The sequence below is a fragment of the Methylobacterium oryzae genome, assembly GCF_021398735.1.
Lineage (GTDB): Bacteria > Pseudomonadota > Alphaproteobacteria > Rhizobiales > Beijerinckiaceae > Methylobacterium.
On record NZ_CP090349.1, the window covers coordinates 2,478,521 to 2,919,509 of the forward strand.

Genomic DNA, 440,989 nt, shown 5'->3' on the forward strand with positions numbered 1-440,989 from the left:
CGGTCGAGGCGGTTTCGGACGAAGCCGAGGGTGTCGCGGGGATCGGTCATGCGAGGGTCAGGCCGCGGAGAAGAGGGCGCCGGCGCGCTCGAGGAGCTGGGCGCGGGCGTGGGGCGGGTAGGGCTTGCGGGTCTCGAACCCCCAGACCGGCCCCGGCCAGGCGGGATCCGACCGGAAGCGGCCGACCACGTGGACGTGGAGCTGCGACACCACGTTGCCCAGGGCGCCGACATTCACCTTGTCGGGCTTGGATAGGGCCTGCATCACCCCCGTGGTGAGGCGGATCTCCTTCCAGAGCGCCGCGGCATCGGTCTCGGAGAGGTCGGTGATCTCGGTGAGGTTCGGGCGGCGCGGCACTAGGATCAGCCACGGGAACCGGGCATCGTCCATCAGCAGCACGCGGCACAGGGCGAGGTCGCCCACTTCGGCGGTGTCAGCCGACAGGCGCGGGTCGAGGGTGAAGGCGGGCTCGGTCATCGCCGACCGGTGTAGCGCAGCTTCCGCGTCGGCGCGCGGGTTTGCTGCGCCGTCGGTGACGCAGCGGCCCGATCGGCTCAGAGACCCGGCACGACGCCCTGGCGGCCCACCGCGATCGTCCCCGCCATCAGCCCGCCGTCCTCGTCCGGGCGCGCGAAGATCGTCACGGCGGCGCCCCGCTGGAGCATCGCCTTCTCACCAGGCGAGAACTGCGTCACCGGCGTGTCGTCGGGGATCGCGAAGGACGATTGGCCGCCGTTATAGGCGAGGGTCAGACGCATCGGCGCGCCCCGCTGCACGTCGGCCACCCAGCCGGCGGTGAGGCGCGCGCCCTGCGCGGTGTCCCAGGTCTGGCTGCCGGCCTCGAACCCGCGCTCGGACGGAGAGTACAGGGTCACGGCGGTCGCCTGCCGCGGCTCGGAATCGGACGCACCGAGGACGCTGACGTAGCTCTCCGGCTTGATCGCCCGCAGGCTGGCGCCGTTCACCGCGTAGATGCGGGTCCGGGGGCCCATCCGCACGGCCAGGGTGCTGCCGCTGGTGCGGCGGATCTCCACGCGCTCCGAATCGGCCTGGACCACGGTGCCGCGGAACCGGACGGTCGCCGGCTCAGCGCGTGCGGCGGGGATGGTCGCGATCGCCAGAAGGCCGGCGAGGAAGAGACGTCTGACGGGGCTCTTCACGGGGCTCCTTTCCAAGCGTGTGGACAATGGGCGTGCCGTCCGGCCGCGGGACCCGAACGCTGGTCACCGGGCAGGGTTCCCGGCGCCGAAGGACATGCGGTGCCGCAATCCGTCGGCCGGGCTCGCGGAGCGCTCAATGCGCCATCAGCACCGGCATGTCGGCGTGGGCGAGAACGTGGCTGGTGACGCCGCCGAAGATCATCTGGCGCAGGCGGCTCTGGGTGTAGGCGCCCTTGATGAGAAGATCGCAGCCGAACGCCTTCGCCTCCGCCAGAAAGGTCTCGCCGGGCACGCGCCGGCCGGCCGGCAGGGCCCGGTGCGACGCGTCCACACCCTCGCAGGCCAGGGCCTGGGCGAGATCCTGCGCGGTCGGGCCCGGCACCATGCCGCCCTCGACGCTGAGCACGAGCACCCGCTCGGCCCGCCGCAGGAACGGCATCGCGAAAGCCACCGCCCGGGCGGTCTCGGTCGACCCGTTCCAGGCGATGACCACGGCGTCACCGAGGCTGGCCGGTGCCGTAGGCGGCGCCAGCAGGATCGGGCGGCCGCTCTCGAACAGGGCCGTCTCGAACGTGGTCATGCGCGGGGCGTTGTCGGTGGTGCCGGGACGCCCGACCACCGTTGCCGAGAACAGCCGCGCGTACTGCCCGAGGAACGCGTCGCCGGTGGGGACGTCCTGTCGCCAGCGGTAGCGCGGTCCGGCATCCGGCACCCGGTCCGGTATGCAGAGCCCGTCGCGGGCGTGCCGCGGGATGCCGGCGCCGTCCATGAAGGCCACGAAGCGGCCGCCCGCCTCCTCGGCCTCGGCCCGGTCGGCCTCCTCGTCGCGCAGCCACGTCATGCCGCCGACCATGTCGACCGGCACGTACTCGGCCAGCGCCGGGCGCAGAGACACGCCCTCGATCAGACTGCCGAAGCGCGTGGCCGCCAGCCGGGTCGTCTCGAAGACGGAGGGCAGGGCGTCGTGCATCGCGACGGGAACGAGCAGGGTCTTCATGCTGGCCTTCTCCTCGGGCAGGCGAGGCTAATCCTCCCGGCCGCGCGGTGGAACCGGGGCCGGCACGGCGCGCACACGGTTTTGCGGCGCGCCCGGATCGAGCCGCCTCCGGAGGGCCCGGGTCAGGGGCCGCTCGACGAGGCGGTGGACCACGAGCGCGGCCGCGGCGCTGCCCGCGAGCATCAGCGCCATGCCGGCCCAGGGATGCAGGGCGGGGGCAAGGCCGAGCCGGAGCAGCGCCTCGCGCACGAGGCGCAGCGCGAACGGGTGCACGAGGTAGAGGGCGTAGGACGCGTCGCCGAGCGCGACGAGCCCGCGCACGGGGGACGGCAGCCGCGCGACCGCGGCCGCGTCGCGGGGTGGCCCGAGGGCGGCCGCCACCAGCAGGACGGCCGGCCCGCCGACGAGGAGCGGGCGCAGGAACCCGTCGGCCTCGCCGAGACCCGCGAGCACCCGCGCGGCCAGGATCAGCCCCAGCACGCCCAGCACCGCGAGCCCGACCCGCAGGGGGAGGGCCGGCCGGAACCCCGCGCCCCAGGCGAGGGCGAGACCGGCGCCGGCGGCGAATTCGAGTACGATCGGATCCGACCAGAAGCGCAGCGGCACCGGCAGGCCCGGCACGAGGGCGCCGACCGCCACGAGGACGGCCAAGCTCCCGCACAGCCACGCGACGGCGCCGCGCCGCCCGAAGCCGAGACCCGCGGCGAAGAGTGCGTAGAAGGCCGCCTCGTAGTTCAGGGTCCAGCCGAGGCCGTAGAGCGGCTGGACGGTGCCGTCGGGGCGGGCCGCCGGCCAGAACAGGAAGCTCGCCGCGAGGGCGACCGGGTCGCGCACCAGCGCGGCGGCCTCGCCCAGAAGGTCCGGCCGCGCGAGCGCCAGGACGAGGTAGAGCAGGCTCACCAGCCAGTAGAGGGGCACCACCCGGGCGACCCGGTGGGCGAGGAAGCGGGCGCGGCCGCCCGACCGGCCCGCGAGCCGGCCGCCGGCATGGACGATGACGAAGCCGGAGATCACGAAGAACAGGTCGACTCCGCCCCACCAGGGCAGCAGCGTCGCGGGATCGAGCGCCGGGCCGGCGCCCCGGTCAGCGAGGAGGCCCGCCTCGTGCCGCGCGTGATGCCATGCCACCATGAGGGCGGCGGCGGCGCGGAGGATCTGGACGGCGACGACGATCACGGGCTGCCCGCGCGCGTCGCGCTTCGAGCCCTGCCCGGAGGTGCGGCCGGAAGGACCCACCCGCCGAGGCCACCGTCCCGGACGAGCGCGATCGGCATCCTGCGGGATCCACCGAGAGGGCACGCGCGCCGGATTAGATCCGCTCGGGAACCGTATTGTCCGATGCGAAAACGGCAGGAACCATAAGCCGATAGCCTCGTTGACGGACCAATTCGCGAACCCGCCGGCTCCGAGTTGCCTGCGACGTCGTCTGCCGAGGCGTCCGTGCTGCACATGCGGCGTCCTTCCGCGGTTCGCGTGCCCATCTCGAACAGAGGTCCCGATGCTGAAGAACTACGCTGCCGCGTCCGCGCTCGTCCTGGCGCTGTCGACCCCGGCCATGGCCCAGAGCGCCAACGACTTCCGCATGCAGTCGATGCAGGCGAACGCCTTCGAGATCCAGTCCTCGCAGATCGCCCTGTCCAAGTCGCGCAACCCGCGCATCCGCTCCTACGCCCAGGAGGTGCTCCGTGACCACCGCGCCGCCAACGTCGCCCTGGCCGGCGGCCAGATGAACGGCGTCGCCGGCGATCCGGGCCTCGGTGGCCTGGTCACCGCCCCGATCGCGGTGGCGGGCAGCGCCGTGGGCGCCGGCGTCGGCGCGGCGACCGGCGTGGTCGGCGGCACCCTGGCGGGCGGCCCGGTCGGCGGCCTCGAGGGCGCGGGTGCCGGCGCGGCGCGCGGCGCCGCCGCGGGTGGCCAGATCGGCCGCGGCGACGTGATGGCGACCGGCGCCTCGACGATCGTCCCGCCGAACCCGGAGCAGCAGGCGATGCTGGCCCAGCTCTCGGCCGCCCCGGCCGGCGCCCGCTTCGACCGCCTGTACGCGTCGCAGCAGATCCAGGCCCATCAGATGACCATCGCGATGACCCAGGCCTACGCTCAGGGCGGCCCGAACCCGGCCCTGCGCAACTACGCCCAGCAGGCCCTGCCGGCCCTGCAGATGCACCTGCAGCAGGCCGAGCGTCTCCCGGGCGCCATGTAAGCGGCACGGACTTCGACGGCCCGGCCTCGGCCGGGCCGAACGAGAAGGCGGCGGGCGCGAGCCCGCCGCCTTTCTCATGTCGATGGCTGTTCGAGCCAGGATGATCGCCGGCCGACCGCGGCGAACGACCTTCGCGGACGCGCCGCGCCGGCGCGTCCCAGCATCATCGGATCCGGGACCGGCCGACCGGTCCCGAATCTCAGCGCCCGCGCCGTGCGCTCACTCGCACGCGATGGCGGCGACGGAACGGACCGACTGGCCGGTCGTGTCGATCGGCGGCTTGAACTCGCCGGACTGCGGATCGCGCACCAGCAGGGAGCCGCTGGCCACGCCGAAATGCGCGCCGTGGATCTCGAGGCGGCCGTCGTCGACCCGCTCCTTCACGAACGGGAAGGTCAGCAGGTTCTCCATGCTCTGGACGACCACGGCATGTTCCAGCTTGGTCAGGTAGTTCGGCGCGGCGGGATCGCCGGCCTTGTCCTCGGCCTGACCCACGAGCGAGACCCACTTGCCGATGAAGTCGCCGGGCGAGAGCGGCTTCGCCTTGTTGGCCCAGGCCTTGATGCCGCCGCAGGTGGCATGCCCGAGGACGACGATGTGCTTCACCTCCAGGGCCTGGACGGCGAATTCCAGGGCCGCCGAGGTGCCGTGATACTGGCCGTCCGGCTGGTAGACCGGCACGAGGTTGGCGACGTTGCGGATCGTGAACAGCTCGCCCGGGCCGGCATTGAAGATCGCGCTGGGCGAGACCCGGCTGTCGCAGCAGCTGATGACAAGGATCTCCGGATTCTGCGTCGAGGCGAGCTGCGCGAAGCGCCGACGCTCGGTCGGGAAGCGGTCGAGGAGGAAGGACCGGTAGCCTTCGGTCAGGTAGACGGGGAACATAAAGTCGTCTCCAGTTAGACAAATCCGCGACAGCGGGAGTGAAATCAAAGTCCTCGCCAAGCAAGAACGCGCGGCTGGGCCGGAATAGTCCCGCGCGCGAGGTCCGACGCCAGATCCGCGAGACCGGCCGGCTCGACGTGCTCACCGCTAGCGCGCAACTCGTCGAGCGGCCACCAGCGCGTCCCGATCAGCGGGTTGTCCTCGGTCTCGGCGAGCCGGCTCGTGTCGACCCGGTCGTCGGGCAGGCGGACGAGGAAGTAGCGCTCCCGGGCGTCCCGTGCCTGACGGAACAGGTGGAACGGGCCGTCGCAGGCCGCGACCTGCGGGCCGATCGCGGCGTCGCCCCGGCCGATCTCCTCCTCGAGTTCCCGCCGGCAGGCGGTGACGTGGTCCTCGCCGGGCTCAAGGCCGCCGCCGGGCATGAACCAGAACCGGAGCGGCGCCCCGTCCGGCCCCCTCGCGTGGACCGACGTGTAGGCGATGAGCAGGATCCGGTCCCGCGGATCGAGGACGATCGCGCGGGCGATGTGTCGGACGGGCAGGGGGTTCGCGGCGCTCATGCAGCCAGAGCTAGAGCGCGCGTCGGGGACGGACACCGGCCGCGCGCGCGCCTGCGTGCAAAACAGCACGTTGCGGTCGCCGACGCGCCCGGCGGAGGTGCGGGGCGCCGGTTCAGGACGGCGGGCGGGGCGCCGGTGCCCAGATCACGACGGGGAGCCGGAAGGCGTCGCGCTCGGGCGGATCCGGCAGCGGCACGGCCTGTCCGAGGCTTATGTCGCGGGCCACCACGAGGGCGGCCAGCGCGTCGAGATGGTCGTCCTCCGGAACGCCCTTGACCCGGGACCCGATCAGCGCGTCCGGCAGGCCCGCCGCTGCGAGGAGCGCCCGCCGGAGGTCCAGCCCCTCGCGGGCGCGCCTGCCCTTCTTGGGCAAGCCGAGCGGCCGGCCGCCGTTGAGGGCGTGGAAGGCCACCTCGGGATGGACCTCGTGGACCCGCGCGCGCGCCTCCGGGCGCTCCCGCAGGAGCGTGTCGACCGCGCGGACGTAGCGGAAGATGTTGTAGCCCTGGATCGACGGCGCGAAGGGCGGGTCGCTCGCGGCCCGCGAGGCGGCCTTCGCGGCGGCGTAGTCGGGGGCGTAGACCGCGCTCCGCGGCGGCATCGGGAACACCGAGGCCCGCGCCGGCCCGAGCCGGGCGCGCGCGGCCCGGTCGGCGCCGCGGCCGCCGCCGGTGATCCGGTCGGGCAGCCCGATCGGCACGTCGATCCCGACGATGCCGGGCCGCTCCGGCGCGTCGAGGAGCGCGGCGACGTCGGGGAACAGGGCGCAGCGGTGCCGGTCGGGGTCGTCGAGGTCGAGGAGCGCGCCCGCCCAGGCGCCGCGGCAGCCGTCCAGTCCCGCGATCCAGCGCGCCATGCCATTCCCCCGCCGCGGTGCGTGCGGCCGCCGTTCCGGCCCGCGTTCTTGCCGGGATGCGCGCGGAAAGCTATCCGCGTCGCCGAGGGCGCCGCCGGCCCGGGAGAAGCGTGATGAGCGAGATCCGTCCCCGTCGCAGCGTGCTGGCGATGCCGGGCTCCAACGCCCGGGCGCTGGAGAAGGCGCGGTCGCTCCCCGCCGACGTGATCCTGATCGACCTCGAGGACGGCACCGCCCCCGCCGCGAAGGCGGCGGCCCGCGCCCAGGTCGCCACCGCGGTCGCCGCGCGGGGCTTCGGCCCGCGCGAGGTCGTGGTCCGCATCAACCCGCCGGAGACCGAGGACGGCGAGGCCGACCTCGTGGCGCTCGCGCCGGCCGCCCCGGACGCGATCCTAGTGCCGAAGGTCCGGACCTCCGACGCGCTGATCGCCGTGGGCTCCCGCCTGCGCCGCCTCGGCGCGCCCCTGGCGACGCGGGTCTGGGCGATGATCGAGACGCCGATGGCGGTGGTGAACGCCGCCGAGATCGCGGGCGCGGCCCGGGACGTGGACGGCCGGCTCGGCGCCCTGGTGATCGGCCCGAACGACCTGCTGAAGGCGTCGCGGATCCGGCCGCCGGGGCGGGCCGCCCTGCTGCCCTGGCTGATGAACGTCCTGGCTGCCGCCCGGGCCTACGAGATCGAGGCGATCGACGGCGTGTTCACCGACCTCGAGGACGCGACCGGGTTCGAGGCCGAGTGCGCGCAGGGCCGCGACCTCGGCTTCGACGGCAAGATGCTGATCCACCCGAGCCAGATCGGCCCGGCCAACGCCGCCTTCGGGCCGGATGCCGAGGAGATCGCGCAGGCCCGCCGGCTGATGGACGTGTTCGACGCGCCGGAGAACCGCGAGCGCGGGGTCATCGCGGTGGACGGCAAGATGGTCGAGCGCCTCCACATCGAGGCCGCCCGGCGGACGCTCGCCATGGCCGAGGCGATCGCGCGGATGACCGCGTGAGCGACCTGCCGGAGGTCGGGCTGCGGCTGCTCGACCCGCGCCTGCCGGGCTGGGGCTTCCCGCGCTGGGGTTCGTCGGCCGCGGCCGGCCTCGACCTGCACGCCTGCCTCGACGCGCCCCTGGAGTTGCAGCCTCAGGGGAAGGCGGTCCTGATCCCGGCGGGGGTCAGCGTGCTGATCCGCGATCCCGCCTGGTGCGGGCTGATCTTCCCGCGCTCGGGCCGCGGACACCGGGACGGACTGGTGCTCGGCAACGGCACCGGTGTGATCGACGCGGATTACGAGGGTCCGCTGCTGGTCTCCGCCTGGAATCGCGACGCATCCGAGCCCGTGCGGATCGAGCCGGGCGAGCGGATCGCGCAGCTCGTCTTCACGCGGATCACGCGGCCGGCGCTGACTGTGCTGGAGGGCGCGCCCGGCCCCGGCTCGGAGCGGGGCGCGGGCGGGTTCGGGTCGAGCGGGCGCTAGCGCGCCCTCTGTCATCACGAGCGGAGCGAAGCGACCCAGGGCAGCGCGACATTGCCAGGCGTGGCGCTGCCTGGATTGCTTCGCTCCGCTCGCAAAGACGGCGCGGCCGACGCCATCAACCAGGACGCGGATGACGACAGGAGCTCGGCGGCGCCCCTCAGTCCAGCGTCTTGCCGAGCCGCCCGGCTAGGTCCTGGATGAACTGGAACGCGGTCCGTCCCGAGCGCGAGCCGCGGGTGGTGGCCCATTCCAGGGATTCGGCGCGCAGCTGGTCCGGCGCCACGGCGAGGCCGTAGCGGTCGGCGTAGGCGCGGATCATCGCTAGGTACTCGTCCTGGCTGCACTTGTGGAAACCGAGCCAGAGGCCGAACCGGTCCGAGAGCGAGACCTTCTCCTCCACCGCCTCGCCGGGGTTGATGGCGGTCGAGCGCTCGTTCTCCACCATGTCGCGGGCGAGCAGGTGGCGGCGGTTCGATGTGGCGTAGAATAGCACGTTCCCCGGCCGCCCCTCGATGCCGCCGTCGAGCGCCGTCTTGAGCGACTTGTACGAGGTGTCGTCGGCGTCGAAGGAGAGGTCGTCGCAGTAGACGAGCCAGCGGTGCGGGTCCGGCCGCAGCAGGGCCATCAGGTCGGGCAGCGCCTCGATGTCCTCGCGGTGGATCTCGACGAGCTTCATCGGCAGGCTGCCGGCGGGCCGACGGGCGTTGATCTCGGCGTGGGCCGCCTTGACCAGCGAGGACTTGCCCATGCCGCGGGCGCCCCACAGCAGGGCGTTGTTGGCCGGCAGGCCGCGGGCGAAGCGCTCGGTGTTCTCCACCAGGGTGTCGCGCGCCCGGTCGATGCCGGTGAGCAGGCCCATCTCCACCCGGGCCACCTGCGGCACCGGGGTCAGCCGGCGCTCGGGCCCCCACAGGAACGCGTCGGCAGCGCTCGGGTCGAAGGCTGGCGGGACGGCGGGCGCGGTCCGCTCCAGCGCGGTGGCGATGCGCTCCAGGAGCGGCATCAGGGTGTCGAGGGTGGCGGGGCTCGTCATCGGATCGGGGGGTTCGCGTGCGGGTAGGTCAGGCGGCCGGTTCTACGGGGAAGAACCGGGGAAATCATCCGTTTCCGGACGCATGGCGCGGTCCTCCCGAACGCGAACCGGGATCGAGCGTTGGTATACCCGGCCGGTCGCGCCGAAACGTCCTCCGGGGAGTATCGATGGAAGCGGAACCGACGATCCGGATCACCCAGGTCGCGGATTACGTCTTCACGGTCGATTTCAGCGCGGCCCTCCCGGCGCTGCGCACCGACGAGGCGCCCCCGATCGGCGACGGGACCGGGCCGTTTCCCGAGCAGCTCCTGATCTCCGGCGTCGCGAACTGCCTCTGCGCCAGCCTCGTCTTCGCCCTGGGCAAGTTCCGCCAGGACGCGCGCGGCGTCGCGGCCGAGGCGTCCTGCCGGGTGGAGCGCAACGCCGGAGGGCGGCTGCGCCTGACCGGGATCGGCGTCCACATCCAGCTCGGCGCCGCCGCCGCCGACATGCCGCGGATCGACCGGGTGCTGGAGCAGTTCGAGCGGTTCTGCACCGTCTCGGAGAGCGTGAAGGCCGGGATTCCGGTCGCCGTGTCGGTGGCCGACCGCCACGGCACGCGCCTGAAATGACGCGCGTCGGGGAAAGATCGGCCGCCCGGCGCATTGCCGCAGCACCGAACGGCCGCGATGGCCGCAATGGCCGCAATGCCCGGAGTGAGGAGACGCCATGCAGGACCAGACGCGAGAGCCCGCCCGCGCCCCCGAGGCGCTCGCCGCCCTGTTCAATCAGCGCGCCAATGCCGGCGACGTCGAGGGCCTCGTCGCCCTCTACGAACCCGACGCGGTGCTGGCGGCGGGTCGCATCGTCGCCACGGGGCACGCCGAGATCCGGACCTTCTACGCCGACCTGCTGGCGCGCAAATCCGACTTCCCGGCGCCGGAAACGCCGCCGCCGCTGCGCAACGGCGCGCTGGCCATGACCTTCGCGCGGCTGCCCAACGGCGCATTCTCGGTGGAGGTCGCCCGCGAGCAGGCGGACGGCACGTGGCTCTGGGCGATCGACCAGCTGAAGCTCGCGCCGCCGAAGGGCTGACGGCCGGCTCGGACGCTCCCGCGCGCTTGTCCCACCGGACGCGATGCGGCAAAGCGGGACCCGCGCGCTCGACGCCGCGCAGAAGACCCGAGCCGACTCGATGCACGACATCCGCGCCATCCGGGAGAACCCGGACGCCTTCGACCGCGACCTCCAACGCCGGGGCCTCGCGCCGCTCTCGGCCGAGCTGATCGCCCTCGACGAGGCGCGGAAATCGTCGGTCTCGGCCGCGCAGGCCAACCAAGAGCGGCGCAACGCGCTGGCCAAGGAGATCGGCGGCGCCAAGAAGGCCAAGGACGAGGAGCGCGCCGCCGCCCTGATGGCCGAGGTCGCGGCCCTGAAGGGCGCCGAGCCGCAGCTGAAGGCGGCGCAGGACGCGGCCGACAAGACCCTGGCAGACCGCCTCGCCGCGATCCCGAACCGGCCGAAGTCCGACGTGCCGGAGGGCGCGGACGAGCACGGCAACGTCCTCTATCGCAGCCACGCCGCGACCCGCGAGCGGCTGACCGAGGGCAAGGAGCATTTCGAGCTCGGCGAGGCCGCGGGCCTGATGGATTTCGAGGCGGCGGCCAAGCTGTCCGGCTCGCGCTTCGTGGTGCTGAAGGGCCAGCTCGCGCGGCTGGAGCGGGCGCTCGGCCAGTTCATGCTCGACCTGCACACGCAGGAGCACGGCTACCTGGAGGTGGCGCCGCCGGTGCTGGTGCGCGACGCCGCCATGTTCGGCACCGCGCAGCTGCCGAAGTTCGAGGACGACCAGTTCTCGGTCTTCAAGGGCCTCGATTACGTCAGGTCGCTGCAGGGGCAGGCGGGCGCGGATGCCGCGCCGGTCAGCGACGAGCATTTCTGGCTCGTGCCCACCGCCGAGGTGCCGCTGACGAACCTCGTGCGCGAGGCGATCCTCCGCGAGGAGGAGCTGCCCCTGCGCTTCACCGCCCTGACGCCCTGCTTCCGGGCCGAGGCCGGGGCGGCGGGGCGGGACACCCGCGGCATGCTGCGCCAGCACCAGTTCAGCAAGGTGGAACTGGTCTCGATCACGACGCCGGAGGAATCCGCCAACGAGCACGAGCGGATGCTGACCAGCGCCGAGGCGGTGCTGAAGAAGCTCGATCTGCCCTACCGGGTGATGACGCTCTGCACCGGCGACATGGGTTTCGCCAGCCAGAAGACCTACGACATCGAGGTCTGGGTGCCCGGCCAGCGCACCCACCGCGAGATCTCGTCCTGCTCGGTCTGCGGCGACTTCCAGGCCCGGCGGATGAATGCCCGCTACCGGGGCAAGGACGGCAAGCCGGCCTATATCCACACGCTCAACGGCTCGGGCGTCGCGGTCGGCCGCGCGCTCATCGCCGTGATGGAGAACTACCAGAACCCGGACGGGAGCATCACCATCCCGTCGGTGCTCCACCCCTACATGGGCGGGCTCAACCGGATCGAGGGCACCCGCTGATGCGCATCCTGGTCACCAACGACGACGGCATCCACGCGCCGGGGCTCAGTACCCTGGAGGAGATCGCCCGCGAGCTCTCGGACGACGTCTGGGTCGTGGCGCCGGAGAGCGACCAGTCCGGCGTGTCGCACTCGCTCTCGCTCAACGATCCGCTGCGGCTGCGGCAAGTCTCGGAGCAGCGCTTCGCCGTGAAGGGCACGCCGTCGGACTGCGTGATCCTGGGCGTGCGCCACATCCTGGGCGATCACGGGCCGGACCTCGTCCTGTCGGGGGTCAACCGCGGCCAGAACGTCGCCGAGGACGTGACCTATTCGGGCACGATCGCGGCCGCCATGGAGGGGACGATCCTCGGCATCCGCTCCATCGCCATGAGCCAGGCCTACGGCGCGGGCGGGCGCGGCGCGCTCAAGTGGGACTGCGCCCGGACGCACGGCGCGAAGGTCGTCCGGAAGATCCTGGAGACCGGGATCGAGCCCGGCATCCTGGTCAACGTGAACTTCCCGGACTGCGAGCCGGCCGACGTGCAGGGCGTCGCGGTGGCGGCGCAGGGCTTCCGCAACCAGGCGCTGCTGTCGATCGACGCGCGTGTCGACGGGCGCGGCAACCCGTATTTCTGGCTGGCCTTCGCCAAGGCCCGGTTCGAGCCGGGCCACGGCTCGGATCTCAAGGCCATCGCCGAGAAGCGGATCTCGGTGACGCCCCTGCGCCTCGACCTCACCGACGAGCCGACGCTGACGCGCTTCGCGCAGGCTTTCGCCGAGTGATCGATCTGGGCAGCCTGGAGGAGGCTGCCGGCAACGCGGCCTTCGTGATGGCGCTCCGGGGCCGCGGCCTGCGCGATACCGCGGTGCTGCGGGCCATGGAGCAGGTCCCGCGGGACACCTTCGCGCCGCCGCCGCATCGGGAGCACGCGCGGCGCGACATCGCCCTGCCGCTGTCGTGCGGAGCCTCGATGACGGCGCCGTCGACGGTGGCGCTGATGCTGGCGCAGCTGCGGATCGAGCCCGGCCAGCGCGTCCTGGAGATCGGCACGGGCTCGGGCTACGTGACCGCGCTGCTCGCCCAGCTGGGCGCCGGGGCGGTGCTCAGCCTGGAGCGCTACACCTCGCTGGCCGGGGCGGCGACGCGGCGGCTCGCGGCCCTGTCCGAGGTGCATGTGGTCCGGGCGGACGGCTTGGCTCCGGACCTGCCGGACGGCGGCTTCGACCGGATCCTCGTCCACGGCAGCGTTCCCGCGATCCCATCGCACTGGCGCGCGGCCCTGGAACCGGGCGGACGGCTGGTGACGGGCCTGCGCGGCGACGGCGGCTGCCGGGTGGCGGTGCTGGCGACGCCGGAGGCCGAGCCGGAGCTCGGCGCGCCGGTGCGTCTGGCGGCCCTGGTGCCGGGACTGGCGCAGGTACTCTGACAACCCTCCGTCATCGCGCGCGGCGAAGCGACCCGTGGCCGCGCGCCCTCCGCAGGCGTGGCGCCGCTGGATTGCTTCGCCCCGCTCGCAAAGACGCCGCCGCTATCCGACGCGCCGCGCCCCCCACCACAGGCGCCACAGCCGGCGCCAGCGCGGCAGCTCGACGGGCGTGTTGAGCGGGTCGTAGGAGGCCCGCTCCATGGCGGCGAGGTAGGGCTCCACCAGGGCCGTGGGCAGGAAGGCGGCGCCCGCCGAGGGCGCGATGGTTGGGCGGGCCGCCTCGAAGGCCTTCAGGTGCTGCCGGGCGAGGGCGCGCAGGTCGGCGCAGGCCCGGCGCAGGCCCGGACCGCCGCGGCCCGTCACGATATCCTCGCGGGTGACGCCGTAACGGCCGAGGATGTCGGCCGGCAGGTAGACTTGCCCCGCGCGGGCGTGCCAGGGCAGGGCGCGCAGGAGCCCGGTGATGCCGTACGCCACGCCGGCATGCCCGGCCGCGCCCGCACCGCCCGGTTCGGTGCCGTTGCCGATCACGAGGCTCGCCAGCCGGAACAGCGCCGAGGCGGTCTCGCCGCAATAGCCCTCGAGGTCGTTCACCCGGGGCATCGGGTCCTCGTAGAGGTCGAAGACGCGGGCGTCGATCAGGTCGACGAAGGGCTGGCGCCCGAGGCGGTTCGCCCGGATCGCCTCCTCCAGGGCGGCCGCCACCGGGTTGGCGCGCACGTCGCCGCGCGCCTCGCCCTGCAGGGCGTCGCGCCACCATTGCAGGCGGATCTCGCCGGCCATCGGGTTCGAGACGGCCTCGCGCACCCGCGCGATGGTCAACGAGAAGGCGTAGAGGGCGAAGAGGTGCGGGCGGGCGGCGGCCGGGGCGAACAGGGTCGCGTAGTAGCGGTCCGGGTCGCCGGCCCGCACGAGGCCCTCGCAGTGGGACTGCGCGAAGGCGAGCCCGGTCTCGGCGGTCTGGCCGTCGACCTCCGGCATCAGGCCACCGCGATCAGCGCGGCGGCGACCTTGCGGTTCTCGGCCACCAGGATGTTGTAGGTCCGGGCCGCGGCGCCGGTCTGCATCACGTCGAGGCCGACGCCGAGATCCTTCAGCCAGCCCCGGAGCGCGGGATCGATCGCCGCGATGTCGAGGCCGGTCCCGACGAGCAGCAGCTCGATGCCGTCGGCCTCGGCCTGAACCGGGCGCAGGGCCGTGCGGTCGATGGCCCGCGGCTCCGTCACGTCCCAGGCGCGGACCCCGGAGGGCAGCAGCAGGATCGAGCCGCGATGCGACATCCCGGCGAAGCGGAATCCGCCGTTGCCGTAGGTGTCGATGATGTGCCGCCCCGGCACGAAGCCGGAGTCGAAGCTCTTCGGGCTTGGCTGATCGGCCATCTCGGGAAAGGGACTACTCCGCCGGTTGCGGGACGCCGGACCGCTCCGAGGCCACGCGGGCGCCCGAGAGCATCAGGCCCAGATAGATCAACACCGGCGTCGAGACGAAGATCGCCGAGTAGGTGCAGATCAGGACGCCGCAGAGCATCACCACCGCGAAGCCCTTGATCGCCTCGCCGCCGAACAGCACCAGCGCCAGCAGCGACAGCGCCGACGAGATCGACGTCATCACCGTGCGCGACATGGTCGAGTTGATCGACAGGTTGAGCAGGTCGACGGTCGGAATGGTCTTGTACCGGCGCATGAGCTCGCGGGTCCGGTCGAACACCACCACGGTCTCGTTCAGCGAGTAACCGACGATCGTCAGGATCGCGGCGATCGAGGTCATGTTGAACTCGATCCGGCTGATGATGAACACGCCGACGGTCAGAACGATGTCGTGGAGGGTGCCCACGATGGCGCCGAGCGCCAGCTCCCGCTCGAACCGGAACCAGAGGTAGAGCAGCACCGCCACGACGGAGAGCACGACGCCGAGCGTGCCGGACTGGACGAGCTCGCCGGAGACGCGCGGACCGACGGTCTCGGTGCGGCGGAAATCGTAATCCTTGTCAAAGGCGGCGTGCGCCTTGTTCATCACCGCGGTCTGGCCCTGCTCGCCGGGCTGGAGCGGCAGGCGGACCAGCACGGTGCCCTGGTTGCCGAGTTCCTGAACCTCCGGCTCGCCGAAGCCGAAGCCCGCGGCCGTGTGCCGGATCGACGCCACGTCCGCGGTGCCGGACTTCGCCTGCAGCTCCACCAGGGTGCCGCCCTTGAAGTCGATGCCGAAATTCAGGCCGATCGTCAGGAACAGCGCCACGGTCGCGAGCGACAGCACCGCCGAGAGCGGGAAGGTGAAGCGCCGGAATCGCATGAAGTCAAAATGCGATTCATCGGGCCAGAGGCGGAGCAGGCGCATGGTCGGTACTCTATTCGCGGACATCGCGATGGAGGACGGTCGAGGCGCGGGTCCCCTCTCCCGTGCGGGACAGGGGGGTCACGTCGCGCCGCCCGCGCTCCCTCGATGGCCTCCCAGACTAATCAGAACGGCAGGGTCTTCGGCCGGAACGTATTGTACCACACCGCGATCATCATCCGGGTCAGCGTCACCGCGGTGATGACCGTGGTGAGGATGCCGAGGATGAAGACCACGGCGAAGCCCTTCACCGGGCCCGAGCCGAGGAAGAACAGGATCAGGGCGGCGATCGCCATGGTCGAGTTCGAGTCGATGATGGTGGCGAAGGCCCGGTCGAAGCCCGCCTGCAGCGCCGAGATCAGCGAGCGGCCGGCCCGCTGCTCCTCGCGCATGCGCTCGTAGATCAGCACGTTCGAATCCACCGCGGTGCCGATGGTGAGCACGATGCCGGCGATGCCCGGGAGCGTCATGGTCGCCTCCAGCACCGACATCAGGCCGAGGATCAGCCCGACGTGGACGATGAGGGCGATGTTGGCGATGAAACCGAAGGTCCCGTAGGTCGCGAACATGAAGGTCACGACGAGGGCCGCCGCCACCAGGGTCGCGAGCTTGCCGGCCTCGATGGAGTCGCGGCCGAGGCCCGGGCCGACGACGCGGCGCTCGACCACGGTGAATTTCGCGGGCAGCGCGCCGGCGCGCAGCAGGACCGCCAGATCGTTGGCCTGCTGCACGGTGAAATTGCCGGTGATCTGGCCCGAGCCGCCGGTGATCGCCGAGCGGATCACCGGGGCCGACACGACCTCGTTGTCGAGCACGATCGCCATGCGCCGGCCGATATTCTCCGAGGTCGCCTGTCCGAAGCGCTGCGCGCCGCGCAGGTTGAACTTGAAGCTCACCATCGGCTCGTGGGACTGCTGGTCGAAGGACGGCTGCGCGTCGGTCAGCTCGCCGCCGTCGGCCATGACCCGGCGCTCCACCGGGACCTTGGCGCCCTTCTCGTCCTTGGAGGGCAGCATGTCGACGTCGCCCGAGGGGCTGTCGGCGAGCATGCGGAACTCGAGCTTGGCGGTGGAGCCGAGCAGCTTCTCGAGCCGCTCCGGGTTCTGCTCGCCGGGCACCTGGATCAGGATCCGGTCCGCGCCCTGCTGCTGGATCGAAGGCTCGGTGGTTCCGGTCGAGTCGAGGCGGCGCCGGATGACCTCGATGCCCTGGCTCACGGCCCGGCGGGTGCGGTCGGTGATGCCGGCATCGGTGAGGGTCAAGCGGATCACCCCGCCCGGCTGCTCGGCGATGTCCAGGGTGCGGGCCGCCGTCTGGCCGATCGAGGTGGTGATCGGCTGCGACAGCTCCTGGAGCTTCGGCAGGACCTTGGCCCGGGCGGCGGCGTCGTCGATCTTCACCTGCACGCCGCGCGGCAGCAGGCCGATGCCGCCGTCGGCGCGGACGTTCTCCTGCTGGAGCACGCGGCGCACGTCGTCGCGCAGGGCCTTCGCCTGCGAGGCGATCAGTTCGTTCTGGTCCACCTCGAGCAGCAGCTGCGAGCCGCCCTGCAGGTCGAGGCCGAGCACGATCGCGCGCGTCGGCACCACCCAGCTGGGGAACCAGGGGGGCAGGCTGGCGACGAAGCTCTTGCGCTGCTCGGGCGAGAAGAAGCTCGGCACGGCGAGCATCAGCCCCACCAGGATCAGGCCCAGTGTCGCGATGATCTTCGCACGGGAGAAGCGCAGCATCGGCCGTCTTTTTCTCTTTTGGGCCGGCGCGCGGCGCCGGCCGGTTCAACCGGGAATCAGGCGGCCTTCACCGTGCCCTTGGCGCGGACCTCGGAGATCATCGACCGGACCACCCGCACGCGCACGTTCGGGGCGATCTCGACCTCGATCTCGGCCTGGTCGTCCGAAGCCTTGGTCACGCGGCCGACGAGGCCGCCGTTGGTGACGACCGTGTCGTCCCGGCGCACGGACTTGAGCAGCGCCTGGTGGTCCTTGACCCGCTTCTGCTGCGGTCGCAGGATCAGGAAGTACATGATCACGAAAATCAGGACGAACGGGACCACCTGAAAGGCGATCTCCGCTCCGCCAGCGGCCGCACCGGCCCCTTGCGCGAAGGCGGGGGTGATCAACGAGCGTCTCCTGCGAATGGCGCGCAGGCCTGCCGCCGGATGTGGCGCCCGCAGACCTGTCGAAAAGCGCGCGGACTATAGCCAGGGGCTTCCCGAAAGCAACGCCGAACCGCCGGGCATCGGCGGCGCGCTCATAGCAGGGCGCGTATCGCCGCCGCGAAGGCGTCCGGCGCCTCCTGGGGAAAGTTGTGGCCGACCCCCGCGACGATCTCACGCCGGTACGGCCCGGTGAAATGGCGGGCGTCGGTATCCGTGGCGGGCGGCGGCCCGACGCCGTCATCGGCGCCGAGCAGCACGATCGACGGCACGGCGATCGCCGGCTGGGCCGCCAGCCGCCCCTCGATCGCCACCAGCGCCGGATCGCTCGAAACGAGGCCGAAGCGGTGGCGGTAGGAATGCACCACCACGTCGACGAAGTCGGGATTGTCGAAGGCGCGGGCGGTCCGCGCGAAAGTCTCCGCGTCGAAGGCCCAGGTCGGCGACCACAGCTGCCACAGCAGGCGGCAGAAGGCGTCCCGGTTCTCCGCGAGGCCAACGCGGCCGCGCTCGCCGTGGAGATAGTACTGGTACCAGAGGCGGTACTCGGTTTCCGGCGCGGCCGGCCGCCCGGCGGCCGGGATGTTCTGGATGTTGTAGCCGACGCCGCAGCTGACGAGGCCCCGGGCCCGGCCCGGCCAGAGCGCCGCCACCACGCAGGCGGCCCGGCCGCCCCAATCGTAGCCGGCGAGCACGGCGCTCCCGACGCCGAGGGCGTCGAGGAAGGCGAGCAGGTCGGCCCCGAGCGCCGCCTGCTCGCCGGAGCGCGGCGTGGCGGCATCCAGGAAGCGCGTCGGCCCGTAGCCGCGCAGGTACGGCACGAGACAGCGCACGCCGTCGGCGGCGAGCTGCGCGGCCGCGGCCGCGCAGGCGTGGACGTCGTAGGGGAAGCCGTGGAGCAGCACCGCCGTCGGCCCGCCGGCCGGACCGGACTCGAGATAGGCGACCTCCAGGACGCCGGCCCGCACGCGCTTCATCGATGGCTCCCGGGTTCGTGACGCCGGGATCCTAGCCGGTTCGCCGCGCAATTGCCGCACGCGCTTGCCGTCGCCGGTTCGCGCCCGACTTCACCCTGCGACGAAGAAGCGCGACGGTGGAGAACCATGGGCCTGCTCGACGGTGCGAAGACCCTGATCGGCGATGTGGTTGCGGCGGCCGACCGGGCCCTCGAGGAGACCGGCAGCGGCAAGCTCGCCCTGTCGCTGGCGAAGTTCTATCCCGGCGGCCTCCCGTCCTTCCTCGACCGCCTGCGGGAGACCGGGCACGGGGAGGCGGTGGCATCCTGGCTCGGCTCGGGCGCGCGGCAGACGGTGCCGGAGAGCGCCATCGCGGCCTGCCTGCCGCAGGGCGTGACCGAGCGCCTCGCGTACGATCTCGGCGTTCCGGAGGCGCGGGTCCCTACAGTGCTGGCGGAGTTCCTGCCCGCGGCGGTCGCCGACCAGAGCGAGAACGGCACGCTGAAGCCGCAGCCGAATTTCAGCACCCAGGTCCGCTGATCGCCCACCTCACGGGGCGGCGCACTTCATCTGCGGCGGCGCGGTCGCGCAGCTCAGGTGGCAGCTCTGCCTGGCGAAGCAGAACCACGACAGTTCGCCGCTCTTCAGGCAGGAGCCGCCACAATGGCGGTACGTGCCATAGAGCGGCCGAACGAAGACGGCATCCGCTAGAGGGCGCTCTTGAGCAAAGCGCTCCTGCACCGGACGCGTCGCTTCCGCGTCCGGCAGGGCCGCGGAGACGGACGCGACCGCGAGCACGCATGACAGCGCCAGGGATCTCATGAGAGCCGACCGCGGACCGATGTCCCGGCCGGCATTCCGGACCAAAGGCCGATCGCTGTCGACTAAATTGCGGTTCACACCGGCGCGTCGCGGACCACCGGCCTCTCCCGCTTCGCGGAGATTGCTCTAGACTCGCGCCACTGACCATTCGACGGGGGTCCACATGAGTCTGCTCAACACTCTCGGCGGCTCGCTGGGGCAGATCGCGCTGAAGGCACTGCCGGGCGTGATCCAGCAGGTGCTGCCCGGCGGACTGAACGCGCTGCTCGATCAGCTCCGGCGCTCCGGCTACGAGAGCCAGGTCAATTCCTGGCTCGGCCGCGGCCCGAACGAGCCGATCACAGCCGAGGATCTGCGCAAGGTCCTCGACAACGAGCAGGTGCGCCAGATGGCGGAGAAGCTCGGCGTTCCGATGGACCAGCTGTTCCCGACCCTGGCGCAGGCCCTGCCCGAGACCGTCGACCGTCACAGCCCCGAGGGGACGCTGCAGGCGCCGAAGGCTTAGGACAGCCGGCGCGGGTCGCGAGCCGGGGCGGCCGGACGGCGGACGACGCGAAACGGCGGCCCCGTCCGGGACCGCCGCCGCATCTTGCCTCTCGTTCGGTGCCGCGCGGGCCGGCCTCGGCCCCGCGCGGTCCGTCTCAGTTGCTGGCGAGCTGGGACATCGGATCCACGGGCGCGCCGCCCTTGCGGATCTCGAAGTGCAGCTGCGGCGAGGTCACGTTTCCGGAGGCGCCGGACTTCGCGATGGTCTGGCCGCGCTTGACCTTCTCGCCGGGCTTCACGTCGATCTCGCCGTTATGGGCGTAGGCCGAGACGTAGCCGTTGGCGTGGCGCACGAGGACCAGCTTGCCGTAGCCCTTCACGTCGGAGCCGGCATAGGCGACCGTGCCCTCCTCGGCGGCCTTGACCGGAGTACCCTCCGGCACGGCGATGTTGATGCCCTCGTTGCCGGAGGTGCCGTAGCCGGAGATCACCCGGCCCTTGGCGGGCCAGCGGAAGTTCTCCGTCGCCTCGGCCACGGAGCCGGTGGCGGCGGGCTCGGGCTTGGCCGGCGCGGCAGCGACCGGGGCCGCCTTCGGCGCCTCCTTGGCGGCGACCTTCTCGACCTTCTCGGCGGCGGCAGCCTCCTTGGCAGCCTCCTTGGCGGCCTTCTGGGCGGCTTCCTTGGCGGCCTTCGCCTCGGCCAGCTTCTGGGCGGCCTCCGCCTTCGCGGCGGCCTTCGCCTCGGCCTTGGCCTCCTGAGCCTTCGCCTCGGCCTTCGCCTTGGCCTCGGCCTTCGGATCCGCCTTCTTCTCGTCGGCCTTCTTCTCGTCCGCCTTGGCGACCTGTCCCGGGCGCACGTGCTTCGGCTTCTCGCCCTCCTTCAGGGCGACGTCCTTGCGGGTCTTGGCGTCGGCGACCTTGCGGGCGGCGGCGTCGCGGGCGAGCGCCTCCTTGCGCTCCGCCTCCTTCTCGGCGGCGGCGGCCTTCTGCGCGGCCTCCTTGGCGGCCTTCGCCTCGGCCAGCTTCTGGGCGGCCTCCTTGGCGGCTTCCTTGGCCTCCTCTCGCTTGGTCGCGATCTTGTTCTCGACCTGCTTGGCGTCCTCGCGCTTCTCCTCGGCGGCCCGGGCCGGCCGGGCGGTCATCGGGGACGCGGCGGGGTTCAGCCCGGAGGCGTTGTAGACCGGGATCACGATCTGGCGGCCGGGCGTGATCTGGTTCGCGTTGCTCAGGCCGTTGGCGGCCAGGATCGCCGAAGCGGGCACGCCGAAGCGGGTCGACATCTGGTTCAGGCTGTCGTTGCGCGACACGGTGATCTGCGTGCCACCCTCGGCGCTCCAGCCGACCTTGCCGGTCGAGGCGACGCGGGTCGCGGGGGCGGCGGCGTTGGTCTGAACCGGCGTCGCGGCGGCGGACGGCCGCGCGGCGGCGGGGGCGCCGAGCGCCTCCGACTGGATGCGGCCCGTCCGGACCGGCGGGACGGACTTGAGGCTCCCGTCCGGCAGGCTGCCGGTCGCGGAGGGTTCCGAGTCGAACGGGTTCGAGAACGGGTTCGTCAGACGCGACGCGTCCGACGAACAGGCGGCAGCCGCACCGCCGATGATGCCGATGAGCGCGACGCGCGACAGCGTCCGCAACATCTGACCCGTACCGCGCACCCGCATCGACGCACCCGTTTGCCTGACGCAACCTGATGCGCCAATGAAGACGGATTCAGGTTAAGCAACCGTTCCCGTTCCGGCGGTCTGCGACCCTGGAGCGAAGGTAGGTGCAAGGTTTTCGCGCGGCCCAGAGGATGATTCCCGCTCGCGGGATCGTCCCTTTTCGTAACCGGCCGGCACCCCACATCGCATCCATGTTTACCATCCGCGGCGCGCGCGACACCCTGGCCGACCTGCCGGCGCTCGAGACGGCGCGCCTCGCGATCGCCGCCCTCCGGCCTGCCGACGCGCCGGCCGTCCGCGCGCTCACCGACGATCCGGCCATCACCGCGGCGGTGGATTTCCTGCCGACGCCGTTCACCCTGCAAGATGCCGAGGACCTGATTCGCAGCTGCGCCCGGGGCCGGGACTGCTTCCTCGGCGCCTGGACGCGGGACGGCGCGCCCGATCCGCCCGGGCGCGCGCTCGTCGGCGTCTTCGGCACGCATCTGCGCGGCGCCGGCACGATCGAGATCGGGTACTGGGTCGGCGGCGCCGCCCGCGGGCGCGGCTACGCCTACGAGGCCGTCTCGGCGATCCTCGATCTCCTCGGGGGGCGCTTCCCGGCGCGCGTCGTCGTGGCGGAGTGCCGCCCCGCCAACGTCGCCTCCTGGGGCCTGCTGGAGAAGCTCGGCTTCCGCGACACCGGCGAGGAAGGCCACCGGCCGGGCCGGCGCCTGCTCAGGCGAGCCTAACTCGGGGAAGGCGTGCCGGGCCGGGACCGGTGTCGCGCGGCCACGAAAAAGCCCCCGGCCTGAGGCCGGGGGCTCGCTGACAGGCGTCCTGAGCCGGACCGGGCGGTCCGATCAGAAGGTGATGCCGGTCTCGACCATGTAGCGGTCCTGCGAGGTGCGGTTGCCGGTGCGGCCGAAGCCGGTGCCGAGCGTGCCTTCCGCGAGGTTGCCGCGGGTGATCCCGCCGAGCTCGACGTGGGCGTACTCCACCCGGAAGAAGTAGCGGTCGAAGGTGAAGGTCGGCGTGACGGTCACCGAGAAGGCGTTGCTGCCGGCGCCGAAGCCCAGCAGGTTGGTGCCGCCCGACCCGCGGACGCCCGTCTGCTCGGTGTACTCGACGCGGCCGGCCAGGGCGAAGTTGTCGGTGAAGGAGTAGGCCGCCAGCAGCGCCCCGCCGTAGGTCGAGGCCGAGTTGGCGATGCCGACGCGCAGGTCACGCTCGACGTTGGTGAACTGGAAGTACGGCGAGATGATCCACGGGCCGTTCGCGTAAGTGTAGTTGATGTTGAAGATGCCGCTGTTCTGCTGGAGGTTCGGCGTCGCGAACTGGTAGCGCGGGCTGCGGTCCAGGGCGTTGGTCCGGCCGAGGTTCAGGCCGCCGTTGACGCCGATCGTGTTGTAGTCGTCGAGCTTGTAGGCGACGTTGCCGGTGAACCACGAGATCTCGTTGGAGAAGAACCCGTCCGTGCCGGCGACCGACACCGAGAGCGGCCCGCTGCTGTAGTTGACCTGCACGCCCTGGTTGATGAAGTTCTCCTGCACGAACAGGAGGCCGCGGTTGATGTTCAGGTTCTGGTAGGTGAACAGCAGCTCGGTGCCGATCATGGTGAACATCCGGCCGCCCTGGACCGACCATTCATCGTTGATCTGGATCTTGCCGTAGGCGACCGGGACCGGGCCGAACAGGAGGTCGGTCTGGGTGAAGGTGCTGAGGGTGGGGAAGCCGAGCTGCGGGATCGAGTAGCCGCCGGCCTGGATGTAGAACTGGAACGCGCCCTCGGGCTTCTGGATGATGCCCTGCACGTTCGAGAAGTCGAACCGGGCCGCGCGGTCGCGGTCGTTGGGCGCCGCCGGGGTCGAGAACGACGCGAACGGGTTCGACTGAGTGTAGCCGTAGCCGGTGATGGCGCCGCCCACGTAGAGGTCGCCGAGCGGTCCGGCCGAGAAGCAGCTCGGATTCGGGTTGGCCTTGATCACGCCGCCGTAGGCCGGGCCGAGGAGCGTGGCCTTGCAGGGCTCGGCGGGGGGCGCGACCGGAACCGGCGCCGGAGCCGACAGGTCGGCCGCGAGGATGCTGGTCGAGGACAGCAGCACGGTGGCCAGTCCGGCCAGGGTGGATCGCTTCAGCATGGTGTCGCAGCTCGTTCGGGTTCGTCGACGGCCAAGCTGACATCGCGGTGCGATTGACACAAAATCAAACATAGAGCAGTTGCATAATTTTTGGGCAGTTCCGTATCGCTGATCACGTTCGTTGCGGAAATGTGACTTTGCCGCCACAATTGTATCGGAACCCCGGCCCTTTCCTTCCGCGCAGGCCCGGAGGTCTTCCGCGCGGCGCCCCAATTCTACCGAGTCAGGCGGCCGGGCCGATCGGATCGCAGCGAAATCCTCCGAAGTCCTGCCGGGCCAGACGTTCTGCGAGCGCCGGCAGGAACAGCATCGCCTCATCGGCGAGGCGCCAAGGCGGGTTGACGACGATCAGGCCGCTGCCGGTCAGCCGCGTCGGGTCGTCCGGCCGGTCGATCAGCAGGTCGAGCCGCAGGGCGGGGCGGGGCAGGGCGGCCCCGAGGTCGCGGACCATCCGGTCGAGGGCCGCGGCGTCCTTGATCGGGTACCAGGCCAGGAACAGGCCGGTCGGCCACTTCGCCACCGCGCGGGCGAGATGGGCGCCGAGGCGCTCGATCTCGCCGGGCACCTCGTAGGGCGGGTCGATCAGCACGAGGCCGCGCCGCTCCGGCGGCGGGATCTGCGCGTTGATCGCGGTCCAGCCGTCGAGGTTCATCACCTTGGTGCGGGGATCGCGGGCGTAGCGGTCCTGCAGGGTCGCGGCGTCCGCCGGGTGCAGCTCGACGAACACGCCCTTGTCGCCAGGGCGGAGCGCCTCGCGGATCACGGCCGGCGAGCCCGGATAGGCGGTGGTGCCGTGTCGAGCGCGCACCGCCGCCACCGCGGCCCGGTAGGGCTCCAGCAGCGCTTCCACCTCCGGCGCGAAGGGCGCCCCCATCCGGCCCCAGCCGTCCCGCCACTCTCCGGTCCGGGCCGCCTCGTCGGCCTCGAGATCGTAGACGCCGAGGCCCGCGAAGGCGTCCAGCGCCCGGAACGGCTTGTCCTTGCGGCGCAGGTGGTCGAGCACCCGCGCCAGGACGAGGTGCTTGAGGACGTCGGCGTGGTTGCCGGCGTGGAAGGCGTGCCGATAGTTCATGGCAGCGCGCTGAAGCCGATCCCGGGCGCCGGGTCCAGGGGCCGGCGTGCGAAAGGCGGAAAAAACTCAGCGCGCGGCGTCGAGGCTCACCTCGGGCGCCCGGCAATTGCCGCGGGCGACCTCGGGACAGGGGGTGAAGCCGCGCAGGTCCTTGCCGAAGCAGATCCGGACCTCCTGCAGCTGCCCGCGGGTGCAGGTGACCGCCATCATGTCGGGGCGCAGGCCGCGATTGGCCGCCACGAACTGCCGGGCGATCTCGATCGGCGCGAGGGTCTGCGGCGGGGCGCCGCCCTTGAGCCCGTCGGGGATCGTCACCGCGAGCCGCGCCGTGCGGGCGGCCGCGAAATAGGCGGCGGGATCGAGACCCGAGCAGGTGCCGTGCTTGCGCCACTCGTACCGCGCGAGGCCCTCGCTCGGGTAGACCTGTCCGGCGACCTCCATGGCCTGCCGGGTCGGGGCGCGGTTCACCGCCGAGCAGTTCTGCGGATACCCGCTCGCGTATTGCGGCCACAGGCCGTGGACGACGAAGCCCAGGCCGCGTCCGGGGGCGCACTGGACGTCGTCCCGGCGGGCGCCCGGCCCCGCGCAGTAGGTCGGCGACCACGACAGGGCGAGGACGTAGAAGTCGAAGTCGCCGGGCGCGCCGCGCCGGGCGAAGCCGCCGTAATCCTGGGCGGCGGCCGGGGCGGCGGCCGACCCGGCGAGGAGCAGGCCCGCGAGGCCGGCGGCGCGCCCGCGCATGGTCAGGGACGCGCCATCCGGCAGGCGGTGGCGTAGGCGTAGGAGAGGTCCCGGTCGAGGCCGTGGATGCAGAACTCGACGCCCCAGGTCGCGCCGATGATGCCGAGGCTCTCGCGCACCGAGTAGTCGACCTTGCGGCGGACCCCGTCGGAGGTGGTCACGGTCGCGGTGCAGAACCGGCGCGGATAGGTGTCGAGGCCCCAGGGCCGCCACGCGGTGCGCTCGATCGTGTCGAAGGACAGGATCGTCATCGACGAGTTCCAGAACTTCGCCTCCTTCTCGGCGAAGTTGGTCGAGACCCGCTCCAGCACCGACGGGTCCTGGCAGCCCGGGATCTGCGCGTCGAACGGGAAGATCCGCTCCTCGGCGGGCTCGATGTCCTCCCGGGCCGACCGGGCGAGCGCCGGCTGGGCCAGGGCGAGAAGGGCCAGCCCGAGGGCGAAGCCGTGAAGAACCGGGCGCATGGCGCGTGCCTCGACGGATGTGCGATCCTGCATCCGCGAACGATGGCTTCGCCGCGCCGCCAGTCAAGCTCCGGCAGTCCCGCGCCGGCGCTTTGCCGGCCTGTGCGGCGCGGCCGCTACAGTCACCGGTCGGGGCGCGGCGCGGGATCGGCGCCCGGCCGGATCCGGCGCCCGGCGCGAGCCCCGCGGGTCGCGCCCGCCTCTCAGTAGATCGGCTCCGCGCTCGGCGGCGCGCCGAGCTGCAGCGGCTCGTCGTACTCCTGCGCGGGCTCGTCGTGGGCGGCGGCGACCCGCGGTGCCGGCCGCACGGGCGCCGTCGCGGTGTAGGCCGAGGCCGCGGCCGGACGGTCGAGGGGCCGGGCGGGCGCACGGGCGACCTGGGTCGCGCTCCCGGCCTTCGACATCGGCGACACGCCGTAGGGATCGTCCTCCTCGACGTCCACCGGCGCCTGAGGGCCGGCGGGCTGGCGCTGCGGCGGGATCGGGCGGCTCAGCGGCCGCTCGGCCCCGGTGCCGAGCTGCGGCGTGAACTTGATCAGCGGCTTGCAGATCCGGCGCAGACCGCGCGGGTCGTGCCGTGCGAGATCGACGTGGATGTGATCGTAGTGGAACACGTTCGAGCCGGGCGCCAGCACGGTGGTGAAGCGCTGGCAGGCGCCCAGGAAGATCTCGCGCAGGAAGCCCTGCTCGGCCTCCGTGCCGCGCCAGCCGCCCTTGACGGTGATCACGTGGCCGTCGGCGAGCTTGATCGACATGACGTCGATCGCGTTCCCGAAACCGTGCTCGGAGAGCTTGGCGCCGGGCTGGTTGTTGCGGCCGCGGCAGGAATAGGAGCCGGCGTTGATCTCGGCCACCGGCACGCCGAAGTAGAGGTTGGCGGCCGGCTGGATCGTGTCGGCGAGCCACGCCTCGGCCTCGGCCAGCGCCGGGCAGCCCAGCGTCATCCGCTGCTTCAGCAGGACGGAGCCGCTGCCGAGCCGCGTCACCCGGAAGGGCTGCTGCATGCCGCAGGGCCCCGGGCCATCCATCGCCGCGATGGGCGTGATGTACTCCGAGGGCTCGACGAGCTTCTTGGCCAGGCAGACCTGCTCCGCCTGATCGCGCCACGGTTCACGTCGCTCGAAATGATTGATCGAGCACGCGGTGAGGCCCGCACCGAACAGCGCAAGGGCCGAGAACAGGGATACGCCACGCCACATGACCCGGACGATGCGCACGGTCGCGTAAAGCGTTCGTCAACGGCGTTTCGGGAATGCCGTCGGCTGTGGCGTCTCGGTTGACAGCGCCGCGGACCGCGGACTGAATGCATTATGCTCTCGCTTCTCGACCTCCGCGCCCGCATCGAAGCCGGCACCCTGACGCCCGCGGGCGCGATCGACCTGTGCCGCGCCGCGATCGCCGCGCGGGAGCCGGACCTGCGCGCGCTGGTCACCCTCGACGCGGCGCCGGCGATCCCCGAGACCGGGCCGCTCGCCGGCATCGCGGTCGGCGTGAAGGACATCATCGACAGCGCGGGCCTGCCGACCCAGATGGGCTCGCCGATCTACGCGGGCTGGAAGCCCCGGGGCGACGCCGCGGTCGTGAGCCGGCTGAAGCAGCTCGGTGCCGTCGCCCTCGCCAAGACCACCACCACGGCCTTCGCCAGCAGCGATCCGACCGAGACGGTCAACCCGCACGATCCCGGCCACACGCCGGGGGGCTCCTCGGCGGGCTCGGCCGCCGCCGTCGGCGCCGGGATGCTGCCGCTGGCCCTGGGCACGCAGACGGCAGGCTCGGTGATCCGGCCAGCGAGCTTCTGCGGCTGCGCGGCGGTGAAGCCGTCGTTCCGGCTGATCCCCACGGTCGGCGTGAAGACCTACTCGTGGGCCCTCGACACGGTCGGGCTGTTCGCCGCCGGGGTCGCGGACGTCGCCCACGCCCTCGCGCTCGTCACCGGGCGGCCGGAGATCGAGCGGGCGGAGGGGGGCTCGGCGCCGCGCATCGCCGTGGTGCGGCAGGATTTCGCCGGCACCCCCGAGCCGGAGGCCGAGGCGGCGCTCACCCGCGCCCGGCAGGCGGCCGAGCGGTCCGGGGCGCGGGTGAGCGACCTCGCCCTGCCGACCGAGCTGGCGCAGGCCTGGGAACGCCACCGCCTCATCCAGAACTACGAGGGTCGGCTGGCGCTGGCCTGGGAGTACGACACGCAGGTCGACGCGCTGCCGCCGCGCACCCGCGCCCATCTCGATGACGGGGCGACGATCAGCCCGGCCCAGTACGATGACGGGCGCCGCCACGGCCATCACGCCCGCCGGGTGCTGAAGGGCCTCTTCGCCGATTACGACGCGATCCTGACCTTCTCGGCGCCGGGCCCGGCGCCCGCGACCCTGGCCTCGACGGGCGACCCGCGCTTCAACCAGCTGTGGACGCTGATGGGCGTGCCCTGCGTGAACGTGCCGGTGCCCGGCCACCGCCTGCCGGTGGGCGTCCAGGTGATCGGCCGCTTCGGCGACGACGGCCGGGCCCTGGCGGTCGCCCGGATGATCGAGGCCGCGCTGCGCGGCTGACCGGCCGCCCGCGCCCGTCGACGGCGCGGGCGCCCGGGGCGCTCAGCTGCTCGGCTGCTCGTGGAGCGTGTCCTCCACGTAGAGCTGCTCCAGCAGGACCTTGATCACCGCCATCAGCGGCAGGGCGAGGGCGATGCCCCAGAGCCCGAAGATCACGCCCAGGATCAGCTGGCCGGCGAAGATCGTGGCCGGCGGGATGTCGAGCGCCCGCTTCTGGATGAACGGCGTCAGGCCGTAGCTCTCCAGGCACTGGACCGCGAGATAGACGCCGATCGCGCCGATCACCGCCTTCGTGCCCGAGGCCAGGGCGGCCAGGACGATGACGAGGCCCGCCACCAGCGGCCCGACCGTGGGCACGAAGGCGAGCAGGCCAGCCTGCAGGCCGAGGATCAGCGCGCCGCCGATACCCAGGAAGGCGAGGCCGGCCCAGGTGCACAGGAAGATCACCGCCATGATAATCAGCTGGCCGAACAGCCAGTGGCGGAGGGTCTCGCCGGCCCCGTCGAGGACCTGGCTGGCCCGCCAGCGCTTCGCCGGCGGCACGAACCGGACGACCCCGTCCCGGTAGGCCTTCGGGTCGGCCGCGAAGGCGAGCCCCAGGAAGGCGATCACCAGCACGTTGCCGAGGGCGTCGAACAGGCCCAGGATCACCGCCGCGGCCGGCCCCAGGACGCTGCCGGCATCCGACACCATCGAGCTGCCGCCCTTCAGCAGGCCGTTGGCGAGGCCGCCGAGCCCCCCCTCTCTCTGGCCCGCATCCGTCGAGCCGTCCTTGCCACCGCCCTGCGGCGCGAGGCTCGGCACGTCGATGCCCCGCTCCGACAGCCAGCCCGTGACGGTTCCGGCCTGATCCTTGATCGTCGTCCCGAGGTCGCGGCCCTGCTGGACGATGGTGGCGCCGCCGTAGCTCCCGAAGCCGATCACCGCGGCGGCGACCGCGAGGCTGGCGATGGACAGCCGCAATCCTCGCCGGAGGGGCAGGACGCGGCCGAGCCCGCGGGTCAGGCCGTCGAGGAACACGCCGAGGAGCACCCCGGCGAAGATCAAGAGGAGCGTGCCGGCCGACATCCAGGCCAGGGCCAGCGCCACCACGAAGCACACCACGGCGATCCCCGAGGCCGCCAGCGGTGCGGCCCCGCGCCAGGGCCCGACGGGGCCGTCCAGTTCCTGAAGGCTGCTGTCCGACATCGTCGCTCCTAAACCGCGGGCTCACGAACGCCGTGGGCTCTCAGGGGTCAAGTCCGGCGGCCGGCTTCTGTGCAATCCGGGGTGGGGATGCGCGTCCGCGCGTCGTCCGCGCGTCGTCCGCGCAAGTCGCCGGACCGCAGGCTCCGGCCGCCGGGAGCCGCACCGTCGGCACGGACGGCGACCGACAGGGTCCGCCCCTCGGCCCGGGCCGGCCCATCGACACCGGCCATCGGCCCGGCGGCGTGGTCCGTCCCGGACTCGCGCGTCGGTGCCGCGGGCGCGGCCCCGATCATCGCGCCGATCGTCGAGCGCCCTGGGGCAGCCTGAGCGCGACCCCGGGCACGGCCATCAGGCCCAGCGGCCGGCCGCGGCCTCGTCGTGGGCCGCCGCCTCGACCCAGCCGCCGGTCGTGCCGTCGGCGAGGTGCTCCCGCTTCCAGAACGGGGCGCGGGTCTTGAGGTAGTCCATCAGGAAGTCCGCGGCCTCGAACGCCGCGACCCGGTGGCTGGCGGCGGTGACCACCAGCACGATGCCGTCGCCCGGACGGACCAGGCCGTGCCGGTGGATCACCCGCAGGGCCTGGAGCGGCCAGCGCGCCATCGCCTCGTCGGCGACGCGCCGGATCTCGGCCTCGGCCATGCCGGGGTAGTGCTCCAGCTCGAGGGCGGTCAGCCGCCCGCCCTCGTCGCGGCACAGGCCGGTGAAGGTCACGACGGCGCCGGCCCGGCCGCCCAGCGCGGCGCTCAGGCCGGCGATCTCGGCCGCGGTGTCGAAGGGCTCGGCCTGGATGCCGACGCTCGGGACGGGGGCGCTCATGGCCCGATCCATAGGAGGCCCCGGCTTCGCGGACCAGCCCCGTCCCTGTCACACCCGGTCCCGCCGCTATATGACACGGTCCGTCGCGCCCTGCCGGCCCGGCGCGCGGCCCGCCATCGTCCGGATGTCCCCGCGCGCTCCGGACGGCGCTGGAGAAGGATACCCGCGTGACCCCCGACCTGATCCTGCCCTACGACGGCGAGCAGCCGGACTTCGCCAGTCGCCCCGTCTGGTGCGGCCGCGGCAGCACGGTGATCGGCGCCGCCCGGATCGGCGCGCAGGCCTGGATCGGCGACGAGGCGGTGATTCGCGCGGACGGCCAGACCGTCACCCTCGGCGACCGCTTCTGGCTCGGCCACCGCTCGACGGTGCACATCGCCACCGCGACGCACGGCACCCGGTGCGGCGACCGGGTCACGGTCGGGCGCAACAGCGTGGTCCACGCCTGCACGCTCGGCTCCGACGTCGTCGTCGAGGACGACGTGGTGATCCTCGACGGCGCCGAGGTCGGCGACGGCGCGGTCCTCGAGGCCGGCGCGACGGTCTTCCCCCGGGCGACGCTGCCCGGCGGCTTCGCCTACGCGGGCAGCCCGGCCCGCCCCAGCCGCGCGATCGGATCCGACGAGGTCGCCGAGCGGGCCGAGCGGTTGCGCGAGCGGATGGGCGACGGGCCCGCGCTCCCGGCCGGGGAGGCGCTGGAGGTCGAGGACAGCGTCTTCGTGGCGCGCACCGCCCGCCTGCGCGGACGGGTGAGCCTCGGCGCCGGCGCGAGCGTGCTGTTCTGCTGCGACCTCAACGCGGAAGTCGGACCGATCGTGGTCGGCGCGGACACCAACATCCAGGACAACACGGTCATCCGCACCCGGGCGGACGGGGTGGTGATCGGTCGGGACACGACCATCGCCCACAATGTCCGGATCGCCGATTGCCGGATCGGGGCGCGGGCGCTGATCGGCATCGGCGCGACGATCGCGGCCGGCACCCTCATCGCCGACGACGTCATGCTGGCGGCCGGGGCCACCACCGATCCCGGGCAGATCCTGGAGGCCGGCTACCTCTGGGGCGGCCGCCCCGCCCGCATCCTGGGGCCCCTCGACGCCGAGAAGCGGGCGATGATGATCCGCATCGTCGAGGGCTACTGCCGGCACGGCCGGGAATACCGGGCCGCGCAGGAGGCGCTGGCCTGACGGCCCGCCGTCAGTGCTGCAGGATCTTCGACAGGAAGGTCTGCGCGCGCTCGGAGCGGGGGCTGCCGAAGAACTCGTCCTTCCGGGCGTCCTCGACGATCTCGCCGCGATCCATGAAGATCACCCGGTCGGCGACCTTGCGGGCGAAGCCCATCTCGTGGGTCACGACCATCATGGTCATGCCCTCCTTGGCGAGCTCCACCATCACGTCGAGCACCTCGCCGACCATCTCGGGGTCCAGCGCCGAGGTCGGCTCGTCGAACAGCATCACCACCGGGTTCATGGCGAGGGCCCGGGCGATGGCGACGCGCTGCTGCTGCCCGCCCGAGAGCTGCCCCGGGAACTTGTTCGCGTGGGCGCCCAGGCCGACGCGGGCGAGCAGGTCGAGGCCGCGCTTCTTCGCGTCCTCGGCGCCGCGGCCGAGCACCTTGCGCTGGGCGATGGTGAGGTTCTCGGTGATCGACAGGTGCGGGAACAGCTCGAAGTGCTGGAACACCATGCCGACCCGCGAGCGGAGCTTCGGCAGGTTGGTGGCCTTGTCGGCGACCTTCGTGCCGGCCACCGTGATCTGGCCCTTCTGGAAGGGCTCCAGGGCGTTGACGCACTTGATCAGGGTCGACTTGCCCGAGCCCGAGGGACCGCAGACGACCACGACCTCGCCCTTGGCGACCTGGGTGCTGCAGTTCGTCAGCACCTGGAAGTCGCCGTACCATTTGCTGATGTTGTCGATGGCGATCATCGTCTCGCCGGGGGCCACCGCCTGGGCGCCGGAGATCAGGCTGCCCGGCTGCAGGCCCGCATCCTTCGGCGCGTGGCTGGCATCGGCGACGGGTTCGGCGGCGGTGGGGGCCGGCATCGGGGACGAGGTCATGACACGGTCTCCAGTGTCGGTCAGCGGATGATGGCCACGCGGCGCTGCAGGCGGCGCACGAGGTACGAGGCCGAGAAGCAGATCGCAAAATAGACCACGGCGGCGAAGACATACATCTCGACGAGACGGCCGTCGCGCTGGGCGACCTTCGAGGCGGCGCCCATGAAGTCGGTGAGCGAGAGCACGTAGACCAGCGACGTGTCCTGGAACAGGATGATGGTCTGGGTCAGCAGCAGCGGCAGCATGTTGCGGAAGGCCTGGGGCAGGATCACGTTGCCCATGGTCTGCCAGTAGTTCATCCCGAGGGCCTGGGCGGCGGCCGTCTGACCCTTCGGGATCGACTGGATGCCGGCGCGCATGATCTCCGAGAAGTAGGCCGCCTCGAAGGCCATGAACGTGATCAGGGCCGACGGGAAGGCGCCGACCTGGATCGGCGTCGAGGATCCGGTCAGGTAGGCGCCGATATACGGCACTAGGAAGTAGAACCAGAAGATCACCAGAACCAGCGGCAGCGAGCGGCAGAGCTCGACGTAGGCCTTGGCGAGGTGCCACAGGCCGGGAATGCCCGACAGGCGCGCCATCGCCAGCAGCGTGCCGATGATGACGCCGCCCACGGCGGCCATGGCGGTGAGCGTCACGGTGAAGACCATGCCCTGACCGAACAGGTAGGGCAGGGAGGAGACGATGACGGAGAAGTCGAAATTCGAGAGCATCGGGGCCTGTTACCGGTGGCCGTCGGGCGGGGTGGCGGAGCGGAAGCGGGCGGCCCTCAGCGCTGGCCGGGGATGGCGACCGCCTTCTCCAGGAAGGTCGCCGCCGTGACGACCACGAGGTTGATGATCACGTAGAGGATCGTCGCGGCCGTGAACGCCTCGAACACCTGGAACGAGAATTCCTGCATCGAGCGGGCCCGGGCGGTCAGCTCCAGCAGACCTATGGTCAGCGCCACCGACGTGTTCTTGAGATTGTTGAGGAATTCCGAGGTCATCGGCGGCAGGATGATCCGGTAGGCGTTGGGCAGCAGCACGTAGCGGTAGGTCTGATAGGTGGTGAAGCCCATGGCGGTGCCGGCCATGCGCTGGCCCCGCGGCAGCGACTGGATGCCGGCGCGGACCTGCTCGGCCACGCGGGACGCGGTGAAGAAGCCGAGGCAGACCACCGCCGTGTAGAACGGCGCGTCCGGCAATTGCTTGATCGCGTCGCCGATCCGGGTCGGGACCACTTCGGGCAGCACGAAGTACCAGAGGAACATCTGCACCAGCAGCGGCACGTTGCGGAACAGCTCGACATAGGCCGTGCCGATCGCGTTCGCGGGCTTCGACGGCAGGGTGCGCATCACGCCGACCAGGGAGCCCAGGAAGAAGGCGATCACCCAGGAGCAGAGCGCGGTCGTGACCGTCCACATGAGCCCCGAGAGCAGCATGTCGAGATACGTGCCGTTGCCCTCAGGCGAGGCGTCGAAGAAGATCCGCCAGTTCCAGTTGTAGTTCATCGCGCCGCTTCTACTGTGAACTTACAGAGACGCACCGCGGGCCGGAGCCCGCGGTGCGCATCATGGCATGAAACCGGACCGAACGGGTCTCAGTAGGCCGCCGGATCGGGGCTCGAGATCGGGGTCGTGAACTGCTTCTTCATCTCCGCGCTCATCGGCAGGTTGAGGTTGATGTTGCGCGGCGGGATCGGCTGGGTGAACCACTTGTCGTAGAGGGCCTTGCCCTCGGGGCTCGTGTAGAGCTTGGCGGTGGCGTCGTCCGCGACCTTCTTGAACTCCGTGTCGTCCTTGCGGAGCATGATGCCGTAGGGCTCGGGCTTCGACAGGGCCTCGGTGGAGATCTCGTAGGCGGAGGGGTCCTTCGACGAGGCGGCGAGCGAGGCGAGCAGCACGTCATCCATCACGAAGGCGGCGGCTCGGCCGGTCTCGACCATCAGGAACGCCTCGGCGTGGTCCTTGGCCGGCAGGATCGTCAGGCCGAGCTTGCGCTCCGTGTTGGCCTCGTTGATCTGCTTGATGTTCGTGGTGCCCGAGGTCGACACGACGGTCTTGCCCTTCAGGTCCTCGATCGTGTGCAGGTTGGCCGACTTCTTCGAGACGTAGCGGGTCGCGGTCAGGAAGTGCGAGTTGGTGAACCACACCTGCTTCTCGCGCTCGGCGTTGTTGGTGGTCGAGCCGCACTCGAGATCGATCGTGCCGTTCGCCATCAGCGGGATGCGGGTGGCGGAGGTGACCGGGTTGAGCTTCACCTCGAGGTTCGGGAGGTTGAGCTTGGCCTTCACCGCGTCGGCGATCTTGTAGCAGATGTCCATCGCGTAACCGATCGGCTTCTGATCGGCGCCGAGATACGAGAACGGCACGGAGGCGTCGCGGTAGCCGATGACGATGGCGTTGGCGTCCTTCACCTTCTTGAGGGTGCCGGTCAGCTCCTGCGCCCCGACGCTCATCGGAGCGAGGGCGAGGGTCAGGCCCAGCGCCGCGGCGGCGCCGCGGCGAGCGATTTCAGACTGCATCGGTACGGAACTCCTGGATCGGGCCGAACGACATCGGCCGGCGGCGGGGTACGCGGGCCCGCCCGCTCGGGCGACGCCTTTGCAATGATGGTGCCGGGAGAAAGCGCGATGCGCCGCGCGAGCCTGCGGCTGAGTACGGACAAGTTGCGGCCAAGCCTCTGCGCACGTCCGCAGATGCGGTCCCTGCCGTCCTCATGGCCTCCTCCCAAGCGCTGAGCCGGCCTCACGCTCGCGCCGGCGGCATCATGCACACTTCTTAGGCGTACGCACGCGGTGCGGAGGACGGATCCGCCCGGAAAGCTGACGAATCCACGGTATAGAAAACGACGACGCCGCCCCCCGCGGTATCGGGAGGCGGCGTCGGACTGAAATCCCGGTTCGTGACCGCGGCTTACTTCGTCAGCTCATTGCCGCTGTAGTCGATCTTGCCGTCGGGTCCCTTCTTCCACTCGTACATGACGTAGTCGGGCCGGGTGATGTCGCCCTTCTTGTCGTAGGCGATCGGGCCGACCACCGTGTCCACCGGCTTGCCCTGGTGCAGCCATTCGGCGAGCTTCTTGCCGTCGCTGGAGCCGGTCTCGGCCATCGCCTTGGCCAGGACCTGCACGGCCGCGTAGGAGTAGAGCGTGTAGCCCTCGGGATCGATGTTCTTGGCCTTGAAGGCGGCGAGCGCCGCCTTGGCGTTCGGGTTCTTGCGGGCGTCCGGCGGGAAGGTGGTCAGCGTGCCCTCGGCCGCGGGACCGGCGATCGCCACCAGCTCGCGGTCGACCATGCCGTCGCCGCCCATCATCGGCGCCTTCAGACCCTGATCGCGCATCTGGCGCAGGATCAGCCCGGCCTCGGTGTAGTAGCCGCCGAAATAGACGACGTCGACGTTGGCGGACTTCAGCTTGGAGACGAGCGCCGAGTAGTCCTTCTCGCCCGGATTGATACCCTCGGACATGACCTCCTTGCCGCCCTTGGCCTTGAAGGCCTTCAGCGTCTCGTCGGCCAGCCCCTTGCCGTAGGGGGTCTTGTCGTGGACGAAGGCGACCTTCTTGCCCTTGAAGTGATCGGCCAGGTAGTTGCCGGCGACGGCACCCTGCTGGTCGTCGCGGCCGCAGGTGCGGAACGTGTTCCACATCCCGCGCTCGGTGAACTTCACGTTCGTGGAGGCCGGCGTGACCTGGATGATGCCGGCGTCGAGGTAGACGTCGGAGGCCGGGATCGACACGCCGGAATTGTAGTCGCCGACGACCATCTTCACGCCGTCGCTGGCGAACTTGTTGGCCACCGAGACGCCCTGCTTCGGGTCGGAGGCGTCGTCGCCGACCGTCACGGTCAGCGTCGTGCCCTTCAGCGTCCCGGCCTTGTTGAGGTCCTCGACCGCCTGGCTCGCGCCGTTCTTGAGCTGCGCGCCGATGGCGGCGCTGTTGCCCGTGATCGGCGCGGCGACGCCGAGCTTGACCTCGGCGGCCTGCGCGGCCGCCGCCATGGCGCCGAGGGCGAGCCCGGCCAGCAGAATCGATCTCATCGCGTACTTCCCCTAAGTGTCAGGACCGCACGTGCGGATCCGGCCGCACTCATCGGACCTCGCCGGCCGCGGGCGCCCGTGCGCGCCATGTCAGCGGTGAGGTCTTCTCGTAGAGCCAGCGGTACTGGCTCGTCATCTGGCGCGTCCGCGTGTAGCGGAAGCCCGCAGCGCCGATGATCATGACGATGACCGCGTCGACCGCATAGTAGTGCAGCGACAGCAGGGTGCCCGAAAACAGGGCGTAGTGAATGAAGCGCACGGCGGCTGCCACCAGAAGCAGCGCCAGGGCGCATTGCCAGAACGGCCGCCAGCCCCGGGCGATGCCGCGGGCGGCCATCCATCCGGCCCACCCGCCCATCACGACGGTCACCAGCAGGAACAGCCAAGCCGACGGCTCCTCGTACAGGATCCCCTGCAGCATGCTCATGTGATGTCCGGTCGATTGCTTCGGTTAACGCGCCCCTCGCCGTCATCGCGAGCGCAGCGAGGTGACCTGGGGCAGCGCAACCTCGAAAGGTGGGGCGCCGCCCTGGATTGCTTCGCTCCGCTCGCAAAGACGGGGATGCCAATGGCATCAACCGAAAACGGCATCATGCCCCGACCGGGCCGGAATGGCCCCCCTCCAGGTAGGCGGCCTGGACGTTCGGGTCGTCGAGCAGCGCCCGACCCGTCCCGCTCATCGTGACCCGACCGTTGACCAGCACGTAGCCGCGATGGGCGAGCTTGAGGGCGTGGTAGGCGTTCTGCTCGACGAGGAAGATCGTCATGCCGTCGGTCCGGTTCAGCTCCCGGATCGCGTCGAAGATGCCCTTCACCACGAGCGGCGCGAGGCCGAGCGACGGCTCGTCGAGCAGCAGCAGCCGCGGACGGCTCATCAGCGCCCGGGCGATGGCCAGCATCTGCTGCTCGCCGCCCGACATGGTGCCGGCGCGCTGGTTGAGGCGCTCCTTCACCCGCGGGAACAGGGTGCAGACCTTCTCCAGATCCTCGGCGAAGAAGCGCCCGTCATGGAGCGCGGCGCCCATCTGGAGGTTCTCGTAGACGGTCATGCGCGGGAAGACCCGGCGCCCCTCCGGCGACTGGGCGATGCCGAGCCGGGCGATGGCGTGGGTCGGCAGCCGGGTGATGTCGCGCCCGTCATAGGTGATCGTCCCCGAGCGCGCCTGGGGGCTGCCGAAGATCGTCATCATCAGGGTCGACTTGCCGGCGCCGTTGGCGCCGATCAGCGTGACGATCTCGCCCTCGGCCACGTCGAGATCGACCCCGCGCAGGGCCGCGACGCTGCCGTAATAGGTCGAGACGTCGCGCACCGCGAGGAGCGGCGGCTTCCGTCCCGCCTGGATCGCCCGCGTCTCCTCGACGAGGACGTTGATGCCGGCGACGCTCATGCCGACGCTCCCGTGTGCGCCGCGTCCCCGTGCGGCACGGTGATCCCGACCTCGGCCTCCACGGCCTCGACCTCCTCGTCCTCGACGCCGAGATAGGCGGCGATCACCTTCGGGTCGGCCCGCACATCGGCGGGGGACCCGTCGGCGATCTTCACGCCGTAATCGAGCACGACCACGTGGTCGGAGATCTCCATCACCACCGACATGTCGTGCTCGATCAGCAGCACCGAGGTGTCGTGCGCGTCGCGGATGTGGCGCAGGAGGCCGTTCAGCTCAGCCGATTCCCGCGGGTTGAGGCCGGCCGCCGGCTCGTCGAGGCAGAGCAGGACCGGGTCGGTGCACATCGCCCGGGCGATCTCCAGGCGCCGCTGCGCGCCGTAGGGCAGGGCGCCCGCCGGATCATCCGCCCGCTTCATCAGGTCGATGCGCTCGAGCCAGGCCTTGGCCCGCTCGATCGCCGCGGCCTGCGCGTCCCGGTAGGTCTTGAGGCCGAGCAGCCCGAGGATCGTGTAGCCCGAGGCCCGCATCAGCGGCGCGTGCTGGGCGACGAGCAGGTTCTCCAGGACGGTCATGCCCTGGAACAGGCGGATGTTCTGGAAGGTGCGGGCGACCCGCGCGGTGCGGTTCACCTTGTGGTTCGGAAGCCGCTCCAGCAGGTGCGCCGTGCCGTCGGCGTGCGCCAGCGTCAGCATGCCCTCGGTGGGCTTGTAGAAGCCGGTGATGCAGTTGAACACCGTGGTCTTGCCGGCCCCGTTCGGGCCGATCAGCGCGGTGATGTCGCCGCGGCGCGCCTCGAAGGACAGGTCGGAGACGGCGGTGAGCCCGCCGAACCGCATGGTCAGGTGCTCGACCGTGAGCACCGGCGGGGGGAGGGGGGACGTCGCCATCAGCCGTGCCCCTCGCTGACATGGGCGCCCGAGACCGCGCGCCGCTGGCCGAGCGACACGGACGGCATCCGCTCCGAGATCAGGCCGCGCGGCCGCCAGACCATCATGGCGACCATGGCGAGCCCGAACAGCAGCAGCCGGTACTCGCTGGGGTCGAAGCCCTCGCCGAACACGGCCTTCAGGAACCCGAGATTGCGCAGCATCTCCGGCCCGCCGACCATCGCCACCGCGGCGATCGCGACGCCGACCTGGCTGCCCATGCCGCCGAGGACGACGATCGCCAGGATGATGGCGCTCTCCAAGAAGTTGAAGCTCTCCGGGCTGATGAAGCCCTGGCGCACGGCGAAGAACGAGCCGGCGAAGCCCCCGAAGGCCGCGCCCAGCGCGAAGGCCGTGAGCTTCGTGGCGGTGGTGTCGATGCCGAGCGAGCGGCAGGCGATCTCGTCCTCGCGCAGGGCCTCCCAGGCCCGCCCGATCGGCAGGCGGCGCAGGCGCAGGGTGACGAAGTTGGTGATCAGGGCCAGCCCGAGGATCAGGTAGTACAGGAAGATCAGCCGGTGCATCGAGTCGTACGGGATGCCGAAGGTGGCGGCGAACCCGCCCTCGCCCGCCGTGAACGGGATGCCGAAGAAGGTCGCCCGCGGGATCGACGAGATGCCGGCCCCGCCGCCGGTGACGTCGGTCCAGTTGATCAGGACCAGGCGGATGATCTCGCCGAAGGCCAGGGTGACGATGGCGAGGTAGTCGCCGCGCAGCCGCAGCACCGGGAAGCCGAGGATCATGCCCCACAGGCCGGCGAACAGGCCCGCCAGCGGCAGGCAGACCCAGAACGACAGGCCGAAGGTCGTCGACAGCAGCGCGTAGGAATAGGCCCCGACCGCGTAGAAGGCGACGTAGCCGAGGTCGAGCAGGCCCGCGAGGCCGACCACGATGTTCAGGCCCCAGCCGAGCATGACGTAGGTCAGGATCAGGATGCCGAGGTCGATCCAGTAGCGGGCCGAGGACAGGCCGCCGGTCGCCAGCGCGGAGATCATCGGCAGGGTCAGCGCGACGAAGATGAACAGCCAGAGACCGACCTTCGAGGTCTTCTGCCCGGCGTCGGGCTCGCCGTGCACCGCCTCGGTGGCCTGGGCCGGGGAGGGGGTCAGCGCCCGCCGCGCGTCGCGGCGCAGCAGCACGAGGCGCTGGACGAGGCGTAGCACGAAGATCGCCGCGCAGAGCGCCGCCACCAGCCCCCAGCGCGGCACGAGCACCAGCTCGCTCCCGGGCCCGGGATCGGTCCGGTAGGCGATGATCGGGACGCAGAGGCCGAAGGTGACGAGGGCGTAGAGGGCGGCGTCGCGCAGGATGCCGGCCATCGCGGAGCCGGGGAGAGCGTTCTGCGAGGCGGCCATCAGACTTTCTCGACCTCGGGCCGGCCCAGGATGCCCGACGGCATGAAGATCAGCACGATCGCCAGGATCGAGAAGGCGGCGACGTCCTTGTACTCGATGGAGAAATAGGCCGACCAGAAGGTCTCGATCAGGCCGATGATCAGGCCGCCGAGCACGGCGCCGGGCAGCGAGCCGATGCCGCCGAGCACCGCCGCCGTGAACGCCTTCACGCCGGGCACGAACCCGTCCGAGAAGGACACGACGCCGTAGTACATGAGGTAGAGGACTCCCGCGACGGCCGCGAGCGCGGCGCCGAGCACGAAGGTCAGCGAGATCGTGCGGTCCACGTCGATGCCGAGCAAAGCCGCCATCTTGCGGTCCTGCTCGCAGGCGCGCTGCGCCCGGCCGAAGGGCGTGCGCTGCACGAGGTACCAGAAGCCGGTGAGCAGCACGGCGGTCACCGCCATGATCAGCACCTGCTTCCAGGCCAGGAACACCGCGTAGCCGTCGCGCTCGAACAGCGTGATGCCGCCCGACAGCATCGGCGGGGTCGGCTTGTTGCGCGCGCCCTGCACGACCTGCACGAAGTTCGACAGGAAGATCGAGACGCCGATCGCCGAGATCAGCGGCGCGAGGCGGAACGAGCCGCGCAGCGGCCGGTAGGCCACCCGCTCGATCGCCCAGCCCCACAGGGCGGTCAGCACCATGGCGACCACCAGCACCACCAGGAAGGCCAGCGCGATGGAGCTGACCCCGAGCCAGACCGTCAGCAGCAGGAAGGTGATGAGCGCGATGAAGCAGGAGACCATGAAGACGTCGCCGTGGGCGAAGTTCACCATGCCGATGATGCCGAACACCATCGTGTAGCCGATCGCGATCAGGCCGTAGATCGAGCCGAGCGTCAGCCCGTTGATGAGCTGCTGTACGAAGACGTCCATGAACTCTCGCGCGCAGGTTGCTTGGGCCGCCTACGGAGAGCGCAGGCAGCTTGGCGGGGCAAGTCTCGTACCGCAGCCGTAGCACACCGGCCACCGGTTTCATCGCCGCCCGAGCGTCGCGTGAAAACAGTCGACCACGCCAGTAACGCCCCCTGGCCGGGCTTGCGTGTGGCGCAGTTCCTGCGACACGTTAACGAATTGCAATGCTCGATCATCCCGGGCCCAGGCGAGGAGCAGTACCGATGGCAGGGTCGCGACTCACGACGATGATCTTCATCGGCATGCTCCTCGGCATCGCCGTCGGCTACGCCTGCAGCATCACCTGGCCCGATCCGCAGACCGCCAAGGAGATCGCCGGCTACATCGCGCTGGTCTCCGACGTGTTCCTCCGCTTGATCAAGATGATCATCGCGCCGCTGGTCTTCTCCACGCTGGTCGTCGGCATCGCCCATCTCGGGGATACCGCCTCCGTCGGCCGGGTCGGCGGCAAGGCGCTGCTCTGGTTCGTCGGCGCCTCGTTCTGCTCTCTGATGCTCGGCCTCATCATGGTCAACCTGATGCAGCCCGGCCACAACCTGAACCTGCCGCTGCCCGATGCCGGGGCCGGCACCGGGCTCAAGGCGGCCTCGCTCTCGCTCAAGGAGTTCGTCACGCACCTCGTCCCGAAGAGCGCTGTCGAGGCGATGGCCAACAACGAGATCCTGCAGATCGTGGTCTTCTCGATCTTCTTCGGCGTGGGCCTCGCCGCCCTCGGCGAGAAGGGCCGCCTGCTCGCGCAGGGCATCGAGGGCATCGCCGACGTCATGCTCAAGGTGACGGGCTACGTGATGATGTTCGCCCCCGTTGCGGTGTTCGCCGCCATCGCGGCGACGATCACCACGCAGGGCATCGGCGTGCTCGTGACCTACGGCAAGTTCCTCGTGGAGTTCTACATCAGCCTCGGCGTGCTCTGGACGCTGCTGATGGGCGTCGGCTTCCTGCTGCTCGGGGGCGGCGGCATCATGCGCCTGTTCAACCTGATCAAGGAGCCCTTCGTGCTGGCCTTCTCGACGGCGTCGAGCGAGGCCGCCTACCCCAAGATGCTCTCGAACCTGGAGAAGTTCGGGGTGCCGAACCGGATCACCTCGTTCGTGCTTCCGATGGGCTACTCGTTCAATCTCGACGGCTCGATGATGTACTGCACCTTCGCGGTGATGTTCATCGCGCAGGCCTACAACATCCCGCTGAGCTGGGGCCAGCAGCTCACGATGCTGCTCCTGCTGATGGTGACCTCGAAGGGCATGGCCGGCGTGCCGCGCGCCTCGCTGGTGGTGATCTCGGCGACGCTGTCGCACTTTAACATCCCGGAGGCCGGGCTGCTGCTGATCATCGGGATCGACCAGTTCCTCGACATGGGCCGGTCGGCCACCAACGTGCTCGGCAACAGCGTCGCCACCGTGGCGGTCGCCAAGTGGGAGGGCCAGCTCAGCACCACCGACCAGCGCCTCGACCATGTCGGCACGGTGGCCTCGCCCGCGGAATAGGGGCCGGTCCGGCGAAATCTGCGCGCGCCGCGATGGCGGGCGCAGGACGGCCGCTCTCATGAGCGCTCTCACGGGTGCCCTGAATCGCGGCGTGGCTTGTTCGGTGCCCTTCGGAGGCGGAGTGATGACGATGCGGCTCGTCGCGGTTCTGGCGCTGGCGCTGGCGGCGACGCCCGCCTCCGCCGTCGAGGTGCTCACCGGGACGCTCAGGAGCGTCGCCGAGCGCGGGGAGATCGTCCTCGGCTACCGGGAGAGCTCGGTGCCGTTCTCCTTCGTGGAGGGCAAGCAGTCGGACGGGAGCCCCCGACCGATCGGCTACGCCATCGACCTCTGCGGCGAGATCGCGGACGACATCCAGGCGGCGATCGGCCGGCCGGTGAAGATCCGCTACGCACCGGTCACGGCCGAGAGCCGCATCGAGGCGGTGACCTCCGGCAAGATCGACCTCGAGTGCGGCTCGACCACCGCCAATGCCGAGCGCCGCAAGCAGGTCGCGTTCTCGCCCGTGGACTACATCAGCGCGACGCAGCTGCTGGTGAAGCGCGGATCGGGCATCGCCTCCTACCGGGATCTCGGCGGGAAGACCGTGGTGGTCACGGCCGGCACCACCAACGAGAAGGCCGTGCGCGACCAGTTCGCCCGCCTGAAGATCGACGCGCAGGTGGTGACGGCGCCCGACCACGCCGCCTCCTACGCGATGGTCAAGGCCGGCAAGGCCGACGCCTTCGCCACCGACGACGTGCTGCTCTACGGGCTGATCGCCACGGACGCGAAGGACGGGGCGAACTACACGGTGCTGCCCGACAAGCTCTCCTACGAGCCCTACGGCATCATGTTCCGCAAGGACGATCCGGAACTCGCCGGCCTCGTGCAGCAGACCTTCACGCGGCTCGCCGAGTCGCGGGCGCTGCGCTGGACCTACGAGCGCTGGTTCCTCAAGCGCCTGCCCAACGGCGAACGCCTGGACATCCCGATGTCGAACGACCTGCGGGTCAGCTTCCAGCTGATGGGCCTCGACGGGGGCGAGTGACCGGCGCGGGGACAGGCGCGACGACCGGACGGCGCCTCGCTTTCGCCCAACCGGCACGCGAGGAAGACGCGACCTGATCGCTTCCCTCCCGCCGCGAGCGTGCCACCGTCCATGCTGATCGCCGCGCCCTGTCCGAAACCGCTCGCCCTGGCGCTGGCCGCCGCCCTCGGCTGCGCCGCCTCGGCGGCCACCGCCCACCCGCACGTCTGGGTGACCGCCAAGGCGCAGCTCGTCTACGCGGACGGCAAGCTCGTCGGCGTCCGCGACACGTGGAGCTTCGATCCCGAGTACACGGCCTTCGTCACGCAGGGCCTCGACACCAACAAGGACGGCAAGCTCAGCCCGGAGGAACTCGCCGGGCTCGCCGCCGAGAACACCGCCAACCTCGCCGAGTTCGGCTACTTCACGAAGCTGAAGGTCGGCGGCAAGGAGCAGGCCTTCGGCGATCCGAAGGAGCCGGCGGCGCACATGGACGACCGGGCGCTGGTCATGACCTTCCTGCTGCCCCTGAAGACCCCGGTCCAGCAGGGGCGGGGGGTCGCCGCGCTGGAGGTCTACGACCCGACCTACTTCGTCGCCTTCTCGTTCGCCGAGGGCGCGGACGCCGCCACCCTCGCGGGTGCGCCCCAGGGCTGCGCCGCCACGGTCACCCGGCCGAAGACCGAGCAGCCGAAGACGGCCGATGCCGGGTCGCCGGGCATGACCGAGGCCTTCTTCGAGGCGCTCACCGCCGCCTCGACCTACGGAGTGCAGTTCGCCAGCCGGGTTCTCGTGGCATGTCCGTAGGCATCGGGATCGTCGCCCCCGCCGGGGCGGGACGGCTGGGGCTGAGGCTCGGCCTCATGGCCGCGGCCATCGCGCTGGCCGCGCTTCTCGCGGCCGCGATCGCGTGGCTGGTCGCGCCCGGCCTCGCCGCGCCGCCGCCGCGCTCGCCCTTCGGGATCGGCTTCCGCGAGGCCGCGCCGGCCGCCACGGGTCTCGGCGGCGTCATCCTGGCGCTGCAGGCGAGCTTCTCCCGCAGCCTCAACGCCGCGGTGAGCGCGCTGCGGGGCGGCGGCAGCTGGACCCCTCTGATCGGCCTCGCCTTCGCGTACGGCGTGTTCCACGCCGCCGGCCCGGGCCACGGCAAGGCGGTGATCGCCGGCTACATCCTGGCGGGGGAGCGGGCGCTCCGGCGCGGCGCCGCGCTGAGCGTGTGCGCCGCGCTGCTCCAGGCCTGCGTGGCCGGGGCGATCGTCGGCCTCGGCACGCTGGTCCTCAACGCCACGGCGGCGGGCATCACCCGGGCCGGCACCCTGATCGAGACCGTGAGCTTCGCCCTCGTCGCCCTGATCGGGCTGGTCCTGACGTGGCGCAAAGCCGGTCGCCTCGCCAATCTCGGCGCGGGCTGCGGCCCGGGCTGCAGCCACCTGCCGGAACCGCAGGCCCTCGACACCCTCGACACGTGGCGCGAGCGGGCCGGGGTGGTGCTGGCGGCCGGGACACGACCCTGCGCCGGCGCCGTGCTGGTCCTCGTCTTCGCGGTGTCGCAGGGCGTGCCCGGCGCGGGCGTGCTGGCGGTTCTGGCGATGGCGCTCGGCACCGCGCTGACCACGACGGCCCTGGCCTGCCTCGCGGTCTTCGCCAAGCGGATGGCGCTGCGCCTCGCGGGCGGACGGGGACAGGCCGGCCTCCTGGCGCTCGGTGGCCTCGAACTCGTCGCTGCCGCCTTCGTGCTGGTCCTGGGCGCCGCGATGCTCTCGGGCCTCGCCCCGGGCCTCGGCGGCTGAAGGGCCTCGCCTTCCGGGGCGCGGCGTGCCACGCTGCGCGACCGAGACGGAGCGCGCGCCGATGCATCCCGACTTCGCGACGATCCTGAACTGGCGTCTGCTCGCCGGATCGCATCCCTTCCCCGGGCCAGACGGCGGGACCTGCATCAACGAGGCCGCGATGGTGGCCGCGGGCCTGCCCTACCGGGCGATCCGCTCCAGCGCGGACTGCCCACCCTGCTTCTCGCGGCCGGCCGCCGCCTACGCCCTCGGGCTCAACGACGCCATGCCGGACGAGGCGCGGCCGCAGCTGATGGCCTTCGTCCTGCGCCTGTCGGGCAGCGCCGACACGGCGGAGATCGAGGCCGCCCGCACCCGGCAGCTGGCGCTGGAGAGCGTCCGCCGCATCCTGGCGCCGCTCTGCGCGGTCGCCGGGATGGTCGAGGACGCGGAAGCCTGCTCCGGCGCGCCGGACTGGCCCGCGGCCCTGGCGGCGGCCCGCGCGGCCGCGTGGCGGGGCGGGGCACGCGCGCAGGCGGCGGCCCAGGCGCGGCGCTGGCGGGAAGGCGCGCTGACCGCGGCGGTGTCCCGCACCGCGACGGCGGCGGAACGCGCCGGCGAGGACGCGCGCTGCGCCGCCGAGGTGGCCGAGGGGGCGGCGCCGTTCCTGACCGGAACCTGGGCCGAGGCCTGCACGATCCTCGCGGAGACCCTCGCCATCGGCCGGCAGGCGCCGGAGATCGCCGTCGCCGGCGCCCGACAGCGCATGGACGCGGCGCGCGCCCGGGTGCCGGCCTGATCAGGCCGCCGCGGGCGCGGCGTCGAGATCGAAGTCGATGGTGCCGCAATTCTCCAGGAACGTGCCGGTGAGGTGGTAGAAGAACGTCCCGTGGCCGACCACCGCGATGGTGGTCTCCGGCCGGGCCCGCAGCCAGTCGCGGAACGCCGCGACCCGGGCGTCGAACAGGGGGCGGGGCTCCACAGGGTAGCCGCCGACCTCGCAGCCCGGCTCCGCGTGCCACCAGACCTCGGGCAGGTGCCCGACATCGAGGTGGGGGAAGTCCGCGGCGATCTCCGAGGCGGCCCGGCCGACATCGCAGCTGCTCTCCTGGCACTCGCGGTGCAGCACCTCGACCAGCACCCGCGGCCGGCTCGGATGCTCGCCGAACAGGATCGCCGCGGTCTCGATGGCGCGGGTCAGGGGCGAGACCACCACGAGATCGAAAGGGATCGGCCGGAGCCGCTCCCGCGCCGCCCGGGCCTGGGCTTGGCCCAGCTCGGTCAGGCGGGCGTCGGGCAGGCCAGGATCGCCGCCCCCGTGCCGGTGGGCGGCGTTGAAGGTCGACTGCCCGTGGCGGATGCAGACGATGCGGGTCTTGTCCTGCATGGATCTCGAAGACGTTCCGGAGAGGGAATGGCGGACCGGACCGGTCACGCGAAGCGGCCGCCGCGCTGGATGACCTCGATCTTGTAGCCGTCCGGGTCGGTGGCGAAGAAGAACCGCGCGAGCACGTCGTCCCCGTGCTTGAGGGTCTTGACGTCGGTGGCCGTGAAGCCCTCGCGCCGGTGCCGGGCGTGCTCGGCCTCCACGTCGTCGACCACGAAGGCGATGTGCCCGTAGCCGTCGCCGAGATCGTAGGGCTTGTCGCGGCCCTTGTTCACCGTGAGCTCCAGCTCGAACGGCGAGTCCGGATCCCGCATGTAGACGAGGGTGAAGTCCGGGAAGTCGAACCGGCCGGACACCGCGAGACCGAAGGCACGGGCATAGTAGTCGCGCGCGCGCTCTTCCTCGAGGACGCGGATCATGGCGTGGACGGGCTTGGACATGCGCGCGGATTTCCGTGGGCACGCCGGCGGCGTGCAGCGCCCCCTATGTGGCGCGATCCGCAGCCGCGAAAAGGCCGGTGGCGCGGCGCCGGGGTCGCGCCCCGGGACGTCGGCCACGAGCTGTCGAAGAACCCGGCCCTTATAGACCGATCCCATATTGCATATCCTAGATCAATATCTGTTCTTTAAATCGTTCCAAGCAGTGTATTGGAGTCAATATATGAGGAGCCATGCTGATATAAGATATCGCAAAAGGCTCGGAGACACAAAATCAAACCGCAAAATGATATTTCTCATTGACACAATCGCGCTTCCAACGCTTTATCGCCCTCGACGACCAAAGTGAATCCCATGAGATCATGAGGCCGATCATCGATCAAGTGAAGGGATTTCAAGACAGTGATACGCTTATCAAATATCAATATACTTCCAAAAATTGCTGCCGTCATCGCGCTGATAAGCGTGATTGTCGGCGGATGTATCTGGTGCGCTCAGGCGCGGATGACGGTTATCGACGACCGCTACAGCGAGTTCCTCGCCCGCGAGGCGACGGCGGTGGCGGAGGCACGCAGGCTGAACCGCCTGGTGATCGAGTTGAATTACTGGGTCTACCGGATCATCGCGGAGACCGATCAGGGCCAGATGCAGGCCGCCAACAGGGGCTTCGAGGCCGCGCTGCCCGCGGTGAGGGCGCTCCTTCCGAGCCTCCGATCGCACGCGCCGACCTTCGCCGCGCGCATCGATGAGCAGGCCGCGCGGATCGAGCGCTATCTCAGGGACGTGAGCGAGGTCCGCCGGCTGGGCACTGCCAATCAGAACGAGCAAGCCATCGCGCTGATCCACACGGCGATCGATCCGACGTTCTCCGGCTTGCTGACCGACGGCAACCGGATGGCCGAGGACATCGATGCGTACATGCAGAGGGGCTCGGGCGACCTGACCGATCAGACCAACGAGACCCGCCGGACGCTGATGATCGTCAGCGGTCTCGGCATGCTGGCGGGGCTGCTGGCGGCGGTGTTCATCGCCACGGTCGGGATCACGCGGCCGCTCGACCGGCTGGTCAAGGTCCTGCAGCGGATGGCGCAGGGCGAGGTCGAGGCCGAGATCACCGAGGCCGCCCGAAGGGACGAGGTGGGCGCCGTCGGCAAGGCCGTCGAGGGCATCAAGGTCATGGTCGCCCGAAAGGCCGCCGAGGAAGCCGAGATGAAGCGCCGCGCCGACGAGGCGGCAGCGGCCGCGCGCAGGCGGACCATGGTGGAACTCGCGGACGGGTTCGAGCGGGCCGTGGGGAACATCGTCGGGATGGTCTCGTCCTCGGCCACCGAGTTGCAGGCCACGGCGCAGACCATGACGTCGAGCGCGACCGAGACGGCCAGCCAGTCCACCACGGTGGCGGCCGCCGCCGAGCAGGCCTCCGCCAACGTCCAGACCGTGGCGGCCGCCGCCGAGGAGCTGGGCACCTCCGTGCAGGAGATCGGCCGGCAGGTCCTCGGCTCGGCCAACCTCGCGCAGGCGGCGGTCGGCGAGGCGGACGAGACCCAGCACCTCGTTCAGGCGCTCAGCCAGGCGGCGACGCGCATCGGCGACATGGTCGGGCTCATCGCGAACATCGCCGGCCAGACCAACCTGCTGGCGCTGAACGCCACGATCGAGGCGGCGCGGGCCGGCGAGGCCGGCCGCGGATTCGCGGTCGTCGCCGCCGAGGTCAAGGAGCTCGCCGGCCAGACCGCCCGGGCCACCGAGGAGATCAGCCAGCAGATCGGCCAGATCCAGGGTGTGACCGGCCAGGCGGTATCGGCCATCGACACGATCGCCGCCCGGATCCGCGAGATCGACGCGGTCGCCGCCACCATCGCGGCGGCGGTCGAGGAGCAGGGCGCGGCCACGCAGGAGATCGTCCGCAACGTCTCGCAGGCGGCGGCCGGCACCGACGAGGTGACGAGCAACATCGCCGGCGTGGCGCGGGCCTCGGAAGAGACCGGCGCCGCGGCAGCCCAGGTTCTGGGAGCGGCCGGCGAGCTGTCGCGCCAGTCCGAGCATCTGGGCGTCGAGGTCTCCCGCTTCCTCGGGTCGGTCCGGGCGGCCTGAGGCCGATCAGCCACCGATCCGCAGGACCTGCGTCCGGGTGCCGGCCTGCGCGAAGGCGTCCGGGTCGGCGCCGGTCATCCAGACCTGCCCCGGCAGGGCCTCGAGGGCCTCGAACAGGCCGGCCCGGCGGCGGGGATCGAGGTGGGCCGCCACCTCGTCCAGGAGGATCAGCGGGGCGATGCCGCTCATGGCCCGCACCAGCCGCGCGTGGGCGAGGACGAGGCCGATGAGCAGCGCCTTCTGCTCGCCCGTGGACGCCGTCCCGGCCGGCACGTCCTTCGGGCCGTGGCGGACCACGAGGTCGCTGCTCTGCGGCCCGATCAGCGTGCGGCCGGCGGCCCGGTCCCGGTTGCGGCCGTTGCGGAGCGCCATGCGGTAGCGGTCCTCGGCCTCGAGGGCCGGCCAGACCGCGACCAGATCGTCGAGGTCGCCCTCGAGGCGGATGGCCGCCCAGGGGAAGGGCTGCGCGTCGTCCCGGGTCTCGGCGATCAGCCGGTCGAGGCGCTCGGCGGTCTCGCGCCGGGCGAGCGCCACGGCGACGCCCAGCTCCGCGACCTCCCGCTCCACCGCGTCGAGCCAGCGGTCGTCGTCGGGCCGCTCCTCCAGCAGGCGGTTGCGCGAGCGCAGGGCCCGCTCCAGCGCGGAGACCCGGGCGCCGTGGGCGGCGTCGACCGCCAGCACGAGACGGTCGAGGAACCGTCGCCGGTCTCCGGCCGCCCCGCGGAACAGGCCGTCGAGGTCGGGGGTCAGCCAGACGACCCGCAGGAACTCGCTGAACGCCACCGGCGAGGCCGCGGTGGCGCCGTCGATCCGGCACAGCCGGCTCGCGCGCCCGTCGGGACCCGGCGGCTCGAGCCCGGTGCCGAGCCGGTGCTCGGCGCCGTCGCGGTCGAGGGTGAGCGAGACCGCGAATCCGCCCGGGCCGCCGCTGCGCGCCATGGCGGCGAACTCCGCCCGGCGCAGGCCCCGGCCCGGTACGAACAGCGAGAGCGCCTCGAGCAGGTTGGTCTTGCCCGCGCCGTTCTCCCCGACCAGCGCGACGAAGCGGGCCTCGGGCGTCAGTTCGAGGTCCGCGTGGTTGCGGAAATCGCGGGCGATCAGGCGGGTGACGCGCAGGCTCGACCCGTCGGGCTCGTCCCGCGGATCGCGGATGTCGCTCATCGGTGAACCGAGGGGTGAACCGAGGGGCCGAGACGCGCCGCGTTCAACCGTCCCTTGCTGTCTGACATCCCATCCAACCACCTCGCCCCGAGGCGCCCGCGTCAGCGGGCCGCGCGGGCGGGCTCCAGAAACCACATCGCCGTCCGGGGACCTCCCGCGCGGCCCCCGCTGCGATCCGGCACCTCGGGACGAGGGCGGGACCGGGATCCGCGCGGCCGCCTCACACCCGCATCGGCATCAGCACGTACAGCGCCGGCGCGCCCTCGCGGTCCTGGATCAGGGTCGGCGAGCCGGGATCCGCGAGCTTGAACAGGGCGGTGTCGCCCTCGAGCTGCGCGGTGATGTCGAGGAGGTAGCGGGCGTTGAAGCCGATATCGAGGCCGGCCGCCTCGTAGTCGACGTCGAGTTCCTCGGTGGCACTACCGGAATCCGGGTTGTTCACCGAGAGCGCGAGGCGCCCTTCGGCGAGCCCGAGCTTCACCGCGCGCCCGCGCTCCGACGAGATCGTCGAGACCCGGTCCACGGCCTTCGCGAAGGCGTCGCGCTCGACGGTCAGCCGCTTGTCGTTGTTGGCCGGGATCACCCGCTGGTAATCCGGGAAGGTGCCGTCGATCAGCTTGGAGATCAGCGTCAGGCCGCCGGCGAAGCGCAGGCGGATCTTCGCGGGCGACAGGTCGACCGCGACGGTCTCGCCGCCGTCGTCGAGGAGCTTCTGGATCTCGGCGACCGCCTTGCGGGGCACGATCACGCCCGGCATGCCGACGCTGCCCTGCGGGGCCGGGATCTCGACGCGGGCGAGCCGGTGGCCGTCCGTTGCCACCGCCCGCATCGCCGGGCCGTTCTCGGTCTCCAGCGTGTGCAGGTAGATGCCGTTCAGGTAGTAGCGGGTCTCCTCGGTGGAGATCGCGAACTGGGTCTTCTCGATCAGCCGCTTCAGGTCGGCGGCGGCGATCTCGAAGCCGTGCGGCATCTCGCCGGCGGCGAGGTCCGGGAAGTCGCCCTCCGGCAGGGCGCCCAGGGCGAAGCGCGAGCGTCCGGACCGGATCGTCATCTGGCCGGACTCGCCGCCGGTCTCCAGGGAGACCTGCGCGCCGTCGGGGAGCTTGCGCACGATGTCGTAGATCACGTGCGCCGGCACGGTCGTGGCGCCCGCATCCGCCACGTCCGCCGGCACGCTCTCGGTCACCTCGATGTCGAGATCCGTCGCCCGGAGCTGGAGACCCGACCCTTCCGCGCGCAGGAGCACGTTCGACAGGATCGGGATCGTGTTGCGGCGCTCGACGACCCGGTGCACGTGGCCGAGCGACCTGAGCAGGGCCGCGCGCTCGACAGTGACTCTCATCGCAATACTCAAGTGATAGGGACGGCGCCGCGGCCGGCGACCGTCGCGGAATATGGCCGTTCAGCTTGGCGAAGGGGACAGGGGAACGCAAGGCCGCCGTCGGTGCACCGCACAGCGACCTCCGCGTCCAGGGCGGATGCCCATGTCCGGAGCGGGGTATCGGCCCCCGGCGGCCCGTGCGAAAGCGCCGCGACCGACCCGGATCCCCCCATCCCGATCATGCTGCAGACCATCGACCCCGCAGGCAACACCGCAGACCCCTCGCAGGCCACCCCGAGCGCCCCCCCGAGTGCTCGGCGGATCCTCGCCGCGAGCTTCGTCGGGACGGCGATCGAGTTCTTCGACTTCTACATCTACGCCACCGCCACCGCCCTGGTGATCGGCCCGGTCTTCTTCCCCGCCGGCGCGCCCGGCGTGCAGCAGCTCAGCGCCTTCGCGACCTTCGCCATCGCGTTCATCGCGCGGCCCGTCGGCGCGGCCCTGTTCGGGCATTTCGGCGACCGGGTCGGCCGCAAGGCGACGCTGGTGGCGTCGCTGCTGATCATGGGCATCTCCACGGTGCTGATCGGCTGCCTGCCGACCTACGCGTCGGTCGGCTGGTGGGCGCCGGCGGCGCTGTGCATCCTGCGCTGCGGGCAGGGGATCGGGTTCGGCGGCGAGTGGGGCGGCGCGGCGCTGCTGGCGGTCGAGAACGCGCCGCCGGGCCGGCGCGCGTGGTACGGCATCTTCCCGCAACTCGGGGCGCCGGTCGGCTTCGTCCTGGCCAATCTCGGCTTCCTCGCCCTCAGCTTCGGCCTGACGCCCGAGAGCTTCCAGGCCTGGGGCTGGCGCCTGCCGTTCCTGGCCTCGGCGGCGCTCGTCGGCGTCGGGCTCTACGTGCGCCTGAAGCTCACCGAGACGCCGGCCTTCAAGGCGGCGCTCAGCCAGGCCCGGCCGGAGCGCGTGCCCTTCGCCACCATGCTGACCCAGCACGGACACGCCGTCCTGGTCGGCACCTTCGCGATGGTGGCGGTCTACGCGGTCTTCTATCTCTCCACCGTCTTCGCCCTGGGCTACGGCACCGGCACCCTCGGCTACAGCCGGCCGACCTTCCTGCTGTTCGAGTGCATCGCGGTCTGCTTCATGGCGCTCGGCACCGTCGTGTCGGGGGCCGCAGCCGACCGCTTCGGCCGCCGGCCTGTGCTGCTCTCCGGCATGGCTGTGACGTTCCTGCTGGGCTTCCTCATGGGGCCGATGCTGGGCCACGCCGCCGGCACCGGCACCTGGCCGCCGGTTCTCGGCTTCCTGTGCCTCAGCCTCCTGACAATGGGGTGGGTGTTCGGACCGTTGGGCGCCGTCCTGCCCGAGCTGTTCCCGACGCGGGTGCGCTACACGGGCGCCTCGGTGACCTACAACCTCGCGGGGATCCTGGGGGCCTCGGGGGCGCCCTACATCGCGCAGCAGCTCGCGGCCTACGGCGGCATCGGCTTCGTCGGGTTCTACCTAGCGGGGGCCGCGATCCTCAGCTTCCTCGCCGTGCTGGCCATGCCGGAGACTGCCGGCCGCTGACGGGACGGGCGGGCGCCGCCGGCCTCAGCGGCCGGCGCGATCCTGAGCCGCCGCCACGGTGGGCTCGAAGCGCCCGAGGAAGCGCGTCCGCTCCCACAGCTCGATCGCGTCGCGCCCGACCATCGCCCGGGCGCGGCGGCGCGCCTGCGTGTCGTCCTCGGCCGACAGGATCTCGGCCGCGCGGACGCGGCCCGCCCGGTCGAGCCGGAAGGCCCTGTAAGCGCGGCTCCGGTGAGCCGTTCCAGCATCCAGCGCGAGCATAGCGACATCCTCCGGGCCGGAACGTCCCGGAAGATGGTTAACCGTCGGTAAATCGCGGTTCTCGCGATCGAGGACGCGGTCCCGACGCGCCCGCTCGGCGGGGGCGGAGCTCCTCAGCTCCGCTTGTCGAGCGGGCGACCGAGGAGGCGGGCGAACTCGGCCTCGATCTCCTCCACCGAGAACGGGTTGCCGGATCCCTTCGCGTCGGGCGTGGGCGCGGACGGCGGCGGCGGCGGGGGGGCCGGCACGGGCGGAGGGGGTTCGACCTTGGGCATCGCCGGCGGCGGCACGGGTTTGGCCGGAGGCGGAGGCGGAGGCGGCGGGGCCTCCGGCTCTTCGACCGGGGCGGGGGCGGGCACCGGCTCGACCGGGACGCTCGCCATCGCGGCGGCCAGCGGATCGACGCCCTCGGGCGCCGGCGGGGCGGGCGCGGACTGCGGCGGCGGCGTCACGGCCGAGGACGAGCGCGACAGGGCGGCCTGGAGCTGCCGGGCCATGTCGGACAGGACCACCGGATCGACCGACTTGCGCTCGGAGGGCACCGCGAGGCTCGGGGCCAGACGGGCGGGCTCCGGCTCCGCCGGTGCCGGCTCGGGCTTGCGCTCGGAGGCCGGGTTGGGCCGCGGCTCGATCAGCGGCGGCGCGGTCCGGCTCAGGATCCGCCGCGGGGCGACCGGCTCGCGCGGCGGGGGCGCGGGCGGCTCCACTGCCGGCGGCGCGACCGGCGGCGACACCATCGGCGGCGGCACCACCGGCTCGGGCGCGGGCGGCGCCGGGGGTTGAGGCGCGGGCGGCTGGGGCGGCGCTGCACTCAGAGGTGCGGTGACGTCCTGGCCGGGCTCGTCGCCGCCGAACAGCCCGGGATCGAGGGGCAGAGTCACGGGCGGAGCGGAGGCCGAGCGCGGCACCGGCGACGGCACCACCACCGGCATCGCGAAGCCCGGATCGAACAGCGGTTCCGCGCGCCGGCCGCCAGATTCCGGCAGACCGCGGGGCGGCTCGGGCAGGCGGCCGCCCTGGACGAGGGGGTCCGGGAGCGGCTCGTCCAGCGGCTCCGGCGCCAGCTCCGGCCGGATCGCCGCCTCCGGCAGGGGCCGCTGGCCGCGCTGGATATTGCGCTCGACCACCACATCGTTGGGGCCGCCTACGAGGAGCAGGTGCTCGACATTGTCCCGGCGCAGAAGGATGAGCTGCCGGGCCCGGTCGAGCTCGTACACGTCGACGATCCCGAGCCGCGGCTGGCGCCCGCGGCTCCCGGACCGCCCCGGCAGGGCGAGGCTCCGGCCGGTGAGCCGGCGCACCGTGAACACGATCGCCGCGAGCGCCGTGAAGATGACGGCGAAGATCACGATATACTGGACGATGGGGGAGCCGTCAGAGCCGAACACGGATTGCAGCCATCGCAAGATTACGCACTCGCACGTTCCGACCGCCGCGGGTGCGCGCCGGCACGGACTTGATCCATACCACGCCGGAGGGGCGGCAAGGCAAACGACGTTAAGAGTTCGTTAACAGACCTTTTAATTGAGCGCGCGCAAGACAATAGGTCGGGACTGCGCCGCCGGCCCGGCCGAACCGGGGGTTCACTCCCCCCGTGGCGCGAGCTGATGCGGGCACCGGCCGGCCCGGAGATCGGGCTTAACGCGCCGTTAACCATGCAGGCGGCAGATTTTGCCGAGCCCGCTCGTCCCGGCGCGGCCACGCCATCCCGGAGGCGACCATGGCCCTCACCGATCTGCCCGTGCTGAGCATGCTGCGCACGCGGATGCAATGGGCGCAGGCGCGCCAGGGCGTGATCGCCGAGAACGTCGCCAACGCCGACATGCCGGGGTTCAAGCCCCGCGACCTCGTGGAGCCGCGCTTCGACCGGGCGACCGGCGCCCTCGCCACCAGCGGCTCCGGCCTGACGCTCACGAGCGCGGGCCACATGGCGCCGCCCGGTCAGACGGTCGGAGCCGACTCCAAGCGCGCCAAGGGCTTCGAGGTCCGGCCCAGCGGCAACGGCGTCAACCTCGAGGACGAGATGATGAAGGCCGGCGAGAACCAGGCGGACTACCAGCTCGCCGCCTCGCTGTACCAGCACAGCCTGACCACCCTGAAGATCGCGATCGGCAAGAGCTGACGCGCGACGGCCGAATGTGGAGCGCCGACGGCCGCGGGGTCGCGGCAGCGGGAGGGTCCTGAGCCATGGAATTCACGAAGTCGCTGGCGGTGGCGGCCGCGGGCCTCAAGGCCCAGTCGGGCCGGATGCGCATCATCGCCGAGAACATCGCCAACGCCGATTCCGCGCCGGCCTCCGCCGGGGCGCAGCCCTACCGCCGCAAGATCCCGACCTTCACCAGCCACCTCGACGACGAGACCGGTGCCAAGCTCGTCGAGGCGGGGCGCGTCAGGCGCGACCCGTCGGCCTTCCGGACCAAGTACGAGCCCGGCAACCCCGCGGCCGACGCCCAGGGCGTGGTGCAGATGCCCAACGTCAACGCGCTGATCGAGAACATGGACCTGCGGGAGGCCCAGCGCTCCTACGAGGCGAACCTCAACATGATCAGTGCCACCCGCAAGATGCTGGCGCAGACCCTCGGCATCCTGAAGTGACCCCCGAAGCCCGCGGCAGGACCGCTTAGCAAGGACGCATGGCGATGGCTTCGAGCAACTTCGCGGCGGGTGCCTACGCGGCCGTCCAGGGCCTCGCCGGCGGCCGGCCCGCCCCCCGGGTGCAGCCGACGACCGGCACCGGCACCGATTTCATGCAGATGCTCGGGCAGACCCTGGACAGCGTCGGCGATGCCGGCCGTCGGGCCGATTCCCAGGCCGTCTCCGCGGCCGCCGGCAAGGCCAACGTCGTGGACGTGGTCACCGCGGTCGCCGAGAGCGAGACGGCCCTTCAGACCATGGTGGCGGTGCGCGACCGCATGATCTCCGCCTACGAGGAGATCATGCGGATGCAGATCTGACCGGCCGACCGTTTCCCCGCCCGCTCCCCCCGCACTGAGCGCATCCCCATGACCGGCCTCGCCATCCTCGACATCGCCCGCGACGGCATCTTCGTGTTCCTCAAGGTGGCCGGGCCCCTGATGCTGGTCGCGCTCGCGGTCGGCCTCGCCGTCTCCCTGGTCCAGGCCCTGACGCAGATCCAGGAACAGACGCTGATCTACGTGCCCAAGGTCGTGGCGGTGTTCGCCGCGCTCCTGCTGATGCTGCCCTTCATGGGCGACGCCATGGCCGGCTACATGACCCGCATCGCCGCCCGCATCGCGGCCGGCGGCTGATGCGCCCGCCGGCCGGGACAGGCGCGGCCCCCGCGTGCCATAGGGGCCGCGATGAACCTGCTCCTGCCCGGCATCGCCTCGGCCTACCTGATCACCTTCGCGCGCATCGGCACGCTGATCATGCTGATGCCGGGGATCGGCGAGCAGACGGTGTCGCCGCGCCTGCGCCTCGCCTTCGCGCTGCTCACGTCCCTGGTGTTGTTCCCGACCGTGCGCCCGCTGCTCGGCGGCACGGAGGGCGTGGCCGGCCCGCGGCTGATCGGGCTCCTGTTCGGCGAGACGATCATCGGGCTGGTGCTCGGCCTCACGGTGCGGATGATCCTCGCCGCCCTTCAGACCGCCGGGGTGATCATCTCGGCGCAGGTCGGGCTGTCCTACGCGATGACGGTGGATCCGAGCCAGGGCGGCCAGCAGGTGGCGATCGGCAACTTCCTGTCGTTGCTCGGGATCACGCTGATCTTCGCCGCGGACCTGCACCATCTCGCCATCGAGGGCGTGGCCCGCAGCTACGTGGTGCTGCCCCCCGACGGCGTGCCGTCCTTCTCGGACGCGCTGATGCTGGCCACGAAGGCGCTGGCCCGGGGCTTCACCCTGGCGGTGCAGATCGCCGGCCCGTTCATCGCCTTCGGGATCCTGTTCAACCTGGGTCTCGGCGTGCTGTCGCGGCTGATGCCTCAGATGCAGGTGTTCTTCCTGGCGGTCCCGGCCTCGGTGCTGATCGGCATGCTGCTGCTGATGGGCTGCCTCGGCGTCATGATGGGCGTCTTCCTGGACGACCTGGGCCGGTATCTCGGGGATTACGTCGGCCGCTGAGCGGCCGGACCGCCCGTGCCCCGACGATGCCCACGCTCTGAGCCCGACGCGCGATGGCCGACGATACCGACGACGAGGACAAGACCGAGGAGCCGTCCCAACGACGGCTCGATCAGGCGATCGAGCGCGGCGACGTCGCGACCAGCACCGAGATCAACACCTTCGCGATACTGGCCGCGTTCACCCTGGCGCTGCTGGTCGCGGCCCCGACCATCGCCACGAACCTGCTGCACGGGCTCAAGGCCTACCTCGCCAACGCCCATACCCTGCCGGACGACGCCACGGCCATGAAGGCGGCCATGACGCGCGGCCTGTGGCTGTGGCTCCAGGCGGTGGCGGTGCCGGTCGGGCTGGCGGTCGTGGCCGGGCTGGCCGCGGGGCTCCTGCAGCACCCGCTGGTCTTCTCCGCCGAGACGCTGATGCCGAAATTCTCGCGCCTCTCGCCGATGGCGGGCGTGAAGCGCCTCCTCGGCGTCGAGGCCCTGTTCCAGTTCGGCAAGGGGCTGGCGAAGATCGCCGCCGTGGGCGTGGTCGGCGCGGTGATGCTGTGGAACGACCGCGACCGGCTGGAAGTGTTCGCCCAGCTGGACCCGGCCGCCTCCATGCCGGCGATCCTGTCCCTCAGCCTGAAGCTGCTCGCCGGCATGCTGTGCATGCACCTCGCGATCACCCTCGGCGACGCGCTCTACGCGCGGTTCCGCTGGCGCAAGCGCCACCGGATGTCGAAGGAGGAGCTGAAGCAGGAGATGAAGGAGTCGGAGGGCAATCCCGAGGTGAAGGGTCGCCTGAAGCAGCTCCGGATGGCCCGGGTGAAGAAGCGCATGATGGCCGCGGTCCCCACCGCCACCGTCGTGGTGACGAACCCCACCCACTACGCGGTGGCACTGCGCTACGAGACCGGCATGGCCGCGCCGGTCTGCGTGGCCAAGGGCGTCGACGCGCTCGCCCTGCGCATCCGCGCGGTGGCGGCCGAGCACGGGGTCGCGGTGATCGAGAACCCGCCGCTCGCCCGGGCGCTCCACGCCACCGTGGAGATCGACCGGGAGATCCCGGCCGAGCACTACCGCGCGGTGGCGGAGGTCATCGGGTTCGTGCTGCGCCTGCGGAGACGGGCGGCGTAGCCCCGCGCGATCCGCGCGCCGCGCCGTCTCGCCGAACGCCCGGTGGGGCGAAAGCCACGCTTCCTCCACCTTTTTTCGCGAGGCTGTGTCAAGGCTTGGCGCGACGAGACTGATGCCGCGCCCCGCATGTCCTGATATGGCCGGCGGACTAACCGGGTGACTGTTCTGGAATGAAGCCGATGGCCGACGTCACTGGACCTCCGGCGCCCGCCGCGGGCCCGCAGAATTCGGGTCCCCCGGTCGCGCAGGCCTCGTCCCTGCTGGGAACGGGCTCGATCGACCGCTCGGAACAGCCGGGCCGGGTCGGCCTGCTCCTCGTGCTCGCCGGCCTGCTGGTCGGCGCGGCCATCGGCCTGTCCTTCGTGGCCAACGAGCAGGCCCAGTCGCTGATCGTCTGGCTGCTGGCCCTGCTGGCCATGGCGGGCGTGTTCTTCCTGTTCGCCCTCGCCATCGGGGCGCTCCAGCTCAGCGGCAGCGCCGCCCGGGACGACATCACCAAGGGCATCGTCGACGCCTCGCCGGACGGCCAGCTGGTCGTCGAGGACGGCGGCCGGCTGATCTACGCCAACGAGGCCTATCTCCGGATCGCCAGCGGCGACACCTTCTCCAACCTCGTGCCGGTGGAGCGCATCCTCGTCGGCTCGCCGGAGGTCTCCGAGGCGGTCTACCGCCTGTCGCAGGCCTCACGCGACGCCCGGGCCCACACCGAGGAGGTGCGGATGTCGCCGCCCCTCGGCCCCACGGCCGGCGAGCGCGGCTTCGGCTGGTACCGGGTCTCGGTGCGGCCCCTCGCGCGCCCGCGCCGGTCGGCCTCCCTCTGGACGGTGGCCGACATCACTGCCGAGCGGGAGCGGCAGGAGAACGTCTTCCAGGAGCTCCAGCACGCCATCGACTACCTCGACCACGCCCCGGCGGGCTTCCTGTCGATCGATCCGGCGGGCGCCATCGTCTACATGAACGCGACCCTGGCGGCCTGGCTCGGCTACGACCTCGCCAGCGTCGGCCCCGGCGGCCCGCACCTCACCGAGATCGCCCCGGAGGCGGACGTGCTGGTGCGCACGGCCGGCCTGCCGGGCGAGGTCCGCACCGACCGCTTCGACCTCGACCTGCGCCGCCGCAACGGTCACACCCTGCCGGTCCGGCTCTACCACCGGGTCGCCTTCGGCAAGGACGGCAAGCCCGGCTCGTCGCGGACCTTCGTGATCAACCGCTCCGCCGGGGCCGAGACCGACGAGCCGCAGCGCGCCGCCGAGGTCCGGCTCGCCCGCTTCCTCAACAACTCGCCGATCGCCATCGCGACCCTCGACAGCGGCGGCCGGATCGCCCGCGCCAACGCCTCGTTCACGCGCCTGTTCGGCACGGTCCCGCGGCAGGCCGACGACGGCGCCCCGGACGGGGAGGGTGTCCCGCGGGTCGAGCCCAACGTCGCCGACTCGGTGGCCGACCGGACCGCCCTGGAGGCCGGGCTCGCCCGCGCCGCGAGCGGGCGGACGGATCCGGAGCCCATCGAGGTCCAGCTCAACGGGCCCGGCGGCCGCTCGGCCCGGGTCTGGCTCAGCCCGGCCGACGGCGGCGATGCCGGCCAGCAGACCGACGAGGCCGAGCGGGTGATCCTCTACGCCCTCGACACGACGGCGCAGCGCCAGCTGGAGCAGCAGGTCGCCCAGGCCCAGAAAATGAACGCGGTCGGCCAGCTCGCCGGCGGCATCGCGCACGACTTCAACAACGTCCTGCAGGCGATCATCGGCTACTCGGACCTGCTGCTCGCGAGCCACCGGCCGACCGACCCGGCCTTCCAGGACATCATGCAGATCAAGCAGAACGCCAACCGGGCGGCGGGCCTCGTCCGCCAGCTCCTGGCGTTCTCCCGCCGGCAGACGCTGCGCCCGGAGGTGATGAATGTCGGGGAGGCGCTCTCCGAGCTGACCCTCCTCCTCAAGCGGCTGCTCGGCGAGCGCGTCGCGCTGGAGCTGAAGCACGGCCGCGAGGTCTGGCCCGTGAAGGCCGACGTCAACCAGTTCGAGCAGGTGATCGTCAATCTGGCGGTCAACGCCCGCGACGCCATGCCGGAGGGCGGCAAGCTGATGATCCGCACCGAGAACGTCTCCGATCCGGGGGCGGCCGCCGGGGCGGAGGGGCGCGGTGGGGCGCCGGCGGGCGACCACGTGCTGATCGAGGTGCGCGACACCGGCCAGGGCATCCCGCCCGAGCTGATGGAGAAGATCTTCGAGCCGTTTTTCACCACCAAGGAGATCGGCAAGGGCACCGGCCTCGGGCTCTCGACGGTGTTCGGCATCGTCAAGCAGTCCGGCGGCACCATCGACGTGCAGTCGAAGGTCGGGGAGGGCACGGCCTTCCGCATCTACCTGCCGCGTCACGTGCCCGTGGCGGAGCCCGAGGAGGTGCCGGTCGCGGCCGCCGAGCCGGCACTTCCGCGCGCGGAGCCGCTCGCGCCGGCTTCCACCACCGCCCATCCCGATTCCGGGTCGGACGCCAAGCCGGTCACCGCGCCGGCCGCGGGCGGCGACGCCGCTGTGCCGAACGGGAAGACGCCGCCCGCCAAGGTCGACAAGCCGGCGCCGCGCAAGCCCGCCGCCGATCATACGGGGCAGGGGACCATCCTGCTCGTCGAGGACGAGGACCCGGTGCGGGCGGTCAACAGCCGGGCGCTCTCGGCCCGCGGCTACACGGTGCTGGAGGCGGCCTCGGGCCTCGAGGCCCTGGCGATCGTCCGCGAGGGCGCGCAGACCATCGATCTCGTCGTCTCCGACGTGGTCATGCCCGAGATGGACGGCCCGACGCTCCTGCGGGAGGTGCGCAAGCATCAGCCCGACCTGAAGGTGATCTTCGTGTCCGGCTACGCCGAGGACGCGTTCCGCAAGAACCTGCCCGAGGGCGAGACCTTCAACTTCCTGCCCAAGCCCTTCAGCCTGAAGCAGCTCGTCGAGACCGTGAAGAAGACGATGGCGGACTGACCGGCCCCTCGCTTCCGCTCACCGTCGCTCAACGAAGAGCGGCCCCGGAGAGACTCCGGGGCCGCGCATCTTCGAACGTCGCCAAGTCCGCCGCGCGCCGTCGCCGGCCCGCGGCGGCGCGGCCTAGGCCTCGCCCTCGTCGAGATCGTCCGCCGTCGGCGCGGCGTTCTCAAGGATCTTCTCGGCGACCAGACCGGAATTCTGCCGGATCGAGCCCTCGATCTCGGCGGCGATCTTCGGGTTGTCGCGCAGGAAGCCCTTCGAGTTCTCGCGACCCTGGCCGAGGCGCTGGCTGTTGTACGAGAACCAGGCGCCGGACTTCTCGACGATGCCGGCCTTCACGCCGAGGTCGATCAGCTCGCCGACCTTCGACACGCCCTCGCCGAACATGATGTCGAACTCGACCTGCTTGAAGGGCGGCGCGACCTTGTTCTTCACCACCTTGACGCGGACCTGGTTGCCGATCGCCTCGTCGCGGTCCTTCAGGGTCGAGATGCGGCGGATGTCGAGGCGCACCGAGGCGTAGAACTTGAGGGCGTTGCCGCCCGTGGTCGTCTCGGGGCTGCCGTACATGACGCCGATCTTCATCCGGATCTGGTTGATGAAGATGACCATGCAGTTCGAGCGCGAGATCGAGCCGGTCAGCTTGCGCAGGGCCTGGCTCATCAGGCGGGCCTGGAGGCCCGGCTGGCTCTCGCCCATCTCGCCCTCGATCTCGGCCCGCGGGGTCAGCGCGGCCACCGAATCGACCACCAGCACGTCGATGGCGCCCGAGCGCACCAGCGTGTCGGTGATCTCGAGCGCCTGCTCACCCGTGTCGGGCTGGGAGATCAGCAGGTCGTCGAGGTTCACGCCGAGCTTGCGGGCGTAGACCGGGTCGAGGGCGTGCTCGGCATCCACGAAGGCGCAGACGCCGCCCTTCTTCTGGGCCTCCGCGATCGTGTGGAGCGCCAGCGTCGTCTTGCCGGACGATTCCGGACCGTAGATCTCGATCACCCGGCCGCGCGGCAGGCCGCCGACGCCGAGCGCGATGTCGAGGCCCAGCGAGCCGGTCGAGACGGTCTCGACCTCCTGGACCTTGTCGTTCTTGCCGAGCCGCATGATCGAGCCCTTGCCGAAGGCGCGCTCGATCTGAGCCAGGGCAGCGTCAATGGCCTTGGACTTGTCCTTGTCCACCGGGGGCATGTCGACCACTTTCAATGCGGGCTGGGCCATCTGGCGGGCTCCTTATGAAGGGGTTGGACGCAGTTCACAACGCGCGTCGCCACCGCCTTTATGTACCCGTTTTGTTCTCAGCCAGCAAGGCCGGAACGCCGTTTTGCTGGACGCAAGTCACGAAATCCCGGCTCGAGCCCCGGATGCCCCGCGACAGCAATCCAATCCGGTAATCGCCCGCGAGGACCCGTACGAACGCCGACACAACGCGCCGGGACGGGACGACCGCCAGCCGCAATGGCGACGCCTCCCGCGGTCCCGCAGCAGGCTCGGCCCGCCGGCGACCAGGACCCAACCGCCAGACATGCCGCCGAAAACGACGACGCCCGGCACGAATCCGGCTCTCGCGAGTCGAATTGCGTCCGGGCGTTCGTCGTACCGGTCGCCGGGCATCCCCGGGATGGTCACCCCAAAGGAGGCACCATCCCGCGACGCCGCGGGCCGGGATCTGGCGGACGCGGAGACCGCAGCCGCCGGGATCCCGGGATCAGGCGGCCTCGCCGGCCTCGGCCTGGGCGGCCTCGCCCTCGACCAGCTTCCAGGTCTTGGTCTTGGAGAACGGACGGCACTCCTCGATGAACACCGTCTGCCCGACCTTGGCGACGTTGCCCTCGTCGTGCGCGTGGTAGTTCTTCGACCGCCGCACGGTCTTCTTCATCACCGGGTGCGTGAAGCGGCGCTCCACCTTCACCACGATGGTCTTCTCACCCTTGTCGCTGACGACGGTGCCCTGCAGGATGCGCTTCGGCATGGTTGTCTCCTAAAACCCGCCTCAGCCCTTGGCCTGCTGCAGCGTCTTGGAACGCTGCAGAGTCCGGACACGGGCGATGTCGCGACGGACCTCGCGGACGCGGGCGACGTTCTCGAGCTGGCCGGTGGCCCCCTGGAAGCGCAGGTTGAACTGCTCCTTCTTGAGGTTGATCAGCTCGTCATTCAGCTGATCCGGCGACAGCGCCTTCAGATCAGACAGTCTCTGGGTCGACTTCACGATATCCTCCGTTCAGTCGGCGATGCGCTGGACGACCCGCGTGCGGATCGGGAGCTTCGCGGCGCCGAGGCGGAGCGCCTCCTTGGCGATGTTCTCGGCAACGCCGTCGACCTCGAACATGATCCGGCCGGGATGGACCCGGGCCGCCCAGTAATCCGGGGCGCCCTTACCGGAGCCCATACGGACCTCGGTCGGCTTCGACGAGACCGGGACGTCCGGGAACACCCGGATCCAGACGCGGCCCTGGCGCTTCATCTCGCGGGTGATCGCGCGGCGGGCCGCCTCGATCTGGCGGGCGGTGACGCGCTCGGGCTCCACCGCCTTCAGGCCGAACTGGCCGAAGTTCAGCTCGAAGCCGCCCTTGGCCGCACCGTGGATGCGGCCCTTGAACTGCTTGCGGAAGCGGGTCTTTTTCGGTTGCAGCATGGCTTCCTACCTTACGCGTGCTCGCGCTCGCGGCGTCCGCGCTCGCGGCCGCCCTCGCCATCGCGCTCACGGCGTCCGCCGGAGCGGCCGCCCTCTTCCTGGGCCTTCTTGTCCTGGGCCATCGGGTCGTGCTCGAGGATCTCGCCCTTGAACACCCACACCTTGATGCCGCAGGTGCCGTAGGTCGTGAACGCCGTAGCGGTCCCGTAGTCGACATCGGCGCGCAGCGTGTGCAGCGGGACGCGGCCCTCGCGGTACCATTCCTGGCGGGCGATCTCGGCGCCGCCGAGACGGCCCGAGCAGTTGATCCGGATGCCCTCGGCGCCCAGACGCATGGCCGACTGCACGGCCCGCTTCATGGCACGCCGGAAGGCGACGCGGCGCTCGAGCTGCTGGGCGATCGAGTCGGCCACCAGGGTGGCGTCGATCTCGGGCTTGCGCACCTCGACGATGTTGATGGTCACGTCGGCCTTCGTCATCGTGCCGACGAGCTTGCGCAGCTTCTCGATGTCCGCGCCCTTCTTGCCGATCACCACGCCCGGACGACCCGAGTGGATGGTGACCCGGCACTTCCGGTGCGGGCGCTCGATGACGATCTTGGAGACCGCCGCCTGCTTGAGCTGCTTCATGAGGGCGGCGCGGATCGCGACGTCCTCGTGCATGAGCTTCGCGTAGTCGCCCTTGTTGGCGAACCAGCGGGAATCCCAGGTCCGGTTGATGCCGAGCCGGAGACCGATCGGGTTGACTTTCTGACCCATCAGATCCTCCTCAAGCCGCTTCGGCTTGGCGGACTTCGCGAACCACGATGGTGAGGTTCGAGAAGGGCTTCAGGATGCGCGCGCCGCGGCCGCGGGCGCGAGCGTGGAAACGCTTGAGAACCAGCGCCTTGCCCACGAAGGCCTGGGACACGACGAGGTCGTCGACGTCCAGGTCGTGGTTGTTCTCGGCGTTGGCGATGGCGCTCTCGAGGCACTTCTTGACCTCGGTCGAGATCCGCTTGCGCGAGAACTGCAACTCGGCGAGCGCCGTGTCGACCTTCTTGCCGCGGATCATCTGCGCCACGAGGTTGAGCTTCTGCGGGCTGACGCGCAGCATGCGCGCGACGGCCTTCGCCTCGTTCTCGGGGAGCGCGCGGGGGGTGGCTTGCTTGCCCATCTCAGCGCCTCTTCGCCTTCTTGTCGGCCGCGTGGCCCGGGAAGGTGCGGGTCGGCGAGAACTCGCCGAACTTGTGCCCGACCATCTCCTCGGTGACGTAGACCGGGATGTGCTTCTGCCCGTTGTGCACACCGAAGGTGAGCCCGACGAACTGCGGGAGGATCGTGGAGCGGCGGCTCCAGATCTTGATGACCTCGGAGCGCGAGGAGCCCCGCGCCGCCTCGGCCTTCTTGAAGAGGTAGCCGTCGACGAACGGCCCCTTCCAGAGAGAGCGTGCCATAGCGATTACTTCTTGCGGTTGTGGCGGCTGGACAGGATGAACACGTCGGTCCGCTTGTTGGACCGGGTCTTCTTCCCCTTGGTGGGCACACCCCAGGGCGTGACCGGGTTGCGGCCGCCCGAGGTGCGACCCTCGCCGCCGCCGTGCGGATGGTCGACCGGGTTCATCGCCACACCGCGGTTGTGCGGGCGCTTGCCGAGCCAACGGTTGCGCCCGGCCTTGCCGAGCGAAATGTTCATGTGGTCCGGGTTCGAGACCGCGCCGACGCTGGCGAAGCACTGGCCGTGGACCAGGCGCTGCTCGCCCGAGTTCAGGCGGAGCGTCACGTAGCCCTGGTCGCGGCCGACGATCTGCGCGTAGTTGCCGGCCGAGCGGGCGATCGCGCCGCCCTTGCCGATCTTCAGCTCGACATTGTGGACGATCGTGCCTACCGGCATCGAGCCGACCGGAGCGGCGTTGCCCGGCTTGATGTCGACGCTCTCGCCGGCCACCACCTTGTCGCCCGGCTGCAGGCGCTGCGGGGCCAGGATGTAGCTCTGCTTCCCGTCGGGGAAGTTGATCAGCGCGATGAACGCCGTGCGGTTCGGATCGTACTCGATCCGCTCCACCGTGGCGGCGACGCCGAGCTGCTCGCGACGCTTGAAATCGACGTTGCGCAGCACGCGCTTGTGGCCGCCGCCGCGGAAGCGGACGGTGATGCGGCCGAGATTGTTGCGGCCGCCGGAGGACGACTTGCCCTCCGTCAGCGCCTTCACCGGCTTGCCCTTGTAGAGCTCACGGCGGTCGACGAGCACGAGCTGGCGCAGGCTCGGCGTGACCGGTTTGAATGTCTTCAAGGCCATCGGCTTGGATCCCTAAATCCCGTCCTCAGAGCCCGGTCGTGACGTCGATCGAGTGGCCCTCGGCCAGGGTCACGATCGCCTTCTTCACGTCGGAGCGCTGTCCGCGGAGACCGCGGAAAATCTTCTTCTTACCCTTGGTGACAAGGGTGTTCACGGCCGTGACCTTCACGTCGAACAGCTTCTCGACGGCCTCCTTGATCTGAGGCTTCGTCGCCTTGGGGGCGACGCGGAAGACGACCTTGTTCTGCTCGGTCAGGTTGGTCGCCTTCTCGGTGATGACCGGGGAGACGACGATGTCGTAGTGGCGCGGATCGGCACTCATTTGAAACGCTCCTCCAGCGCGTCGACGGCAGCCTTCGTCAGGACGAGCGTGTCGCGGCGCAGGATGTCGTAGACGTTGATGCCCTGCACGGGCAGCACGTCGATCTGCGGGATGGCGCGGGCGGCCCGGCCGAAATTCACGTCGACCTCGGCACCGCCGATGATCAGCGCGTTCGAGAGGCCCATCTTGCCGAAGCGCTCGATGAGACCCTTGGTCTTGTGATCCTCGATCTTGATGTCGTCGACGACGATCAGGGTCGAGGCCTTGGCCTTGGCCGACAGGGCGTGGCGCAACGCCAGCGCGCGGACCTTCTTGGGCAGGTCGTGGCTGTGGTCGCGCGGCACGGGGCCGAAGGCGCGCCCGCCGCCGCGGAACTGCGGCGCCGAGGCCGCGCCGTGGCGGGCGTTACCGGTGCCCTTCTGCTTGTAGAGCTTCTTGCGGGTCCGGTTCACGTCCGAGCGGTTCTGCACGGCGTGGGTACCGGCGCGCCGCTTGGCGAGCTGCCAGCGGACCATGCGTTGCAGCAGGTCGGCGCGCGGCTCCAGGCCGAAGATCTCTTCGTTCAGCTCGACCGAGCCGGCGCCGGCACCGTCGAGGGTTTTGATATCGAGCTTCATCACGCGGTCTCCTCAGCCGCAGGGGCCTCGGTCGCCGGGGCGGAGGCGCCGTTCTCGCGGAACTTGCCCGGCAGCGGAACGTCGGCGGGGAGCTTGCGCTTCACCGCGTCGCGGATCTGGATCCAGCCGCCGGCGACGCCCGGGACCGCGCCCTCGACCAAGATCAGGCCGCGCTCGGGATCGGTGCGCACGACGCGCAGGTTCTGGGTGGTGACCCGCTCGACGCCGAGGTGACCCGGCATCTTCTTGTTCTTGAAGGTCTTGCCCGGGTCCTGGCGGCCGCCGGTCGAACCGATCGAGCGGTGCGAGATCGACACGCCGTGGGTGGCGCGCAGGCCGCCGAAGTTCCAGCGCTTGATACCGCCGGCGAAGCCCTTACCGGTCGTGGTGCCGGTGACATCCACGAACTGGCCGGGGATGAAGTGGTCCGCGGTGATCTCGGCGCCGACCGGGATCAGCGCGTCCTCGGACACGCGGAACTCGGCGAGCTTCTTCTTCGGCTCGACCTTGGCGACCGCGAAGCGACCCCGCTCGGCGGCCGAGACGTTCTTGACCTTGGCCTTGCCGACGCCGACCTGCAGCGCAACGTAGCCGTTCTTCTCGACGGTGCGGTGGGCAACCACCTGGCACTGATCGATCTTGAGCACGGTGACGGGGACATGCTCCCCCGCGTCCGTGAAGACGCGGGTCATGCCGACCTTCTGTGCGATGACGCCTGAGCGCATAGGTTCTCTCCCTCGCGCGATGAAACGGTAAGCTCTAAGTCCTCAGCGGACTCAGAGCTTGATCTCCACGTCCACGCCAGCGGCGAGGTCGAGCTTCATCAGCGCGTCCACGGTCTGAGGCGTCGGATCGACGATATCGAGCACCCGCTTGTGCGTGCGCATCTCGAACTGCTCGCGCGACTTCTTGTCGATGTGGGGCGAGCGGTTCACGGTGAACTTGGCGATGTGCGTCGGGAGCGGGATCGGGCCGCGGATGGTCGCGCCCGTACGCTTGGCCGTGGAGACAATCTCCTTGGTCGACGCATCGAGGATGCGGTGATCGAACGCCTTGAGGCGAATGCGGATGTTCTGACCGTTCATGATCCTGGAACCTTGAGAGGGACGGCGGGGTACGCGAGGCCTTCACCCCGCCGCGCCCTGCTAAGGATGCTTGCTCGAGCTCAGTCGTTGATGGCGGCGACGACGCCGGCGCCGACGGTGCGGCCGCCCTCGCGGATGGCGAAGCGCAGCTTCTCCTCCATGGCCACCGGCACGATCAGCGCCACGTCCATGGTCACGTTGTCGCCCGGCATCACCATCTCGGTGCCCTCCGGCAGCGTGCAGATCCCGGTCACGTCCGTGGTCCGGAAGTAGAACTGCGGCCGGTAGTTGGTGAAGAACGGCGTGTGGCGGCCGCCCTCCTCCTTGGTCAGGATGTACGCCTCGGCCTTGAACTTCGAGTGCGGCTTCACCGAACCCGGCTTGCACACGACCTGGCCGCGCTCCACGTCCTCGCGCTTCGTGCCGCGCAGCAGCACGCCGACGTTGTCGCCCGCCTGCCCCTGGTCGAGCAGCTTGCGGAACATCTCCACGCCCGTCACCGTCGTCTTGGTGGTCGCCCGGATGCCGACGATCTCGACTTCCTCGCCCACCTTCACGATGCCGCGCTCGACGCGACCCGTCACCACCGTGCCGCGGCCCGAGATCGAGAACACGTCCTCGATCGGCATCAGGAACGGCATGTCGATCGGACGCTCCGGCTGCGGGATGTAGCTGTCCACGGTCGCCATCAGCGCCAGGACCGCCTCCTTGCCGATCTTCGGCTCCTTGTCCTCGAGCGCCATCAGCGCCGAGCCCTTGGTGATCGGGATGTCGTCACCGGGGAAGTCGTACTTGGAGAGCAGCTCGCGCACCTCCAGCTCGACCAGCTCCAGGAGCTCCTCGTCGTCGACCATGTCGACCTTGTTGAGGAACACCACCAGCGCCGGGACGCCGACCTGGCGGGCCAGCAGGATGTGCTCGCGGGTCTGCGGCATCGGGCCGTCGGCCGCCGACACCACCAGGATCGCGCCGTCCATCTGCGCCGCGCCCGTGATCATGTTCTTCACGTAGTCGGCGTGGCCGGGGCAATCCACGTGCGCGTAGTGACGGTTCTGCGTCTCGTACTCCACGTGCGCCGTCGAGATCGTGATCCCGCGCGCCTTCTCCTCAGGCGCCTTGTCGATCTGGTCGTAGGCCGTGAACGTCGCCCCGCCCGTCTCGGCCAGGACCTTCGTGATCGCCGCCGTCAGAGACGTCTTGCCGTGATCGACGTGGCCGATCGTGCCAATGTTGCAGTGCGGCTTGGTGCGGGAGAACTTTTCCTTGCCCATCAGAGCCTCCTAGATTCGAATTCGCGTTGCGGAAGAAGAGATGCTTAGGCGTACTTGGCGATGACCTTGTCGGCCTCGCCGCGCGGCACCTCTTCGTAGTGATCGAACTGCATCGTGAAGTTGGCGCGGCCCTGCGAGAAGGAGCGCAGCTGGTTCACGTAGCCGAACATGTTGGCCAGCGGCACCATCGCGTTGATGACGTTGGCGTTGCCGCGCATGTCCTGACCCTGGATCTGGCCGCGGCGGGCGTTCAGGTCGCCGATGACCGAGCCGGTGTACTCCTCCGGCGAGACGACCTCGACCTTCATCACCGGCTCGAGCAGAACCGAGCCGCCCTTCTGCAGCGCCTCGCGGAAGGCGGCGCGGGAGGCGATCTCGAAGGCGAGCGCCGAGGAGTCGACGTCGTGGTAGGCGCCGTCGACCAGCTCGACCTTGACGTCGACCACCGGGAAGCCGGCGAGGACGCCCGCGCCGAGGACCGAGTTGAGGCCCTTCTCGACGCCCGGGATGTACTCCTTGGGCACCGCGCCGCCGACGATCTTCGACTCGAACGAGAAGCCGGCGCCCGGCTCGTTCGGCTCGACGACGAACTTCACGCGGGCGAACTGGCCGGTACCGCCGGTCTGCTTCTTGTGCGTGTAGTCGATCTCCTGACGGCGCGTCAGCTTCTCGCGGTAGGCGACCTGCGGCTGGCCGATATTCGCGTCGACCTTGTAGGTGCGGCGCAGGATGTCGACCTTGATGTCCAGGTGGAGCTCGCCCATCCCCTTGAGGATGGTCTGGCCGGATTCCTGGTCGGTGGAGACGCGGAAGGACGGGTCCTCGGCGGCGAGCTTCGAGAGCGCGATGCCGAGCTTCTCCTGGTCGGCCTTCGACTTCGGCTCGACGGCGATCTCGATGACGGGCTCGGGGAACTCCATCTTCTCGAGGATCACGGCCTTCTGCGGGTCGCAGAGGGTGTCGCCCGTGCGGGTGTCCTTGAGGCCGGCCAGCGCGACGATGTCGCCCGCGAAGGCCTCCTTGATGTCCTCACGGTTGTTGGCGTGCATCAGGAGCATGCGGCCGACGCGCTCCTTCTTGTCGCGCGACGAGTTCAGCACGTTGGCGCCGGTCTCGACCTTGCCCGAATACACACGGCAGAAGGTGATCGTGCCGACATGCGGATCGTCCATGATCTTGAAGGCGAGCATGGAGAAGGGATCCGCGTCCGACGGGTGACGGACGGTCTCTTCCTCGGTCTTGAAGTCGATGCCCTTGATCTCGCCGCGATCGGCCGGGGAGGGCAGGTAATCCACGACGGCGTCGAGGAGCGGCTGCACGCCCTTGTTCTTGAACGCCGAGCCGCAGAGCACCGGGTGGAAGGCGCGCAGCTGGACGGCCTTGCGCACCAGGACGCGCATGGTGGCCTCGTCGGGCTCGTTGCCGTCGAGGTAGGCGGCCATGGCGTCGTCGTCGAGCTCGACGCAGGCCTCGACCAGCTTGGTGCGGTACTCGACGGCCTGGTCCTTGAGGTCGGCCGGGATCTCGGTCTCGTCGAAGTTGGCGCCCAGCGCCTCACCCGACCAGACGATCGCCTTCATCTTGATGAGGTCGATCACGCCCTGGAAGCTCGACTCGGCGCCGATCGGCAGCTGCAGGCAGACGGGCTTGCCGGCGACGCGGTCGATGATGTCGGCGACGCATTTGAAGAAGTCGGCGCCGATCTTGTCCATCTTGTTGACGAACACGACGCGCGGCACGTCGTACTTGTCGGCCTGACGCCACACGGTCTCGGTCTGCGGCTCGACGCCCTGGTTGCCGTCGAGCACGCACACGGCGCCGTCGAGGACGCGGAGCGAGCGCTCGACCTCGATGGTGAAGTCGACGTGGCCGGGGGTGTCGATGATGTTCAGGCGCTTGTCGCGCCAGAAGCAGGTCGTCGCAGCCGAGGTGATCGTGATGCCACGCTCCTGCTCCTGCGCCATCCAGTCCATGGTGGCGGCGCCCTCATGGACCTCGCCGATCTTGTGGGACTTTCCGGTGTAGTAGAGGATCCGCTCGGTCGTCGTGGTCTTGCCGGCATCGATGTGGGCCATGATGCCGAAGTTGCGGTAGTCCTCGATCGCGTGCGTGCGGGGCATCGAATTGCTCCTGAGAGACGGCGGAACCGCTTACCAGCGGTAGTGCGAGAAGGCGCGGTTGGCTTCCGCCATCCGGTGCGTGTCTTCGCGCTTCTTGACGGCGTTGCCGCGGTTGTTCGCGGCGTCGAGCAGCTCGGCCGAGAGGCGCTCGACCATGGTGCGGTCGTTGCGCGAACGCGCGGCCTGGATCAGCCAGCGGATCGCGAGGGCCTGGCGGCGCTCGGTGCGGACCTCGACGGGGACCTGGTAGGTCGCGCCGCCGACGCGGCGGGAGCGGACCTCGATCATCGGGGCGACGTTGTCGAGCGCGGCGCGGAACACCTCGATCGGGTTGGCCCGGGCGCGGTTCTCGACGATGTCGAAGGCACCGTAGACGATCCGCTCGGCGGTCGACTTCTTGCCCTCGTACATGATGGAGTTCATGAACTTCGTCAGCACCACGTCCCCGTACTTCGGGTCCGGGATGATCTCACGCTTCTCGGCAGAGTGACGACGGGACATCTTCTGAGACTCTCGAACGAAAAGATCTTAAGCGCCCCGCGCAGGCCGCCTTAGCCCTGAGGCCGGCGACATCCTTGCGAGGCCGTGGAAACGCGTACCGGCGCCCGGGAAATATCCGGGCGTCCGACTTACTTCGGGCGCTTGGCGCCGTACTTCGACCGGCGCTGCTTGCGGTTCTTCACGCCCTGCGTGTCGAGCACGCCGCGCAGGATGTGGTAGCGCACACCCGGAAGATCCTTCACGCGGCCGCCGCGGATCATCACCACGGAGTGCTCCTGAAGGTTGTGACCCTCGCCCGGGATGTAGCCGATCACCTCGAAACCGTTGGTGAGGCGCACCTTGGCGACCTTCCGGAGCGCCGAGTTCGGCTTCTTCGGGGTCGTCGTGTAAACGCGGGTGCAGACGCCGCGCTTCTGCGGGCAAGCGTCGAGCGCCGGAACCTTGTTGCGGCTCCGCTGGATCTTCCGCGGCTGGGCGATCAGCTGGTTGATCGTCGGCATCCTGTGCCCTCTTCCTCGGTCACCTAGTCCGAACTGCGCAGGGCAGTCCGCAAAACGAATATGCGCCGGAGGGCCTGTCACGGACCCTCGGCGCGGTGTGGGCAGAGGAGCACGCCCGAAACGAACGCGCTCGTACCTACGGATCTGACTTACAGCGTCAGGCGATTTGAACCCTCGGAGCGCTCGGTGCGATGGCGGCGGCTTCCGGGGTTGCGCCCAAGGGCCGTCGGCAGCCGATGGCCGTCCGAAGTGGCGCGCTTCTAGACGCCGTTGCGCCGCAGGTCAATGCGGTCACGGCAGAAAACTGCACCGCGGCGGAGGTTAAGGATCGGTCAAGGGCGCGCACGGCGCCCGCGATCGGCGAGCCTTCGCGACGGCGGAGCCGAGGGACCGCTATCGCGCACGGCGCCTTGTCCCGTCAACGGAAGCCGGGGCAGGCCGGCCACGTGGCGGCGGGACTTCGGCGCAGCCTCGGGCCGTGCCCGGGCGCGGCAGGAAAATCTGCCCCGCAGCCGCCAGATCTTTCGGCGAGCGGCGCCCACCCGCGAGGAAAAAATAGAATCTTTCTCCGTTGATTTTCGCGTTCTCCAAAGATGAAAATGTGGCGGCGGTCGAGATAAATCCGACTGGCATCCTCTGACTTTGCGCAAAGAGCGAAGACAAGATCGATTTATACCTCAACTCAGGAGTCCGACGCGGTTTAGACTGCAATATTCGCGATATTTGATCATCGCTCTGCCTGTACCGGCCCCGAACCATTCGACGGAGTCACCCGTGCGCCGCCTCTTCGCCCTCGTTCTCGCGACCCTCCTGTCGGTCGGCCCCGCAACGGCCGACCGTCTGGACGACATCAGAAAGGCCGGCGTTCTCCGGGTCGCCGCCTTCGACAGCAACCCGCCGTTCGGCTTCGTCGATCCCGCGAGGAAACGGATCGCCGGCCTCGACGTCGACTACGCGCAGGCCATCGCCGACGCGCTCGGCGTCAAGCTGGAGATCCGGCCCACCAACCCGGCGAATCGTATCCCGCTGCTGACCTCCGGCAAGGTCGATCTGGTTCTGGCGAACTTCACCATCACGGACGAGCGGGCTAGGCAGCTCGATTTCAGCATCCCGTACTTCGCCTCCGGCCAGCAGTTCCTGGCCAAGAAGGGCACCCTGTCGTCGCCGGAGCAGCTCAATGGGCTTCGAATCGGTGCAGACAAGGGCACCACCAACGAGATCGTCCTGCACCGCGACTTCCCGAAGGCGGTCGTGGTCGCCTTCGACGACACGCCCTTCGCATTCACGGCCCTGCGCAACGGCAATGTCCAGGCGATCACGCAGGACGGCCCGAAGCTGGTCGGGCTGCTCGCGAAGGTGCCGGACCGGCAGAACTACGAGATCCCCGCCTTCAGCATCTCCAACGACTATATCGGCGTCGGCATCCCGAAGGATGAGGCGCGGCTCCGGGACCGCGTGAACGAGACCCTGCGCGGCCTGGAGTCGAGCGGCAGGGCGGCGGCGATCTATGATCGCTGGTTCGGGCCCGCGACCGAGCAGCCGCTGCCGCGACTGTTCCGGATCGGGGACCGTCCCTGACCGGGGCGGCACGACGACGATGGCCGCGCTGTTCGGCGATCCACTCGCGCCGCGCTACCTCGTCTGGCTGCTGCAAGGCTTCGGGACGACCCTGACCTTGTCGGCAGCCACCTGCCTTGCCGGCACGGTGCTGGGCCTCGCGGCGTGCGGGCTGCGCGAGGCGGGCGGGCGCGCCGGGCGCGGCGCCGTGGCCGTCTCCGTCGGCATCGTCCGCAACACGCCGCTGCTGGTGCAACTCTTCGTCTGGTACTTCGCGGTGGCCGCCGCCCTGCCGCAGGGCGTGACGGCCTGGCTCAACGCGCCGCACGTCCTGGACCTGGGATTCGGGATCCTGCGCTGGCCCGCTTACGAGAGCCTCGCCGGGTTCTGCGGGCTCACGCTCTACGCGGGCGCCTACATCGCCGAGGAACTCCGCGCCGGCATCAGGGCCGTCCGGCCCGCTCAGCGGGCGGCGGCCCTGGCCCTCGGCCTCACGCCCGTCCAGGCGTTCCGCCACATCGCTCTGCCCCAGGCCCTGCGCGTCGCCTGGCTGCCGATCGTCGGCCAGTACCTCAACACGCTCAAGAACACGTCACTGACCATGACGATCGGCCTCGCGGAGCTGTCCTACGCGTCGCGGCAGGTGGAGACCGAGACCTTCCAGACCTTCCAGGCCTTCGGCATCGCGACGCTGCTCTACGTCGGCGCGGCCGCCGCGGCAGAGACGACCGGGCAGATGCTCGACCGCCGCGCCCGTCGACCGGGCCGGCACCGATGAATCCGTCGGTCATCATCGACAATCTCGGCTACCTAATGGTCGGGGCCTGGCCCGACGGGCCGGTCGGCGGGCTGGCCCTGACGCTGATCCTCTCCGGCCTGTCCGGTCTGGCCTCGGCCGCGCTCGGGCTCGTCCTCGGCATCGCCCTGGCCGTGAGCGCGGGCGCGGCCCGGGCAGCGCTCACAGCCGGGCTCGGCTTCCTCCGCGCCGTGCCGGTCGTGATGCTGATCTTCTGGACCTACTTCCTGCTGCCGATCCTGTTCGGCGTGTCGATCCCCGAGATCGGCACGGTCGCGGTGGCGCTGTCGCTCGTCGGAGGCGCCTACCTGTCCTACGGGGTGGCGGCGGGCATCGCGAGCGTCGGCCGTGGTCAGTGGGAGGCCGGCCTCGCGCTCGGCCTCGACCCCTGGCGCACCCTGCGCTTCGTCGTCCTCCCGCAGGCGCTGCGGGCCATGGCACCGTCCTTCGTCAACCAATGGACCACGCTCATCAAGGACACGTCGCTCGCCTACGTGATCGGCGTGCCCGAACTCGCCTTCGTGGCGGCGCAGGTGAACAACCGCGCGATGGTCTACCCGGCCGAGATCTTCCTCTTCGTCGGTGCCGTGTACGGCATCCTCTGCGCCGGTCTCGACGGGCTGGCCGCCCGGCTGACGAATACCGGCAAGGTCGCGGCACATCGCACCCCGTGACGGAGCGGCCGGCCGACGCGCCCGAGCCGGCTCGCGGGACACGACCGATTTACCGGGGCACACGTGCAAGGCGTACCGGATCGGGGCAGGTGCGCGCCGGCACGGTCTACGGAGAATTAAAGCGATCCATCGAATTGTCGCGCACATCGGGCGGCCAAGTCGCCGCCGCAGGTTCGCGTCGAGGGTGTTGCGTATGGGTTGCGTCGCGGTCAGCAACGTCGTTCCGTTCCGGCGGCCGATTCCCGCCCAGGCCCCCGGCGAGCGGGAGGCGCGCAACCGTCGCCGCAGCGAGCAGCGCTCCCTCCTGGACGCTGTCTACGCGACTGGCAGCATGGTCGTCGCCGCGGAGGATCGCGGCCTCAAGCTCACCGCCTCGCGGCTGCAGGTCTACGGCTTCCTGGCGATCGAGGAGGTCGGCGAGGACGGCCTAATGCGGCGGCTTCGCCCGTCCGAGGCGATTCGCGCCCGGTCGGAGCGGCCCTGGCGCCTGTCGAGGCCCGCGAGCGAAGCCTCGGTCACCATCCCGAGCCTCGACGGATTCCTGTTCGAGACGGCCGGCCAGCCGATCTGATCGACCCCGAACGCTGCACGTCAACCGACCGGCGCGCCGAAAGGCGCGCCGGTCGTCGCACGTTCAGGGCTCGCGTTCCGCGGCCGGACGGGCGGGCACCGCAGCGATCGAGCCGCGCGGCGCCGCGGACCAGCCCCGAAGCCGGATCAGCCCCCCTATGCGGCAGCGACGATTTCCCGCCGCTCCGCTTGCCATCACCCGCGGCCCGTAGTATGCGCCCGGCCTTCGCGACATTTCCGATGGGTGCTCGCACCCCGTGAACGCGGTGACCGCGCCGGTGTCTGACGACACCGCCAGCGCGGTCGAACACATGAGCCGGGGGCGTCAGGTCCCCATCAGGCGTCGTCCGCCGGGCAATACCGTCCGTGTGCGGAAACCCGCCTGAAACAAGGAGTCACGCACGTGATCCAGATGCAGACGAATCTGGACGTCGCCGACAACTCGGGTGCACGCCGTGTGATGTGCATCAAGGTTCTCGGCGGGTCGAAGCGCAAGTATGCCGGCGTCGGCGACGTGATCGTCGTCTCCGTCAAGGAGGCGATCCCGCGCGGTCGCGTCAAGAAGGGCGACGTCATGAAGGCGGTCGTCGTCCGCACGGCGAAGGACGTGAAGCGCGCCGACGGTTCGGTGATCCGCTTCGACAAGAACGCCGCGGTCCTGATCAACAATCAGAAGGAGCCGATCGGCACCCGTATCTTCGGACCGGTGCCGCGCGAGCTCCGCGCCCGCAACCACATGAAGATCATCTCCCTGGCTCCGGAGGTGCTGTAATGGCCGCCAAGATCAAGAAGGGCGACAAGGTCGTCGTGCTCACCGGCCGTGATTCGGGCCGGTCGGGCGAGGTGATCCAGGTTCTGCCGAAGGAAGGCCGGGCCTTCGTGCGCGGCATCAACCTGGTGAAGAAGCACCAGAAGCAGACCCAGAACCAGGAAGGCGGCATCATCTCCAAGGAGGCCGCCATCCAGCTCTCGAACATCGCGGTCGCGGATGCCAACGGCAAGCCGACCCGCGTGGGTTTCCGCATCCTCGAAGACGGGCGCAAGGTCCGGTTCGCCAAGACCACGGGGGATCAGATCGATGGCTGAGGCCGACAAGAACGCCTACACCCCGCGCCTGCGCAAGCACTACGACGAGGTGGTTCGCCAGAAGCTGATCGAAGAGTTCGGCTACAAGAACCCCATGGAAGTGCCGCAGATCACGAAGATCGTGATCAACATGGGCGTCGGCGAGTCCACCGCGGACTCGAAGAAGGCCTCGGTGGCGGCGGGCGACCTCGCCCTGATCGCCGGCCAGAAGCCGGTCATAACCAAGGCCCGCAAGGCCATCGCGACTTTCAAGGTCCGCGAGGGCATGCCGATCGGCTGCAAGGTGACCCTGCGCAAGCAGCGCATGTACGAGTTCATGGACCGGTTGATCACCATCGCGCTGCCGCGCGTGCGTGACTTCCGCGGCCTGAACCCGCGCTCGTTCGACGGCCGCGGCAACTACGCCCTGGGTCTCAAGGAGCACCTCGTGTTCCCGGAGATCTCCTACGACAAGGCCGAGCAGATGTGGGGCATGGACATCGTCGTGGCGACCACCGCCAAGACCGATGCCGAGGCCAAGGCGCTGCTCGCCGCCTTCAAGTTCCCGTTCCGGCAGTGAGGCCCTCGGGTCTCAGACGCGGACACCGGAGATAGACGACATGTCGAAGAAAAGCTCAGTCGAGAAGAATGAGGCCCGCAAGGCGCTGGTGAAGCGCTTCGCGGCCAAGCGGAAGGCGCTCCTCGAGATCGCCAACAACGACGCCCTCGAGATGGAGGAGCGCTTCGAGGCGCGCCTCAAGCTCGCGGAGCTGCCGCGCAACTCGTCGGCCACGCGCATCCGCAACCGTTGCGGCATGACCGGCCGTCCGCGCGCCTACTACCGCAAGATGGGCATCTCGCGCGTGGCGCTGCGCGAGCTTGGCAACCGGGGCCTGATCCCCGGTCTGGTCAAGTCGAGCTGGTAAGGAGGTCCCCATGGTCAACGATCCCGTGGGCGACATGCTCACCCGCATCCGCAACGGCCAGCTGCGCCGTCGCAACGTCGTCCAGACGCCCGGCTCGCGCCTGCGCGCCAGCGTCCTCGACGTCCTGAAGTCCGAGGGCTACATCCGCGACTACGCGGCGACCGACCTCGGCAACGGCCGCACCGAGTTCGCCATCGAGCTCAAGTACTACGACGGGCGCCCCGTGATCCGCGAGATCAAGCGCGTCTCGAAGCCGGGCCGCCGGGTCTACTCGTCGGTCGGCGAGCTGCCGCACGTGGCCGACGGCCTCGGCGTCACCATCGTCTCCACCCCGCAGGGCGTCATGGCCGACCACGAGGCGCGTGAGCGCAACGTCGGCGGTGAAGTGCTCTGCACCGTGTTCTGATCGGGACGGAGGAGGTTATCCCATGTCTCGCGTAGGCAAGAAGCCGGTCCCCGTACCGGCCGGCGTTACCGCCACGGTCACCGGTCAGACGGTGAAGATGAAGGGTTCGAAGGGCGAGCTGTCGTTCGTCGTTCCGTCGCTCGTCAACGTGGCGATGAAGGACGGCGCCATCGAGGTGCAGCCCGTCAACCAGTCCAAGCCGGCGCGCTCCCTGTGGGGCACGTCGCGGGCGCAGATCGCCAACATCGCCGAGGGTGTTTCGAAGGGCTTCGAGAAGAAGCTCGAGATCACCGGCGTCGGCTATCGCGCCGCGATGGCCGGCAAGGCGCTGAAGCTGTCGCTCGGCTACAGCCACGACATTGAGTACGCGATCCCGGCCGGGATCACGATCGTTACCCCGAAGCCCACCGAGATCACGATCTCCGGGATCAACCGCCAGCAGGTCGGTCAGGTCGCCGCCGAGATCCGCGACTACCGCGGACCCGAGCCCTACAAGGGCAAGGGCGTGAAGTACGCGGGCGAGTTCATCTTCCGCAAGGAAGGCAAGAAGAAGTAAGGAGGGCATCATGTCTCGCAAGCTCGAAGCCCTCGATCGCCGCAAGGCGCGCGTCCGCCGCGCGCTGCGAGCGGCCGCCAACGGCCGTCCGCGGCTCTCGGTGTTCCGCTCGTCGAAGCAGATCTACGTGCAGGTCATCGACGACGTCGCCGGCAAGACGCTGGCCTCGGCCTCGTCGATCGACAAGGCGCTCAAGGGCGAACTGAAGACCGGCGCCGATGTCGCCGCCGCCAAGGCGGTGGGCAAGCTCGTCGCCGAGCGCGCCAAGGCGGCGGGCGTCACGAAGGTGATCTTCGACCGCTCCGGCTACATCTACCACGGCCGCGTCGCCGCCGTGGCCGAAGCCGCCCGCGAGGGTGGCCTGGAGTTCTAAGTCACGACGGCGGGCCGGGCGGATCCTCTTCGCCCGGCATATCCGAAACCCGATCGAGCGAGCGGCCCCGCCGGCCGCGTCAGTGAGATGGACAGGTAGACAACATGGCACGTGAACGTGAAGGCGGGGGCCGCGGCCGCCGCGAGGATCGCGAGGAGCGCGACAGCGAGTTCGTGGACAAGCTCGTCCACATCAACCGCGTCGCCAAGGTGGTCAAGGGCGGCCGTCGCTTCGGCTTCGCCGCCCTCGTCGTCGTCGGCGACCAGAAGGGCCGCGTCGGCTTCGGCCACGGCAAGGCCCGCGAGGTGCCGGAGGCCATCCGCAAGGCGACCGAGGCCGCCAAGCGCGGTCTGATCCGCGTTTCCCTCCGCGAGGGCCGGACCCTGCACCACGACGTCAACGGCCGCCACGGGGCAGGCAAGGTGATCCTCCGCGCGGCCCCGCAGGGCACCGGCATCATCGCCGGCGGCCCGATGCGCGCCGTGTTTGAGACGCTCGGCATGCAGGACGTCGTCGCCAAGTCGCTGGGTTCGTCGAACCCCTACAACCTCGTGCGCGCCACCTTCGAGGCGCTCAAGAACGAGGACAGCCCGCGCTCCGTGGCGGCCCGCCGCGGCATCAAGGTGTCGACGCTGCAGTCGCGTCGCCGCGATGCCGATCCGGCCGACCAGTCCGAAGCCGCGGTCGCGTAAGGGAGGGTCCGATGGCACAGAAGACCGTCCGCATCGAGCAGATCGGCTCGCCGATCCGCCGCGAGGCCAGCCAGCGCCAGACGCTGATCGGCCTCAAGCTCAACAAGCTCCACCGCGTGTCCGAGCTGGAGGATACTCCCTCCGTTCGCGGCATGATCCGCAAGGTTGCGCACCTCGTGCGCGTCCACGGCGACGTGGCGTGAGGAGGTCCCGATGAAGCTCAACGAGATCAGCGACAACCCCGGCGCAACCAAGAACCGGATGCGCGTGGGTCGGGGCATCGGCTCCGGCAAGGGCAAGACCGCGGGTCGCGGCGTGAAGGGTCAGAAGGCCCGGACCGGCGTGTCCATCAAGGGCTTCGAGGGCGGTCAGATGCCGCTGCATCGTCGCCTGCCGAAGCGCGGCTTCAACAACCTCTACGCCCAGGACTTGAACGAGGTGAACCTCGGCCGGATCCAGGAGGCCGTCGACGCGGGCAAGCTCGACAAGGCCGCCACCGTGACGGTGGAGAGCCTGGTCGCCGCCGGCATCATCGCCCGTCCCCGTGACGGCGTGAAGCTGCTCGGCGTCGGCGAGCTGACCGCGAAGCTCAGCTTCGAGGTGACCCGCGCCTCCAAGTCCGCCGTCGAGGCGGTCGAGAAGGCCGGTGGCTCGGTCAGCACCGTCTACGCCCAGGGTGCCTCCACCCGCGGCGGCAGCGAGGCGGCCACGGCCTGACGGGAGCGACTCCGGAACCCGTTGCACGGGCTCCGCGCACCCTTTAAGCCGATCCTTCGAGCGGCGGCCCTGCGACCACGCGGGCCGCCGTTTTCATTTCATCCGGGCGCCGGTCGCCCGGCGACACTTCCAGGACGCGACGCTTATGGCCTCAGCCGCCGAGCAGCTTGCCGCCAATCTCAATTTCGGTGCGATCGCGAAGGCCGATGAGCTGAAGAAGCGCATCTGGTTCACGCTCGGCGCCCTCGTGGTGTTCCGGCTGGGCACGTACATCCCGATCCCCGGCATCGATCCGGAGCAGTTCGCCCGGAACTTCCAGCAGCAGGCGGGCGGCGTGCTGGGCCTGTTCAACATGTTCTCGGGCGGCGCCGTGGAGCGCATGGCGATCTTCGCCCTGAACATCATGCCCTACATCTCGGCCTCGATCATCGTGCAGCTCCTGACCTCGGTGATCCCGAGCCTGGAAGCGCTCAAGAAGGAGGGCGAGTCGGGCCGCAAGGTCATCAACCAGTACACCCGCTACCTGACGGTGGTGCTGGCGCTGGTTCAGTCCTGGGGCATCGCCATCGGCCTCCAGGGCTCCTCGGCCGCCATCGATCCGGGGCCGTTCTTCCTGGCCTCGACGGTGATCACCCTGACGGGCGGAACCCTGTTCCTGATGTGGCTCGGCGAGCAGATCACCTCGCGCGGCATCGGCAACGGCTCGTCGCTGATCATCTTCGCCGGCATCGTGGCCCACCTGCCGGTGGCGATCGCGGGCGCGCTCGAGCTCGGCCGCACCGGCGCCCTGTCCCCGGCGATCATCCTGGGCGTCGGCGTCGCCGCCGTCGCGCTCGTCTACTTCATCGTGTTCATGGAGCGCGCCCAGCGCCGGCTCCTGATCAACTACCCGAAGCGCCAGGTCGGCAACCGCATGTACGAGGGTCAGACCTCGTTCCTGCCGCTCAAGCTCAACACCTCGGGCGTGATCCCGCCGATCTTCGCCTCGTCGCTACTGCTGCTGCCGGCGACCGCCGCGAGCTTCTCGGCCAACGGGGGCGCCACGGGCTGGCTCGGCACGGTCACGGCCTATCTCGGCCACGGCACCCCGCTGTTCATGGTGCTCTACGCGGCGCTGATCATCTTCTTCACGTTCTTCTACACCGCAGTCGTCTTCAATCCGCAGGAGACGGCCGACAATCTGAAGAAGCATGGCGGCTTCATCCCGGGCATCCGGCCGGGCGAGCGCACCGCGGCCTTCATCGACAAGGTGCTGACTCGCATCACGGTGATCGGCGCCCTGTACCTGACCCTCGTGTGCCTCTGCCCGGAGATCCTGTCGTCCTACGCCGCGGCCAGCCTCGGCTTCGGCGGCACGTCCCTGCTCATCGTGGTCTCGGTCACGATGGACACGGTGGCGCAGGTCCACGGGCACCTGATGGCCCATCAGTACGAGGGCCTCGTGAAGAAGGCCAAGCTGCGTGGCGCGTCGACCACGCAACGGCGGCGCTGAGCCTGCTACAGAGGCGGCCGGACTCCGAGGACGCTCCCGCCTCTGGCCCAAAGGTCTGGATGCCTCACCGGCCCGGACCGGCTAGAAAACCCCGAACCCGGCGATGCCAGGGAGGCTTCGCCACCACGGCTTGTGCCCACTGAGAGAGTGGGCCGAACGAGGACAACGCCATGCGCATCATTCTGCTCGGGCCGCCCGGTGCGGGGAAGGGGACGCAATCCGAGCGGATCGTACAGCGCTTCGGCATCCCGCAGCTGTCGACGGGGGACATGCTGCGCGCCGCAGTGGCCGCCGGCACGCCGGTCGGCCTCGAGGCCAAGGCGGTGATGGAATCCGGCGGTCTCGTCTCAGACCGGATCGTGGTCGGCATCGTCGCCGACCGGATCGAGGAGCCGGATGCCCGCCGCGGCTTCATCCTCGACGGCTTCCCGCGCACGGTCGCACAGGCGGAAGCGCTCAGCGAGATGCTGGCGAGCAAGGGCTTGAGCCTCTCCGCCGTCATCGAGCTGAAGGTCGACGAGAACGCCCTAGTCGGCCGCATCGAGAAGCGCGCCGCCGAGACCCTGGCCCGCGGCCAGGCCGTGCGGAAGGACGACACCCCCGAGGTGTTCAAGCAGCGGCTTGAGGCATACCGCGCCCAGACGGCGCCCCTCTCCGCCTATTACGCGCAGAAGGGCATGCTGGAGACCATCGACGGCATGCAGCCGATCGACAAGGTCACGGCCGACCTGATGGCGACACTGGAGCCGCACGAGGAGCGCGTCGCCTCCTGAGGGCGATCGCGGCGCGCTGACCGGCCGTTTCAGCGCGCCCGTGAACCCGGCGGTGTCCCTGGGGGTTATGGGGCGGGTCCACGATCGGAAACGCCATGACCGTCCGCCTCCTCGCCACCGCCTCCCTCCTGCTCGCGGTGGCCCTCCCGCCGCTGCCGGCCTTCGCGCAGAGTCCGGCCCAGTCCTTCGTGTACGGCCAGAAACGGTTCCGCAACGCCTGCCGGCCGCCGCTGAAGTATCTGGCGGGGACTTGCGCCCGCCGCTGCCCGGCGGGCTACCAGGACATGGGCCGCACTTGCCGGCTGCGGAATCAGGGCTTTCGCTGAGGCGCGGGCGGGCCGCCCGTCGGGGGCGTTGCTCAGATCCGGCCCTCCCTGCGGAGGCTGCCGAAGAAATTGACGACGTCCATCTGGAGCGACCGGTGGCCGAACAGCCGGAGCGGGTAGCCCTCCGCGGTGCCGTCGCGCAGCTCGATCATCGCCGTCATCGTGTTGTAGCGGAACACCATGCGGCGACCGGCGAAGGTCGCCCAGAGCAGGGGCGGACCGCCATCCGCGTCCTGCAGCGCGACCGAGCCAGGCTCCGCCTCGGCGAGAACGCCGCCGATCACCGCCAGCGTCACCGGCATGACCTCCTCCAGGGTCTCCTCGGCGGCGCGCAGCACCGAATCGGCGAAGGCCCGCAGGGTCGCGCCGTCGCTCGTCAGAACCGCCATCTCCGCTCCTCGATCAGATCCCAGGGCGCCCCGACGCGCGCGTGACGGGGCGAGGCCGTGCCGACCCGTCGTTGACAACGGGCCGCCCGCGCGCTAGCAGGCCCTCCTTCGTCCAACCGAACGATGGTCCGAGGTGCCCTGTCCAGGGCCGCCCGCGGGCCGCGTCGTCGTTTCACGTGCGCAGGGGCCGGCCTCCACCGGACGCGCGCGACAGCGGCCCGGATCCCCGGGTCCCATATGGAGAGTGATCGTGGCCCGTATCGCAGGCGTCAACATCCCGACCAACAAGCGCGTCGTCATCGCGCTCCAGTACATCCACGGCATCGGCGCCAAGAAGGCCGAGGAAATCACCCAGAAGGTGAACATCCCTGCCGAGCGTCGCGTCAACCAGCTGACCGACGCCGAGGTTCTGTCGATCCGCGAGACGATCGATCGCGACTATCTCGTCGAGGGCGACCTGCGCCGCGAAGTCTCGATGAACATCAAGCGCCTGATGGATCTCGGCGCCTATCGCGGTCTGCGTCACCGCAAGCAGCTGCCGGTCCGCGGCCAGCGCACCCACACCAACGCCCGCACCCGCAAGGGCAAGGCGAAGCCGATCGCCGGCAAGAAGAAGTAAGTTTTTGGAACTGGGAGGCCGTGCTCCGCTCGGCCTCCTTCCCGTCGCGCCAGGTATCCCGCAACGGGTCCGGCGCCGGCTCGACCGCCCTGCACGGGTGCTCCGGCCAAGTCCCAAAAAGAATCCCGAGCGCCTGGTGTTACGGGCGTGCCTGAAGGAAGAGTGAGACCAGAATGGCTAAGGAACCGCAACGCGTCCGCCGCCGCGAGCGCAAGAACATCGTGTCGGGCGTCGCCCACGTGAACGCCTCGTTCAACAACACGATGATCACCATCACGGACGCGCAGGGCAACACGATCTCGTGGTCGTCCGCCGGTGCGATGGGCTTCAAGGGTTCGCGCAAGTCGACCCCGTACGCCGCCCAGGTCGCCGCAGAGGATGCTGGCCGCAAGGCCGCCGAGCACGGCATGCGCACCCTCGAGGTCGAGGTGTCGGGTCCGGGTTCGGGCCGCGAGTCGGCGCTCCGCGCCCTGCAGGCCGCGGGCTTCACGGTGACCTCGATCCGCGACGTCACCTCGATCCCGCACAACGGCTGCCGGCCGCGCAAGCGCCGCCGCGTCTGATCGAAGCCTCTTGACGGAGAAGTTCATGACGGGATCGAAGCCGCTTCCGGGCGTGCTGCGTTGGAACCTCGGGGACCTCACGGTCACCGCGCTCAATGACGGCTGGTTTCAGGCCAGCCTCGATCTCGTCACGGGCATCTCCAAGGAGGAGGCCGGGCGGCTCCAAGTGGCGGGTTTCCGCACGGAGCAGCCCAAGATCACGCTGAACGCCTTCCTGATCACGGGTCCGGGCCTCAAGCCGACCCTGATCGACACGGGCTACGGCGACCTCGCCCCGGCACCGACCCTGGGTCGCGCCGGTGCAGCGCTCGCGCTGACCGGCGTCGCGCCGGAGGAGATCGGCACGGTGCTGGTCAGTCACCTGCACCCCGACCATGTCGGCGGTCTCGTGAAGGACGGCGCGGCGCGCTACCCGAACGCCGAGATCGTGCTGCACGCCGACGAGGCGGCGCACTGGCTTCCGGACGAGGCCCTGGCCAAGGCGCCGGAGGCCGCGAAGCCCTACTTCGAGGGCGCCCGCAAGTCCCTGGCTCCCTACGCCGGCAAGGTGCGCGAGCACCGCGGCGGCGAGGTCCTTCCGGGGATCACGGCGGTCCCTCTTCCCGGCCACACGCCGGGCCATTGCGGTTTCCGCATCGTCTCCGGTGGACAGGCGCTGATGATGTGGACCGACGTGGTGCACCTGCCGGCGATCCAGTTCAAGAACCCGGAGGCCGGCGTCGGCTTCGACGTCGACGGCGACCAAGCGCGGGAGACGCGCAAGCGGATCCTGGACGAGGTGGCCCGCGAGCGCACGCTCATCGCCGGCGGCCATCTCGAGTTCCCGGCGCTCGGCTACGTGGATCGGGATGGGGCTGGCTACAGCTTCGTGCCGGTGCTGTGGGTCGGCGGCGAGTAACGGCGGATACGGATTTCAGGGACCGTTCGGGGCGCCAGGGGGCGGCACCGAGTGGCCGAAGCGCGGGGACGGGCGTCGCGGATCCCGGGCAAGGACGAGAGGTAGGATCGTGGTCATTCAGAAGAATTGGCAGGAACTGATCAAGCCGAACAAGCTGCAGGTCACGACCGGCGACGACCCGAAGCGGGTCGCCACGGTCGTCGCCGAGCCGCTCGAGCGCGGCTTCGGCACGACGCTGGGCAACGCCCTGCGCCGCGTGCTCCTGTCGTCGCTCCAGGGCGCGGCCGTGACCTCGGTGCAGATCGACGGCGTGCTGCACGAGTTCTCGTCGATCCCGGGCGTGCGCGAGGACGTCACCGACATCGTCCTCAACATCAAGACCATCGCGATCCGCTCGCAGACCGACGCGCCCAAGCGCATGACCCTGCGCAAGACCGGCCCGGGCCTCGTCACCGCCGGTGACATCGGCACGGTCGGCGACATCCAGATCCTGAACCCCGACCTCGTGATCTGCACCCTCGACGACGGCGCCGAGATCCGCATGGAGTTCACGGTCGCAACCGGCAAGGGCTACGTCCCGGCCGAGCGCAACCGTCCCGAGGACGCGCCGATCGGCCTGATCCCGGTCGACTCGCTGTTCTCGCCGGTCACCAAGGTCAGCTACCGCGTCGAGACGACCCGCGAGGGCCAGGATCTCGACAAGGACAAGCTGACCATGACGGTCGAGACCAACGGCGCGGTCTCTCCGGAGGACGCGCTCGCCTACGCGGCGCGCATCATCCAGGACCAGCTGCAGGTCTTCGTGAACTTCGAGGATCCGCGCAAGGAAGAGGCCGCGCCGCTCGCGCCGCAGCTTCCTTTCAACCCGGCGCTGCTCAAGAAGGTCGACGAGCTGGAGCTGTCGGTCCGCTCGGCGAACTGCCTGAAGAACGACAACATTGTCTACATCGGCGACCTCATCCAGAAGTCCGAGGGCGAGATGCTGCGGACCCCGAACTTCGGCCGCAAGTCGCTCAACGAGATCAAGGAAGTGCTCGCCGGCATGGGCCTGCATCTCGGCATGGACATCCCCGGCTGGCCGCCGGAGAACATCGAGGATCTCGCCAAGCGCTTCGAGGAACACTACTGAGAGGCGAAGCCGCCTCGAGCTGAACCGGGCGGCGCCGCACCGCGCCGCCGGTTCGGCCCATCCAGGCCCGGGACCCGCGGCGACGACGCCAAGTCCCGAACGAATCCCGCCGCGGGGTTACGCGGACATCAACCGCCCCGTTCCCGGGGCACCCGGCCGTACCGTGGCACGGCGGCCGAGACGAGAAGGAAGCCAGCACCATGCGTCACGCCTACCGCGGCCGCCGTTTCAACCGCACCGCCGAGCATCGCAAGGCGATGTTCGCCAATATGTCCGCCGCGCTGATCAAGCACGAGCAGATCATCACCACCCTGCCGAAGGCGAAGGACCTGCGTCCGGTCGTCGAGAAGCTGATCACGCTGGGCCGCATCGACAGCGTCCACACCCGCCGCCTCGCCATGGCGCAGCTCCGCGACGCCGACATGGTCAAGAAGCTCTTCACCGTCCTCGGCCCGCGCTACAAGGGCCGTCCGGGCGGCTACTGCCGGATCATGAAGGCGGGCTTCCGCCAGGGCGACAACGCCCCGCTCGCGGTGATCGAGTTCGTCGACCGCGACGTCGAGGCTCGCGGAAAGGATTCCGGTCCGAGCCAGGTCTCCGAAGCCGCCTGATCGGCACGGAGCGCCCCGTCGCTCCTAGTCTTTGAGAAGCCGTCCCGGACCCTCCGGGGCGGCTTCTCGCGTTTCGGCTCCTCGCCGCGATCGCCATGACGACGCGCGAACAACAAAAAAACCCGCCGGCTCGCGCCGACGGGTCTGAAGCAGGGTCCACGTCTCGGATGGTCGCGGGAGCTCGCCCTGGCGGCCCGTCTCAGACAGGCCGGGAACTCGACCGCGCCGCGCTCCGAAAACCCCTATCCCTGCCGGGACTCGTCCGGTGGACCGTCCTGGTCGAGATCGTTGTCACGCCTGCGGCGCGGGAAGATGCCGTGATTGCTCATGGTCCACCTCCTCTTCGTAACCCGGGGCCTGCGGGCCCCACGAGGAGAGAATGAGCCGGCAACCGATTGGTTGCAAGCCCCCGTCAGCCGACGGGTCCGGCTCCGCCGTCAAGCAGCGTGGCGACGCGGGCCGCGAGGTCCGCGGAGCGGAACGGCTTCGTGAGCACCGGCAGGTCGTCGGGGATCTGCATCGCCTCGGCATGTCCGGTAAGGATCAGGACCGGCAGGCGCGGATCGCGCTCGCGGATCTCGGCGGCCAGCTCGATGCCGCTCATGCCGGGCATGGCGAGGTCGGCGACGACGATGTCGTAGCGGTCCGCCTCGAGGAGCCGGAGCGCGGCCTCGCCGTCGCCGGCTTCCGTGGTGCTGTGGCCGAAGCCGGTGAGGAACGAGGCCGTCACGTGGCGCACCTGCGAATCGTCGTCGACGATCAGGACGCGGGCCCGCCGGCCGGCGACCGGGACGGTGCCGGCGGCCTCGGGCGCCTGCTCGGGCGCCTGATCGGCGAAGGGGAGGGCGAGCTCCACGCGGGTGCCCCGACCGACCACGCTGTCGATCGCCAGCCGGCCCTTGGATTGCTGCGCGAGGCCGAACACCATGGCGAGGCCGAGCCCGGTGCCCTGGCCGACGGCCTTGGTGGTGAAGAACGGCTCGCAGACCCGGCGCAGGATCTCCTCCGGGATGCCGGTGCCCTCGTCGGTGACGCTGATGCCGAGATAGGTGCCGTCGGCGATCTCGGGATCGCCGCTGATGGCGAGCCGGCGCGTCGCGACCGTGATCGCCCCCCCGTCCGGCATGGCGTCGCGGGCGTTGATGCAGAGGTTGAGCACGGCGAGTTCGAGCTGGTCCGGATCGACCTGAACCGCCGGCAGTCCGTCCGCGAGGTCGGTCCGGACCGTCACGAGGCCGCCGAGGCTGCGTCCGAACAGGTCGCTCATCCCGGAGATCAGGGTGTTCACGTCGACGGCGCGCGCCTGGAGGTCGTGGGCGCGGCTGAAGCTCAGGAGGCGCTTGGTCAGGGACGCCCCGCGCTCGGCGGCGCCGCGGGCGTTCTCGATCAGGCGCTGGACCCGCGGCTGGTCGGCGACCTTCGGGCCGGCGAGCTCGAGGCTGCCGAGGATCGCGGTCAGCAGGTTGTTGAAATCGTGCGCGATGCCGCCCGCGAGGGTGCCCAGCGCCTGCATCTTGTCGGACTGGCGCAGGCGCGCCTCCAGGGTCCGCTGCTCGGTCACGTCGCGCTCGATCGTCGCGAGGTGGCTGATCGCCCCGCCCGCGTCGCGGATCGGCACCCGCGTCACGTGGCTCCACTGCTCGGCGCCGGTCGGGCCGTCGCTGATCAGGCTCTCGACCACCGCCCCGGACCGGATCGCGGCCGCGTCCGCCGCCGTCACGGGCTCGGCCTTCGGGCCGAGAAGTTCGTCCTCACGCCGCCCGAGGCTGGCGGCGACGTCGTGGCCGAGCAGGGCGGCCTTGCGGCCGTTCAGCCGGACGAAGCGGCCCTCCGCGTCCTTGAAGCTGATCGCGTCCTGGGCGTGGTCGAGGAGGCCGCGCAGGAGAGCCCGCTCGGTGGCGAGGTCTCGGCCGAGGCGGTGGCGCTCGAAGGCCTGCCGGACGGTGGAACGGAGCAGGCCCGCGTCCCAGGGCTTGGTGACGTAGCCGACGATGCCGCCGCGGTTGAGGGCGGCGATCACCGCGGTGATGTCGGCGTAGCCGGTCAGCAGGATCGCCTGCGCGTCGTGGAAGCTGCGGGCCTCGGCGAGGAGCGCGTCGCCGGTGAGGCCCGGCATCCGCTGGTCCGAGAGCACGACGGCGATGTCGGGTTCGGCGCGCAGGATCTCCAGCGCCTCGGCCGGGCGCGAGGTCGTCAGAACCCGGTAGGAATCCTCGAACAGGTCCTCCAGGGCGATCAGGATGTCCGGCTCGTCGTCGACGGCCAGGATCGTCCCTACACCTGCCGTACCGTCACTCATGCACTGGCCGCCTGCCGCGGAATCCCGATCACGAAGCAGGCTCCCCCACCCGGGGCCGTCTCCACGGTGAGCGAGCCGCTATGCGCTTGAACGACGCTGTAGGCAATCGCAAGACCCAGGCCCGTGCCGGATCCGACCGGTTTCGTCGTGAAGAACGGCTCGAAGATCTTCTCACGCAGCGTATCCGGGATGCCGGGCCCGGTATCGCTGATGCGAATCTCGTCGAGTTCGGGGTTCGACTGGGTCGTGATCCGGATCGTGCCGCCCTCCGGCATGGCGTCGGCGGCGTTGCCCAGGATGTTCATCACCACCTGATTGAGCAGCGCCGGGGTGCAGTGGATCTCGGCGCGGCCCGTGAAGCTGCGCTCCACGGCGATGCGCTCGCCGAGCTTGTGCTGGATCAGCGCGAGCACCGTCTCGATCGCCTCCGGCACGTTGACCAGGGCGCGCTCGCCCTCGTCGAGGCGCGAGAACTTCCGGAGGTTCAGCACCAGATCCTGGATGCGGGTCAGCCCCATCCGCATCGAGCCGACCCGCTGCCGGGCCTTGTCGATGGCGCGGGTGGCGGCCTCCGGAGCGGCGCCCGGCAACTCGCCGAGCAGGCGCTCGACGGTGCCCTGGTGGGCCAGGATGAAGGCCAGGGGATTGTTGATCTCGTGGGCGATCCCCGCCACCAGCTCGCCGAGCGAGGCCATCTTGGCGGCCTGGACGAGCTTGGACTGCGCCTCGGTGAGCTGGCGGTTGGCGTCGGCGAGGTCGCGGTTGGCCCGCTCCAGGGCGTCGGCGAGGCCCGCTCGGGCCTCGGCCGCGTCGGCCTCCGCGCGGGCGCGCTCCACCGCCCGCTCGCGCTCGCCGAACTGGCCGGCGATGCGCCGGTCGTCCTCCTCCAGGAGCCGCCGCCGCACGAAGCCGCGGACCCGCAGGGCCAGGACCTCGGCGTCGGTCTTCGAGACCACGTCGTCGGCGCCGGCCGCGTAGGCTTCGACGAGGAAGTCCTTGGCGGGATCGCTGCCGGCGATGCCGACGAGGTGGAAGCCCGCGCCGGCCGCCTGTCCCGAGCGCCGCTGGCTGATCGCCCGGCACAGGGCGAGGCCGTCATAGGCGTGCCCCAGGAGATCGACCGTCACGCAGTCGAAGGCCCCGTCGCCGGCGGCCGCGTCCAGGGCGGCCAGGGCCGCCTCCGGCCCGTCGACGCTCGCCACGTGGTGGCCGTCCTGGCCCATCACGCCGGCGAGGAAGGTCCGGTAGGTGGCGCTGCCGTCGATCACCAGGACCCGCCCGCGCCGGAACGCGGCGGCGCCCGGTCCCTCACCGTCGGTCGTCGGCCGGCGCTCGCGCAGCAGGGCGCGGATGCGCAGGATCATCAGGTCGCGGTCGGCGGATTTCGGCAGGTAGGCGTCGGCGCCGCTCTCCAGACCCTGGCGCTCGCCGCCGCTGCCGCCGGTCAGCATCAGGACCGGCAGGGCCCGGGTGCGCAGCGACAGGCGCATCTGCCGGATCAGCTCGTCGCCGTTCATGCCCGGCAGGTGGTAATCGGCCACCACGAGGTCGGGCTGGCTGCGATTGAGGTGATCGAGGGCGGTCTCGGCGGAGGCGCAGCGCTCCACCGCGAAGCCGTGCGCCTCCAGCAGCAGGCGCAGTTCCAGGGCCTGCGTCTCCGAATCCTCGACCAGCAGGATCCGGGCCGGCACCTCCGCCGGGCCGGCCTCGCTCACGGCCGCGCCCCCGCATCCACGAGGCGCAGGACGTGGTCGGCGACGCGGTCGAGGGGCAGGACGGCGCGGGCGGCCCCGAGACGCACGGCCGCCGCCGGCATGCCGTAGACCACGGCGGTGCTCTCGTGCTCGGCCACGGTCTGGGCGCCGGCCCTGTGCATGTCGGCGAGGCCCAGGGCCCCGTCCTCGCCCATGCCGGTGAGCAGCACGCCGATGCCGGAGGGGCCGGATTGCCGGGCCATGGACCGGAACAGCACGGTGGCGGCCGGGCGCTGGCCGGAGACCGGCGCGGAATCGATCACCCGCAGGATCCGGCCGGAGCCGATCTCCAAGTGGCGGTCGCCCGGGGCCACGTAGACCCGGCCGGGTTCGGCGCGCTCGCCGTCCTGGGCGAGGGAGACCGGGAGGGCGACGACGCTTTCGAGCCAGCTGGCGAACCCGTCCATGAAGGCCGCGCCCATGTGCTGGACGACCAGGACCGGCAGCGGGAAGTCCTTGGGCAGGGCGCCGATCACCCGCGCCAGCGCCGGGGGACCGCCCGTCGAGGCGGCGATGCCCAGGAGGCTCGGGGCCTGCCCGGACAGGTCGGCCAGCGGCGCCTGGGGCGCGACGGCGGAGCGGCCGGCCCACTCGGTGCCGATCGGCCGGCGGCGGATGACCGGAACCTGGGCCATGATCCGCAGCTGCGTGCAGATCTCGCCGGCCACGCCCTCGTAGCCGGCATGGGTCGTGGCCACGGGCTTCTCGACGACCGACAGGGCCCCGGCCCGGAGCGCGTTCATCGAGATGCGCAGCGAGTTATCCTCGACCGAATCCGCCACCACGACGATCGGCGTCGGGTGCTCGGCCATGATCCGGCGGGTCGTCTCCAGCCCGTCGATCCCCGGCAGGCGGATGTCCATCGAGATCACGTCCGGCCGCACGGTCCGGAGCTTGTCGAGGGCCTCCTCGCCGGAGGCGACCGCGGCCACGAGCTCGAGGCGGGGATCGCGGGAGACGATGTGGCGCAGCAGCTCGCGCACCACGAGGCTGTCCTCCACGAGCATCACACGGACGGGGGTCATAGGAGCTGCCCGATCGTATCCAGCAGCTGGCGCTGGTCGAACTTCTGCTTGGTCAGGTAGGCGTCGGCGCCGAGATCCAGGCCCCGGGCGACGTCGGCGGCATCCCCGCGGGAGGTCATCAGGATCGCCGGGAGCCGGGCGAAGCGCTCGTCGGCCCGCAGGGCCTTCAGGAGGCCGAACCCGTCGAGGCGCGGCATCTCCACGTCGGCGAGCACCAGATTCACGGGCTCGATCTCGGCGCGCAGCCGGTCGAGGGCGTCCTGCCCGTCGACGCAGACGACCACGCGGTAGCCGGCGGCTTCCAAGATTCCCTTCTCCAGAGTCCGGGTGGTGATCGAATCGTCGACGACCAGGATGGTCGCGCGCGCGGACGCGGCCGCCGCGGCGTGAGTCGTCGAACGTGGAGCCGGCGCCATCGTTCCGAGCGCGCCGCCCGTTGTCCCGGCCTGGGCGCGCGAAGCGAGCCCCTCGGGGTCGAGGACCAGCACCGGCACGTCCCCGTTCAGCACCGCCGTGCCGGCGATCAGACCCGGATCGGCGCCGAAATCCGGCGCGGGCAGGACCAGGAACGGACGGACGTCGTGCAGGCGGTCGACCGCCAGGGCCAGACGGCCGCCGCCGGTCCGCAGGACGACGGCGGTCAGCGTGCCGGGATCGGCCGGGTCGGCGACCTGTCCGAGGATCGCGGCGAGGTCCGTCACCGGGTGGCTCGTCGCGGCGTCCCCGTCACCGAGGCGCACGATCGTCCGGCCCATGGCGACCGGCAGGTCGTCGCGCCGCAGGCGCAGGAGGCGCTCCACGGCGCCCCCGGGGAGGGCGTAGCTGCGCCCGGCCGCCTCGACCAGCAGCAGACTGCGCCGGGCCGCTGAGAGCGGCAGGCTGAAGATCAGGGCGGTGCCGGCCGGGTCGCGCGGCTCCAGGCGGACGCTGCCCATGAGCTGGCGGGCGGCGTCCGCGGCCACCGAGAGGCCGTAGCCGCGCCCCGACAGGGTGTCGACCGCCTCGGCGGTGGAGAAGCCGGGCTCGAACACGAGGCGCAGCAGGGTGTCGGGTTCGGCCGCGGAAGCGGGGCCGAGGAGGCCGCGCTCGCGGGCCGCCGCCTCGATCCGGGCGAGGTCGGGGCCGGGCCCGTCGTCGAACACGGTAACATGCAGGCGGGCGCCGCGCACCGCGACCTCCAGCCCGAGGCCCAGGGCCTCCGGCTTGCCGGCCGCGCGCCGCACCTCCGGCGCCTGCCAGCCGTGGCTGAGGGCGTTGCGCAGGGCGTGGAGCAGCGGATCCTTCAGCGCCTGCAGCGTGCCGCGCTCCACCGGCAGGTCGAGGCCCCGCAACGTGAGATCGACCTCGCGGCCCTGCTCCCGGGCGGTCTCGCGCAGCGACCGGGCGAGGGGGGCCAGGACGGTCTCGGCCGGGACCAGGGCGAGGCGCTCGGCGGCGGCGCGGACGCGGGTCGCGGCGCCCTCGACCGCGCTGGTCGCGGAGGCCTGGCGCCGCGACAGGTCCGCGGCCTCCCGGGCGAAGGCGCCCGCGCGCGCCGCGAGGGCGCGCCACTCGGGCCGCTCCGCGCCGGCCCCGGCCGCGAGGGCCTCGGCGCCGACGCGCAGGTCGCGGGCCAGGCGGGCGAGCCGGGCGAGGCCGTCGGCCGCGGGCGCCTGGCCGGCCAGGGTGCTGGCGAGATCGTGACTCGCCCGGGCCAGCGCCTCGACGGCCTCCGCCGGCACCCGCAGGATCGCCGCGGAGGCCTCCGGCGGCTCGGAGCCGGGTTTCGGCGCGGGGTCGGCCTGTGTCGGCGCGGCGGTCGCGGCCGGCGGGGATGCCGGCGCGGCGGGGGGCCCCGGTGGCGGGCTCGGACTCGGATCCGGCAGCGGGGCGGGGGGCGGTGCGGCGGGTGGTGCGGGTTGTGCCGGCAGCGGCGTCTCGCCCGGGAGCCGGAGGACGTGGCCGAGGGCCGCCAGGGCGTCGGCCGGCATGTCCGGACCGGACCCGTCGGTGAGGCCGGCGACGTAGGACTCGATCCGGTCGAGGGCGAGGTGGACGGCGTTGGCCGCCTCGCGGTCGAGGGCGGTGGCGCCGGTGCGCACGCCCTCGAACAGCGTCTCGAGACGGTGGGCCACCGCCTCGACCGCCGGGAGGTCGACGGCGCGGGAGGCGCCCTTCAGGCTGTGGGCGCGGCGGAAGACGTCGTTCCAGTCCGGCGTGGCGCTGCCGAGCGCCCCGCGGATCGCCGCGACGTGCTCCCGGTGCTCGACGTCGAAGGCGGCGAGCAGGAGCTTGCGGATATCCTCGGCCAACGGGGCGCCCGCCTCAGTGCCGGTATCGTTCGGCCAGGGCCATGAGGGCCTGGGCGAGCTCGGTGAGGTTGGCGGAGGCGGCCTCGACCTGCCGCGTGCCGGCCGCGGTCTGCTGGCTGGCCTGGCGGATGTTCTGCAGCGCCCCCATCACCTGCTCGATGCCCAGCTGCTGCTGGTTGGTCGAGGCCACGATCTGCTGGAACGTCTGCACGTTCTCCTCCACCCGCGCGGTGATCTCCTCGATCGTGCGCTGCGTCGTGTCCGAGCGCGTCTTGCCCGCCGCCGCGCGCTTGACCGCCTCCTCGGTCAGCATCACCGACGTGTTGATGCCCCGCTGGATCTCGCCCAGGATCCCCCGCACCTGCCCCGTGGCCGCCTTGGCCTGGTCGGCCAGGAGCTTCATCTCCGAGGCCACCACCGAGAAGCTGCGCCCGCTCTCGCCGGCCGCGGCCGCCTCGATGGCGGCGTTCAGCGCCAGCAGGTGCGTGCGCTCCGAGATGTCGTTGACCGTCTCGATGATGTCGCCGATCGTCTGGGTCTTCTCCGACAGGCTGACGATGTTGCCGGCCACCGCCTCCGCCTGCTCGCGGATCGCGTCCATGGCCTTGGCGGTGTCGGACACCGCGCGCAGCCCCTGGCGCGAGGTCTGCGCGGTGGCCTGGGCGGTGGCGATCACCTCGGTGGCGCGCTTGGAGATCTGCGCCCCCGAATGGGTGATCTCGTCGACCGTGGCGGCGGTCTCCTGCACGGCGGCGAACTGCTGCTCGACCGAGGCGGCCTGCTCCTGCGCCGAGGCGCGGATCTCGGCCGCGGCCGCGTTCAGGTCCGCCGTCGCCGCCCGGTTCGTCCGCGCCAGGTCCGACAGACCCGAGACCATCGTGTTCAGCGTCGTGCTCAGACGGCCGATCTCGTCGCGCCCGCCCGCCGCCAGCTGGCCAGACAGGTCGCCCTCGCCGACGCGGCCGACGAAAGCCATGACCGTCTCGAGCGGCCGCACCACCGCGCGGCTGATCAGCCACGTGATCAGGACCGCCAGCAGCACCGCGGCGGCCAGGGTCAGGTAGATCGAGAGGCGCGAGCGCTCGTAGACCTCCTGCGCGGCGCGCTGTCCCAGCGCCATGCCGCCGTCGAGCTGCGAGCGGAGGTTCTTGATCCCCTCGAGGAAGGGTGCCTGCAGCCGCGCGATCTCCGCGTTGCGGGCCTCGACCGCCGCGACGTCCTGCTGGGCGATGGCGGCGAACTGCGCCTCGCCCTGCGCCCTGACCTCGCGGAACGAGCCCTGGACCGCGGTCGCCGCCGCGGCGATGCGGTCCCAGGCCGCGACGCGCTCGGCGGATACGACCTGCGTCCGGTACTGGGTGGCGAGCTGGATCGTCGTGGCGAGCCGGTTCTCGACCTGGGCCGCGGTCTGGCGCCAGGTCGCCAGGGTGTCGCCGGCCTGGGTCGCGCGCCCCTGGGCCTGCATCAGCATCGTGATCACGGCCGTGCGGCGCAGGAGACCGAGGTCGCGCGCGTCGTTCCCGAGATCGTCGAGCTGGCGCAGGATCGTCATGTCCCGCCGGACGATCGCGTCGGTCGTGTCGCGCACGGCGCCGATCTGCTCCAGGGCGTAGAGGCCGAGCGCCACCACCACCACCGTGATGGCGAAGAAGCCGAGGAGGATGCGTTTTCCGATCGAGAGCGACACGGGCGGGGATGGCTCCGGTTGGGGCAGGCGGCCCGGTCAGGGCAGCGCGCGGCGCAGGAGGCGGGGGAGGTCGATGACGACGAAGTCGGGACGGCCGTCGCCCGCCGCCCCGGAGGCCGGGGCATAGACCGAGGCGGCCTCGTTGCCCAAGCGGTCGGGATCGGCCGCCCCGGCGCCGGCCGCGGCGACCGCGCCAGGGGCCCGGGCGATGCCCAGGACCCGGTCCACCGCGAGGGCGAGGGGCTGGGGGTGGACGCCGCGCAGCACGATCATGTGGGCCGCCGCGTCGGCGTCGGACGCGGGATCCGGCCGGCCGAGGGCCCGGGCGAGGCTGAGCACGCCGACGATCCGCCCGGACAGGGCGACGAGACCGTCCAGCGCCGGCACCGCCCCGGGCATCGGCGTGGCGGGGCGCGACGGCAGGACCTGGGCGACGGCCGCCAGCGGCACGCCGTAGCGCTCGCCGCCGCAGGCGCAGACGAGGTGATCGACGCCCGAATCGGTCGCGGCCGCCGCGGCACCGCGCCGGGCGAGGGCGGCGGCGCGCTCGGCGCGCAGGTCCCGCTCCGGCCGCGGACGGCCGCCCTGTGCACTCGGGCCTGCGCCCATCAGGACCTCCTGCTGCCGGCGCCGCCGAGCGCGGCGCGGGCCGCGGCCGCGCTGGCCGCGATCTCGCCCGCGGAGGCGCCGTCGCCCTCGGGCAGCGCCGTGTCCGGCCCGAGGGCTTGACTCAAGGCGACGGCGTTGTCGAGGGCGCGGAGCGCCTCGTGCGGCCGTCGCAGCGCGATCAGCAGCAGGCCGAGGTGGTAGTGGGCCATCACGAAACCGCGGTCGAGGTAGAGCGCGGCCCGCAGCGCCCGCTCGGCCTCGGCGTCGCGTCCGAGGGTGCGGGCCAGGAGACCCTCGTAGAAGCGCAGGGCGGTGTCGGTCGGATCGCGGTCGAGGGCGCCCCGCAGCGCCCGCCAGGCCGCTCCGGTCTCGCCGGAATCGGCCAGCGCGCGGATCCGGTCGAGGTCGACGGCGTCCTCCTCTTCCGGCCGGTCCTCCCGGGTCTCGGGCGCTGCGGGAGCCGGACCGGTGCCGGGTGCGGCGACCGGGTCCGGGGAGGGAACGGCCGCGGCGTCGGCCTCTGCGGCCCCGGACTGGCCCGGGCCAGGATCCGCCGGGGGCGGCTCCGTCGCCTGTCGCGCCGGAGGGACGGGGTCCGGTGCGGGCGCACCGGACAGGTCGACCGATGGCGCGACCGGCGGCGCCTCGGCGCGCGGTCGGTAGGCCACGGTCCCCGGCAGGCTGACGGCGTCGAGGAAGCTCGCGAAGGCGGGACTCGGCTCGGCGTGGCCGAGGAGCAGCCAGCCCTCCGGCCGCAACCTTCGGCCCAGCCCGCGCACCACCGCGGCGACCGTCCGGGCATCGAAGTAGATCAGCACGTTCCGGCAGAGGATCAGGTCGAAGGGCTCGCCCTGCGGCGGCCCCGGCTCGACGAGGCTCAGCAGGTTGCCGCGCTCGAACCGGACCGGACCGCGGTATTCGGGCCGGAGGGCGTAGCCGCCCTCGCGCCGGATGCCCGGCGCGGGCGGCAGCCGGGTGAAGTAGCGGAGCCGGTCCTCCGGCGGCATGGTCCGGAGCGCCCAGCGGCCGTACTCGGCGGCGCGGGCCGTGGCGAGCGCCTCGACGCTGATGTCGGTGCCGAGGATCGCCACCCGCCACTCGGGCAGGGCGTCGCCGAGCAGCTCGTGCACCAGGATCGCCAGGGAATAGGCCTCGGCCCCGGTGGAGCAGCCCGCGCTCCAGATCCGCAGGACGCGCTCGGACGCCCGCGCCGCGATCAGCGCCGGCAGGATCGTCGCGCGCAGCGCGCTGAACTGCTCGGCGTAGCGGAAGAAGAACGTCTCGCCGACGGTGATCTCAGCTTCCAGCCGGGCCCATTCCGCCTCGCCTTCCGCGCCGCTCGACAGGAGGGCCGCGTAGGCGGCGCAATCGGCCACGGCGGCGGCGCGGAACCGGCGGTGCAGCCGCTCGATCAGCAGCTCGTCCTTGTCGGTGTAGTAGTGGTGGCCGGTGCGCGCGATGATCCGCGCCTTGAGCGGCGCGTAGGCGGGATCGGCACTCAGGTCGGGACGGGGATTCCCCGGTCGGGCCATCGCGCGGTCAGACGGCGTGCGGCAGCGCGGCGAGACGTTCGGCGGCCGCCCGGGCCAGGGCGTCGACGCGGGCCCGTTCCTGCACGGTCAGGAGGCGCTCCGGCGCCAGAGCGTGGACGAGGCGCTCGCCGAGGACGAGCTCGGCCGCGACGCAGCCGTTGAGCGTGTCGGCCGCCTCGGCCGGCCGGACCGCGGAATCCGGGACGGTCGCGAGGTCCGCCACGCGATCGACGAGGTACGCGACGGCCTCGCCCTGCATCAGCGCGAGATGGGCGTAGAGACCGGGCGTCGCGCCGGCCGGGCGCAGGCCGAGCAGCGCCGCGAGGTCGACGACCGGGACCGGCGTGCCGCCGAGATTGAGGAATCCGGTGAGCCAGCTGCCGGAAGCGGGCGGCGCGTGCAGATCCGGCAGCGGCAGGATCTCGGCGACCGCGCCGCGGGGCAGGGCGCAGGCCGTGCCTGCGACATCCAGCAGGAGATAGGCCGAACCGCTGCTGGCCACCGCCACCCGCTCCCCTGTTGCTCGGTCGCGGCCGGGCCGGGACGGGTCGCGACATAGGCCGAGTTAACGCTGCCGGCAATTGTGCGCCGCACGGGCGCGATGACGCGGAACCAAGTCTCGCCTGAGCCGCTTATTTTCCGACGCAGCGGCAACGCGCCTGACGAGGCGCGGCGCTTTGCCTGCGCCGGTCTACGCCAGGGATTGACGATGAGGAAACTTCTGTTGGCCGCCGCGTCGCTGACGCTCCTCGCGGGCTCCGCCTACGCCCAGGGCAACTCGCCCTACAACGCCTCGGGCGCGCAGGCCGGCGGCCCGCGCGGCGGCCTGGAGCGCGCCGGCGAGGCGGCCGCGATGGAGCAGGGAGCCGCTCCGGCCGCGCGTCCGATGATGCGCAAGCGCATGAAGCACAAGCGGATGAAGCATCATCGCCGGATGCGCCACCACATGTGAGTGGCGAACACCGGGACGCGCCGCAGGCGTCGTCCGGGTGGCTCGGCCTGTCGCACCCGCGGCAGGCCTTTTTTATGCCCGGTCGCAGGCGAAATGCCGGTCGTGCGGGCCTGAAGCATAGTGCAGTCCGGTCGACGCGTGCCGTCCGACTGTTGCCGGCCGGCGCGGCGCGGTCCAGAGTTGTGCGAAAGCCGCTACGCCCGAACATGTTCGCAAACGAACATCGTCCGGCAATCAGTACAGCGGTGCGACGGCCTCACGAAGGCGAGGGAGTATCGATGTCACGACCGCTCGACCGGAGATCCGACGACAGGATCGAGGCGACCGGTGTCGAGGGGCGGCGCAGCGCGATCGTCGCCTCGGTCCGCCAGCGCGGCTTCGTGACGATCGAGGCCCTGGCGGCGCAGTTCGGCGTCACCGTCCAGACGATCCGGCGCGACCTCAACGAGCTGAGCGCCGAGGGGCGGCTGGAGCGCTACCGCGGCGGCGGCGGCCTGCCCTCCAGCGTCGAGAACATCGATTACGCCGACCGGCGGGTGACCCTGCTGCCGGAGAAGAGCCGGATCGGCCGCCTCGCGGCGAGCCGTATCCCGTCGCACTGCTCGGTCTTCATCAACATCGGCACGACACCGGAGGCCGTCGCCCGCGAGCTGACCCGACACGACGATCTCAGCATCATCACCAACAACCTCAACGTGGCGATCTCGCTCGCCGAGACGACCGAGTTCCGCATCGTCGTGGCGGGCGGCACCGTGCGGAACCGCGATGGCGCGGTGCTGGGTCAGCTCACCTGCGACACGCTCAGCCAGTTCCGGGTCGACGTGGCGGTGATCGGCATCAGCGGCATCGACGGCGACGGGGCGCTCCTCGACTACGATTACGAGGAGGTGCGGGCGACCCAGACCATCCTGGCCCATGCCCGGAAAACCTTCCTGGTGGCCGACCACACCAAGTTCACGCGGCGGCCCATGGTCCAGGTCGGGCGCCTGGAGCAGGTCGACACCTTCTTCACCGACCGGGCGCCACCGGCCGAGATCGTCGCGCTCATGGAGCGCCTGGGCGTAAACTTGGCGGTCGCCGACAGCGCGGACGAACCGTAACGAACATCAATTTTTCGCTTGCGAAAGCCGACCGCCGCGTCAATATAGTGCCGAACCGCCACCAAGGCGGCCCAGGAGGAATCATGGCGGCTGCACCGCGACAGCGCGAGCCGTCCGACGCCTACGATCTCCTGATCATCGGCGGCGGCATCAACGGCACGGGCATCGCCCGGGACGCGGCCGGCCGGGGTCTGTCGGTCCTGCTGGCCGAGCGCGGTGACTTGGCCGGCTTCACCTCCTCGTCGTCGACGAAGCTGATCCACGGCGGCCTGCGCTACCTCGAATACTACGAGTTCCGCCTCGTGCGTGAGGCGCTCGCCGAGCGCGAGCGGCTGCTGCGGCTCGCCCCGCACGTGATCTGGCCCCTGCGCTTCGTCCTGCCTCACGACGAGGGCCTGCGCCCGGCCTGGATGCTGCGGCTCGGCCTGTTCCTCTACGATCACCTCGCGCGGCTGCGCACGCTCCCGGGCTCGCACGGGGTCGACCTGCGCAGCTCCGCCTACGGGGCGCCGCTGCAGCGGCGCCTGACGCGCGGCTTCGTCTATTCCGACTGCTGGGTCGAGGACAGCCGCCTCGTGGTGCTCAACGCCATGGACGCCCGCGAGCGCGGCGCCACGGTGATGACCCGCACCGGCGTCGTCTCGGCCCGGCGCGAGGGTGACGGCTGGGTCGCGACGCTGCGCGACGAGCGCGGCGGCACCGAGCGGACGGTCCACGCGAAGGCCGTCGTCAACGCCGCCGGCCCGTGGGTCAGCGAGACGCTCGGCGGCACGCTCGGCATCAACAGCCGCGCGGCGGTGCGGCTGATCAAGGGCAGCCACATCGTGGTCAAGCGCCTGTTCGCGGGCGATCAGGCCTACATCCTGCAGCAGCCCGACAGGCGCATCATCTTCGCGATCCCCTACGAGCGCGACTTCACGCTGATCGGCACCACCGACGTCCCCTACGAGGGCGAGCCCGGCCCGGTCTCGATCTCCGAGAGCGAGACCGACTACCTCTGCGGCTGCATCAACCGCTCCTTCGACACGACGATCACCCCGGCCGACGTGGTCTGGAGCTACTCGGGCGTGCGCCCGCTCTACGACGACGCGGCCGAGAACGCGTCGGCCGTGACCCGCGACTACGTCCTCGACGTGGAGGACCAGGGCGGGGCGGCTGCGGTGCTGTCGGTCTTCGGCGGCAAGATCACGACCTACCGGCGGCTCGCCGAGCACGCGCTCGAGAAGCTGAAGCCCTACTTCCCGCACCTCGGGAAGTCCTGGACCGGCGACGCGGTCCTGCCGGGCGGCGCCATGAAGGACGCCGATTTCGACCAGTTCCTCGCCAAGCTGCGGGCCGAGACGCCGTTCCTTCCGGAGGAGACCGCCCGCCGCCTCGCCCGCGCCTACGGCACCCGGGCCCGGGACATCGTCGGGACGGCGCAGTCCCTGGCGGATCTCGGCGAGGCCTTCGACGGCGGCCTCACGGCGGCCGAGGTCGACTACCTGCGCACCGAGGAGTGGGCGGTCACCGCCGACGACATCCTGTGGCGGCGCTCCAAGCTCGGTCTGCGCACCGGCGCGGAGAGCGCCGCGCGCCTCGCCGCCTACCTCGACCGCAGGGCCGAGGCCGCCTGACGCTTTCGAACCCGATCCGGCGACAGACCGCTCGGGCCATCTAGGGGAGGGAACGATGAGCCGTTACGTCGGGGCCATCGACCAGGGCACAACCAGCAGCCGCTTCATCGTGTTCGACCGGGAGGGCAGCGTGATCGCACTCGCCCAGGCCGAGCACGCGCAGATCTACCCGGCTCCCGGCCACGTCGAGCACGACGCCACCGAGATCTGGACGAAGACCCAGAGCGTGATGCGCGAGGCCCTGGAGAAGGGCGGGCTCCAGCCCTCCGACCTCGCGGCAGTCGGCATCACCAACCAGCGCGAGACCACGCTGATCTGGGACCGGACGACCGGCAAGCCCCTGCACAACGCCCTGGTCTGGCAGGACACCCGCAACGACCGGCTGGTGGGCGAGTTCGCCCGCGACGGCGGCCGCGACCGGTTCCGCGACCTCACCGGCCTGCCGCTGGCGAGCTACTTCTCCGGCCTCAAGCTGCGCTGGCTGCTCGACCACGTCGAGGGCGCCCGGCAGAAGGCCGAGGCCGGGGACGTGCTGTTCGGCAACATCGACACGTGGCTCGTCTGGAACCTGACCGGCGGCACCGAGGGCGGCCTCCACGTCACCGACGTGACCAACGCCAGCCGCACGCAGCTCATGTCACTGAAGACCCTCGACTGGGACGAGGGCATGCTGTCGACCTTCGGCATCCCGCGGGCGATGCTGCCGAAGATCGTCTCGTCGAGCGAGGTCTACGGCGAGACCAGCGCTCCGTTCGCGGGCGTTCCGATCGCCGGCATCCTGGGCGACCAGCAGGCGGCCCTGTTCGGCCAGACCTGCTTCGCGCCGGGCGAGGCCAAGAACACCTACGGCACCGGCTGCTTCGCGCTGATGAACACCGGCGAGGAGCCGGTCCCGTCGAAGGCCGGCCTCGTCACCACGCTGGCCTACCGCCTCGACGGCCAGAAGCCGGCCTACGCGCTCGAAGGCTCGATCGCCATCACGGGCGCCCTGGTGCAGTGGCTGCGCGACAACCTGCACATGATCAAGGATTCCGCCGAGGTCGAGACGCTCGCCACGACGGTCGAGGACAACGGCGGCGTCTACTTCGTGCCGGCCTTCTCGGGCCTCTACGCGCCGCACTGGAACGAGGGCGCCCGCGGCCTGATCATCGGCCTGACCCGCTACGTCAACCGCGGCCACATCGCCCGCTCGGTGCTGGAGGCGACCGCCTTCCAGACCCGCGAGGTGCTGCAGGCCATGGCCAAGGATTCTGGCATCCCCGTCAAGGAGTTGCGGGCCGACGGCGGCATGGTCGCCAACAACACCCTGATGCAGTTCCAGTCCGACCTGCTCGACGTGCCGGTGGTGCGCCCGAAGGTGGCCGAGACCACGGCGCTCGGCGCCGCCTACGCGGCGGGTCTCGCGGTCGGCTACTGGAAGGGCCTCGACGACCTCAAGCGCAACTGGGGCGTCGACAAGCGCTGGACGCCGAAGATGGATGCCGGCCAGCGCGAGAAGATCGCCGCCGCCTGGAGCCGGGCTGTGCAGCGCTCCTTCGACTGGAAGACCGACGAGGATTGAGACGGGCTCGGGGCGCACACGCCCCGCGCAGTCCCACTCGCGCCCGCATCCGGAGCCGCTGCGCGGCGGCCTCGAAGAAGGGCTCCAGATCGCCGCGGGATCCCCGGAGGCCTTCGAAGAGGCCTCCGGGGCGCTCCGGTACCGCAGGAGAGGGTGCCGGCCCGGATCTGCGTAACCATTCGGTGACCGCCACCGGCGTTCACGCGCTCGCCAAAGCTTTGAACTTTCACAAAAAGCAGCGAACGGGGGAGACGAGACGATGACATCACCCTTCCTGGGCGAATTCCTGGGCACCATGACCCTGATCGTGCTCGGCGACGGCGTCGTGGCCGGCGCCCTGCTCAAGCATTCCAAGGGCGAGAATGCCGGCTGGATCGCCATCACGGCGGGCTGGGCCTTCGCGGTCCTCGCGGGCGTCTTCGTGGCCAACGCCACCGGCAGCGCCGACGCCCATATCAACCCGGCCGTCACCGTGGCGGGCGCGGTCAGTTCCGGCGATTTCAGCAAGATCCCCGTCTACATCCCGGCCCAGATGCTCGGCGCCTTCGTGGGCGCCGTGCTCGTCTGGCTCCACTACCTGCCGCACTGGGGCGCGACCCAGGATCCCGGCCTCAAGCTCGCCTGCTTCTGCACCGGCCCGGCGATCCGCGACGCGAAGGCCAACTGGATCTCCGAGATCATCGCGACCTTCTTCCTGATCCTGACGATCTCCGCCCTCGTGACCACCACCCTGGGCTCGGCCGGCGCGATCCCGCGGGCCGTCGCGCCCTACATGGTCGGCATGCTGGTCTGGGGCATCGGCCTGTCGCTCGGCGGCACCACCGGCTACGCCATCAATCCGGCCCGCGACCTCGGGCCGCGCGTCGCCCACGCGGTGCTGCCGATCGCCGGCAAGGGCAGCTCCGACTGGGGCTACGCGCTGATCCCGGTGGCCGCGCCCCTGGTCGGGGCGGTGCTGGCCGGGCTCTTCGTCCGGGCGCTGGGGATCTGACGGAACGGCCGCACCCTCAACCACCGCGGGGCGGCCCGGCGTCGCGGCGGTTTGCGGCGCGCGGCCTTGGGCCTTAAGTCAGGACGATCCCGACCGCGCCCCTGGGGCGCTTGCCCGCGGTGTGCCCCCGACCCATGGCCGTCGTCCTCGACACCCTGAAGAACGATCCGCGGCCGGTCCGCCTGCGCCACCCCGAGAAGGCGCACCGGCCCGACCAGCCCGTCCAGGCCAAGAAGCCGGACTGGATCCGCGTGAAGGCGCCGGGTTCGAGGGCCTGGTCCGAGACGCAGAAAATCGTGCGCGAGCACGGTCTGGTCACGGTCTGCGAGGAGGCGGGCTGCCCGAATATCGGCGAGTGCTGGGAGAAGCGGCACGCCACCTTCATGATCATGGGCGACACCTGCACGCGGGCCTGCGCCTTCTGCAACGTGCGCACCGGCCTGCCCGACGCCCTCGACCTGGGCGAGCCGGACAAGATCGCCGATTCGGTGGCCAAGCTCGGCCTGCACCACGTGGTCATCACCTCGGTGGACCGGGACGACCTGAAGGACGGCGGCGCCGAGCATTTCGCCCGGACCATCGCGGCCATCCGGCTCGCGAGCCCCGGCACGACCGTCGAGATCCTGACGCCCGACTTCCTGCGCAAGGACGGGGCGCTGGAGGTCGTGGTCGCCGCCAAGCCCGACGTGTTCAATCACAACCTGGAAACGGTGCCGGCCAAGTACCTCACGGTGCGGCCGGGTGCCCGCTACTTCCACTCGGTGCGCCTGCTGCAGCGGGTGAAGGAGCTCGACCCGACGATCTTCACCAAGTCCGGCATCATGGTGGGGCTCGGCGAGGAGCGGAACGAGGTGCTCCAGCTCATGGACGACCTGCGCTCGGCCGACGTCGACTTCCTCACCGTCGGCCAGTACCTGCAGCCGTCGAAGAAGCACCACGAGGTCGTGCGCTTCGTCCCCCCCGACGAGTTCAAGGCCTACGAGACCACCGCCTACGCCAAGGGTTTCCTGCTGGTCTCGGCCACGCCGCTCACGCGCTCGTCGCACCATGCCGGCGAGGATTTCGCGCGTTTGCAGGCGGCGCGCCTGGCCAAACTGTCGCCCGCGCTCTCGGCCTGAGGATATCCGAAGACCATGCCGTCCTTCCGGGTCACCCGCGCGGTGAAGCACACGCCGCAGCAGATGTACGACCTCGTCGCCGACGTGGAGCGCTACCCCGAGTTCCTGCCGCTCTGCGAATCCCTGCGGGTGATCCGCCGGCAGGACATGCCCGAGGGCGGCCAGGTGCTGATCGCCGAGATGGGCGTCGGCTACAAGGCGATCCGCGAGCGCTTCACCACCCGGGTCACCCTCGATCCGGCGAGTCTCAAGATCGTCGCCGAGTACATCGACGGCCCGTTCCGGCACTTGGAGAACCGCTGGCTGTTCAAGGACGGCCCCGACGGCGGCTGCAACGTCGACTTCTTCATCACCTACGAGTTCAAGAGCCGCACCCTGGGGCTCCTCATGGGCACGATGTTCGACCGCGCCTTCCGCAAGTTCACCGACGCTTTCGAGGGGCGGGCGAACCGGATGTACGGGGCGCGGGCTTAGCCGCCGTCCTCGCGCGCACCGTGAAGCGACCCAGGGAAATGGGACGCCTCCGAATGTGGCGTTGCCCTGGATTGCTTCGCTGCGCTCGCAAAGACGGTGCGCAGGGATGGCGTCAGGCCCGCAGCGACACGCGCACGTGCTCGGGCCGCACATCCATCCCGATCCTCAGCGCCGGAAGGACCTGAAGCCGCGGCAGGGCGTCGAGGAGGCGCAGGGCCAGCGGCGCCCGGAGCGGCACGTCGGCCGCCAGCGACGCGGCGATCACGCGGGACTGAATGGGGGAGGGCGCGGAAGCGCTCGGTGAAGCCCGGCTCGTCCATCGGCTGGAGGGGTGGATGGTGTCGCCGCGGAAGTCGCGCAGGAAGTCCGCGTGCGTCTCCAGAACGGTGACGTCGAGGCTCGCGCGGACGAAGAGCAGGCCGGCCATCGTCCCGGCGGGGCCCCCGCCGACGAGGCAGAGGCGGGTCGTCACCGTACCCGTGGGCCGTCCTTCCCGTGCCGCGATCAGTCGCCGAGGGCGTCCTCCAACAGACCGAGCGCGTCGGCCACGGCGGCGCGGCGGATGCCCGCGCGCCCGAGATCGCCGTAACGCCGCTCCAGGTGGCGCGTCTCGCCATCTCGCCGACTGAGGCCGAAATGCACCAGCCCCACCGGCTTCTCGGCGCTCCCGCCCCCCGGGCCGGCGATGCCGGTGATCGCGACAGCGACGGAGGCCCGCGACGCGGCCAGCGCCCCGGCGGCCATCGCCCGCGCCACGGGCTCGCTGACCGCGCCGTGCCGGCGGATCAGGTCGATGGGCACACCGATCGCCTCGGCCTTCGCGTCGTTCGAGTAGGTGACGAAGCCGCGCTCCAGGACGGCCGACGAGCCCGGTACCGCGGTGAGCAGCCCGGCCACGAGGCCGCCCGTGCAGGACTCGGCGGTGGCGACGGTGCGCCCGTCCGCCGCGTAGGCGGTCACCAGCGCCTCGGCCCGGGCGAGAAGCTCTGCGTCGTCGACCATCGCGAACGGGCTCCCCTCGGGCGCCGCCGCCCTATCTCCTGTTGTGACCCATGGCCGAGCCCGGCTCAAGGACCGGCGGCCGCCGACTGGAGACAGCCCTTCCATGATCTTCCCCGCGACCACGGCCTTCTACGCCGGGCTGCTCGCCCTCGTGTACCTAGGCCTCTCGGGATGGGTGATCGGGGCCCGCGTCTCCGGGAACGTGCTGCTCGGCGACGGCGGCGACGACACGGTCCTCAGGCGCGTGCGCTCGCACGCCAATTTCGCGGAATACGTGCCGCTGGCCCTGATCGTCATCGGCCTGCTGGAGGCGAGCGGCGGCAGCCACGGGCTCGTCCGGGCGCTGCTGGTCGCCCTGCTGGTCGCCCGGATCCTGCACCCGATCGGGATGTTCGCGCCCCCGAACTCGCCGCGCCAGTTCGCCTGCCGGGGCGGCGGCATCCTGCTGACGATGGCGGTCCTGGGCGTCGCGGCGATCGCGCTGCTGGTGCGGGTGGCCTGACACCGAGCGCGACGCGCCCAGCCCTGGCCGCCCAGCCCTGGCCGCCCAGCCCTGGCCGCCCAGCCCTGGCCGCTCAGCCCTGCCGCATCGCCGTCTCGGCCTGCGCGTCGAGGGCGGGGCCGTCCTCCTCGGGCAGCCGGACCGTCGCGGCCGCCTGGGCGGCGAGCCCCTCCGCCCGGCCGACGAAGCCGAGCTTCTCGGTGGTCGTCGCCTTGATGGAGACCGCCGAGAGCGGAACGCCCGCGATGGCGGCGATGCGCGCGCGGATCTCCTCGCGGTGCTTGCCGATGCGGGGAGCCTCGGCGAGCACGGTGATGTCGAGGTGGTCGATGCGGCCGCCGCGGGCACGGACGAGGTCGCAGGCATGGGCCAGGAACTGGTCCGAGGAAGCCCCGCGCCAGCGCTCGTCGGAGGGTGGGAAGTGGGTGCCGATATCGCCGTCCGCGATGGCCCCGAGCAGGGCGTCGGTCAGGGCGTGCAGCGCGACGTCGCCGTCCGAATGGGCGAGCACGCCGCGGTCGGCGGGGATCTTCACTCCGCCCAGCCAGACATGGTCGCCGGTGGTGAAGGCGTGCACGTCGAAGCCGGTGCCGAGGCGGGTCACGTAGGTGGTCATGGCGCGGGCTCCCGGCGCTGGCAATGCGGTGGTCTCGGTCGCGAAGGCGCGGTCCGCCTCGATCAGGTCGGCGGGCTGGGTGATCTTGCGGTTGGCGACGTCGCCCGCGAACACCACCACCGGCAGGCCGGCCCATTCGGCGAGGGCGCCGTCGTCGGTGAAACCGTCGAGGCCCTGCGCGGCGGCGTCTCGGTGGGCGCCGAGCAGCGGGCCGAACACGAAGGCCTGGGGTGTCTGGACCGCGCGCAGGTGCTCCCGCGGCGGGGTCTCGTGCACCCGGCCGATGCCGGGCGCGATGTCGACGACGCGCTTGACCGTGTCGGTGACCGGCACGCCGGGAACGGCCGCCCCGTGGTCGCGGCCAGCCGCGATCGCCCGGGCGATCAAAGCGGAATCCACGTAGGGGCGGGCGGCATCGTGGACGAGCACGATCTCGGGCGCGTCGCCGGCGGCCAGGGCCTCGAGACCGGCGCGCACGGAGAGCTGGCGCGTCGCGCCGCCCTCGACCGGCGGCGCGAGCTTGGCGCGGATCGCGGGCGCGAGTTCCTCCAGGCAGTCGCGGAAGAACTCCGCCGCGTCGGCGGCGATCACAGGCTGGATCCGCGCGATCGCGTCGTCCGCCGCGAGCGCCGCCAGGGTGCGGGTGAGGACCGCCTGGCCGCCGACTCGGCGGTACTGCTTGGGGGTGCCGCCGCCGATGCGGATGCCGCGTCCGGCCGCCACCACCACCGCGGCGACGCCGGCTCCCGCGCTGGCGGGTCCGGTGGCTGGCGTGCCGGTGGCGGGCATGGGCAACGAGCTCGTGACGTCCTGAGGGGCGGAATGGCGGCCAGCGCGCGGGCCAGGCGTGCCGCCGTGACCCTGCCGCGGAGGGTGCCCGTCGTTTAAGCGGGGGAGGGCCCGAAATCAACGCGCGGTCCCGCTTGCCAGCGGACCGGCTTTGCCTCATTGTTGTGCAGAATGACGACTGACCAATATTTGAGCGCGCTGCGCCGTGCGGGAGCGACCGCGGAGGGGGCAAACGGGACCGATCCCGCCCCGCTCTGCCTGCTCGCGCCGCTCTCGGGCGTCACCGACCTGCACATGCGCCGCATCGCCCGCCGCTGCGGCGCCGACGCGGTCGTCTCCGAGATGGTGGCGGCCCGGGAACTCGCGCGCGGGTCCGGCGAGGCCGCGATGCGCGCCGAGGGCTCCGGGGTCGACCTGCACGTGGTCCAGCTCGCGGGCTGCGAGGCGGGCCCGATGGCGGAGGCCGCCCGGATCGCGGAGGCCGGGGGCGCCGACGTGATCGACGTGAACATGGGCTGCCCGGCCAAGATCGTGACGGGGATCGCCTCGGGCTCGGCCCTGATGCGCGACCTCGACCACGCCGAGCGCCTGCTCGCCGCGGTCCGGGGCGCGGTGTCGGTCCCGGTGACGGTGAAGATGCGCCTCGGCTGGGACGACGCGAGCCGCAACGCCGTGGATCTCGCCGCCCGGGCCGAGCGGCTGGGCCTGAACGCCGTGACGGTCCACGGGCGCACCCGGCAGCAATTCTACAAAGGCAGCGCCGACTGGTCGGCGATCGGGGCCGTCGTCGCGGCGGTGTCGATCCCGGTGATCGCCAACGGCGACGTGACCGACCTCGCCAGCGCCCGCGCCTGCCTGGACGCCTCCGGCGCCGCGGGCGTCATGATCGGCCGTGCGGCGACCGGCCGCCCCTGGCTGGTCGGCCAAGTCGCCGCGGCGCTCGCGGGCCGGCCGGCCGCGGAACCGTCCCGGGCCGCGCAGGCCGTCCTGGCCGCCGAGCATTACGCGGGGCTGCTGTCGCTCTACGGCCGCGACATGGGCGTGCGCCACGCCCGCAAGCACCTCGCCGCCTATGCCGAGACCGGCGGCGCGCTGGGTCCCGCGGAACGCGCGACCCTCCTCACCACCACCGACCCGGAGATCGCGCTCAACCTGCTGGCCCGGGCCTTCGCGGGTGCGGCGAACCCCGTGCAGGAGGCCGCGTGAGCGACGAGCCCCTCCCGCGCGAACCCGGCACCCGGCGCGACACGGCCGCCGAGGCCGTCCTGAACGCGCTGCCGCTGCCGGTCCTGACCATCGGCGCCGACGAGCAGATTCTCCACTGCAACCACGCCGCGGAGGCGTTCTTCGACTACTCGGCGCGCCTGATGCAGCGCCGGCGCCTGCGCGACATCATCCCGTTCGCCTCGCCGATCATCGCGCTCGTGGCCGAGGTCCGCCGCCGCCGCGCCAGCGTCAGCGAGTACCGGGTCGAGCTGACCCAGCCGCGCCTCGGCCTGGAGCGCAGCGTCGACGTGTTCGCGACGCCGCTCGGCGACGACGGCGAGGCCGTGGTGATGATGCTCCAGGAGCGCACCATCGCCGACAAGATGAACCGCCAGCTCACCCATCGCGGCGCGGCGCGCTCGATGGTGGCGCTCGGCGCGATGCTGGCCCACGAGATCAAGAACCCGCTCGCCGGCATCCGCGGCGCGGCGCAGCTCCTCGAGAGCACCGGCGCCGAGGAGGACCGGCTGCTCACCCGCCTGATCTGCGACGAGTCGGACCGGATCGTCCGCATCGTCGAGCGCATGGAGCTGTTCGGCGACGAGCGCCCCTCGGATCGCGGCGCCGTCAACGTCCACGGGGTGCTCGACCAGGTGAAGCGCTCGGCGCAGTCGGGCTTCGCCCGGCACATCCGGTTCATCGAGACCTACGACCCGTCGCTGCCGCCGGTGCTCGGCAACCGCGACCAGCTGATCCAGGTGATCCTGAACCTCGTGAAGAACGCCGCCGAGGCGATCGGCCCGGACGCGGTCGAGGGCGAGATCACCCTGTCGACCGCCTTCCGCACCGGCCTGCGCCTGCAGGTTCCGGGCTCCCGCGAGCGGGTCAGCCTGCCGATCGAGGTGGCGGTGCGCGACAACGGCCCGGGCATCTCGGCCGACCTGCTGCCCGACCTGTTCGACCCGTTCGTCACCACCAAGGCGCAGGGTTCCGGCCTGGGTCTTGCTTTGGTGGCCAAGATCGTCGGCGATCACGGCGGGATCGTCGAGTGCGATCCCGCCCCGCGCCGCACGGCGTTCCGCATCCTTCTGCCGATGTCGAGTGCCCGGGACGGGCGCGAATCGGCGGTCGATCCGTGATGTCGATCCCCGAATCCGGCCCCCCGTCGGAGGTCTGAGTAGAGAGTCATGCCGAACGGCCACATCATCGTCGCCGACGACGACGCCGCCATCCGCACCGTGCTGAACCAAGCGCTGTCCCGGGCGGGCTACGAGGTCCGCTCGACGGGCAACTGCGCCACCCTCTGGCGCTGGGTCGCGCAGGGGGAGGGCGACCTCGTCATCACCGACGTGGTCATGCCCGACGAGAACGTGTTCGACCTGCTGCCGCGCATCAAGCGGGTGCGGCCGGAACTGCCGATCATCGTGATGAGCGCGCAGAACACCTTCATGACGGCGATCCGCGCCTCGGAGCGCGGCGCCTACGAGTACCTGCCCAAGCCCTTCGACCTGAAGGAGCTGATCGCCATCGTCGGCCGGGCGCTCTCGCGCCCCCGCGGCGCGGCGCCGGCCGGGGCGCCCCCCGAGAACGAGGACATCCCGCTGGTCGGCCGCTCGCCGGCCATGCAGGAGATCTACCGGGCGCTCGCCCGGCTGATGCCGACCGACCTCACCGTGATGATCACCGGCGAGTCGGGCACCGGCAAGGAGCTGGTCGCCCGCGCGCTGCACGATTACGGCCGCCGCCGCACCGGCCCGTTCGTGCCGGTCAACATGGCGGCGATCCCGCGCGACCTGATCGAGTCCGAGCTGTTCGGCCACGAGAAGGGCGCGTTCACGGGCGCGCTCCAGCGCTCCGCCGGCCGGTTCGAGCAGGCCGAGGGCGGCACGCTGTTCCTCGACGAGATCGGCGACATGCCCATGGAGGCGCAGACCCGGCTGCTGCGCGTGCTCCAGCAGGGCGAGTACACGACGGTGGGCGGGCGCGTCCCGATCCGCACCAACGTCCGGATCATCGCGGCCACCAACAAGGACCTGCGGGTCTCGATCCAGCAGGGCATCTTCCGCGAGGACCTGTTCTTCCGCCTCAACGTCGTGCCGCTGCGGCTGCCGGCCCTGCGCGAGCGCTCCGAGGACGTGCCGGACCTCGTCCGCCACTTCTTCGTGCTGGTCGAGCGCGAGGGCCTGACCCGGAAGACCCTGGACGGCGACGCCATGGAGCGGCTGAAGCGCTACCGCTGGCCCGGCAACGTCCGCGAGCTCGAGAACCTCGTCCGGCGGCTCGCCGCCCTCTACCCGCAGGAGACGATCACCGGCCCGGTGATCGAGGCCGAGCTCGACACGCTGCCGCTGGCGACACCCGCGGCGCCGGCCGCCAACGGCGCCGCCCGCAAGGCCAACGGCGAGTCGGAGACCCTGTCCAGCGCGGTGGAGCGCCACCTCTCGGACTACTTCTCCGGCTATCGCGACACGCTGCCGCCCCCCGGGCTGTATCACCGGATCCTGCGGGAGATCGAAGGCCCGCTGATCGGCGCGGCGCTCGCCGCCACCCGCGGCAACCAGATTCGGGCCGCGGAGCTGCTCGGCGTCAACCGCAACACCCTGCGCAAGAAGGTCCGCGACCTCGACCTGCAGGTCTTCCGGACGGCGCGGTAGGGCGATCCCCGGCCGATCCCAACACATCCCAGGTCCCGAGGTGCGCGCGGCGCGCCCCGGGATCACGCGGAGGGTGGGATGAGCGCGCTCCGGCCCGCTCTCAGCGGCCCGGCAGGATCGGGTCGCCGCGCATCAGCGCGTGCAGCCGCTCCGTGTCGAACCCGTTGGGGATGCTGGGCACGGCCGGCTTCGGCGCCGGTGCGGCCTTCGCCGTAAGCGGGATCGACCCCGTCGCCGACGGCTCGGCCTGGGCGGCACGGACCACCGGCGCCGGCGCCAGATGGGCGAGCCGGTCGGCGCTGACGAGGGCGACGGTCGCCGTCGAGACGAGGACGAGGACGGCGCCGAGGAGGGAACGCAGGATACGCAAGCGACCACCCGGGACGCGACTTGAGACGGCAACAGATTTACGGCGCGGCCGTTAACGAAGCCCCACTCCAAGTCTTCGGGAGGCGATATTGACCAACGTCCAGGCCACCGCGAGCGACAGCCCGTTCATCCAGGGCCGCAACGCGCGCCTCTACGGGAAGCCCGTGAGCGAATGCCCCTATCCGGAGGGCTCCCAGGAGCGCGCCGCGTGGATGGAGGCCTACGAGGAGGCCGCGGTCTCGGATCCGCCCGAGAAGCCGTGACGGCGGAAAACGCGGCGGCCCGGCACTGCGAGCCCGCGCGTCCGGCTTGACCTCGCCGGGCGCGGCGCGCTTCGTGCGGTGCACCGCAACGCGATCTCCGAGCCTCGATGTCCCTGAAGCCCTCGCCCGACGCCACGCAGACCTTCGCGCCCGCGACGCGCCTCGTCCACGCGGGCCGCGACCCGGGCGAGCAGCACGGCTTCGTGAACACGCCGATCTACCGCGGCTCCACGGTCCTCTACCCGACCTACGACGCGATCAAGAACCGGCGCGGGCGCTACAATTACGGCACCTCGGCGACGCCCACCATGGACGCGCTGACGGGGGCCTGGACGGAACTCGCCGGCGCCGCCGGCACCGTCGTGACGCCCTCGGGCCTCGCGGCGCTCACCGTGGCGCTGATGGCCGCGGTGTCGGCGGGCGACCACCTCCTCGTCACCGATTCCGCCTACCGGCCGACCCGCCAGTTCTGCGACGGCGTGCTGGCGCGCTACGGCGTCGAGATCACCTACTACGACCCGGTCATCGGCGCCGGCATCGCGGAACTGATGCGCCCGAACACCCGGGCCGTGCTGGTCGAGGCGCCCGGATCTCAGAGCTTCGAGATGCAGGACATCCCGGCCATCGCCGAGGTGGCGCACGCCCACGATGCCTGCGTGATCATGGACAACACCTGGGCGACGCCGCTGCTGTTCCCGCCGCACGCGCGCGGGGTCGACATCGCCGTGGAGGCCGGCACCAAGTACCTGAGCGGCGGCTCGGACCTGCTGATCGGCCTGACCTCCGCCAACGCGCGCTACTACCCGGCCGTGCGCCGCACCTTCGACCATTTCGCCATGTGCGCCGGCGCCGAGGACATCTTCCTGGCGCTGCGCGGCCTGCGGACGATGAACCTGCGGCTGCGCGAGCACGGCCGCGCCGGCCTTGAGATGGCCCGGTGGTTCCAGGCGCGCCCCGAGGTGCTGCGGGTGCTCCATCCCGGCCTGCCGGAGGATCCGGGCCACGCGATCTGGAAGCGCGACTTCGCGGGCGCCTCCGGTCTGTTCGGGGTGATCCTCAAGCCGGTGCCCGAGGCGGCGGTGGCGGCCATGCTCGACGGGCTGCAGCTCTTCGGGATGGGCTTCTCCTGGGGCGGCTTCGAGAGCCTCGTGATCCCCTTCGACTGCGCGGGCTACCGGACCGCGACCCGGTGGGCGCCCGGCGGACCGGCGCTCCGCTTCCACATCGGCCTCGAGGACACCGCCGACCTCAAGGCCGACCTCGACGCCGGCTTCGCGCGCCTCCGGGCGGCGTCGTAGGGCGGTCCCGTCCCCGACGGGCGGGGACCGGCGAACCTCAGGGCCGGGACGCGCGGCGGGAGCGGCGCCACATCCGCGCATCGTGATGTGCGTGCGCGCCGTCGCGACCGGCGACGGCACCACCGTATTTGACCTCGCGCCGCGTTCCTGATTGACCGGCCCGGCATGACCACGAGCCTCTCCGCCGGCGGCGCGCCGCGCCTTGCCCCCGTCGACCGGATCGGCCGCGGGCTCGACGCGCTGAGCCTCACCCATGCCAGGGCCGCCGCCGCCCTGCTGGCGCTGTGCCTGCTCCTGTTCCTGCCGGGCCAGATCTCGCTGCAGCCGATGGACCGCGACGAGCCCCGCTTCGCCCAGGCCTCGAAGCAGATGCTGGAGAGCGGCGACCTCGTGGATATCCGCTTCCAGGGCGAGGCGCGGCACAAGAAGCCGGTGGGGATCTACTGGGCGCAGGCCGCCGCCGTGGCGGCCGGCGAGGCGCTGGGCGTGCCCGGCGCCCGCACCCAGATCGCCCTGTACCGCATCCCGTCGCTGATCGGCGCCGTCGCCTCGGTCCTGCTCGCCTACTGGGGGGCGCTCGCCTTCCTGCCCCGACGGTCGGCGCTGCTCGCCGCCGCCCTCTACGGCGCCTGCCTGATGCTCTCGGCCGAGGCCCACCTCGCTAAGACCGACGCGCTGCTCGCCGCCTGCGCCACCGCGAGCCTCGCCGCGCTCGCCCGCGCGTGGCTGGCGCCGCGGGACGGCAGGCCGGTCTCGGGGCCGACCTTCGCGGCGTTCTGGCTCGGCATGGCGGTCGGGATCCTGGTGAAGGGGCCGATGGTGCCGCTCTTCGTCGCGCTGCCGGCGCTCGGCCTGTCGCTCGTCGCGCGGTCCGGCCGCTGGCTGCTGCCCCTGCGGCCGTGGCCGGGCCTCGCCCTGACGCTCCTGCTGGTGGCGCCCTGGTTCGCGGCGATCGCCTGGAAGAGCGGCGGCGCGTTCTACGCCGAGGCGGTCGGGCACGACATGCTCGGCAAGGTCGGCGGGGTGGCCGAGCGGCACTGGGGACCGCCCGGGGCCTACGCGCTCGTGTTCTTCGCGACCTTCTGGCCCGGGGCGGCCTTCGCCGCCATGAGCCTGCCCTTCGCGTGGCGGGCGCGGCGGGAGCCCGCCGTGATCTTCCTGATCGCCGCGGTGCTGCCGGCCTGGCTGATCTTCGAGGCGGTGCCGACCAAGCTGCCCCACTACGTGCTGCCGCTGATGCCCTGGCTCGCGATCCTGACCGTGCTGGCGCTGAACCGGGGTGCGCTGGACCCGCGCCTGCGGGGCGCCCGCCTGACGGCCCTGCTGCTGCCGGCGATCCCGGTCGCCCTGACCCTCGGCCTCTGCCTCGCCGGCTGGCGCCTGGACGCCCACACGATCCCGTGGCCGGCCCTCCCGCTGCTCGCCGCTGCCTGCGCGGTCGCATTCCTGGCCTGGCTCGCCTTCGCGCACGGGTCGGCCGAGCGCGCGCTCGTCCTCGGCGTGCTGGCCTCCGCCCTGCTCGGGCCCGCGGTGCTCGGCGTGGCGCAGCGCTCGCTGCCGGCCCTGAAGGTCTCGCCGCGGCTCGCGGCCCTGCGCGAGCGGATGCCCTGCCCGAACCCGCTCGTGGCGAGCCTCGGCTACCGCGAGCCGAGCCTCGTCTTCCTCGTCGGCACCGGCCTCGCCCTGCCGCCCGACGGGGCCGCCGCCCGGTCCTTCCTCGAGGGCGGCGGCTGCCGCCTGCTCTTCGTGGAGTCCCGGGACCGCGACGATTTCAACGCGGCCTGGCCGGTGGGACGCGGCGCGCCCGCGCCCCTGGCGGAGGTCGAGGGCTTCAACCTCAACACCGGCCGCCGGGTCTTCGTGACGGCCTACGCGGTGGCGCCGTGAGCGGATCCCCCCATCTCAGCGTCGTCGTTCCGGTCAAGAACGAGGCCGGCAACATCGCGCCCCTGGTGGCCGAGATCGAGGCCGCCTGCGCGGGCCTCGCCTTCGAGCTGATCTACGTGGATGACGGCTCCACCGACGGCACGCCGGCGGCCCTGGCGGCGGCCCGGGCGGGGCGCCCCTGGCTGCGGGTGCTGCGCCACGCGCGGAGCGGCGGCCAGTCGGCGGCGGTGCGCAGCGGCGTCCTGGCGGCCCGCGGCGGGATCGTCGCGACCCTCGACGGCGACGGCCAGAACGATCCGGCCTTCATCCCCGCGCTGCTCGAGGCCCTTGAGGCGGCGGGACCGGGGGCCGGTCTCGCCCAGGGCCAGCGGCGCGGCCGCAAGGACGGCCGCTTCAAGATGCTCCAGTCCCGGATCGCCAACGGCGTGCGCGGCCGGATCCTCAACGATTCCACCCGCGACACCGGCTGCGGCCTGAAGGTCTTCCGCCGCGCCGTGTATCTCAGGCTGCCGTATTTCGACGCCCTGCACCGGTTCATGCCGGCCCTGGTCGCCCGCGAGGGCTTCTCCGTCGTCCACCGCGACGTGGTCGACCGGCCGCGGCTGACGGGGGTGTCCAATTACGGCCTGTTCGACCGCCTCTGGGTCGGGCTCCTCGACCTCGCCGGCGTCTGGTGGCTGATCCGGCGCAAGCGCGCGGACCCGCGGCCCGAGGAGATCGCCGGCCCGGCCGGCGCGCCGGCGGAGCCGCCGGCCGGCCAACCCGCGGACCAGGACGTCGGATGCTGATCCAGCTCGCCCACGATCTGCCGGCCTATTTCTACGACGTGTTCGTCACCCGGCTCGACTTCTGGCTGGTGTTCGGAATCGTCGCCCAGGTGGTGTTCGGATCGCGCTTCATCCTGCAGTGGATCGCGAGCGAGCGGGCCGGGCGGAGCGTGATGCCGCTGTCGTTCTGGTTCCTGTCGATCCTCGGCGGGATGATGACGCTGGTCTACGGGTTCGTGCGCCGCGAGCCGGTGATCATCATCGGCCAGAGCCTCTCCACCGGCATCTACCTGCGCAACCTCGCGCTGATCTTCCGCGAGCGGCGGAGGAAGCGGGGCGCCGCATGACACGGACGCCGCTGCCCGCCTTCTACGACGACCTCGACGCCACCTTCGCGGAACTCTGGCGGCTGCTGGCGGACGGGGCCGCCCATGGCCGTGGCGGCGTCCACCTGCCGACCCTGGCGACGCTCGGGGCCGATGGCGGGCCGCGGCTGCGCACCGTGGTCCTGCGCGCCGCCGACCCGGGAGAGGGAACGCTCCGGTTCCACTGCGACCGCCGCTCCGACAAGGCCGCCGAGATCCTGGCCGCCCCCGCCTGCGCCCTCGCCGCCTACGACGCGGCCGCGAAGATCCAGATCCGCGTCGAGGGCCGCGCCGCGCTGCACACCGACGACGCTCTGGCCGAGGCGGCCTGGACCGGGTCCCGGGCGATGAGCCGGGTCTGCTACGGGGCCGAGCCCGGCCCCGGCACGTCGCTTCCGGCGGGGGACGCCTACAGCCTGCCGGACGAGACCGCGGCCGCGACGCTCGGCCGGCCGCACTTCGCCGCCGTTCTGGTTCGGGCCGAGCGGCTGGATTTCCTCTATCTCGACCGCCGCGGACACCGCCGGGCCGCCTGGCATCGGCTGGCCGGCGGGTGGTCCGGTGGCTGGATCGCGCCGTAGCCGGAGCGCCGTCCGCGAGCCGGGCCGCCCGGGGTCGGCTCGCCGGTCCAGATGGCAGCCCTGCACCGCCCGGCCTGTCGCGATCGGGCCGTCCGGGCTAAAGCCCGCGGACCCGGCCGCCCATCCGGGTCGACCGGGAGGACTCCGTGGGCCTCGTCTACGCGCTCGCCGCCTATCTGAGCTGGGGCCTCGTGGTCCCGGTGCATTTCCGGATGCTCGGGGCCTACACGCCGTACCACATCCTGTCGGAGCGGATCGTCTGGTCGAGCGTGTTCGCCGGCGCGCTGGCGCTGATCCTCGCGGCCCGCCACCGCCTCAACCTGCCGCTGCCGCTCCGGAAGCGCCACGCGCTGCTGGTGCTCTCGGCGGCGATGATCGGCGTGAACTGGCTGCTCTACCTCTACGCCGTCAGCGGCGGGCACCTGCTCGACGCGAGCCTCGGCTACTACATCAATCCCCTCGTGAGCGTGGCGTTTGGCCGGGTGGTGCTGGGCGAGCGCCTGCGGCCGGCGCAGGCCGTCGCGATCGGTATCGCCGCGACGGGCGTCGCCGTCGCGGTGGTGTGGGCCGGGGAACTGCCGCTGATGTCACTGTCGCTGGCGGTGAGCTTCGCCCTCTACGGGCTCGCCCGGAAGATCGTCGGCGTCGACGCGCTGGTCGGGTTCCTGGCCGAGACCCTGCTGCTGCTGCCGGCGGCGATCGTCTGGCTCGTCCTGTCGCCCGAGCCGTTCCTGCCGGCCGCGCCGGGGGACCGTGCCCTGCTGATGCTCACGGGGCTGACCACCGCGCTGCCGCTGATCTGGTTCGCCGCCGCGGCGGTGCGCCTGCGGCTCACGACCCTGGGCCTCCTGCAGTACGTGGCGCCGACCTGCCTGCTCGTTCTGAGCGTCCTCGTCTACGGCGAGCGCGTCGAGCCGCATCGGGCGCTGATGCTCGCGCTGATCTGGGTGGCGCTCGCGCTCTACACGATCGACGCCCTGCGGTTTCGCCGGCCGCCGGCCCCCGCGGCCCCGCGGTCGGATCCGGACGCGATGCGTGTATAAGGAATACTGGTTCAAGCCGCCGCGGGGCGGGTGACGGGACAGCGTCGGGTCGATGAGCGAGACTGAGAGCGGCCCAGGGTCCGTCACGGATGCCGATTACCGCAACCTCGCCGAGACGCTGCCGCAGCTCGCCTGGATCGCCGAGGCCGACGGCACCATCGTCTGGTACAATCAGCGCTGGTACGACTACACGGGCACCTCCCTCGACGAGATGCGGGGCTGGGGCTGGCGCACGGTCCACCACCCGGACCACGTCGCGTCGGTGACCGAGCGCTACCGCGCCGCGATCACGCTGGGCCGGTCCTGGGAAGACACGTTCCCGCTGCGCGGCCGCGACGGAAGCTACCGCTGGTTCCTGTCGAAGGCGCTGCCCTACCGGGACGAATCCGGGCGGATCCTGCGCTGGTACGGGACCAACACCGACATCACCGTCCGCCGCGCGGTCGAGGAGCGCCTGCGCCATTCCGAGCAGCGCTTCCGGGCGCTGGTGGACGCCTCGGCGGCTGTGATCTGGAACACGGATGCGGCGGGCGAGCTGATGCCGCCGCAGGTCCGGTGGAGCACCTATACCGGCCAGACCGAGGAGGCCTACCAGGGCTGGGGCTGGCTGGACGCCGTCCATCCCGACGACCGGGGTCACGCGGCCGATGCCTGGGCCGCCTGCGTGGAGGCGCGCGCGACCTACGAGGTCGAGTACAGGCTGCGCCGGCACGACGGGGCTTGGCGCGCCATGGAGGTGCGCGGCGTGCCGGTTCTCGCCGAGGACGGCTCCCTGCGGGAATGGGTCGGTACCTGCGTCGACGTCACCGAGCGCAAGGAGGCCGAGGAGGCGGTGGAGCGCGCCCGACAGGCCGCCGAGGCGGCCAACCGGGCCAAGAGCCAGTTCATCGCCAACATGAGCCACGAGCTGCGCACCCCGCTCTCGGCGGTGATCGGCTACTCCGAGATGCTCGGCGAGGAGCTGGAGGATATCGGCCAGGCCGCCCTGCTGCCGGACCTGCGCAAGATCGAGGCGGCCGCCCGTCACCTGCTGTCGCTGATCAACGACGTCCTCGACATCTCGAAGATCGAGGCCGGCCGCATGACCGCCTCGGCCGAGACCTTCACGGTGGCCGACCTGCTCCGGGACGTCACCGACTCCACCGGCTCCCTGGTCGAGAAGAAGGGCAACCGCTTCGTCCTCGACGCCGGCGCGGCGGGCGAGGCCGGCCTGGGCTCCATGCACCAGGACCAGACCAAGATCCGCCAGTGCCTGCTGAACCTGATCGGCAACGCCGCGAAGTTCACCGAGCGGGGGACGATCACCCTGACGGTGCGGCGGCACCGCGAGGCTGGGGCCGACTGGCTGTCCTTCGCGGTCGCCGACACCGGCATCGGCCTGACCGAGGCCCAGATCGACCGCCTGTTCGAGCGCTTCGTCCAGGCCGACGATTCGACCACCCGGCAGTTCGGGGGGACGGGCCTCGGGCTCGCCATCACCCGCGCGTTCTGCCGGACGATGGGCGGCGATATCGGCGTCGCCAGCACCCCGGGCGCGGGCGCGATCTTCACGATCCGCCTGCCCGCGACCCTGCGCCCGGAGGACGCGCCGCCGACCGAGGCCGAGGCGCACACGCCGGTGGAGCCGCACGAGGAGCACGAGACGGTGCTGCTGGTTGACGACGACCCGGCCGCCCGCGAGCTGCTCCAGCGCTTTTTGGAGCGCGAGGGCTTCCACGTCCGCAGCGCCAACGACGGCCGCGCCGGCCTGACGCTCGCCAGGGCCCTGAAGCCGCGGGCGATCCTGCTCGACGTCGAGATGCCGCGCATGGACGGCTGGGCGGTCCTGCACGCGGTCCGCAACGACCCCGACCTCGCCGGGACGCCGGTGATCATGACCTCGGTGGTGGCCGAGCAGGGGCTCGGCCAGGCGCTCGGCGCCACCGACTACTTCGTCAAGCCGATCGACTGGGACCGGCTCAAGGGCCTGATGGAGCGCTACCGGCCCGCGGCGCCGAACGAGGCGCGGGTCCTCGTAGTCGACGACGACGCGGATGCCCGGGAGCGCCTGCGCCGCTCGCTCGGCCGCGAGGGCTGGACCGTCGACGAGGCGGAGAACGGCCGGATCGCCCTGGAGCGGGTCAGCCAGGCGCGGCCGAGCCTGATCCTGCTCGACCTGATGATGCCCGAGATGGACGGGTTCGGCTTCCTGCGGGCGCTGCGGTCACGGCCCGACGGCGACGTGCCCGTGGTGGTGCTCACCGCCAAGGAGGTCACGGCGGCCGAGAAGGAGAGCCTGAACCGGCAGGCCGACCGGGTGATCGCCAAGGGCTCCATGAGCCTCGCGGAGATCGGCCGGCAACTGCGCGTCCTCTACGCGCGTTCGGCGACCGAGCCGGTGCCGGGGCAGCTCCAGGGATTGCTGGATCGGCTGGCCGAGAAGGACGCGGGAGAACCACGATGAGCGCGGACGGGATCGATCCGGAGAAGGCGGTGGCCATCCGGCTGCGGGCGCGGCTCGCGGTGGTGGAGCGGGCGGCGTGGTTCGGCTTCGTCCACGCGATGAAGACCCGGCCGGTCGAGACCGAGGCCTACATCGCCTCGGAGCGGGCGCGCTGCACGGACGGGTTCGGCAGCGGCGCCTGGGCCAAGGACCTCACCGACGCCGAGCGGACGATGCTCGCCGAGGAGGTCGACAGCGGGCTGGCGCAGCTGCTGGAGGATGCCCGCGCCGAGCTGTGAGGCTCGGCCGGCGGCGCGGAGCTGGTCCGCGCGTCCCGATGGCAACGAAAGACGATCTCCCGCTTTGACGGCGTGACGTCGACGGGACGACGTCGCCGAGGCGCCCATGCTGTACGAACTCGCGACCCTCTCGTGCCCGCTGCTCGCGGTGGGTCAGGTCTCGGCCGGCGTCGAGGCCTGGCTGGACGATCCCGACGCCAAGGGCGAGCTGGTCGGCTGCTGGCGCACCGAGATCGGGACGCTGGGGCGCCTGATCGTGCTGCGCGGCTTCGCGGCGCCCGAGGACATGACCGCCGAGCGCCGGCGCGCCCTGCTCAGCGCCAACCCGTTCAACGCCGGGCACGTGATCACCGCGCTGGAGATGGACAGCTACGCCCCGTTCCCCTTCCTGCCGCCGATCCGGACGGGCGACCGGGGCGGGGTGTACGAGATCCGGACCTATCGCCAGAAGCCGGGGGGCCTGCCGCCGACCCTCGCGGCCTGGGAGGCCGCGATCGAGCCGGCACGCGCCTACACGCAGCACCTCGTCGTCAACATGTACGCCCTCGACGGCGCGCCGCGCATCACGCACATCTGGGGTTTCCCGAGCCTCGAGGAGCGGGCCGCGCTGCGGTCCCGCGCCTACGAGGCGGGAATCTGGCCGCCGAAGGGCGGCCCGGACCAGATCGCCGAGGCGACCGCGACGATCGCGCTCCCCCAGGGGCGCTCGCCCCTGCGCTGACCGCCATCCCTCGAGAGCCGCAACCCGCGCTGGCGCCACCCCAGGGGGCGGCGCCAGCGCCGTCACTCAGCGGCGGCAGACGCCCCGCGGGCCGCGATAGAGGCCGGGCGGGCAGCCGCGGGGAGCGCCGGTGACGGCGCGGCGGATCGCACCGCGCGGGCCGCGATTCAGGCGGCAGCCGCCGTAGGCCCCGCGATGGGCGCCGAACCCGCAGCCGCCGCGGACGAGGGTGACGGCGGCGTCGCCGCCGGTCAGCGGTGCCACGGGCATCGCCTGGGCTCCGCCGGCGAACAGGGCGACGGACGCGGCGACGATCAGGCCGGTCATTCTCATGAGATTCTCTCCCGCTAAGCACAGGGCGCGGCCCGGTGCGATCCGGGCCGCGTCGCGGCCTCCGGCCGCGGCCAGTAACCCCGGGCCTGCGGCATCGTTCCGCGCGCGGGCGGGGCCGCCGATCAGGCGCCGAACAGGTCGCGCCAGGCCGGTGGAAGCCCTGTACCGGCCAGGGGCAATGACGGCGCGTGTCCGGGCAGGCTCGTCGCCGAGAACACGCCGCGGGCCACCGCCCGGGCCAGGACGCGCGCGGCGACGTCGCCGAGGCGGGCGAGGTCGACCACCGGTTCGGCGAGGGGCACGGCGCCGGTCGCCGCGGCGAAGACTAGGTCGCCGTCGAGGGGCGTGTGCGCCGGCACGAGCGCGCGGGCGAGGCCGTCCTGCGCGGCTACCGCGAGGCGCCGGCACTGCGCCTTGGTCAGCGCCGCGTCGGTCGCCACCACGGCCAGCGTCGTGGCGGCGCCCGGCAGCGCCCGGGCCGGGAAGGCGAGTGCCTCCGGCGGCACCCGGACCGGCGCGCCGAGACCACCGAACTCGTCGCCCTCTTCGAAGGGCGCCGCCCAGAAATGCGGCCCGGCGCCGATCGTCGCGTTGCCGAAGGCGTTCACGGCCGCGAGCGCCCCGACGCGGAAGCCCGTTCCCGGCACCTGCGCCGAGGCGGATCCGATCCCGCCCTTCAGTCGCCCGGTGCGCGCGCCCGTCCCGGCCCCGACCGAGCCCAGGGCGAAATCCTCCGCCGCGGCCGCGGCGGCCTCGAAGCCCAGCTCGCGATAGGGCGGATAGCGGCCCCAGGCCTTGTCCCCGCCGTTGGGGAGATCGAACAGGACCGCCCCGGGGACGATCGGCACCCGCATGGCGCCGACCGGGAAGCCGCGCCCGGCTTCGGCGAGCCACGCCGCCACGCCCGCCCCCGCGTCGAGGCCGAAGGCCGAGCCCCCGGAGAGCACGAAGGCGTCGACCCGCTCCACGGTGCGCTCGGGGTCGAGCAGGTCGGTCTCGCGGGTGCCCGGCCCGCCGCCGCGCACGTCGACCGCGGCGATGGCCGGCTCATCGAACACGATCGCGGTGACGCCGCTGGCGAGCCGCAGGTCGGTGGCGTGGCCGACCCGCAGGCCGGGAATGTCGGTGATGCGATTCTGCAGCATGGATCGAGCTTGCCACGCCGTGCGAGCGCCGCAAATCCGGCCGGGGCCGTTGACCGCCGGCCGGGATTTCCCAGTTGGCAGACGGCACAGCGCGTCGAGGAGCACGGCATGGACGTCGGATTCATCGGGATGGGGCGGATGGGTCGCGCCATGGCGGCCAATCTCGCCCGGGCCGGCCACACGGTGCGCGCCTGGAACCGCTCGCCGGAGGCCGCGCGCGGCATCGACGGCGTCACCCCCGTGGCGAGCGCCGCCGAGGCGTTCGCCGGGGACGCCGTGATCACCATGCTGGCCGACGACGCGGCACTCGAGGCCGTGATCGTGGCCGGCGGCCTCCTCGACCGGCCGGAGCGCCCCGGCCTGCATATCGGGATGAGCACGGTCTCGGTGGCCCTGGCGAAGCAGCTCGCCGCCGTCCACGCGCGGGCCGGCGTCCCCTACGTCTCGGCCCCGGTCTTCGGGCGGCCGGACGTGGCGGAGGCCGGGAAGCTCAACATCGTTGCGGCGGGAGAGGGAGCCCTCATCGACCGCGCCGGCCCACTCCTCGACGCGATGGGCGCCAGGACCTGGCGCTTCGGCGACGACCCGACGCGGGCGAACGCCGTCAAGCTCGCCGGCAACTTCATGCTGATCTCGGCGATCGAGGCCATGGCCGAGGCCTGCGCCCTGACGGAGGGCCACGGCGTCCCGGGCGCCGAGTTCCTCGACCTGATGACCAACACGCTGTTCGCCTCGCCGGTCTACAAGGGCTACGGCGCCTCGATCGCACAGAACCGCTACGAGCCGCCGGGCTTCATCCTCAGGCTCGGGGCCAAGGACGTGCGGCTCGCCCTGCAGGCGGCCGAGGGCGCCGGGGTGCCGATGCCCTTCGCCAGCGTGCTGCGGGACGGTCTCATCGAGGCGATCAGCCACGGCGACGGCGAGAAGGATCTGGCGGCGCTCGCCCGCGTCTCCGCCCGGCGCGCAGGGCAGGGTTGAAATCTGCGGCAATGGCTCGCCTTTCTGGCGAACCTTAACCCGTCATTTCAACCTCACGACAGAGTGTCCGGCCGGCTATAGGCACGGATACCAATAGATGCGCACACATTCCTATTCGCTGCGCAGGATGACTCTGTCGACGAAAGTCATCCTGCTGGCGATGCTCGCCGTGACACTCACCGCCGGCGCCATCTGGATTACGGTCTCGCGACAAACTTGGTCGCAGATGGAGGTGCGCTAGCGCACCAACGGCGAGCGCAACCTGAGAACTCTGGCGCTCGTCCTGGCGGCGCGGGTCGAGGGCGCGGCGGCGGATCTCGACGGCGCGCGCGTCGCCCGGGTGTCGACGCCGAGCCTGTCGGGCTTCGCCGATGCCCGCGTCGTGGACGACGCCGTCGCCTACTCGGGCGGCCTGGCGACGGTGTTCAGCTACGAGCCCGCCTCCGACAGCTTCGTACGGCGCCAGACCACCGTGCGCCGGGAGGACGGGACCCGCGCGGTCGGCACGGCGCTCGCCGCCGACAGCCCGGCCCAGGCCGCGATCCGCGCCGGGCGAACCTACGAGGGGCCGGCGACCCTGTTCGGGCGGCGCTACCACACGGTGTACCAGCCGACGGTCGACGCCGCCGGCAAGGTGAACGGCATCCTGTTCGTCGGCCTGCCGATCGAGATGTACTTCGACGCCCACGCCCAGACGATGACGAGCCTCAGCGTCGCCGCCCTGATCATCGCGGTGCTGGCCTGCGCCCTCGTGGGGCTGGCGGCGGCGCGACTGTTCCGGCCCTTCGCGACGATCGCCGCGCGGATCGAGGCCCTCGCGGCCGGCGACCTGGACTCGGCGATCCCCCACGCGGCGCGCGGCGACGAGATCGGCACGGTGGCGCGCGCCCTCGAAGTGCTGCGCGTCTCCGGCCTGCGGACCCGGGAACTCGAGAGCCTGCAGAGCGCGGGCGCGGCCGACGAGACGCGGCGGCGGGCCGCGCTCGACCGCGCCATCGAGGCGTTCCGGGGCCAGATCGTCCGCTTGAAGGACGCGCTGACCGCCAGCACCGGCGCGATGCGCGCCCGGGCCGGCGAGATGGCGGCCAGCTCCGCCGAGGCGGAGGCCGCCGTCGCCGAGACCGAGCGCGGCTCGCACGAGACCTCCGCCAGCGTCCAGACCGTCGCGAGCGCCGCCGAGGAGCTCTCCGCCTCCATCGCGGAGATCGGGACCCAGCTCGACCAGGCCGAGGCCCTGGTGGCCACGGCCGCCGCGGAGTCGGACGCCATGAACGCCGAGATCGGCGAGCTCGCCGAGGCCGCGGGGCGCATCGGCGCGGTGGTCGGGCTGATCCGCCAGATCGCCGAGCAGACCAACCTGCTGGCGCTCAACGCCACGATCGAGTCCGCCCGGGCGGGCGCCGCCGGCAAGGGCTTCGCCGTGGTGGCCGCGGAGGTGAAGGCGCTGGCGTCGCAGACCGCGCGGGCGACCGAGGAGATCGGCAGCCAGATCGCCGGCGTGCAGGCCTCGACGACGGCGGCCGTGGCGGCCATCGGCCGGATGGGCGAGCGGATGCGGGCGGTCAGCGCCACCACGGGCGGGATCGCGTCGGCGGTCTCGGCCCAGGGCGCGGCCACCGCCGAGATCTCCCGCAACGTCGCCGACACGGCCGGCGCCACCGAGGCCATCGCGGGCGGCCTGACCACGGTCGCCGGCGCCGCGCGGCGCTCGGCCCGCATGGCCGCCACGGTCACCGAGGCGGCTCAGACCGTCGACGCGGTCGCGGCCGACCTCGAGGGCGAGATCGAGCGCTTCCTCGGTCAGGTCGCGGCCTGAGCCCTCAGAGCCCGTAGCGGGCGAAGGCCGCGCGCTCCGCGAACGCGGCCATCGCCCCCTCGGCCAGGTCGATCCCGCCCGGCGCGCCGCCCCGGCGCAGGATGCGGGAGAGCAGGCCGCCGCGCGCCTCGGCGACGAGGCGCAGGTCGACCTTCTCGCCGAAGCGCGCGCGCATCGCGGTGCGCACGTCGCCCAGGGCGTCGACGAGGCCGAGGGGCAGCGCCTGCCGCCCGGTCCAGACCGCGCCGGTGAACAGGTTCTCGGACGTCGACAGGCCCGGGCGCCGGGCCGTGACGAGGCCGGTGAACAGGTCCTGCACGTCGGCCTGGATGCGCTTCAGGCGCTCCACGTCGGCGGGATCCTCCGGGCGGAACGGGTCGAGCATCGACTTCGCCTCGCCCTGCGTGTGCACCCGGCGCTCGACACCGAGCTTCTCCAGGAGGCCGTGGAAGCCGAACCCGGCCGAGACCACGCCGATCGAGCCGATGATCGAGGTCGGATCGGCGACGATCTCGTCGGCCGCGCAGGCGATCATGTAGCCGCCGGAGGCCGCGACATCCTCCACGAAGGCGATCACCGGCACGCCCTTCTCCTCGGCCAGCGCCCGGATGCGGCGGTGGATCAGGTGCGACTGCGCCGGCGAGCCGCCGGGCGAGTTGATCACCAGCGCCACCGCCTTCACCCCCGGCATCCCGAAGGCGCGCTCCAGGCTGCCCGCGACGCCCCCGATCGAGAGCCCCGGCCGGAGCGGCGAGACCGCCCCGATCGTGCCCGACAGCCGGACCACCGCGACCCGCGGGCGTCGGTCCCGGAAGCGGCGCGGGAGGAGGGCGCGGAATGTGTCGGGGAACGCGAACGCCATGGGAGTCTTACGCGGCTCGTCGGGAAGCCGGGCGGGAGACGGCCCGGAAGCGCCTGCTCCGGAAACTGGGCGCTTTCCGGCCCCGCGCAAGGGCGGTGCGCGAGGGTGGTGCGCGAGGGTGGTGCGCGAGGGCGGCGCGTCTGCGCAGTCGGAACGGATCGAACCGTTTGCCGACCTTGGCCGTTTCAGGCGACGGCGCGAGCCTCGTGCCGGCCCGGATCCGCTGGACTCGGACGGGCGCTCACACGGGAGAGAAACGATGCGACCCTGGCCGATCCTGGTCCTCCTCGCCGCGCTGCTCGGCGGGCTGGCGAGTGCGCCCGCGCGCGCGGCGCCCCTGCCGGTCCCCGCGAGCGCCGAGGCCGCCGCGCCCGCCCCCGCGGTGCAGCAGGCCCACTGGCGCCACCGCCGCCACTGGCACCGCCGCCACCACTGGCGCCGCCACTGGCACCACCGCCGCCACTACTGGCACCGTCGCCATCACTGGCACCGGCACCACCATTTCCGCCGGCACTGGCACCGCCACCACGTCTGGCATGGCCGCCCGTACGCCCGTCCGTACGGCCACCGGCACGTCACGTTCTACTGAGCGCAGCCCTGCGCGCCCCGGCCCGATCGGGCCGGGGCGCATCCCTGCCGGGACGCGCGCCGGCAGCCGCGCTGCGACCTTGCGGGCGGCCTCGGAAAACCTTATTTAACCGTCTGATATCACTGCTCTTCCGAGAGGCCGTTCCGGCGCATCGCGCGCCACCCGGGAACGGCCGTGAGCACCGCCCGTCCGGGCTTCAGAACGGATACCGACTTGGCCGAGAACGATCCGACTGGCGCCGCCCCGCCCGCCAGCGACATCCGCCCCGTCTCCATCACCGACGAGATGCGCCGCTCCTACCTCGATTACGCGATGAGCGTGATCGTGAGCCGGGCGCTTCCCGACGCCCGCGACGGTCTCAAGCCGGTGCACCGGCGCATCCTCTACTCCGCCTTCGAATCCGGGCACCTGCCCGAGCGGAAATACGTCAAGTCGGCCCGCATCGTCGGCGACGTGATCGGTCTGTACCATCCGCACGGCGACCAATCGATCTACGACGCCCTCGTGCGGATGGCGCAGGACTTCTCCATGCGCCTCATGCTCATCGACGGGCAGGGCAATTTCGGCTCGGTGGACGGCGATCCGCCGGCCGCCATGCGCTACACCGAATCGCGGCTGGCCAAGCCCGCCACCGCGCTGCTCACCGATATCGACAAGAACACCGTCGATTTCGGACCGAACTACGACGAGTCGCGCGAGGAGCCGACCGTCCTGCCGGCCCGCTTCCCGAACCTGCTGGTCAACGGCGCGGGCGGCATCGCGGTCGGCATGGCGACCAACATCCCGCCGCACAATCTCGGCGAGCTGATCGACGCCTGCGTGGCGCTGATCGACGATCCGGGCTTGACCATCGAGCAGCTCACCGAGATCGTGCCCGGCCCGGACTTCCCGACCGGCGGCATGATCCTCGGCCGCGCCGGCACGCGGCAGGCCTACGCGACGGGCCGCGGCTCGGTGATCATGCGCGCGAAGTCGCATGTCGAGGAGCTGCGCAAGGAGCGCGAGGCGCTGATCTTCACCGAGATCCCCTATCAGGTGAACAAGGCGACGCTCGTCGAGAAGATCGCCGAGCTGGTGAAGGAGAAGCGCGTCGAGGGCATCTCGGACCTGCGCGACGAATCCGACCGGACGGGCATGCGCATCGTCGTCGAGATCAAGCGCGACGCGATGGCCGACGTGGTGCTGAACCAGCTCTACCGGTTCACGCCGCTGCAGAGCTCCTTCGGCTGCAACATGGTGGCGCTGAACGGCGGCCGCCCCGAGCTGATGAACCTGAAGGACCTGCTCCAGGCCTTCGTGGATTTCCGCGAGGAGGTCGTCTCCCGGCGGACCAAGTTCCTCCTCGGCAAGGCCCGCGAGCGCGCCCACGTCTTGTGCGGCCTCGCGATCGCGGTCGCCAACATCGACGAGGTGATCCGCCTGATCCGGACCTCGCCGGACCCGAACACGGCCCGCGAGGCCCTGATGGCCCGCGACTGGCCGGCCCACGACATCGCGCCGCTGATCGCGCTCGTGGACGACCCGCGCCACCGCGTCGCCGAGGACGGGACCTACCTCCTGTCCGAGACCCAGGCCCGCGCCATCCTCGACCTGCGCCTGCAGCGCCTCACGGCTCTCGGCCGCGACGAGGTCGGCGACGAGCTGAAGACGCTGGCCGACGAGATCGCCGACTACCTCGACATCCTGCGCTCGCGCGCCCGCATCCAGGGCATCGTCAAGGGCGAGCTAGCCGAGGTCCGCGAGCAGTTCGCCACCCCGCGCCGGACCGAGATCGTCGACTTCGACGGCAGCGTCGAGGACGAGGACCTGATCGCCCGCGAGGACATGGTGGTGACCGTGTCGCACGCCGGCTACGTGAAGCGCGTGCCGCTCTCGACCTACCGAGCCCAGCGCCGCGGCGGCAAGGGCCGCTCCGGCATGGCGACCCGCGACGAGGATTTCGTCACCCGCCTGTTCGTGGCCAACACCCACACGCCGGTGCTGTTCTTCTCCAGCCAGGGCCAGGCCTACAAGGAGAAGGTCTGGCGGCTGCCGATGGCCGCCCCGAACGCCCGCGGCAAGGCGCTGGTGAATATCCTGCAGTTGCAGGACACCTCCGAGCGCATCACCACGATCATGCCGCTGCCCGAGGACGAGGCGTCCTGGGAGACGCTCGACGTGATGTTCGCGACCGCGCGCGGCAACGTCCGGCGCAACAAGCTCTCGGACTTCACCACGGTGAACCGCAACGGCAAGATCGCCATGAAGCTCGACCCGGGCGACCACATCGTCCACGTCGAGATCTGCCGTCCGGACCAGAACGTGCTGCTGACCACGGCGCTCGGCCAGTGCATCCGCTTCCCCGTCGAGGACGTGCGCGTCTTCAAGGGCCGCGACTCCACGGGCGTGCGCGGCATCCTGCTGGCCAAGGACGACCGGGTCATCTCGATGACCATCCTGAACGCCTTCGACGCCAGCGCCGAGGAGCGGGCCGGCTACCTGAAGATGCGCCGCGCCGTGACCGGCGAGGCCGAGGAGAACGGCGACGCGGAGCCCGAGGACGGCGCCGAGGCGGCGGCGATCTCGCTCGACCGCTACAACGAGATGGGCGCGGCCGAGCAGTACGTGCTGACCCTGTCGGAGCGGGGCTTCGGCAAGCGCTCCTCGTCGTTCGAGTACCGGACCTCGGGACGCGGCGGGAAGGGCATCACGGCGATGCGGGTCAATGCCCGCAACGGCAGCCTCGTGGCGTCCTTCCCGGTCGAGGCCTCGGACCAGATCATGCTAGTCACCGACGGCGGCCAGCTGATCCGCGTGCCGGTGGACGACATCCGCATCGTCGGCCGCGCCTCGCAGGGCGTGACGGTGTTCAACACCGCCAAGGACGAGAAGGTCGTCTCGGTGGAGCACATCGAGGGCGAGGACGAGGGCGCCGAGGCCGGTCCCGAGGGCGGCGAGGAGGCCTGAGGCGCCGCCCGGTTCCGTCCGGCGCGAAAATGCTCTAGGTCGGGTCGCGATGACCCGCACTGCCCTCTACGCCGGCTCGTTCGATCCGGTCACGAACGGCCATCTCGACGTGGTCCGCCAGGCCTGCCGGCTGGTGGACCGCCTCGTGATCGCCATCGGCGTCCACCCCGGCAAGGCCCCGCTGTTCTCCGCCGAGGAGCGGGCGGCGCTGCTGAGCGAGACCTGCGGGCCGGTGGCCCAGGCCGAGGGTGCGGCGCTGGAGATCGTCACCTTCAACGATCTCGCCGTCTCGGCCGCCCGGCGCTGCGGCGCCGCGATCTTCATCCGCGGCCTGCGCGACGGCACGGATCTCGACTACGAGATGCAGCTCGCCGGCATGAACGGCGCCATGGCGCCCGAGGTGCAGACCGTGTTCCTGCCCGCCTCGACGCAGGCCCGCCCGATCACCGCGACGCTGGTGCGCCAGATCGCCGGCATGGGGGGCGACGTCTCGCCCTTCGTGCCCGCGGCGGTCGCCGCGCGCCTCCGGCAGCGCTTCGCCGCCCATTCCTGACACCGGCCCGACCCTGGAAGGACTTCGATGAACCGACGCCACGCCCTCCTCGCGCTCGCCCTGACGCTCGGCACCGCTCAGGCGGCCCGGGCCGCCGACGCCAACACGGTCTATCTCCAGACCAAGGACGGGCGGATCACCATCGAGCTGCGGCCCGACATCGCGCCCAAGCACGTCAAGCAGATCAAGACCCTTGTCTCGCAGGGCTTCTACAACGGCCTCAAGTTCCACCGCGTCATCGACGGGTTCATGGCCCAGACCGGCGACCCGAAGGGCAACGGCACCGGCGGCTCCAGCCTGCCGAACATCCCGGCCGAGTTCACGCAGTCGGCCCAGTTCCGCCGCGGCACCGTGGGCATGGCCCGCTCGCAGGATCCGAACTCGGCGAACTCGCAGTTCTTCATCTGCCTCGGCGACGCGCCGTTCCTGAACGGCCAGTACACGATCGTCGGCAACGTCACGGACGGGCTCGACGTCCTCGACAAGATCAAGAAGGCCGCCCCGGGCGCGCCGGGCGGGGCCGTCCAGGATCCCGACAAGATCGTCAGCATGACGCTCGCCGAGAAGGCCAAGTAGCGGCCGCATGCCGGGCCGGCGCGCCGCCTCGATCCTCTTGCTGAGCTTGATCCCGGCGGCCGCCGCGGCCTATGACGGCGCGCCGTTCTACGGCTACGCCGAGGAGCCGGGGGGCGGCTACCCGCTGAGCCTGCCCCAGACCCTGCGCGCCACGGTCCCGGTCCCGGTCGCCCGGATGGCGACCAAGCCCGCCGACACCCTGGCCGAGCTCTACCCGGCGCTCGCCGCCTGCTGGCAGGCACCGGGCGGCCTCGGCCGCCCGAGCGGCGGGTCCGACGACATCGAGATCACCCTGCGGCTCGCGCTGCGGCGCGACGGCAGCCTGATCGGGCCGCCCCGCGTCACCTACGCGGCGGGGGTCGCGGGCGATCGGCGGAATACCCTGGTGCGCGGGACCCTCGACGCCCTCGCGCGCTGCACCCCGGTCCACATCACGCCGGGTCTGGGCCGGGCGATCGCGGGGCGGCCGGTGGCGCTCCGCTTCGTCTACCGCCCGCCGGCCTGAGCGCCGGCGAGACCGACACGGGCGCTGGCCGGATCCGGCACGCGCCGATACAGTTCCCCCAACCGGAAGGAAAGACTATGGCCGACAACGAGACCATCGTGCTGGAGACCACCAAGGGCCGCGTCGTGATCGCGCTGCGCCCCGACCTCGCCCCGGGCCACGTCGAGCGCATCAAGACGCTCGCCGCCCAGGGCTTCTACGACGGCGTGCCGTTCCACCGGGTGATCGACGGGTTCATGGCCCAGACCGGCGACCCGACCGGCACCGGCTCGGGCGGCTCCGACCTGCCGGACTTGAAGGCCGAGTTCAACGCCGAGCCGCACGTGCGCGGCACCTGCTCGATGGCGCGGACGAACTTCCCGCACTCGGCGAACTCGCAGTTCTTCATCTGCTTCGACGACGCCCGCTTCCTCGACAAGCAGTACACGGTGTGGGGCAAGGTCGTGGAAGGCATGGATGTGGTCGACACGATCAACAAGGGCGAGCCGCCGCGCTCGCCGGACAAGATCGTGAAGGCGACCGTCGCGGCGGCCTGAGCTCGGATCAAGCCTCACAGCCGAAGCCATCTCTCGATGGCTTCGGCTGTACCGTCTTTGCGAGCGGAGCGAAGCAATCCAGTAGCGCCGCGTCTTCACGCGTCGCGCTGCCCTGGGTCACTTCGCTTCGCTCGTGATGACGGCGGGCCGCATCACCCGCGGTCCAGGGCTTCCGCCGCCGCCAGATCCGCCGGCGAATTGATGTTGAGGAACGGGTCCACCGGCTCGATCGGCCAAGTCGCGACCGCGGCCCCGTGGCGCGCGATGAAGGCGCCGACGCGCCGCTCGCCGCGTTCGAGATAGTCCCGAAGCGCGTCGCTCAGAGCCGTCGGCCAGAGCGCGATCGTGTAGTGCTGCCGCTCCCCTGAGGCCGCGAGCGCGATGCCGGTCTCTGGTCCGGCCGCGCCGAGGCGCGCTACCAGATCCTCCGGCAGGAACGGCGCGTCGCCCGACACGCTCACCACCCGCGCGATACCCCGCGCGCCGGCGTGCTCCAGCCCGGCGAGGATGCCGGCGAGCGGGCCCGGCTGATCCGGCACGGGGTCCTGCAGGACCGGACCGGGAAAGCCGGAGAACCGCGCCGGGTCGCCGTTGGCGCTGAGCGCCAGTCCCGCCCCGCATTGCGGCCCGAGCCGCTCGACCACCCGCTCCAGCAGGGTCCGCCCCCCGAGCCGCAGCAGCGGCTTGTCGCCCCCGCCCATCCGCCGCGCCCGCCCACCGGCGAGGATCAGGCCCAGGACCGGCGGCGGAAGAGGCGGGGAGGGCACAGGATCACTCGAAGACGATCTTCGGCGCCGTCCGCCCGGCCGGAGCGCCGGACAGGTTCGCCCAGAGCTGAGCGGCGATGTCCCGGTAGACCTTGGCGTGCGGCCCCTCCGGATCGGTCGCCACCACCGGCCGACCGGCATCCGAGGTCTCGCGGATGGTCATGTTCAGCGGCACCTCGCCGAGGAACGGCACGCCGAGCCGCTGCGCCTCGTTCCGCGCGCCGCCGTGCCCGAAGATGTGCGAGGCGTGGCCGCAATTCGGGCAGACGAAGGTCGCCATGTTCTCGATCACGCCGAGGATCGGCACCGCGACCTTCTTGAACATGGTCACGCCGCGCCGCGCGTCGATCAGCGCGAGATCCTGCGGGGTGGAGACGATCACGGCGCCGGAGAGCGGCGTCGCCTGCGCCATGGTGAGCTGCGCGTCGCCGGTGCCGGGCGGCATGTCGACGAGCAGCACGTCGAGCTCGCCCCAGAGCACGTCGCGCAGCATCTGGGTGATGGCCGACTGCACCATCGGGCCGCGCCAGATCATCGCCGTCTCGGGCTCGATCAGGAAGCCGATCGACATGACCTTGAGGCCGTAGCCGACCATCGGCTCCATGGCCTTGTTGTCGACGACGTTAGGCTTGCCCGAGAGCCCGAACAGCTTCGGCACGGAGGGGCCGTAGATGTCGGCGTCGAGGAGGCCGACCTTCAGCCCCTGCGCCTGGAGCGCCAGGGCGAGGTTGCAGGCGGTGGTCGACTTGCCGACGCCGCCCTTGCCGGAGGCGACCGCCACGATGTGGCGCACGCCCGCGATCTGCGGGCCCTGGTTCGGCGGCGCGCCGGGCCGCGGCGGCGCGACCGGCGGCGGCGTCACGGGCCGGGGAGCGGCGCCGCTCTGGGCCGGGTGGCTCTGGTTCCGCTCGGAGGTGAGGCTCGCGAACACGCCCGAGACGCCCGGCATCTTCAGGACGCGCCCCTCGGCCTGGCGCCGCACCGGCTCGAACCGCTCGGCCTCGCTGGGATCGACGAGGATCGAGAACATCACGCGGCTGTTCGGATCGACCACGACCTGGGACAGCCGTCCCGAGCCGGGCAGGGTGGTGCCGGCGGCATCGACGGTGACGTCGGCGAGCGCCTTCAGCACGTCGTCGCGGGTGATCGCCAAAATCGTTCTCCACCGGGGCAAGCAGGTATGCCAGTGCATGTAACCGAGCGGGCCCAGAACACCAGACCCCGGGCCCGAGATCGGCGCGCGCCGGTGGCCCGCGTCCCCGCGGCCATCCCGCGCCGGAGCGGGGCGCCGCCTGGACCGTGCCGGCGTCAGTGCGGCCGGGCGATGAGGTTGCACGCCTCCATCGGGCCGCGCACCACGGTCCCGTCGCCGCGCCGGTAGAACCCATGCCGCAGGCGACGGCAGCCGAGGGGGCCGCGCAGGCGCTTCACGCGCTCGATGTGGACGCTGCCGTAGCGGCGGTTCGAGAAGTCGTGGCCGCCGATGCGCACGCCCGGGCCGAAGCGCACCTCGGCGCCGGCCGGCCGAGCGCCGAGACAGAGCGCGCCCAGCGCCAGCGCCGCGGCCGTACGCCCCAATCTCCGAACACCTCGCATCCGAACCTCCTCACCGCACGGGCAAGCTGAACCAACCGGAGACTGATCCGTTGTCGGGGCAGCCTTCGGGCGGGGCTCCCTCCGGAGACCCCGCCGGGACCGAAACGACGCGTAGGAGACCACTTTCATGCATCAGGGCAACCACCGCGACCACGAGGGCGCGAAGAAGCTGTTCGAGCTCATCAAGGACGTGAAGATCGCCATGATGACCACCGTCGACTCCGACGGCACGCTCAACAGCCGCCCGATGTGGAACAACGACGCCGACGAGAACGGCGACCTGTGGTTCTTCACCAAGCTGCACTCGCCCAAGACGGCCGAGATCAGCAAGGACAATCAGATCAACCTCGCCTATTCCGACCCGTCGAGCCAGAACTACGTCTCGGTAGCCGGCAAGGCGGAGATCGTCCGCGACCAGTCGATCATCGACGCGAAGTGGAATGAGAGCCTGAAGACCTGGTTCCCGAACGGGAAGAACGACCCGGAGGTCGCTCTGATCCGCGTCCACCCGGAGAAGGGCGAGTACTGGGACAGCCCCAACAGCACGATGCTGCACCTCTACGGCTACGTGAAGGCCTCGCTCACCGGCGAGAGCCCGAAGACCGAGATCAAGAAGGTCGACCTCGCCTGAGGATCGGTCGTCAGGATCGGCGCTTTCGCGGGCGGTCTCCGGGCGGAGGCCGCCCGTCTTCTTGACGTGTGCGGTCCCGGCATGCGCTCTGCGCGTTCCAAGCGCGGCAGAGTGCCTGACGAATGCTCGATCTGGCGAAACGGGTCTACGATCACAGTTTCCGCATCGACCCGATCGTGCGGTCGCTCCTCGACACCGATTTCTACAAGCTCCTGATGGCGCAGACGATCCTGCGCCGGCACCCCGACATCCAGACCACCTTCGGCATCACCAACCGCACCCGCCGGATCCGGATCGCCGACGAGGTCGATGCCGGGCTGCTGCGGGAACAGCTCGACCACGCCCGAACGCTGCGCCTCAGTAAGGGCGAGATCACGTGGCTGCGGGGCAACGTGTTCCGCGGCCAGGGACGCATCCTCGGCCCCGAATTCGTCTCCTGGTTCGAGACCTTCCAGCTCCCCGAATACGAGCTCGCCGTCCATGACGGCCAGTACGAGCTGACTTTCCACGGCCCCTGGGTCGAGACCACCATGTGGGAGGTCCCGGCGCTCGCGATCCTGAACGAGCTGCGGGCGCGGGCCGTGCTGCGGGGCCTCGGCAAGCTCGACCTGCAGGTGCTCTACGCCCGCGCCATGACCCGGGTCTGGGAGAAGATCGAGCGGCTGCAGAGGCTTCCGGACCTGTCGGTGGCGGATTTCGGCACGCGTCGGCGCCACGGATTCCTGTGGCAGGACTGGTGCGTCCAGGCCATGGCGGAGGGCCTGGACGGCGCGTTCCTCGGCACCTCCAACTGCCTGATCGCGGCCCGGCAGGAGGTCGAGCCGGTGGGGACGAACGCCCACGAATTGCCGATGGTCTACGCGGCGCTCGCCGAGGACGACGCGGCGCTCGCCGCCGCGCCCTACGCGGTGCTCGCCGACTGGCAGGAGGATTACGGCGGCAACCTGCTGGTGATCCTGCCCGATACCTACGGAACCACCGGATTCCTGGCGAACGCCCCCGACTGGGTCAGCGACTGGACCGGCATCCGCATCGACTCGAAGGACCCGATCGAGGGCGGCGAGGAGGTCATCCGCTTCTGGCAGGATCGCGGGCACGACCCGCGGGAGAAGCTCGCGATCTTCTCGGACGGCCTCGATATCGACGAGATCGAGCGCATCCACGCCCGGTTCCACGGGCGCATGCGCATCGGCTACGGCTGGGGCACGCTGCTCACCAACGATTTCCGCGGGCTCCTGCCGGACGGCAAGCTCGACCCGGTCTCCATCGTCTGCAAGGTCACGCAGGCCGACGGCCGGCCGACCGTGAAGCTCTCCGACAATCCCACCAAAGCGCAGGGCCCGGCCGACGAGGTCGCCCGGTACCGGCGCGTCTTCGGCGTGGGCGCGCAGGAGGCCCTCCCGGTAGTGGTGTGAAGGGGGTTCGTACCGTTTTCGGTTGATCAGATCGGTTCCGCCGTCCTTGCGAGCGGAGCGAAGCAATCCAGATAGCGCCACGCCCCCTGCTGTCCCGCAGCCCTGGGTTGCTTCGCTGCACTCGCAAAGACGGAGCGGGCCGCACCGACCGAAGCGTTCAACCGGAAACGGTATCAGACCCGCCGCGGTGAAACACGGAGGCCGCCGCCCCAGGGATGAATTCATTATCATGTCCGGCAATCGGGGCGCCTCGGGCGGCCCTGTCCGGGAGAACGCCATGTCGATGAATCGCCGCTCGCTCATCGGGGCCGCGGGCCTCGCCCTGACGGCGCCCGCCCTGCAGGGCGCGCAGGCGGCCGAGGCCGCGAAGCCGGCCGCGAAGGCAGCGCCGCCGCACGTCACGAAGATCCTCGCGCAGTGGATCCTGGGATCCTCCTACGACACCCTGCCGGAGCCCGTCCGCCGCGAGGGCGTGCGCAGCTTCCTCAACTGGGTCGGGGTGGCCATCGGCGGCTCGCACCACGAGACCGTCGACGTGGCGGTCTCGGCGCTGCAGCCCTTCTCCGGGCCGCCGCAGGCCGGGCTGTTCGGACGGACCGAGCGGTTCGACATCATGAACGCCGCCTTCCTCAACGGCGTGTCGAGCCACATCTTCGACTTCGACGACACCCACCTGAAGACGATCATCCACCCGGCCGGCCCGGTTGCCTCGGCGATCCTGGCCTACGCGGCGATGAAACCGGTCTCCGGCAAGGACTTCCTCGAAGCCCTGGTGGTCGGGATCGAGGCCGAATGCCGGATCGGCAACGCGGTCTACCCGAACCACTACGATGCCGGGTGGCACATCACCGGCACCGCGGGCGTGTTCGGATCGGCCGCCGCCGCCGGCAAGCTGATGGGCCTCACCGAGCAGCAGATGGTCTACGCCCTCGGGCTCGCCGCCTCGCAGCCGGTGGGCCTGCGCGAGTCGTTCGGCTCGATGAACAAGAGCTTCAACCCGGGCCGGGCCGCGTCCAACGGCCTGTTCGCCGCGATCCTGGCGGCCAAGGGCTTCACCTCGTCGGACGGCATGATCGAGGCCAAGCGCGGCTGGGCCAACACGATCTCCACCAAGCAGGACTGGTCGCAGATCACCGACGGCCTCGGCACCCGCTACGAGGCGCAGCTCAACACCTACAAGCCCTTCGCCTGCGGGATCGTCATGCACCCGACGATCGACGCGGCGATCCAGATCCGCGACCAGGACCACGTCAGGCCGGAGGACATCCAGCGCGTCGACCTGAAGGTCCACCCGCTCGTCCTGGAGCTGACCGGCAAGACCGCGCCGAAGACCGGCCTGGAGGGCAAGTTCAGCATCTACCACGCCGCCGCGGTGGCCTTCGTGGAGGGCGCGGGCGGCGAGAAGCAGTTCAGCGACCGGTCGGTGAACGATCCGCGGGTGGTGGCCCTGCGCCAGAAGGTGGTCCCGGTGATCACCCCCGGCGTCGATCCCGCGCAGGTCGACATGACCGTGACGCTGAACGACGGGCGGACCTTCCACCGGCATATCGAGCACGCCATCGGAAGCGTCGAGAAGCCGATGTCGGACGCGCAGCTGGAGGCGAAATTCACCGACCTCGCCGCCGGCATCCTGCCGGACGCGCAGGCCAGGAAGGTGATGCAGCTGTGCTGGTCTCTGCCCGAGCTGAAGGATGCGGGCGACGTGGCGCGGGCCGGCGTCGCGGGCGCCTAACCTGAACGCGAAACCCTCGGGATCGATTTCGCGTCCTGTGCCGTTCCCCGTCCGCGAGGCTTCCGCCGCTCCCGGCGGCCGCCCGCGCGTGGCGTTCGGGACGTGGATCACGGTATGGGCACGAGAACCCCGGTCGGGGTCGAACCGGCAGTGCGGCCCGGGACTCCCCTGATCCCGCCGCGGCCGACCCGCGTCGCCGCGGCCGAGACGCCGCGGGCCGCCATGGCGTCGCCGGTCGTGGTCGGCGCCACCATCATCGCCGCCCTGTATTTCGGCCGCGAGATCTTCATCCCGATCGCGATCGCGCTGCTGCTGTCGTTCGTGCTGACGCCGCTGGTGAACCGCCTGCGGCGGCTGCGGCTGCCGCGGCTGGTGGCGGTGGGCGTCAGCGTGCTCCTGACCGTGGGCATCGTGGCCTCCCTGGCGACGCTGATCGGCATCCAGGCGGCCGATCTCGCGGGGGACGTCCCGCGTTACCGGGCCACGATCGAGCGCAAGATCAACGGCCTGCGCGACTCGCCCGTGGGCCACGTCACGGAATACGTCGCCAATATCGGCCGGGCGCTGCACGGCGGCGCCAAGGAGGCCGGGAGCCCGGAGGCGCAGCCGGCCGCGCCACCGCCGTCAACGTCGCCGGCATCGCCGCCGTCGACGCCCTCGGCGGCTCCCGAGCCGGCCCAGGCCGCGCCCAAGCCCGTCCTCGTCGAGGTCGCCACGACCCCGCCGGGCTCCCTGGAGATGCTCTCGACCGTGCTCACGCCGGTGATGCATCCCCTGGCCACGGTCGGCATCGTCTTCGTGGTGCTGCTGTTCGTGCTGATGCAGCGCGAGGACCTGCGCGACCGCATGATCCGGCTGGCCGGATCGAGCGACCTGCACCGGACCACCGTGGCCATCGACGACGCGGCCAAGCGCCTGAGCCGCTACTTCGTGGTCCAGCTCGCCCTCAACGCCGCCTTCGGCGTGGTCATCGGCATCGGCCTCTACCTTATCGGCGTGCCGAACCCGGTGCTCTGGGCGATCTTCGCGGCCCTGATGCGCTTCGTGCCGTATCTCGGGGCGGTCCTGTCGGCGATCCTCCCGATGGCGCTCGCCGCGGCGGTCGATCCCGGCTGGAACATGATGATCGCCGTGGCGATCCTGTTCGTCGTCCTGGAGCCGCTGACCGGCCAGGTCTTCGAGCCGATCTTCTACGGGCAATCCACCGGGCTCTCGCCCTTCGCGGTCCTGGTCTCGGCCCTGTTCTGGACGTGGCTGTGGGGGCCGGTCGGCCTGCTGCTCTCGACGCCCCTGACCGTCTGCCTCGTGGTGCTCGGACGCTACGTCGAGCACCTGGAGTTCCTGGACGTGCTGTTCGGCGACCGGCCGGCGCTGACGCCCGTCCAGAACTTCTACCAGCGCATCCTGGCGGGCGATTCCGAGGAGGTGCTGGGCCATGCCGAGCTGATCCTGCAGCAATGCTCGCTCTCGTCCTACTACGACGACGTCGTGCTCAAGGCGCTGGAACTCGCGGCCCGCGACGCGGCCCGCGGGGTGCTGACCGCGCAGCAGAAGGGCGCGATGCGCGCCGCGCTCACCGAGCTGATCGCCGACCTCTCCGACCGGAGCGACGCCGTCGCGGGGGCGACGGGCGACGGCGAGGAGAGCGCCTGCAGCCCGCTCCCGATGGGGCCGCCCGCGGAGGCGCTGCCCGCCGCCTGGACGCGCGAGGGCGCGGTGCTGTGCGTGGCGGGGCGCGGCTTCCTGGACGAGGCCGCGGCCGCGATCCTCGCGCAGATCCTGGAGAAGCGCGGCCTCGGCGTCCGCACGGTCCCGTTCGCCGAGACGGCCTCCGTGCGGATCGGCCGGTTCGAGACCGGGCCGGCGCGGATCGCCTGCGTGGTCTCCCTGGCGCTCGACGGCGAGCCGACGCACCTGCGCCGCCTGATCCGCCGGCTGCGCGGCCGGGTCCCGGGCGTTCCGGTCCTGCTCGGCCTGTGGCTCGCCCAGGACAGCGGGGCGAACCGCCTCGCCGGCGGGCCGGGGGGCGCCGAGGCCGACGCGCAGGTCGGATCGCTGCGCGAGGCCGTCGAGGCTATCCTGGCGGCCGCGCAGGAGGACGCGACCTGCGCGACCGCGACGGACGCATCGACGGACGCATCGGAGGGCACGTCGGACGCCCGCGGCCAGGCGGCGCGTCTGCCCGCGCCGGCCGGGGCGTGAGTCGCGGATGCGCGGGGGCGGGGGCTTGACGGGCAGGGGCGCGCGCCGGTTTCGTCGGGACGGGCCGTTTGGCCGGGCGGCCTTCGGGCGCAACAGGGGACGGAACGGATGAGCGTCGTCGAACTCGGCCGGTTCATGGACGACCTCGCGGACGCGTCCGGGAAGGCGATCCTGCCGTTCTTCCGCGCCCAGTTCGGCCTGGACGACAAGGCCCGCGGCGGGGCGCCGTTCGATCCGGTCACCGAGGCCGACCGGGCCGCCGAGGTCGTCCTCCGGGCGATGATCGGCCAGACCTTCCCGGGCCACGGCATCCTCGGCGAGGAATTCGGCGCGGAGCGCACCGACGCCGAGTGCGTCTGGGTCCTCGACCCGATCGACGGCACCCGCGCCTTCATCGGCGGCCTGCCGACCTGGGGAACCCTGATCGGGCTGACCCGCAACGGCGTGCCGGTGCGAGGGATGATGCACCAGCCCTATCTCGCGGAGCGGTTCACCGGGGACGGGCGCAGCGCCAAGCTCCGCGCGCCGGCGGGCGAGCGGACCCTGCGCACCCGCCGCTGCGGTGACCTCGCCCAGGCGATCCTGGCGACCACGGATCCCCGGCTGTTCGCGGCCGGCGACGAGGCCGAGCGATTCCGGGCGCTGGAAGGCCAGGTGCGGATGTCCCGCTACGGCGCGGATTGTTACGCCTACTGCATGCTGGCGGCCGGCCAGATCGACCTCGTGGTCGAGGCCGGGCTGAAGCCCTACGACATCGTCGCGCTGATCCCGATCGTCGAGGGGGCGGGGGGGCGGGTCACCGCCTGGGACGGCGGCTCGGCCGCCGGCGGCGGCCGCGTGATCGCGGCCGGCGACCCGCGGCTGCACGAGGCCGCGCTCAAGGTTCTGAACCCGTGACGCGCGTCCGCATCGAGCCCGTCCGCCGCCGCGAAGGCCCGACCGCGTGCTGCTGAACGCGCTGATCCTGATCACGACCCTGGTGCCGAGCGCCGAGGCCGGCGCGGACGCCCTCGCGCGCGCCCTTCCGCCCCCGGCGACCGTTTCCGCTCAGGCCGGCAGCCCACCCCCGCGCTTCGACCCCGCGACCCGCTCCGTGTCCAACTGGCACGCCCAGACCGGCGCGCAGCTGACGCCGCGGGCGCTGGCGATCACCGCCTCGCTGACCGACGATCCGCCCTACGTCGCCCGCTGCGTGCGGCTCAACAACGGCTGGTGCATCAAGTCCGCCCGCTGGTCCGGCGAGATCGGCGCCGACGGGGAGGGCCACACCGCCTTCGCCACCCTCGACGACGGCGCCGACGCCGCCGCGAGCCTGCTGCGGCGCTACTACCGCGACTACGGCCGTCGCACGGCGCTGGCCATCGTGCGCCGCTGGGCGCCGGCCGAGTGCCGCGTCGGTGCCGCGCCCGCGCGGCCGGGCCGGCCGGCGGCGGCGCCGGTCGTCTCGGCGGCCCTCGCGCCCCGCGGGCTCGGGCGGACCCTGCGGGCGCGCTACCTCGCCGCGCACCGCCCCGGCGGCGCGCCGCGGGGCCGGGCGGCCCTGCGGGTTCAGCCCTGGTCGCCGCTCGCCCGGATGGCCGGCCGCCCGACCCGACGCCCGGCCGCCATCCCGCGGGTGGCGATGCTCCAGCCGGTTCCCGACATCGCCGCGGGCATCTCCGCCTCCACCGGCCGCCCGGCCGGGAGCGTCGCCGACCCGTCGGCGCTGCTCGACCGGAAGCCAAGTCGCGTCCCGAGTGCCGACCGGATGGTCGCAGAATCCGCGCTGCTGCCGGCGATCGCGGCCGGCCTGCCTGTCCTCGACCTACGCCTGCCGGCTCCGCTCTGCACCGGCGACGAGGTCCGGATCCAGGCCTACGCCAACCGCATCAGCGCCAGCGTCGGCCTGAAGCCCGGCGACGACCTCGACCTGTTCGGGCCGGACGGCGCGCCGCGCGCCAATCTGGCGCCCGTGATGCTGGCGATGTCGGCGGTGGAGCTCGGCACGCTGCGCGCCGGCCCGGACCTCGTCGCCGGGGCGATCGCCCGGCTGAAGCCGCCCACGCCGGCCGCCAGCACCGCGCCGCCCTAGGGGCGGCTTCCCGGGCGGCAAGCCTTGCGGTTCCGGCCCGCCCGCGCCACCTCTGCCCGGCCCGTTCCCCTCACCACGAGCCCGCCCGTGCCCCTGATCGACCTTGCCGCGCGCGCCGGCTCGGCCGTCAAAGCCTTCGCCGAAGCCTCGCACGACCTGCTGGTCCAGCCGACCCTGCGGCTGGGCGTGACCGGGCTCGCGCGCTCGGGCAAGACCGTGTTCACCACGGCGCTGATCCACCACCTCGTGGAGACCCACGCGCTGCCGGCCTTCGCGCCCGCCCAGGAGGGTCGCCTGCGCCGCGCCAAGCTGGTGCCCCAGCCCGACGACGACGTGCCGCGCTTCCCCTTCGAGGAGCATTTCGCGACGCTCACCGAGGCGCGGCGCTGGCCGCGCTCCACCGACCGGATCAGCCAGTTCCGCCTGGAGATCGCCTACGAGCGTGCCGCCGGCTGGCGCTCCGGCCCCGCGACCCTGATGCTCGACGTGGTCGACTACCCGGGCGAATGGCTCCTCGACCTCGCGCTGATCGAGACCAGCTACACGGCGTGGTCCCGGGCCACGATCGGCGGCACCCGCCGGCCCGGCCGCGCCGCCGTGGCGGCGCCCTGGCTGGAGGCGCTCAAGGGCTTCGACCCGAACGGCCCCCTCGACGAGGTCGCGGCCGAGCGGGCGAGCGACGCCTTCAAGACCTACCTCGCGGGCCTGCGCGCCGGCCCCGAAGCCGTGGCGACGACGCCCCCGGGCCGGTTCCTGATGCCGGGCGACCTCGCGGGTTCCCCGGCGCTCACCTTCGCGCCCCTCGACCGGCTCACCGAGACGATCGCCCCCGACAGCCTCGCCGGGCTGATGGAGCGGCGCTTCGAGGCCTACAAGGCCAAGGTCGTGACGCCGTTCTTCCGCGACCATTTCCAGCGGGTCGACCGGCAGATCGTGCTGGTGGACGTCCTGTCGGCGGTCGATGCCGGGCCGACCGCCCTGGCGGAGCTGGAGGAGGCGCTGGACGCGGTGCTGCTCAGCCTCAACATCGGCCGCAACACGGTGCTGTCGCGGCTGTTCGCGCCACGGGCCGACCGCGTGCTGTTCGCCGCCACCAAGGCCGACCATCTCCACCAGACGAGCCACGACCGGCTCGACGCGCTGCTGCGGCTGCTCGTGTCGCGGGCCATGCGGCGGACCGAGGCCGCGGGCGCCCGGGTCGGTACGGTGGCGCTCGCCTCGGTGCGCGCCACCCGCGAGACCACCGTCCACGACGGGTCGGAGACGCTGCGGGCGGTGGCCGGCACGCCGGAAGCCGGCGAGGTGGTTGGCGACGAGGTCTTCGACGGCAACAGCGAGGCCGCGATCTTCCCGGGCGAGCTGCCGGCCCGCGCCGAGGCGGTGCTGGAGGGGGCGGTCGAGCCGGGCTCGCTGCGCTTCCCGCGCTTCCGGCCGCCGCTGGTGCGCCCGGACGGGCTCGGCCGCGCGGGGCACCTGCCGCAGATCCGGCTCGACCGGGCGATGCAGTTCCTGATCGGCGACCGGCTGGCGTGACGATGTGTGCGATGCGGAGCCCGCGACCATGACCTCCGGCCAGAAACCCCGCGCCTTCCGGATCAGCCCCGAACCGGTCGGCGAGCCGAGCGTGACCACGACGCCGCTCGGACCGCGGCCGCCGCAGGCCCGGATCGTCGAGGAACCCTTCGAGATCCTCGACGCCGCCGACGGCGTCGCCGTGCCGGTGGCGCCGCGCTCGCGCTCGCCCTGGGGTGCCCTGTTCTTCTCGGCGGTGGGCGGCCTCGTCTCCCTGGGCGTCGGCCTGTCGGTCGAGCGGATGATCAGCGACCTGTTCCAGGCCGCCCCCTGGCTCGGCTGGGTCGCGCTCGCGCTGCTGGGCCTCGCCGCGCTGGCGCTGCTGGCGATCGTGGTGCGGGAACTCGCCGGCCTGCGGCGCGAGCGCAAGATCGAGCGGCTGCGCCAGTCGGCGCTGGACGCCCTCGCCACCCGCGACCACACCGGCGCGCAGGCGGTGGTGCAGGCGCTCTCGACCTTCTACGCGGACCGCGACGCCCTGTCGGCGGGCCGCGCCCGGATCGACGCCGCCGCCGACGCGATCCTCGACGTCGACGACCGGATCGGACTGGCCGAGCACGAACTGCTCGCCGGCCTCGACCGGCAGGCGCGCAACGCCATCGCGACGACGGCCAAGCAGGTCTCGGCGGTGACGGCGCTGAGCCCGCGGGCGATCGTCGACGTGGCCTTCGTGGTGTTCGCGGCGGTGCGTCTGCTGCGCCGGATCGCCGCGATCTACGGCGGCCGGCCGGGCTTCCTGGGCTTCCTGCGACTGGGGCGCGCGGCGCTCGCGCATCTCACGGTCACCGGCGGCATGGCGGTGGGCGAGAGCGTGATGCAGCAGGTTCTGGGGCTCGGGATCGCCGCCCGGGTCTCCGCCAAGCTGGGGGAGGGCGTGCTCAACGGGCTGATGACCGCCCGGTTCGGGCTCGCGGCGCTCAACGTCTGCCGGCCGCTGCCGTTCGTGCGGGAGGCCCCGCCGCGGCTCGCCGACGTTGCCGGCGAGCTGCTGCGCTCGGCCGGGGCCGAGCCGAAATAGGGGCGGGACTACTTGGCGCCCGCGGCGGCGCGGCGGTTGGCGATGCGCGAGAACATGTTGCCGGTGTAGTCGGCGGTCTTCGGCTTCTCGGGCTCGCCGAGCTTGGCCTCGAAGGCCTCGATCCGCTTGAGCAGCGTCACGTCGTTGAACAGCGAGCTGTTGAAGTTGCTCTGGGCCCGGGGGCCGAGGGCGGTCTGCACCGCTTCGAGTCGTTCGAGAAGCTCTTTGCGCGTCACGGTGCTCTCCAGGGGCGGCTTCGGGACGAAGGACCGCCCGTGCCGCCACTGAAGAGGGCGGTGGTAAACAGCGCGTTAATACGACCCGTGCCGGTCCCATCCCGCCGAGCCCCGGGGACGCCGATCGTCCTCGCGCGCCGCAGGGCTCGCAGGCTCAGAGCCCCTTCAGGAACCCGGCGAGCCGCATCAGTCCCTCGGGCCAGGGGCCGTGCCCGCTCGCCACGTTGAGGTGGCCGGATTCGCCCGCGTCGACCGTGAGCGCCCCCCAGGCATGGGCGAAGTCGTCCGCCCGCTCGTAGCGGCAGTACGGGTCGGTACGGCTGGCGACCAGCAGGGCCGGGAAGGGCAGGGGATCGCGCGGCACCGGCGCGAAGGCCCGGACCGCGTCGGGCAGGCCCGGCGCCTCCTCGACGTCCGGGAGCGCCACCAGGAGGGCGCCGCGCACCACCCCCGCGGGGAAGCGCGGCACCGCCTCGACGCACGCCACCACGCCGAGGCTGTGGGCGATCAGGATGACCGGCCGCGTCGCCGCCGCGACCGCCTCGGCGATGCGGCCGCACCACGCCTCCGGGGTCGGTTCGTGCCACTGGTCCTGCTCGACCACGCGCGCGGTAGCGAGGCGGCCCGCCCAGCGGGCCTGCCAATGGTCCTCCTCGGAGCCCCCGAGCCCCGGGACGATGAGGATGTCGCAGTCGGCGGTCTTCATACCGGGATGCCTAGTGCGGACCGACGGACGCGTCGAGACCGTCCCGTCATTCGGCCGCGATCGGCGCCGCTCCCTCGAGGGCCAGGATGTGTCGGGCGATCTGCACGGAGGCGCGGTTCTTCGCCTTGGCCTCGATCTCGAAATCCGCCCAGGCGAGGTGCCGGGCGACGAGGTCGTTCACCGCCCGGTTCCACATCATGTCGGAATGGGCCGCGAGGTCCCGGACCGCGTGGCCGGCCGCGCGCAGGGCCGGGAAGTCGGGCAGGGCGTCCGGATCGCAGGCGGCGGAGACCGCCTCGCGCGACACGCTGATATGGGCCACGGGCCGGACGCCGCGCCAGGATTCCTGCACCCGGGCGATCCGGGCATCGTCCGGCTCGAGATACTCCCCGCCGCTCTCGACCCAGTGGTGGTGCAGGTCGAGCACCACGGGCACGAGGTCGGCGAGCCGCAGCACCGCGTCGAGGCCGAACACGTTCTCGTCGTTCTCGACCGTCACCAGGTCGCGCGCCACCCGGCTCGCCCGGGGCAGGGTCTCGCGGAAGCCCTCGACCCCCGGGTCGCCCGCGCCGACATGGATGTTGATATGGGCGCCGTGCGGATGCCAGCCGCCGCCGTAGCCCATCCGGTCGAAGATCTCGGCGTGGTAGTCGAGCTCGGACAGGCCGTTGGCGATCGCCGCCGGGTTGCGGCTCGCCAGCAGGCAGAACGGTCCCGGGTGGAAGCTCAGGCGCACCCCGAGCCGGCGGGCCAGCGCGCCGGCCTCGGCGAGGCCGCGCTCGACCAGCGCCGCCATCTCGGGCTCGGCGTAGAGCGGCTGCGCGATCGGGTGGGTGTAGCCCGGAAGGACGTTGCTCGCCATGCGCAGGAGACGCTCCAGCGGCGGCCGGGCCCCGACCCAGGCGATCTGGCGGGCGAGGGCGTCGAGGTTGTGGGCGACGAGCCCGGTGAGCTTCACCCGCCGGGCGGCCGGCTCCAGCTTCGTGAGATGGGCCATGGTCACGCTGGTGAGGTTCATGTGCAGCGTGGCCTCCCGCTCCGCCTTGAGGGTGGCATGGGTGCCGGGCGGCTCGTCCAGGACGAACTTGCAGCAGAATCCGAGACGGGGCTGATCGCGCATAACGAGCACAACGCGCGGAGGGCCGCGGCGTCCCCGCGCGACGCGCGGAACGGCCGCGGCACGACGACGTTGGGAGTCCCGAGCGCGGCAGTTCCGCGCACTGGCCCCGATCCATGCCCCCGTCACCGTCGCGTTCGACCGGCCCCTCGGAGGGCGGCTCGATCCTCTGGATCCTGATGCTCGGTTCGGCACTGGTCGCCCTCGCGGCGGCGCCGGCGCGGCGCCGCGTGCCGGCGGCTCTCCCCGCCGACGCGCCGCCGCTCGACCGCGATCCGTCCTGCGACGATCGGGGCCTGCGGAAGGGCGTCGCCGCGGGGGCGCGCTCGATCTCGGGGCGCGCCGCGCAGCTCACCGCCGCGACCCAGCCGGAGCGCGGCCGCGCCGCCGACAGCCCCGTCGAGATGACGCGGTCCGGCTGGAAGGACATCGTCGTCCGGGTCTACCTGGAGTTCAACAAGGACCGGGTCCTGGCGGTCGCCGCCGGGGTGACCTTCTACACGCTGCTGTCGCTGTTCCCCGCCATCGCCGCGCTGGTCTCCTGCTACGGCCTCTTCGCCGACGTGACCGTCATCAACGATCACCTCGCCCAGCTGCACGCGGTCCTGCCGTCCGGCGCGGTCGAGCTCATCGGCGACCAGGTCAAGCGCATCGCCGCCAAGGGCAGCGGCTCCCTCAGCATCACGTTCTTCTCCAGCCTGCTCCTGTCGATCTGGAGCGCCAACGCGGCCATGAAGGCGATGTTCGACGCGCTGAACGTCGTCTACGAGGAGGAGGAGAAGCGGAACTTCTTCTGGCTCAACCTCCGCTCGCTCACTTTCACGGTCGGCGCCCTGCTGTTCATCATCGTCGCGCTCAACGTGATCGTCGTCGTGCCGGTGATGCTGAACTTCCTGGGCCTCGGCTCGACCGCGTGGCTGCTCGCGGCCCTGCGCTGGCCGGCGATCCTGATCGTCCTGCTCGGCGGCCTGTCGGTGCTCTACCGGTTCGGGCCGAGCCGGGAGCACGCCCGCTGGCGCTGGGTCGGGTTCGGCAGCGTCGTCGCGGGCCTGCTCTGGCTCGCCGCCTCGCTCCTGTTCTCCTGGTACGTCGCCAATTTCGGCACCTACAACGAGACCTACGGGTCGCTCGGCGCCGTGATCGGCTTCATGACGTGGATCTGGATCTCCTCGACGATCGTGCTGCTCGGAGGCGAGATCAACGCGGAGCTGGAGCACCAGACCGCCCGCGACACCACCACGGGCGCGCCGCTGCCGATGGGCGCGCGCCGGGCGCGGATGGCCGACACCGTCGGCGCCGCCGCCTGAACGCCGCGTCTCCGATCCCGGAGACGCCCTGCGGCATCCTCCGGGACTGCCGGATAGGGCGCGCGATCCCTATATAGCGTGGCGAGAAGGGAGATCGCCATGGCCGACACGCCGACCACTAGCCCGGAGACCCGCAGCGACGCCGAGTGGCGCTCGGCGCTGACACCGGAGCAGTACCGGGTCCTGCGCGAGCACGGCACGGAGCGGGCCGGCACGAGCTGTCTGCTCGCCGAGAAGCGGGCCGGGACCTTCACCTGCGCCGGCTGCGGTCAGCCGCTGTTCGAGCAGGGCACCAAGTTCGAGTCCGGAACGGGCTGGCCGAGCTTCTTCGAGCCCCTCGACGGCGCCGTCGAGACCACGGTGGACCGCAGCCACTGGATGGTCCGCACCGAAGTGCACTGCGCCCGCTGCAAGGGCCATCTGGGCCACGTCTTCGACGACGGCCCGGCGCCGACCGGGCTGCGCTACTGCATGAACGGCGCGGCGATGAATTTCGAGCCGGCTGAATGAATCGCGGGGGCCGCTAACCTGGGTTCGGAAACGCGGCGCGAAAGCCGGGATATCGGGGACAGGGACCGCCGGGGCCGGATCCTCGGCCGGATCCGGTCTTGATTTCGTCGCGTTTTTGCTTAGCGCTCTATAGTCTCAGGATGTCGCTGTCCGGTGATTGGCGACGGAAGTGGTCAGGCTCTGGCGAATACGGCGTGGCAGTCAGCTTATACGCCGTGCGGGCCGGCTCCACGTGTCCTCTTCCGTGCAGCCCGGCGGCGCTGAGGGCTGTCCGCCGGATCGGCGCGCCGCCGACCAAGCGGGAGGGGTTTTGAGTTCATGAGCACCGTTCGCCGATTTCTGGTCGCACCATCCCTGGTCCGCCTGATCCGCAAGGAGCGGGGTGGCGCCCGCATCACCGAGGGTCACTTCGCGCCCCAGGGCGGCCGGGCCTCCTACGTGCGCGTCGACGGCCAGGTCTGCCAGCTGGTCCTGGTGAACAAGGGGCCGGACGGCGTCCCGGTCGAGGAGCGCACCGACGTCCCGCGAGCCCACGGCGACGCCCTGCTGGACGTGTGCCCCGGCAAGGCCGCCTACGACCGCACCACGCTGAATGCCGGCGGGCGCGAGATTGCCATCGACCGCTACGTCACCCCCGGCAGCCTGGACCTGATCAGCGTCACCTTCGACGATGACGGCGAGGCCGCCGGCTTCCACGCCCCGAGCTGGTTCGGCCGCGAGGTCAGCAGCGAGCCGGCCTTCGAGCGGGCGGCCCTGGCCATCCAGGGCGTGCCGGCGGCCGAGGAGGTGGCGCTGAGCAACGCCGCGCTGGACGCGGTGCTGGACCTGATCGAGCCGCGCTTCGGCTTCGGCCGTTACGGTAGCAGCAGCAGCAGCCGGAGCACCGAGTCCGACGAGGGCGCGATGGGTGCTATGCGCCGGGCCGCGGCTCCCGCGGCGCTGGCCACCGCCGCGCCGGTCGTCGCCGCCCCGCCGCCGGCTCCTGAGCCCGCCGCGGCCGCCCCGCGCCCGCCCGAGCCGGCCCCGGAGCATCACCCCGAGCCCGAGCCGCAGCCGGAGCCCGCGCCGGAAGCGGCCGCGCACGCCGCGCCGGCCGCCGAGACGCCAGCCCCGCAATCCGGCAGCGGCGACGCCCTGCACGGGGATGCCCGCATCGACGACGTCATCGAGAGCCTGTCGCAGGCCCTCGGCGCGGCGATCCACCAGCAGCCTGATCCCGCCGCCGAGAACAAGGACGGGAAGAGCGAGGATCCCGCCTCGATGTTCGAGCGCTGGACCGTCCGCCCCCGCCGGACCCAGCAGCAGACCTGACCCGCGTCGCAACGACGCGAGGCACGGCCGGGCCGCAGCGCAGATCGCGCTGCGGCCCGTCTGTTTTCGCGGGTCCGCGGCTCTCGGATACGAGAGATCTTCGTCCGGGAATGACAGGTTTTTGTCACGGATGGTTCCGGGCGGATAAGCGTGCAGCCGTTGAGGCGCCGGGTGATAGTCGCTAGCGTGCCGGCAAATCGGGAGGGTGCGCGGTCGTCGCACGGGATGGACATGGCACAGGCAATCCAGGCGACGGCTCCCGCCGCAGCGCCCCGCGAGCCCTGGTACAAGGTGCTCTACATCCAGGTGCTGATCGCCATCGCGCTCGGCGTCCTGCTCGGCTGGTACGACCCGGCCACCGGCAAGTCGATGAAGTGGCTCGGCGACGCCTTCATCGGCCTGATCAAGATGATGATCGCGCCGATCATCTTCTGCACGATCGTCCACGGCATCGCGTCGATTGGCGACCTGAAGAAGGTCGGCCGCGTCGGCCTGAAGGCGCTGGTCTACTTCGAGGTGGTGTCCACCATCGCGCTGCTGATCGGCGTCATCGTCGGCGAGGTGATCCGGCCCGGCGCCGGCTTCAACGCCGACCCGTCGAAGCTCGACGCCAGCAAGGTCGCGACCTACGCCAGCAAGGCGGCCGCCGATTCCACCGTCGCCCACATCCTGGCGATCATCCCGAAGAGCTTCCTGGACCCCTTCGCCACCGGCGACCTGCTGCAGGTGCTGCTGATCTCGATCCTCACCGGCGTCGTGGTGACGAATCTCGGCGAGCGCGCGGCCTCGGTGAACCACGCGATCGACACCGCCGGCCAGATCTTCTTCCGGATCATCGGCATCGTCGTGAAGCTCGCCCCCGTCGGTGCCTTCGGTGCCATGGCGTTCACGATCGGCGAGTACGGCATCCAGAAGGTCTACGACCTCGCGTGGCTGGTCGGCACCTTCTACATCACGGCGATCCTGTTCGTGCTCGTGGTGCTCGGGACGATCGCCCGGGTCGCGGGCTTCTCGATCCTGCGCTTCCTCGCCTACATCAAGGACGAGCTGCTGATCGTGGTCGGCACGTCGTCCTCCGAGACGGTGCTGCCGCAGCTCATGACCAAGATGCGCCGCCTCGGCGCCTCGGACTCGGTCGTCGGCCTCGTGGTCCCGACCGGCTACTCGTTCAACCTCGACGGCACCAACATCTACATGACGCTGGCGACGCTGTTCCTGGCGCAGGCCGTGGGCGTGGACCTGTCGATCAGCCAGTACGCGACCATCATCCTGGTGGCGATGCTGACCTCGAAGGGCGCATCGGGCGTCACGGGTGCCGGCTTTATCACCCTGGCGGCGACGCTCTCGGCGATCCCCAACAGCCCGGTGCCGGTCGCCGCCATGACCCTGGTCCTCGGCATCGACAAGTTCATGTCCGAGTGCCGCGCGCTCACCAACCTCGTGGGCAACGGCGTCGCCTGCGTGGTGGTCAGCCGCTGGGAAGGCGAGCTCGACGTCGCCAAGCTCAACGAGGTGATGGCCCACCCGGTCGCCATCGGCACCCACATCGCCGACGAGTCGCCGCAGCCGATGGGCACCGACAGTAAGGTCGCCGCCGCCGAGTGATGGGATCGCCGACGGCGAAGAACGCGGGTCGCCCGCGCCTCGGCATCGATCTCGGCGGCACCAAGATCGCCGGGATCGTGCTCGGCCGGGACGGGTCGACCCTGGCCGAGGCGCGGATGCCCGCCCCGCGGGGCGCCTACCGGGCCACCGTCGAGGCCGTGGCCGACCTCGTCCTGCGTCTCGAGGCCGAGGCCGGCACGCCCTGCAGCGTCGGCATCGGCATGCCCGGGAGCCTGTCCCCGGCGACGGGCCTCGTGCGCAACGCCAACTCGCACTGGCTCAACGGACACCCGTTCGCGGCCGATCTCGGCGCGCGCCTGGAACGCCCGCTCCGGATCGAGAACGACGCCAACTGCCTGGCGGTGTCGGAGGCGATCGACGGCGCCGGCGCCGGGGCCCGCGTGGTCTGGGCGGTGATCCTGGGCACCGGCGTCGGGTCCGGCATCGCCCTCGACGGTCGGGTGCTCACGGGCCGCAACGGCATCGCGGGCGAGTGGGGCCACGGCCCCCTGCCGGCGCCCCGCGACGACGAGCGGCCGGGCGCCGCCTGCTATTGCGGCCGCCGGGGCTGCGTCGAGACCTGGCTGTCCGGTCCCGGGCTGGCCGCCGACCACGCGCGGCGGCACGGCGGCGACCTCACCGCCGAGGCGGTCGTCGCCGAGGCCCGCGCCGGAAGCCCGGCGGCGCGGGAGACGCTCGCCGTCCACCTCGAGCGCCTCGGGCGTGCGGCCGCCCAGGTGGTGAACCTCCTCGACCCGGACGTGATCGTGATCGGCGGCGGCCTGTCGCGCATCCCGGAGCTGATCGCGGGCCTGCCGGCGGCGATCGCCCCCCACGTCTTCTCCGACGCCTTCGACACGCCCGTGCGAGCGAGCCTGCACGGCGACGCGTCGGGCGTGCGCGGCGCGGCGTGGCTTTGGGAGGCGGAGACCGTCTGAGACCCGTCCGCGGCCCGGCCTTGGTCGATCGAACTGCCGAGCTCACAGAGACGTCGGTTGCGGGACCGGAGGGCGCAGGGCAGGACGGCAGCACCGCATCGCCGAAGTCCCGATGATCGTCCGCACCCGGCCCAACCTGCTGACCCTGCTGTTCACCCTGCGCGGCTCGATCGTGCCGCGGGTGGCGCCCAAGCTCGCGGGGATCGTCGCGGTCTCGTGCGCGGTGGTGTGGGCGGAATCGCGGTGGCCCGCGCTGTTCCCGGTCAGCGCGGGGGTGACGCCGTTCACCGTGGTCGGCCTCGCCCTCTCGATCTTCCTGAGCTTTCGCAACAACGCCTGCTACGAGCGCTGGTGGGAGGCCCGGAAGCACTGGGGCAACCTGATCGGCGAGGTGCGCAACCTCGCCCGCGCCCTCCCGGCCCTGCTGCCCGAGCGGGAGGCCGCGCTCCAGCTCCGGCGCCTGTCGGCCTTCGCGCACGGCCTCCACGCCCGGCTGCGCGACCTGGACGAGGCCGCCGCCGTCGACCGGACGAGCCCGGGATCGGACCTGTCCGGCCCGAACCCCACCGACTCGGTCCTGGCCGCCATCACCCGCGATCTCGCCTCGCTGACGCGCGCGGGCCGGCTCAGCGACATCCAGTTCGGCATCCTCGAGGCCCGGATCGAGGCGCTGTCGGGCGTGCACACCGCCTGCGAGCGGCTCGCCAACACGCCGCTGCCCTTCGCCTACACGTTGCTCGTGTACCGGACCGCGTGGCTCTACTGCCTGCTCCTCCCGGTGGGCCTCACCGGCGCCCTGGGCTGGGCGACTCCGATCGTGGTGGCGCTCGTGGCCTACACGTTCTTCGGACTCGACGCCCTCGGGGACGAGCTCGAGGAGCCGTTCGGCACCGAGCCCAACGACCTGCCCCTCGACGCCATGGTCCGCGCCGTGGACCGCATCGTCCACCACGCCCTCGGCGAGCCGATGCCCCAGGCGCTGGCGCCCGACGGGTACTGGCTGCGCTAGCGCCTACCCGTTCCAGGCGCGCAGCACCGGCTCGGTGCGGTCGTGCTCGTAGCCGAGCACCGAGACGCTCGCGGTGCCGAGGACGAGGAGCGCGCCGCACCGCGGCTCCAGGCCGATCCAGCGCGCTGCGAGCACGCGCAGAAGGTGTGCGCTGGAGAACACGATGAGGTCGGCGTCGCGGGCGCGGGCCCGGGCGATGACCCGATCCGCGCGGGCACCGACATCCGCCGCCGTCTCGCCGCCGGGGCAGCCGTCGCGGAACAGCCGCCAGTCCGGCCGCTCGGCCAGGATCGCCTTCGTGGTCCGGCCCTCGTAGGCGCCGTAATCCCATTCCGCGAGATCCGGATCGATCGCGCGGCGGTCGCCGAAGCCCGCCAGCGCGCAGGTCGTGGCCGCCCGGCCCGACGGGCTCGACCACACCTCCGCGTAGGCGCGGCGCGCCAGGCGCGGTGCGAGGGCGCGCGCCGCGTCCTCACCCTCCGGCGTCAGGGGGATGTCGCTGCGCCCGGTATGCTGACCGGACCGGCTCCAGGCGGTCTCGCCGTGGCGGACCAGCGTGATCTGCGGGAACGGGCTCTCGGCCATGCGTGCCTCCCCGGGCACGCGGTCCGCGGCCCTGTCATCGATCCAGTCATCGATCCAGTCATCGACCCTGCCATCAACGCCGCCGCCGCGCTTCGGTCTCATCGGTTCGGCAATGCCGTCGGGAGCCGTCACGCGCCGACGTGGACCCGATCAAGATCGTGCTTGCGCCCGCGGGAAAACGGACATAAACATATCTTTATGTCTATCGAACGCAGGCAAGAAGCGGGGTCGATCCCCTTTCCGGAAGCCCTGGGCGTCCTGCGTGCCGCCGCGGAGGAGACGCGCCTGCGCATCCTGGCGCTGCTCGTCGAGGGGGAACTGTCGGTGTCCGACCTCACCGACATCCTGGGTCAGTCGCAGCCGCGGATCTCTCGCCACCTCAAGCTCTTGGTGGAGGCCGGGCTGGTCGAGCGCCACCGCGAGGGGGCCTGGGCGTTCTTCCGGCTGTCCGACGCCCGCGCCGGCCTGGCGGACCCGCTCCTGTCCGGTCTCGACCGGACCGCGCCGCCCCTGTCGGAGGACCGCGCGCGCCTCGACGCCGTCCGGGCGCAGCGGGCGGATGCCGCCACGACCTTCTTCGCCCGGCTGGCCCCCAAATGGGACGAGCTGCGCTCCCTGCACGTGCCCGAGGCGATCGTGGAGGCCGCGGTGCTCGACGCCCTGGGCGACCGCCCGATCGGCAGCCTGATCGATCTCGGCACCGGCACCGGCCGGATGCTCGGCCTGCTGGCGCCCCGGGCCGGCCGCGCCACCGGGCTCGATTCGAGCCACGCCATGCTGTCCGTCGCCCGGGCCAACCTGGAGCGCCAGGGCTTGGCAAGGGTGGACCTGCGGCAGGGCGACATCCACGCGCCGCCCTTCGCGCGGGCGAGCTTCGACCTCGTCGTGGTCCATCAGGTGCTGCACTATCTCGACGACCCGGCCCGGGCGCTCCGCGGGGCCGCGCGGCTCGTGGCGCCGGGCGGCCGCCTGCTGGTGGTGGACTTCGCGCCGCACGAGCTGGAATTCCTCCGCACCGGGCAGGCCCACCGGCGCCTCGGCTTCTCCGCCGAGCAGGTCTCCGGCTGGCTCGCCGAAGCCGGCCTCGCGACGGTCGCCACCCGCGATCTGACGCCGCGCGAGTCGGGCCAGCTCACCGTCACCCTCTGGCTGGCCCAGGACGGGCTGGCTCAGGACGGGTTGGCCGACACCGACACAGAACAGCCTCAGCGCGCCGTCGCCTGAGACACTGACCTCCGCAGACTTCGTCTGAACCGACCGACATAGAGGACGAGACCCCGATGCGCCGCTCCACACACCGCGCCAGCCGCGACGGCTACCACCCGATCCGCGTCTCGATCGAGTTCTTCCCCCCGAAGACCGACGAGATGGAGAAGATCCTCTGGAACTCCATCGAGCGCCTCGCGCCGCTGCAGCCGAGCTTCGTCTCGGTGACCTACGGCGCCGGCGGCTCCACCCGCGAGCGCACCCACAACACGGTCGCCCGCATGGTCCGCGAGACCGGCCTCAAGCCCGCCGCCCACCTCACCTGCGTGGACGCCTCTCGCGACGAGATCGACGCGGTGGTCCAGTCCTACTGGGACGCGGGCGTGCGCCACATCGTGGCGCTGCGCGGCGACCCGGCCGAGGGTGTCGGCCACGCCTACCGGCCGCACCCGGAGGGCTACGCCTCGACCGCAGAGCTGGTGAAGGGGATCAAGCGGATCGGCGACTTCAAGGTCTCGGTCTCGGCCTATCCTGAGAAGCACCCCGAGGCGGCCTCCCTCGACGCCGACATCGACGCCCTGAAGGCCAAGGTCGATGCCGGGGCCGACCAGGCGATTACCCAGTTCTTCTTCGAGAACGAGATCTACCTGCGCTACCTGGACAAGGTCCGGGCCGCCGGGATCACGATCCCGATCATCCCGGGCATCCTGCCGGTGCAGAACTTCAAGCAGGCGGCGAACTTCGCCCGCCGCACCGGCGCCTCGGTGCCCTACTGGCTGGCCGCCCGGTTCGAGGGGCTGGAGGACGACGTCGAGACCCGCCGGCTCGTGGCCGGCGCGGTGGCGGCCGAGCAGGTGCTCGACCTCGTGGACGAGGGCGTCAACGACTTCCACTTCTACTCGATGAACCGCTCCGACTTGGTCTACGCGATCTGCCACCTGCTCGGCCTGCGCGCCCAGGCGCCGAAGCTGGCGGCCGCGAAGGCCGCGGCTTAAATTCTCGGGGCCGCGGTCCGTCATCGCGAGCGCAGCGAAGCGACCCAGGGTAGCGCGACATCCGTGAGCGTGGCGCGGCTGGATTGCTTCGCTGCGCTCGCAAAGACGGCTTGTGTCCGAGACAGCAGCCAGGGCACGCACGAGAGACCGAAGATCCCCCTCCACCTCGTCCTGAGGGGCCGCGTGAGCGGCCCCGAAGGAGGGCTCCAGGGAACACCGAGATATCTGGAGGCCTCCAAGGCCTCCGCTTCGCTCCGGCACCTCAGGACGAGGTGATCTGACAGGACGCACGATGACCGATTTTGCCCCCGTCGACGGCACCGAGATCGCGAAGGCCCTGCGCCAGCGCGCCGCGGAGAAGATCCTCGTCCTCGACGGGGCGATGGGCACCGTCATCCAGCGCCTGAAGTTCTCGGAAGAGGACTTTCGCAGCGACCGGTTCAAGGATCACGGGCACGATCAGAAGGGCAACAACGACCTGCTGATCCTGACCCAGCCCGACGCGATCCGGCAGATCCACCTCGACTACTTCCTGGCCGGCGCCGACGTCTGCGAGACCAACACCTTCTCGGGCACCACCATCGCCCAGGCCGATTACGGAATGGAGTCGATCATCCACGAGCTGAACGCTCAAGGAGCGCGGCTCGCCCGCGAGGCGGCCAAGCTCGCCGAGGAGAAGGACGGCCGCCGCCGCTTCGTGGCCGGTGCCATCGGCCCGACGAACCGCACCCTGTCGATCTCGCCCGACGTGAACAACCCGGGCTTCCGGGCGGTCACCTTCGACCAGGTCAAGCAGGCCTACGTGGAGCAGGTTCGCGGCCTGATCGACGGCGGCGCCGAGCTGATCCTGATCGAGACGATCTTCGACACGCTGAACGCCAAGGCGGCGGTCGCGGCGGCGTGGCAGGTCTTCGACGAGACCGGCATCCGCCTGCCGATCCAGATCTCCGGCACGATCACAGATCTCTCGGGCCGCACCCTGTCGGGCCAGACCCCGGCGGCCTTCTGGCACTCCCTGCGCCATTCCGAGCCGCTGACCTTCGGCCTCAACTGCGCGCTGGGCGCGCGCGAGATGCGCGGCCACATCGCCGAGCTGGCGCGGATCTGCGACACGCTCGTCTGCGCCTACCCGAATGCCGGCCTGCCGAACGAGTTCGGACTCTACGACGAGAGCCCGGAGGCGATGGGCAAGCTGGTCGGCGAGTTCGCCGAATCCGGCCTCGTCAACATGGTCGGCGGCTGCTGCGGCACCACCCCGGACCACATCCGTGCCATCGCCGAAGCGGTGGCCGGCAAGGCGCCGCGGCCGATCCCCGAGGTGCCGCGCCTGATGCGTCTGTCGGGCCTCGAGCCCTTCGTGCTCACGCCGGAAATCCCGTTCGTGAACGTGGGCGAGCGCACGAACGTCACCGGCTCGGCCAAGTTCCGCAAGCTCATCACCAACGGCGACTACGCGGCGGCGCTGGACGTCGCCCGCGATCAGGTGGCGGCCGGTGCCCAGGTGATCGACGTCAACATGGACGAGGGCCTGCTCGACTCACAGAAGGCGATGGTCGAGTTCCTGAACCTCGTCGCCGCCGAGCCCGACATCGCCCGGGTGCCCGTGATGGTCGATTCCTCGAAGTTCGAGGTGATCGAGGCCGGCCTCAAGTGCATCCAGGGCAAGCCGATCGTGAACTCGATCTCCATGAAGGAGGGCGAGGAGAAGTTCGTCGAAGCCGCCAAGATCTGCCGCTCCTACGGGGCCGCCGTGGTGGTGATGGCCTTCGACGAGCAGGGCCAGGCCGATTCGTACGAGCGCAAGGTCGAGATCTGCACCAAGGCTTACCGGATCCTGACCGAGCAGGTCGGCTTCCCGCCCGAGGACATCATCTTCGATCCGAACATCTTCGCCGTTGCCACGGGCATCGAAGAGCACAATCCGTACGGCGTGGCCTTCATCGAGGCGACCCGCACGATCCGCGAGACCCTGCCGCACGCCCACATCTCGGGCGGCGTCTCGAACCTCAGCTTCGCCTTCCGCGGCAACGAGCCGGTACGCGAGGCCATGCACGCGGTGTTCCTGTTCCACTGCATCAAGGCCGGCATGGACATGGGCATCGTCAATGCCGGCCAGCTCGCCGTCTACGACGAGATCCCGGCGGAGCTGCGCGAGCTGTGCGAGGACGTCGTCCTCAACCGCCGCGAGGATTCGACCGAGCGCCTGCTGGAGGCCGCCGAGCGCTTCAAGACCGGCGCCTCGGCCCAGGCCAAGACCGCCGACCTGACCTGGCGCGAGGCTCCGGTCGAGAAGCGGATCGAGCACGCGCTGGTCAACGGCATCACCGAGTACATCGTGGCCGACACCGAGGAGGCGCGGGCCTCAGCCGAGCGCCCGCTCCACGTCATCGAGGGCCCGCTGATGGCCGGCATGAACGTGGTCGGCGACCTGTTCGGCTCCGGCAAGATGTTCCTGCCGCAGGTGGTGAAGTCAGCCCGGGTGATGAAGCAGGCGGTCGCCTATCTCGAGCCGTTCATGGAGGAGGAGAAGCGCGCCAACGGCGGCGACGGCAAGCGCCAGGCCGCCGGCAAGGTGCTGATGGCGACCGTGAAGGGCGACGTCCACGATATCGGCAAGAACATCGTCGGCGTCGTGCTGGCCTGCAACAACTACGAGATCATCGATCTCGGCGTGATGGTGCCGGCCGCCAAGATCCTGGAGACCGCCAAGACCGAGAAAGTCGACATCGTCGGCCTGTCGGGCCTGATCACCCCGTCGCTCGACGAGATGGTCCACGTGGCCGGCGAGATGGAGCGCGAGGGGCTCGACGTGCCGCTGCTGATCGGCGGCGCCACCACCAGCCGCGTCCACACGGCGGTGAAGATCCACCCGGCCTACGCCAAGGGTCAGGCGGTCTACGTCACCGACGCGAGCCGCGCGGTCGGCGTGGTGTCGAGCCTGATCTCGAAGGAGACCCGTGGGCCGACGATCGAGAAGGTCCGGGCCGAGTACGCCAAGGTCGCCGACGCCCACAGGCGCTCGGAGGCCGACAAGCAACGGCTGCCGCTCGCCAAGGCGCGGACCAACGCGTTCAAGATCGACTGGTCGGGCTACAAGCCGGCGAAGCCCTCCTTCACCGGCACGAGGGTCTACGGCTCCTACGAGGTCGCCGACCTCGTGCCCTACATCGACTGGACGCCGTTCCTGCAGACCTACGAGTTCAAGGGCCGCTTCCCGGCGCTCCTGGACGATCCCGAGCAGGGCCCGGCCGCCCGCGCCCTCTACGAGGACGCGCAGGCGATGCTGAAGCAGATCGTCGAGGAGCGCTGGTTCAATCCGAAGGCGGTGATCGGCTTCTGGCCGGCCAACAGCGTCGGCGACGACATCGCGCTCTACACGGGCGAGAGCCGGTCGGAGCGGCTCGCCACCTTCCACGGCCTGCGCCAGCAGCTCTCGAAGCGCGACGGCCGGTCGAACACCTGCCTGTCGGACTTCGTGGCGCCGGCCGAGACCGGCATCGCCGACTATGTCGGCGGCTTCGTGGTGACGGCGGGCCTGGAGGAGGTGCGGATCGCCGAGCGGTTCGAGCGGGCCAACGACGATTACCGGGCGATCCTCGTGAAGGCGCTCGCCGACCGCATCGCCGAGGCCTTCGCCGAGCGGATGCACGAGCGGGTGCGCAAGGAGTTCTGGGGCTACGCGTCCGACGAGGCCTACGCCCCCGAGGAGCTGGTGCTGGAGAAGTACGACGGCATCCGCCCGGCCCCGGGCTACCCGGCCCAGCCCGACCACACCGAGAAGACCACCCTGTTCGACCTGCTGAAGGCGGAGAGCCGGATCGGCGTGAAGCTCACCGAGTCCTACGCGATGTGGCCGGGTTCCTCGGTATCGGGGATCTACATTGCCCACCCGGAGGCGCACTATTTCGGCGTCGCCAAGGTGGAGCGGGATCAGGTCGAGGATTACGCCGCCCGCAAGGGGATGGATGTCCGCGACGTCGAGCGCTGGCTCGGCCCGATCCTGAACTACGATCCGACGCGGTACATGCCGCAGGCGGCGGAGTAGGGGCGGGGCACCACCGTCATCGCGAGCGTAGCGAAGCGAGCCAGGGCCGCACGACATCTGTCGGCGTGACGCCCCTGGATTGCTTCGCTCCTCTCGCAAGGACGGCAGGGCGGCGCGAGCCGCCCATCCAACCTCAGCAGGTCCCCGCACCCCGCGTGTTCACGTACAGTGAATAGACCGAGTGCGTGGACGTCATCAGCAGCAGGTTGCGGTTGAGTCCGCCGAAGCACAGGTTGGCGCAGCGCTCCGGCAGGCGGATCCGGCCGATCAGCTTGGCCTGAGGCGAGAGCACGATGACCCCGTCCTCGGCCTCGCTCATCCCCCAGCCGCACCAGAGATTGCCGTCGACGTCGACCTTAAAGCCGTCCGGCGTGCCGGTCCCGGCATCGTAGAAGACGCGGCCGTTGGCGGTCCTGGTGCCGTTCTCGACCACGTCGTAGACGCGGATCAGGCGGTTGGGCTTCGCCCGGGCCTCGATCACGTAGAGCTTCGACTCGTCCGGCGAGAAGCACAGGCCGTTCGGCCCCGCCACGCCCTCAACCGCGACGCTGGCCTGTCCCGTCTTCGGATCGATCCGGTAGATGTAGCCCGGTAGCTCCGGCGCCGCCATCGACTCGTGCGGGTTCGGCCCGAAGGCCGGATCGGTGAACCAGATCGCCCCATCGGAATGGCAGACCACGTCGTTCGGCGAGTTCAGCGGCTTGCCGTCGAACCGGTCGAGCAGCGTGGTGATGGTGCCGTCATGCTCGGTGCGGGTGACGCTGCGGGTCCTGTGCTGGCAGGTGATCAGCCGGCCCTGCCGGTCGCGGGTGTTGCCGTTGGCGTAGTTCGACGGCTTGCGGAACACCGAGAGCGCGCCGGACGCCTCCTCCCACTTCATGATCCGGTCGTTGACCACGTCGCTGAACAGCAGCGATCCCATGTCGCCGAACCAGACCGGCCCCTCGGCCCAGCGGAAGCCCGTGGCGACCCGCTCGACCGTCGCCGAGGCGAGCCGGTACTTGGCGAAGGCCGGGTCGAGGATCTCGACGGCCGGGTCGGGCACCCGCTGCGACGGCTCCCAGCCCGCCCCGGCCGCCCGCGCGGCGCCGAGCAGGGCCGCTCCGGCGAGCAGGCCCCTGCGCGCGATCGTCACCATGTTACCTCCCTGTGATGGGGCCCGCCGCCTGTTGCCGACGGCTCGGGCCGGTCAGTGAATCTCGGGTTCCGGGATCCCCCCGGCGCCCTCCAGAAAGTCGAAGTCGCAGCCCTCGTTGGCCTGCCGCACGTGCTGGGCGAACAGCCGGTTGTAGCCCCGCGGATAAGACCGGTCCGGCGGCCGGAACGCCTTCACCCGCGCCGCGATCTCGGCGTCGTCGAGGTGCAGGTGGATCCGCCGCCCGGGCACGTCCACGGTGATGAGGTCGCCGTCGCGCACGGCCGCGAGCGGGCCGCCCGCGGCCGATTCCGGCGCCACGTGCAGGATGCAGGCGCCGTAGCTCGTGCCGCTCATCCGCGCGTCCGAGATGCGGACCATGTCGCGCACGCCCTGCCGGAGCAGGACCTTCGGGATCGGAAGCATGCCCCATTCGGGCATGCCGGGGCCGCCGATCGGGCCGGCATTGCGCAGGATCATCACGTGGTCGGGCGTGACGTCGAGGTCGAGGTCGTTCACCGCCGCGCTCATCGCGTCGTAGCTGTCGAAGACCAGCGCGGGACCGGTGTGCTGCAGCAGCCGCGGGTCGGCGGCCGGCGGCTTGATCACGCAGCCGTCCGGGGCGAGGTTGCCGTACAGGATCGCGGTCCCGCCCATGGCCACGATCGGTCGGTCGAGCGGGCGGATCACGTCGTCGTTGAACACCCGCATGCCGGCGAGCCCGTCGCCGATCGTTCCGCCGGTGACCGAGCGGGCGTCGAGGTGAAGGAGGGGGGACAGGCGCGCCATCAGGGCGCGGATGCCGCCCGCGATGTGGAAATCCTCCATGAGCCACTGACCCGAGGGCCGGAGGTTGGCGATGACCGGCACCTTCTGGGCGAACTCGTCGAACTCGGTGAGCTTGACCGGGATACCGGCCCGACCGGCCATGGCCACGAGGTGGATCATCGCGTTGGTGGAGCCGGCGAGCGCGTTGTGGACCACCAGCGCGTTGTCGACCGAGCGGCGGTCGAGGATGTCGGACGGCTTCAGGTCTTCCCAGATCATCTCGACGATGCGCCGGCCGCAGGCGCCGGCCATGCGCGGATGGTCGGCGTCGGCCGCCGGGATCGAGGCCGAGCCGGGCAGGGACAGCCCCAGGGCCTCGGTGATCGCCGTCATGGTCGAGGCCGTGCCCATGGTCATGCAGGTTCCGGCGGAGCGGGCGATGCCCGCCTCCATGTCGTTCCATTCCTGCGTGGTGATGTTCCCGGCCTCCTTCTCGGCCCAGTACTTCCAGACATCCGAGCCCGAGCCCAGGATCGTCCCGCCGAAATGGCCGCGCATCATCGGTCCCGCCGGCAGGAACACCATCGGCAGGTTCATGGAGATCCCGCCCATCACCGTGCCGGGTGTGGTCTTGTCGCAGCCGCCCATCAGCACCGCGCCGTCCACGGGGTGCTGGCGCAGCAGTTCTTCCACCTCCATGGCCAGGAAATTGCGGTAGAGCATCGTGGTCGGCTTGACGAAGTTCTCCGACAGCGACAGCGCCGGCAGCTCGATCGGGAAGCCGCCCGCCTGCCAGACGCCGCGCTTCACGTGCTCGACGCGCTCGCGGAAATGCTGGTGGCAGGGGTTGATGTCGCTCCAGGTGTTGATGATGCCGACGATCGGCTTGCCGGTGAAATCCGCCCGCTCGTAGCCCATCTGCAGCATGCGGGAGCGGTGGCCGAAGCTGCGCAGGTCGGTGGCGCCGAACCAGCGCTGGCTGCGCAGATCCTCCAGGGTCTTCTTGCGCGCGGTCATCGCTCTGTCTCCGGTCTCACGCGTTCGACCCGGCCGGGCGGCCCGCGACGAGCGTGATCGCCGCGGCGGCGAGCGCGCAAGCCGCCAGGAAATAGAGGCCGGCCTCGTAGGTCCCGGTGTAATCCTTCAGCCAGCCCAGGACGTAGGGGCCGACGAAGCCGCCGAGATTGCCGATCGCGTTGATCAGCGCGATCCCCCCGGCGGCCGCGGGCCCGGCCAGGAACTCCCCCGGCATCGCCCAGAAGGCGGGCTTGCTCCCATAGAGCCCGATCGTGGCCACCGACATCGCCGCGAGCGCCCAGAGGCTGCCGAGCATGGGGCCGGAGACGACGAGGCCGAGGGCGGCGACCAGCGCGGCGATCGCGAAGTGCCAGCGGCGCTCGTCGCGCCGGTCCGACGACCAGCTCCAGGCGATCATGCCCAGGGTCCCGACGCCGTAGGGCACCGCCGTCGCGACCCCCGTCTCCCAGTCGGTGAGGTGCAGGCTCTTCAGGATCGGCGGCAGGAAGAAGGTGATGCCGTAGGTGGCGGTACCGATGCTGAAGTACATCGCGCCCAGCGCGAGCACGCGCCGGTCGGTCAGGACCTGCCCCAGAGTGAAGGGCCCGTGGGCCCGGACCGTGCCGTCCCGCTCCGCCGCGATCGCGGTCCCGAGCCACAATCGCTCCTCGGACGTGAGCCACGCGGCCTGTTCGGGCCGGTCGGTCATCAGCGCCAGGACCGCGAAGGCCAGCAAGATCGAGGGCGCCGCCTCGAGGAGGAACAGCCACTGCCAGCCGTGCAGGCCGAGCGCCCCGTCGAGCTGGAGCAGCGCCCCCGAGATCACCGCCGTGAGGGCGTTCGAGCCCGGGACCGCGAGGAACAGCGCGGCGACCACGCGCGCCCGGTACCGCTTCGGGAACCAGTAAGTGAAGTAGAGGATCACGCCGGGGAAGAAGCCGGCCTCGGCCACGCCCAGCAGGAAGCGCAGGGCGAGGAAGCTCGCCGGGCCGGTGATGAGCGCCATGCTGCCCGCCACCAGCCCCCAGGTGACCATGATCCGGGCGATCCAGAGCCGCGCCCCGGCGCGCTCCAGGAGGACGTTGCTCGGCACTTCGAAGATGACGTAGCCGAGGAAGAAGATGCCGGCCGCCCAGCCGTAGACCGTGGCGGAGAACCCGAACTCCCGGCTCAGCCCGAACGCCGCGAAGCCCACGTTGGTCCGGTCCATGTAGGCGACGAAGTAGATCAGGACGATCAGCGGCAGCAGACGCCGCGACACCTTGGCGACCGTCCGCCGCTCGATCTCCGGCGCCGCATCGCCCCCGCGCAACCTCGCCGCCATGGCGTCCCCCCGAGCCGAATCCGACGCGTCCCGGCCCTTTGCCGATCGCGGGCCGGGCCGGAGCGGGCCGGTGCGGCACGCTCAGCGGCCGGTCCGCGTCCGCCAGGCGGCGAAATCGGCGAGGCTCTGCTCGTCGGTGGCAGGGTAGAGGCCGAGGATTGTGCGGCCCTTGCGTACCTCCTCGGTGACGAAATCCTCGTAGGCGGTCATCTCCACGGCCTCGTCGGCGACCGCGTCAGCGAGGTGGGCCGGGATCACCGCCACCCCGTCGCCGTCGCCGACGATCACGTCGCCGGGGAAGACGGGCGCGTCGCCGCAGCCGATCGGCACGTTGATGTCGATCGCCTGGTGGACCGTGAGGTTCGTCGGCGCCGACGGGCGCGCGTGGTAGCTCGGCATCTCCAGCCGGGCGATCTCGTCGGCATCGCGGAAGCCGCCGTCGGTGACGAGCCCGGCGCAGCCGCGCACCATCAGCCGGGTCGCCAGGATCGAGCCCGCGGAGGCGGCCCGGGCGTCCTTCCGGCTGTCGATCACCATCACGGCGCCGGGCGGGCACTCCTCCACGGCCTTGCGCTGCGGGTGCGCGCGGTCGCGGAACACCGTGATCGGGTTCAGGTCCTCCCGGGCCGGGATGTAGCGCAGGGTGTAGGCCTCGCCGACCATCGTCGGGCCGCCGGCCTTCAGGGGCAGCACGCCCTGGATCATCTGGTTGCGGAAGCCGCGCTTGTAGAGGGCGGTCATCAGCGTGGCCGTGCTGACGGTCTTCAGCTTGGCGCGCGTCTCAGGGGACAACCCGGACATCCGCTTCTCCTCCCCGGGCCTCGGTCTCGGCACCCGCGGACGGTGACAATCACGCGTCGCTTGCGCCGGCCTTGGCTCCCGTCCGCGCTGGGCGCGGACTGATATCCCAGCTCTTGAGTAACACGGGGCGCCGCGCCATTGTCAACCGGCGCGGGTCGCGACCGACCCGAGCGGAGATCGACGGGGAAGCCCTTGGCCGAATTGGACTTTGCGGGCGGCAGCGCCTCGGCGGCGGAGGCGCGCAGGCCGCGCTCGCTCGCCGAGACCGCCTACGACGCCATCGAGCAGATGATCATCAGCCGCCGCCTCGCGCCCGGCGCGATGGTCTCCGAAGGCGAACTCGGCGCGGAGCTGGGCCTCGGCCGGACCCCGGTCCGCGAGGCCCTGGCACGGCTGAAGACGATCGGGTTCGTGGAGGTCCACCCGCGCCGCGGCGTCCTCGTCACCCAGGTCGACATCATCAGGCACCTCGAGCTGCTGGAGGTGCGGCGGCCCCTCGACGAGACCGTGGCCCGCTGCGCCATCGCGCGGGGCACCGAGGACGACATGGCGCGGCTGCTGGATCGCGTCGGCGGGCTGCGCCGCACCGCCGAGGCCCGCGACCGGGAAGCGTATTTCCGGCACAAGCGCGCCCTGCACGAGGGGCTGGTCGGCGCCGCCTACAACCCGACGCTCGCCGGCACCATGGCGGCGCTGCACGCGCAGTCGCGACGGTTCTGGTACACCTACGAGCCGACCGCGAGCTTCCCGGACTGCGCGGCGATCCACGCGGCGATCGTGTCGGGCATCGCGGCGCGCGACGCGGAGGCGGCCCTTGCCGGGATCGGGACGCTGTTCGACTTTCTCGACCGGATGACCCGCCGGGCCCTCGACCGGCGCCCCCTGGTCTGACAGGTTGACCGCCCCGAACCCGCCCCTATCCTGAGACTGGGATATCAGACGCATCTCAGCGGCGGGCGGATCCACGGCCGATCCCGGCGCCATGCCCCGGACGCGGCCCGAGCGCCAGGGAGGAACGGCTTGAGCGGATTGCCCCCACGCACCGGCGCGCAGGTGCTCGTCGACCAGCTCCGCGCGCAGGGCGTCGAGCGCGTGACCTGCGTCCCCGGGGAGAGCTACCTCGCGGTGCTCGACGCCCTGCGCGACAGCGGCATCGACGTGCTGGTCTGCCGGCAGGAGGGCGGCGCGGCGATCATGGCCGAGGCCGCCGGCAAGCTCACGGGCCGCCCTGGCATCTGCTTCGTGACCCGGGGGCCCGGCGCCACCAACGCCTCCGCCGGCGTGCACATCGCCCGCCAGGATTCGACGCCGATGATCCTGTTCGTCGGCCAGATCGCCCGGCGCATGCGCGACCGCGAGGCCTTCCAGGAGGTCGACTATCGCCAGATGTTCGGCGGCGTCGCCAAGTGGGCGGTGGAGATCGACGACGCGGCGCGCATCCCGGAGATCCTCGCCCGGGCCTTCCGGGTCGCGCTGCAGGGCCGCCCGGGCCCCGTCGTGGTCGCCCTGCCGGAGGACATGCTCGACGACGTCGCGGCCGTGCCGGACGCGCCGCGCGTCGTCCCGGCCGCGCCGGCCCCGTCGGGGGACGATCTCGCGCACCTGCGGGCCATGCTGGCGGAGGCGCGGCGGCCGGTGGTGCTGCTCGGCGGCTCCCGCTGGACGGAAGGCGCCGTCGCCGCCCTGGCCGCCTGGGCCGAGCGCCACGATCTGCCGGTGGCGGTCTCGTTCCGGCGGGCCCAGCTCTTCCCCGCCGACCACCCGAACTTCGCGGGCGAGCTCGGGATCGGGCCGAACCCGGCGCTGCTCGCCCGGATCCGAGAGGCCGACCTGCTGCTGATGGTGGGCGGGCGCCTCTCCGAGATGCCGGCGCAATCCTACGGCCTGCTCGGCATCCCCGATCCCGGCCTGCCGCTGGTCCACGTCCACGCCGACGCGGCGGAACTCGGCCGGGTCTACCAGCCGGCGCTGGCGATCGAGGCGGCGCCCGAGACCTTCTGCGCGGTCCTGCCGGAGTTCGAGGCCACCGGCACCGGCCGCGCCGCCGAGGCCCATGCCGCCTACCGCGCGTGGTCCGAGACGCCTGAGCCGAAGCCCGGCGCGTTCCAGTACGGCGCGGCGATCGCGTGGCTGCGCCAGCGGCTGCCGCCGGACGCGGTGATCTGCAACGGCGCCGGCAACTTCGCCACCTGGGTCCACCGCTATTACCGGTTCCGCGCCTTCGGCACGCAGCTCGCACCGACCTCCGGCTCGATGGGCTACGGCCTGCCCGCCGCCGTGATGGCGAAGCGCAGCCGCCCGGAACGGATCGTCGTGGCGCTGGCCGGCGACGGCGACGTGATGATGACCGTGCAGGAATTCGCGACCGCGGTTCAGTACGGGATCGCCGTCGTGGTGGTGGTGCTCGACAACGGCATGTACGGCACGATCCGGATGCACCAGGAGCGCGAGTATCCCGGCCGCGTCTCGGCGACCGAGCTGCGCAACCCCGACTTCGCGGCGCTGGCCCGCGCCTTCGGCGGCCACGGCGAACGGGTGGAGCGCACCGAGGAGTTCGCCCCCGCCTTCGAGCGCGGCCTCGCCTCCGGGCTGCCGGCCATGATCCACTGCCTCGTCGATCCCGAGGCGCTGACCCCGACCATGACCCTCGCGGCCATCCGCGAGAAGGCCCTGGCGGCGCAGCGGGGCTGACCGCCCGCGCGCGCCGTCCCGGTGCGGCCCGCCCGCACCCCCACCGAGAGGAGCAGCTCATGACCCTGCGCGGCGAGAACCTGATCGGCGCCGAGGCGCGGCGCGGCACCGAGGCGGCCTTCCGGGCCGTCGAGGCGGCCACCGGACAGGCCCTGGAGCCGGATTTCCCGGGCGCGAGCCGGGGCGACCTCGACCGGGCCTGCGCGCTCGCCGAGGCCGCCTTCGACACCTTCCGCGAGACCGACCCGGAGGCGCGGGCCGGCTTCCTGGAAGCGATCGCCGCGAACATCCTGGAGATCGGGGACGACCTCGTCACCCGCTGCATGGCCGAGACGGGGCTGCCCCGGCCGCGGATCGAGGGCGAGCGCGCCCGGACGGTCGGCCAGCTGCGCCTGTTCGCCGGCGTCGTCCGCGAGGGCAGCTACGTCGAGGCGCGGATCGACCCGGCCCTTCCGGACCGCAAGCCGCTGCCCCGTCCGGACCTGCGCCTGCGCCGGATCGCCGTCGGCCCGGTGGCGGTGTTCGGCGCCTCGAACTTCCCGCTGGCCTTCTCGGTGGCGGGCGGCGACACCGCCTCGGCCCTGGCGGCGGGCTGCCCGGTGGTGGTCAAGGCGCATCCCGCCCATCCCGGCACCTCGGAGCTCGTCGGCCGCGCCGTCCAGAAGGCGGTTGCGTCCTGCGGCCTGCCGGAGGGGACCTTCTCGCTGCTGTTCGATGCCGGCCAGTCGATCGGGCAGGGGCTGGTGGCCGATCCCCGGATCGCGGCAGTCGGCTTCACGGGCTCGCGCCGGGGCGGCACCGCCCTGATGGCGATCGCGGCCGGGCGCCCGTCGCCGATCCCGGTCTACGCCGAGATGAGCAGCATCAACCCGGTGCTGCTGTTCCCCGGCGCGCTCGCCGCGCGGGGTGCCGCGATCGGCAAGGCATTCGCGGCCTCGCTGACGCTCGGCGCCGGGCAGTTCTGCACCAATCCCGGCCTGCTCCTGGCGCTGCCGGGTCCGGGTCTCGACGCCTTCCTCGAGGCGGCCGGCGCGGCCCTGCGCGAGAGCCCGGCCGCGACCATGCTGACGCCCGGCATCCAGCGCGCGTACCGCGAGGCCGTGGCGCGGGTGGCCGGCCACGCCGCCGTCACCCGCATCGCCGAGGGCACGGAGGGCGGGGCGACCCAGGGCCGGGCGACCCTGTTCGCCGCGGACTCGGACGTGTTCCTGGCGGATCCCGAGCTGCAGGAGGAGATGTTCGGCGCCTCGGGGCTCGTGGTGCGCTGCGCGGACTTCGCCGCGATGCGGGCGGTCCTGGAGCGTCTGGAGGGCCAGCTCACGGCCTCGCTGCACCTCGCGCCGGAGGATCACGCGGCCGCCCGGGACCTGCTGCCGCTCCTGGAGCGCCGCGTCGGCCGGATCCTGGTGGACGGGTTCGGAACCGGTGTCGAGGTGGCGCACGCCATGGTGCATGGCGGGCCTTACCCGGCGACCTCGGACGGGCGCACGACCTCGGTGGGCAGCCTCGCGATCGACCGGTTCCTGCGGCCGGTGAGCTACCAGGACGTCCCCGACGCCCTGCTGCCGGCGGCGCTCCAGGCCGCCAACCCGCTGGGCCTGCCCCGCCGGATCGACGGCACGCCCGAGCGCCGCTGAGCCGCTTCGGGCAGGGGCCGGACGGCCGCGATCCGCCGCTTGCCAGGGGCGGGCGCGGCGTCTAGACAGCCTCCGCTCACCTTGGGGCGTCGCCAAGTGGTAAGGCAGCGGTTTTTGGTACCGCCATTCCCAGGTTCGAATCCTGGCGCCCCAGCCAACAATTCAGCTAAGCCCCTCAGTTCGTTAAGCTTCTCGGCCAGGCGCCCTGCAGGGTGAGCCGGTTGCTACACACTGCTGCTACACAAGCCGCCTGCTGGGCGGTGGGGGAGCGGGGTGAGATACATCGCCAACGTCGTCCTGCGCGGGCGCGTCTTCCACTTCCGGCGGCGCGTGCCGGACGACCTTCGACCCAGGCTGCGGCTTAATGAACTCGTGCGCAGCCTCGCGACCGCCAACCCCCGCACTGCCAAGCTGTGGGCCTATCGGTTATACCTCGCCTCGGAGAGCCTGTTCGTAGCCCTCCGCGCGACGCCGATGCTGACCGACGCCCAACTCGCCCACCTCGTGCAGGAGTTCTACAGCCTGATCCTCGATCAGGATGGGCAGGGGCGCCTGACGCACGGCGCAATCACGAACGAGCTTCGACAACACCGCGTCGTCCAGTACGAAACGATGGCCGCGCGCAATCGCGAGGCACTCGCCTGTAACCGTCTCGAAGAGGCGGGTTTCGTCACCAACCACATGCTCAGCAAGCAGGGCATCGTGGGCAGCGACCTCAATCCGACCGAACTCGCCCGGGCGCGACAAGCCATGCTGCGCGCCGGCATCGACGTCGCCGAGGCGCTGAAGGCACGCCTCGAGGGCGACTTCAACTACGAGCCGCGTGACCGCCTGCTCAAGGCGCAGCTTGCCGCACGCGACGCGGCCCCGGTGCCCGCCTCACCCGAGACCGTGCCAGAACCGCGGAGGACTGAGCCGGTGGCGACGCCACCGCAGCCGTCCGAGTTTCTATCGGCGGTGGGCGTCGCCTTCCGCAACACGCAGATCGTCACTCAGACCTGGGACAAGCAGACGGCGGCCCAAGCCGGGGCGACCTTCCGCCTGTTCGTTGACGTCTGCGGGGACCGGCCACTGGCCGCCTACAGCCGCAAGGATGTCGGCCACTTCCGGGACCGGGTCGAACGGTTGCCGAACGACTATGGCAAGCATCCCCGCTACCGCGACCTCACCGTCGAAGCGATCCTGTTACTCCACGAGGCACTGCCGGAAGCCCGGCGCGCTCGCCCCATCACGCAGCGAACCGTGAAGCGACATTTCTCGGCGCTTTCTGCACTCTGGACCGCGGCCGTGGCGCGAGACCAGGCCGCCGCCAACATCTTCTCGGGCTTCCGCTTCGCCAGCAGCCGCAAGGCGAGTGAACAGCGGGACATGTGGGAGAGGGACGAGCTCTCTCGCCTGTTCGCCACCCCCATCTGGACAGGCTGCGCGTCTCCCGCTCGACGCACCACCCGAGGCACGCTCGTCGTGCGCGACGAGAAGTTCTGGTTGCCGCTGATCGCCGTGTTCTCCGGCATGCGCCAGGAGGAGATCTGCCAGCTGCACGTCGAGGATATCCGGCAGGACGAGGGCGTCTGGTTCATCGACATCAACGACCGCCCCCCGCGGAAGCTCAAGAACGCAACCGCTGTGCGCCGCGTGCCGATCCACTCCGAACTGATCCGCCTCGGCTTCCTCGCCCACGTCGACAAGCAACGTCGCGTCAGGCAGGCGCGCGTATTCCCCAACCTCGAGCCGGGCGGGGCGGACGCGCGGCTCGGCCACGCCTTCACCAAATGGTTCACCCGCTACCGGCGCGACGTCGGGGTCTACCGCTCGGGCCTAGACTTCCATTCGTTCCGGCACACCGCGACGACGCTGATGCACCAAGCAGGCGTGGCCGCAGCGGTGATCGACCACGTCACGGGTCACGCCACGGCAGGCGAGACGGCGCGCTACACCAAGCGTTCAACCCTGCCGCAATTGCGGACCGCCATCGAGATGATCGCGATCGGGGTGGACCTCTCCGCCCTGCACACCGACGCGCGGGGGTAAGCCGGCGCTTGGCGAACCCGTCGTAAGGCAGCAGCGTGGTGTCGGTTAGCGGCGGCGTCCGCCCCGCAGCGGCGCAGGCGGCGGCGCCCCAGGCAGGGGCGCTACGAAAAGTTTCCCCATCGGCACGGCCAGCGCTTCCGCCACGCGGTCAAGCGGACGGACGGCAGCAGCGTCTCTGCGCCCACCCAATGCGGTCGTGAGTCCCACACCAGACGCGGCTTGACGGGCCAGCCCGTATGGGTGCGACCGCCGGCCGCGGCAGAAATCTGCGTCCGGGGGTAAATTCGCAGAGGGGGCAACGGGAATCCCTATCCCCAGCTCCGCCGAGCGTCTGAATCGCCCCGGGTTTTCCGGAGGCCGTTTGGTTTGGCTCAGGCGGCCAAGGCTTGGACCTCGGCCTGGGCATAATAGCGTGCCTCCGCCTCGGCGGGAGGGATGTGGCCGATTGGTTCGAGCAGCCGACGGTGGTTGAACCAGTCCACCCATTCCAGCGTGGCGTACTCGACCGCCTCAAAGGACCGCCACGGCCCGCGTCGATGGATGACCTCCGCCTTGAACAGGCCGATCACCGTCTCGGCGAGAGCGTTATCGTACGAGTCGCCAACACTGCCGACGGAGGGTTCGACGCCCGCCTCGGCCAAGCGCTCGGTGTAGCGGATGCTCACATATTGCGATCCGCGATCCGAGTGACAGACGAGGCCGCTGCCGGCGAAGGGGCGGCGCTCGTGCAGGGCCTGCTCCAAGGCATCGAGCACGAAGTCGGCCCGGGCCGAGCGCGACACACGCCAGCCCACGATCCGGCGGGCGAAGACGTCGATCACGAAGGCCGCATAGACGAAGCCGCCCCAGGTGGCGATGTAGGTAAAATCCGCCACCCATAGCCGGTTCGGGCATTCGGCCCTGAACTGTCGATTGACCCGGTCGAGCGGGCAGGCCGCCGCCGGATCGGGAACGGTGGTGCGAACCCTCCGCCCCCGGACGACGCCAGCCAAGCCCATCGTTCGCATCAGCCGGACCACCGTGCAGCGCGCCACAATGATCCCTTCGCGGGCGAGCTGCCGCCAGACCTTGCGCACGCCGTAGACCCGGAAGTTTGCCTCGTACACGCGCCGGATCTCGACCATGAGTGCCGCGTCCCGCTTGGCTCGAGCCGACAGCCTCCCGGGATCGGCTCGTCGCGCGGCATGGGCGTGGTACGTCGACGGGGCGATCGGCAGAACCTTGCAGATCGGCTCGACCCCGTAGAGCGCACGATGATCGTCGATGAAGGCGATCATGACCGGAACCGGCGGTCGAGCTCCGCCTGGGCAAAATACGCGCTCGCCTTCCTGAGGATCTCGTTGGCCTGCCGGAGCTCGCGGTTCTCCCGCTCCAGCGCCTTGATCCGCTCGCGCTCATCCGTCGTCGGTCCGGCCCGCACGCCCCGGTCGCGCTCGGCCTGACGGACCCACTTGCGCAGCGTTTCGCCAGAGCAACCGATTTTGGCCGCGATCGACTGGATCGCGGCCCATTGCGAACCGTGCTCGCTCTCATGCTCCCGGGCCAGCCGGACTGCCCGCTCGCGAACCTCAGGGGAAAAGGGTGGGGTATGCTTCGTCATGGCTCCAGTCTCTCAAGAGTTGGAGCCTCCGAAAATCCCGGGGCGATTCAGGCGACTGTGTGGGGCGTTGCGCCAGTAAGCAGGAACACGCGAGTGAAGTCGTGAGAACGCCAGCGGAGGCGGACTGCTGCTGCTATCCCTCCAGCACAGGGCGGCTCTGGATGCCTGTTAGGGTCCACCTTCGGAGAACAAGAAGCTATCTGGGCTGTAACATCAAAGGTCCCATGACTTTGCCAACTCCGACCTGTCGATCCAGCTTCCCAGGCGTCCGCATCGGAGATGTCTTCCAAGCGTGATGAATGACCGTTATGGGCGCGAAGTCGAACGTCCGGTTCTGCGCGCGTTGGCGATCCGGCGTGGCGTAGTCTGGCCGAAAGCGGCCGGTCCGCTGCGGAGCAGGTCCGCTGTAAATGCGGACAGGCTCCTACCGTGGGTGTTAACACCGCGGTCCCGCCGCGACGTGTTGATCCAGCGCAAGGCCTGCAAAGTCAGACCGGCCTCATCTCGTAGGCTCGAACGGGAGGGGCAGACATGAAGAAGTCAGCCCTAAGCTCGCCCGGGACGGATCGACCGGTGACCGCCGGATGGATGCCGGGCGTGCACGGGTGGCTTGCAGCCCTGCCGCTTGCCGGCCTCTGTGTCGGCTTGGCTGTACAGGTCCTCGGTCGGGCAGACATCGCGACGGCGGCTTGGATCCTCGCGACCCTGGCGGTCCTCGGAGCCCTGGTGTTCCAGGTCGTCACGAGCCTGACGAAGGGAGACGTTGGGCTCGACCTCGTCGCCCTGCTCTCGATGGGCGGCGCGCTCGCGCTTTCGCAGCCGCTAGCCGGCGCCGTCATCGCTCTGATGTACGCCAGCGGCCAGTCGTTGGAGGCGTACGCGTCCGGCCGCGCCGGCAGGGCGATGACCGCGCTGATCGCGCGCCAGCCCCGGACCGCCCTGCGCGAGGACGGCGGGGTGCTGACGGAGGTGCCCCTCGCGGCACTTGTCCCGGGAGACCGTATCCTGGTGCGCGTCGGCGACGTGCTACCGGTCGACGGCCGGGTCGCCGCGGGCCGCGCCATCCTCGACCGGTCCAGTCTGACCGGCGAGGCGCTGCCCGTCACCGCCATCGCGAACGAGCTCGTGCTGAGCGGGACCGTGAACGCAGGCACGCCGTTCACCTTGGTGGCTGAGCGGCCCGCGGCCGAGAGCACGTATGCCGGGATCGTCCGCCTCGTGGAAGCGGCGCAAGCCCGGAAGGCACCGATGGCACGCCTGGCGGACCGGTACGGGCTTGCCTTCCTCGTCCTCACGCTGCTGCTGGCCGGGGGCGCCTGGCTCGCCACCGGCGACCCGCTGCGGGCGCTGGCCGTGCTGGTCGTCGCCACCCCATGCCCGCTGATCCTGGCGGTCCCCGTCGCCCTCGTCTCCGGCCTCTCGCGCGCGGCCGGCATCGGCGTGCTGATCAAGGGTGGCGGCGCCCTTGAGATGTTGGCCAAGGTCCGCGTGCTGGTGGTCGACAAGACCGGCACGCTCACCCACGGGAACGCCCGGTTGACCTCCGCGCGCATCCTCGGCGCCCGCGACGAAGGCGAGGTCCTGAGGCTCGCGGCGTCCCTCGAACAGGCCTCCAGCCACCCGCTGGCCCGGGCCCTGATCGAGGAGGCGGCCCGGCGCGGCCTGCCACTTGCGCAACCCGAGGGCGTCGAGGAAATGCCCGGGGAAGGCGTGTCCGGCTCGGTGGAGGGGCGCTCGGTCGCCGTCGGGGGGCCGCATCTCATGCAAATGCATGGAATCGGCTTCCCGGCACCGGCCGAGCCAGGAAGCATCTCAGCGGTCACGTCGACGGTGCTGATTGCCATCGACGGCGCCCCGGCCGCCGTGTTGGCGTTCGCCGATCCGCTGCGGGCGGACGGCGGCAACGCGCTCCGGGAACTGCGCGCGTGCGGCATCGAGCGTGTGGTGCTCGCGACCGGGGACCGACAGGCCGTCGCGGAGGCGCTCGTCGCCGGGCTGCCGGTCGACGCGGTCGTCGCCGACCTCGACCCTGTGGCCAAGACCGAGACCGTCGCAGCCGAGCGACGGAACGGACCGGTGATGATGGTCGGCGACGGGGTCAACGACGCGCCTGCCCTGGCGGCCGCCGATCTCGGCGTGGCCCTCGGAGCCCGGGGCGCGGCGGCGGCTGCCGAGGCGGCCGACATCGTCCTGCTGGTCGACAGCCTGGCGCCCCTGTCACGGGCCATCCGCATCGCCAACCGGGCCCGCGCCATCGCGCTCCAGAGCGTGTGGGTCGGTCTCGGCCTCTCGTTGGCCGGCATGGTCGCGGCGGCCCTGGGACACCTATCACCCCTGCAGGGAGCGCTCCTGCAGGAAGCCATCGACGTCGCCGTGATCCTCAACGCCATGCGCGCCCTCGGCGGCACCGGTGACGGGCGCGCGCACGACGCATCGACTGCCCCGGACCTTCCGTAAGGCCCGCGGAGCGGCACCGGCGGGCTTGCGCTGGATCAAGGTCGGTCGATCCGCCCCGGGCCAGGCTTCCCGCGCTGGGACCGGCGCACGGTGGAGGTGGCCATGGACTTCGCGAACATCCTCGTTTCCGCCGACCTCGGCGACACGGCACCGGACCGGGTGCGCCTGGCCGCAGGATTGGCGCGACGCTTCGAGGCGACCCTCACGGGCGTGGCGGCCCATCAGGTGCCGGTCCCCATCCTGGTGCGAGACGTCTACGACGCCACTCGACAGGAAGAGCGCAACAAGGCGCTGGTCCGCGAGATCCTCGAACAGGCCCACGCCATGTTCGAGCGCAGCGCCGGGGAAGAAATCCGCACGGAGTGGCAGGCCGCGCTCGTCGGGCCGATCACGCATCTCGTCGAACAGACGCGCGCCGCCGACCTCGTCGTGGTGGGCCGGCGCGGGCGGGGCGACGACGACCCGGGTCCGCTGGGCGTGCCGCCCGGGCCGGTGCTGATGGAGGCGGGACGGCCCGTCCTCGTCGTGCCGCCTCGGCTCGTGCACTTGCATGCGGCCCGCATCGTCGTCGCCTGGAAAGACGGTCCGGAGGCACGGCGGGCGGTTTCGGCGGTGCTTCCCTTCCTCCACGGTGCCGACGAGGTCGCGGTCGTGACGGTCGGAGGCGACGGGCGGCACGAAGGGACGAAGGCCGTGGCCGGTCATCTCGCGCGGCACGGCGCGCATGTCACGACCCACCTCCTGGAGGCGACCGACAGCGACGGCGCCGAGATCCTCGACTTCGCCCTACGGCAGGACGCCGACCTCATCGTCATGGGCGCCTACGGCCATTCGCGCCTGCGGGAATGGATCTTCGGGGGCGTCACGCGCGAGGTCCTCGAACGCGCGCAGGTCTGTTGCCTGATGTGCCACTGATGCGCTGGTCCCCTGCCATCCTCAGGGTATCGGCGCCGATCATCCTGGCCCTCGTCGCGCCCCAGGCCTCGGCCTCCCCGGCGGACCGCGGCCTGGCGTTCGCCCGGGCGCATTGCGGACGCTGCCACGCGGTCGGCCCGAGGCGGACCAGCCCGATGCGCGAGGCGCCGTCATTCCGCACCCTCGCCGAGCACTTCCCGGTCGGCGACCTCGCCGATGTGCTTGTGGAGGGCGTCGACCGCCGTCATCCCGCCATGCCCGACTTTCGGCTCGCCCCCTCCGATGCCGCCGACCTAACGGCCTATCTGGAAGGTCTGCGCCATAGACGCCCGTAACAGAAGCCGCCGCGGATGCGGTCCGCGGCGGCCTCGATTACGACGTGCACCTCACTCGACGAAGCCCCAGCCAGCCTCCAGTGCGGCGCGCTCCTCCTCGTTCAGCGGGCCCGGCCATTCGATCCTGTTCGTCGCCCGCACCTGGGGTGGTGCCTCATCGGTCTTCGACTGCGCCGCAGCCGGCTCGGACAGGCGAGCGCCTTTCCGCGGCCGCAAGGTCCGGTCGGTCGCGACGCTCCGAGGAGGATCTCGCTCGGTCATCGTCAGCCTCCAGGCTTCAGCGGGACAGGAACAGGGGTGCCGGGCTGCCCCTGAGGAATGAGCGCGTCACGCCACCGAAGAAGTATTCCCGGATCGGGGCGTGCCGGTAGGCGCCCATCACGATCATGTCCGCCCGGAACAGCCCGGCCTGGGCACGCAACGTGTCGGCGACGCTCTCCCCCCTCGGCAGGTCGTTGACGCTGACATTGACCCCATGCCGGGCGAGATGGGGCGCGAACTCGGCGCCCGGCACCGCCTCATGGATCTCCGCCTCGGTGCCGACCGAGACGATCTCGACCGCCTCGGCCGAACGCAGGAACGGCATGGCGTCATTGGCCGCCCGCGCGGCCTGCGCGCTGCCGTCCCAGGCGACGATGATCCGCCGCGCCGCGAAGGCGTCGTGTCCCGGCGGTACGGCGATGACCGGCCGGCCGCTATGGAACAGCGCCTTCTCGATCATCTCACGGTCGAGGTCGTACGTGCGCGGACCGATGTCCAGGACCGTCAGGTCGTGCAGGCGCGCACGGGCGGCGAGACGGTTCACGATCTCCGGATACGGCAGGCTCGGCGCCTCGGTCGTGCAGACGACGCCGGCCTGCGCGGCATCCCCGGCCGAGCGCTCGGCGACGGAGCGGGCTAACGCGTCGAGCCGGCGGTCCATAACCGAGACGCCTTCGTAGTCGAACTCGCCGAGCCAGGCGTCGTCGCCCGAGAGGCGCCACGAGGCCGACTGGACGGTGAGGTGGGCGCCTGCGGCCTTGGCCAAGGTCAGGCCGTAGCCGATGGCCGACGAGGCCTCCTCGCGCTCGCCTTCCACGGCGGTCCCGACGAGGACGTCGCGGATGCCCGCCAGGTGCGAAGGGCTGAATGTGGACATGGGAGTTCTCCGGGTTGAGCCGACCCAAAGGTTCCTCCCGTCGTGGCGGCACCGCGTTGATCCACCTCAAGCGGCTCGGGCGGCGCGGCATCGGCGACGGCTCGGACCAAAGAACTACTCGGCGTCGGCCGCGAATACGCACCGGCAGCTGTTCCCCGTAGCGGAATCGCAGTAATGACCGGATGCGCGATGCAGACGCCCTACGGGTGGACACAGGCGAGTTCCAAGACGGCCGCGCGCAGGACCTTTCCGGGTGCGCTCGATGACGGACCCCGTCGACATGCCCAGCGCCGACCGTTGGCGTGACGCCACGCAGGCGAACGACGAACTTCGTCAGACCCTCGACGAGGTCGGCATCTGCGTCTGGTCGCTGGACATCCCCACCGGACGCGCCACCGTCTCGCCGACCTGCGCGCGCCTGTTCGGGGTGCCGCCCGAGCGGCTGACCACCTTCGCCGCCTCACAGGCCCTCGTGCACCCGGACGACCGGCAGGGCCGGGCGGACGCCATCCAGCGGGCCTTGCGGGATGGCGGAAGCTACGAGGTCGACTACCGCGTCGTGCGCCCCGACGGCCACGTCTGCTGGCTGCGCTCGCGCGGGAGGGTGAGCCTCGACGCGGACGGTCGGCCGGCGCGCCATCGCGGGGTGGTGCTTAGCATCGACGAGCAGAAGCGGGCCGAGGAGGACATCCGGGCGCGAGAGGCGCACCTGCGCTCGATCCTCGACACCGTGCCCGAGGCGATGGTCGTCATCGACGAGGCGGGCCTGATCCACTCGTTCAGCGCCGCCGCCGAGCGCCTGTTCGGCTACGCGGCCGACGAGGCGGTCGGGCGGAACGTCCGCATCCTGATGCCTGAGCCGATGCAGGGCGAGCACGACGGCTACCTCGACCGCTACCGCCGGACCCGGGAACGCCGCATCATCGGCACCAATCGGGTCGTGACCGGCCGGAGGCGGGACGGCTCAACCTTCCCGATGGAGCTCGCCATCGGCGAGATGCGCTCGGGCGAACAGGTCTACTTCACCGGCTTCATCAACGACCTCACCGAGCATCAGCGCACCCAGGCCCGCCTCCAGGAACTTCAGTCCGAGCTCGCCCACGTCTCCCGCCTGAGTGCGATGGGCGAGATGGCCTCCGCGCTCGCGCACGAGCTGAACCAGCCGCTCGGCGCCATCGCGAACTACACCAAGGGCTGCCGCCGCCTGCTGGCACGCCCTGGCCCCGAGGCCATCGCCAAGACGGTGGAGGTTCTCGGCAAGGCCGCCGAGCAGGCGCTGCGGGCCGGCCAGATCATCCGGCGCCTGCGCGAGTTCGTCGCCCGCGGCGAAACCGAAAGGCGGGTCGAGCCGGTCGCGAGGCTGATCGAAGAGGCCAGCGCGCTGGCGCTGGTCGGAGCCCGCGAGCAGGGCATCGTCGCGCTCGTCGTCGTCGACCCGCGGGTCGGCTCCGTCCTCGCCGACCGGGTGCAGGTGCAGCAGGTCTTGGTGAACCTCCTGCGCAACGCCCGCGAGGCCATGCAGCAGGGCGACAGGCGCGAACTGACCGTCGAGGCGAGGCCAATCGGCGGGGAGACGGTCGAGATCGCCGTTTCGGATACCGGGCCCGGCATCGCCGCGGAGGTCGCCGACAGGCTGTTCCAACCGTTCGTCACCACGAAGCGGAGCGGCATGGGCGTCGGGCTCTCGATCTGCCGCACCATCGTCGAGGCGCATGGCGGCCGCCTCGACGTCGAACGCAACGGCACCGGCGGGGCGACCTTCCGGCTGAGGCTCCCGGCCGCCCGTGTGGGGGACCTGCCCGATGGCGACTGACGTGGTGCACGTCGTGGACGACGACCCGGCCATGCGGGACTCCCTCGGCTTCCTGCTCGGGACCGAGGGGTTTGAGGTCCGGCTCTACGAGGCCGGGGCGGACCTGCTCGACGGGCTGAAGAAGCCGACCGCGGGATGCGTCCTGACCGACATCCGCATGCCCGGCATCGACGGGCTGGAACTGCTGCGCCGCCTGCGGGCTGCGGGGCACGCCTTGCCGGTGGTAATGATGACGGGGCACGGCGACGTGCCCCTTGCAGTCGAGGCGATGAAGCTCGGCGCCTGCGACTTCATCGAGAAGCCTTTCGACGACGAGGCGCTCATCCAGGCGCTGAGGTCGGCCTTGGAGCGTGGCGGGATCGCCGGAGCGGTCGACCCGACGCTGCGCGAGTTCGTGCGTCGCGTCGGAACCTTGAGCGAGCGCGAGCGGCAGGTCCTGGACCACCTCGTCGCCGGCCGCACCAGCAAGGAGATCGGACGGACGCTCGACATCAGCCCGCGCACCGTCGAGATCTACCGGGCCAAGCTCATGGCCAAGACGCGGGCGGAGAGCCTGCAGGAACTGGTGCGCTGGTCGGTGCTGGGCGGGCTCGCCTGACACCGGCTTGAGGCAGGTCAAGGCGAGCGCCCGATCCACCCACGCATGATGGCGGCTTCAACAGCGAGCCACACCGAACGCCGACCGCCATGCCATCGGCCCCTCAATACCTTATCTACGTCGTGGACGACGACCCGGCCGTCCTGCATTCCACGCGCTTCCTGATCGAGTGCGAAGGCCACCGCGTCGAGACCTTCGCCGACGGCCGCGCGCTACTGGCGACCTTTCCCGGCCCACGCCCGGCCTTCGTACTACTCGACCAAGTCATGGCGGGGATGGACGGCCTTGAGGTTTTCGGCCGCCTGCGCAGCCTCGACGCGCATGTTCCGGTCGTGCTGATCACCGGCCATCCCGACCCGGGTATCCGGACGCGGGCCAGGGCCGCGGGCATTCCCTTGATCGATAAGCCACTGATGTTCGACGCGCTGCTTGGCCTGCTCGCCGAAAAAGCCACCGGTGTTTCGGTCTCCCGAGCCTGAGGAAGGGCGCTCGGACGGACGCCTTTCAAACAAGGCGCCGTCGAAAATTCGAATCGCCGCAGGCTGTAAAATCGCCTGACGCCCGAGCATAGGTTCCGGGCCGGGTAAGCCATCGATGTTCGAGGTTGCGCACACCGTCCTGCCCCATCGCGGCGGCACGGCGCTTGGTACGCCTGCGCGGGGCGACCCTCACTGCGCGGGGGCCGCTGCGCCTTCGGGCGATGGTTTTCTGGGCGTGCTGCCCGTCCGTGCACCCTTCGATGCCCATTCGGGATCGGAGTGCGGGCCGCCGGGACCGTCGGCCGGCCCCTGGACCTGGCCGGGGACGACGTCGGCCACACGCTTCCATGATTGCGAGGCGCAGAACACCAGCATGCAGCCTTTGACGGTCAGCGTCGACGGCTGGTCGCTCCACACCGTCACGTCGTAGGACTTGCCGTTGTCGGCGTTGTAGATCCTGCCCTCGAAGTGCCCCTCCGCGTTCGGCTTCAGGCCGAGCAACATCTGGTGGCCGAGTTGGGGTCGGGCCTGGAACGCCGGGTTCGGGTTGTACCGGTCGATTTTCGGCTTGCCGTCCTTGTCCAGCGGCTCGCGACCCCAGACCACGAAGCCGCAAAGGCGGGTCGCGTCCGACCCGCAGCGTTCGGTCCGGATGCGGGCGCGACCATCCTCCGTGAGCCAGGTCCCGTACGGTTCGGCGGCGGTGGCGGCGTTCGGCCGTCCGCACGTGACGGTCGCGACGGCGACCACCAGGGCGGCCGTGGCCAAGCGGTAGACTGGAAAAGTCATCGGATTCCTTCTGCGGGTTTCACGAAATCGAAGTCTCAGGGTGCGGTCACGGCATGCCCGGCCGCGTCGTCGCTCGGTCCGACGAACCGTCCGAGCACGCGCCCGATAAGGTTGCCGAGGCTGTCCATCAGCAGGAACACGGCCGGCACGAAGACGAGGGAGAGCAAGGTCGAGACGATCAGGCCGGCGATGACCGCCACCGCCATGGGCGCCCGGAACTCGCCGCCGACCCCGAACGCCATGGCGGACGGGACCATGCCGGCGGCCATCGCGATGGTGGTCATCACGATGGGCCGCGCCCGCTTGCGGCCGGCATCGACGATGGCGGTGACCCGGTCGACGCCGCGCCCCATCTCCTCGACTGCGAAGTCGACCAGCATGATCGCGTTCTTCGTGACCAAGCCCATCAGCATCAGGATGCCGATGACGACCGGCATCGAGATCGGCATCTGGCAAATAAGCAGGCCGAGGATGGCGCCGCCGATGGAGAGCGGCAGCGAGAACAAGATGGTCAGCGGCTGCAGGAACGAGCCGAACAGCAGGACGAGCACGGCGTAGACCATCATGATGCCGGCGCCCATCGCCATCAGGAAGCCCGAGAACACCTCCTGCATGATCTCGGCGTCGCCGGTCTGCTTGATGGTCACCCCCGGCGGCAGGTTCTTCGCCGTCGGGGTCTGCATGGCCTCGGCGATGAGGGAGCCGAGGGCCTCCGAGCCCTCCATGTTGGCCTCGACGGCGACGCGCACGGCCCGGTCATAGCGGTCGATGGCGCCCGGGCCCTGGTCGAGCTCGACGTCCGCCACCACCGCCAGCGGCACGGCTGAGCCGTCCTTGGCGGGCACCTTCAGGTTCTCAAGCCGCGAGATCGCGCCGCGGGCGCTCTCGGGGAGCTGCACGCGGATCGGCACCTGACGGTCGACGGCGTTGAACTTCGCGAGGTTCAGGCCGATGTCGCCGATGGTGCCGACGCGGACGGTCTCCGCGATGGCGTCGGTCGAGACGCCGAGGTCGGCCGCCACGCCGGGCTTCGGCCGGATGCGGACCTCCGTCCGGTTGAGCGGCGCCGTCGACATCACCGAGACGAGGTGCGGGATGGCGGCCATGTCACGCTGCAGGCGCGCGGCGACCTCGGTGACCACGTCGGCGTCGGGGCCGCTCACCACCAGGGCGAGGTCGCGCTGGCCGCTGTCCCGCAGCGTCCAGGAGCGAATGTCGGGCTCCTCGGCGAGAAGGGCCGCGATCTCGGCCTCGACCGTCCACTGGCGCTTGGTGCGCGAGGCCTTCGGCGTCAGGTTGACGGTCAGGGTCGCGAGCCGGGTCTCCTTCTTGCCGCCGACCTGCCGGCCGCCGTCGACGAAGACCGAAGTCACCTCGGGCAGCGCCCGGATGCGGGCGACCACGCGGTCGGACACCGCCACGGTGTCGGCGAGCTTCGCGCCCGGTGCCAGTTCGACCATGAACAGGGTGCGGGCGTTATCCTGCTTCGGGATGAAGCCCGAGGGTAGCAGGCCGGTCGACACGATGGAGGCGGCGAACAGCGCGAGGCCCGCGAACAGGGTGATCACCCGATGGCGCACCGACCAGCCGACGAGGCGCGAGTAGGCGCGCATCACCGGCCCCTCGCGCTCCTCGGCATGGCCGTGGTCGCGCAGGAAGTAGGCGGCGAGCATCGGAGTGATCAGGCGCGCCACGAGGAGCGACATGAACACCGAGACCGCGATGGTCAGGCCGAACTGGATGAAGTAGCGCCCGGCGATGCCCGGCATGAACGAGACCGGCGCGAACACCGCGATCAGGGTCGCCGTGATGGCGATGACCGCCAGTCCGATCTCGTCGGCGCCCTCGATGGCCGCCTGGAAGGGCGACTTGCCCAGCCGCATGTGCCGGACGACGTTCTCGATCTCCACGATGGCGTCGTCGACGAGGATGCCGGTCACCAGCGTGATCGCGAGCAGGCTGATGCCGTTGAGCGTGAAGCCGAGCGCGTCCATCGCCCAGAATGTCGGGAATACCGAAAGCGGCAGCGCCACCGCCGCGATGAGCGTGGCGCGCCAGTCGCGCAGGAACAGCAGCACGACGATGACCGCTAGGAGCGCCCCCTCGATCAGGGTGTGCATGGCGGAATCGTAGGAGCCGATGGTCGAGGAGACCGAGGAGTCGATCAGTTCGAATTGCAGGTCGGGGTAGCTCGCCTGGAACTCGGCGATCTTCCTTTCGACCCCGGCCGCGACCTCGGCGTCGCTGGCCCCCGACCCGCGCGAGACCGCGAAGGCGACGACAGGCTCGCCGTTGAAGCGGGCAAAGGTGCGCGGCTCCTCGATGCCGTCCTCGACCCTGGCGAGGTCGTCGAGCCGGACCTTGCGGCCGCCGGGCAGGACAATGGATGTGGCCTTGAGGTCGCGCAGGGTGCGGGAAGCGGCGAGTGTGCGGATCGACTGCTCGCGCCCGCCGACCTCGCCGCGCCCGCCGGCCATGTCGGCGGAGGTGAGGCGCAGTTGCCGGTTCACGTCGGCGGCGGTGATGCCGAGCGACAGCAGCCGGTCGGGCTGGAGCACGACCCGGACCTCCCGCGCGACTCCGCCGACCCGCTCGACGCCGCCCACGCCCTTCACGCCCTGGAGCGCGCGGGCGATCTTGTCCTCGACCAGCCAGGAGAGTTCGGCAGGCGTCATCGCGGGCGCCTTCACGCCGTAGACGAGGATCGGCAGGCCGGCGACCTCGACGCGGCTGATCACCGGCTCGTCGATGGTGCGCGGCAGGTTGATGCGGATCTTCGAGACCGCATCCTTCACGTCGTTGACGGCGCGGTCGGTGTTCACCTCAAGCCGGAACTCGACCGTGGTCACCGAGGAGCCCTCGGTGATGGCCGAGGTGATGTGCTTGACGCCCCGGACGCCGGCGACCGCGTCCTCGACCCACTTTGTCACCTGGGTCTGGAGCTCGGACGGCGCTGCGCCAGACTGGGTGATGGCCACGGAGACGATGGGCACGTCGACGTTCGGCATCTTCGTCACCGCGAGCCCGCGGAAGCTGACGAGGCCGAGCACGACCAGCACCAGGAACAGGACGAGGGGCGCGATGGGGTTGCGGATCGCCCATGCGGAGACGTTCAGGCGCATCGGTCTGCCCTGGCTTTCATGACGTCGGGGTGGTGTCGGGGTGCGACGGTTTAAGGCACGCCCGCTTCGGCGGTGTCCCGGGGCGCGGGCACCGCGGCGACCGCGGGCGTGGCGGGCGGGGCTTCGAGCACCGGGCGGACCCGGTCGCCGTCGCGCAGGAACGAGCCGGCGCGGGCCACGACCCGCTCGCCTTCGTTGAGGCCCGTGCGGACCTCGACGGTGTCCTCGTCGGCGATGCCGGTGCGAACGGTGCGGTCCTCGACACGGTCGCCGGTCACGACGAGGACGCTGCGGCGACCGCCGCCGTAGAGCACCGAAGCCTGGGGGACGCTGACGCCGCGGCTGCGGGCGAGCTCGACGGCGCCGCGGGCGAAGGTACCGATGCGCAGGCGGGGGTCGGGGTCGAGGCGCACGCGCACCTTGCCCAGGCGCGTCGCCTTGTCGACCTCGGGGTAGACGGCGCGCACGCTGCCGGCGACGCGGGTGCCCTCACCCATGTCAATCCACGCCGGGGCGCCCTCGCGCAACAGCGGCAGCTTGGTCTCGACGACCTCACCCTCCAACTCGATCTCGCCACGCGCGATCAGGCGGAACAGCGGCTCGGAAGACGCCGAGGCGGCGAGGCCGACGCGGGCCGTGCGGCGGCTGACGATGCCGGCCTCCGGAGCCCGGATCTCGGTGCGGGCGAGCCGTAGGGACAGCTCGTCCCGCACGGCGCGGACCTGGGCGAGGTCGGCCTTGGCCATGGCAAGCCCGTTGCGGGCGAAGGCGAGCTTGCCCTCCGCCTGGCGCAGGGCGGAGGTGCGGGTCTCCATCACCACCGCCGTGGTGTTGCCGGTCGCCATGAGCGAGCGCGCCCGCTCAAGCCCCAGCCGAGCCTCGGTCTCGGCAGCCTCGGCCTGCTCGATGTTGCTCTGGGCCTGGGGCACGGCGGCCTCGGCCTTGGCCACCACCGCGTCCTGCTGCGCGATCTGACGGTCGATGAGGTCGCGCGACAGGCGCGCCAGCACCTGGCCCTTGGCGACCCGCGCGCCCTCTTCGACCAGCACCTCGGTGACCCGGTAACCGTCGATCTCGGGCGTTACCAAGATCTCGTCGCGGGGCACCAGGGTGCCGGTCACCGCCACAGTCTCCACGGTCTCGCGCCGCGTCGCCTCGACGACGCTGACGGCGGGCGCGAGGAGCGGCTTGGTCGTCGCGGGTGCCTCGTCGCGGGCGAGGGAGGCCGAAAGGCCGAGGGTGAGCAGCGTGGTTCCGGCAAGTAGGACGGCGCGGATCATCGGCTGGTCTCCGGAAGGGCCTCGGCCGCTCGGAGCAGCGAGCCGCGCAGGCCGGCTTCGATGAGGGCTTGAAGTTGCGCGACCGCGGTGGAAGGGTCGTAACCGGGCAACGTCGCCCGGCTGACGATGATGCCCTTCATCAGCGGGTTGAGCGCGTCGAACATGGCCGCGGGGTCGCAATCGGGCGACGTGGCGAGCGTCGCGAACATCCCGCACAGCCACTCGCGGGCTTCCGCCTCGCCCCGTTCGATCAGCGTTGCGATGGCGGGATTACGGGTCGCTTCCGACCAGAGGTCCACGCGCAGGACCGCAGCCGAACGGGTGAGATCCGTGAAGTAGCGCGTGAGGATGCCGGTAAGGACGGCGCGCTGGCCGCCTTCCCGCTCAAGGTCGGCGAGCATGGTCGCGCCGCGCGCCCTGTCGCGCTCGGCCATCGCGAGGACGATGTCCTCCTTGGCGGCGAAGTAGCGATAGAAGTTGCCTTGGCTCATCGCGGCCTCGCGGGCGAGGTCCGCGATGGTGGTGCGGTGGAAGCCGTTTCGGACGAAGCAGGCCTCGGCGGCATCGAGGATCTCCTCGCGACGCGAGACCTGCGCGTCGCGGACCCCGACGACGTTTCCGGCCGCGATGCTCACGATGCTTGCTCCGCCGTATGGGGGACGACCCGGCCGGCGTCCTTAGCCCGGGTTGCCGTGACGCAAGCGTGCGCGGACGGGGCGAGGCCGGCGCACGTGCGGGCCTGCCAGCCACCGGGGCCGTTTCCGGTCCAGGAAATCAGCGCCGCCCAGCCCAGGATCACCAAGAGGGCGGCGAGCAGGTTGGCTGGGCGCAGGAGTGAAATGGCTTCGGCGGCCACACCGGGCCGGTGCGTCGATGCCTGGAGTCCTGGTGCCATTCTCGTTCCTCGCTGCGTTGTCAGATGTGTTAGTGAGCGTTCATTCACATGTCAATGAACGCTCATTCACACCCCCCGGCGACTGGGATTTGGCGTCGGGTGAGACACATGCGGGTGGAGCGGCCGAAGTCTTCACTGGAACCGGAAGTGGGTCCGCGTCATGGCTTGATCCTGCGTGGAGCCAGCAAACTCGGACGGCGCCGGCCGCCCCCAGCGGGGGCAGATGGCTAGCGATGCGGGAGGCAGGCCCTTCGATTTCCGCCAAGCCCGGCCGCTCCCGCAAGCCATGCGTTCGCCGACGGCAACACCGTCACGAGCGGTGGCCCTCACAAGCTTCGTCTTGAAACGCTGACAGGATGCACGGGTTATCGCGACGGGAGCGGGAGCAAGGCCATGACCGCTTCCCGGGCGCCCCGATGAGCTGCCTGTGACCGACTTTGGTTCGGAGCGGACCCGGGCATAGGATCGAGCCGTCAGGTTTCCGCCACGGGCATGCTCCCGGCCTGATCCACGCGCCCTCGGTGATGGTCGGCTTGCGTCAGATCAAGGTCGCTCGGCGGCATTTGCGTGAACCTGTTAGCCAGCCGGAACGGGGAAGGCGCACGCGGTCCCCTCTACGTGGGCCCTGGGCCGTTCCGCGTAAGCCGCCGCGCCCGCGAAGTCCCGCGGCGGGCTGCACGGGTGGATGCCGAAAGTCTTTGGCATGATCAGGGGCGCGCCGGAACGCCGGCTTCACGCAGGTCGAGAAGCTGCGGGATGGGATGACGGACACCCCTCGCTCTCCTTGAGCCACATCAAGGCTTCGATGCGACGTTGCCGGATGCTCGGCGTCAGGAGGTGGCAGGCCGTCTGCCGCCAAGGGCCCGGCATTCGGCGTCCCCGGCTCCGGTGCCCCTGTTCCCAGGAGGCGACGATGCGGACCATCGAGAACCGGATGGAGGACATGATCCCGAACGCGCTGAACGCGCTGCTGGGCGTCGCGCTCCTCATGGCGCCCTGGTACCTGGGACTCGGCAGCGAGACCGCAGCGGCGCGCAATGCCTTCGTCTGCGGCGGCGCCATCACCGTCATCGCGGCGCTCGCCCTCGCCAAGTCCTATGACTGGGAGGAATACATCAACCTCGCCGCCGGCCTCTGGGTGTCCATCGCCCCGTGGGCGCTCGGCTTCGCGGACCTGCGGTACCAAGTGTGGCTGCACGTGGGCATCGGGCTCGCGGTAGCCGTCCTAGCGGCGTTCGAGCTCTGGCGGCTCTTTGTGTCGCCCCAGGCGCGTTCGGTCTGAGGCATCTTTCATCGCCGGAGGGGCCGCGGAAGCCCATCGCTTGGCCGCGGCCCCTCCCAGGACCATCGGACCAACCGCGTTCCGGAGCGGCGCGATGCCTCTCGACCACTTGGCGATCCTCGTAGCGTCGTCGTTCACCGCCGGCTGCGTCGCCATTCACGCCCTCAGGCGTCTCGCCGACTCCGTGACGCTGGTTCTGGGCGTCGTCGCCTATGGGCTTGCCACGGCCCTGTGCTCGCTGGCCGCGGGCCGCAACGGCGTCTCCGTGCTGCACGATCCCATACACGCATGGGGCCTCGTGACTGTCGCGCACCCCTGATCGCCGAGCACGCATACGTAATTGCCCTTACGCGGACCTGCTTAAGCGACCGACCGGAATTTTTCAGGACGCCCGGTCCCGGCAATCTCCCGCCATCCGATTTCGGACGAGGAGAGATGCGATGGCCGCCGAGATCACCCTGTCCCCGACCTCGCCCGCGACCGCGAAAGTCACTGTCGGCGGCAAACTCGGTACCGCCCTTTTCGCGGGCTGCCCCGAGCTCATCGGCACCCCGTTCGCCTATGACCGCGAGGAAGAGATCTACGGCGAGGGCGAGGAAGCCGAGTTCGTCTACAAGGTCGTCCGCGGCGCGGTGCGCACCCACAAGGTCCTGAACGACGGGCGGCGCCAGATCACCGGCTTCCACCTGCCCGGCGACCTGTTCGGCCTGGAGCAGGGCGAGACGCATCGGCACACGGCCGAGGCCCTGTCGCACACCCAGGTGCTGATCTTCCGCCGGCGCGGGATCGAACGCGCCGCGACCCGCAGCGCCGAGGTGGCCTGCCAGCTCTGGGCCATGACGGCGAGCGGCCTTCGCTACGCCCAGGACCACATGCTGCTGCTCAGTCGGCGTTCGGCGGTGGAGCGCGTCGCGACCTTCCTGATGGAGGTCGACGAGCGTCTCGGCGGCACGGGCACCTTCGCGCTGCCGATGACCCGACGCGACATCGCGGATCACCTTGGCCTCACCATCGAGACCGTGTCGCGGACCTTCTCGCAACTGGAGGAGGACGGGGCGCTGCTTCGCGCGGGCGGGCGTCAGGTCAGCCTCCGACGCGCCCGGCTCCGACGCGTTGTCGAGGATTGAAGACAACCCAAGCCGGTATCGGGGAGGAGACCATGGCCACGACATTCGACGAGCGCGAGCGGGCCTACGAGCAACGTTTCGTCCTGGAGGAGGAGGCGCGCTTCCACGCCCGCAACAGGCGCAACCGGCTCCTGGCCACCTGGGCCTGCGAACGGATGGCCCTGAGCGGGCCGGCGGCCGAAGCGTACGTCACCGCCTTTACGGATTGTGCCGTCGTGGCCGACGACGAGACGATGGTCGCGCGGCTCCAATCGGACCTGGCGGCCGCGGGCATCGGGGCGACGCTTCCGCACCTGCGGAAGGAGACGGAGCGCTGCGCCGCACTGGCGAGGGCCGAGCGCCGCGTGGGTGTTGCGCTGGATCAAGGCTCCTCCGTCTAGGCCGGGCAGGATCACCCGGCCGCTGCCCACCACGCCATCCGGCATGAACGGGAGAGAGGCCATGAGGAGAAGCGCCATGACCGACAAGGACCTGCGCCGCGACGTTCTCGACGAGCTCGACTTCGACCCCAGCCTCGACGCGGGCGACATCGGCGTCGCCGTCTCGGACGGCGTCGTGACGCTCACCGGCCACGTCGGCAGCTACGCCGAGAAGGTCGAGGCCGAGCGCGCCGTCCGGCGCGTCCGGGGCGTGCGCGCCATCGCCCAGGAGATCCAGGTCCGATACGCGGACGCGAAGAAGGTCGCCGACGACCAGATCGCCGCGCGGGCGCTGGCCATCATCGACTGGTCCGTCCACCTGCCGAAGCGGGCCATCCAGGTGACGGTCGCCGGTGGCTGGGTCACCCTCACCGGCGCGGTTCACTGGCAGTACCAGTCGGCGGGCGCCGAGGCGGCGGTCCGCAAGCTCACCGGTGTGCACGGGGTGACGAACCACATCGAGGTCAGGCCCGAGGCCCGCCCGGATGCGGTCAAGGACAAGATCCTGGAGGCGTTCCGGCGCAGCGTCATGTTCGAGGCGGACGGGATCAAGGTCACCGTCACGGGCGACAAGGTCACGCTGGAGGGGGCGGTGTCGGCCTGGACGGAGCGCGACGCCGCCGAGCGCGCGGCCTGGTCGGTGCCGGGCGTCCGCGCCGTCGAGGACCGCATCGTCGCCCTGAGTTGAGGAGGACCACCATGTCCGTAGAGATGCACGGGTCCGATGCAGTCGCACCGCCGCTCGGGCCGCGGCCCGAGACCGGGGCTGCCCCGGCCGCGATGTTCCGCGTGACCCTGACGCTGGCGCGCTGCCCGGAGCATCCGGACGGCAGCGTAGGGCGGGGATACCAGATCGTTGCTCCGCTCGGACCGGACGGGCGCCTCGACGCGGCGCTCTGGCGCGAGATCCGGGATCACTGCCGGGTGCGACGGTTCTGGGTCGGCGAGCGCGACCGCCATGGCCGGCTCGTCCACCGCGCCGGCGGAGAGGGCGGGGCGACCTGGCTGATCGACTATGCCGACTGGACGAACGAGGACGACGAGCCCGGTTACCACCTCGGCACACACGCCTTCGTCGAGGGCGAGTACGTCTCGATCCGCGATGCCGGCGACGAGACCTACCGCACCTTCAGGGTCTCCCACGTCAGCCGCGTCGAGGCGGGGGCTTAGGCCATGAGGCAGGCATCGACGACCCTTCCGTCCCACCCTCCGCGCTCGGATTTCGAGCTCGCGGAGAATGCCCTGCTGACGCTGTGGCGCACCTTCTGGCTCGACCTCCCGCTCGCCTGGGCGGGCGAGGTCGACCGGCTCCTGTATCGATGGGCGCAGCCGGTCGATATGGGTGACTGCCTCTTCGGCCTCGACGTCGGTCACGGGGACGGCGAGCGCGAACGGGCGCCGGGTCGGAGCCAGGACACGGTTTAGGCGCCCTTCCGCCGCCGACCGTCAGGCCGGCCTGCGGGGAATGCCGCCGAACCGGGTTCGGGCCAGGCAGGGCGGACGGTGGTCCGGACCGATTTTTTGATTCACCGCAAAGCGGGGTCGCATCGAGTCGGCAACCTGTCTTCCGTTCCGTGGAACTAGGGGGCGCATCATGTCCATGGCCGACGGGGAGATACGTTCGAGGACGAACCAACCGAATGCCTACGACCGGCGCGAGCCACCTCCCGGCCCGACGTATCCGTCGACGCCGCCGCGAGGGCCGCAACCGGGCAATGGGAAGACCGTTCGCGGTCCGATCCATGCGTCAGGCGTGGACTGGACCTTAACCCTCAGGCGCAAGCTGGATCGGTCCGGTGTTCCGGCCCACGAGGCCGATGCCCTCGCCGCGTCCGTGTCACGGGTCGTCACGGTAGAGGCCGACCGGGAGATCGTGCGCGAGGACGACGAACCGGCCGAATGCCGGCTTCTCCTGGATGGCTGGACCTGCCGGTACATCCCCTTGGAGACCGCCCGGCCCCAGATCCTCGCGCTGCAGCTTCCCGGGGACTTCCTGGACCTGCAGGGCCTCGTCCGTCGGCGGGTGGACCACGTGGTCGCCTCGCTCACGCCCTGTCGCGTCGCGGTCATCCCGCACGATGCCTTGCGGGACCTCACGGAGCGGCATTCCGGCATCGGCCGCATGGTGCATTTCGAAACGGCGGTCGAGCTGGCCACCGCCCGCCGCTGGCTCCTGAACGCAGCCCACCGCCCAGCGTACGAAGGGTTCGCGCACCTGATTTGCGAACTCTTCACGCGGGCGGCGGCCGCCGGCATCGCCGAGGCGTCCCGGTTTCCCATGCCGTTGACGCAGGCGGAATTCGGCAGCGCCATGGGCCTGACGTCGGTCCACGCGAACCGCACCCTGAAGAGGCTTCGCCAGGCCGGGCTAATCTCGTGGCGATGCCGGTGGATGACCATCGAGGATTGGGACGGGCTGGCCGAGGTCGCCGAGTTCGATCCCGCTTACCTGAAGGGCGAACACCCGACGTCCTGACCGGGAAGTCTCGCAGTGGCTTGCCCGGCGACAGGCGCGCTCACGTCAGGGCGAGCGCTTCGGTCACCGACAGGGCGATCTCGCGCTCCTCGTTCGCGGGCACGATGCGGATCGTGACCGCCGAGCCGGGCGCCTCGATCCTCGCCTCGCCGCCGGCATTGGCCACGTCGTCGAGCGCGACGCCCGCGAACGCAAGCCCGCGACAGACCGCGACGCGGACCTGCGCGGAATGCTCGCCGATGCCGCCGGTGAAGACGACGGTGTCGACCCCGCCGAGTGCGGCGATGAGGGAGCCCGCTTCCCGCACGATCCGGTAAGCGAACAGGTCCAGGGCCTCACGCGCTCCCGGCGCGTCGCTCGCCTCCAGGACCCGCACGTCGTCACTGATGCCGGAGACGCCGAGAAGGCCCGACCGCTCGTTCAGGAGCTCGGCCACCGCGTCGGGCGACAGGCCACGCTCCCGGATCAGGTGCAGCACGAGGCCGGGGTCGACCGCCCCGCTGCGGGTGCCCATCATCACCCCGTCGAGCGTCGTGAAGCCCATCGTCGTGGCGACGCTGCGCCCGTCCCGGATCGCGCACAGGCTCGCCCCGTGCCCGAGATGGGCGGCCAGTACCCGCCCTGTTGGATAACTTCGGGCGAGATGGGCGTAGGACAGCCCGTGGAAGCCGAAGCGCACGAGCCCCTCATCGATGAGGGCGCGCGGCAGCGGGTAGAGTTGGGCGAGCCGATCCTGCGTCCTGTGGAAGGCCGTATCGAAACAGGCGACCTGCGGCAGGCGCGGCCACGTCTCCCCGACCGCCCGGATGCAGGCCAGGGCCTGCGGCTGGTGCGCCGGTGCCAGCGGCACCAGTCCCTCCAACGTGACCATGACGTCCGCATCGAGGCGGACCGGCGCCGCGTGGCGCAAGCCGCCATGGACGACGCGGTGACCGGCCGCCGTCGGCGCGTAGGGCAGTCGGTCGAACAGCCAGCGGGCGACGGTCGCGTGGTCACCCTGTGGTGGCCGTTCGCCGACCACCGGCTCGCCATCGACCGACAGCTTCGGGTGCGTCCCGGTGCCGGCGACGTGGGTGCGCCAGACCGGTGCGTCGACGCCGGGCCGGAACAGGGCACAGCGCAGGCTGGACGATCCGGCGTTGAGAACGAGGATCATCGTGCGCTCTCAGGTGACGACCGTCCAACCGTCCACGGTGCCCGACCGGCCGGGCTCGTCCGCGTCGGTCGGGCCGCACTGCATGATGTCACCCTCGATCCGGCGGTCGTGGTCCTCGGGCGCGTGCCGTCCCGACCAGGTCCAGTCCCGCACCTCCGGCAGGTCGTCGCCTGTCCGGCGGACGTGCTCGCGATGGGCGGCCAACGCGTCCCGGAGCGCCTCCTCGGCATGCGCGGCGCGGGCGCCCAGTCGTGCCACGGACCGGATCGCGGCCTGGGCGAGGTGGAACCGGTCGAGCCGGTTCAGCACGCACATGTCGAAGGGCGTAGTCGTCGTGCCCTCCTCGATGAAGCCGTGGACGTGGAAGTTGCCGTGGTTCGTCCGCTTGTATGTCAGCCTGTGGATCAGCCACGGATAGCCGTGGTAGGCGAACACCACCGGCCGGTCGCGCGTGAACAGGCTGTCGAAGGTCGGGTCGTCGAGCCCGTGCGGGTGCGTCCCGGGCGCCGGCAGCGTCATCAGGTCGACCACGTTGACGACCCGGACCCGCATCTCCGGGACGTGTAGGCGCAGCCAGTCCACCGCGGCGAGCGTCTCCTGGGTCGGGACGTCGCCAGCGCAGGCCATCACCACGTCGGGCTCCGCCTCGCCCTCGTTCGAGGCCCATTCCCAGGTCCCGACGCCGGCGGCGCAGTGCCGGACGGCCTCGTCCAGGCTCAGCCACTGCAGGGCGGGCTGCTTACCGGCCACGACGACGTTGATGCGGTCGTGGGTCCGCAGGCAGTGGTCCATGGCGCAGAGAAGCGTGTTCGCGTCCGGCGGCAGGTAGATCCGCGCCGTGTCCCCGCGCTTGTTCGCCACGAAGTCGATGAAGCCCGGGTCCTGGTGGCTGAAGCCGTTGTGGTCCTGCCGCCAGACGTGGGACGAGAGTAGGATGTTCAGGGACGGGACCGGCCGGCGCCAGGGCAGGTCGCGCGAGGACTTCAGCCACTTGGCGTGCTGGTTCACCATGGAATCGACGACGTGGGCGAAGGCCTCGTAGGTGGCGAACAGGCCGTGCCGCCCGGTCAGCACGTAACCCTCCAGCCAGCCCTCGCAGAGATGTTCGCTCAGCACCTCCATGACTCGGCCGTCGCGCCGGAGGTGGTCGTCGCCGGGGACGATCTCCTCCTGCCAGGCCCGGCCGGTCACCTCGAAGACCGCGTCGAGGCGGTTCGAGGCGGTCTCGTCCGGCCCCATCAGGCGGAAGTTCCGGCTCCGCGCGTTCAGCGTCATCACCTCCCGAAGGTAGGTCCCGAGCGCGCGGGTGGCCTCGCCCCTGGTGCGGCCGGGTTCCGGCACGGCAACGGCGACGCGGCCTAGGTCCGGTAGGCGTAGCGGGGCGCTCCCGTGCGCGTTGGCGTGCGGGTTGGCCGATATGCGCCGCGCTCCTTTGGGCGGAAGTGTCGCGAGGTCGGGTACGAGCGAGCCGTCCTCGGCGAACAACTCCTCCGGCCTGTAGGAGCGCAGCCAAGCCTCCAGGATCGCGCGGTGCTCCGCGTCATCCCGCACGGCCGCCACGGGCACTTGGTGCGAGCGCCAGGTGCCCTCGACGGGCTTGCCGTCCACCCGGTCCGGCCCCGTCCAGCCCTTGGGGCTGCGCAGCACGATCATGGGCCACCGCGGACGCCCTGGCTCGCCGCGGACGGCGCGCCTGCGGATCTCCGCGATGGCGTCGAAGGACGCATCGAGGGCGGTGGCCATGGCTTGGTGCATCGGGGCCGGCTCGTCGCCCTCGACGAAGGTCGGCTCGTAGCCGTAGCCGACGAGGAGGCTGCGCAACTCGGCCCCGGGCATGCGCGCGAGGAGCGTCGGGTTGGCGATCTTGTAGCCGTTGAGGTGCAGGATCGGCAGCACGGTGCCGTCCGTCATCGGGTCCTGGAACTTGTTCGCGTGCCAGGAGGCGGCGAGCGGCCCGGTCTCGGCCTCGCCGTCGCCGACCACGCAGGCGACGGTGAGGCCGGGATTGTCGAGGGCTGCCCCGAACGCGTGAGCCAAGGAATAGCCGAGCTCGCCGCCCTCATGGATGGAGCCCGGCAGCTCCGGCGAGGCGTGGCTCGGGATGCCCCCGGGAAACGAGAACTGCCGGAACAGGCGCGCCAAGCCGTCGAGGTCCCGGGCGACGTCGGGGTAGATCTCGCTGTAGGTGCCCTCCAGGTACGCGTTCGCCACGAGCCCCGGCGCGCCGTGACCCGGTCCCCAGACCGCGATCATGTCGAGATCGCGCTGGCTGATGACCCGGTTCAGGTGCGCGTAAATGAAGTTGAGGCCTGGCGTCGTGCCCCAGTGGCCGAGGAGCCGCGGCTTGACGTGCTCGGGTTGCAGCGGCTCGCGCAGGAGCGGGTTGGCCATGAGGTAGATCTGGCCGACCGACAGGTAGTTCGCGGCCCGCCAGTAGGCGTCGATCCTGCGGAGGCTGTCAGGTCCGAGCGGTCCCGGCACGAACGTCGGCGCACGCCGGTCGCCTCGATGTCCGCCTTCTTGGCGCTCCCTCGTTCCGTGCGTCGCGTCCATGCCGGCCTCCCGGGAGTGTTCATCCCGGCGTAGACCGTGCCGGCGGACCGGACCGGCGGCGTTGAGGTGGATCAAAGCGCGCCCGGCGAGGGCCGGCAGGATGTCCCCCGTCAGGCAAGACGGGAGCGAACGATGACCCTGGTGCTTCGAACCACCCAAATCCGGACGGTACGCCGCGTGCGGGTACCGGTCGAACTGGCGCCGCTGAACGACGCGGGCCGACGGGTCGTCACCGATGGCTACCGCTACCGGAGCATCGGAAGCCTGCAGGCCCTGGCCCTGGCCATTGCGGCGTCGGCGGTGACGCCGGCGCTGCTTTGGCTCGCCCTCTGAACCCCGACGGAGCGAGGAGACCGGCGATGGACGACATCACCGTGCACCGGCACGTGCTCGACGAGTTGGAGTACGCCCCGATGATCGACGCGGCGCAGATCGGCGTCACGGTCGAGAACGGCATCGTGACGCTGACCGGGCATGTCCGGAACTACGCCGAGAAGGGCATCGCCGAACGCGTCACGCTCCGGGTCCGAGGCGTACGCGGCGTGGTAGAGCGGATCACGGTCCGTTACCCTGACGACCCGGCCGTCGGCGACGAGGCCTTGGCCGAACGCTGCGCCCGGGTCATCGAGTGGGACGCGCGCGTCCCCCGGGACTCGGTCACGCTCAAGGTCGAGAAGGGCTGCGTCACGCTGCAGGGATGCGTGCCGTACTACCATCAGAAGGCGGCCGTCGATAAGGCGCTGCGGCGGCTGGCCGGCGTCACCGACATCGTCAACTTCATCGCGGTGAAGCCGCCGGCACGCGCCGCCGAGGTGAAGGACAGGATCCTCGCGGCCCTGCGGCGCAGCGCCCGGGACCCGGACACGATCCGCGTGCACGTCGACGGCGACAAGGTCACCCTCGACGGGTGCGTCGATGTCTGGCGCGAGCGCGAACTCGCCGAGCGGGCCGCGTGGTCGGCCCCGGGGGTCCGGGCCGTCGACGACCGCCTGACGCTCGCCTGCTGAGGTTGGCCTGCTGCCGGTCGCGCTGCTTGAGATGGATCAAGGCCGGCGCCTCGGACCAGGGTCACGCTACCCGAATGGAGCCGGATTTCCGGCGGCGGGAGACGGTCATGAAGATCTCCAACATCATGGTCTCGGTCGACCTCGGGGCCGCGGCGGCGGACCGCGTCCAACTGGCGGCGAGCCTCGCCGAGCGTTGCGAGGCCACGCTGATCGGCGTCGCTGCGCGCCCGGTCCTGGCTCCCATGCCGGTCGGCGACATGATCGAGGTCGAGCGCGTCTGGGCCATCGAGGAGCGCCTGGCGGACGAGCAGATCGCGGCGGCCAAGGCCCTGTTCGAGCGCGAGGCCGGGGCGGCGCACAGGACTGACTGGCGCTCGGCCCCGACCAGCCCCCTGGCCTACCTCGCCGCGCAGGCACGCGCCGCGGACGTCGTCATCGTCGGACGGCACGGTCCCGCGGACGGCGACCCGGGTCCGATGGGCGTGCCGGCCGGGGCACTCCTGATGGAGGTCGGGCGTCCGGTCCTGATCGCGCCGCCGGGCGTGGAAAGCCTCGCGGCGAAGCGGGTCGTCGTTGCCTGGAAGGACACGCGCGAGGCGCGCCGGGCCGTCCACGACGCGTTACCGTTCCTGACCCGGGCGGACGAGGTCCACGTGGCGGTCGTGGGCCCCGGGGCTGACGACGAGGGCGCCGAGGACGTCACCGCCTACCTCTCCGGCCATGGCGTCACCGTCACGACGCACCTGCTGCACAAGCCGGAGATCGGCGCCGCGGACGAGATCCTTCGGTTCGCCCGGCGCGAGGACGCCGACCTGATCGTGATGGGCGCTTACGGGCATAGCCGCCTACGCGAGTGGGTCTTCGGGGGGGCCACCCGCGACGTCCTGACGACGACGCCCGTCTGCTGCCTGATGAGCCACTGATGCGCTTGGCAACCACCCTTTCAACGGGCACCCTGGCGCTGCTCGCCATCCTTCATCTGACTCATGCCGCCTTCGCCTGGGACCGGCAGGTCAAGCAGGGCGAGACGCTCGCCAGGACCAACTGCGCCCGCTGCCATGCCGTCGGGCGGGCCGGCGCGAGCCCCCTGCGGGTAGCGCCGCCCTTCCGCGAGTTGCACACGCGCTACCCCGTCGAGGACCTCGGCGAGGCGCTCGCGGAGGGCATCCGCACGGGCCACCCCAGCATGCCGGAGTTCCGGTTCGACCCGGACGAGGCCGAGGCCCTGATCGCCTACCTCAAAAGCCTCGAACGCTGAGCGAGGAGACCCCGATGTTTCTGCGCTGCTTCCTTGTCCCCACCGCTCCGGGCATCGACCCGACCAAACGGCTCGATGCGGCCCTGAGGCTCGGTCGGCCGCTGCACGCGCATATCGGCGTCAGCTTCATGGCGCCGGGCCCGGAGCACGTGCTCGCCGGGATGGCGGGCCTCGTGCCGATGGATTGCGCGACCATCGAGGCCATCGAGCGGGGCGTGCGGGAGTCCGCGGCCGAGGCTCAGGCGGCCTTGCGCGCGTGGTGCGCCCGCGAGGGGGTGGCATTCGGGATGTCGGGCGGGCGGCTGGACGCCACCTTCGCGACCTGGACCGAACTGTCGGGCGAGGTCGAGCCGCTCCTGACCCTGGCGGGCCGCGTTAGCGACCTCGTCATCGTCGACCGGCCCGACCCGGCGCATCCGTTCACCGGGCGGGCGCTCGACACGGCGCTGTTCTCGGTGGGGCGCCCGACGCTGATGGTCGGCGAGACCGTCCCGTACGACCTGCTGGACCACGTCATGATCGCCTGGAACGGTAGCCTGGAAGCGACGCGCCTGATCGGGCAGTCCATCACGCTGCTGCACGAGGCCGCCCGGGTCACCGTGGTCCACGCGCGGACCGAGCGCTTCGAGGAGGCGCGGGCGGCGGACCTGTGCGGATACCTGCGCTGGCACGGCATCGTGGCGGAGGCGGTCTCCCTGGAAGTTGAGGACGGATCCTCGGTCGGCGCCGCCATCCTGGCCGAAACGGAGCGTCGGGACGCCTCAATGTTGGCTCTGGGGGCCTACACTCACAGCCGGGTGCGCGAGTTGCTGCTCGGTGGTGTGACCCGCCACGTCGTCGACAAGGCACGCATCCCGGTGCTCATGGCCCACTGACGTGTCAGGCCATGAGGGCTGCGCGGTAGAAGCGATAATAGTCTGTCCTCATTGCCTAGGATTGTGACAGTGCCTGTGTGGAGGTTTGGTGGCGCAGTCGAGGCCGCAGCTCTGTCGAGGCTCGCAGAACCAATGAAGAGAGCCGCTCTTCAGGCAGGAGCCCTCACAATGTCGGTAGTGGGTGTCCGCGGGCTCGACAAATGTACCCTTCGCATCGAGCGAAGGAGCCGGTCCTCCCGCCCGGACGCCCGGGACACGCGACGAAATTGCGACTGAGACGACGAAGGCTGCGGTCGCGATGATGGCCATCAGTGGCTCATCAGGCAGCAGACGGGGCAGCCGGTGAGCAGGTCGCGGGTGACGCCTCCGAAGGCCCATTCCCGAAGCCGGCCATGCCCGTAGCCACCGGCGACGATCAGGTCCGCCGCTTGCTCAGACGCCGCCTCGACCAACGCCTCCGCGGTCGAAGCACCATAGGTATGCCTATGGACCGCTGTGGCGTGGACGTCGTGTGACTGCAACAGGCCGATGACGTCCCGCACGTCATCCGTCTCCTTCCCGTCGTCGACCGAGATGAGCACCACACCGGAAGCTCGCTTCATGAACGGCAATGCGTCACGCACGGCGCGACGCGCCTCGCGGGTGTTCTTCCACGCCACCGCGACCCGCCGGGCTTCGAGGTGGTCGACCCCCGGCGGAACGATCAGCATCGGCATGCCGAGCCGCATCAAGGCGTCCCCAGGGTCTACGGACATGAGCGGGCTGCCGTCGTCGCCACGTCCTGTGACCAGCAAGTCGCCGGCCGCCGACTGCCTCCCAAGGAACGCCGACGGGAAGTCCAGGGCGGAGCGCCACTCGATCCGGCTCCGCCCCCCGACGGCCTCCTTGAACGTCTCGTGCGCCAGCCGGAGGTCGTTCAGGACGTCCTCCTGAACAGAAGCGATGCAGTATCCGCCGCCCGGGATCGGGCCGGAAGGGGCCCCGTCGTAGGCCGGCATCTCCGCCGCGACGCCGATCAGGCGTGCCTGGAAATCGTCGGCGACGTGCGCGGCCAGCCGGATGCGCTCCCGCGCATGCTCACCGAGGTCGACCGCCACCATGACGCTATTGTAGGACATGGATGTCTCCGGGCTGGTTGGTAACGAGGTCAGGCCGGGCCTACCGGTCGAACGGAGCTTACGACCCGGCCGGGACGCGCTCAGGCCAGCGTGAGGTGGTCCTCGACGGCGCGCACGCCCGGGGCCGACCACGCGGCGTTCTCGGCGATCCGACGCTCGTGGCAGGCGTTCACCTTGCCCTCCAGGACGACCTTGCCGTCCTTGACCGTCACCTTGATCGCGTCCGCCTCAAGCTCGGCGCTGCGCTTGAGCGCCGCCATGATCTTCGCGCGCACGTCGGGAACGCTCGCATTCGGCGCCACCTCGATGGCGTTCACGATGCCGGCCACACCCGCGAGCCGCCGGATCGCCCGGTAGGCCTCTTCCTTTTGGTATTGCCAGCCCAGTTTGCCGGACAGCGTCACCCAGCCATCCTGGACCTTCACCTGCACGGCGTTCCGCGGCACGGTCACCGACCAGTCGAGCATCTGCACGGCGCGGCGCGCCAAGTCCTCGTCGCGCGGCGGCGTCTCGCCGCCGAAGCGCACCTTGATCTCCTCGACCACCCCGCGCACGCCGCGCACCTTCTGGGCGGCCTTCTCGGCGGCGACGCGTTCCGTGTAGCTCCCGACATGGCCGGTCAGCGTGGCGATGCCGTTCTCCACGGAGACGCCGACATGGGCGGCGTCGATGCTCGGGTCGAACTCAAGCTCGTCGATGATGTTCTGGCGGATCTGTTTGTCGCCCATCGCTCGTCTCCTCGATAAGGGCTGGGCCGTCGCTGGCCTCGACGGAGGCTAGGACCGGCAGGCTGGGGGACATTGATCCAGCGCAACGTCCTCGCCCGCCGCGATCCGTGCGGCCATCGGGCAGGCTCGTCGGTCTACCCGGGTCGGGCAACGGGCGGTCACGGCGGCGACAACGTCCCGTGCATCGAACAGGCGGTCGAACGTCGGCACGTCCGAGAAGGCGCGCGGCACGCTCGCGTTGCCCGCGATCAGCGCGAAGGGGATGCCCTGGCGGCGCAGGGCATAGGCGAGCGGGAAGCCGGGCCCCCGGTTCAGGTCGGTGCTGATCACCGCGAAGTCCGGCGAAGCCTCGTCCAGGGTCTCGGCCGCCTCCGCGCACGTGCCGTAGGGGCCGCTGACCGCGCAGCCGGCGTCGGTGAGGACGTCCTCCAGCCACATGCCCGGCAGCGCCTGGGGCTCCGCGACCAGCACGACCGGACTTGTGTCCCGTTCCTTTTGCATCGCCCGACTCCCGCTTCCGGTTGCTAGGGCGAGGATGAAGGCGGTCCGCCGGACCGCGTTGCGCTAGATCAAGGGAAGCGCAGCGGTCGCCAGCATGGCGAGGACCGCGAGCAGCATGCAGGCCGTGGCGACCCAACCGAGCAACTTGAGCCAGCCTCGCACTGCGAAGGCGCCCATGACGTCGGCCCGCGCCGCCGCCAGCATCATCACGGCCATGACCGGGACCGCGATGACCCCGTTGACGACCGCGCTCCAGTAGAGCGCCCGGATCGGATCGACCGCGCCGAGGCTGACGGCCATGCCGACCAGGGTCGCGAGCGCGACCGTGCCGTAGAAGGCGCGCGCCTCCAGCAGGCGCCGGCCGAAGCCCACCGGCCAGCGCCGGGCCTCCCCGACCGCGTAGGCCGCCGAGCCCGCGAGCACCGGGACCGCCAGCAGCCCGGTGCCGATGATGCCAAGCGCGAAGACGGTCGCCGAGAATGGTCCGGCGAGGGGGCGGAGCGCCTCCGCGGCCTGGGCGGATGTCTGGATGTCGGTGACGCCGTTCGCGTGCAGGACGGCCGCCGTGGTGACCATGATGGCGAGCGCCACCACGTTCGAGAACGTCATGCCCACGAGCGTGTCGACCTCGATCCTGTGCAGGGCGTGCCCGCCTTGCTCGGGCGCGTGCAGGAGATCGCGCCGGCGCGGGAAGGCGTGCAGGTCCTCGGCCTCCTCGGCTGCCTGCCAGAAGAACAGGTACGGGCTGATCGTCGTCCCGAAGAGCGCCACCAGCGCCGTGAGGCCGCCCCCGCCGAGGTCGATGCGCGGCAGGGCGATGGCCACGCCGAGGTCCCACCAGGAGACGCGGGCCAGGATCACCACGCCGAGATAGGCGAACAGGCTCAGCGTCAGCCACTTCAGGACGGCGACGTAGCGCGTGTACTGCAGGGCGAGCTGCATGAAGGCGCAGGTGCCGGCGAAGAGGGCCACGTACAGCCAGCGTGGGCCCGGCACGAGCAGGGCGAGGGCGTCCGCCATGGCGCCGAGATCGGCCCCGAGGTTCAGGACGTTGGCGGCGAGCAGCAGGATGACCACGCCCTGAAGGAGGCCGTTCGGGTAATGCTCGCGCAGCACGCCGGCAATGCCGTGGCCGGTGGTGCGTCCGATCCTCGCCGAGACCATCTGCACCGCCGCCATGAGCGGCAGGGTGTAGAGCATGGTCCAGCACAGCCCGTAGCCGAACTGGGCGCCGGCCTGCCCGTAGGTGGCGATGCCGCTCGGGTCGTCGTCAGAGGCGCCGGTGATTAGCCCGGGCCCGAGTACCCGGAGCAGGCGCGGCTTTGAGGGACCGACGGTGGGGCTCGGAGCCTCGGGGTCGTCCGCCTCCCCGGTCGCGACGGACGGGACGCTCATGACACCGGCTTCGAGGCCGTGGCGTTCGCCTCGGTCCGGACCATGCGCGCGACCCTCAGGGCCGCCGACAGGTCGTCGCCGTCCGTGCCGTACCGCCGGAACAGGGCGTCGAGCCAATCCGGGCGCGCCGCCCCGGTATCCGGAATGTCTGCGAACGGGACGTGGTACATCCCGTCGAGCGCCTCGATGCCGTAGCCGGTGACGGCCCATCGCCGCCCCTGCCAATGCACGGGTTCGGTCAGCCCATGGCTCATCCTCGCCTCCTCACGCCGCATGCTCGCCGAGTTCGCAGACCTCGCAGGTGTCCGCCCGCAGCCGCCAGTCGACGACCCCGTCGGCCTCGCACAGCATCGCCTTGGCCGCGTAGGCGGCTGCCACGTCCGAGCAGGCGGTCACCACCGCCTGCCGTTGCAGCACGCGGTGGTCGTGGCCGGTATCGTCCGGGACGGTCTTGTGGAAGGTGACCAAGTATATGCGCATCGCCCGCCTCCGCCTGCCGGTCGATGCGGACCTTGAACCGGTCGGGCCGGCCGGCGTTGATCCAGCGCAAGGGCGCCCGCGTTCATGTCCCCGCCGTCGGCGGGAAAAGTGGTTCGCGACCTGGCTCCCCGTCCGCCGGGTGGCGGGCCGATGCTGCGCGATGGGCGTGCGCCTTCCCGTGCAGCGGCCAGTAGCGCTCCATGGCGAGATAGGTGAACGAGGCGGACCAGCCGATCAGCAGGAGTCCGTTGAGCGCCTCGACGCCGGTGAGCAGGCGGGCATGGCCGACCGGGGCGTGGTCGCCGTAGCCCAATGAGGAGTAGGCGACCACGGAGACGAAAAGGCAGTCCTCGAAGGTCTCGATGGGCACGCCTGAGAAGGCGCCGAGCCCGAGCCTGAGGACCAGCAACCAGTAGGCGACGGCGTAGGTCCAGACAGCGGCCGTGTGTCCTGCGAAGGCCGCCAGCACCACGGCGACGATGCGCCAGCGCGGAGGCACCGGCAGTTCCGAAAGGTGCTCCGACGTGAGGCGAAGGGTCTCGTACAGCAGCAAGATGGTGGCCATGACGAGGACGATGCTGGCGGCCAGGACGACGAACATGGCTTCGGTTCCATGGACGGGGCACGAGGGTCGTGCCCGACCTCACCGAGGGCCGCGTTGACCTGCCTCAAGCGTGACGCTCCTGCGACCTTGATCGTGCCGGTAACGCCGTGGTCCGGGTCGCAGAAGGGTCGGAGATGACGCCGGCGCTCCTCCTCTACCCGAACCCGGACCTGATACTTGAGGCAGGTCAACGCCGTCCTGTCCGGAGACCTCCACCGTGGTGGCCGCCCAACCCGGGTCGAGGGAGGCTCCGATGTCCATTGCCAGCATCATGGTCGCGGTCGATGACGGGCTTCACGCCCCGGCGCGGGTCCGGCTCGCCGCTGGGCTCGCGGAGCGCCTCGGGGCCCGCCTTGTCGGTGTCGCCGCCTGCATGCCCGATTACCCGCGGGGGTACGGCGAGACCGCCGTGCCCATGGGGATGGTCATCGAGGAGATCCGTCAGGCCGCCCTGGGCAAGCTCGCGAACGCGGAGCAGGCCTTCCGCAAGGCCTCTTGCCTGATCGACCGGGTCGAGTGGCGCTCCGACGTCGCCGCCCCAGTCCCGTTCCTGGAAGGGCAATCCCGTGCGGCGGACCTCGTCGTCGTGGGGCGCCACGCCGACGACGAGGGCTTGGCGCCCGGTATGGCGGTCGGCGTCGGCGATGCGCTGATGGGGCTGGGGCGGCCTGTCCTGGCGGTCCCGGCCGGCATCGAGCACCTGGAAGCCAAGCGCGTCGTCATAGGCTGGAAGAACACTTTGCAGACGCGCCGGGCGGTGTCGGATGCCATGCCCATTTTGCGTCGCGCCGAGGCGGTGCAGGTGTTTCGGGTCGGTGATGGCGAGGACCGCCACTAGGTCGAGGACGTTGTCCGCTACCTCGCGCTGCACGACGTGAGGGCCAGCGCGCACCTGGCGGGGCCCTCCGGCTGGACCGTCGCCGATGACCTGAGGGGCGCGACGCGTATGTTCGGCGCCGACCTGATCGTGACCGGCGCCTACGGCTACAGCCGCCTGCGAGAGTGGTTCTTCGGAGGGGTCACGCGAGACCTGCTGGAGAAGGCGTCCGTCTGCTGCCTGATGTCCCACTGACCGGAGGGCGTTTCGATGGCCAACCTAGTCGATCCGAACCGAGGCAAACCGGGCTTCCCGCCGCCTTCGACCGCGCTTCCGCTGGACCCGGGCGAAGACCCCCTACCCGAGCCAGTCGGGGTGCTCATGCCTGGACATAACGACATGCCGCCGATGAACGAGCCCCTGGGCATCCCGGGAGGCATGCCGCCGGAGATCATACCTTTTGGCGCGATAAAGGAGGGCGCTTGGAGCGCCGCGCGAGATAATTTGCGTTGAAGTTGACACTGGGCGCCCAGGGCGAAGGTGGTTTGAAGCTAAGAATGTTGTGACGGTCGGCTAGACTGATGTCCGCTTTGGAGACGCGAACGAGGGCCATCTAGTGACTGCATTGGGCGCTACGCGGAAGGTCCGCTTGCGGAGCGGCAGGCGCGCCGTGGTGCTGACGGCAGGGCTACTGTCTTGCGGCGGGTTAAGTACCAGCGGCGAGTGACGAACGTCGTGGCAGGCATCTGCCCGACTTGACGTCGCAGCTGCAGCGGGTCAGCGAGGTCGACCTCGGCCTGCTACCGATCGGCTTCGGGGAAGATGCGCGGCACAGGGGCAGCTCGGATCTGCGCGGCCGGTCCTTCGAACGCGCCGGAGCAGGCCAGGCCGCGGGCCTGCTAGGCGCCAAACCGCGAGTACATCTTCATCCGCGCCCCGCACCTCGACGGGGCCGCGGCACGAGCCGTGACCCAAGCCGCCCCGCGACCCGAATACACATGCGCGACTTCCGCCAATCATCGGCCCAATAGCCACCGAGCAGATCGGTGCTGCTCTCGCAGCAGCGCTACTGCAACAGCAGGATAAGGCGACTGGCCGCACGCGACAGCGTCGCTCCCTGGAGCTCCCCGGGGGCTCGGCCTATCTGCAGGCAGTACTTCTCCGCGATCTACTGCGCCCGATGCCCCGAATGGAGACCAACGTTCTCGGTGCTGCACGCCGAGGCTGCCAAATAGCCCGCCTGCCCCATCTGCATGCGCAAGTCGTTCGGCTGCAACATTTTTTCGGAACGAGCCGCCATTTCGGCTCGACGAACGTCCATTCCTGCACAGACAGTCAAAATGGCAGTTTTCTTGGCGGGCCAACGAGGACGTCCCCACAGTCGTCGCCAAAACACTTCGGGCCGTGTGTGGAAGGTCACAGACGGCCGCTAATCTGACCGCGCTGCCCCGATTAAGGCTCGCGAGACGTCATCCCGATCACTGGGGAGGCCCAGATCACGAAGGCCCGGACACAGAAAAACGCCCGCCGAGAATTCCCGGCGGGCTTTGCTGACTACGAACTGATCAGAACGCGGAAGGACGGCCGACTCTCTCAGGGGCGGCCTGAACTCGCTAGTTCGCTCGGAGGCCTGCCTAATAGATCGGGCTGCACCGCAGCATCTCCGTCAAGCGATCGGCCTCCCCACGCCGGTACTCGAAATCGTCGTACCGGTGCTCGCCCTCGACTAGGTAGTAGTGCTCGGGGTAGCCGGCCTCTCGCCTAGCCTTCCTGAGCATGTCCTGCGACAGCCGCACGCGTGGAAGCGTTACGATACCGCTATAACGATGCTTCAGGCCAGAGAAGCTCGCGAAGGTATCGGTAGGCGTCAATCCGAAGACGTCCCGCTCGTGTGCACTGAGGGTCGGGTCAACGCCCTTCATGCAGTAGCGAAACCAGCGCCACTGTTCCTCGATGGCGCGAGCGGGCGCCGTCTCGCGCCGGCGCCGGACGTGCAGCCGTCGTTGAAACCCGACGCGATCGAGCCGCTTGACGTACCGGTCCAGCCACCGCCGATACTGCGGGTACACGGCATCAGGCACGTGGGCTCCGCTGTGCGAGTGGAGGCCGAACGTCTCGGAGCGCTCGAACACCGTGTAGTTGTAGTTCGGCACGAGGTGCCGCCGCATGAACTTGCGCTGAGCCTGCATCATGCGGCGGTGAGCCCCATCGACCTCCTGGCCGTAACGGTGACCCATCCTGTCCCAAGCGACGGTCACCTGCACGTTTAGGATACGCCCTCGGTAGTTTGCAAACGCCACGCCCTGGTGGGCAGTCCAGAACTGCATCCGCGTGATCGACCGCGACTCGGGCTGGAACTGCTCGTCGTACGCGGCAGGGCAGTAGCCAACGATGGCGTCTCGCATCGCACGCTGATGACTGTCGGAGTAAGGCAGAAAGACTTCGTCCTCACTCCTGTCGGAGAATGGTTTCGCCTCGTCAAAATCGAGCATCCCAGTACTCCAAGGATTTCGGGAAGAGCGACCCACCACGGCCGGAATGTGCGCAGCGGGTCGTCCTGAAGAGCCAGGTACCAGTTCGTGTACACGGCTCAGGAGGCGACAGAGCGGGCGATCTCGGCTAGTGACGAGATCAGGCCGTCTTGTCGTTATTACTCGTCAGATATTCGAACAAGCTCCCGCACAACTTCATCGAAGGCAGTTTCGGGCGCTTCGGAAGGCGTACCGGGACTAAGATCGACTCGGGCATCGGCTCCGGGCTGTGCAGTAAGTTCTGGACGGCGGCGCCCACTGGACCAGCGTCGGACACCGATCTGACCAGATCGCGGGTGCGCTCGTCATAGGGCGCGAATACCCGCAAACTCAGCGTGAAAGCACGGTTATCGAGGTCCGTTTCTGCCTCGACGCGATCGAAATACGCCTCGCGACAGCTCGTCTCACTCGTTCGCAAGGGACGCCAGGGCTCAGCCACCACCGGTGTACTCAACGATCGCCGCACGTCGGTCTCTGACGCCGAACACGGGCCTTTCTCCGCTGTCAGCTCCAACGCCGGCGTAGGGACGTCCGCACTAATCCCCGGTGCACCCGACGAGGCATATTTGCTGTCGTCAGGGCGTGCGTCTGCTGCCGCGCCAGAAGGCGCGCCGTAAATGATCATGCGCATGATCTCTCCGCCAATATAAGATAACTACCGACAGGCTACATTTCGCCGCCGACGGTAAATCTAAAATACACACCCAATCGCGGCATTCAAGGCAAAACGCAAAGTATTTTTGCAGTAAGTTCAACCGGCATGTCGGCCATCAACTAAACCCGGATATGACGTGTTTAACACTTCGGCGATCAAAGCCTCCGAGCCGAAACGGCCCAGCAAAAAACCAAGTTCCCGCAAGAGTTTGAGGTCGGCACAACCTTCACTAGGTCCTCGGAAGGAGCGACGGCCAGGTCAGGCACCAGCGAAGTTTTTCTCGGGGATCGATCACGAATCCGTGATCAAAGGAAGGTCGACTCGCCGAAGATGTCGGTCTGCGACAGCTTCCAGATCAGCGCGGAGATCGAGCTCACGCACACCCGCTTGAAATTTCCGGATGCCTCAGAGCCAGACGTGAGACGCAAGGCTGCCCGCCGTCACGACCCCGGATGACCAGGTCGGAATTCCGCAGCGACAGAACGACGGGAAGAGCCGCCGTTCATGCATGATCAGATGCGTGGAAACGCTTCCCCACATGGCATGTGTAGCAACGAGCTTCACAACGACCAAAGGCAAGAAACACATGCCACGCTCCCCATGAGCACCGAGCCTCCACCGCTAGCCAGGCGGGATGGGGACCGCCGGGTCAGCTGCCGAGTGGTATCGGCAACAAGCGGCACGTCGTGCGAACGACGCGTCGCAGGACGGAGGAGATGGGTAGCCCCAACCCTCCGAAACGACCCCACTGTCCGCGGATCGAGCAGACGGGGTCCGTTCGCGCTGGCCGTCCAAGGTGACGGGAAGCGGTGCATAAAGGCCGACAGCCCAACCCCGGCCTCCCTATCGCAAGGTTGCACCTCGATCCGCCGGTCGACCGACGGCGTGGCTCCGGGATCCCGGGCCCCCTCTCGGGCGAGTGAGGCTTTGCCGCTCACCGGCAAAGCCTTGCCTCCAGCAAGCCGGCCTCCCTCAAACGTTCACCAGGATCCCGGATGAGGGAATGGGGACGCGCCCATCACCAGCCCCCACAGCCCAGCCCCCACAGCCCAGCCCAGCCACACGCCCCCACCGGACCCAGATGCACCCGGCACTTCATCTGCCGGTGAACGATCCCCGCCCCAACGGGAACCCCGCCTCGTGCCCGCCGCCATCACCCTGCCGCGGCCAGCCCGGGAGCATCGTCCCTCATGCCCGCCACCGCCGTCCCGCCCGCCAGCGACCTGCACGCCCTTGTCGCCACCACCATCCTCGTCCAGCTCGAGACCGCCGACCCCGCTTCGTGGACGCCCCCCTGGCACGGCGCCGACCCCATGCCCCGCAACGCCCGCACCGGACGGCGCTACCGCGGCATCAACGTCCTCGCCCTTTGGTGCGCGGCCCAGGCCCGCGGCTACGCCGACGCGCGCTGGGCCACTTACCGGCAGTGGGTCGCGCTCGGTGCCCAGGTCCGCGGGGGCGAGCGCGCCACCCTCGTGCTGTTCTACAAGGAGCTGCCCCGCGGGGCGGAGGCCGAGCCCACCGCCGGCGCGCCCTTCGTCGCCCGCGCGGCCCACGTCTTCAACGTTGCGCAGGTCGACGCCGTCCCGCCGCCTGCCGACGCCCCCGCGCCCAGCGACGCCCCGGACCCGCTGCCCACCTTCGACGCCTTCGTCGCCGCAACCGGCGCCGCGATCCGCCATGGGGGCGCCCGCGCCTGCTACGTGCCGGCCGCCGACACGATCTACCTACCCACCCGCGACGCCTTCCGCACGCCCACGGGCTATGCCGGCACGCTCGCCCACGAGCTCGTGCACTGGACCGGCGCCGCCCATCGCCTCGCCCGCGACCTTACCGGCCGATTCGGTGCCCGCACCTACGCCGCCGAAGAGCTCGTGGCCGAGCTCGGCGCCGCCTTCGTACTGGCGGATCTAGGCATCGCACGCACACCCCACCCGAACCACGCCGCCTACTGCGCCTCCTGGGCGTCGCTCCTACGCGCCGACCCGCGCGCGCTGAGCCAAGCCGCCGCCCAAGGCTCACGCGCTGCCGACTACCTCGCAACGCTGCAACTGGGCGGGCCAGCGACGACCGGGCCGAACTCTGCAGGAGGTTGCCGCTCGCACCACAATGCTGCTACACATCCCCAGGTGCCTCGCGAGACAAGCAACTGAGAAGACTAGCTTTTCCTGGAAGCTGGCGGCGGGCTTAGTGTCCTGGCGCCCCAGCCAAATTTCCCAAGGGAAACAGGACCTTCGGTGCCGGGACTGAGCGGGTCCGCCGGAACGCGCGGTGTCGCCCCGCGGCACGAGAATCCGCACGGTCCCGAACGGCCCGCGGGCCGTCCGGCGCCGGCGCTCCGCACCGTGAGGCCGAGACGACCGCTGTGGAGAGCGAGACCGCGACGGCTGAGCCCTTCACGATCCCGACAGGCCACCACGTCGACGTGGCCGAGGCCATCGAAATGCGCTCTCAGGCGACGAGCCTCCGCGCCGGCGCTGCGCTGCACGTGGCCGAGAGCGCGATCAACATGAGTTTCCCGAGGACGACATGAGCGACGTGCCCGATCCGAAGCGGAAGGCGATCGCCGACAGCGTGCTGGTTCGTCTCAGCACGTTCGCGTTGGGCATCGGCCTGTACGACGGCATCGCCCGGAGCATCGTCGAGAAGGCGGTCGCCGACATGCCGGAGGCCACCGTCGAGCAGGTCGCGGCGGCGGCGCGGATGATGATGCTGTTCGTGTCGGGCTGAGAGCGGTACATGGCCGGGACAGCGACCCTGCTGGCGTATCCGGTGAAGGGATGACCGCGTGATCCTGCCTCCCCTCCGCCGGACCGCGGCCGACGCGCGGACGGTGGCCACCGTCGCCCACGACGGCCAAGTCGACAAGGCCGGCAGGCCGTATATCGAGCATCTTGCGCGCGTGGCTGCCGGCGTGCTCGGGCTGTCGGAAGGGTGCCCGTTCTGGTCCGACCTGGAGCGGGACGAGGCGCTGCAGGCCGCGTGGCTGCACGATGTGGTCGAGGACACCCGCTACGGGTTCGGGGACTTGGCCAAGGAGGGCTTCAGCGACAACGTGCTGACCTCGGTCGCCATGCTCACGAAGCCCGGAGGTCGCGTCACCTACGCGGCCTGGATCAACAACATCGCGAAAGTGGGCACCCTCCGGGCGACCCTCGTCAAGCTCGCCGACCTCGAGGACAATTCGGATCCCGGGCGTCTGGCGCTCCTGCCCGCGGAGACCCGCGAGCGGCTTCATCTCAAGTACGAGCCTGCCAAGGCAATCCTGCGCGCGGCGGCGGCGGCGAAGGGCTGGCTCGGTTCACCGACGACGGTCGAAGGCAGCGGGCCGCGTTAGCCCAGCGCCTTGCCCATGCGGCGAAGCTTCGCGCGACCGGCGCCGTCCCGCTGTCACGGCCGCGGCATGCGCGGCGACCCGCGCCGCGACACCCCTGATAGCTCGGCGCCGAACCGCCCGCGCGCGTGCACCGCGACAGCGAAGCCGCCGTCGACGGTCAGATGGAGAAGCCGCTCGTCCATCTCGGTCAGCATGGGGTCGGGCTTCACGCGATCGACCAGCCCGTCATCGATCGAGGTCGGCCAGACGACGTGCACCTCCCGGAATGTCACAGCGAACAGGATCGTCAGCATGAACGGCACCCGGTGGCCGAAGCTGTCCCCGAAGAGCAGCGGCCGCCCGCGACCAAGGCCCGGACAATCGAGGGAAGGTCAAATCATCCTCTTCCTAGATCTTGGACGTGCGCCAGCGCACGCGATTTACAATGCTCGCGGTTCGCGCGCGGATGAAGAGCCGATCATGTGAACGTTAATACAAGGGGCCTCGATCTCTGGGGGCATCGCGTGAGCCGTACGTATCCGAACACTCGCAGAGGGCGAGCTTTGCTGTTCAGCCGTCAAGCTGAGCCGACCATTCGGACGTCGGATCTGGTGGGAGCCACGGCCGGGGTCGCACTCTTGGGCGGCCTGTGCTTGCTGCTCGTGGCCCTGCTCACGAGCGAGGCCCAGGGGTTCACGGATCTCACGTCGATCCTCACGGACAGCTAGAGTAATACCCGACCCTGTTGCGGCCGGACGCGCGCCCGCTTCCGGGCCGCGTGACGGTGTCGCGCATCCCGGTCAGGCTGCCGCACGTCGCGCGGGCGGCACCGCTCCCGCGGCGCGGGTCCCAACGAGGCGCCCGGTTCCGGCAGCGGCGAGGCCGCGGGTTCCAGGTCCCGGCCGTTCGTCCCGCCCCGACCCGCCTCGGCCCTCGACCGCGCGCCGGATTCCTGCACGATGGGCGATCGGGACGCGAGGACGCGGGCGGCGCCCGCCGCCCTGGCGCGGGACAGCACTCCGGAAGACCATCGCGGCTCGGCGGGAGGCGGTTTCGCGGCGCCCGAGGGGCACGCGGCGATCGCCGACGGCGGTTCGCACAGGCGTTCGGTCGGAAGAGCGTTGAAACGCGGCCGCCATTCGGAAAGGCTCGCTCCGCCCTATCCGCATCGCCCCCCGGAGGTGAAGACCCTGTGCCGCACGCGACCGAACTGATCGCCATCATCGCCCTCGGGCTGACCCTCGCCTTCATCTGCGGGATGGTCGCGCAGCGCCTCAGGCTGCCGCCGCTGGTCGGGTACCTGGTCGCGGGCGTCCTCGTCGGCCCCTACACGCCGGGCTTCGTGGGCGACAGCAACCTCACGGGCCAGCTCGCCGAGATCGGCGTCATCCTGCTGATGTTCGGGGTCGGGCTGCACTTCTCGTTCAAGGACCTGATGGCCGTGCGCGCCATCGCCCTGCCCGGAGCGGTGGTGCAGATCGCGGCGGCGACCGCCATGGGGATCGGCCTCGCCTTCGCCTGGGGCTGGACCCTCGGGCAGGGCCTGGTCTTCGGCCTCGCCCTCTCCGTCGCGAGCACGGTGGTCCTGCTCCGCGCGCTGGAGGAGCGCGGCCTCCTCGACACGGACAACGGCCGCATCGCGGTGGGCTGGCTCATCGTCGAGGATCTGGCGATGGTGCTGACCCTCGTGGTCCTGCCCGCCCTCGCGCCCTCGCTCGGGGGCGAGGCCCGGGGCCTCGGGCACGGCACGGCCCACGCCCTCACGGACCTCGTCGCCCAGCTCGTCGGACCGGAGTACGCGCAGAGCCTCGCGCTCACCGTCGTTCTGACGCTCGCCAAGGTCGCGGTCTTCGCGGGGCTGATGCTGGTGGGCGGACGCCGCTTCGTGCCCTGGCTGCTCGACCAGGCGGCGCGCACCGGCTCGCGGGAGCTGTTCACCCTAGCGGTCCTGGCCCTGGCCCTGGGCATAGCCTTCGGCTCGGCGGAGCTGTTCGGGGTCTCCTTCGCCCTCGGGGCCTTCTTCGCCGGGATGGTGCTCGCCGAGTCCGATCTCAGCCATCAGGCGGCCGCCGATTCGCTGCCGCTGCAGGACGCCTTCGCGGTCCTGTTCTTCGTGTCGGTCGGGATGCTGTTCGATCCGGGGATCCTCCTGCGCGCGCCGCTCTCGGTCCTGGCGGTGCTCGGCGTCATCATGGTCGGCAAGTCCCTCGCGGCCGTCGCCATCGTGCTGGCCTTCCGGCACCCGCTCGGCACGGCCCTGACGATCGCCGCGAGCCTCGCCCAGATCGGCGAGTTCTCCTTCATCCTGGTATCGCTCGGCCTGTCGCTGAAGCTGCTGCCCGAGGAAGGCCGCAACCTGATCCTGGGCGGAGCCCTGCTGTCGATCACGCTGAACCCGCTCTTCTTCGCCCTGGCAGCGCGGATCGAGCAGGTCTTCGCTGACCGGCCGGACCTTGCCGCCCGCTTCGCGCGCAAAGGCGCGGCCGACGTCGCCATCTCGGGCGGGGAGCCGCCGCGACGGGACCACGTCGTGATCATCGGCTTCGGGCGCGTCGGCAGCAGCATCGGCGCGACGCTGGAGACCTGGGACCTGCCCTACGTGGTGGTGGAGCGCGACCGGCGCCGCGTGCTGGCCCTGCGCGCGGCCGGCACGCAGGCCGTGTTCGGCGACGCGACCGCGCCCGGCATCCTCGAGGCGGCCGGTATCGGCACCGCGCGCCTGCTCGTCGTCGCCACGCCCGACGCGCATCAGGCCCGTCGCCTCGTTGAGGCCGCGCGCGCCGCCAACCCGGGGATCGACACCGTGGTCCGCACGCACAGCGAGGCGGAACGTCGGCATCTCGAGGAGGACGGCGTCGGCCTCGTGCTGATGGGCGAGCGGGAGCTGGCCCTCGGCATGTCCTTCTACGCGCTGCGCAGTCTCGGCGTGCGCGAAGGCGAGGCGCGCGTCTTCATCGATACGGCGCGCGCGGAGAGCCGGAGCGACGCGGAGGTCACCGTCGGGCCGGTGAAGGGGACCCCCGAGCTGCGCCATCAGCACGACCGCGACGGGGCGGACCTGTCGTGACGCGGGACCGCGGGGGCGGCCCGGTCGTGGCCGCTCCCACACGGGGCAGCGGCGGATGTCGGCGGCCGGGGGGCCGCCGTCAGAGGTAGCTCAGGACCGGCGATGTCGAGGCCCGCTTCAGGCGCACCATGGCGCGGCACGCCAGCCAGAGGGGAACGCTCACGGCGGCCGCGACGAGCCAGAGCGCGAGGGGCGAGCCGGCCTCCACCCGTCCCGACGCCCCGGCGAGGCCCAGCGCCACCGCGCCGTCGTAGAGGACGCGCAGCAGCGCGAGGTGGAGCAGGTAGAAGAACAGCGGCGCGCCGCCGAAGACGCGCAGGCCGCCGAGGAGCCGCTGCGGCATCACCTCGAACAGCGCCAGCAGGCCGAGACCGAGGCCGAGGGTCAGCAGCAGGAAGTCGGCCGAGGGCGGGTACTTGGTCAGGTTGACGAAGGACAGCACCGTGGCGAGCGGCGTGGCCCCCGCCTGCCACGGCACCGGCTCGCCGTAGCCGTTGAGCCCGCGCAGGACGAGGAAGCCGACCAGGGCGGCCGCCCCCAGCCCGAGGAGCCCCGCGCGTCGGCGCGCGGCGTCGACACCGCCGGCGAAGAGCGGCCCCAGGGCGTAGCCGGCCGCGATCACGCCGATCCAGGGCAGGAGCGGGTACGAGGTCCGCGCCAGCCCGCCCCAGGGCAGCGCGATCATCCCGCGCTGGTGCAGGATCGACCAGAGCACGTAGCCGGGCTCGTCCGCCCGGATCGCGACCCCGTCCAGCAGGTTGTGGCCGAGCATGAGCGCCAGGGCCCCGGCCATGAGGGCGGCCCGCGGCAGCCAGAGCAGGCCGGCCAGCGCCACCATGCAGAGACCGATCACCCAGATCACCTGCAGGTACAGGATCGGCGGCCGGACGCTGCCGGCCCAGGCGAAGTTGACGAGCGTCACTTCCAGCAGGATCAGCAGCAGACCGCGCTTGAGCAGGAAGGCGGCGGTCGCCCGCGCGCCGTGCCTCTGCCCGTAGAGGCACGCCGAGAGGCCGGTGAGCAGGACGAAGACCGGCGCGCAGAGGTGCGAGGCAGCCCGTGTCAGGACCAGGTCGGGCGGCGTCGCGGCGAGGTCCATCGGGTCGCGGACCTGCGCGTGAAGGTAGAAGAACTCCCGCACGTGGTCGACGAGCATCAGCAGCATCACCAGCCCGCGCAGGGCGTCGATGGAGCCGACGCGCCGCGATGCCGCCGGACCGCCGGGCGCGGCGGCGGGCGCCCAGGACGATGCGACCATCAGGAGCGCGCCACCGTGCCGAGGGTGCCCCGCGGGGGAGCGCCGATGTCGGCTCGGACACCGCCGGCGATCGCGCGGAATGCCGGCGACCATCGAGCGGCGCGGTCCTGGCGGCGGCTCGCACGGGCACCGGCCTGCGCGCGGAGGGCCTGCGGATCGGTGATCAGGACGTTCTCCTGCGCGAGGGGCCGTGGCGCGTCGGTCGCGCCGCGGCGGGTGACGGGGTCGAGCGCGATTTCGGTCTCGTACCCGAACCCGGCCTCGGGGCGAAGGGCCGGCTGTCCCCGTCGATGCCGGTGCCGGACCGGAAGGAAGCCGCCTCGCCGTGTCGGGGGCACGACGGCCAGCCGGCCCGGATCACGGCACCGGCCGCTCGCGGGCGTACCGGACCGGCGGCCGGCCGACGTGCCGGGCGAAGGCGACGCTGAACGTGCTCGCCGAGCTGTAGCCCACCCGCGCGGCCACCTCGGCCATCCCGACCGCCTCGCGGCTCAGCAGATCCTTCGCCAGCGCCATCCGCCACGCCAGCAGGTACTCCATCGGGGCGACCCCGACCGCGCGGCGGAACCGCTCGAAGAACGTGGACCGGGAGAGGCCCGCCTCGCGCGCGAGCGCGGCCACCGTCCAGCTCGCCGTCGGCCGGTCGTGCATCCGCCGCAGCGCGGCGGCGAGCCGGTCGTCGGCGAGGCCGCGCAGCAGTCCCGAGGGCGCCGCCGGCCCGGCGGTGGCGCGGAGCGCCTCGATCAGCACGACCTCCAGCAGGCGCGCCAGGACCACGTCGCGGCCCGGCCGGTCGGCGCGGGTCTCCTCGTTCACGAGGCCGAGCAGAGTGGTCAGCCGGGCGGCGCCGCGCACATGGACATACCGGGGCAGCAGCGAGACGAGCAGATCCGCGTCGCTCGACGCGAAGACGCAGTGGCCCACGAGCATCCGGACATTCGGCGGCCCCTCGGCGTCGCCGAGCCGGAACACGCCGGGGCTCACAGCGACGGGACGCTGCGCTGCGCGCCGCGGGGGCGGCGGCTCGAGGCTGGTGGTGGTGAACGCGTGGGCCGCGGGGATGAGGACGAAGTCGCCCTCTCCGAGCACGATCCCGGCCTCGCCGTCGATCGCGAGGCGGCACCCGCCCTCGAGCACGGCGGCGTAGAACGGAAGCCCGGAATCCGTGCGCCGCACCGCCCAGTGACCGCAGCCGGTGACGAGCTTGGACAGCGGGGCGCTCGGCCGGAGGAGGCCGACCACCTGGGTGAGCGGATCGGGCATTCTCGGACGCTCGCCAATGCGAAACGGACTTGCGCACGTATCAGGTCCGGCCCGCGCTCCCTATCACCCCGTTGCCGCTTCTGCACGGGAGTTCCCATGAACACGATCCTGATCACCGGCTGCTCGTCCGGCTTCGGCCTGGAGACGGCCCGCACCTTCCTCGAACGGGGCTGGCGCGTGGTCGCCACGATGCGCGGGCCGCGGAGCGACCTGCTCGCGCCCTCCGATCGTCTGAGCATCCTGCCGCTCGACGTGACCGACCACGACAGCATCGACCGCGCGGTCGCGGCGGCCGGACCGGTCGACGCGCTGGTCAACAACGCCGGCGTCGGGCTCCTGAACGCGCTGGAGGGCGTCTCGATGGACGCCGCGCGGGAGGTGTTCGAGACCAACACCCTCGGCACCATCGCGATGACCCGAGCGGTGCTGCCGCAGTTCCGGGCGCGCCGCGCGGGCGTCGTCGTCAACGTGACGTCGAGCGTGACGCAGCGCCCGCTGCACCTGCTGTCCGTCTACACGGCGAGCAAGGCGGCGGTGAACGCCTTCACCGAGTCCCTGGCGCTGGAACTCGAACCGTTCGGCATCCGCGCCCGGCTGGTCATTCCCGGACGGTCCCCGGAGACCGCGTTCGGCGCCAACGCGCGCGCCCGCATGGGCATGGACATCCCCGAAGCCTACGCGGCGGTGGCCGCGAAGGTCTTCGCCGGCATCCAGCAGGCGGACGGGGACCTGACCCGGTCCTCGGACGTGGCGGAGGCGGTGTGGCGCGCGGCGACCGACCCATCGTGCCCCATGCGTCTGCCCGCCGGTGCCGACGCGGTGGCGTGGGCCAAGGCGAGCTGAGGGCGGGCTGAGGGCGAGCTGAGAGCTGGCTGAGGGCGGCGGCGAACCGCGCAGGCCCCGGCCCGGAGGTCCGGGATCCCGACGCGGGAGCCCGGGCTCAGGACGGATCCGCGAGCGCGCCGGCCTTCCGGCGCGGATCCAGGGCCCGATGCAGGATGCGGCCGAGCTGCTCGGCCGAGTACGGCTTGTGGAGCAGCGTGAAGTCGTGGGCGTCCGACTGCGCGAGAACGTGGCTGTAACCCGATGTCAGCACCACGGGTACCTGCGGCGCGCGCCGCCGGAGCTCCTGCGCGAGCGCGACGCCGCCCATGCCCGGCATCACCACGTCCGAGAAGACCAGGTCGAAGCGGTTCTCCGCCCGGCCGAGCTCCTCCAGCGCCTCCTCGGCGTTGGCCGCCCAGGTCGGCCGGTAGCCCAGATCCTCCAGGATCTGCGTCGCGAACTGCCCGACGCCGACATTGTCCTCCACGACTAGGACACGCTGCCCGCTCCCGAGCGGCGCGAGGTCGGCATCTTGCAGGCGGTCATCGGCCGGCCGCTCCTCGGACGCCACCTCCGGCAGGTAGAGGGTGAACGCGGTGCCCGCAGCGAGGGTGCTGCGCACGTCGACGTCGCCGCCCGACTGCTTGGCGAAGCCGAACACCTGGGACAGGCCGAGGCCGGTCCCCTTGCCGACCTCCTTGGTGGTGAAGAACGGCTCGAAGATCCGGCCGATCCGCTCGGGCGGGATGCCCGTGCCGGTGTCGATCAGCGACACGGCCGCGAAGGGCTTCCGGGACCCGGCATGGCCGCGGATGGCCGGCAGGGCCGCGCCGCAGGTCACGCGCAGGGTCAGCGTGCCTTCCCCGTCCATGGCGTCGCGGGCGTTGACCGCCATGTTGACGAGCGCGGTCTCGAACTGGCTCACATCCGCCCGGATCAGACAGGTCGCCTCCGGCACCTCGGTCACGACGTGCACCCGCGCGCCTGTCAGGGTGTCGAGCATGTCGGCGATCGCCCGCACCCTCTGGCCGACCTCGAACACCTCGGGCTTGAGGGCCTGCCGGCGGGCGAAGGCCAGCAGCTGGCCGGTGAGCTTCGCGGCCCGCTCCACGGTCTCGGAGACCGCGTCGAGGTAGCGGCGCTTGCGGACCTCCGGCAAATCGGGCCGGCGCAGGAAGTCGACGGACGAGCGGATGATGGTCAGCAGGTTGTTGAAGTCGTGCGCGACGCCGCCGGTGAGCTGGCCCACCGCCTCCAGCTTCTGCGACTGGCGCAGCGCCTCCTGCGCCTGGGCCAGCTCGGCCTGGCCGCGCAGCCGCTCGGTGACGTCCATGACGAACTGGTAGCAGCCCGTGCGCTCGCCCCGCGCGTCGCGCAGGGTGCGGAAGCTGATCTCGTAGTAGGGGCGCGCCCGCTCCGCGTCGCCGAACTCCTCGACCAGGGTGATCTCCTCGCCGGCGAGCCCGCGCCCCCACCCCGCCCGCACCTGCGCCTGATGCTCGGGCTGGTCGGCCAGCAGGTCGAGCATGTTGTCGCCCACCTTCGGCCTCACGCCGTAGATGCGCGCGAACTCGTCCGCATTCGCCTTGTTGATCGCCAGGATGTTGTAGTCGAGATCGGCCGCCATCACCATGATGTCGGTTCTCTCGACGATCGTGGCGAAGAGATTGCGCTCCGCGGTGCGCTCGGAGACCTGCAGCTCCAGCGTCTCGTTCAGGTCCTGGAGGCGGCGCTCGCTCTCGGCAAGCCGCGTCTCGGCCTCCTTGCGCCGGCTGAGATCGGCCGTGACGATCAGCAGGCTCTTGAGTCTGCCGTCCGCGTCGTCGAGGCGCCGGATGCTGCTGCTGGCCCAGATCGCGCTGCCGTCGGGGCGGAGATAGCGCTTGTCGAGGGTGACGTCGCGGTCGGTCTCGAGGGCCCGCGCCAGCGCGGCCGCGCTCGGCGCCCGGTCCGCGGGATCGGTCACGTCGGCGACGCCGAGCCGCAGCAGCGCCTCGGCCGGGCGCCCGAGGATCCGGCACAGCTCGGTGTTGACCCGCAGGAAGCGCCCCGCGGCATCCACCTCGGACAGGCCGACCGAGGCGCCGGCGAAGATCGCCGCCAAGTGCTCCTCGCTCTTGCGCAGGGCCGCCTCCGCGCGGGCGCGCTCGATCGCCGCCTTGACGCGCTCGCCGACGTCGCGGATCAGGTTCCCCTCGGCGGTGGTCCAAGCGCGCGGCACCGCGCTCTGCACCGCGAGCAGGCTCACCCACTCCGCGCCGCGGAACAGCACGACGTCGACGAAGGCCGCGACCTCGCGGGATCCGAGGCCGGCGCGCGCCGCCTCGCTGAAGCGGGGATCGGCGGCCACGTCCTCGACCGCGACCACCGTCCCGTCGCGGTAGGCGGCCAGCAGGTCGGGGCCGAACGCCGCCAGGGAATGCTCCCCGACGATCGAGCCGACGCCCCGGACGTATTCCCGCTCGACCTTCATCAGGCTGCCGGCGATCTCGGCGTAGAAGACGCGGCTCGCGCCGACGCGCTCGCCGAGGCGCCGCGAGGCCACCGCGACGATCTCCGCCGACGCGGTCAGCGGACGGAGCGTGTCGCTGAGATCGAGCAGGAAGGATTGCCGCTCCTCGTTGTCCCGGCGCGACGCCTCCGTCTCGCGCGGACGGCTGGCGGCGGCCGCCTGACCGGCGATCGCCGTGCAGGTCCCGACGAGGCCGGTGACGCGCCCCGCCGTGTCCCGGACCGGCACCAGGGAGAGCGCGAAGCGCGCCGCGTCGGCACCGCCGTCGCCGTGGAGGAGGGGCTCGCCCTCCGCCGTGTGGACCGGCCGGCCAGCATAGGCCCTGTCCACGAGGGACGCGAGATCGGCACCGACCCCGCCCCAGACCGCGAGACAGTCCCGGCCGAGGGCCGCGGGATGCCGGTTGCCGAGGATCTCCGCGTAGAGATCGTTGTACAGGAGCCGCCGCTCGGGGCCCCAGAGGATGAACGTCGGCCGGTTCGCGCCGAACATGACCCCGACGAGGGTCGTCAGCGATTCGGGCCAGGCGAACAGCGCGCCGAGGGGCGTGCTGTCCCAGTCGTGCGCGCGCAGGAGCACGGCCATCGCGCCGCCGTCGGCGAGGAAGGCCGGGTCGCAGATCGGGGCGTCAGATCTCCCGTGCATGGCGTCCTGACGCGGCTTCGACGGGCATCGGGGTTCCTCGCGCGACGGGGTCTCGGCGAGACTCGACCCGGCCCGTTCGATCGTCGAGGCGGCATCGCGCATCTGGCCGCCCGTCATGCCAGACCGGTCCCACGTGACGCCGAGCTTGTCAAAGCCGGGATAGCACCCGCGTGGCCGGATCGCAGGATCCTGATGCCGCCGGTGCCCTCAGGAGACGGCGGCCGGGCGACGCGCCGGGTCGGCGGAGGCGAGATGGCGCCGCAGGGTCACCGCCAGGGCGTTCGAGCGCCACGGCCGCCGGACGATGTCGGCGACGGGAACCGCCGCGAGGCGCTCCGGCTGCACCGCGTCGGTCGCCGACAGCGAGAGCACGATCGGCCGCCCGGAGATCCGCGCGGCGCGGTGCGCGAAGGCGAGGCCAGAGAGATCGGCGAGACGGTTGTCGACGATCAGCAGATCGAACCGTCCCGGCTCCCGCCGCAGGACGGCCAGGGCCGCCTCGGGATCCGCGTAGCCGACCGGCTCGTAGCCCAGCGCCGCCAGCGTCTCCTCGTCGTCCTGGACCGACCGGCGCGTGCGCCCGACCAGCATCACGGTCCCGCCGGCCGCCGCGCCGTCCGCGGCCTGCGGGATCACGGGCAGCCACACCGCGAAGGTGCTGCCGCTGCCCGGCGCGCTGCGCACGTCGAAGGCGCCGTCGTGCTCCTGAACGAACTCGAAGGCGGTGGCGAGCCCGAGGCCGGTCCCGGCCGGTCGGGTGGTGAAGAACGGCTCGAAGATCCGCGCGAGCGTGGCCTCGTCCATGCCGCGGCCGGTGTCGGACACGCGGATCCGGACGTAGGCGCCGGGCCGCAGGGTGCCGTGGGTCAGGGCGCTCGACCGCGGCAGGGCGACGTGGTCGAGCTGCACGTCGACGGCCGCGCCCGGCGCGGAGGCTTGGACGGCGTTGCGGATCAGGTTGTGGACGACCTGCTGCAGCTGTGCCGGCTCGCCGCCGACGCGGGCGCCCGCCGCGGTGCCCGAGAGCGCGATCGTGGCGGGTCCGGCCGTGGAGGCCCGGATCTGCGCCACGGTCTCGTGGACCACCGCGTCCGCCGCGCTGGTGCACTGCGCGGAGCGCGCGGGGCGGCCGAAATCGAGGATCTGGCCGGCGATCTCGCGCGCGCGGCCGCCGGCCTGGACCAGCAGCCCGATATGCTCGGCCGCCCGCCCCGGATGGGCCGGCAGGGCGTCCCCGGCGATCTCGGCGTGGCCCAGCATGACGTTGAGGACGTTGTTGATGTTGTGGGCGACCCCGCTGGCGAAGGTCCCGATGGCCTCGAGCCGCTGGGCGCGGCGCAGCGCCGCCTCGATCTCCCGGCGCTCGGCCCAGACGTGCTGTCGCTCCAGGGCGGCCGCGAAGCTGTCGGCGACGACCTGCAGCAGGCCGCGCGAGTGCCGCAGCCAGGGCGGCAGGCCGGAGGTGGTGCGCTCGAAGCAGAGCAGGCCGACGATCCGATCGCCCCGGCGCAGCCGCGCGCAGGCCCACGAGACGACGCCGCGCTCGGCCAGGGAGCGGCGCAGGGCCGGCGGCCCGGTCTCGTCCGCCACCTCGACGAAGATGAGGTCGCTGGCGGCGGCCGCGACGTCGTGAACGAGGGTCTGCTGCGCCGCCGGCCAGCCGCTCGGCGGCGCGAGGCCGGGCCGGTTCCAGAGATGCACCGCGCCGGTGCCGTCGAGCATGAGAACGTAGCCGTGATCCGTGTCGAGCCCTTCGCCCACCATGGCGAGGACGTCCACGATGCGCGTGTCGGTCTCGTCGGGCTGGATCGCCAGGAAGCGGTTGGCCGCCTGCGCCACGACGGTCTGGAAATCCACGGTCCGGCGCAGGATCCGGGTCCCGGCACGCATCAGCACCCCCACGCGGACCACGAGGGCGAGCAGCGCGAGGGCGACGGCGTAGAGCGCGAGGCGGAATCCGTCCGCCCGGGCCTGGCGCCGGTCGCGGAGGCTTCGCCGGGATTCCAGGAGCGCTTCGCGGGCCGCCTCGCTCGACGAGGCCGGCAGCGAGCGCGTGACCGCGTCGACGTGCGGCAGCAATTCCAAGAGCTGGCGCCCGTGCAGGACGATGGCGTCGACGTCGCCGGCCCGGGCGGCCGCCCCGTCGGCTTCGTGCAACGTCTCGAGACGGGTGCGGATGTCGGCGAGGCGCGCGGGCGTCGAGTCGCGCACGAGTTCCGAGATGCGGATCTGGAGCGCGGCCACCGCGCGCGCGAGGCCGGGGGCGATGTCCGACTCGGACAGCCGGTCGCTGAGCGAGTCGAAATAGGCGATCGAGTTCTGCACCAGGGCGTTGCCGGTCTTGAACCGTTCGACCATCGCGGCCTCCCGATCCACCGCTTCGGCCAGCGCCCGGACGTCGGGATCCCCGGCATTGCTCGCCTGCAGGTCGGCCCCGGCCTTCTGCATCTCGCGCAGGTGCGCGACGATCGGGTCGTAGTTGCGCAGCAGGCCGGTCCGGGCCCGCAGCACGTCGTGCTGCATGCGCGACTCGGCCAGAGCCAGGGCATCGACCGTCCGCTGGGTCGCCAGGTAGGCGGCCTCCATCCCGCCGTTGCCGTTGATCAGCAGCCACGTCAGCAGCGCCGCGAGCAGCGCGCCGAGCGTGACGGCCTGCAGGGTCAGTCTCATAGCTGCGGCTTGCCGTCCTGAGAGGCTGCGCCGGGCGCTGGCGGCGCTGTCAGGGGCCGGCCCTCGTAGGTGCCGGTCAGGGTCCCGAGGAAGGCGACGATCCCGTCGATCTGCGCGGGGGTGAGTTCCCGGCCGAGCTGCGCCCGCGCCATGAGCCGCACCGCCTCGGGGAGCGTGGCGATCCCGCCGTCGTCGAAGTAGGGCGCCGTGACCGCGACGTTGCGCAGGCTGGGTACCCGCAGCACCTCGGCCACCTTGTTGGGGATCGTGACGAAGATGCCGACCTTCTCGAACAGGTTGCCGCCGACATTGACGCCCTGGTGGCAGGACGCGCAGCCGATCCGGCGGAACAGGTCGTAGCCCGCCTGCTCCGCGCCGGTGATGGCGTGGGCGTCGCCGCGCAGCCAGCGGTCGAAGCGGCTGTCGGGTGTGAGGAGCGTGCGCTCGAAGCTGTTGATCGCGTCGATCACCGTCTCCCGGTCGGCCGCGCGCCCGTAGGCGGCCTGGAACATCGGGGCGAGCACCGGGTCGCCGCGCACCGTGTCGAGGATCCGGGGCCAGGAACCGCCCAGGAACTCGGGCCGCGTCAGGGCGAGCTCGGCCTGCTCGCGCAGGCTCGGGATGTCGCCGGCCCAGCCCAGCCGGAAGCTGAGCGCCGCGTTGAAGGCCGTCGGCGTGTTGCGCGGAACCGGCGTTCCGTCGGCGGTCAGGTTCCGGGGTATCGCGCTCGCGCCGCTGGTGCGGATGTCGTGGCAGGTGATGCAGGCCCGGTCGCCCCCGCGTGACAGCCGCGTGTCGTTGAAGAGCAGGCGGCCGATCGTGGCCCGGGCCGGGTCCGCCTCCAGGGTGTCCGGCACCGGGGTGATCACCCCCAGCGCGTCCGCCGCCTCGGCGGAGAGCGCGGTGTCGACCGGCCTGTCGTGGCCGGCTGGCCTCTCGTGGGCGGCCGCGGCGAGGAGCGCCGCGGCGCTGCCGAGGAGCGCCGCGACCGCGACGCGCCATCGGCCGGCCCGGAACCGGGTCACGGCTACAGCTTCTCGACGGTCGCGGCGAGGACGTAGCCGACGCCGCGCTCGGTGACGATCAGGCGCGGCGCGCTCGGATCCACCTCCAGCTTGCGGCGCAGCCGCAGGATCTGGACGTCGATGCTGCGATCGAACACGTCCTCGTGGACGCGCGTGGCCTGCAGGAGCTGCTCGCGGCTGAGCGGGCGCTGGGGCGCGTCGAGGAAGGCCACCAGCAGGGCGTACTCGCCCTTGCTGAGCGCGACATCCGCGCCTTCGGGATTGGTGAGGCGCCGGCGACGCCGGTCGAGCACCCAGCCTTCGAAGCGGCTGCGGTGGGACTCCTGGACCCGCGCCGGGGCGGGCGCCACCTCGGCCCGGCGCAGGATGACCCTGACCCGCGCGAGCAGCTCGCGCAGCCCGTATGGCTTCACGAGGTAATCGTCGGCGCCGAGCTCGAGGCCGATCACCCGGTCGATCTCGTCCCGGCGATGGCCGGTGGTGATGATCACCGGCAGGTCGCTCCGGGCCCGCAGGTCGCGCAGCAGGTCGAGCCCGTTCTCCGAGCCCAGCCGCAGGTCCAGCACGACGAGGTCGAATTCGGCCTCCGCGAGCCGCTTCTCCGCCTCCACCCGGTCGGTCGCCGCCGTCACGGCGACGTCGTGGTCGGCGAAGTGGTCCGAGACGATGCGCTGCATACCCGCGTCGTCCTCGACGAGGAGGATGCGGGTCGTGCCGGCGCGCGCGCTCCGACCCTGACTCCGGTCCAGACTGGATTCGATCATGGCCACCTCCGGTTCGCGGCGGCCCGCCGCGACGGCACGATCTCGACGCGCCGGTTCGGGGAGCGGGAGGAGCGTCCGGTTGGGCTGATAGCGCCACCCGGATGTCCTTCGCGTCCGTCGCCGGCCCGCCCCGGCGGCCAATCTGGGCGCGTCCGGTCATCGGGCCTTACACGGCTGAGTTGATATCACGCCCCCTAAAAGATTGCGCGCTTCATATTGTGCGTGACAGCACAGCGCGAGCATTCGTCCCGGCACGTACCGTATCGAACAAACGAAAACGCCACCGTTACGGCTGTAACCGAGATCATCTTGTTGAGACACCGGGATGTAACCCGCGGAAACCAGGATCGTGCTCTCACAATAGAGAGGTGATCATGACTGACGCCGCGATCCCGGATATCGGTCCGCACCTTCACCGAATTCTCTGCAAGTCCGAGCCCGACTGTCGGAAGCCCGCCGCTGGTCTTCCCGGGCCGTCGGGACGCCCGGCGCGGGAGCGCGGCGGCCCGGCTTCGTCCCCGATCGCCGCGCCGCGACCGGCGCTCGCCCGCCACGGACGATGGCTGCTCGACGCGCTGGTGGTCAGCTTCGCATTCGGCGGGTGCATTCACAGTATCCACCCGGACTACGTCGATTTCCTGCGCGATATCAGCAGCAGAAATCGGCACCGAACCTGACGCTCCTGCCGTCGAGAGCTCCACGTCGTCTTTCAGATCGCTCCAGGGAGGTCAGCCGATTCGCGGCCTCCGCGCGCCTCCGCGCGCGATCATCTCGGGACATTCAGATCATGTCGCTCAACGTCCTCTGCATCTCGTGGGGCACCACCGGCAATCTCAGCCCCGTGCTCACGGCGGCCCGGCAGCTGCGCCGGGCGGGGCACCGCCCGCGCGTCATGGCCGACCCGGCGATGTGCGGGGAGGTCGAGGCGGCGGGCTTCCCGTTCGTCGGCTGGCGCCGCGCCCCGACCGGCCTCGACGCCGACCCGGCCGATTTCTCGGATCTCGCGGATTGGCTGCGGCAGACGATGTTCTCCCCGGCCGGCGCCTACGCGGCCGACACGCTCGACGAGATCCGCCGCCTCCCGACCGATGCCGTCCTGAGTCTCGACCTCCTGCCCGGCTGCGCCCTGGCGGCCGAGGCGGCCGACCTGCCGCACGCGGTCCTGTCGCCGCATATCAGCATCCGCCCGCTCCCCGGCATTCCGCCCGCCGCGAGCGGCCTGACGCCGCCGCGGACCGAGGCGGAGCGGGACGCGGTGGACGCGGCGACGGCCGCCATCGTGTCGGCGATGGAGCGGGGCCGGCCGGCGCTCAACGCCGCGCGGCGCGCCTTCGGGCTGCCGCCGGTCGCCAGCGCCTTCGCCCATTTCGATCAAGCCGACCGCGTCCTGCTGGCCGTCAGCCGGGCCTTCGACTTCGACACGCAGGCGCTGCCCGCCAATTACCGCTACATCGGCCCGCTGCTCGACGAGCCGAGCTGGTCCCGCGGGACGGGGCACGCGTGGTCCGGTACGGGACGGCGGCGGATCCTCGTCGCCGGCAGCACCGGCGCCCAGAACCAGACCGACCTGCAGCGGCGCGTCGCGCGCGCCGTCGGCGCGGTCGAGGCCGAGACCATCGTGACGACCGGCCCGAATGTCGGGCCCGCGGACCTGGCCGCCCCCGCCGCCGTCCGGGTCGTGGCGGCCGCCTCCCACGACGCCCTCATGGCGCAGGCCGACCTGGTGGTGTGCCAGGGCGGTCACGGCACGGTCAGCCGCGCCCTGCTGCACGGCGTGCCGCTGCTGGTGATCCCCCTGGCCCGCGACCAGGCCGACAACGCCGCCCGCGTCGCCCTGCGCGGCGCCGGCCTGCGCCTGCCCGCCGACGCGGGCGAGGCCGAGATCGCCGCGGCGGCGCGCCGGCTCCTGGCGGAGCCGGGCTTCCGCAGGGCCGCCGCAGTTCTCGGGGCGGCCGTGCGGGCGGATCTCGACGCGGGCGGCCTCGTCCGCGAGATCGACGCGATGGTGGCGGCGCGCCGGGCCTCCGCGGACCGGGGCGGCGCCCGGGGCGGAGACCGGCTTTGGGCCTGATCCGCGCGCCCGCGCTGGCGCGGCCCCGCATCCGCCCCGGCTCGGCCGCCTTCTCGGCGCTCCTCGGGCTGCTGGCGGCGCTCCCGACCTTCGGGATCGACATGATCCTGCCGAGCCTGTCGGACACGGCGACCGCGCTGCACGTCCCGGCCACCGCGATGGGCGCGGCCATGGGCATCTACCTGCTCGGTTTCGGCGGCGCGCTGCTGGTCTACGGCCCGGTCTCGGACCGGCTGGGCCGCAAGCCGGCCATCGTCTGCGGCTGCCTCCTCCTCGTCGTGGGCAGCCTCGGCTGCGGCGCGGCGCGGACGCTGCCGGACTTCCTGCTGTTCCGGATCCTCCAGGGGATCGGCGCGGCGGGCCCCGGCATGGCGGTCCTCGCGATGGTGCGCGACCTGTTCGAGGGCGAGGCCGCGCGCGCCCGGGTGTCCTTCGTCGTCCTCACCATCAACGTGGTGCCGATGATGGCCCCGACCATCGGTGCCGGGCTGATGGATCTCGGCGGCTGGCGCCTGATCCACGCCGCGCCGGTCGCCGCCGCCCTGGCGGCCCTGGTGGCGATCCGGCACATCGACGAGCCCCTGCAGCGGGCCGCGGGCCCCGGGCCGGCCTCGGGGATCCTGCGCGGCTACGGGCGGATCCTGGCGAGCCGGGTCTTCCTCGGCCACGCCCTGTGCAACGCCGCGGCGGCCGGGGCGGTCTTCGCCTACATCACCGGCTCGGCGCTGGTGTTCATCGACGCCCTCGGGCTCAGTCCGCTGGCCTACGGCCTGGTCTTCGGGGCGAGTTCCCTGTCGGTGATGGTCGGCGCCTTCCTGAACGGGCGGCTCTCGGCCCGGGGCGTCCCCCCGCCGCGGGTGATCGCCGCCGGCCTCGTTCTGGCGACCGGCGCGGCTTCCCTGCTCCTCGTCGCGGCGCTCGCCCGACCGCCCGCGGCCGCGCCGGTGGTCGCCGCGATGGTCGGCGTGGCCCTGGCCTTCGGCCTCGTCTCGCCCAACGCCGTGCACGGTGCGACGGAGCGCGACCCGGCGGCCGCGGGCGCGGCCAGCGCCGTCGCGGTCTTCCTGCAGATGCTCGCGGCGGCCGTCGCCAGCGACCTCGTCGCCCGGTTCTTCGACGGCCGGTCCGCCCTGTCGATGGCCGCCGTGATGCTCGGCTGCAGCCTCGCGGCCGCCGCCGCCCACGCGGGTCTCGCCCGGCCGGCGCCCCGCGCCCCCTCCCGACCCTACGGAGAACCCGCATGCTCTTCGATCCGCCCCCCTGGCAGCCCCTCCACCTGACGCGCGACGGCGGCCGGCTCGCCCATATCGAGGCCGGGCCGCTCACCCCCGAGGGGCAGCCGCTGCTGCTCATCAACGGCTGGACCGGGGACCACGGCATCTTCACGCCGCAGATCCGGCACTTCTCGCGGACGCGCCGCGTCGTGGCGGTCGACCTGCGCGGTCACGGCGCCAGCGACGCGCCGGAGCGCGACTACACGGTCGCGGGCTTCGCCGAGGACGTCGCGTGGCAGAGCCGGACGCTGGGCCTCGTGAAGCCGATCGTGATCGGCCACAGCTTCGGCGGCGCGGTGGCGCTGGAGCTGTGCGGCCGCCATCCCGACCTCGCCGCCGGCCTCGTCATGATCGACTCGATCGTCCTGCCGTCTGCGGACGCGGCGGGCGGCGCCGCGATCGAGGGGCTGCTGGCGGGCGTCGGCGGCCCGGATTACCGGTCCGTCGTGCGGGAGATGGCCTGGGCGATCGGCGGCGCCTACGACCACCCGGCCCGGCGGAAGGCGATCTTCGAGACCTTCATCCTCGGCCCCTGCCAGCGGACACCGCAGCACGTGGCCCACGCGGCGCTGCGCGACATGGTGCTGGCCCACGATCCCGTCCCGGCCGCGCGCGCCTGCCGGGTCCCGATGGCCTACATCTCGGCGGACGTGCCGCTCGTGGCGGCGGCCCGCGACCTCGACCGGCTGCGGGAGCTCTGCCCGCAGCTCGTCACCGCCCAGACGCTGCTGGCGGGCCACTTCAACACGATCGAAGTGGCCGAGCAGGTCAACGCGATGATCGAGCGCTTCCTGGCGGTCGGCCTGCGGCCGCGCGCGCGGTAGCGGGACGCCGCGGGACCAACGCCCATCAGGCGGGCCGGGACCCTCCGCGGAGGCCGTCCCGCGACCCGTCGCGCGGGGCGCGTCAGGACGCCGGGCCGGCCTCCGTCCGGTCGCCCAGGAGGCGCCGCGCCGACGAGATGACCTGGAGCGTCTGGGAGCTCAGCTGCTCCTGGCGCGCCCGCTGCTCGTACTGTCTCAGGCGGACGATCAGGCCGTCCTCGTCCGGGATCCCGTGGTCCATACCGCCGATCACGAAGTCCGTGATCGTCCGTCGGAGCAGCGTCTCGAAGACGTCGTCCGTATTCGCCAGCCCTGCAACCATGAGGACTTCTCCTTCTGCGAAGCGGCGCCTTTTTCGAAGGGTCAAGTTACGGCATGATTTCGGAACATCTCACACACCATCCGCGCGGCGACCGGCGTGCTCTTCCGCACAAGGCGGCCGCGGCGGCGACCGGGCCGCCGGCGCGCCGCATGTTATGGCTGTAATGTTCGACCCAGCTCCCGCAATCATCCTGTAGTCCGGGCTTCCGAGAGTTCTCGCGCAACACAGCAGCGAGAATCCACAGATGAATGCGACCGAAGATCTGACGCGACAGGCAGGCCCGCCCGAAGCCCCGACCCGCGTCCCGACCGGCGTCCCGACGCTCACGGTGGCGGAGTTGGAGGCCGACCCGCACGGTGTCTACCGCGCCTGGCGGCCGCGGCTGCCCTTCGTCGGCCACGAGGTCGCGGGCGTCCTCGTCCTCCGCGCCCGCGACGTCGACCTGCTGATGCGCGACCCCCGCGCCCAAGCCACGGAGACGCTCTATCCGGAGTCGCGCGCGATCCCCGAGGGGGCGCTGTTCGACATCTTCGCGCACGGCATGCTCACGGCCAACGGCGCGGTCCACCGCCGGCGCCGCTCGCCCTTCACCCGCACCTTCGCGGCGCGCCTGATCGAGGGCCTTCGGCCCCGGATTCGCGTCGCCGCTGAGGGCCTCGTCCGCGACTGGCTGGGGGACGGGGAGGTCGACCTCGTCGCGCGCTACACCGCGCAGATCCCGGCCCAGGTCATCGCCGACATCCTCGGCCTGCCGCGCGACGACATCCCGCGGTTCACGCACCTCGCCTACGAGGTCTCCCGGGTGCTGAGCTTCACCTTCGGACCGGAGGACATCCCCGATCTGGAGGCGGCGGCGGTCGCGCTGCAGGACTACGTGGCCGGGATCCTCGCCGCGCGCCGGTCGGCGCCCCGCGCCGATTTCCTGTCGCGCTTCCTCGCGGAGACCGAGGCGGCCGGCGAGCTCACGCAGCAGGAGGTGGTGATCCAGCTCGTGCAGATGATCATCGGCGGCACCGACACGACCCGGGTCGCCGGCGCCATGCAGGTGGCGCTGCTGCTGCAGCATCCCGAGCAGTGGGCGGCGGTCAGCCGCGATCCCGACCTGATCCCGGCCGCGGTGGCGGAGTCGCTCCGCTACGAGCCGAGCGCCGGCTCCGCCGGCCGGGTCGCCCGGGAGGACATTCCCCTCGACGGGCACGTCGTGCCGGCCGGAAGCCTGATGCTGCTCTCGACGCTGTCGGCGATGCGGGACGAGACGGTCTACGCGCGTCCCGACACGTTCGACATCCGGCGCACCGACCTCCCGCGCCTCCACCCGGTCTTCGGCGGCGGCGCGCACCGGTGCATCGGCGAGGCCCTGGCGCGGGTCGAGCTGGAGGAGGGACTGGGCGCCGTGCTGCGCCTCGCCCCGCGCCTGCGCCTGACCGGCGCGATGCCGGTCCTCCGCGGCCACAGCGGCATCCGCCGCATCGACGCGCTGCGGGTCGCCGCCTAGCGCCGTTCCCGACCGGATGGGGACGGCGGCGCTCGCCGAGCCCTTCGCCGCGCGTAGCGAGGTCCCTCTCCCGCACGGGAGGGGGACCAGGGCGCGGCTGCCTCGACAGGATCGCCGCCCCTCCGGACCGCTGCGACCCTGTCGCGCCGTCTCCCGCGCGTCCGACGCGCGCCCGTTGCAGCCGTAGCCGCTTCGGCCCCGCGCCGCAGCGACGCCGTAACGGACCGCCCCCAGCCTCGCTCCCGGACGCCCCGGCGAACGCGCCGCGATCGCGGCGCCCTCACGCCCCCCACGGAAAGGACAAGCGATGAAGGTCCTCCTCTGCTCGACGCCCGCCACGGGCCATCTCAATCCCCTCCTCGCCATCGCCCACATGCTGATCGCGGACGGCCACGAGGTCATGGTCCTCTCGGGCTCGGCCTTCCGCGACCGCATCGTGGCGGCCGGCGCCCGCTTCATGGCGCTGCCGGGCGCGGCGGATTTCGACGGCCGCGACCTCCGCGCGGTCGTGCCCGAACTTGCCGAGATCGCGCCGGGACCGGACTGGCTGCGCGTCGCCATGGAGCGCGTGTTCGTCGACCGCATCCCCGACCAGGCGCGCGGCCTGCGCGCGGCGCTCCGGGCCTTCCCGGCCTCGCTGGTGATCGGCGACGACATGTTCTTCGGCGCCCTGCCGCTGCTGCTGGGGCCGCGCGCGGAGCGCCCCGCCATCGTCCTGTGCGGCACGTCGATCCTGCACTGCGCGCGGCCCGACCGGGCTCCGGCCTTCCTGGGCCTCCCGCCGGCCGAGACGCCCGAGCAGGAGGCCGCCTACGGCCGCATCGCAGAGGCCTACGAGGCGGCGGTCGACCGGCCGGTCGGGCTGAGCCTCGCCGCCAAGCTGGCGGAACTCGGCCGGGCCGCCCCGCCCTGGCCGCTGTTCGACGCGGTGGTCCGGCTCGCCGACACCTACCTGCAGCTGACCGTCCCTAGTTTCGAGTACCCGTTCCCGCTGCCGCCGACGGTGCGCTTCATCGGGGCGCTGCCGATCGTCCCGGGGCAGGCGGCGCTCCCGCCCTGGGCGGGCGACCTCGACGGCGCGCGCAAGGTCGTGCTGGTCACGCAGGGCACGGTCGCGAACCACGATTTCGGCCTGCTCGTCGGCCCCGCCCTCCGGGCGCTGGCCGATGAGACCGACATCCTGACCGTGGTGACGGGCGGCGGCCGGGGGCTCGACGCGATCCCCGGCCCGATCCCGGCCAACGCGCGGCTCTCGCCCTACCTGCCCTTCGAGTGGCTGCTGCCCCGGGTCGACGCCATGGTGACCAACGGCGGCTACGGGAGCGTGAACCAGGCCCTGAGCCACGGGATCCCCCTCGTCGCCGCCGGCCTCACCGAGGACAAGGCCGACGTGAACGCCCGCATCGCGTGGTCGGGGGCCGGGATCGACCTCGCCGCGAATGACCCGACGCCGGAGGCGATCCGGAAGGCGGTGCGGACCGTGCTCGACGCGCCCGGCCATCGCCGGGAGGCGCGGCGCCTCGCCGCCGAGTTCGCCGCCTACGACGCCAAGGCCGAGATCCTGCGGCTCCTGTCCAGCCACGGCGACCGCGCGCGCAGCGCCGCCTGAGCGTCCGCCGCACCCGGCGTGGGACCGTCCCGGGACTGTCCCGGCGGGGACGGCCCCCGCATCCGCGCCCATCACGGCACCCGGTCTGGCGGACCGGGTGCCGTTCGCGTGTCGGGGCGACCATTGGGGCGACTGTCGGGGCGACGAGCCCGGACCCGGGTCACGACCGTCCCGGCAACGATCCCGCGCCCGCCCGTCGTTCGCGCCGCGTGTCTGCTGTCATTGTTTTCCGATCCGCCGAAATCGCGGTGAAAGATCGGATTTTTACTTCGGACGCTCCACCACGAGGAGCACGAGATCATGATCTCACACCGCACACGGGCCGCCGCAGCCACCGCGCTCGGGACGATGCTGACAGTCCTGGCGGCCCCGACCGCCGCGCCGGCGCAGCCGGTCCCGCGCTTCGCGCAGCCCGACGTCCCGAGCGTCGCGGCGATCGCCCGGGCACGCCCGTTCCGGACGGATCTAGACCTCCGCTCCCCCGCCGTGGAGCGGGAGCATTCCCGGGCGCAGCGCATCATCGCCCGCGTCTGCTCGCGCTGCTGATGCCCGCGATGGCGCTGCGGGAGCCCCGCGCGGACACGGCGGACGCCTGTTCCGGGCTCGCTGGCGGTGTCGGGCGACGGGCGCGGGCCGTTCCCCTCCGCCGACACCTCGCCGTCGCGGCGGCGGGGCGCGGCCGGCTCCTCGCCGCGGCGCCGCTGCCGCTGCTCCTGGCGCTCGCGGCCACGACGACGCCCGAGCCCGTCACGGTCGGGCTCGGCGGGCTCGCCCTGGCATGGCTCTCGCTGCGGGTGCACCGCCTGCGCGGCGCCGCGTGCGCCGCGACGCGGCAGCGGAACAACCTCGCGCGCCTGACCGCGCCGACGGTCGCCCGATGGGTCGCCGAGACGGATCGCGCCGCCCGGCGCCCCGGCTGGGAGCAGGAGGCGACGGTGCTCTTCGCCGACATCCGCGGCTTCACCCGCCTCTGCGAGGGCATGGCGCCCGGCGAGGTCGCGGCGTTCCTCGCCGCGTTCCGGTCCCGTGCCGCGCGGGCGATCGAGGCGGCGGGCGGCTTCGTCGACAAGTTCGTCGGCGACGAGGTGATGGCGGTGTTCGGCGTGCCGGACGCAGCGCCCGGGGATGCCGGTCGCGCCGTCGCGGCGGCCCGCGCGCTCGCGGCCGCGATGGCGACCTGGAGCCGGGAGCGCGGACAGGCCGGCCTGCCACCGGTGCGGGTCGGCATCGGGCTGCATCGCGGCCCGGTCTTCATCGGCGTCATCGGGGCGGAGCGGGTCGAGTTCACGGCAGTCGGCGACACCGTCAACGTGGCCCGTCGGCTGGAACAGATGACCCGCGCGCTGCCCTGCGACTGCCTCGCCTCCGAGGCGGTCGTCCGGGCGGCGCCGTCCGGCGGGGCGCGGATCGTGGCTGTCGGGCCCGTGCGCGGCGGCCGCACCGTCCTGCGCCTGTTCACCCTCCGGCTCGATCCGGCCGGGACGCGTGCGGACTGAACCGACGCCTCCTGAAGACCCGGCGGGGTAGGGGGCGGCGACTGCGTCCCGTCCCGCCGCCGTTCCGGATGCCACCCTCAGGCGCGGGGCCGGTCGGCGAGGTCGTCGAGGTCGACGCGCCGGGTGATCCCCAACGCGTCCAGGAAGGCCGCGTCGTGGCTGACGACGAGGAGCGCGCCGTCATAGGCCGCCAACCCGGCCTCGAGAGCCTCGACCGCGTCCAGGTCGAGGTGGTTGGTCGGCTCGTCGAGGATCAGGAGGGGCGGGGGCGCGCGGTTGCCGAGCACGCAGGCGAGGGCGGTCCGGACCCGCTCGCCGCCGCTCAGCGCCGCGACGGGGCGGTCCGCGGCCGCCGCCCGGAACTGGAACCGCGCCAGCGCCGCCCGGCACCCGTTCGCGTCCTCCTCCGGGTTGAGACGCGCGAAGTTCTCCGCCACGGTCCGGTCGCGATCGAGGAGGTCGAGGCGCTGGTCGAGCAGCGCGGCGCGCACCCCGACCGAGACGCGGCCCGACCACGGGCTGAGGCGGCCGGCGACCAGCGCGAGCAGGGTCGACTTGCCCGAGCCGTTCCGCCCGCGGAGGGCGACGCGCTCCGGACCCGTGACCGCGAGGGACACGTCCCGCAGGACCGGCTGACCCGGCCGGTAGCCGACCGTCACGTCGGTGAGCGCGAGGACGCGCCGGTCGGCGTGGAGCCCGCTCGGCGGGAGCGCGATCGCGGCCGGCTTCACCGCCGCGATCCGGTCCCGGGCCTCCGCCAGATCGGCCTCGGCGCCGGCGCGCTGGCGCTCGGTGAGGCGCGCGCTCCCGCCCGCCGTCCGCTCCGCGTTGTCCCGGCGAGCCCCGGCCAGGATCCGGGGCAGGTCGCCCTTCGCGGAGCGGCGGTGCCCGGCCGCGTCGCGGCGCTGCTGGCGCTCGACGCGCTCCTGCGCCCGGCGGGCGAGGTCCGTCGTCCGCTTCTCGGCGACCGCGAGGTCGTGCTCGGCCGCGGCGAGACGCGTCGCCTTGGCCTGCCGGAAGGCGTCGAAATTGCCCCGGTAGCGGGTCGCCTCCGCCGGCGCGAGGTCCACGATCGCGTCCATCGCGTCGAGCAGGGCCCGGTCGTGGCTGACCACGATCGCGCCGGCGCGCCATCCCTGCAGAAGTTCCAGGACCGCCCGCCGCCCGTCGCGATCGAGGTCGTTGGTCGGCTCGTCGAGGAGCAGGAAATCCGGCGCGGCGAAGATCGCCGCCGCCAGCGCCGCGCGGGCGCGCTGCCCGCCGGAGAGGCGCCGGAGCGGCGTGTCGGGGTCCACCGCCACGCCCATCCGCGCCAGCGCTCCCGTCAGGCGCTCCGCGAGCGTCCAGTCGGCGACGGCGAGCTCGTCGGCCTCCGCCGCACCGGCCTCCGCGCGGCGGAGCAGCGCCAAGCCCGCCGTCGCGCCGAACAGGTCGGCGACGGTCTCGTCGGCGGTCGGGGCCGCGAACTGGCGCAGCAGGGCGACCGTGCCGTCGCGGTGGATGCTGCCGCCCGTCGGCGCGAGGCGGCCGGCCAGGAGGTTCAGGAGCGTGCTCTTGCCGGCCCCGTTGCGGCCGACGATGCCGGTCCGCTCCTGCCCGAAGCTGGCGGTGATGCCGGAGAGGACGGCGCGCCCGTCAGGCGCGGTCCACGCGAGGTTCAGGAGGGCGAGCTGTGCTGGCATGCGGAGAGACGGTCCTGGCGACAAGGCGGGGCGGCGTTGCAGTCAGGGTCAGTCTCATCGGCGTCTCGGCTCCGGCGGGGGGGCCTCCGTAGCGCCGGTCGCGGCCTCTCGCAACGCCGCGGCCGTCGCTTTTTGCGGCGGGATGTCACAAACCGGGATGCTGCATCGTCCTGTCGCCGACCGGGACGCCGGAGCGGCAGGGTGCCCCTCGGCCCGGTCCGCGCGGGAGACAGACGTCATGAAGATCGTGGTGATCGGCGGCAGCGGCTTGATCGGCCGGCATCTGACGGCCGAGCTGAAGCGCGCGGGCCATGAGGCCGTCCCCGCCTCCCCGAGCACGGGCGTCGACGCCGTGACCGGCGCCGGCTTGGCCCAGGTTCTCGTCGGCGCCGACACCGTGGTCGATGTGGCGAACGCGCCCTCCTTCGAGGAGGCGGCGGTGCGCGACTTCTTCGAGCGCTCGAGCCGCAACCTCCTCGCCGCCGGCCGGCAGGCGGGCGTCAAGCACCACGTCGCCCTCTCGATCGTCGGCGCGGACCGCGCGGACGGCAACGGCTACTTCCGGGCGAAGGTCGCGCAGGAGCGGCTGATCGCGGCGTCGGGCCTTCCCTACACCATCGTCCGCGCCACCCAGTTCTTCGAGTTCGTCGCGACGATCGCCGAAGCCTTCGCGGTCGGGGAGCGGATCCTCGTGCCGGACGCGGATTTCCAGCCCATCGCGGCGGCGGACGTGGCCGCGGCGCTCGCCGCGGTGGCGGTCGGCGCGCCGGTCGACGGGACGATCGACGTCGCGGGGCCGGAGCGGCTGCCGTTCCGGGCGTTCGTCGCCCGGCGCGCGGCGGCCGCCGGCGACGGCCGCGCGGTGACGGTCGACGCCGCGGCCCGCTACTTCGGTGCCGCGCTGGCGCGAGGCTCCCTGGTCCCCGACGACGCGGCCGCGGCCCGCCTCGGGGATACGCGCTTCGAGACCTGGCTCACGACGGCATGACGGGACCCGACCTTCCCCGCGGGCGGGCTCCGCCCCGACGCGATCAGGCCTCCGGTCCGGTCATGCCGCCGGGGCGCGGGGACGGGACCGCCGCCTTCGAGGCCCACCGTCCCCGGCTCCTGCGCATCGCCTACCGCATGCTCGGCTCGCGCAGCGAGGCCGAGGACGTCGTGCAGGACGCGTGGCTGCGCTGGGTCGCGGCGGACCGGAGCGGGGTCGCGGCGCCCGACCGGTTCCTCGCGCGCGTCGTGACGCGCCTCTGCCTCGACCAGATCAAGTCGGCGCGCGCGCGCAGGGAGAGCTATGTCGGCCCCTGGCTGCCGGAACCGCTGATCGAGCCGCTGGTCGAGCCGGGGGCGGACGGCGTGGACGAGGACGACCTCACGCTGACGCTGATGCTCGCGCTCGAGCGGCTGTCTCCCTTGGAACGCGCGGCCTTCCTGCTCCACGACGTGTTCGGCCTGCCGCTCGGCGACGTCGCGGAGACGCTCGGGCGAACGGCGCCGGCCGTGCGCCAGCTCGCGGCGCGCGCGCGCCGGAACGTCCGGGCCGCGCGCCCGCGCTTTCCCGTGACCCGCGACGAGGGCGAGCGCGTCGCCCGGGCGTTCTTCGAGGCCTCCGCGAGCGGCGATGTCGCGGGGCTGCGGACGCTGCTCGCCGACCGCGTGACGCTCTCTTCGGACGGGGGCGGCAGGGTGCTCGCCTTCGTCAACCCGATCCGGGGGCTCGAGCGCCTGCTCCGGCTCTACGCGGGCGCGCGGCGCAAGTGGGGCGACGGCCGGGCGGCGCTGGTCGGGTTCGTGTGGATCGACGGGCTTCCGGGCTATGTCACCCGCGAGCGCGGCGGCCTCCTGCAGACGACGGCCCTCGCGATCGAGAACGGCCGGGTCGACGCCATCTACATCACGCGCAATCCCGACAAGCTCCACCACGTCGCGCGCGCCGTCGCGGCCGGCCCGGGACCCGGCGACGCGGCCGGGCCTGCGGCGCGCCGGTCTTGACGATCCGCCCCGCGGCGCGGCTTGCATGGCGCGCGGCGGGCCCTCGCGGCGCCGCTGGTGAAACGACCCACGCGGACTGATCAACCATGCCGGCGCGCCCGCTCGTCCTGTTTCCCGATCCCCGCCTGACGCGCCCGGCCGAACCGGTCGACGCGTTCGACGCGGCCCTGCGGGCCCTCGCCGACGACGTCCGGGACACGCTCATGGCCGAGAGCGCCATCGGCCTGACGGCCCCGCATATCGGCGTGGCCGCGCGCCTCGTGGTGGTGCGGATGTCGCCGGACGAGAGCGCCCGCGTCTACGTGAACCCCGTCGTGTCCTGGGCGTCCCCCGACACGGAGGCCCACGATGAGGGCAGCGTCAGCATGCCGGGGGTGCGCGAGCGGATCACCCGGGCCGCCCGCATCCGCCTGAGCTACCGCGACCTCGACGGGTCCGCCCACGAGGAGGAGACCGAGGGCTTCCCGGCCGCGGTCCTCCAGCACGAGATCGACCAGCTCGACGGCGTGTTCTGGATCGCCCGCCTGTCGCGCCTGAAGCGCGAGCGACTGCTGAAGCGGTTCGGGAAGGGCCGGCCCGCCTGATCCGGTCGGGGCTCGCGGCGGGCGTCGGCACCCCGCCGCGGCGCGCTGGCAGAGCCGGCGCCGGGCGGGCTACCATGGGCGCGACCTCGCCGACCCTCCGGACTCGTCCCCTCTGAACGGACCCTGCGCATGCATCCTGCCGTGGCCGCCGCCAACGCCTTCAGGGCGGTTCATGACGCCGGTCAGGTCCCGGACTACGAGCGCATCCTGCGGCAGGGCTACAGCCGCTTCCTCGCTCCGGGGGATGTCGTCGTCGACGTCGGCGCCCATACCGGGCTCCACCTCGTCGCGTTCGTCGACATCGTCGGCCCGACCGGCAAGGTCCACGCCTTCGAGCCGATCCCGTTCCTGATGAAGGATCTGGTGGGGCGTTTCGGCCGACGACCCGAGGTCGAGCTGCACGACGTCGCCCTCTCCGACGCGGCGGGGCGCACCGATTTCACGGTCGCGAGCGTGCCCGGCGAGAGCGGGCTCCTCGCCCGCTACTTCAGCAGTCCCGCCATCACGTCCAAGACCATCAAGGTCAGGACGGAGAGGCTCGATACCGCCCTCAGTCACGTCCCCGCGGTGGCCTACATCAAGATGGACATCGAGGGCGGGGAGTTGAACGCCCTGAGCGGCGCGGCCCAGCTCCTCCGGCGATGCCGCCCGATCGTCAGCGTGGAGTACGGCTGGGCCGGCTACTCCGCCTACGGGCACGCGCAGGATTCACTCTACCGGTTCGCCGAGAGCCACGGCTACATCTGCGCGGACATCACCGGAAACCTGATCGACGATGCGAGCACGTGGCTCGAGGTCAGCGACTACGTGACGTGGGATTTCTTCCTCGTCCCGCAGGAGCGTCGAGCCGACTGGGCCGCCCTGTTCGCGCGCCGCCCGGAGCCCGGACCCGCGTGATCCGGACCCGCGTGATATGGACCCGGGCGGAACGGCGCGGCCGGACCGTCCGCGCGGCGGAACAACGGCTCCGCATGGTGCGTTGCACGCTCCCACCTCTAGGCCGTCCGGCGCGGCCAGCCACCCACCGTGCCCAGTCCCGAAGGTCCACCAGGATCGCGCGCAGGGTATCTCAGATCAACCCGCGTGAAGGGTCGTGACCGTGCCGAACTCGCGGCAGCCGTTTCAATCCTCGTCCGCCGCCAGCGCGCCGCTGGCGAGCCTGCGGCGTGGGTCGGGCCAGCTCTTCGAGAGCGAGCGTCGCCTCAACGCGGTCCTCGACAACGCCTCGGTGTCCATCTTCCTGATGGATGACCGCCAGCACTGCATCTACATGAACCGCGCCGCCGAGCAGTTGACCGGCTGGACGCTGCGGGAAGTCCTCGCCCGCGATTGCCCGCTGCACGACATCGTCCACCACACCTACCCGGACGGAAGGCCCTTCCCGCTGGAGGAGTGCGCGATCGACCGCGCCTTCCCGGAGAACAATCAGGAGCGCGGCGAGGAGGTGTTCGTGCACAGGGACGGGCACTTCTTCCCCGTGGCGTTCACTGCCAGCCCGATCCGCGACGACGCGACCAACATCATCGGGACGATCATCGAGGTCCGCGACATCAGCGAGGAGAAGGCGGCCGCCGAGCGCCAACGCCTGCTGATCAACGAGCTCAATCACCGGGTGAAGAACACTCTCGCCACGGTGCAGTCGATCGCCGCGCAGACCTTCCGCGGGCAGACGGACCAGACGACGCGCGCCGTCTTCGACGCCCGGATGGCGGCCCTGTCCAACGCCCACAACGTGCTGGTCGAGGACAATTGGGAGAGCGCCAGCCTGCGCGGCGTGGTCGAGCGGGCGCTCGCCCCCCACCTTTTGGCAGAGGTCGATGCCGGCCGCTTCCGGTTACAAGGGCCGGACGCGCGACTGCACCCTAAGGTGGCAGTGACGCTGGCAATGGCCCTCCACGAGTTGATGACCAACGCGGCGAAGTACGGCGCCCTGTCGACGCCCGAGGGCGGGGTCGCGGTGACCTGGTCCCTTCACGATCGCGATGACGGCCGTCAGCAGCTCGACCTGCTCTGGGAGGAGCGGGGTGGACCGCCAGTCACGCCCCCGACCCGGAAGGGGTTCGGCTCACGGCTCATCGAGCGGCAATTGCCGCTGGAGTTCGACGGCAGCGCGGCGATCACCTTCGCGCCGGCGGGCGCGACCTGCCAGATGCGGATCCCGCTGACCCAGCTCGGCTGGATCGGCCAGGAGGCGGTCGAAGGGCCGCGCGCGCCATGACGCCGCTCGCCGGACGCCGGGTCCTGCTGGTCGAGGACGAGAGCCTCGTCGCCATGCTCGCCGAGGACATGCTGCTCGACCTGGGCTGCGAGGTCGTGGTGGCGATGCGCCTCGAGCAGGCCCTGGCCCATGCCCGGACCGAGGCGTTCGATCTGGCGGTGCTCGACGTGAATCTCGGCGAGGCGCGCAGCTACCCGGTCGCCGACCTGCTGCTGGCGCGCGATACGCCGTTCCTGTTCGCCACCGGGTACGGGCAGCACGGCCTGGACGCCGCCTATCAGGCGGTTCCGGTGCTCCAGAAGCCCTACCAGGCGGCGCCGCTCGAGCATGTTCTGCTGCGCCTGTTGAGCCGTGAGGGGCCGAACCGCACGGGCCCGACCGGCCTGCCACCCGCCTGCCGCTGTCGGGCGTCCGAGCCCGCCCACGGGCAGTTCCGCGCCGATCCGATCCGCTGAGGCGCCCGGGCCGGCGCGGGACCGGAGCGACCGAGTACGGCGCCGACCGGCGCGGAAGGGCACCACCGTGATCGATCTCAACACGGCGACGGCCGAGGAACTGGACAGCGTTCCGGCACTCAAGGGCCACGGCTTCGAGATCGTGCGCTACCGGGAGGAGCGCGGCCGGTTCACCAGCCTGCGGCAGCTCGACGAGGTGCCGGGCCTCAGCGGCAAGACCGACGGTGTCGCCGATCAGGTCACGATCGCGGACAGTCCTTAGCGCCGGTCCCGACCGGTCCGGCGCGGATCTCGGTCAGGCCCGAGATCCGTCGGGAGAGGTCTGCTCTCGCGGAGCGCCCGGTCGGGGATCAGGTCCGTCCGGACGAGGCACATCCGGACCCAGCGGCTCCACGGCGCGCTCCACCTCGAAGCGTCCTGCCGCTCCCCAACGCCCTCCCGCACGGGGGAGGGGGCACGGCGCGGCTGACATGCTTTCGCCGCCTGTCCGTGTGATGGGCTGCGCGAGCGGCGTGAAAGCCGCGCGGGTCGACGACGCCCGCGCAAGCCCGAGCTTCGAGAAGCAACGATGGACATGCAGGTCGAGAAAGCCCAGGGCCGGCCTCTGAAAGGCATCGACCGGAACAAGGTGATCGCGCAGTCGCTGCGGCAGTTCGCGCGCCTCCCGGGCCTGCCCGACACCAAGAAGGGCGTGCGCTCGTACCAGAGCCACGTCAAAAGCGACCCCTGGCTGCCGCTCCTGTTCGTCGTCTGCTTCGTCCTGCCGACCCTGGCCGCCGGGATCTACTACGGGCTGATCGCCTCCGACCGCTACGTCACCGAGGCGCGGTTCGCGATCCGGCCGACCATCGGCACCGCCGACAAGGCGACGCCCGACACGGTCGGCACGAATGCCGGTGTGATCAAGGCGACCGTCGCCCAGGAAACGCTCATCGCGCAGGAGTACATCCACAGCCGGCCCATGGTCGAAGCGGTCGCGGCGGAACTCCCGATCCGCGCGTGGTTCGGTCGGGACGACATCGACATGTTCTCCCGCTTCAACCCGGAGAAGCCGGTCGAGAAGTTCCTGCGGTACTGGCGCCGCCGGGTCGACGTCGACGTCGAATCGGCGTCCGGCATCATGTCGCTGACCGTCGAGGCCTTCGATCCCGACGAGTCGCTCGCCATCACCAAGGCGGTCATGACGGATACGGAGCGGATGCTGAACGACCTCAGCCTGCCGTCCCGGAAGGACGCCCTCGACGTGAGCACGCGCGTCCTGAAGCTCGCGGAGGAGCGCGAGGCCAAGGCCAACGCCGCCCTGAACGAGCTGCGCAACCGCGAGGGCGTGCTCGACGTCATCAAGTCGAACACCGCCACCATCAAGTCGGTCTCGGAACTGCGGGAGACGCGCACCAAGCTCGCCGTCCAGCTGGCGGTGCTCCAGCGGGACCTCGGCCCGCAATCCCGCAGCATCGTCGACCTGAAGCAGCAGATCGGCGATCTCGACGCGAACATCGCGCGGGTCCAGCAGCAGCTGGCCGGCACCGCGCCGACCGAGAAGCGGCGCCTCTCGGACGCGCTCACGCGGTTCGAGGATCTCGAGCACGAGCGCGAGAATGCCGAGAAGTATCACCGCGACGTGCAGCTGGCCTATGACCGGGCCCGCATCGTGGCCCAGCAGCAGGTCGTGGCCCTGGTGCCGATCGTCGAGCCCATCAAGGCCGGATCCTCGACCGAGCCGCGCCGCATCCTGATGACGAGCATCATCACCGCCGGCGCCGCCGTGCTGTTCGCGGCCGCGATGTTCACCCGCCGCATGCTCATCACCTGATCCCGAGCCGGGTCGGCGCGCGGACGCGGTCGGGACGGTCCGCGGCCCGCCGGCAGCGCCGACGAAAAAGCCCGCCGCGGCGAACCGGGCGGGCTGAGGGAGTGCTTGGGAGGAAGCGCAACCGTACGGCGGGCCCTGCTGGCATGCCAGATGCCGAATCGCAGGGCAGGTCTGCGAAATCGGGCGGTCTCCCGATGGAATACTTTTCCTGAACGCCTTAATAGGCCGGGCCGACGGACTCCGGGGCCGCCCGCGAAGATCCTAGGCGGCCGCCGCCCGGGACCGCGTCCGCTCCTCGAGGCCGCGGATCGTCGCGGCGAGCAGGCTGTCCAGGGCGTCGCACGCGTCCGCCCGCTCGGCGCAGGCCGCGTTCCGCGCGTCCTCCTCGATGACGCGCAGCCGCGCCACGAGGCCGCGCGCGCCGACATTCGCGCTCATCGACTTGAGGCTGTGCGCGGCCCGGGCGATCGCCGGCTGGTCAGAGGCGGCGAGGGCGGCTCTCAGACCGGCGAGCGCCACCGGACCCTGCGCCCGATACAGGTCGAGGACGCGGTCGAGGAAGGCGCCATCTCCGAGGCCGAGCAGCCCGTCGATCACCTCGGCGTCGATGAGGTCGTCGGCGGCGTTCGCGACGGCCGGCGCGGCGAGCGGAGCGACCGGGGCCGGCGTCACGGTATGCGCCGCGGCGGCAGCCGGCGCGACGCGGAGCGCCGGGACCTGCGCCTGCAGCAGGTCGGCGAGCTGCCGCAGCGTGAAGGGCTTCAGGAGCGTCCCGTCCATGCCGGCCGCCGCCGCGGCGTCGGCGGCCTCGCCGAGGACGTGCGCCGTGAGGGCGACGATCGGGACGCGCCCGCCGGTGGCCGCCTCGCGCTGCCGGATCCGCCGCGCGGCCGCGAAGCCGTCCAGGACCGGCATGCTGCCATCCATCAGGATCAGGTCGAAGCGTTGCGTCTCGGCGGTCGCCACTGCCGCGGCCCCGTCCTCGACGGTCACCACATCGGTCACGCCGCAGCGGGCCAGCGCCTCGAGGGCCACCTCGCGGTTGACCGCGCTGTCGTCGGCGACGAGCACCCGCGCGGCCGGGAATCGCGGGAGTGCCTCGTCCGTGCCGGCGGGCGAGGGCGGGGAGGCGGCCGCGGCGAGGGTGTCGCCCGCGGCCAGCGCCGCCAGGACGGGCTGCCACTCCGCCTGGGTCACCGGCCAGCGCAGCACCGCGTCGGCGAGACCGGCGCGGAGCGCCGCGTCGGCCGCGCCGTCGCCCGGTCCCGCGACCGCGAGCACCCGCACGGCCCGGTCCGGCCGGCGGCCCGCCGCCACGAGGGCGGCCGCGTCGCCGATCCAGTGGTCGGCGGCGCTCCCCGGCGCGACCGGCGCGAAGCCGGCCGCGCGCAGGCCGGCCGCGAGGGCGGCGCGGGTGGCGGGACCGGCCGTGTCGAGCGCGATCGCGGCCGGCACCGCGTCGCGGCGCCGGACCGGGCGGGCCGGCTCGGCGACCGTGACGGGGATGCGCGCCGAGAAGGTCGAGCCGGCGCCGACGCGGCTCGTCACCGCCACGGTGCCGCCCATCGCGGCGACGATCTGCTGGGCGATCGAGAGCCCGAGGCCGGTGCCGCCGAACCGGCGGGTCGTCGACTGGTCGGCCTGCGAGAAGGCCGAGAAGATCGTCGCCAGCTTGTCCTGCGGGATGCCGATCCCGGTGTCGGAGACGGCGATCACGAGGCACCCGTCGGCGGCATCGACCGTCATCCGGACGGCGACGTGGCCAGCCTGGGTGAACTTCAGCGCGTTCGACACGAAGTTGCTCAGCACCTGTCCGAGGCGGACCGGGTCGCCGAGGATCGCCCGCGGCACCTCCGGCCCGACCTCGGCCGCGAGGTCGAGCCCGGCCGTCCGGGCCCGCTCGGCGAAGAGCGTCACCGCGGTGTCGGCGAGTTCGGCGGGGCTCACGGGCACGCGCTCGAGCTCGAGCTTGCCCGCCTCGACCTTCGCGAAGTCGAGGATGTCGTTGATGATCGCTAGGAGCGACCGGCCGGACCGGGCGATGACCTCGGCGTAGCGGCGCTGGCGCGCCGGCAGGTCGGACCCCGCCAGCAGCTCGGCCATGACCAGGACGCCGTTCATCGGGGTCCGGATCTCGTGGCTCATCGTGGCCAGGAAGGCCGACTTGGCGGCGTTGGCGGCGTCGGCGGCCTGCTTGGCCTCGCTCAGGTCGGCCGTCCGGGCGCTGACCTCCGCCTCGAGGTGGGCGCTGTGAGCGGCGAGGCGGTGATCGCGCTCGTTCACCGCTGAGAGCAGGTCGTTGAAGGTCCGCGCCAGCGCGCCGACCTCGTCGTCGCCGCCCACGGGCGCGCGCTGCGCGTAGTCGTGGCGCAGGCGGACCGCCTCCATGGTGCGGGCGAGGGCGGCGAGCGGGCGCGTGACGCTGCGCTGCAGGTAGAGCGACACGCCGACGCCGATCGCGACGGCGAGCAGCGCCGCCAGCGCGGCGTTCTGCGCGGCGGCCCAGAGATGGCCGAGGATGTCGTCGGTCTCGCCGATCAGCACGACCCGGCCGACCGGGACCCCGTTCTCCACGATCGGCGCGGTCGCCTGGAGGCTGCGGGTGGCGAGCAGGTGCAGGAGCGACAGGTCCGCGCCGTCCTGGGCGGCGTCCCGGGTCAGGCGCAGGCCGATCCCCTGCTCGGCGAGCACGGACCCGTCCGGACGCTCGATCGCCCCGTAGACGATGGACGGCACCTTGCCGATCGCCCGCAGCGACGCGTCCGCCCCGTCGGCGTCGCCCGCCGCGGTGGCCCGGGCGCCGCCATGCGCGAAGACCTGCGCGACGGCTTCCAGCGCCGCCTGCTTGTCGGCGGCGTAGCGGGCGACCTCGCGCCAGACCGACAGGGCCGCCGCCAGGACGAGCGCCGCCGTGACGGCGCCGGTCACCGCCAGAGCCAGCCGGCCCGCCAGGGAGCGCCTCGGCCTCAGCCACGCGAGATGCACGCTCGGCTCCTTCAGGTGGCCCGGTCGGGCCCGATCGCGGGGAGGGACGGGGAGGGGCGGTAGGGCGACGGTACCGGGGAGCGGATCAGGCGGCGGCGCGCAGGCAGGTCCGCGCCACCGCGTCCCAGCCCGCGAGGAACGCCTCGACGCAGCGCGGGTCGAAGTGGCGGCCGGCTTGGTCCGCCACGAAGGCCCGCGCCCGCTCGAGCGGCCAGGCCGCCTTGTAGGGCCGCTCGGTCACCAGGGCGTCGAACACGTCCGCCACAGCCACGATGCGGCCCGAGAGCGGGATCCCCTCGCCGCGCAGGCCCTTCGGGTAGCCGGTGCCGTCCCAGCGCTCGTGGTGGCTCTCGGCGATCTCGGCGGCGAGCCGCACGACGTCGGAGGTGCTGCCCTCCAGGATCCGCCGGCCGCGCTCGGCGTGCTTCTCCATCTCGGCGCGCTCCTCGGCGGAGAGCGGTCCGGGCTTGAGCAGGATCGCGTCGGGCACGCCGATCTTGCCGACGTCGTGCATCGTGGAGGCGAGCTTCAGGATCCGGATCTCCTCCGGGCCGAAGCCGAGGTTCCGGGCGATGACGCCCACGTAGCCCGCCACCCGGGCGATGTGGTCGCCGGTATCGGTGTCGCGGTGCTCGGCGGCCCGCATCAGCAGGGCGATGATCTCGCGCTCCCGCGCCTCGATGACGGCGACCGCCGCCGCGACCTCGCGGGCGAGCCACGCGGCCCGGTCCTGCTCCTGCCGGTGGGCCGCGCTGATCTTCATCAGGTTGGTGATGCGGGCCTGGATCTCCACGGGATCGCAGGGCTTGCCGAGGAAGTCGGTCGCGCCCGCGCGCAGGGCCTCGTGGCGCAGGCTGCGCTGGTCGAGGCTCGTCACCATCACGATCGGCACGTGCGCGAAGCCCGGGACCGCCCGCGCCGCCGCGATCACCTCGAGGCCCGTCAGGCCGGGCATGTCGTAGTCGGTGACGACGACCCCGATCCGGTCGACATGCGCCCGCAGGAAGTCGAGCGCCGTCACGGGACACGTGAAGGCGACCGGCTCGCAGTCGGCCACGGGCTTGAGCGCCTGCATGATCAGCAGGTTGTTCATCTCGGAATCGTCGAGGATCAGCGCGAGCACCGTGTCACTCCCAGGCGACGAGTAGTCGACGCAGGATCCGCATCGCGTCCTCTCTACTGGGACAGCAGCAGCTTGCCCGAGAGGGGTCCGACCCCCTTCGGCACCGGCACGCTGGTCCCGTCGTAATTCGCGTTCAGATAAAGGTTCGGGCCCTGGTACAGGTTGACCTGCTGGGCCACGATCACCGTGTAGGCCGACTGGTCGGCGACGGGCTTGTCGGCGTCGATCACCACGCGGCCGGCCGGCAGGTAGAGCGTCCCCAGCATGGTTCGCGCGTTGTCGCTGATGATGCGGTAGGTCCGCATGGGCTTGGTCGCGGCCAGCGGCGGCGGGGTCGGCGGCGGTGGCGGCGGCGCAGGCAGCAGCGGCGTGACGGTCTGGTCCACCAGGCCGGCGAGGATCGCCGCGGGGTCGACGGGATCGCTGACCGAGCGCTCTTCCATCATCAGCAGGCCGGCCATGGGGCCGGTGGTCGGCGCCGACAGGCTGACCGTGGTCTTCTTGTCGAAGAGCAGACCGCCCTTGTTGCCGGTGAAGTAGAAGGCGACGTCGGTTCCCGTCATGACGGCATTCTTGTCGACGATGAGCGGGCCGTCTTTCATCACGTAAATGCCGGCGCGCAGCGTCACGGAGGCGTTCTTGGTGATGTACAGGCCGCCGCAATAGGTGCCCGGATCGAGGGTGGCGCTCTGGTCGACGAGGTTGCCGGAGGTGTCGCGCTTGCTGTTCGCCGAGGACGGGATCGCCGTGCACGCGCCGACCGGCGGCGCCGCCCGGTCCCTCAGGGGGTCCTGGATCGGCGGGCAGCCCGTCTGCGGCGGCGGCGCGAAATTCGCGCGGGCGCCGTCGAAGCCGCCCGCCGTGCAGATTGTCTGCGCCCGGGCATAGGCGCTGTCCTTGCCGACCATGCCGCGCGGGCTCTGCGAGTTGCTGTAGAGCGAGCAATCCTGGGCGGTCACCTCGGCGCTCTTCTCCAGCTCGAACGCGCCGGCGGCGAGCGGGTCCAGCGTCAGCAGGCACAGGCGCATCTTGCCGACGACGCGGACCGTCGAGCGGACCGAGACCTTGACGGTGGGCACTCCGACGAAGCCGCCGAAGGCGAGCTTGACGGTCTCGTCGACCGTCGTGGCGACGCTGGTCTTGTCGTCCGCCACGTCGACGCGGAGAGCGTAGGGGCTCTCGGGCCGCGGCGCCGCCTGGGCGTGGACCGTGTCGACCACGATGCTCTTGGCCGCCGCCGAGGTCGAGACGGCGAGCTTGAGGTAGTTGCCGGCCGCGAGGACTCCGGCATCGGCCGCGTTCTGGAGCTGGCTGCGCCGCGAGGCGAGGCGGGCGTAATCGATGCCGCCCCCGGTCAGGCCGAGCAGCACCACGGCGCTCAGGCCGAAAGTCAGGGCGACCGAGCCGGACCGGTCGGTCAGGGCCCGCGGGCCGGCGCGGAGCACTCTCCAGAACAGGGAAATGGACGCGTCTCCCAGGGCGGGACCGGATCGGCGGCTGCGGCGGCACCGGCCACCGAACCGTTGGTCTAAGGCACAGCTCCTAAAAATCCGTGGCGTCCGAGCACCGCGAAGCTATCGCCACGCGATAGAGCCGCCTTTAGCTGTGAACAACTTCTATATGCGGCCGCACAATGCCCAGCACCGTCTCGACGACTGATCGCCTCACCGGCCGGCCGCCGAATGAACACAACAGCACACAACCTCAGGGTGAATTCGCGTCCTCATCACATGTCGCGGCCGCAAAATCTTGCTGAACCCGCAATTTCTACCCAGATTTGAACCGTTTTTAAACGGCCTCATCATAGGGTTATTTTCGTCCGCGCCTCTACGGCCGGACGGCCGCAGGCACGAACCTGCAGAGTTCGTTTGGCATGATGGGCATCTTTCGGCGCGTCGCGACCGTCCGCCGTCCGGGCGGGACCGAGGGCCGCGCCGGCACGGCCGGACGCGTCCGACGGTTCGCCGGCCACCGGACCGGCGCCTCCGCGGTGGAGTTCGCGCTCCTGGCCGCGCCGTTCCTGGCCCTCCTGGGCGTCGTGGCGGAATCCGGCGTCATCGCGATCGAGCAGCAGACGCTGGACATCGCGGTCGACCGGAGTGTCCGGCAGCTGCGAACCGGCACCTTCCAGGACGGCTCCGACGGCGGCGATCCGAGCGAGCGCCTCCGCAGGATCGTCTGCACCGGCCCCTCGGCGCTGTTCCCCTGCGCCGACCTGCGCCTCGACGTCTCCCGGACGCCCTCGTTCTCGACCTCGCAGCCGGCGGAGCCGTTCGACAAGACCACGAAGACCTGGACGCCGGGCTTCGGCCAGCGCTTCGAGTGCCCGCAGGGCGGCGACACCGTCACGGTCCGGGTCGCCGTGCCGGTGATGCGGCTGTTCCAGATGCTGGATTTCACCGGCCGGATCATGGCCGACAAGACTCAGCTGCTGGTCACGACCGAGATCTTCCGGGCCGAGGATTACGAGCCCAAGCCGTGCTGAGCGGTCGCCTGCGCGCCCACCTGATCCGCCTGATCGGCGACCGGGAGGGCGTGAGCGCGATCGAGTTCAGCGTGATCGCCCCGATCCTGCTGCTGATCCTGATGGGGTCGATCGAGCTGCCCCGCGCCTACATGATCGGGAAGCGGCTCGACAACGCGGCGGCCACGATGGCGGACCTGATCTCGCGCGGCAGCTACGCCGACCTCAAGCCGGTCTTCGCCGCGACGAGCGCGATCTCCAACCCCTACGACGTGAGCCGGGCGAGCATCGTGCTCACGGCGGCGGGCACCTACAGCGACGGCAGCTCGGCGGCGACCAAGGTCTGCTCGAGCGCCGAGTCCAACGGACAGGCCCGCACGGCGGGCTCCTCGCTCGGCGCACCGCCCGCCGGGATGACCCGGAACGGCGACCGCTTCGTCGTGTCGGAAGTCACGATGACCTACCACCCGATCTTCCCGGTCCTCTCGAACCTGACGCGGTGGACCTTCCGGTACAAGAAGATCTGGCCGGTGCGCGGCGGCGAGATCTACAACGGGCAGAGCGAGGTGGTTCTGCCGGGGGGAAAACCCTGCCCGGCCTGACGGCTAGGCTGACGCTTCGTACCGGCCCGGCTTTGCGGCCGGCGCCACCGGATGACCCGGTGACGCCGGATCGCGGACACGCCCCGCCTCAGCGGGCCGGGACCGCGGTGGCGACGACCCGGCGCGAGGCCGGGCTCGCCGGGACGAGACGCGGCGTCGTGGCCAGCTCGGAGGCCGGCCGCACGGCGGCCGTTGGACGCGCCTGCTCGCGATAGAGCGGCGGGGTCAGCGCGATGCTCTCGTCGGCGCGAGCGGCCCCGATCATCGGAACGGCAGCGAGGGCGGCGAGAACGATGGTGCGAACGGTCATGATCTGAAGTCCTCTCGTTGTCCGGGGCGTGCCCGGCTTCGAGGGGATATCTACGCTGCAGAGCAACATGATCCAAACAGATGCAATCGATTTCTATTATCGATATTGTCAATGATGGATCGCCGGTGAAACTGCCGGTCGGCGCCGCCGTCTTCCTGGCTCGCATTCTGCATCCCCGGCCCGCCGAGCGGCCGGCGCGGAGTGGAGACGTTGCTGGACTTGGACCGTGACCGGGTCGTCCTATGACGGACGGCCCCAGCGGGCGGGCCGAGTTAATGCAAAATTAAAACTCCCCCCCGAATGTCGGGCGCGCGGTCGAAAATCTTCGAAATACCAGAGGTTTAGCGCGTAAAACTTTATCTGTTCGCGCGGAAGGAGACGGCCCGTTGCTGGTTGCGGCCCTGCTTTTCGCGGTGGGCATATGGGAGGGCTGGCGGTATCGGGCATCGGTTCTGATGGCCAGCTCGATGCTGGTCACCCTCGGGTGGCTGGCCCTCTCGATCTTCGTCTGGGCTCAGTTCGACGCCGAGAAGGTGCTGCTGCTCTTCGCCTACCTCACCGCTCTCCAGGCCGGCTATCTCGTCGGGGCCTATATCAGCACCGATACCGGCCCGAGCCGCTGACCGGTCCGGCGACGCCGCCGGGATTGGGGTCCGGCCGGCAGACGCATACTCGGCGCGGGCTCAGTGGCCGAGCGCGACCGGGATGCTGAGATCGACGATCCCGTCCACACCCAGGAGTGCGGCGGGCGGCGCGGGCGCCGGACTGATCCCCTGCACGGCGCGGAGCGCCCGTTGATCGAGCTTCGCCGAGCCCGAGCTCTCCTCGATCTCCGCGCCCTGAACCGCACCGTCCGCGGCGATCTGCACGTGGACGACCACGGTTCCGCGGCCACGGCCCGGTCCCGGCCGCGTCCCGGCGCGGTCCGCGGCATCGATCCGCGTGACGAGGTCGGAGAGCCAGGCACGCGCTGCGGGTCCCGGTGCGGTCCGCGCCGCCACCGCCGCCGACGAAAGGGCGAGGCCGAACACGACGGCAGCGGCGATCAGGGCGCGCGGCAGCATGGGGAGCGGCGACATGGGGAACGGCGGCTCCTCGAGCCCGGGATCGGGGATCGACCCTACGCGCAGAGGCGGGTCCCTAGCGACCCCGTCCGCCGTCCGCCGTCACGAGACAGCGGTGGATTTCCGGCCCTTCGGTCCCGCGGCGGCCAGCATGATGTCGTCGCTGCCGACCTCGAGGCCGGTGTAGCCCAGCATCTCGGCGAGCTGCGTCCGGGCCCGCCAGACCCGGCTCTTCACCGTGCCGATGCGGCACTGCATGACGGCGGCGGTCTCCTCGTAAGTGAGGTTCTCGATCGCCACGAGCACCAGCGCCTGCCGCATCGGCGGCGCCAGGCGGTCGAGGGCGGCCTGGACGTCGCTCAGGTCGAGATGGCCGCCCTGCTCGGGCAGCGAGACCATCCGCTCCGCCTGCGCGCCGTCCTCGTCCTGCACCTCGCGCCCACGCTTGCGGTGCTCGTTGTAGAACTGGTTGCGCATGATGGTGAACAGCCACGCTTCAAGGTTCGTGCCCGGCGCGAAGCTCGCGCGCGAGCGCCAGGCCCGGAGGAGCGTGTTCTGCAGGAGGTCGTCGGCACCGACATGGCTGCGCAGGAGCGAGCGGGCGAAGCGCTGCAGGTTCGGCACCAGAGAGAGGAGCGAGGCCTGGAACGCCTTCTCGCGCCCGTCCTGCGCCCGGCCGAAGGCGCCGTCGAGCAGCCTCAGCAGTTCGGCGAAGCGATCCGCGATGGTCGGCTCGACGTTGTCCTGCGCGTAGGTCGCCGCGAGCAGATGGCCGAGGTGATACTGCACGCTGTCGGGGAGCCGGGGGCCCTGCGCGTCGATTGTATCAGCGTCGAGCGAGAGTTCGAGCATGATAGCCGATCACCTGAAGGGTACGAAAAATCGCGTGGCGCCATTAATCGCTGAATACGCCGCATCCGCCGCAACATAGATCAGCGGATGGGCACATCTTCGGATCAATATATGCTGGCATCCGCGACAATCGCGACAGAGATGTCGACGGAAAGAGGGAGTTCGATGACGTCATACGCACCGGAAAACTGTTCGCCGCACGGCCGTATCTGCGGCAGCGCACGCGAAGATCTCGCTGCTGCGAATGCCCGCCCCGAGCGGGGCGGCCGCAGGACGCTCTCGACCGCGGGATCGTGCCCATGACCCGGCTCTCGGATCTCGAGGACGATCCCGCCTTCCAAGAGGCCGTCCTCGCCGTTCGGGGCGCGGCCAGCACCCTGAGCGGCCGGGCCGTGACCGTCGAGGAGGCCCGGTTCCTCGTCGGCATCGCCCTGACGACCTTCGCGCATGCCGGCGGTCTCGAGGAGCCCAGCCGCAGCCGGCTGGCCCGTTTCTCGGCGCGCATCGGGCCGGGCACCGTCGTCGAGACGCTGACCAAGCACTGAGCGTGGGCGCCGGGGGGTGCGGGCCGGCGCCCCGGCCTATCCGGCCTCCGCCATGGCCGCCCGCAGAACCCGGAGGAGGTCCGCCATGACCGCCTCCCGGTCCGGATCGCGCGCCGCGAGGCGGAGCCCCGCGGCGACGTGCTGGTCGATGATCAGGAGGCCGACCTCGCGCAATGCCGCGGTGGCGGCCCGGATCTGCTGGATCTCGTCGAGGCAGTGCCTGTCGGCCTCGACCATCGCCCGCAATCCTCGAACCTGACCCTCGATCCGCGCCAGTCGCCGGACCAGCGGGGCGCGCTCCGCGTCGGTCCGGGCGAGGCAGACACGACCGTCGACGAGCGTGCCGCGTGTCACCGTCCTGCGAGCCACCTGTTCCCGTCCGCGCGCGGGTCGTGGCGCACCGGAGCGCCGCGACCTCGGGTGAGCCGTCCCGGCCGGCGGATCAGCCGATCTGCTGGCTCTCGGCACCGCTGTCGGGCCGAGCCGGGCCGAGCACCGGCTCCTCGCCCATCGGCTGGTTCTGGACGACGCTGAACTCGCCCTTGCCGTCGAGCGACGGGCCCTGGGTCCAGCGCCCGGCCGGCGGCGGCGAACCGTCCGCCGACGTCGAGAAGAAGTTGTAGTTGAACTTCTGGTTCTCCTTCTCCTGCGGGAAGGAGTTCGGGATCGGCAGCGTTCCGGCGTGGCCGCCGAGTTCCTCGATCACCGCCAGCCATTGCTGCTGGTGCATCGTGTCCCGGGCGATGAGGAAGCTCCACATGTCGCGCATGCCCGCATCGTTGGTGGCGTTGTAGAGCCGCACCGCCAGGACGCGCCCGGTGCTCTCGGCGGCGACGTTGCAGTACATGTCGGCCGCGATGTTGCCGCTGGCGTAGATGTGGCTCATGTCGAAGGACTGGCCGTCGGAATTACCCGGGAAGGCGGCCATGCCGGTCGACAGCAGCGTCTTGTGCAGCATGCCCTCGGCGATGTGGCGCGGGTTCTCGCCGCCCATCACGGCACCGACGATCGCGTCGGCCGCCCCGGCCTCCTGGACCTTGGTAGGGGCGTTCTCGAGGTTCAGCGCCACCGCAGTCGCGAGCATCTCGATATGGCCGATCTCCTCGGTGGCCGTATTGAGCAGCATGTCGCGGTACTTGGTCGTCGGGGCGCGGTTCCCCCAGGCCTGGAAGAAGTACTGGAAGGCGACCCGGATCTCGCCCTCGATGCCGCCAATCGCCTGCTGGAGCATGCGGGCGTAGATCGGGTCGGGGCTGTCGACCTTGACCGGGTACTGAAGCCGCTTGTCGTGATAGTACATGATGTCTGTCCCTCGCGAGAGGCACGGCGTGCTCAAGCCCACCGTACGATCGGCCGTCGGCCCGGTACTCCGTGGGAGCATCGCGCCTCGCACCCTGTCCAACCCCGCCTCGGGACCACGGTTCGATCTTTCGCGAATTTTATAACGATCAATATTTGACCGAACGAATTTTCCCGCGTCGCCCCAGGGTATTGTCGTGAAAATCCACGATCAGGGCCGCGCCTAACCGGCCAAAATTACACAATGTAAGTTAAGGGCGCCTCACCCATGTTAAGGGGGCGCCGCGAATGACCGGATCAGCGGCCCCTTTCTCTGCCCGCGATGCGCCGCGTGAGGGCGCTCGGTGGTCGGACAGGGGACAGCTCTCTCGGGATCGCCGGGCGCGCGCGGCGCGGCCGCGGAACGCGCCGCTCTACGGGCGCCTACAGGAGCCCGGTGCGCCGGGCGAGCATGATCCCGAAGGCGAGGCAGGCGGCGAGGCTGACGGCCAGCATGGCGACGTTGGTCCAGAACCGGACCGGCCGGCTGGACCCGTCGATCCCGCTCGCCCGCAGCCGCACCCACGGCACGTAGAGGTAGAGGGCGATCAGCGTCAGGATCAGGAACGCGAAGGTGGCGACCCGCCCGGTGATCAGGGCCGCGCCGGCCAGGACCGCCCATCCGATGACGAGGCCCAGCATGGTGAACAGGGCTGTCGAGTTCACGTCCGCGCGTCCCCTTCAGCGGATGGTGTCGGCCGGGCAGCCGACGCGATCCTCAGTCTGCGACGGGTTCCGCTAGGGAACCGTTAGCATCGTCCGAACTGATTGCGAGATCGGGAAGGTTTCTGGTGCTGCGAGAGAGGATTGAACTCTCGACCTCTTCATTACCAATGAAGTGCTCTACCACTGAGCTACCGCAGCAGGTGACCGGGGCGCTCCCGCGAGGGCGTCTCCGTCCGGCCGAGTGGGGCCATAACGGATCGCCGCCGGGTTGGCAACGCCGTGTTGCGCTTCCGCGCCGTTTTAGGTGCGCGATGCGGCCCGGATCAGGGCGGCGAGCCCGGGCTCGGACACGGCCTCGGCGGCGTCCGACGGGGTAAACCATCGGAGTTCCCGCTGGCGCGCCTCCGGGAAATGCTTGAGCTGCTTGCGCACCTCCAGCGGAAACACCTTCACCTGGCACAGGACGGTGTCGAGGTTCCTCAGACGCTTCTGGTAGAGGTACAGCCCGATCGGCCGCTTGCCGACCGCACCGCGCAGGCCGGCCTCCTCGTAGGCCTCCCGCGCGGCCGCCTCGAACGGCTTGCGACCCTTCATCGGCCATCCCTTGGGGATGACCCAGCGGCGGCTCTCCCGGGAGGTCACCAGCAGGATCTTGGTCTTGCCGTCCCGCCCGTGCCGGAACGGCAGGGCCCCGACCTGCCGCCGCGGCTCGCCGTCCTCCTCGAGGACGGTCACGGGCGCACCCGGCGACGTGGGACGCCCCTCCGATCCGACCGGATCGACGGCGCGCGCGGGCTGTGAGCGGGCTGGGGGATGATCGGATCCTCGGTCGGCAGCTCACGACAAGCTACACGGCGCGCCGGCTCATTCAACTTGCAATAGTCGAACGCCCCGGCATGTTCGTGACCCCGCGGCGCTCCTGTCATCTCGCGCTCGGACGGCCGGCGCGCCGTGAAACCGGTCACCCGATCCGACGAACCGGCCGCTCACCCGAGCCGGAAGGCGGCAGCGCCGCGGACGCCATCCCGGCCGAGACCGGGTCGGCACCGGCCGCCTTCGAGGCGCTCGCCTTCGCCGGAAGGACGGTCGGGATCGGGCCGGTGGAGGTCGACGCCGCGGACGCGACCGAGGCCGAGGACGCGGCCTGGGCCGACGCGGAGGTCGACGCGGGTGTCGGCGACGGGACCGGAGCAGTCGCGGCGGCGGGGGACACGGTCGGAGGCGACACGGGGACCGATGAGGCGAGCGGTCTGGCGCCCGGCGCCGCGGCGTTCGGGGCCGCCGGCACGAGGGCCGGGCCGGCGGCGTCCGCCTCCGGCTCCACCGCGGGCGCGGCACCGAGCGTGTTCGGGGGCTCGCGCCACGCGAAGGCGTCGAGGCGCCCGGTCACCGGCGAGACCGGCGCCCAGGTATCGGTGGCGATGCCGTCGGCGATCCACACGCGGTCGCGCGGGGCGCGGGCGGCCCGGGCCAGCCACTCGCGGGCCTGACCGGAAGCGGCCCCGTGCTCGGCCTCCTCGATGGCCGCCATCATCAGGCAGGCCCGGGCGGTCGGACGGTCGGAGAGCAGGGGCTTCACGGCCTCGCGGGCCCGCTTGTAGTCCCGCGCGTCGAGGGCGGCCTGGCCCAGGGCGAGGCGGGATTCGGGGTCCCAGACCGACAGCTTCGCCAGGACTTCGGCGCGGGCGAGGCGGTCGCGGACCGAATCGCCGGGACGCAGGCCCAGATAGACCTTCGCGAGGTCGGGATGGGGATTGGCCTTCCAGGCCGCCTCGACGATCCGGGCGGCCTTCTTGACGTCGCCGCGACGGGCGAGGAGGCGGCCGGCGATGCAGGCCGCCGGCACGAGGTCGGGGGCGAGCTTGACCGCCTGCAGGGCCCGCTCCGCGGCGATTTCCGGCTCGCCGGCCTCGCGCTCGCCGGCGATGGCGGTGAGGAGCACCGCCCGCTGGCGTCGGGCCGCGGCCTTGTCGATCAGTCCGAGGGACGAGCGGCGCTCGATCGTCTCCAGGGCGGCTGCCCAGTCGCCGTCGGCGCTCTGCGCCTCCAGAAGGGCCTCGTTGGCCCAGGTCACGCTCGGGGCGAGGCGGGCGGCCTCGGTGGCGTAGGCGCGGGCGGCCGTCTCGTCCTCGCGGCGCCGGGCCTCGACGAACAGGCCGCGCAGGCCCAGGACCCGGGTCTCGGGATCGTCGACCATGCGCTGGAAGGCGCTCTCGGCCGCGTCCCGGTCGCCGGAGATCTGCGCCGCCTGCGCCTTCAGCAGCAGGGTCAGCGGCTCGGTGCCGAGGAGCCGCTCGGCGTCGCCCGCGAAGCGGCGGGCCGCCAGGGGATCGCCCGAGCCCACCGCCACCATGCCGCGGGAGAGGGCCGAGAGGCCCTTGGCCCGGCGCCGCTCGGCCGAGCCGCGGACCAGGGCCTCGGGCAGGCCGATGACACCGCGCACGATCGCCCAGAGGACGCCCAGGACGATCGCCGCCGCGATCACGCCGACGAGGGCGACCGCGAGGCTGGTGCCGATCTGGTAGCCGTTCCAGACGACGGTGACGGTGCCGGGCCTGTCGGCGATCCAGACCGCCCCGAAGGCGGCGAGTGCGAGCAGGGCCAGGAAGGCGAGGGCGCGCCACATGGGGTCAGTATCTCCTGTCGGCGGCCGGCTGGCGGCCGTCGCGGGGTGCGGGAGGAGCGGGGCGCCTGCGCGCCCGCTCGGAGATGGTGCGGCCGCGCAGCGCGCGGATCGGGGCCCTCACCGGCCTAGCGCCCGGGGGCGGCCTGGGCCGGCTGGGCGGCGCCGACCGGCAGGGCCTTGAAGGCGCCGTCGAGCAGCGCGCGCACGGCCTGCTCGGCCTCGGCCCGGGCCTTGAGCTTGGCGCCGAAATCCCCGGCCTGGTCCCGCGCCTCGGCCGGGAGCGCCGCGAAGGCCGCCGAGGCCGCCGACAGGTCGCCGCGGTCGAGGGCCGCCTGGACCTTGCTCTCCGGATCGTCCGCGGCCTCGGGGGCGGGCGCGTCGGCCTTGCGGATCTGCACGAGACCGTCGGCCATGCTGAGGAGCTTGGTGCGGAAATCGCCGGTCTCGGCCGCGCTCTTGGCCCGCTGCGCCTGCCGCTTGGCCGCGATCCGCTCGGCGATCGGCCGGAACGTGTCGGCGAGATCGGCCGCCGAGGGCGCGCCGCCGTCCGCGAAGGGCGCGAGGGCCTTGGCCTGCGCGTCGGTCCCCGGATCGAGCTTGCGCAGGGTCGCGAGCGGCTCGGCGTAGCTCGTCCCGGATTCCAGGGCGGCCGCCACGCGGTCGGCGACGACGACCCGGAGCGCCGCCTGGACGGTGCTGGCCTCGGCGCGCTGCGCGACGCTCTTGTCCAGAGCGGCGATCTGGTCGGCCTGCTCCTGCAGCCGCCGGTCGACCGCCTTCGCGGCCTCCGCGGCCTGGGCCTGTCCGGCCTCGGCGGCGGTGCGGCTCGCCTGGGTCGCCGCCTGGACCGCCTCGGTCGCGGCCTTCACCCGCGCGTCGACGGCCTGCTGCAGCGCGTCGAGGCGCTGCCCCAGGGCCGCGTCGGCCTCGGCGTTCGCCTTGGTCTTCTGCTCCACCTCGCTCTGCAGCGCCGCGACCTTCCGGGCGGCCTCCTCGGCCGCGCCCTTGTTGGCGCCGCCATCCTCCACCGCCTTCAGGCGGGTCTCGAGGTCGGCGATCTGCTTCGCGTTGTCCTGGACCACGCCGAGCTTCGAATCGGCCGGCTGGTCGCGACCGGGCTCCTGACCCGGCTCCTCCTGCAGGGCCGCGACGCGCTGGTCGAGGCTGTCGAGGCGGGCGACGAGATCCGGCGGCACCGCGGGGGCCTGACCGGAGGCCTGACCGGCCGCTTGCCCGTCGGCGGTGGACGCGGGCGCCGCACCGGACTTGTCCAGGGCCTGCTTGGCGCTCGCCTCGGCGGCGGCGACGCGCTTGTCGAGCGCCGTCACGGCGTCGCGCGGGGCCAGCCCGTCGAGACGCTTGTCGAGGGACGCGAGCTGGCCGGAGAGCCTCTGGTCCAGGGCGCTCAGGCGCGGGTCGGGACCGATCCCGGCCTTCTCGGCGCCGAACAGCAGGCCGGCGCCGATCACGCCGCCGAGCAGCCCCGCGGCCGCGAGCGAGCCGAACCCGGCCCGTGCCCGGCCGGCGGGCGCGGCGGCGCTCCTGCCGGGATCGACGGCGGCCACCGCGGGGATCGGGCCTTTCGGCGGCTCCTTGCCGTCCCTGGAGGCGTCCTTGGAAGTATCCCTGGAAGCGTCCTTGGAAGCGTCCTTGCCCGGCTCCTTGCCGGCGGCCGGCGGATCCGGGATGCGCTTGGCCTTCAGGTCGATGATCGGGCCGGCCGTCACCGCGCTGGCCGCTGCCGGGCCCGCGGCGCCGGGTGCGCCTCCCCCCGGACGGGGACCGCCCTGCGGGCCGGTTCCGGGCTGCGCGGCCTTCGGATCGATCTTCGCGCCGGACGTCCCGGACGCGGCGGTGGAGGCCGTCGACGACGACGCGGGGGACGCTCCGGTCCTGCCGTCGGAGGCCGACGACGCGGCGCCCGCCGTCACGGGATCGGGCTTCGCACCGGCCGACTGGGCGGCCGGGCCGGTCGACGGCTTCAGGCTGTCGGCCCCGGAGACCGGCTTGCCGGCGTCGGCCTTCGGATCGGTCGTGCCGGGCTTGGCGGTCACGACCGGGTCGGTCGCCGGCCTGGGCGGCATTCCGGACGCGGATCCCTGCGGCCCCCGCACGCCGCCGGCGGCGGTGGAAGAGGTGGAGGCCGACATCGAGGCCGACGTGGAAGCGGACGTCGAGGCCGACGTGGAGGCTGTGGACGCCGACGTCGCGGCCGGTCGGGACGCGCCACCGGGCGGGCTGGACTGCCCGGGCTTGCCGGGCGCGGCGTCCGGCTTCCAGCCGCCGGGGCCGGGCTTGTCGGCGTCGCTGGGTGGTGGCGTCACGGGCAAGTCCTCCAACTCTTCGGCGTCGCCGCGCCCCCCTAGCACCGCGGCGGCGCCGGGCGCGAGGGCGAGATACGGCGGCCCGGCCTCCCTGTCACCGCGCGGTTAGCCCGGTCGCCCTGTCAGGGCGCCGAGCAGGTCCGCTTCGCGCGGGCGTGCCGCGACGAAATGGACCGGAACACCGGCCGCTTCCAGGGGTGCCGCAACATCCGGCGATAGGCAGTAATGCCTCAGCCGGCGGAAAGCTCCGCCGTGCTCCGATCCATCCGCGAGGGCAAGGGCGACGGCAGCGCTGCGCCGGGAATAGTGAAGGGCCGCCTCGAGGCGGTTCTCGGCGAGTTCGCGGCCGACCGCCGGCGGCAGGCGGTCCAGCGGTTCGGCCCGGTACGCCACGAAGGCCGTGACCCGGAATCCGGCGGCCGTGAGCGTCGCCGCCGGTTCCGGCTTGCGCTCGGCTCCCGTCGCGTGGAGGAGTGGCTGGCCGGGCGGCAGCGTCGCCGCCACCAGGCCGGCGAGGCCCGCGGCGTCGCCGGGCCCCTCCCGGACGGGGCCGAGACCGGCCGCGCGAGCCAGGGCGGCCGTCCGAGCGCCGACGGCGAAGACCGGGAGTCTGCGCAGGGCCGGGGCGTCGCGGATCGCCGGAACCGCGTTGGCGCTGGTCAGCAGCAGCGCGGCGAAGGGTCTCATGGGCGGGGCCGCCGCGGTCGGCCGCACGGCCAGGACGGGCGCCACGAGCGGCACATGGCCGAGTTCGGCCAGGGCCGCCCCGGTCCGCGTCGCTCCCGGCTCGGGCCGCGCCACCCAGATCCGCAAGGGCTAGGTCTCCAGCGTCAGGCGGACGCCGTGGCGCGCCGCGGCGCCCGGGGCGAGCAGACGCTGCGAATCGCGCGCGGCGAGGTCGCCCGCGAAGTCCGACCAGTCGGCGTAGCCGGTCCAGCACTCCAGCGACAGGAAGGGTGCGGTCGGCTTGGTCCAGACCGCCAGGTGGGGGAAATCCGCCATCTCCATGCGGATCGATCGTCCGGGGCCGGTGAAGCGCATCCAGCGGCTGCGGGCGTTCCGGAACACGAAGGCCTCGGTGAAGAGCGCCGGATCGAGGGGCAGCGTGTCCCCGGCGAGGGGGATCGGCTGCTCGTCGCGCAGCAGCAGGCCGCCTGGGCCGACCTGCGGGGCGAAGGGCCGCTCCGCCTCCTCGAAGGCGACCGCGTAGCCGCCGTCGCGGGCGCGGGTGCCGCCCGCGAAGGGCCACGGGAAGGCCGGGTGGAAGCCGAGGGCGTAGGGCAGGGGGACGGCGCCGGGATTGGCGACGGTCACGTCGAGGTCGAGCCCCGCCGGGCGGACCCGCGCGGCGATGTCGAGCCGGAACGCGAACGGGTAGTGCGCCCGCGTCTCGGGCCCGTCGGTCAGGCGCAGGGTCACCGCGTCGGCGCTCCGGTCGACCACCGCGAAGGGCAGGTCCCGGGCGAAGCCGTGCTGGGCCATCGGGTAGCGCTCGGACCCGACCGTCACGTGCCCGCCCGCCGAGGCGCCGACCACCGGGAAGAGCCAGGGTGCGTGGCGGTTCCAGTGCTCGGGATCGCCGCTCCAGAGATACTCGGTCCCGCCGACCCGCCACGAGACCGGCTCGGCCCCGTCGGTCGCGAGCGTCGCGGTGGTGCCGTCCGGTGCGGTCAGCTCGATGCGCGTGGTCACGGTGCTCTCCCGGTCTGCCTCGGTGAGCCGAGGTAACGGAGGCGGGGCCGGACGCAAGGCCCCGGCGCGCGGTTGCTCAGGCCGCCGTTCCGAGCCCCGGCAGGACCGCCTCGGGCGGCCCGGAAGCGACGATCCGGCCGGCCTCCAGGACGTGGACCGCGTCGGCGCCCTCCAGAGTCGAGAGGCGGTGGGCGATCAGGATCAGCGTCCGCCGGCCCGAGAGGGCGCGCAGCGCCCGCATCACGGCCGCCTGCGTCTCGTCGTCGAGGGCCGAGGTCGCTTCGTCGAAGACGATGACGTCCGGGTCGTGGTAGAGTGCCCGGGCGATGCCGACGCGCTGGCGCTGGCCGCCGGACAGCCGCGCCCCGCGCTCGCCGACCCGCTCGGCGTAGCCGTGCGGCAGGGCGGCGACGAAGTCGTGGGCGCCGGCGAGCCGCGCCGCCCGCTCGACGGCGGCGAGGTCCGGCGCGTCGAGGCCCAGCGCGATGTTCTCCGCCACGGTCCCGTCCACCAGGAACACCTCCTGCGGGACGTAGCCGATCCGGTTCTGCCACGCGGGCAGGGTGCCGGCATCGAGGGGCCGGCCGTCCACGGTGATCCGCCCGGCGGTCGGGCCCAGCACGCCGAGGATCAGGCCCGCGAGCGTCGACTTGCCCGAGCCGGTGCGCCCGGCGAGGCCGACCGTGGCGTTGACCGGGATCGTCAGGTCGATCCCCGCGAGGGCCGGACGGCCGGTGCCGTAGTCGAAGCCGAGGCTCTCGAGCCGGATCGCCCGCGCGAAGGGCAGACGCTCCGCGGTGCGGGGCCGGGGCTCGCGCTCGTCGGCGAGCTCGTCGACGATCACCCGCACCGCCGGCAGGGTGAAGCGCATCAGCGCCACCGAGGTGAAGATGTTCTGGAAGGCCGGCAGCATGCGGTAGCCCGCGAAGGCGAACAGGCCGAGCAGCGGCAGGATGCCGGCGACGTCGAGCCCCTGGGCGAGCGCGAACAGCACCACCACGATCACCCCGCCGAAGGCCAGGGCCTCGATGACGAAGCGCGGCATCTGGCCGGTGAGCTGGCTCGCCGCGGTGGCGAGGGCGTAGGCCCGGGCCGGGGCGTCGAACCGCGACGCGAACGCCTCCGCGCGCCCGTAGAGCTTCAGCTCGGTGAGCGCCCCGAAGGTCTCCTGCACGATCCGGAAGCGGGCCTCGTTGTCGGCGACGGTGCGGCCGCCCAGCCGGGCCAGCCGGGCGCGCATCACCAGGTAGATCCCGACATAGAGGCCGCCGAAGCCGCCCCCCAGGATCAGCGCGAGCTGCGGCGCGTAGGCCAGCAGGAACGCGATCACCGCGAGCGCCGAGCTCGCCCGCGAGGCGAGCACCGTGGCGGGGGTCAGCGCGCCGATCACCAGCCGGTCGGTCTCGGACAGCACGTTCTTGGCGAGCTCGGCGCTGTTGGCTTTCGCGAAGAACAGCCGCTCCCGGTCGAGGTAGCGGAACAGCAGCCGCCGGCTGAGGCTGTAGCCGGCCAGGTGCGTGAACCGGAGCTGCGCGTAGGTCAGCCCGGCATTCACCAGCGCGGTGACGAGGATCGCCGCGAGCGCGGCCCCGCCGGTCACCAGCAGGAAGCCGCGCTCGTCGGTCAGTCCGAGGGCGCTCCGGGCCTGGGCCAGGTAGGGGATCCGGGTCGCCGCCGACGGGTCCCCGACCAGCGTCAGGAACGGGATCACCGAGGCGACGCCCACCACCTCGAGCAGCGCCGCCGCCGCGAGGCCGAGGGCGATCAGGGCGAGCCGGCGCCGGTCGGCCGACCGCATGGCGCGGACGAGGTCGATCAGCGCGCGCATGGCATCGCGGGGTCTGGCGGGACGGCTCGCATGGTTGGGCCGGGCTTAAGCGCGCCGTCCCGGCCTGTCCACGCCGGGCTCAGTCGAGCTTCTTCAGGGAGCCCAGGTCGACCTCGCCGTCCTGGCCGGTGAAGGTCAGGGTCTGGGCCGCCCCGTCCGCCTGCGCGACGCCGCCGATCCGGTGGTCGCCGCTGTCGTAGGTCGAGACCTGCCCGTCGCGGTCGACGAGGAGGCGGCGCTTGTCCGGGAAGAACGCGTACCTCATCCCGTTTTGCGCGCCGCTGGTCGCGGGCTCGCCGAGATCCTTCGGCCACCAGGGCTCCGCGCCCTTCATCGGTTTCATCGGCTCCATGGGCTCCATGGGTTCCATCGGCTTCATCGGCTCCACGGCGCGCACCTCCTGTCCGGCGAGAGACAGGAGGACGCGGCAGGCGCGGAAGGGTTGCACGCGGGCCCGCCCGGGCACGGCTCAGAGCGGCGGCAGCCCCGGCGCCGGGCGCTCCCGCACCTGGCCGTCGAAGCCGACATGGAGCTGGTGCTCGCGGCCGTCCCGGTCCTTCGCGGCCACCTCGAGATGGCGCGGCCCGCGGCCCGTGACCCGCACGTCGCCGTAGCCCGCCGCCTGGAGCGAGGCGGTCAGGGCGGCCATGTCGGGCTTCGGCCCGAGACCGAGCCGGTCCTTGGCCCAGTCCAGGCTGCCGGTCGGAGGGCCGCCGGCCGGCCCGAGCAGCAGCGTGCGCCCGTCCCCGTGGGTCAGGACCCGGGCGCGCAGGAAGCCGGTCTCGAAGCGACCCTGCACCGTCACGGTCTCGCCCTTGGCGACGAGGCCGCCGCCCTCGCCCTCGCGGCCCGTCTCCACGAGGGCCCGCCCGGTCCCGTCCTGCACCACGAACTTGTTGCCGAAGATCTCCGCGACCTCACCCTTGATGGCGGTCGCGCCGGAGGGGGCCAGGGCCTGGATCGCCACCGGCGCGACCGGCGTCGGCTGGAACGGCGTTCCCTGCGCCAGGGACAGGCCGACGGCGCCCAGGGCAAGCGGCAGCGCCACCGCGCCCACCACCCAGGTCCGCCGCGGCACCGCCCGCGACGCCGGCTTGGCGGCCTCGGTCTCGCGGACTTCCCGCGCGGTCCCGTCGATGGTCTTGTCGTCGCTCATGATCTCATCCTCTGGAGGGTCCGGATCCGCTCGATCCGATGCCCCTTCCTAGGGAGGCGCCGGCAATCCGGTCTGAACCGCGCGGTTCAGGCCCGGTTAAACGCGCCGCCCTAGAGCGCTCCGTGTGGAACCCGTGCGGGTTCAGAGGCTTGGCAGCGGGCGTTGATGCGGGCCGACAGGTCGGCGCCCGGGCGGCCGTCCCGGGAGCCGACGTGAGACCACGGCCCTAAGTGCCGGCGGCAGCGGGCGAAACCGGCCGGCCGCCGCGGTCCAGACGGGGAGGTGAGACCGGTGAAGATCCTGCTGGTGGAGGACGACGCCGCCCTCGCGGCGGAGGTCGCCAAGGTCCTGCGCGCCGAGAACTTCGTGCTCGACCACGCCGCCACCGGCGAGGACGCCCAGCATCTCGGCGAGACCGAGGGCTACGACGCCGTCGTGCTCGATCTCGGCCTGCCGAAGGGCGACGGCGTCTCGGTGCTGCGGGCCTGGCGCGGGGCCGGCCGGACCCTGCCGGTGCTGGTGCTCACCGCCCGGGACGGCTGGAGCGACAAGGTCGCGGCCTTCAAGGCGGGGGCGGACGACTACCTCGTGAAGCCGGTGCGCGTGGAGGAGCTGGTGATCCGCCTCCGCGCCCTCGTGCGCCGGTCCCAGGGCGGGGGCGCGAGCCGGATCACCTGCGGTCCCCTCAGCTTCGATCCGGGTCTCGGCGCCTTCGAGCACGAGGGCCTGCCGCTCAAGCTCACCGGCCTGGAATGGCGGGTCCTGTCCTGCCTGATGCTGAACCGCGAGACCGTGGTGCCGCGCCCGCACCTGATCGAGCGGGTCTACGAGGGCGACGCCGACGTCGATTCGAACTCCGTCGAGGTGATCATCACGCGCCTGCGCCGGAAGATCGCGCCTGCGCGGATCGAGAGCGTGCGCGGCCACGGCTACCGCCTGCACGCGGAGCCCGCCTGATGGCGGCGACGGCGCGGCGCCGCTCGCTCCGCACACGGCTGCTCGCGTCGGCCCTGGTGCTGGTGCTGGCGGCCCTGGTGGTGGCGGGCCTCGCCATCGGTGTGATCCTGCACCGCTTCGTGCGCGGGCAGCTCGACGGCCGGCTCGACGCGCAGATCGTCGCCCTGCGGGCCGGGCTCGAGGCCGGGATCCTCCCGCAGGGTCTCGACGCGCCGCCCTTCGACCGGCCCGGCCCCGGCTGGGCCTGGGAGGTGCGCCGCGGCGCCGAGACGATCCGATCCGGCTCCCTGCGGGGCGGGGACATCCGCCTGTCCGATCCCGGACCGGACGACGATCCGGGCCGGCCGCATCCGGCCTCGGGCACGGGGCCGCGCGGCGAGCCCCTCGTCGCCCGCGTGCTGACCGTGCCCGGGCCCGAGCCGGCGACGATCGTGGTGGCGGCGCCGGAGGGGGAGCTGCGCGGGCCGCTGCGCGAGGCGCTGACGAGCCTCGCCCTGGCGCTCGGCATCCTCGGCCTGTGCCTGCTCGCGGGCCTGGCCTTCCAAGTGCGCCTGGGCCTCGCGCCGCTGACGCGCCTGCGCGCGGACCTCGCGTCGGTCCGGGCAGGGCGGCACGAGCGCGTGCCGGCGGACCAGCCGGCCGAGATCGCGCCGATGGTGGCGGAGCTCAACGCGCTCCTCGACCAGAATGCGCAGAACCTGGAGCGCGCCCGCGGCCACGTCGCCAACCTCGCCCACGCCCTCAAGACGCCGCTCGCCACCCTGTCGATGGCCCTCGCCGAGCCCGCCCGCGACCCGGACGGCGCCCTGCGCCGGCAGGTGGACGACATGGACCGGCGGGTGCGCCATCACCTCCGGCGCGCCCGGGCCGCGGCCCTGGCGGGCTCGGCCCGGGGCCGCACGGCCCTGGCGCCCCGGCTGTCGGACCTGCGCGCGGCGCTGACGCGGATCCACGCCGAGAAGGGCGCGGCGATCGACCTCGACGTCCCGGAGACCCTGTCGGTCTCCTGCGAGGGCCAGGATCTCGACGAGATGCTCGGCAACCTCGTGGACAATGCCTGCCGCTGGTGCCGCGGCCGCGTGCGGGTCTCGGCGTCGGCGCGCGACGGCGCGGTGGCCGTAGTCGTGGAGGATGACGGGCCCGGCCTCGACCCGGCGGCGGCCTCCGCCGTCATGGCCCGGGGCCGGCGCCTCGACGAGGGCGTGCCGGGCCACGGCTTCGGGCTGCCGATCACCCTGGAGCTCGCCGAGCTGTACGGCGGCGGCCTGAGCCTCGGGCGGTCGGATCTCGGCGGCCTGCGGGCGGAGCTGCGGCTGCCGGCCTGACCGTGCCCCTCAGCCCAGCGCCTCCCGGAGGATCGGCCGGATCCGCGGATCGGCGCAGTGGGCCACGTTGAAGCGCATGTAGCCGTTCCACGCATCCGACAGGCTGAACGAGGTCCCGGGCGCCAGCACCATGCCGCGTGCCAGCGCCCGGCGGGCGACGTCGGCCCCGTCGCGCCCGTCGGGCAGCCGCATCCACAGGAAGAAGCCGCCCCGGGGCTGCGCCCAGGTCTCGAGGCCGCAGGCGCGCAGCTCCGCGGAGGCCTGCACCATCGCGCCGGCGAGCCGGCGGCGGGTCTCGGCGAGGTGCCGCCGGTAGGCGCCCTCGGTGATCAGCGCGTGCACCAGCGCGGCCGTGATGTGGCCGTTGCCGAGGCTGAGGGCGAGCTTGAGATCGACCAGCGGCTCGACCCAGTCGGCCCGGAGCGCGATCCAGCCGCAGCGCGCGGCCGCCGACAGGGTCTTGGAGAAGCTGCCGATCTGGATCACGCGCTCCAGTCCGTCGAAGCCGGCGAGCCGCGGGGCGGCCTCGGGCTCGAGGTCGCCGAAGATCTCGTCCTCGACGATGAGCGTGTCGTGCGCCTCGCACAGCTTGAGGAGCCGGTGCGCAACGGTCGGCGCGAGGCTCGCCCCGGTCGGGTTCTGGAGGGCGGCGTTGGTCAGGTAGAAGCGCGGCCGGTGCTGCTCCAGCAGGGTCGCGAGCGCCTGCAGGTCCGGCCCCTCCGGCGTGATCGGCACGCCGACCACCGCCACGCGCTGCGCGCGCAGCAGCGCCAGGAAGTTGAAGTAGCAGGGATCGTCGACCAGCACGGTGTCGCCGGGCTGGAGCAGGAACCGGCAGACGAGGTCCAGCGCCTGCGTAGCCGATTCGACCAGCACGATCTGGTCGGGCTCGGCGCCGACGCCCTTCTCGCCGACCTTGCGGGCGATCTGGTGGCGCAGGGGCTCGTAGCCCAGGGGCCGGTCATAGTTGGTCATCTCGGCGAGGTCGGCCCGGGCCACCCGGCGCAGGCCCCGGCGGATCGCCTCGTGGGGCATCCAGGAATCGGGCAGCCAGCCGGCCCCGGGCTTCAGCTGGTCGGAGCCGGCCTGCTGCGCCTGACGGGTGATCCAGAGCGGGTCGACGATCCGGTCGAGCCGCGGCCCCATCGCCTGGAGCGAGAGCGGCCGGGTCTTGCCGGCGACGTAGAAGCCCGAGCCCGGCCGCGGCACCACGGCGCCCTCGGCGGCGAGGCGCTCGTAGGCCTCCACGACGGTGGATTTCGAGACGCCCATCGTCTCCGCGAAGGCCCGGACCGAGGGGATCCGCACGCCCGGGACCAGCCGCCGCGCCGCGATCCGCTCGCGGATCTCGCCGACCACGGCCTCGACGCGCGTCCCTGGGCTTCTGACTTCGACCGTCATCCGTACTGCTCATTCGTCCGGACAATTCTTCCGAACCGTACCGAAGTGTTCCTGTCGCCGCCAGCCCCCGCCCGCCAGGATCGCGACGCCCCGGAACGATGGAGGAGGGGATCCATGACTCAGTGCCTGACAGAGACCGCCGCCCTGGAAACCCGGATCGGATCCCGGATCAGATCGCGCGGCGGATGGCTCGCCCGGATGGCCGGGCCCGTGCTGACGGTCGCCGCCGAGGTGCGCGCGGGCCTGACGCGGGCGGCGATGAACCGCCGCGTGCTCCAGCGCCTGTCGACCCTGTCGGACCGGGAACTGAAGGATATCGGCCTGACGCGGCAGGACGTGGCCGATGCCTGCGTGCCCGGCACGGTCGACGCGATCCACCTGCTGGTCGGCCGGCGCGACGAGCGACGCCACGCTCGGGCGGCCGTGCGGCCTTGGTGATGCGGTGGTGACGCGGCGGCGTGCGGCGTAGGGTGCGCGCATGACGCTGCGCGACGGGCTCGCCGCAATCCTGGTGGTCACGATCCTCGGGCTGGCCTTCGTGGCCATCAAGGTCGGCCTGGAGACGGTGCCGCCGCTGATGCTGTGCGCCCTGCGCTTCGGCTTCGCGGCGCTGCCGGCGGCGCTGGTGATCCGGCCGCCCCGGGCCCCCGTCGCCCTGGTGGCGGGGTTCGGCCTCGCCCTCGGGGTCGGCCAGTTCGGGCTGCTCATGACGGCGATCCGCCTCGGCATGCCGGCCGGGCTGTCGTCGCTCCTGATCCAAGTCCAGGTCCCGTTCACCGTGGCGCTCGCCTGGGCGCTGCAGGGGGAGCGCCCGCGCCGACGGCAGATCCTGGGCGGCAGCATCGCGCTCCTCGGCGTCGCCGCGGTGGCGCTCGGGCGGGGCGGGGGCGCCCCGCTCGGCCCGCTGATCCTCGTCGTCGGCGCGGCCCTGTCCTGGGCCAGCGCGAACGTCGTCGCGAAGCGGATCGGCCGGGTCGACCGCCTGGCGCTGATGGTCTGGAGCAGCCTCGCCACCACGCCGCCCCTGCTCATCCTGTCGCTGATCGTCGAGGGGCCCGGGGCGCTCACGGCGCTGGCGCATCCGAGCTGGGGGGCGATCGGATCGGTCGCGTTCCAGGCCTACCCGACGACGCTCCTCGCCTTCGGCCTCTGGAACGGGCTCCTGACCCGCTACCCGGCGGCTGCCGTGACGCCCTTCGCCCTGCTGGTGCCGGTGGCCGGCATCCTGAGCACGCATCTCGTCCTGGGCGAACCGCTGAGCGCCGACATCCTGACCGGGGGAGGCCTGATCCTGACGGGAATCGCCCTCAGCCTGCGCGGGACGCGGCCGGGCGCGGTCGCTCCACCAGGTCCTTCCCCCGAATCGTCGAAGGTGGCCTGACCGCACGGTCGAGCCATCACCCGTCCCGCTCGGGCGCGCGCGACTGCGCGTCGGCACGGTGCACCGCGAGACGAATTCTGATGGTGATATCGAGGGGGACGTGGCGCGGGCGACGGGGCTCGAACCCGCGACCTCCGGCGTGACAGGCCGGCACTCTAACCAACTGAGCTACGCCCGCACGGCGTGGTCGCTTCGAAGGGGCGTTTCGCCCGGCGACGGGGCGGGGTTTATGGGGCGCCCGGTGCCCTGTCAAGCGCGTCCCGCACGGATTCGCATCCGCCTCGATCCGCGACCGCCGCCGCAGGCATACCAGCCCCCCCGACTCGGGCCTGCGCGCTTCCGTCGTGTTGCGCCGGCGCCGCGCAAGCCCATCTCGGACATGACCGACAGGACGACCGACAGGACGGCTGACAGCGCGCTTTGTGCGACGCGACAAGCCATTGTCACGGGCCGGCGGCTCGACTAAGCCTCCGGCCGCGCGCATCCTGGCATAAGAACAATTCCACGGGCGGATCCGGGTCGGCGTCGCACCGCGGTTTCACTCGTCTCGCGAGGCCCTGGCATGACCGGATTGTTGGCGGATTACCTGCCGCTCATCGTGTTCATCGGCGTGGCGCTGTTCATCGCCACGGCGCTGCTGGTCGTCCCCTTCCTGGTGGCCTTCAAGAGCCCCGATCCCGAGAAGCTCTCGGCCTACGAGTGCGGCTTCAACGCGTTCGACGACGCCCGCATGAAGTTCGACGTGCGCTTCTACCTCGTCGCCATCCTGTTCATCATCTTCGACCTCGAGGTCGCGTTCCTCTTCCCCTGGGCGATCACCTTCGGGGATCTGGGCTGGTTCGGCTTCTGGTCGATGATCGTCTTCCTGGGCGTGCTGACCGTCGGTTTCGTCTACGAGTGGCGCAAGGGCGCCCTCGAATGGGATTGATCTCCCGCCGCTCGCCGCCCGCACCGAATTCTTGAGTCGCCGATGGCCCTGATCACCGACACCAACCGCGCCCCCGCGATCGCGCCCCAGCCGAAGGGGATCATCGATCCCAACACAGGCCGCCCGATCGGCGCGGACGACCCGACCTTCCTGTCGATCAGCGACGAGCTGGCCGACCGGGGCTTCCTGCTCACCACCACGGACGAGCTGATCAACTGGGCCCGCACGGGCTCGCTGATGTGGATGACCTTCGGTCTCGCCTGCTGCGCGGTCGAGATGATGCAGATGTCGATGCCGCGCTACGATTGCGAGCGATTCGGCTTCGCCCCCCGCGGCTCGCCGCGCCAGTCCGACGTGATGATCGTCGCCGGCACGCTCACCAACAAGATGGCCCCAGCTCTGCGCAAGGTCTACGACCAGATGCCGGAGCCCCGCTACGTCATCTCCATGGGCTCCTGCGCCAACGGCGGCGGCTACTACCACTACTCCTACTCGGTGGTGCGCGGCTGCGACCGGGTGGTGCCGGTGGACATCTACGTGCCCGGCTGCCCGCCCACCGCCGAGGCGCTGCTCTACGGCGTGCTGCTGCTGCAGAAGAAGATCCGCCGGACCGGCACGATCGAGCGCTGAGGAGCGGCCATGACGAACGGCATCTCGATCCTGCCCCACACCCAGCCGGCCTACGGCGACGACGCCGTCTCGGCCCTGGCCGAGCGCGTCCTCGGCGCCCTCGGCCCGGCGGTGGTGTCCCACACCGTCGCGTTCGGCGAGTTGACGCTGGTGGTCCAGGCCTCCGACATCGTCTACGCGCTGACCTACCTGCGCGACGATCCGGCCTGCGCGTTCCGCAACTTCATCGACATATGCGGCGTGGACTACCCGCAGCGCGAGAAGCGCTTCGACGTGGTCTACCACCTGCTCTCCCTGCGCCATAACCTGCGCATCCGGGTGAAGGTGCAGACCGACGAGGTGACGCCGGTCCCCTCCGTGATCGAGGTCTTCCCGGCGGCCAACTGGTACGAGCGCGAGACCTACGACCTCTACGGGATCCTGTTCTCGGGCCATCCCGACCTGCGCCGCCTGCTCACCGATTACGGCTTCGAGGGGCACCCCCTGCGCAAGGACTTCCCGCTCACCGGCTTCGTCGAGGTCCGCTACGACCAGGACCAGGCGCGGGTCGTCTACGAGCCGGTGCAGCTGACGCAGGAATTCCGGAACTTCGACTTCTTGTCCCCGTGGGAAGGCACCGACTACGTGCTCCCCGGCGACGAGAAGACGTCGCCTTGAGCCGCGGAGAGCGTCCGTGACCGAACACAACATCCGCAACTTCGCGATCAACTTCGGCCCGCAGCACCCGGCGGCGCACGGCGTGCTGCGCCTCGTGCTGGAACTCGACGGCGAGGTGGTCGAGCGGGTCGACCCGCATATCGGGCTGCTCCACCGCGGCACCGAGAAGCTGATCGAGTACAAGACCTACCTGCAGGCGACGCCCTATTTCGACCGGCTCGACTACGTGTCGCCGATGAACCAGGAGCACGCCTTCTGCCTGGCGATCGAGAAGCTCGCCGGGATCGAGGTGCCGCGCCGCGCGCAGCTGATCCGCGTGCTGTTCTGCGAGATCGGCCGCCTGCTGTCGCACCTGCTCAACGTCACCACGCAGGCGATGGACGTCGGCGCCCTCACGCCCCCGCTCTGGGGCTTCGAGGAGCGCGAGAAGCTGATGATCTTCTACGAGCGGGCCTCCGGCGCCCGGCTCCACGCCAACTACTTCCGGCCCGGCGGCGTCCACCAGGATCTGCCGCCGAAGCTCATCGACGACATCGACGCGTTCTGCGACCCGTTCCTGCAGGTCGTCCAGGACCTCGACGACCTCGTCATGGCCAACCGCATCTTCAAGCAGCGCAACGTCGATATCGGCATCGTGTCGGTCGACGAGGCGATGGAGTGGGGCTTCTCGGGCGTGATGGTGCGCGGCTCGGGCATCCCGTGGGACCTGCGCAAGGCGCAGCCCTACGAGTGCTACGAGGAGATGGAGTTCGACATCCCCGTCGGGAAGAACGGCGACACCTACGATCGCCAGGTGATCCGCATGGAGGAGATGCGCGAATCCGTGCGCATCATGAAGCAGTGCGTCGCCAAGCTGCGCGAGCCCGCCGGCCAGGGTCCGATCGCCTCCGTCGACGGCAAGTTCGCGCCGCCGCCGCGCCGGGAGATGAAGCGCTCGATGGAGGCGCTCATCCACCACTTCAAGCTCTACACCGAGGGCTTCCACGTGCCCGAGGGCGAGGTCTACGCCGCGGTCGAGGCGCCGAAGGGCGAGTTCGGCGTGTACCTGGTGTCCGACGGGACCAACAAGCCGTATCGCTGCAAGATCCGCGCGCCGGGCTTCGCGCACCTGCAGGCGATGGACTGGATGTGCCGCGGGCACCTCTTAGCCGACGTGTCCTGCGTGCTCGGCACGCTCGACATCGTGTTCGGCGAAGTGGATCGGTAAGACAGAAGCGATGGCAAACCGCAGACTCGCCCCGGCCTCGGAGCAGCCCGAGAGCTTCGCGTTCTCCCCTGAGAATGCCGAGTGGGCCAAGACCCAGATCGCCAAGTACCCCGAAGGCCGCCAGGCCTCGGCGGTGATCTCGCTCCTGTGGCGGGCGCAGGAGCAGAACGGCGGCTGGCTGCCGCGGGCGGCCATCGAGGCGGTGGCGGCCGAGCTCGGCATGCCGAACATCCGCGTGCTGGAGGTCGCGACCTTCTACACGATGTTCGCCCTCGAGCCCGTGGGCCGCTTCTGGATCCAGGTCTGCGGCACGGTCCCGTGCGATTCCTGCGGCGCGCGGGGCCTCAAGGAGATGCTCCAGGCCCGTCTGGGCCCGGCCGGACACGTCTCGGCCGACGGCAATTTCTCGTGGCTCGAGGTCGAGTGCCTCGGCGCCTGCTGCAACGCGCCGATGGTGCAGATCAACCAGGATTACTACGAGGACCTGACGCCCGAGTCCCTCGGCCAGCTGATGGACGACCTCGCCGCCGGCCGGCCCGTGAAGGTCGGCTCGCAGACCGGGCGCGTCTCGTCCGAGCCCCGGGACGCCGTGAACACCCTCACCGACCCGACGCTGTTCGACGGCTCGCGGGTCGGCGCGTGGCGCAAGCGCTTCGAGGAGGCCGGCAAGGCGGAGGAACCGGCCGCCCAGACCGGTGAAGCCGCGTCCAGCACGCAGCAGGCCGCCGAGAACCCGAAGCCGGCCCGGCCCGACGCCGGCCGCCCGGTCGAGCGTCCCGTGAGCGACGCTCCGGCCCAGCGCGCCGCCAACGGCGAGAGCCCGGTGAAGCCCGAGGATCGCGCCGACGCGGCCGAGCGCGGCCGCTCCACCGCCAAGCACGGCGCCGCCCGGCCGGGCGACGCGGACGTGCTCGACACGCCGGCCAAGCGCGTCGCCGAGGGCGAGCCCGCCGCCGGCGAGCAGGGCCACCAGGCGGTGCCGAACCGCGACGCCGTCCCGCAGCAGCCGGAGGCCTCCGGCGCCAGCGAGGGCGAGGTGGCGGCCGAGACCGAGGAGGCGCGCATCGCCGGCGCGCTCGCGGCCCTGCCGAAGGACGCGAGCCCCGAGCAGAAGGCCGACGCCGTGGGCAAGCGGCCGCCGGGGCTGGAGGCCGCCCGCGCCGGCAAGCCGGACGAGCTGACGCGCATCAAGGGCATCGGCCCGGGTAACAGCCAGCGCCTGAACGGGCTCGGCATCTACCATTTCGACCAGATCGCCGCCTGGTCCCGCGACGAGATCGCCTGGGTCGGCACCTACCTCGCGTTCCCGGGTCGCATCGACCGGGAGAACTGGGTGGGGCAGGCCAAGGCCCTGTCGGCGCCGGCTCAGTGAGGACCTGACATGCTGTCGGATCAGGATCGCATCTTCACCAACCTCTACGGCCTGCACTCGCCGGGCCTGGAGGCCGCCAAGAAGCGCGGCGCGTGGGACGGGACCAAGTTCCTGCTGGAGCAGGGCCGCGACTGGATCATCGAGGAGATGAAGGCCTCGGGCCTGCGCGGCCGCGGCGGCGCGGGCTTCCCCACCGGCCTCAAATGGTCGTTCATGCCCAAGAAGTCAGACGGGCGCCCGCACTACCTCGTGGTCAACGCCGACGAGTCGGAGCCGGGCACCTGCAAGGACCGGGAGATCATGCGGCACGACCCGCATCTCCTGATCGAGGGCTGCATGCTGGCCTGCTTCGCGATGAACGCGCATGCCTGCTACATCTACATCCGCGGTGAGTACGTCGCCGAGAAGCACGCCCTCCAGAAGGCCGTGGACGAGGCCTACGCGGCCCGCCTCGTCGGCCAGTCGAACGTCCACGACTACCCGTTCGACATCTACGTCCACCACGGCGCCGGCGCCTATATCTGCGGCGAGGAGACGGCGCTCATCGAGAGCCTCGAGGGCAAGAAGGGCATGCCGCGGCTGAAGCCGCCGTTCCCGGCCAATATGGGCCTCTACGGCTGCCCCACGACCGTGAACAACGTCGAGTCGATCGCGGTCGCCGGCACGATCCTGCGCCGGGGCGGCGCGTGGTTCGCCGGCCTCGGCGGCAAGAACAACACCGGCACCAAGCTCTTCTGCGTCTCCGGGCACGTCAACAAGCCGTGCAACGTCGAGGAGGAGCTCGGCATCACCTTCCGCGAGCTCATCGACCGCCATTGCGGCGGCATGCGCGGCGGCTGGGACAACCTGCTGTGCTCGATCCCGGGCGGCTCGTCGGTGCCGCTGGTGCCGGCCGAGCAGATCGTCGACGCCAAGATGGACTTCGACACCCTGCGCAACCTGGGCTCCGGCCTCGGCACCGCGGCGGTGATCGTGCTCGACAAGTCCACCGACATCGTCGCGGCGATCACCCGGATCTCGTACTTCTACAAGCACGAATCCTGCGGCCAGTGCACGCCCTGCCGCGAGGGCACCGGCTGGATGTGGCGCGTCATGCAGCGCATGACCGAGGGCCGCGCGCAGAAGCGCGAGATCGACATGCTGTTCGAGGTCACCAAGCAGATCGAGGGGCACACGATCTGCGCGCTGGGCGACGCGGCGGCCTGGCCGATCCAGGGCCTGATCCGGCACTTCCGCCCCGAGATCGAGAAGCGCATCGACCGCTACACCGCCAACCCGCACAGCGAGCCTGTGCCGATGGCCGCCGAGTAAGGGCGCTATGCCGGTGTCCAACCCACAGCCTCATCCTGAGGTGCCTGCGTCAGCGGGCCTCGAAGGAGTCCTCCAGAGATCGCGAGGCGGGCTGGACATCTCCTTCGAGGCTCGGCTGCGCCTCGCACCTCAGGATGAGGGCGTGGGTGGGATCCGGCCTCGCGCGTTTGGGCCAGTTTACGAGACGATCCGATGACAAAAATCCTCGTCGACGGCACCGAGGTCGACGTCCCCGCCGATTACACGCTGCTCCAGGCCTGCGAGGCCGCGGGGGCCGAGATCCCGCGCTTCTGCTTCCACGAGCGCCTGTCGATCGCCGGCAATTGCCGCATGTGCCTCGTCGAGCTGAAGGGCGCGCCGAAGCCGGTGGCCTCCTGCGCCTACGCGGTGAAGGATTGCCGCCCCGGCCCGAACGGCGAGCCGCCTGAGGTGCTGACGCGCTCGCAGGGCACCAAGAAGGCCCGCGAGGGGGTGATGGAGTTCCTCCTCATCAACCACCCGCTCGACTGCCCGATCTGCGACCAGGGCGGCCACTGCGACCTGCAGGACCAGGCCATGGCCTACGGGGTCGATTCGACCCGCTACACGGAGAACAAGCGGGCGGTCGAGGAGAAGCATATCGGCCCGCTGGTGCGGACCGCGATGAACCGCTGCATCCACTGCACCCGCTGCGTGCGCTTCCTCGCCGAGGTGGCGGGCGTGCCCGACCTCGGCGCCATCGGCCGCGGCGAGGACATGGAGATCACGAGCTACCTCGAGCAGTCGATGGCCTCGGAGCTGCAGGGCAACGTCGCCGACCTCTGCCCGGTGGGCGCCCTCGTGCACCGGCCGCAGAGCTACAACGTCCGGCCGTGGGAGCTGAACAAGACCGAGTCGGTCGACGTGATGGACGCGGTCGGCTCGTCGATCCGCATCGACACACGCGGCCGCGAGGTCATGCAGATCGAGCCGCGGATCAGCGAGGAGATCAACGAGGAGTGGATCTCCGACAAGACCCGCTACCACATCGACGGGCTGCGGATGCAGCGCCTCGACCGGCCGTACCTGCGCGAGAACGGCCGGCTGCGGCCCGCCTCCTGGGGTGAGGCGTTCCAGGCCATCGCCGCGAAGGTGAAGGGCACGGATCCGAAGCGCGTCGGCGCGGTCGTCGGCGACCTCGCGGGCGTCGAGGAGATCTTCGCACTCCGCGAGCTGGTCAGGAGCCTCGGCTCGCCGAACCTCGACTGCCGCCAGACCGATGCCGGCCTCGACCCGGCGCTCGGCCGCGCCTCCTACATCTTCAACCCGACCATCCCGGGCATCGAGGCGGCGGACGCGATCCTGATCGTCGGCGCCAACCCGCGCACCGAGGCCTCGCTGCTGAACGTCCGTATCCGCAAGCGCTGGCGCATGGCCCCGCTGGCGGTGGGCGTGATCGGCGAGCCGGTCGACCTGACCTACCCGAGCCACTACATCGGCGCCGGCCCCGACTCACTCGCGGCGCTCGCCCGCGGCGAGCACAGCTTCCTCGAGATCCTCAAGGAGGCGAAGGCGCCGCTCGTCATCGTCGGCGCCAATGCGGCGCCGGGCATCCTGGCCGCTGCCGCCTCCCTCGCGAAGGAGATCGGCGCGGTCTCGGCCGAGGGGAACGGCTTCGGCGTGCTGCACACGGCCGCGGCCCGGGTCGGCGCGCTCGATCTCGGCTTCGTGCCGGGGGAGGGCGGCCTGACCTTCACGCAGATGCTGGAGCCGGGCGCGCTCGACGTCCTGTTCAACCTCGGCGCCGACGAGCGCGACGTCGCCCCGGGCGCCTTCGTGGTCTACCAGGGCAGCCACGGCGACCGCGGCGCCGCCCGCGCCGACGTGATCCTGCCGGGGGCCGCCTACAGCGAGAAGTCGGCGACCTGGGTGAACACCGAGGGCCGGGTCCAGATGGGCAACCGCGCCGCCTTCCCGCCGGGCGACGCCCGCGAGGACTGGGCGATCCTGCGCGCGCTCTCGGACGTGCTGGGCAAGCGCCTGCCGTTCGACTCGCTGACCGCGCTGCGCCGCGCGCTCTACGCCGCCCACCCGCATCTGGCGGCGGTCGGCGCCGTCGAGCCGGGCAACGTGACCGAGGCGGTCGACCGGCTCGCCGGCCTCGGCGGCACCGCGACCGGTCCGGCCTTCGCGTCGCCCGTGACCGACTTCTACCTCACCAACCCGATCGCCCGCGCCTCGCGGATCCTCGCGGAGTGCTCGCGCCTCGCCCGGGAGCGCGCCGCCGAGGCGCAGCCCCTCGCGGCGGCCGAGTAGGAGCTCAAGACCGATGACGCCGCTCGAAATCCTCGGGACCGTGCTCCTGATCGTGCTGAAGAGCTTCGTGCTGCTCTCGGCACTCCTCGTCTTCATCGCCTACGCGCTGCTCGCCGACCGCAAGATCTGGGCGGCGGTGCAGCTCCGCCGCGGCCCGAACGTGGTCGGGCCGTTCGGCCTGTTCCAGTCCTTTGCCGACCTGATCAAGTTCGTGATCAAGGAGCCGGTGATCCCGGCGGGCGCCAACAAGGCGATCTACCTGCTGGCGCCGCTGGTCTTCGCGATGCTCGCCCTGTCGAGCTGGGCGGTGATCCCGCTCGCGGACGGCTGGGCGATCGCCGACATCAATGTCGGCATCACCTACATCTTCGCGATCTCGTCGCTCGGCGTGTACGGCGTCATCATGGGCGGATGGGCGTCGAACTCGAAATACGCCTTCCTCGGCGCCCTCCGCTCCGCGGCCCAGATGATCTCCTACGAGGTCTCGCTCGGCTTCGTGATCATCTGCGTGCTGCTCTGCGCCGGCTCGCTCAACCTCTCGCGCATCGTGATGGCGCAGGACACCAGCCTCGGCCTGTTCGGCTGGTACTGGCTGTGGCTGTTCCCGATGTTCGTGGTGTTCTTCGTCTCGGCGCTCGCCGAGACCAACCGCCCGCCCTTCGACCTGCCGGAGGCGGAGTCGGAGCTCGTGGCCGGCTACATGGTCGAGTACTCCTCGACGCCGTACCTGCTGTTCATGCTCGGCGAGTACGTCGCCATCATGAGCATGTGCGCCCTCGGGACCATCCTGTTCCTGGGCGGCTGGCTGTCCCCGATCCCGTTCGCGCCCTTCACCTGGGTGCCGGGCGTGATCTGGTTCACCCTGAAGGCCAGCTTCCTGTTCTTCCTGTTCGCGATGGTGAAGTCCATCGTGCCCCGCTACCGCTACGACCAGCTCATGCGTCTCGGCTGGAAGGTCTTCCTGCCGATCTCCCTGATCTCGGTCGTCGTCGTCGCCTTCGTGCTCAAGCTGACCGGCCTCGCGCCGGGCGCCTGAGCCCCCCTTCGCATCGGAGATCCGGGCATGAAGCTCGATCAGGTCGCCAAGAGCCTCCTCCTGAAGGAGTTCGTGTCCGGGATGATCCTCGGCATGCGCTACTTCTTCAAGCCGAAGGCCACGATCAACTACCCCTTCGAGATGGGCCATCGCGGTCCGCGCTTCCGGGGCGAGCACGCGCTGCGCCGCTACCCGAACGGCGAGGAGCGCTGCATCGCGTGCAAGCTCTGCGAGGCGATCTGCCCGGCGCAGGCGATCACCATCGAGGCGGGCCCCCGGCGCAACGACGGCACCCGCCGCACGACGCGCTACGACATCGACATGGTGAAGTGCATCTACTGCGGCATGTGCCAGGAGGCCTGCCCGGTGGACGCCATCGTGGAAGGGCCGAACTTCGAGTTCTCGGTGGAGACCCGCGAGGAGCTCCTCTACGACAAGCAGAAGCTCCTGCTGAACGGTGACCGCTGGGAGCGCGAGATCGCCCGCAACATCGCGATGGACGCGCCGTATCGCTGAGCCGTCGTCCCGGGCACCGGTCGCCGGTGCCCGGCAGAAGATGACGCGAAAACAAGGCCCTAGAGCGTCGCACCGGTTCCCGGTTCCGGTGGGATGCTCTAGAGCCATGCCGGGGGCGCTGTTGTGCCCCCGTCGACCGGGTTCTATAGACGGGCCGCCCGCCGCGGACCGTCTCCACGCACGGCAGAAGGGGCCGCTCCGGCGGCCGATCCCGATCAGCGCATGACCGCAGCAGCCGCCTTCTTCTATCTGTTCGCGAGCATCACGGTCGCGTCGGGCTTCATGGTGATCGCCTCGCGCAATCCCGTCGCCTCGGTGCTGTTCCTGATCCTCGCCTTCGTGAACGCCGCCGGACTGTTCGTCCTGATGGGCGCCGAGTTCCTCGCGATGATCCTCGTGGTCGTCTACGTCGGCGCGGTCGCGGTGCTGTTCCTGTTCGTGGTGATGATGCTCGACGTCGATTTCGCCGAGCTGCGCCAGGGCTTCCAGCAGTATCTCCCGATCGGCGCCCTGATCGGCGCGATCTTCTTGGTCGAGATCCTGCTGGTCGTCGGCTCGTGGAGCATCGACCCGGGCCTCGTCCAGGCCCCGCTCGGCAACGTCGCCTCGGCCGAGAACCTCACCAATGCCCAGGCGCTGGGCCGCGTGATCTACACGGACTACGCCTACTTCTTCCAGCTCGCCGGCCTGATCCTGCTGGTCGCCATGATCGGCGCCATCGTGCTGACGCTGCGCGACCGGCCGGGCGTCAAGCGCCAGAACATCGCGGTCCAGAACGCCCGCACCCAGGCCATGGCGGTCGAGACCCGCAAGGTCCCCTCGCGCCAAGGTGTCGAGGTCTGATGCGCGCGCTGATGAGAGCCGGAGGAATCGAACGATGATCGGCCTGAGCCACTACCTCACCGTCGCGGCGATCCTGTTCACGCTCGGCGTGCTCGGCATCTTCATCAACCGCAAGAACATCATCGTCATCCTGATGTCGGTCGAGCTGATCCTGCTCTCGGTCAACATCAACCTCGTCGCCTTCTCGACGCAGCTGAACGACATCACCGGACAGGTCTTCGCCCTGTTCGTGCTGACCGTCGCGGCCGCCGAATCGGCGATCGGCCTCGCCATCCTGGTGGTGTTCTTCCGCAACCGCGGCTCGATCGCGGTGGAAGACGTCAGCATGATGAAGGGCTAGGGCCTTCCCCTTCGCGCGCCCCGAGTGACATCCGGACGCCGCCGCTTCGCGGCCGGCCCGGAGGACGGACTGCAAGAGAGCGATGTATCACGCGATCGTCTTCTTCCCGCTCATCGGCTTCCTGATCGCCGGCCTGTTCGGCCGGTACATCGGGGCGCGGGCCTGTGAGTACATCACCACGTCCTTCCTCGCCTTCACGGCGCTGATCGCCTGGGGCGTGTTCATCGACGGCGGGCCGGCCGAGCGCGTGCAGGTGGCGTCCTGGTTCGCGGCCGGCGACCTCCAGGTCGACTGGGCCTTCAAGGTCGACACCCTGACCCGGGTGATGCTGGTCGTCGTGACCACCGTCTCGACCCTCGTGCACCTCTACTCCGTGGGCTACATGGAGGAGGATCCGCACCGGCCGCGCTTCTTCGCCTACCTGTCGCTGTTCACCTTCGCCATGCTGATGCTGGTGACGGCCGACAACCTCGTCCAGATGTTCTTCGGCTGGGAGGGCGTGGGCCTCGCCTCGTACCTGCTGATCGGCTTCTGGTACGAGAAGCCCTCGGCCAACGCCGCCGCCATGAAGGCGTTCATCGTCAACCGCGTCGGCGATTTCGGCTTCTCGCTCGGCATCTTCCTGGTCTTCGTGCTGACCGGCTCGGTGGCGTTCGACGCCGTCTTCGGCAAGGTCGACGCGATCAAGACGCTGAGCTTCCACCTCCTCGGCTACGACTGGAACGCCCTGACACTGGCCTGCCTGCTGCTGTTCATGGGCGCCATGGGCAAGTCGGCGCAGTTCCTGCTGCACACGTGGCTGCCCGACGCCATGGAGGGCCCGACCCCGGTCTCGGCGCTGATCCATGCCGCCACGATGGTCACCGCCGGCGTGTTCATGGTCGCCCGCCTGTCGCCGCTCTTCGAGGAGGCGCCGAACGCGCTGATCGTCGTGACGGTGATCGGCGGCATCACGTCCCTGTTCGCGGCCACGATCGGCCTCGTGCAGAACGACATCAAGCGGGTGATCGCCTACTCGACCTGCTCGCAGCTCGGCTACATGTTCGTGGCGCTCGGCGTCGGCGCCTACGCGGCCGGCGTGTTCCACCTGTTCACCCACGCCTTCTTCAAGGCGCTGCTGTTCCTCGGCGCCGGCTCGGTCATCCACGCGATGCACCACGAGCAGGACATGCGGAACATGGGCGGCCTGCGCCGCTACATCCCCTACACCAGCGCCATGATGGCGATCGGTTCGCTCGCGCTGATCGGCTTCCCCTACACGGCCGGCTACTACTCGAAGGACGCGATCATCGAGGCGGCCTACGCCTCGACCCGCCCCGGGCACACGCTCGCCTTCCTGTGCACCGTGGTGGCGGCGTTCTTCACCTCGTTCTACTCCTGGCGCCTGTTCTTCATGACCTTCGAGGGCCCGGCCCGCTGGGGCGCCCACGCCGCCCACGATCAGCACCACGCGCCCGCGGTCGCCCACGCGACTACGGCCCACGCGACCATGGCCCACGAGGCCGACGGCGCGCCCGGGCACACCGAGGGCGTCGCCCACGACGACAAGGGCCACGACATCGAGCCGGCCCACAAGAGCGACCTCGTCGCCGACGACCACCACGGGCACGGCCACCACGGCGACCACACGCCCCACGAGAGCCCGCTGGTGATGACGATCCCGCTGGCGATCCTCGCCTTCGGCGCGCTGTTCGCCGGGATCATCTTCCACAACCGCTTCATCGGCGAGGGGATGGAGGCATTCTGGGGTCACGCACTGGCGCACGGCCCGAACAACCACATCATGCACGAGATCCACGACGTCCCGGCGCTGGTCTCGTACTCGCCACTGATCATGCTAATCCTCGGCTTCGTCGTGGCCTACTGGATGTACATCCGCCGGCCGGAACTGCCGGGCGCGCTCGCCGCGCAGCAGCCGTCGCTGTACCGGTTCCTGCTGAACAAGTGGTACTTCGACGAGATCTACGACCGGATCTTCGTCCGCCCGGCCAAGGATTTCGGCCTGTTCCTCTGGAAGCAGGGCGACGGCCGGATCATCGACGGCCTCGGGCCGAACGGGATCGCGGCGCGCGTCGTGGACGTGACCCGCGGGGTGGTCCGTCTCCAGACCGGCTACGTCTACCACTACGCCTTCGTCATGCTCATCGGCGTCGCCGGCCTGATCAGCTGGTACCTGATGTCCGGCCTGCCCAAGGGTGCACACTGACATGCTCGGCCTCGGCATCCTCTCCGGCCTGCTGATCGTGCCGCTCTGCGGCGCGGCCTTCATCCTCACGCTGAACGGCGACGAGGAGTCGGTCGCGCGCAACAGCCGCTGGGCCGCGCTCGCCACCACGATCGTCACCTTCCTGCTCTCCCTGGTGGCGTGGAGCCGCTACGACACCGCCTCGTCGAGCTTCCAGCTCGTGGAGAGCCACGCGTGGCTCACCGAGACGATCCGGTTCAAGCTCGGCGTCGACGGCTTCTCGATGCCGCTGATCCTGCTGACCACGTTCCTGATGCCGTTCTGCATCGGCGCCTCGTGGCACTCGATCCACTTCCGGGTGAAGGAGTACTTCGTCGCCTTCCTCGTCCTCGAGACGACGATGATCGGCGTCTTCGCCGCCCTCGATCTGGTGCTGTTCTACCTGTTCTTCGAGGCCGGCCTGATCCCGATGTTCCTGATCATCGGCATCTGGGGCGGCGCGCGCCGGGTCTACGCCAGCTTCAAGTTCTTCCTCTACACCCTGCTCGGCTCGGTGCTGATGCTGCTCGCCGTGATGGCGATGTACTGGCAGGCCGGCACCACCGACATCCCGACCCTGCTGCAGTACCGCTTCCCGGTGCAGATGCAGACCTGGCTGTGGCTCGCCTTCTTCGCCTCCTTCGCGGTGAAGATGCCGATGTGGCCGGTCCACACCTGGCTGCCCGACGCCCACGTGGAGGCGCCCACCGCCGGCTCGGTGATCCTGGCGGGCATCCTCCTGAAGATGGGCGGCTACGGCTTCATCCGGATCTCGCTGCCGATGCTGCCGGTGGCGAGCCACGACTTCGCGCCCTTCGTGTTCGCGCTGTCGGTGATCGCGATCATCTTCACGTCACTCACCGCGATGATGCAGACCGACATCAAGAAGCTGATCGCCTACTCGTCGGTGGCCCATATGGGCTTCGTGACGCTGGGGCTGTTCACCCTGAACGAGCAGGGCATCCAGGGCGCGCTGTTCCTGATGATCTCCCACGGCATCGTGTCGGGGGCGCTCTTCCTCTGCGTCGGCGTCGTCTACGACCGGATGCACACCCGCGAGATCTCGGCCTATGGCGGCCTCGTGAAGCGGATGCCGCTCTACGCCGTGGCCATGATGGTGTTCACGATGGCCAATGTCGGCCTGCCGGGCACCTCGGGCTTCGTCGGCGAGTTCCTGGCCATGCTCGGCGCCTTCAAGGCGAACCCGAACGTGGCGTTCTTCTCGACCTTCGGCATCATCCTGTCGGCGGCCTACGCCCTGTGGCTCTACGCCCGGGTGATCTACGGGAAGCTGGAGAAGCCGAATCTCCAGGGCATCCTGGATCTCGACACCCGCGAGAAGATCATCCTGGCGCCGCTGGTCGTCCTGACGATCTACTACGGCGTTCACCCGGCCCCCGTGCTCGACGTGTTCGCGCCCTCGACCGACGCGCTGATGGCGAGCATCAAGACCGCGCTCTCGAACACCCAGACGGCCGCCGCGGCGCTGCCGATCCCGCGCTGAGGCGGACACCATGACAACCGTCCACTCCGTCCTGCCCTCGCTGGCGCCGCTCATGCCCGAGCTGATCCTCGGCGTCGGCGTCATGGGCCTGATCCTCTACGGCGCGTGGCGCGGCGACCGCTCCGCCGAGACCGTGAGCATCGGCGCCCTCGCCCTGCTCCTCGTCGCCCTGTCGGTGGTGATCTCGCAGCCGGTGCACGGCCGGGTCACGACCCTGTCGGGCGCGTTCGTGTCCGATTCCTTCGCCAAGGTGATGAAGTCGCTGGTGCTGCTCGGATCCGCGGCGACGATCCTGCTGGCGCACGACTTCTTCAAGCGCGAGCGCATCGACCGGTTCGAGTTCCCGGTCCTGATCGTGCTCTGCACCATCGGCATGATGGTCATGGTCTCGGCCAACGACCTGATCGCGCTCTACCTGGGCCTGGAGCTGCAGTCGCTCGCCGCCTACGTGATCGCCGCCTTCCACCGCGACGACGTGAAGTCCACCGAGGCCGGCCTCAAGTACTTCGTGCTCGGCGCGCTCTCCTCCGGCATGCTGCTCTACGGCGCCTCGCTGGTCTACGGCTTCACCGGCACCGTCTCGTTCCCCGGCATCGTCTCGGCGCTCAACGAGAATGCCGGGTTCGGCATCGTGCTGGGCATCGTGTTCCTGGCGGCCGGCGTGTGCTTCAAGCTGGCGGCCGTGCCGTTCCACATGTGGACGCCCGACGTCTACGAGGGCTCGCCGACCCCGGTGACGGCCTTCTTCGCCTCGGCGCCCAAGATGGCCGCCGTGGCGATGACCGTGCGGGTGTTCATCGGCGCGATGCCGGACGTGACGGCGATCTGGCAGCAGATCTTCATCTTCGTCTCGATCGCGTCGATGGCGCTCGGCTCGTTCGCGGCGATCGGGCAGACCTCGATCAAGCGCCTGATGGCCTACTCGTCGATCGGCAATATCGGCTACGCGCTGATCGGCCTGGCCTCCGGCTCGGAGGAGGGGATCAGCGGGCTCGTCACCTACATGATCATCTACCTCGCGATGACGCTCGGCACCTTCGCGATCATCCTGTCGCTCCGGCGCCGGGACGTGATGTTCGAGAAGATCGAGGACCTGTCGGGCCTGTCGCGGACCCATCCGTGGCTCGCCTTCTGCCTCGCCGCGATGATGTTCTCGCTGGCCGGCATCCCGCCGCTCGCCGGGTTCTTCGCGAAGTTCTACGTCTTCGCCGCCGCCATCAAGGCGGGTCTCGTGACGCTGGCGGTGATCGGCGTGGTGACCAGCGTGGTGGGCGCCTACTACTACCTGCGCGTCGTGCGGATCATGTACTTCGACGAGCCGAAGGAGCCGTACGAGGCGATGGCCCCGGGCCTGCGCATCGTGCTCGCCCTGTCGAGCGTCGTGGTGGTGCTGTTCTTCCTGCTGCCCGGGCCGCTGGTCGGCGCCGCCGGCCGGGCCGCGAAGTCGCTGTTCTAGGACGGCCTTGACCTACCGACTCGGGCCCTCGGCGCGCGCCGAGGGCCACCGCCTGCACGTCCACGACACCCTCGGCTCCACCAACACGGAGGCCGTGGCGCGCGCGCGCGCCGGCGAGACAGGCCCGCTCTGGGTGGTGACGCACCGCCAGGAGGCGGGCCGCGGTCGGCGGGGCAACAGCTGGTCCTCGCTCCCCGGCAACCTCGCGGCGAGCGTGCTCTGGCCGGTCGCCGGGGTCGCGCCGGACCACCTCGCCGAGTTGGGCTTCGTGGCCGGCCTCGCCCTGATCGAGGCGCTGGAGGCGGCCTGCGGCACCCTGCCGGATACCGGATCCGGCGCCGGGGCCCGATCTTTTCAGCTCAAATGGCCGAACGACGTGCTGCTCGGCGGGGCGAAGCTCGCCGGCCTGCTCCTGGAGGCGGAGACGCTCCCGGGCGGGCGGCGCGCCGCGGTCATCGGCTTCGGCGTGAACGTCGCGGCGGCGCCGGAGGGCTTCGGGGCGGCGAGCCTGGCGGCGGCGGGTTACGCGTGCGGCGCCGAGGCGCTACTGGAACATCTCTCGGACCGGGTGGCCGCGCGGGCGCGCGCCTGGGACCGGGGACGGAATTTCGCTGACCTGCGCGCGGCCTGGCTCGCGCGGGCCGCGGGTCTCGGATCGGAGATCGCGGTGCACAGCGGCGGTCACATCCTGCGGGGCGTGTTCGAGACGATCGACGAGGGGGGGCGGCTCGTGATCCTCGCCCCCGACGGGAACCGGCATACCGTGACGGCGGGCGAGGTGCATTTCGGATCGGCCGCGACGGCGGCCTGAGTTTGGACGACGACAGATGGTTAAGGGACAGGAGGAGCTGGTCTTCCTGCCGCTCGGCGGCGTGGGCGAGATCGGGATGAACGCGGCACTCTACGGGTTCGGCCCGGAGAAGGGCCGGAAGTGGATCATGGTCGATTGCGGCATGGGCTTCGCCGGCGAGGAGCAGATGCCGGGCGTCGACCTGATGTTCCCCGACCTCTCCTTCATCGAGGAGCGGCGCAAGGACCTGCTGGGGATCTTCATCACCCACGCGCACGAGGACCATATCGGGGCGATCTCGGAGCTGTGGCCCCGGCTCAAGGCGCCGGTCTACGCGACCCGCTTCGCCAAGAACCTGCTGGAGACCCGGCGCCTGTCCGAGCCCGGCGCCCCGAAGGTCGAGCTGCGGGAGGTGAAGCCCGGGCGGCGCGTGACCGTCGGGCCGTTCGAGCTCGAGTACGTGCCGGTCTCGCACTCCATCCCGGAATCGAACGCCATCGCCATCCGCACCGCGGCGGGCCTCGTCCTCCACACTGGCGACTGGAAGATCGACCCGACCCCGGTGGCCGGCTCGGTGACGTCGCCGGAGGCGTTCACGGCGCTCGGGGACGAGGGCGTCCTCGCCATCGTCTGCGACTCGACCAACGTCGTGCGCGAGGGCTTCTCGCCGAGCGAGAAGACCGTCGCCGAGACGCTGAAGACGCTGATCGCGGACGCGCCGCACCGGGTCGCCGTGACGACCTTCGCGTCCAACGTGGCGCGCATCCGCGCGGTCGCCGAGGCGGCGGCCGCCTGCGGGCGGGAGGTCATCGCGGTCGGCCGCGCCATGGACCGGGTGATCGACGTGGCCCGCGAGTGCGGCTACCTCGACGGCCTGCCCGAGTTCCGCCGCTCCGATTCGTGGAAGAGCCTGCCGCGGGAGCGCGTCGTCGCGCTGCTCACCGGCTCACAGGGCGAGCCGCGGGCGGCGCTCGCCCGCGTCTCCCGCCGCGACCACCCGGATATCAGCCTCACCGCCGGTGACCAGGTGATCTTCTCCTCGCGCGCCATCCCGGGCAACGAGCGCGATGTCGGCTCGATCATCAACGACCTGATCGAGCAGGGCGTCGAGGTGATCACCGACCGCACCGACCTCGTCCACGTCTCCGGCCACCCGCGCCGGGACGAGATGGTCGAGATGTACCGGTGGACCCGCCCGGGCACCGCGATCCCGGTCCACGGCGAGGCCCTGCACCTCGACGAGCACGCCCGCTTCGCGCGGGCGCAGGGCGTGCAGAACGTGGTCAAGGCCCGCAACGGCAGCCTGATCCGTCTGAGCCCCGGCAAGCCCGAGGTGATCGACCACGTGAAGGCCGGCCGCCTGTTCAAGGACGGCGACGTCCTGATCGACGAGAAGGACCGGGCGATCCCGGAGCGGCGCAAGCTGATGCAGGCCGGCCTGGTCTCGGTGGCGATCGCTATCGACGAGGACGGCGTCGTGCTCGGCGAGCCGGCGGTGGACATCATCGGCCTGCCGAACCGCGGCCGGTCCGGCGAGCCGCTGATCGAGACCGTGGTGGACGCGGTCTCCCGCACCCTGTCGGGGATGTCGCGGGGCAAGCTCAAGGACTCGGAGAGCGTCGAGAAGACGGTCGACCGGGCGGTGCGCACCGCGGTCAACGAGGTGTGGGGCAAGAAGCCGGCCTGCCACGTGCAGGTGGTGGAGGTGTGAAGCTGGCTGCCGATAGCGGTTGGCTGTAATCTAGACGGAGCCGAAGCAGCCGATCATCCGATCGGCTGCCGGACAGGGCCCGGGTTCCCTCTCGCGCACGGGAGAGGGACAGGGTGAGGGGGACAGGTTCTGCCGGAGAGGGCTCGTCCCTCACCCCAACCCTCTGCCGCACGGGAGAGGGGGCCGGTCGCGTCCGCGCGTACGGGCGGAGCCTTCCCCGCGAACGAACGAAGCTCCCGGACAGGGGGCCAGAATGCCGGGGAGGAAACATCATGATCGGCCGTCTCAACCACGTGGCCATCGCCGTGCAGGATCTCGACGCCGCCTGCGCGGTCTACCGCGACACGCTGGGCGCGACGATCACCGCGCCCCTGCCGCAGCCCGAGCACGGCGTCACCGTCGTGTTCGTCGAGCTGCCGAACAGCAAGATCGAGCTGATGTCCCCTCTGGGCGAGGGCTCGCCGATCGAGTCCTTCGTGGCCCGCAACCCGGGCGGCGGCATCCACCACGTCTGCTACGAGGTCGACGACATCCTGGCCGCCCGCGACCAGCTCAAGGCGCAGGGCGCCCGGGTGCTCGGCACCGGTGAGCCGCGGATCGGCGCGCACGGCAAGCCGGTCCTGTTCCTGCACCCCAAGGACTTCCTCGGCACCCTGGTCGAGCTGGAGCAGGTGTGAGCCGGATGATGAACGCACTGGCCCGCTCGACGCCGGTGACCCTGGCGGCGATCACCGTCCTGATCGCCGCCTTCGTGGCGGCGGCGGTGAGCCTGTTCAAGCTGACGGTGGGCGGGGCGATCGCCCTCTACTTCGTGGTCTGGTGGACGCTGCTCTTCGCGGTCCTGCCCCTGCGCAACCAGCCGGAGACGCGGCCCAGCCACGTGGTTCCGGGCCAGGATCCCGGCGCGCCGGCAGCGCCGCGACTGCGCGAGAAGGCGATCTGGACGACGCTGGTCGCGGGCGCCGCCTTCCTGATCGCCCTGGCGGTGTTCCCGCTGACCGGACTTTAGGACGGCTCTGAGCGGCGATCCGGGAGACGCCCCGCGTCGGGTCACGGCCCGGGAAACCAGATGGGCGCGGGCCCTCCCGGTGGTCCGACACGGCCGCGCCGACCGGACCCAAGAATAAAAAAAGCAAGGCCCGAGGCCTTGCTTTCAAGCTTCACTGGCTCGACCTTGAAATATCCCTCGCATTGGCTGCGGGGCGGTCGCTTTTCCTCCCGAGACTCGGACCTTGCGCCACCTCTTCCGGGCGTCGCAAACATCGCCGGACGCTTATAGGAACAACAATTCGTGTTGTCACCGGGTCTGCGAGAAAAATCTGCGCTTTCTTGCCGGCAAATGGGCATACCGCTTTCCGCCTAGGCAGCGGCCTCAGCGCGGCCGGGCCGCCGCCTCCGGTTCGCCGCGATTACGCCCCGCCGTGGTCGCGCAGTGCTTGTAATTTGCGTCTCCGGCGTGTTGTGTGCCGGCGCGCCGCGGCTCCTCCCGGCCGATCCTCTTCCAAGACTCTGACGACATGCGTCTCTCCCGCTATTTCATGCCGACCTTGCGCGAGACGCCCAAGGAAGCCGAGATCGTCTCGCACCGGCTGATGCTGCGCGCCGGCCTAGTCCGCCAGGAAGCCGCCGGCATCTACGCCTGGTTGCCGCTGGGCCTGCGGGTTCTGGAGCGCGTCTGCGCGGTGATCCGGCGGGAGCAGGACCGGTCCGGCGCCGTCGAGATCCTGATGCCGACGGTGCAGTCCGCCGAGCTGTGGCGGGAATCCGGCCGCTACGACGCCTACGGCAAGGAGATGCTGCGCCTGAAGGACCGGCACGACCGCGAGATGCTCTACGGCCCCACAGCCGAGGAGATGGTCACCGAGATCTTCCGGGCGAGCGTGCGCTCCTACAAGGACCTGCCCAAGAACCTCTACCAGATCTCGTGGAAGTTCCGCGACGAGGTGCGGCCGCGCTTCGGCACGATGCGCTCCCGCGAGTTCCTGATGAAGGACGCCTACTCGTTCGATTTCGACCAGGCCGGCGCGCGCCACGCCTACAACCGGATGTTCGTGGCGTACCTGCGGACCTTCGCGGGCCTCGGCCTGAAAGCGATCCCGATGCGCGCCGATACCGGCCCGATCGGCGGCGACCTGTCCCACGAGTTCATCATCCTGGCGAAGACCGGCGAGAGCGAGGTCTTCTGCGACAAGGCCTATCTCGACTTCGACATCCCGCCGGCGACCGTCGATTTCGACGACGTCGCCGCCCTCCAGGGCATCGTCGATGCCTGGACCTCGCACTACGCGGCCACCGAGGAGATGCACGAGCCGGCGGCCTTCGCGGAGGTCCCGGAGGACAACCGCATGGCGGCCCGCGGCATCGAGGTCGGGCACATCTTCTACTTCGGCACCAAGTATTCCGAGCCGATGGGCGCCAAGGTCGCCGGTCCGGACGGGATCGAGCGGCCGGTCCATATGGGCTCCTACGGCATCGGGCCGAGCCGGCTGGTCGCCGCCATCGTCGAGGCCAGCCACGACGAGGCCGGGATCATCTGGCCGGACTCGGTCGCGCCGTTCGACGTCGCCCTGATCAACCTCAAGGTCGGGGACGCGGCCACCGACGCCGCCTGCGCGCAGATCCAGTCCGACCTGGAGACCGCCGGCCTGTCGGTGCTCTACGACGACCGCGACGAGCGCCCCGGCGCGAAGTTCGCCACCGCCGACCTGATCGGCCTGCCCTGGCAGGTGATCGTCGGGCCCAAGGGCCTAGCGGAGGGCAAGGTCGAGCTGAAGCGGCGTGCCGGCGGCGAGCGCGAGAGCCTCGCGACCGTCGATCTGCTGGCACGCATCCGGCGCGTCTGAGGCGTGCCGATGGCCGCCTCAGCGAAGCTGGACCGGGTTCGGACCTTCGCGGCCTCGTTCGCGGCCTCGTTCCGCCAGGGCACCGCGCCCTTCGCGCCGTTCGAGTGGATCCTCGCCGGCCGCTACCTGCGCGCCCGGCGCCGGGGCGGCGGCGTCTCGGTGGTGGCGTTCTTCTCGGTGCTCGGCATCGCGCTCGGCGTCGCCACGCTGATCATCGTCCTGTCAGTGATGAACGGCTTCCGCGCGGAACTGCTGTCGAAGATCGTCGGCATCAACGGCCACCTGTTCGCGACGCCCATCGACCGGCCGTTCAACGACTGGACCGACCTGTCGGACCGGCTGTCGAAGGTGGCGGGCGTGCGCGCCGCGGTGCCGCTGGTCGAGGGCCAGGCCTTCGCCTCGTCGCAGTACGGCGGATCCGGCGTCATCATCCGCGGCGTGCGGGCGGCCGACCTCGACGCGCTGGCGGCCGTGTCCTCGGCGATCCGCGGCGGCACCCTCGAAGGTTTCGACGACGGCACCGGCGTGCTGATCGGGCGGCGGCTCGCCGACACGCTGGGCCTGCAGGCCGGCGACACGATCACGCTGGTCACGCCCAAGGGCTCGTCGACGCCCTTCGGGACGGCGCCGCGCACCAAGAGCTACACGGTCAAGGCGGTGTTCGAGGTCGGCATGACCGAGTTCGACCAGACCTTCGTGTTCATGCCGCTGGTCGAGGCCCAGGCGTTCTTCAACAAGGACGGCGACGTGAGCATGATCGAGATCTATGTCGACGATCCCGACCATGTCGGCGACATGCGCGAGCCCCTGGAGATGGCGGCCGAGCGCCCGATCCTGCTCACCGACTGGCGCCAGCGCAACCGGACCTTCTTCGGGGCCCTGGAGGTCGAGCGGAACGTCATGTTCCTGATCCTCAGCCTGATCGTCGTGGTGGCGACCCTCAACATCGTCTCCGGCCTGATCCTGCTGGTGCGCGACAAGTCGAGCGACATCGCGATCCTGCGCACCATGGGGGCGACGCCGGGCACGATCATGCGGGTGTTCCTGATCAACGGCGCGCTGATCGGCGTCGTCGGGACGCTCAGCGGGCTCGGCCTCGGCATCCTGATCACCCTCAACATCAAGCCGATCCAGCACGTGCTGTTTCCGGGCGCCTGGGACCCCACGGTGCGGTTCCTCGCCGAGATCCCGGCGCAGATGAACCCGAAGGAGATCACCGCCGTAGTGATCACCTCCCTGCTGCTGTCGCTCGCGGCGACGCTGTATCCCTCTTGGCGCGCCGCCCGGCTCGATCCGGTGCAGGCCCTCCGCTACGGCTGACGGGCCGCATCCGATGAGCGATTCGAGCCAGACCGCCGGCGACCAGCCGGTGCCGGCGCTGTTCTTCTCCCGCGTCGAGCGGCGCTACGCCCAGGCCGAGGGTGCCCTCGAGATCCTGCGCGGGGCCGACCTCGCGATCTGGCCGGGGGAGTTGGTCGCGCTGGTGGCGCCGTCGGGAGCCGGCAAGTCGACCCTGCTGCACCTCGCCGGCCTCTTGGAGCGGCCGGACGGGGGCGAGATCTATATCGGCGGTCAGCCCACGGCCGCGATGGCGGATTCCGAGCGCACGCGCCTGCGGCGCGAGGAGATGGGTTTCGTCTACCAGTTCCACCACCTCCTGCCGGAGTTCTCGGCGCTGGAGAACGTGGTGATGCCCCAGCTCATCCGCGGCCTGAAGGCCCCGGAGGCGAAGGCCCGCGCCACGGAACTCCTGAGCTTCCTCGGCCTCAAGGAGCGCCTGCCGCACCGTCCGGCGGAGCTGTCGGGAGGCGAGCAGCAGCGCGTCGCCATCGCCCGGGCGGTGGCCAACGGACCGCGGCTGCTGCTCGCCGACGAGCCGACCGGCAACCTCGATCCCGGGACGGCGGGCCACGTCTTCTCGATCCTGATGGCCCTGGTCCGCGCCTCGGGGCTCGCCGCCCTGGTCGCGACCCACAACCTGGAATTGGCCGCCCGCATGGATCGGCGGGTCACCATCCGGGACGGGCTGATCACGCAGCTCGACTGAGCGGGCCACCCGCTGAGCAGATCTCCCGTGTGCCGGCGCAGATATGGCACGCGCGGCGGCGCGCCCCTTGCACGCCGCGCCCCGGCAGCCTCGATCAACCACAGGGCGCATCGCTCCCGGCCCGCGACGCCAGCCGGACCGCAGACCTCCGAGCCCCGCAAGTGCACGCGCTCTTTAATCCGTTGCGCCGCGTGCGACGCGTCACGTCGCGGAAGACACCGGGCCCCTATCTTGTGATCACGCAAGACAAAACAGAGCCGAACAACCGGTCTGTACTGCGTTATCTCTGGAGCCTGACCATGAAGACCCGTATCGCCGCAGCCGTCACCGCACTTGTCCTTGGCGTTGCCCCGATCTCGTCCGCTCTGGCGGCGAACGGCGCCCGCTGGACGGGCCTCGCTCCCTACGAGGTCGAGACCACGGGCTCGCTCGGACTGGGGGTCCACGACAATCCCAACTACGTCGGCTGCCCGCTGAGCTCGGCCGCCGAGGGCAACGCCGACCAGCAGACCCGGCCGGTGAAGCAGTACGGCCAGACCTCCGGCGGCTACCGCTGCTGAGCCGACGCGAGGACGGATGAAGCTCAAGGCTCTCTCCTACGTCATGATCGGCGCCTTCGTGAGCGGCCTGCTCATGACGTTCGTCGGTTCGGCCACCGCGCTGCTCGGGCAGTAATCGAAAGGGCGCCGCTTCCGTCGGAGGGGGCGCCCCCCCGCGTTCGGGCAGCCGGCGGGTCAGGACGCGCGGGACGGGCCGGGACCGGACTCGGCGGCCGTCAGCCGCTCGACGTAGTCGCAGGCGTCGAGGACGGCGTCGCGGCCGTCCGCCATCCGCGCCCGGGCCGCCGCGCAGGCCCGCGTCACCGCGGGGTCGGCGAGCAGCCGGCCGAGGACCCGCGCCGCCCGCGCGGGCCGGAAGGCGCGGCGGCTCAGGGTGGCGCCGAGATCCCGATCCTTCAGCCGCCGCCCCTCGTCGAAATGGTCGAAGGCCACGGGCACCACCAGCTGCGGGACGCCCGCGGCCAGCGCCTGCGCCACCGTGCCGACGCCGCCGTGGTGGACCAGCGCCGCGCTGCGCGGCAGCAGGGCGCTCAGGGGGGCGTAGGGCAGGTGGATGATCCCGGCCGGCAGCGGCTTCGGGATCTGCCCCCCCTGCGGGGCGAGCAGGACGCCGCGCCGGCCCATGCGCCGGCACAGCCGCACCGCAGTGTCGAAGAAGCCGGCGCCCTGGCGCATGGCCGAGCCGTAGGTGAACACGATCGGCGGGTCGCCCGCCTCGAGGAACGCTTCCAGCTCCGGCGGCATGGACGCCACGTCGCCGAACCGGTCGACCAGCGGGAAGCCGAGCTGCACCGCCTGGCCCGGCCAGTCGGCCTGGGGCTCCGCGTACCAGTCGGGGAACATCAGGAGCATGCCGGTCGGGCTGTTCCACCAGTGCCGCAGCCGGTAGACCGGATCGAGGCCGAGACGCGCCCGCAGGGCGTTCAGCGGCGGGAGGGTGAACGGGCCGACCGCCACCTTGTCGACGCCGAGATTCACGTAGGCTCGCAGGGCGGCCGGCAGGACGCGCGGCAGCGGCAGGCCCGGCAGGCGCGGCGGATCGTACCGGCTCTCGATCAGGAACGGCATGACGTGCAGCGTCGCGGTCGGCAGATCGTAGAGGTCCTGCGCGAGCCGCGCCCCCCAGCCCAGCGGCGAGGCGACCACCCGCAGGTCGATCCCCCGGGCGCGGGTCGCGCCGAGCCACAGGCAGGCCGGCTCGGCCACCCGCAGGGCGTAGTCGAACATCGGGCGGAACCCCTGCTGCGGGTGCCACAGATCCGGCTGGCGGATCACCGCCTCGTAATCGGCGACCGTGCCCAGGGGCTGGAAGGCGAGGCCGGCCCGGCGGGCCATCGCCTCGAACGGGGCCGGGGCCGCCAGCGAGACGCCGTGGCCGCGCTTCAGGAGCTCGTGCCCCAGCGCGATGAACGGAAGCACATCGCCGTGTGTGCCGACGGCCACGAGGGCGACGTCGAACCGTTCGACCGTCCGGTGCTCGGGAATGGCTTGCTCCTTCGAACTCCCCAGCCGGTGACGAGCTCGTCTTGAAGGCGGGGGCATGCCAGCCCGCCCGATCCGCATCAAGACACTTTTTACCCTGTCGAAGAAACGGGGCCGCCCTGTGACCCGCAGACCCTTTCCATAGAACAAAACATGAACATACTAGGGCCGGAACACAGGAGGCAGGTCGATGCTGAAGCGGGTGATCCTGACCGGAGTGGTCGAGTTCATGGCGTTCGGGATGCTGTTCGCGGCGGTGGGCGCCTGGGCGATAGCCTTGGCACCGGTTCGTTAGCCGGATTTTTCCGAAGACTGCCCGGTTCCGTCCGCGGACGGGTTATGCACAGGCGATCGCCCCGTAGGCGCCGATTGTCCACAGGGCTGGGCCGAACTGGTGCTTCCGGGGCACGACCGGTGGATATCGTCCGCCGGCGGCGCGGCGCACGTCGACTTGAGGCCGGCGAGCGGGGATGCTGCCCGACCCCGGAACAAGGTCGGCCATGCCACGCCAGCTCAAGGAGGTCGGATTCGTCCACCTCCACGTCCACTCGTCCTATTCCCTGCTCGAAGGGGCGCTGAAGGTCGGCTCCCTGATCAAGGCGGCGGTCGCCGACAGGCAGCCGGCCCTGGCCCTGACCGACACCAACAACCTGTTCGGCGCGCTGGAATTCTCCGAGAAGGCGGCCGGGGAGGGCGTCCAGCCGATCGCCGGCGTGCAGCTCTCGGTGGCGTTCGAGGCCGCGGACCCGCACCAGCGTCAGGCGCCGACCAGCCACGGCATCGTGCTCCTCGCCCAGGACGAGACCGGCTACGCCAATCTGCTGCGGCTGGCGAGCCGCGCCTATTTCGACACGGCCCTCGGCGAGGCGCCGCGCCTCGATGCCGGAGCGCTCGCGGGCGCCTCCGAGGGGCTGATCGCGCTCACCGGCGGGATGGCGGGCCCCCTCGACGCGGCCTTCCGGGCGGGCCGGCCGGAGCTCGCCCTCAACCGCCTGAAGCGCCTGAAGGAGACGTTCGGCGAGGACCGGCTCTACGTGGAGATCCAGCGCCACGGCCAGTCCGAGGAGGCGCGGATCGAGACCGCGCTCCTCGACCTCGCCGGTCGCCACGGCCTCGGGATCGTGGCGACGAACGAGCCCTACTTCGCCAAGCCCGACGACTACGACGCCCACGACGCGCTGCTCGCCATCGCGGAGGGCCGCCTCGTCTCGGACGAGCGCCGCCGCCGCCTGACACCGAGCCACGCCTTCAAGACCCGGGCCGAGATGGCCGAGCTGTTCCGCGACCTGCCGGACGCGCTCCAGGCGACGGTCGAGATCGCCATGCGCTGCGCCGTCCGTGCGCGGACCCGCAAGCCGATCCTGCCGAATTTCGGCGCCGTGGCGGCCGGCGAGACGCCGCCCATGGCGGAGGCCCTGGCGGAGGCCCTGGCGGAGGCGTCCGACGCGGGCGCGCGGGCGGTCTCGGCCGACGAGCCGACCGAGCTGCGCCGGCAGGCCGAGGCCGGGCTGGAGTTGCGCCTGAAGCAGCACGGCACGGCGCCGGGCTTCTCCGAGGAGGATTACCGCAAGCGCCTCGAGTTCGAGCTCGACGTCATCGTCAAGATGAAGTTCCCGGGCTACTTCCTGATCGTCTCCGACTTCATCAAGTGGGCCAAGGACCACGACATCCCGGTCGGTCCGGGCCGCGGCTCGGGCGCCGGCTCGCTGGTGGCGTGGTCGCTGCTCATCACCGACCTCGACCCGCTCCGGTTCGGCCTGCTGTTCGAGCGCTTCCTCAACCCCGAGCGCGTCTCGATGCCGGATTTCGACATCGACTTCTGCGTCGAGGGCCGGGAGCGGGTGATCCGCTACGTGCAGCAGCGCTACGGCGAGGGGCAGGTCGGGCAGATCATCACCTTCGGCACGCTGCTCGCCCGCGGCGTGCTGCGCGACGTCGGCCGCGTCCTGGAGATGCCCTACGGGCAGGTCGACAAGCTGACCAAGCTCGTGCCGCAGAACCCCGCCAACCCGGTGACGCTCGCCCAGGCCATCGAGGGCGAGCCCAAGCTCCAGCAGGCCATGGAGGAGGAGCCGATCGTCGGCCGCCTCATCGACATCTCCAAGAAGCTCGAGGGCCTGCACCGGCACGCCTCGACCCACGCCGCCGGCGTGGTGATCGGCGATCGGCCGCTCGAGGAGCTGGTCCCGCTCTACCGGGACCCGAAGACCGGCATGCGGGTCACCCAGTTCAACATGAAGTGGGTCGAGCAGGCGGGGCTGGTGAAGTTCGACTTCCTGGGCCTCAAGACCCTGACGATGCTGCGGTGCTGCACCGATCTGCTGAAGCAGCGCGGCATCGACATCGACCTCGCCTCGCTGCCGCTCGACGACCCGAACACCTACGGGCCGATGGGCCGGGGCGAGACGGTCGGCGTGTTCCAGGTGGAATCGGCCGGCATGCGCAAGGCGCTCTGCGAGATGCAGGCCGACCGGCTGGAGGACATCATCGCCCTGGTGGCGCTCTACCGGCCGGGCCCGATGGCCAACATCCCGGTCTACTGCGAGCGCAAGCTCGGCCGCGACGCCGGCAACGAGGCGTCCTGGTACCCGGATCCGAAGCTGGAGCCGATGCTGAAGGAGACCTTCGGCATCATCGTCTACCAGGAACAGGTGATGGAGATCGCCAAGGTGCTCGCCGGCTACTCGCTCGGCGAGGCCGACATGCTCCGGCGCGCCATGGGCAAGAAGATCCGCGCCGAGATGGACGCGCAGCGCGACCGGTTCCTCAAGGGCTGCACCGAGCGCGGGCTGACCAAGGCCAAGGCCAACGAGATCTTCGACCTGCTCGCCAAGTTCGCCGATTACGGCTTCAACAAGAGCCACGCGGCGGCCTACGCGCTGCTGACCTACCAGACCGCCTACCTGAAGGCGAACTTCCCGGTCGAGTTCCTGGCGGCCGCCATGACCCTCGACATCGACAACACCGACAAGCTGGCCGAATTCCGCCAGGACGCGCAGCGCCTGAAGATCACGGTCGAGCCGCCCTCGATCAACACCTCCGGCGAGGTCTTCGCGGTGCGCGACGGCAAGATCTTCTATGCGCTGGCCGCCATCAAGGGCGTCGGCCGCGAGGCGGTGCGGGCGCTGGTGGAGGCCCGCGGCGACCGGCCGTTCAAGGATCTCGCCTGCCTCGCCCGCCGGCTGAACCCGCGGATGATCAACAAGCGCACCCTGGAGAGCCTCGTCCAGGCCGGGGCGCTCGACTGCATCGAGCCCGACCGCGCGCGCGCCTTCGCGGCGGTGGAGCCGATGATGAAGCTCGCCGCCAGCGCGGCGGAGGCGGAATCGGCCGGCGTCACCGACATGTTCGGCGGCGTGGTGGCGGACGACGTGTCCCTGCGGATCCCGCCGCACGAGATCTGGCCGATGGCCGACACGCTCAAGCGCGAGTACGCGGCGATCGGCTTCTTCATCTCGGGCCATCCGCTCGACGAGTACGGCGACCTCTTGGACAAGCTGCGGGTGCAGAGCTGGACGGATTTCTGCCGCGCCGTGCGGGCCGGGACGTCGAGCGTCGGCCGCGTGGCGGCCTCGGTGCTCGACCGGGCGGAGCGGCGGACCAAGACCGGCAACAAGATGGGCATCGTCACCCTGTCGGACCGGACCGCGCATTTCGAGGCGATCATCTTCTCCGAGGGGCTCGGCCAGTACCGCGACATCCTGGAACCGGGCCGACCGCTGGTTCTGCAGCTCCAGGCGAACCTGGAGGGCGAGGACGTGCGCGCCCGCATCCTCACCGCGGAACCCCTCGACCAAGCGGTCGCCCGCCACCAGAAGGGCATCCGCATCCATCTGAGCGACCCGCGCGGCGTCGCGCCCGTGCAGCAGCGCCTGTCGATGCGGGGCGAGAGCGAGGTCTCGCTGATCCTCAAGCTCGACGGCGGCGAGCGCGAGGTGGAGATCCGGCTGCCGGGCAAGTTCCAGGCGAGCCCGGCGCTCGCCGGCCAGCTCCGGACCGTGCCCGGGGTGGTGCAGGTGGAGGTGAGCTGAGGGGCGGCTGATACCAAGCGCGTGTGGGTTCGGTTGGCCCGCGCCGTCTTCGCGAGCGGAGCGAAGCGATCCAGGGACGCGCCACGCTCGATGAGGGCGCGCGACACGGGGTTGCTTCGCTCCGCTCGCAAGGACGGGTGGGCTTTTGTGAGTTCTGTCGCCGGGAATTGTAGGTGCGTGCCCGTCGAGGCCCTCAGCTCGCCGCCGTCCCGCTGGCTGCCAGCACCACCGCCCGGCTCCCCACCGGCACGCGGGCGTACAGGTCGATGATGTCCTGGTTCAGGAACCGGACGCAGCCCGACGACACCATCGTGCCGATGGTCTGCGGCTCCGTGGTGCCGTGCAGGCGGTAGAGCGTGTCGCCTCCGTCCCGATAGAGGTAGAGCGCCCGCGGACCGAGCGGATTGCCGGCCCCGCCGGGCAGGCCGCCGGCATAGGGCCCGTAGCGCTCGGGCTCCCGCTTGATCATGGCCTGGGTCGGCGTCCAGCGCGGCCATTCGGCCTTGCGGGCGATGACGGCCGCGCCTCGGAAGTTGAACGCCTCATCGCGACCGACGCCCACGCCGTAGCGGATGGCGCGCCCGCCCTCGCGCACGAGGTAGGCGTAGCGCGCCGAAGGATCGACCACGATCGTGCCCGGCGGCTCGGCCGTGGCGTAGGCCACCTCCCGGCGCAGGAAGCGCGGGTCTATCGCGGACAGGTCCACCGCCGGCACGGGGAAGGGCTCGCCGTCGAGCGCGGCGTAGAGGGCCGTGTAGGCCGGGTCGACGGGCGGGCGCAGCGCGGCGACGGGGCGCGGCTCGCGGGTGACGCAGCCGGCGACGAGCAGGGGCGTGCCGGCGAGCAGGCTGCGGCGGGTCGGAAACATCGATGCTGCGCTCCAAGGTCTGGCGACGACGCACAGAACCGCCACGCGGCCGCCCCGTCCATCGGCTATGGGGTGATCGCACCCATAACCGGATGGCATCCATGGATCTGACGCTGGCCCTGCGCGCGTTCCTCCGGACCGTCGAGCGCGGCTCGATGACCGCGGCCGCGCGCGACCTCGCGGTGTCGCAGCCGGCGATCAGCAAGCATCTGCGCAATCTGGAGGCCCAGGTCGGCGCGCGGCTCCTCGAACGGTCCGCGCGGCTGGTGCGTCCGACCCAGCAGGGCCAGCGGCTCTACGCGGCCTGTCAGCCCGCGCTCGCCACGATCGACGCCGCCCTGGAAGATGCCCGCACCGAGGCTGGCCGCATCGAAGGCCGGCTGCGGCTGCACGCGCCCGCCTGCATCGGGGCGGCCCATCTGCACCGGATCGTGGCGGCGTTCCAGGCCGAGAATCCGCGGGTCACGGTCGATCTCGTGCTGGACAACCGGCTGATCGACCTCGTCTACGAGGATTACGACCTCGCGCTCCGCTACGGCCGGCCCCACGGGCAGGACGTCGTGACGCGGCGGCTCGGCTGGGTGCGCCGCATCCTGGTCGCCGCCCCGGCATACTTGGCGCGGGCCGGCGGCATCGACGCGCCCGGGCAGATCGCCGACCGGGCCCTCGTGACGACCACGTCGGCCCTGGACGACCGGAACACGCTCGTACTCCAGCACGGGCGCGAGACGCTGAGCCTCGCCGTCCGCCCGGCCCTGCGGACCAACAGCGCGGAGGTGCTGTTGGCCGAACTGCGCGCGGGACGGTACATGGGCCCGGTCCAGCACCTGCTGGTCGCCGAGGACTTGGCGGCCGGCCACCTCGTCCGCGTCCTGCCCGCGTACGAGGTGCGGTCGACGGACGCCTATCTGGTCTACCCTTCGGTCCGCCACATGCGCCCGGTCGTCCGCGCATTCACCGATTTCGCCGTGCCGCGCATCCGCGCCATCGAGGGGATCAGCCACGCCGGTTGACCAGCTCCGGTGCGCTGCGGCCGCGACGAACGGGCCGGGGTGGCCGACCGCCGCGATCGCGACCCTAGAACGGCGCCGCGAGGCAGCCGCTCAGGGCGCCCTTCAGCGCGGCGGCGTCGGCCTCCGCCACCGTGAACGTGGCCGTCAGGGTCGGGTCCTCGCCGCGCGGGCTCGCCTGCGTCCAGGTCAGCTTCGTCCCGGGCTGGACGAGGGCCAGGGCGACCCCGCGCAGCGGATCCTCGCCGCGGCGCGCGCCCGCCACCGTCAGCGTGAAGCCCGCATCGGCCCCGGTCGCGGCGCCGCGGACCGGCATGCGCACGGAGCGCACGCTGCCGGCGCTGGAGACCAGGAGGCCGGTCAGGGGCTTCTCGCTGTCGGCCCCTTCGAGGCCCGCGAAATCGAAGCGCGGCGCCAGTTCGGCGAAGCGCGGCACGGTCAGCGCCGCCGACAGGCCGGTGCCGCCCGGATCGCAGGCGACGTGCAGGGTCGCCGGCCGCTGGTCCGCCGCGAGGGTCGCGGTGCCGCTCAAGTCCGCGCTGCCGCCGGGCGCCCGGGCGCTGCCGGCGAGCAGGGGGGTCCGGCCGGTCAGGATGTCGGACAGGCTGTCGCCGCGGCTCAGCGGCCCGGCAAGCAGAGCAACGGCGGCGATGACGACCACCGCCAGGGCCACGCCGATCCGGAGCCGCATCCCATCCTCCGCCTGTGGACATCACGGGCCGGCGGCATAGACGATCGCGGCCGCATCGCAACCCTCCGTTCACCACGTCCGCAGGGAATCGTCCGCCGGCGCGCCCGCGTGCACTGCAGCAACTCGGTAAAAACCGATCGTTCCTATGCACCGACGCTCAACCTTGAGCGTCGCCATGCGCACGAAGATCCTGCTCGTCCTCACCCTCCTCGTCTACGTCACCACCGGCCGCGCCCCCGGCATCCGGGAGCCGCGCAATCCGGACGCGGAGCACGGCGGCGGGCGCCTCGTGGTCGCGACCAAGCGGGCCTGGATCTGAACCGCTGCCCGGTCGACGCGACCGTCCTCGCGAGCACGGCTGCACCGACGCGCTCGACAGGAGACGGTCTCACCCCCCGGGCGCGCAGGCCCTGAGGCGCGCGGCCACGAGGGCCTGGAGGCTCCAGAGGTGGCGGTCGCGGATGCCGAGGCGCTCGCAGGCCTCCACGGTCCGGAACAGGTACTCGGCGCTCGGCCCTTTGTGGCCGCAGGCCGCGGCGATCTTCTCGGCGATCTCGGAATCCGAGAGGCGTCCGGCGTAGCGGTCGCTGGCGCGGTTCGCCAGGAAGGTCAGGGCCGGGACGGTCCCGGCCTCGGTGGCGACCGGCAGCCAGCGGGCGACGTAGCCGCGGCCGCGCATCTCGCGGCGCCAGACCGGCATCAGCGCCTCGCGGATCTCCATGCCGGGCAGGCGGAAGGCCACGCCCCGGCACAGGCCGCCGCGGTCCAGCGCCAGGACGAAGCCCGGCCGTTCCGGCGTGCCGCGGAACCGCCGCTGGAGCAGGCAGAAGCGGCGGTGGAAGCCGCGCACCGTCCCGATCCGGCGCTCGGCCACCGGGAATTCCGGGTTCCACATCAGCGAGCCGTAGGCGAAGACCCAGAGGTCGCTGCCCTCGCGCCCGGCGACGATCGCGTCGAGCCCCGGGCGCAACTCGGCGTCCGACAGAACCTCGAGCGCGCTCGGGTCGTCGGGGATCGGGACGGAATGGGCGCGGGCGATCAGGTCGAGGCTGAGGTCGAGGGTGCGGACGGACGCGGCGGGCATAGGCCCTCAACGCCCGGGCCTCACGGCTTGTTGCCCAGCGCGTCGAGTTCGGGGAAGGGCCGGGTGCGGTGTCCGGTGCAGACCTCGTCGTCGTCGAGCACCGTGAGCCGGTCGTTGTCGTAGCGCAGCGCCACCCTCGGGCGCTCGGGCTTGCCGAAGGTCCGGCCGTACATCCGGCCCGACACGCAGTAGATCACCCGGCCGCCCTCGGCGATCGGCCCGGCGATCCGGCTGCCCGCGAACCGCACCGGCAGCAGCGAGACCGCGCCGAAATCGACCTGCCTCAGCGCCAGGGCGGCGATCCGCCGGAGGAGGGCCGGGGAGGGGTCGGCCTCGGCGGCGGGCTCGGCGGCGGGCTTCGGTGCGCGCGGCGCGGCCTGCGCGCCGGCGGCGAGGAGGACCAGCAGGGCGGCGAGGGCGGCGAGGGCGGCGCGGAGCGGCATCGGTCATCGCTATCCGGCCAAGGTTGCCCGAGGCTGGGACCGCGCGGGGCAGCGCCGGCGGCCGCGGCCCCCTATATGAGAGACAGGCGCGGAGCGCGCCTCTCACCCGATCCCTCACACGAAGACGCGACGTTCGATGCAGTGGACCGACGACGCCCTGGTGCTCGGCCTGCGCCGGCACGGGGAGACCGGCGTCATCCTCGAGGCCATGACCGAGGCCCACGGGCGCCATCTCGGCCTCGTGCACGGTGGGCGCTCGCGCCGGATGCAGCCCGTGCTGCAGGCCGGGAACCGGGTCCGCGTGACGTGGCGGGCGCGCCTCGACGAGGGTCTCGGCGCCTACGCGGTCGAGCCCCTGGACTCGCAGGTCTCGCGGCTGATCGGGTCGAGCCTCGCCCTCTACGGCATGAACCACATGGCCGCGCTTCTGCGGCTCCTCCCCGAGCGCGACCCGCATCCGGCGCTCTACGCGGCGGCGGGGATCCTGGTCGAGCACCTCGACGACCCCGCCATCGCCCCGCCCCTGATGGTGCGGTTCGAGCTGGCGATCCTGTCGGAACTCGGCTTCGGCCTCGACCTCACCGCCTGCGCGGCCACCGGCGGCAACGACGCCCTGGCCTACGTGTCGCCGAAGAGCGGCCGGGCGGTCAGCGCCTCGGCGGGCGAGCCCTACCGGGACCGCCTGCTGGCGCTCCCGACCTTCCTGCACGCGGGCGGATCCCCGGGTCCCGACGGCGTTGCCCAAGGGTTTACCTTGACGGGGTACTTCCTCGACCGGCACGTCTGGGGCCCCCGCGGCCTCGGGCCGCCCGAGGAGCGGGCGCGATTCGTTGCGCTCGGCCGCGAGGCCGGGTAATGTTCGTGTTCTGTTCTTAATGCCCCGTCGTCGTTCCGGGTGCCGAAGGCGCGCCCGGAATCCAGAACCACCGTCCGCGCGCACGCGCGGGACGTCGGCGGCTCTGGATTCCGGGTCCCGCTGCGCGGCCCCGGAATGACGGCGCGCGGTGAAGACGTTGTAGTGAGGAGCCGTCATGGGCCAGCCCTTCGAGCCGCCGTCCGGCGACGGGATCGAGAGCGTCGAGCTGAAATCCGCGCTGGAGGAGCGCTACCTCGCCTACGCGCTCTCCACGATCATGCACCGGGCCCTTCCGGATGCCCGCGACGGGTTGAAGCCCGTGCATCGGCGCATCCTGTACGGGATGCGGCTGCTGCGCCTCGACCCGACCACCGCGCACAAGAAGTGCGCCAAGATCGTCGGCGACGTGATGGGCGACTTCCATCCCCACGGCGACCAGGCGATCTACGACGCCCTGGTGCGGCTCAGCCAGGACTTCGCCCAGCGCTACCCCCTGGTCGACGGCCAGGGCAATTTCGGCAACATCGACGGCGACGGTCCCGCGGCCTACCGCTACACCGAGGCGCGGCTCACCGAGGTCGCGCGCCTCCTGCTGGACGGGATCGACGAGGACACGGTCGACTTCCGCCCGTCCTACAACGGCGAGAAGGAGGAGCCGATCGTCCTGCCGGCGGCCTTCCCGAACCTGCTCGCCAACGGCAGCCAGGGCATCGCGGTCGGCATGGCGACCTCGATCCCGCCGCACAACGCCGCCGAGCTATGCGACGCGGCGCTCTACCTGATCAACCATCCCGAGGCGACCTCGGGGCAGCTCGCCAAGTTCGTCCAGGGGCCGGACTTCCCGACCGGCGGCATCCTCGTCGACTCGGCCGAGTCGATCGCCGAGGCCTACCGGACCGGGCGGGGCGCCTTCCGGGTCCGCGCCCGCTGGGCCAAGGAGGATCTCGGCCGCGGCACCTGGAACATCGTCGTCACCGAGATTCCCTACGGCATCCCGAAGGGCCGGCTGATCGAGAAGATGGCCGAGCTGCTGCAGGAGAAGAAGCTGCCGCTGCTGGCTGACGTGCGCGACGAGTCGGCCGAGGACGTGCGCGTGGTGCTGGAGCCGCGCTCGCGCACGGTCGACCCGGTGATCCTGATGGAATCGCTGTTCCGGCTCACGGAACTCGAGACCCGCATCCCGCTCAACCTCAACGTCCTGGTCGGCGGCCTCGTGCCGAAGGTGATCGGGCTCGCCGAGTGCCTGCGCGAGTGGGTCGACCACCGCCGCGTGGTCCTGCAGCGCCGCTCGCGCTACCGCCTCGGCCAGATCGACCGGCGCCTCGAGATCCTGGGCGGCCTGCTCATTGTCTACCTCGACCTCGACGAGGTGATCCGGATCATCCGCGAGGAGGACGAGCCGAAGGCCGCCCTCATGGCCCGGTTCGAGCTGACCGAGCTCCAGGCCAACGCGATCCTCGACACCCGGCTGCGCTCCCTGCGCAAGCTGGAGGAGATGGAGCTGAAGCGCGAGTTCGAGGCGCTGACCGCCGAGAAGGCCGAGATCGACGCCCTGCTCGCCTCCGAGCCGGCGCAGTGGAAGGCGATCCAGGCGCAGATCCGCGCGGTGAAGAAGACCTTCGGGCCCGAGACCAAGCTCGGCAAGCGCCGCACGACGCTGGCGAGCCCGCCGGATGTCGGCGGCATCGACTTCACGGCGGCCCTGGTCGAGCGCGAGCCGATCACCGTGATCGTCTCGACCAAGGGCTGGATCCGGGCGCTCAAGGGCCACGTCGCCGATCTCTCGGGCGTCGCGTTCAAGGGCGACGACACCCTGAAGATCGCCTTCCCGACCGAGACGACCCAGAAGATCCTGCTGCTCGCCACCAACGGCAAGGTGTTCACGCTCGAGGCCTCGAAGCTGCCGGGCGGCCGCGGCTTCGGCGACCCGGTCCGGCTGATGGCCGACCTCGACGACGGCACCGAGATCGTGGCGGCGCTGCCGTACCGGCCGGAGACCAAGCTGCTGATCGCCGGCTCGGACGGACGCGGCTTCGTGGCGCCCGCCGACGCGCTCGTGGCCAACACCCGCAAGGGCAAGAGCGTGCTCGGCCTCGACGGCGACGCCACGGCCGCCGTGCTGGTGCCGGCCGACGGCGATCACGTGGCGGTGGTGAACACCGAGAAGCTGCTGCTGGTCTTCCCGGTCTCCGAGGTGGCGGAGCTCGCCCGCGGCAAGGGGGTCCGGCTGCAGCGCTGCCGCAGCGGGACGCTGCTCGACGCGCACGTGTTCAAGCTCGCCGACGGCCTGCCCTGGCAGGACGGCTCGGCCGAGGGCCGGCTCGCGAACGCGTCGGTGCTGGAGAAGTGGCTCGGCCACCGCGCCGAGGTCGGGCTGATGATGGCGCGCAGCTTCCCGAAATTCGAGCGGTTCGGACGGTGAGGAGCCGCGGAGGGTGAAGGATTCCCGACCCACCACCTCATCCTGAGATGCCGGAGAGGAGTCGCCTCGGGGGGAGACCTCCGGTCAGCCGCGCAATCCCTGGAGCCCGCCTTCGAGGCGGCTCCGCCGCCCCTCGAGATGCGGGCGCGATTGGGAGTGTCTGGAACGGTTCCCGCGGTGCGGAGGGCCAGTCCTCAATGCGCCCGCTGGGCGAGCCAGAGCGCACCGAAGGCTAGCACGCCGCCGCCGATCGGAACCGCGAGCAGGAGAAGAAGCTGAGCTGTCGTCATGGGCGAAGGTTCCGCAATGCGCGCCTCACAGCCCAATGTATGGCGCCACTCATGATCCAGCAAACCACCATGGCGATGAGCACGGGCGCGAAGTGCGGACGATCCGACAGGGCAGTCGAGATGAACGGCGCGAAACCGCCGACGGCGAAGATCGCGACCGCGAGGCCGTTGGCGTAGGTGGCCGTGAACTTGATCCGCTCGTTCGCAACAAGCGTGTCGCGCGCTTCGCTGTCCGCTTCCGACATCGAACCTGAGCCCCCCGGCCGGCCGCAAGCTTAGCCGATATCGGCGATGCGGAACATGAACCTCTCGGTCGCCTCATCGCCCCGTCGCGGACGCTTCGTCCGCCGCCCAGAGGTGCTGCGCCGCGTAGGCCCGGAACGGGCGCCACGCCTCGGCCCGCGCCAGCAGCTCCGCAGGACTGGGACGCCCGGTGGCCCCCTCCAGCGCCCGCAGCAGCCCGACATCGCCCACCGGCAGGGCGTCCGGCAGCTTGAGCGCCCGCATGGCGATGTACTGCGCCGTCCAGGGACCGATCCCGCGGATCGCCGTGAAGCGCAGCACCGCGGCCTCGAGCGACTCCGCCGGGGCGAACAGGTCCGGATCGGCCAGCGCCGCCGCGGCCAGCGCCCGGATCGCCGCGCCGCGGGCCCGCGGCATGTTGAGCGCCAGGGCGACGTCCGCCTCGACCAGATCGGTCGGCGCGGGAAACACGTGGGTCAGACCGCCTGCCGGCTCCGCCAGCGGCGTCCCGAACGCCGCCACCAGCCTGCCCGCGAGCCCGATCGCGGCCGCCACCGAGACCTGCTGGCCGAGGATCGCCCGGCAGCCGGTCTCGAACGGGTCCCAGGCCCCCGGCAGGCGCAGACCCGGCCGCGCCGCGACGAGCGGGGCCAGGACGGGGTCCCCGCCGAGGCAGGCCGCGACGGCGGCCGGATCGGCGTCGCAGTCGAACAGGCGGCGCAGGCGTCCCGCGACGGCCTCTTCGTGCCCGGCCTCGACGCCGCGCAGCGCGACGTGCAGGCAATCCGCGCCCGGTGCCACCGTCAGGAGCCCGTGCCGCCCCGCGACGCTGATCGTGCGCGCGTAGGAAGCCGCGGGATCCGTCGTCTCGACGCCCGGGATCGCCCGCTTGGCGAGGAACGCGCGGATCGCCGGCCAGTCGTAGGGCGGCCGGACGGGCAGGCGGCGTTCGATCACCTCCGCGAACGCGAAGGGCGGCCTCTCGGCCGCCCCGCTCGACGCTTCCCGGGGCAGGTGGTCCCGCCTCAGCCGCGCTGGTCCACGGCCACGTAGTCGCGCTGGGCCGGACCGACGTAGAGCTGGCGCGGACGGCCGATCTTCTGCGACGGGTCCTCGATCATCTCGGCCCACTGGGCGATCCAGCCGACGGTGCGGGCCACCGCGAACAGCACGGTGAACATGTCGGTGGGGAAGCCCATCGCCTTGAGGGTGATGCCCGAGTAGAAGTCGATGTTCGGGTAGAGCTTCTTCTCGATGAAGTACTCGTCCTTGAGCGCGATCTGCTCCAGCTCCATGGCGACGTGGAGCAGCGGGTCGTCGGTCTTGCCGAGCTCCTTGAGCACCTGGTGCGTGGTGTTCTGCATGATCCGCGCGCGCGGGTCGTAGTTCTTGTAGACGCGGTGGCCGAAGCCCATCAGGCGGAACGGGTCGTTCTTGTCCTTGGCCTTGGCGACGTACTTGCTGACATTCTCGGGGGTGCCGATCTCCATCAGCATCTTGAGGGCCGCCTCGTTGGCGCCGCCATGGGCCGGGCCCCACAGGCAGGCGATGCCGGCCGCGATGCAGGCGAAGGGATTGGCGCCCGAGGAGCCGGCGAGCCGCACCGTCGAGGTCGAGGCGTTCTGCTCGTGGTCGGCGTGCAGGATGAAGATCTTGTCGAGCGCCCGGGCGAAGACCGGGTTCACCTCGTACTCCTCGCACGGCACCGCGTAGCACATGCGCAGGAAGTTCGACGTGTAGTCGAGATCGTTCTTCGGGTACACGAACGGCTGGCCGATCGAGTACTTGTAGGCCATCGCGGCGAGCGTCGGCATCTTGGCGATCATGCGGATCGACGCGATCAGCCGCTGGCTCTCGTCCGTGATGTCGGTGGAATCGTGGTAGAAGGCCGAGAGGGCGCCCACCGAGGCGACCATGACGGCCATCGGGTGCGCGTCGCGGCGGAAGCCGGTGAAGAACCGGTTCATCTGGTCGTGCACCATGGTGTGGCGCGTGACCCGGTACTCGAAATCGGCCCGCTGGGCGGCGGTCGGCAGGGCGCCGAACAGCATCAGGTAGCAGGTCTCGAGGAAGTCGCCCTTCTCGGCGAGCTGCTCGATCGGGTAGCCGCGGTAGAGCAGCACGCCCTCGTCACCGTCGATGTAGGTGATCTTCGACTCGCACGAGGCCGTCGAGGTGAAGCCCGGGTCGAAGGTGAAGGCGCCGGTCTGGGCGTAGAGCTTGCCGATATCGATCACGTCCGGCCCGATCGTGCCGGTTTTCACCGGCAGTTCGATCGACTTGCCGTCCACGGTGATGGTGCTGGGTGCGCTCATGGATCGTGGACCCTTCTCTGGCGACGTGGCGGATGCCGGCCTCGGGCTGCCCGAGTCGGTCCCGGGGGCCTGAGCACACGCATTATGCTGCGGGTGCTCACAGCCATGGGTTACCCAAACGGCAGTGCAGCAGCAACGGGGTCGGTGACAACCCGCCCCCGTCGCCAAGCGAATTCCGCCAACCGATTTCCACCCAACGCAATCCGGGTCGGGGCCGGCAGTTCCCTGTCCGCTCCCGGTCCGCGCGCGGCGGTCCCAGCGCCGCCTCGTCCCCGCCTCGTCCCTGCCCTCAGCCCGGCCTCAGCCCTGCGGCGCCTGATCCCCGAGGCGCGCCAGGGTTTCCTCCCGGCCGAGCACCGCCATCACGTCGAACAGGGGCGGGGAGGTGGTGCGGCCGGTGAGCGCCGCGCGCAGGGGCTGGGCCACCTGCCCGAGCTTGCAGCCGGCCGATTCCGCGTACTGCCGCACCGCGCCCTCGGTGGAGGTCGCGCTCCAGTCGGGCACAGCCTCGAGCACCGGCCGCACCCCGGCGAGGCGGCCGCACCCCTCGTCGGAGAGCAGGGCGCGGGCCTTGTCGTCGAGCGCCAGGGGCCGCTGGGCGTAGAGGTAGTAGGCGCTGTCGAGGAGCTCGATCAGCGTCTTGGCCCGCTCCTTCAGGCCCGGCATGGCCTGGACGAGCTTGTCCCTGAGGTCGGGCCGCAGCGGCGCCGACAAGCCGCGCTCCGGCCCGACGTTGGGCAGGATGGTCTCGATCGCCGCGACGAGGTCGGAATCGGCGCTGGTGCGGATGTAGAGGCCGTTGAGGTTGGCGAGCTTGGCGAAGTCGAACCGCGCCGCGGAGCGTCCGACCGCGCCGAGGTCGAAGGCCGCGACCATCTCGTCGGTGGAGAAGACCTCCTGGTCGCCGTGGCTCCAGCCGAGCCGCACGAGGTAGTTGCGCAGGGCCGCCGGCAGGTAGCCGAGATCGCGGTAGGCCTCGACGCCGAGCGCGCCGTGGCGCTTCGAGAGCTTGGCCCCGTCCGCTCCGTGGATCAGCGGGATATGCGCCATCCTCGGGATGTCCCATCCGAGGGCCGAGAAGATCTGGCTCTGGCGCGCCGCGTTGGTGAGGTGGTCGTCGCCGCGGATGATCTGCGTGACGCCCATGTCGTGGTCGTCGACCACGACGGCGAGCATGTAGGTCGGCGTCCCGTCCGAGCGCAGCAGGACGAGGTCGTCGAGGTCCTTGTTGGCCCAGGTCACGCGGCCCTGGACGGCGTCCTCGACCACGGTCTCGCCCTCGGTCGGCGCGCGCAGGCGGATCACCGGCTTGACCCCGGCGGGGGCCTCGGACGGGTCGCGGTCGCGCCAGCGGCCGTCGTAGCGCGGAGCGCGCCCCTCCGCGCGGGCGGTCTCGCGCATCTGCGTGAGCTCCTCGGCGGTGGCGTAGCAGTGATAGGCGCGGCCCGCGGCCAGCAGCTCCTCGGCGACCGCGCGGTGGCGCTCGGCGCGGGCGAACTGGAAGACCACGTCGCCGTCCCAGTCGAGGCCGAGCCAGGAGAGGCCGTCGAGGATCGCGTCGATCGCCCCCTTGGTGGAGCGCTCGCGGTCGGTGTCCTCGATGCGCAGCAGCATCGTGCCGCCGGTGTGGTGGGCGTAGAGCCAGTTGAACAAGGCCGTGCGGGCCCCGCCGATATGCAGGTAACCCGTGGGCGAGGGGGCGAAGCGCGTGACGACGGCTGAGGACATCGGTCCGGTATGTTCCGGGGCTGGTCGCGGACGGGGCGCGACGGACGGCGAAGGGGCGGCGGAGCGGCGAGGGGCTCGACAGGGCGCCCGTAGCACGAAGAACCCGCTGTAGCACGGGCCGGCGGATGCGTTAAGAATCGCCCGCAGAATCGCACGGCCCCGACGACAGGTCGCGCGGAGCGGGGCGGCGGCGATGCGGCGGATCGGCGCGAGGCGGGCGGACGGCGCGGTCGCGCTGATCGGCCCGCGCGCCCGAGCCCTTCCCGCCGCCCTCTTGGCCGCCCTCCCGGCCGCCCTCCCGGCGCTCCGCGACTGGGTCGTCGCCGGCCTCGCCCGCGAGGCCGAGCAGCGCCGGCTGTTCCCCTGGCTGGCGGTGGCCTTCGGCGGCGGGATCCTGGTCTACTTCGCGGCGGCCGACGGCGCGCCGAGCCTCGCCGCCCCCCTGATCGCGGCCGGCCTCGCGCTGGCGCCGGTCCCCGTCCTCGGCGCGCGGCCGGCGGCCCTGGCGGCGGCGCTCGCGGTGGCGGCCGCGTTCCTCGGCTTCGCGGCGGCGACCTGGCGGGTCTCGCAGGTCGCCGCACCGATCCTCACCCGCACCACGATCGGCCCGCTCGTCGGAACGGTCGAGGCCCTGGACGAGCGCGAGGTGGGCGCCCGGCTGGTGATCCGGGTGGAGAGCTTCGCCGGCCTCGCGCCGGAGGCGCGGCCCGCCCGGGTCCGGGTCTCGTTCCGGAAGACGCCGATCCCGCGTCCCGGGGACGGCGTCGCCGCCACGGCCCGGCTGCTTCCGCCCCCGGAGGCGGCCCGGCCCGGCGGCTACGACTTCGCCCGGGACGCCTATTTCCAGGGGATCGGCGCGGTGGGCTCGCTGATCGGCACCGTCACCGTCCGGGAACCGTCCGGGCCGCCGCCGCTGGGCCTGCGGCTCGCCGCTGCGCTCGACGCGGCGCGCAACGGGCTCACGCGCCGGATCGCGGAGGCCGCCGGCGGCCAGGCGGGTGCGGTGGCGGCGGCCCTGGTGACGGGCAAGCGCGGCCTCATCGGGCCGGCCACCAACGACGCGCTCCGCGCCGCCGGCATCTACCACGTGGTGTCGATCTCGGGCCTCCACATGGTGCTGGCCGCCGGCGTGGTGTTCTGGCTGGTGCGGGCGCTCCTCGCCGCGGTGCCGCTCTGCGCGCTGCTCTGGCCGATCAAGAAGATCGCGGCCGGCTTCGCCATGGTCGGCGTCACCGCCTACTGCGCCTTCTCGGGCTGGGACATCGCGGCCGAGCGCTCGCTGATCATGACCCTGATCATGCTCGGCGCGATCCTGGTGGACCGGCCGGCCCTGTCGATGCGCAACCTCGCCCTCGCGGCGCTGATCGCGCTCGCCCGGGAGCCGGAGGGCCTGCTCGGCCCGAGCTTCCAGATGTCCTTCGGCGCCGTGGCCGGGCTGATCGCCTGCGCGCGGCTGATCGACGGGCGGCTGCTCGTGCGCCCGGGGGCCGGGCGGATCGGGCGGCTCGTCGGGACCGGCCTGTCGGCGATCACCGGGACCCTGGCCACGACCCTGGTGGCGCAGGTCGCGACGGCCCCCTTCGCCACCTACCACTTCCAGACGGTCCAGCCCTTCGGCCTCGTCGGCAACGCCCTGACCCTGCCGCTCGTCTCCCTGGTGGTGATGCCGGCCGCGGTAATCGGCTGCCTCGCCTATCCCTTCGCCCTCGACCGGCCGGTCTGGTGGCTGATGGGGCAGGCGGTGGCCGGGATGCTGGCGATCTCGGACTGGATCGCCGGGTTCGAGCGGGCGGTCCTGGTGCTGCCGGCCTTCGGCGCCGGGGCGCTCGCCCTGCTGACCGCCGGCCTGCTGCTGGGGACGCTGCCGGCCTCGCGCCTGCGCTGGCTCGCCGTGCCGCCGGTCCTGCTCGGGCTCGTCCTCGCGGCCCGGCCCAACCACTACGACCTCTACGTCGACCGGCAGGGCGCGGGGGCCGCGGTGAGGGGCCCGGACGGGCGGCTCGCGGCCCTCGGCAGCCCTTCGGGCTTCGTCCTCGAGCAGTGGCTGAAGGCGGACGGCGACGGGCGGCGGTCCGCGGGGCTGATCGTCCGGTCCGGCAGCGGGCGCTGCGACCGGCTCGGCTGCACCGCCCGGCTGCCGGACGGGCGGGCGGTCGCCCTGGTCCGGGACCGGCGGGCCTTCCCGGAGGATTGCGCCCGCGCCGCGGTGCTGATCACGGGCCTCGCGGCGCCGCCGACCTGCACGGGGCCGCTGGTGATCGACCGGCGCGTCCTCGCCGCCCGCGGGGCCGTGGCCCTCCGGACCGACGGCGATGGCTTCGCCGCGCGCTACGCCCGGGACGACGGCCGCGCCGTGCCCTGGCGGCCGGCCGCCGGGCGCGGGCCGGGACCGCCGCGGCCGGTCACCGCGGAGCCGGGCGACCGCCCCGCGGAGGACGGGGTCGCCGCGACGCCGGAGGCCGACGCCGCGCCGGGCGGAGACCTCGCCCCCGGCGACGCGCCGGCCGAGCCGCTTCAGTAGCGGCGGACGAGGCTCACAAGGCGGCCCTGGATCCGGACCCGGTCGGGCCCGAGCACGCGGGTCTCGTAGGCCGGGTTGGCGGCCTCGAGGGCGATCGACGAGCCGCGGCGGCGCAGGCGCTTGAGCGTCGCCTCCTCGTCGTCGATCAGCGCCACGATGATGTCGCCGGTATTGGCCGTCTCCTGCTTGCGGATGACCACGAGGTCGCCGTCCAGGATGCCCGCCTCGACCATCGAGTCGCCGCGCACCTCGAGGGCGTAGTGCTCGCCGCCGGCCACGAAGTCCGGCGACAGGGTGATGGCGTGGCTCTGGTTCTGGATCGCCGAGACGGGGGTACCGGCCGCGATCCGGCCCATGACCGGGATCGAGATGGCGCGGCCGGACTCGTCGATCATCCGCGTGCTCGCCGGGGCCGGCGGCTGCTTGGACTTACCGCCCTCGACCACGCTCGGCGTGAAGCGGCGCGGCTCGGCGGGGGCCTGAGTCGCCGGAGCGGCCTGGGTCAGGCTCTCGGGGATCCGGATCACCTCGATGGCGCGCGCCCGATTCGGAAGGCGCCGGAGGAAGCCGCGCTCCTCGAGCGCCGTGATCAGCCGGTGGATGCCGGATTTCGACTTGAGATCGAGGGCATCCTTCATCTCGTCGAACGACGGCGGGACACCGCATTCCTGCATCCGGCTCTGGATGAATCGCAGGAGGTCCAGCTGCTTGCGCGTGAGCATCGACGGGGGACTCGCGGCTTGGCGGACCGCCACGTGACGGTCTCCGAAACAAATCACGAACAGGTTAAACGTTCCGCAAGTGTTCCGCAAGAGCGGCACCGCTCGGCTCGGCGCGCCGCGGGCGCGCCCGCGGGAGAAGGTCGAGAAACGCATTGACGGCGCAAGCGGAGCCGTTTCAATGCATCGCGGCGCCCCGCCGGGAAGGCGGCGGATCCGGGGTGCGGGCTGGGACCCTCTTGGAATGACGAGGATGCGACGACCCGCAGCTCTGCTGCCCCTCGGCCTCGCCGCCCTCGGCCTCGCCGGCTGCACCACCGGATTCTCCTACATCTCGCGGAACTACGTGGCGCTCACTCCCCAGGTCGTCACGATCGGCTGCAAGGAGCCCTACGAGGTCTACGACAACCGGCAGCTGCGCCGGATGCTGATCGTGTCCAACGCCCTGCGCGAGTATACCGGCTGCAACCTGAGCGAGGTCCGGATCGATCCGGAGCCGGGCGCCACCCGGGTGAAGCGCTTCCGCACCGCCGCCCGGGCCTATCTCGACGAGACCGTGCGCGAGGATTGCCGGATCACCGGCGAGACCGTGTTCGATCCGCTGAAGACCGAGTTCGCCTACGCCTGCGACGCGCCGATCGAGAAGCGCGGCACCGTGGTCCCCCGCCTGCCGGGCCGCAATCCGGGCCTCGGCGTGCGCTGACCGGCCGGCGGCGCGTCCTCAGGCGCCCGGCTTCGGGAAGGTCCGCTCCGCGGCGTCGCCGGCGGCGGCCAGCAGGGCGCGGGCGAAGGCCCGGGCCTCCGTCCGGTCGAGCACGATCGCGGCGGTGACCGGCGCACCGCCGAGGTCGGCGAGGGCGAGTTCCAGGCGCACCCCGTCGGGCACGGCGCTCGCCTGAAGGCTCCAGCCGGAGCCCCGGTCCGTGCTCTCCGCCATCGTGTTCCTCCCGCATGCCCGGCACGGCGCCGCGCGCCCACCGGAACGGCCAGGCCCGGGACCGCTCCCGGAGCCGCGCTCCGATCTTCCCTGCCTCGCCTGTCCGCGTTCCTCAAGGCCACAGGCCGCGCAGGGGTGGAGATGCGCGCCGTCGCGGATGCCGGCGGCCGCATCGCGGCGACGCGGGGCGGCACGGGTCCGCGCCCGCGCCGCAGCGCGGGCGAGGGCAGGGGCGGCCGGGATGGGAGCCGGCTTCGGGGCGATTGACGCGAGGCCGCCGATGATGTCTCCCGCGGGCTCCGATCAGGTGGAGTTCGAACATGCAAGAGATCTGGTTCCGCACGGGCGAGGCCACGGTGCTGGCGGCCGAGGGCCAGTACACCGACGCCATGCCGGAGGTGCTGATCGGCTCGGTGCGCGGCCCGGTCGGTCAGGCCTTCGCGTCGATGATGGGGCAGGTCCAGGGCCACACGCGGATGTTCGTGGTGCGCGACCTCAACCAGCTCGTGCGCCCGGCCACGATGATGACCACCAAGGTCACGATCCACACGGCCGAGTATGCCGAGCTCCTCGGCGGCGTGGTCCAGGCCGCCACCGGCGACGCGATCGTGGACTGCATCATCGAGGGCATCCTGCCGAAGGACGGGCTCGACGAGCTGTGCATGATCATCATGATCTGGCTCGATCAGCGCTGCGCCGAGGACGACAACCTCGACCAGAAGGACCTCTACCGGACCAACTACGAGGCCACGAAACTCGCCATCGCCCGCGCCCTCAAGGGCGAGCCCACGGTCGACGAGCTGATCGCCAACCGGAAGACCGTGAAGCACTACGCGCTCGACGGCGTGATCGAGTACTGAGCGGGCCCAGGCCACGCATCCTGCCGGCTCAGGTCCGCCTCAGCCCGGCGGGATACGCCCCACCGAGCACAGGGTGCGCATCGTGCTGCTGCCCGGGTCGGTGTAGCAGGACGCCGACCAGCCGTTCTGCTGGATGAACGACTTGCGCCGCTCCGCCAGCGCGGTCCGGTAGGCGGTGGCGATGATCGGCTCGACGGTCGCGGCCGGTTGGCCGATGAGGATCTCGGAGGCCACCGACAGGTCGCGGAAGAAGGTCGCCGAGGGGCTCGGCTCGGCGGAGGTCGCCTGCACGATCGGCTCGGCCCGGCAGGTCACGTCGAACTTGATCGGGCCGGCCACGCGGATGTCGATGCTGGGGCCGGCGCGCTTGCCGACCCGGCCGCCGATCGCGTCGGCGATCTGGCGGGTGAGGTCGTCGCAGCTGTCGGCCCGGGCGGCCTCCGCCAGGAGGGGCAGGGCCGCGCAGGCGGCGAGGAGGAGGCGCGGGACGGCGAAGCTCGACATCGCCGCACTCTACGCGCGGCGCGGGGCCTGTCGAGGGGCCTGTCGAGGGGCTGGTCGAGGGGCTGGTCGAAGTGCCGGCCTCAGTGGAAATCCCGGCTGGGGAACACGCGCCGGTCCGGGGGCACGCCGAAATCCGTGTTCTCGGGCGGCAGCTTCATGCCGGCCTCGCGCAGATCGCGCAGGGCAGCGGTGAGGTCGCGAAACCCCTCCGCCACGAGGTGGACCACCCCGTCCGCCCGCTGGATCCGGCCGCGCACGGCGAGGAACCGCGCCTGCATGGCGATCCGGCGGTTCGCCTCGAACACGGTCTTCCAGACGATCACGTTGGCGATACCGGTCTCGTCCTCCAGCGTCAGGAAGACCACGCCCTTGGCGGTGCCGGGCCGCTGGCGGATCAGCACGAGCCCTGCCACCGTGACCCGCGCCCCCTGGGGCAGCGCCGGATCGAGATGGGCCCGGGCCGGAATCGCGCCGATCCGGGCGAGCCGCCCCCGGAAGAACGCGACCGGGTGCCCCTGGAGCGACAGGCCGGTGGCGGCGTAATCCTCGGCCACGGCCTCGGACGGGGCCAGGGGCTGAAGGTCCACCGCCGGCTCGTGCCGGAACAGGCCGTCATCGGCGTGCCACGCGAAGAGCGGCAGGGGTGCGTCGAGAAGATGGGCGCGGCGCTCGCTCGCATCGGCCTTGGCGGCCTTGCGGGATGACGTCCCTTCCAGGGTGCGGACCATCCACAGGGCGGCGCGCCGGTCGAGGCCGAGCGAGCGGAACGCGTCCGCCTCCGCCAGCCGCTCCAGGGCGTTGCGGGGCAGGGCGAGGGACGCCTGCAGGCCCTCGATGCTGGCGTAGCCGTTGGCGCGCAGCCGCACGAGCCGGCGCATCGCGGCCTCGGGCAGGCCGCGCACGACGCGCAGACCGATCCGCACGGCGTGCAGCGCCGGATCCCCGGCCGGCTCCAGGGTGCAGTCCCAGTCGCTGGCGTTGACGCAGACGCCCCGCACCTCGACCCCGTGGGCCCGGGCGTCGCGCACCAGCTGGGCCGGCTGGTAGAAGCCCATGGGCTGGGCGTTGAGGATCGCGGCCAGGAAGACGTCGGGGTGCCGGCACTTCATCCAGGCCGAGGCGTAGACGAGGAGCGCGAAGCTCGCCGCGTGGCTCTCCGGGAAGCCGTAGGTCGAGAAGCCCCGGATCTGCGCGAAGCAGCGCTCGGCGAAGTCCTGCGGGTAGCCCCGGCGGGTCATGCCGCCCACGAACTTGTCCGCGAAGCCGCCGATCGACCCGACGTGGCGGAAGGTCGCCATCGCCCGGCGCAGCCCGTCGGCCTCGGCCGGGGTGAAGCCCGCCGCCGTGATGGCGATCTGCATGGCGTGCTCCTGGAACAGCGGCACGCCGTAGGTCTTCTGCAGGACCTCCTTCAGCTCGTCCGCCGGGCCGTGATCCGGGTGCGGGGCCGGGTACTCGACCGGGTCGATCCCGGAGCGTCGCCGCAGGTAGGGATGGACCATGTCGCCCTGGATCGGGCCGGGGCGCACGATCGCGACCTGCACCACGAGGTCGTAGAACTCCCTGGGCTTAAGGCGCGGCAGCATCGACATCTGCGCCCGGCTCTCGACCTGGAACACGCCGACGGAATCGGCCTTCGTCAGCATCGCGTAGGTCGCGGGATCGTCCTGCGGCAGGTCGGCCAGCGTCTCGTAGAAGGTGCCGTGATCCTTCTCCAAGAAATCGAGGCCGCGCTTGAGGCAGGTCAGCATGCCGAGCGCCAGCACGTCGACCTTCATCAGGCCGATCGCGTCGATGTCGTCCTTGTCCCACTCGATGAAGGTGCGGTCCGCCATGGCGCCGTTGCCCACCGGCACGGTCTCGTCGAGGCGGCCGCGGGTCAGCACGAAGCCGCCGACATGCTGCGACAGGTGGCGGGGGAAGCCGATCAGCTGGTGGGCGAGGTCGAGCGCCTGCCGGATCGCCGGGTTCTCCGGGTCGAGCCCGGCCTCGCGCACGTGCTGGTCCGGCATGCCGGTGCCCCAGGAGCCCCAGACCGTGTCGGCGATCGCCGCGGTCACGTCCTCGGTCAGGCCCAGGACCTTGCCGACCTCGCGGATCGCCATGCGGGGCCGGTAGTGGATCACCGTGGCGCAGAGGGCGGCGCGCTCCCGGCCGTAGCGGGCGTAGAGGTGCTGGATCACCTCCTCGCGGCGCTCGTGCTCGAAGTCGACGTCGATGTCGGGGGGCTCGCCGCGGTTCTCCGAGATGAAGCGGGCGAAGAGCAGCCGGTGCTTCGACGGGTCCACCGCGGTGATGCCGAGGCAGAAGCACACGGCGGAATTGGCCGCCGAGCCGCGGCCCTGGCAGAGGATGCCCCGGCCGCGAGCGAACTCGACCACGTCGAACAGGGTCAGGAAGTAGCGGGCGTATTTCATCTTGGCGATGAGCCGCAGCTCCTCGCGCAGCGTCGCCGCGACGCCGTCCGGGACCTCGCCGCCGTAGCGCCAGCGCGCCCGTTCCCAGGTCTTCTCCTCCAGGTATTCCTGCGGCGTGCGCCCGGGGGGCACCGGCTCGTCGGGATACTCGTAGTGCAGCTGCGACAGGTTGAACTCGCAGGCCTGCGCGATCTCGACGGTGCGGGCCAGCGCCTCCGGGTGGTCGGAGAACAGCCGCGCCATCTCGGCGGCGGGCTTCAGGTGGCGCTCGGCATTGGCCTCCAGCCGGTAGCCGGCGTCCTCGATCCGGCAGCCTTGGCGGATGCAGGTGACCACGTCCTGCAGCGGGCGTCGCTCGGGATGGTGGTAGAGCGCGTCCGAGACCGCGACCATCGGGGCGCCGGAGGCCGCGCCCAGCTCGGCGAGCAGCCCGAGGCGCCGCCGCTCGTCGCCGCGGCGCGTGTGGCTCGCCCCCAGAAAGGTCCGGCCCGGGGCGGCGGCGGCCAGCGCCTCCAGCCGCGCCCGGAACCCCTCCGGCAGGCGCCGGGCCGGCGGCATCGCGATGAACATCTGCCCCTCGGCGGCCTCCACCATCTCGGCGAAGGAGAAGCGGCACGCGCCCTTGCGGACGCGCCGGTTGCCCAGGGTGAGCAGCCGGCAGAGGCGCCCCCAGGCGCCCCGGTCCATCGGGTAGGTGACGGCTTCGAACCCCTCCTCGGTGACGAGGCGCACCCCCGGCAGGATCCGGATCGGTGTGCCTTCCTGGTCGAGCGCCAGCGCCGCCGCGTGCGCCCGGACCACGCCGGCCACGGTGTTGCGGTCGGCGATGCCGATGGCCGCGAGGCCGTAGGACGCCGCCTGCACGACGAAGTCCTGCGGATGGGAGGCGCCGTGCAGGAAGGAGAAGTTCGTGGTGACGGCGAGCTCGGCGTAGGCGGGGCCGCTCACGCGAAGAGCCCGTGGACGTACCACGCGGCCGGGCGATCAGGGGCGTGCGGGCCGTCGCGGTAGAGCCAGAGCCGGTGCCCGGCCTCGCACTCGATGCGGTAGTAATCGCGATCCGCGCCGGGCGCGCGCCACCATTCGGCGGCGATCCGCTCCGGCCCCTCGGCATGGGCGACGCGGTGGACCCGGGCGCGCCAGCGGAAGCGCCGGGGCGGCCCCTCCGGGACGGTCGAGAGCACGTCGAGGGCGGCCTCGCCGCGGGGGAAGATCACCAGGGGGCGGGGCGGGAGGTGGTCGGGCCAGGGGGACGCGCCGGTGCGCGCCTCCTCTTCCGCCGCTGGGTCGGAAGGCGCAGCCATCACGGTTGAACGCCGACGCTGAAGGAGCGCATCCGGCCCACGCTGCCGTTCGGGAGCGGGGGGCGGGAGAGGCGCCCGTGGCCGGCTGACGCCTCGATCGGTCGACGGTCCGTGCCCCATTCCGGCAACCCAGACCCGGTCCCGGTCGGCCCGCTCCGGCAGGTGGCTCGCCCGCGGCTCGAGCCGCAGGAGCGCCCGCCCGAGGCGCTGCGCCAGGGCGTCGGCCAGGAACCCGATCCCGTCGCCCGGGGCCGCCGCGCCGAGATCCGTCTGGCGGGCCGGCATGGGGCCGGTCACCGTCACGGCGAGCGCCACCGTCTCGAAGCCGAAGCCGGCGTCGAGGGCGGGGCCCAGCCGGTCGAGGCGCAGGGCGACGAGGGCCGCGACCCGCTCAGGATCGCGCTCGGGGCGGGACAGGCCGAGATCGATCACCCGCAGGGCGCCGTCGACCCGGTGCAGGCCGAGGCGCAGGGCGCAGGCGCCGAGCCCGTCCCGCTCCAGCCGCGGCGCGGTCTCCGCCATCAGGTCCCGGGCGGTCCGAACGATGTCCGACTGCCGCCCGATCGGGTCGAGGAAGCCGCGGGCGGCGGCGTAGGCGGCCGCCTCCGTCAGGGGCGCCAGCGGCTCGGGCCGGCGGCCCAGGGCTTGGTCGAGGCGCAGCAGCAGCGCCGCGCCGAAGCGGCGGGCGAGGGGCCCCCGGGGCAGGGCGTCGAGTTCGCCGATCCGGCGCAGGCCGAGCCGCTTCAGGCCCGCGACCGTGCCGGGATCGAGGCGCAGGGCGTCCACCGGGAGGGCCCGCAGGGCCTGCGAGGCCCCGCCCGGCGGCACCACGACCGGATCGGGCCCGCCCTGCCGCGCCAGCGCGAAGGCGGCGCCGGGCGTGTCGGCCAGCGCGATCCCCGCCGGTACGCGGCTCCGCGCGAGCCGGGCGGCCAAGTCCGCGACGAGGTTCGCCTCGCCGCCGCGCAGGTGGCTCGCGCCGGCGACGTCGATGTAGAGCCCGTCCGCCGCCTCGCCCGGCCCGAACGGGGCCACGTGGGGCGCGTAGCCGCTCGCCCAGCGGCACAGCCGCAGCAGGGCGTCCCGGTCGGCCTCCGGGTCGGCCGGGTAGACCTGGAGCGGCACGCCGATCCGCGCCCGGACCCGGCCGAGGGGCTCGCCGACCCGGAGGCCGAGGGCGCGGGCCTCCGGGTCGAGGGCCACGAGCCGCAGCCCGCCGGCCCCCTCGGCCGCCACCGCGAGGGGGCCGCGCTCAGGCGCGAGACCGGCCCGCCGCAGCCGCGTCACCGGCCAGTGGCTCAGGCAGATGCAGACGATGCGCGGCATGGTCCCACTCCAGAAGCCAGTCGCCGCCCCGCCCGTTGCGGCAGCGCTCGAGCCGCGCCCGCCAGCGCGGCCTGTCCAGGGTCCCGAACCGGTCCCGCGCCGCCGGCGCGGCGGCGATCCGCCAGCGCGTGGCGGCCCCGTTGGGCAGACCGGCCGGCGCCGGCCGCAGGATCAGCAGCAGCGGCGGCGCCGGCCCTTCCGCGGCGAGCTGCAGGCGCCGGCCCGGCTTCAGCGGCAGCCCGTCCCGCAGGAGGCCGATCAGGGCCGTGAGCGCCCGCGCGTGCAGGGCCGCCTCCAGGGCGCGGAACACCTCCGCGTCGCTGCCGGCTTCCAGCAGCAGCAGGCGGCCGGGGTCGAGGCCGAGGCCGGCGAGGCCGTGCCCGTAGGGCAGGGGCTCGCCGGGCGCGGCGGCGATCAGCGCTTCCCCCGGCTCCCGGGCGAGCTGGCGGGCGCAGAGCGCCAGGGCGAAGCCCAGGGCCGCGATCGCGTCCGCGGGCTCGGCCGGCGCGATCTCGTGGGGCGGCCCGAGGGCGAGACCGCCGCCCGGCAGGTGCGCGTCGAGATCCGGAACGCCCAGCGGCAGGACCGGGACCGGATCCCGGCCGCGATCCGGCGGCGCGAGGCGCGCCCGCAGGACCGCCAGCCGGGCCCGGGGATCGTCCCGCGCGATCGCCGCCTCGGTCTCGTCGGCAGGGTCCAGCCCCATCTCCATCGGCTCCGGTCATGCTGGACGATAGGAACATAACAGGAACATGCACAAACGGTTTCCGCGGGGTCCCGGAATCGCGCGTGGCGGCAGCGGCTTGGCCTGTGGACGGCTGTGGACGCCTGTGGAATCGGCCGCCCCCGCGGCGTCCGAGGTCGCGGTTGACCGCAATCGCAGGGCGAGACCAATGTCCGGACGCCGCGCGCGTGACGCGGCCGAACCGGACCGCGCATGCGCTCAGCCCTCAGCTCAGCCCTCACCCTGACGCTCCTGCTCGCCCTGCCGGGCGCGGCGCTCGGCCAGCAGGCGGATCCGCCGGGTGCCGCCGCCCCGGATCCGGCCGCGTCCGCCCCCGCGACGGGGCGGGCGCGCCCGGCCCGTCCGCGGGTCCGCCACGCGCAGGCCCCGAGCCAGCCGATCATGGTCTACGACGCGCGGATCGAGGCCGGCGACCTGAGGATCTCGGGCTCCGTGCGCAAGCCCGGCGCGATCGTGGTGCTGGACGACGACATCTCGATCCAGGCCGACCGGCGCGGCCGGTTCACCTTCCGGCTGCCCTACCGGCCCTCGACCTGCGTGGTGACGCTGAAGGCGGAGCCGGACGAGCGCGAGGCGGTCGTGGCGAACTGCGCGCCCGAGGGTCCGCCCGGACCGCCCGGTCCCCAGGGTGCGGCGGGACCGCCCGGCGAGACGGGGGCCAAGGGCGAGACCGGCCCCAAGGGGGATCAGGGCCTCAAGGGCGATACGGGTCCCCAGGGCGAGCCCGGCCCGAAGGGGGAGCCCGGTGCCACGGGCGCGGCCGGCCCGCAGGGCGCACCGGGCCCGAAGGGCGACACGGGAGCCTCGGGCCCGCCGGGCGCACCGGGCTCGCGGGGGCCGATCGGGCCGCAGGGCGGCCCGGGCCCGAAGGGCGAGGCCGCCAGCCTGCGGCCCGTGCGCAAGTCCGACTGCCCGGGAGGCTGCACGATCACCTGCGGGACCGGGGAGATGCTGGTCACGGCCCACTGCCTCAAGGGCGGCGCGCCGACCTACGACGGGGAGGGCGCCAGTTGCCCGGCGGAGGCGACCGGCATCGTCGGGTTCTGCACGCGGCCGTGAACCGGGCGGGTCAGCCGCCGCTCTCGCGCAGCCAGTCGAGCATCCCGGCGGCGGCCGACCGGCCGCCCGCGAAGGCGCCCTGGAGGAGGTAGCCGCCGGTCGGCGCCTCCCAGTCGAGCATCTCGCCGGCCAGGAACAGGCCGGGATGGGCGCGCAGCATGGACCGCCCGTCCAGCGCGTCGAGCCGGACGCCGCCCGCCGTCGAGATCGCCCGCTCGATCGGCGCGGAGGCGGTGAGGGTGATGGGCGCCGCCTTGATCAGCCCGGCGAGGGCCCCGGGCTCCGCCGGGAGGGCGGTGCCGGCCGCCTCGCGCAGCAGCCCCGCCGCCGCGGGCGCGAGGCCCGCGGCCTTGCGCAGCCGGGTCGCGGCCGAGTCGCCCGGCCGGGCGCCGCACAGGCGGCGGGCGAGGGCGTCCCGGGTCAGGTCCGGGCGGAGATCCACGACGAGCCGGGCGCTGCCCCCGGCCGCGATCGCCTCGCGCAGGGCGCGCGAGAGGGCGTAGACCGCCCCGCCCTCGAGGCCGGCCTCCGTGATCACGGCCTCGCCCCGCACCGTGGTGCCCGCGCAGGTGAGCGCCACCCGCTTCAGCGGCGCGCCGGAGAACCGCTCCCGGAACAGGTCGGACCACGCCGCCGCGAAGCCGGCATTGGCCGGACGCAGGGGCGACACCGCCACGCCGAGCCCCTCGAGGAGCGGCACCCAGCGCCCGTCCGAGCCGAGGCGCGGCCAGCTCGCCCCGCCCAGCGCCAGCAGGGTGGCGCGCGGCCGGATGTCCAGGGGACCGTCCGGGGTCTCGAAGCGCAGGCCCCCGGCGATCCCCGTGAGCCGGTGGCGGGTCCGGATCCGGACGCCGAGGCGGTCGAGCCGCGCCAGCCACGCCCGCAGCAGGGGCGAGGCCTTGAAGCTGCGCGGGAAGACGCGCCCGCTCGAGCCGACGAAGGTCGGCTCGCCGAGATCCCCGCACCACGCCCTGAGCGCGTCGGGCGGGAAGGCCGCGATCGCCGCGTCGAGGGCGCCGCGCGGATGGTAGCGGGCGAGGAACTCCGCCCGCGCCTCGCTGTGGGTGATGTTGAGGCCGCCGCGCCCGGCGATCAGCAGCTTGCGGGCGACCGACGGCATGCGCTCGTAGACCGTGACCGCGCGGCCAGCCTCGCCCAGCACCTCGGCCGCGGCGAGCCCGGCGGGCCCCCCGCCCACGATGGCGATTGCGTCCCTGTCATCCGGCATGGGGCGGGAGAGCGACAGCCCGGCCCCCTCTGTCAAGGGCGAAGGTCGGATCGGCGCCGGGCGCCATGGGCCGGCCTCCGGCGTTGCGCTAGGAAACGGACACGCCCGAACGCACGTTCTTCCCGATCCCGGGCGCCGCGGTTACCGGTGCACAGGCCCGCGACCGCGGCCCGCCCGCGCCCCCCTCATGCCGCCCCAGGCCCCGTCCGTCCCGGACGGTCGGCCGGCACGGTCCGGATCAGAGGCTCTCAGACACGTGGCCAGTCCCGTCGCCGTCACCGAGATCCAGCCGCAGGCCCAGGCGCGGCCCGCCCCGCAGGCCGCGCTCAGCCCCGGCGAGATCCGCGCCATCGTCTACGGGCTGATGACCGCGATGCTGCTCGCGGCCCTCGACCAGACCATCGTGGCGACCGCCATGCCGACCATCGGCCTCGACCTCGGCGACGCCGCGAACCTGCCCTGGATCGTCACCGCCTACCTGCTGGCCTCCACGGCGGTGACCCCGCTCTACGGCAAGCTCAGCGACATCCACGGCCGGCGGGTCATGCTGCTGATCGCCATCGCGACCTTCGTGGTCGGCTCGCTCGCCTGCGCGCTCGCGCCCACGATGGTGGCGCTGGCGCTCGCCCGGGGTCTCCAGGGTGTCGGCGGCGGCGGTCTGATCGCCCTGGCGCAGACCATCCTGGCCGACATCATGTCGCCCAAGGAGCGGGCGCGCTACCAGGTGGTGATCGCGGGCGTGTTCGTGACGGCCTCGGTGGCGGGGCCGCTGCTCGGCGGCCTCTTCGCCCAGCACCTGCACTGGTCCCTGATCTTCTGGATCAACCTGCCGATCGGCGTCCTCGCCTTCGCGCTCACCAACGCCAACCTCAAGCGCCTGCCCCGCCACGAGCGCCGCCACCGGCTGGACTATCCCGGCGCCGCCCTGATGGTGGCGGGCTCCGTCACCCTCCTGCTGGCCCTGAGCTGGGGCGGGGTGCGCTATCCCTGGGACTCGGCGCCGGTCCTCGCCCTCCTGGCCGGGGCGGCCGTGCTGGGCGGCGGCTTCGCGGCGCGGCTCGCCACGGCGGCCGAGCCGCTGATCCCCACGGAGGTGCTCAAGGACCGGGTGGTCTACAGCGCGACGCTGGCGGCGTGCTTCGCCATGGGCACCTTCATCGGGCTCACCATCTACGTGCCGATCTTCCTCGAAGGGGTGATCGGGCTCTCGGCGAGCGAGTCCGGAGTGGCCCTGGTGCCGCTGATGATCGGCACCGTCACGGGTGCGACCCTGTCGGGCCGGTCGATGCTCCATTTCCGGCACTACAAGCGCGTGCCCCTGGCGATGATGTGCGTCAGCCTCGCCTGCTGCGCCACCATCGCCTGGCAGGGCCGGGCGCTGCCCTTCTGGCTCATGGAGGTGCTGTTCGCGCTGCTCTCCATGGGGATCGGGACGATCCTGCCGCTCTCGACCATCTCGATCCAGAACGCGGTGGAGACGCACCAGCTCGGCATCGCCACCGCCGCGATGAACTTCTTCCGCTCCCTCGGCGGGGCGCTGATCGTGGCGGCCTTCGGCACGATCGTGCTCGGCGGCGCCGCGGGCGGGGCGGGGGGAGGGGCCCACGACGTGGAGAGCCTAATCCGCGGCGCGGACCCGGCCCAGCTCGCCCTAACCTTCCGCCACGTCTTCCTGGCCGCCTGCCTCGGCCTGCTCGGAGCCTTCACGTTCCTGGCGCTGATGGAGGAGCGGCCCCTGCGCGAGCGCACATCCCCCAAGATGGCCGCCGAGACGCCGGACGCCTCCGCCTGACGGCGGCGCGGAACCGGACGCGGTCCCTCACCCCGCGCGCGCTCCTGTTCCAGGACAGGAGGCCGCCCCGACGCGCGCGCCCGCGTCGCGGCGGGGCCACGGGGAGCGGACAGCGTCACCGGACCGCGCGCCGGCCGGGCGCTCTGCCCTTGATTCGCCCGGATCACCGCTTACGTCGGCCCCATCGGCTGCGGGCCCCTCTGGCGGGCGCTCCTCAGCGCCCGTGATGTCGGAGCCGATGCTTTCCATCTGGAATCAGCATCAGGTCCCCGCACATGATGGACGTCCTCACCGTCGAATGGCTCGGCAAGCCGTTGTGGATGTGGCTCGGGTTCCACGTCCTGATCGCCTGCCTGCTCGCCTTCGACCTCGGGCTCCTCCACCGCGACAAGGAGCACGAGATCGGCGTCCGGGAGAGCTTGGCTCTCACTGGCTTCTACCTCGCCCTCGGCCTCGCCTTCGGCGGCTGGATCTGGTGGTATCTCGGGCCGTCTTCCGCCGAGGAGTACGTCACCGGCCTCGTGGTCGAGAAGTCGCTGTCGATGGACAACGTCTTCGTCATCGCCATGATCCTCACGGCCCTGGGCATCCCGCGGGCGGCCCAGCACCGGGTTCTCCTCTGGGGCATCCTGGCGGCCGTGGTGCTGCGCGGGCTGATGATCGGGCTCGGCGCCGCCCTGGTGCACGAGGTGCACTGGGTGCTCTCCCTGTTCGCCGCCTTCCTGATCTACGCCGGCCTGAAGATCCTGCTCTCGGGCGACGAGGAGGAAGGCGACTTCCAGAACAGCGCCGTCGTGCGCTGGTTCAAGACGACCTTCCGGGTCACGCCCGACCTGCACGGCCAGCGCTTCACCGTGCGCAAGACCGACCCGAGGACCGGCAAGGTCGCCCTGTACTTCACCCCGCTGGCGCTCGCCCTGGTGCTGGTGAACGGCGCCGACGTGATCTTCGCGGTCGACAGCGTGCCGGCGATCTTCGCGATCACCACCGACACGTTCGTGGTCTACACCTCCAACATCTTCGCGATCCTGGGCCTGCGCGCCCTCTACTTCGCGCTCGCCGCGATGGTCGACCGGTTCGCCTACCTGAAGACGGCGCTGGCCTTCATCCTGATCTTCATCGGCGCCAAGATCGTGGTCGCTGACACGTTCGGGCTCATCCACGTGCAGCCCTGGGTCTCCCTGGTGGTGACCCTGACGCTGCTGGCGGCCGGCGTCTTCTACAGCCTCTGGCGGACCCGGACCGACGCGCCGGTCGCGCCGGCCCCGGAGGCCGGACACCCCCGCGAGGCCCGGGCCCACCGCGCCTGAGGGGGCCCGGCGGGCGCCTGGCCCTCAGGCCGGCGGCAGCGCCGCGATCAGGTCGCGCAGGGTGGTGATGGTGGAGGCGTCGGCCACGCCGTCCACCCGCGCCGGGCGGAAATGGCGCTGGAACGCGGTGACCACCGCGTGGGTGCGCGCGTCGAACAGACCGGTCACCGGCAGGTCGTAGCCGTAGAGCGCGAACATCGCCTGCAGCGCCTCGACGGGCTGGCCGGCATCGCCCCGCGCGAAGAACCGGCCGTCCTGGAGGCGCGCGGGGGGCACGCGGTGCCCCACCCCCGCCGCCGCCAGACGGTCCCACGGGAAGATCTCCCCCGGATCCTCCTTGCGCTCGGGCGCGACGTCGGAATGGGCGAGCACCCGCTCCGGCGGGATCGGCCAGCGGGCGAGGATGTCCCGGGCCAGCGCGATCACCGCCTCGACCTGGGGCTCCGGGTAGGGCGGCAGGCCGCCGGCATGGCCCGGGTTCACGATCTCGATCCCGATCGACCGGGAATTGACGTCGGTCTCGCCCTTCCAGGCGCCGGCGCCGGCGTGCCAGGCCCGGCGGGCCTCCGGCACCATCTGGACGATCCCGCCATCCTCGAACACGAGGTAGTGCGCCGAGACCTCGCTCAGCGGGTCGCGCAGGCGCGCGAGGGCGGCGGCCCCGCTGTCCATCCCGGTGTAGTGCAGGATCAGCATGTCGAGCGGCCCCGCGCGGCGGGCGCCGTGGTTCGGCGAGGGCGCGACGCGGCGGGCGAGGGGGCTGTCGGGGGTCAGGCTCACCGCAGCCCGCGCTCCTGCGCGATCCGGTCATAGGCGGCGTTGATCGCGGCGAGCCGCCGCGTGGCGATGGCCACCGCCTCCGTCGGCAGGCCGCGGGCGAGCGCCCGGTCCGGGTGGTGCTCGGCCACCAGCGCCCGGTGGCGGGCCTTCACGGCGGCGTCGTCCGCCTCGCGGTCGAGCCCGAGGACGCCGTAGGGATCGTCCGGCAACCGCACGTGGCGGGCGGCGATGCGCCGGAACGCCGCCTCGTCGAAGCCGAAGATGCCCGAGACCGCGCGCAGGTAGCGCTCCTCGGCCTCGTGCAGCGCCCCGTCGGCGCCGGCGATCTGGAACAGGCCGTCGAGCACGTCCTCGAGGAGGGCCGGCTCGTCGCCGAAGGTGGTCGCCAGTTGCTGGGCGTAGGCCTCGAAGCCGTTCGTGGTTTTCTTGGCGAGGTCGAACAGGCGCTCGACGCCCGCCCGCGCGGACGGCTCCACCTGCACGACCCGGCCGAACGCCTCGACCTCCGAGGGCAGCACGACGCCGTCGGACTTGGCCATCTTGGCGGCGAGCGCCACGAGTCCGGTGGTGAACACGACGTCGCGCGGCGTCCGCCCGAAGGGCGCGCCGACGCGGTCGAGCAGGAAATGACCGGCGACCCCGCCGATCAGCGCCCCGAGGGGGCCGCCGATCGCGAGGCCGAATCCCGCGCCGCCGAGCTTGCCCCAGACGCCCTGAGTTTTGGTCGCCTGAGTCATGGGACGACCGGTCCCGGCGCTGATCCTCGGCTCGGCTCTGTCATCGGCGGCGGCGGGGTTCCGGCACCGGGACGGGCCCGGCCGAGCGACGGGATAGCCGCTCCGCACGCCGCGAGGAAGGGCCGGGACGCGCCCGGCCCTTCCCCTTCAGCTCAGCGGCAGTACACGTTGCCGTAGGCGTCGCGATAGGTGCCGTAGGGGCAGCGCGGCGCGGTCGAGGCGCCCACGATGGCGCCGCCGGCGCCGCCGATCGCGGCACCCGCCAGGGCACCGCCCGCGCGGCCGGTGGCCGCCGCGCCGATCGCGGCACCGGTCAGGGCGCCGAGGCCGGCGCCGCCCAGAGCCCGGTCCTCCGGGGTGTTGCAGCCGGCGAGCGAGAGGGCGGCGATGGTGGCGATGGCGGCGGCCGTCAGCTTCTTCATGGTCCCCAGAACTCCCTTGTGAATCCGGTCCGGCCGGTGGCCGTGATCGTTGCGGATCGGGTCGAGCTTAGCAGGAAAGGAATGTCGGCCATACGGCTAAGGTTCCATCGGCCGCGAGACGCGTTGCGAGACGAGTTGCGCCCGGTTCCCGTCTCGCCCTATGCCACGTTCGGAGGCGCTCCGGCCGCGGTGCCGCGACGCCCTATCCGGCACCACGCCCGGCACCAGTCCGGCACATGTCCGAGGGTCCCATGCCGACAGCCACCACGATCGTCCGCCGGGCCGCGGTCCGCGCCGACCGCGTCGCCGACACGGTGACCCTCGACCGCGCGGGCCGGGCTGCCGTCGCCGGATCCCTGGTCGCCGAGGGCGGCCTCGGCTTCGACGTCGCGCTCACCAAGGCCGCGGCGCTCGAGGACGGCGACGCCCTGCGCCTCGACGACGGCCGGCTCGTCGCGGTGCGGGCGGCCGCCGAGGATCTCCTGGAGGTGCGCGCCGAGAATCCGGCCCGCCTGCTGCGCCTGGCCTGGCAGCTCGGCGGCAGCCACGTGGACGCCGAGATCGGCGCGGACGTGCTCTACGTGCCGGCGACGCCCGCCGCGGCCGAGCTGGTGCGCGGGCAGGGCTGCGTCGCGACCCCGGTCTCCCGTGCCTTCCGTCCCGAGCAGGCCGCCCACGATCACAGCACCTGCGGGCACGATCACGGGCACGACCATCACGCCCACCATCATCACGACCACGGGAATGAGCACGGCCATGAGCACGGCCATGACCACGGGCATGACCACGCCCACGCGCACGATCATGGGCACAGCCACGATCACGGGCACGAGAAGCACGGCCACGATCATGCCCACGGTCACAGCCATGATCACGGCCATGATCACGAGCACGGGCACCAGAAGCACGGCCACGTGCACGGTCCCGGCTGCGGCTGCGGCCACGATCACTAGCGGTTGAGCCGGGCCCGATCGGGGATCCCGCACCGGGCCCCGACCGCGGACGGTCCGCCGCCGTCACGCGACCCTCACGCAGCCCTACGCGGCCGTCACTCTGCCGAGACGAAGCGCAGCGTGCCGGCGCGCCGCGTGGGCTGGCCGGTGTCGTTCGTGTGATTGACGCCGTCCATCACCGGGACCTCCGGAAAGTCGAAGGGGCTGACCCCGTCCAGGCAGGCCACGTTGACGGCGTGGACGTTCGGGTCCGACCGCCGCTGATGGTGCGTGTAGACGCCGCAGCGGGAGCAGAAGAAGTGCTGCGCCGCCCCGGTATGGAACCGGTAGGTCGTCAGCGCCTCCGACCCCTCCAGGATCCTCACCCCGCCCGGCCGCGCCATGACGACGACGGCGCCGCGCATGCGGCAGTAGGAGCAGGTGCATCGACGGATCGACGCGAGATCGTCGTCGAGGGCCGCCTCCAAGCGCACCGCCCCGCAGTGGCAGCGTCCGGACCGGATCGTCGCGTCATCCGTCATGATGCCGGGTCTTCCGTGCGTTTTCCTGTGATCGAGCGCGGTGGCGGAGCCAGCCGGCACCTCGAACCGTAAGTTTCCGGCACCGTGCGGACAATCACCATGTCCTCACACGATGTGTCAGGAAAACTCACGCAGGGTCTCCGGCGGGCCGAGAACCTTGCCGGTCACAGGCGCTTCGGGACGGGCCTGAGGCAGTAGAGGCGCGACGCCTCGGCGGACAGGCTGTCCTGGGCGGCCACGCACTGGTCGAGGGTGAGGCCGATGCTGGCCGCGTAGGGCTCGTTGGGCGACAGCGCCGCGCGGGCGAGGGCCGCTAGGTACAGCAGGAACGCCGCGACCGCGACGACCAGCGCGGCGACGAGGACGCGGTTCAGCAGCATCGCCGGCGACCGCTCACGGGATCCCGACCAGCAGCAGCGCGAGCGCGAGCACCGTGAGTCCCGCTCCGATCAGCGTCACGGCGGTGTAGTCGCGTCCGGACCGCCGCGCGGGCGCGCGACCGGGCCGGCTCACTGCAGCAGACCCCACAGGCCCGTCGCCAGTCCGAAGGTGAGCGAGAGCATCGCTGCGCAGATCAGGACCCGGTCGATCACGCGGGCGGCCCGATCCTCCGGCTGAACGTCGATCATGGCGGGACCTCCTCGCGGCCAGAGTGACGAGCGGCTGTTGCTGACCTGTGTCGGCCCCTCGCCGGCACACGGGTTCGTGTTGTCCGCGAGGGGGGAAGGGCGGCGGGCGGCCTCGAACAGGGCTGTGCCGGCGGGGCGCGGCGCCAGGGCACCGGAACACCCGGGATGCCGTGCGGTTGGACCGGCATCCCCATCGGAGACGACGCGTGACCACGGATCCGCTGCACAAGTATCCCCGCCCGCCCTTCGCGGCGCAGCCCCAGAGCTTCCCCGGCAAGACCGGCCGCATGGAGCCCGAACCCGACCACGGCGAGGCGAGCTACAAGGGCTCGGGCAAGCTGACCGGCCAGGCCGCGCTGATCACCGGCGGCGATTCCGGCATCGGCCGCGCGGTCGCCATCGCCTTCGCCCGGGAGGGGGCCGACATCGCCATCTCCTACCTGCCGGACGAGCAGGCCGACGCGGAGGCGGTCGCCCAGTGGGTCGAGAAGGCGGGTCGGCGGGCGCTGCTCCTGCCGGGCGACCTCAAGGACGCCGCCTACGGGCGCCAGATCGTCGCCCGCACCGTCGAGACGTTCGGGCGCCTCGACGTGCTGGTCAACAACGGCGCGTTCCAGCAGCCGAACGAGGACCTCGCCGCGATCGACGACGCCGTGTTCGAGGACCATTTCCGCACCAACGTGTTCGGCGCGTTCTACGTGACCAAGGCGGCGCTCGCCCATCTCAAGCCCGGCGCCTCGGTGATCTTCACCTCCTCGGTGAATTCCAAGCACCCGATGCCGTCGCTCATGGCCTACAGCGCCACCAAGGGCGCCCTGAGCAACATGGTGCTCAGCTTGGCCCAGCTCCTCGCCGAGAAGGGCGTGCGCGTGAACGGCGTGCTGCCCGGGCCGATCTGGACCCCGTTCATCCCCTCCGGGATGAGCCAGGATTCGGTGAAATCCTTCGGCAGTCAGGTTCCGTTCGGTCGGCCCGGACAACCGGCCGAACTCGCCTCAGCCTACGTGATGTTGGCCTCCGACGAGAGCAGCTACACGTCGGGCGCGCTCGTCACGGTGGCCGGGGCCATGCCGGTGTTCTGACGCGCCTCTCCCACGCACGTCACGGATGTGCCCCGCGCCAGCGGCGCCCGTCCGGGGCGTCGGCGCGCTCAGGCGGCGCGCATCTCGACGAGGAAGCGCATCACCTCGGCGCGCAGGGCCTCGGCGCTGCGGCAGACGTCGCCGGCCGCGGCACCGACCTCCCCGGCCACGCGGTGCGTCGCCTCCGCCGCCGACGAGGCCGAGACCACGTTCGCGCTCACCGCGTCGGTCCCCCGGGCGGCCTCGTCGATGTTCTGAGAGATGTGCCCGGTGGCGAACCGCTGCTGCTCGACCGCCGCCGCGATCGCGCTGGCGATCGCGTTCATCGTGTCGACGGTCCTCCCGATCGAGTGGACCGCGCCGACCGCCTCCGTCGTCTCGCCCTGGATCGCCGCGATCTGCGCGGTGATCTCCTCCGTGGCCTTCGCGGTCTGCCCGGCCAAGCCCTTCACCTCGGCGGCGACCACCGCGAAGCCGCGCCCCGACTCGCCCGCCCGCGCCGCCTCGATCGTGGCGTTCAGCGCCAGGAGGTTGGTCTGCTCGGCGATCGCCGAGATGATCCGCACGACCTCCCCGATCCGCTCCGCCGCCCCGGCGAGGCCGCGGATCTGCCGGTCGGTCCGCTCCGCCTCGCTCACCGCCTGACCGGCGATCGCGGCCGACTTGGTGACCTGCCCGCCGATCTCGCCGATCGAGGCGGACAGCTCCTCGGTCGCCGCCGCCACCGTCTGCACGTTGGCGGCGGCCTGCTGCGCCGCCCCGGCGGCCGAGCCGGCCTGCCGCGACGCCTGCGCGGCGGTGTCGGCCATCGCCCGACAGGCCTCCCGCATGCCGGCCGCGGCGGTGTCGACCCGTGCCAGGAGCTGGCTCGCCTCGGTGTCGAAGCTGCGGGTCACCGCCTCCATCCACTGGGCCCGCTCCTGCCGACGCTCCTGCTCGGCGCGCTGCTCGGTCGACAGGGTCCGCGCCTCGATCATGCTGTCCCGGAACACGCCGGCGGCCTCGGCCATCTGGCCGATCTCGTCGCGCCGGCCGAGACCCGGGATGGCGACGTCCGTCGCGCCGCCGGCGAGGCGGCGCAGGGCGGCCGTGAAGGCGCTCAGGGGGCGGGTGATGCTGCGCGCCAGCAGGAACCCGACCAGCCCGATCCCGATCGCGAGGGGGATCAGCCAGAGCAGGGTGGTGACCATCCGCGCCCGGTCCAGGGCGTGGATGTCGTCCACGTACAGGGCCGAATTGATGACCCATTGCCAGGGCTCGTAGGCGAGCGAGTAGGCGACCTTCGGGGCGGGCTCGGTCTCGCCGAGGCGGGCCCAGCGGTACTCGGTGAAGCCGCCGCCCTCCCGGGCGTGCTGGATCATCGTCCAGACGAAGGTCTTCTTCATCGCCGCGTCGTCGCGGGACCGCGTGCCCTCGATCTTGGGATCGGGATGCACGACGTTGCGGCCGATGTTGCCCGGCTCCGAGCTGTAGACGAAGACGTAGTCGCCGCCGTTGTAGCGCATGGCCCGCAGCGCCTCCGCCGCGCGCCGCCGCGCCTCGTCGGCCGAGACGGCGCCGGCCTCCGCCTGCCGGGCGAACGCCGCCACGATGCCGTGCGCCGACTCGACCTGGGCGCGGATGGCGGCCTTGCGCCCCTCCATCATCACCGCGCCGACGGACGAGACCTGGACGCCCACGATCGATATGAATGCCAGAAGGATGCTACTGATAAGACAAAATATCTTTCTACCGATCGTCATATCAAATATTCCTAACTATAAATAAAGCTACACCGCGAAGCTCGCAGATCGAATCAACTGCCCTTCGGCGCCGCGCCCGCCGATCATCTGCCGAACATTGGAATAATTCCATTCCGGCCACACATGTGAGATATGCTTCATCGCGCTCCCGGCGGAGCGGTCGGCCGGGACGATCGACCTCGTCGCGGACGGTCTCGTGCCGCCGTCGCACGGCCCGCGGGCGCCGATCGGCGGGCCGGACGCGCCCACCGCGCTGCCGGAGCGGGCTAGGCAGGGACACGACGTTCGAGAGGTTCACGCCGCGCGACACGCGGCGGGTCAGCGAGCCGCCGGTCGTCCACGCCCGCCCGTCGGCCGCGCTCGACCGGCTGCTCCGGGCGGACTGCCGCCGGTCCGCTTCCGGGAGTCAGGGCGGGGGAGGCGGGTTGCGCGCAGGTCCCGGCGGTGAATCGTCGGACGCTGTCGCGCCCCGTGGAGCGCGCGGCGCGCGGCCCGACCGCGACATCGATTTCCGGCATCCCGGCCGAGAGGATGCCCGGGGCTGACCCGGATCGCGACGGTGCGGCCTCGAACCCGGAGGCTCCGAGCGCGGCGGGCTCAGGGATCGCGGTGCCGCTCGCGGGCGACGTGCGCGCGCCGCCGCGCCGTCAGCCTACCGCCTCGGCGCGGCGCGGGCGCTCGGCCCGGTCGCCGGCCACCCGCGCCGCCTCGACACCGCGCGCCGGAAGCGACGCGGCGGCGCGCGGTCCCGCGCGGAGCGCGTGACGCGCCGCGGTGACGTGAGGCGGCATCGACGGCGCGCCGCGTCGCGGTCCGACGCGACGCGCCGCTCCGGCGTCAGCGGAGAAGGTTCGGGGGCACCGGCGGGCTCGCGTTGAGCAGCGTGATCGTCACCCGCCGGTTCGGCGCGAGGTAGGGATTGTCCGGGAAAACCGGCTCCGTGTCGCCGCGTCCCGACACGGAGGAGAAGTTGTCGTTGGGAACCCCGGCACCCGACAGGACCTCGCGCACGGCGAGGGCACGCCCGGCGGAGAGGTTCCAGGGCTCGCCGGCCCGCGTCGAGCCCGGGCGCGCGACGGCCGTGTAGCCGGTGATCGACAGGCGGTTGGGCAGCCGCCGGATGGCGGGCGCGAGGGCCTCCAGCACGCGACGGGTGCGGTCGTAGGGCTCGACGGACCCCTCGCGGAACATGGCGCGGCCGTCCTGGTCCACGAGGGAGACGTTCACGCCCTCCTTGGTCTGCTCGATCACGATGTTCTTCGACAGTTCGGCGATGTCGGGCATCGTCTGGAGCGCCTGCCGGAGGCTGGCTATGGCGCTGAAATTGGCCTCCACGTTGGCGACCGGGCGGCTGGCATCGACGTCGCTGACGCGCCCCGGGCTGGTCGGGCGCGTGATCTCCTCCCGCTCGGCGGAGCCCCGCTCCGCGTCGCGGGGCGTGGACGGCTTGTTGCCGGACGTGTCGAGGGCGGTCCCGTACAGGATTCCGCCGGCGCCGCTGGTCGCAGGGCTCAGAGCCGCCGGCGAGAAGTACTCCGCCAGGCCGATCTTCTGCTCCTGCGTCGTCATGCTGATCAGCCACATCAGCAGGAAGAACGCCATCATGGCGGTCACGAAGTCCGCGTAGGCGATCTTCCAGGCCCCGCCGTGGTGGGCGTGGGCGGCCTTCTTGACCTTCTTGATGATGATCGTCGCCATGGACTCCCTCCCGGATGTCGGATCAGCTCTGGGCGGGCAGAGCGGCGGTCGCCGCTTCCACTTCGTTGAAGGTCGGGCGGACGTCGCTCATCAGGGACTTGCGGGCGAACTCGACCGCCATCACCGGCGGCTGGCCGGCGATGTGGGCGAGCAGCCCCGCCTTGAGCGAGAGATAGTACTTGGACTCGGCCTCGAAGAGGCTCTTGAGCGACTGCGCCATGGGCCCGAAGAAGCCGTAGGCCACGAAGACGCCGAAGAAGGTGCCGACGAGCGCGCCGCCGATCAGGTGTCCCAGCACCTCCGGCGGCTCCTTGATCGCCCCCATCGTCTTGATCACGCCGAGCACGGCGGCGACGATGCCGAGCGCCGGCGTCCCGTCGGCGAGCGACTGCATGGCCGAGACGACGCGCTCCTGCTCCTGATGGTGCGTCTCCAGCTCCTCATCCATGAGCGCGTCGATCTCGTGGACGTTGTTGGCGCCCAGCGTCACCATGCGCATGTAGTCGCAGACGAACTCGACCGCGTGGTGGTTCGCCGCGAAGGTCGGGAAGGCGTTGAACAGCGTCGACTCGCCCGGATCCTCGATGTGCGGCTCGAGCGCCATCGCACCCTTCTGCTTCGCGAGCTTGAACAACGAATACTGCATTCCCAGCAGTTCGACATAGGATTGCTGGTTGTACTTGGGGCCCTTGATCAGCGTGCCCAGCATGGCGGGCACGGCCTTGAGCACCGGCCCGGTGTTGCCGATGACGAAGGCGCCGATCGCCGCACCCAGGATGATGACGAACTCGAACGGCTGCCACAGGACCAGCAGATGGCCGCCCATCGCCGCGTAGCTGCCGAAGACGCAGGCGAAGACGATCACTGTGCCGACGATCAGCCGCATGATGTGCCATCCTTGCGCGGCGGCAGGTACAGCCCGCGCGACGCTACCAATGACCTGGGAAATCACTGATCTTGGTTAACGGCGCGTTTAGAGCCGCGGCGGGCGCGCCGGTCGACGGTCCGGGCCCCGCGGTGGACCGTGCCGTCTCTTTTGACGACGGTCCGGGCGTGATACCCCGTCGTCCCGTGCTTCCCGGCGGACTCGACGATGCGCCCCATCGCGCCCCCGCGGTGGGACCGGACGGGGCCGAGCGGGCACGCCACAGCCGGATTCCGAGCAGTCCGACGCCCGATGGGGCATCGCCGAGGTACAGCACGAGAGCGACAGCAAGTGATTGCCGCAACGGAAGAACCCGGAACTCTCAGTGGATGGCGCTTCTCCGTCGCCCCGATGATGGACTGGACGGACCGCCACTGCCGGGCGTTCCACCGGTCCCTCTCGGCGCGCGCCCGCCTCTACACCGAGATGGTGACGACCGGCGCGGTGCTGCACGGGCCGCGGGAGCGCCTGCTCGGCTTCGCGGAGATCGAGCACCCGGTGGCGGTCCAGCTCGGCGGCTCGGACCCGGCGGACCTGGCGCGGGCCGCCCGGATCGCCGCGGATCTCGGCTACGACGAGGTCAATCTCAACGTCGGCTGCCCCTCGGACCGGGTGCAGGAGGGCCGCTTCGGCGCCTGCCTGATGCGCGAGCCGGCCCTGGTCGGCGACTGCGTCGCCGCCATGAAGGCCGCGGTCTCCGTGCCGGTGACGGTGAAGTGCCGGATCGGCGTCGACGACCAGGACCCCGAGGCGGCGCTCGACACCCTGGCCGACGCCGTGGTGGCGGCGGGCGTCGACGGGCTGATCGTCCACGCCCGCAAGGCCTGGCTTCAGGGGCTCTCGCCCAAGGAGAACCGGGACGTGCCGCCCCTCGATTACGGCCGCGCCGCGCGGCTGAAGCGGCGGCTTCCCGGCCTGCCGATCGCGGTCAACGGCGGCCTGCGCGACCTGGATTCCGCGCGGGCGCGGCTCGCCGAGGTCGACGGCGTCATGGTCGGCCGCGCCGCCTACACCGAGCCGGCGCTCCTGCTCGGGGTCGATCCCGACCTGTTCGGCGTGCCGGCGCCGGCCCCCGACGCCTTCGCGGCGGTCGCGGCGTTCGAGCCCTACATCGCCGCGTGCCTCGCCCGGGGCGAGCGCCTCCACGCGGTCACCCGGCACATGCTCGGCCTGTTCAACGGCCGGCCGGGCGCGCGGGCCTTCCGGCGCCACCTCTCGACACACGGCATGCGCCCGGAGGCCGACCTCGCGACCCTGCGGGAGGCGGTGGCGCTGGTCTCCCGCGCCGCCCCCGAGGCCCACGCCGCCTGAGCGTCTTGCGCGGCGGCCCGGTCAGGGCCGGCGCAGGATCAGGCGGTCGCCCCGGACCTCGTAGCCGGAGAGCCGCGACAGGAAGGTCTGGCCGAGGAGGTTCGCCGAGAGCGCGCCCGGCTTGGCCACCATGGCGTTGACGCGCCGCTCGGTGATCGTCCCGACGCTGAGCGAGTCGAGCTGGGTCGGCGCCGCGTAGGTGATGCCGTTGGCGGTGGAGACGCGGGCGGTGAACTCGGCAGGCGCGGGCGTGAGCCCCAGCGCGGCGGCGTTCTCGGCGGTGAGCACGACGCTGCTCGCCCCGGTGTCGAACAGGAAGGGCTGCACCCGGCCGTTGACCGAGGCGTCGACCCGGAAATCGCCGTCCGCCCGCCTTGTGACGGTGACGGAACCGTCGCCGCTCGAGGTCGCGCTCCCCGGCCGGAGATCGCCGAGCACCCGGGCGCCGACATCCTGGATCCGGTCGCGGTAGCTGTAGCCGATCACCAGGGCGAGGCCGATCAGCGCCCAGGCCAGGAGCGCCTGCAGGTTCGCGCCGAGCCGGGCCGTGAACTGCCGCCAGAACCCGGCCACCACCAGGAGCAGGATCGTGCCGGTCCAGGCGAGGTTCGCCAACTGGTCGGGCTCGATCACGCCGCCGACGCTGTCGCTGCCGTCGCTGAGGACCAGGGCGACGAGAACCAGGGCGAGGGCCGCGAGGCCGAGATAGATCATGACGGCAGCGGCGCTTCCAGGGGGGTGAGGCCGGCGGCCCGCATCCGGGCGCCGAGCCCCGCCATCACGGCGCGGCGCCGGTCCTCCGACAGCGAGCCCCAGGCGGCGATCTCGTCGCGGGTCCGGCCGCAGCCGCAGCACAGGCCGGTCGCGGCGTCGAGGACGCAGACCTTGGTGCAGGGCGAGGAGGGTTTCGGCGCGGGCGGCATCGGTGATCCTTGGCCGGGGGATCGTGGCCGGGTCAAGACGCGGCGGCCTCCCTCAATCCGCCACGCCCGCCGTCGCCGCCACCAGGGCCAGCAGGGCGGCGATCTCCGCGACCTGCTGGCAGGCGCCGATGACGTCGCCGGTCTGGCCGCCGATCCTGGCGCGCGCCAGCCGGGTCAGGCCCAGGGCCGCGAGGCCGGCGCACAGGATCATCAGCGCGACGCCGCCGAGGGGCAGGCCGAGGGGCACGGCGCCGAGCGCCAGCACCGCGCCGAGGCCGAGCGCGGTGGCGAGACTCGCCCGGCCCGGGCGGCCGACCGAGGCGGAGAGGCCGCCCGGCCGCGCCGGCGCGAGCAGCACCATCGGGGCGAGGGCGGCGACCCGCGACAGGGCGGCCGCCAGGATCAGGCCGGCCACGGCCGCGTGGCCGATCCGGTCGAGGAGCGTCGCCAGGGCGCCGATCCGCAGGGCCAGCGCCAGGACCAGGGCGGCGCCGCCGTAGGCCCCGATCCGGCTGTCGCGCATGATCTCCAGGCGGCGCTCCCGCGTGGCGCCGCCGCCGAACCCGTCGGCGACGTCCGCGAGCCCGTCCTCGTGGAGGGCGCCGGTCGCCACCACGGCGACCGCCACCGCGAGGGTCGCGGCCAGGAACGGCCCGAGCCCGACGGCCCAGCCGGCCGCCAGCACCAGGGCGGCGGGCAGCGCCAGGATCAGGCCGGCCAGCGGCAGCATCCGCGGCAGGGTGGTGAAGTCGGGGCTCCGGTGCGGGTCCGGCTCGCCGGGCAGTTGCGGCACCGGCAGGCGGGAGTAGAAGCGCAGGCACCCGGCGAGGTCGTAGAGGGCGCCGCGCCCGGGCCAGTCGGCCTCCCCGCCGGTCTGCCTGTCCATCGCGGCCTCTCGCATCCGCCCGCCACCGCGCGCCGCTCCCGTATAGTCTCCCCGTCCGGAGGCGCCCACAGGAAATCATCGCCGCCATGACCGATTCGACGACCGCTCCCGAACCCGGCCCCTTCGACGACATCCGCAACCTGCTGAAGGCGATGCCGGGCCCCGACGCGGAGGCGAAGGAAGCCGTCGCGGCCCGGGACGCGACCCTGACGAAGCCCGCCGGTTCGCTGGGGCGCCTCGAGAGCCTCGTGACGTGGCTGGCGGCGTGGCAGGGCAAGGCGCCGCCGACCTTCGACCGGCCGCTGGTCTGCGTCTTCGCCGGCAGCCACGGGGTCACGCGCCGCGGCGTCTCGGCCTTCCCGGACGCGGTCAACCGCCAGATGCTCGACAACTTCGCCGCCGGGGGCGGGGCGATCAACCAGATCTGCGCGGCCTACGGCCTCGGCTTCAAGGTGTTCGACCTCGCCCTCGACATGCCCACCGGCGACATCGCGGAGGGGCCGGCCCTCGACGAGCGCGCCACGGTCGCCACCATGGCGTTCGGCATGGAGGCGGTGGCCGCCGGCACCGACTGCCTCGGCATCGGCGAGATGGGCATCGGCAACACCACGGTGGCGGCCGCCCTCTACGCCGCCCTGTTCGGCGGCGATCCCGCCCACTGGGTCGGGCGCGGCACGGGCGTCGACCGGGACGGCCTGTCCCGGAAGGTCGCGGCCGTGGAGGCGGCGCTCGCGCACCATGCCGGCCACCTCGACGACCCGCTCCAGGTCCTGGCGCGCCTCGGCGGCCGGGAGATCGCCGCCATGGCGGGGGCGATCCTGGCCGCGCGGCTGCAGCGCATCCCGGTGGTGATCGACGGCTACGTGGCGACCGCCGCCGCGGCCGTGCTGCACGCCGCCGACCCAAATGCCCTCGATCACTGCCTCGCCGGCCACGTCTCGGCGGAGGGCGCCCACGCGGAGGTTCTGGAGCGGCTCGGGCTGGTGCCGCTGCTGGCGCTCGGCATGCGCCTCGGCGAGGCCTCGGGCGCCGGCATGGCGATGGGCCTGCTGAAGGGCGCGCTCGCCTGCCACACCGGCATGGCGACCTTCGCGCAGGCCGGCGTGTCGGGGAAGGGCGCGGGCTGAAGACGCGCGGGCACCTGCGCCCTCGCGTCTTTGCGAGCGGAGCGAAGCAATCCAGCGGCGCCACGCCCATCAGCGGCCCGCTGCCCTGGGTTGCTTCGCTGCGCTCGCAAAGACGAACCTTCCTCGGGAGCGCCCGGACTCAGGCGGTCTTCTCGATGTTCCAGAAGAACTGCACCGGGGCCATGACCATGCCCTTGAGCTTCGCGCTGACCGCCATCGGCTGCTGCACGAGGCCTGCCGGGGCGTAGGGCACGACCGCGAAGGCCCGCTCCTCGATGCGTGCGGCGAGCGCCTTCTGCTGCGCCTCGTCGCTGGTGGCGATCCACTCGCTGCGCAGGCCCTCCAGGGTCGGGTCGTCCGGCCAGCCGAACCACGCCGCCTGACCGTTGGCGCGGATCAGTGGGTGGAGCGCCGGGTTCAGCACGTCGGCCCCCGACCAGAGGGTGTGGAACAGCGACCAGCCGCCGGCATCGACCGGCCCGCGGTTGCCGCGGCGGGCGATGAAGCTGCCCCAGTCGGTCGAGACCAGATCGACGTTCATGCCGAGCTGCTTGAGCAGGTCCTGGGTCACCAGCGACTGGTTGTAGGCGATCGGCTGGTCGGCCGGGGCCAGCAGCACCACGCGCTCGCCCTTGTAGCCGGCCTTGGCCAGCATCGCCTTGGCCTTGGCGAGGTCCGCCTGCATGGCCGCGGCCCCGCCGGCCCCGGTCGACATCGGCGAGCCCGGCGTGAAGAAGGTCTTGGCCTCCCGGTAGTATTCGGGGCTGCCGACCACCGCCTGCATGTAGTCGTCCTGCTTCATGGCCATCATCACGGCCCGGCGGATCTCGGGATTGTTGAACGGCGGCTGCGTGTGGTTGAACCGCATCAGCAGGATCAGCCCGAGCGGCACGTTGCGGATCTCGATCCCCGGCTTGCCCTTGAGGACGGGGATCAGGTCGATCGCCGGCTGCTCGTACCAGTCGACCGCGCCCTGGATCATCGCGCCCACCGCCGCCGAGGCCTCGGTGATGGCGAGCCACTCGATCCGGTCGACCTTGGCGACCTTGCCGCCGGCCGCCCAGGAGGGCGCTTCCTCGCGGGGGCGGTAGCCGGCGTGCCGGGTGTAGATCGCGTTCTGGCCGGGGATCCATTCCCGCGCCTCGAAGCGCCACGGCCCGGAGCCCGTGGCGTCGGCGATCGGCTTGGACGCGTCCTGGAGGGCGACGCGCTCCGGCATGATGAAGGGCACGTTCGAGGACAGCTTGCCGAGCGCCGCCGGGAGCAGGGGGAACGGCTTCTTCAGCGCGACCGTGAAGGTCCGCGCGTCCTCCTGGCCGTACCCCTCCACGAAGCCCGCCAGGGTCTGGCCGAACGCGTCCCGCTTGGACCAGCGCGCGATGGACGCGATGCAGTCCTTGGCCTCGACGGGGGAGCCGTCGTGGAACGTGAGGCCGTCGCGGAGATGGAAGGTCCAGCGCAGGCCGTCGGGCGCGGTCTGCCACTCGCTCACCATCTGCGGCTGGATGCGGAAATTCTCGTCGGTGGCGAACAGCGTGTCGTAGACGAGATAGCCGTGATTGCGGATGACGTAGCTCGTGGCGACGATCGGATCGAGGGACGGCAGGGGCGTCGACGGGATGAATCGCAGCACGCTGCCGCCGCCGGGCTGGGCCCGGACCAGGTGCGGGAGGCCGAGGCCGGCGGCCGCGCCGGCGGTTCCGGCCAGAATCTGGCGACGGGAGAGCGTCATCGCGGGCACCCTTGTCCTGATCGAGCCCGTTGCCCGATTGATTTTATACAATTTCAACACCGGAGCTCCGCCGTCAAGGGTCCTGCGGGGCATCCGGGATCGACCGGGAGCGAGACGATGAAGAACCGGACCATCGCGAGCTCGATCGGGACCGAGATCCGGCGGCGCATCCTCGACGGCCGCTATCCGGCCGGCTCGCAGCTCCGCCAGGATGGCCTCGCGGCGGAGTTCGGCGCCAGCCGGATCCCGGTGCGGGAGGCCCTGTTTCAGCTGGAGGCCGAGGGCCTCGTGCGGATCCTGCCGCATCGCGGGGCCATGGTGGCGCCACTCTCGGCTGCCGACGCCGCCGAGGCCCTCGAGCTCCGGGGCGCCCTCGAGCCGCGCCTCCTGGCCCTCTCGGCGCCCCGCCTGACCGCCGACGACTACGCCCGGGCCGACACCCTCTTGGAGGAGTACGCCGCGGCCCTGCGGGCGGGCGCGACGGCGCGCTGGGGCGCCCTCAACACGGAGCTGCACCTCCTCCTCTACGGCCGGGCGGATCGTCCCCGCGCCCTCGGACTGGTCGGCTCCCTGCTGGCCGAGTGCGACCGCTACACCCGCCTCCAGCTCTCCACCGACAGCGCCGAGCTGGAGCGGGCCGACCGCGAGCACCGCGAGATCGTCCGGCTCTGCCGGAACGGCCACGTCTCGGCCGCCTGCGCCCTCCTGACCGACCATATCGACCACGTCGCCGCCGCGCTGATGGCCTTCCTCGGCGCCGCGCCGGTCCCGGCCCGCGCGACAGAGATTGTATAAAATCCTTGCCAGACTCGCGCGGCGCTGCCATGGAGAGGCGTGCCGCCCCGCGAGGCCCGCGGGGCCGGCCGGGACGATCCCACCTCCCAGCAGGCGAGCCGGCGATGGCCTTCGATCGACACATCTTCTCCGGCACGATCCCGGCCCTGATGACGCCCTGCCGGCCGGACCGGACGCCCGACCTCGACGCCCTGGCGCGCAAGGGGCGGGAGCTCGTCGGTGCCGGCATGTCGGCGGTCGTCTACTGCGGCTCGATGGGCGACTGGCCGCTACTCACCGACGAGGAGCGGATGGCGGGCGTCGAGCGGCTGCTCGCCGCCGGCGTCCCGGTGATCGTCGGGACCGGCGCGCAGAACCCGAAGCGGGCGGCGGCGCTCGCGGCGCACGCCAAGGCGGCCGGCGCCCACGGCCTGATGATCATCCCGCGGGTCCTGTCGCGCGGCAGTTCGGCCGCGGCCCAGGAGGCGCATTTCGGCGGCATCCTGGAGGCGGCCGTCGACCTGCCGTCGGTGATCTACAACAGCCCCTATTACGGGTTCGAGACCCGGGCGGACCTGTTCTTCCGCCTGCGCGCCCGCCACCCGCACCTCGTCGGCTTCAAGGAATTCGGCGGCGCGGCCTCGCTCACCTACGCGGCCGAGCACATCACCGGCCAGTCCCCCGACATCACCCTGATGGTCGGGGTGGATACCCAGGTGGTGCACGGCTACGTCAATTGCGGCGCCCGGGGCGCCATCACGGGCATCGGCAACGTCCTGCCGCGGGAGGTGCTCCACCTCGTCGCCCTGTGCGAGAAGGCCGCCGCGGGCGACGTCCGGGCCCGGCGCCGGGCCGAGGAACTCGACGCCGCGCTGGCGATCCTGTCGAGCTTCGACGAGGGGACCGACCTCGTCCTCTACTACAAGCACCTGATGGTGCTGGAGGGGAACCCGGAATACGCGCTGCACTTCAACGCCACCGACGCGCTCAGCGCCGGTCAGCGCCACTACGCGGAGACGCAGCTGCGCCTGTTCAAGGCGTGGTACGCGCAGTGGTCGGAAGCCGGCGCCGGGGCCTGATCCCCGGCCGCGCCGCCGAACGCAGGGCAGCCCGCCTTTGCGCGGGACCGCCCGTCGGCGCTATGGCGGGGGCGAGATCGGCCACACCCGCGAACCGTCCATGAAGATCACCCAAGCCTTCACCTTCGAGGCGGCCCACCGGCTGCCGAACGTGCCCGAGACCCACCGCTGCCACCGGATGCACGGGCATTCCTACCGGGTCGAGCTGACGGTCGCCGGCCCGGTCGATCCCCACACCGGCTGGGTGATCGACTTCTACGACATCGAGTCGATCTTCGGGCCGCTGCTCGCCCGGCTCGACCACCACTGCCTCAACGAGATCGAGGGGCTGGAGAACCCGACCGCCGAGAACATCGCGGCCTGGATCTGGCAGCGCCTCCGGCCGGACCTGCCGGGCCTCGCGCTCGTGCGGGTCGCCGAGACCCCGATGTCCTGGGCCGAGTACGATGGCGAGTGACGCCGCCATCCCGGGGGACCGCGCCGCGCTGGTGCTGTTCTCCGGGGGCCAGGATTCGGCCACCTGCCTGGCCTGGGCGCTCGACCAATTCGACCACGTCGAGACCCTCGGCTTCGACTACGGCCAGCGCCACCGGGTCGAGCTCGACCGCCGCGCGGCCCTGCGGGCGGGCACGACCGCCCTCGATCCCGCCTGGGCGGCCCGCCTCGGCGAGGACCACACGCTCGCCCTCGACGCCCTCGGGCAGGTCTCCGAGACGGCGCTGACCCGGGAGGCCGCGATCGGCTACGAGGCGTCGGGCCTGCCCAACACCTTCGTGCCCGGCCGCAACCTCGTGTTCCTGACCTTCGCGGCGGCGCTCGCCTACCGGCGCGGGCTCCGGCACGTGGTCGGCGGCATGTGCGAGACCGACTATTCCGGCTACCCGGATTGCCGCGACGACACGATCAAGGCCCTGCAGGTGGCGCTCAATCTCGGCATGGAGCGGCGCTTCGTGCTGCACACGCCGCTGATGTGGCTCGACAAGGCGCAGACCTGGGAGCTGGCCGAGAGCCTCGGCGGGCGGGCGCTGGTCGACCTGATCGTCGAGGAGAGCCACACCTGCTACCTCGGCGAGCGCGGGCAGCGGCATCCCTGGGGCTACGGCTGCGGCACCTGCCCGGCCTGCCGGCTGCGGGCGGACGGCTACGCCCGGTTCACTGCGGCCTGAGGCCGTCGACCAGCACCGCCAGCGTCCCCCGGAAGGCGTCGGGGCTCGCGAACAGGCGCTCCATCAGGAGCGCCCCCTCCAGGGTGGCGACGACGTAGCGGGCGAGCGCCGCCGGATCCGCGCCGCCGCGCACGCTGCCATCCACCTGGCCCGCGCGCAGGATGCCTTCCAGCCACGCGAGATGGTCCGCGAAGAAGGCCGCGACGTCCCGGCGCAGGCGCTCGGGCAGGGCCTCGCCCTCGATGGCCAGCGCCGCGCAGAGGCAGCCGAGCCCCTGCTCGACGCCGCCGAGATAGAGCCGCCCGTAGGCCTCGACCCGGCCCGGCCCGTCCGGCACGTCCCGGCGGATCGCCTCCAGGGCCGCGGCGTAGCGCGCCGCGTAGGCCGCCACCAGGGCGGCGCCGAGATCGACCTTGGTGGGGAAGTGGTGGTGGATGCTCGCCTTGCGGATGCCCACCGCCGCCGCGAGGTCGGCGTAGCTGAAGCCGGCGAAGCCGCGGCCCCGCACCAGGGTCTCGGCCTGCATCAGCAACTCGGCGCGGGTATCCCTCATCGCGGCGAACGTCGCTCCAAAACTCACCCCCGTCATCGCACGAAGTCACGCGAACGTGCGGCCGCGGCGGGGACCGGCTCCCGGCGACCCCTTGACGGACGATCAATCTACCTACTTAATGGTAGACAATCAAGAACGGGCAAGATCGGGAGGTTTCGGCATGACGGCACGCGCCGTCCATCCGCGGGTGCAGACCGCCGGGCCGACGCGACGGCACGCCCTCTTCGCGGGGCTCTGCCTGTGCTGCCTGCCGACGCTGGGCCGCGCCGCCGAGAGCTTCACGATGGAGGAGGTCGGGCCGGGCCTGTACGTGCGCAAGGGCCTGATCGCCGACGCCACCCCCGACAACGCCGACGCCATCGCCAATATCGGCTTCCTCGTCGGCAGGACCGGCGTGGTGGTGACCGAGTCCGGCGGCAGCCTCGCCGACGGCCAGTGGCTGCGCGCCGAGATCGCCAAGCGCACGGACAAGCCGATCACTCACGTGGTTCTGACCCACGTCCACCCGGACCACGTCTTCGGGGCGGGGGCCTTCGTCCAGGACAAGCCGGTCTTCATCGGCCACGCCAAGCTCACCGAGGCCCTGGCGGCCCGGGGCGAGTTCTACCGCAAGCGGCTGATCGACCTGCTCGGCGAGGACCGGACCGGGCCTGTGGTCTACCCGACCATGACCGTCGCCGACACGGCCGAGATCGACCTCGGCGACCGCCGCCTGACCTTCACGGCGCACGGTCCGGCGCACACCACCTCGGACCTGTCGATGATCGATTCCGGCAGCGGCCTGCTGTTCCCCGCCGACCTGCTGTTCGTGAACCGGATCCCCTCCCTCGACGGCAGCCTCAAGGGCTGGCTCGCCGAGATCGAGCGGCTGAAGGCCATGGGTCCCGCCCGGGCCGTCCCGGGCCACGGCCCCGTCGCGGTCGACCTCGCCCCGGCGCTCGCCGACCTCTCCGGCTACCTGGCCGCCCTGCGCGACGGCACCCGGGCGGCGATCGCCAAGGACGTGCCCATCGAGAAGGCCGTGACCAGCGTCGCGGCGGACCAGCGCGACAAGTGGGCCCTGTTCGACACCTACAACGGCCGCAACGTCACCGTGGCCTACCAGGAACTCGAGTGGGAATAGGTTTCAGAATCCCCATATCCAAGCCAATCGGGAGGCACGCCATGACGCACAGGATCGGACAGACCTTCATCGGACAGACCTTCTCCAGCCTCGCCCTCGGCCTCGTCCTGGCGACGACGGCGCTGTCGGGACCGCTCGCCGGCGCCGCGCGGGCGGCCGGCGCCTCCGACACCGATCAGGAGCGGGCGGCCCGCTGGCAGGAGATCGCCAAGTCGATCTTCGGCGACCGCCAGATCGCCCCGACCGACAGCCTCGTGAAGATCGAGGCGCCCGCCCGGGCGCTCGACGCCGCCCTGGTTCCGATCACCCTGACCATGCCCAAGGACGGGCAGATCAAGGCGGTCTCGCTGATCATCGACGACAACCCGGCGCCCTACGCGGCCAAGTTCGAGTTCGGGCCGGCCGCCGACCCGGCCGAGCTGAAGCTGCGCGTGCGGGTCAACAACTACACCGACATGCACGCCGTGGTGGAGACCACGGACGGCAAGCTCTACGAGGCCAAGCAGTTCGTGAAGGCCTCCGGCGGCTGCTCGGCCCCGATGGGGATGAGCGACGAGGAGGCCATGAAGGGCATGGGCGACATGCGCATGAAGTTCGCCGAGACGGCGGCCGGCAAGCCCGTGGAGGCGACGCTGATGATCCGCCACCCGAACTTCTCCGGCATGCAGATGAACCAGGTGACCCGCGACTACACGCCGGCGCGCTACATCGACAAGCTCACCGTCTCGGCGGGCGACCGGAAGGTCTTCACCATGACGGGCGACATCTCGATCGCGTCGAACCCGGTGATCAACTTCGCGTTCAAGCCGGACGGCAAGCCGATCCAGGTGGCGGCCTCCGACAACCAGGGCGGCCAGTGGCAGCACAGCTTCACCGCGCCGAGCCCGACGAACTGACCATGCGGCGCCTCCTCCTGACCGGCCGGGCCGCGGCGGCCTGCGCCGCGCTCCTCTGCCTCGCCGCGGCGCCGGCCGATTCGCCGGTGAACGTGCCCGAGCCGGAGGGGCTCTACGCCGGCCCTCCGAAGGGCTACACGCCGCAGACCCTCAAGGGCGCCGCGGTGGTCGACGCCGACGCCGTCGCCGCCCTGATCGCCGGCCCCGACAAGCCGGTGCTGCTCGACGTGGCGGCGCCGGACCGCAAGCCGTCGAACTTCCCGGAGGGCCGCCTCTGGCTGCCGGTGCATCCGTCGATCCCCGGCGCCGTCTGGATGCCGGAGGCCGGCGCCGAGCCCCTGGCGCCGGCGCGCGAGGCGCTCTTCTACGCCCGCGTCGCGGCGCTGACCGGGGGCGACAAGGCGAAGCCCGTCGTGGTGTTCTGCCACGTCGAGTGCTGGGGCAGCTGGAACGCCGCCAAGCGGCTGGTGCTGAAGGGCTATACCGGCGTGCGCTGGTTCCCCGAGGGCGTCGAGGGCTGGCAGGAGATGCACGAGACCGCGAACCTGACGGTCGATCCGGACTGGAAGGCGGGCGCCGAGCCGCAGGCGGGGCGCTGACCCGCATCGCCGGGCATTGTAAGAGACGCCGCGGAACAAGGCTCGCGTGGCGGGGCGCGCCCTCTCCCGGGCGGGAGAGGGGGCCCGCGCCGCGTCCCGAGTGGCCGGAATGAGGTCTGAACCATGTCGCAGGTCGTGCAGTCCCGACGGCTCCGGGCGGTCGATATCGGCAAGCGCAAGGCCGAGGGGCGCAAGATCATCGCGCTCACCGCCTACCACGCCCACACGGCCGGCATCGTCGATCCCTATTGCGACTTCATCCTCGTGGGCGATTCCCTCGGCATGGTGATGCACGGGATGGAATCGACGATCCCCGTGACCCTGGAGATGATGATCCTCCAGGCCCAGGCGGTGATCCGCGGCACGCAGAAGGCGCTGGTCGTGGTCGACATGCCGTTCGGCTCCTACGAGGCGAGCCGGGAGCAGGCCTTCCTCAGCGCCTCCCGGGTTCTCAAGGAGACCGGCGCCGGCGCGATCAAGATGGAGGGCGGCGCCCATTTCGCCGAGACGGTGGCGTTCCTCGTCCAGCGCGGCGTGCCGGTGATGGGCCATATCGGCCTCACCCCGCAGGCGGTGAACACGATGGGCGGCTTCAAGGTCCAGGGCCGGGCCCCCGACGACGAGCGCCGCCTCCTGGAGGATGCCCGCGCCATCTCGGAGGCCGGCGCCTTCGCGATCGTGCTCGAGGGCATCGTCGAGCCGGTGGCGCGGGCGATCGCGACCTCCCCCCAGGTCACCGCCGCCACGATCGGCATCGGCGCCTCGGCGGTCTGCGACGGCCAGATCCTGGTGCTGGAGGACATGCTCGGCCTGTCCGAGCGCACGCCGAAATTCGTGCGCCAGTTCGGGAGCCTGCGGACCCACATCGAGGACGCCGTGAAAGCCTACGCGGACGAGGTCCGGGCCGGCCGGTTCCCGGCCGACGACCACACCTACGGTTAGGGCAGGGCGGCCCATGACGCGCATGATCGGACCGTGGAGGGCGCCCGCCGCGTGGCCTGTCCGCGCGCTCGCGGTCTGCGCCGCCCTTGCCGGATCCGGGCCGGCCCGCGCGCTGGAGAATCCGGCCTCGGCCTTCTGCGCGACGATGGGCGGGCAGACGATCCTCGCGAAGCTGCCCGATGGCGGCACGATCGGGCTCTGCGCCCTTCCGGGGCGGAAGATCGTCGAGGAATGGACGCTGTACCGGATGCTCCGCGGCGTGAAGCCGGCACCCGGCGCCGACCCGTTCCGCTAGCCCGGCCCGGTTCCCGAACAGTCTTCGTCCGTGTCCGTCAGGCCGGCCCGCGCATTCGCGGCGCGGCCCGGGGCGGCGCGATTGATTTCGGCGGCCCGACGATGCCACTCTCGAGGTCCGAGCTCTCTCAGGCGGGATCGACGACTCATGCAGCGGGCCCGATCGCGCCGGCGCCTCGTCGGCGCGTGCCTCGCCCTCGGCCTGATCGCGGCCGGGCCCGGAGCCGGATCCGCCGGGACGCTGACGCGGGCGCAGGTCGAGGCGCAGCTGCCGGCGCTGGAGGCGCTGGCGCGGCGGGCCGTCGACGCGGGCGCGGTGCCGGGCCTCGCGGTCGCGGTCGTCCTCGGCGACGAGACGCTCCTCCTGAAGGGATACGGCCTCAGGCAGGCCGGGAAGCCCGAGCCGGTCGGCCCCGACACGGTCTTCCAGATCGCCTCGCTGTCCAAGCCCGTCACCGCGACGATCGTGGCCGCCCTGGTGGGCGACGGGGTGGTCGACTGGGATTCGCGCGTCGCGGATCTCGATCCCGCCTTCCAGCTGCACGAGCCCTACCCGACCGCGCAGGTCACGGTGCGCGACTTCCTCAACCATCGCAGCGGCCTGCCGGGGACCGCCGGCGACGATCTGGAGGCGATCGGCTTCGGCCGCGACGCGATCCTGCACCGGCTGCGCCTCGCGCCGCCCGCCTCCAGCTTCCGCGCCGGCTACGCCTACAGCAATTTCGGCTTCACCGAGGGCGCGGTCGCCGCCGCGAAGCCGACCGGCCAGCCCTGGGAGGCGGTGGCCCGGGACCGGCTGTTCCGGCCGCTCGGGATGGCCGCCACCGGCACGACCCACGCGGATTTCCTCAGCCGGCCCGACCGCGCGGCGCTCCACGTCCGGGCCGGCGGCGTCTGGACCGCCAAGATCGAGCGCGATCCCGACGCGCAGGCACCGGCCGGCGGCGTCAGCAGCGATGTCCGCGACCTCTCCCGATGGCTGCGGCTCGTGATCGGCAAGGGCCGTTTCGAGGGCGCGCAGCGCGTCGCGGCCCCGGCCCTGGCGCAGACGCACGCCCCGCTCATGGCCCGCGGCCGCAACCCCGTGACCGGCGGCGCGTCCTTCTACGGCCTCGGCTGGAACGTCGAGTACGGCCGGCACGGCCTCGTCTGGGGCCACGCGGGCGCCTTCAGCGTCGGCGCGCAGACGCTCGTCTCGATCCATCCGGAGGCCGGTCTCGGGATCCTCGTCCTGACCAACGCCTTCCCGTCCGGCGTGCCGGAGGGGCTGGCCGACAGCTTCGCCGACCTCGTCTTCGACGGCCGCGTCGGCCGGGACTGGGTGACGGCCTGGGGCGCGGCCTACGAGAGCCTGTTCGCGCCGGGCATCGCCGCCGACAAGGCGGCCTACGGCACACCGCCGGCGCCGCCCGCCGCGCCCCTGGCGCTCTCGGCCTATGCCGGACGCTACGCCAACGCCTATGTCGGCGAGGCCGTGGTGGCGGAGGCGGACGGCGCCCTGACGCTGACGGTCGGCCCCGCGGGGGCGCGCCGCTACCCCCTCCGGCACTTCGACCGCGACCTCTTCCTCAGCTTCCCGGACGCCGAGGCGCCCGACCGCCCCTCCGCCGTCCGCTTCGCCATCGGCAGCGACGGCCGGGCCGCCGCCGTGACGGTGGACGCGCTCGACGCGAGCGGGCTCGGCACCCTGGCGCGGCGAGACTGACCGCCGTCACCCCGCCCGCCGCGACGGCAGCCGCAGGCCCGGGGCCGGGCGCTCCAGCAGCACCTCCCGGCGGAAGCGCACCAGCCGCGCCGGCCGGCCGGCGGCGCCGCTGGTCACGCTCTCGGTCTCCTCCACCAGCCCCTGCTGGGCCACGAGGCGCCGGAAGTTCTGCTTGTGCAGCTGCGTCCCCGACAGGGCCTCCACGGTCTTCTGCAGCTGCAGCAGGGTGAATTCCGGCGGCATCAGCTCGAACACCACCGGGCGGTACTTGATCTTGCCCCGGAGCCGGCCGATCGCGGTCGCGAGCACCCGCCGGTGGTCGAACGCCATGGGGACGCCGGTCGGGTCGTTCGGCAGGGCCGGGCCGGGATTGCCCCGCGCCTCCGGGATCAGCCCGGCCTCGAACAGCAGCTCGTAGCGCTCCAGGACGCGCTCCTCGTTCCACGTACCGCCGTTCATGCCGAAGGTCAGGCCGAGGCGGTCGAGGCGGCGGGTCCGGGTGGCGCAGTCCGCGGGCTCGGACGCCCATTCGGCGAGCCGCGCCTCGATGGCGTCGAGCTGGCGCGGGCGCCCCTGCCGGAAATCCTCGTAGGGCAGGTAGCGGTACCAGTTCTGCCACGCGGCCTCGGCGAGCCCCGCCGGCCGCTCCTCGCGGACGAGCGCCAGATAGGCCACCGAGAGCGAGTGCACCCCCGACAGGGTCGCCGTGCCGGAGCGGTCGCGGTCGCCGAAGGTGTAGAGCTGCTCCACGTAGCCGAGGCGCTGGTGCGTCTGCCGCTCCACCCAGGCGCGCAGGCCCCGCTCCAGCGTGGCGTGCTCGGGGACGAGGGGGCCGGCCGGCAGGCCGTCGCCGCGGCCGGGCGCCTGGTCGGGGACCCGGATCGTCAGGGCGCGCGGCTCCCCCTTGGTCGCGGCGACGATCACCGCGACGAGGCCTACGGAGGAGCGCTCCGGCGGGGCCTGCCCCCCGCGCGCGTCCGTCTGCGTCGCGGCACCCGTCATCGTTCCTCGACCGTCCGTCCCCCGGGATGCGCCGTAGCGGATCCCACCTATAGGGGGACAGGATCGCCGCGCGTCAACGCCGCCGTATGACGGAGCGGGGGGGGCCCGTCGACGCACCGCTGTCCACCCGCCGCTTGCCAACGCCGCGAGCCCTGCCCAAACAGGGGTCCGGGTAGGCTGGCACGGGACCGGCCGAGGCGGACCGAGCGACGACAGCGATGCCAGCGAGCGCGACTTCCCCCGCAGCTTCCCCCTCGACCCCGACCGGCAGCCGGGCCGTCGACCTGCGGCTCTACGGGCTCCTCGATGTCGGCGTCTGCGGCGCCGACGGGGCGCGGCTGGCGGAGCTCGGCGCCGAGGCGGTGGCGGGGGGCTGCACCCTGCTCCAGTACCGCGAGAAGTACATCGCCGATGCCCGCGCCGCCCTGGCGCGGATCCGGGCGATCCTGGCGGCGGTGGGCGGCCGCGTCCCGGTCCTCGTCAACGACCGCGTCGACCTCGCCCTCGCGGCCGGAGCCGACGGGGTGCATCTCGGCCAGGGCGACCTCCACCCGGCCGACGCCCGCCGGCTGCTGGGGGAGGGCGCGATCATCGGCCTCACCCTGAAGAAGCCCGCCCAGGCCGACGAATTGTACCGGCTGCCCGTCGACTACGCCTGCATCGGCGGCGTGTTCGCCACCACCAGCAAGGACAATCCCGACCCGCCGGTGGGCCTCGACGGCTTCGCCAGCATCGCCTTCCGCGCCCGCCTCGCCCGCGGAGCCGGCCTGCCGCTCGGCGCCATCGCGGGGATCGGGCTCGACAACGCCGCCGCGGTGGTCGCCGCGGGGGCGGACGGGGTCGCGGTGATCACCGCGCTGTTCGGCGCGGAGTCGGTGCGCCAGCGCGCCCGCGACCTGCGCGCGCGGATCGACGGCGCCCTGGCGGAGCGGGCCGGCGCCCGATGAGCGGCCCCGCGCCCATCGCGGTCACGATCGCGGGCTCGGATTCCGGCGGCGGCGCCGGCATCCAGGCGGATCTCAAGACCTTCTCGGCGCTGGGCGTCTACGGCGCCAGCGTGATCACGGCGCTGACCGCGCAGAACACGACGGGGGTCCAGGGTATCCACGACGTGCCGGCGGAGTTCGTCGCCCGGCAGATCGACAGCGTGTTCTCCGACCTCGCCGTGAGGGCGGTGAAGATCGGCATGCTGTCGCAGACCGCGGTGATCGCGGCGGTCGCCGACGGCCTGGCGCGCCACGCCGGGTCGATCCCGGTCGTCCTCGACCCGGTGATGGTCGCCACCAGCGGCGACCGGCTGATCACCGACGACGCCGTGGCGACGCTCCGCGAGCGGCTGCTCCCGCGGGCCGACCTGATCACCCCCAACCTGCCGGAGGCGGCGGTGCTCCTCGGCGAGCCCGTCGCCGCGGACGCGGCAGCGATCGTGGCCCAGGCGCGGCGGCTGGTCGCCCTCGGCGCCCGGGCGGTGCTGATCAAGGGCGGCCACGGCGCGGGGCGCGAGAGCATCGACCACCTCGTCACGGCGGACGGCACCCTGCGGACCCTGTCGGCGCCGCGGATCGCGACGCGCAACACCCACGGCACCGGCTGCACCCTCTCGGCGGCGGTGGCGGCGGGCCTCGCCCAGGGCTTGGCCCTGCCGGAGGCGGTGGCGGAGGCCAAGGCCTACCTCACGGCCGCCCTCGCGGCGGCGGACAGCCTCGCGGTCGGGACGGGGCACGGGCCGGTCCACCACTTCCACGCCGTCTGGACTTAGAGGCCGATCCGGCCGCCGCTTTCCGGTGCGCACGCCGCCGCGCACGCCGCCCGCCGCCTTGCAACCGGGCGTCGATTGCGTTTGAAGAAGCGCACGATCGTTCGGATAATGGAACGGTGCAGGCGGATCGGGGACGATGCAGGATCAGGCGGAACGGCCCGACCGGGCGCGCGGGCGCGACCTGCTGACCGGCGCGCAGGTGCTCTCCGGCCAGCTCGGCAAGACCATCCAGCGGCTGCGCAAGGCCTACAACCTGTCGCTCTCGGAACTCGCCGAGCAGTCCGGCGTGGCCAAGTCGATCATCAGCCAGATCGAGCGCAACGAGACCAACCCGACGCTGGCGACGATCTGGCGCCTGTCCCAGGCCCTCGACGTGTCGATCGAGCGGGTGTTGGCGGCCGGCGACGAGGAGCCGTTCATCGAGAAGACCTCCCGGGCCGACACGCCGATCCTCGTCTCCGAGGACGGGAAGGTGCGGCTGGCGATCATCGGCTGGCTCAAGACGATCGAGTGGCTGCAATGGTACGAGGTCACGGCCGACCCGGGCGGCGTCCTCGACTCGGACCCGCACCAGCGCGGCTCGGTGGAGTCGCTCTCGGTCACCGAGGGGGCGTTCGAGGTCGAGATCGGCGGCGTCGTGCAGCGGGCGCGGGCCGGCGAGACCCTGCGCTACCGCTGCGACCGGCCCCACCTCGTGCGCTGCACGGACGGTCCGGCCCGGGCCACCATGGTGGTGATCATGAAGGCCGCCGTGATGGAGTGAGGCGGCCCGGTCGGCCCTCCGGCCCACCCTCGGCGCCCCGCGCGAGGGCGCGCACGCGGTAGTCGCGGGGGCTCAGGCCGTAGCGCTCCTTGAAGCGGCGGGAGAAGTGGGACTGGCTGAGGAAGCCGCAGCCATACGCCAAGGTCCCCAGCGGCATGTGGAGGCAGCCCGGATCGGCCAAGCGCTTGGCGGCCGCCTCGAGCCTGCGGTGCCAGATCCAGTCGGAGACGTGCCGGTCCTGCGCGCGGAACAAGGCCTGCAGCCGGCGCAGGGACACGCCGGCCGCGGCCGCGAGCCGGGGCGGGTCCAGGGTCGGATCGTGGAGATGGGCCTCGAGATAGGCCCGGGCGCGCTGCACCACGACGCTGTCCTGGACGGGCCGCTGCGCCTCCCGCGCGAGCCGCTCCGCGAGGCTGGCGACGATGAGGTCGAGCCCCGTGGAAACCATGCTCTCGGCCACCTGGGGCGTCAGCCGGTCGCCCAGGCTGAGCAGGTTGCCCAGGAACGACCGGGTCAGGGTCGCGGTCGGCAGATCGCCGCCGACAGTCACGCCGGCGAACAGGCGTGCGGAGCCCAGAGCCCTCTCCAGCCGCTCCCGCGGGATCCCGATGGCCAGCACCTCGCTGTAGCCGCTGTGCTCGATCGTCCAGGGTGTATTCGTATCCCGGATCGAGAAGTCGCCGACCCGATCCGTGCTCGACCGATCGTACTGATCCGCGCGGACCTGTCCCGAGAGCACGATGCTCATGAACAGGTGGTCGGTCTTGTGGTTTTCATGGCGAAGCGTGCGCGGCGTCGTGGCCGCCCGCAGGTTGCGCAGCGCGAATTTCGTGAAGACCAGGCCGCCGATACTGGCCCCCTCGATCGTCGCGTGAAAGGGCTCGTCGTTGAGACAAGTCTGCGCCATCGGAACCAGGCGATCTTCGCATATATCTCGCCAAAGGCGAAACTTGTCCTTCTCCAATACACCTTCAGTTGAGAACAGAGTCTGCATCGCGGCAGCCGTATGACCGCGATTGCTGCGAACCGCAACCGCGCCCCGTCCACGCACGCCGCCGCGGCGCCGCGGGACACGGATTGATCGGCAGGAAATCCCGCGCGCCCACGATGCACCGTCGGGCCCGTCCCATCACCCGTGGCGCCTGTCGGGCCGTGGAGCGGATCCGCGCGGCTGGCATTCGGAGGACGTTCCGTCGCGAGCGCCCCGCCCCGGCGGGGGCGTCGGCGCGGCCCGGCCGCGGGGCCGTCAGCGCCCGCTGTTCACCCAGCGCACCACGTCGGCCAGCACGATGCTCAGCGCCTGATCGAGGGCGCGGGCGCCGCTGCCGGCATCGATCTTGGACACCGGCACGCGGGCCGTGAAGATCCGCGCCGCCGCAACCCTGCCGGTGCCGTCGGCCACGAGCTTCAGCGACAGGTCGACCACCGCCTCGCCGGTCCCGGACTGCACGTCGAAGGCGCGGATCTCGCTGATCAGCTGGTAGTCGGCCACGACCTTGTCGCCGGGCCGGCTCACCGAGCGGAGCCGCCCGGAATTCTCCAGGCTCTGGATGAGCCGCGTCTGGATCAGGCGCGGCAGCCGGTCGGCCCACTGGCCGCCGCCCAGGAACGACAGGGCGCCGCCGTTCTCGCGGACGATGATCCGGTCGGCCTCGAAGGGCTGGATGCTCACCGGCTCCGAGACCGCGATCGAGCGGCCGGCCGCGATCGGCCGCCCCGCGGCCGGCAGCGCCGCGAGGTCGAAGGTGAGGGGCGCCGCGCCGCCGCAGCCGCCCAAGAGGGCGGCGAGCAGCGCGGCGGCGGCGATGTGGGACGAGCGGACCATACGCATGACCTGAAGGACCCCGCCGGCGAACGGCGGAGCTGTATAAGCTATGCGGTTAAAACTAATCCGCTGCGGCATCCGTGCCGTGCGCCGGGACACATCCGCCCGGCGACGCGGCATTTCACCGGCCACCGTTGTATTCAGGCAACGAAGGCTTGCCGCCGAAGATCACCTGGCTCGGGTCGCGCTCCAGGCTGCGCACCGTGCGGTTGAGGGTGCTCAGCGTCCGCTGCCCGTCGCCCGACAGGGCCTCGACCTCCCGGCGGCCGGTGCCGCTCAGCCGGCCGAAATTGGCCGAGATGCTGGCGGTGCGCTTGTCGAGGTTCTCCGACATGGTCCGGAACGCCTTGCCGGCGTCGCGCACCGAGATCGCCGCCGCGCGGATCTCCGTGAAGGTGCTGGAGCCCTCCTGGCCGGAGGCCGAGCCCAGGAAGCTCTGGGCGCCGTTCAGCACCGCGTCGATCTTGTCGGCCGAGGCGCTGAGCTTGCCGGCGAGCAGCCGGGCGTCGTGCAGGCCGGCCTCGATGTCGGGGCTGGCCTTGGACAGGGCGGCCGAGAAGCGGTCGGCGTTGTCGATCACCCGGCCGAGCTTGGCCCCGTCCACGGCCTTCACCAGCGCCGAGATGTTCGGGCCGGCATCGGCCAGCGTCTTCGAGAAGGTCTCGACATTGGTCAGCGACCGGTTGATCGCCCCCTCGTTGGCGGAGACCAGCCGGTCGAGGCGGGCCAGCATGTCGTCGGCCCGCTGCGCCACCTGGCGCGCCAGCGCCATCATGTCCTGCATGTCGGAGGAATCGGCGAAGATCGTCGGCGGCTCGCCGTTGGCCATCGGGGTCAGCACCGGCGCGTCGGCATTGCCGCCCGACAGGGAGATCACCGAGACGCCGGTGAGCATCGCCGAGTCGAGGCGGGCGCGGGTGTCGGCCCGGAGCGGGGTCGCGGGATCGACTTTGATCGTGGCGAGCACCCGGCGGGGATCCTGCGGGGCGAGGCGGATGTCGGTGACCTCGCCGACCTTGATGCCGTTGAAGTTCACGCTCGAGCCGCGCGACAAGCCCCCGACCGAGCCGGAGAAGACGATGCGGACGAGCTGGCTGACCTGCCGCGAGGAGCCGCCGGAGAGCCACAGCACGGTGCCGAAGCCCGCCAGGATGACGGCGATCGTGAAGGCCCCGATCAGGGCGTAGTTCGCGCGGGTTTCCATGCGCTCAACCTGCGGTTCTGGCCGGCGGAGATCCGGCCGGGCCTGGAGCCCCGGCTCCCGGAGGGGAGCAGGGCGGGATCTGGGTGGGACGGCGGCGATCGGGCATCGGGTCAGGCACGGGAGCAGGCACGGGATCAGGCATGGGATCAGGCATGGGCCGAGGCGCCCCCCGTCGCGATGGTCCGGGCGCGCTTGCCGTGGAAGTACGAGCGCAGCCAGGGATGGTCGCTCGCCAGCATCTCGTCGATCGTGCCGGCGGCGATGATCTGGCCGTCGCCGAGCGCCGCGATGCGGTCGCAGGCGGTGTAGAGGCTGTCGAGGTCGTGGGTGACCATGAAGACGGTCAGCCCCAGCGTCTCCTTGAGGGTCGAGACGAGGTCGTCGAACTCGCCCGCGCCGATCGGGTCGAGGCCCGAGGTCGGCTCGTCGAGGAACAGGATCTCGGGATCGAGCGCCAGGGAGCGGGCGAGCGCCGCGCGCTTGATCATGCCGCCCGACAATTCCGAGGGCAGCTTGTCGGCGGCGTCGGGCTTCAGGCCGACCATCTCGATCTTCAGCCGGGCGAACTCGTCGAGCAGGCGCTCGGACAGGTTCAGGTGCTCGCGCATCGGCACCTGGATGTTCTGCTTGACGGTGAGAGCCGAGAACAGGGCGCCCTGCTGGAACAGCACGCCCCAGCGCTGCTCCATCCGGCGCCGCTCCGCGTAGGTGAGCGCGTCGACGTCGCGGCCGAACACCTCGATGGTCCCGGCCCGCTTCGGGTTGAGGCCGAGGATCGTCCGGGTGAGCACCGACTTGCCCTGGCCCGAGGGCCCGACGAAGCCCAGGATCTCGCCGGCGCGGATGTCGAGGCTCAGGCCCTTCAGGATGTTGCGGTCGCGGAAGCCGACCACGAGGTCGCGCACGCGGATGATCGGGGCGGGGCCATTCGGCGAGGCGGTCATCGGGGCATTCATCGCGGCGGCCTCAGAAATCGATCGCGGCGAAGAACACCGCGAACAGGCCGTCGAGGACGATGACCATGAAGATGGACTTCACCACCGACGCGGTGACGTGACGGCCGAGCGATTCCGCGGAGCCCTCGACCGCGAAGCCCTCGATCGTGGCGATCACCCCGATCGTCAGCGCCATGAACGGCGCCTTGATCAGGCCGACCATGACGTGGTGGACGCCCACCGCCGCCTGGAGCCGGACCAGGAACTGGTCGAGGGTCAGGCCGCCGTAGAGCATCGCGGTGAGGCCGCCGCCGGCGAGCGCCGCGAGGTCGCCGATCAGCGTCAGCATCGGCAGGCCGATCATCAGCGCGAGCACCCGGGGCACGATCAGGATCTCGACGGGGTCGAGGCCCATGACCCGGAGCGCGTCGACCTCCTCGCGCATGCGCATGGAGCCGATCTCGGCGGTGATCGCCGAGCCGGAGCGGCCGGCGACCATGATCGAGGTGAGCAGCACGCCCATCTCGCGCAGGATCAGGAGGCCGATCAGGTTGACCACGAAGGTCTGGGCGCCGAAGCGCTGGAGCTGGAAGATGCCCTGCTGGGCGACGATGCCGCCCACGAGGAACGAGATCAGCACGATGATCGGCGTGCCGTTGAGCGCCACCTGCTGGATCTGGTTGATCAGGGCGTTGCCGCGGAACGTGCCGGGCCGCAGGGCGACGCGCCCGCAGGCGGCGATCAGCTCGCCCAGGAACGCGAGGGCGGTGACGAACTCGCGGCCGCCCTGCACGGTCCGGCGCCCGGTGGAGTCGAGCAGGCCGACGACCGGGCCGTGCCGCCGCGGCGGCGGCGCGTCCGGCTCGCGCAGCCGGACCTCGCCCAGCAGGGTGCGGTGCTCCGGGCGGGCGCCGAGATAGGTGAGGGCGCTGCCCGCCTGCTCGATCTCGGCGCGGGTCCGCTCCAGGACCCAGGCGCCGAGCGTGTCGAGGCGCTCGATCCCCGACAGGTCGACCGCCACCGGCCCGGCGCGGCCGGCCGCCGCGATGCGCGCGGCCGCGGCCTCGACGGTCGGGGCCTGGTCGGCGGTCCAGCGGCCGTCGAGCGCCAGGCGGCCGTCGGCCGACCGGTCCCGCAGCGCGGCGCCGGCCAAGGCGCCGGGAACAGTGCCCTCGCTCAGCAACACCCATACTCCTCGATCGAGGCACCACCCTGCCCGGCGGTTATGACGACATTACGGTTGACGATCCGTCTCCAACCTCACCCCCCGCGCGCGGCGGGACGCCAGGGCGAGGCCCAGGCCGGCGGCGGCGAGCGGCGCCATCAGCAGGAAGGCGAGGGGGCCGCCGGCCCGGTAGGCGACGCCGCTCCCCAGGGTCGCGACCACCGAGATCCCGGCATTGACCGCGCTGAGCGTGCCCTGCGCCCGGCCCCGCGCGCCGTCGGGGGCGTAGGCCGAGACCGCCGCCATGGCGCCGAGCTGGGTCGCCCCGAAGGTCAGGCCGTGGAGGCACTGGAGCGGCACCAGCGCGGCGAGATGGTCGCCGAGGAGGTACATGCCGATCGCCCGCAGGATCGCCGCGACGGCCCCGGCGCCGAGGAGCCGCACCGGGCCGCGCCAGGCGGCGGGCAGGGCGGGGAGGCCGGCGAACAGGGCGATCTCGGCCAGCACCCCGGTCGCCCAGAGCGCGCCGACCCAGGTCGGCGGGATGCCCTGGCCGGTCCAGTAGATGCTGCCGAACCCGTAGATCGCCCCGTGGCTCGCCTGGATCGCGGCCGCCGCGCCGATGCACAGCCAGAGCCGCCGCGGCAGCCGCGTCCGGCCGTCGCCCGCCGCCGACGGCGGCAGGGCCGCCACCGCGCGGCTGCGCCACGCCACCAGACCCGCGCCGAGGGCGAGGCCGGTCAGGAGCAGCGGCACGGCGAGCCGGCCGCCGAGCGCCGTCAGCAGCAGCCCGCCCGCGAGGTTCGCCAGCAGGAACGCGATGGAGCCCGCCATCCGGATCCGCGCGTAGGTCAGGCGGGCGTCTTGGCGCACGGCCGCGAGCGTCAGGTAGTCGATGCAGGGCACGAGCGGCGCGCCGGCGACCGCGTTGAGCACGATCAGCCCGGCCAGCAGCGGCCACCCGATCCCGGCCGCGGCGGGCATCAGCGCGTAGGTCAGGCTCAGGGCGAGGCTGCCGAGCAGGATCAGCCGCCGGGGCCCGAGGCCGCGGTCGAGGAGGCTCATCAGCGGCGCCGTGGCGGCGATCCGCGTGGCGATCGGCAGGGCGAGGAGGAGACCGATCACCCGGGCATCGAGCCCCAGGGCGTCGAGCCACAGGGGCATGAACGGCATCGCGATGCCGATCTCGGTGAACACCACGGCGTAGAGCAGCGACAGGCGCGCCGGGCCGGACGGGCGGGGCAAGGCGGGTCTCGACGAGCGGGGTGAGCAGGGAGGTGGGACCGGGACGGCGTCCGTAAGCGCCCGTTAAAGGCCCTCTGTCAAATTCGCCGCGATTGGCGCGCATCGGGGCCGCCGCCGCGCCCGCATTCAGCGTCCAGAGAGGCCCATGTTCGGTTCCGTCAACCCGAGCGCGCACGCTTCGGCCGAGTACGAGGCGATCGAGGCGACGATCAGCGCCAGCGAGCGCGGCCGCTGGTTCCTCGCCGAGTACGCCCGGCGCAACCGGGGCGCCGAGACCGAGGTGCTGCTCGGGGCGATCGCGCGGCTGGAGCGGAGCGTCACCGCCGACCGCGGGCAGGAGGCCTTCGGGCACCTGCGCGGCAATCTCCTCGATATGGCCGACGCGATCAGCCGGACCAAGGGCGAGATCGCGGCGCTCAACACCCCGAACGGCGACGAGACCCGGCTGACGCAGGCGTCCCTCGCCCTCGACGCCATCGTGCGCGAGACCGAGCAGGCCACCTCCGACATCCTCAGCGCCGCCGAGTCGATCCAGGAGGCGGCCTGGACCCTGCGCGAGCACGGGGCCGAAGCGCAGGCCTGCGACGCCCTCGACCGCCACGCGACCGCGATCTACACCGCCTGCTCCTTCCAGGACCTGACCGCGCAGCGCACCGCCCGGATCGTCTACACCCTGCGCTACCTGGAGGACCGGGTCTCCGCGATGATCGCCATCTGGGGCGAGGACGCGGTCCGGGTGCCGCCCCACCGGGGCGCGCGGCCGGCCGGCGAGCCGGCCGATCTGAACCAGAGCGACATCGACCGCTACATCGCCATGGACGTGCCGGCCGTCACGGTGGCGGCCCTCGTGGCCCGCCCCGGCAGCCCGGCGCTGCACGAGGATCTGGTGTTCCTGCCGGTCCAGGCGGAGGCCCGGGCGCCGGAGGCCGAGCCGGAGACAGAGGTCGCGGCCGAAGCGCCGGCCGCGCCGGAGCCGGTGGCAGAGGCCGAGCCGGACGCCGTGTCCGAGCCGGGGGGAGTGGCCGCGCTGGCATTCGCCCCGGAGCCGGACCTCGCCGCGCCGGGGGACGGGTCGGAGGCCGCACCCGCGGCCGACTTAGAGGCCGGCTTGGAGGCCGGCTCGGAGGCCGATCTGGAAGCGGACTGGGCGGTCGATCTCGAGGCCGCCCCGGAGCCGGAGCCGGCTCCGGAGGTCGCCTCCCTTCCCGTCGCCGATCCGTCCGCCGCGGACGCGCCGGAGCCCGCCACCGCGATCGAGGAGGCGTTCGAGGCGGACGTCGAGGCGGACGTCGAGGAGGACATCGCGCCGGACGTGGTCGACCTCACCTGGGGCGAGACCGTCGCAGCGGCGCCCCAGCCGGCGATGCCGCCGGAGGAGCCGGCCCTGAGCTTCGCCGAGATCGACGCGCTGACGCCGGAGCAGCGGCTCGCGCTCTTCGCCTGACGGGTCCGGCCCGGCGCCGGCGCTCCGGCGCAGTTCGACAGGCGCGCGCCGGCGCGGACCCTGCTATCAGGGGCGCCCCCGGCACCCCCGAGCACGCGCATCCGTGGCCCTGCACCTGATCAAGCTCTGCGTCGGCCCCGCCACCATCGCCGATCTCGAGGCCCGGCAGGCCCGCTTCCGCGCGGAGGCGCTCCGGGACGGCCGGCAAGCGGCGCCGTTCCACGTCACCCGCACCCTGCCCAAGCGCCACCGGGAGATCACCGGTCAGGGCTCGATCTACTGGGTGATCCGCGGGACGCTGTCCTGCCGGCAGGCGATCACCGCGATCGAGCCGCTCACCGACGCGGACGGCATCCCGCGCTGCCGGCTGGTCTTCGATCCCCGGCTCGTCCCGGTGGCGCCCCGGCCCTACCGGCCGTTCCAGGGCTGGCGCTACCTGACGGCCAGCGACGCGCCGGCCGATCTCGGGGCCGAGGCCTCGGGAGACCTCGCCGAGATGCCCGAGGCCCTGCGGCGCGAGCTGGTCGGCCTCGGCCTGCTGTGAGGGCGCGACGGGTCTCGTCGCCCCCGGTCAGGCGCCCGCCGGCGCCGCGAGCGGCCCCGGCGGGATCGGTCCTACGCCCCGTCGAAGCGCCCGCTGGCATGGGCCAGCATGGTGTAGACCTTGCCGGTCTCCGAGGTCAGGTAGGCGTCGGTGCGCTTGGCGTCGCTGTCGTTCTTGACCACGTCGCCGAGCAGGCGCTCGAACTCGCTGACGTAGCGGTCGACGCTGCGGCGGAACTCCGCGTCGGTCCTGTAGCGGCGCTGGATCTCCGCGAAGGTGGCCCGGCCCTGCGGCGTGTAGATCCGCGGGTCGAACAGGTTCGGCTCGCCCCGGCGGTACCGCTCCCACAGGTCGACCGCGGTCCGGTGCTCGATCATCTTGGCGATGTCGGTCGAGATCGTGTCGAGGGCGATCCGCCCGGTCTCGGCGGCCGCCACCGCGGGGCGGCGGGCCGCCGGCGCGGGCGCCGGGGCGGCGGCCGGCGCGTCGGCCGCCGGCTCCTCGTCGTCGTCCAGCGAGGCGCGGGTCAGCAGGTCGGACAGCCAGCCGCGCTTGTCGCCGGCCTGCGCCGGGCGGGCGGTCGCGGACGGGCGCGGCGCCTCGATCTTGGCCGCGGCGGGCCGCGGCGTCGCCGCGGGCGCCGGCAGGGCCGGAGCCGCGGGGGCCGCCGTCGGCATCGCCGGTGCGACCGGGGCCGCGGCGGGCGCCGCCGCCGCGACGGCGCGGCCGCCGCTCTCCGCGACCCGGCGCTGGGGCTGCGCCTGCGGCTGGGCGACGTCGACCGAGCGGCCGGAGCGGGAGACCAGGGACGACAGCTCGTTGAGGGCCTTGATCTGGTCCGCTACCACCCGGCGCATCTCGCCGGTTGCGTCCTGCGTCTCGCGCGGCAGCTCGAGGACGCCCTTGGCGAGCTCGGCGCGGGTCGCGTCGAGTTCGCCGCGGATCGAGCCCGCCATCTCGCGCAGGGCCGAGAAGGAGTCGCCGAAGCTGGCCTGGGCCTCCTGGAAGCCGCTGCGCATCTCGCGGGCCGCCTCCTCGATGACCTGCCGGACGCCCTGGGCGGCCTTCTCGCCCTCGGCGCTGGCGCTGTCCTTCAGGTCGGCGAAGGCGCTCGTCACCGAGGCCCCGGCGCCCTGGGCCGACTGGGCCAGGGACTCGCCGACGCTGCGGGCACGCTCCTCGGCGGCGCGCAGGGTCTGCTCGATGGTCTGGGCCAGGGCGGTGCCGTTCTGCTCCAGGGCGGCGGCCCGGGCCTCGAACGCGGCCAGAGCCTCGGTCAGCTTGGTCTCGCGGCCCGACAGGGCCGAGTCCAGGCGCTCCTCGATGGCCGCCAGCGAGGCCGCGGCCCGGTCGAGGGCCGCCACGTGCGCGGCGGTCTGCTCGCCGAGGGAGCGGCCGCGGCCGTCGAGGGTCTCGGCGAGGCGCGAGGCCTCGCTGAGCGCCCCGTCGGCGGCGCCGCGCAGGGCCTCGACCTGGGCCGAGACGCCGGCGCTGGCCCGGCCGGTCTCGGCGGCGATGCGCTCCAGCGCCCCCTGGACCTGCTCGATCCGGCCGGCGAGACCCTGCTCGATCGCGCCGAGGTTGGTGTCGGCGCCGGCCACGAGGTCGGTCAGCGCCGTGTTGGCGGCCTCGATCCGCTGCAGCAGCGCGCCGAGCTCGCGGCCCATCCGGTCGTTGGTCTCGAACAGCTCCGAGAGCGTGCGGCCCGCGCCGTCCTCGACGGCGGCGCGCAGCAGCTCGGCCGAGGCCCGCGACTGCACGGCCAGCTCCTCGGTCCGCTCCCGCAGGCTCTCGGCGAGCGGCATTCCGGTTTCGGCGAGCGTCCGCTCGATCGCCTCGGCCCGGTCCGACAGGGCCCGCGACAGGTCCATCATCGGCCCGTCGATGGCGCTGCGCAGGCGCTCGACATGGCCCTCCAGGCTGTCGCCGACGGCGCGGCCACTGCCCTCGACGCTGGCGAGCAGCGCGCCGCCGCGCTCCTCGATGGCGCGCACCAGGGTCTCGGCGCTCTCGGCGAGGCGGCGGGACAGGGCCTCGCCGCGGGCGTCGACCAGGGCACCGAGCGCCGTGGCGCGGCGCTCGAACCCGGCCCCGAGGGCCTCGGTGCGGGCGTCGATCAGGCCGGCGAGCGCGGCCTCGCGGCGGCTGAGCGTCTCGGCCAGGGCCGCGTTGTGGGCCTCGACCTGCTCGGCATGGGCGCGGGCCCGCTCGTCGAGGGCGGCGACCAGGGACGCCGTGCGCTCGTCCATGAGGCCCGCGAAGGCCTCGTGGCGGTCGTCGAAGGCGGTGGCCAGGGTGTCGGCGCGCTGCGCCACCAGGGTCGCGAACAGCCGCATGCGGCTGTCGATGCGCTGCGTGAAGGCGTCGGCGCGGGCGTCGACGCCGCGGGCCAGGGCCTCGCTCTGCGCCTCGACGGCCTGCGCCAGGGCCGCGGTGCGGCCCTCGACCACGCCGTCCAGCTCCCGCAGCCGGGCGTCGAAGGTCTCGACCAGGGCGCCGGTCCGGCCCTCGACGGCGCCGTCCAGGGCGCGCAGGCGGGCGTCGAAGGTCTCGACCAGGGCGCCGGTCCGGCCCTCGACGGCACCGTCGAGGGCGCGCAGGCGGGCGTCGAACACCTCCACCAGGGCGCCGGTCCGGCCCTCGGCGGCCGCCACCAGGGCCTGGCCGCGGTCCTCCAGCAGGCCCTCGATCGCGGCGCGCGCCTGCTCGAAGGTCGCCCGCAGGGTCTCGACGCGCGCGTCGACCCGCTCGGACACGTCGCGGCCGGTGCCCTCGACAAGGGCGCCGAGGCGGTTCTGCACCCGGTCGAACAGAGTCTGCAGCTCGCCCGTCCGCTCCTTGAGGGTCTCGGCGAGGCGGTTCTCGCGCTCCTCGAGCAGGCCGGCGATCGCCGGGTTCACGCCCTCGATCGTGGTCTGGAGCGCCTGGGTGCGGTGCTCGATCGTGCCGGCGATCTGGCGGCCGCGGGTGTCCACGAGGCGGTCGATCTCGCCCTGCGCCCGCTCGAACAGGCCCTGGAGGTCGGACAGGCGGGTGTCCAGCAGATCCGCCATCTGGGCGGGCGCCGCGTCGAGGGTCGTGCGCAGGCCCTCGGTCCGGGCCGCGATGGCGTCGGCGACCTCCTGGCCGCGCCCGTCCACGAGGTCGCGCAGGCCGGCCTGGGCCTCCTCGAACAGGGTGTGGAGGCGCTGCGTGCGGGCGTCGAGGGTGGCGGCGAGCTGGCGCTCGCGGGTCTCCACCAGCGCGGAGACGGCGGCGGGCGCCTCCTCCAGCACCGCGCGGAGGGACTGAATGCGGGCGTCGACCGCGGCGGCGAAGCGGCCGCCGCCGCCCTCGACCACGCCGTCGAGGGCCGACTGAGCCTCCTCGAACAGGGTGCGCAGGGCCTGGGCCCGGGCGGTGAGGGTGTCGGCGAGGCGGGTGCCGCGGCCGTCGACCAGGCTCTCGAGGTGGCCCAGCCGCTCGTCGAACAGGCTGCCGAGCTGGCGGGTGCGGTCGTCGAGGGCGCCGGTGGCGGAGCCGAACGCGCCCTCCAGGGCGGCGACCATCGCCTGCCCGCGGCCGTCCAGCGCCTCGTGGATCGGGCCCATCCGGCCGTCCAGGGTGGCGGCCAGGGTGCCGGCATGGTCGTCCAGCAGGACGCGGATCTGGTTGGTCCGGTCGTCCAGCAGGGTGTGGACCGAGCGGACGCCCTCGTCGAGGAGGCCGCTGATGTCGGCCGTGCGGCTCGACAGGGTGTGGCCCAGGCGGCCCTCGCCGGCATCGAGCATCCGCTCGGCGTCCGCGATGGTCTGCTGGAGCTTGGCGAGCACGCTCTCGCCGCGCTGGTCGATGAGTTCGGCCAGCGAGGTGCCGCCGCGGTCGAGCAGGCGGGCGAGCTCGGTGATCCGGCCGCCGATCGCCCCGAACACGGCGCGGCCCTTCTCGTCGAGCTCGCCCGACATGGCGGCGATGCGCTCGTCGATCAGGCGGCCGATGAGGTCGGCGCGCTCCGCGAAGGCCGCGTGCACGGCCTCGGTGCGGGCGGCCAGCGCCGCGTCGGCGTTCTCGGTGCGCTCGTCCACCAGGCGGATCATCGAATCCGCGCGGTTCGCCAGCGCGGCCTCGAGGCCGCGGGTGGCCTCCTCGATGGTGCCGGTGAGGGCGCGGACGCGCTCGGCCATGGCGCCGTCGAGGCCGCCGGTCCGGTCGGCGATCATCGCCACGAGGTCGCGGGTCCGGCCGGCCAGCTCCTCGTCCACCGCGCGGGTGCGCGCCTCGATCAGGCGGATCGCCTCGAAGGCCTGGACGCCGAAGCTCTCGTCCACGAGGCGGGCGCGCTGGTCCAGGGTCTCGGCGATCGCCTGCAGGCGGCCGATGACGCCGGTGTCGAAATGGCCGGCGCTCTCCTCGATCCGCCGGGCGATCTCGCCCGTGTGGCGGGCGATGTCCTGGCCGAGCCCGGAGGTGCGGCCCTCCAGCATCTCCATCAGACCGCGATGGCCCTCGGCCATGACGCGGGCCATCTCGTCGGTCCGGGCGCGCAGCGCGTCGTCCACGGCGTTCGCGCGGCTGCCGAGATGGTCGTCGATCTGGCCGACCAGCGCCGCCACGGCGGCCGCGATGGCGGCGGCCCGCTCGGCCGAGCGCGTCTCCAGGCCGCCGAGATGGGTCTCGATCAGGCTGCCGGCCTCGCGGGCCCGGGTGGCGATCGTCTCGGCGACGGCCTCGCCCTTGCCGGTGAGGAGGCGGTCCATCTCCTCCAGCCGGGCGCCGACGGTCTCGCCCAGCGCGGCGGTGTCGCGGTTGATTCGGTCGGCCAGGATGTCGCCGCGGGCGATGGTCTCCTGCAGGGCGGCGAGGCGGTTGCCCAGCGTCTCGTCGATCGCCCGGACCCGGCCGTCGGCGGTCTCGGCGAAGCTCGCGCCGGTCTGGCTGAGGGTGTCGGCGATGCGGGCGCCCTGGCTCGCCACGGCGAGCACGATGTCGCGGCCGGTGCCGCTGATCCGGGCCTGGGTCTCGTCGGCGTGGCCGGCGAGCAGCTCGGCGACGCTCCGGCCGTGCTCGCCGAAGGCCGCCTCCATCTCGCTGATCCGGGCGGCGAGGTCGGCCGAGATCGCGCGGGCGGCCTCGGCGAGGCTGCCGGTGGCGTCGCCGGTCCGGGCGGCGAGCTCGCGGTTGAGATCGTCCAGGGCGGCGCGGACCGCCGCGACGGCGTCCGTGCCGCGGGCGCCGAGCTCGGTGCCGGCCCGGTCGGCGGCGTCGCGGAACCGGGCGGTGAGGATCGCGGTCTCGGCCTCGACCGCGCCGGTGACCTCGCCGGAGGCGTTGCGCAGGGTGTCCAGGGCCGCGGCGAGCCGGGCGGCGGCGTCCCGCGTCTGCGTCTCGGCGGCTTGGCTCGCCTGATCGGCGGCGGCCCGCAGCGCGGCGGCCGCCTCCTCGGTCCGCGCCGACAGGGCGGCGGCGGAATCCGCGACCCGGCGCTCGAACACCCGCACGGCCTCGAGGGTCCGGGCCTCGACCGCGCCGGTGGCGTCCTCGGCCGTGCCGCGCAGGGCATCGGTGGCCGCCTCGGCCCCGCGCCGGAGCGCCGCGACCGCCTCGGCGGTGCGGCCGTCGATCTCGCCCGACAGGCCCTCGACGGTGCCCCGCAGCGACTGGACCGCGGAGGAGGCCCCCGTCTCGAAGCCCCGGCCCAGGGCCGCGAAGGCGGCCTCGAGGTTGGCCGCGACCGTCTCGGTCCGGTGCGCGATGCTGCCGCCGGCCTGCTCGGCCGCCGCCGCGACCCGGTGCTCCAGGTCCGCGGCCCGGACCGTCACGGTCTCGTCGAGGCGCGCCGCGATGCCGTCCATCCGCTCGGCGAGGGCGCCGCCGCGCTCCGACAGGGCCTCGGCGATCCGCTCGGCGGTGCCGACGAGGTCGTCGCGCACGGCGCCCGCGCGGGCCGCCAGGGTCTCGCCGGCGCCGCTGGCGGCGAGCGCCAGGGCGGCCTGGGCGTCGCGCCCGCGGCCCTCGATCGTCTCGGCGACCGACAGGCCGGCGCTCTCGATCTCGGCGCGCAGCGCGAGGCCGCGGCCGGCGATGTCCTGGGTCAGGGCCGAGCCGGTCTCGGCGAAGCGGGCGGTGATCTCGGCGCCCATCGCGCCGAAGCGCTCGGTCAGCTCCGAGCCGCGCGACAGGAAGGCGGATTCGAGTCCCGTCACGGAGCGCTCGAAGGTCTCGCGCACCGTGCCGGCCTGGCGCTCCAGCGCGTCGCTCACGCGGCTGCCGGTCTCCTCCAGGGTCCGGGTGAGGGCGCCGGCATTCTCCGACAGGCGGTCAGCCAGGGCGGTGCCGGCGGCCTGGAAGGCGCCGGTCGCCGTGCCGGCGCGGTCCTCGAAGCTGCGGGTCAGGGTCTCGCCGACCTCCTGGAAGCTGCCGCGCACCTCCTGGCTGGTGGCCGCCAGCGTGTCGATCAGGTCGCTGCCGCGGGCGGTCATCAGGTTGACCACCCGGTCGCCGGCCTCGCCCAGGGAGGCGGTGATCGCGGCGCCGCGGGTCTCCAGCGCGCCGGTCACGCGCTCGCCCGCGCCGGTCACCGCGGAGACGATCCGGTCGGAGGCACCCTCCAGGTCCTGGCTCAGGCTCTGGTGCGACCCGGTGATGGCGCTGCGCACCCGCTCGGCGTTGGTGACGATCGCCTCGCGCTGGGCCACCAGCTCGTCCACGAGGGAGCGGATCCGGATCTCGTTGTCGGAATAGGCCCGCTCCAGGGTGGCGATCTCGCCGCGCACCAGGGTCTCCAGCTCGCCGGCCCGGGCGAGCGCCCGCTCGACGCCGTCGCCCACCGCCGCCACCTCGCGGCGCACGGTCTGCGACATGGTCAGGACCGCGTCGGTGGAGAAGCTCTCGGGCTCGGCCAGGCGCACTGCGACCTCGCCGACCGCGCGGGCGACGAGGCGCATCTCCTGGGCGCGCACCGCCAGCATGGCGGCGATCACGAACAGCACCACCGGACCGAACAGGGCCGCGGCGCCGACGCTCGCCTGGAGGGCCGAGAGGCCCGACAGGACGGCGCGCAGGTCGCCGTCGGACTTCGACCACGCGACCAGCACCAGGGCGCCGATCCAGACGGCGCCGGCCGCGAGGGCGAGCAGGTAGGGCTTGGGCGAGGAGCGCACCCGCAGGGTCTGCTGCAGGATGCCGATGTTGCGCCGGTCGTCGTTGGCCACGAGCGAGCGGTCGGGGGGCAGGAGGCCGCCCTCGCGGCGGGGGCGGTCCAGGCCCGGCGGCGGCAGGTCGGAGGCGAGCGGCGGGTCGAGGTCGAGGCGCGGCGGCATGGTCCGGCCGGCGTCGAGACCGCCGTCGCGCAGCGGGTCGGCGTCACCGACATCGGGCAGGCGCGGCTCGGCGCGGCCGTCGGTGCCGTTCGGCGTCAGGGCGTCGAGGTTCAGCGCCTGCTCGATCGCAGAGAGCGCGGCCTCGGCCGGGTCCTTCAGCTTCTTCTCGGTCGCCATACAACGCCTCGTTACACGGGTTCACCGGCGCCTGGAGAGGCTTGAGCCGGAGACGCAACGCCCCGTTTACCATTACAAGACTAAACTCGGGCAGCGACTGCCGATACCCGAGCCCTCGACCGGCCCCAGAAAAGGTTAACCGAATGGTTACCGGGCCCGTCGCTCGCCGCCTCCACCATCCTGCCGCAGGGGAGGGGTCGGGCGCGATCCCCACCCGGCGAATCAGGGGGTGAATTGTGTGGATCAGATCCGCAATCCCCGACGAATCCGGATGCCGGGAGCCCGAGCATGCAGGCCATCGACCCCGCGGAACTCGAGGCCCAGACCGGCGGCGACGCCGATCTGGCCCGTGAGGTTCTGGAGCTGTTCGCCGGCCAGTGCCGGTCGATCCTGCCGCGCCTCGCCGACCCGGCCCTGCCGCGGGCGCAGCGCGCCGACCTCGCCCACACCCTGAAGGGCTCGGCCGCGGGCGTCGGGGCGATCCACGTGCGGGCGCTCGCGGACGCCGCGGAGACGCGCCTGCGCGCCGGCACCGGGGCGGTGCCGGTCGACGACCTCGCGGCCGCGGTCGCGCGGGCGCTGGCGGAGATCGCGGAGGCGCGCGCCTGACGGTGTCGCCCAATGCGGCGATCGATCCGGGACCGGTGTCTAATGCCGCGCTTGCATTCCGCGTTTCCAGCCGCCAAGCAGGCACGCCGCCCGTCGGACAAATTGCGCTCGACGCGAGCCCGGAGCCCCCAGCATGCCCAAGATCACCTACGTCGACCACGCCGGGACGGAACGGACCGTCGAAGGCAGCGTCGGCGCGACCGTGATGGAGACGGCTATGCGCAACAACGTCCCGGGCATCGACGCGGAGTGCGGGGGCGCCTGCGCCTGCGCCACCTGCCACGTCTACGTGGCCGACGCCTGGATCGACACGGTCGGCAAGGCGCAGGACATGGAGCAGGACATGCTGGATTTCGCCAGCGACGTCCGCGAGAATTCCCGCCTCTCCTGCCAGATCAAGATCACGCCGGCGATGGACGGCCTCGTGGTGACGACGCCGTCCCAGCAGGGCTGAGACGGAAACCGTCTCGGTCGCGCGATCCCCGCCCGTCCTCGCGAGCGCAGCGAAGCGACCCAGGGTGGCACGACGTCCGCGTATGCGGCGCTGCTGGATCGCTTCGCTGCGCTCGCGAGGACGGCATCGCCTCCGGTCGCGTCGCGCTGTGAGGCCGTAAAGGCACCTGTCATCGCACCAGCGCCCGCGCCGCGGCGTCGAGCCCGTCCAGGGTGAGGGGGAACATCCGACCGGCGACAAGCCGCTGCATCATGCCGATCGACTGGGTGTAGCCCCAGTGCGTCTCGGGCACCGGGTTCAGCCACGCCGCCTTCGGGAAATGGTCGAGGAGCCGCTGCATCCAGGTGGCGCCCGCCTCCTCGTTCCAGTGCTCCACGGAGCCGCCGGGCGTCGCGATCTCGTAGGGGCTCATCGAGGCGTCACCCACGAAGACGAGCCGGTAGTCGCTGCCGTAGGTGCGGATCACGTCGAGGAGCGGCGTCTTGGCCTCGTGGCGCCGCCGGTTCTCGGTCCAGACCGCCTCGTAGGGGCAGTTGTGGAAGTAGTAGTGCGCGAGGTGCTTGAACTCCGAGCGCGCCGCCGAGAACAGGGCCTCCGCCTGCTCGATGTGCCAGTCCATCGAGCCGCCGACGTCCAGGAACAGCAGCACCTTCACGGCGTTGCGCCGCTCCGGCCGCAGCTTCACGTCGATGTAGCCCTGGCGGGCGCTCGCGCGGATCGTGCCGTCGAGGTCGAGCTCCTCCGCCGCGCCGGTCCGGGCGAAGCGGCGCAGGCGCCGCAGCGCCAGGCGCATGTTGCGCGCGCCGATCTCGCGGTCGTCGTCGAGGTCCTTGAACTCGCGCTTGTCCCAGACCTTCACCGCTCGGAAGTTGCGGTTGCCGTCCTGGCCGATGCGGATCCCCTCGGGATTGTAGCCGTAGGCGCCGAAGGGCGAGGTGCCGCCGGTCCCGATCCATTTCGAGCCGCCCTGGTGGCGCCCCTTCTGCTCGGCGAGGCGCTGCTTCAGGGTCTCGAACAGCTTGTCCCAGCCGAGCGCCTTCAGCTCCGCCTTCTCGGCCTCGGTCAGGTACTTCTCGGCGAGCTTCCTGAGCCATTCCTCCGGGATCGCGGCGGGCTCGACCGCCTCGCCCAGGGTCTCCAGCCCCTTGAACACCGTGCCGAACACCCGGTCGAACCGGTCGAGATGCGCCTCGTCCTTCACGAGCGCGGTGCGCGACAGGAAGTAGAACGCCTCGACGTCGTGCTCCGCGAGGCCCCGGTCCAGGGCGCCGAGCAGGGTCAGGTACTCCTTCAGGGAGACGGGGACCTTGGCGTCCCGGAGGGCCGTGAAGAACTGCAGCAGCATGCCGGGAGAACGCGCCAGCCGGGCGTCCGGGTCAAGCCCGCGCGAATCGGTCGGCGCGCCGCCGAGCGTGGCAGGACTTTTCCGAAGGACTTCCGAGTCTTCGCCGATGGTCGACAAGATTCAGCCCCGTCGGCAGCGCCGATTCCGGCGCCCAAACGAGTCTCTCCGACCCGATGGGACTCATAACCTGGGCATAAGTCGTCGAATCTGTTGATATGTGACCGGACAAGCCTCGCCCAGTCACTCAATCGGTCATGGGAATCGCTCAACTCGGGACATCGAGTGTGTGCGGACGCGGCAGCGCGGCCGACACGGAGCTAGCGAGGAGACCTGCGATGGCGGTCATCCTGCGGAATCTGACGGAATTCAAGCGGTTTCTCGGGAAGCCGGGGGCGACGATTCAGCTGGTGCGCAACACCTTCATGGACCGCCAGCCGGAGGCGACCCGGGACGCCTACCGCGACAAGGGCATGTACGCCCCGCGGGCGGTGCAGGCCCTGTCGCGCAAGGCCGCGGTCTTCACCCTGCGGGGCTATCCCGGGACGGTCTGGCTCTACTGGGACAAGGGCGCCCGCGGCTGGCGCTTCTCCGGCGACACCGTGACGGTGCCCCTGGTCACCGGCCTCGGGCCGGCGGACGAGCTGGTCTACCGGTGCAGCTTCGCCGACGGGTTCGAGCCGGCGCCGCGCAGCCGCGCGGCGCGGCGGGCCAAGCACGAGGACGCGCACCCGGTCCTGATCTGAGCGGGGCCCCCGGGACCTCCGCTCGGATCTCCCGCCTCAGGCCGCCCCCTCTAGGCCGCCCCCTCAGGCCTCCTGGCCGGCCGCCTCCTGGCGCTCGGGCTCCCGCTTGACCGGGGCCTTGCCGAGTGCCTTCCCGACGGTCCGGCGGGCCCGGAAGATCGGCTTCGACTCGCCCTCGCGCTTCTTCAGCAGGGCGCGGTACTCGTCCCGCCGCTCGTGGATCGACGCGATCACCAGCCCCATCGGCACGCCGACATCGACCAGCACGGCCTCCGACAGCTGCAGCGAGGCCTCGATCGTCTCCGGGACCGCGTCGTCGACGCCGAGCTCGTAGAGCGAGGAGGCGTGGCGGGCGTCGCGGGCCCGGGCCACGATGGTCAGGTCCGGCCGCTCGGCGCGGGCCGCCGCCACCGCCGCCTCGACGGCGCGGGGATTGTCGAGGGTGACGACCAGCGCCCGGGCCGTGGCGATGTCGCAGCGGCGCAGCATCTCGGTGTTGCCGCTGTCGCCGAAATAGACCGGCGCCCCGGCACGGCGCTGCTCGGCCACCCGCGCGGCGTCGGAATCGAGGGCGATGTACGGGATCTTGTGCCGCTCCAGCATCTCGCCGACCTGCCGGCCGACGCGGCCGAACCCCGCGACGATCACCCGGTTCCCCACGCGCTCCGGCACCGGCTCCGCCTTGGCGGTGGCCTGGGCGCTGGCGGTCGCCCGCAGCTTGAGCCGGCGGCCGACGGCGGCGAGCGCCGGGATCATGATCATCGTGACCGTGGTCACCACGAGGGCCGCCGCGCCGACCTCCTCCGGCACCAGGCCGGTGGCCATGGCGCCGCCGATCAGCACGTAGGCGAACTCGCCGCCCGGACCGAGGAGGAGCGCCGTCTCCAGCGCCACCGGCCGGGGGATCTTCAGCACGGGGGCCGCCATCATCACCACGGCGGCCTTGATCAGGACCAGCGCCAGCGACAGGCCGATGATCGCCCCCGGCGTCGCCATCAGCTGCGCCGGGTCGAGGTTCATGCCCACCGAGACGAAGAACACGCCGAGCAGCAGGCCCTTGAACGGGTCGATCGTCGCCTCGATGGCCCGGCGGTACTCGGTTTCGGCCAGCAGCAGGCCGGCCACGAAGGCGCCCAGCGTCATCGACAGGCCGCTCGCCGCCGCGGTCAGCGCCGTGCCGACGATGACCAGCAGGCAGGCGGCCATGAACAGCTCGGTGGAGCGCGTGCGCGCCACGAGCTGGAACAGCGGGCGCAGGGCGAGGCGGCCCGCCACCACGATCAGGGCCAGCGCGATCGCCGCTTGGCCCAGCGCCAGGGCGAGGGCCCAGCCCTTGTCGCCGCCGTCGTCGCGGCCGAGCACCGCGATCGCGAACAGGGCCGGGGCCACCGCCAGGTCCTGGAACAGCAGCACCGCGAAGCTCGTGCGCCCGGTCGGCGCGTTCAGCCGCTTCTGCTCGGCGAGGACCGGCAGGACCACCGCGGTCGACGACAGCGCGAGGCCGATGCCGACGATCACCGCGCCGGTGAGCGGCACGTTGAGCCCGTAGAGGATCGCCCCGAGGATCAGCGCGGAGCAGCCCACCTGCAGGGAGCCGAGGCCGAAGACCAGCCGGCGCAGCACCCGCAGGCGCTCCCACGACAGCTCGATCCCGATCATGAACATCAGGAAGATCACGCCGAACTCGGCGAGGTGCGAGATCTCGGCCCGGTTGCCGATGGTGAAGAGGTGCACGGAGGGATAGGTGTCGGCCAGCCGGCCGAGGCCGAAGGGTCCGAGCAGGGCCCCGGCGCCGATGAAGCCGAGCACCGGCGAGATCCGCAGGCGGTGGAACAGCGGCACCACGATGCCCGCTGTGACGAGAAACAGGATCGCTTCCTTGTAGGAGCCGGCGTGGACCTCTGGCATCGGCGGCGGATCGAACCTCGTCTCTCGGGGGTGGGGAGCGCCGCTCACGGCCGCGCGATCATGGGTCGGCGGCGCCCTCGGAGCAACCGGATTCGGCCGGCGACCGGTCCCGCGGACGTGCGTTCCGACACAAGCCGGATACAGGCGCGGGTGAGACATTTCGGTCACCGGCACGCGGGATGCGGACGGCATCCAAAGGAGGCATGCGGTGAAGGCGTGCAACGCGGCCCAAAATCGGCACAATGCGCGCATACACGCCTGAGTTAACCGGGGGTTAAGCTCGGCCGGGCTCGGCCCGGAACTGGACCGGATGGATGCGACGAGGCCGATGATCTCCATCAAATCGATATTTGCCGGTCCGGCAGCGCCCCCCAGCCGCGACCTCGAGCGCGAGAAGCGCGAGTGGAAGCTCGAGTCGGACCGCTGGCGGCACCAGCGCCACGTCGAGAAGGGCTACCGCATCAAGTGGGGCTACGTGGCGATCGCGTACCTCGTCGAGTTCATGGTGATCGGCGCCTCGCTCTGGGGCGCGTGGCTGTTCGCGGGCGTCTACAGCGACGGCGACTGGCACGCCTTCTACTTCATGCTGCTGGCGCCGCTGGTCTACGCCGCGGTGGAGCTGTGCCGCGTGCCGCTCGGCATCCTGGCCCGGACCCAGCGCTCCTACTTCGTGCGCGGCCTCGCCGTGCTGGGCATCATCTTCGCGGCGGGCGTGACCACCAAGTCGGTGTCGCAGCTCGGCGAGATGATGTTCCATCCCCGCCTGATGGAGGCGGCCCGGACCAAGACCGCCCTGAAGGACGCCCAGGCCGACCGCGCCACGATCGGCGACCGGATCAAGGCGGCCGACGAGCGCGTGGCGCAGTACACGGCCGAGCTCGACCAGATCGAGAAGCGCTCCGCCGACAACGCCCAGCAGCTCGCCGGCCTCCCGGCCCAGCGCTGCGAGCGGGTCTTCGGCACCAACAGCAAGGGCCGGAAGTACCAGAACCTGAAATGCGTGGCCGATCCCCGCGTCGCCGCCCTGTCGCAGGGCGTCGCCAAGGCGTCCGCCGACCGCGCCGGGATGATCAAGGACCTGGAGGAGGCCCGCAAGGCGCGCGCCGCCCTCGATCCGGGCGCCGCCGACCGCCGCGTGGCCGATGCCGAGCAGGGCTACCGCAACGCGGTCAACCGCTCGCAGCTCCACTCCTTCACCGCCATGGTCTACGGCGTCGACCCGATCGACGTGACCGAGAGCCAGGTCCACGCCTTCCTGCGGATCTTCGTGTTCCTGCCCGCGGTCTGCGCCGCCTTCGCGTCGACGATCCTGGCGCTCTGCGCGGTCTCGACCCGCCGGACCTTCATGGACGAGGACGATCTCGGCGCCGCCGTGAACCCGGAGGCGGCCCCCTACATGCTCGACGCGATCGCCGACGCCCTGCGCTCGCACCCCGAGCCGATCCTGCCGCGCGCCGCCAACGCGTCGGGCGCGGTGATCCCGATGAACCGGCCGGCCCAGGGCCAGCAGGCGCTGCCGAACCAGACCCATCCGGGCCCGACCCTCCCTGCCGCTGGAGCCGGCGCATGAACTACGTCGCGAGCGGGACCCCCGAGAACATCGCCCTCGCCCAGCAGGTGAATTCCCGCCTGCGGGCGGATTCGAGCTACGTCGCGGCCCGGGCCTTCCTGTTCCGGGCGCTGGGCTTCGGCGCCTTCGCGTGCCTCGCGGGCATCGGCGTCGGCGCGGCGGCCTACGGCTGGGCGACCCTGAACCAGTTCGACACCGCCGCCGAGAAGATCGCCGCCGCCATGCAGGCGGCGCTCTCGGACGTGACCCTGAAGACCAAGGGCGAAGTCACGCTCACCGACAACACCCTCAAGCTCGAGGGCCTGCCCAAGGCGCCGGCGACGCCGACGCCCACCAAGGCGCAGCTCGGCAACGACGCCGCCCCGGCCTCCAAGGCCGCGGTGAACACGACCTTCACGGTGTTCAAGCAGGTGCCCTACCTCGACGGGCAGATCGTGACCGGCTGGAACTTCAAGGACAGCGCCGAGCAGCCCTACCAGCAGTACTGCTACTTCTCCCGCCGCTCCAACGAGGCGAAGGGCCAGGTCGAGATCAAGATCGACCTGGCCATGGACGGCAAGACCCTGCCGCAGCCGCAGAAGTCGGACGTCAACCTCGAGATCCTCGCCCGGAACTGCGTCTGGCACGAGAAGGGCTGAGATCGCTCGCGGCGCCACCGTCCTTGCGAGCGAAGCGAAGCAATCCAGGGTAGCGCCCCGCCTCCGAACGTCCCGCTGCTCTGGGTCACTTCGCTTCGCTCGTGATGACGGCGTGGACCATCGGGCGGGCGCATCAGCCGGCACCGACTGGGACGGCCGGACGGGGACGGCGCTTGCGGCCCGGCGGCGCGGCGCGCTACCCCTTGGCCCGAGCCCCTCTCTCCGAGACCGCGATGCGCTTTTCCGGAACCGAGACCTACGTCGCGACCCCCGACCTCACCGCGGCGGTCAACGCCGCCGTGGTCCTGGAGCGGCCGCTCCTCGTGAAGGGCGAGCCCGGGACCGGCAAGACCGTGCTGGCCGAAGAGATCGCCAAGGGCTTGGGCGCGCCGCTGATCGTCTGGAACATCAAGTCGACCACCAAGGCGCAGCAGGGGCTCTACGAGTACGACGCGGTCTCGCGCCTGCGCGACTCCCAGCTCGGCGACCCTCGGGTCTCGGACATCTCCAACTACATCCGGCGCGGCAAGCTCTGGGAGGCGTTCACCGCGCCCGAGCGCCCGGTCCTGCTCATCGACGAGATCGACAAGGCCGATATCGAGTTCCCCAACGACCTGCTGACCGAACTCGACCGGATGGAGTTCCACGTCTACGAGACCGGCGAGACCGTGAAGGCCGTGCGCCGGCCGATCGTGATCATCACGTCGAACAACGAGAAGGAGTTGCCGGACGCGTTCCTGCGCCGCTGCTTCTTCCACTACATCAAGTTCCCCGATTCCGAGACGCTGCAGCGCATCGTCGACGTCCACTATCCGGGCATCAAGCACCGCCTCGTCGAGGAGGCCCTGCGGACCTTCCTGGCGATGCGCGAGGTCCCGGGCCTCAAGAAGAAGCCCTCGACCTCGGAGCTGCTCGACTGGCTGAAGCTCCTCGTCTCCGAGGACATCACCCCCGAGACCCTGCGCGAGCAGGACGGCCGCAAGCTGATCCCGCCGCTGCACGGGGCGCTCCTGAAGAACGAGCAGGATGTCAGCCTGTTCGAGAAGCTGGCCTTCATGATGCGCCGGGACCAGCGCGGCGGCTGAGGCCGGACGGACGACCCGAGGATTCCCGCGAGAGGAGCCCGGGGCAGGGACAGGAGCGTGCGGCATGGGCGAGATCGCGATCGTCGGCGGCGGCGTGATGGGGCACGGCATCGCCCTGGTGCTGGCGCTCGCCGGCCACGGCGTGCGGATCACCGACACGCGGCCCGAGACCCGGGCGCGGATCCCCGGCCTGATGGAATCCGCCCTCGCGACCCTGCGGGAGGCCGGCGCCGCCCCGGAGGGCTGGGATGCCGCGCGGCTCGCCCGGGCCGTCCGGGTCGAGGCGGCGCTCGACGCGGCGGTCTCGGGCGCCGGCCTCGTGATCGAGGCGATCACCGAGAACCCGGAGGCCAAGCGCGCGCTCTTCTCCGAGCTGGACCGGCTCTGCCCGGCCGACGCGATCCTCGCCAGCAACACCAGCTACCTCGACGTCTTCCCGCTGATCCCGGAAGCCCGGCAGGCGCGGGCGCTGATCCTGCACTGGTACACGCCGCCCTACATCGTCGACCTCGTCGACGTGGTGCCGGGGCCCGGCACGGACCCGGCGGTCGTCGCCGCCATGGCCGAGTTCGTGCGCGGCCTGGGCCAGGTCCCGATCGTGCTGAAGCGCTTCATCCCGGGCTACGTCGCCAACCGCATCCAGCAGGCGATCAGCGCCGAGGTGTTCCGGCTCCTCGACGAGGACGTCGCCGCGCCGAAGGACATCGACGACGCGATCATCCACGGGCTCGCCTTGCGCATCCCGATCCTCGGCCACCTCGCCAAGGCGGACTTCACCGGCCTGGAGCTGACGCAGCGGGCGCTCGCCAACGGCAGCTACGCGCCGCCGCCGCCTCGCACCCGCTCCGAGACCCTCGACGCCCTCTGCGCCGAGGGCCGGACCGGGGTGATGGCCGGCAAGGGCTATTTCGACTGGGGCGGGCGGCCGCCGGAAGAGCTGTTCCGCGAACGCGACCGCAAGCTCCTGGCGCTCAAGGCGGCGATGGCCGGGATCGGCCGGATGGAGGGATCATGATCGGAGCGGACCTGTCCGGACGGCGCGTCCTCGTCACCGGAGCCTCGTCGGGGATCGGGCTCGCGACCGTCGCGATCTTCGCCCGCAACGGCGCCACCGTGGCGCTGAACCACCTGCCGGACGATCCCCGCGGCCCCGAAGAGGCCGCCCGGCTCGCCGGCGCCGGATTCTCGGTGATCGCGCTGCCCGGCGACGTGTCGCGGGCGGGCGAGGCCGAGGCGATGGTGGCGGCCGGCATCGACCGGCTCGGTGGCCTCGACGTGCTCGTCAACAATGCCGGCACGTCGGGCACGACCACGCCCATCGCCTTCGAGGACCTCGACGCGATGACCGAGGATTTCTGGGCCACGATCCTGGCGACCAACCTGCTCGGGCCGTTCCGCTGCGCGAAGGCCGCGGCCGCGACCCTCAAGGCGAGCCGCGGCGCCATCGTCAACACCGCGTCGGTGGCCGGCCTCGGGCGGCGCGGCTCGTCGGTCGCCTACTCGGCGAGCAAGGCCGGACTGATCAACCTGACCCGGAGCCTCGCCCGGGCGCTGGCGCCGGACGTGCGCGTCAACGCGGTGGCGCCCGGCCTCGTCGCCACGCCCTGGACCGAGCCCTGGTCGGAGGAGCGCAAGGCCTCGACCGTGGGGCGCACGATGCTCGGCCGCATGGCCCGCCCGGAGGACATCGCCGAGACGATCTTCTTCCTGGGCGCGGGCGCGGCCTACATCACGGGCGAGACCATCACGGTCGACGGCGGAGCGATCTGACGCGCGGGGAGCACACACATGGCGAGCACCACCGTCATCACCTGCGCCCTCACGGGCTCCTTCGACACGCCGCGGAAGAACCCGGCCGTGCCGGTGAGCCCGGAGGCCATCGCGCAGTCAGCCCTCGAGGCCGCCGCCGCCGGGGCGGCCGTGGTCCACATCCACGTCCGCGACCCCGAGACGGCCGCGCCGAGCATGGAGCTCGCCCATTACCGCGAGGTGGTGGAGCGGATCCGCGAGAAGAACGACGCCGTGATCCTCAACCTGACCACGGGGGCGGGGGGCCGGTTCGTGCCGGGCGACCCCGACCCGTCGGTCGCCGGCCCGGGCACGACCTTCGTGGGACCGGAGGCCCGCACCCGGCATGTCGGCGCGCTGCGGCCGGAGATCTGCACCCTCGACATCGCCACGATGAATTTCGGCGAGCACCTGTTCCTCAACACCCCCGGCCACCTGCGGGCGATGGCGGGCCACATCCGCGACGCGGGCGTGAAGCCCGAGATCGAGGTGTTCGATCTCGGCCAGATCGAGCTGGCCCGGCACCTGATCGCCGAGGGGCATCTGGCGCGCCCGCCGCTGTTCCAGATCTGCCTCGGCATCCCCTGGGGGGCGCCCGCGACGCCGGAAGCCCTCGTGGCGATGCGCGCCCGGCTGCCGGAGGACGCGGTCTGGTCGGCCTTCGGCATCGGCCGGGAGGAGTTCCCGATCCTCGCGGTCGCCGCCGGCATGGGCGGCAACGTCCGCGTCGGGCTGGAGGACAACCTGTACCTGTCCCGGGGCACGCTCGCGCCGAGCAACGCCGCCCTGGTGGAGAAGGCGGTGAGCCTGCTGGCCCACATCGACCGGGAGCCGGCCACGCCCGATCAGGCGCGGGCGATCTTCGGATTGGCGCCGCGGGGCGGTTGAGAGGCCGATCGCCGCCGCTCACCCGTCATCGCGAGCGCAGCGAAGCGACCCAGGGCAGCGCGACCTCGGCGAGTGTGGTGCTGCTGGATTGCTTCGCTCCGCTCGCAAAGACGGCGGTGTCGTCTCGGGCGGGGAGGGCTGCCCCTGACGGATCGCCGGCATCCTCACGCGCACCCGTTTCAGCCGCGGACCGCCACGGATACTCTGCCTTCGGAAACATTCCGAGCGGCGATCAACGCCGCCGAGTGGACACGACAGGGAGAGAGACATGACGCTCCGCCACCGCGCCGCGGCGCTGCTCGGGAGCTTGTGCGCGTTCGGCGCCGGCGCGGCGCTCGCGGCCAACCTCGTGCCGGTGAAGATCGGCGTGCTGAACGACCGCTCCGGCGTCTACTTCGACTCCACCGGCGAGGGCTCGGTGGTGGCCGCCCGCATGGCGGTCGAGGATTTCAAGCCGGAGGAACACGGGCTGAAGGTCGAGGTCGTCGCCGCCGACCACCAGAACAAGCCCGATGTCGGCGCCTCGATCACCCGGCAATGGTACGACCGCGACGGCGTCGACGCGGTGTTCGACGTGCCGACCTCCTCGGTGGCGCTCGCCATCGCGCAGATCACCAAGGAGAAGAACAAGGCCTTCATCAACTCGGGCGGCGGCACCGCCGACCTCACCGGCCCGGCCTGCACGCCCAACACCGTGCACTGGACCTACGACACCGCGGCGCTGGCCAACGGCACCGGCAAGGCCATCCTCAAGCGCGGCGGCAAGTCCTGGTACTTCATCACCGCCGACTACGCCTTCGGCCTCGCCCTGGAGCGCGACACCAAGGCGGTGGTGGAGAAGAACGGCGGCACGGTCGTCGGCGGCGTGCGCACGCCGTTCCCGAACCCGGACTTCTCCTCGTTCCTGCTCCAGGCCCAGGCCTCGGGCGCGCAGGTGATCGGGCTCGCCGATGCCGGGCTCGACGCCGCCAACGCCATCAAGCAGGCGCACGAGTTCGGCATCCGCCAGGGCGGTCAGACGCTCGCCGCCCTGCTGATCGCCATCACCGACATCCACTCGCTGGGCCTGGACGTGGCGCAGGGCCTCGCCTTCACCGCCTCGTTCTACTGGGACCTCAACGACGGCACCCGGGCCTTCGCGGAGCGGTTCGAGAAGCGCATGCCCGGCAAGAAGCCGACCTCGTACCAGGCGGGCGTCTACGCCAGCACGCTGCACTACCTGAAGGCGGTGGCGGCCCTGCACTCGGCCAAGGACGGCGCTGCCGTGGTCGCCAAGATGAAAGAGATGCCGACCGACGACCCGCTGTTCGGCAAGGGCACGATCCGGCCGGACGGGCGCAAGATCCACCCGATGTACCTGTTCGAGGCCAAGGCGCCCTCCGAGTCGAAGGGCGCGTGGGATCTCTACAAGGTGCTGGAGACGATCCCCGCCGAGCAGGCCTTCCGCCCGATGAGCGAGGGCGGCTGCCCGATGGTGGCCGGCATGACGGCGAAGTAGGCCTCGGGTCGCTCCTTTCCGCACCGCCGTCCTTGCGAGCGGAGCGAAGCGAACCAGACGGCGCGACGCCCGCCGTCGTCGCGCTGCCCTGGGTCACATCGCTGCGCTCGTGATGACGGTGAGGGAGACCGCAACCGAGGCGTCCGGACGGGAACCGTTCACGCCGCCCCGATCCGATCCAGCGCCGCCATCGCCTCATCCGGGAGCGCGAGCGTGGCCGCCGCGAGGTTCTCGCGGAGGTGGCCGAGGGACGACGTCCCCGGGATCAGCAGGATGTTGGGCGACCGGCGCAGCAGCCACGCCAGCGCCACCTGCATGGGCGTCGCGCCCAGCCCGGCCGCCACCGCCGACAAGGTGTCCGACTGCAGCGGGCTGAACCCGCCCAGGGGGAAGAACGGCACGTAGGCGATCCCGGCCGCCGCCAGATCGTCGATGAAGGCGTCGTCGCCCCGATGGGCGAGATTGTACTGGTTCTGCACGCAGACGATGTCGGTGATCCGCCGCCCGCCCGCGACCTGCCGGGGCGTCGCGTTGCTCAGGCCGATCCGGCGGATCAGCCCCTGGCGCTGGAGATCCGCCAGCACCGTCAGCGGCGCCTCGATCGAGCCTTCCGCGGGGCCGTGGACGTCGAACATCAGGCGCAGGTTGACCACGTCGAGGGCGTCGACGCCGAGGTTGCGCAGGTTGTCGTGGACCGCCCGGGTGAGGTCCGCGGCCGAGAAGGCCGGGTTCCACGAGGCGTCGGCCCCGCGCGTGGCGCCGACCTTGGTGACGATCACGAGCCCGTCCGGGTAGGGGTGCAGCGCCTCGCGGATGATCTGGTTGGTGACGTGCGGCCCGTAGAAGTCGCTCGTGTCGATGTGGTCGACCCCCGCCGCCACGGCCGCCCGCAGCACCGCGACCGCCGCCGCGCGGTCCTTCGGCGGCCCGAACACGCCGGGCCCGGCGAGCTGCATGGCCCCGTAGCCGAGTCGCTTCACTTTCCGGCCACCGAGGGGGAAGGTCCCGGCCTGCGCGATGTCGGCGGTGATGGCGGTGATGGCGGTCATGACGGATCTCCTGTTGGCGCTCCGGATGTAGACGCCACGCTTTGCGCCGATAAGTCGTGACAATCGGCACGGGCCGTGCGGATTCTCGAACGATGACCCAGGATCTCACGGACCTCGCCGCCTTCGTGACCGTGGCGCGGGCCGGCGGTTTCCGCGAAGGCGCCCGCGCCGGCGGCGGCAGCGCGTCGCGCCTCAGCGAGGCGGTGCGCCGGCTGGAGGCGGGCCTGGGGGTGCGCCTTCTGAACCGCACCACCCGCAGCGTCGCGCCGACCGAGGCGGGGGCCCGCCTGCTGGAGCGGCTCGGGCCGGCCCTCGCCGAGGTGGAATCCGCCCTCGACGTGGTGAACGGGTTCCGCGACCGTCCCGCGGGCACGCTCCGGCTCAACGTGCCGCTGAGCGCTGCCCGGCTGGTGCTGCCGGCGCTCGTGCCGCCCTTCCTGGCGGCCTACCCGGAGATCCGCTTGGAAGTGGTGGTCGAGGACGGGTTCGTGGACGTGCTGGCGGCGGGCTGCGACGCCGGCATCCGCTACGACGAGCGGCTGGAGCAGGACATGATCGCCGTGCCGATCGGCCCGCGGCGGCAGCGCTTCGCCACCGCGGCGGCGCCCGCCTATCTCGAGAAGCGCGGCCGGCCGGAGCACCCGCGGGATCTCCTGGGCCATGCCTGCCTGCTCGGGCGCTTCCCCAGCGGCGCCCTGACGGCGCCCTGGGAGTTCGAGCGCGACGGCGACATCGTCCGGGTGGACCCGTCCGGCCCGCTGATCGTGCGGGTCGCCGCCAGCGACCTCGCGGTGGAGGCCGCGATCGCCGGCACCGGGATCGTCCACCTGTTCGAGGACTGGCTGCGGCCGCATCTCGACAGCGGGGCCCTGGAGCCGGTGCTGGAGCCCTGGTGGCAGGTCTTCTCCGGCCCGTTCCTCTACTATCCCGGCCGGCGGCACCTGCCGGCGCCGCTGCGCGCCTTCGTGGACTTCGTCGGCGCGCAGGCGTCGCGCGCTAGAACCGGAGGGTGAAGCGGCCCGTCACGGCCTGATCCTGGGCGCGGGCGCCGGTCTGGCCCGTGTAGGCCACGCCCAGGCTCGCGTCCGGCGCCACCGCCAGGTCCAGGCCCACCTGCGCCACCAGCGCGTCCCGGGCGATCGGAACCCCCGCGCTCAGGAAGGCCGGGCCGCCCGCCCCGAAGGCCAGCAGCGCGGTCGGCACGACGTCGCCGAACGCGCGCCGGTAGCCGACGAGACCCCGCAGCGTCACCGGCAGGCCGAGACCCAGGTCCAGGCGCGCCTGCGCCCGCACGCCGACCGTCGCCGCGCCGAGGTCGTAGTCGCGCGCGAAGCTCGCCAGCGCCGCCGCGCCCCCGGCCTCCGCGAAGGCGCCGCGCCGGATGCCGACATAGGCCCCGCCCGCGAACGGCTCGACGAAGCGCGCCGCCGGCGTGCCCAGCGCGATCCTCCAGCCGATCTCTCCGAAGCCCTGCACCGTGGAGCCGCCGCCGTGGCCGCTCAGCGTGTCGGACAGGCCGTACTGCACCGCCCGGCGGGTGCGCGCGTCCGTGTCGGCGTAGAGCGCGCCGAGCCGCAGCGACAGCGGGCCGAGCTCGTAGCCGCCGTACAGGCCGCCGAACCCGCTCCTGAGCGTCGCGCTCTCCGCCCGGCTCGCGCCGCCCGCCCGGCCGGCGCTGTCGAGGAAGGCCTCCGTGTAGCCACCGACCGCGCCGAAGCGCAGCCCGCCGGGGAGCCGCACGTCCGCGCCGGCCGCGAAGCCGGCGATCTGCCGGTCGAGGTCGAACGCGTTGCCGCCGCCATCGGCCGTGCCGAAGGCGCCGAAGCCCTGGCCCCAGAGCCCGAACACCTGCGGGTCGAGGGTGCGCACCGGCACGGTCGCCACCACCGCAGCCCGGCCGGGCAGGTCGGCCGCGTCGGCGGCCGGCAGGGCGCCGGCGTCGAGCCCGGCACCGGGATCGCCCCAGCGCAGGCGGTCGAGCACCGCCTCGCGCACGAAGAAGGCGGTCTCGTAGGCGGTGGACACGGTGCCGGCGTGGATGTCGCCGGCCAGCGCCCGGAAGCCGCTGCCGGCCTCGTTGGCCGTGAAGGCGACCGCCGCGTCGTAGAGCCGGCCGGCGCCGATCGCCTGGATCGCGTTGGCGGCGGCCGCGCCGTTGCGCGAGGTAGCGCTGGCGGCGAAGGGCACGTCGTTGCGGGTGAGCGTCAGGTCGACCGCGTCGGTCCGGTAGCGCAGGCCCGGGGTGAGGAAGGCGAGGTTCGCGGTCACGCCGGCGAACCGGCCGGAGACGCCGCCGGCGGCGGAGAGGATCGTGTAGGTGGTGCGCGGGTTGTAGGCGCCGGAGGCGGCGCGCACCTGGACGGTGCCGCCCGACAGGGTGGCGGTGCCGGTGGCGGCGATCCGGTCGGCCCGGCCGGCGGCGTCGGCCTCGACCCGGTAGGTCGAGCCCGGCGCGAAGCCGACGTTGCCGGCGACCGTGAGCGTGCCGATGGAATTGCCCGGCGCCACCGTGGCGCCCGCGAGCGCAACGATCCCGCCCAGCGTGCCCGAGCCGCCGAGCTCGGCCCCCGGCAGCACCGACACGACCGAGTGGGCGAGGCCGCCGTTCACGACGAGCCGACCGGCCTGCACCGCGGTGGCGCCCGTCAGCGTACTGAGCCCGGTGAGCGTGAGGGTGCCCGCCCCGGTCTTGGTCAGGGTCCCGGAGCCCGAGACGGCGTTGGCCAGCGTCCCGTCGGTCGATTGATCCACGACGAGCGCCGCGTCGTCGACGATGGCGCCCGTGCCGAAGGCGCCGGCATGGCCGACGAGCGTCCCGCCGCCGATCGTCGTGCCGCCCGCGTAGGTGTTGGCGCCGGTCAGGACCAGCGTCCCGCTGCCGAGCTTCGCGAGGCCGCCCGCGCCGCCGATGTCGTTGCGCCAGACGTCGTAGGCGGAGAAGCCGCCCCGGGCCGCGTCCATCGTGACGGTGACCGTGCCGCTGAAGGCGCCGTAGCCGTCGGCGGCGGCGAACAGGTTGATGCGGTCGTAGCCCAGCCCGTTGTCGAGGAAGCCGCCGGAGGGCAGCTCCGTGGTCGCGATCACGTCGCGGCGCTGCGCCGCCGTGAGGTAGGGAAAGCGGGTCGCGAGCAGCGCCTCGGCACCCGCCGGGACCACCGGCGGACGGTCCGTGGGCCCGACCGGCGGCAGGCCGTAGGTCAGGCGCGCCGTGTAGGCGGACTTGTTGCGCGCGTAGTCGGAGAACCGGTCGGTGGCCGGATCCACGGGCGCGTGGGCGCACCGCTCCAGCGGGCCGCCGCAGGCCTGGCTCAGGTAGCTCTGCGCCTGCGCGAAGGCCTCGCCCATCAGGGCCGCATTCGCCGGGTCGTTGAGCGCCCGGATGGCGAAGTAGGTCGCCAGCACGCGGCCGCCGATCACGTCGGTGGGCGAGTGCATGCCCGCCTCGATCCGGTTGTCGCCGAGCTCGCTCGCGCGGGTGAGCAGTTCCTGGAAACGCTGCGGGACCGCGTAGGCCAGGGCCAGGGCCGACAGGTAGGCGGCGTTGGTGTGGCCGCTCGGGAAGCCGCCATCCGTCGCGGGGGTCGGGCTCTTCTCCGGCCCAAGGGAGGGCGGCACGACGAGGCCGAGGCTCTGGCCGTCCAGGCTCTGCCGCCAGGGGCGCGGATAGCTGTAGGCGTCCTTGGCCGGGCCGGTGGAGGCGTTGGTCCGGAACGCGTTGACCAGCTGCACGACCTTCCCGAGGGGCGACGTCGTCACGCCGGCACCGGTCCCCTGGTCGACGTACTGCACGCGCGACGTGGTCGCGTCGAAGGCCGGGATCGTGGTGGTCGCCCCCGATCCCGCCAGATAGGCCAGCGTCAGCGGTCCTAGGCCGTCGATGACGCTGTAGCTCTGGTTGCGGCGGTCGTCGTAATAGGCGGCGATCTCCTGCGCGCCGGTCCGCTCCCGCGCCCGCTCGGCGACGATCTGGATGTTGCGCAGCAGGAGGGGCGCCCCGAGGGCCGTGGGCGATCCGGTGTCGTAGGTCCGTCCGGGGATCCAGATCCGCCGGAAACCCGACAGGATGTCGACGCCGTTGCCGGCCGTCTGCGCCTGGGCGCCCGGACCGAGCAGCACGACCGCCAGCGCGGCGAGTGAGACCCCATATCCTCGTGTCATGACGCGCTCCCCGACACCGCCCCGTCCGGCCGGTCGCGCGCCCCATATCCAAGATCATCGACGGCAGATCGTCATAGTTCGTTCAAAATCAGACGCATTTTCGATTCGTACCCTCTGAGAAACACTCTGTGAGTCGGCTTATTTCTTATAGATATATTTGAGAAATTATAATTTTTACTTCTGAATTTGCCCGGCCAGCACTTCTGACCGGTCATCGATTGCCGTGAGCGGCGCGGCCGCATCTGGATAGGCCCGCCCGAGGCCGGCCACCGGCGCCGGTGACGGGGTCATGCGGGACAGGAGAGGCGGCCCGGGATGCGTCCAGCCAGACCCGGCGCGGGAGCGCCTCGGAAGGTCAGGGAGATGCCGTGCGAATCGCCCGGCGGCGCGTGCGGACGCCGCCGGGGCGGCTCACTGCGGCAGTTCGAACACCGTGAGCTGCCCGCCCGGCGCCGTGTACTGCGACAGGGCCGCGTAGCCCCCCACCGCCCCCGAACCGTCCGCAGGGTCGGTCAGCCCGGCCGCCAGGCCGATCCCGGCCCAGCCGCCGACCCCGGACAGCACCGCGACGTACTGCTTGCCGCCGTGCAGGTAGGTGGTGACGTTGCCGACGATCCCGGACGGGGTCTTGAACCGGTACAGCTCGTGCCCGTCCCGCGCGTCGACCGCCTTCAGGTAGCCCTCCAGCGTGCCGTAGAAGACCACGTTGCCCGCCGTGGCGAGCGCCCCCGACCAGACCGAGAACGGCTCCGGGATCGTCCAGGCGATCCGGCCCTTCGCGCCGTCCCAGGCGATGAACGCCCCGGTCCGGTCCGAGCCCTCGGGCGGGTGCAGGGTGAGCGTCGCGCCGACATAGGGCTGGCCGGGCGTGTAGGTGACCCGGAACGCCTCGTAATCCATGCACATGTGGTTGGTCGGCACGTAGAACAGCCGCGTCTTGGCCGAGTAGGCGGCCGGCTGCTGGTTCTTGGCTCCGAGCGCCCCGGGACAGATATTTTTGGTTGCTTCGTCCTCGTCGGCCTCGCCGGGGGCGTAGCGCTTGTCGACCACCGGCTTTCCGTAATCGGGCGCGGCGGGATCCACGCTGATCCGGCTGGCCCAGTTCACCGTGGGGTCGAACTTCTCCGCCACCAGCAGCGCGCCGGTGGCCCGGTCCAGCGTGTAGCCGAAGCCGTTGCGGTCGAAATGAGTCAGCACCTTCCGGGCGCGGCCGTCGATCACCTGCTCGGTGAGGATCATCTCGTTGACGCCGTCGTAGTCCCACTGGTCGTGGGGGGTCATCTGGTAGACCCAGCGGGCGATGCCCGTATCGGCGTCGCGGGCGATGATCGCCTGCGCCCATCGGTTGTCGCCCGGGCGCTGGTTCGGGTTCCAGGTCGAGGGATTGCCGGTGCCGTAATAGACGAGGTTCAGGTCCGGATCGTAGGAGAACCAGCCCCAGCTGCAGGCGCCGCCGGTCCGCCACTGGTCGCCCTCCCAGCTCTTGAGCGAGGAATCGCGGCCGACCGGGCGCCCGAGCTCGGTCGTCGTCTCCGGATCGACCAGCATGTCGGCGTCCGGCCCGGTGGCGTAGGCGCGCCAGAGCCGCCGGCCCGTCGCCTGGTCGTAGGCCGTCACGTGGCAGCGCGCCCCGTACTCGCCGCCCGCGAGCCCGACGATGAGCTTGCCGCGCACCGGCAGGACCGTGGCGGTGTTGGTCTCGCCCCGGCCCGGGTCGCCGTTCCTCACCGACCACAGCACCCGGCCGGTCTCGGGGTCGAGCGCCACCACGGTGGTGTCGGCCAGCTGGAGGAACAACCGCCCGTCCGCGTAGGCGAGCCCCCGGGAGACCGTGTCGCAGCACATCACGGCGATGACGCTCGCGTCCTGCCGCGGTGCGTAGCGCCACAGGATCCTCCCGCCCCGGTCGAGGTCGAGGCCGTAGACCACGTTGGGGAACGGCGTGTGCACGAACATCAGGTGTCCGACCACGATCGGCGCACCCTCGTGGCCGCGCAGGACGCCGGTGGAGAAGGTCCAGGCGACCTTCAGGCGCCCGACATTGCCGGCGTCGATCTGGTCGAGGGCCGAGTAGCGGGTGTTGGCGTAGTCCAGGGTCTGCAGGACCGGCGACGGGCCGGCCGCCGCCGCGGAGGCGAGGCCGGCGAGCGGCAGGGCCGCGAGCAGTGAAGCACGCATCGACGCACGCATCCTCGTGATCCTCATCGCCGCGCGGCGCGCGCACCTACATGCGCTGCTGGACGATGCTCTCGGCCTGGGGGTCCGGCTCGTGGCCGGCCGCGCGGAGCATCGGCACCACCTCGGCCGCCTCGCGCGCGACGAGGTAGCTCAGGTCCAGGCCCTCGCGGATGAAGCCGTGGCCGCGCATGTGCTCGAACAGGGCCAGCAGCGGCGCCCAGAACTCCGCCACCGAGACCAGCACCACCGGCTTCCGGTGGCGCCCGAGCTGCGCCCAGGTCAGCTGCTCGACCAGCTCCTCCAGGGTGCCGATGCCGCCCGGCAGGGTCACGAACGCGTCCGAGCGCTCGAACATCAGGCGCTTGCGGGTGTGCATGTCGGAGACCACCACGGTCTCCTGGATGTCCGCCAGCATGTGCTCGCGCGCCTGGAGGAAGTCCGGGATGATGCCGGTGACGTGGCCGCCGGCGGCGAGCGCCGCCCGCGCGACCGTGCCCATCAGCCCGACATCGCCGCCGCCGTAGACGAGGCCCATCCCGGCCTGCGCGACCGCGGTCCCGAGGGTCTCGGCGGCCTCGCGGAAGGCCGGGTCGCGGCCGAAGCCGGAGCCGCAATAGACACAGACTGTCCTCACCGGAGCCATCCGGCGTCCTCCTCGCGCGTCCGTTGCGAGCCGTCCAGATCGCGCCCCGCGCCCAGCACTCCACGTGCCAAACTGCTGAATTCGCGTGGGATTCACCCGCCTGGGCGGCAGGACGGCTTGGTGTGGGGACCATGTACGGTATTATGGGCGGCGCCGTCGACGGCTTTTCGCGCGGGCGGACGGCCGCCCGCCGGGCGGCGGCAGGATGAGGGGAGGCCTTCGTGGCGATGTCGAGACAGGTGCGGCGCAGTCTCGCCCTGGCGCTGGCCGGCCTTCTCGGCGGACTGGGACTCGTGCTGGCGCTGTTCGGCGGCGACTCCTTGCGGCGGCTCACCGGCCGCGGTGGTCCCGAGCCGTCCGCGTCGTCGGCGCCGAGCGGCAGCCTGCGCAGCCTCGCCGATCCGGGCGCCCTGGCCGGCCGCGCCGACCCGACGATCGACTTCCGCGACGACAAGCCGGGCCGGGCGAGCCCGGCGCCGGGGGAGGGCCCCGTGGCGGCGCTCCCGCAGGCCCCCCGCGCCGGCACCCCCGGGGCGCAGCAGGCCGGTCCGGGCCAGGACGCGCGCCTGCCGGATGCGGCTGAGGCGCCGCGCTTCGACATCGTCCGCGTCGAGCCGAACGGCGACGCCGTGGTGGCCGGCCGCGGCGCGCCGGACGCCGCGATCGAGATGCTGGTCGACGGCAAGCCCGTGGCCCGGGCGAAGGCCGATTCCAACGGTCAGTTCGCGATCGTGCCGCCGGCCCTGCCGACGGGCGCCAGCACGCTCCGCCTGCGCATGACCGGCGCGGACGGGCGCGCGTCCGAGTCGCAGCAGAGCGTCGCGGTGGACGTGGCCCCCGGCCGGGACCGCCAGCCCCTCGTGGCCCTGACCGCCCCGGACGCCGCGACCGTCGTGCTGTCGCAGCCCGGCGCGCCGGGCGCGACGGCCGACGCGAAGGGCGGCGCCAGATCCTCCGGTCCGGCTTCCGAGCCGGGTACCCGGGACGCCGACGCGGCGCGGGCCGGCCGGCCGGCCGGGAGCGGGGAGACCCGCGAGGCCGCGGCGTCCGGGGCGGGGCCGACCCGGATCGCCAGCGTGGACGTGCAGGGGAACGGCCGCCTGTTCGTGACGGCCACCGGCACGCCGGGGGCGCGGATCCAGCTCTACCTCAACGACACGATGATCGCCCCGGGCAGCATCGGGCCGGACGGCCGGGCGACCTTCACGATCGGGCGCGGGATCAAGCCCGGGCAGTACCAGGTGCGGATCGACCAGGTCGATCCGGCCACCGGCAAGGTCGCCAGCCGCGCCGCGGTCCCCCTGTCGGTGCCGGAGCCGACGCAGGTCGCCGCCCGGGAGACCGCCGAGTCCGGACCGTCGCCCGCCCAGAGCGGCGCGCGGGATCGCGCCGGCCCCGATCAGGCCGCGCGCGACGGTGCCGACCGGGACCGGCCGGCCGCGGCCTCGCCGCCGGCCGCCGTCTCGAACCCCCAGGCGGCCGACATGGCGGAGCCGGACCGGGTCGGCGCGGTGTTCGTGCCGGAGATCAGCACCGCCCGGATCACCCGCGGCGACAACCTCTGGCGGATCAGCCAGCGCACCTACGGCCGCGGCGAGCGCTACACGGTGATCTACGACGCCAACCAGAACCAGATCCGCGATCCGGACCTGATCTACCCGGGCCAGATCTTCGTGCTGCCCACAGACAAGCGCGGCTGAGCGGCGCCGCCTACTCCACCACTTGGTCGTCGCCCGCGAAAGCCAGCCGGCGCAGGCCGCGCAGCGCCCGGTCGAGCTCCTCCCGCGACGGCGAGGCCAGGGCGAGGCGCACCGCGTTCGGCGCGTGGCCGGGATGGACCGCGAAGGACGAGGCCGGCAAGAGGGCGATGCCCTGGCGCAGGGCCGCGGCCGCGTAGGCCTCGGCCCGCCACGTCTCGGGCAGTTCCAGCCAGAGGTGGTAGGCCTGCGGATCGCCCACGACCCGCAGGTCGGCGAGCGCGGCCCGGGCGAGGGCCTGCCGGGCCGCGGCGTCCCGGCGCTTGGCCTCGGCCAGCGCCGCCGCCGAGCCCCCCGCCATCCAGTGCATGCCGGCCGCGAGCGACAGGCCGAGCACCGTCCAGGCGCCCTGGCGGACGGAGGCGGCGAGCCGGTCGGTGAGGGCAGGCGGCGCGGCGATCAGGCCGACGGTCAGCGCCGGCATCACCCGCTTCGACAGGCTGTCCACGAAGATCACCCGGTCCGGCGCGAGGCCGGCGAGCGGCGGCGCCTCGGCGAGGAAGCTGTAGACCGCGTCCTCGACGGCGGTGAGCCCGGTCCGCTCCAGCACCTCCGCCAGGGCGGCCCGGCGCGCCGGCCCCATCGTGGCGCCGAGGGGGTTGTGCAGGGTCGGCTGGAGATAGACGCCGCTCAGCGGGGTCGCGCGGTGGGCCTGGAGCAGCGCCTCGGGGCAGACGCCCTCCGCGTCCATGGCGAGCGGGATCAGCGTGATCCCGAGCCGCGCCGCGATGCCCTTCACCCCGGGATAGGTCAGGGGCTCGCAGCCGATCCGCTCGCCGGGCGCCGCCAGGGCCGCCAGGGCGGCGGCCAGCGCCTGCCGGCCGTTGCCGGTGAACAGGATGTCGGCGGGATCGGGGGCGTAGCCCGCCCGCGCCAGGAACCCGGCGGCGATCGCCTGCGCCGAGGGCGTGCCCGCGGGCCCGTACTGGGTGAAGCCGATCTGGCCGTCGTCGCGGGCGAGCGCCGCCAGGGTCTCGGCCAGGACCACCTCCTGCTCGGGCAGGCGCGAGTGGGTCCGCTGCAGGTCGAGGGCGGCCGGGGGCGGCTCCGGGCGGAGCAACCCGGCGCGCCCCGGCTCGCTGCGGACGTAGGTCCCGCGCCCGACCTCGCCGGTCACCAGCCCCCGGCGGGCCAGCTCGGCGTAGACCCGGCTCGCCGTCGAGACCGCGATGCCCCGCGCGTAGGCGAAGTCGCGCTGCGGCGGCAGCCGCGCGCCGGGGCGCAGCCGGCCCACCGCGATGTCGGCCGCGATCGCGTCGGCGACGGTGCGGTAATCCGCGGGGCGCATAATTGCTCCGAGGTCAATGTTTCGATTGATCCGATCTTTGTATCGGATCAATGCTCCGCCAGCAATCCCGGCCGGACTGCCTTCCCGCCACCGGATCGTCTGCGATGCAAGCCGTCACCCTGTCCTCCTCGCCCGCCGTCACGCGTCCGACCGCGCGCCCGTCCCTGCTCCGCACGTGGCTGCAGCGGATCCGCACCCGCCGCGCCCTGGCGGCGCTCCACCCCGACCAGGCCCGGGACGCCGGCCTCGAGCCCTGGGACCTGCGCGCCGAGGTCGCGAAGCCGTTCTGGCGGGCGTGAGGCGGGGGCCTGCACGCAGCGCGGGTGCTCCGGCGCGGCAGCGGGCCTATATGCGGGACCAGGACATCCCGCCCCGCAGAACCCTTCATGACCGACAACACCGCGCCCGCGGCCGGGACGCCGATCCCGGCCGAGCGCCCCGGCCTGATCGCCACCTACCGGCGGCTCTGGCCGCATCTCTGGCCCCACGGCCGGCCCGACCTTCAGCGCCGGGTCTTCCTGGCCTTCGGCCTGCTGCTCGCCGCCAAGCTGGTGACCATGGTGACGCCGTTCACCTTCAAGTGGATCACCGACGCGCTGGTCGCCGCGGTCGGCGGCAAGGACGAGGCCGTGCCGACCGGCCTCCTCGCCGCGCCGATGCTGCTGATCGCCCTCTACGGCCTCTCGCGGATCGCCATGTCGGCGCTGACGCAGGTGCGCGACGGGCTGTTCGCCAAGGTGGCGATGCACGCGGTGCGGCGGCTGGCGCTCCAGACCTTCGAGCACATGCACCGCCTGTCCCTGCGCTTCCACCTAGAGCGCAAGACCGGCGGCCTGACCCGGGTGCTGGAGCGCGGACGCGCCGGCATCGAGGAGCTGTCGCGCCTGATGGTGCTGACCCTGGTGCCGACCATCGTCGAGTTCGTGCTGGTGCTCGGCGTGCTGGCCTACGAGTTCAACTGGACCTACGCGCTGACCGCGTTCCTGACGGTCGCCGCCTACCTGGCCTTCACCTACAAGGCGACCGAGTGGCGGATCGCGATCCGCCGCCGGATGAACGCCTCCGACACCGACGCCAACACCAAGGCGGTCGACTCGCTGCTCAACTACGAGACGGTGAAGTATTTCGGCGCGGAAGCCCGGGAGGCCGGCCGCTACGACGAGTCGATGGCCAAGTACGAGAAGGCCTCGACGCAGACCTACGTGTCGCTGGCGGTGCTCAATGCCGGGCAGGCGGTGATCTTCACGCTCGGCATGACCGTGGTGATGTGGCTCGCGGCGCGCGACATCCTGGCCGGGCGCACCACGATCGGCGGCTTCGTGCTCGCCAACACCATGCTGGTGCAGCTCGCGATGCCGCTCAACTTCATGGGCATGATCTACCGCGAGATCAAACAGGCGCTGATCGACATCGACGACATGTTCCGCATCCTCGGGCAGAACCCCGAGATCGCCGACCGGCCGGGCGCCGCCCCGCTCGCGGTCGCGGGCGGCACGGTGCGGTTCGAGGACGTGCGCTTCGCCTACAATCCCGAGCGGCCGATCCTGCGCGGCGTCACCTTCGAGATCCCGGCGGGCCAGACGGTGGCGGTGGTCGGGCCCTCGGGCGCCGGCAAGTCGACGCTCTCGCGCCTGCTGTTCCGGTTCTACGAGCCGCAAGGGGGCCGGATCAGCGTCGACGGGCAGGACATCGCCGCGGTGACGCAGGCCTCGCTCCGGGCGGCGATCGGCATGGTCCCGCAGGACACGGTGCTGTTCAACGACACGATCGGCTACAACATCCGCTACGGCCGGGCCGACGCCACCGACGCGGAGCTGCGGGAGGCGGCCCGCCTCGCCCAGATCGACCGCTTCGTCTCGGGGCTGCCGGAGGGCTACGACACCCCGGTGGGCGAGCGCGGCCTGAAGCTCTCGGGCGGCGAGAAGCAGCGGGTCGCCATCGCCCGCACGATCCTCAAGGCGCCGCCGATCCTGGTCCTCGACGAGGCGACCTCGGCGCTCGACTCCTTCACGGAGGCCGAGATCCAGGCGGCGCTCGACCGGGTCAGCCGCGGCCGGACCACCCTGGTGATCGCCCACCGGCTGTCGACGGTGGTCAACGCCGACGCGATCCTGGTCCTCGACCACGGCCGCATCGTCGAGCGCGGCACCCACGCCGCGTTGCTGGAGGCCGGGGGCGTCTACGCGGCGCTCTGGGACCGCCAGCGGGAGGCCGACGCCGCCCTGGAGGTGCTCCAGCGCGCCGACGCGCCGGTGCTCCCGCCCCGGACGGGCCACGCCGCCGTGCCGGAGACCGAGGCCGCGGAGTGACCGAAAGGCCACACGCGGTCCGCGCAACGCGGCTGGGACGCAACCGGAGGCGGTAAGCGCGGTTCTGCGGTTATGCCGCACTTCTACCTGCACATCCGGGACGGTCAGTGGCTGGTCGAGGATCTCGACGGCGCCGACCTGCCCGACCTCGACGCCGCCCGCACCGAGGCCGAGCGCTCCGCCCGGGCGCTCTTGGAGATCCAGCGGGTCGACGGCGCGGTGCTGGCCGGGCAGGTCTTCGAGATCGCCGACGCGTCGGGGCAGGTCCTGGCGGTCGTGCCGCTGAGGGACGTGCTCGAGCTGCCGTAAGATCCAGGGCGCGGGCGGGTCGGTCGGGATCGACCGCCGGATGGCCGCTACGGCCGGCCCCTACGGCCGCGACCGCACACGGACCCCGAGCAGGTCCTCGAACGGCAGCACCATGGCGCCCTTGTCCCGGTCGCCGTGGCCCTGGCGCAGGGCGGTCTGGTAGGTGGCGGTGGCGGCCGCCGTGACCGGCATCGGGAAGCCGTTCTCCGCCGCGACCGCCGCGGCGGCGACGAGGTCCTTGTAGGCCGCCCCCATCGGGTAGCCCTCGTCGAACTGGCCCCGGAGGATCCGCGGCACGAAGTACTGCGCCGCGTAGCTCCGGCTCGTGCCCGTCGTGACCACCTGGGCGACCTGATCCGGGTCGAGCCCCATGGCGACGGCCATCGGCAGCACCTCGGCCAGCGCCGCGATGTTGATGTCGTAGAGCACGTTGTTGATCGTCTTGGTGAGCTGGCCGGACCCGGCCGGGCCCATGTGCAGGATTGTCGTGCCGATCCGCTCCAGGAGCGGGCGCACCCGCGCGACCGCCCCGGCCGCGCCGCCGCACATCACGGTGAGCGTCCCGGCCTCGGCGCCGGCCGGCGCGCCGGAGACGGGCGCGTCGACGAAGGCGCGTCCGGTCGCCGCCACGGCGCGGCCGACCGTGAGGGCCTTGGCGTGCGCGATGGTGCTGAGGTCGACCACGACCGCCCCCGGGGCGAGGCGCTCCGCCAGGGCGCCGTCCCCGAGGAGGGCCGCCTCGACGGCGTCGCCGTTCGGCAGGCACAGGAACAGCACGTCGGCGCCGCCGGCCTGCCCGGGATCGGTGGTGGCGACGAGGCCCGGCGCGGCGAGGCCGGCGAGGCGGGCTGGGTCGGTGTCGATCGCGACGAGCGTCTCGGCGTCGGAGCCCCGCTTGGCCGCGAGGTTGCGGGCGATGGGGTGCCCCATCGCGCCGAGGCCGAGGAGGGCGAGGCGCGCGGCCATGCGGGTGTCCCTGTTCCGAGTGTCCGGGCGCCCCCTGTCCGTGCGGGGGAGGCGCCGCGCCAGCATGTCGCCGGACGGGGCCGTCTTCCAGCCCCGGCCCTGGAATTGCGGCCGATGGCTTCTCGGCACCGACGTCCTTGCGAGCGGAGCGGAGCGGGCCAGGGTCGCGCCCCGCTCAACGACGTCGCGCGGCCCTGGGTCGCTTCGCTGCGCTCGCGATGACGGAGAGGCGCGCGTCGATGGCGGCGCGCGGCTCAGTTTGCCTTGACAATGTTCCTATTTTGTGCTTCCTGACCGCACCTGTCCGCGGCGGCCCGGGAGCGATCCCGGGGCGTCCTTCGGGGGCCCGCCCGGTGGCTGACCGGTCGGGTCCGGGGACGGGGCGGCGCCCGCGTCGGTGGCTCTCAGCCGCCATCGCCCCGGGCGACGGACCGGTGCGGGGCGTGCCTCGGACGCGGGCGTGAGACCGGGCGGCACTCTGCCCGGCGGGGTGAGGAAATGCCCCCGCGCCGACCCGCCTCTGGGCCGACCCTGAGCGACCTGCGGACCCGCCCACTACGAGGCGGGGGACGGCTGGAAGGCCACGGCGCCGATGCGGGTTCCGGAGGTGCGGGCACGGCGTGCGAGTACGGCGTGCCTGCACCTCGACAGAGACCGCTAACGGGGAGTCGCAGGACCGGGACGTCGGAGACGTCGCGACGAGACAGACGGCACCGGCCGGGGACCATGCCCGGCCGATGCCGCGGGGCGCCGCGGGGATCGGATCCCGCGCGTACTTGGCCGACACCTGGGTTCCCGCGGCGTCCCGCGTCCCTCGTGCTCGCCTCCCGGGCCATGCCCCCGGCGCCACGCGCGCGCGGGGACGATCGCGCGCACCCGAACGGCGGACGAAGGGCAGGGATGCGTGAAGTTGCGCCGCACCGTTGTTCCCTCGCCCGAGAAATCGGTCTACACGGCCGCTCCCTCGAAACCGCTTACCTGCCCCGTATGCAGGACTGAGCCCGGAGACGCTCGTACCATGCCGATTCTCACCTTCCCCGACGGCAACACGCGGGAGATCGCCGCCGGCACGACCGGGCGGGCCGTGGTCGAGGGCATCGCCAAGTCGCTGGCCAAGCGCACCGTCGCCATGGCGCTCGACGGCACGGTCGCCGACCTGGACGACCCGATCGACCGCGATGCCCGCATCGAGTTCCTGGACCGCACCGACCCGCGCAGCCTGGAGCTGATCCGGCACGACTGCGCGCACGTGCTCGCCGAGGCCGTGCAGGCGCTCTGGCCGGAGACGCAGGTCACGATCGGCCCGGTGATCGAGAACGGCTTCTACTACGACTTCCATCGCGAGACCCCGTTCACGCCCGAGGACTTCCCGAAGATCGAGGCGAAGATGCGCGAGATTATCTCGCGCGACGCGCCCTTCACGAAGGAAGTCTGGACGCGCGAGGACGTGCGGGCGCTGTTCGCCGGCAAGGGCGAGGGCTTCAAGGTCGAGCTGGTCGACGCGATCCCGCCGGGCGAGGACCTGAAGATCTACCGCCAGGGCGACTGGTTCGACCTCTGCCGCGGCCCGCACATGACCTCGACGGCCAAGGTCGGCACCGCCTTCAAGCTGATGAAGGTCGCGGGGGCCTACTGGCGCGGCGACTCGAACAACCCGATGCTGACCCGCATCTACGGGACGGCCTGGGCGAACCAGGCCGATCTCGACGATTACCTGCACCGGCTGGAGGAGGCCGAGCGCCGCGACCACCGACGGCTCGGCCGCGAGATGGACCTGTTCCACTTCCAGGAGGAGGGGCCGGGCGTCGTCTTCTGGCACGCCAAGGGCTGGACGATCTTCCAGGAGCTGATCGCCTACATGCGCCGGCGCCTGCGCGGCGACTACGCCGAGGTGAACGCCCCGCAGATCCTCGACAAGGCCCTGTGGGAGACCTCCGGCCACTGGGGCTGGTACCGGGAGAACATGTTCGCCGCGCAATCCGCCGGCGAGGAGGCCGAGGACAAGCGCTGGTTCGCCCTCAAGCCGATGAACTGCCCGGGCCACGTGCAGATCTTCAAGCATGGCTTGAAATCCTACCGCGACCTGCCCCTGCGCATGGCCGAGTTCGGGATCGTCCACCGCTACGAGCCGTCGGGCGCCATGCACGGGCTGATGCGCGTGCGCGGCTTCACGCAGGACGACGCCCACGTCTTCTGCACCGAGGACCAGCTCGCCGACGAGTGCCTGAAGATCAACGACCTGATCCTCTCGACCTACGCGGATTTCGGCTTCGACCAGATCGTCGTGAAGCTCTCGACCCGGCCCGAGAAGCGCGTCGGCTCCGACGCCCTCTGGGACCACGCCGAGGACGTGATGACCCGCGTGCTGGCGCAGATCGAGGAGCAGTCGGCCGGCCGGATCAAGACGGCGGTCAACCCGGGGGAGGGCGCGTTCTACGGGCCCAAATTCGAGTACGTGCTCCGCGACGCCATCGGCCGCGACTGGCAGTGCGGGACCACGCAGGTGGACTTCAACCTGCCCGAGCGGTTCGGCGCCTTCTACATCGACGCCGACGGCGCCCGGAAGCCGCCCGTGATGGTCCACCGGGCGATCTGCGGCTCGATGGAGCGCTTCACCGGCATCCTGATCGAGCACTTCGCCGGGCACTTCCCCCTGTGGCTGGCGCCGGTCCAGGTGGTGGTGGCGACGATCACCGGCGAGGCCGATCCCTACGCCCGGGACGTCATCCGCACCCTGGAGCGCGCGGGCCTGCGGGTCGAGGCGGATCTGCGCAACGAGAAGATCAACTACAAGGTCCGCGAGCACTCGCTGGCCAAGGTGCCGGTGCTGCTGGCGCTCGGTCGCCGCGAGGCGGAGGAGCGCACGGTCTCGATCCGGCGGCTCGGCAGCCAGCAGACCCGCACGCTGCCGCTGAGCGAGGCCGTGGCGGCCTTCGTGGAGGAGGCGACCGCGCCCGACATCCGCCGCGCCGAGGCCGTCGCCGCGACGGTCCCAACCAGCGACACGGTGCTCGACGGCCATCACGGCCCGCACGACGCGCCCTGACGCGCCGCCGATAGACGTCGTCCCGGGGGCCGCGCGGCGCCCCCCCGGGACGTCGGCGCGGCCCGACCGCGCGGACCCGTCGACCGACAGAGTTCGCGCGCCGCGATCACCACCTCAACTTGCGGATGGTCAATCTCCGCGAAGATCGCTCAACGCGCACGACTTTCGTCAAGGTTGGCGAAAGGAATCCCATTCTATGAAGACCGGAGACTAATTTCCGAGCCGGCACGTTCCGGCGATCGCCCGACGACGCTGTCGGGCGTTTCGGGGGACCGGCCATGGCGGCGGAGGCGGGCAGGGCGGCGACGAGGCTGGCGCGGCGCCACCGGCAGGCGGCCTGCGCCCGGCGCCAGGACGGGCTCGGCCGCGGGCGCAAGCTCGGACCCGGCATCGTCCAGGCGCTGGACTCGCTGCCGCACGGCCTGTGCCTGTTCGATTCCGCCGACCGGCTGCTGTTCGTGAGCGACGGGTTCCGGCGCCTGTTCGGCCCGCCCGCGAACCGGATCCGGCCCGGCATGCATGCCCGGGCGGTGGGCGCGGCGAGCGCCGCGGGGGCGGTCCCGGCCGACCGGGATCCCTGCGGCCTCTGGGCGGCCCGCAGGCGGCTCCTCGCCCGGGGCGCGACCGACGCCGTGGTCCAGACGCTCGCGGACGGGCGCCAGGTCGCGATCACCCTGCACCCGCAGGCCGGCGGCGGCTGGACCGCCCTGTGGGAGGACGTGACCGAGCGCCGCCGGGCGGAGTCGCTCCTGCGCTACATGGCCCACCACGACCCGCTGACCGGCCTGCCGAACCGCCACCTGTTCGCGGCCCGGCTCGACCGGACCCTGGCCGACCTCGACGGCGCGCCCTGCGCGCTGCTGTGCCTCGACCTCGACGGCTTCAAGCCGGTGAACGACCGCCACGGGCACGCGGTGGGCGACGCGCTCCTGCGACACCTGGCCGAGCGCCTGCGGGCGGCGCTCGGCGCCGGGGATTGCGCCGCGCGGCTCGGGGGCGACGAGTTCACCATCCTGCTCGGCGACGCGGCGCCGGCGCCGGCCCTCGGCTTCGCCCTGCGCCTCCAGGCGCGCCTCGCCGAGCCGTACGATCTCGGGACCGGAACGCCGATCCGCATCGGCGCGGCGATCGGCGTGGCCTGCGCGCCCCTGCACGCCACCCGGGCGCAGGCCCTGGTGGAGCGGGCGGACGCGGCGATGTACGCGGCCAAGCGTCTCGGCCACCCCTACCTGTGGGACGACGCGCTGGATCTCGGGCCGGTCGGTCCGGGCGGCGCGGTTCCGGCCTGAGGCGGCCGGGACGGCCTCAGCGCGCCTTCTCGTGCTCCGCGAGGCCCACGGCCCTGTAATCGTAGGTCGGGAAGAACTCGGTCCGGTACGCGCCCCAGGCGGTGTCCTCCAGGACGCGGTTGACCTCGCGCAGGCGGGAGGCGGGCAGCCGCAGGACGATGATCTGCCCGATCCCCATGACGACGTTCCACGAGACGACCTCGATGCCCGGCGGCGGGAAGGCCTTGTAGAAGCCCTGCTTGGCGAGTTGCGCGTTCAGCTCCGCCAGCGGGCGGGACTGGTCGTGGCGCAGGAAGACCGTCAGCAGCACGGCGTTGTCGGCCGTCGCCGCGGCGGATCCCGTGGGCGGGGGCGGCGCGGTCTGCGCCCCTGCCGGCCCGGCGGCGACGAGCAGCAGGAGCGCCGCCGCGAGCGGGCCGGTCAGACCTGTTGAGCGTCGCATGCGATCTCCCGCTTTCCCGACCCGCGCGCGGCCGGGCCGTCAGCCGCCCTCGACATCGTAGGAGAGCCGCAGGCGCAGGCGGACCGCGCCCTGCTCGTCGCGCACGGCGAGCACGTAATCCTGCCGCTCCATCGGATCGGTCAAGCCCTGCGCGAGCCGCGTCAGGATGCGCACCGCCTGCGCCCGCGCCGCGGCGAGATCCGGAAGATCGAAGCCGTCGCGGTCGCGAACCAAGTTGGCGCCGTCGTGGAGGTCGATGAAATAGCGGGGCACGGATGCGAGCTCGGCGAGCGCCGGAGCTCGCAAGGATCAGTCTCCGCTGTTTCTACGTAGTTTCCGGAGGGCCGCAATCGGAGGTCGCCCGTGTCGCACCCCCAGACGCAGCCGGATGTAAGCCGGGACCCGCGGGCCGCCTCAGCCCCCCAGCAGGCTCTCGGCGAAATCGTCCGGGACGGTCCCGAACTGGCCGAGGATCGTGACGCCCTCGAGCTCCCCGGTCTCGTCGTCGGCCACGACCCTGAGCGCCGCCGCGCCCGGCATGCGGGCGGCCAGCGCCTCCGCCTTCTTGAGGGCGCCGAACTCGCTCTGCGCGGGCTCCTGACGGGCCGGCCGCAGGCGATTCCGGTGCAGCTCGAACGGCTGCACGAGGTAGGTGGTCTTCAGGGCCATTCCGGCCTCCTCGGCGCGGCGCGCGGTGGCGAACGGACCGCGGCGCGGTCCACTACAGGCTGCGGGTGGTCACCCCGAGGGCGAGCAGGGCGTAGGCGCCGATGAAGAACCATTGCCGGTGCGCCACGACGGTTTTTCCGACCATCGGGATGCGCGTGTAGAGGCTGGCGACGGCGAGGCCGATCAGCACGGCCGACACCAGGAACGTGAGCAGGCGCGGGGCGGAGAGCGTGGGCATACCCCATGCTCCGCCGGTACGCTTACCGAACCGTTACCGGTCGAGCCCGGGCACGAGGGGGCGGTACGCCGTCAACGGGCCCTGCGTTCCGGGAAGCAGGCCGACCTCGGCGAGCCACAGGACCATGATCGCTCCGGCCAGGAGCGTCGCGAGCGAGGCCAGCCGCCCGGTCCACCGCCGCAGCACGAACATGGCGACCACGACGGCCAGCAGGGCGATGAGGAGGGCGAGCATCAGCATGGCCGCGCCATGCCACGACCGGGGCGCCGCGTCACCGCGGATGACGGCGGAAACACCCATCGGCCGGCCCGGGCCGACTTCAAGTCCGCCAGATGCACGTTCTGGTCGTTCTGCAGAGCGGAAACTCTACCGCAGTCGATAGGCCGACTCGGACGGCGCCCGGAAATACTCCGCCGAAAATCGCCAGAAATGGTCGGCCGATCTCCGCGGCGGGCACCCCGATCATGCACCGGAAGCGGCCCGCCAACGGTTTTGTAACTTGCATTCAGTGCTCAAAAGTAGCAGATCCCGGGCGAGGGGCACACCAGGAATCTTACAGTGTCAGAAGAAACCACAGGGCCCAACTCCAACTTCATCGAGCTGGCGGGCGATATCGTCGCCGCCTACGTGTCGAACAATCCGGTGCCGGCCGCGGAGCTTCCGGCCCTGATCGCGCGCGTGCATGGCGCGATCAGCGGGCTCGTCACCGGGACTCTGACGGCGGAGATCGGGGCGGTTCCGCAGGCCGAGGTCGAGAAGCCGAGCGCGGCCCAGATCCGCAAGTCGGTCCGGCACGACGGGATCGTCAGCTTCATCGACGGCAAGACCTACAAGACGCTGAAGCGCCACCTGACCAGCCACGGCCTGGATCCGCGCAGCTACCGCGACCGCTACGGCCTGCCGGCGGACTATCCGATGGTCGCGCCGAGCTACGCCGAGCAGCGCTCCGCCCTCGCCAAGGCGATCGGCCTGGGCCAGCCCGGCGCCATGGCCGAGCGCGAGCGCAAGGGCCGCAAGGCCGCCTGAGGATGACGACCTCCGGGGGCGCCCCGCTCGGCGGGGCCCCCTCGTAACGAAGCGCCGCGGAGCCCGGCGCCTCGTGCCGCCGCGCGGTCCGGAGCCGCGCCGAGACCGTTGCATCGTCGCCACACACGTCCAGGACATCGCGGGACACGGACAAGCTGCCACACTCTGCACAAAGCTGATGCGCACGCCGGGGCCCGAGGATGCTACCGAAGGGATCGGCGAGATGAAGCGAGAGCAGACGATGACGAGTTCGGTCGTGCCGTTCCCGGCGCATATCGCGCCCGCGGTCGTGGACGAGGACACCGCGTCGATCATCGCCGTGCTGCAGGATCAGCTGGCCCTGGCCCGCGAGGGTCGCCTGCGCTCGGTGGCGGTCGTCTCCGTCTCGGCCGATGGCGAGGCGGTCGGCACGCAATGGTCGTGCAAGGGCTCCGATATCAGCAACCTGATCGGCAAGCTGACCGTCCTGACTCACGACCTGATGGCCGCCCGGAAGTGACCGGCCGGATCTGACGGGGCGGGCGCGGCCCGCCCGGTGCGGCGTTCCGGAGACGGCTCCGGCATCGGCCAGAAGGAATGCCCCGGATGACTCGCGCCCTGCTGTTCGCCGCCCTCCTGGGAACGGCGGTCGTGCCGGGCACCGCCCGGGCTGCCGAGGAGGCAGACGACACCAAGCGCGCGGAGACGATCCGGGGTCTCGTGCGGATCGTCGGCGCGCAGGCCGGCATCGTCCTGCACTGCCGCAAGCTCTACACCATCGACGACACGGTGTCCGAGGGCCTGTCCCGCACGGTCCGCCGAGCCCTCGACGCCGGCCTCGGCCACCAGCGTGCCCGGAACGCCATCGCCGAGGAGGGCCGGCGGGTCGCGGACGAGATCGCCGCGGTCGGACCGGAGCAATGGTGCGCCGACCAGCGCGACCTGCTCAACACGGACGGCGTCCGCGTCTTTATCGACTGACCGCGCCGGATCCCGTCCCGGCGGGGCACTCCCCGCGGCCGGCCGGTCGATGCCCCTCGTGAAGGGCAGCCCTGGCCGCGCGCGACTTCAGTCCTGTGCGGATCAGATGAGAGCGCCATTCCGGCCGCTGTTCCGCAGTGCAGAACAGATGAACACCTTGTTCACCGCGCTCTCGTCTGTCATGTTTCGACGACGGACGAGACTGAACAGATCAAGCCGGTCGCACTCGTCCGTTTACAAGAGCCCTCAAGGGCCGCGAGACCGGCGCATAGGGAAACGCCATGTCTCGATCGATCCTGCTGGCCCTCGCTCTCGTCGTCTGCGGGGCCGCCGTGACGCTGTTCGCCTTCCTGCGCGCGCCCCAGTCGAGGGAGTTCGCCGGGTGGGATGCGGCCTTCATGGGCGGCATCGGGGCCGTCGCGCTGGGTTTTCTCACCACCCTCGTCGAGGTCGTGACCGAGTAGGTCGATCCTGAGGCCGGTCACACGCGCCGAGCGGTCCGACCGAGGCCGTCTCCGTCCCTGCGGCTCCGTCGCCCCGGTCGCTCGGCGGGCGGCGGTGCTCCGCGCATCCGGCCTCCGGCCGAGCGCGCATGAAGAGCGCAGAATTCACAGGGACGGCAGCTTCCCGACAATTCGAGGCATTTCGCAAACCGCCCTTGAACCCGGGTGACCGATCCTGTCGGGCAGAGGTTCTCGAGGCGGTGATGTTCGAACGACGCAGCGCTCCACGCACGCTTCTCAACGAGACCGGCAGCATCTCGGTCGACGAGCATCGAAGCTTGCCGTGCATCGTCTACGACCGGTCGGCCGGCGGCGTGCGGGTCGCGCTCCCGGATGCCGAGATCGTTCCGGACAGCTTCATCCTCAGCATCGATGCGAGCAGCGAGATCCTCGTCTGCCGCGCCATCTGGCGCAAGGCGGAGGAGATCGGCGCCACGACCGACATCCCCGAGACGGCGCGGTCGGGCCGCGCGAACCTCTGGCGCGAACTCGAGGCGACCTGACAGGCGCCTGCCTCGGGTCGACCGGCGCTCGGCGCGGCCAGAGTGTCGTCGGCAGGGTCGGGGGCGGCGGGGCTGCCGACGCGCGTCACTCCCAGTCGATGTTGAGCGAGCGCTCGAAGGCGGCCGCGGAGAGTTCCTTGCCCTTCGGATCGGCGACCGTGATCTCGCGGAAGCCGCGCCGGGCCAGCTCCCAGGTCTTCTCCATCGCCTGCTCGTCCGTCCCGCAGGCGAACGTCATGACGCGCCCGGACGGATCAATCCCCTTGACGGTGAACACACCACTCTCCCTGCTCGCACCTCCCATATAGAGCCGCGATCCGCGTCGCGCCTCCCGCCATCGTGACGGAGCCCCGGGACCCGCACACGCCCCGTCGCGTTGGCTGCAGGCAGGGAGAGACCGCATGACGCGCGAGACCGCAGACCCGACGAGCCGCGGCCCGGACGCGCGCGAGGCGGACGAGCCTCCGGCGGAGCGCGTCAAGGCGGCGCCGGCCACGATCCCGACCGAGGATCCCGAGGTCGGCCTCGCGCAGAAGGGCAGCGGGGAAGAGGCGATCGTCCGGCGCGAGACGGAGATCTGACCGGTCGCGCCGACGCGCGGGCGATCCCTGGACGCCGGTCCATGTGCGATGCACAAACGGGCCGGCCGCACCCGGATGGCGGCCGACAGGAGACCACGCATGGCACAGTGCATGGCACAGTCGTCGGGCCACGAGGTCCCGACCCAGATCCGCGACGTCGCCGGGACCGGTCTCGCACAGGCCCGGACGGCCTTCGGAAGCGTCGTCGGAGCGGCGCGCCGCGCCCCCGACACGGTCCGCACGAAAGTGGTGCGAGGGCAGGATGCGGCCCGGGAAGCGGCGGCCGCCGCTCGCGACGCTGCCGGGGCGGCGTCGCACTGAGCGGGAGAGCCGAGCGGCCTCTGGGCGGGTGGCCGGCGGCCCTTCGCGGCGCTGCCGGCCGTGTTCGGACGCGGAGTTGGAGATGATGTACGGGGAGGTTGGTCGCCTGGCGGATGAGAGCCTGCGGCTGGGCCTGAGACAGGCCGAGAACGCCGTCCTGCTCGCGATGGCGGCGCAGTATGCGTGGGCGGATCTGTGGTTCGAGGGGTACCGCGCGGCGGGGACTGCCCTCAGCACCGCGCGCGATCAGCGGGCGCGGACGCGGCGCCTGATCCGTCGCGGCGTGGAACCGTCGGTGGCCGCGCAGGAATTGCACATCGTCTGAGCGTCGGCCGGAGACGGAGCCGCCCGGGGCGCTCCGTCTCCGGCAGCCGGCTCAGCGGCTCGCCTCGACGGCGGCCTGGACGATCGGCCGGCCGAGGGACGAGACCGTCCGATTGACGGTCGCCGGCGCGGCGACGGGCTGGGGCGTGGTGGTCAGATCGTGGATCGTGCGGATCTGCTGGGCGGGCCGGGCCTGATCGCGATAGAGCGGCGGCGTCAGGTGCAGGCGGTCGTCGGCGGCGGCGAGGCCCGTGAAGGCCGCCGAGGTGAGCGCGGCCGACGCGAGGATGAGGATCGTGCGCATGGTGCGTCTCCGGTTCGATCGCGGTGTCGACCGCGGGATGCGATCGACCAGCGCATGAGACCACGGATTTGTGCGTCGCGGCATGCGTTTTTCGCATTGCACCATATCGCCAGGACGGCACGGTACTGCAGTGTTCCCCGGGAATTCTCAGCCGTGAATTCAGGCACCGATCCCGCGCGCCATGCATTCGATGCAAATGAACTAAACTTCCACCGGCACGTTCTCAAATCAAACTTGAGGAGCGGGTGATTTGTTTTTCGCGCGCGCCCCCGAACCGATCGAAACCGCCGGGCGAGCGCGCGCGTTGCTGGCGTCGCGGCCCGTGGCACGAATCGGAAACCGCGGCGCCAGATCCGCGTCACACGGGCACGGTAGAACGCCCACATCCCGCCGAAGCACCCTGCGAAGCACCTCGAGAGCGCCGATGACGCCCTCCGACCTCGACAGACGAGCCGAACTGACCATCTGGCCCAAGGGCAGACCGGCCCGCGCCGCGGAGGGGCGGCCGTTCGCGACCCTGCGCGAGGCCCTCGCCGTCGCGATCGCGGCGATGGAATCCGGCGAGGCCCAACCCTGGATCATCACCGAGGCCGGCGACATCCTCTCGCCGCGCTGGATCCAGGCGAATTCCCGAGCGCGGGCGCCGCACTAGCCGGCGCCGCGCCGGAGGCGGATCGGATCAGCAGCCGATGCAGATGTCGCGGACCACGTGCTGGTGACGCTGGCCGGTGCGCTGGTTCGGGAGCTGCCCGTCGATCGACGAGAGCCCGCTGCCCAGGCCCCGGAACCGGCGCTCGACCGCCGGAACGGAGGCCGCCCTGACCGGAGCGGGCGGCTCCGCGGCCGCGGCGGGGGCCGGTGCCGCCGTCGGAGCGGGCGCGGGCGCCCCGTTGGCCATGCCGGGATCGGGCAGGGTCAGGGCCATGCCCGGCACCGGCGGGACCTGCGCGAACTCGCCCGCGCGCCCCGGCAGGGGCGCGACGACCAGAAGCGCGACGGCCGGGACCGCGACGACGCGCCGGTTCAGCGGATGCATCACACTCTCCTGCCTCGGGAGCCGGCACGCCACGGACCCCGTGCCTCTGGGCCATCGCCGGATTGGCGCCCGCTCCGATGACGGAACGGGGCCGGCCCCGGTTGTGCGCGGCGGAGCGGGGCGCCGCCACTCATCCATTCGGCGGAGCGTGCGCCGGGCGGCTCAGTAGGCCCGACCGTAGAAGGGCTGCGAGACTGGGCGATAGCGGTCGCTCACCGGCCACGTGTAGGGCTGCTCCTTGCCGGTGCGCAGGTCCGAGCGGAATTTCGGCTCGTTGAAGCCGATCCCGTGCAGGCCGGCCGTGCCCTTGGCGCCGTGAGCCTTCGGCCCGGCATCGCGCGCCAGGGCAGCGCCCGAGACGCCGATCACGAGAGCGGCCGCGAGCGAGACGCGGCCCAGCATGACGTTCATCTCTGTCTCCTGTCCCGGCCGAGGTGCCGGCACAGAAGGAACGGCAGCGGTTCGGCGCGGTTCCGGCCCCTGAGGCCGCTCAGAACCCCTGGCCGAGGCAGGCTTCGGCGAAGGGCCCGCCGCAGAGGTCGCCGGTCCGGACCGGCGCGGCCGCCGCGCCGCCGATGCCGGCACCGCCGATCGCCCCGCCGCCGGTCGGCAGGGTGCGGGCCGCCTGGGCGGGATCGTCCGCGGGCAGCCCGGGCGTCCCGGGGATCCCGGCGCCGCCCGTGCCGGCGCCGCCCGTCCCGGAAACCGTCGCGGCCGTGGCCCCGCTCGCGGCCGTTCCGGTCCCGAGCCCGAACAGTCCGAACAGCCCGAACAGACCGCCGGGGGACAGGGTGGCGCCTGTCGCGCCGATGCCCGACGCGGCCACGCCGCTGCCGAGACCGGCCGACGCGACGCCGGACGAGCCGGTCGCGAGCGAGGAGCCGAGGCTTCCGGCAGCGTTGAGGCCCGTGCCGACACCTACTCCAACGCCTGCGCCGACACCTGCGCCGACACCTGCGCCGACACCTGCGCCGAGGCCGGCTCCCGAGAGTCCGGTGCCCAGGCCGGGGGACAGGCCCGACCCACCCCCGAGACCGCCCGTTCCGAGGGTCGGTGTCAGGAGGCTCCCCGCGGTCGAGCCCAGGCCCGTGCGGGACGCGCCGCTGAGGCCGCTGCGGGCACCGGTGGCGCCGATCGTCCCGCCGGTCCCGAGGGTCGTGCCGGTGACGCCGGCACCGCCGGTCGCGGTGGATCCCAGGCCGCCGAGCTGGCCCGTCGCGCCCGAACCGGCGGTCGTGGCGCCGAGCGTCGTCCCGGCCGAGAGGCCGCCCGACGCGCCGATGCGGCCGCCGCCACCGCCGCCGCCCCCGCCGAAGCTCAGCTGGCCGGCATTCACGAGGCCGCCGGTCTGCGCCGAGACGGTCGGGAACTGCCCGGTGGTGGAACTGCCGCCGAGGCTCAGCTGGCCCGGATTGGCGACAGGGGTGATCGGCTCAAGCGATGCCGACAGGCTCTGGGCCCCGGCCGGGACGGCGATCGCCGGCAGCAGGGCGGCGGCGAGGATGGATCGCATGGCACGCTCCTCAGCGGGGACGGGGTCTGGCTCGGAAACCGGAGGGCGTCCGGCCGGTTCCGGCGGCGCGGGGACGCGGCGCGGCGCTGACCCGTGGGAGAAAGGAGGCCGCCGGCCTTCATGCTGCCGGAAAGACGGTGTGCTCTCGGCACCGGATCCGCCTGCCCCCACGTCCCGACCCGCGCCCGAACCTGCGACCGTGCCGTTGCCCGAAACTCTCGCCCAAGGCCTGCGCGGCGCCGGCTGGCTCGCCGGCCTCCCGGCCCTCGCGCTGATCTGGGCGAGCGCGACCCTCTACGCCGCCCCGCGGATCGCCGACGGCCTCGCGGCGCAGGGCGCGGCGATCGCCGCCGGCACGGCCACAGCCACCGGCGAGCCGTGGCTGCGCGTGGAGGCCGTCGGGCGCGACCTCGTGGCCGCCGGCGAGGCGCCGGACGTCGCCGAGCGCGCCACCGTGCTGTCCCGCCTCGCGGCCCTCGACGGCCCGCGCCGCATCGTCTCCGAACTCGGCATCGTGGAGACCGCCGCGCCCTTCCAGTGGGCGGCGATCCGCACGGGTCAGAACCGGATCGCCCTCGAAGGCAGCCGCCCGGTGGAGATCGGCCGGCGGGCCCTGGAGGCGCGGATCGCCGGCGCCCTCGATCCCGGCACCGGCCTCGACGACACCGCCCGGGCCGCCCGGGGCGCGCCGCCGGATTTCGCCGGCGCGGCCGCGTTCCTCGCGGCCCGGCTCTCCGGCCTCGCCAAGGGCGGGCGGGCGGCGCTCAGCGACACCGTGCTCAGCCTGTCGGGCGAGGCCCTCGACGTGCCGGCCTACGAGGCCCTGCGGGCCGCCCTGTCGGACCCGCCGGAGGGGTTCAGCGTCGGGCGGGTCGAGATCCTGCCCCCGAAGGTGGCCGCGTACCGGTTCGCCGTGGAGAAATCGGGCCGGGGCATCGTTCTCGACGGCTTCGCCCCCTCGGCGGCCGACCGCGAGGCCGCCCTGCGCGCCGCCACCGAGGCCGCCGCGGGCGGCACCGTGGAGGACCGGCTCCTGGCCGCCCGAGGGCTCGACCCGGCGATCGACCCGAAGAGCCTCATCGCCTTCGCGTTCAAGCTCGCCGAGCTGATCCAGTCCGGGCAGGTCGTGTTCCGGGACGGGGCGGTCTCGGTGACCGGCGACGCCATCGACGGGCAGGCGCTCCCCGACGCCGAGGCGCTGATGCGCGACGGCCGGCCCGCCGGCGTGGCGGCCGGGCGGGTGGCGCTCACGGCGCGGCCGCTCTCGCCCTACCGGGTGGCGATCCGCCGGACCGCCGACGCCGTGACCCTCACCGGCCACCTGCCGGACGCCGCGACCCGGGAGCGGGTACTGGCCGCCCTGCGCCCGCGCCTGTTCCGGGAGCCGGTCATCGACCGCACCCGCCTCGCCGACGGCGCCCCGCCGGATCTCGGGGACGCGCTGGCCGCCGCCGCCCCGCTGGTGACGAACCTCGCGGACGGGACCGTCGCGGTCTCGGACCGCGCCGTGACGCTCACCGGCGAGAGCCTCTACCGGGAGGGCGCCGCGCGCACCCCCGACCGGCTCGCCGAGGCGCTGCCCCCCGGCTGGACCGGGCAGGCCAGCGTCACGGCGCGGGACGCGGCGGAGCGGCGCGACCCCGCCACCTGCCGCGCCGACTTCACCGCCGCCCTGGCGGGGGCGGACCTGCACTTCCCCGCGGGCGGCGCCGTGCTGACGCCCGCCTTCTACCCGACCCTCGACGCGCTGGCCGCCCTGGCGAAGACCTGCCCGTCGCTGCGCGTCGCGGTCTCCGGCCCCGCCGACCCGGCGAAGCCGCCCGCGACCCCGGCCGCGACCCCGACCGCCGGACCGGCACCGGGGGAGGGCGCGACCGCCGAGCCGACCCGGGTCGCCGACGCCGCCAAGCCGGCCACAGCCGCGCCGCCGGCCCCGGCGCCCAAGGAAGCCGTGATGCACGCGGCCAAAATCGCGGCCAAGGACGCGGCCAAGGACGCGGCCAAGGACGCGGCCAAGGACGCGACGAAGGATCGGAGCAAGGCGGGCGCGGCCAGGAAGGAGCCGGCCGCACCCGGCAAGGCGGCGGCGAAGAAGCCCGCCGAGGCCCCCGACGAGCCGCCGGTCGACCTGCCGCGCCTGCGCGCCCAGGCGGTGGTGGAGTACCTCCTCCAGGCCGGAGCCCGGCCGGAGCAGGTCACGGCCGGGCCGGACGGGCCGGCCGGCCCCGTCGTCTTCGCGCTGCTGCCGTGAGGGAGATCCGCTCCGCCGCGCGCCCGCCAGCCGGGCCGCGCCCATCCGCGCGCCCGGCCGCGCGCCACCATCGCGCCCGCAGGGAGGCCGGACGGCCGTGACGCTGCTGCTCGCCGGATTCTGGCCCGGGCTCGCCGGGGCGGCCGCGCTCGGCCTCGTGGTCGGCGCGCTGGTCGGCTGGCCGGACCGCCTCGCCGCCTCGCTGGGGCTCTGCGTGGTCGCGGGGCTCGTGGCCGCGGCGGCGATCGCCGGGTTCGTGCCGGGCCTGCCCGGCCTGTGGCTCGACGGCGCGGCCCTGATGCTGCCGGTCTACTGCGCGGCCTGCCTGCTCGGGGCGCTGGGACGCCGCCTCGCCGGCCGGACCTGACGGCGCGGGAACCTCTCCGCCCCCCGACGGCGTTTTTCCGGCAGAAAGGGCCCCAGGGCCCGCCCCGAACCCGGAGAGGCCGCGATGCCCAGGACCGTCGACCGTCCCCATCCCGCGCGACGCCGCGCCGTTCGCCTGCCGCGCCCCCGCGCCGGCGCCGCCGCCACCGGCCTGTTCCTGGCCGGACTGATCCTCTCGGCCGCGACGGTGCCGCTGGTCGAGCCCGCCGACGCCACGACCGGTGGCGGCACCGCGCAGGCGGCGCTCGCGACGCCGGCCCGCTGAGCGAGGCAACCCGCGCCCGCCCCGGAATGTTGTTCGCCCGGGCCCGTCCGGCCCGGGCCTACGGGGGGAGACGCGCATGGGACTGCTCGAATCGGCGATCGGCGGCGTGCTCGGTCAGGTGTTCGGCGGGCAGAAGCAGGGGTCCGGGGGCATGTCGCCCCTGGTCAAGGCACTCCTGATGCTCCTGCTGGCCAAGGGCGCCAGCGGCGGCTTCGGCGACATCTTCGGCCGCGGGCGCCAGGGCGAGCCCGGCCCCGAGGCCGACCGCTCCGGCGGCGCCGGACCCTACGGGCGCGATCCCGGCCAGCACCCCGCCGATGCCGGCGGGCGCCGTCCTCCGGAAGAGGGCGGCGACATCGGCGGCTGGGACCAGTACGGCGGCCGCCGCGACGGCGGCCCGGGCGGGCCGTCGGACCCGTCCCTGCCGCCCGGCGACTTCTCGGACCTCTCCGGCATGCTCGACGGCCCCGGCGACGCCCCGCCGCCGAGCCGCGCCACCCCGGACGGGCAGGGGGATCTCGGCGGCCTCGACGGGCTGGTCGACCGGTTCCGCCAGGGCGGCCTCGGCGACGTGATGGAGTCCTGGATCGGCCACGGCACCAACCGCCCGGTGGCCCCGGACCAGCTCGCCCGGGCGCTCGGCCCCGACACGGTGGACACCCTCCAGCAGCAGACCGGGATGGACCGCGAGACGCTGCTGTCGCAGCTCGCCCAGGCCCTGCCGGAGGTGGTGCACGCGCTCACGCCTGAGGGGCGGGTGCCGGGGGAGGCGGAGCGGCGGGGATGGTAGCCGGGCACGGGGTCAGGGGCCGCGCGGCGCGCCCGCCGCGGATCCCGATCACGACGGCATCCTGAAGGGCCCGGGCGCCGCGCGCGCTCGAAGACGCCCGCCGTCGCGGATGCCGCGCGGGAGGTCAGGATCTCGGTGCGCGCGGGCTCTCGCCCGCAGCGCGCACGGATCCGGACCCAGCGACGCGGGTTTCGGGAGCAGCCTCGGCGGGCACGATCGCCCGTTCGGAGGCCGCATTCCGCATGTCGGACGGAAGTCGGAGCGTCGGGACGAGGTGCGGCCGGTGTCGCGGTCGGACGGCGACGCGCCTACGCGACCCGCCGCATCACCAGCGACGCGTTCGTCCCGCCGAACCCGAAGGAGTTCGACAGCACCACGTCGACCTGCTTCCGCTTCGCCTCGAACGGCACGAGGTCGATCTTGGTCTGGACGGAGGGATTGTCGAGGTTGAGCGTCGGCGGGATGACGTTGTCCCGCAGGACGAGGATGGAAAAAATCGCCTCGACCGAGCCGGCGGCGCCCAGCAGGTGGCCGACCGAGCTCTTGGTGGACGACATGGTGGCGTTCGCGGCGGCGTCGCCCAGGAGGCGCTCCACGGCCTTCAGCTCCAGCTCGTCGCCCATGGGCGTCGAGGTGCCGTGGGCGTTGATGTAGCCGATCTCGGACGGCGCGATTCCGGCGCGCTTCACCGCGGCGGTCATGCAGCGGAAGGCGCCGTCGCCGTCCGGGGAGGGGGAGGTGATGTGGTAGGCGTCGCCCGAGAGGCCGTAGCCCACCACCTCGGCGTAGATCTTCGCGCCGCGGGCCTTGGCGTGCTCGTACTCCTCCAGCACCACGATGCCGGCACCCTCGCCCATGAGGAAGCCGTCGCGGTCGCGGTCGTAGGGGCGGGAGGCCTTCTCGGGCGTGTCGTTGAAGCCCGTGGTCAGCGCCCGGCAGGCGGAGAAGCCCGCGATCGAGAGGCGGTTCACCGGCGATTCGGCGCCGCCCGCCACCATCACGTCGGCGTCCCCGAGCGCGATCAGGCGGCTCGCGTCGCCGATGGCGTGGGCACCCGTGGAGCAGGCCGTCACGACCGCGTTGTTCGGGCCCTTCAGGCCGTGGGCGATCGAGACCTGGCCGGAGGCGAGGTTGATGATCCGGCCCGGGATGAAGAACGGCGAGATCCGGCGCGGGCCCTTCTCGTGCAGGGTCACGGAGGCGTCGTAGATGCCGCCGATGCCGCCGATGCCGGAGCCGATCAGCACGCCGGTGGCGCACTGGTCCTCGTGGCTCTTCGGCGCCCAGCCGGCATCCTTCAGCGCCTCGTCGGCCGCCGCCATTGCGTAGACGATGAACGGGTCGACCTTGCGCTGCTCCTTCACCTCCATCACGAGGTCGGGGTTGAAGGTGCCGTCGGTGCCGTCGCCGAACGGGACCTGCGCGGCGATCCGGCAGGGCAGGTCGGCGGATTCGAAGCCGCGGATCGGGCCGGCGCCGCTGTCGCCCGCGATCAGCCGGCTCCAGGTGTGCTCCACCCCGCTGCCCAGCGGCGTGACCATCCCCAGACCCGTGACCACCACCCGCCGCATGTGCCCTGTCCCGTCTTGAGGCGCCGTCCCGCCGGCACCGCCGCGGTCGCGCATCGTCCTAACTCGCTCGGAGGCAGAATCGGTCCCCGCGGGCCCCGTCACGACTCCGAGCCTTGAAACGCATAACGGCGCGGGGGCTGTTTCGCCTCACCCGCGCCGCGTCAAACCCGGTCCCCGGCGCCTCAGGCGGCGGAGTTCTTCTCCAGGAACTTCACGGCGTCGCCGACCGTCTGGATGGTCTCGGCAGCGTCGTCCGGGATCTCGACGTTGAATTCCTCCTCGAAGGCCATGACCAGCTCGACCGTGTCGAGGCTGTCGGCACCGAGGTCGTCGATGAAGTTGGCGCTCTCGACCACCTTCTCGGGCTCCACGCCCAGGTGCTCGACGACGATCTTCTTCACGCGCTCAGCGATATCGCTCATCGGTCTTCCGTCCTCGTCCTTCTGGTCTGTCAGTCTTCTCGGGGTGGTGCCGTGGCCGCGTCGCGCCCCTGCGGGCTTGTTGTGACGGGCCGGTGTCCGATCGCGCGTGCTTCTGAGGTGAACCGGCGCGTGAGCCGGGACGCCCCCGCCGGAGGGCCTTGGACTGAAAACCCGCTGAACCGTCAACCCCCTGTACGGCTGCGGGGCGTGGTAGCACAGGGTTCCAGCCCTGGCGAGGGCCCGTTCAGAAAGCCTTCATGGGTGTGGCACTTGCGTGTCGGCGGGGGTGATTCGCGCGCCGTTCCCGCCGGCCGGGAACCGGTATACGCGCCTTAGTACATGGCCATCCCGCCATTCACGTGCAGCGTGTGGCCGGTGACGTAGCCCGCCTCCGCGGAGGCGAGGTAGAGGCAGGCCGCCGCGACCTCCGACCCCTCGCCGAGCCGCCCGGCGGGCACGCGGGCGAGGATGCCCTCGCGCTGCTTCTCGTTGAGGGCGTCGGTCATGGGCGAGCTGATGAAGCCCGGGGCGATGCAGTTGACGGTGATTCCCCGCGAGGCGACCTCGGCGGCGAGCGCCTTGGTCATGCCCACGAGCCCCGCCTTGGCGGCGGCGTAGTTGCCCTGGCCGGGATTGCCGGTGCTGCCGACCACCGAGCCGATGTTGACGATCCGCCCGGAGCGGCGGCGCATCATGCCCTTCACGGCGGCCCGCGACAGGCGGAAGGCGGCCGTGAGGTTGACGGCGATCACCTGCTCCCACTCCTCGTCCTTCATCCGCATGAAGAGGTTGTCGCGGGTGATGCCGGCATTGTTCACGAGGATGTCCAGCGGGCCGATCGCGGCCTCGGCGGCCGGGACGAGGCCCTCGACCGAGTCCTTGTCGGAGAGGTCGGCCGCGACGGGGCTCGCGCGCTCGCCGAGCTCGGCGGCGAGCGCCTCCAGGGCCGCGGGCCGCGTGCCCGAGAGCGCCACGGTGGCGCCCTGCGCGTGCAGGGCCCGGGCGATCGCCTGGCCGAGGCCGCCGGTCGCGCCGGTGACGAGGGCCTTGCGGCCGGTGAGATCGAACATGCGGGACTCCGTCGGATCAGAGCGCGCGGGTCAGAGCGCGAAGGCGGCGACGTCGGCGGGGGTGCCGATTGCGGCGGCGCTCGCCTGGGGGGCGACGCGCTTGACGAGGCCGGTCAGCACCTTCCCGGCGCCGAGCTCGTAGAACCGGTCGACGCCGGAGGCCGCCATGGCGGCGACGCTCTCGCGCCAGCGCACGGTGCCGGTGACCTGCTCGACCAGGGCCGCGCGGATCGCCTCCGGATCGGTGACCGGGGCGGCCGCGACGTTGGCGTAGAGGGTGACGCGCGGGGCCGCCAGCGCGACGGCGGCGAGCGCCCGGGCCATGGCCTCGGCGGCCGGGGCCATCAGGCGGCAGTGGAACGGCGCCGAGACGTTGAGCATCACGGCGCGCTTGATCCCGCGGCCGGTGGCGATGCCGACGGCGCGCTCCACGGCCGCGCGGTCGCCGGAGAGCACCACCTGGCCGCCGCCGTTGTCGTTGGCGACGTCGCAGACCGCGCCGTCGCCGGCCTCGTCGGCCGCCGCCTCGGCGACGGACCGGGCGGCCTCGAGATCGGTGCCGATCAGCGCCGCCATGGCGCCGGCGCCCGGTGCGACGGCCGCCTGCATGGCCTCGCCGCGCAGGCGCAGCAGCCTGGCGGCGTCTGCGACGGTGAGGCTGCCCGCGGCCGCGAGCGCGGCGTACTCGCCGAGCGAGTGGCCGGCCACGCAGGCGACGTCGCGCCCGAGGTCGAGGCCGCGCTCGGCCTCCAGCACGCGCAGCACCGCGAGGCTCGCCGCCATCAGGGCCGGCTGGGCGTTGGTCGTGAGGGTCAGCGCCTCGACCGGCCCCTCGAACATCAGCCGCGACAGGTTCTCGCCCAGGGCGGCGTCGACCTCGTCGAGCACGGCCCGGGCCTGCGGGAAGGCCTCGGCGAGGTCCCGCGCCATGCCGACCGCCTGGCTGCCCTGGCCCGGAAAGATGAGTGCGCGCATGTTGCGTCCTGGTCGCCGGCGCCGCGCGGCGCGCGAACGCCGCCCGTGTCGGCCGAAACTCTGGAATGGCGCGCGCACTCGCACCCGCGGCGCTGGGTGTCAACAATGCGCCGCACCATGATGCCGCAGCGACGCGGTCCTCCGGCTCCTCGGCGTTCGGCCCCTCGGCGTCCGGCCCGACCGGACCGGCACGCCCGCCGGACGCGCGCCGGGTTCGCGCCGGACGCGCGCCCCGCGCAACCCGCTGTGCTTGTTGCACAACGGCATCCGGTGTAGAGTGGCGCCATACCCGACATCACCCGTCGCTCAAGCCCAAGGAGCCGCCCCGCATGGCGCGCGTCACCGTCGAAGACTGCATCGAGAAGGTCGAGAACCGCTTCGAGCTGGTGCTGCTGGCGAGCCACCGGGCCCGCCTCCTGGCCGCCGGCGCCCCGCTGACCATCGACCGCGACCGCGACAAGAACCCGGTCGTGGCCCTGCGCGAGATCGGCGACGAGACCATCACGGCCGACGACCTCAAGGAGCAGCTGATCCACTCGATGCAGAAGTACGTCGAGGTGGACGAGCCCGAGGCCGAGACCGTGCCGCTGCTGTCGAGCTCGCCGGCCGCCGCCGCGGTGGCGCCGCAATCCTCCAGCGACGACGCGGCGGTCCAGTTCGACCGCATGAGCGAGGAGGACCTGCTGCGCGGCCTCGAGAACCTCGCCCCGCCGGTCGAGACCGACGACGAGGGCGAGTGAGCCTGGACACGTGGGCCTGGATGGGCGCGACCTGACAGAGACCGGACCCGGCGGAGACGCCGGGTTCTCTCGTTCCGTGGCCGGCCCGCCGGCATCCGGCGCGGCCCCGCCGCCGGGGGCTGGCGCCGTCCCGGCGGTTGCGGAACAATCGCGCGTGATCCAGACCCCGCGCACGACCCCGGACGCGCCGGCCCCGTCCCGGCGGATGATGCGCCAGTACGAGCTCGTCGAGCGGGTCAAGCGCTACAACCCGGCCGCCGACGAGGCGCTGCTCAACCGCGCCTACGTGTACGCCATGCAGGCGCACGGCACGCAGAAGCGCGCCTCGGGCGATCCGTTCTTCGCCCACCCCCTCGAGGTGGCGGCGATCCTCACGGACCTTCACCTCGACGACGCCACCATCGTGGCCGCGGTGCTGCACGACACCGTCGAGGACACCGAGGCGACGCTCGAGGAGATCCGCCGGCTGTTCGGGCCGGAGATCGGCGCCTTGGTCGACGGCCTGACCAAGCTCAAGCGCCTCGACCTCGTCTCCAAGCAGGCCGCGCAGGGCGAGAACTTCCGCAAGCTGCTGCTCGCGGTCGCGGCGGATGTCCGGGTGCTGCTGGTCAAGCTCGCCGACCGCCTGCACAACATGCGCACCCTCCAGCACATGCGGGAGGACAAGCGCCACCGCATCGCGCAGGAGACCCTGGACATCTACGCGCCGCTCGCCGGCCGCATGGGCATGCAGGAGCTGCGCGAGGAGCTGGAGGACCTGGCCTTCCGCAACCTGGAGCCGGAGGTCTACGCCACCATCACCCAGCGCCTGACGCGGCTCTCCGCCAAGTCCGAGAGCGTCGTCGAGACCATCGCGCAGGTGCTGACCGAGAAGCTCGGCGCGCAGGGGATCACCGCCGAGGTCAGCGGCCGGCAGAAGCGCCCGTTCTCGATCTGGTCGAAGATGGAGCGCAAGTCCGTCGCCTTCGAACAGCTCTCCGACATCTTCGGCTTCCGCGTGGTCGTCGACACCGTGCAGGATTGCTACGCGGCGCTCGGCATCGTCCACACCAGCTGGCCGATGGTTCCGGGCCGGTACAAGGACTACGTCTCGACCCCGAAGCAGAACGATTACCGCTCGATCCACACCACGGTGATCGGGCCGAAGAGCCAGCGCGTCGAGTTGCAGATCCGCACCCGCGCCATGGACGACATCGCCGAGTACGGCATCGCCGCGCATGCCCACTACAAGGAGATCGGCACCGAGCTGGTGAAGGACCCGGCCCGCGCCGAGGGCAGCGTGCATCCGCGGCTCGCCGCGGAGAGCGGCGCCTACCAGTGGCTGCGCCGGACCATCGAGCTCCTCGCCGAGGGCGACAGCCCCGAGGAGTTCCTGGAGCACACCAAGCTGGAGCTGTTCCAGGACCAGGTGTTCTGCTTCACCCCGAAGGGCCGGCTGATCGCCCTTCCGCGCGGCGCGACGCCGATCGACTTCGCCTACGCGGTCCACACCGACGTCGGCAACACCGCGGTGGGCGCCAAGATCAACGGCCGGATGGCGCCGCTGCTGCACGAACTCGCCAACGGCGACGAGGTCGAGATCAGCCGCTCCGACGGGGCCTCGCCCCCGGCGGCCTGGGAATCCCTCGTGGTGACCGGCAAGGCCCGCGCGGCGATCCGGCGGGCGACCCGCACCGCCGTGCGGCGGCAATATGCCGGCCTCGGACGGCAGATCCTGGACCGGGCCTTCGAGCGCGCCGCCAAGACCTTCTCGGAGGACAAGCTCCGGGGCGCCCTGCCGCGGCTCGCCCGCGCGACGACCGAGGACGTGTTCGCCGCCGTGGGGCGGGGCGAGATGTTCTCGGGCGACGTCGTCCGCGCCGTCTATCCCGACCACCGCGACGAGCGCCGGCCCTCCGCCGCGCAGGGCGCCGCCAGCGGCGCCGGCCGGCTCGTGCGCTCCTCCGACCAGACCATGCGGCTGACCTTCCCGGGCGCCGAGGGCGGCAAGGAAGGCGGCAAGGAGGGGGAGGGCGCGGATCGCAGCGACGCCATCCCGATCCGCGGCCTCGCGGGCGACCTGCCGGTGACCTTCGCGCCGAACGGCGGCGCGGTCCCGGGCGACCGGATCGTCGGCATCCTGACCCCCGGCGTCGGCGTGACGGTCTACCCGATCCAGTCGGCGGCACTCGCGGCCTTCGACAACGAGCCGGAGCGCTGGCTCGACGTCCGCTGGGACACGGAGGCGCTCGGCGGCGAGCGATTCCCCGCCCGGTTGGCGCTCAAGTCGATCAACGAGCCCGGGGTGTTCGCCCAGATCGCCCAGGTGATCGCCGACCACGACGGCAACATCGACAACATCTCGATGAAGCGGCGAACCCAGGACTTCACCGACATCACCATCGACCTGTCGGTCTGGGATCTCCAGCATCTCAACGCGATCATCGCCGAACTGCGCGGCAAGCGCCCGGTCAACAGCGTCGAGCGCGTGAACGGCTGAGGTCGAGGGGCGGGGCGCGCGGCGCATCTGAGGTTTACAGGATCAACTTACGTAAACCACCATTTTCACGACGAAGCCCTGTCGTGGTCAATTAATCCGCCCCGAGAGTTCAGTTTTTCACGACCGCACAATCCCGTGCTCTGCTTGACACGGACCCGTTTGAAACGAATGGTCCGGCGGACGGGGCGTCGGTGGCGCGGGTCATCGACCGCGCCGGTCCACCCCGGTTTGCAGAGCGCGGCGGCCGCGATCGCGGCGCACCGTCCCGGCCACGCGCCCCGGCCTTTCGCCTCGGGCGAACCCTGACCGATTGTTCAGACGATTTCCTGTCACCCACGATTTTTCGGGACCTGACCTGTTCATGCCAGTCACCCAGCGCAGCGCCATCTTCATCGACGGCGCCAACCTCTACGCCACCACCAAGGCCCTCGGTTTCGACATCGACTACAAGAAGCTGCTCAAGGAATTTCAGTCGCGGGAGAACCTCCTGCGGGCATTCTACTACACGGCCATGATCGAGGATCAGGAATACTCCTCGATCCGGCCGCTGATCGACTGGCTCGACTACAACGGCTACCGCGTCGTGACCAAGCCCGTGAAGGAGTTCACGGACTCGATGGGGCGGCGGAAGTACAAGGGCAACATGGACATCGAGCTGGCGATCGACGCCCTCGAGCTCAGCCCGCACATCGACCACATGATCCTGTTCTCCGGCGACGGCGATTTCCGCTCGCTCGTCGAGGCGATGCAGCGGCGCGGCGTGAAGGTGACGGTGATCTCCACGATCCAGACCCAGCCGGCGATGATCTCCGACGAGTTGCGACGGCAGGCCGACGAGTTCGTCGACCTCGCGAGCCTCGCGGGCCGGATCGGGCGCGAGCCCGGCGAGCGCCCGGCGCGGGCCTCCGGCGAGGCGCCGACCCGCTACCGCGGGGAGGGAAGGGCCAATCCGGGCCTGGAGAACCGCTACGGCATCCGCCAGCCGGAGGCCGAGGAGGAGTAGCGCCTCAGGCGCTGCCCCCGTCGAGCCAGTCGAGGACCTGCCTGGCGCTCCGGTCCGGCGGGAAGACCGGATAGAACAGCTCGCTCACGACGCCGTCGTCGATCACCAGGGTGAGGCGGCGCAGCAGCACCTGGCCGCCGGCCTCGAAGGTGGGCAGGCGCGCCGCCATCGCGAAGGCCCGGTGCGGATCGGCCAGCAGCGGGAAGGGCAGGCGCAGGCGCTCGGCCGCCTCCCGCTGGTAGGCGCTCGTCTGGGTCGAGAGGCCGAAGACCTGGGCGACGCCTCGGGCCGTCAGCGCGGCGTGGTGATCGCGGAAATCGCAGGCCTGCGGCGTGCAGCCCCGGGCGCCGGGAATGGCGTCCCAGTCGGGCGTCAGGCCCGGCTGGCCCGGCTCGCCGGTGCGCGGGTAGGCGTAGGCCACGGTGCGGCCCGGCAGCCGCGCCAGCGAGACCGTGCGGCCGTTGGTGGCGGTGAGCGCCACGTCGGGCAGGCGCATCCCGCGCAGGTGATCGGCCGCGCCGTCGTCGACGGGGACCGGCAGGTCGTCGGGCAGGGTATCGTGGGTGGAGGGCATGGGTCGCTCCGCAGGATCGCAGGCTCGGGACGCCGCACCGGCTAATCCGGGATCTTGTGACATCGCGCGGTCAGCGCAAGGCGAGCGCATCACGGCCTGCGCGCGCCCCCTGTAGGAACGATCGTCTTTGCGAGCGGAGCGAAGCAATCCAGCGGCACCACGCCCGCGGACGTCGCGCTGCCCTGGGTCGCTTCGCTGCGCTCGCGATGACGGCCCGGCCTCAGCCCCGGTCGCGCAGCAGCCGCGCCCGGTCGCGCTGCCAGTCGCGCTCCTTGACCGCCTCGCGCTTGTCGTGGGCCTGCTTGCCCTTGCCGAGGCCGAGCTCGACCTTCGCCCGCCCTTTGTCGTTGAAGTAGATCTTCAGCGGCACCACCGTGTAGCCCTGGCGCTGGGTCGCGCCGATCAGCTTGTTGATCTGGCGGCGGTGCAGCAGCAGGCGGCGCGGGCGCTTGGTGTCGTGGTTGAAGCGGTTCGCCTCCAGGTATTCCGGGATGTAGGCGTTGAACAGCATCAGGTCGTTGCCGGAGGGTCCGGCATAGGCCTCGCCGATCGTCGCCTTGCCGCCGCGCAGGGATTTCACCTCGGTGCCGGTCAGCGCGATGCCGGCCTCGAGCGTGTCCTCGATCGTGTAGTGATAGCGCGCGGCGCGGTTGTCGGCGACGATGCGCCGACTGGGCTCCGGTTTCGGGGCCATGATGCGTGACTTCCCTCAGTCGACCAGCAGGCCGGCGTGGCGCAGGGCGTCGTCGACGATGCGCTTGGTGGGCTCGGTCACCGGCACCAGCGGCAGGCGCAGCTCGTCGGTCATGTGGCCGAGCCGCGACAGCGCGTACTTCACCGGCGCCGGGTTAGCCTCGGCGAACAGGCCGGTCTGCAGGGGGAACAGCCTGTCCTGGAGGGCCAGCGCCTTGGCGTAGTCGCCCGCGAGCGTCGCTTCCTGTAGGTCGGCGCAGAGGCGCGGGGCGACGTTCGCCACCACCGAGATGCAGCCGTGGCCGCCGTGGGCGTTGTAGCCGAGCGCCGTCGCATCTTCGCCCGAAAGCTGGACGAAGCTCGCGCCCATGGCCTGACGCTGCTGGCTGACGCGGTCGATCTTGGCGGTCGCGTCCTTCACGCCGGCGATGTTCTTCAGCTCGAAGAGCCGGGCCATCGTCTCGACGCTCATGTCGACGACGGAGCGCGGCGGGATGTTGTAGATGATGATCGGGATGCCGACCGCGTCGTTGACGGCCTTGAAGTGGGCGTAGAGGCCCGCCTGCGTCGGCTTGTTGTAGTACGGCGTCACCACCAGGACGGCGTCGGCGCCCGCGCGCTCGGCGTGCTGCGCCCGCTCGACCGCCTCGGCGGTGGAGTTGGAGCCCGCGCCCGCCACGACCGGCACGCGCGCGCCCGCCTCGTCGATGCAGGCCTCGACCACCCGGTCGTGCTCGGAATGGGTCAGGGTCGGGCTCTCGCCGGTGGTGCCGGTGGGCACGAGGCCGTGGCTGCCCTGCTCGATCTGCCAGCGCACGAACTTCCGGAAGGCGGCCTCGTCGAAGGCCCCGTCGCGGAAGGGCGTCACAAGCGCGGTGAGCGAGCCCCGCAGGCGGCTCCCGGTCATCTCGGTCATCTCAGGCGTCCCAAAGGGTCCCAGCTGGGATTTCGGCGGTCTCGGCGCCGCGCGTGGTCCGCATCGTACGGGCACGGACCGGCAGACATAGGCGGTCGCGTCACGGCGCGCAAACAGATCGTGGGGACGGTTAACGCGATCTTAATGGTCACGGACCGATCCTCGACCTTTCCCGCTCCGGTGATCAGTAGGGGGGAATCGTGATCCGACCCGCGGCCTCGCATCCGGCCCCGAAGCGCACGTCCCTCACCGCCGCCGCGCTCGTCGCCACCGTCGGCGTGGCGCTCGCCGGCCCAGCCGGCCAAGCCGGCATCGACGCGCCCACGACGCCGCCGGCCACGCAGCCCGCGCCGCCGGCGAGCGACGCCGCCCTCTCGACCGCCCAGGTCCGGGGCGCGCAGGCCGTGAAGGCGAGCGACCCTGTCGCGGCCGACGCCCTGAAGCTCGATCCGGTCCACGCCTCGAGCGGCGACGACAAGGGCGAGGAGCCCGCCCGGACGCTGCCGGCCGCGGCCTCGGCCTACGCCTCCGCCGACCCCGACGCCCCGGTGGCCTTCCCGCTGCCGGACGCCGCGGTCACCCCGGCGGCCCCGGTGCCCGAGGTGCCGGATCCCGCGCGCCCGAAGATCTCCGGCGACACCGACCCGACGCTGCTGCGCGGCGCCATCGACCTCTACCGCAAGGGCCGCGTCGCCGACGGCGACCGGATGCGCGACGGCTTCACCGACCCGGCCGCGAAGGCGCTGCTCGAATGGGTGGCGATCCGCGCGGGCGCCGGGATCGGCTTCAACCGCACCGTGGCCTTCGTCCGGGCCAATCCGGACTGGCCGGCCGGCCCGCTGCTGCGCCGCCGGGCCGAGGAGGCGCTGCTCTCCGAGAAGAAGGCGCCCGCGACGGTCCGGGCCTACTTCGCCACGGCGAAGCCGGTGAGCGCGCCGGGCAAGTTCGCCTTGGCGCTGGCCCTGCGCGCCGACGGCTGCGACGCCGACGCCGCCGAGATGGTCCGAGACCTCTGGCGCACCGAGAGCTTCGGGCGGAGCCTGGAAGCGAAGGTGCTCGACGCCTTCCCGGACGCGCTGACCCGGGTCGACCACCGCTACCGGATGGAGCGGGCGCTCCTGAAGGACGACTGGGAGAGCGCCGGCCGGGCCGCCGGCTACGCGGGCGGCGCCTATGCCAGCCTCGTGCGCGCCCGCCGGGCCGTGGAGGACAAGTCCTCCGGCGCCGCTTCCGCGCTCGCCGCGGTGCCGCCGTCGCTGCGCAGCGACGCGTCCTACATCTTCTCCCGGGCGCAGTATTTCCGCCGGGCCGACAAGCCCGAAGCCGCCGCCGCCGTGCTCGCGACGGCGCCGAGCAACCCGGACGTGCTGGTCGACGGCGACGAGTGGTGGATCGAGCGCCGGATCGTGGCGCGCAAGCTCCTCGACCTCGGCGATGCCAAGACCGCCTACGCGGTGGCGAGCCAGCCGGCGGCGCGCTCGCCCGAGAAGCGCATCGAGGCCGAGTTCCACGCCGGCTGGATCGCGCTCCGCTTCGCCGGCGATCCCGCCGCCGCCGCGCAGCATTTCGCCCGGGTGGCGGCGATCGCCGAGAGCCCGATCTCGGTGGCGCGGGCCGCCTACTGGCAGGGACGGGCGGCCGAGGCGCTCGGCCAGTCGGAGGAGGCGAAGCGCTTCTACGAGCGCGCCGCCCTGCAGCCGATCGCCTATTACGGCCAGGTGGCCCGGGCCCGGCTCGGCCAGACCAGCCTGCCCCTGCGGGCGCCGGCCGACCTCGAGGGCGCGGAGCGCCAGGCCTTCGACGGGCGGCTCTCCATCCGCGCCCTGCGCCTGCTCGGCGAGGCCGGGATCAAGGAGCTGGCCCTGCCGCTCTACATCGACGCCGCCCGGGACCTCTCGGACCCGCGCGAGCTCCAGGCGCTCGGCGACCTCGCCACCGACATGAAGGACGCCCGCGCCCTGGTGGCGATCGGCAAGCTCGCGGTCCAGCGCGGCCTGCCGCTCGACGCCCACGCCTACCCGACGATCGGGATCCCCACCTACGAGACCTTCACGGCGGTCCCGCAGGTCGAGCGGGCCATGGTCTACGCCATCGCCCGCCAGGAGAGCCAGTTCGACCCGCGCGCCCAGTCGGGCGTCGGCGCCAGGGGGCTGATGCAGATGATGCCGGCCACCGCCCAGCGCACCGCCCGCCGGGTCTCGACCGCCTTCGACGTCGACCGCCTGACCAGCGATCCCGCCTACTGCGCGAGGCTCGGCCAGGCCCATCTCGGCGAGCTGATGGAGGATTGGCGCGGCTCCTACGTGCTCGCCTTCGCCTCCTACAACGCGGGCGGCGGCAACGTGAAGAAGTGGATCGACGCCTACGGCGACCCGCGCAAGGGCGACGTCGACGTGATCGACTGGGTGGAGCGCATCCCCTTCACGGAGACGCGCAACTACGTGCAGCGGGTCATGGAGAACCTGCAGGTCTACCGCTCGCGGCTCGACAGCCGCAGCGCCCTGCTGATCGAGGGCGACCTCCACCGCGGCGCGCGGTAGCGGGCTCCTCACCGTCTTTGCGAGCGGAGCGAAGCAGAGACGAAGTTCTCGATCTGCGGCCTGCCGCCGCGACGTAACCCACACCCCAGCTCCGCCGCGGCATAGCTTTTGGTTGTGCCCTCGCTGCCTCGCTCCCTAGAAGATGGTCCGGTCCGCATTGACCGGCTCCCGAGAGCCCGCGCTGCCGAGAGGTTCCCATGCTGCGTTCGAGATCGGGTTTCGCCCTCCTGCTGAGCACCGCGCTCGCGGCCGCCGCCCCGGCCCTGGCCCAGGAGGCCTCCACCGCCGAGCAGACGATCGACGTGATGAACACGCTGTTCGGCAAGCATCCGGGCGCCCGGGCCAACCACGCCAAGGGCGTGGTCGCCGAGGGCAGCTTCACCCCGTCGCCCGAGGCGGCGAAGATCAGCAAGGCCTCCCTGTTCCAGGGGCCGGCGGTGCCGGTGACGATCCGGTTCTCGGACGCCACCGGCGTCCCGACCATCCCGGACGGCGCGGCCGACGCCAACCCGCACGGCCTCGCCCTCAAGTTCAAGCTGAGCGACGGCTCCGAGATGGACGTCGTCACGAACTCGCTGAAGTACTTCCCGGTCGCCACGGGCGAGGAGTTCCGCGACCTCCTGAAGGCCGCCGCCGAGAGCGGCCCGAACGCGGCCCATCCGACCGCGCTGGAGCGCTTCGCCGCCGCCCACCCGGCCGCCGCCACCGCGGGCGGGACCGCCAGGACCCCGTCGAGCCTCGCACGGCAGACCTACAACGGCGTCAACGCCTTCATCCTGGTGGACGCGGCCGGCAAGCGGCAGCCGTTCCGGTTCCGCTTCGTGCCGGTGGAGGGCGAGGAGATCCTCGCCCCCGAGGAGGCGGCCAAGCGCGATCCGAACTTCCTGATGGCCGAGATCGGCCCGCGGGTCGCCAAGACTCCGGCGAGGTTCCGGATGCTGGCCCAGCTCGCCGAGCCGGGTGACCCCACCAACGACGCCACCAAGCCCTGGCCGGACGACCGGAAGACGGTCGATCTCGGCACCGTGACGGTGAGCAAGGTCGTGCCCGACAGCGCCGAGGCCGAGAAGGCGCTGCTGTTCATGCCGAACAACCTGACCGACGGGATCGAGGTTTCGGACGACCCGCTGATCGACGCCCGCGTCCAGGCCTACGCGGTCTCGTTCAGCCGCCGCTCGCAGTAGCGCGGCCCGGCCGGACGGAGTCTCCGACCCGTCGCCTCATCCCGAGGTGCCGGAGCGGATCAGCGGCCCGTCCCGGCCTTCGGGGCGGAGGGCGGCTTCGCGCCGCCCGGCTGCCCCTTGCTCTCGACCGGGCCCGTGCGGGCGCCGTCCCGGGTGGCGCCGGTGCCGCTGAGGCCGCCCGCGCCCATGCTGGTCGTGCGGGCGCCGGCATCCTGGCCGGCCTTGCCCCGGCCCTCGGCGGCGTGAACGGTCCCCGTCGCGCCGGCGAGGAGGACGGCGAGCAGCGTCGTACGGGTCAGGATCCTCATGGGGCCTCCGCGGGTCCACCGCCGCCCGGGCGGGCTCTCCGGTCCAACCGGGCGCGCCCGGGAGCGTTCCCGTGAGGACGGGGCGTCACCCGGCGGCGCGCAGGCCCGCGGCGGCGCGGCGGCCCCGCCGCTCGGCGGGATCCTGGAACACCCCCGACCACAGGCCGAGGCGGCGCCCCCAGGCCCGGTCCGCCGCGGGCGCGTAGTCCGGCGCGAGGTCCCGGTCGGGCAGGGCGAGGCCCTGCGCCACCATCCAGGCCCCGAGATCCGCCTCGCCGACCCGGCAGAGCGCCGCGCCCGCCTCGCCCCGCGGCTCGCAGGTGACGGCCGCCCCGCCGATCCGGTCGGCGAGCGCCCGGGCGGCGTCGCGGCCGCACGGGTAGGGCCGGTCCCGGGCGTCCGCGCAGGTCGCGTCGGCCTCCGGCGCGGCGATCCCGAACAGGCTCACCGGCCGTCCGCCGACGCGCAGCGTCCCGCCGTCGATCACCTGGGCGGGGCCGCGCAGGATCTCGCCGGCCCGCGCGGGGCCGTGCCAGCCGAGGCCGCCCGCCACGAGCGCGGCGAGGAGCGGCAGGCGCGAGCGGTCGCCCCTGTCGTCCGGGCAGAGGAGGGTGCCGGCGAGGCCGGCCGCGCAGGCGAGGAGGATACCGACGTAGAGCGACATGGTCTCAGGTCTCCGGAAGGGCTATGGCGGCCCTTGTGCCGAAGCCCCGCCCCGCGACCCTGACGCCGGCTGTCAGCGTCCCGTCAGGCGGCGCGGCCTAGCCTGCGCCCGCATGAGCCCGTTCCCGCCCCGCCGCCTCGTTCTCGCCCTCGGCCTGCTGGCCACCCTCGCGGGCGGGCCCCTGCACGCCTCCGAGGATGCCGACCGGGCCCGCCGGGCCCTGGAGAGCGGCGAGATCCGCCCCCTCGACGCGGTGCTGGCGGCGGCCCGGGCGGCGGTGCCGGGGGACGTCGTGTCGGTCGACCTCAAGCACGACGACGGGCACTGGCTGTACAAGCTGCGCATCCTCGGGCCCGACGGGAAGCGCCGGACCGTGAAGGTCGATGCCGGCACGCTCAAGATCCTGGACGAGGACGACGATGATTGAGGAGGCCGGCCCGTGCGCGTCCTGATCGTCGAGGACGAGCCGCGCATCGCGGCGGACATCCGGCAGGGCCTGGAGAGGGCCGGCTACGTCGCCGACGTGGTGGCGGACGGCGAGGCGGCGTGGTTCCGCGCCGAGACCGAGACGTACGACGCCATGGTGCTGGATCTCGGCCTGCCGCGCCTCGACGGGCTCGGCGTGCTGCGCCGCCTGCGCGCCGCCGACATCACCCTGCCTGTCCTGATCCTGACCGCCCGCGACGGCTGGCGCGAGCGCGTCGAGGGCATCGACGCCGGCGCCGACGACTACCTCGCCAAGCCGTTCCGCATGGAGGAGCTGGTCGCGCGGCTGCGGGCGATCCTGCGGCGCACCGCCGGCCACGCCGCGCCGGTGCTGCGCGCCGGCACGGTCGAGCTCGACACCCGCACCCGCGCGGTCAGCGTCGACGGCAGGCCCACGGAGCTGACCGCCCTGGAATACCGGCTGCTGGCCTTCCTGCTGCACCGGCAGGGGCAGGTCGTGCCGGCGGGCGAGCTGCTCGACCACCTTCACGGCGTCGGGACCGAGCGCGAGGCCAACGCCCTGGAGGCGCTCCTGACGCGCCTGCGGCGCAAGATCGGGCCGGGGGTGATCGAGACCCGCCGCGGCCAGGGCTACCTGATTGCCGGACCGGACGGACCGTGAGGCGCGACTCCCTCCGCCTGCGGCTCGGCCTCGCGGCGGCCGCGCTGATCGCGCTGGCGCTGGTGCTCGCCGGGATCGGCCTCACGGTGATCCTCGACCGGGTGCTCGACGCCCGCACCGTCGCGGATCTGGACCGGACCGCCAAGCTCATCGCCGGCCGGGTGGGCCTCGCGCCGGACGGGACGCCGACCCTGTCCCGGGACCTGCCGGACCCGCGCTTCGCCACGCCCTACGGCGGCCTGTACTGGCAGGTCGAGGCGGGATCGCGCGCGCTGCGCTCGCGCTCCCTCTGGGACAGGAGCCTCGATCTGGGACCGGCCGGGGCGGGCGCGCAGGCCCCCGCGACCCTCGACACGACCGGGCCCGACGGCGGCCGGCTCATCGCGGTGGTGCGGCCGCTGCAGATCGGCGCGCCGGGCGCCGAGACCGCGCTGCGGGTCGCGGTGGCGGAGGACCGGCGCGGCCTCGCGGCGAGCCGGACCACGTTCCTGCGCCTGCTCGTCCCGGCGCTCGTCGCCCTGTTCGTCGTCCTGACCCTGGCGATGGGCCTGTTCGTGCACCGGGCGCTCGGCCCGTTCCGGGTGCTGCAGGCGGAGCTCCTGGCGGTCCATGCCGGGCGGCGGGCGCGGCTTCCGGAGCAGTTCCCCGACGAGGTCCGGCCGCTGGTCACCGATCTCAACCGGCTGCTCGACGCGCAGGAGCGCGCCCTGATCCGCGCCCGCGACGCCGCCGCCGACATGGCCCACGGCCTCAAGACGCCGCTGGCGGTGCTGGACGCGCTGGCGCGCCGGACCGGGTCGGCCGACCCGGCGCTGGCGGCCGAGATCGCCGAGCAGGCGCGGGCCATGGGCGGGCAGGTGGAGCGGGCGCTGGCCCGGGCGCGGGTCGCGGCCGGGGGCGACCTGCGGCGGCGGTCCTGCCCGGTCGCCCCGGTGGCGGAACGCCTCGTCGCGACCCTGCGGCGGCTGCCGGAGGGCGGGTCCCTCGACTGGGCCGTGGCGGTGCCCGGGACCCTCGCCTATCCGGGCGAGGAGGGCGAGCTGATGGAGGTGCTGGGCAACCTCCTCGACAATGCCCGGAAGTGGGCGCACCGGCGGGTCCGGATCACCGGGACGGAAGCCGGGACGGACGCCGGCCAGCCGGGCCTCGCCGTCGAGGATGACGGCCCCGGCATGAGCGCCGCGGCCATCGCGGGGATCGGGCGCGGCCAGCGCTGGGACGAGAGCCGGCCGGGCACCGGGTTCGGCATCGCCATCGCCCGCGACGTCGCCGAGGCCGCCGGCGCCCGGCTCGATTTCGGCCGCTCGGCGCTGGGCGGCCTGCGAGCGGAGCTGCGCTGGCCGGGCGGGTAGGGCGAGCCAGGCGCCTCCCAATTCGCGCCCTCATCCTGAGATGCTGGAGCGAAGCGCAGGCCTCGAAGGCGGGCTCCAGGGATCGCGCGGCCGGCTGGACCCCTCCTTCGAGCCCCGCTTCGCGGTCACCTCAGGATGAGGGGATGGCTGGGAGGACCCGGTGTGCGCGTCGGGAACCACACGCTCACCGCCCCCGCTCCGCACCCGCGCCCGCCCGGCTCAGCCGCATCAGCCGCGCGCTCAGGGCGCGGGCGCAGGCCGCGGTGCCGCGGCCCTCGGTGGCGATCGTCAGGTCCGGCCGCTCCGGCGCCTCGTAGGGCGCCGAGATGCCGGTGAAGCCCGGGATGCGGCCGGCGCGGGCCAGCCGGTAGAGGCCCTTCGGGTCCCGGGCCTCGCACAGGCCCAGCGGCGTGTCGACGAACACCTCCAGGAACGGGATGTCGCCGGCGATCCGGCGCGCCAGCGCCCGGTCGGCCCGGTAGGGCGAGATCAGCGAGACGATCACCACCGTCCCCGCCTCGGCCATCAGCCGCGCCACCTCGGCGGTGCGCCGGACGTTCTCGGCGCGGTCCTCCGGCGAGAAGGCGAGGTCGGCGTTGAGCCCGTGGCGCAGGTTGTCGCCGTCGAGGACGGCGCTGTGCCGGCCGCCCGCCACCAGGGTCCGGTCGGCCTCCGCCGCCAGCGTCGACTTCCCGGCCCCCGACAGGCCGGTCAGCCACGCGATCACCGGCACCTGGCCGAGGCGCGCCCAGCGCGCCTCCCGCGCCTGGAGGGGGTGCCAGGTCACGGGGCCCGGAGGGAGGCCGGCCGGAACCGTCTGCGGGATCTTCTGCACGACGCACATATCCACCGCCTGGTCACACGCCTGGGGCGGCGTCCGCGCGGGCGGCCGCCGGTTCTCGGACATCGACACGCGCGGGCCCCTACGGCACGCGCCAGACCGGGTAGCCGACGGCCTCGCCGAGGCGCTCCCGGCACTCCTCCAGGATGTGGGCCGTCCGCCGCCGCCACGCGGGCGGGGACCGGAAGGCGGCCCGCGCCGCCGCCGCCCGCACCAGCGCCTCGACCGCGGCCTCCGTCTCGGGCGCGACCGGCCCGGCGGCGAGCTCGTTCGGCGGGGCGGCGGGCGCGGCCGCGATCACCGCGTCCCAGCTCTGCCCCCAGCAGGCGGCGGCGAAGCGCGCGTTCCCGGCCGCGTAGCGCGCCGCGACGCGGGCCAGCCCCTCCGGGGCGGCGCCGCGGAACCGCTCCGCGTCGAGCCCCCGCGCCCAGGCCCAGTCGTCGAGGACGTGGCCGAGCAGCCGGCGATGCCCGGTCACCTGACGGTGCACGCCGAGCCGGTACAGGCGGCGCGACGCCTCGACCGCGACCGGCCCGGAACTCCGGTTGGTACGGTAGGCGAGGTCGGCCGGGCCGAGGAGCGGCGCGAGGCGCTCGCCCAGCCCGAGCCCGTCGACCAGCCGCGCCAGCAGCGGCGCGTCGGACCGCCGGTCGCGGTACGGCAGGGCGGTGACGCGCCCCGCGGCGGCGCGGCGCCAGGGCTCGAGCCGGTCCGCGTAGTCGTAGCGCCGGGACCCGCCCTCGGAACGCAGGAAGCCGCGGAACGTGCGGCCCTCGGCGACGACCTGCGCCCGCAGGGCGTAGGCCGAGGCCAGCTGCTCGGCCTGCGGCTTGACCACGAGCGCCGCCTCCAGGGCGAAGCCGCGGCGCGCGAACAGGTCGGACAGGATCTCGGGAACGCGCCAGAACGGGCGCTGGACGGAGAAGTCCTCGTAGGAGAGCAGGACCGTGTCGGCCGGCGTGGCGGCCAGGATCGCGTCGAGCCGCGCGAGGGCCTCGCGGCGCTCCGCGGCGCCGCGGCGCCGGTCCAGCGCCTGGCCGAGCCGGTAGTGGTTGACGTCGTCGCTGCCGGGGGCGCCCGGCGGGGCGAGGTTCGGGTAGCAGATCCCGGCCGCGGCGAGGCGGGGGCGCAGGCGGGCCAGCACCTCCTGGAACGCGGTGGAGCCGGTTCGGGGCATCCCGATGTGAACGATCGCGCGGCGCACGTGTCCTGTCGACCCTGCTGGAATTCGCGGTTGCGGCAAGTCTTCCGCGCAGCCGGGCACAGTCCACGACCCCTCGTGGACGCGCACGTCTCGGGATGAACGCCGGACGAATCCGTAATCACGGTCCGATCACGGGAACGCGACCAGAAATAGCCAAGCTCCGTTTCTGCTCTATTTCAGACGGATTGCGGAATCGCCGGGCCGGGGCGCCGCGGGTGCGCCCGGGAGAGACAGCGCCGCGCGGCGACCCTCGAGCGCCGGACAACAGCGGCGCGATGCTGGGGCCGCTTCCGATCGTGTTGCAACGGTTGGGAAGGACGACGACCCCGGTCGAGACATCCGCGCCACGCCCCCTCTCCCGCACGGGAGAGGGGACCCGCGCCTCGTCCGGCACGGGCTCGACGCGCCACCGCCTCGCCTTGCTCGGGAGCGGTTCTAGGGCCCGGCATCCTCGCGCCGGAGCAGGAACACGCCCTGCGCGCCGAACAGGTTCCAGACCCACCAGGGCATGGAGAACCGCATCGGCCGGCCGCGGGCGTCCAGCGCCGTGGCGTGCTCGATCCGCGCGCCGATCAGGCGGCACAGGCCGACGAAGTCGCGGATCGTGCAGTGGTGGATGTTGGGCGTCTCCCACCACGCGTCCGGCATGATCTCGGTGACCGGCATCCGCCCGCGGAAGGCCAGCTCGGAGCGCACCCGCCAGTGCCCGAAATTCGGGAACGAGATGATCACCTGCCGGCCGATGCGCAGCAGGTGCTCCAGCACCACCCGGGGATTGCGGGTCGCCTGGATGGTCTGGGACAGGACCACGACGTCGAAGGCCCCGTCCGGGTAGTTGGCGAGGTCGGTGTCGGCGTCGCCCTGGATCACCGACAGGCCCCGGGCGAGGCAGGCGTTCACGCCCTCGCGGGACAGCTCGATCCCGCGCCCGTCGATGGCGCGGCGGTCGCGCAGCAGCGCCAGCAGCGAGCCGTCGCCGCAGCCGATGTCGAGCACCCGGGCGCCGGCCGGGACGAGGCCGAGCACGACGAGGTGGTCGACGCGGGCGCCGCCGCCCTCGGCCGCGTGGGGCAGGGCGTCCGCGCCCTCCCAGGGGGCGCCGTGGCGGACCTTGCCCAAGGAGATCTTGCCCAGGGGCAGCTTGCCGAAGGTCATCTTGCCGGGCCCGCCGCTCGCCATCCGCGTCACAGCCCGCGCGCCCGGGCGGCGGCGTCGATGAAGCCGCGGGCCGCGGAGAACATCGCCGGCTCGTCGAGCAGGAAGGCGTCGTGGCCCTTGTCGCTCTCGACCTCCACGAAGGCCACCGGCGCCGCAGCGGCGTTGAGCGCGTGGACGATCGCCCGGGAGTCGCGGGTCGGGAACAGCCAGTCCGAGGTGAACGAGATCACGCAGAAGCGGGTCTTGGTGCCCCGGAAGGCGTTGGCGAGCACGCCGCCGTGGTCCTCGGCGAGGTCGAAATAGTCCATCGCCCGGGTCAGGTAGAGGTAAGCGTTGGCGTCGAACCGCTCGACGAAGCTCAGGCCCTGGTGGCGCAGGTAGCTCTCGATCTGGAAATCGGCGTTGAACGAGAAGGTCGGCGCCGTGCCGCCCTGGAAGCGCCGGCCGAACTTCCGGTGCAGCGCCGGCTCGGACAGGTAGGTGATGTGCGCGCCCATCCGGGCGACGCCGAGCCCCTTGGCGGGCCGGGTGCCCGCCTCGAGGTAGCGCCCGTCCGCCCAGGCGGGGTCGGCCATGATCGCCTGCCGGCCGACCTCGTGGAAGGCGATGTTCTGCGCCGAGTGGCGGGCGCCGGTGGCGATCGGCATCGCGGCGAAGACGCGCTCGGGATAGAGCGCCGCCCATTGCAGCACCTGCATCCCGCCCATCGAGCCGCCGATGCACAGGAACAGGTCCCGGATGCCGAGATGCTCCAGCAGCATTGCCTGGGCCCGGACCATGTCGCGGATCGTCACCAGCGGGAAGTTCAGCCCGTAGGGCCGCCCCGTCGCCGGGTCGATCGAGGCCGGGCCGGTGGAGCCCATGCACGAGCCGATGACGTTCGAGCAGACGACGAAGTAGCGGTCCGTGTCGATCGGCTTGCCGGGGCCGACCAGCGTCTCCCACCAGCCGGGCTTGCCGGTCACCGGGTGGGTGTGGGCGAAGTACTGGTCGCCGGTCAGCGCGTGGCAGATCAGGACCGCGTTCGAGCGCGCGGCGTTGAGCGTGCCGGCGGTCTGGTAGGCGATCTGG

The 440,989-nt window shown here is 72.1% G+C and carries 434 protein-coding genes, 3 tRNA genes, 3 pseudogenes and 1 other annotated feature (2 of these 441 cut by a window edge); of the genes and pseudogenes, 242 read left to right on the forward strand and 198 right to left on the reverse strand.

From position 1 onward, the window contains the following. The 5 genes from nudC to LXM90_RS11855 form a co-directional block, all read right to left on the reverse strand. Positions 1-50, reverse strand: partial view of an NAD(+) diphosphatase gene (nudC, locus tag LXM90_RS11835; RefSeq protein ID WP_234082800.1) — the beginning only. It extends 853 nt beyond the left edge of the window; the window shows 50 of its 903 coding nt (coding positions 1-50); the start codon lies at positions 48-50; its stop codon lies beyond the left edge, outside the window. A gap of 7 nt (positions 51-57) precedes the next feature. After that, entirely contained in the window at positions 58-477 is a 420-nt protein-coding gene (locus tag LXM90_RS11840) for an HIT domain-containing protein (protein ID WP_020094188.1), read from the reverse strand. Positions 478-554: 77 nt separating this feature from the next. Continuing rightward, a complete protein-coding gene (locus LXM90_RS11845) occupies positions 555-1,160 on the reverse strand; it encodes a hypothetical protein (RefSeq protein ID WP_020094189.1) in 606 nt (201 codons plus the stop codon). Between the two features lie 133 nt (positions 1,161-1,293). Further along, a complete protein-coding gene (locus LXM90_RS11850) occupies positions 1,294-2,157 on the reverse strand; it encodes a universal stress protein (RefSeq protein ID WP_020094190.1) in 864 nt (287 codons plus the stop codon). Positions 2,158-2,184: 27 nt separating this feature from the next. After that, complete coding sequence (locus LXM90_RS11855; RefSeq protein ID WP_043712834.1) at positions 2,185-3,333, reverse strand: acyltransferase family protein; 1,149 nt, start codon at positions 3,331-3,333, stop codon at positions 2,185-2,187. 322 nt (positions 3,334-3,655) lie between these two features. Between LXM90_RS11855 and LXM90_RS11860 the strand changes: the two genes are divergently transcribed. Then, a complete protein-coding gene (locus LXM90_RS11860) occupies positions 3,656-4,357 on the forward strand; it encodes a DUF4142 domain-containing protein (RefSeq protein ID WP_020094192.1) in 702 nt (233 codons plus the stop codon). 219 nt (positions 4,358-4,576) lie between these two features. Here LXM90_RS11860 and LXM90_RS11865 read toward each other — a convergent pair whose 3' ends face one another. The 3 genes from LXM90_RS11865 to LXM90_RS11875 form a co-directional block, all read right to left on the reverse strand. Then, a complete protein-coding gene (locus LXM90_RS11865) occupies positions 4,577-5,242 on the reverse strand; it encodes a carbonic anhydrase (protein WP_020094193.1) in 666 nt (221 codons plus the stop codon). A 44-nt stretch (positions 5,243-5,286) separates the two neighbouring features. Next, complete coding sequence (locus LXM90_RS11870; protein WP_020094194.1) at positions 5,287-5,802, reverse strand: NUDIX hydrolase; 516 nt, start codon at positions 5,800-5,802, stop codon at positions 5,287-5,289. A gap of 112 nt (positions 5,803-5,914) precedes the next feature. Further along, the gene (locus tag LXM90_RS11875; RefSeq protein WP_020094195.1) at positions 5,915-6,658 is read right to left on the reverse strand and encodes a DUF429 domain-containing protein; all 744 of its coding nucleotides are present in this window, start codon (positions 6,656-6,658) and stop codon (positions 5,915-5,917) included. Between the two features lie 113 nt (positions 6,659-6,771). Between LXM90_RS11875 and LXM90_RS11880 the strand changes: the two genes are divergently transcribed. Continuing rightward, positions 6,772-7,653 carry an HpcH/HpaI aldolase/citrate lyase family protein gene (locus LXM90_RS11880; protein WP_020094196.1) on the forward strand — a complete coding sequence of 294 codons (882 nt, stop codon included), beginning with the start codon at positions 6,772-6,774 and terminating at the stop codon, positions 7,651-7,653. Next, positions 7,650-8,120, forward strand: a complete 471-nt coding sequence (gene dut / locus LXM90_RS11885) for a dUTP diphosphatase (RefSeq protein WP_020094197.1) — start codon at positions 7,650-7,652, stop codon at positions 8,118-8,120. Before LXM90_RS11880 ends, dut begins: the two co-directional genes overlap by 4 nt. A gap of 157 nt (positions 8,121-8,277) precedes the next feature. On the opposite strand, the gene LXM90_RS11890 is transcribed toward dut, so the two are convergent. Then, positions 8,278-9,153, reverse strand: coding sequence for an ATP-binding protein (locus tag LXM90_RS11890; RefSeq protein WP_020094198.1), 876 nt, complete (start codon positions 9,151-9,153; stop codon positions 8,278-8,280). Between the two features lie 167 nt (positions 9,154-9,320). Here LXM90_RS11890 and LXM90_RS11895 point away from each other — a divergent pair, with 167 nt between their 5' ends. From LXM90_RS11895 to LXM90_RS11915, 5 genes are all read left to right on the forward strand, one after another. Next, the gene (locus LXM90_RS11895) at positions 9,321-9,764 is read left to right on the forward strand and encodes an OsmC family protein (protein ID WP_020094199.1); all 444 of its coding nucleotides are present in this window, start codon (positions 9,321-9,323) and stop codon (positions 9,762-9,764) included. Positions 9,765-9,861: 97 nt separating this feature from the next. Further along, positions 9,862-10,227 (forward strand): YybH family protein, encoded by a 366-nt coding sequence (locus LXM90_RS11900; RefSeq protein ID WP_020094200.1) that lies wholly within the window; start codon positions 9,862-9,864, stop codon positions 10,225-10,227. Positions 10,228-10,327: 100 nt separating this feature from the next. Then, positions 10,328-11,674: a serine--tRNA ligase gene (gene serS, locus LXM90_RS11905; RefSeq protein WP_234082802.1), complete on the forward strand. Its 1,347-nt coding sequence runs from the start codon at positions 10,328-10,330 to the stop codon at positions 11,672-11,674. After that, the gene (gene surE, locus LXM90_RS11910) at positions 11,674-12,438 is read left to right on the forward strand and encodes a 5'/3'-nucleotidase SurE (RefSeq protein ID WP_020094202.1); all 765 of its coding nucleotides are present in this window, start codon (positions 11,674-11,676) and stop codon (positions 12,436-12,438) included. The genes serS and surE overlap by 1 nt, the downstream gene beginning before the upstream one ends. Further along, positions 12,435-13,082: a protein-L-isoaspartate O-methyltransferase family protein gene (locus LXM90_RS11915; protein ID WP_020094203.1), complete on the forward strand. Its 648-nt coding sequence runs from the start codon at positions 12,435-12,437 to the stop codon at positions 13,080-13,082. Before surE ends, LXM90_RS11915 begins: the two co-directional genes overlap by 4 nt. 102 nt (positions 13,083-13,184) lie before the next feature. On the opposite strand, the gene LXM90_RS11920 is transcribed toward LXM90_RS11915, so the two are convergent. From LXM90_RS11920 to LXM90_RS11945, 6 genes are all read right to left on the reverse strand, one after another. Next, positions 13,185-14,063, reverse strand: coding sequence for a phytoene/squalene synthase family protein (locus LXM90_RS11920; RefSeq protein WP_020094204.1), 879 nt, complete (start codon positions 14,061-14,063; stop codon positions 13,185-13,187). After that, positions 14,063-14,461: an Mth938-like domain-containing protein gene (locus LXM90_RS11925; RefSeq protein ID WP_020094205.1), complete on the reverse strand. Its 399-nt coding sequence runs from the start codon at positions 14,459-14,461 to the stop codon at positions 14,063-14,065. The genes LXM90_RS11920 and LXM90_RS11925 overlap by 1 nt, the downstream gene beginning before the upstream one ends. Before the next feature lie 13 nt (positions 14,462-14,474). Further along, complete coding sequence (gene secF / locus LXM90_RS11930; RefSeq protein ID WP_020094206.1) at positions 14,475-15,416, reverse strand: protein translocase subunit SecF; 942 nt, start codon at positions 15,414-15,416, stop codon at positions 14,475-14,477. A gap of 122 nt (positions 15,417-15,538) precedes the next feature. Further along, positions 15,539-17,143: a protein translocase subunit SecD gene (gene secD, locus LXM90_RS11935; protein WP_020094207.1), complete on the reverse strand. Its 1,605-nt coding sequence runs from the start codon at positions 17,141-17,143 to the stop codon at positions 15,539-15,541. A gap of 56 nt (positions 17,144-17,199) precedes the next feature. Further along, positions 17,200-17,532 carry a preprotein translocase subunit YajC gene (gene yajC, locus LXM90_RS11940; protein WP_020094208.1) on the reverse strand — a complete coding sequence of 111 codons (333 nt, stop codon included), beginning with the start codon at positions 17,530-17,532 and terminating at the stop codon, positions 17,200-17,202. A 131-nt stretch (positions 17,533-17,663) separates the two neighbouring features. Then, on the reverse strand, positions 17,664-18,545 hold the full coding sequence (locus tag LXM90_RS11945) for an alpha/beta fold hydrolase (RefSeq protein ID WP_020094209.1): 882 nt from the start codon (positions 18,543-18,545) through the stop codon (positions 17,664-17,666). 126 nt (positions 18,546-18,671) lie between these two features. Between LXM90_RS11945 and LXM90_RS11950 the strand changes: the two genes are divergently transcribed. After that, positions 18,672-19,064, forward strand: a complete 393-nt coding sequence (locus tag LXM90_RS11950; protein WP_020094210.1) for a YidB family protein — start codon at positions 18,672-18,674, stop codon at positions 19,062-19,064. Positions 19,065-19,073: 9 nt separating this feature from the next. Here LXM90_RS11950 and LXM90_RS11955 read toward each other — a convergent pair whose 3' ends face one another. Next, positions 19,074-19,346, reverse strand: coding sequence for a hypothetical protein (locus LXM90_RS11955; RefSeq protein ID WP_020094211.1), 273 nt, complete (start codon positions 19,344-19,346; stop codon positions 19,074-19,076). A 151-nt stretch (positions 19,347-19,497) separates the two neighbouring features. Here LXM90_RS11955 and LXM90_RS11960 point away from each other — a divergent pair. Continuing rightward, positions 19,498-19,851, forward strand: a pseudogene (locus LXM90_RS11960) (YidB family protein); the annotation flags it as partial. A 136-nt stretch (positions 19,852-19,987) separates the two neighbouring features. Here the strand turns inward: LXM90_RS11960 and LXM90_RS11965 are convergent. Then, positions 19,988-21,493 (reverse strand): peptidoglycan DD-metalloendopeptidase family protein, encoded by a 1,506-nt coding sequence (locus LXM90_RS11965; protein ID WP_103985593.1) that lies wholly within the window; start codon positions 21,491-21,493, stop codon positions 19,988-19,990. A gap of 191 nt (positions 21,494-21,684) precedes the next feature. On the opposite strand from LXM90_RS11965, the gene LXM90_RS11970 reads away from it, so the two are divergent. Beyond that, a complete protein-coding gene (locus tag LXM90_RS11970; protein ID WP_020094214.1) occupies positions 21,685-22,224 on the forward strand; it encodes a GNAT family N-acetyltransferase in 540 nt (179 codons plus the stop codon). Positions 22,225-22,335: 111 nt separating this feature from the next. Here LXM90_RS11970 and LXM90_RS11975 read toward each other — a convergent pair whose 3' ends face one another. The 5 genes from LXM90_RS11975 to LXM90_RS11995 form a co-directional block, all read right to left on the reverse strand. Continuing rightward, positions 22,336-23,613, reverse strand: a complete 1,278-nt coding sequence (locus LXM90_RS11975) for a porin (RefSeq protein WP_020094215.1) — start codon at positions 23,611-23,613, stop codon at positions 22,336-22,338. A 223-nt stretch (positions 23,614-23,836) separates the two neighbouring features. Further along, positions 23,837-24,685, reverse strand: coding sequence for a 23S rRNA (adenine(2030)-N(6))-methyltransferase RlmJ (locus LXM90_RS11980; protein ID WP_020094216.1), 849 nt, complete (start codon positions 24,683-24,685; stop codon positions 23,837-23,839). Between the two features lie 66 nt (positions 24,686-24,751). After that, a complete protein-coding gene (locus tag LXM90_RS11985; RefSeq protein WP_020094217.1) occupies positions 24,752-25,426 on the reverse strand; it encodes a ribonuclease T2 family protein in 675 nt (224 codons plus the stop codon). 2 nt (positions 25,427-25,428) lie between these two features. Then, positions 25,429-25,890 (reverse strand): hypothetical protein, encoded by a 462-nt coding sequence (locus LXM90_RS11990; RefSeq protein WP_020094218.1) that lies wholly within the window; start codon positions 25,888-25,890, stop codon positions 25,429-25,431. Positions 25,891-26,093: 203 nt separating this feature from the next. Next, a complete protein-coding gene (locus LXM90_RS11995) occupies positions 26,094-27,089 on the reverse strand; it encodes an extensin family protein (protein ID WP_026605092.1) in 996 nt (331 codons plus the stop codon). A 111-nt stretch (positions 27,090-27,200) separates the two neighbouring features. Between LXM90_RS11995 and LXM90_RS12000 the strand changes: the two genes are divergently transcribed. Next, the gene (locus LXM90_RS12000; RefSeq protein WP_020094220.1) at positions 27,201-28,433 is read left to right on the forward strand and encodes an amidase; all 1,233 of its coding nucleotides are present in this window, start codon (positions 27,201-27,203) and stop codon (positions 28,431-28,433) included. Between the two features lie 42 nt (positions 28,434-28,475). Here LXM90_RS12000 and LXM90_RS12005 read toward each other — a convergent pair whose 3' ends face one another. Together LXM90_RS12005 and LXM90_RS12010 are read right to left on the reverse strand one after the other, a co-directional pair. Then, positions 28,476-29,621, reverse strand: coding sequence for an AI-2E family transporter (locus LXM90_RS12005; RefSeq protein ID WP_020094221.1), 1,146 nt, complete (start codon positions 29,619-29,621; stop codon positions 28,476-28,478). A gap of 348 nt (positions 29,622-29,969) precedes the next feature. Further along, positions 29,970-30,437, reverse strand: a complete 468-nt coding sequence (locus LXM90_RS12010; protein WP_020094223.1) for a molybdenum cofactor biosynthesis protein MoaE — start codon at positions 30,435-30,437, stop codon at positions 29,970-29,972. Positions 30,438-30,604: 167 nt separating this feature from the next. Here LXM90_RS12010 and LXM90_RS12015 point away from each other — a divergent pair, with 167 nt between their 5' ends. Next, positions 30,605-31,624, forward strand: coding sequence for a DapH/DapD/GlmU-related protein (locus LXM90_RS12015; protein ID WP_020094224.1), 1,020 nt, complete (start codon positions 30,605-30,607; stop codon positions 31,622-31,624). Between the two features lie 10 nt (positions 31,625-31,634). Here LXM90_RS12015 and LXM90_RS12020 read toward each other — a convergent pair whose 3' ends face one another. From LXM90_RS12020 to LXM90_RS12065, 10 genes are all read right to left on the reverse strand, one after another. Continuing rightward, on the reverse strand, positions 31,635-32,363 hold the full coding sequence (locus LXM90_RS12020; protein ID WP_026605094.1) for an amino acid ABC transporter ATP-binding protein: 729 nt from the start codon (positions 32,361-32,363) through the stop codon (positions 31,635-31,637). A gap of 152 nt (positions 32,364-32,515) precedes the next feature. Continuing rightward, the gene (locus LXM90_RS12025; protein ID WP_020094226.1) at positions 32,516-33,208 is read right to left on the reverse strand and encodes an amino acid ABC transporter permease; all 693 of its coding nucleotides are present in this window, start codon (positions 33,206-33,208) and stop codon (positions 32,516-32,518) included. Between the two features lie 56 nt (positions 33,209-33,264). Then, positions 33,265-33,987, reverse strand: coding sequence for an amino acid ABC transporter permease (locus LXM90_RS12030; RefSeq protein WP_020094227.1), 723 nt, complete (start codon positions 33,985-33,987; stop codon positions 33,265-33,267). A gap of 89 nt (positions 33,988-34,076) precedes the next feature. After that, positions 34,077-35,000, reverse strand: coding sequence for an amino acid ABC transporter substrate-binding protein (locus LXM90_RS12035; protein WP_234082803.1), 924 nt, complete (start codon positions 34,998-35,000; stop codon positions 34,077-34,079). A 391-nt stretch (positions 35,001-35,391) separates the two neighbouring features. Next, positions 35,392-36,513 (reverse strand): branched-chain amino acid ABC transporter substrate-binding protein, encoded by a 1,122-nt coding sequence (locus LXM90_RS12040; protein WP_020094229.1) that lies wholly within the window; start codon positions 36,511-36,513, stop codon positions 35,392-35,394. A 49-nt stretch (positions 36,514-36,562) separates the two neighbouring features. After that, complete coding sequence (locus LXM90_RS12045) at positions 36,563-36,931, reverse strand: DUF6867 family protein (protein ID WP_026605095.1); 369 nt, start codon at positions 36,929-36,931, stop codon at positions 36,563-36,565. 172 nt (positions 36,932-37,103) lie between these two features. Next, positions 37,104-37,901: an ABC transporter ATP-binding protein gene (locus LXM90_RS12050; protein ID WP_020094231.1), complete on the reverse strand. Its 798-nt coding sequence runs from the start codon at positions 37,899-37,901 to the stop codon at positions 37,104-37,106. Then, a complete protein-coding gene (locus LXM90_RS12055; RefSeq protein WP_020094232.1) occupies positions 37,898-38,788 on the reverse strand; it encodes an ABC transporter ATP-binding protein in 891 nt (296 codons plus the stop codon). Before LXM90_RS12055 ends, LXM90_RS12050 begins: the two co-directional genes overlap by 4 nt. Then, entirely contained in the window at positions 38,788-40,182 is a 1,395-nt protein-coding gene (gene livM, locus LXM90_RS12060) for a high-affinity branched-chain amino acid ABC transporter permease LivM (protein WP_020094233.1), read from the reverse strand. Before livM ends, LXM90_RS12055 begins: the two co-directional genes overlap by 1 nt. Then, a complete protein-coding gene (locus LXM90_RS12065; RefSeq protein ID WP_020094234.1) occupies positions 40,182-41,099 on the reverse strand; it encodes a branched-chain amino acid ABC transporter permease in 918 nt (305 codons plus the stop codon). Before LXM90_RS12065 ends, livM begins: the two co-directional genes overlap by 1 nt. Before the next feature lie 242 nt (positions 41,100-41,341). Between LXM90_RS12065 and LXM90_RS12070 the strand changes: the two genes are divergently transcribed. The 5 genes from LXM90_RS12070 to LXM90_RS12090 all read left to right on the forward strand — a co-directional run bounded on the left by LXM90_RS12070 (position 41,342) and on the right by LXM90_RS12090 (position 46,199). Then, positions 41,342-42,622 (forward strand): dicarboxylate/amino acid:cation symporter, encoded by a 1,281-nt coding sequence (locus tag LXM90_RS12070; RefSeq protein WP_026605096.1) that lies wholly within the window; start codon positions 41,342-41,344, stop codon positions 42,620-42,622. Between the two features lie 124 nt (positions 42,623-42,746). Then, the gene (locus tag LXM90_RS12075) at positions 42,747-43,652 is read left to right on the forward strand and encodes an amino acid ABC transporter substrate-binding protein (protein ID WP_020094236.1); all 906 of its coding nucleotides are present in this window, start codon (positions 42,747-42,749) and stop codon (positions 43,650-43,652) included. 111 nt (positions 43,653-43,763) lie between these two features. Then, entirely contained in the window at positions 43,764-44,438 is a 675-nt protein-coding gene (locus LXM90_RS12080) for a DUF1007 family protein (RefSeq protein ID WP_020094237.1), read from the forward strand. Then, a complete protein-coding gene (locus tag LXM90_RS12085; RefSeq protein ID WP_026605097.1) occupies positions 44,429-45,421 on the forward strand; it encodes a nickel/cobalt transporter in 993 nt (330 codons plus the stop codon). Before LXM90_RS12080 ends, LXM90_RS12085 begins: the two co-directional genes overlap by 10 nt. 61 nt (positions 45,422-45,482) lie before the next feature. After that, entirely contained in the window at positions 45,483-46,199 is a 717-nt protein-coding gene (locus LXM90_RS12090) for a hypothetical protein (protein ID WP_020094239.1), read from the forward strand. Here the strand turns inward: LXM90_RS12090 and LXM90_RS12095 are convergent, their stop codons facing one another. Further along, positions 46,200-46,787, reverse strand: a complete 588-nt coding sequence (locus LXM90_RS12095; protein WP_020094240.1) for a histidine phosphatase family protein — start codon at positions 46,785-46,787, stop codon at positions 46,200-46,202. A 44-nt stretch (positions 46,788-46,831) separates the two neighbouring features. Then, the gene (locus LXM90_RS12100) at positions 46,832-47,227 is read right to left on the reverse strand and encodes a VOC family protein (protein WP_020094241.1); all 396 of its coding nucleotides are present in this window, start codon (positions 47,225-47,227) and stop codon (positions 46,832-46,834) included. Positions 47,228-47,626: 399 nt separating this feature from the next. On the opposite strand from LXM90_RS12100, the gene LXM90_RS12105 reads away from it, so the two are divergent. Further along, positions 47,627-49,318, forward strand: a complete 1,692-nt coding sequence (locus LXM90_RS12105; protein WP_026605098.1) for a methyl-accepting chemotaxis protein — start codon at positions 47,627-47,629, stop codon at positions 49,316-49,318. A 6-nt stretch (positions 49,319-49,324) separates the two neighbouring features. Here the strand turns inward: LXM90_RS12105 and recF are convergent, their stop codons facing one another. Further along, the gene (gene recF, locus LXM90_RS12110) at positions 49,325-50,479 is read right to left on the reverse strand and encodes a DNA replication/repair protein RecF (protein ID WP_020094243.1); all 1,155 of its coding nucleotides are present in this window, start codon (positions 50,477-50,479) and stop codon (positions 49,325-49,327) included. 220 nt (positions 50,480-50,699) lie between these two features. After that, entirely contained in the window at positions 50,700-51,821 is a 1,122-nt protein-coding gene (gene dnaN / locus LXM90_RS12115; RefSeq protein WP_012319207.1) for a DNA polymerase III subunit beta, read from the reverse strand. Between the two features lie 219 nt (positions 51,822-52,040). On the opposite strand from dnaN, the gene LXM90_RS12120 reads away from it, so the two are divergent. Further along, a complete protein-coding gene (locus tag LXM90_RS12120; protein ID WP_234082805.1) occupies positions 52,041-53,369 on the forward strand; it encodes an MFS transporter in 1,329 nt (442 codons plus the stop codon). A gap of 24 nt (positions 53,370-53,393) precedes the next feature. Here the strand turns inward: LXM90_RS12120 and LXM90_RS12125 are convergent, their stop codons facing one another. Beyond that, positions 53,394-53,630 carry a hypothetical protein gene (locus LXM90_RS12125; protein WP_020094245.1) on the reverse strand — a complete coding sequence of 79 codons (237 nt, stop codon included), beginning with the start codon at positions 53,628-53,630 and terminating at the stop codon, positions 53,394-53,396. 113 nt (positions 53,631-53,743) lie between these two features. Then, positions 53,744-55,018: a hypothetical protein gene (locus tag LXM90_RS12130; protein ID WP_020094246.1), complete on the reverse strand. Its 1,275-nt coding sequence runs from the start codon at positions 55,016-55,018 to the stop codon at positions 53,744-53,746. A 332-nt stretch (positions 55,019-55,350) separates the two neighbouring features. Here LXM90_RS12130 and flgB point away from each other — a divergent pair, with 332 nt between their 5' ends. The 7 genes from flgB to LXM90_RS12165 all read left to right on the forward strand — a co-directional run bounded on the left by flgB (position 55,351) and on the right by LXM90_RS12165 (position 61,808). After that, the gene (gene flgB / locus LXM90_RS12135; protein ID WP_056533882.1) at positions 55,351-55,752 is read left to right on the forward strand and encodes a flagellar basal body rod protein FlgB; all 402 of its coding nucleotides are present in this window, start codon (positions 55,351-55,353) and stop codon (positions 55,750-55,752) included. Positions 55,753-55,817: 65 nt separating this feature from the next. Beyond that, positions 55,818-56,225 carry a flagellar basal body rod protein FlgC gene (flgC, locus tag LXM90_RS12140; RefSeq protein ID WP_020094248.1) on the forward strand — a complete coding sequence of 136 codons (408 nt, stop codon included), beginning with the start codon at positions 55,818-55,820 and terminating at the stop codon, positions 56,223-56,225. Positions 56,226-56,269: 44 nt separating this feature from the next. Further along, complete coding sequence (gene fliE / locus LXM90_RS12145; protein ID WP_012319201.1) at positions 56,270-56,584, forward strand: flagellar hook-basal body complex protein FliE; 315 nt, start codon at positions 56,270-56,272, stop codon at positions 56,582-56,584. A 48-nt stretch (positions 56,585-56,632) separates the two neighbouring features. Continuing rightward, entirely contained in the window at positions 56,633-56,899 is a 267-nt protein-coding gene (gene fliQ / locus LXM90_RS12150; protein WP_012319200.1) for a flagellar biosynthesis protein FliQ, read from the forward strand. Positions 56,900-56,950: 51 nt separating this feature from the next. Beyond that, positions 56,951-57,712, forward strand: coding sequence for a flagellar biosynthetic protein FliR (fliR, locus tag LXM90_RS12155; RefSeq protein WP_042675345.1), 762 nt, complete (start codon positions 56,951-56,953; stop codon positions 57,710-57,712). A 53-nt stretch (positions 57,713-57,765) separates the two neighbouring features. Further along, positions 57,766-58,833 carry a flagellar biosynthesis protein FlhB gene (flhB, locus tag LXM90_RS12160; protein WP_020094251.1) on the forward strand — a complete coding sequence of 356 codons (1,068 nt, stop codon included), beginning with the start codon at positions 57,766-57,768 and terminating at the stop codon, positions 58,831-58,833. Between the two features lie 179 nt (positions 58,834-59,012). Next, entirely contained in the window at positions 59,013-61,808 is a 2,796-nt protein-coding gene (locus LXM90_RS12165) for a hybrid sensor histidine kinase/response regulator (protein WP_081636496.1), read from the forward strand. A gap of 123 nt (positions 61,809-61,931) precedes the next feature. On the opposite strand, the gene recA is transcribed toward LXM90_RS12165, so the two are convergent. The 16 genes from recA to rpsL form a co-directional block, all read right to left on the reverse strand. Then, positions 61,932-62,993 carry a recombinase RecA gene (recA, locus tag LXM90_RS12170; protein WP_376738928.1) on the reverse strand — a complete coding sequence of 354 codons (1,062 nt, stop codon included), beginning with the start codon at positions 62,991-62,993 and terminating at the stop codon, positions 61,932-61,934. A gap of 517 nt (positions 62,994-63,510) precedes the next feature. Further along, positions 63,511-63,774 (reverse strand): 30S ribosomal protein S17, encoded by a 264-nt coding sequence (rpsQ, locus tag LXM90_RS12175; protein ID WP_020094254.1) that lies wholly within the window; start codon positions 63,772-63,774, stop codon positions 63,511-63,513. A gap of 21 nt (positions 63,775-63,795) precedes the next feature. Beyond that, positions 63,796-64,011, reverse strand: a complete 216-nt coding sequence (rpmC, locus tag LXM90_RS12180; RefSeq protein WP_020094255.1) for a 50S ribosomal protein L29 — start codon at positions 64,009-64,011, stop codon at positions 63,796-63,798. A 12-nt stretch (positions 64,012-64,023) separates the two neighbouring features. Then, the gene (rplP, locus tag LXM90_RS12185) at positions 64,024-64,437 is read right to left on the reverse strand and encodes a 50S ribosomal protein L16 (RefSeq protein WP_012319193.1); all 414 of its coding nucleotides are present in this window, start codon (positions 64,435-64,437) and stop codon (positions 64,024-64,026) included. Positions 64,438-64,448: 11 nt separating this feature from the next. Then, positions 64,449-65,195, reverse strand: coding sequence for a 30S ribosomal protein S3 (rpsC, locus tag LXM90_RS12190; RefSeq protein WP_012319192.1), 747 nt, complete (start codon positions 65,193-65,195; stop codon positions 64,449-64,451). A gap of 10 nt (positions 65,196-65,205) precedes the next feature. Beyond that, the gene (gene rplV, locus LXM90_RS12195) at positions 65,206-65,592 is read right to left on the reverse strand and encodes a 50S ribosomal protein L22 (protein ID WP_012319191.1); all 387 of its coding nucleotides are present in this window, start codon (positions 65,590-65,592) and stop codon (positions 65,206-65,208) included. Position 65,593: 1 nt separating this feature from the next. Beyond that, a complete protein-coding gene (gene rpsS / locus LXM90_RS12200) occupies positions 65,594-65,872 on the reverse strand; it encodes a 30S ribosomal protein S19 (protein ID WP_012319190.1) in 279 nt (92 codons plus the stop codon). Between the two features lie 5 nt (positions 65,873-65,877). Continuing rightward, positions 65,878-66,714, reverse strand: a complete 837-nt coding sequence (rplB, locus tag LXM90_RS12205; RefSeq protein WP_020094256.1) for a 50S ribosomal protein L2 — start codon at positions 66,712-66,714, stop codon at positions 65,878-65,880. A 25-nt stretch (positions 66,715-66,739) separates the two neighbouring features. Further along, positions 66,740-67,036: a 50S ribosomal protein L23 gene (locus tag LXM90_RS12210; protein WP_020094257.1), complete on the reverse strand. Its 297-nt coding sequence runs from the start codon at positions 67,034-67,036 to the stop codon at positions 66,740-66,742. After that, positions 67,033-67,653, reverse strand: coding sequence for a 50S ribosomal protein L4 (gene rplD, locus LXM90_RS12215; protein WP_020094258.1), 621 nt, complete (start codon positions 67,651-67,653; stop codon positions 67,033-67,035). Before rplD ends, LXM90_RS12210 begins: the two co-directional genes overlap by 4 nt. Continuing rightward, a complete protein-coding gene (rplC, locus tag LXM90_RS12220; protein ID WP_020094259.1) occupies positions 67,653-68,378 on the reverse strand; it encodes a 50S ribosomal protein L3 in 726 nt (241 codons plus the stop codon). Before rplC ends, rplD begins: the two co-directional genes overlap by 1 nt. Before the next feature lie 51 nt (positions 68,379-68,429). Further along, complete coding sequence (rpsJ, locus tag LXM90_RS12225; protein WP_007569268.1) at positions 68,430-68,738, reverse strand: 30S ribosomal protein S10; 309 nt, start codon at positions 68,736-68,738, stop codon at positions 68,430-68,432. Positions 68,739-68,818: 80 nt separating this feature from the next. Next, on the reverse strand, positions 68,819-70,009 hold the full coding sequence (gene tuf, locus LXM90_RS12230; RefSeq protein WP_020093754.1) for an elongation factor Tu: 1,191 nt from the start codon (positions 70,007-70,009) through the stop codon (positions 68,819-68,821). Positions 70,010-70,053: 44 nt separating this feature from the next. Further along, positions 70,054-72,129: an elongation factor G gene (fusA, locus tag LXM90_RS12235; protein WP_020096272.1), complete on the reverse strand. Its 2,076-nt coding sequence runs from the start codon at positions 72,127-72,129 to the stop codon at positions 70,054-70,056. A gap of 30 nt (positions 72,130-72,159) precedes the next feature. Then, positions 72,160-72,630: a 30S ribosomal protein S7 gene (rpsG, locus tag LXM90_RS12240; RefSeq protein WP_012319183.1), complete on the reverse strand. Its 471-nt coding sequence runs from the start codon at positions 72,628-72,630 to the stop codon at positions 72,160-72,162. A 128-nt stretch (positions 72,631-72,758) separates the two neighbouring features. Next, positions 72,759-73,130: a 30S ribosomal protein S12 gene (gene rpsL, locus LXM90_RS12245; protein WP_007557568.1), complete on the reverse strand. Its 372-nt coding sequence runs from the start codon at positions 73,128-73,130 to the stop codon at positions 72,759-72,761. A 774-nt stretch (positions 73,131-73,904) separates the two neighbouring features. On the opposite strand from rpsL, the gene LXM90_RS12250 reads away from it, so the two are divergent. The 17 genes from LXM90_RS12250 to LXM90_RS12330 all read left to right on the forward strand — a co-directional run bounded on the left by LXM90_RS12250 (position 73,905) and on the right by LXM90_RS12330 (position 84,053). Beyond that, positions 73,905-74,708, forward strand: a complete 804-nt coding sequence (locus LXM90_RS12250; RefSeq protein ID WP_020096273.1) for an ABC transporter substrate-binding protein — start codon at positions 73,905-73,907, stop codon at positions 74,706-74,708. Between the two features lie 19 nt (positions 74,709-74,727). Further along, the gene (locus tag LXM90_RS12255; RefSeq protein ID WP_020096274.1) at positions 74,728-75,465 is read left to right on the forward strand and encodes an amino acid ABC transporter permease; all 738 of its coding nucleotides are present in this window, start codon (positions 74,728-74,730) and stop codon (positions 75,463-75,465) included. Continuing rightward, positions 75,462-76,157 (forward strand): amino acid ABC transporter permease, encoded by a 696-nt coding sequence (locus tag LXM90_RS12260; RefSeq protein ID WP_020096275.1) that lies wholly within the window; start codon positions 75,462-75,464, stop codon positions 76,155-76,157. The genes LXM90_RS12255 and LXM90_RS12260 overlap by 4 nt, the downstream gene beginning before the upstream one ends. A gap of 193 nt (positions 76,158-76,350) precedes the next feature. Then, a complete protein-coding gene (locus LXM90_RS12265) occupies positions 76,351-76,728 on the forward strand; it encodes a hypothetical protein (protein WP_020096276.1) in 378 nt (125 codons plus the stop codon). Between the two features lie 402 nt (positions 76,729-77,130). Then, positions 77,131-77,499: a 50S ribosomal protein L14 gene (rplN, locus tag LXM90_RS12270; RefSeq protein ID WP_010686182.1), complete on the forward strand. Its 369-nt coding sequence runs from the start codon at positions 77,131-77,133 to the stop codon at positions 77,497-77,499. Beyond that, complete coding sequence (gene rplX, locus LXM90_RS12275) at positions 77,499-77,813, forward strand: 50S ribosomal protein L24 (RefSeq protein ID WP_012319178.1); 315 nt, start codon at positions 77,499-77,501, stop codon at positions 77,811-77,813. The genes rplN and rplX overlap by 1 nt, the downstream gene beginning before the upstream one ends. Beyond that, positions 77,806-78,372, forward strand: a complete 567-nt coding sequence (rplE, locus tag LXM90_RS12280; RefSeq protein ID WP_020096277.1) for a 50S ribosomal protein L5 — start codon at positions 77,806-77,808, stop codon at positions 78,370-78,372. The genes rplX and rplE overlap by 8 nt, the downstream gene beginning before the upstream one ends. A 40-nt stretch (positions 78,373-78,412) precedes the next feature. Next, positions 78,413-78,718: a 30S ribosomal protein S14 gene (gene rpsN, locus LXM90_RS12285; RefSeq protein WP_010686179.1), complete on the forward strand. Its 306-nt coding sequence runs from the start codon at positions 78,413-78,415 to the stop codon at positions 78,716-78,718. A 10-nt stretch (positions 78,719-78,728) separates the two neighbouring features. Then, positions 78,729-79,124 (forward strand): 30S ribosomal protein S8, encoded by a 396-nt coding sequence (rpsH, locus tag LXM90_RS12290; RefSeq protein ID WP_010686178.1) that lies wholly within the window; start codon positions 78,729-78,731, stop codon positions 79,122-79,124. Between the two features lie 22 nt (positions 79,125-79,146). Then, the gene (gene rplF, locus LXM90_RS12295) at positions 79,147-79,680 is read left to right on the forward strand and encodes a 50S ribosomal protein L6 (RefSeq protein ID WP_020096278.1); all 534 of its coding nucleotides are present in this window, start codon (positions 79,147-79,149) and stop codon (positions 79,678-79,680) included. A gap of 10 nt (positions 79,681-79,690) precedes the next feature. Beyond that, the gene (gene rplR / locus LXM90_RS12300) at positions 79,691-80,053 is read left to right on the forward strand and encodes a 50S ribosomal protein L18 (RefSeq protein WP_020096279.1); all 363 of its coding nucleotides are present in this window, start codon (positions 79,691-79,693) and stop codon (positions 80,051-80,053) included. Positions 80,054-80,157: 104 nt separating this feature from the next. Then, on the forward strand, positions 80,158-80,745 hold the full coding sequence (gene rpsE, locus LXM90_RS12305) for a 30S ribosomal protein S5 (protein WP_012319173.1): 588 nt from the start codon (positions 80,158-80,160) through the stop codon (positions 80,743-80,745). An 11-nt stretch (positions 80,746-80,756) separates the two neighbouring features. Then, on the forward strand, positions 80,757-80,948 hold the full coding sequence (gene rpmD, locus LXM90_RS12310) for a 50S ribosomal protein L30 (RefSeq protein WP_020096280.1): 192 nt from the start codon (positions 80,757-80,759) through the stop codon (positions 80,946-80,948). A gap of 10 nt (positions 80,949-80,958) precedes the next feature. Beyond that, positions 80,959-81,462, forward strand: a complete 504-nt coding sequence (gene rplO, locus LXM90_RS12315) for a 50S ribosomal protein L15 (RefSeq protein ID WP_020096281.1) — start codon at positions 80,959-80,961, stop codon at positions 81,460-81,462. A 145-nt stretch (positions 81,463-81,607) separates the two neighbouring features. Next, positions 81,608-82,954 carry a preprotein translocase subunit SecY gene (gene secY, locus LXM90_RS12320; protein ID WP_020096282.1) on the forward strand — a complete coding sequence of 449 codons (1,347 nt, stop codon included), beginning with the start codon at positions 81,608-81,610 and terminating at the stop codon, positions 82,952-82,954. Positions 82,955-83,124: 170 nt separating this feature from the next. After that, positions 83,125-83,727 carry an adenylate kinase gene (locus tag LXM90_RS12325; protein WP_020096283.1) on the forward strand — a complete coding sequence of 201 codons (603 nt, stop codon included), beginning with the start codon at positions 83,125-83,127 and terminating at the stop codon, positions 83,725-83,727. 95 nt (positions 83,728-83,822) lie between these two features. Beyond that, entirely contained in the window at positions 83,823-84,053 is a 231-nt protein-coding gene (locus tag LXM90_RS12330) for a hypothetical protein (protein WP_020096284.1), read from the forward strand. Positions 84,054-84,085: 32 nt separating this feature from the next. Here LXM90_RS12330 and LXM90_RS12335 read toward each other — a convergent pair whose 3' ends face one another. Continuing rightward, positions 84,086-84,442: a hypothetical protein gene (locus LXM90_RS12335; RefSeq protein WP_020096285.1), complete on the reverse strand. Its 357-nt coding sequence runs from the start codon at positions 84,440-84,442 to the stop codon at positions 84,086-84,088. Positions 84,443-84,692: 250 nt separating this feature from the next. Here LXM90_RS12335 and rpsM point away from each other — a divergent pair, with 250 nt between their 5' ends. From rpsM to rplQ, 5 genes are all read left to right on the forward strand, one after another. Continuing rightward, positions 84,693-85,061, forward strand: coding sequence for a 30S ribosomal protein S13 (gene rpsM, locus LXM90_RS12340; RefSeq protein WP_010686168.1), 369 nt, complete (start codon positions 84,693-84,695; stop codon positions 85,059-85,061). 173 nt (positions 85,062-85,234) lie between these two features. Next, on the forward strand, positions 85,235-85,624 hold the full coding sequence (gene rpsK, locus LXM90_RS12345) for a 30S ribosomal protein S11 (RefSeq protein WP_010686167.1): 390 nt from the start codon (positions 85,235-85,237) through the stop codon (positions 85,622-85,624). 25 nt (positions 85,625-85,649) lie between these two features. After that, a complete protein-coding gene (locus LXM90_RS12350) occupies positions 85,650-86,522 on the forward strand; it encodes an MBL fold metallo-hydrolase (RefSeq protein WP_026605429.1) in 873 nt (290 codons plus the stop codon). A gap of 109 nt (positions 86,523-86,631) precedes the next feature. After that, entirely contained in the window at positions 86,632-87,651 is a 1,020-nt protein-coding gene (locus LXM90_RS12355; RefSeq protein WP_010686165.1) for a DNA-directed RNA polymerase subunit alpha, read from the forward strand. Between the two features lie 200 nt (positions 87,652-87,851). Further along, the gene (rplQ, locus tag LXM90_RS12360; RefSeq protein WP_020096288.1) at positions 87,852-88,262 is read left to right on the forward strand and encodes a 50S ribosomal protein L17; all 411 of its coding nucleotides are present in this window, start codon (positions 87,852-87,854) and stop codon (positions 88,260-88,262) included. Between the two features lie 412 nt (positions 88,263-88,674). Here the strand turns inward: rplQ and LXM90_RS12365 are convergent, their stop codons facing one another. From LXM90_RS12365 to LXM90_RS12400, 8 genes are read right to left on the reverse strand one after another with little or no spacing between them, the layout of a single operon-like run. Next, positions 88,675-90,561 carry a response regulator gene (locus LXM90_RS12365; protein ID WP_020096289.1) on the reverse strand — a complete coding sequence of 629 codons (1,887 nt, stop codon included), beginning with the start codon at positions 90,559-90,561 and terminating at the stop codon, positions 88,675-88,677. Beyond that, a complete protein-coding gene (locus LXM90_RS12370; protein WP_020096290.1) occupies positions 90,558-92,276 on the reverse strand; it encodes a response regulator in 1,719 nt (572 codons plus the stop codon). The genes LXM90_RS12365 and LXM90_RS12370 overlap by 4 nt, the downstream gene beginning before the upstream one ends. After that, positions 92,273-93,340: a chemotaxis-specific protein-glutamate methyltransferase CheB gene (gene cheB / locus LXM90_RS12375; RefSeq protein WP_234082806.1), complete on the reverse strand. Its 1,068-nt coding sequence runs from the start codon at positions 93,338-93,340 to the stop codon at positions 92,273-92,275. The genes LXM90_RS12370 and cheB overlap by 4 nt, the downstream gene beginning before the upstream one ends. Continuing rightward, positions 93,337-95,631, reverse strand: a complete 2,295-nt coding sequence (locus LXM90_RS12380; protein ID WP_020096292.1) for a hybrid sensor histidine kinase/response regulator — start codon at positions 95,629-95,631, stop codon at positions 93,337-93,339. The genes cheB and LXM90_RS12380 overlap by 4 nt, the downstream gene beginning before the upstream one ends. A gap of 13 nt (positions 95,632-95,644) precedes the next feature. Further along, entirely contained in the window at positions 95,645-97,318 is a 1,674-nt protein-coding gene (locus LXM90_RS12385; protein WP_234082807.1) for a methyl-accepting chemotaxis protein, read from the reverse strand. Positions 97,319-97,354: 36 nt separating this feature from the next. Next, complete coding sequence (locus LXM90_RS12390) at positions 97,355-97,927, reverse strand: chemotaxis protein CheW (RefSeq protein WP_020095424.1); 573 nt, start codon at positions 97,925-97,927, stop codon at positions 97,355-97,357. Continuing rightward, positions 97,927-99,459, reverse strand: a complete 1,533-nt coding sequence (locus tag LXM90_RS12395) for a CheR family methyltransferase (protein ID WP_020095423.1) — start codon at positions 99,457-99,459, stop codon at positions 97,927-97,929. Before LXM90_RS12395 ends, LXM90_RS12390 begins: the two co-directional genes overlap by 1 nt. Before the next feature lie 7 nt (positions 99,460-99,466). Continuing rightward, positions 99,467-99,961 (reverse strand): chemotaxis protein CheW, encoded by a 495-nt coding sequence (locus LXM90_RS12400; protein WP_026605288.1) that lies wholly within the window; start codon positions 99,959-99,961, stop codon positions 99,467-99,469. Between the two features lie 207 nt (positions 99,962-100,168). Between LXM90_RS12400 and LXM90_RS12405 the strand changes: the two genes are divergently transcribed. The 7 genes from LXM90_RS12405 (at position 100,169) to LXM90_RS12435 (ending at position 107,271) form a co-directional block, all read left to right on the forward strand. Next, positions 100,169-100,411 carry a hypothetical protein gene (locus LXM90_RS12405; protein ID WP_026605287.1) on the forward strand — a complete coding sequence of 81 codons (243 nt, stop codon included), beginning with the start codon at positions 100,169-100,171 and terminating at the stop codon, positions 100,409-100,411. 278 nt (positions 100,412-100,689) lie between these two features. Beyond that, entirely contained in the window at positions 100,690-101,511 is an 822-nt protein-coding gene (locus tag LXM90_RS12410; RefSeq protein WP_020095420.1) for a DeoR/GlpR family DNA-binding transcription regulator, read from the forward strand. A gap of 83 nt (positions 101,512-101,594) precedes the next feature. Beyond that, complete coding sequence (gene glpD, locus LXM90_RS12415) at positions 101,595-103,127, forward strand: glycerol-3-phosphate dehydrogenase (RefSeq protein ID WP_234082808.1); 1,533 nt, start codon at positions 101,595-101,597, stop codon at positions 103,125-103,127. Between the two features lie 55 nt (positions 103,128-103,182). Next, positions 103,183-104,688 carry a glycerol kinase GlpK gene (glpK, locus tag LXM90_RS12420; RefSeq protein ID WP_020095418.1) on the forward strand — a complete coding sequence of 502 codons (1,506 nt, stop codon included), beginning with the start codon at positions 103,183-103,185 and terminating at the stop codon, positions 104,686-104,688. 259 nt (positions 104,689-104,947) lie between these two features. Further along, positions 104,948-105,679: an MIP/aquaporin family protein gene (locus tag LXM90_RS12425; RefSeq protein WP_020095417.1), complete on the forward strand. Its 732-nt coding sequence runs from the start codon at positions 104,948-104,950 to the stop codon at positions 105,677-105,679. A 134-nt stretch (positions 105,680-105,813) separates the two neighbouring features. Further along, positions 105,814-106,797, forward strand: coding sequence for a lipoyl synthase (gene lipA, locus LXM90_RS12430; protein WP_020095416.1), 984 nt, complete (start codon positions 105,814-105,816; stop codon positions 106,795-106,797). 15 nt (positions 106,798-106,812) lie between these two features. Next, on the forward strand, positions 106,813-107,271 hold the full coding sequence (locus tag LXM90_RS12435; protein ID WP_020095415.1) for a type II toxin-antitoxin system RatA family toxin: 459 nt from the start codon (positions 106,813-106,815) through the stop codon (positions 107,269-107,271). Between the two features lie 278 nt (positions 107,272-107,549). On the opposite strand, the pseudogene LXM90_RS12440 reads toward LXM90_RS12435, so the two are convergent. Then, a pseudogene (locus LXM90_RS12440) lies at positions 107,550-107,698 on the reverse strand (FAD-dependent oxidoreductase); the annotation flags it as partial. Positions 107,699-107,775: 77 nt separating this feature from the next. Further along, positions 107,776-108,273, reverse strand: a complete 498-nt coding sequence (locus LXM90_RS12445; RefSeq protein ID WP_020095414.1) for a CinA family protein — start codon at positions 108,271-108,273, stop codon at positions 107,776-107,778. A 103-nt stretch (positions 108,274-108,376) separates the two neighbouring features. Between LXM90_RS12445 and LXM90_RS12450 the strand changes: the two genes are divergently transcribed. Further along, positions 108,377-108,775 carry an MAPEG family protein gene (locus LXM90_RS12450; RefSeq protein ID WP_020095413.1) on the forward strand — a complete coding sequence of 133 codons (399 nt, stop codon included), beginning with the start codon at positions 108,377-108,379 and terminating at the stop codon, positions 108,773-108,775. Between the two features lie 73 nt (positions 108,776-108,848). On the opposite strand, the gene LXM90_RS12455 is transcribed toward LXM90_RS12450, so the two are convergent. Next, positions 108,849-110,180: a bifunctional 2-C-methyl-D-erythritol 4-phosphate cytidylyltransferase/2-C-methyl-D-erythritol 2,4-cyclodiphosphate synthase gene (locus LXM90_RS12455; protein ID WP_020095412.1), complete on the reverse strand. Its 1,332-nt coding sequence runs from the start codon at positions 110,178-110,180 to the stop codon at positions 108,849-108,851. 171 nt (positions 110,181-110,351) lie between these two features. Between LXM90_RS12455 and dusB the strand changes: the two genes are divergently transcribed. The 3 genes from dusB to ntrC are packed head-to-tail and all read left to right on the forward strand — an operon-like array spanning position 110,352 to position 114,040. Then, on the forward strand, positions 110,352-111,386 hold the full coding sequence (gene dusB / locus LXM90_RS12460; protein ID WP_026605285.1) for a tRNA dihydrouridine synthase DusB: 1,035 nt from the start codon (positions 110,352-110,354) through the stop codon (positions 111,384-111,386). Next, the gene (locus tag LXM90_RS12465; protein WP_020095410.1) at positions 111,383-112,525 is read left to right on the forward strand and encodes a two-component system sensor histidine kinase NtrB; all 1,143 of its coding nucleotides are present in this window, start codon (positions 111,383-111,385) and stop codon (positions 112,523-112,525) included. The genes dusB and LXM90_RS12465 overlap by 4 nt, the downstream gene beginning before the upstream one ends. Before the next feature lie 48 nt (positions 112,526-112,573). Further along, a complete protein-coding gene (ntrC, locus tag LXM90_RS12470) occupies positions 112,574-114,040 on the forward strand; it encodes a nitrogen regulation protein NR(I) (RefSeq protein WP_012319142.1) in 1,467 nt (488 codons plus the stop codon). Positions 114,041-114,140: 100 nt separating this feature from the next. On the opposite strand, the gene LXM90_RS12475 is transcribed toward ntrC, so the two are convergent. Beyond that, positions 114,141-114,410, reverse strand: coding sequence for a hypothetical protein (locus LXM90_RS12475; protein ID WP_020095409.1), 270 nt, complete (start codon positions 114,408-114,410; stop codon positions 114,141-114,143). An 88-nt stretch (positions 114,411-114,498) separates the two neighbouring features. Between LXM90_RS12475 and LXM90_RS12480 the strand changes: the two genes are divergently transcribed. From LXM90_RS12480 to LXM90_RS12525, 10 genes are all read left to right on the forward strand, one after another. Continuing rightward, complete coding sequence (locus LXM90_RS12480; protein ID WP_020095408.1) at positions 114,499-114,672, forward strand: ribosome modulation factor; 174 nt, start codon at positions 114,499-114,501, stop codon at positions 114,670-114,672. Between the two features lie 107 nt (positions 114,673-114,779). Next, positions 114,780-115,970 carry a cystathionine beta-lyase gene (metC, locus tag LXM90_RS12485; protein WP_020095407.1) on the forward strand — a complete coding sequence of 397 codons (1,191 nt, stop codon included), beginning with the start codon at positions 114,780-114,782 and terminating at the stop codon, positions 115,968-115,970. A 165-nt stretch (positions 115,971-116,135) separates the two neighbouring features. After that, positions 116,136-117,857, forward strand: a complete 1,722-nt coding sequence (locus LXM90_RS12490) for an ArnT family glycosyltransferase (protein WP_020095406.1) — start codon at positions 116,136-116,138, stop codon at positions 117,855-117,857. Beyond that, complete coding sequence (locus LXM90_RS12495) at positions 117,854-118,645, forward strand: glycosyltransferase (RefSeq protein ID WP_020095405.1); 792 nt, start codon at positions 117,854-117,856, stop codon at positions 118,643-118,645. Before LXM90_RS12490 ends, LXM90_RS12495 begins: the two co-directional genes overlap by 4 nt. After that, the gene (locus tag LXM90_RS12500) at positions 118,639-118,971 is read left to right on the forward strand and encodes a lipid-A-disaccharide synthase N-terminal domain-containing protein (RefSeq protein WP_020095404.1); all 333 of its coding nucleotides are present in this window, start codon (positions 118,639-118,641) and stop codon (positions 118,969-118,971) included. Before LXM90_RS12495 ends, LXM90_RS12500 begins: the two co-directional genes overlap by 7 nt. Next, the gene (locus LXM90_RS12505; RefSeq protein WP_020095403.1) at positions 118,968-119,570 is read left to right on the forward strand and encodes a pyridoxamine 5'-phosphate oxidase family protein; all 603 of its coding nucleotides are present in this window, start codon (positions 118,968-118,970) and stop codon (positions 119,568-119,570) included. The genes LXM90_RS12500 and LXM90_RS12505 overlap by 4 nt, the downstream gene beginning before the upstream one ends. Before the next feature lie 146 nt (positions 119,571-119,716). Further along, complete coding sequence (rarD, locus tag LXM90_RS12510; protein WP_020095402.1) at positions 119,717-120,613, forward strand: EamA family transporter RarD; 897 nt, start codon at positions 119,717-119,719, stop codon at positions 120,611-120,613. Positions 120,614-120,665: 52 nt separating this feature from the next. Further along, on the forward strand, positions 120,666-123,056 hold the full coding sequence (locus tag LXM90_RS12515) for a response regulator (protein WP_020095401.1): 2,391 nt from the start codon (positions 120,666-120,668) through the stop codon (positions 123,054-123,056). Then, positions 123,053-123,334, forward strand: coding sequence for a hypothetical protein (locus tag LXM90_RS12520; protein WP_020095400.1), 282 nt, complete (start codon positions 123,053-123,055; stop codon positions 123,332-123,334). Before LXM90_RS12515 ends, LXM90_RS12520 begins: the two co-directional genes overlap by 4 nt. A 106-nt stretch (positions 123,335-123,440) precedes the next feature. Then, the gene (locus LXM90_RS12525; protein WP_020095399.1) at positions 123,441-124,055 is read left to right on the forward strand and encodes an NIPSNAP family protein; all 615 of its coding nucleotides are present in this window, start codon (positions 123,441-123,443) and stop codon (positions 124,053-124,055) included. A gap of 66 nt (positions 124,056-124,121) precedes the next feature. Here the strand turns inward: LXM90_RS12525 and LXM90_RS12530 are convergent, their stop codons facing one another. Together LXM90_RS12530 and LXM90_RS12535 are read right to left on the reverse strand one after the other, a co-directional pair. Then, a complete protein-coding gene (locus tag LXM90_RS12530; protein ID WP_100252347.1) occupies positions 124,122-124,388 on the reverse strand; it encodes a GCG_CRPN prefix-to-repeats domain-containing protein in 267 nt (88 codons plus the stop codon). Between the two features lie 122 nt (positions 124,389-124,510). Continuing rightward, positions 124,511-125,533 carry a P1 family peptidase gene (locus tag LXM90_RS12535; protein ID WP_020095397.1) on the reverse strand — a complete coding sequence of 341 codons (1,023 nt, stop codon included), beginning with the start codon at positions 125,531-125,533 and terminating at the stop codon, positions 124,511-124,513. On the opposite strand from LXM90_RS12535, the gene LXM90_RS12540 reads away from it, so the two are divergent. The 3 genes from LXM90_RS12540 (at position 125,486) to LXM90_RS12550 (ending at position 128,327) form a co-directional block, all read left to right on the forward strand. Beyond that, the gene (locus LXM90_RS12540) at positions 125,486-126,511 is read left to right on the forward strand and encodes an NAD(P)-dependent oxidoreductase (protein WP_326491901.1); all 1,026 of its coding nucleotides are present in this window, start codon (positions 125,486-125,488) and stop codon (positions 126,509-126,511) included. The genes LXM90_RS12535 and LXM90_RS12540 overlap by 48 nt on opposite strands. A 97-nt stretch (positions 126,512-126,608) precedes the next feature. After that, entirely contained in the window at positions 126,609-126,752 is a 144-nt protein-coding gene (locus LXM90_RS12545) for a hypothetical protein (protein ID WP_234082810.1), read from the forward strand. Between the two features lie 99 nt (positions 126,753-126,851). Continuing rightward, the gene (locus LXM90_RS12550; RefSeq protein ID WP_234082811.1) at positions 126,852-128,327 is read left to right on the forward strand and encodes a methyl-accepting chemotaxis protein; all 1,476 of its coding nucleotides are present in this window, start codon (positions 126,852-126,854) and stop codon (positions 128,325-128,327) included. A gap of 4 nt (positions 128,328-128,331) precedes the next feature. Here LXM90_RS12550 and LXM90_RS12555 read toward each other — a convergent pair whose 3' ends face one another. After that, on the reverse strand, positions 128,332-129,189 hold the full coding sequence (locus LXM90_RS12555; RefSeq protein WP_020095394.1) for a S49 family peptidase: 858 nt from the start codon (positions 129,187-129,189) through the stop codon (positions 128,332-128,334). A gap of 259 nt (positions 129,190-129,448) precedes the next feature. Here LXM90_RS12555 and LXM90_RS12560 point away from each other — a divergent pair, with 259 nt between their 5' ends. The 6 genes from LXM90_RS12560 to LXM90_RS12585 all read left to right on the forward strand — a co-directional run bounded on the left by LXM90_RS12560 (position 129,449) and on the right by LXM90_RS12585 (position 134,894). Then, positions 129,449-129,778 carry a hypothetical protein gene (locus tag LXM90_RS12560; protein ID WP_020095393.1) on the forward strand — a complete coding sequence of 110 codons (330 nt, stop codon included), beginning with the start codon at positions 129,449-129,451 and terminating at the stop codon, positions 129,776-129,778. Between the two features lie 213 nt (positions 129,779-129,991). Next, the gene (gene gyrA / locus LXM90_RS12565; protein WP_020095392.1) at positions 129,992-132,724 is read left to right on the forward strand and encodes a DNA gyrase subunit A; all 2,733 of its coding nucleotides are present in this window, start codon (positions 129,992-129,994) and stop codon (positions 132,722-132,724) included. Between the two features lie 49 nt (positions 132,725-132,773). Then, positions 132,774-133,277 (forward strand): pantetheine-phosphate adenylyltransferase, encoded by a 504-nt coding sequence (coaD, locus tag LXM90_RS12570; protein ID WP_020095391.1) that lies wholly within the window; start codon positions 132,774-132,776, stop codon positions 133,275-133,277. A gap of 27 nt (positions 133,278-133,304) precedes the next feature. Beyond that, positions 133,305-133,853 carry a peptidylprolyl isomerase gene (locus tag LXM90_RS12575; protein WP_020095390.1) on the forward strand — a complete coding sequence of 183 codons (549 nt, stop codon included), beginning with the start codon at positions 133,305-133,307 and terminating at the stop codon, positions 133,851-133,853. Between the two features lie 7 nt (positions 133,854-133,860). Next, the gene (locus tag LXM90_RS12580; RefSeq protein WP_020095389.1) at positions 133,861-134,358 is read left to right on the forward strand and encodes a hypothetical protein; all 498 of its coding nucleotides are present in this window, start codon (positions 133,861-133,863) and stop codon (positions 134,356-134,358) included. Positions 134,359-134,435: 77 nt separating this feature from the next. Continuing rightward, the gene (locus LXM90_RS12585) at positions 134,436-134,894 is read left to right on the forward strand and encodes a peptidylprolyl isomerase (protein ID WP_010686120.1); all 459 of its coding nucleotides are present in this window, start codon (positions 134,436-134,438) and stop codon (positions 134,892-134,894) included. Between the two features lie 152 nt (positions 134,895-135,046). Here LXM90_RS12585 and mobA read toward each other — a convergent pair whose 3' ends face one another. From mobA to LXM90_RS12600, 3 genes are all read right to left on the reverse strand, one after another. Beyond that, the gene (mobA, locus tag LXM90_RS12590) at positions 135,047-135,595 is read right to left on the reverse strand and encodes a molybdenum cofactor guanylyltransferase MobA (protein WP_020095388.1); all 549 of its coding nucleotides are present in this window, start codon (positions 135,593-135,595) and stop codon (positions 135,047-135,049) included. Positions 135,596-135,665: 70 nt separating this feature from the next. After that, positions 135,666-136,814, reverse strand: coding sequence for an iron-sulfur cluster carrier protein ApbC (gene apbC, locus LXM90_RS12595; protein WP_020095387.1), 1,149 nt, complete (start codon positions 136,812-136,814; stop codon positions 135,666-135,668). A gap of 155 nt (positions 136,815-136,969) precedes the next feature. Next, positions 136,970-137,257 carry a hypothetical protein gene (locus tag LXM90_RS12600; protein ID WP_026605283.1) on the reverse strand — a complete coding sequence of 96 codons (288 nt, stop codon included), beginning with the start codon at positions 137,255-137,257 and terminating at the stop codon, positions 136,970-136,972. Between the two features lie 127 nt (positions 137,258-137,384). Between LXM90_RS12600 and LXM90_RS12605 the strand changes: the two genes are divergently transcribed. From LXM90_RS12605 to LXM90_RS12640, 8 genes are all read left to right on the forward strand, one after another. Then, entirely contained in the window at positions 137,385-137,888 is a 504-nt protein-coding gene (locus LXM90_RS12605; protein WP_020095385.1) for a pyridoxamine 5'-phosphate oxidase family protein, read from the forward strand. A gap of 122 nt (positions 137,889-138,010) precedes the next feature. Further along, positions 138,011-139,303, forward strand: coding sequence for a nicotinate phosphoribosyltransferase (pncB, locus tag LXM90_RS12610; protein WP_091680394.1), 1,293 nt, complete (start codon positions 138,011-138,013; stop codon positions 139,301-139,303). A gap of 277 nt (positions 139,304-139,580) precedes the next feature. Continuing rightward, on the forward strand, positions 139,581-141,035 hold the full coding sequence (locus LXM90_RS12615; RefSeq protein ID WP_020095383.1) for an MmgE/PrpD family protein: 1,455 nt from the start codon (positions 139,581-139,583) through the stop codon (positions 141,033-141,035). A 114-nt stretch (positions 141,036-141,149) separates the two neighbouring features. Then, positions 141,150-143,237, forward strand: coding sequence for an AI-2E family transporter (locus LXM90_RS12620; RefSeq protein ID WP_020095382.1), 2,088 nt, complete (start codon positions 141,150-141,152; stop codon positions 143,235-143,237). A 108-nt stretch (positions 143,238-143,345) separates the two neighbouring features. Next, positions 143,346-144,134: a histidinol-phosphatase gene (hisN, locus tag LXM90_RS12625; protein ID WP_012319114.1), complete on the forward strand. Its 789-nt coding sequence runs from the start codon at positions 143,346-143,348 to the stop codon at positions 144,132-144,134. 46 nt (positions 144,135-144,180) lie between these two features. Further along, the gene (locus tag LXM90_RS12630; RefSeq protein WP_020095381.1) at positions 144,181-145,308 is read left to right on the forward strand and encodes a hypothetical protein; all 1,128 of its coding nucleotides are present in this window, start codon (positions 144,181-144,183) and stop codon (positions 145,306-145,308) included. Between the two features lie 87 nt (positions 145,309-145,395). Next, positions 145,396-146,841: a YcjX family protein gene (locus LXM90_RS12635; RefSeq protein ID WP_020095380.1), complete on the forward strand. Its 1,446-nt coding sequence runs from the start codon at positions 145,396-145,398 to the stop codon at positions 146,839-146,841. 28 nt (positions 146,842-146,869) lie between these two features. Then, the gene (locus LXM90_RS12640; RefSeq protein WP_020095379.1) at positions 146,870-147,898 is read left to right on the forward strand and encodes a YcjF family protein; all 1,029 of its coding nucleotides are present in this window, start codon (positions 146,870-146,872) and stop codon (positions 147,896-147,898) included. A gap of 8 nt (positions 147,899-147,906) precedes the next feature. Here LXM90_RS12640 and LXM90_RS12645 read toward each other — a convergent pair whose 3' ends face one another. The 3 genes from LXM90_RS12645 to LXM90_RS12655 all read right to left on the reverse strand — a co-directional run bounded on the left by LXM90_RS12645 (position 147,907) and on the right by LXM90_RS12655 (position 149,960). Then, complete coding sequence (locus LXM90_RS12645) at positions 147,907-148,134, reverse strand: hypothetical protein (protein ID WP_012319110.1); 228 nt, start codon at positions 148,132-148,134, stop codon at positions 147,907-147,909. Between the two features lie 154 nt (positions 148,135-148,288). Next, the gene (locus LXM90_RS12650; protein WP_042675936.1) at positions 148,289-148,840 is read right to left on the reverse strand and encodes an RBBP9/YdeN family alpha/beta hydrolase; all 552 of its coding nucleotides are present in this window, start codon (positions 148,838-148,840) and stop codon (positions 148,289-148,291) included. A 46-nt stretch (positions 148,841-148,886) separates the two neighbouring features. Then, positions 148,887-149,960: a UV damage repair endonuclease gene (locus tag LXM90_RS12655; RefSeq protein WP_020095377.1), complete on the reverse strand. Its 1,074-nt coding sequence runs from the start codon at positions 149,958-149,960 to the stop codon at positions 148,887-148,889. Between the two features lie 113 nt (positions 149,961-150,073). Here LXM90_RS12655 and LXM90_RS12660 point away from each other — a divergent pair, with 113 nt between their 5' ends. The 6 genes from LXM90_RS12660 (at position 150,074) to LXM90_RS12685 (ending at position 156,637) form a co-directional block, all read left to right on the forward strand. Continuing rightward, positions 150,074-151,264 carry a YihY/virulence factor BrkB family protein gene (locus LXM90_RS12660; RefSeq protein WP_020095376.1) on the forward strand — a complete coding sequence of 397 codons (1,191 nt, stop codon included), beginning with the start codon at positions 150,074-150,076 and terminating at the stop codon, positions 151,262-151,264. Between the two features lie 99 nt (positions 151,265-151,363). Next, positions 151,364-151,774, forward strand: a complete 411-nt coding sequence (msrB, locus tag LXM90_RS12665) for a peptide-methionine (R)-S-oxide reductase MsrB (protein ID WP_020095375.1) — start codon at positions 151,364-151,366, stop codon at positions 151,772-151,774. A gap of 318 nt (positions 151,775-152,092) precedes the next feature. Next, complete coding sequence (locus tag LXM90_RS12670; protein ID WP_020095374.1) at positions 152,093-153,085, forward strand: hypothetical protein; 993 nt, start codon at positions 152,093-152,095, stop codon at positions 153,083-153,085. A gap of 231 nt (positions 153,086-153,316) precedes the next feature. Next, positions 153,317-154,690, forward strand: a complete 1,374-nt coding sequence (locus LXM90_RS12675; protein WP_026605282.1) for a dicarboxylate/amino acid:cation symporter — start codon at positions 153,317-153,319, stop codon at positions 154,688-154,690. Continuing rightward, positions 154,690-155,628: an ROK family protein gene (locus LXM90_RS12680; protein WP_020095372.1), complete on the forward strand. Its 939-nt coding sequence runs from the start codon at positions 154,690-154,692 to the stop codon at positions 155,626-155,628. The genes LXM90_RS12675 and LXM90_RS12680 overlap by 1 nt, the downstream gene beginning before the upstream one ends. A 112-nt stretch (positions 155,629-155,740) precedes the next feature. Beyond that, entirely contained in the window at positions 155,741-156,637 is an 897-nt protein-coding gene (locus LXM90_RS12685; protein ID WP_020095371.1) for a bestrophin family protein, read from the forward strand. A gap of 3 nt (positions 156,638-156,640) precedes the next feature. On the opposite strand, the gene LXM90_RS12690 is transcribed toward LXM90_RS12685, so the two are convergent. Then, positions 156,641-157,222, reverse strand: a complete 582-nt coding sequence (locus LXM90_RS12690; protein ID WP_020095370.1) for a histidine phosphatase family protein — start codon at positions 157,220-157,222, stop codon at positions 156,641-156,643. 198 nt (positions 157,223-157,420) lie between these two features. On the opposite strand from LXM90_RS12690, the gene LXM90_RS12695 reads away from it, so the two are divergent. The 3 genes from LXM90_RS12695 to metH all read left to right on the forward strand — a co-directional run bounded on the left by LXM90_RS12695 (position 157,421) and on the right by metH (position 163,468). Further along, positions 157,421-158,446 carry an ArsR/SmtB family transcription factor gene (locus LXM90_RS12695; RefSeq protein ID WP_020095369.1) on the forward strand — a complete coding sequence of 342 codons (1,026 nt, stop codon included), beginning with the start codon at positions 157,421-157,423 and terminating at the stop codon, positions 158,444-158,446. Between the two features lie 56 nt (positions 158,447-158,502). Next, the gene (metF, locus tag LXM90_RS12700) at positions 158,503-159,423 is read left to right on the forward strand and encodes a methylenetetrahydrofolate reductase [NAD(P)H] (protein ID WP_020095368.1); all 921 of its coding nucleotides are present in this window, start codon (positions 158,503-158,505) and stop codon (positions 159,421-159,423) included. A gap of 292 nt (positions 159,424-159,715) precedes the next feature. Beyond that, the gene (metH, locus tag LXM90_RS12705; protein WP_020095367.1) at positions 159,716-163,468 is read left to right on the forward strand and encodes a methionine synthase; all 3,753 of its coding nucleotides are present in this window, start codon (positions 159,716-159,718) and stop codon (positions 163,466-163,468) included. Between the two features lie 133 nt (positions 163,469-163,601). Here metH and LXM90_RS12710 read toward each other — a convergent pair whose 3' ends face one another. The 4 genes from LXM90_RS12710 to LXM90_RS12725 form a co-directional block, all read right to left on the reverse strand. Then, entirely contained in the window at positions 163,602-164,606 is a 1,005-nt protein-coding gene (locus LXM90_RS12710) for an SMP-30/gluconolactonase/LRE family protein (RefSeq protein WP_020095366.1), read from the reverse strand. Positions 164,607-164,657: 51 nt separating this feature from the next. After that, complete coding sequence (gene araD / locus LXM90_RS12715) at positions 164,658-166,388, reverse strand: L-arabinonate dehydratase (protein ID WP_020095365.1); 1,731 nt, start codon at positions 166,386-166,388, stop codon at positions 164,658-164,660. Positions 166,389-166,404: 16 nt separating this feature from the next. Continuing rightward, positions 166,405-167,712, reverse strand: a complete 1,308-nt coding sequence (locus LXM90_RS12720) for an MFS transporter (protein ID WP_020095364.1) — start codon at positions 167,710-167,712, stop codon at positions 166,405-166,407. A gap of 81 nt (positions 167,713-167,793) precedes the next feature. Next, positions 167,794-168,513, reverse strand: a complete 720-nt coding sequence (locus tag LXM90_RS12725) for a ribonuclease activity regulator RraA (protein ID WP_012319094.1) — start codon at positions 168,511-168,513, stop codon at positions 167,794-167,796. A 192-nt stretch (positions 168,514-168,705) separates the two neighbouring features. On the opposite strand from LXM90_RS12725, the gene LXM90_RS12730 reads away from it, so the two are divergent. The 5 genes from LXM90_RS12730 to LXM90_RS12750 all read left to right on the forward strand — a co-directional run bounded on the left by LXM90_RS12730 (position 168,706) and on the right by LXM90_RS12750 (position 174,872). After that, positions 168,706-169,404, forward strand: coding sequence for a GntR family transcriptional regulator (locus LXM90_RS12730; protein ID WP_026605279.1), 699 nt, complete (start codon positions 168,706-168,708; stop codon positions 169,402-169,404). Positions 169,405-169,533: 129 nt separating this feature from the next. Then, positions 169,534-171,204 carry a thiamine pyrophosphate-binding protein gene (locus LXM90_RS12735; RefSeq protein WP_026605278.1) on the forward strand — a complete coding sequence of 557 codons (1,671 nt, stop codon included), beginning with the start codon at positions 169,534-169,536 and terminating at the stop codon, positions 171,202-171,204. A gap of 59 nt (positions 171,205-171,263) precedes the next feature. After that, on the forward strand, positions 171,264-172,841 hold the full coding sequence (locus LXM90_RS12740) for an aldehyde dehydrogenase (NADP(+)) (protein WP_020095361.1): 1,578 nt from the start codon (positions 171,264-171,266) through the stop codon (positions 172,839-172,841). Between the two features lie 82 nt (positions 172,842-172,923). Further along, positions 172,924-172,998 (forward strand) — tRNA-Gln (locus LXM90_RS12745). Positions 172,999-173,114: 116 nt separating this feature from the next. Further along, positions 173,115-174,872 (forward strand): site-specific integrase, encoded by a 1,758-nt coding sequence (locus LXM90_RS12750; protein WP_234082812.1) that lies wholly within the window; start codon positions 173,115-173,117, stop codon positions 174,870-174,872. 371 nt (positions 174,873-175,243) lie between these two features. Here the strand turns inward: LXM90_RS12750 and LXM90_RS12755 are convergent. Then, a protein-coding gene (locus LXM90_RS12755) for an IS3 family transposase (protein ID WP_091713013.1) occupies positions 175,244-176,472 on the reverse strand; the annotation gives its coding sequence in 2 pieces (ribosomal slippage) (positions 175,244-176,184 and positions 176,184-176,472; 1,230 coding nt in all). Then, positions 176,075-176,191: a sequence feature (AL1L pseudoknot), on the reverse strand. (Overlaps the previous gene by 117 nt.) 531 nt (positions 176,473-177,003) lie before the next feature. On the opposite strand from LXM90_RS12755, the gene LXM90_RS12760 reads away from it, so the two are divergent. The 3 genes from LXM90_RS12760 to LXM90_RS12770 all read left to right on the forward strand — a co-directional run bounded on the left by LXM90_RS12760 (position 177,004) and on the right by LXM90_RS12770 (position 180,179). Next, positions 177,004-178,929 carry a heavy metal translocating P-type ATPase gene (locus tag LXM90_RS12760; RefSeq protein WP_234082813.1) on the forward strand — a complete coding sequence of 642 codons (1,926 nt, stop codon included), beginning with the start codon at positions 177,004-177,006 and terminating at the stop codon, positions 178,927-178,929. Positions 178,930-179,031: 102 nt separating this feature from the next. Then, complete coding sequence (locus LXM90_RS12765; RefSeq protein WP_234082814.1) at positions 179,032-179,844, forward strand: universal stress protein; 813 nt, start codon at positions 179,032-179,034, stop codon at positions 179,842-179,844. Continuing rightward, positions 179,844-180,179, forward strand: coding sequence for a c-type cytochrome (locus LXM90_RS12770; RefSeq protein WP_234082816.1), 336 nt, complete (start codon positions 179,844-179,846; stop codon positions 180,177-180,179). The genes LXM90_RS12765 and LXM90_RS12770 overlap by 1 nt, the downstream gene beginning before the upstream one ends. Positions 180,180-180,230: 51 nt before the next feature. Here LXM90_RS12770 and LXM90_RS12775 read toward each other — a convergent pair whose 3' ends face one another. After that, positions 180,231-180,440, reverse strand: a complete 210-nt coding sequence (locus tag LXM90_RS12775) for a hypothetical protein (RefSeq protein ID WP_234082818.1) — start codon at positions 180,438-180,440, stop codon at positions 180,231-180,233. Between the two features lie 16 nt (positions 180,441-180,456). Beyond that, complete coding sequence (locus tag LXM90_RS12780; protein ID WP_234082819.1) at positions 180,457-181,317, reverse strand: universal stress protein; 861 nt, start codon at positions 181,315-181,317, stop codon at positions 180,457-180,459. Positions 181,318-181,579: 262 nt separating this feature from the next. Here LXM90_RS12780 and LXM90_RS12785 point away from each other — a divergent pair, with 262 nt between their 5' ends. From LXM90_RS12785 to LXM90_RS12795, 3 genes are all read left to right on the forward strand, one after another. Continuing rightward, a complete protein-coding gene (locus LXM90_RS12785) occupies positions 181,580-183,130 on the forward strand; it encodes a PAS domain-containing sensor histidine kinase (protein WP_234082822.1) in 1,551 nt (516 codons plus the stop codon). After that, positions 183,120-183,728, forward strand: coding sequence for a response regulator FixJ (gene fixJ / locus LXM90_RS12790; RefSeq protein ID WP_234082823.1), 609 nt, complete (start codon positions 183,120-183,122; stop codon positions 183,726-183,728). The genes LXM90_RS12785 and fixJ overlap by 11 nt, the downstream gene beginning before the upstream one ends. A gap of 89 nt (positions 183,729-183,817) precedes the next feature. Next, complete coding sequence (locus LXM90_RS12795) at positions 183,818-184,207, forward strand: response regulator transcription factor (RefSeq protein ID WP_234082824.1); 390 nt, start codon at positions 183,818-183,820, stop codon at positions 184,205-184,207. A gap of 189 nt (positions 184,208-184,396) precedes the next feature. Here LXM90_RS12795 and LXM90_RS12800 read toward each other — a convergent pair whose 3' ends face one another. Genes LXM90_RS12800 through LXM90_RS12815 form a run of 4 tightly spaced genes read right to left on the reverse strand, consistent with a single transcriptional unit; the run spans position 184,397 to position 190,033 of the window. Further along, positions 184,397-184,975, reverse strand: a complete 579-nt coding sequence (locus LXM90_RS12800; RefSeq protein WP_234082825.1) for a DUF2147 domain-containing protein — start codon at positions 184,973-184,975, stop codon at positions 184,397-184,399. A 56-nt stretch (positions 184,976-185,031) separates the two neighbouring features. Continuing rightward, a complete protein-coding gene (locus LXM90_RS12805; RefSeq protein ID WP_234082828.1) occupies positions 185,032-188,118 on the reverse strand; it encodes an efflux RND transporter permease subunit in 3,087 nt (1,028 codons plus the stop codon). Between the two features lie 50 nt (positions 188,119-188,168). After that, the gene (locus tag LXM90_RS12810) at positions 188,169-189,398 is read right to left on the reverse strand and encodes an efflux RND transporter periplasmic adaptor subunit (protein WP_234082829.1); all 1,230 of its coding nucleotides are present in this window, start codon (positions 189,396-189,398) and stop codon (positions 188,169-188,171) included. Beyond that, positions 189,395-190,033 carry a TetR/AcrR family transcriptional regulator gene (locus tag LXM90_RS12815; RefSeq protein WP_234082830.1) on the reverse strand — a complete coding sequence of 213 codons (639 nt, stop codon included), beginning with the start codon at positions 190,031-190,033 and terminating at the stop codon, positions 189,395-189,397. The genes LXM90_RS12810 and LXM90_RS12815 overlap by 4 nt, the downstream gene beginning before the upstream one ends. 1,173 nt (positions 190,034-191,206) lie before the next feature. On the opposite strand from LXM90_RS12815, the gene LXM90_RS12820 reads away from it, so the two are divergent. From LXM90_RS12820 to LXM90_RS12855, 8 genes are all read left to right on the forward strand, one after another. Next, a complete protein-coding gene (locus LXM90_RS12820; protein ID WP_234082831.1) occupies positions 191,207-191,575 on the forward strand; it encodes an SPW repeat protein in 369 nt (122 codons plus the stop codon). A gap of 94 nt (positions 191,576-191,669) precedes the next feature. Then, positions 191,670-191,894 (forward strand): hypothetical protein, encoded by a 225-nt coding sequence (locus tag LXM90_RS12825; protein ID WP_234082834.1) that lies wholly within the window; start codon positions 191,670-191,672, stop codon positions 191,892-191,894. A 121-nt stretch (positions 191,895-192,015) separates the two neighbouring features. Continuing rightward, positions 192,016-192,702 (forward strand): helix-turn-helix domain-containing protein, encoded by a 687-nt coding sequence (locus LXM90_RS12830; RefSeq protein WP_234082835.1) that lies wholly within the window; start codon positions 192,016-192,018, stop codon positions 192,700-192,702. 32 nt (positions 192,703-192,734) lie between these two features. After that, the gene (locus tag LXM90_RS12835) at positions 192,735-193,082 is read left to right on the forward strand and encodes a DUF1476 domain-containing protein (protein WP_234082836.1); all 348 of its coding nucleotides are present in this window, start codon (positions 192,735-192,737) and stop codon (positions 193,080-193,082) included. Positions 193,083-193,158: 76 nt separating this feature from the next. Further along, positions 193,159-193,809 carry a BON domain-containing protein gene (locus tag LXM90_RS12840; protein ID WP_234082837.1) on the forward strand — a complete coding sequence of 217 codons (651 nt, stop codon included), beginning with the start codon at positions 193,159-193,161 and terminating at the stop codon, positions 193,807-193,809. Positions 193,810-193,820: 11 nt separating this feature from the next. Then, a complete protein-coding gene (locus tag LXM90_RS12845; RefSeq protein WP_234082839.1) occupies positions 193,821-194,291 on the forward strand; it encodes a hypothetical protein in 471 nt (156 codons plus the stop codon). A gap of 3 nt (positions 194,292-194,294) precedes the next feature. After that, complete coding sequence (locus LXM90_RS12850) at positions 194,295-194,546, forward strand: hypothetical protein (protein ID WP_234082841.1); 252 nt, start codon at positions 194,295-194,297, stop codon at positions 194,544-194,546. Positions 194,547-194,715: 169 nt separating this feature from the next. Then, the gene (locus LXM90_RS12855) at positions 194,716-195,597 is read left to right on the forward strand and encodes a Crp/Fnr family transcriptional regulator (RefSeq protein WP_234082842.1); all 882 of its coding nucleotides are present in this window, start codon (positions 194,716-194,718) and stop codon (positions 195,595-195,597) included. A gap of 40 nt (positions 195,598-195,637) precedes the next feature. On the opposite strand, the gene LXM90_RS12860 is transcribed toward LXM90_RS12855, so the two are convergent. Beyond that, positions 195,638-196,753, reverse strand: a complete 1,116-nt coding sequence (locus LXM90_RS12860; RefSeq protein WP_234082843.1) for an acetate/propionate family kinase — start codon at positions 196,751-196,753, stop codon at positions 195,638-195,640. 9 nt (positions 196,754-196,762) lie between these two features. Further along, positions 196,763-199,306 (reverse strand): phosphoketolase, encoded by a 2,544-nt coding sequence (locus LXM90_RS12865; protein WP_234082844.1) that lies wholly within the window; start codon positions 199,304-199,306, stop codon positions 196,763-196,765. A 132-nt stretch (positions 199,307-199,438) separates the two neighbouring features. Between LXM90_RS12865 and LXM90_RS12870 the strand changes: the two genes are divergently transcribed. The 5 genes from LXM90_RS12870 (at position 199,439) to LXM90_RS12890 (ending at position 202,446) form a co-directional block, all read left to right on the forward strand. Continuing rightward, on the forward strand, positions 199,439-199,639 hold the full coding sequence (locus tag LXM90_RS12870; protein ID WP_234082845.1) for a hypothetical protein: 201 nt from the start codon (positions 199,439-199,441) through the stop codon (positions 199,637-199,639). A gap of 26 nt (positions 199,640-199,665) precedes the next feature. Then, positions 199,666-200,313, forward strand: a complete 648-nt coding sequence (locus LXM90_RS12875; RefSeq protein ID WP_234082848.1) for a BON domain-containing protein — start codon at positions 199,666-199,668, stop codon at positions 200,311-200,313. Positions 200,314-200,420: 107 nt separating this feature from the next. Continuing rightward, positions 200,421-201,236: a universal stress protein gene (locus LXM90_RS12880; protein ID WP_234082849.1), complete on the forward strand. Its 816-nt coding sequence runs from the start codon at positions 200,421-200,423 to the stop codon at positions 201,234-201,236. Next, entirely contained in the window at positions 201,236-201,571 is a 336-nt protein-coding gene (locus LXM90_RS12885; RefSeq protein WP_234082850.1) for a c-type cytochrome, read from the forward strand. The genes LXM90_RS12880 and LXM90_RS12885 overlap by 1 nt, the downstream gene beginning before the upstream one ends. Before the next feature lie 14 nt (positions 201,572-201,585). Further along, positions 201,586-202,446, forward strand: a complete 861-nt coding sequence (locus LXM90_RS12890; protein WP_234082851.1) for a universal stress protein — start codon at positions 201,586-201,588, stop codon at positions 202,444-202,446. Positions 202,447-202,754: 308 nt separating this feature from the next. On the opposite strand, the gene LXM90_RS12895 is transcribed toward LXM90_RS12890, so the two are convergent. The 7 genes from LXM90_RS12895 to LXM90_RS12925 form a co-directional block, all read right to left on the reverse strand. Continuing rightward, positions 202,755-203,564: a universal stress protein gene (locus tag LXM90_RS12895; RefSeq protein WP_234082852.1), complete on the reverse strand. Its 810-nt coding sequence runs from the start codon at positions 203,562-203,564 to the stop codon at positions 202,755-202,757. A gap of 80 nt (positions 203,565-203,644) precedes the next feature. Beyond that, positions 203,645-204,292, reverse strand: coding sequence for a BON domain-containing protein (locus tag LXM90_RS12900; RefSeq protein WP_234082853.1), 648 nt, complete (start codon positions 204,290-204,292; stop codon positions 203,645-203,647). Between the two features lie 48 nt (positions 204,293-204,340). Next, complete coding sequence (locus LXM90_RS12905; protein WP_234082856.1) at positions 204,341-204,793, reverse strand: histidine kinase; 453 nt, start codon at positions 204,791-204,793, stop codon at positions 204,341-204,343. A gap of 63 nt (positions 204,794-204,856) precedes the next feature. After that, positions 204,857-206,188 carry an NRAMP family divalent metal transporter gene (locus LXM90_RS12910; protein ID WP_234082857.1) on the reverse strand — a complete coding sequence of 444 codons (1,332 nt, stop codon included), beginning with the start codon at positions 206,186-206,188 and terminating at the stop codon, positions 204,857-204,859. Next, a complete protein-coding gene (locus tag LXM90_RS12915; RefSeq protein ID WP_234082858.1) occupies positions 206,185-206,442 on the reverse strand; it encodes a hypothetical protein in 258 nt (85 codons plus the stop codon). The genes LXM90_RS12910 and LXM90_RS12915 overlap by 4 nt, the downstream gene beginning before the upstream one ends. A 10-nt stretch (positions 206,443-206,452) precedes the next feature. Further along, the gene (locus LXM90_RS12920; RefSeq protein WP_234082861.1) at positions 206,453-206,668 is read right to left on the reverse strand and encodes a hypothetical protein; all 216 of its coding nucleotides are present in this window, start codon (positions 206,666-206,668) and stop codon (positions 206,453-206,455) included. 82 nt (positions 206,669-206,750) lie between these two features. Then, positions 206,751-207,269, reverse strand: a complete 519-nt coding sequence (locus LXM90_RS12925) for an ion channel (RefSeq protein ID WP_234082862.1) — start codon at positions 207,267-207,269, stop codon at positions 206,751-206,753. Positions 207,270-207,525: 256 nt separating this feature from the next. On the opposite strand from LXM90_RS12925, the pseudogene LXM90_RS12930 reads away from it, so the two are divergent. Then, positions 207,526-208,344: pseudogene (locus tag LXM90_RS12930) on the forward strand (universal stress protein UspA). A 1,379-nt stretch (positions 208,345-209,723) separates the two neighbouring features. Here the strand turns inward: LXM90_RS12930 and LXM90_RS12935 are convergent. Both LXM90_RS12935 and LXM90_RS12940 read right to left on the reverse strand, forming a co-directional pair. Further along, positions 209,724-210,581 carry a hypothetical protein gene (locus LXM90_RS12935; protein ID WP_234082863.1) on the reverse strand — a complete coding sequence of 286 codons (858 nt, stop codon included), beginning with the start codon at positions 210,579-210,581 and terminating at the stop codon, positions 209,724-209,726. A 139-nt stretch (positions 210,582-210,720) separates the two neighbouring features. Continuing rightward, positions 210,721-211,251 (reverse strand): hypothetical protein, encoded by a 531-nt coding sequence (locus LXM90_RS12940; protein ID WP_234082864.1) that lies wholly within the window; start codon positions 211,249-211,251, stop codon positions 210,721-210,723. A 1,214-nt stretch (positions 211,252-212,465) separates the two neighbouring features. On the opposite strand from LXM90_RS12940, the gene LXM90_RS12945 reads away from it, so the two are divergent. The 4 genes from LXM90_RS12945 (at position 212,466) to LXM90_RS32015 (ending at position 214,612) form a co-directional block, all read left to right on the forward strand. Then, positions 212,466-213,428 carry an ArdC family protein gene (locus LXM90_RS12945; protein WP_234082866.1) on the forward strand — a complete coding sequence of 321 codons (963 nt, stop codon included), beginning with the start codon at positions 212,466-212,468 and terminating at the stop codon, positions 213,426-213,428. A 212-nt stretch (positions 213,429-213,640) separates the two neighbouring features. Beyond that, positions 213,641-213,808 (forward strand): hypothetical protein, encoded by a 168-nt coding sequence (locus LXM90_RS12950; RefSeq protein ID WP_020095360.1) that lies wholly within the window; start codon positions 213,641-213,643, stop codon positions 213,806-213,808. Beyond that, positions 213,805-214,005, forward strand: a complete 201-nt coding sequence (locus tag LXM90_RS12955) for a hypothetical protein (protein WP_020095359.1) — start codon at positions 213,805-213,807, stop codon at positions 214,003-214,005. Before LXM90_RS12950 ends, LXM90_RS12955 begins: the two co-directional genes overlap by 4 nt. A gap of 58 nt (positions 214,006-214,063) precedes the next feature. Next, entirely contained in the window at positions 214,064-214,612 is a 549-nt protein-coding gene (locus LXM90_RS32015) for an HD domain-containing protein (RefSeq protein ID WP_020095358.1), read from the forward strand. 53 nt (positions 214,613-214,665) lie between these two features. Here LXM90_RS32015 and LXM90_RS12965 read toward each other — a convergent pair whose 3' ends face one another. Then, positions 214,666-214,905, reverse strand: a complete 240-nt coding sequence (locus tag LXM90_RS12965) for a hypothetical protein (protein WP_128083280.1) — start codon at positions 214,903-214,905, stop codon at positions 214,666-214,668. An 878-nt stretch (positions 214,906-215,783) separates the two neighbouring features. On the opposite strand from LXM90_RS12965, the gene ybaL reads away from it, so the two are divergent. Beyond that, positions 215,784-217,658 carry a YbaL family putative K(+) efflux transporter gene (gene ybaL / locus LXM90_RS12970; RefSeq protein WP_056532444.1) on the forward strand — a complete coding sequence of 625 codons (1,875 nt, stop codon included), beginning with the start codon at positions 215,784-215,786 and terminating at the stop codon, positions 217,656-217,658. A 79-nt stretch (positions 217,659-217,737) separates the two neighbouring features. Here the strand turns inward: ybaL and LXM90_RS12975 are convergent, their stop codons facing one another. Further along, positions 217,738-218,916, reverse strand: coding sequence for a DUF1624 domain-containing protein (locus LXM90_RS12975; protein WP_020092183.1), 1,179 nt, complete (start codon positions 218,914-218,916; stop codon positions 217,738-217,740). Positions 218,917-219,273: 357 nt separating this feature from the next. Next, on the reverse strand, positions 219,274-220,179 hold the full coding sequence (locus tag LXM90_RS12980) for an AraC family transcriptional regulator (protein ID WP_020092185.1): 906 nt from the start codon (positions 220,177-220,179) through the stop codon (positions 219,274-219,276). A gap of 96 nt (positions 220,180-220,275) precedes the next feature. On the opposite strand from LXM90_RS12980, the gene LXM90_RS12985 reads away from it, so the two are divergent. Further along, complete coding sequence (locus LXM90_RS12985) at positions 220,276-221,022, forward strand: SDR family oxidoreductase (RefSeq protein ID WP_020092186.1); 747 nt, start codon at positions 220,276-220,278, stop codon at positions 221,020-221,022. Positions 221,023-221,119: 97 nt separating this feature from the next. On the opposite strand, the gene LXM90_RS12990 is transcribed toward LXM90_RS12985, so the two are convergent. From LXM90_RS12990 to LXM90_RS13005, 4 genes are all read right to left on the reverse strand, one after another. Continuing rightward, positions 221,120-224,161 (reverse strand): PAS domain-containing protein, encoded by a 3,042-nt coding sequence (locus LXM90_RS12990; protein WP_234082868.1) that lies wholly within the window; start codon positions 224,159-224,161, stop codon positions 221,120-221,122. Positions 224,162-224,368: 207 nt separating this feature from the next. After that, entirely contained in the window at positions 224,369-226,831 is a 2,463-nt protein-coding gene (locus tag LXM90_RS12995; protein WP_020092188.1) for a two-component system VirA-like sensor kinase, read from the reverse strand. Then, positions 226,828-227,856: a cytochrome-c peroxidase gene (locus LXM90_RS13000; RefSeq protein ID WP_020092189.1), complete on the reverse strand. Its 1,029-nt coding sequence runs from the start codon at positions 227,854-227,856 to the stop codon at positions 226,828-226,830. Before LXM90_RS13000 ends, LXM90_RS12995 begins: the two co-directional genes overlap by 4 nt. Positions 227,857-227,858: 2 nt before the next feature. Continuing rightward, complete coding sequence (locus tag LXM90_RS13005; protein ID WP_020092190.1) at positions 227,859-228,620, reverse strand: response regulator; 762 nt, start codon at positions 228,618-228,620, stop codon at positions 227,859-227,861. Positions 228,621-228,994: 374 nt separating this feature from the next. Here LXM90_RS13005 and LXM90_RS13010 point away from each other — a divergent pair, with 374 nt between their 5' ends. The 4 genes from LXM90_RS13010 to LXM90_RS13025 all read left to right on the forward strand — a co-directional run bounded on the left by LXM90_RS13010 (position 228,995) and on the right by LXM90_RS13025 (position 232,789). Beyond that, positions 228,995-229,297 (forward strand): hypothetical protein, encoded by a 303-nt coding sequence (locus LXM90_RS13010; RefSeq protein ID WP_146073993.1) that lies wholly within the window; start codon positions 228,995-228,997, stop codon positions 229,295-229,297. A gap of 110 nt (positions 229,298-229,407) precedes the next feature. Continuing rightward, positions 229,408-230,691 (forward strand): glycosyltransferase, encoded by a 1,284-nt coding sequence (locus LXM90_RS13015; protein ID WP_020092191.1) that lies wholly within the window; start codon positions 229,408-229,410, stop codon positions 230,689-230,691. After that, positions 230,682-231,971 carry a Bcr/CflA family efflux MFS transporter gene (locus LXM90_RS13020; RefSeq protein ID WP_234082869.1) on the forward strand — a complete coding sequence of 430 codons (1,290 nt, stop codon included), beginning with the start codon at positions 230,682-230,684 and terminating at the stop codon, positions 231,969-231,971. The genes LXM90_RS13015 and LXM90_RS13020 overlap by 10 nt, the downstream gene beginning before the upstream one ends. Continuing rightward, a complete protein-coding gene (locus LXM90_RS13025; protein WP_020092193.1) occupies positions 231,932-232,789 on the forward strand; it encodes an alpha/beta fold hydrolase in 858 nt (285 codons plus the stop codon). Before LXM90_RS13020 ends, LXM90_RS13025 begins: the two co-directional genes overlap by 40 nt. Before the next feature lie 82 nt (positions 232,790-232,871). On the opposite strand, the gene LXM90_RS13030 is transcribed toward LXM90_RS13025, so the two are convergent. Then, positions 232,872-233,111 carry a hypothetical protein gene (locus tag LXM90_RS13030; protein ID WP_020092194.1) on the reverse strand — a complete coding sequence of 80 codons (240 nt, stop codon included), beginning with the start codon at positions 233,109-233,111 and terminating at the stop codon, positions 232,872-232,874. Positions 233,112-233,355: 244 nt separating this feature from the next. On the opposite strand from LXM90_RS13030, the gene LXM90_RS13035 reads away from it, so the two are divergent. From LXM90_RS13035 to LXM90_RS13050, 4 genes are all read left to right on the forward strand, one after another. Further along, positions 233,356-234,606 (forward strand): cytochrome P450, encoded by a 1,251-nt coding sequence (locus tag LXM90_RS13035; RefSeq protein WP_020092195.1) that lies wholly within the window; start codon positions 233,356-233,358, stop codon positions 234,604-234,606. A gap of 307 nt (positions 234,607-234,913) precedes the next feature. Then, positions 234,914-236,215: a glycosyltransferase gene (locus LXM90_RS13040; RefSeq protein WP_020092196.1), complete on the forward strand. Its 1,302-nt coding sequence runs from the start codon at positions 234,914-234,916 to the stop codon at positions 236,213-236,215. A 300-nt stretch (positions 236,216-236,515) separates the two neighbouring features. Beyond that, positions 236,516-236,761, forward strand: a complete 246-nt coding sequence (locus LXM90_RS13045; protein ID WP_020092197.1) for a hypothetical protein — start codon at positions 236,516-236,518, stop codon at positions 236,759-236,761. 8 nt (positions 236,762-236,769) lie between these two features. Further along, a complete protein-coding gene (locus LXM90_RS13050) occupies positions 236,770-237,711 on the forward strand; it encodes an adenylate/guanylate cyclase domain-containing protein (RefSeq protein ID WP_020092198.1) in 942 nt (313 codons plus the stop codon). 77 nt (positions 237,712-237,788) lie between these two features. Here LXM90_RS13050 and LXM90_RS13055 read toward each other — a convergent pair whose 3' ends face one another. Next, positions 237,789-239,393: an ATP-binding cassette domain-containing protein gene (locus LXM90_RS13055; protein ID WP_103985085.1), complete on the reverse strand. Its 1,605-nt coding sequence runs from the start codon at positions 239,391-239,393 to the stop codon at positions 237,789-237,791. Between the two features lie 238 nt (positions 239,394-239,631). Between LXM90_RS13055 and LXM90_RS13060 the strand changes: the two genes are divergently transcribed. The 8 genes from LXM90_RS13060 (at position 239,632) to LXM90_RS13095 (ending at position 246,452) form a co-directional block, all read left to right on the forward strand. Continuing rightward, positions 239,632-240,381 (forward strand): SDR family oxidoreductase, encoded by a 750-nt coding sequence (locus LXM90_RS13060; RefSeq protein WP_020092200.1) that lies wholly within the window; start codon positions 239,632-239,634, stop codon positions 240,379-240,381. A gap of 62 nt (positions 240,382-240,443) precedes the next feature. Next, positions 240,444-241,382, forward strand: a complete 939-nt coding sequence (locus tag LXM90_RS13065) for a sigma-70 family RNA polymerase sigma factor (RefSeq protein ID WP_020092201.1) — start codon at positions 240,444-240,446, stop codon at positions 241,380-241,382. 86 nt (positions 241,383-241,468) lie between these two features. After that, complete coding sequence (locus tag LXM90_RS13070; protein WP_020092202.1) at positions 241,469-241,966, forward strand: peptide deformylase; 498 nt, start codon at positions 241,469-241,471, stop codon at positions 241,964-241,966. A 129-nt stretch (positions 241,967-242,095) separates the two neighbouring features. Then, on the forward strand, positions 242,096-242,863 hold the full coding sequence (locus LXM90_RS13075; protein ID WP_234082870.1) for an FkbM family methyltransferase: 768 nt from the start codon (positions 242,096-242,098) through the stop codon (positions 242,861-242,863). A gap of 202 nt (positions 242,864-243,065) precedes the next feature. Further along, on the forward strand, positions 243,066-244,184 hold the full coding sequence (locus LXM90_RS13080) for a sensor histidine kinase (RefSeq protein ID WP_042675188.1): 1,119 nt from the start codon (positions 243,066-243,068) through the stop codon (positions 244,182-244,184). After that, positions 244,181-244,639, forward strand: a complete 459-nt coding sequence (locus LXM90_RS13085) for a response regulator (RefSeq protein WP_020092205.1) — start codon at positions 244,181-244,183, stop codon at positions 244,637-244,639. Before LXM90_RS13080 ends, LXM90_RS13085 begins: the two co-directional genes overlap by 4 nt. Before the next feature lie 67 nt (positions 244,640-244,706). Continuing rightward, a complete protein-coding gene (locus tag LXM90_RS13090) occupies positions 244,707-244,901 on the forward strand; it encodes a helix-hairpin-helix domain-containing protein (RefSeq protein ID WP_020092206.1) in 195 nt (64 codons plus the stop codon). A 306-nt stretch (positions 244,902-245,207) separates the two neighbouring features. Next, a complete protein-coding gene (locus tag LXM90_RS13095; RefSeq protein ID WP_020092207.1) occupies positions 245,208-246,452 on the forward strand; it encodes a capsule polysaccharide transporter in 1,245 nt (414 codons plus the stop codon). Between the two features lie 261 nt (positions 246,453-246,713). Here LXM90_RS13095 and LXM90_RS13100 read toward each other — a convergent pair whose 3' ends face one another. The 3 genes from LXM90_RS13100 to LXM90_RS13110 form a co-directional block, all read right to left on the reverse strand. Then, the gene (locus LXM90_RS13100; protein WP_020092208.1) at positions 246,714-249,437 is read right to left on the reverse strand and encodes a hybrid sensor histidine kinase/response regulator; all 2,724 of its coding nucleotides are present in this window, start codon (positions 249,435-249,437) and stop codon (positions 246,714-246,716) included. Positions 249,438-249,522: 85 nt separating this feature from the next. Then, complete coding sequence (locus tag LXM90_RS13105) at positions 249,523-250,560, reverse strand: HD-GYP domain-containing protein (protein WP_020092209.1); 1,038 nt, start codon at positions 250,558-250,560, stop codon at positions 249,523-249,525. Positions 250,561-250,613: 53 nt separating this feature from the next. After that, a complete protein-coding gene (locus tag LXM90_RS13110) occupies positions 250,614-252,005 on the reverse strand; it encodes a TadE/TadG family type IV pilus assembly protein (protein WP_020092210.1) in 1,392 nt (463 codons plus the stop codon). A 428-nt stretch (positions 252,006-252,433) separates the two neighbouring features. On the opposite strand from LXM90_RS13110, the gene LXM90_RS13115 reads away from it, so the two are divergent. Then, entirely contained in the window at positions 252,434-253,045 is a 612-nt protein-coding gene (locus LXM90_RS13115) for a TadE/TadG family type IV pilus assembly protein (protein WP_020092211.1), read from the forward strand. Continuing rightward, positions 253,039-253,626 carry a TadE/TadG family type IV pilus assembly protein gene (locus LXM90_RS13120; RefSeq protein ID WP_020092212.1) on the forward strand — a complete coding sequence of 196 codons (588 nt, stop codon included), beginning with the start codon at positions 253,039-253,041 and terminating at the stop codon, positions 253,624-253,626. The genes LXM90_RS13115 and LXM90_RS13120 overlap by 7 nt, the downstream gene beginning before the upstream one ends. Before the next feature lie 88 nt (positions 253,627-253,714). On the opposite strand, the gene LXM90_RS13125 is transcribed toward LXM90_RS13120, so the two are convergent. Further along, positions 253,715-253,936, reverse strand: a complete 222-nt coding sequence (locus LXM90_RS13125) for a hypothetical protein (protein WP_020092213.1) — start codon at positions 253,934-253,936, stop codon at positions 253,715-253,717. A gap of 455 nt (positions 253,937-254,391) precedes the next feature. On the opposite strand from LXM90_RS13125, the gene LXM90_RS13130 reads away from it, so the two are divergent. Continuing rightward, positions 254,392-254,559, forward strand: a complete 168-nt coding sequence (locus LXM90_RS13130) for a hypothetical protein (protein ID WP_020092214.1) — start codon at positions 254,392-254,394, stop codon at positions 254,557-254,559. 60 nt (positions 254,560-254,619) lie between these two features. Here the strand turns inward: LXM90_RS13130 and LXM90_RS13135 are convergent, their stop codons facing one another. Both LXM90_RS13135 and LXM90_RS13140 read right to left on the reverse strand, forming a co-directional pair. Next, entirely contained in the window at positions 254,620-255,015 is a 396-nt protein-coding gene (locus LXM90_RS13135; RefSeq protein ID WP_020092215.1) for an energy transducer TonB, read from the reverse strand. Between the two features lie 87 nt (positions 255,016-255,102). Then, positions 255,103-255,852: a sigma-70 family RNA polymerase sigma factor gene (locus LXM90_RS13140; RefSeq protein WP_020092216.1), complete on the reverse strand. Its 750-nt coding sequence runs from the start codon at positions 255,850-255,852 to the stop codon at positions 255,103-255,105. 299 nt (positions 255,853-256,151) lie between these two features. Here LXM90_RS13140 and LXM90_RS13145 point away from each other — a divergent pair, with 299 nt between their 5' ends. Then, entirely contained in the window at positions 256,152-256,397 is a 246-nt protein-coding gene (locus LXM90_RS13145; RefSeq protein WP_020092217.1) for a hypothetical protein, read from the forward strand. Between the two features lie 36 nt (positions 256,398-256,433). Here the strand turns inward: LXM90_RS13145 and LXM90_RS13150 are convergent, their stop codons facing one another. From LXM90_RS13150 to LXM90_RS13180, 7 genes are all read right to left on the reverse strand, one after another. Next, positions 256,434-256,751, reverse strand: coding sequence for a metal-sensitive transcriptional regulator (locus tag LXM90_RS13150; RefSeq protein ID WP_026604783.1), 318 nt, complete (start codon positions 256,749-256,751; stop codon positions 256,434-256,436). Between the two features lie 88 nt (positions 256,752-256,839). Then, positions 256,840-257,697: a manganese catalase family protein gene (locus tag LXM90_RS13155; RefSeq protein WP_020092219.1), complete on the reverse strand. Its 858-nt coding sequence runs from the start codon at positions 257,695-257,697 to the stop codon at positions 256,840-256,842. Between the two features lie 422 nt (positions 257,698-258,119). Then, complete coding sequence (locus tag LXM90_RS13160) at positions 258,120-258,401, reverse strand: hypothetical protein (RefSeq protein WP_020092220.1); 282 nt, start codon at positions 258,399-258,401, stop codon at positions 258,120-258,122. A 123-nt stretch (positions 258,402-258,524) separates the two neighbouring features. Continuing rightward, a tRNA-Thr gene (locus LXM90_RS13165) sits at positions 258,525-258,599 on the reverse strand. A gap of 102 nt (positions 258,600-258,701) precedes the next feature. After that, positions 258,702-259,136, reverse strand: a complete 435-nt coding sequence (locus LXM90_RS13170) for an NUDIX hydrolase (RefSeq protein WP_020092221.1) — start codon at positions 259,134-259,136, stop codon at positions 258,702-258,704. A 226-nt stretch (positions 259,137-259,362) separates the two neighbouring features. Continuing rightward, complete coding sequence (locus tag LXM90_RS13175; protein WP_020092222.1) at positions 259,363-261,027, reverse strand: heme biosynthesis protein HemY; 1,665 nt, start codon at positions 261,025-261,027, stop codon at positions 259,363-259,365. A 125-nt stretch (positions 261,028-261,152) separates the two neighbouring features. Continuing rightward, on the reverse strand, positions 261,153-262,754 hold the full coding sequence (locus tag LXM90_RS13180; protein ID WP_234082872.1) for a translation initiation factor 2: 1,602 nt from the start codon (positions 262,752-262,754) through the stop codon (positions 261,153-261,155). Positions 262,755-262,881: 127 nt separating this feature from the next. On the opposite strand from LXM90_RS13180, the gene LXM90_RS13185 reads away from it, so the two are divergent. Beyond that, entirely contained in the window at positions 262,882-263,460 is a 579-nt protein-coding gene (locus LXM90_RS13185; RefSeq protein ID WP_234082874.1) for a hypothetical protein, read from the forward strand. Here the strand turns inward: LXM90_RS13185 and LXM90_RS13190 are convergent. The 5 genes from LXM90_RS13190 to LXM90_RS13210 form a co-directional block, all read right to left on the reverse strand. Then, a complete protein-coding gene (locus LXM90_RS13190; protein ID WP_020092225.1) occupies positions 263,457-264,164 on the reverse strand; it encodes a uroporphyrinogen-III synthase in 708 nt (235 codons plus the stop codon). The two genes, LXM90_RS13185 and LXM90_RS13190, sit on opposite strands and share 4 nt — an antisense overlap. Positions 264,165-264,167: 3 nt before the next feature. Continuing rightward, positions 264,168-265,043, reverse strand: coding sequence for an aldose 1-epimerase family protein (locus tag LXM90_RS13195; protein WP_020092226.1), 876 nt, complete (start codon positions 265,041-265,043; stop codon positions 264,168-264,170). Between the two features lie 76 nt (positions 265,044-265,119). Beyond that, complete coding sequence (locus LXM90_RS13200; RefSeq protein WP_020092227.1) at positions 265,120-266,871, reverse strand: ABC transporter ATP-binding protein; 1,752 nt, start codon at positions 266,869-266,871, stop codon at positions 265,120-265,122. A gap of 79 nt (positions 266,872-266,950) precedes the next feature. After that, positions 266,951-267,319: a hypothetical protein gene (locus tag LXM90_RS13205; RefSeq protein WP_234082875.1), complete on the reverse strand. Its 369-nt coding sequence runs from the start codon at positions 267,317-267,319 to the stop codon at positions 266,951-266,953. A gap of 21 nt (positions 267,320-267,340) precedes the next feature. Next, positions 267,341-268,027 (reverse strand): DNA-binding protein, encoded by a 687-nt coding sequence (locus tag LXM90_RS13210; RefSeq protein WP_020092229.1) that lies wholly within the window; start codon positions 268,025-268,027, stop codon positions 267,341-267,343. Between the two features lie 291 nt (positions 268,028-268,318). Between LXM90_RS13210 and LXM90_RS13215 the strand changes: the two genes are divergently transcribed. Together LXM90_RS13215 and LXM90_RS13220 are read left to right on the forward strand one after the other, a co-directional pair. Next, positions 268,319-268,984, forward strand: a complete 666-nt coding sequence (locus LXM90_RS13215; RefSeq protein ID WP_020092230.1) for a response regulator transcription factor — start codon at positions 268,319-268,321, stop codon at positions 268,982-268,984. Beyond that, entirely contained in the window at positions 268,984-270,309 is a 1,326-nt protein-coding gene (locus tag LXM90_RS13220; RefSeq protein ID WP_020092231.1) for a sensor histidine kinase, read from the forward strand. The genes LXM90_RS13215 and LXM90_RS13220 overlap by 1 nt, the downstream gene beginning before the upstream one ends. Positions 270,310-270,318: 9 nt before the next feature. On the opposite strand, the gene LXM90_RS13225 is transcribed toward LXM90_RS13220, so the two are convergent. Then, positions 270,319-271,710: a PLP-dependent aminotransferase family protein gene (locus LXM90_RS13225; protein WP_020092232.1), complete on the reverse strand. Its 1,392-nt coding sequence runs from the start codon at positions 271,708-271,710 to the stop codon at positions 270,319-270,321. 114 nt (positions 271,711-271,824) lie between these two features. Between LXM90_RS13225 and LXM90_RS13230 the strand changes: the two genes are divergently transcribed. Then, the gene (locus tag LXM90_RS13230; RefSeq protein ID WP_020092233.1) at positions 271,825-272,148 is read left to right on the forward strand and encodes a DUF1127 domain-containing protein; all 324 of its coding nucleotides are present in this window, start codon (positions 271,825-271,827) and stop codon (positions 272,146-272,148) included. Positions 272,149-272,188: 40 nt separating this feature from the next. Next, a complete protein-coding gene (locus tag LXM90_RS13235; RefSeq protein WP_020092234.1) occupies positions 272,189-273,091 on the forward strand; it encodes an EamA family transporter in 903 nt (300 codons plus the stop codon). Positions 273,092-273,192: 101 nt separating this feature from the next. Here the strand turns inward: LXM90_RS13235 and LXM90_RS13240 are convergent. After that, positions 273,193-273,269 (reverse strand) — tRNA-Asp (locus LXM90_RS13240). 384 nt (positions 273,270-273,653) lie between these two features. Between LXM90_RS13240 and LXM90_RS13245 the strand changes: the two genes are divergently transcribed. The 22 genes from LXM90_RS13245 (at position 273,654) to LXM90_RS13350 (ending at position 297,340) form a co-directional block, all read left to right on the forward strand. Continuing rightward, on the forward strand, positions 273,654-274,019 hold the full coding sequence (locus LXM90_RS13245; protein ID WP_007560754.1) for an NADH-quinone oxidoreductase subunit A: 366 nt from the start codon (positions 273,654-273,656) through the stop codon (positions 274,017-274,019). A gap of 42 nt (positions 274,020-274,061) precedes the next feature. Next, positions 274,062-274,649: a NuoB/complex I 20 kDa subunit family protein gene (locus LXM90_RS13250; protein ID WP_010686017.1), complete on the forward strand. Its 588-nt coding sequence runs from the start codon at positions 274,062-274,064 to the stop codon at positions 274,647-274,649. 9 nt (positions 274,650-274,658) lie between these two features. Further along, on the forward strand, positions 274,659-275,306 hold the full coding sequence (locus tag LXM90_RS13255; protein WP_020092236.1) for an NADH-quinone oxidoreductase subunit C: 648 nt from the start codon (positions 274,659-274,661) through the stop codon (positions 275,304-275,306). A 16-nt stretch (positions 275,307-275,322) separates the two neighbouring features. Further along, a complete protein-coding gene (locus tag LXM90_RS13260) occupies positions 275,323-276,513 on the forward strand; it encodes an NADH-quinone oxidoreductase subunit D (RefSeq protein WP_020092237.1) in 1,191 nt (396 codons plus the stop codon). Between the two features lie 10 nt (positions 276,514-276,523). Beyond that, positions 276,524-277,885, forward strand: coding sequence for an NADH-quinone oxidoreductase subunit NuoE (gene nuoE / locus LXM90_RS13265; RefSeq protein ID WP_020092238.1), 1,362 nt, complete (start codon positions 276,524-276,526; stop codon positions 277,883-277,885). Between the two features lie 9 nt (positions 277,886-277,894). Continuing rightward, complete coding sequence (gene nuoF / locus LXM90_RS13270) at positions 277,895-279,196, forward strand: NADH-quinone oxidoreductase subunit NuoF (RefSeq protein WP_012319032.1); 1,302 nt, start codon at positions 277,895-277,897, stop codon at positions 279,194-279,196. A gap of 192 nt (positions 279,197-279,388) precedes the next feature. After that, the gene (nuoG, locus tag LXM90_RS13275; RefSeq protein WP_020092239.1) at positions 279,389-281,470 is read left to right on the forward strand and encodes an NADH-quinone oxidoreductase subunit NuoG; all 2,082 of its coding nucleotides are present in this window, start codon (positions 279,389-279,391) and stop codon (positions 281,468-281,470) included. A 13-nt stretch (positions 281,471-281,483) separates the two neighbouring features. Continuing rightward, positions 281,484-282,506 (forward strand): NADH-quinone oxidoreductase subunit NuoH, encoded by a 1,023-nt coding sequence (gene nuoH, locus LXM90_RS13280; RefSeq protein WP_020092240.1) that lies wholly within the window; start codon positions 281,484-281,486, stop codon positions 282,504-282,506. Positions 282,507-282,533: 27 nt separating this feature from the next. Further along, the gene (gene nuoI / locus LXM90_RS13285) at positions 282,534-283,022 is read left to right on the forward strand and encodes an NADH-quinone oxidoreductase subunit NuoI (protein ID WP_007560744.1); all 489 of its coding nucleotides are present in this window, start codon (positions 282,534-282,536) and stop codon (positions 283,020-283,022) included. Positions 283,023-283,244: 222 nt separating this feature from the next. Further along, positions 283,245-283,865, forward strand: coding sequence for an NADH-quinone oxidoreductase subunit J (locus LXM90_RS13290; RefSeq protein WP_020092241.1), 621 nt, complete (start codon positions 283,245-283,247; stop codon positions 283,863-283,865). Between the two features lie 34 nt (positions 283,866-283,899). Then, positions 283,900-284,205, forward strand: coding sequence for an NADH-quinone oxidoreductase subunit NuoK (gene nuoK / locus LXM90_RS13295; protein WP_010686008.1), 306 nt, complete (start codon positions 283,900-283,902; stop codon positions 284,203-284,205). A gap of 82 nt (positions 284,206-284,287) precedes the next feature. Next, positions 284,288-286,411 carry an NADH-quinone oxidoreductase subunit L gene (gene nuoL, locus LXM90_RS13300; RefSeq protein ID WP_020092242.1) on the forward strand — a complete coding sequence of 708 codons (2,124 nt, stop codon included), beginning with the start codon at positions 284,288-284,290 and terminating at the stop codon, positions 286,409-286,411. Position 286,412: 1 nt separating this feature from the next. Next, positions 286,413-287,933: an NADH-quinone oxidoreductase subunit M gene (locus tag LXM90_RS13305; protein ID WP_020092243.1), complete on the forward strand. Its 1,521-nt coding sequence runs from the start codon at positions 286,413-286,415 to the stop codon at positions 287,931-287,933. Between the two features lie 10 nt (positions 287,934-287,943). Then, on the forward strand, positions 287,944-289,389 hold the full coding sequence (gene nuoN / locus LXM90_RS13310) for an NADH-quinone oxidoreductase subunit NuoN (protein ID WP_020092244.1): 1,446 nt from the start codon (positions 287,944-287,946) through the stop codon (positions 289,387-289,389). Positions 289,390-289,396: 7 nt separating this feature from the next. Then, positions 289,397-290,200 (forward strand): biotin--[acetyl-CoA-carboxylase] ligase, encoded by an 804-nt coding sequence (locus LXM90_RS13315; protein ID WP_020092245.1) that lies wholly within the window; start codon positions 289,397-289,399, stop codon positions 290,198-290,200. Between the two features lie 16 nt (positions 290,201-290,216). Further along, the gene (locus tag LXM90_RS13320; RefSeq protein ID WP_012319023.1) at positions 290,217-291,890 is read left to right on the forward strand and encodes a ribonuclease J; all 1,674 of its coding nucleotides are present in this window, start codon (positions 290,217-290,219) and stop codon (positions 291,888-291,890) included. Between the two features lie 272 nt (positions 291,891-292,162). After that, positions 292,163-292,567, forward strand: coding sequence for a methylmalonyl-CoA epimerase (gene mce, locus LXM90_RS13325; protein ID WP_020092246.1), 405 nt, complete (start codon positions 292,163-292,165; stop codon positions 292,565-292,567). A 5-nt stretch (positions 292,568-292,572) separates the two neighbouring features. Then, positions 292,573-292,899, forward strand: coding sequence for a DUF1467 family protein (locus tag LXM90_RS13330; RefSeq protein WP_020092247.1), 327 nt, complete (start codon positions 292,573-292,575; stop codon positions 292,897-292,899). A gap of 508 nt (positions 292,900-293,407) precedes the next feature. After that, positions 293,408-294,733 (forward strand): proline--tRNA ligase, encoded by a 1,326-nt coding sequence (gene proS, locus LXM90_RS13335; RefSeq protein WP_020092248.1) that lies wholly within the window; start codon positions 293,408-293,410, stop codon positions 294,731-294,733. Positions 294,734-294,742: 9 nt separating this feature from the next. Then, positions 294,743-296,053 (forward strand): lipoprotein-releasing ABC transporter permease subunit, encoded by a 1,311-nt coding sequence (locus tag LXM90_RS13340; RefSeq protein ID WP_020092249.1) that lies wholly within the window; start codon positions 294,743-294,745, stop codon positions 296,051-296,053. Positions 296,054-296,066: 13 nt separating this feature from the next. Beyond that, entirely contained in the window at positions 296,067-296,780 is a 714-nt protein-coding gene (locus LXM90_RS13345) for an ABC transporter ATP-binding protein (protein ID WP_020092250.1), read from the forward strand. A 299-nt stretch (positions 296,781-297,079) separates the two neighbouring features. After that, entirely contained in the window at positions 297,080-297,340 is a 261-nt protein-coding gene (locus tag LXM90_RS13350; RefSeq protein ID WP_020092251.1) for a hypothetical protein, read from the forward strand. Positions 297,341-297,514: 174 nt separating this feature from the next. Here the strand turns inward: LXM90_RS13350 and LXM90_RS13355 are convergent, their stop codons facing one another. Continuing rightward, entirely contained in the window at positions 297,515-298,783 is a 1,269-nt protein-coding gene (locus tag LXM90_RS13355; RefSeq protein WP_020092253.1) for a glycosyltransferase, read from the reverse strand. Between the two features lie 539 nt (positions 298,784-299,322). Here LXM90_RS13355 and dnaE point away from each other — a divergent pair. Beyond that, a complete protein-coding gene (gene dnaE, locus LXM90_RS13360; protein ID WP_020092255.1) occupies positions 299,323-302,853 on the forward strand; it encodes a DNA polymerase III subunit alpha in 3,531 nt (1,176 codons plus the stop codon). A gap of 193 nt (positions 302,854-303,046) precedes the next feature. Here dnaE and LXM90_RS13365 read toward each other — a convergent pair whose 3' ends face one another. Continuing rightward, on the reverse strand, positions 303,047-303,721 hold the full coding sequence (locus LXM90_RS13365) for a L,D-transpeptidase (protein ID WP_020092256.1): 675 nt from the start codon (positions 303,719-303,721) through the stop codon (positions 303,047-303,049). Positions 303,722-303,822: 101 nt separating this feature from the next. On the opposite strand from LXM90_RS13365, the gene LXM90_RS13370 reads away from it, so the two are divergent. After that, positions 303,823-304,734 (forward strand): LysR family transcriptional regulator, encoded by a 912-nt coding sequence (locus LXM90_RS13370; RefSeq protein ID WP_020092257.1) that lies wholly within the window; start codon positions 303,823-303,825, stop codon positions 304,732-304,734. Positions 304,735-304,798: 64 nt separating this feature from the next. On the opposite strand, the gene LXM90_RS13375 is transcribed toward LXM90_RS13370, so the two are convergent. After that, the gene (locus LXM90_RS13375) at positions 304,799-305,422 is read right to left on the reverse strand and encodes a hypothetical protein (RefSeq protein WP_020092258.1); all 624 of its coding nucleotides are present in this window, start codon (positions 305,420-305,422) and stop codon (positions 304,799-304,801) included. Positions 305,423-305,597: 175 nt separating this feature from the next. Here LXM90_RS13375 and LXM90_RS13380 point away from each other — a divergent pair, with 175 nt between their 5' ends. Beyond that, positions 305,598-305,741: a hypothetical protein gene (locus tag LXM90_RS13380; RefSeq protein ID WP_020092259.1), complete on the forward strand. Its 144-nt coding sequence runs from the start codon at positions 305,598-305,600 to the stop codon at positions 305,739-305,741. 69 nt (positions 305,742-305,810) lie between these two features. Here LXM90_RS13380 and LXM90_RS13385 read toward each other — a convergent pair whose 3' ends face one another. After that, the gene (locus LXM90_RS13385) at positions 305,811-306,506 is read right to left on the reverse strand and encodes a gamma-glutamylcyclotransferase (protein ID WP_020092260.1); all 696 of its coding nucleotides are present in this window, start codon (positions 306,504-306,506) and stop codon (positions 305,811-305,813) included. Between the two features lie 20 nt (positions 306,507-306,526). Then, positions 306,527-306,949 carry a hypothetical protein gene (locus tag LXM90_RS13390; protein WP_103985077.1) on the reverse strand — a complete coding sequence of 141 codons (423 nt, stop codon included), beginning with the start codon at positions 306,947-306,949 and terminating at the stop codon, positions 306,527-306,529. A gap of 136 nt (positions 306,950-307,085) precedes the next feature. Here LXM90_RS13390 and recO point away from each other — a divergent pair, with 136 nt between their 5' ends. Both recO and parC read left to right on the forward strand, forming a co-directional pair. Beyond that, positions 307,086-307,805, forward strand: a complete 720-nt coding sequence (gene recO / locus LXM90_RS13395; protein ID WP_020092262.1) for a DNA repair protein RecO — start codon at positions 307,086-307,088, stop codon at positions 307,803-307,805. 175 nt (positions 307,806-307,980) lie between these two features. Continuing rightward, positions 307,981-310,227: a DNA topoisomerase IV subunit A gene (parC, locus tag LXM90_RS13400; RefSeq protein ID WP_020092263.1), complete on the forward strand. Its 2,247-nt coding sequence runs from the start codon at positions 307,981-307,983 to the stop codon at positions 310,225-310,227. A gap of 286 nt (positions 310,228-310,513) precedes the next feature. Here the strand turns inward: parC and LXM90_RS13405 are convergent, their stop codons facing one another. From LXM90_RS13405 to gltX, 4 genes are all read right to left on the reverse strand, one after another. Next, positions 310,514-310,762, reverse strand: a complete 249-nt coding sequence (locus LXM90_RS13405; protein ID WP_020092265.1) for a hypothetical protein — start codon at positions 310,760-310,762, stop codon at positions 310,514-310,516. Positions 310,763-310,835: 73 nt separating this feature from the next. After that, on the reverse strand, positions 310,836-311,717 hold the full coding sequence (locus tag LXM90_RS13410; protein ID WP_020092266.1) for a DNA-3-methyladenine glycosylase family protein: 882 nt from the start codon (positions 311,715-311,717) through the stop codon (positions 310,836-310,838). A gap of 68 nt (positions 311,718-311,785) precedes the next feature. Further along, a complete protein-coding gene (gene gltA, locus LXM90_RS13415; RefSeq protein WP_020092267.1) occupies positions 311,786-313,075 on the reverse strand; it encodes a citrate synthase in 1,290 nt (429 codons plus the stop codon). Between the two features lie 300 nt (positions 313,076-313,375). After that, the gene (gltX, locus tag LXM90_RS13420; protein WP_234082878.1) at positions 313,376-314,803 is read right to left on the reverse strand and encodes a glutamate--tRNA ligase; all 1,428 of its coding nucleotides are present in this window, start codon (positions 314,801-314,803) and stop codon (positions 313,376-313,378) included. A 193-nt stretch (positions 314,804-314,996) separates the two neighbouring features. Here gltX and LXM90_RS13425 point away from each other — a divergent pair, with 193 nt between their 5' ends. Continuing rightward, positions 314,997-317,324, forward strand: a complete 2,328-nt coding sequence (locus LXM90_RS13425; RefSeq protein WP_020092269.1) for a ComEC/Rec2 family competence protein — start codon at positions 314,997-314,999, stop codon at positions 317,322-317,324. Here the strand turns inward: LXM90_RS13425 and lexA are convergent. Then, entirely contained in the window at positions 317,318-318,046 is a 729-nt protein-coding gene (gene lexA / locus LXM90_RS13430) for a transcriptional repressor LexA (protein WP_020092270.1), read from the reverse strand. The genes LXM90_RS13425 and lexA overlap by 7 nt on opposite strands. A 250-nt stretch (positions 318,047-318,296) precedes the next feature. Here lexA and LXM90_RS13435 point away from each other — a divergent pair, with 250 nt between their 5' ends. Next, a complete protein-coding gene (locus tag LXM90_RS13435) occupies positions 318,297-318,746 on the forward strand; it encodes a hypothetical protein (RefSeq protein WP_026604787.1) in 450 nt (149 codons plus the stop codon). An 18-nt stretch (positions 318,747-318,764) separates the two neighbouring features. Here the strand turns inward: LXM90_RS13435 and LXM90_RS13440 are convergent, their stop codons facing one another. Beyond that, positions 318,765-318,980, reverse strand: a complete 216-nt coding sequence (locus tag LXM90_RS13440) for a hypothetical protein (RefSeq protein ID WP_020092272.1) — start codon at positions 318,978-318,980, stop codon at positions 318,765-318,767. 320 nt (positions 318,981-319,300) lie between these two features. On the opposite strand from LXM90_RS13440, the gene fae reads away from it, so the two are divergent. Then, the gene (gene fae / locus LXM90_RS13445) at positions 319,301-319,840 is read left to right on the forward strand and encodes a formaldehyde-activating enzyme (protein WP_020092273.1); all 540 of its coding nucleotides are present in this window, start codon (positions 319,301-319,303) and stop codon (positions 319,838-319,840) included. 39 nt (positions 319,841-319,879) lie between these two features. On the opposite strand, the gene LXM90_RS13450 is transcribed toward fae, so the two are convergent. From LXM90_RS13450 to LXM90_RS13465, 4 genes are all read right to left on the reverse strand, one after another. Beyond that, entirely contained in the window at positions 319,880-320,344 is a 465-nt protein-coding gene (locus LXM90_RS13450; protein WP_020092274.1) for a hypothetical protein, read from the reverse strand. Positions 320,345-320,424: 80 nt separating this feature from the next. Beyond that, entirely contained in the window at positions 320,425-323,709 is a 3,285-nt protein-coding gene (locus tag LXM90_RS13455; RefSeq protein ID WP_020092275.1) for an error-prone DNA polymerase, read from the reverse strand. Beyond that, on the reverse strand, positions 323,706-325,391 hold the full coding sequence (locus LXM90_RS13460) for a DNA polymerase Y family protein (protein ID WP_020092276.1): 1,686 nt from the start codon (positions 325,389-325,391) through the stop codon (positions 323,706-323,708). Before LXM90_RS13460 ends, LXM90_RS13455 begins: the two co-directional genes overlap by 4 nt. Further along, positions 325,318-326,103, reverse strand: coding sequence for an ImuA protein (locus LXM90_RS13465; RefSeq protein ID WP_020092277.1), 786 nt, complete (start codon positions 326,101-326,103; stop codon positions 325,318-325,320). The genes LXM90_RS13460 and LXM90_RS13465 overlap by 74 nt, the downstream gene beginning before the upstream one ends. Before the next feature lie 225 nt (positions 326,104-326,328). Between LXM90_RS13465 and LXM90_RS13470 the strand changes: the two genes are divergently transcribed. Continuing rightward, positions 326,329-327,195 carry a collagen-like protein gene (locus tag LXM90_RS13470; protein WP_020092278.1) on the forward strand — a complete coding sequence of 289 codons (867 nt, stop codon included), beginning with the start codon at positions 326,329-326,331 and terminating at the stop codon, positions 327,193-327,195. A 10-nt stretch (positions 327,196-327,205) separates the two neighbouring features. Here the strand turns inward: LXM90_RS13470 and LXM90_RS13475 are convergent, their stop codons facing one another. Beyond that, positions 327,206-328,423 (reverse strand): TIGR03862 family flavoprotein, encoded by a 1,218-nt coding sequence (locus LXM90_RS13475; protein ID WP_026604790.1) that lies wholly within the window; start codon positions 328,421-328,423, stop codon positions 327,206-327,208. 256 nt (positions 328,424-328,679) lie between these two features. On the opposite strand from LXM90_RS13475, the gene LXM90_RS13480 reads away from it, so the two are divergent. Both LXM90_RS13480 and LXM90_RS13485 read left to right on the forward strand, forming a co-directional pair. Further along, positions 328,680-330,215, forward strand: coding sequence for an MDR family MFS transporter (locus tag LXM90_RS13480; protein WP_020092280.1), 1,536 nt, complete (start codon positions 328,680-328,682; stop codon positions 330,213-330,215). Between the two features lie 275 nt (positions 330,216-330,490). After that, positions 330,491-331,525, forward strand: a complete 1,035-nt coding sequence (locus tag LXM90_RS13485; RefSeq protein ID WP_020092281.1) for a TerC family protein — start codon at positions 330,491-330,493, stop codon at positions 331,523-331,525. A gap of 24 nt (positions 331,526-331,549) precedes the next feature. Here the strand turns inward: LXM90_RS13485 and LXM90_RS13490 are convergent, their stop codons facing one another. The 3 genes from LXM90_RS13490 to LXM90_RS13500 all read right to left on the reverse strand — a co-directional run bounded on the left by LXM90_RS13490 (position 331,550) and on the right by LXM90_RS13500 (position 333,464). After that, a complete protein-coding gene (locus LXM90_RS13490) occupies positions 331,550-332,305 on the reverse strand; it encodes an N-acetylmuramoyl-L-alanine amidase (RefSeq protein WP_020092282.1) in 756 nt (251 codons plus the stop codon). Continuing rightward, complete coding sequence (locus LXM90_RS13495) at positions 332,302-333,042, reverse strand: TerB family tellurite resistance protein (RefSeq protein WP_020092283.1); 741 nt, start codon at positions 333,040-333,042, stop codon at positions 332,302-332,304. The genes LXM90_RS13490 and LXM90_RS13495 overlap by 4 nt, the downstream gene beginning before the upstream one ends. A 152-nt stretch (positions 333,043-333,194) precedes the next feature. Further along, positions 333,195-333,464, reverse strand: coding sequence for a hypothetical protein (locus tag LXM90_RS13500; RefSeq protein ID WP_012318984.1), 270 nt, complete (start codon positions 333,462-333,464; stop codon positions 333,195-333,197). Positions 333,465-333,715: 251 nt separating this feature from the next. Between LXM90_RS13500 and LXM90_RS13505 the strand changes: the two genes are divergently transcribed. Then, positions 333,716-334,417, forward strand: coding sequence for an urease accessory protein UreE (locus tag LXM90_RS13505; protein WP_020092284.1), 702 nt, complete (start codon positions 333,716-333,718; stop codon positions 334,415-334,417). Positions 334,418-334,512: 95 nt separating this feature from the next. Here the strand turns inward: LXM90_RS13505 and LXM90_RS13510 are convergent, their stop codons facing one another. Further along, positions 334,513-334,938 carry a GFA family protein gene (locus LXM90_RS13510; protein ID WP_020092285.1) on the reverse strand — a complete coding sequence of 142 codons (426 nt, stop codon included), beginning with the start codon at positions 334,936-334,938 and terminating at the stop codon, positions 334,513-334,515. Between the two features lie 164 nt (positions 334,939-335,102). Further along, a complete protein-coding gene (locus tag LXM90_RS13515) occupies positions 335,103-335,318 on the reverse strand; it encodes a hypothetical protein (protein WP_020092286.1) in 216 nt (71 codons plus the stop codon). Positions 335,319-335,773: 455 nt separating this feature from the next. Between LXM90_RS13515 and LXM90_RS13520 the strand changes: the two genes are divergently transcribed. Continuing rightward, entirely contained in the window at positions 335,774-336,649 is an 876-nt protein-coding gene (locus LXM90_RS13520; protein ID WP_020092289.1) for an SDR family oxidoreductase, read from the forward strand. A gap of 68 nt (positions 336,650-336,717) precedes the next feature. Here LXM90_RS13520 and LXM90_RS13525 read toward each other — a convergent pair whose 3' ends face one another. The 3 genes from LXM90_RS13525 to motA all read right to left on the reverse strand — a co-directional run bounded on the left by LXM90_RS13525 (position 336,718) and on the right by motA (position 340,975). After that, positions 336,718-338,328 (reverse strand): methyl-accepting chemotaxis protein, encoded by a 1,611-nt coding sequence (locus tag LXM90_RS13525; protein ID WP_234082880.1) that lies wholly within the window; start codon positions 338,326-338,328, stop codon positions 336,718-336,720. Positions 338,329-339,228: 900 nt separating this feature from the next. Next, positions 339,229-340,089 (reverse strand): flagellar motor protein MotB, encoded by an 861-nt coding sequence (locus LXM90_RS13530; RefSeq protein ID WP_020092313.1) that lies wholly within the window; start codon positions 340,087-340,089, stop codon positions 339,229-339,231. Between the two features lie 22 nt (positions 340,090-340,111). Continuing rightward, on the reverse strand, positions 340,112-340,975 hold the full coding sequence (gene motA, locus LXM90_RS13535) for a flagellar motor stator protein MotA (protein ID WP_020092314.1): 864 nt from the start codon (positions 340,973-340,975) through the stop codon (positions 340,112-340,114). 291 nt (positions 340,976-341,266) lie between these two features. Here motA and dusA point away from each other — a divergent pair, with 291 nt between their 5' ends. After that, on the forward strand, positions 341,267-342,325 hold the full coding sequence (gene dusA, locus LXM90_RS13540) for a tRNA dihydrouridine(20/20a) synthase DusA (protein WP_081636460.1): 1,059 nt from the start codon (positions 341,267-341,269) through the stop codon (positions 342,323-342,325). A 21-nt stretch (positions 342,326-342,346) separates the two neighbouring features. On the opposite strand, the gene LXM90_RS13545 is transcribed toward dusA, so the two are convergent. The 3 genes from LXM90_RS13545 to cobS are packed head-to-tail and all read right to left on the reverse strand — an operon-like array spanning position 342,347 to position 344,134. After that, positions 342,347-343,039, reverse strand: coding sequence for a retropepsin-like aspartic protease family protein (locus LXM90_RS13545; protein WP_020092316.1), 693 nt, complete (start codon positions 343,037-343,039; stop codon positions 342,347-342,349). Next, on the reverse strand, positions 343,036-343,248 hold the full coding sequence (locus LXM90_RS13550; RefSeq protein ID WP_020092317.1) for a DUF1289 domain-containing protein: 213 nt from the start codon (positions 343,246-343,248) through the stop codon (positions 343,036-343,038). Before LXM90_RS13550 ends, LXM90_RS13545 begins: the two co-directional genes overlap by 4 nt. A 52-nt stretch (positions 343,249-343,300) precedes the next feature. Beyond that, a complete protein-coding gene (gene cobS, locus LXM90_RS13555; protein ID WP_234082881.1) occupies positions 343,301-344,134 on the reverse strand; it encodes an adenosylcobinamide-GDP ribazoletransferase in 834 nt (277 codons plus the stop codon). 86 nt (positions 344,135-344,220) lie between these two features. Here cobS and cobT point away from each other — a divergent pair, with 86 nt between their 5' ends. Further along, complete coding sequence (cobT, locus tag LXM90_RS13560; protein WP_020092319.1) at positions 344,221-345,261, forward strand: nicotinate-nucleotide--dimethylbenzimidazole phosphoribosyltransferase; 1,041 nt, start codon at positions 344,221-344,223, stop codon at positions 345,259-345,261. 139 nt (positions 345,262-345,400) lie between these two features. Here the strand turns inward: cobT and LXM90_RS13565 are convergent, their stop codons facing one another. Then, positions 345,401-346,993 (reverse strand): ABC transporter substrate-binding protein, encoded by a 1,593-nt coding sequence (locus tag LXM90_RS13565; RefSeq protein ID WP_020092320.1) that lies wholly within the window; start codon positions 346,991-346,993, stop codon positions 345,401-345,403. A gap of 117 nt (positions 346,994-347,110) precedes the next feature. On the opposite strand from LXM90_RS13565, the gene LXM90_RS13570 reads away from it, so the two are divergent. From LXM90_RS13570 to queC, 4 genes are all read left to right on the forward strand, one after another. Next, positions 347,111-347,788 (forward strand): GntR family transcriptional regulator, encoded by a 678-nt coding sequence (locus tag LXM90_RS13570; RefSeq protein ID WP_020092321.1) that lies wholly within the window; start codon positions 347,111-347,113, stop codon positions 347,786-347,788. Positions 347,789-347,892: 104 nt separating this feature from the next. Continuing rightward, positions 347,893-348,846, forward strand: coding sequence for a dihydrodipicolinate synthase family protein (locus LXM90_RS13575; RefSeq protein WP_020092322.1), 954 nt, complete (start codon positions 347,893-347,895; stop codon positions 348,844-348,846). Between the two features lie 100 nt (positions 348,847-348,946). Next, complete coding sequence (gene queD, locus LXM90_RS13580) at positions 348,947-349,303, forward strand: 6-carboxytetrahydropterin synthase QueD (RefSeq protein WP_020092323.1); 357 nt, start codon at positions 348,947-348,949, stop codon at positions 349,301-349,303. After that, positions 349,293-350,012, forward strand: a complete 720-nt coding sequence (gene queC / locus LXM90_RS13585; protein ID WP_020092324.1) for a 7-cyano-7-deazaguanine synthase QueC — start codon at positions 349,293-349,295, stop codon at positions 350,010-350,012. Before queD ends, queC begins: the two co-directional genes overlap by 11 nt. On the opposite strand, the gene LXM90_RS13590 is transcribed toward queC, so the two are convergent. Beyond that, entirely contained in the window at positions 349,999-350,565 is a 567-nt protein-coding gene (locus tag LXM90_RS13590; RefSeq protein WP_026604793.1) for a TetR/AcrR family transcriptional regulator, read from the reverse strand. The two genes, queC and LXM90_RS13590, sit on opposite strands and share 14 nt — an antisense overlap. A 160-nt stretch (positions 350,566-350,725) precedes the next feature. On the opposite strand from LXM90_RS13590, the gene LXM90_RS13595 reads away from it, so the two are divergent. The 6 genes from LXM90_RS13595 to LXM90_RS13620 all read left to right on the forward strand — a co-directional run bounded on the left by LXM90_RS13595 (position 350,726) and on the right by LXM90_RS13620 (position 356,124). Next, the gene (locus LXM90_RS13595; protein ID WP_020092326.1) at positions 350,726-351,688 is read left to right on the forward strand and encodes a quinoprotein relay system zinc metallohydrolase 2; all 963 of its coding nucleotides are present in this window, start codon (positions 350,726-350,728) and stop codon (positions 351,686-351,688) included. Positions 351,689-351,729: 41 nt separating this feature from the next. After that, entirely contained in the window at positions 351,730-352,584 is an 855-nt protein-coding gene (locus tag LXM90_RS13600; protein ID WP_020092327.1) for a quinoprotein dehydrogenase-associated SoxYZ-like carrier, read from the forward strand. 2 nt (positions 352,585-352,586) lie between these two features. After that, the gene (locus tag LXM90_RS13605) at positions 352,587-353,183 is read left to right on the forward strand and encodes a rhodanese-like domain-containing protein (protein ID WP_020092328.1); all 597 of its coding nucleotides are present in this window, start codon (positions 352,587-352,589) and stop codon (positions 353,181-353,183) included. A 123-nt stretch (positions 353,184-353,306) separates the two neighbouring features. Further along, positions 353,307-354,125: a 3-methyl-2-oxobutanoate hydroxymethyltransferase gene (gene panB / locus LXM90_RS13610; protein WP_020092329.1), complete on the forward strand. Its 819-nt coding sequence runs from the start codon at positions 353,307-353,309 to the stop codon at positions 354,123-354,125. A 13-nt stretch (positions 354,126-354,138) separates the two neighbouring features. After that, complete coding sequence (locus tag LXM90_RS13615) at positions 354,139-354,420, forward strand: DUF333 domain-containing protein (protein ID WP_020092330.1); 282 nt, start codon at positions 354,139-354,141, stop codon at positions 354,418-354,420. A gap of 147 nt (positions 354,421-354,567) precedes the next feature. Then, positions 354,568-356,124 (forward strand): serine hydrolase, encoded by a 1,557-nt coding sequence (locus LXM90_RS13620; RefSeq protein ID WP_020092331.1) that lies wholly within the window; start codon positions 354,568-354,570, stop codon positions 356,122-356,124. Between the two features lie 6 nt (positions 356,125-356,130). Here the strand turns inward: LXM90_RS13620 and LXM90_RS13625 are convergent, their stop codons facing one another. Next, positions 356,131-357,126 carry an NUDIX hydrolase gene (locus tag LXM90_RS13625; RefSeq protein WP_234082882.1) on the reverse strand — a complete coding sequence of 332 codons (996 nt, stop codon included), beginning with the start codon at positions 357,124-357,126 and terminating at the stop codon, positions 356,131-356,133. Between the two features lie 218 nt (positions 357,127-357,344). Here LXM90_RS13625 and thiE point away from each other — a divergent pair, with 218 nt between their 5' ends. The 3 genes from thiE (at position 357,345) to LXM90_RS13640 (ending at position 359,648) form a co-directional block, all read left to right on the forward strand. Beyond that, positions 357,345-358,073, forward strand: a complete 729-nt coding sequence (gene thiE, locus LXM90_RS13630; protein ID WP_020092333.1) for a thiamine phosphate synthase — start codon at positions 357,345-357,347, stop codon at positions 358,071-358,073. Next, positions 358,070-358,885: a bifunctional hydroxymethylpyrimidine kinase/phosphomethylpyrimidine kinase gene (gene thiD, locus LXM90_RS13635; RefSeq protein ID WP_020092334.1), complete on the forward strand. Its 816-nt coding sequence runs from the start codon at positions 358,070-358,072 to the stop codon at positions 358,883-358,885. Before thiE ends, thiD begins: the two co-directional genes overlap by 4 nt. Before the next feature lie 136 nt (positions 358,886-359,021). Further along, the gene (locus LXM90_RS13640) at positions 359,022-359,648 is read left to right on the forward strand and encodes a helix-turn-helix domain-containing protein (protein ID WP_020092335.1); all 627 of its coding nucleotides are present in this window, start codon (positions 359,022-359,024) and stop codon (positions 359,646-359,648) included. Here LXM90_RS13640 and LXM90_RS13645 read toward each other — a convergent pair. From LXM90_RS13645 to LXM90_RS13670, 6 genes are all read right to left on the reverse strand, one after another. Continuing rightward, entirely contained in the window at positions 359,623-360,642 is a 1,020-nt protein-coding gene (locus LXM90_RS13645; RefSeq protein WP_042673838.1) for a helix-turn-helix domain-containing protein, read from the reverse strand. The genes LXM90_RS13640 and LXM90_RS13645 overlap by 26 nt on opposite strands. A 252-nt stretch (positions 360,643-360,894) precedes the next feature. After that, entirely contained in the window at positions 360,895-361,473 is a 579-nt protein-coding gene (locus tag LXM90_RS13650) for an ABC-type transport auxiliary lipoprotein family protein (protein ID WP_020092337.1), read from the reverse strand. A 121-nt stretch (positions 361,474-361,594) separates the two neighbouring features. Continuing rightward, on the reverse strand, positions 361,595-362,677 hold the full coding sequence (locus LXM90_RS13655; RefSeq protein ID WP_020092338.1) for an MlaD family protein: 1,083 nt from the start codon (positions 362,675-362,677) through the stop codon (positions 361,595-361,597). Between the two features lie 146 nt (positions 362,678-362,823). After that, on the reverse strand, positions 362,824-363,633 hold the full coding sequence (locus LXM90_RS13660; RefSeq protein ID WP_020092339.1) for an ABC transporter ATP-binding protein: 810 nt from the start codon (positions 363,631-363,633) through the stop codon (positions 362,824-362,826). A gap of 10 nt (positions 363,634-363,643) precedes the next feature. After that, positions 363,644-364,798 carry an ABC transporter permease gene (locus tag LXM90_RS13665; RefSeq protein WP_026604795.1) on the reverse strand — a complete coding sequence of 385 codons (1,155 nt, stop codon included), beginning with the start codon at positions 364,796-364,798 and terminating at the stop codon, positions 363,644-363,646. Positions 364,799-364,846: 48 nt separating this feature from the next. Next, positions 364,847-366,022 carry an MFS transporter gene (locus LXM90_RS13670; RefSeq protein WP_020092341.1) on the reverse strand — a complete coding sequence of 392 codons (1,176 nt, stop codon included), beginning with the start codon at positions 366,020-366,022 and terminating at the stop codon, positions 364,847-364,849. 145 nt (positions 366,023-366,167) lie between these two features. On the opposite strand from LXM90_RS13670, the gene LXM90_RS13675 reads away from it, so the two are divergent. Beyond that, the gene (locus LXM90_RS13675) at positions 366,168-367,466 is read left to right on the forward strand and encodes a hypothetical protein (RefSeq protein WP_020092342.1); all 1,299 of its coding nucleotides are present in this window, start codon (positions 366,168-366,170) and stop codon (positions 367,464-367,466) included. Positions 367,467-367,569: 103 nt separating this feature from the next. Beyond that, positions 367,570-368,010 carry a DUF1489 family protein gene (locus tag LXM90_RS13680; protein ID WP_020092343.1) on the forward strand — a complete coding sequence of 147 codons (441 nt, stop codon included), beginning with the start codon at positions 367,570-367,572 and terminating at the stop codon, positions 368,008-368,010. A gap of 71 nt (positions 368,011-368,081) precedes the next feature. On the opposite strand, the gene LXM90_RS13685 is transcribed toward LXM90_RS13680, so the two are convergent. After that, positions 368,082-375,485 (reverse strand): hypothetical protein, encoded by a 7,404-nt coding sequence (locus tag LXM90_RS13685; protein ID WP_234082885.1) that lies wholly within the window; start codon positions 375,483-375,485, stop codon positions 368,082-368,084. 288 nt (positions 375,486-375,773) lie between these two features. Between LXM90_RS13685 and LXM90_RS13690 the strand changes: the two genes are divergently transcribed. Beyond that, entirely contained in the window at positions 375,774-376,094 is a 321-nt protein-coding gene (locus LXM90_RS13690) for an Hpt domain-containing protein (RefSeq protein WP_020092345.1), read from the forward strand. 133 nt (positions 376,095-376,227) lie between these two features. Beyond that, complete coding sequence (locus LXM90_RS13695) at positions 376,228-376,548, forward strand: 2Fe-2S iron-sulfur cluster-binding protein (RefSeq protein ID WP_020092346.1); 321 nt, start codon at positions 376,228-376,230, stop codon at positions 376,546-376,548. A 169-nt stretch (positions 376,549-376,717) separates the two neighbouring features. On the opposite strand, the gene LXM90_RS13700 is transcribed toward LXM90_RS13695, so the two are convergent. Beyond that, on the reverse strand, positions 376,718-377,893 hold the full coding sequence (locus tag LXM90_RS13700) for a vWA domain-containing protein (protein ID WP_020092347.1): 1,176 nt from the start codon (positions 377,891-377,893) through the stop codon (positions 376,718-376,720). Positions 377,894-378,228: 335 nt separating this feature from the next. Between LXM90_RS13700 and LXM90_RS13705 the strand changes: the two genes are divergently transcribed. Further along, positions 378,229-378,636, forward strand: a complete 408-nt coding sequence (locus LXM90_RS13705) for a hypothetical protein (protein ID WP_020092348.1) — start codon at positions 378,229-378,231, stop codon at positions 378,634-378,636. A 63-nt stretch (positions 378,637-378,699) separates the two neighbouring features. On the opposite strand, the gene LXM90_RS13710 is transcribed toward LXM90_RS13705, so the two are convergent. Beyond that, entirely contained in the window at positions 378,700-380,544 is a 1,845-nt protein-coding gene (locus LXM90_RS13710) for a cation:proton antiporter (RefSeq protein ID WP_020092349.1), read from the reverse strand. A 310-nt stretch (positions 380,545-380,854) separates the two neighbouring features. Between LXM90_RS13710 and LXM90_RS13715 the strand changes: the two genes are divergently transcribed. From LXM90_RS13715 to LXM90_RS13745, 7 genes are all read left to right on the forward strand, one after another. After that, positions 380,855-382,114 (forward strand): hypothetical protein, encoded by a 1,260-nt coding sequence (locus LXM90_RS13715; RefSeq protein WP_020092350.1) that lies wholly within the window; start codon positions 380,855-380,857, stop codon positions 382,112-382,114. Further along, a complete protein-coding gene (locus LXM90_RS13720; RefSeq protein WP_020092351.1) occupies positions 382,111-382,752 on the forward strand; it encodes a hypothetical protein in 642 nt (213 codons plus the stop codon). Before LXM90_RS13715 ends, LXM90_RS13720 begins: the two co-directional genes overlap by 4 nt. 233 nt (positions 382,753-382,985) lie before the next feature. After that, entirely contained in the window at positions 382,986-383,837 is an 852-nt protein-coding gene (locus LXM90_RS13725) for an AAA family ATPase (protein WP_020092352.1), read from the forward strand. A 64-nt stretch (positions 383,838-383,901) separates the two neighbouring features. Next, complete coding sequence (locus LXM90_RS13730; protein WP_020092353.1) at positions 383,902-384,852, forward strand: 3-hydroxyacyl-CoA dehydrogenase family protein; 951 nt, start codon at positions 383,902-383,904, stop codon at positions 384,850-384,852. Next, positions 384,849-385,607: an SDR family NAD(P)-dependent oxidoreductase gene (locus LXM90_RS13735; protein ID WP_020092354.1), complete on the forward strand. Its 759-nt coding sequence runs from the start codon at positions 384,849-384,851 to the stop codon at positions 385,605-385,607. The genes LXM90_RS13730 and LXM90_RS13735 overlap by 4 nt, the downstream gene beginning before the upstream one ends. 18 nt (positions 385,608-385,625) lie before the next feature. Further along, positions 385,626-386,513 (forward strand): 3-keto-5-aminohexanoate cleavage protein, encoded by an 888-nt coding sequence (locus tag LXM90_RS13740; RefSeq protein WP_042671508.1) that lies wholly within the window; start codon positions 385,626-385,628, stop codon positions 386,511-386,513. 268 nt (positions 386,514-386,781) lie between these two features. Beyond that, complete coding sequence (locus LXM90_RS13745; protein ID WP_234082886.1) at positions 386,782-388,011, forward strand: ABC transporter substrate-binding protein; 1,230 nt, start codon at positions 386,782-386,784, stop codon at positions 388,009-388,011. A 158-nt stretch (positions 388,012-388,169) separates the two neighbouring features. Here the strand turns inward: LXM90_RS13745 and LXM90_RS13750 are convergent, their stop codons facing one another. Beyond that, on the reverse strand, positions 388,170-389,060 hold the full coding sequence (locus LXM90_RS13750) for an aldo/keto reductase family oxidoreductase (protein WP_234082887.1): 891 nt from the start codon (positions 389,058-389,060) through the stop codon (positions 388,170-388,172). Positions 389,061-389,152: 92 nt separating this feature from the next. Between LXM90_RS13750 and LXM90_RS13755 the strand changes: the two genes are divergently transcribed. Beyond that, positions 389,153-390,073, forward strand: a complete 921-nt coding sequence (locus tag LXM90_RS13755; RefSeq protein WP_234082888.1) for a LysR family transcriptional regulator — start codon at positions 389,153-389,155, stop codon at positions 390,071-390,073. Here the strand turns inward: LXM90_RS13755 and LXM90_RS13760 are convergent. From LXM90_RS13760 to LXM90_RS13770, 3 genes are all read right to left on the reverse strand, one after another. After that, positions 390,057-393,218 carry an autotransporter domain-containing protein gene (locus tag LXM90_RS13760; protein ID WP_234082890.1) on the reverse strand — a complete coding sequence of 1,054 codons (3,162 nt, stop codon included), beginning with the start codon at positions 393,216-393,218 and terminating at the stop codon, positions 390,057-390,059. The two genes, LXM90_RS13755 and LXM90_RS13760, sit on opposite strands and share 17 nt — an antisense overlap. A 411-nt stretch (positions 393,219-393,629) precedes the next feature. Next, positions 393,630-395,408, reverse strand: a complete 1,779-nt coding sequence (locus LXM90_RS13765; protein WP_326491902.1) for a methanol/ethanol family PQQ-dependent dehydrogenase — start codon at positions 395,406-395,408, stop codon at positions 393,630-393,632. Positions 395,409-395,442: 34 nt separating this feature from the next. Beyond that, entirely contained in the window at positions 395,443-396,039 is a 597-nt protein-coding gene (locus LXM90_RS13770; protein ID WP_091925932.1) for a TIGR00730 family Rossman fold protein, read from the reverse strand. Between the two features lie 227 nt (positions 396,040-396,266). Here LXM90_RS13770 and LXM90_RS13775 point away from each other — a divergent pair, with 227 nt between their 5' ends. Further along, positions 396,267-397,739 (forward strand): LysM peptidoglycan-binding domain-containing protein, encoded by a 1,473-nt coding sequence (locus LXM90_RS13775; RefSeq protein WP_234082997.1) that lies wholly within the window; start codon positions 396,267-396,269, stop codon positions 397,737-397,739. A 10-nt stretch (positions 397,740-397,749) separates the two neighbouring features. On the opposite strand, the gene LXM90_RS13780 is transcribed toward LXM90_RS13775, so the two are convergent. Then, entirely contained in the window at positions 397,750-399,084 is a 1,335-nt protein-coding gene (locus LXM90_RS13780; RefSeq protein WP_020092363.1) for a PLP-dependent aminotransferase family protein, read from the reverse strand. Between the two features lie 104 nt (positions 399,085-399,188). Here LXM90_RS13780 and LXM90_RS13785 point away from each other — a divergent pair, with 104 nt between their 5' ends. The 3 genes from LXM90_RS13785 (at position 399,189) to LXM90_RS13795 (ending at position 401,702) form a co-directional block, all read left to right on the forward strand. After that, positions 399,189-399,383 (forward strand): DUF1127 domain-containing protein, encoded by a 195-nt coding sequence (locus LXM90_RS13785; protein ID WP_020092364.1) that lies wholly within the window; start codon positions 399,189-399,191, stop codon positions 399,381-399,383. Between the two features lie 87 nt (positions 399,384-399,470). After that, entirely contained in the window at positions 399,471-401,393 is a 1,923-nt protein-coding gene (locus LXM90_RS13790) for an ABCB family ABC transporter ATP-binding protein/permease (protein WP_091680197.1), read from the forward strand. 72 nt (positions 401,394-401,465) lie between these two features. Beyond that, on the forward strand, positions 401,466-401,702 hold the full coding sequence (locus tag LXM90_RS13795) for a DUF6894 family protein (RefSeq protein ID WP_020092366.1): 237 nt from the start codon (positions 401,466-401,468) through the stop codon (positions 401,700-401,702). 60 nt (positions 401,703-401,762) lie between these two features. On the opposite strand, the gene LXM90_RS13800 is transcribed toward LXM90_RS13795, so the two are convergent. After that, complete coding sequence (locus LXM90_RS13800) at positions 401,763-402,668, reverse strand: NAD(P)-dependent oxidoreductase (RefSeq protein ID WP_234082892.1); 906 nt, start codon at positions 402,666-402,668, stop codon at positions 401,763-401,765. Between the two features lie 1,018 nt (positions 402,669-403,686). Between LXM90_RS13800 and thrS the strand changes: the two genes are divergently transcribed. Both thrS and LXM90_RS13810 read left to right on the forward strand, forming a co-directional pair. Further along, positions 403,687-405,714: a threonine--tRNA ligase gene (thrS, locus tag LXM90_RS13805; RefSeq protein ID WP_234082893.1), complete on the forward strand. Its 2,028-nt coding sequence runs from the start codon at positions 403,687-403,689 to the stop codon at positions 405,712-405,714. Positions 405,715-405,992: 278 nt separating this feature from the next. Then, positions 405,993-407,003, forward strand: coding sequence for a sensor domain-containing diguanylate cyclase (locus LXM90_RS13810; protein ID WP_234082894.1), 1,011 nt, complete (start codon positions 405,993-405,995; stop codon positions 407,001-407,003). Between the two features lie 16 nt (positions 407,004-407,019). Here LXM90_RS13810 and LXM90_RS13815 read toward each other — a convergent pair whose 3' ends face one another. The 5 genes from LXM90_RS13815 to LXM90_RS13835 all read right to left on the reverse strand — a co-directional run bounded on the left by LXM90_RS13815 (position 407,020) and on the right by LXM90_RS13835 (position 408,592). Beyond that, positions 407,020-407,445, reverse strand: a complete 426-nt coding sequence (locus LXM90_RS13815) for a hypothetical protein (RefSeq protein WP_100251998.1) — start codon at positions 407,443-407,445, stop codon at positions 407,020-407,022. Between the two features lie 39 nt (positions 407,446-407,484). Beyond that, the gene (locus tag LXM90_RS13820; protein WP_026605249.1) at positions 407,485-407,718 is read right to left on the reverse strand and encodes a DUF6894 family protein; all 234 of its coding nucleotides are present in this window, start codon (positions 407,716-407,718) and stop codon (positions 407,485-407,487) included. Positions 407,719-407,859: 141 nt separating this feature from the next. Next, on the reverse strand, positions 407,860-408,114 hold the full coding sequence (locus LXM90_RS13825) for a hypothetical protein (RefSeq protein WP_020095183.1): 255 nt from the start codon (positions 408,112-408,114) through the stop codon (positions 407,860-407,862). A gap of 52 nt (positions 408,115-408,166) precedes the next feature. Then, complete coding sequence (locus LXM90_RS13830; protein WP_012318898.1) at positions 408,167-408,352, reverse strand: hypothetical protein; 186 nt, start codon at positions 408,350-408,352, stop codon at positions 408,167-408,169. Positions 408,353-408,385: 33 nt separating this feature from the next. After that, positions 408,386-408,592, reverse strand: coding sequence for a hypothetical protein (locus LXM90_RS13835; protein ID WP_026605250.1), 207 nt, complete (start codon positions 408,590-408,592; stop codon positions 408,386-408,388). A gap of 318 nt (positions 408,593-408,910) precedes the next feature. On the opposite strand from LXM90_RS13835, the gene LXM90_RS13840 reads away from it, so the two are divergent. The 5 genes from LXM90_RS13840 (at position 408,911) to LXM90_RS13860 (ending at position 411,344) form a co-directional block, all read left to right on the forward strand. Further along, entirely contained in the window at positions 408,911-409,378 is a 468-nt protein-coding gene (locus LXM90_RS13840; protein WP_020095185.1) for a MucR family transcriptional regulator, read from the forward strand. 223 nt (positions 409,379-409,601) lie between these two features. Next, complete coding sequence (locus LXM90_RS13845) at positions 409,602-409,877, forward strand: hypothetical protein (protein WP_026605251.1); 276 nt, start codon at positions 409,602-409,604, stop codon at positions 409,875-409,877. Positions 409,878-409,963: 86 nt separating this feature from the next. Then, on the forward strand, positions 409,964-410,338 hold the full coding sequence (locus tag LXM90_RS13850; protein ID WP_020095187.1) for a hypothetical protein: 375 nt from the start codon (positions 409,964-409,966) through the stop codon (positions 410,336-410,338). A 281-nt stretch (positions 410,339-410,619) separates the two neighbouring features. After that, on the forward strand, positions 410,620-410,802 hold the full coding sequence (locus tag LXM90_RS13855; protein WP_020095188.1) for a hypothetical protein: 183 nt from the start codon (positions 410,620-410,622) through the stop codon (positions 410,800-410,802). A 242-nt stretch (positions 410,803-411,044) separates the two neighbouring features. Next, positions 411,045-411,344: a PilZ domain-containing protein gene (locus LXM90_RS13860; RefSeq protein WP_020095189.1), complete on the forward strand. Its 300-nt coding sequence runs from the start codon at positions 411,045-411,047 to the stop codon at positions 411,342-411,344. An 85-nt stretch (positions 411,345-411,429) separates the two neighbouring features. Here the strand turns inward: LXM90_RS13860 and LXM90_RS13865 are convergent, their stop codons facing one another. Further along, on the reverse strand, positions 411,430-411,648 hold the full coding sequence (locus LXM90_RS13865) for a hypothetical protein (RefSeq protein ID WP_210383195.1): 219 nt from the start codon (positions 411,646-411,648) through the stop codon (positions 411,430-411,432). A 97-nt stretch (positions 411,649-411,745) separates the two neighbouring features. Here LXM90_RS13865 and LXM90_RS13870 point away from each other — a divergent pair, with 97 nt between their 5' ends. The 3 genes from LXM90_RS13870 to LXM90_RS13880 all read left to right on the forward strand — a co-directional run bounded on the left by LXM90_RS13870 (position 411,746) and on the right by LXM90_RS13880 (position 412,571). Further along, complete coding sequence (locus LXM90_RS13870; RefSeq protein WP_020095191.1) at positions 411,746-411,925, forward strand: hypothetical protein; 180 nt, start codon at positions 411,746-411,748, stop codon at positions 411,923-411,925. Positions 411,926-412,024: 99 nt separating this feature from the next. Further along, positions 412,025-412,246 carry a hypothetical protein gene (locus LXM90_RS13875; RefSeq protein WP_020095192.1) on the forward strand — a complete coding sequence of 74 codons (222 nt, stop codon included), beginning with the start codon at positions 412,025-412,027 and terminating at the stop codon, positions 412,244-412,246. Positions 412,247-412,328: 82 nt separating this feature from the next. Further along, positions 412,329-412,571 (forward strand): hypothetical protein, encoded by a 243-nt coding sequence (locus tag LXM90_RS13880; RefSeq protein ID WP_020095193.1) that lies wholly within the window; start codon positions 412,329-412,331, stop codon positions 412,569-412,571. Positions 412,572-412,622: 51 nt separating this feature from the next. Here the strand turns inward: LXM90_RS13880 and LXM90_RS13885 are convergent, their stop codons facing one another. Beyond that, positions 412,623-412,874, reverse strand: coding sequence for a hypothetical protein (locus LXM90_RS13885; protein WP_020095194.1), 252 nt, complete (start codon positions 412,872-412,874; stop codon positions 412,623-412,625). A 424-nt stretch (positions 412,875-413,298) separates the two neighbouring features. On the opposite strand from LXM90_RS13885, the gene LXM90_RS13890 reads away from it, so the two are divergent. Further along, the gene (locus tag LXM90_RS13890) at positions 413,299-413,526 is read left to right on the forward strand and encodes a hypothetical protein (protein ID WP_020095195.1); all 228 of its coding nucleotides are present in this window, start codon (positions 413,299-413,301) and stop codon (positions 413,524-413,526) included. 27 nt (positions 413,527-413,553) lie between these two features. On the opposite strand, the gene LXM90_RS13895 is transcribed toward LXM90_RS13890, so the two are convergent. The 3 genes from LXM90_RS13895 to LXM90_RS13905 form a co-directional block, all read right to left on the reverse strand. Beyond that, the gene (locus tag LXM90_RS13895; protein ID WP_026605252.1) at positions 413,554-413,910 is read right to left on the reverse strand and encodes a hypothetical protein; all 357 of its coding nucleotides are present in this window, start codon (positions 413,908-413,910) and stop codon (positions 413,554-413,556) included. Positions 413,911-414,072: 162 nt separating this feature from the next. After that, the gene (locus LXM90_RS13900; protein ID WP_020095196.1) at positions 414,073-414,321 is read right to left on the reverse strand and encodes a hypothetical protein; all 249 of its coding nucleotides are present in this window, start codon (positions 414,319-414,321) and stop codon (positions 414,073-414,075) included. A 79-nt stretch (positions 414,322-414,400) separates the two neighbouring features. Then, a complete protein-coding gene (locus LXM90_RS13905) occupies positions 414,401-415,423 on the reverse strand; it encodes a hypothetical protein (RefSeq protein WP_042672486.1) in 1,023 nt (340 codons plus the stop codon). 199 nt (positions 415,424-415,622) lie between these two features. Between LXM90_RS13905 and LXM90_RS13910 the strand changes: the two genes are divergently transcribed. The 4 genes from LXM90_RS13910 (at position 415,623) to LXM90_RS13925 (ending at position 419,116) form a co-directional block, all read left to right on the forward strand. Continuing rightward, positions 415,623-417,674 carry a hypothetical protein gene (locus LXM90_RS13910; RefSeq protein ID WP_234082896.1) on the forward strand — a complete coding sequence of 684 codons (2,052 nt, stop codon included), beginning with the start codon at positions 415,623-415,625 and terminating at the stop codon, positions 417,672-417,674. Positions 417,675-417,771: 97 nt separating this feature from the next. After that, a complete protein-coding gene (locus LXM90_RS13915; protein WP_020095199.1) occupies positions 417,772-418,041 on the forward strand; it encodes a hypothetical protein in 270 nt (89 codons plus the stop codon). Positions 418,042-418,125: 84 nt separating this feature from the next. Continuing rightward, a complete protein-coding gene (locus tag LXM90_RS13920) occupies positions 418,126-418,326 on the forward strand; it encodes a hypothetical protein (RefSeq protein WP_020095200.1) in 201 nt (66 codons plus the stop codon). 76 nt (positions 418,327-418,402) lie between these two features. Next, complete coding sequence (locus LXM90_RS13925; protein WP_234082897.1) at positions 418,403-419,116, forward strand: YidB family protein; 714 nt, start codon at positions 418,403-418,405, stop codon at positions 419,114-419,116. A gap of 308 nt (positions 419,117-419,424) precedes the next feature. Here LXM90_RS13925 and fabF read toward each other — a convergent pair whose 3' ends face one another. The 4 genes from fabF to fabD form a co-directional block, all read right to left on the reverse strand. Beyond that, complete coding sequence (gene fabF / locus LXM90_RS13930; RefSeq protein ID WP_020095202.1) at positions 419,425-420,687, reverse strand: beta-ketoacyl-ACP synthase II; 1,263 nt, start codon at positions 420,685-420,687, stop codon at positions 419,425-419,427. Between the two features lie 182 nt (positions 420,688-420,869). Continuing rightward, a complete protein-coding gene (locus LXM90_RS13935) occupies positions 420,870-421,109 on the reverse strand; it encodes an acyl carrier protein (protein ID WP_007559070.1) in 240 nt (79 codons plus the stop codon). Between the two features lie 332 nt (positions 421,110-421,441). Further along, on the reverse strand, positions 421,442-422,179 hold the full coding sequence (fabG, locus tag LXM90_RS13940) for a 3-oxoacyl-[acyl-carrier-protein] reductase (protein WP_020095203.1): 738 nt from the start codon (positions 422,177-422,179) through the stop codon (positions 421,442-421,444). Between the two features lie 30 nt (positions 422,180-422,209). Next, a complete protein-coding gene (fabD, locus tag LXM90_RS13945; RefSeq protein WP_020095204.1) occupies positions 422,210-423,154 on the reverse strand; it encodes an ACP S-malonyltransferase in 945 nt (314 codons plus the stop codon). Between the two features lie 329 nt (positions 423,155-423,483). On the opposite strand from fabD, the gene rpoZ reads away from it, so the two are divergent. The 3 genes from rpoZ to LXM90_RS13960 all read left to right on the forward strand — a co-directional run bounded on the left by rpoZ (position 423,484) and on the right by LXM90_RS13960 (position 427,376). Beyond that, on the forward strand, positions 423,484-423,894 hold the full coding sequence (gene rpoZ / locus LXM90_RS13950) for a DNA-directed RNA polymerase subunit omega (protein ID WP_010685409.1): 411 nt from the start codon (positions 423,484-423,486) through the stop codon (positions 423,892-423,894). Between the two features lie 205 nt (positions 423,895-424,099). Beyond that, a complete protein-coding gene (locus LXM90_RS13955; protein WP_026605253.1) occupies positions 424,100-426,373 on the forward strand; it encodes a RelA/SpoT family protein in 2,274 nt (757 codons plus the stop codon). Positions 426,374-426,734: 361 nt separating this feature from the next. Then, positions 426,735-427,376 carry an NYN domain-containing protein gene (locus tag LXM90_RS13960; protein ID WP_020095206.1) on the forward strand — a complete coding sequence of 214 codons (642 nt, stop codon included), beginning with the start codon at positions 426,735-426,737 and terminating at the stop codon, positions 427,374-427,376. A gap of 4 nt (positions 427,377-427,380) precedes the next feature. On the opposite strand, the gene LXM90_RS13965 is transcribed toward LXM90_RS13960, so the two are convergent. The 3 genes from LXM90_RS13965 to dapA form a co-directional block, all read right to left on the reverse strand. Next, positions 427,381-427,950 carry a peroxiredoxin gene (locus tag LXM90_RS13965; protein ID WP_020095207.1) on the reverse strand — a complete coding sequence of 190 codons (570 nt, stop codon included), beginning with the start codon at positions 427,948-427,950 and terminating at the stop codon, positions 427,381-427,383. Positions 427,951-428,170: 220 nt separating this feature from the next. After that, complete coding sequence (gene smpB / locus LXM90_RS13970) at positions 428,171-428,644, reverse strand: SsrA-binding protein SmpB (RefSeq protein WP_020095208.1); 474 nt, start codon at positions 428,642-428,644, stop codon at positions 428,171-428,173. 15 nt (positions 428,645-428,659) lie between these two features. Further along, positions 428,660-429,559, reverse strand: coding sequence for a 4-hydroxy-tetrahydrodipicolinate synthase (gene dapA, locus LXM90_RS13975; protein ID WP_234082898.1), 900 nt, complete (start codon positions 429,557-429,559; stop codon positions 428,660-428,662). A gap of 200 nt (positions 429,560-429,759) precedes the next feature. Here dapA and LXM90_RS13980 point away from each other — a divergent pair, with 200 nt between their 5' ends. Together LXM90_RS13980 and LXM90_RS13985 are read left to right on the forward strand one after the other, a co-directional pair. Next, complete coding sequence (locus tag LXM90_RS13980) at positions 429,760-432,099, forward strand: lytic transglycosylase domain-containing protein (RefSeq protein WP_234082901.1); 2,340 nt, start codon at positions 429,760-429,762, stop codon at positions 432,097-432,099. A gap of 197 nt (positions 432,100-432,296) precedes the next feature. Continuing rightward, positions 432,297-433,283 (forward strand): catalase family peroxidase, encoded by a 987-nt coding sequence (locus tag LXM90_RS13985; RefSeq protein WP_020095211.1) that lies wholly within the window; start codon positions 432,297-432,299, stop codon positions 433,281-433,283. Positions 433,284-433,342: 59 nt separating this feature from the next. On the opposite strand, the gene LXM90_RS13990 is transcribed toward LXM90_RS13985, so the two are convergent. Further along, positions 433,343-433,591 (reverse strand): hypothetical protein, encoded by a 249-nt coding sequence (locus tag LXM90_RS13990; protein WP_020095212.1) that lies wholly within the window; start codon positions 433,589-433,591, stop codon positions 433,343-433,345. 85 nt (positions 433,592-433,676) lie between these two features. Next, positions 433,677-434,255 carry a thermonuclease family protein gene (locus tag LXM90_RS13995; RefSeq protein WP_020095213.1) on the reverse strand — a complete coding sequence of 193 codons (579 nt, stop codon included), beginning with the start codon at positions 434,253-434,255 and terminating at the stop codon, positions 433,677-433,679. Between the two features lie 112 nt (positions 434,256-434,367). On the opposite strand from LXM90_RS13995, the gene LXM90_RS14000 reads away from it, so the two are divergent. The 3 genes from LXM90_RS14000 to LXM90_RS14010 are packed head-to-tail and all read left to right on the forward strand — an operon-like array spanning position 434,368 to position 436,715. Further along, on the forward strand, positions 434,368-434,682 hold the full coding sequence (locus tag LXM90_RS14000; protein ID WP_020095214.1) for a PepSY domain-containing protein: 315 nt from the start codon (positions 434,368-434,370) through the stop codon (positions 434,680-434,682). Between the two features lie 12 nt (positions 434,683-434,694). Next, entirely contained in the window at positions 434,695-435,363 is a 669-nt protein-coding gene (locus LXM90_RS14005; RefSeq protein WP_020095215.1) for a response regulator transcription factor, read from the forward strand. Continuing rightward, positions 435,360-436,715, forward strand: a complete 1,356-nt coding sequence (locus LXM90_RS14010; protein WP_020095216.1) for a sensor histidine kinase — start codon at positions 435,360-435,362, stop codon at positions 436,713-436,715. The genes LXM90_RS14005 and LXM90_RS14010 overlap by 4 nt, the downstream gene beginning before the upstream one ends. 184 nt (positions 436,716-436,899) lie before the next feature. Here LXM90_RS14010 and cysC read toward each other — a convergent pair whose 3' ends face one another. The 4 genes from cysC to metX all read right to left on the reverse strand — a co-directional run. Next, positions 436,900-437,559, reverse strand: coding sequence for an adenylyl-sulfate kinase (gene cysC, locus LXM90_RS14015; RefSeq protein ID WP_020095217.1), 660 nt, complete (start codon positions 437,557-437,559; stop codon positions 436,900-436,902). Between the two features lie 79 nt (positions 437,560-437,638). Continuing rightward, the gene (locus tag LXM90_RS14020) at positions 437,639-438,733 is read right to left on the reverse strand and encodes a hypothetical protein (protein ID WP_081636534.1); all 1,095 of its coding nucleotides are present in this window, start codon (positions 438,731-438,733) and stop codon (positions 437,639-437,641) included. A 462-nt stretch (positions 438,734-439,195) separates the two neighbouring features. Beyond that, positions 439,196-439,915, reverse strand: coding sequence for a methionine biosynthesis protein MetW (gene metW, locus LXM90_RS14025; protein WP_051123778.1), 720 nt, complete (start codon positions 439,913-439,915; stop codon positions 439,196-439,198). Between the two features lie 29 nt (positions 439,916-439,944). Beyond that, on the reverse strand, positions 439,945-440,989 hold the 3' portion of the coding sequence (gene metX / locus LXM90_RS14030) for a homoserine O-acetyltransferase MetX (protein ID WP_020095220.1). Its footprint extends 161 nt past the window's final position; 1,045 of the gene's 1,206 nt are visible here — the last part of the coding sequence; its start codon lies beyond the right edge, outside the window — the gene reads right to left on this strand; its stop codon occupies positions 439,945-439,947.

Excerpts from the sequence above, each read along its gene's own strand:
- cobT (WP_020092319.1), top strand. The coding sequence starts at position 344,221 with ATGACCGATTCGACGACCGCTCCCGAACCCGGCCCCTTCGACGACATC.
- mce (WP_020092246.1), top strand. The coding sequence starts at position 292,163 with ATGATCGGCCGTCTCAACCACGTGGCCATCGCCGTGCAGGATCTCGAC.
- LXM90_RS12680 (WP_020095372.1), top strand. The coding sequence starts at position 154,690 with ATGGGATCGCCGACGGCGAAGAACGCGGGTCGCCCGCGCCTCGGCATC.
- nuoI (WP_007560744.1), top strand. The coding sequence starts at position 282,534 with ATGAAGCTCGATCAGGTCGCCAAGAGCCTCCTCCTGAAGGAGTTCGTG.
- motA (WP_020092314.1), bottom strand. The coding sequence starts at position 340,975 with ATGCGGCTGATCGTCGGCACAGTGATCGTCTTCGCCTGCGTCTTCGGC.
- smpB (WP_020095208.1), bottom strand. The coding sequence starts at position 428,644 with ATGGCCCCGAAACCGGAGCCCAGTCGGCGCATCGTCGCCGACAACCGC.
- LXM90_RS12530 (WP_100252347.1), bottom strand. The coding sequence starts at position 124,388 with ATGAGAATGACCGGCCTGATCGTCGCCGCGTCCGTCGCCCTGTTCGCC.
- LXM90_RS13790 (WP_091680197.1), top strand. The coding sequence starts at position 399,471 with ATGACCGACAACACCGCGCCCGCGGCCGGGACGCCGATCCCGGCCGAG.
- LXM90_RS12585 (WP_010686120.1), top strand. The coding sequence starts at position 134,436 with ATGGCCGACAACGAGACCATCGTGCTGGAGACCACCAAGGGCCGCGTC.
- LXM90_RS11920 (WP_020094204.1), bottom strand. The coding sequence starts at position 14,063 with ATGCCGGAGGTCGACGGCCAGACCGCCGAGACCGGGCTCGCCTTCGCG.
- LXM90_RS12935 (WP_234082863.1), bottom strand. The coding sequence starts at position 210,581 with ATGCTCGATTTTGACGAGGCGAAACCATTCTCCGACAGGAGTGAGGAC.
- LXM90_RS13810 (WP_234082894.1), top strand. The coding sequence starts at position 405,993 with ATGGCGGCGGAGGCGGGCAGGGCGGCGACGAGGCTGGCGCGGCGCCAC.
- LXM90_RS12040 (WP_020094229.1), bottom strand. The coding sequence starts at position 36,513 with ATGAGATCGATTCTGCTGGCCGGGCTCGCCCTCGGCGCCATGGCGGCG.
- LXM90_RS11945 (WP_020094209.1), bottom strand. The coding sequence starts at position 18,545 with ATGAAGCGCGTGCGGGCCGGCGTCCTGGAGGTCGCCTATCTCGAGTCC.
- LXM90_RS13695 (WP_020092346.1), top strand. The coding sequence starts at position 376,228 with ATGCCCAAGATCACCTACGTCGACCACGCCGGGACGGAACGGACCGTC.
- LXM90_RS11980 (WP_020094216.1), bottom strand. The coding sequence starts at position 24,685 with ATGAACTATCGGCACGCCTTCCACGCCGGCAACCACGCCGACGTCCTC.
- thiD (WP_020092334.1), top strand. The coding sequence starts at position 358,070 with ATGAGCGGCCCCGCGCCCATCGCGGTCACGATCGCGGGCTCGGATTCC.
- LXM90_RS12335 (WP_020096285.1), bottom strand. The coding sequence starts at position 84,442 with ATGGCGGTTCTGACGAGCGACGGCGCGACCCTGCGGGCCTTCGCCGAT.
- rpsE (WP_012319173.1), top strand. The coding sequence starts at position 80,158 with ATGGCACGTGAACGTGAAGGCGGGGGCCGCGGCCGCCGCGAGGATCGC.
- LXM90_RS12035 (WP_234082803.1), bottom strand. The coding sequence starts at position 35,000 with ATGCAGTCTGAAATCGCTCGCCGCGGCGCCGCCGCGGCGCTGGGCCTG.
- LXM90_RS12865 (WP_234082844.1), bottom strand. The coding sequence starts at position 199,306 with ATGGACGCGACGCACGGAACGAGGGAGCGCCAAGAAGGCGGACATCGA.
- recF (WP_020094243.1), bottom strand. The coding sequence starts at position 50,479 with ATGAGCGACATCCGCGATCCGCGGGACGAGCCCGACGGGTCGAGCCTG.
- LXM90_RS13425 (WP_020092269.1), top strand. The coding sequence starts at position 314,997 with ATGCGGCGGATCGGCGCGAGGCGGGCGGACGGCGCGGTCGCGCTGATC.
- LXM90_RS13645 (WP_042673838.1), bottom strand. The coding sequence starts at position 360,642 with ATGCAGACTCTGTTCTCAACTGAAGGTGTATTGGAGAAGGACAAGTTT.
- LXM90_RS13990 (WP_020095212.1), bottom strand. The coding sequence starts at position 433,591 with ATGAGGATCCTGACCCGTACGACGCTGCTCGCCGTCCTCCTCGCCGGC.
- rpsS (WP_012319190.1), bottom strand. The coding sequence starts at position 65,872 with ATGGCACGCTCTCTCTGGAAGGGGCCGTTCGTCGACGGCTACCTCTTC.
- LXM90_RS13875 (WP_020095192.1), top strand. The coding sequence starts at position 412,025 with ATGGCACAGTGCATGGCACAGTCGTCGGGCCACGAGGTCCCGACCCAG.
- LXM90_RS12435 (WP_020095415.1), top strand. The coding sequence starts at position 106,813 with ATGCCGTCCTTCCGGGTCACCCGCGCGGTGAAGCACACGCCGCAGCAG.
- nuoN (WP_020092244.1), top strand. The coding sequence starts at position 287,944 with ATGACAACCGTCCACTCCGTCCTGCCCTCGCTGGCGCCGCTCATGCCC.
- LXM90_RS12710 (WP_020095366.1), bottom strand. The coding sequence starts at position 164,606 with ATGGTGACGATCGCGCGCAGGGGCCTGCTCGCCGGAGCGGCCCTGCTC.
- LXM90_RS11990 (WP_020094218.1), bottom strand. The coding sequence starts at position 25,890 with ATGCGCCCGGTTCTTCACGGCTTCGCCCTCGGGCTGGCCCTTCTCGCC.
- LXM90_RS13130 (WP_020092214.1), top strand. The coding sequence starts at position 254,392 with ATGGCCAGCTCGATGCTGGTCACCCTCGGGTGGCTGGCCCTCTCGATC.
- LXM90_RS13370 (WP_020092257.1), top strand. The coding sequence starts at position 303,823 with ATGGATCTGACGCTGGCCCTGCGCGCGTTCCTCCGGACCGTCGAGCGC.
- LXM90_RS12905 (WP_234082856.1), bottom strand. The coding sequence starts at position 204,793 with ATGCAAAAGGAACGGGACACAAGTCCGGTCGTGCTGGTCGCGGAGCCC.
- fliE (WP_012319201.1), top strand. The coding sequence starts at position 56,270 with ATGGCTTCGAGCAACTTCGCGGCGGGTGCCTACGCGGCCGTCCAGGGC.
- LXM90_RS11975 (WP_020094215.1), bottom strand. The coding sequence starts at position 23,613 with ATGCTGAAGCGATCCACCCTGGCCGGACTGGCCACCGTGCTGCTGTCC.
- rpoZ (WP_010685409.1), top strand. The coding sequence starts at position 423,484 with ATGGCGCGCGTCACCGTCGAAGACTGCATCGAGAAGGTCGAGAACCGC.
- LXM90_RS12575 (WP_020095390.1), top strand. The coding sequence starts at position 133,305 with ATGAACCGACGCCACGCCCTCCTCGCGCTCGCCCTGACGCTCGGCACC.
- LXM90_RS13225 (WP_020092232.1), bottom strand. The coding sequence starts at position 271,710 with ATGACGGTCGAAGTCAGAAGCCCAGGGACGCGCGTCGAGGCCGTGGTC.
- LXM90_RS12820 (WP_234082831.1), top strand. The coding sequence starts at position 191,207 with ATGCGGACCATCGAGAACCGGATGGAGGACATGATCCCGAACGCGCTG.
- lipA (WP_020095416.1), top strand. The coding sequence starts at position 105,814 with ATGGCCGTCGTCCTCGACACCCTGAAGAACGATCCGCGGCCGGTCCGC.
- LXM90_RS13030 (WP_020092194.1), bottom strand. The coding sequence starts at position 233,111 with ATGGTTGCAGGGCTGGCGAATACGGACGACGTCTTCGAGACGCTGCTC.
- LXM90_RS12330 (WP_020096284.1), top strand. The coding sequence starts at position 83,823 with ATGACCGTCCGCCTCCTCGCCACCGCCTCCCTCCTGCTCGCGGTGGCC.
- LXM90_RS12395 (WP_020095423.1), bottom strand. The coding sequence starts at position 99,459 with ATGGCCCGACCGGGGAATCCCCGTCCCGACCTGAGTGCCGATCCCGCC.
- LXM90_RS13865 (WP_210383195.1), bottom strand. The coding sequence starts at position 411,648 with ATGGGAGGTGCGAGCAGGGAGAGTGGTGTGTTCACCGTCAAGGGGATT.
- LXM90_RS11985 (WP_020094217.1), bottom strand. The coding sequence starts at position 25,426 with ATGCGCGGGCGCGCCGCCGGCCTCGCGGGCCTGCTCCTCGCCGGGTCG.
- LXM90_RS12940 (WP_234082864.1), bottom strand. The coding sequence starts at position 211,251 with ATGCGCATGATCATTTACGGCGCGCCTTCTGGCGCGGCAGCAGACGCA.
- LXM90_RS13460 (WP_020092276.1), bottom strand. The coding sequence starts at position 325,391 with ATGCCGCGCATCGTCTGCATCTGCCTGAGCCACTGGCCGGTGACGCGG.
- queC (WP_020092324.1), top strand. The coding sequence starts at position 349,293 with ATGGCGAGTGACGCCGCCATCCCGGGGGACCGCGCCGCGCTGGTGCTG.
- rplD (WP_020094258.1), bottom strand. The coding sequence starts at position 67,653 with ATGAAGCTCGATATCAAAACCCTCGACGGTGCCGGCGCCGGCTCGGTC.
- LXM90_RS13895 (WP_026605252.1), bottom strand. The coding sequence starts at position 413,910 with ATGCATCCGCTGAACCGGCGCGTCGTCGCGGTCCCGGCCGTCGCGCTT.
- cobS (WP_234082881.1), bottom strand. The coding sequence starts at position 344,134 with ATGGACAGGCAGACCGGCGGGGAGGCCGACTGGCCCGGGCGCGGCGCC.
- LXM90_RS12675 (WP_026605282.1), top strand. The coding sequence starts at position 153,317 with ATGGCACAGGCAATCCAGGCGACGGCTCCCGCCGCAGCGCCCCGCGAG.
- LXM90_RS13620 (WP_020092331.1), top strand. The coding sequence starts at position 354,568 with ATGCAGCGGGCCCGATCGCGCCGGCGCCTCGTCGGCGCGTGCCTCGCC.
- LXM90_RS13235 (WP_020092234.1), top strand. The coding sequence starts at position 272,189 with ATGACGCTGCGCGACGGGCTCGCCGCAATCCTGGTGGTCACGATCCTC.
- LXM90_RS13815 (WP_100251998.1), bottom strand. The coding sequence starts at position 407,445 with ATGCGACGCTCAACAGGTCTGACCGGCCCGCTCGCGGCGGCGCTCCTG.
- LXM90_RS11965 (WP_103985593.1), bottom strand. The coding sequence starts at position 21,493 with ATGCGGGTGCGCGGTACGGGTCAGATGTTGCGGACGCTGTCGCGCGTC.
- secD (WP_020094207.1), bottom strand. The coding sequence starts at position 17,143 with ATGCTGCGCTTCTCCCGTGCGAAGATCATCGCGACACTGGGCCTGATC.
- LXM90_RS12085 (WP_026605097.1), top strand. The coding sequence starts at position 44,429 with ATGTCCGTAGGCATCGGGATCGTCGCCCCCGCCGGGGCGGGACGGCTG.
- LXM90_RS13900 (WP_020095196.1), bottom strand. The coding sequence starts at position 414,321 with ATGAACGTCATGCTGGGCCGCGTCTCGCTCGCGGCCGCTCTCGTGATC.
- LXM90_RS13495 (WP_020092283.1), bottom strand. The coding sequence starts at position 333,042 with ATGACTCAGGCGACCAAAACTCAGGGCGTCTGGGGCAAGCTCGGCGGC.
- LXM90_RS13550 (WP_020092317.1), bottom strand. The coding sequence starts at position 343,248 with ATGCCGCCCGCGCCGAAACCCTCCTCGCCCTGCACCAAGGTCTGCGTC.
- LXM90_RS13035 (WP_020092195.1), top strand. The coding sequence starts at position 233,356 with ATGAATGCGACCGAAGATCTGACGCGACAGGCAGGCCCGCCCGAAGCC.
- LXM90_RS13800 (WP_234082892.1), bottom strand. The coding sequence starts at position 402,668 with ATGGCCGCGCGCCTCGCCCTCCTCGGCCTCGGCGCGATGGGGCACCCC.
- LXM90_RS13625 (WP_234082882.1), bottom strand. The coding sequence starts at position 357,126 with ATGACGGGTGCCGCGACGCAGACGGACGCGCGCGGGGGGCAGGCCCCG.
- LXM90_RS13765 (WP_326491902.1), bottom strand. The coding sequence starts at position 395,408 with ATGCGTGCGTCGATGCGTGCTTCACTGCTCGCGGCCCTGCCGCTCGCC.
- LXM90_RS12985 (WP_020092186.1), top strand. The coding sequence starts at position 220,276 with ATGAACACGATCCTGATCACCGGCTGCTCGTCCGGCTTCGGCCTGGAG.
- LXM90_RS13935 (WP_007559070.1), bottom strand. The coding sequence starts at position 421,109 with ATGAGCGATATCGCTGAGCGCGTGAAGAAGATCGTCGTCGAGCACCTG.
- serS (WP_234082802.1), top strand. The coding sequence starts at position 10,328 with ATGCACGACATCCGCGCCATCCGGGAGAACCCGGACGCCTTCGACCGC.
- LXM90_RS13995 (WP_020095213.1), bottom strand. The coding sequence starts at position 434,255 with ATGTCGCTCTACGTCGGTATCCTCCTCGCCTGCGCGGCCGGCCTCGCC.
- fae (WP_020092273.1), top strand. The coding sequence starts at position 319,301 with ATGCAAGAGATCTGGTTCCGCACGGGCGAGGCCACGGTGCTGGCGGCC.
- LXM90_RS11950 (WP_020094210.1), top strand. The coding sequence starts at position 18,672 with ATGGGCCTGCTCGACGGTGCGAAGACCCTGATCGGCGATGTGGTTGCG.
- gltX (WP_234082878.1), bottom strand. The coding sequence starts at position 314,803 with ATGTCCTCAGCCGTCGTCACGCGCTTCGCCCCCTCGCCCACGGGTTAC.
- fusA (WP_020096272.1), bottom strand. The coding sequence starts at position 72,129 with ATGCCCCGCACGCACGCGATCGAGGACTACCGCAACTTCGGCATCATG.
- metH (WP_020095367.1), top strand. The coding sequence starts at position 159,716 with ATGACCGATTTTGCCCCCGTCGACGGCACCGAGATCGCGAAGGCCCTG.
- LXM90_RS13870 (WP_020095191.1), top strand. The coding sequence starts at position 411,746 with ATGACGCGCGAGACCGCAGACCCGACGAGCCGCGGCCCGGACGCGCGC.
- rplE (WP_020096277.1), top strand. The coding sequence starts at position 77,806 with ATGGCTGAGGCCGACAAGAACGCCTACACCCCGCGCCTGCGCAAGCAC.
- LXM90_RS13605 (WP_020092328.1), top strand. The coding sequence starts at position 352,587 with ATGCGGCGCCTCCTCCTGACCGGCCGGGCCGCGGCGGCCTGCGCCGCG.
- LXM90_RS13175 (WP_020092222.1), bottom strand. The coding sequence starts at position 261,027 with ATGTGGCGCGCCCTCGCCTTCCTGGCCCTGCTCGCACTCGCCGCCTTC.
- LXM90_RS13590 (WP_026604793.1), bottom strand. The coding sequence starts at position 350,565 with ATGAGGGATACCCGCGCCGAGTTGCTGATGCAGGCCGAGACCCTGGTG.
- LXM90_RS13880 (WP_020095193.1), top strand. The coding sequence starts at position 412,329 with ATGATGTACGGGGAGGTTGGTCGCCTGGCGGATGAGAGCCTGCGGCTG.
- LXM90_RS13470 (WP_020092278.1), top strand. The coding sequence starts at position 326,329 with ATGCGCTCAGCCCTCAGCTCAGCCCTCACCCTGACGCTCCTGCTCGCC.
- LXM90_RS13320 (WP_012319023.1), top strand. The coding sequence starts at position 290,217 with ATGGTTAAGGGACAGGAGGAGCTGGTCTTCCTGCCGCTCGGCGGCGTG.
- LXM90_RS12945 (WP_234082866.1), top strand. The coding sequence starts at position 212,466 with ATGCCCGCCACCGCCGTCCCGCCCGCCAGCGACCTGCACGCCCTTGTC.
- rpsK (WP_010686167.1), top strand. The coding sequence starts at position 85,235 with ATGGCTAAGGAACCGCAACGCGTCCGCCGCCGCGAGCGCAAGAACATC.
- LXM90_RS12655 (WP_020095377.1), bottom strand. The coding sequence starts at position 149,960 with ATGCGCGATCAGCCCCGTCTCGGATTCTGCTGCAAGTTCGTCCTGGAC.
- LXM90_RS12640 (WP_020095379.1), top strand. The coding sequence starts at position 146,870 with ATGACCTCCGGCCAGAAACCCCGCGCCTTCCGGATCAGCCCCGAACCG.
- parC (WP_020092263.1), top strand. The coding sequence starts at position 307,981 with ATGGGCCAGCCCTTCGAGCCGCCGTCCGGCGACGGGATCGAGAGCGTC.
- LXM90_RS13060 (WP_020092200.1), top strand. The coding sequence starts at position 239,632 with ATGAAGATCGTGGTGATCGGCGGCAGCGGCTTGATCGGCCGGCATCTG.
- proS (WP_020092248.1), top strand. The coding sequence starts at position 293,408 with ATGCGTCTCTCCCGCTATTTCATGCCGACCTTGCGCGAGACGCCCAAG.
- LXM90_RS13750 (WP_234082887.1), bottom strand. The coding sequence starts at position 389,060 with ATGACCGCCATCACCGCCATCACCGCCGACATCGCGCAGGCCGGGACC.
- LXM90_RS13510 (WP_020092285.1), bottom strand. The coding sequence starts at position 334,938 with ATGACGGATGACGCGACGATCCGGTCCGGACGCTGCCACTGCGGGGCG.
- LXM90_RS12845 (WP_234082839.1), top strand. The coding sequence starts at position 193,821 with ATGTCCGTAGAGATGCACGGGTCCGATGCAGTCGCACCGCCGCTCGGG.
- LXM90_RS13860 (WP_020095189.1), top strand. The coding sequence starts at position 411,045 with ATGTTCGAACGACGCAGCGCTCCACGCACGCTTCTCAACGAGACCGGC.
- LXM90_RS13350 (WP_020092251.1), top strand. The coding sequence starts at position 297,080 with ATGAAGACCCGTATCGCCGCAGCCGTCACCGCACTTGTCCTTGGCGTT.
- LXM90_RS12050 (WP_020094231.1), bottom strand. The coding sequence starts at position 37,901 with ATGAGCGTCGCCGGCATCAACGTCCTCGTCGAGGAGACGCGGGCGATC.
- LXM90_RS13050 (WP_020092198.1), top strand. The coding sequence starts at position 236,770 with ATGGCGCTGCGGGAGCCCCGCGCGGACACGGCGGACGCCTGTTCCGGG.
- LXM90_RS12670 (WP_020095374.1), top strand. The coding sequence starts at position 152,093 with ATGAGCACCGTTCGCCGATTTCTGGTCGCACCATCCCTGGTCCGCCTG.
- LXM90_RS12895 (WP_234082852.1), bottom strand. The coding sequence starts at position 203,564 with ATGTCCTACAATAGCGTCATGGTGGCGGTCGACCTCGGTGAGCATGCG.
- LXM90_RS13710 (WP_020092349.1), bottom strand. The coding sequence starts at position 380,544 with ATGCCAGAGGTCCACGCCGGCTCCTACAAGGAAGCGATCCTGTTTCTC.
- LXM90_RS13250 (WP_010686017.1), top strand. The coding sequence starts at position 274,062 with ATGGCCCTGATCACCGACACCAACCGCGCCCCCGCGATCGCGCCCCAG.
- LXM90_RS12020 (WP_026605094.1), bottom strand. The coding sequence starts at position 32,363 with ATGATCGCCATCGACAACATCAGCAAATGGTACGGCGACTTCCAGGTG.
- LXM90_RS12000 (WP_020094220.1), top strand. The coding sequence starts at position 27,201 with ATGCTCTCGCTTCTCGACCTCCGCGCCCGCATCGAAGCCGGCACCCTG.
- fixJ (WP_234082823.1), top strand. The coding sequence starts at position 183,120 with ATGGCGACTGACGTGGTGCACGTCGTGGACGACGACCCGGCCATGCGG.
- LXM90_RS12870 (WP_234082845.1), top strand. The coding sequence starts at position 199,439 with ATGACCCTGGTGCTTCGAACCACCCAAATCCGGACGGTACGCCGCGTG.
- LXM90_RS13705 (WP_020092348.1), top strand. The coding sequence starts at position 378,229 with ATGGCGGTCATCCTGCGGAATCTGACGGAATTCAAGCGGTTTCTCGGG.
- LXM90_RS12685 (WP_020095371.1), top strand. The coding sequence starts at position 155,741 with ATGATCGTCCGCACCCGGCCCAACCTGCTGACCCTGCTGTTCACCCTG.
- LXM90_RS12255 (WP_020096274.1), top strand. The coding sequence starts at position 74,728 with ATGGCCGCGCTGTTCGGCGATCCACTCGCGCCGCGCTACCTCGTCTGG.
- queD (WP_020092323.1), top strand. The coding sequence starts at position 348,947 with ATGAAGATCACCCAAGCCTTCACCTTCGAGGCGGCCCACCGGCTGCCG.
- LXM90_RS12690 (WP_020095370.1), bottom strand. The coding sequence starts at position 157,222 with ATGGCCGAGAGCCCGTTCCCGCAGATCACGCTGGTCCGCCACGGCGAG.
- LXM90_RS12120 (WP_234082805.1), top strand. The coding sequence starts at position 52,041 with ATGCTGCAGACCATCGACCCCGCAGGCAACACCGCAGACCCCTCGCAG.
- coaD (WP_020095391.1), top strand. The coding sequence starts at position 132,774 with ATGACCCGCACTGCCCTCTACGCCGGCTCGTTCGATCCGGTCACGAAC.
- rplP (WP_012319193.1), bottom strand. The coding sequence starts at position 64,437 with ATGCTGCAACCGAAAAAGACCCGCTTCCGCAAGCAGTTCAAGGGCCGC.
- nuoG (WP_020092239.1), top strand. The coding sequence starts at position 279,389 with ATGACAAAAATCCTCGTCGACGGCACCGAGGTCGACGTCCCCGCCGAT.
- LXM90_RS13330 (WP_020092247.1), top strand. The coding sequence starts at position 292,573 with ATGATGAACGCACTGGCCCGCTCGACGCCGGTGACCCTGGCGGCGATC.
- panB (WP_020092329.1), top strand. The coding sequence starts at position 353,307 with ATGTCGCAGGTCGTGCAGTCCCGACGGCTCCGGGCGGTCGATATCGGC.
- rpsL (WP_007557568.1), bottom strand. The coding sequence starts at position 73,130 with ATGCCGACGATCAACCAGCTGATCGCCCAGCCGCGGAAGATCCAGCGG.
- LXM90_RS13475 (WP_026604790.1), bottom strand. The coding sequence starts at position 328,423 with ATGCCGGATGACAGGGACGCAATCGCCATCGTGGGCGGGGGGCCCGCC.
- msrB (WP_020095375.1), top strand. The coding sequence starts at position 151,364 with ATGGCCGACACGCCGACCACTAGCCCGGAGACCCGCAGCGACGCCGAG.
- LXM90_RS12515 (WP_020095401.1), top strand. The coding sequence starts at position 120,666 with ATGAGCGAGACTGAGAGCGGCCCAGGGTCCGTCACGGATGCCGATTAC.
- glpK (WP_020095418.1), top strand. The coding sequence starts at position 103,183 with ATGAGCCGTTACGTCGGGGCCATCGACCAGGGCACAACCAGCAGCCGC.
- mobA (WP_020095388.1), bottom strand. The coding sequence starts at position 135,595 with ATGGGCGGGGGCGACAAGCCGCTGCTGCGGCTCGGGGGGCGGACCCTG.
- nuoL (WP_020092242.1), top strand. The coding sequence starts at position 284,288 with ATGTATCACGCGATCGTCTTCTTCCCGCTCATCGGCTTCCTGATCGCC.
- LXM90_RS13920 (WP_020095200.1), top strand. The coding sequence starts at position 418,126 with ATGCCCAGGACCGTCGACCGTCCCCATCCCGCGCGACGCCGCGCCGTT.
- LXM90_RS12500 (WP_020095404.1), top strand. The coding sequence starts at position 118,639 with ATGCTGATCCAGCTCGCCCACGATCTGCCGGCCTATTTCTACGACGTG.
- LXM90_RS13905 (WP_042672486.1), bottom strand. The coding sequence starts at position 415,423 with ATGCGATCCATCCTCGCCGCCGCCCTGCTGCCGGCGATCGCCGTCCCG.
- LXM90_RS12535 (WP_020095397.1), bottom strand. The coding sequence starts at position 125,533 with ATGCTGCAGAATCGCATCACCGACATTCCCGGCCTGCGGGTCGGCCAC.
- rpsG (WP_012319183.1), bottom strand. The coding sequence starts at position 72,630 with ATGTCCCGTCGTCACTCTGCCGAGAAGCGTGAGATCATCCCGGACCCG.
- LXM90_RS11875 (WP_020094195.1), bottom strand. The coding sequence starts at position 6,658 with ATGGCGCGCTGGATCGCGGGACTGGACGGCTGCCGCGGCGCCTGGGCG.
- LXM90_RS13055 (WP_103985085.1), bottom strand. The coding sequence starts at position 239,393 with ATGCCAGCACAGCTCGCCCTCCTGAACCTCGCGTGGACCGCGCCTGAC.
- LXM90_RS12100 (WP_020094241.1), bottom strand. The coding sequence starts at position 47,227 with ATGTCCAAGCCCGTCCACGCCATGATCCGCGTCCTCGAGGAAGAGCGC.
- LXM90_RS13065 (WP_020092201.1), top strand. The coding sequence starts at position 240,444 with ATGCCGCCGGGGCGCGGGGACGGGACCGCCGCCTTCGAGGCCCACCGT.
- rplQ (WP_020096288.1), top strand. The coding sequence starts at position 87,852 with ATGCGTCACGCCTACCGCGGCCGCCGTTTCAACCGCACCGCCGAGCAT.
- rpsQ (WP_020094254.1), bottom strand. The coding sequence starts at position 63,774 with ATGCCGAAGCGCATCCTGCAGGGCACCGTCGTCAGCGACAAGGGTGAG.
- rpmD (WP_020096280.1), top strand. The coding sequence starts at position 80,757 with ATGGCACAGAAGACCGTCCGCATCGAGCAGATCGGCTCGCCGATCCGC.
- LXM90_RS12770 (WP_234082816.1), top strand. The coding sequence starts at position 179,844 with ATGCGCTGGTCCCCTGCCATCCTCAGGGTATCGGCGCCGATCATCCTG.
- LXM90_RS11865 (WP_020094193.1), bottom strand. The coding sequence starts at position 5,242 with ATGTTCCCCGTCTACCTGACCGAAGGCTACCGGTCCTTCCTCCTCGAC.
- LXM90_RS13985 (WP_020095211.1), top strand. The coding sequence starts at position 432,297 with ATGCTGCGTTCGAGATCGGGTTTCGCCCTCCTGCTGAGCACCGCGCTC.
- LXM90_RS12650 (WP_042675936.1), bottom strand. The coding sequence starts at position 148,840 with ATGAAGACCGCCGACTGCGACATCCTCATCGTCCCGGGGCTCGGGGGC.
- LXM90_RS13780 (WP_020092363.1), bottom strand. The coding sequence starts at position 399,084 with ATGCGCCCCGCGGATTACCGCACCGTCGCCGACGCGATCGCGGCCGAC.
- LXM90_RS13095 (WP_020092207.1), top strand. The coding sequence starts at position 245,208 with ATGGACATGCAGGTCGAGAAAGCCCAGGGCCGGCCTCTGAAAGGCATC.
- recA (WP_376738928.1), bottom strand. The coding sequence starts at position 62,993 with ATGCCCCCGGTGGACAAGGACAAGTCCAAGGCCATTGACGCTGCCCTG.
- nuoH (WP_020092240.1), top strand. The coding sequence starts at position 281,484 with ATGACGCCGCTCGAAATCCTCGGGACCGTGCTCCTGATCGTGCTGAAG.
- LXM90_RS12885 (WP_234082850.1), top strand. The coding sequence starts at position 201,236 with ATGCGCTTGGCAACCACCCTTTCAACGGGCACCCTGGCGCTGCTCGCC.
- LXM90_RS13955 (WP_026605253.1), top strand. The coding sequence starts at position 424,100 with ATGATGCGCCAGTACGAGCTCGTCGAGCGGGTCAAGCGCTACAACCCG.
- LXM90_RS13200 (WP_020092227.1), bottom strand. The coding sequence starts at position 266,871 with ATGCGCGCGCTGATCGACCTCGTCCGCGCCATGCGGTCGGCCGACCGG.
- LXM90_RS12445 (WP_020095414.1), bottom strand. The coding sequence starts at position 108,273 with ATGGTCGACGACGCAGAGCTTCTCGCCCGGGCCGAGGCGCTGGTGACC.
- rplV (WP_012319191.1), bottom strand. The coding sequence starts at position 65,592 with ATGGGCAAGCAAGCCACCCCCCGCGCGCTCCCCGAGAACGAGGCGAAG.
- LXM90_RS13530 (WP_020092313.1), bottom strand. The coding sequence starts at position 340,089 with ATGGCGACGATCATCATCAAGAAGGTCAAGAAGGCCGCCCACGCCCAC.
- LXM90_RS13730 (WP_020092353.1), top strand. The coding sequence starts at position 383,902 with ATGGGCGAGATCGCGATCGTCGGCGGCGGCGTGATGGGGCACGGCATC.
- LXM90_RS13290 (WP_020092241.1), top strand. The coding sequence starts at position 283,245 with ATGACCGCAGCAGCCGCCTTCTTCTATCTGTTCGCGAGCATCACGGTC.
- LXM90_RS13925 (WP_234082897.1), top strand. The coding sequence starts at position 418,403 with ATGGGACTGCTCGAATCGGCGATCGGCGGCGTGCTCGGTCAGGTGTTC.
- LXM90_RS12030 (WP_020094227.1), bottom strand. The coding sequence starts at position 33,987 with ATGAACTACAACTGGAACTGGCGGATCTTCTTCGACGCCTCGCCTGAG.
- LXM90_RS12785 (WP_234082822.1), top strand. The coding sequence starts at position 181,580 with ATGACGGACCCCGTCGACATGCCCAGCGCCGACCGTTGGCGTGACGCC.
- LXM90_RS13405 (WP_020092265.1), bottom strand. The coding sequence starts at position 310,762 with ATGTCGGAAGCGGACAGCGAAGCGCGCGACACGCTTGTTGCGAACGAG.
- recO (WP_020092262.1), top strand. The coding sequence starts at position 307,086 with ATGCAGTGGACCGACGACGCCCTGGTGCTCGGCCTGCGCCGGCACGGG.
- LXM90_RS12850 (WP_234082841.1), top strand. The coding sequence starts at position 194,295 with ATGAGGCAGGCATCGACGACCCTTCCGTCCCACCCTCCGCGCTCGGAT.
- metF (WP_020095368.1), top strand. The coding sequence starts at position 158,503 with ATGCGCCGCTCCACACACCGCGCCAGCCGCGACGGCTACCACCCGATC.
- LXM90_RS12600 (WP_026605283.1), bottom strand. The coding sequence starts at position 137,257 with ATGCGAGGTGTTCGGAGATTGGGGCGTACGGCCGCGGCGCTGGCGCTG.
- LXM90_RS12450 (WP_020095413.1), top strand. The coding sequence starts at position 108,377 with ATGATCTTCCCCGCGACCACGGCCTTCTACGCCGGGCTGCTCGCCCTC.
- LXM90_RS12955 (WP_020095359.1), top strand. The coding sequence starts at position 213,805 with ATGAGCGACGTGCCCGATCCGAAGCGGAAGGCGATCGCCGACAGCGTG.
- LXM90_RS13890 (WP_020095195.1), top strand. The coding sequence starts at position 413,299 with ATGACGCCCTCCGACCTCGACAGACGAGCCGAACTGACCATCTGGCCC.
- LXM90_RS12810 (WP_234082829.1), bottom strand. The coding sequence starts at position 189,398 with ATGATCCGCGCCGTCCTACTTGCCGGAACCACGCTGCTCACCCTCGGC.
- LXM90_RS13155 (WP_020092219.1), bottom strand. The coding sequence starts at position 257,697 with ATGTACTATCACGACAAGCGGCTTCAGTACCCGGTCAAGGTCGACAGC.
- LXM90_RS12900 (WP_234082853.1), bottom strand. The coding sequence starts at position 204,292 with ATGGGCGACAAACAGATCCGCCAGAACATCATCGACGAGCTTGAGTTC.
- LXM90_RS12025 (WP_020094226.1), bottom strand. The coding sequence starts at position 33,208 with ATGCTCTCGAATTTCGACTTCTCCGTCATCGTCTCCTCCCTGCCCTAC.
- secF (WP_020094206.1), bottom strand. The coding sequence starts at position 15,416 with ATGCGCCTGCTCCGCCTCTGGCCCGATGAATCGCATTTTGACTTCATG.
- LXM90_RS13845 (WP_026605251.1), top strand. The coding sequence starts at position 409,602 with ATGAAGCGAGAGCAGACGATGACGAGTTCGGTCGTGCCGTTCCCGGCG.
- LXM90_RS12875 (WP_234082848.1), top strand. The coding sequence starts at position 199,666 with ATGGACGACATCACCGTGCACCGGCACGTGCTCGACGAGTTGGAGTAC.
- LXM90_RS13125 (WP_020092213.1), bottom strand. The coding sequence starts at position 253,936 with ATGACCGTTCGCACCATCGTTCTCGCCGCCCTCGCTGCCGTTCCGATG.
- LXM90_RS12780 (WP_234082819.1), bottom strand. The coding sequence starts at position 181,317 with ATGTCCACATTCAGCCCTTCGCACCTGGCGGGCATCCGCGACGTCCTC.
- livM (WP_020094233.1), bottom strand. The coding sequence starts at position 40,182 with ATGGCCGCCTCGCAGAACGCTCTCCCCGGCTCCGCGATGGCCGGCATC.
- LXM90_RS12010 (WP_020094223.1), bottom strand. The coding sequence starts at position 30,437 with ATGAGCGCCCCCGTCCCGAGCGTCGGCATCCAGGCCGAGCCCTTCGAC.
- LXM90_RS13010 (WP_146073993.1), top strand. The coding sequence starts at position 228,995 with ATGACTGACGCCGCGATCCCGGATATCGGTCCGCACCTTCACCGAATT.
- LXM90_RS12005 (WP_020094221.1), bottom strand. The coding sequence starts at position 29,621 with ATGTCGGACAGCAGCCTTCAGGAACTGGACGGCCCCGTCGGGCCCTGG.
- rpsC (WP_012319192.1), bottom strand. The coding sequence starts at position 65,195 with ATGGGTCAGAAAGTCAACCCGATCGGTCTCCGGCTCGGCATCAACCGG.
- LXM90_RS13565 (WP_020092320.1), bottom strand. The coding sequence starts at position 346,993 with ATGACGCTCTCCCGTCGCCAGATTCTGGCCGGAACCGCCGGCGCGGCC.
- LXM90_RS13830 (WP_012318898.1), bottom strand. The coding sequence starts at position 408,352 with ATGCCCACGCTCTCCGCCCCGCGCCTGCTCACGTTCCTGGTGTCGGCC.
- LXM90_RS13450 (WP_020092274.1), bottom strand. The coding sequence starts at position 320,344 with ATGTCGAGCTTCGCCGTCCCGCGCCTCCTCCTCGCCGCCTGCGCGGCC.
- surE (WP_020094202.1), top strand. The coding sequence starts at position 11,674 with ATGCGCATCCTGGTCACCAACGACGACGGCATCCACGCGCCGGGGCTC.
- LXM90_RS13740 (WP_042671508.1), top strand. The coding sequence starts at position 385,626 with ATGGCGAGCACCACCGTCATCACCTGCGCCCTCACGGGCTCCTTCGAC.
- LXM90_RS12855 (WP_234082842.1), top strand. The coding sequence starts at position 194,716 with ATGTCCATGGCCGACGGGGAGATACGTTCGAGGACGAACCAACCGAAT.
- LXM90_RS12775 (WP_234082818.1), bottom strand. The coding sequence starts at position 180,440 with ATGACCGAGCGAGATCCTCCTCGGAGCGTCGCGACCGACCGGACCTTG.
- LXM90_RS13640 (WP_020092335.1), top strand. The coding sequence starts at position 359,022 with ATGCAGGATCAGGCGGAACGGCCCGACCGGGCGCGCGGGCGCGACCTG.
- LXM90_RS12765 (WP_234082814.1), top strand. The coding sequence starts at position 179,032 with ATGGACTTCGCGAACATCCTCGTTTCCGCCGACCTCGGCGACACGGCA.
- LXM90_RS12840 (WP_234082837.1), top strand. The coding sequence starts at position 193,159 with ATGACCGACAAGGACCTGCGCCGCGACGTTCTCGACGAGCTCGACTTC.
- LXM90_RS12880 (WP_234082849.1), top strand. The coding sequence starts at position 200,421 with ATGAAGATCTCCAACATCATGGTCTCGGTCGACCTCGGGGCCGCGGCG.
- rplX (WP_012319178.1), top strand. The coding sequence starts at position 77,499 with ATGGCCGCCAAGATCAAGAAGGGCGACAAGGTCGTCGTGCTCACCGGC.
- flgC (WP_020094248.1), top strand. The coding sequence starts at position 55,818 with ATGGAATTCACGAAGTCGCTGGCGGTGGCGGCCGCGGGCCTCAAGGCC.
- LXM90_RS13085 (WP_020092205.1), top strand. The coding sequence starts at position 244,181 with ATGACGCCGCTCGCCGGACGCCGGGTCCTGCTGGTCGAGGACGAGAGC.
- LXM90_RS13145 (WP_020092217.1), top strand. The coding sequence starts at position 256,152 with ATGACCCGGCTCTCGGATCTCGAGGACGATCCCGCCTTCCAAGAGGCC.
- rplR (WP_020096279.1), top strand. The coding sequence starts at position 79,691 with ATGTCTCGCAAGCTCGAAGCCCTCGATCGCCGCAAGGCGCGCGTCCGC.
- LXM90_RS13795 (WP_020092366.1), top strand. The coding sequence starts at position 401,466 with ATGCCGCACTTCTACCTGCACATCCGGGACGGTCAGTGGCTGGTCGAG.
- LXM90_RS13075 (WP_234082870.1), top strand. The coding sequence starts at position 242,096 with ATGCATCCTGCCGTGGCCGCCGCCAACGCCTTCAGGGCGGTTCATGAC.
- LXM90_RS13230 (WP_020092233.1), top strand. The coding sequence starts at position 271,825 with ATGACTCAGTGCCTGACAGAGACCGCCGCCCTGGAAACCCGGATCGGA.
- LXM90_RS13615 (WP_020092330.1), top strand. The coding sequence starts at position 354,139 with ATGACGCGCATGATCGGACCGTGGAGGGCGCCCGCCGCGTGGCCTGTC.
- nuoE (WP_020092238.1), top strand. The coding sequence starts at position 276,524 with ATGGCAAACCGCAGACTCGCCCCGGCCTCGGAGCAGCCCGAGAGCTTC.
- LXM90_RS13135 (WP_020092215.1), bottom strand. The coding sequence starts at position 255,015 with ATGTCGCCGCTCCCCATGCTGCCGCGCGCCCTGATCGCCGCTGCCGTC.
- LXM90_RS13345 (WP_020092250.1), top strand. The coding sequence starts at position 296,067 with ATGAGCGATTCGAGCCAGACCGCCGGCGACCAGCCGGTGCCGGCGCTG.
- flhB (WP_020094251.1), top strand. The coding sequence starts at position 57,766 with ATGGCCGACGATACCGACGACGAGGACAAGACCGAGGAGCCGTCCCAA.
- LXM90_RS12525 (WP_020095399.1), top strand. The coding sequence starts at position 123,441 with ATGCTGTACGAACTCGCGACCCTCTCGTGCCCGCTGCTCGCGGTGGGT.
- LXM90_RS13675 (WP_020092342.1), top strand. The coding sequence starts at position 366,168 with ATGTTCGGTTCCGTCAACCCGAGCGCGCACGCTTCGGCCGAGTACGAG.
- LXM90_RS13390 (WP_103985077.1), bottom strand. The coding sequence starts at position 306,949 with ATGCCGCTCCGCGCCGCCCTCGCCGCCCTCGCCGCCCTGCTGGTCCTC.
- LXM90_RS12795 (WP_234082824.1), top strand. The coding sequence starts at position 183,818 with ATGCCATCGGCCCCTCAATACCTTATCTACGTCGTGGACGACGACCCG.
- rplF (WP_020096278.1), top strand. The coding sequence starts at position 79,147 with ATGTCTCGCGTAGGCAAGAAGCCGGTCCCCGTACCGGCCGGCGTTACC.
- LXM90_RS12830 (WP_234082835.1), top strand. The coding sequence starts at position 192,016 with ATGGCCGCCGAGATCACCCTGTCCCCGACCTCGCCCGCGACCGCGAAA.
- LXM90_RS12725 (WP_012319094.1), bottom strand. The coding sequence starts at position 168,513 with ATGTCCGGGTTGTCCCCTGAGACGCGCGCCAAGCTGAAGACCGTCAGC.
- secY (WP_020096282.1), top strand. The coding sequence starts at position 81,608 with ATGGCCTCAGCCGCCGAGCAGCTTGCCGCCAATCTCAATTTCGGTGCG.
- LXM90_RS12835 (WP_234082836.1), top strand. The coding sequence starts at position 192,735 with ATGGCCACGACATTCGACGAGCGCGAGCGGGCCTACGAGCAACGTTTC.
- pncB (WP_091680394.1), top strand. The coding sequence starts at position 138,011 with ATGCTCGATCTGGCGAAACGGGTCTACGATCACAGTTTCCGCATCGAC.
- LXM90_RS13775 (WP_234082997.1), top strand. The coding sequence starts at position 396,267 with ATGTCGAGACAGGTGCGGCGCAGTCTCGCCCTGGCGCTGGCCGGCCTT.
- lexA (WP_020092270.1), bottom strand. The coding sequence starts at position 318,046 with ATGCTCACGCGCAAGCAGCTGGACCTCCTGCGATTCATCCAGAGCCGG.
- LXM90_RS12990 (WP_234082868.1), bottom strand. The coding sequence starts at position 224,161 with ATGCACGGGAGATCTGACGCCCCGATCTGCGACCCGGCCTTCCTCGCC.
- fabF (WP_020095202.1), bottom strand. The coding sequence starts at position 420,687 with ATGCGGCGGGTGGTGGTCACGGGTCTGGGGATGGTCACGCCGCTGGGC.
- LXM90_RS13140 (WP_020092216.1), bottom strand. The coding sequence starts at position 255,852 with ATGCTCGAACTCTCGCTCGACGCTGATACAATCGACGCGCAGGGCCCC.
- LXM90_RS12505 (WP_020095403.1), top strand. The coding sequence starts at position 118,968 with ATGACACGGACGCCGCTGCCCGCCTTCTACGACGACCTCGACGCCACC.
- LXM90_RS13770 (WP_091925932.1), bottom strand. The coding sequence starts at position 396,039 with ATGGCTCCGGTGAGGACAGTCTGTGTCTATTGCGGCTCCGGCTTCGGC.
- LXM90_RS13595 (WP_020092326.1), top strand. The coding sequence starts at position 350,726 with ATGACGGCACGCGCCGTCCATCCGCGGGTGCAGACCGCCGGGCCGACG.
- fabG (WP_020095203.1), bottom strand. The coding sequence starts at position 422,179 with ATGTTCGATCTCACCGGCCGCAAGGCCCTCGTCACCGGCGCGACCGGC.
- LXM90_RS13365 (WP_020092256.1), bottom strand. The coding sequence starts at position 303,721 with ATGTTTCCGACCCGCCGCAGCCTGCTCGCCGGCACGCCCCTGCTCGTC.
- LXM90_RS12925 (WP_234082862.1), bottom strand. The coding sequence starts at position 207,269 with ATGTTCGTCGTCCTGGCCGCCAGCATCGTCCTCGTCATGGCCACCATC.
- LXM90_RS12615 (WP_020095383.1), top strand. The coding sequence starts at position 139,581 with ATGTCGATGAATCGCCGCTCGCTCATCGGGGCCGCGGGCCTCGCCCTG.
- LXM90_RS11890 (WP_020094198.1), bottom strand. The coding sequence starts at position 9,153 with ATGACGAGCCCCGCCACCCTCGACACCCTGATGCCGCTCCTGGAGCGC.
- LXM90_RS13700 (WP_020092347.1), bottom strand. The coding sequence starts at position 377,893 with ATGCTGCTGCAGTTCTTCACGGCCCTCCGGGACGCCAAGGTCCCCGTC.
- LXM90_RS11955 (WP_020094211.1), bottom strand. The coding sequence starts at position 19,346 with ATGAGATCCCTGGCGCTGTCATGCGTGCTCGCGGTCGCGTCCGTCTCC.
- LXM90_RS11895 (WP_020094199.1), top strand. The coding sequence starts at position 9,321 with ATGGAAGCGGAACCGACGATCCGGATCACCCAGGTCGCGGATTACGTC.
- LXM90_RS12660 (WP_020095376.1), top strand. The coding sequence starts at position 150,074 with ATGCCCCCGTCACCGTCGCGTTCGACCGGCCCCTCGGAGGGCGGCTCG.
- LXM90_RS12555 (WP_020095394.1), bottom strand. The coding sequence starts at position 129,189 with ATGGCGTTCGCGTTCCCCGACACATTCCGCGCCCTCCTCCCGCGCCGC.
- rplO (WP_020096281.1), top strand. The coding sequence starts at position 80,959 with ATGAAGCTCAACGAGATCAGCGACAACCCCGGCGCAACCAAGAACCGG.
- LXM90_RS12560 (WP_020095393.1), top strand. The coding sequence starts at position 129,449 with ATGCGACCCTGGCCGATCCTGGTCCTCCTCGCCGCGCTGCTCGGCGGG.
- dnaE (WP_020092255.1), top strand. The coding sequence starts at position 299,323 with ATGCCACGCCAGCTCAAGGAGGTCGGATTCGTCCACCTCCACGTCCAC.
- metC (WP_020095407.1), top strand. The coding sequence starts at position 114,780 with ATGTCCCTGAAGCCCTCGCCCGACGCCACGCAGACCTTCGCGCCCGCG.
- LXM90_RS12075 (WP_020094236.1), top strand. The coding sequence starts at position 42,747 with ATGACGATGCGGCTCGTCGCGGTTCTGGCGCTGGCGCTGGCGGCGACG.
- LXM90_RS12825 (WP_234082834.1), top strand. The coding sequence starts at position 191,670 with ATGCCTCTCGACCACTTGGCGATCCTCGTAGCGTCGTCGTTCACCGCC.
- LXM90_RS13515 (WP_020092286.1), bottom strand. The coding sequence starts at position 335,318 with ATGCTGCTGAACCGCGTCCTCGTCGCCGCGCTGGTCGTCGCGGTCGCG.
- LXM90_RS12125 (WP_020094245.1), bottom strand. The coding sequence starts at position 53,630 with ATGCTCGCGCTGGATGCTGGAACGGCTCACCGGAGCCGCGCTTACAGG.
- rpsJ (WP_007569268.1), bottom strand. The coding sequence starts at position 68,738 with ATGAACGGTCAGAACATCCGCATTCGCCTCAAGGCGTTCGATCACCGC.
- LXM90_RS13575 (WP_020092322.1), top strand. The coding sequence starts at position 347,893 with ATGGCCTTCGATCGACACATCTTCTCCGGCACGATCCCGGCCCTGATG.
- LXM90_RS13960 (WP_020095206.1), top strand. The coding sequence starts at position 426,735 with ATGCCAGTCACCCAGCGCAGCGCCATCTTCATCGACGGCGCCAACCTC.
- dusA (WP_081636460.1), top strand. The coding sequence starts at position 341,267 with ATGGGGCATCGCCGAGGTACAGCACGAGAGCGACAGCAAGTGATTGCC.
- LXM90_RS13885 (WP_020095194.1), bottom strand. The coding sequence starts at position 412,874 with ATGCGCACGATCCTCATCCTCGCGTCGGCCGCGCTCACCTCGGCGGCC.
- LXM90_RS12065 (WP_020094234.1), bottom strand. The coding sequence starts at position 41,099 with ATGGACGTCTTCGTACAGCAGCTCATCAACGGGCTGACGCTCGGCTCG.
- LXM90_RS11900 (WP_020094200.1), top strand. The coding sequence starts at position 9,862 with ATGCAGGACCAGACGCGAGAGCCCGCCCGCGCCCCCGAGGCGCTCGCC.
- LXM90_RS12095 (WP_020094240.1), bottom strand. The coding sequence starts at position 46,787 with ATGCAGGACAAGACCCGCATCGTCTGCATCCGCCACGGGCAGTCGACC.
- LXM90_RS13465 (WP_020092277.1), bottom strand. The coding sequence starts at position 326,103 with ATGGAGATGGGGCTGGACCCTGCCGACGAGACCGAGGCGGCGATCGCG.
- dusB (WP_026605285.1), top strand. The coding sequence starts at position 110,352 with ATGACGACTGACCAATATTTGAGCGCGCTGCGCCGTGCGGGAGCGACC.
- LXM90_RS12695 (WP_020095369.1), top strand. The coding sequence starts at position 157,421 with ATGTCTATCGAACGCAGGCAAGAAGCGGGGTCGATCCCCTTTCCGGAA.
- rplB (WP_020094256.1), bottom strand. The coding sequence starts at position 66,714 with ATGGCCTTGAAGACATTCAAACCGGTCACGCCGAGCCTGCGCCAGCTC.
- LXM90_RS12580 (WP_020095389.1), top strand. The coding sequence starts at position 133,861 with ATGCCGGGCCGGCGCGCCGCCTCGATCCTCTTGCTGAGCTTGATCCCG.
- LXM90_RS12980 (WP_020092185.1), bottom strand. The coding sequence starts at position 220,179 with ATGCCCGATCCGCTCACCCAGGTGGTCGGCCTCCTCCGGCCGAGCGCC.
- LXM90_RS13850 (WP_020095187.1), top strand. The coding sequence starts at position 409,964 with ATGACTCGCGCCCTGCTGTTCGCCGCCCTCCTGGGAACGGCGGTCGTG.
- cheB (WP_234082806.1), bottom strand. The coding sequence starts at position 93,340 with ATGACCCCCGTCCGTGTGATGCTCGTGGAGGACAGCCTCGTGGTGCGC.
- LXM90_RS12055 (WP_020094232.1), bottom strand. The coding sequence starts at position 38,788 with ATGGCGACGTCCCCCCTCCCCCCGCCGGTGCTCACGGTCGAGCACCTG.
- LXM90_RS13600 (WP_020092327.1), top strand. The coding sequence starts at position 351,730 with ATGACGCACAGGATCGGACAGACCTTCATCGGACAGACCTTCTCCAGC.
- flgB (WP_056533882.1), top strand. The coding sequence starts at position 55,351 with ATGGCCCTCACCGATCTGCCCGTGCTGAGCATGCTGCGCACGCGGATG.
- thrS (WP_234082893.1), top strand. The coding sequence starts at position 403,687 with ATGCCGATTCTCACCTTCCCCGACGGCAACACGCGGGAGATCGCCGCC.
- LXM90_RS12260 (WP_020096275.1), top strand. The coding sequence starts at position 75,462 with ATGAATCCGTCGGTCATCATCGACAATCTCGGCTACCTAATGGTCGGG.
- rplC (WP_020094259.1), bottom strand. The coding sequence starts at position 68,378 with ATGCGCTCAGGCGTCATCGCACAGAAGGTCGGCATGACCCGCGTCTTC.
- LXM90_RS12390 (WP_020095424.1), bottom strand. The coding sequence starts at position 97,927 with ATGGGCGCAGGCCCGAGTGCACAGGGCGGCCGTCCGCGGCCGGAGCGG.
- ntrC (WP_012319142.1), top strand. The coding sequence starts at position 112,574 with ATGCCGAACGGCCACATCATCGTCGCCGACGACGACGCCGCCATCCGC.
- LXM90_RS12455 (WP_020095412.1), bottom strand. The coding sequence starts at position 110,180 with ATGCCCGCCACCGGCACGCCAGCCACCGGACCCGCCAGCGCGGGAGCC.
- LXM90_RS13650 (WP_020092337.1), bottom strand. The coding sequence starts at position 361,473 with ATGGTCCGCTCGTCCCACATCGCCGCCGCCGCGCTGCTCGCCGCCCTC.
- LXM90_RS12490 (WP_020095406.1), top strand. The coding sequence starts at position 116,136 with ATGACCACGAGCCTCTCCGCCGGCGGCGCGCCGCGCCTTGCCCCCGTC.
- LXM90_RS12090 (WP_020094239.1), top strand. The coding sequence starts at position 45,483 with ATGCATCCCGACTTCGCGACGATCCTGAACTGGCGTCTGCTCGCCGGA.
- LXM90_RS13255 (WP_020092236.1), top strand. The coding sequence starts at position 274,659 with ATGACGAACGGCATCTCGATCCTGCCCCACACCCAGCCGGCCTACGGC.
- LXM90_RS13025 (WP_020092193.1), top strand. The coding sequence starts at position 231,932 with ATGCTCTTCGATCCGCCCCCCTGGCAGCCCCTCCACCTGACGCGCGAC.
- LXM90_RS11880 (WP_020094196.1), top strand. The coding sequence starts at position 6,772 with ATGAGCGAGATCCGTCCCCGTCGCAGCGTGCTGGCGATGCCGGGCTCC.
- LXM90_RS13855 (WP_020095188.1), top strand. The coding sequence starts at position 410,620 with ATGTCTCGATCGATCCTGCTGGCCCTCGCTCTCGTCGTCTGCGGGGCC.
- fliQ (WP_012319200.1), top strand. The coding sequence starts at position 56,633 with ATGACCGGCCTCGCCATCCTCGACATCGCCCGCGACGGCATCTTCGTG.
- dapA (WP_234082898.1), bottom strand. The coding sequence starts at position 429,559 with ATGACCGAGATGACCGGGAGCCGCCTGCGGGGCTCGCTCACCGCGCTT.
- LXM90_RS12805 (WP_234082828.1), bottom strand. The coding sequence starts at position 188,118 with ATGCGCCTGAACGTCTCCGCATGGGCGATCCGCAACCCCATCGCGCCC.
- LXM90_RS11970 (WP_020094214.1), top strand. The coding sequence starts at position 21,685 with ATGTTTACCATCCGCGGCGCGCGCGACACCCTGGCCGACCTGCCGGCG.
- LXM90_RS13545 (WP_020092316.1), bottom strand. The coding sequence starts at position 343,039 with ATGATCTATCTCGGCCTCGCGGCCCTCGCCCTGGTTCTCGTCGCCCTG.
- LXM90_RS13220 (WP_020092231.1), top strand. The coding sequence starts at position 268,984 with ATGGCGGCGACGGCGCGGCGCCGCTCGCTCCGCACACGGCTGCTCGCG.
- fabD (WP_020095204.1), bottom strand. The coding sequence starts at position 423,154 with ATGCGCGCACTCATCTTTCCGGGCCAGGGCAGCCAGGCGGTCGGCATG.
- LXM90_RS13760 (WP_234082890.1), bottom strand. The coding sequence starts at position 393,218 with ATGACACGAGGATATGGGGTCTCACTCGCCGCGCTGGCGGTCGTGCTG.
- LXM90_RS13305 (WP_020092243.1), top strand. The coding sequence starts at position 286,413 with ATGCTCGGCCTCGGCATCCTCTCCGGCCTGCTGATCGTGCCGCTCTGC.
- LXM90_RS12995 (WP_020092188.1), bottom strand. The coding sequence starts at position 226,831 with ATGAGACTGACCCTGCAGGCCGTCACGCTCGGCGCGCTGCTCGCGGCG.
- nuoK (WP_010686008.1), top strand. The coding sequence starts at position 283,900 with ATGATCGGCCTGAGCCACTACCTCACCGTCGCGGCGATCCTGTTCACG.
- gltA (WP_020092267.1), bottom strand. The coding sequence starts at position 313,075 with ATGAGCGCACCCAGCACCATCACCGTGGACGGCAAGTCGATCGAACTG.
- LXM90_RS12520 (WP_020095400.1), top strand. The coding sequence starts at position 123,053 with ATGAGCGCGGACGGGATCGATCCGGAGAAGGCGGTGGCCATCCGGCTG.
- LXM90_RS13655 (WP_020092338.1), bottom strand. The coding sequence starts at position 362,677 with ATGGAAACCCGCGCGAACTACGCCCTGATCGGGGCCTTCACGATCGCC.
- LXM90_RS13715 (WP_020092350.1), top strand. The coding sequence starts at position 380,855 with ATGGATGCGACGAGGCCGATGATCTCCATCAAATCGATATTTGCCGGT.
- LXM90_RS13835 (WP_026605250.1), bottom strand. The coding sequence starts at position 408,592 with ATGCTGATGCTCGCCCTCCTCATCGCCCTGCTGGCCGTCGTGGTCGCC.
- tuf (WP_020093754.1), bottom strand. The coding sequence starts at position 70,009 with ATGGGCAAGGAAAAGTTCTCCCGCACCAAGCCGCACTGCAACATTGGC.
- glpD (WP_234082808.1), top strand. The coding sequence starts at position 101,595 with ATGGCGGCTGCACCGCGACAGCGCGAGCCGTCCGACGCCTACGATCTC.
- LXM90_RS12265 (WP_020096276.1), top strand. The coding sequence starts at position 76,351 with ATGGGTTGCGTCGCGGTCAGCAACGTCGTTCCGTTCCGGCGGCCGATT.
- LXM90_RS12620 (WP_020095382.1), top strand. The coding sequence starts at position 141,150 with ATGGGCACGAGAACCCCGGTCGGGGTCGAACCGGCAGTGCGGCCCGGG.
- LXM90_RS13045 (WP_020092197.1), top strand. The coding sequence starts at position 236,516 with ATGATCTCACACCGCACACGGGCCGCCGCAGCCACCGCGCTCGGGACG.
- hisN (WP_012319114.1), top strand. The coding sequence starts at position 143,346 with ATGAGCGTCGTCGAACTCGGCCGGTTCATGGACGACCTCGCGGACGCG.
- metW (WP_051123778.1), bottom strand. The coding sequence starts at position 439,915 with ATGACCTTCGGCAAGCTGCCCCTGGGCAAGATCTCCTTGGGCAAGGTC.
- LXM90_RS12760 (WP_234082813.1), top strand. The coding sequence starts at position 177,004 with ATGAAGAAGTCAGCCCTAAGCTCGCCCGGGACGGATCGACCGGTGACC.
- LXM90_RS13380 (WP_020092259.1), top strand. The coding sequence starts at position 305,598 with ATGCGCACGAAGATCCTGCTCGTCCTCACCCTCCTCGTCTACGTCACC.
- LXM90_RS13115 (WP_020092211.1), top strand. The coding sequence starts at position 252,434 with ATGATGGGCATCTTTCGGCGCGTCGCGACCGTCCGCCGTCCGGGCGGG.
- LXM90_RS11925 (WP_020094205.1), bottom strand. The coding sequence starts at position 14,461 with ATGGCCGATCAGCCAAGCCCGAAGAGCTTCGACTCCGGCTTCGTGCCG.
- LXM90_RS12915 (WP_234082858.1), bottom strand. The coding sequence starts at position 206,442 with ATGAGCCATGGGCTGACCGAACCCGTGCATTGGCAGGGGCGGCGATGG.
- LXM90_RS13005 (WP_020092190.1), bottom strand. The coding sequence starts at position 228,620 with ATGATCGAATCCAGTCTGGACCGGAGTCAGGGTCGGAGCGCGCGCGCC.
- LXM90_RS13440 (WP_020092272.1), bottom strand. The coding sequence starts at position 318,980 with ATGGCGGAGAGCACGGACCGGGGCTCCGGCTGGAGCCTTCAGGCGAGC.
- LXM90_RS13725 (WP_020092352.1), top strand. The coding sequence starts at position 382,986 with ATGCGCTTTTCCGGAACCGAGACCTACGTCGCGACCCCCGACCTCACC.
- LXM90_RS13485 (WP_020092281.1), top strand. The coding sequence starts at position 330,491 with ATGATGGACGTCCTCACCGTCGAATGGCTCGGCAAGCCGTTGTGGATG.
- LXM90_RS11870 (WP_020094194.1), bottom strand. The coding sequence starts at position 5,802 with ATGAGCGCCGCGAACCCCCTGCCCGTCCGACACATCGCCCGCGCGATC.
- LXM90_RS12910 (WP_234082857.1), bottom strand. The coding sequence starts at position 206,188 with ATGAGCGTCCCGTCCGTCGCGACCGGGGAGGCGGACGACCCCGAGGCT.
- LXM90_RS11840 (WP_020094188.1), bottom strand. The coding sequence starts at position 477 with ATGACCGAGCCCGCCTTCACCCTCGACCCGCGCCTGTCGGCTGACACC.
- LXM90_RS12425 (WP_020095417.1), top strand. The coding sequence starts at position 104,948 with ATGACATCACCCTTCCTGGGCGAATTCCTGGGCACCATGACCCTGATC.
- rpsN (WP_010686179.1), top strand. The coding sequence starts at position 78,413 with ATGTCGAAGAAAAGCTCAGTCGAGAAGAATGAGGCCCGCAAGGCGCTG.
- LXM90_RS12545 (WP_234082810.1), top strand. The coding sequence starts at position 126,609 with ATGCGCACACATTCCTATTCGCTGCGCAGGATGACTCTGTCGACGAAA.
- LXM90_RS13685 (WP_234082885.1), bottom strand. The coding sequence starts at position 375,485 with ATGGCGACCGAGAAGAAGCTGAAGGACCCGGCCGAGGCCGCGCTCTCT.
- LXM90_RS13660 (WP_020092339.1), bottom strand. The coding sequence starts at position 363,633 with ATGAATGCCCCGATGACCGCCTCGCCGAATGGCCCCGCCCCGATCATC.
- LXM90_RS13040 (WP_020092196.1), top strand. The coding sequence starts at position 234,914 with ATGAAGGTCCTCCTCTGCTCGACGCCCGCCACGGGCCATCTCAATCCC.
- cysC (WP_020095217.1), bottom strand. The coding sequence starts at position 437,559 with ATGTGCGTCGTGCAGAAGATCCCGCAGACGGTTCCGGCCGGCCTCCCT.
- LXM90_RS13210 (WP_020092229.1), bottom strand. The coding sequence starts at position 268,027 with ATGAGCGACGACAAGACCATCGACGGGACCGCGCGGGAAGTCCGCGAG.
- thiE (WP_020092333.1), top strand. The coding sequence starts at position 357,345 with ATGCCAGCGAGCGCGACTTCCCCCGCAGCTTCCCCCTCGACCCCGACC.
- LXM90_RS13015 (WP_020092191.1), top strand. The coding sequence starts at position 229,408 with ATGTCGCTCAACGTCCTCTGCATCTCGTGGGGCACCACCGGCAATCTC.
- LXM90_RS13435 (WP_026604787.1), top strand. The coding sequence starts at position 318,297 with ATGCGACGACCCGCAGCTCTGCTGCCCCTCGGCCTCGCCGCCCTCGGC.
- LXM90_RS13570 (WP_020092321.1), top strand. The coding sequence starts at position 347,111 with ATGAAGAACCGGACCATCGCGAGCTCGATCGGGACCGAGATCCGGCGG.
- LXM90_RS13785 (WP_020092364.1), top strand. The coding sequence starts at position 399,189 with ATGCAAGCCGTCACCCTGTCCTCCTCGCCCGCCGTCACGCGTCCGACC.
- LXM90_RS13825 (WP_020095183.1), bottom strand. The coding sequence starts at position 408,114 with ATGGCCCTGAAGACCACCTACCTCGTGCAGCCGTTCGAGCTGCACCGG.
- LXM90_RS13965 (WP_020095207.1), bottom strand. The coding sequence starts at position 427,950 with ATGCCCTCCACCCACGATACCCTGCCCGACGACCTGCCGGTCCCCGTC.
- LXM90_RS12165 (WP_081636496.1), top strand. The coding sequence starts at position 59,013 with ATGGCCGACGTCACTGGACCTCCGGCGCCCGCCGCGGGCCCGCAGAAT.
- LXM90_RS12740 (WP_020095361.1), top strand. The coding sequence starts at position 171,264 with ATGACCCTGCGCGGCGAGAACCTGATCGGCGCCGAGGCGCGGCGCGGC.
- LXM90_RS13755 (WP_234082888.1), top strand. The coding sequence starts at position 389,153 with ATGACCCAGGATCTCACGGACCTCGCCGCCTTCGTGACCGTGGCGCGG.
- LXM90_RS12350 (WP_026605429.1), top strand. The coding sequence starts at position 85,650 with ATGACGGGATCGAAGCCGCTTCCGGGCGTGCTGCGTTGGAACCTCGGG.
- LXM90_RS11860 (WP_020094192.1), top strand. The coding sequence starts at position 3,656 with ATGCTGAAGAACTACGCTGCCGCGTCCGCGCTCGTCCTGGCGCTGTCG.
- LXM90_RS13690 (WP_020092345.1), top strand. The coding sequence starts at position 375,774 with ATGCAGGCCATCGACCCCGCGGAACTCGAGGCCCAGACCGGCGGCGAC.
- LXM90_RS12410 (WP_020095420.1), top strand. The coding sequence starts at position 100,690 with ATGTCACGACCGCTCGACCGGAGATCCGACGACAGGATCGAGGCGACC.
- LXM90_RS13505 (WP_020092284.1), top strand. The coding sequence starts at position 333,716 with ATGCCGACAGCCACCACGATCGTCCGCCGGGCCGCGGTCCGCGCCGAC.
- LXM90_RS13245 (WP_007560754.1), top strand. The coding sequence starts at position 273,654 with ATGACCGGATTGTTGGCGGATTACCTGCCGCTCATCGTGTTCATCGGC.
- LXM90_RS12080 (WP_020094237.1), top strand. The coding sequence starts at position 43,764 with ATGCTGATCGCCGCGCCCTGTCCGAAACCGCTCGCCCTGGCGCTGGCC.
- LXM90_RS12890 (WP_234082851.1), top strand. The coding sequence starts at position 201,586 with ATGTTTCTGCGCTGCTTCCTTGTCCCCACCGCTCCGGGCATCGACCCG.
- LXM90_RS12975 (WP_020092183.1), bottom strand. The coding sequence starts at position 218,916 with ATGGTCGCATCGTCCTGGGCGCCCGCCGCCGCGCCCGGCGGTCCGGCG.
- LXM90_RS13735 (WP_020092354.1), top strand. The coding sequence starts at position 384,849 with ATGATCGGAGCGGACCTGTCCGGACGGCGCGTCCTCGTCACCGGAGCC.
- LXM90_RS12365 (WP_020096289.1), bottom strand. The coding sequence starts at position 90,561 with ATGAGTGACGGTACGGCAGGTGTAGGGACGATCCTGGCCGTCGACGAC.
- nuoF (WP_012319032.1), top strand. The coding sequence starts at position 277,895 with ATGCTGTCGGATCAGGATCGCATCTTCACCAACCTCTACGGCCTGCAC.
- LXM90_RS14000 (WP_020095214.1), top strand. The coding sequence starts at position 434,368 with ATGAGCCCGTTCCCGCCCCGCCGCCTCGTTCTCGCCCTCGGCCTGCTG.
- LXM90_RS14020 (WP_081636534.1), bottom strand. The coding sequence starts at position 438,733 with ATGCCCCGAACCGGCTCCACCGCGTTCCAGGAGGTGCTGGCCCGCCTG.
- LXM90_RS13745 (WP_234082886.1), top strand. The coding sequence starts at position 386,782 with ATGACGCTCCGCCACCGCGCCGCGGCGCTGCTCGGGAGCTTGTGCGCG.
- LXM90_RS12965 (WP_128083280.1), bottom strand. The coding sequence starts at position 214,905 with ATGCTGACGATCCTGTTCGCTGTGACATTCCGGGAGGTGCACGTCGTC.
- LXM90_RS13375 (WP_020092258.1), bottom strand. The coding sequence starts at position 305,422 with ATGCGGCTCCGGATCGGCGTGGCCCTGGCGGTGGTCGTCATCGCCGCC.
- LXM90_RS11850 (WP_020094190.1), bottom strand. The coding sequence starts at position 2,157 with ATGAAGACCCTGCTCGTTCCCGTCGCGATGCACGACGCCCTGCCCTCC.
- LXM90_RS12210 (WP_020094257.1), bottom strand. The coding sequence starts at position 67,036 with ATGAGTGCCGATCCGCGCCACTACGACATCGTCGTCTCCCCGGTCATC.
- LXM90_RS12405 (WP_026605287.1), top strand. The coding sequence starts at position 100,169 with ATGAGGAAACTTCTGTTGGCCGCCGCGTCGCTGACGCTCCTCGCGGGC.
- LXM90_RS12860 (WP_234082843.1), bottom strand. The coding sequence starts at position 196,753 with ATGATCCTCGTTCTCAACGCCGGATCGTCCAGCCTGCGCTGTGCCCTG.
- LXM90_RS13720 (WP_020092351.1), top strand. The coding sequence starts at position 382,111 with ATGAACTACGTCGCGAGCGGGACCCCCGAGAACATCGCCCTCGCCCAG.
- LXM90_RS13340 (WP_020092249.1), top strand. The coding sequence starts at position 294,743 with ATGGCCGCCTCAGCGAAGCTGGACCGGGTTCGGACCTTCGCGGCCTCG.
- LXM90_RS12720 (WP_020095364.1), bottom strand. The coding sequence starts at position 167,712 with ATGGCGGCGAGGTTGCGCGGGGGCGATGCGGCGCCGGAGATCGAGCGG.
- rpsH (WP_010686178.1), top strand. The coding sequence starts at position 78,729 with ATGGTCAACGATCCCGTGGGCGACATGCTCACCCGCATCCGCAACGGC.
- araD (WP_020095365.1), bottom strand. The coding sequence starts at position 166,388 with ATGACCGCGCGCAAGAAGACCCTGGAGGATCTGCGCAGCCAGCGCTGG.
- LXM90_RS13070 (WP_020092202.1), top strand. The coding sequence starts at position 241,469 with ATGCCGGCGCGCCCGCTCGTCCTGTTTCCCGATCCCCGCCTGACGCGC.
- LXM90_RS12605 (WP_020095385.1), top strand. The coding sequence starts at position 137,385 with ATGCATCAGGGCAACCACCGCGACCACGAGGGCGCGAAGAAGCTGTTC.
- LXM90_RS12070 (WP_026605096.1), top strand. The coding sequence starts at position 41,342 with ATGGCAGGGTCGCGACTCACGACGATGATCTTCATCGGCATGCTCCTC.
- LXM90_RS13500 (WP_012318984.1), bottom strand. The coding sequence starts at position 333,464 with ATGAAGAAGCTGACGGCCGCCGCCATCGCCACCATCGCCGCCCTCTCG.
- LXM90_RS11995 (WP_026605092.1), bottom strand. The coding sequence starts at position 27,089 with ATGTGGCGTGGCGTATCCCTGTTCTCGGCCCTTGCGCTGTTCGGTGCG.
- LXM90_RS13385 (WP_020092260.1), bottom strand. The coding sequence starts at position 306,506 with ATGCCCGCCGCGTCCGTCCGCACCCTCGACCTCAGCCTCGACCTGATC.
- LXM90_RS12920 (WP_234082861.1), bottom strand. The coding sequence starts at position 206,668 with ATGCGCATATACTTGGTCACCTTCCACAAGACCGTCCCGGACGATACC.
- LXM90_RS12325 (WP_020096283.1), top strand. The coding sequence starts at position 83,125 with ATGCGCATCATTCTGCTCGGGCCGCCCGGTGCGGGGAAGGGGACGCAA.
- fliR (WP_042675345.1), top strand. The coding sequence starts at position 56,951 with ATGAACCTGCTCCTGCCCGGCATCGCCTCGGCCTACCTGATCACCTTC.
- dnaN (WP_012319207.1), bottom strand. The coding sequence starts at position 51,821 with ATGAGAGTCACTGTCGAGCGCGCGGCCCTGCTCAGGTCGCTCGGCCAC.